Consider the following 461,373-nt stretch of genomic DNA (forward strand, 5'->3'; position numbering starts at 1 on the left):
CTTCATAATTATATCAAACATAGCACTACTCCCCCTTCATTGTTACTACATTAGGTGTTTTTGTAATGCTTCTTTAATTTCATTTAAATCTAAAATATTCGTTAATCCAGCAACTGTTCGATTACCATCTTCAAGGTTACAAATAATATCTTTCGCACCTAAATATAAATCTGCTTGTTCTGATTTACTTGATGCTAAATCTGTGTGTGATACTTCTGCTTGTAATCCTAATTCATTTAAAATTTTCTTCACATTCATTTCTACAATAAAACTACTCCCTAATCCATTTCCACATACAACTAATACTTTTTTCATTTCAATCTCCCCTTTAATTAGAATATTTAGCTATCATTTTTAGCATTTCGTCTATTGAATTTGAATGAATTAACATTTCCACATTTTTCGGATCCGATAACATCTCACTTAATTGTGCTAATGCTTTCAAGTGTGTCTCATTATCAATCGCTGCCAATACAATAATTAAATTTGCGGCATGCTCTTGTTTTTCTGAAAATAGAACACTTTCTTTTAGTTGTAATAAACTCATCCCTAACTTTTTGACCCCCGCTTCTGGGCGAGCATGAGGTATTGCAATTTTAGGTGCAATAACAATATAAGGACCTAATTTTTCTACATTTACAATCATTTCATTGATATATTCTTCAAAGATGTATTGGTTTTGTAATAACGGATCAGCCGCTAGCCTGATCGCATCTTTCCAATTATCAACACGATCTTCAAGATGAATAAATTCTCTAGTTAAAAGTTCGTTTAACATTGGTTTATATTTCTCCTCCTTCTCAAAATACGCAGGACCACTCATAAATTCAATCAGTTCTCTTTTTAAAGATTTCTCATCCACTACGTCAGCATATTTTTGAATTATTCCCATCACTAAATCCACAGAATCTTTTTGGTTTTCTCCATACAATACTCCATTCACTTTTCTTAATAGAGCTGCTTTTTCAGAATCCGATAAAATTGGGTTAACCTTAAAAACCGGCACATTCCCTTTTTCAATTTCAGTAGTCGTAATTATACAATCTACATCAAATATATTTGATTCATATTCCCGTTTTGAAATTGCATTTAATATATCTATATTTGAAAATAACTTCTCTAATTGATACTGCAACATACGTGATGTACCAATACCATTTGGACAAACAAGTAATGCCGTTTTTCGTGGATTGGGAACGATTCCCTCTTTCCTCATCCAAGCTCCAAAATGCATAGTAACATACACAATTTCATCATCGGAAACAGATTTTTTCACATATTCTTCAAAATGATGAATTACCTTTTTCGTAAGAAAATATACCTCTTCATAGTTTTCTTGAATTGTATTTCGTAATGGGTTTTCAATTTCTATTCCATACTTCACACGATAAAATGCAGGTTTCATATGCAAATATAGATCAGTAAACAACCCATTAAAGTCTTGAAATAAAACACAAGCATAGTGTTGAAAATCTTTAATCATGCGGTCAACAATTGAATGTATTTCATCCATATTATTTTTCTCATAAATATTTTCCTGATAATTTACTTTTGCACCTAACAAATGAGTCGTAATATAATAGATTTCATCTATTGGAAATTTAACAATAAACGCTCGTTCAAACTGCTTTGCTATATATTTTGCAGCTTCAAATTGCTTTGAATCTTGCAGAACATTTTTTTCAGCTTCTTCCATCTCGACGCACTTACCTTTTAGAATACGTCTATGGAACAAATACATGTAAACGCTTAAATTTTCTAGTACCTCATCTGTATATTGGACACCTAAAAACTCTTCACAATTCGCAAGAATTTTTTTTATAGTGTATAATGTTTCTCGTGCAAGAGTATCTGTTTCACTTCCCATATCACACATAATATAATTTACTTGTGATATTAAATACTCCCAGCTATGTTGGCAAATAATTTGAGAGAGGCTTAAAATTAATAAATTTCGTTTACTCTGTTCATTTCCAACGATTTGATATCCTTCCTTACGACCAAAATGTAAAGATAAGTTATACTTATTTAACTCTACTTTTAGCTTTTTCAAATCTGCAAGTACAGTATTACGACTTACCTGCAAAAGGTTTATTAAGTCTTCCAATAAAATTCTTTTTTCCTGTATTAGCAAATATAATATTAACCATATTTTTCTTTCTTTCGGAGAATATTCATATTGATTAATCACACACTCATTTAATTTTTTTACTATCATTTGTTTCGTTTCTTTATTTAAGCAATAACCTAAGTGTCGTATATATTCAATAGAATGTAATCCTTCCTCTTGTAACCAATCGTCAATCTTCTTAATATCATAATAAAGCGTTCGTTTAGAAACTTGAATTACATCAATTAGTTGATTTATAGGCACATAACCTTCTGCTTGAATAATTTGTTGCAAAATATTTATACTTCGAGTATCTAATATCATATTTGGTGTACACCCTTTCTATACTTGTTCACTAATTGACTTGCAAGTATAGATACTAACTTTGCAAAATTAGATTTTTTGAAATCGCTTTCTATTAATATAATATCTATTATTGCTTCTAAATATAAGTCCAAATTTTTGTTTTTCTGCAGTGCAAAGATTGTGCTTTGAAAATTTCTTATGCCTGTGTTTAATGCTATTATTCCCCTTTCTGTTCCTTTTCAACAAAACATGAATATTACCCCTCAGAATTTTTAATACTGTATAGTAGCTTAGCACATATTACTCTTAAGGAGTGATATGTATATGGATTTTCTTTCAGCTGAATATTTGTCAGCCTTGCTTGCCATTATTGTAATTGATTTAGTTTTAGCGGGTGATAATGCCATTGTAATTGGATTAGCAGCAAGACGATTACCGAAAGATCAACAAAAGAAAGTAATTATATGGGGAACTATCGGGGCAATCGCGATTAGAGCTCTCGCTACTTTAGTTGTCGTTTGGTTGTTAAAAATACCAGGGTTACTTCTAATTGGTGGTGTACTTCTTATATGGATCGCTTACAAATTAATTGCTGAAGGCAAAGATCATGATATTAAAGCAGAAGAAGGTTTTTGGTCTGCTATTAAAACCATTATCATTGCTGATGCATTAATGGGCATTGATAATGTCCTCGCTGTTGCTGGAGCTGCGCATGGCAACTTTTCTTTAGTAATCATTGGGCTATTGGTTTCAATTCCAGTAGTAGTTTGGGGCAGTACATTAATTTTAAAATGGGTCGACCGTTATCCTATCATTATTACAATTGGAGCAGCTGTTTTAGCTTATACTGCCGCGAAAATGATTGTGGATGAAAAGTGGTTCACTGCATTTTTCGAAAGTAACCCTTTCATTAAATGGGCATTCATCATTATTGTCATTGCTGGTGTAGTGTTCTTTGGAAAGATGAAACAAAAGACTAAAGATGTTTCTATATAATAACAACGTTCTATTTATAAACAAAAGCGCCACTCATATGAGTAGCGCTTTTTAATATTTATTTCGTTTCCCCATCTTCAGTCGTCTTTACCTTCGTTTTATTTTTATCACGATGGTTATAGTTGTACTTTGAACGATCAACCGGTGTAAATCCTTCCGGTGTGTAGAATCGTAATAAGTCACCATTCACGACTTGGTCAGAGTATTTTAACGATTTTTGAACCATTTGTTCATTTTGTTTTATTTCATCTGTAAATTCTACTGGTTTTCCAGTCGTTGTATCATAGTATTTGCCGTTTAATGCAGTAACTGTTGGACTTACGTAGTTACCATTACGGAACGCAACGACTTGTTTATGATCTGGTGATAATAAATCTGAACCAAATTGAACATAATCTTTTGTATCTGTTCCAAGTAAGTGTAAAAGAGTTGGAAGAACATCAATTTCACCACCGTATTGATGTTGTACGCCACCTTTCACACCTGGTACACGAACGATTAAAGGTACACGCTGTAACTGTGCATTTTCAAACGAGTTAATTTCTTTACCCATTACTTTTGACATTGCTGCGTTATGATTATCTGAAATACCGTAATGGTCTCCGTACATAACGATAATAGAATTATCGTATAAACCAGATTGTTTCAAGTAATCGATGAAACCTTTTACAGATTCGTCTAAATAACGTGCTGTTTGGAAATACGTATCTACAGACGAGTCACCTGTGTTCGCTGGTTCAATTGTCGCTTCCTCTTTATCAATTGGATACGGGAAGTGATTCGATAACGTAATAAACTTCGTATAGAACGGTTGTTTCAATGTTTCTAATAACGGAATGGATTCATTAAAGAATGGTTTATCTTTTAATCCATAGTTTACTACATCTTTTTCGTTCATATCATAGTATGAAGCATCAAAGAATTTATTAAAACCAAATGATTTATAAATATCGTCACGGTTCCAGAATGTTTTATAGTTACCGTGGAATACTGCTGATGTGTATCCTTGTTGCCCTAAAATAGCTGGTGCTGATTGATACGTATTATGAGATTTCGTTGTAAATACAGATCCTTGTGGTAAACCAAACATAGAATTCTCTAACATAAACTCCGCATCAGACGTTTTCCCTTGCCCTGTTTGATGGAAGAAGTTATCAAAGTAAAGCGTATTCGCATCTTTTGTAAATGAGTTTAAGAACGGCGTTACTTCTTGACCATTTAATTTATAGTCAATTAAGAAGTTTTGGAATGACTCTAAATGAATATAGATTACGTTCATTCCCTTTCCTTTACCGAAATACTCAGGGTTTGGACTAGCGTAAGTTGATGTCAAATAATTTCTTACTTCTGTCATATTATCTCCATCAGCTAATGCTCGTTCTGTTGATGCTTTCGCACTTTGAATTCCATCATAAATTGTATAGTTATATGCCCCTAAATATTTCACAATATAATTACGATCGAATGTTCTTGTTAATAATTCAGGACGGTCAGATTCTGCAAGTCCTAAGTTAACACTGAATAATAAAATACCTGCTACAAATACTAAAGATAATTTATGTTTCGCAACACGAATTGGTTTTGGATTTGCAAATTTCGTTGCTACTAACACAATTAAAATAATTGTATCTAAGAAGTATAGCGGATCATAAAGATGTAACAACGCAACAATACTACCACCTAAATCTCCAAAGTTATTCGTTTGTGTTAATGTCGGGAACGTAATAAAGTCACTGAAAAAGCGATAGTATACGACGTTTGCGTATAAAAGAATCGACAATAACAAGTTGATAACAATTAACCAAATATAAGATCGTTTCCCTTTTGCAAATAATGCAAGTCCTAAAAATAGAACTGCTGAACTAAGTGGGTTGAAAAACAGCAAGAATTTTTGGATTGTGTTTGAAATTCCTAAATTAAATTCCGTTACATAAGCTGCATATGTTTTGAGCCAAAATAAAATAACGGCAAACAGAAAGAATCCAAAATGATTGCTTAACACACTTTTGCTCTTTAATAAGAATTGTTTCATTTCTCCACCTCTTTTGATCATCCAAGGCTTATTTTTTTATAAGTCTGTCTCTCTATTCAATTTTTTATCTTCAAATAGATTTTATATATTTAACTATATGAAGAATACTAGTAATTATAATTTGAAGCTAGTATTTATTCAACTATTTCTTTTTAGACATTTTGACCTTGGTTTCTATTTAACAAAATAAATTTGTAACATTTCCTGTTTTCTCCCAAGATTCATCCACTAATTATGACATCACATACTATAAACCTTTATTCACTACTTCGCAAATAAATATGTCTCCAGTTCTGGAACATTAATGTAATATAATGAAATTCACAATAGATAGCATTTAATTTTTCGATATATATTATTTCTTCATTCAGTTATTTATGCTTCAGCCATTCTTCTATGTGCAAAATCCAAATCTCTTTCCTCTAATAAAATTATTCTTGAATAATTATTCACAATCCATAAAAATAATGATTATAAAAACCCTCGCTCTCAAAACGAAAGCGAGGGTTTTCATCATTTATTATTGACCTTTGTACATTGCATCTACTTGTTTTTGAAGTTCTTCATTTTCTAAGAACTCATCGTAAGTAGCCTCTTTATCGATTACACCGTTTGGCGTTACTTCGATAATGCGGTTTGCAATTGTTTGTACGAACTGATGGTCATGAGATGTGAATAAAATTGTACCTTTAAATGCGATTAAACCATTGTTTAATGCAGTGATAGACTCAAGGTCTAAGTGGTTCGTTGGATCGTCAAGTGTAATTACGTTTGCACCACTTAACATCATTTTAGATAACATACAACGAACTTTTTCGCCTCCAGATAATACAGAAACGTTCTTCTTAACTTCTTCGCCTGAGAATAACATACGGCCTAAGAAACCACGTAAGAAGCTTTCTGACTCATCTTGTGGAGAGAATTGACGTAACCATTCAACTAAGTTGTAGTCACTGTTCTCAAAGTACTTAGAGTTATCTCTTGGGAAGTACGATTGAGATGTTGTAACGCCCCATTTAAATGAACCACTATCTGGCTCCATTTCACCCATAAGGATTTTAAATAATGTCGTCATTGCAATATCGTTACGACCGATAAATGCAACTTTATCACCTTTATTTAAAGTGAAGTACACATTATCTAACACTTTTTCACCATCAATCGTTTTAGAAAGACCTTCAACAGTTAATAAGTCATTTCCTACTTCACGCTCTGGTGTGAAGCCAACAAATGGATAACGACGAGATGATGGCTTAATATCATCTAATGTAATTTTATCTAATAATTTTTTACGAGAAGTTGCTTGTTTCGCTTTAGATGCGTTTGAGCTAAAACGTGCAATGAAGTTTTGTAACTCTTTTACTTTCTCTTCTTTTTTCTTATTAGCATCTTGCGTTAATTTTAAAGCTAATTGGCTTGACTCATACCAGAAGTCATAGTTACCAACATAAAGTTGAATTTTACCGAAATCAAGATCAGCCATGTGTGTACATACTTTATTTAAGAAGTGACGGTCATGGGATACAACGATTACTGTATTTTCAAAGTTCATTAAGAAGTTTTCTAACCATTGGATCGCTTTTAAGTCCAAGTGGTTCGTAGGCTCATCTAGTAATAGAATATCAGGCTGACCGAATAAAGCTTGAGCAAGTAATACTTTTACTTTCTCTGCACCAGTTAACTCAGACATTTTCTTATCATGAAGGTCTTCACCAATACCTAAACCTTTAAGAAGGATTGCAGCTTCTGACTCAGCTTCCCAACCGTTAAGCTCAGCAAACTCACCTTCAAGTTCTGCAGCACGCATTCCATCTTCATCACTAAAGTCTTCTTTCATGTAAATGGCATTTTTCTCTTGCATTACTTTGTAAAGACGAGTATGACCCATAATTACAGTTTCTAATACTGGAAACTCTTCATATTCAAAGTGGTTCTGTTTTAATACTGCTAGACGCTCGCCTGGCGTAATATGTATGTCACCTGTTGATGGTTCGATTTCTCCAGATAAAATCTTTAGAAACGTTGATTTACCAGCACCGTTTGCTCCGATTAAGCCGTAGCAGTTACCTGGCGTGAATTTTATGTTAACATCTTCAAACAATTTGCGATCCGCGAAACGCAAACTAACGTTACTTACTGTAATCATTTGTGTCCTCCTACTAATACCGCTTATTTCAGCGTTTTCTCACCGATTGTCTTAAAAAATCGCATATTACGACTCAATTATTGTAGACTATAGCTATTATATAGTAGAAGCTGGATGAATAGCAACGGTTGATTGCTATTCCTTTCTTTACAAACTTGAATAAAACCTTTGTTTTTAATTATATTAAAGTTACATACACACTTTAAGGAGGATTCATTTTGAAAAAAATATTTATAATTGGAGCATTATGTTTATCAATTGCTTCCTTAACCGCATGTAGTAGTAACAATACAAAAACACCTACTGAATCAAAACAAGAGAAAAAAGAAACAAAAATAACTGTCGATTCAATTATCACTGAATTTAAAAACGCTGGTCTCCAAGCAGAAAATCCAACCGACCTTCCGCAAAAAGAATTTGGTAACCTTCGAAAAGAAGGAAAACGCATTGTCGTACCTGCTCTTGGTGAAGATAAAGGCGGTCGATTATTCGAAATTACAAAGAAAGAAGACCTAGAAAAAGTAAAAAAATATTACGATGAATTAGGAAATTCTGCTCCTATGTTATTCTCTCATACACATGCAAAAGGAAATTTTCTTCTACAAATGAATGGCGATATGAAAGATGAAGAGTTTGCAAAATATAAAGATGTGATGGACAGGTTTATTAAATAAGAAAAATCCCCACTTGAAATAACGGATTCAGTTTAGAGAGAAAAAATACTAATAACCATTAGAAATAATATAATCATTTGAATGCATTTCGCATTATAACTAGCAAGTTAAAACGCTCAGAAAATATTCTGAGCGTTTTTATTTCCTTATTCAACTAAAGCACCAGTTAGTGTAAAAAGCTATTTCACCATTTGTATTGTTAACTTATCTTTTAGCATTGACCTATATGAGTCAATTTCATATTTTGTATTATTGATTTTTTCTTTTTTCATTTTTAACATATTGAATATTTCTAACTCTAAATCCCTTCTAGCCTCAAGAACTTTTATCGTTCCTTCTACACCTGAATGATTATGTTCTTTCCCATAGCCTTGGTTCGTGTAATAGTCGACAATTCCTTTGGACCATTCTGGATTTCTTTCTTTTAATGCCTTCCTAAATGAAAATTCAAGATCATCTTGTTCTACATAGAATAACATTGGATTTAAATTCTCTATGATTTTTGCAATTTTCATTACATAATTTATTATTTTTTCTTTTTGTTCACCGTATTTAATCATCCCAATTGTTAATGGATTTTGTATGAAACAACATTCAAAAATATAAACCTTATTATCTTCTAGAGCAATTTCAGCAAAGTCATTCCATTTGTCAGCAATTAATTCAATATTTTTATCGAATGGTAATTCATATATATCGTTTTTTGAAATATCGTTAAATAATTCGTCCGAAAACTGGTCACCAAACTCATTTTTTATCTTTCTGTATGGTAATAAATAATTGCTTCCTTTTTTTAAAACTCTTTTAAGAAGAACTTCTTGAAAATCTCCACTGTTAGATACTAATCTATCGAATTCAAATTTATTAAAACAAGATACACCATCATAGTCGGCTGGGTGGTTCAAATTCCCCTCTAAAAATAGTTCAACTTCAATTTTATTTTGGTTTAGAATTTCATTTATTAGCTTTGCAGTGGTCGATTTTCCGAATCCAGGTAAACCTTCTACTATTATTAGTTTTGTATTCATATTTATAAATCCCTTCCTTCAAAGTATTTAACCAAGATTTAAAAAATTACTTACTCCACTGCAATCACTCCTTCAAAATACGATATTCAACATTTCCTTTGAAAAATCCTTCTTAAAGTAACCTGACCGTTAACTTAAGAACATTTTTTCACAATCTCTATCATTATTTTAACATAAATTTTCCATTTACCTTTTAAAAAAGATAGTACACCATTATTTGAGTGAACTATATAAAAAAGGATGCTAAATCATATGTGATTTAGCATCCCTAATTTGTGTGTTATTTTATATTTTCTCTCCTATAACGGAACCAGTTACTTTTAAAAGTGGATTCTTTTATTTCCTTTCACTTAATTTCTTTGCATAATTCTTCATTTTACTCGTTAATCCTATTAAAGCAGGTAACAATATTGGCATCACAATAATAGCTAATAGTAACAGTGCAACACCAACAACGGATGCTACTTGTATAAGCGTTAATACACCTGAAGGGATTAATGCAGCAAATGTACCTCCTAAAATAAGTGCTGCTGATAATACGACTCCTCCAATATGACGAGAAGCAGTTACAATTTTCGTCGCTGGGTCCCCTTCTAACTCATTGTATCTCATCATTACAAAAATACTATAATCCACTCCTAAAGCGACTATCATTATGAAACTAAAGAACGGAACATTCCAGCTTAATGAATCTACATGTAAAACATGCGTACTAATTTGTTCACTTATCCCTAATGATGCAAAGTACGCTAATAGTAACGATCCAATAATAAAGATGGTATTTAATAATGAACGTGTAATCATCATTAATACAATCGCGATTCCAATTAACATAATTGTAGCTGTACGTAAGAAGTCTTGCCCTGTTACTTCTTTTAAATCAACGTTTCTAGCTGTCGTTCCTCCAATTGCTGTTTTCGCATGATTTAATTCCGTCCCCTTCAAAGTACCATCTATCGTTTTATTGATTTCTTGAATAACTGGCATCGCTTCTTTTGAATACGGATTTACGTCTAAAATGATTGTCATTTTAGCAGTCTTTCTATCATGTGACATGTACGTATTCAAAGCTTTTTGGAAATCTTCTCCCTCCAAAACTTCTTTTGGAATATAGAATTTCTCAGAGCTTTTTGATTCATTTAGTTCTCCTAAATATTTCTGAGCATCCCCTAGGCCGTTACTTACCTTTTCAAGGCCTTCTGTACTTTTAGATAGTCCTGATTGTAATTGCCCCATCTGTTCTTGCAAGTCTTTCAGTCCGGTTAATAGCTGGCCTTGCCCATCGTTTATTTTCGTTAATCCGGTTTGTAATTCAGATGACTTGTTCACAATTTGTTTTGAACCTGAAGCACCTTCATTTAATCCATTTTTAAGATCAGCTGCTCCTTTTTGTAACTTAGTAACTCCGTTGCTCATTTCTTTTAAGCCATTATCCACTTTCAATAACGATTGATTCGCTTCTTTAAATGATCCCATCGCCGCATTGTGTTGCGTTGCTAATTGATTTAATTCATTTGAAAGCCCACCTAATTGCTTTTGAGCCTCTTTAGCAATTCCTATCGTCTGCAGAATGTTAGAGTCATTTGCTAATTCTGGTTTCGTTTGAATGAAATTGGTCATTAACATTTCAATTTGTTCATAACCTTTCTTCGCACCGTCAATCGCTTGAGAAATACTTCCGAAATATTGATCGTAAGAACTTAAACCTTTTTCTAACTGCGTATAGCCAGCATGAAGTTGTGAAGCTGCATGAGATAATATACTTATATTTTCATTTACTGAAGTTAACCCATTCTCAATTTGCTGCGCACCTTTTGCTCCATCATTTATGCCATTAGATAGTTGATTTAAAGCTGTTCCTAATGCCGATACACCATTTTTCGCTTCATTTGTTCCATCAATTAACTTTTGAACGTTTGCAAGACTATTTGAGTCCTTATTACCCATCTTATCTTTCGCAGTAGTTAATCCATCATTAATTTCCTTTATACCACCATTGGCATCTCCTAAACCTGTATTTAGTTCACCAGCTTGTTTATTTATATATAGTTCTTTAATCCTATCACCAGTTGGACGTGTCGGTGCATATACTTCTGAAACACCTTTCACTTTCAAAATCTTATCAGTTAGTTCATCTAAAGTTTGAAGTGAACTCGCCTCATCTAACTTGTTATTCGATTGAATGACTAACGTACTTGGTGAAGAAAAACCAGGTGGAAAATGTTCTTCTATTACGTTAATCCCCATTTTCGACTCATATTTATTGTCTACTTCAAATAAGTCGTTGTAATTAAGTGTATTAGAATACTTTAATATGAAAGGAATCGATATCACAAATACAATAATTAAAGCTACAAATGGTCTTACTACTGAGTTTTTCGCAAAGAATCCCCATAGACGACTGTCTTCATGACCTTTAAATGTTTTAACGGGATAAAACATCCCTTTTCCTAAAAGCACCATGAAAAACGGATTTAACGTAGTTAATACTAGTAATAAAACTGCGACACCAATTGCTACCGCTGAAGTAGATTGATATAATTTAAAACTCGCTAAAGCAAGAGATGCAAAACCAATTAGCACTGCTATCCCGCTATATAAAACGGTTTTCCCTGCCGATTTAAATGTTTCTTTCGTAGCCAAAAATGCGTTTTCTTGTTTACTTAATTCTTCTTTAAATCTTGTAAATAATAAAATATTATAGTCTGTTCCAACCCCAAACAGGACAACAACGACAAACACTTGCGTAAAGTTAGAAAACGGAAAATTAAATTGATCTACTAAATGGGTAATAATCCCCATTGAAACTAAATATGATACCCCAACAGTAAGAAGAGAAACGATTGGAACAATAGGTGAACGGAATACAATGATTAATATTACAAGAATGAAAATAATTGAAATAACTTCAGTCTTTTTCACTCCCTCTTGAGAGGATGTAAGAAAATCACCCGCGATTAAGTCACTTCCTGTTAAGTACGTTGTTACCTCTTTCGTTTTCACTTTATTATGAAGATTATTTGTAACTTTCGATATTTCACCATGCTTTTTATCTATCGATATTTGCGTTAAAATAGTCGTTTTATCTTTAGAAACTAATTGTTTCTCTAAGTCTTTATTATCTAAATGTGAAACAATTTCTTTAATTCCTAATTGTTCTTTTTCATTTTGCAAAACGTTGATTGTTTTTGTAATTTCCTCTTTTTGTTCAGTCGTTAAAGCTGTGTTACTACCACTATTAAAAACTGCTATAATCTCATACTTTTCTGTCCCGTCTTTATTCATTTCTTTTATCATTTTGTCAGCAATACTACTTTGTTCTGTATTAGGAATCGTAATGTGCCCTTTTTCTTTCACTAATTTATCCATATTGGGCATCGTAACGATCATTGTAATAGTAATAACTATCCATAATAGAAAAGATAAACTTCTCCAATTTTTCAGCTTGCTCATTTGCATCATCTCCCGCGATTAAAATTTCATGTTAGTTTCGGAATGAATATTCATTCCTACCATTTTAAAATGCCATTTCGGAATGAACGTTCATTCCTATTACTCTATTACATTGTTTTATAAACTCTATTAAACTACTTTTTCGGAATGAATGTTCATTCCTTTAGTTACACAAATACCCTCTCCTACTCTCATTTTTTAATTCTATTCAGGAATGAATATTCATTCCTGTCCTTATAAAGCTATAGAATCAAATGATTCTTATAGCGTTCCAAGAGCTTTCTTCCAATTCTTTTACTAATTCTTTTGAGTACTCTAATTGCCCTGTTGCAATTACTTTAATTAATTTTTCTAACGGTTGATATACAATAATAATTAAAGCAACTGGAGGTAACGGACGGAGTAAGCCTTTTACAATCCCATCTTCTATAATATTCATAAAGAAGCCTATAAAATCATCAAATATTTTCTTGCTTTGTTCATCAAGAAAATAACTATCACAGTGAGAATTTGTAAACAGAAAAGCATCCACATTATTTCTCGCAAATTCAAATAAACGGTTATACGTATGACTAAACTGTTCACGAATATTTGCTTCAACAGGAAAATCCGTTTTTATCATTTCAGAAAGCTGTAACATACTTTTTGAAAATAATGAGTTAACAAGCGCCTCTTTATTTTCAAAATAGCGATAAATAGTACCCGCACCGACTTTTGCCTTTTCAGCGATCATTGGAATTGTCGTACCATCGTAACCACGCTCCGCAAAAAGTTGCATGGCAGCATCAAAAATATCCTCTTGTTTGTTTTTAGCCATTTTTTCCACCTCTATTTTCAGGAATGAAAATTCATTCCGTTTTTAATTATAAATTACAGAAAATAAAAGTCAAGTGTGTGACTACGTATAGTTGTAATTTTATTCCCTTATTTGTGAATAAAATTATATCAGCGATTTTCAGGATATATCAACTTACCGACAAAAACCAACACCCAAAGAGAAAGCTGTCCCAAAATTTGATTTTGGACAGCCCTATTTTTTAAAAGAAATCATAAATAAAGGCTTCTCGTACCGGAACTATTTTCTCAAACGCTCGTATTTCCTCTTCGCTTCCGTTAATTAATTCAAGTTCATTTAGTTCTAATGGGCGTTTGTATCCGAGCAATATTGTAGATAGTGCATTTATATCTAGCTTGATCCCTTTATCCATTGGTTCTTCTATAATTGTTATTTCATAATTTGCAAGTCTCACCGATACATTATTCCACGGTGCAAATGAATCTGTAATATGTAAAATTATTTCTTGTTGTATATTGTTCCAGTTTAACTCATACTGTTTTAAGAACTGCTCTACATCTACAATTCTTCCCATAAAATATGGTTTTATTTCTGTTTTCACACGTGGTTCTTGCAATGTATATAACAACTGTTCGTTTTCACTTACTGTCATTTCAAGTTCTTTAATCATAGAATCATGTTGGCAAATAAAGTTCCATAGACCATTTCGTGCTTCATTATGCAGTGGTACGAATTCTTCTACAGTCATTTTAGATTTTTCTATTTTATATAACATGTAACCTGCTGCAGTTTTATTTTCATCGTAGTAAATTGCTAATGTTAAATCATCATAAACTGCTTGTAACCACCATTTTTCATTGCGAACTAGCATACCAGAAAAACGTTCTGCAAATGTTTCATAAAGCTTCTCGACTTCTTCTGAGTGATTTTCTTTATTGAAACGTTTCACAGTACCATTCACTTGTTTTTTCATAACTAAATCACTCTTTGTCATATGACATACAAGAAGATTCGCACAAAGTTCCCAGCCATATTTACGGTAAAATGCAACAGCAAATGGATGTAACATCGATACTGTATATCCGTCTTTTTTCATCGTTTGAAGTGAATGTTGAAGTAATTCTTTCACATATCCGCTTCTTCTATACTCTGGATACGTTGCTACCCCTGCAACGCCACCCATTTTAAATTTTTCTTTTCCTATGTATATATGAAACGGAATAAGGTGTAGTTTTGCCGCTAAGTCATTACCTTCCATAATACCGTACACTTCATGACTTTCCTTCATTCTTGTAAGTTGCTGCTGCAATCGATCCTCTTCAACTTTATATTGAAAAGCGTATTCTGATAAGCGTAATGCTTCTCTAAATTTATCTTCTGTTAATCGTATAACATTCATATATTTCTCCTCCCTCCTTTATTTGAATTGTACCATAATTCTAAACGTTACAGTTCGGTGAATGAAATTATACTAGCTTATTAACAAACATCCAATATGAAAAAGCAGATACATCTCGTATCTGCTTCTCATCACTTTATTTAGCTAACTTTTGAAGTTCTTCGAAGAATGTAGGGTATGATACACCAACTGCTTCTGCATCTTCAATTGTTGTTTTTCCTTTTGCAATACATCCCGCAATCGCAAGCATCATTCCGATGCGGTGATCACCATAGCTATTAACTGTATTACCTTTTAGAGCTGATTTCCCGTAAATAATCATCCCGTCGTCAGTTGCCTCTATGCGAGCACCAAGTTTTGTTAATTCCGCTACGACTGTATCAATACGGTTCGTTTCTTTTACTTTTAATTCGTGTGCATCTTTAATTACTGTAATTCCTTCTGCTTGCGTTGCCGCTAAAGCGATAACAGGAATTTCATCAATTAATCTAGGGATAATATCTCCGCCGATTTCGATTCCTTTTAATGAAGATGTTTCAATTGTAATGTTTGCAGCTGGTTCTGATGCTCCTTCGTTAATTGGCTCTACAGTGAACGTAGCACCCATTTTCTCTAAAACATCAATAATACCTGTACGAGTTGGATTCATTCCTACATTTTGTAATACTAGTTTACTATTTGGAATAATTGCACCTGCTACTAAGAAAAATGCAGCTGATGATACGTCACCTGGTACTTGAACATCTGTCGCTGTTAACTTTTGTCCACCTGCTAGTTTCACTGTCTTTCCTTCGCGAGTTACTTTAACGCCAAATGCTTCGAGCATTCTTTCCGTATGATCGCGTGAAATATGTGGTTCTGTAACAGCTGTTACACCTTCTGCACGAAGTCCTGCAAGTAAAATAGCTGACTTTACTTGTGCGCTTGCTACCGGCGAAGTGTATTCAATTGCTTTTAAATCTCCACCACGTATTATTAGCGGTGTAAACGTTCCTTCTTCGCGCCCATCAATGTTCGCACCCATTTGTTTTAATGGATTTGTTACACGTTTCATCGGTCTTTTTGCAATAGATGCATCACCTTGTACGCAAGAGAAAAATGGTGTATTTGCCAAAATTCCTGACATTAAACGTATAGTTGTACCCGAATTCCCAACATCTAATACAGCTTTCGGTTCTTGTAAACCTTCTAATCCTTTACCAACTACAGTGACTTCATCACCGTTTTGCACGATGTCTACTCCCATTTCTTTAAAACAAGAAATTGTACTTAAACAATCTGCACCGGGCAAGAAACCTTTAATTGTTGTTTTTCCTTCTGCAATCGCACCGAACATGACAGCACGGTGAGAAATTGATTTATCTCCTGGAATTGTAATGTTGCCATTTAATCCGTTAGTAACAGGTTGAATTGTTCTTTCCTTCACGTTTTCACCTTCTCATTTAAATTGTTTCATAAGTTTGGTATTTTTCTTCTCCAAGTGCGAGTTTCGCTTGCATACGATCTTCTTCTCTTTGGAAGCTAATACGTAATACTCCAAGTAATCCTTCACGCGCTTCTAATATTTGCAAGTTCGTAATACTAATTTCTTCGCGCGCTAAAATACTTGTAATGTGAGCCAATGCCCCTACTTTATCTAAAACATCGACGTATAAGTCGTGATAGGCAGGAATCGCCCCTCTCTTTCTTACCGGTAAAGAGTCACGGTATTCTTTCGCGTCTGCAAAATAGCTTTGAATCTCGCCTGCATCTCCGCTAGAAACTGTATCATATAAATCTTCCATTTCAGAGATCCACTCTTTTAATAATACCATTAAATGCTCTCGATTTTGCTTAACAATATCACTCCACATTTTCGGACTACTAGATGCGATACGTGTAATGTCTTTGAAACCTCCAGCAGCTAGCTGATGAATGAGCGGATTATCTCCTGCATGTTTCTCCACTTGCTTTACTAATCCAGCTGCAATAAGATGCGGGAAATGACTTACAATTCCTGTTACATAATCGTGTTCTTCTGTGTTTAAAACAAGGAAATGTGACCCTGTTCCTTTTAACCAATCTTTCAACTCTTCCACATCTTCATTTGGCACGTGATGCATCGGTGTTAAAATGTAAAATGCATTTTCAAATAAATGCGCTTTTGCACTTTCAACGCCCGTTTTATGAGAACCTGCCATCGGATGTCCACCAATGAAAGAAATTTCCTTTGAAAACAAAGCTTCCGCTTCATTCATAATTGTTCCTTTTGTACTACCAACATCGGTTACGATAACATCTTCTCGTAAACGAAATGACGCTAATTTGTGTAATAACTTCTTCGTTTCTTCAACTGGAGAAGCAAAAATAATTAGATGTGCCTCTTCACATGCATGTTGTAAATTTACTGCTATTTCATCTACTACGTGTAATTCTTTTGCACGCTCTACTTGTTCTTGAAATATATCATAACCTGTTATCGTTACATCGTGCTCTTTCTTAATTGCTAATGCGAGAGAGCCTCCGATTAAACCAGTTCCAATTAATACTACCTTCTTACGCATTTGCCTCATCTCGAGACTTTCTTTTTTTATTTTCAAAGTGTTGTTTTAACACTGAAATCACTCCTTCATTTTGCTCCCTTGTTCCGACTGTAATACGGACACCATTTGGGAACGGCCGAATAATAAATCCTGCATGTGCACAAGCTTCATAAATCTCTCCAGTATTCTCAACTGGTAAGAAGATGAAATTTGTTTGCGATGGATAAAATGGAATATCATTTTCCTTACAAAAGCTCTCGTATTGTTGTAATCCTTCTGTATTTACACGAACTATTTCTTCAATAAACTCGTCATCACCAAAAGCAATCGTCGCTGCTTTTTGCGCTAATGAAGATACGTTAAATGGCAAACGTACGACATTTAATTTCTCAATTAACTCTTCCTGTCCAATCGCATATCCTACGCGGAAAGAAGCTAATCCGTACGCTTTGGAAAATGTTCTAAGCACAAGAATATTTTTATGCTTTTCTAAAAGCGGTAATGTCTCTGGGAAATCTTTTGCTGTTACGTATTCATAGTACGCTTCATCAATGACAATTAACGTATTTTCACTAATCCCTTCAATGAATTGAGTCAATTTTCGGTCATTCACATATGTGCCTGTCGGATTATTTGGATTACAAATCCATACGATTTTCGTATTATTATTTACCGCTGACGAAATTTCGTCTAAATCGTATACACCGTTATTTAGTGGAACTTCTTTCACTTCACAGCCTTCAATAATCGCATGATGACGGTACTGCGGGAATGTTGCACCTGCCGTTACGATGTTATCTCCTGCTTTAAGTGCTGCACGACTTATGATTTGAATGACTTCATCTAAACCACTACCGCAAAGTACTTGTTCCATTTGTACTTGTAATTTATTTACAATTGTTTGACGGAGCGTTGTCGCACCTCCGTCAGGATATAAAGCATGATCCAACCACGATTTTTGCAACTCATCTAAAACACGTGGTGAACAGCCGAATGGATTTTCATTCGATGCTAATTTCACAAATGCATGATCTCCGTACACTTCTTTCATTTGTTCAGGTGATTTACCTGGTTTATATGGTTGTAATGATGATAGTTGATCTTTTACTTGCATGTTAAAACCACCTTTTTATTAAAATTCTTTTGCGTATTTATTATGTTGCGTAATGTTTTGTTGAATTAACTCCATACGATCTTTTCCGAATTGTTCGACTAGTGCATGTGCAAGTTCCCATGCTACAACGGATTCAGCTACTACACCTGCTGCTGGTACTGCACAGCTATCAGACCTTTCAATACTCGCTTGAAATGCTTCTTTCGTATCAATATCAACACTTGCTAACGGTTTGTATAATGTAGGTATTGGTTTCATTACACCTCTTACGACAATTGGCATTCCCGTTGTCATACCGCCTTCTAAACCACCGGCATTATTCGTTTTTCTCGTGTATCCTTGTTCTTCATCCCATAAAATTTCATCGTGCACTTTACTTCCTGGATGTCTTGCTGCTTCAAAACCAACGCCAATTTCAGCACCTTTAAATGCATTAATGCTCATAATTGCACCAGCAAGTTTTGCATCTAATTTACGATCGTAATGAACGTAACTACCAACGCCAATCGGCATTCCTTCTGCAATGACTTCTACAATGCCTCCTATTGAATCTCCGCTACTTTTTGCATGATCAATTGCATTCATCATCTCTTGTTCTACTTCTTTATCTAAACATCGAACTGGTGAGTTTTCAGTAATCGTTTGAATTTCTTCAATTGACAAGTTAGAAATATGTTTTGCTTTTACTCCACCGATTTCAAGTACATGCCCTGCAATTTCTACGCCTAATTCTTTTAAAATTTGTTTCGCAACTGCTCCAGCTGCAACCCTTACTGTCGTTTCTCTTGCAGACGAGCGCTCTAGTACGTTTCTTATATCACGGTGACCGTATTTAATTGCTCCATTTAAATCCGCATGTCCTGGACGTGGCTTCGTAATTGTACGTTTCATGTCTTTACTTTCTTTTTCCGAAATTGACTCTGCCCCCATTACTTTCGTCCAATGTTTGAAATCATCATTTTTTACGATTAACGTAATTGGTGAGCCAAGTGTCATCCCATGACGAACACCACTTACAATTTCAACTGTATCCGTTTCAATTTGCATACGTCTTCCGCGTCCGTGCCCTTTTTGCCTTCTTAATAATTCTTTATTTATATGTTCCGCCGCCAGCGTTAAACCTGCTGGTACACCTTCTAAAATAACTGTTAACTGCGGTCCATGTGATTCTCCAGCTGTAATGTATCTCATTTCTCTTGCCCCTTTACTATTTTTTTGTACAAAAAAGTCCCTACTGAGCGCTCAGTAGGGACGATGTTTATCGCGGTACCACCCTAGTTATAGACTTCTTTCGTCTACCTCTCTTCTTTAACGATCGTAAGACCGTCTTTTCCTCCAAAATTTGGCGAAAAAGATGCTCCAAGGCTGTAATTCATGCTTACCTTTGTACTGATTCACACCGACCATCAGCTCTCTTTAACAGGGAGATAAGCACTACTGTTTCCTCTTCAGCGCATATATGATATGGAATTAAGATAATTTATTTTTGAATCCTTTTAACTCTTCCATGAATTTATGGAATTCTGGAATATCCATTTGTTGTGCAGAATCTGATAATGCAACTGCTGGGTCTGGGTGTACTTCAGCCATTACTGCATCTGCGCCAATTGCAAGTGCTGCTTTTGCTGTTGGTAATAATAAATCTCTACGTCCAGTTGAATGCGTTACGTCAACAACAACTGGTAAATGTGTTTCTTTCTTTAAAATCGGTACTGCTGAAATGTCTAATGTGTTACGTGTCGCTCTTTCGTATGTGCGGATACCGCGCTCACAAAGAATAATTTGGTCGTTACCTTGTGCAATGATGTATTCCGCTGCATTAATGAACTCATCAATTGTTGCTGCTAATCCACGTTTTAATAATACTGGCTTGTTAACTTTACCTACAGCTCGTAGTAAATCGAAGTTTTGCATGTTACGTGCACCAACTTGAATTACATCAACGTAGTCTAATGCCATTTCAACATCGTTCGGATTTAAAATTTCACTAATAATCGCTAAGTCGAACTCATCTGCTACTTGGCGTAAGATTTGTAATCCTTCTACTCCTAAACCTTGGAAATCGTATGGAGATGTTCTCGGTTTGAAAGCACCACCGCGCATTAATTTTAAGCCTTGGTCTTTCATCGCTTGCCCTACTTGGCGAACTTGCTCTAAGCTTTCTACCGCACAAGGTCCCATAATGAACGTTTGTGTTCCGTTACCAATCAATTCACCTTTTACGTCAACAATTGTGTTTTCTTGTTTCTTTTTACGTGATACTAGTAATGCTTTACGGTTATCATCTTCTTGTAATTCTAAGCTAGCTTTGAAGATTGTTTTGAAAATATGTTGAACCGTTGATGTTTCGAATGGTCCTTCGTTATTCTCTGCGATCATATCAAGTACTTCACGCTCACGTACTGGATCAAAACGTTTCGTACCTTGTACTTGCTTTTGCTCCCCAATTTTTTGAACGATTTCACCACGTTTGTTTAAAAGGTGTAATAGTTGTAAGTTAATTTCATCTACCTGTTTACGTAATTGATCTAATTCATGATTTGCCATTTGGAAATCCTCCTCTAATGTTTTAAAAGTTATAGTGAGAGAATGAAAAATTCTCTATTTTCTGAACTGGTCAATTATACAAATTTAAAGTGGAATCGATCCCTCTTCTTATTTTAAACTAATAATTAGTACAAAGACACTATCTACTAATTAAAAACCCACTTTTTTGTACAAAAAATCCCTACTGATTCAATCAGTAGGGACGATATTTATCGCGGTACCACCCTAGTTGTAGACTTCTTTCGTCTACCTCTCTTCATTGTTAACGATCATCTGACCGTCTTTCCCTTCATAAAGACAATGCTATCTTTACTACGAAAAAGATGCTCTAGGACTGTAATTCGCTCTTGTTTTTGTACTGGTTCACACCAACCACCAGCTCTCTGTTACAGGGAAACAACAACTACTGCTTTTCCTTTCAACGCATACATATTTAATTTTCAAGTTGGGCCACTAAAATACAAAAAGTCCCTACTGAATAAATCAGTAGGGACGATATTTATCGCGGTACCACCCTAGTTGTAGACTATCTTTCCGTCTACCTCTCTTCACTGTTAACGATCAATTGACCGCTTTTTCTTCATAAAGACAATACTATCTTTACTACGAAAAAGATGCTCCAAGACTGTAATTCATGATTATCCCTGTACTGGTTCACACCAACCACCAGCTCTCTGTTACAGTAAGACTAACCACTACTGTGATCTCTTCATTGCACTTTGTTTATTCAAATGTTTTTTGAAATTGAATAAGTATGATTCGTATTATAGAACGCTTTTCAAAACACTGTCAACAACTTTTTATATATTTTTTAAAATTCCACTTTCGCCCTACATTTCTTCTTGTAAATTCTCCATAACAATTCCGATGCGAATTATCTCATTATCTATTGCATTTATTACACATTTTTCTACTTTATACCCGATTAATAATTCTTTTATTTGAATGATTTCCGTTTCAAGTAAATCCGCTTCCTGAAGCGTTTGCAGTAAAGTAAAAAATACGTTTGCATACAACTCTTTATACATTTTTATACTCTCTGTCTTCTCAAGTATTTCATTGAATAACTGTTTTAACTCCGTTTGATTTCCCTTTCCACCTACGTCCGAAAATGATTTACAAATTATCGATAACCCTCTTTCTACTATTTCATCCATAAATAAAATAATACGTAAAAGCATTACATATTCTCTAGCTGTGATTTCACCCATTTTCGGTCGTTCTCGCAAAAATATACTGAGCCAAGCTGCCCAAAATTTTTGTTGCTCTTTTGCGCTTAACGTTTTGACGTAATAGCATAAAAACTGCATAAACTTAATTTTATTTTCTTCATTTTCTCGTATAAGTAAAGGGTATAACCAGTCTGTTTTTTGTTCCCAATACAGTACACATTTAATAAATACAAAACTGAGCCATTTTAAGAAAGCTTCCCTCGTATGCGGATGTAATACTTCTAAATGTTCTACTGCATACTTAATAAATCGCTTCATTTCTGTAAATAAAGGTAAATTTATTTGCGTGTAACATAAGCCGGCCCATGCATATTTCGTAATCTCATTTTCCTTCTTTAACTCTAAGTACGGTAACAAATATTTTCGGCACCATTGTTTCTCAATATGATAAAGAAATGTAATATCCGCTACTAAACGTGCTAACATAAAATTTGTCCGTTCTGTACTAATTCTTACTTGTTCTTCAAATAAAAATAAATATTCATACACATTACGATCGTATAAATGATCATATGATAACAGTTTTAATAATACAGCTGTCATTTTCCCAACAGGATGCTGAATCGATTCATTGTAAAAATCTTGTTTTCCAAGCTTAAAATCCGTGTCACTTTTCATTACTTGAGGGAATACTGAAAAAGCAAACCGTTTTACATTGCGTATACTATTTTCCTCTAACTCTTCTAACCGATTGCTAATTTCATATAGAAAGCTACTAATTAACCAATGAAATGCAGTATTTCTAACGAATTTCTGCAACAGAGGAATAACTTTTTGTATTTGTTCATTTGTCAGTCCTCGGTTATTTCGCCACTCTCTAATACAAACAAACCAAACTTCATTACTTATTTCGTGCATACCTACTAATTGATAAGCAAATGAAATACTCCATTCTGTATTCAATTTACATGCTTTCGATAACATCTCTAAAAAATGACGTTGTTCAAACACACCATCTTGAGAAAATTGGCGAACTTGTTTCATAATTTCTTCATCTTTCAGCTGTAATAATCCATCAGCAGTTACATTACAAGTAATACTTTGTTCTGTCGTCTCTCTCTTTTTTACACTGTATCGATCAGAATGAAAGTGTGGATGTTTTTGCTTCATTAACTCATAACCTTTTGCTGTAGATGAACTATTTGAATCACACGTGAATAATAAATCTAACAGTAAACAAACATCAAATGCCCTCTCCTCTGCAAGGTTCTTTAATACAATTTGAATGACTTCTTCCTTTGTTTTTTCTAAAGAGAGTGCGTAATGATTTTTTATAAGTTGAAAAACTTCTTGTTTATACGTGACATCTAAAAGAATTTCTTCCTGTAACAACCATTTCATCTTCTCATCGGCGCTTACGAATATATTTTTATTCATCGCATCAATGGCAATTCGATTTTGAAGTATGCTGCTTGCTTCTATCATTTCAGTAATATAATAATTTGCTTTTTTCTCATTATTTTCACATAAATAGGCTAAACACTCTTTTACAATTTGAATTAAAAACGCAAGATCATTTTGCTGAAACTCTTTTTCCACATTTTCCTTATCCCTTTTTTTCAGTGCCGTTTGCCTTAGTGATAACATCCGCAACTTCTCTATTCCCATCATCATAATTGGAACGGCGTAATAAGAAATATGCGGTTTCATCTTTTCATTCCAAATTTTCTCCACATAAGAAAATGTAGACACGGGTAAACGACTCGACTCCTCAAGTTCTATTGATTCTTGCGTATTATCATTTCCCCACTTTCTTTCACGCTTCAATTTAAGTTTTCCGTCCAAAATAAACGTTAATAACAATAAAGCGATTTCTTTATGCTCAGGAAAAGAACATTTTTGCAGTAAGTAAGAAATTGTTTCGATCGATTTACTATCTTTTTCAGCTGTTTCTAATAAAAGCAGTGTCCACCGTGCAAACAACAATGGGTCCATCTCAATTTTCGTCTCACTTAAGTAACTACAAATTGTTCTCCATAATAACGGAGATAGTTTAGATTGATTTTTAAAAATTAATTGAAATAATTCTTTTTGGTGACTAAAAAGAAATTGTTCCACTAACCATTTTGCAAGTAATTCATCTACCTCGTTATAGTTTGATGTAATTAAAAATAAATTTTGTAATTTCCCTTCCGCTTCAAGCCATTCCACCCACTCATAATCATGAGCAAATTCAACGAAGTAGCGGACTGTTTCAATTTTTTTAATGGATTGTTTTATGTATGATAATTGTTCCTGCTCTACAGAAGGTGGAACTGTTACTATGTCACGAATGCGCATTCGTTTTGTAATATAATTATCACCCATTAACTCCGCCCATCGTTTTACTGCTTTAACGAGAGACTGATGATTATTACCTTTATTTGGATATACAATCGGCCGTATTCCTAAATGCTCCCAATGATATGTATTTTCTCCTTGTGCGACAAATGCATAACGCCTTGTACTTGGTGGTAAACCAGTTGCTAAATATTTCATTACTGGATCATTATGGCTATATCCAACGAACAAAACGGTATAATTCGAGAATAAATCAACTAAAAATCTTCTCGCCCATCCTTCCGTCAAGTAAGCCCTTCCAAAATCACCATCTGTTAAAATTAATGCTTCTTTCTCTTGTTCTATATTGCCATGTATGTAAGCGAGTCCTCTAAACGCTCTACCTGTAGGTAACGCAGGTGCGTAATATACGTTTAATTCTCTATTCATTTCTTTTATCGCAGTTGTAAAATGTCGATCAAAATTTGTCGTTACAATACGAACTTCCGTGTCTAAAGGAAACAACCTAGGAATTGCATAATGAAGCGGATTCGGTTTTGACTTTTCTATATGAACTAGATCTCTTGCAACTTGATGTACATCTTTTGATTTCGCAATTTTACCAAGATAATAATCATGTGGTTCTGTTATTTCACGTTTTTCTACATATAACGTTTTCGCAATTTCATCAACAAGATCATCAAAATTCGGTAAGTTTGATTTCCCTTTCATAGAAACTCCCGCTCCAACAAATAATACTAACTTTCCTTGTTCAAGATGATCAATTAACTCGTCTGGAATTTCTACTTCTGAAGTAATCCACACCCAGGATTCCCCCTTACCTAAAAATGTCATATACTCTCATTTTACTATAACATTTTTTCTTTGTTTTTTTAATATTTAGACAAATATTGAACATGAAAAAGTTTTATATAAATATATTCGTTACAATGTATGAACTCCTAAATTTATTGTAAAACTATGTATAAATCGGAGGTGTAAATATTGAATGGTTTTACTGTAGTGCTTATCAAGTTTATATCGTGCATTATCGCATTTAGTATTGGACTCGCTTTATTTTTCCCTGCAACGTTCGTCCAAATTATTTCATTTAGTCTCTTTGTAACAATCGTATCTTATATGTTCGTTGATAAAATCATATTAAATCGAATCGGCAATACTGGTGCCATTATGTCGGATTTCTTACTAACATATTTAAGCGTATGGATTTTCGGTAATATTTTATTAGACAACTATATGCAAATTGCATGGGGAAGCATCCTTTCCGCAATTGTCTTCACATTATCTGAAGTAATCGTTCATCGTTTCTCTGGCTCTCACACAAGGCACCACAACGATAATATTCATATTAATCGCCGCTTCGCATATGGTACGGAGTTTGCTGAAGAGCAGAATATATTGGATAAAGATAAGAAGAAGTAATATTTTGATGTAGGAGCGCCCTTTTTAATTATGTGGTGCTCCTTTTTTGTGTTTTCATTATGGTACGTGAAATTATATCAACGTTTATTTCAATATATCGACGTTTCGACAAAAGATATCGACTTACCGACACTATTTGACATGATTTCCTCTAATAAAGTGAAACTTTAATCAGTGGGGGTTTTCTTCATCCCCCACTGATTATCAGCCCTCACCAATCGGACTTTTATGGACAGTTGATCCCCCACCTAACCTCTTTGCTTTCGCTGCATTTTGAGGTGGGGGTCTTACTGCCCATTAAAGTCGGATAAAAAACTGCCTCTTATTTAGAGACAGTTTCTTTCAAATCTTTTAATGTAATGACATCAGCAAACGCTCCAAACACTACGTTATGATGCTTCACAATGTCTTCAGCACGTAACACCTCTGTATCAAACGTACTATGTGCATCGCTCACTAACGTTACTTTATACCCTTCACTAAACGCTCTTCGCGTTGTCGTATCCACACAGTACTCCGTTTGCATTCCTGAAAGAATAACGTGTCCAATCCCTTTTTCTTGTAACACTTCGTTTAAGTTTGTCTTATAAAATGAATCTGGCGCCGTTTTTTCAACGATACTGTCTCCCTCTAGTGGAGCAATTGCTGCATGGATCTTCCACCCGTCTGTACCCTTTTCTAACGGATGGTCTTTCGGTCCATTATGTTGCACATAAATTACCGGAATATCATTTGAACGGCATTCTCCAATAAGCTCTTGCAATATTTCTAAAAACTTTTCCCCATTATGTACTGGCATTCCTGCTGTATACATACCTGCTTGCACGTCGATTACTATTAATGCTTTTTTCATTTCGTGCAGCCCCCTTTTATTTATATTCCATCATCCAACAATCTTCTAATACCCCTTCATGCAGTTCATGTTCTTTTAAAACCTTTACCTTTTTAAATCCACATTTTTCATAACACTTTATTGCACGTTCATTATTTACTTTCGGGTCCATTGCAATGGCTTCTGCTCCCGTGTTCTCCATAATATATGTAATTGCTGTCTGAACGAGTTTCGTTCCAATGCCTTTTCCCCAATAAGTCGGTTCTCCAATAAATTGATCCATTCCCCATACATGTTGCGATTCTTCATAGCCATATAATGTTTTCCACTCCGAATCAACTGGATACATTTGAATATAACCAATTGGCACATCATCAAACTCTATTAAACATCTTTTTTCATGACTGTTTGGATTATGTATGAAATGATCCAGTACCATATCTACTGATTGGGGATTATCTCGTCCTTCGTAATATTGCAGGACTTCTGGTTCTGTTAACCATTTTGAAATGATTGGTGCATCCTCTTCTTTTACGTACCGAACCGATACATTATCTTTTTGAAATAGCATATAATACCTCTTTTTAATTATTTATATTTTTCCTTTTTGTGAAATCTTTCATTGCACCTATTAATGCGTATGGTAACAATGTAATCGCAAAAAATGCTGTAAACACATTAAATTGAGGGATTTTATATGGCGTGAACCATTCTGTGAAAAATTGAGAATTTAATACTCTATTAAAAAATTCTCCGCCAGGTCTAAAGTTTGGTGCCCATGCAGTTACTTCACAAATAATAAACAGTAATTGTAAAATTATAAATGCCCCTAGATAGCGAAACCATGTCCGTTTCCAAATCGGCTGCGCCCTATTTAATTTACCTTCCATTTAACCCCCACCTTTTTTATTTGCATCCTTATTAATTATACACTTTCTACGTTTAATTTGTTAAAATTTTCTATATAATCATTCATGCTGGGGGAATTCACTATGTCTAATCCTATACATAAATCAACATTAATCATTCTTAGAGGAAACTCCGCAAGTGGTAAAACAACAATCGCAAAGCAACTACAAGAATATTTCGGACAAGGGACACTTTTAGTATCACAAGATGTTGTACGTAGAGATATGCTTAGAGTACACGATACGATGGGGAATTTATCACATGATTTACTATGTGAAATTACAAAGTATGGAAAAGGAAAATGTGAACTTGTTATTTTAGAAGGTATTTTAAACAGTCGAAGATATGGTGATATGCTGAAAGAATTAATACATTTTTTTGAAGGAAACGCGTATACATATTACTTTGATTTATCGTTAAAAGAAACGATTCGACGACATAACACAAGGGAAAAAAGGCATGAATTTGGTGAGGATTCCCTAGAAAAATGGTATAATCCGCACGATACAATTGAAGTTGCTAGGGAAACTATTTTTACAGATCACTTCACGCAAAAAGATATATTTGATGTGATTCTTAATGATATTATGGTACGAAAATAAGACCGACAGAATATGTCGGTCTTATTTTCATTATGTTATATTCTAGATTTATTATAAAATTTTCACTTTAACAGTTTGTCTTCCCCAATTCATAGCTTTACTTTTTGAGCCCATTAAAACATCAATGCGATTACCTTTAATTGCACTTCCGGTATCTCCAGCGATTGCTTCTCCATAACCTTCTACCCATACTTTAGATCCTAAAGGAATTACTTTCGGGTCAACTGCAATAATTCTCATATTCGGATTAGCCGTTAAATCATGCCCCATCGCAGTTAAAACGCGTCCACCATATGTACCATTTTCACTTGGATCAGCAGTATATGCTGTCGCCACCACTGTTAATTCACGTTTAGCGGACTGCGTGTTATTTTTAGACTCTTCTTTTGCCTTTATTGCTTCTCGGGCTTTTGCTTCTTCCTTAGCCTTAGCTATTTCTCGTGCTTTCGCCTCTTCCTTAGCTTTGGCTATTTCTCGTGCTTTCTCTTCTTCTTTAGCCTTCGCTATTTCTTGCGCTTTTGCTTCTTCCTTGGCCTTCGCTATTTCTCGTGCTTTCTCTTCTTCTTTAGCCTTCGCTATTTCTTGCGCTTTTGCTTCTTCTTTAGCCTTTGCTATTTCTTGAGCCTTCGCTTCTTCTTGTACTTTCGCTTCTTCCTTAGGTTTTACTACTTCTTGTACTTTTGCTTCTTCCTTAGGTTTTGCTACCTCTTGTACTTTCTCTTCTTCCTTAGGTTTTGCTACTTCTTGTACTTTCTCTTCTTCCTTAGGCTTTACTACTTCTTGTACTTTCTCTTCTTCCTTAGGCTTTACTACTTCTTGTACTTTCTCTTCTTCCTTAGGTTTTACTACTTCTTGTACTTTCTCTTCTTCCTTAGGTTTTGCTACTTCTTGTACTTTTGCTTCTTCCTTAGGTTTTGCTACTTCTTGTACTTTCTCTTCTTCCTTAGGCTTTACTACTTCTTGTACTTTCTCTTCTTCCTTAGGTTTAATTGTTTCTTTTGCCTTTGTTACCTTCTGTGTTTTAGCTTCTTCCTTAGCTTTAACCATTTTTTGCACTTTCGCTACTTGCTTCGTTTTCTCGTCAGCCTTTTTTTCAACTGGTGCTGTACTAGATAAGAAAGAAACATTTACATAGGCTGTTTTTCCTTTATACTCAAATTGTAGCCATCCATCTTTTACTTGGTTCGTTGATTCAATTACATCATCTTTTTTCAGTCTGCCAAGAATTTTTGATTCTGTGTTTGCTTCCGTACGAACATTTAATAAATTTGCTGTTACATGATAAATATCTTTTGTAAACTCCGAGCTTACAAATACTTCTTTACCATTCAACTCAATTTTTGACCAGCCATCTTCAGTATTGATGACTTTTAATTCTTGCCCATTTTTTACCTTTTCTACAACTTTTGATTCCGTAGTCGGTTTTTCACGTACGTTGAGTACATCTGCTGTTACAATCGTTTCTGCGGTAGCAGTTGTAGTAAATGCTCCCAATCCGAAAACAGTTGCTGTTGCTGCGCCAATTACTTTTTTCATATGAGCCTCCATTATATTTTTTTGAATTCTATCAAATGCTTCCATAAATTCATGGAAGTATTTGCAACAATATATTAGTACCACTTAATATACTGCTATTAAAACTCCTTACTCCAATACTATCAAATTCTTATTTCTAATTCTATATATTATAAGTTTCCTTATTTTCTATAAACGTTTTATGCCCTTCTTCATACTTAATAGTTTTCTTTCAATTACTAAAACATATATAAAACCAACCTGTCCTCAATATAGCCAAAAATACATATATGACATGTTACGACTTAGTAATGAGCGTACCAATGAACTTTTAATACATTACAACATTCAGGGAATCTTACATTAGATGGAGCGTGTTTTACTGAAAACAACGGTTATGGTAGTGTAAGTAATAGTATTAAAGACAATCTTTTCTGACGAACAATAAAAATTTTAGTTTGGAGCAATACTATGCCAAAACTATATTGTAATTATTGATCCGAACAACCTCCCCTCGCGCAAAATTTTACTAAATATCGGTTTTACATCCAAGAAAGTTTGTGAGATTGATGGATTATCTGGGTTTTGATTAAATACATATCACTATAAAAAGGCTGTGCTCTATATGACGCACAGCCTTTTTCTTTATTCAAACGATCCTCTTCTTTTCTTCTCTAATAAGACTCTTCCTATATTAAAAATAAATGCGATAAAAAATATAGTTGCGCCCATTAAAAATGCTAAATTATAACTACGAATTACTCCTTGCTGATATTCCTCCTTTACTTGTTTGTAAATTTTTCGCTCTCCATCAGATTTTAAGATGATTTGCTGTTTTTTATTTATCGCTTGCAATACTTCCCCCCTTTCTAAATTTGACAAATCACTTTTTTTAATCACAGTTACTACTTCCCTATTTACCTTCTCTTTTTCAACTAACAATTGATGATTCAGAAACATCACAAGTATCGCAACCCCAACAATACTTCCAACTGTTCTTGAAATATTACAAATACTTGCAGCAACACCTGACTTTTCAATAGGCACACTTAAAACTGCCGTTGTTGTATATGGTGCTAATGTGCACCCAGTTCCAATTCCAACGATTATTAGCCTCCAAATATAATCCCATGTAGTAAAGTTTGAATCTATTTGACTAAATAAATATGACGCTACGATAAATGTTAATAGCCCTATACTACCTATTAATGAACTTCCCCGCTTTGCTGCAAGTGGTGTTACTATTGCTGTAACAAGCATCGAAACAATCGCTAGCGTGCTAATTATTAAACCTGACTGTAATTCAGACATACCTTCTACTTGAACAAAATAAAAAGCAAGTATAAATAAAAAGTTCATTAGTCCCATTCCAACAAAGAATAAAGAAAAATTCGAGATTGAGAACTCTTTATTTGTGAATATTCTTAATGGCAACATTGGATTTTCACTTTTCTTTTCAATGATAAAAAATAATATAAAACCTATGAATGAGAGCATAAAAAGAAGTATTAAGCTTATCTTGCTTAAATGATTTGTATTTACTTGTATGAGTGCATATACGAGTAAGCATAGTGCAGATGCAGAAGTAATCATACCTGCCCAATCTATTTTAGAGCTTGTAGCATGATCATACGATTCCTTAATACAAAGAATCACGAAGATGAAAGATAATATACTCACTGGTATATTAATAAAAAACACCCAACTCCAATTTAATTTGTCAGTTAAAACGCCTCCAAGTGAAGGGCCAATCGCCGCTGCTAATCCCCCAAAAGCTCCCATGACGCCTCCTATCATACCTTGTTTTTCTTTCGGTACTAAATTAAGGCCTAATGGCATAGCAACTGGTACGATAACTGCGGCGGAAACTCCTTGTATTACCCTAAAAGCAACTAATGTATGAAAAGAAGTGGCTATACCGCACATAAATGAACTAATAGAAAAAAACAATAAACCAATAATATACAGTTTCTTGCGACCAAACTGATCCGCCAGGCGTGCTGCAATTAATAAACACGATACAAAGGCAACATTATAACTATTAGCAACCCAAGAAATTGTATCAATTGAAGTATGAAATGTCTTTGTCATTTCTGGTAATGCAATATTCACAATATTCGAATCTAAAATTGCCATAAAAAAACCTGCAATTAAAGCTATTAATGCTAATATATTCCTCATTTCTGCCACCCTTATTCTTTTTATTTATTTAAAATCCCATTCATAAATAAATTTACACATGTCTCTATATACTCTTCTAACTGAATTTCTTCTTCCGATATACTTACATTCATAATGTATAAAAACAGTTGTCCATAAAACATATTCGCTATCAAACAGTAATTACAGGTGGAAATGTGTCCCTTCTCACCAAGTTGCTTTAAATATTGTTCTAAGTGATTCACTAGATGTGAATTCAACTCATGTAGTAATGCTTTCATTTCACTATTTTGTCTTGATTCTATTAACGCAGCCCAAATATAATTTAGCTTTGGTAAATTGGTTTGAATATATGTTTCCGCCACTTTCGTAAGGTCCTTATGTAAATCACCAGTAAATTGCTCTTCTATTTCCTCTAGCAAAGCAACTGGTGTCGTCCGTAAAATAATACTCTCCCTAAAAAGATTTTCCTTATTTTTAAAATTACGAAATATCGTTAATTCGCTTACACCTGCTTTTTCTGCCACTTCACGAATGGTTGTCGCTGTATACCCCTTTTCCCCGAATAATAAAGTAGCAGCTTCCATAACTTTTTCTCGTGCTGTTAATTTCCCCATCTATATTCCTCCATTCAATATGTAAGTAAGTAATTACTAACATATTATCACAAAAGAAAAATGAAAGTAACTAGTTACTTTCATTTTCTGGAATTTCATTACATCTTCAACTACTACTAGGAATATTCCCTCAAATTCTTCTATGGATAAATAACGTTTGCAAAAGCTTTTCACAGCTATTATTAATGTTGACAATCCAGTGCCTACTATAATTATTTTCTTGTAGTTGGGAAAGAAATTGCTAATCGAGCGGGATATTTCAAGTATTTTTATAAGGATAAATGAATCAGTAAACTACATTACTTTACATTGTGATATACCTGTTATCAAAGGGGAAAATAGGATTTGTTGCAATGGATGTGAAAAAATGCATTGTTGCAACAAGTAAATTTACCGAATTTATTATTTTAACAGGGAAGCCCTACTCATCTTAACCAAGTAAAGTTGGGGATATTTCAACCTAAATCTACAATTTGAGTTTTTTATGAAATTCATTGAAAACATACAAACAACCATCGTCTCATAGAAAGATAGCTGTTTGTATTTAACACTATTCATTATCTAGCATTATGAATGCGTTAACCACCCTACTATACAATAGAAAACGCCAAATACACTCCAACAACGAAGAATACGGCAAGTGTCTTAATTATCGTAATACCAAAAATCTCTTTATAAGCTTCCCGGTGCGTTAATCCTGTAACTGCAAGTAAGGTTATAACAGCTCCATTATGAGGGAGAGTATCCATACCTCCCGCCGCCATTGCAATGACACGATGCAGCACATCTAACGGAATGTCAAAGTTCGCTGCCACTTCAATATATTTTTCAGCCATTAAACCTAATGTAATACTCATTCCACCCGAACCCGAGCCCGTCAGCCCGCATAATATATTCGTCATGACTGCTCCGCTAATTAAAGGATTTGCGAAAGTCCCCGTCAAATAATTTTGAATCATGACAAATCCAGGTAAAGCTGCTATAACAGCACCAAATCCATACTCAGCTGCAGTGTTCATGGCAGCTAAGATTGAACCACTTACGCCCACGCTTGTAATAGATTGAAAATGTTCTTTTACCGCTTGAAAATTTAATATTATAGCAGACAGTATTCCAATAAGAAGTGCTATTTCCACTGACCAAATACCTATAACTTGTCCCATATCAATCGTTCCATACTCCTTCAAGCCTATAGATGCAAAATCAAATCCCTTTGTATACCAAACGGGGATGAATACTGTAAAGATTTTATTCATCGCTCCAACCAGTACAAGTGGAAGAAAAGCTACCCAGTAACTAGCTGGAATAACATCGCTAGAAGCAATTGGCGTTTGCACCAGCTGTGCACTTGTTGTGGCAGCAAGTTCAGAAGTAGCACCGTCTTTTCCAAAGTACCCCTCTCCTTTAGCAGCAGCCTTCTTCCTACACCTTTCCAAATACAACATGCCGCATGTAAAGATAAACAATGCTCCGATAATTCCTAATGTAGGAGCTGCATAAATATCTGTTTTAAAGAAAGTAGTTGGAATGACATTTTGGATTTGAGGCGATCCAGGAAGCGAATCCATCGAAAACGTGAATGCGCTAAATGCGATTGTCGCTGGAATGAGTCGTTTCGGAATATTCGCCTCGCGAAATAATTGCGCCGCAAATGGATAAATCGCAAATACCGCCACAAATAAACTAACACCACTGTATGTAAGAATCGCTCCCATTAATACGATGGAAAGAATCGCTCTTTTCACACCAATAAAACGGATAATAATTTTCGCGATTTTTTCTGCTATTCCAGTAATTTCTACAACCTTACCGAAAATCGCTCCAAGCAAAAATACAGGAAAATATAATTTTATAAATCCGACCATCTTCGCCATAAAGACATTAGAAAAGAACGGTAAAACATACGACGGTTCTGTTAAAAACACAGCGAGCAACGCACATAACGGAGCGAATAAAATGACTGAGAATCCTCGGTAATCTACAAATATAAGCAAGCCAAGCGATAACAATACAATCAATAAATCCATAACCCCAATCCCCCTCAATAATATGGATTTTTTTAACTTTGTATATATTGTTGTAATGCCTGCCTCTGGCAGGCATTACTTTTTGCATATTATAGTCATAGCTTTTTATTTATTATGAAAAAATGGTGTTCGCTTTTCTATAAAGGCCTCTACTCCCTCTCTTACATCAATCGTTTGAAATACATGTCCGAAATTCTCAGCTTCTATTTTTAATCCTTCCTCAAGAGAAGAAGATAACCCTTTATCGATAGATTGTTTCATCAAAGATAAAGCAGGAAGAGAAAATCGAGACATCTTTGCGGCTAATTCCTTCGCCTTATTCAGCGATTCGCCACGCGGAACAACATGATTCACCAAACCAACTCGCCAAGCTACTTCAGCAGTGAGTGCTTCACCAGTAAACATCATTTCCTTCGCACTTGCAGTTCCTATTAACCTCGGCAAACGTTGCGTTCCTCCCGCACCTGGAAATAAACCTAATTTCACTTCCGGAAGCCCAATTTGGGCGTGTTCTTCTATAATCCGCAAATCACATGATAAAGCTAATTCACACCCGCCCCCAAGTGCTAATCCGTTAATAGCAGCTATAACTGGCTTTAGCAATCTTTCTATTTTATTTAATGGATTCTGAAGCCACAATGATTTTCCCTCTGCATATTCGCTCCCTTTCCCAATCCATTCCGGAAATGATTTAATGTCCCCTCCTGCAACGAAGGCCTTTTCTCCCGCGCCAGTTAGAAGTACAACAATTACTTCATCATCCCGTTCGATTTCATCGACTGCTACCGTCAATTGTTCCACCACAGCACCACTCAGTACATTGACAGGAGGATTATCAATGATAATTGTCGCAATTCCATTTTCTTTGGACCATGTAACAACCCGTTTATTTTCCAATCCAATCCCCTCTTTCCAATATGTAATAAGGTAAAATCAGCGCATCAACTTGTTCTTTTAATTACATAGCCAACCTTTTCACGATCCCAAGCACTTCCGATTCCTTCCCCCTTCAGCTTGAACTTTTGAATCCGTTCCGTCGCAGTTTTTGGGAAAGTTTCACTGAATTGAACATATCGCGGTACCATAAAGTAAGCCATACGATCTTGACACCAATCTATAATCTCTTCATAGGACATCGTTTCTCCCTTTTTCACAATCACATATAATTTGACATCCTCTTCCCCCACTTCTGATGGGACACCGATAGCTGCTGATTCAAGTACTTTTGGGTGATTATTCACAACTTTTTCGATTTCCCAAGAAGAGATATTTTCTCCACGTCTTCGTATGCACTGTTTAATTCGATCGCAAAAGTATAAGTAACCTTCCTCATCTAGATAACCGCGATCTCCTGTATGGAACCATCCCTCCTTCATCGCCTCCTTTGTTTTATCAAGCATTTTATAATAACCTTCCATGAATGCTTGTCCTTGTAATGAACGAATAAAAATTTCTCCAATTTCACCAGTCCGCGCTTCATTTCCATCCTCATTTACAATCTTCGTCTCTACGTATGAATATGGTTTTCCTATAGAAGGTGGTTTATTAGCATAGAGTGGATTCGTTACACAAAAACCCGTTGTTTCTGTTAATCCGTAACCTTCCACAATCTGAACGCCAAACCTCTCCTCAAACGGCTTCCAAAATTCCTTAGGTGTAGCAGCACAAGCCGTCACTCTTACTAAATTTTCATTATCGTCTTCCTTTTCTGGCTGCTTGCAGAGAATAGGAATCATAGATCCTAAAGAATTAAAAATTGTTGCGCCATGACTACGAATTTCATCCCAAAATCTAGAAGCACTAAATCGCTTACCAAGAGCAATCGTCGCATTGGAAGAAATGGCCCCAAGTACTGTATGTGCCTGGGCATTTATATGAAATAACGGAAGCGCTGTAAATAAGACATCTTTTGAACTTGCGCCAACCATATAGTTAGCAAATGACTGCGCAGAATTTACATAGGCTAAATGACTTAACATGACCCCTTTAGGTAATCCAGTCGTTCCAGAGGTATAAAGGATACTGTTAATAAAAGTGGAGGAAACAAATTCAGTTGGAAGGTGATGATTATTTGTAAGTAGTACATCTTTCAATTCGATTACTAACCGCTCTTTACCATCGCCCATAATGACTGCGCTTTCATTTTTTCCGCAAGCAACAATTTGAATGTCCCTTTGTATAAATGACAAACAAGAAACAATTTGAGGAACAAATTCCTTATCAACGATAATTAACTTACAATCAGAGTGAGATACAATATACTGCAAACCTTCTCCTTTTAAATGCACATTCAGAGGCACCGCAATTGCTCCCATAAAAGATAAAGCAAACCATACATCCAGATATTCAGGCGTGTTATGAAGCATAATACAAACTTTATCTCCTTTTTGAATACCGAGTTCACAAAATCCCGCTATGGCTCTTGTAATTCGATGATATAGCTCCTCATATGTAACCCTTTGTTCTTCAAATTGTAAATACACTTTACTTGGTGTTTTTTCGATACTTTGCATGATAAAATACGGTAAGCTATGATTTTCCAGCACTGCATTCCATCCCCTTCCTGCTAAAGTCTTTTTTATTTATATAGCAAGAAACATGCCAAAAATCGACTCATTCCCTATTCCCTTATTCCTTCGTAATCACCCTAACATGTCCACCTTTACATGTCGCATTTACGCAACAAATATTAGCAAACATGTCGCCTCTATAAGAATACGTCGCAAAATAGAGACAGTATTTATTACTACAAACAAAAAAAGGGCCTGTTTGCCCTTTACTTTCCTTCATGACATTTCATATTTTTCTATTTTTCGATATAAGCTGGCCCGATGAATTCCTAAAAGCCCGGCTGCCTCTTTTATATTTCCAGCAGTTTTGTCCAAGGCTCTCGTAATCGCACGTTTTTCAGCGGATTCCACTTCTGCCTGCAGTAAATAACTCATCTCTTGCTTCTCCATGTCCAACGTAAATATTTCATGGTATAACGTTTCTTCCAAGTCTTTTTTCCTTAAATAGATAGGGAGATGATGCACTTGAATAATCATTCCTTCTATAACATTCATCGCTCGTTCTAACACATTCTCTAGCTCCCTAATATTCCCTGGCCAACCATGCTCCATGAATATATCTCTAACTCTCTCATCTAATGAAATAACGTTGCTACCTAGCTCACCATTCAATTTCTTAATTAAAAATTCCGTTATATGTATCATATCTTCTTTTCTCTCTCGTAACGGAGGAATATCAATCTCGAACACATTCAACCTATAATATAAATCCTCCCTGAACTCCCCTCTTTGCACCATTTCATGGAGATTCCGATGTGTCGCCGCAATGAAACGAACATCAACCTTTTGAATTTTCGTGCCGCCAATTCTTTCAATCTCTTTCTCTTGCAATACACGAAGCAACTTTACCTGCATGTCCAAAGACATATCACCAATTTCATCTAAAAATAACGTTCCCTTATCAGCCAATTCAATTTTCCCAGGCTTACCGCCTTTTTTCGCCCCTGTAAAAGCCCCTTCTTCGTATCCAAATAATTCAGCCTCCAAAAGATCCCTTGGAATCGCAGCACAATTCAGGCGAATAAATGTGCCACTAGCACGCGGACTTGCACGATGTACCGCATGCGCAAAAAGCTCCTTTCCTGTACCGCTTTCTCCTCTTATCAAAACAGTAGACCGACTTTTAGAAACCTTTAAAGCCATCGTTTTTACTTCTTTCATTTTCGCACTCTCTCCTATAATACTTTGAAAGGACAGCCTCCCTTCTTGCAGCCGCTGTAATTCAGTTTGATAGTAAGTTATCTTTGATTCCATTTCACTAATTTGATCTCCCAAAGCTTTAAACTGCTGTATATCATGAAACATAATTTTACCAATTGCCCCAATAATCTTACCTTCCTTAACGATAGGTATGCGCGTTGCGATTATATTCCGATTACTTATACGCTGGATATGTCCAATTTCCACCTGCCCTGTCTTTACGATAATATGCATCCTCGTATTCTCAACGACCTCCGTACAATGTTTTCCAATCGCTTCCTTTGGATCATCAATCCCTAAAAATTTTGCATAAGAGCCGCTTAAAAAATTGATAATTCCTTGTTCATTTACCCCTAAAATACATTCCGAAAGTAAATTTAAGGCATTTTCATACCGACTGATAGTATTTTCCAAAGACTGTATACTTTTTTCCTTGTTTGCCAGAATGACAATCGTTCCACCTTCTTTTCCACTTTGATATACACGGGATTCATTCACAATAAATTCTTGGTTGCCAATCTTACACTCGTACTTGTACAAACTTTCACTTTGATTCACTACTAAATTTTTACGATCAGGAATAATCGTTGATATATGCTCACCTATGATTTCATTTTCTTTTTTATGTAACATGCTACAGAATAGTTGGTTGCTGAATGTGATGATTCCATCATGATTTACAACAACAATTCCATTATTCATTACCTGAAGAGCCTGACTAGTTAACTGCAAATTCAATCGTTCGTCCATATGCATTTGGAATCCCCCCTATCAAATGGTCCTCTTTCTCGTATGTATTATATATTCATGTTAAATATTTACTTTCCTTTGATTTTTCCATTTGAAATAATAATTTCTTGAACTAGTAATATAGCTGATTAACTGTTGGTTTCTCGCTTGAAACTAGGAAGAATCTAACAATCCACTATCTTTAACTTCTTTTGGGAAAAGATTATATCGTGGTTTTTTTAAAACTTACAGCATGAAAACATTTAAGGCTTACATTGGATACATAATAAGCTTAATAAATAGAAAAACAGTCAACGGATTCGCTTACGTCAACTGCTTTCATTCCGAATATTAGTGATGAAATCCATAATAATGAGGCCTTCGTTAGCATAAAGTCTCCTTCCCAAGCTTCCAACTAAACCATCTCCCATGTCCTTCTGTTTCTCCAATCGTTTCACGATATTCGTTTCCGTTAATATAATAATCAATATGAAGATCCCGGTCCCACATGTTGTTATATAGGTGGAATACATCACGTTTTGCACCTATTTCTTGGATTTGTTTTTCCAGCTTACGTTTTATTTGTTCAGGTATTTGATTTGCGACATGTGTATGAAAAATGCAGATAACAGCGTCGCTACTTATTCGTTCAATAATAGATGGTAATAGCTCTACACCGTCTCCTTCTATTAATTGAACAGATTTATTTTTTACTAAAGATGCAGCTTGTTCAAACAGTTCAAGCCTTTCTTTATGTTCTGGCCAAATGAGTGCATGTAGCCATAAATAATCTTCATCACTATGTAAATCATTTACATGTAAATCTAGTCCGATTCTTTCTACGACAGGTGGACTTTCTTTTAATAAATGAGGCACATTCTCTCCTCTTATTTCAGAAGTTACATGTACATTCGAATTTATATTTCCGTATGTTTCATCTGTACCGTACGAATAGCTATATTGGTCCCAAAATAGTTGTAATCCAGAACTTGTCCCAATTTCTATTAACGCTAACGGTTTATTCACTTTGCTAAATATGTAACTGAAACTTGGATATAAGTACGCACATCTTCTTACTTCATTCGTTTGAACAAGTTTCGTTTGTAATAAAGTAATGATTTCCTCTCTGTATATTTTACAGAAATCTTTAAAATGAGCAAAAGCTTTATCTAAATTTGTATTCTTATTTTCAACTAAACTACTGTAATACGTTTTTAAAGGATGTTCTTTCCCTGTTAGTAATAAATAATGTACGGCACCTAATAATAAGTTTGGGACTGGTTGACCTACCTGAGCATAGGACGATAGTGTAAGTACTTCCTCATCTTCAGCAATTTTCATTGATAAATATTCATATAAGTCACTTGACCCTTTACACTCCTTTATTGAAAAATTTCGAAATAAGTTTGCGATTTGTTCTTGTGTACGCATGTGTATCCCTCCTTTTAATATTCAGAATAATCATACAAAAATTAGAGCAAAAAGTCCCATAAAAAGGTACTCGATTTAGTCAATTAAGGATATGTAAGCTTTTTCGAGATAATTTCAAACTGTAATTTTTTTCTATTTATCACCTTAAAAGAGCTTGTTAAATAAGATTTTTGGCGAATAAAACGTTAAATAGTTTAAAATTATCAGATAACACTAGATATTTTAGTCTATTAATTATTATAATAGAGTATGAGATGGTTATATAATTGAGACAAAAAAGGTAAATACCTAGGTGGGGCCTAGGCGGTGTTTCTCTTTTACGGCTTAGACATAGAAAACACCTACTCTTTTTTGCCAATATAGGGGATGGAGAGATTATCATGAGCAACATGCAGCAAAAAACAGACGTTATCTTAATTGGTGCAGGAATTATGAGTGCAACGTTGGGCTCATTACTAAAAGAATTAGCACCTGAATGGGAAATTAAAGTTTTTGAAAAACTTGCAAGTGCCGGGGAAGAAAGCTCTAACGAATGGAATAATGCAGGTACAGGGCATTCTGCACTATGCGAACTGAACTATACTTCCGAAAAATCTGACGGATCTATAGATATTAGTAAGGCTGTAAAAGTGAATGAGCAATTCCAGCTTTCAAGACAATTTTGGGCATATCTTGTAAAAAGCAAATTAATTCGTAATCCACAAGATTTCATTATGCCTCTACCTCATATGAGTTTAGTACAAGGTGAAAAAAATGTTCAGTTTCTAAAAAACCGTTTTGAAGCGCTTTCAAAAAATCCACTGTTTCAAGGAATGGAATTTTCCGATGCTCCTGAAACATTAAAAAAATGGCTTCCACTCATTATGGAAGGTCGTACATCTAATGAACCGATGGCTGCAACGAAGATTGACTCTGGAACTGATGTTAACTTCGGTGCATTAACACGTATGCTGTTTGATTACTTAAAAACGAAAGATGTCGAGCTAAACTACAAACATAGTGTCGAAAATATTAAACGCACGAAGAATGGTTTGTGGGAAGTAAAAGTACACGATATGAATAGTGGTAAAATCGAGCATCATACTGCAAAATTCGTCTTTATCGGCGGCGGCGGCGGTAGTCTACCTCTACTACAAAAGACTGGTATTCCTGAATCAAAACATATCGGTGGATTCCCAGTAAGTGGACTATTTATGGTATGTAAAAACCAAAAAGTTGTAGAGCAACATCATGCAAAAGTATACGGTAAAGCTAAAGTTGGCGCTCCGCCAATGTCTGTACCTCACCTTGATACGAGATATATAGACAATAAAAAAGCTTTACTATTTGGACCGTTCGCAGGGTTCTCTCCTAAGTTCTTAAAAACTGGCTCAAACCTTGACTTAATCGGTTCTGTAAAACCGAATAACGTCTTAACAATGCTAGCTGCTGGTGTAAAAGAAATGGGATTAACAAAATACTTAATTCAACAAGTTATGTTATCACACGAGAAACGTATGGAAGAATTACGCGAATTCATTCCGAACGCAAAAAGTGAAGATTGGGATATTGTAGTTGCTGGTCAGCGTGTACAAGTAATTAAAGATACTGACGCTGGCGGTAAAGGAACACTTCAATTCGGTACTGAAGTTGTTAGTGCGGCTGATGGATCAATCGCGGCGTTACTAGGTGCATCACCGGGTGCTTCTACTGCCGTTCATGTTATGCTTGAAGTATTAGAAAAATGTTTCCCAAGCCGAATGGTAGAATGGGAAGGAAAAATAAAAGAAATGATTCCTTCTTACGGCATTTCATTAACAGAAAATCCAAGATTATTCCAAGACCTTCACACTTCTACAGGTCGTACCCTTGGATTAAATGAAAAAGAAACAGTTCATAACTAATAAAGAAAAAAAACGTCCGATACATTCGGACGTTTTTTCGTTACTAGAAATTATATTTATCAATATTATCCTTCGTAAATACGACTCGTTCTGGTAGTACGATAATTCCGTTCCCTTCTGCCTCATAGTCATATCCTTGAATGGAGTTTGGCTCTACTTTTACTTTTCCAATTCCTTTTACTTCGAAGCTATCCCCCACTTTTAACTTCTTCCCTTTTACAACAATTTCATTTGCAACATACGTTGCGAGTGCACCTTGTTGTTTGACATCCCATAAACCAAATTGCGCTACTGTTCCTCGTTTTACGTAATCACGCATCACGTTTGGTGTAGAGAAGCCAGTTACGACTACTTTTTTATCCATTTTTAAATTTTCAGCTGCTTGTGCCATTGCTGGAAGTGCCGTTGCATCCGGACAAATGACTGCATTAATATCTGGATACGTTTTTAAAATATTCTCCCCTACCGACAAAGACTTTTGTGCATTATTTTCACCGTACTGCGTCGTTACAATTTCCCAGTTCGGATATTTCTTTTTAATAATTTCTTTCGCTTTCGTTACCCATTGGTTTTGATCCGTTACTGTTGGACTAGAGTAAAAGAAGGCTACTTTTCCTTTATCTCCAATTTGCTTAGAAGTCATTTCAATTAATAAGTTAGCAAGTTGATCCGGTGTTCCTTGGCTTATATAAAAGGAACGGTCTTTCGGATTGACATCAGAATCCCATGTTAACACCGTCATGCCTTTTTTCTTAGCACGTTGCAATGATTGTGATAAACCATCTACTGACGTAGAAGAGACCATAAGTGCATCATAGTTTTGGTTAATGAAATTGTTTATATATTTTACTTGCCCAGAAACACTCGCTTCAGATGGTCCATCGTATTTCACTTGTACGCCTAACTTATCTCCCATCTCTTTTGCTCCTTCACCACCTGATGTAAAGAAGCCAACTCCAGTTAGTTTTGGGATAAATGCAAATTTCACATCATCAGCTTTTTTCTTATCTGCGGTTTGACTAGAGCAAGCGATTAAACCGATTAAACAAATGCATACAATGAATACAATCCCCAGTTTTTTCTTCATGACATTTCCCCCTTATGCAAATTCCTTCTTTTCTCCGCTAAGAATTGATGTAATTTGAAATGTCTCATAATAACTGAAATAATAAGAATAATCCCAATAACTACGTTAGATTGTTCATTTGTTAAACCCGTCATTTGCAAACCATACTGCATGAGTCCTATAAAAATACTCGCAAGTACAGTACCGATAATACTTCCTTTTCCGCCTGTAATAAGTGTCCCGCCTAACACGACTGCTGTAATGATTGGTAATATTATTTCACTTCCCATATCAGCACGTGCGGAACCAAAATACGCGGTTAAGAAAGCACCTCCTAATCCACCTCCTAACCCGGAAAGTATGTAAGCGATGATGACTACTTTTTTTGTTTTAATCCCGGTGTATTTGGCTGCATTTTCGTTCGCACCTGTTAATTTTACGTGGCGCCCATATATGGTGCGATGAAACAATATCGTGCATAAAATCATCAATATAATTAGTAACCATAATAAATTCGGTATTCCTATAAAACTACCGTTTGCCAGTTGTACAAATGTGTCAGGTAAACCACTTATTCCTTCATACCCAGAAGCACCTGCCCCTCCTGAAATGACGAGTGCAATTCCTCCGTATAAAAACATCGTTCCGAGTGTAACAACTAGTGGTTCTACATCTGTCATTTTTATAATAAGTCCGTTTAAAGCGCCTGCTAAACAACTAATTATTAGGGCAATTATGACAGCAAACAAAATAGGTATTCCGTTCAACCAAAGTACACCGATTAAGATCGAAGTGAGACCCATTATGGAGCCGACCGATACATCAATTCCTCCTGTTACTATAACGAAAGTCATTGGTATCGCCGCAATTGCGATAAATAGGAAATCATTTGTACTAAAAAGGAGATTACTAATATTTAAGAAATCACTATTTATAAAACTAAAGAGAATGAATTCTAAAAGAAGTAATACGATTAGAACACCTTCCCATCTGTATACATACTTCATAGATTCATCCTCCTTTCTGCCTTCCACTTTTTCATAACGCTATCTAATATGACGATTAGCAATAATAAGAAACCTGAAATAGCATTATTCCAAAATGCTGGTATTTTTAAAAAGACGAGTGAGCTGCTTATCGCCTCTAAAAATATCGCTCCTAATGCAGCTCCAACTATAGAACCCGTTCCTCCTTTTAAATGAACTCCTCCTAGTACAGCAGCTGCGATAACCTGTAGTTCTATCCCAGTTCCTGTTTGATTTGGAACGAATCCGATATTCATAACAAATATGCAACCAGCGAGCGCAGCACTTATGCCTGAAATTATAAACGCATATATCTTCACTTTATTAACAGGTATACCAATAAGTCTCGCGCCATCTTCATTATCACCTACCGCATAAAAGTATCTTCCAAATGGCACTTTCCTTAAAAAGAAGTATAGTAGTAGTAAAATAATAAGAACAATCCATACAATGATCGGCAAACCAAGTATGACGATCGATGACAGTTGCTTAAAATCGTTTGGTATATCTTCAATCCACTTTCCACCTGTAAAGATTAACATCGCACCTCTAATGACCCCTAACATACCTAATGTCATAATAATGGCCGGTACCCGAAACTTCGCAACACCAATTCCATTTATAAAACCGAGAATAGCGCCAAGTAAAATAGCAGCAAGTATGGACAAAGATGCATGATATCCATCCGTTAACAACATTCCGCAAACTGCTGCGCTTAATCCCATAATTGAACCAACTGATACATCTATATTTTTCGTAAATAAGACGAACGATTGGCCAATTGCTAGCACGACTAAAATAACGCTTGACTTTATCAGTAAAGATAACGAGTTAAATTGAATAAAACTAGGGTTTATTATTCCTACAATAGCTATATACATTAGTAGTAACAGTATGATAGACGTTTCATGCATTTTTAACATGCGTTTCATTCCGCTACACCTCCGTATGCAAGGCGTGTAACTTCATTCACACTTAGTTGTTCTTTTTCCATATGAGAAACAAATCGCCCATTTCGCATTACATATACACGGTTTACTAATTGAACAATTTCTTCAACATCGGAAGAAATTAATAATATTGCGAGTCCTTCCCTTTTCATTTTTTCTATCGTCTCATACACTTCAATCCTTGCTTTCGCATCAATTCCTCGAGTCGGTTCATCAAGAATAATAATTTTAGGATTACATGCGAGATATTTCGCAAGCACGACCTTCTGCTGATTACCTCCTGATAAAGATACTAGTTCTTCATTCATATTCTGTACAACAATTCGGAACTGTTCTATAAACGAATTAACTAAAGCGCTTTCTTTTTCTTGATTTATAAAAAAGCGATTATTTTGCTGTAAATTTGCTGCTGCAATATTTTCTTTAACAGAAGCAATTGAGAAGATGCCATTCCTCGCCCTATCCTCTGGCACATAAACCAGTCCCTTTTCTAGCCTTTTATGCAAAGAACACGCATCAATTGATTTTCCCTCTAATAAGATAGACCCTGATTTTATAGTTTTCAATCCAAATATTGCTTCTGCTAATTCAGTCCTGCCAGATCCTATAATGCCAGCAACACCTACAATCTCACCCGCATGTACAGTGAATGATATATTTTTGAATGCGTGGCTCGTTATATCGATCACTTCTAATATTTTTTTCGTCCTTGCTGTCTCTTGAACTACTTCTATTTTCTCTTTCTGTTTATACCCTTTTGGCAATAGTCCCTCCATCAGCATGTCATATGTATAGTCACATACGTCACCTTGGCTTACAATCATTCCATCACGTAGTATTGCTACTTTGTTGGCAATTTCAAAAATTTCTGGAAAGCGATGCGTAATATAAATCATCCCAATTCCTTTTTCTTGTAAACTTTTCATCAACACAAAAAGACTCTTAATTTCGTGAGTTGTTAATGTCGATGTTGGCTCATCTAAAATAAGAATCTCAGCTTCTCGTATTAATCCTCTAACAATTTCTACTAACTGTTGTTGCGCAATCGATAATGATCCTCCTAGTTCATTAAGGTTAATATCCCACCCTAGACTGTTAATCAATTGCTCAATCTGTACTCTTAATTTCTTTTTCTTTTCTGTTAACCCGATACATATATTTTCTTCAATAGTCATATGCGGAAAAATGAGCGGTTCTTGCGGTATTAAATAAATACCTTTTCGGTGTGCTTCTGACGGATTTGAAAACTGTTGCTTCGTTCCTTTTACATACATTTCTCCATCATCATACGAATATAACCCCGTTAATATTTTCATTAATGTTGATTTCCCGGCGCCATTTCCCCCAACTAAAGCGTATATATCTCCTCGCTCTACTTGTAAGTTCACTTCTTTTAATACAAGTTGATTTGAAAACGCCTTACTCATTTTATTTACTTGTAATAAAGGTACGTTCTCCACTTGATATCACCTGCCTTTATCCAGAACATTTTTTGAGAAAATGATTATTTGTTCTACTTGTTTTGTAGCATTGTATATTCCTTTTTTTATATCTAGAACACTTTTTTCTACATACTATTCATCGTTTCAACTGGAATAAACAAAATATATGGCACATATGTTTAAGCAGTGGTCAATTGTTGAAAGGGATGAAGAGTATGACTCAGCTGAACTTTGAAGAGAATTTATTAACTAAAATCGCTTGGTACTATTATAAAGACCAATTAACACAACAAGAGATCGCTTCACTTCTTCACATTTCAAGAAATAAAGTCGTCCGGTTATTAGATAAGGCGCGAAGTGAAGGTATCGTTACATTTCACGTAAAAGGGACTGGTTTGCACTGTTTAAGTATTGAGCGTGACTTAATGAAAAAATTCCACTTAAAAGATGCTTTTATTATCCCGACCCCAGTAAACAATTATCACGCTTCTCTCGGAAAAGCTGCTGCACAATATTTAGAAACTCATCTCCAGCAAGGCGATTTACTCGGTATTGGATGGGGAGAAACAATTAGCAAAATACTAGAAAACATTCATTTTGAGACTTCTATTAATCTTTCAATCGTAACGTTAACAGGCGGAGTAAATCACTATCTCTCGAGAAAACAAAACTATTTACACTACATGCAAGGTGATCTTCACATTATCCCTACGCCGTTTCTAGCGTCTACAACCGAAATGGCACAAAGTATTTTATCAGAACCGAGTGTAAAAGATATGCTTCATGTCGCTTCACTTGCACATACAGCTATTGTCGGTATTGGCGGATTATCTCAAGACGCTACGATTGTAAAAGAAGAAAAATTAACACTACGTGAGATGACATATATTCGTAGTCAAAACGGTGCTGGCGATATTTTAGGACAGTTTTATAATACAAATGGCGATTTGCTAGAGCTCTCGCATCACAATCGTCTAATTGGCACGCCTCTCTCTATCTTGCGCAATATGAATCATGTCGTCGGTGTTGCTGGAGGTACAGAAAAGATAGACGCAATTTATGGTGCCTTAAAAGGACAGTTTATTCATACATTAATTACCGATGAGGAAACGGCCCTCTCCTTATTACGAAAGGATGGTGATTGTTAATGTCTCATTTATTAGCTTTTGATGCTGGTACAGGAAGCATTCGAGCTGTTCTTTTTGATTTACTAGGTAATCAAATTGCTGTCAGTCAAAAAGAATGGGTTCATAATACAGATCCTCGTTACCCAGGTTCTATGAATTTTGATGTAATAGAAAACTGGAAGCTAGTACAACAATGCGCGAAAGAAGTTTTACAAAGAAGTAATATCTCGCCCTCTTCCATTCAAGCTATTAGCGCTACTAGTATGCGAGAAGGTTTTGTTTTATATGATAAAAATGGGCAAGAAATTTGGGCTTGCGCAAATGTTGATGGGCGTGCATCCGCTGAAGTTAGTGAGCTAAAAGAAATTCGGTCACATCTTGAAAAAGATTTATATACAAAGTCTGGTCAAACTTTTTCATTAGGTGCTTTACCCCGCCTACTTTGGATTAAAAAACATGAACCCGACGTCTATAATACTATTCACTCTTTTACAATGTTAAACGATTGGATTTTATATAAACTAAGCGGCGTACTGCAAATTGATCCCTCAAACGGATGCACGTCAGGTATTTTTGATTTACAAAATAGAGTGTGGGATAACGATGTCGCTAAGGAGTGCGGTCTATCTTTACCATTTTCACCAACAGTAAATGAAGCTGGTACAGTAATTGGCAACGTTACAAAAGAGTGTGCAGCATTAACTGGATTACGTGAAGGGATTCCTGTCGTAGCCGGGGGCGGAGATGCTCAAATGGCATCGCTCGGAACTGGAGTCGTGAAACCGAATCAAACATTAATATGCGGAGGTAGTTTTTGGCAACAAGAAGTGAATGTTACTGAGCCAATACCAGATCCACAAGCTGCGATTCGTATAAATTGTCATGTCGTATCTAATCTATGGCAATACGAAACGATTGCCTTTTTCCCAGGACTCGTTATGCGCTGGTTTCGAGACGCTTTTTGCCAAGAGGAAAAGAAACTTGCTGACAAACTCGGTGTAGATGCTTATGAATTACTAGAAGAACAAGCGAAAGACGTACCTGTCGGTTCACATGGCATTATCCCTACTTTTTCAAACGTTATGAACTACATTTCTTGGCGTCATGCCGCACCTTCTTTTTTAAATTTAAGTTTAGATGCTGATAAATGCGGAAAAAAAGAACTGTTCCGTGCTATTGAAGAAAATGCAGCCTTCGTTACACTTGGAAACTTAAAATTAATAGAAAATCTCACAGGGACATTCCCTTCTGAAGTTATTTTTGCTGGTGGTGCCGCTAAAGGAAAACTATGGCCACAAATTCTATCAGACGTCCTTGGTATTCCTGTAAAAGTACCTGTTGTGAAAGAAGCAGCTGCTTTAGGAACCGCAATTGCTGCTGGATTTGGCGCTGGCATATATGCATCTATGGAAGAAACTGCCGAACAGTTTGTACAGTGGGAGCAAATATTCGAACCAGTTACTGAAAATCACGAACTATATAAAGAGTTCTATGAAACATGGAAAACTGTGTATGACAGTCAGCTCGCTTTAGCTGATAAAGGGCTCACTTCACATATGTGGATTGCGCCTGGTGCACTGTAACAGATTACATAAAGTTCAACTAATCAGGCTTTTACGGGCAGTTGATCTCCACCTATCTTCTTTGCTCCAGACAAATTTTGAGATGGGAGTTTTACTGCCCGTTAATACGAGATAAAGGAGTGAAATGTATGTTAAAAGCGAATGAAAATGATTTCTCTTATCGCTTCGGTGATAATGGGCCGAAATATTTAATACAAGGGCCGAATATTGATTTAGGCCTTGTTGTCATTCAGCCTGGGCAAGAGTTTCAAAACCATTATCATACAACGTGCGAAGAGGTATTCTATGCATTAGAAGGTGAAATAGATTTCTATGTAAATAACGAAAGAGTTCCAATTAAACAAGGGGATGTCCTGCAAGTTCGCCCACATGAATCTCACTATCTTATTAACCATTCTGACAAACCTTTTAAAGCAGTTTTTATAAAGTCACCACATTTACCAAATAAAGATACGGTACAAACGGAAAATCCAACATTAACAAAGGAGTGATTTCGAATGACTTGGGGATTTAAAAATCGATTAAATACAATTTTACCTGATGGCAGAGCGGTTATGTTAGCGATAGATCACGGCTACTTTTTAGGACCAATTCATGGGCTTGAACAGCCACTTGAAACAGTTAAAAACTTACTTCCTTATACGGATTCTCTCTTTTTGACGCGTGGTGTACTTAGCTCCTGCATTCCTGAAAACTGCAGTACACCGATGGTTATGCGTGTATCTGGCGGGGCTACTGTCGTCGGTAAAGATTTAGCGAATGAGACAATTGTTACACCTGTAAAAGAAGCAGTAAAACAAAACGCGATTGGCGTAGGTGTGTCTGTTTTCGTCGGGTCCGACTATGAGACACAAACGGTTACGAATCTCGCAAACGTAGTTTCAGAAGCTCACGATTATGGTCTGCCAGTACTCGGCATTACCGCAGTTGCGAAAGAACTACAAAAACGTGAAGCTCGCTTTCTAGCACTTGCTTCCCGTGTATGTGTTGAAATGGGTGCTGACATTATTAAAACGTATTACTGCGAAGGGTTCGAAAAAATTACGAGCACATGCCCTGCCCCAGTCGTAATTGCTGGTGGGCCAAAACTAGATTCAATTGAAGACGCATTAAACATTACGTACAATGCACTACAAGAAGGTGCAATTGGAGTAGATATGGGCCGAAACATATGGCAATCTGAACATCCTGCTGCCATGATTCAAGCGATACATGGCATTGTGAAAAATGGATTGAATGTGAAAGAGGCGCTGGAATTATATGATGATGTAAAGAACTAATGTAAAGGGACAGACTATATATTAGTTTGTCCCTTTACACCTTTCATAAACAGGTGTCTATTCGTTTTCACTAATTAACCTGATGTACAACACTTAAAAATTATTGCTGATAGAGTGTACTTATTTACAACATCTGTTCATAATCTCTTTTATGACATTCCGTACAATGAAATGATTTTTGATTCATAAAGAAATTATGTATTTTATTTTGTGGTAAATTCGTATATCGAGCTGACTTAGTTGATATACACCCTGATGCCAATGAAACAGTACTCCAAAGAGCTTCATCAAATTTCCCAGCATTACCTCCATGGTGGGGAACAACCATTACATACGGTTTTTCTATCTTTGAATTTGAAATTACTTTATAGATTTGTCGATAAGAATGATCTCCTGTTAATAGGCCTATTGAATCATTTCCTTCAACAGAAAGTACAATACCACTTTGATTTATATTACTTCCATCAGTTGAACGAAATAACTCAAAATTATTTATCTTTCCTTGAGAGATCAAATCTATCCTTCTTCCCGTTTTAGGAGAGGGTTTAATGATATCAATTCTTATACCTAATGATTTTAAACGATTTAAAGCTTTATTAGCTTGTAGAGTATTCGGAATTTTAGATGGAGCAACTAAATTCTTCATTAATTTCAATTTTGAATCATTTAAATCTAATATCCCCCTATAATGATCTAAATCCCAATGACTAATAATGGCGTAATATGGTCTATCTATATTTACTTTATTAAGGATTTTATTCATTTCTTTATTACTAAACTTTACATCTCCACCTAAATCATAAATTAAACGAAACATACTATATCTAAAAAACCAATCAAAAAACTCGCATTTCAAATCCCCATCACAATAACATCGTCTTCTTTCAACTATCTCGTTCCAATTTCCACATCCAACATCTTTAACAATTAACTCCAAATTACAAAATTTCTCTTTTTCCTTCATGTCTTTATATAACTTAGATTCAGTAAATTTTTCAATCATTTCAATTTCCCTAATGATCTCTTTTGTCGTTAGAAATTGTTGGAAATTTAGTTTTGCAGTACTTTTTTGTTCTAAGTAAAATCTGATTAGTCTATTTTCCCTTTCTTCTTCTTCATTTAAAATTCTGAATTCTTCAAACGTACAGATTGGTATATCGTACCAACTCCCTGCTCGCGGACCTTTATATGCCTCAAATTTCATTTTTTGAAAGTGCAAAAGTGTCTTCGAAGATTCTCTTGAAATTTGCACCTCTAAAATTTGTGCTACCTTTTCTAAATCTGCCATTGAATTAAAATCAAATATAATATCGTATGTTTTTAATTTATTGTTAAAATTTACTTTTTCACAATATAACTTCATTTCTTATCTCCTAATTATTTTGATGTATTTTTAACCGTAAATTCATTTAGTAAAACCACTGCTTTTATCATTTTACTTCCATTCAATTACAAAATCTATATATGGAGAATAAATAACTACTAGCTGTTAAAAATATGTTTAAATCATTTAGACCATATAGACATATAAACAGGACATATCTCACCTAAAGTATGTTACTCAATAAGAATATTCAACGTGCTTAAATTTGAAATTCAGTTAGATTAAAAAGCGTTTTTTATGGGATTTAGCCCCTTTCCATACCGGATAAGGGGCTAATAAATTTACATCTTCAAACAATTACTCTTGTTAATGCTATTGAACTTTCTTAGCATCTTTATAGTCAAGGCAAGACACTTCAATTAACAAACCATTAAACATTGAAAAATAAAAACCGTAACTACTACCTCGCATAGAATACGGTGCCTTTTCTATTTCAATGCCGCCAGCTGCTAAACGATTATATGCTTGATCAACTTCATTTGAAGTATCCACTAAAAAACCAATATGAAAAGCCTCAGGATACATCACTTCCTTATTTCCCTTAAATGCTTTTGGGTCACTTAACACAAGTATAAATCCACTTTCATCACTCATTACTACTAGTGCTTTTCCCTTTTGCTCCAAAAATTGAAAATCAAAAAATGTTTCAAAGAAATGTCTCGCTTCTAATAAATCATCAACACATAAATTCAAATGATTTAACTTCATTCACTCATCTCCTTTTAAGCAGAGGGTATGTAGACTCATTTTCATAACACGTAAGTATGCAAGGTAAGATATTCAAGCGTTCCATCTAAGACTATGCTTTATAGTCTAATACTTTTCTCTATAGCCTAGAACGTTTTTTTATGACTGCAATTCCATAAACTGTTCGACGCGAAATATTATTTTACCTATATAAAATAGCCACATTATTTATTTTTCAAATTGTGTAAAACCCACTCAATTAAGAAAATTGCTGCAGAGGTACGCTCTGTCGTATCACCTAAAAACAGTTTATTTATAAAACCTTCAAAATGAGTTGGTACTTTAGATAACGTTTCAATATACTTCAAAACAGATCCCGCTGGTGGTATAGGCTTATTATTAACAGCCCATATCCCATCTAACAATGTCCAAGTTGAAGTTTGAACTATGTATGAAGCTTTTAACTCATCATTTGCTTTTAAAGCAGATTGAATTTTAATTAACGAACTATGCAACCAATGAGAAATACCCTTCATTTTGTCGCTAGAAACTCGATAGTTTTCAAATTCATATGTAGCTATTTCCTTTAATTTTTTTAACTCACCGCTTTTATCAAACAAAGTTTTCCCTTCTAGAAATGAGTATAGTTCCATCGGATTGTTTTTAAAGTTTATTTGAATTTGATTAAAATCTGCACTCTTATATTCAACTAAAATATCTTCTCTCATTTCAGAATGAAATTTCTTCTTTTGTCCGTCTTGTAAAAAAATATAAAAATCTAAATCCGAATCAGGATATGCGTCACCTCTTGCGACAGATCCAATTAGCATCAATCCATTCACTTTATCTCTAAATACATATTCATTTAAAATTGTTTGTACCAATTTTTTATGTTTTTCATTTATAATGAATGAAAAGCTCTCCATCATTTCCACCCCCCATTACTACAAAAAGAGGATACATGTTAGCATCTACAACATGTATCCTCTACTTATATATTACGACTGCTGATAAGCCGCTTTCGATGCTTTTACATAATAAACTGCATGATCCACATTAATAATATGATCTGGTTTTGGTTTACCACGGCTCGCTCTATGTCCTGCTAAATGTTCTTCACTTGTTTCCCAGTTTTTCCACGCTTCTTCAGATTCCCAGCAGATCATAACGACAACTTCTTCGTCGCCGCGTCTTACTTTTTTCACAAGAACACTTAAGTCGATGAAGCCTTCAAATTTTTCAATAATTCCTTCTCCAGTGAAACGTTCTACAACTATATTTGATGTACCTTCTTTTACTGTAAATGTTTTCGTTTCAATAAACATATATCCCACTCCCTCTTTGTAATACAATACTACTATTCTTCCATTATAGTTGATTATGATAATTATTTTCAATTAAAAAGTTTTAATTATTTGAATCATGCTGTTTTCTCTTCAACTGTCTCATCTAAAAATTTGAAATATGGAAGTAATAATCCTATTAAAGAAGTGAAACATATAATCGCACCAATGATAAAGTATAGTGCTCTCACTCCCCACATTTCACTTAGTATGCCTCCTACTAACACACCTAACGGCATAGCGAATCGTATGAAAAATAAACGCACTGAAAACACTTGTCCTATCATATTATTTTGGACTGATTGCTGGCATATCGTTGTGTTATGAACATTGAAAAAGGCAATACAAACACCTGCAACTATTTCAATTATTACCGCTATTACAATACTGTGGTTAAAACCTAGTGAAATGTATGTGAGTCCCCCTATAAACAATCCTCCAAGCATAAGTATGCGCCTGCTTTTATATGTTACTTTTCCGACTAGTATAGATCCAATTACATAGCCAAACGGGAAACCAGCCATAAAATACCCAAACTCTGTATAACCTGCTGACAGCTCATCTTTTATATAAGGAAGATTTGTAACAAGCGTTACCCCGACCCCAAATTGTACGAAAGTAAGAAAGACACCAAGCCAAACGATAACTGGTTTTGTGAAAAAATATGTAAAGCCGTGAAGAAACTGTTCTAGCCACGTTTTCCGAATGGATTGTGTTGTTCTCTTTTCTTTCATATAAAGTAATAATGCACCACTAACAAATAGACAAATACATACGAAAGATAATGTAAGTTCTGTTCCAATGAAATGAATGACTACTCCACCTAATACTGGTGCAAGAAACATCATAAGGCGAGTCATTCCATCAATGTACGCATTTGCATCTTGAAGTTGTTCTTTCCCTACAATGCTCGGTGTAATTGCTTGACTTGCAGGTGTATAAAGTGGTGTAATAAGTCCCACTACAATTTGAACAACATAAATGTGCCAAACTTCTATACTACCTGAAACTAACATCACCAAAGGTAGCAAGAAAACGGAAGCTCGCACCCATTGTGAAAAAATCATAATCCACTTGCGGCTCCATTTATCAATAAATGGGCCGCTGATTAATTGCAGTATGAGGGACGGGATAAAATATAGTAGCCACATACTGCTTAATGCTGTTTTTGATCCTGTTAATTCGTAAACAAGAATCGAATTACATAATGTTCCGAAAGCCCCGCCCAATTCTGAAATCGCGCTACCAATCCACATGAAAAAGAACGAACGATTTTTCAATACATTTTTCAATTTCATACACCAACTTTTCTTTTATATTCCTCCCTTTATGTACATTCTCGTTGTTAATTATCTATTCAAAAACATATCTAATTCTTTCGCTAACGACTGTACTGCTTTCTTTCTCAATACATATTTCCCGTCATGTATATCTACTAACTTCGCTGCACGTAACAATTTCAAATGATGGTGTACAGTCGATTTACCAAGTTGCAGTCTTTCTGTAATTTCCTGCAATGTTCGTTCTTTTTCGAACAACATTTTTACAATACGTAACCTCGCTTCATCTCCAAGAGCTTTATGTTTTTGAACTAAAAAATAATTCGGTTCATACGGATCTTCAGGATGAATACTTTCGTTTGCAACTGGATAATGGAATACTTTCGTATCTTCAATATCGGCCTCAATATTCCACGGTCTGTACGTCATTTGCGGAATAAGAAGTACGTGATGAACACTTGGCTCTGGCATATAGTTCACGCCACCAGTGGCCCACTCGACGAACTCTTCTGGTTTCATCTTTTTATTCATTTCAACCTTTGTTTCATAGTCTCGTTTTAATATAGAAAGTATTTCTTCTTCCTCTTTCTGAATAACACTCTCATACCAACCTGTCATTACAGCGATTAAATGAGGTTTCAGCACTTGTACATTAACATTACATATAAAACGAATATATGTAGAGAAAAACTGATGATCTTGTGTCAGCTCCTCTAATTCATATATTGCAGTTACATCTCCACTTGCTGCTAAATGTCTTTTCTCTTCATACTTCTCCCCTAAAAACGGTAAACATATATATTTCAAATCTACTTCTGAAAGCGAATCGATTTTACCATGAAACTGTGCTAAGTCCTGAAAATCCCCTTCATACAACAACTGAAGCAATGCTTTCCACGTATTATGTTCTTCAACAAATTGTAAGTGCTCTCTCATTTCTTCTGTTAATGATTTCTTAATTTCTTCCCATTCATTTTGACTCTTTTCAAGTGTATCAATTAACCTCTTATGAGTAATTGCTGCAATGCCAAGTGCACATTCGAAAAGTATCGAATATTTCACTTGAACATGATAAGTTTCCCTCTTTCTACTCGTTATGTGATAGACCTCCATTTTTATCCCCTCCTTGTTTGCTATACATTAAATTCTATTTTTATCGAATTTACCCTTCAACATTTTTGGAATAAATAAAATATAATTTGAAATACATTCATTCTAAATTAAAAAGAATAGGAGCTTTTTTATATACAAATAATAATCTTCAAGGAGTTGTTGAGATGCATTTCTTATTGAATATGTTAGGGGTTTTCGTTGTCATATTAATCGTTTTCTTATGTTCGCCTAATAAAAAACATATAAAATGGAGACCGATTGTAATTCTCATCATATTGGAGCTTTTTATTACGTGGTTTATGTTAGGCACAAAGCTAGGCAGTATTATCATTAATCAAATAGCGTCATTTTTTAGTTGGCTACTGGCATGTGCGAATGAAGGAATTCGATTTGCATTTCCTTCATCTATGGACAGTCCACACATTGATTTCTTCTTTAGTGCATTACTTCCTATCATCTTTGTTATTACTTTTTTCGATATTCTATCTTATTTCGGAATCTTAACTTGGATTATTGATAAAGTAGGTGCAGTTATTTCAAAGATTTCTCGTTTACCAAAGTTAGAAAGTTTCTTTTCGATTCAAATGATGTTTTTAGGAAACACCGAAGCACTTGCGGTTGTTCGTGATCAATTATCTGTTTTAAAAGAAAATCGTTTGTTAACTTTTGGGATTATGAGTATGAGTAGCGTTAGCGGATCTATTCTCGGTGCTTATTTATCAATGGTTCCAGCAACATATATTTTCAGCGCAATCCCATTAAATTGTATTAACGCATTAATTTTAGCCAATGTATTAAATCCTGTGGAAGTTACGAAAGAAGAAGATGTTGTTTACACACCTTCCAAACATGAAAAAAAGGATTTCTTTTCTACTATTTCAAACAGTATGTTAGTCGGTATGAATATGGTTATCGTTATTTTAGCTATGGTAATTGGTTATGTAGCTTTAACAGCATGTTTAAATGGAATTTTAGGATTTTTTGTAACAGGTTTAACAATTCAAAAAATCTTCTCCATTATCTTTAGTCCTTTCGCTTTTTTACTCGGTTTATCGGGCAGTGATGCTATGTATGTAGCTGAACTAATGGGGATCAAAATAACGACGAATGAATTTGTTGCAATGATGGATTTAAAATCAAACTTAAAGTCGTTACAACCGCATACGGTTGCGGTTGCAACGACATTTCTAGCTTCTTTTGCTAACTTTAGTACAGTAGGTATGATTTACGGAACTTACAATTCATTATTTGGCGGAGAAAAATCATCAGTCATCGGTAAAAATGTTTGGAAGCTTCTTGTGAGCGGAATGGCTGTTTCCTTATTAAGCGCTATGCTCGTTGGGCTTTTTGTATGGTAAATAATTTTAAAAATAAAAGACACCCAAACGAAAATTGAGTGTCTTTTATTTTTATTTTCGAATTTGTCCATTACCACGAATTATATATTTTGTGGAAGTTAATGCTGGAAACCCCATTGGCCCTCTTACGTGTAGTTTTTGTGTACTGATGCCAATTTCTGCTCCGAATCCGAATTCAGATCCATCAGTAAAACGAGTTGATGCATTATGATACAGTGCAGCCGCATCAACAGATACGAAAAATTTGCTGACGTTTTCCTCGTTTTCTGAAATAATCGCTTCGGAATGCATAGAACCATACTTATTTATGTGATGAATCGCTTCTTCTATAGAAGAAACTACTTTAACTGCTAGCGTGAGAGATAAAAATTCTGTCCCCCAGTCTTCTTCTGAAGCAAGTACAATTGAAGAATCCAATGCCAATGCTTTTTGATCACCACGTAGCTCCACGCCTCTTTCCTTCAAAGAAGAGAACAACTCGCTACCATATTGCTGTGCCCACTTCTCATGAAGTACAATCGTTTCAATCGCATTACATACAGATGGTCGCTGCGTTTTTGCATTTATAATAATATCAATTGCCATTTGCGTATTCGCTGTTTCATCAATGAAAATATGACAATTTCCCGCACCAGTTTCAAGTACTGGAACAGATGCTTCTTTCACAACAGTATCAATTAATTGTTTACCACCTCTTGGAATAAGAACGTCTAGATAATCATTCATTGTAAACAACTGCTTTGCGCTATCTCGCGTTGTATCTTCTATAAGCTGTACACTTTCTTCTGGTAAGCTTGTTTGTTTGAGCGCTCTGTGAATAACAGCAACGATCGCTTTATTGGAATGAATAGCAGAAGAACTACCACGTAATATAACTGTGTTTCCTGTTTTCAAACAAATTGTAGCAGCATCCACTGTTACATTCGGTCTTGCCTCATAAATCATGCCAACAACACCAAGTGGTACACGCATCTCCTGAATAGATAATCCATTGGGCCTTTCCCATGCACTTACACATTCCCCTACAGGATCACGTAATTCAATTAGCTGCTTAATCCCTTCTGTCATATCAACAATACGCTGTTCATTCAGCATAAGGCGATCAAGGAGAGAATCAGAAAATCCTTTTGCCTTACCTTCTTCTATATCCCGTTTGTTTTCCTCTAAAATATAAGCTGTTTCATGTATTAATTGATTTGCAACTGCAACAAGTGCTTCGTTTTTTTCATTTATAGATTTTAGTACAAGTTCCCTAGCAACCTCTTTTGCTCGTTTCCCCTTTGCCAACACTTCATTCATTTTTATTTCCTCCTTTTTAAGATTATCTTAAAGTGAAACCCAATGATCCCTATGGATGACTTCATAATTATGCCTTTCGCCTCTTGCTTGAATATGTTGGCTTTGCATACCTTTTATCTCTCTTAATTCCTCTGCGCTATATGTGCATTGTCCTTTTCCAATTACGCGCCCTTGTTGCGTCATGACTTCTACAACATCGCCAACTTTGAAAAATCCTGACACATTTGTAACACCAGCAGGAAGAAGACTTTTACCATGCTGAATGATAGCTGTAGTTGCTCCGGCGTCTATTTCAATTTGACCGCTAACAACCGAATGCAAAGCGATCCATTGCTTGTTCATCTTCATTTCTTTTTGAGGGGCATTTCCGACATACGTTCCGTCACCTTTCCCCTTTAAAACATCAACAAATTTCTCTTGTCCACGTCCTGTACCGATAAATACACTTACCCCAAGAGATAGCGCCGTCTTTGCAGCATCAATTTTTGATTTCATACCGCCAGTCCCAAGTTTTGAACCAGCATCTCCAGCAAGAGAAGCAATTTCTTCTGTAACTTCAGGAAGGAAATAATATTTTTTCGCATCCTCATTTTTTTGAGGATTTTTATCATATAAACCGTTCACATCTGTAAAAATCATAAGTATATCTGCCGAAACAAGTCCGCTTACTAACGCTGACAGCATATCATTATCACCGAACGTTAACTCCTCTAAAGAGATGGAATCATTTTCATTAATAATTGGAAGAGCAGAACGGTTTAGTAACTCTCCTAACGTAGCGTATGCGTTACTATATTGTTCTTTTCTAGAAAAATCACTTCTCGTCAGCAAAAGTTGCGCAGTAACAATACCATATTTACGGAATTCCTCCGTGTATGCCTGCATTAACAAACTTTGTCCGACAGCCGCAGCTGCCTGTTTCCCTTTAATTGTTACAGGTCTGCTCGGATATCCTAGAGCAGAAAAACCTGCAGCAACGGCCCCAGATGTAATTAATAAAACTTCATGCCCTTCCTCTTTCAATCGAGCCAATGCGGCAACATGATCTGAAAGTTGTTCTTTAGAAATGCCTCCATGACTATCCGCCAAAGAACTACTCCCAATCTTTACAACTATTCGCTGTTTCTTCACTTTTTTATCCCCCAAGTCTAAAATCAAAGTTTTTTATACATTACACTTCTATTCATACAGCTTGCAGCGATTTCTATTCTAATGAGTGCTGCACCTAGCCTATTTAAGAGCAAAATAAAAATGACCGCTTCGCCCTTCATAAAATAAAAAGGACGAAACGGTCATTGTTCCGCGGTACCACCTTAATTGATATACATAGATATCCACTTGGCGCCTATAACGCAGGCGAACGCCTAAACTTTCATTTAAGACTCAGGGATAGGTTCGATATATTCTATACGAGGAATCTTTCAGCCGGTGAATTCCACTCTCTTTCGCAAGAAGACATATGTACTATTTCCCTTCAACGATTTACTGTTTAATTTTTTTATATTATGCGATATAGTTCGATTTCGTGTCAAGAGGTATTTTTAAAAATACATAGAGCTGCCAGTTACTTGTATGAAATTATTTCCCTACTGAATGAAAATACAAATCGATATAAGTTCAACTCATATTTATAAACATAAACCTTATATTATAGTGTATATATTTACAGAATGTTGAATATAATCGTTTTTTATCTTTTCGTATTGCAAAAAGGAATATATTCTCTTAGAATGTTTCTTTATATTGCACAGAGATGTTATTGTTATATTAAGATAATACTTTCGAAATGATATAATTTATTAAAAAGGAGCAAGATTGAATTATTATGGATAAACAAATTGGATTCATCGGATGCGGAAATATGGGGATGGCTATAATTGGCGGGATGCTAAACAAAAAGATAGTGTCTTCAAATAAAATCATGTGTTCAGATTTAAACACGACGAATTTAGAAAATGCTAGTGAAAAGTACGGAATAACTATAACTACCGACAACAATGAAGTCGCTAAAAATGCTGATATTTTAATTTTATCAATTAAACCAGACTTATACCCATTAGTAATTAACGAAATTAAAGAAGTAATAAAAAACGATGCTATCATCGTTACGATCGCTGCTGGTAAAAGTATTGAAAGTACTGAAAATGCCTTTAATAAAAAATTAAAAGTTGTACGAGTAATGCCTAATACTCCTGCTCTTGTTGGAGAAGGAATGTCTGCATTATGCCCAAATGAAATGGTGACAGAAAAAGATTTAGAAGATGTGCTAAACATTTTCAATAGTTTTGGTCAATCAGAGATCGTAAGTGAAAAGTTAATGGATGTTGTAACATCTGTAAGTGGCTCTTCACCAGCATACGTATACATGATTATAGAAGCGATGGCAGATGCTGCTGTACTAGATGGCATGCCAAGAAATCAAGCATATAAATTCGCTGCTCAAGCAGTATTAGGCTCTGCAAAAATGGTACTAGAAACAGGAATACATCCAGGTGAATTGAAAGATATGGTTTGTTCTCCTGGCGGAACAACGATAGAAGCTGTAGCAACTTTAGAGGAAAAAGGCTTACGAACAGCCATCATTTCAGCTATGCAACGTTGTACACAAAAGTCTGTCGAACTATCTGGTCAAACGAAAAAGTAAAACTATAAATTCACATGAATGTAATTAGAAATGCACTACATGATAAACAGCCAAACTCGAATATACTTGAGTTTGGCTGTTTTAGTTTTTAATTATATTAAAATAACTTCACTTATCCCTTCCCTACTACGCTTGTGTAATTTTATTAGAAACTAATAATTTTTCAATGCATTTCGGCAACATATCTAATAGCGTTTCAAATGCGTAATTTACATCTAGACGTTCAGTCCATTGATGTGCATCTTTTCCTACCGGCCCCATATTTAAAACTGGAACATCAAACTCTTCTAGTTCCTGAAGTGGAATTGAGTAACCTTTATCCCATAGTGGCATATTGTCTACAAGTGAACTCATTGAATGTAATGGATTTTGTAAGCCCACATAGCTCAAATCTGAAATTCCTCCAAAATAGTTTTGGTTTTCAAATGTAATGTTATGATTGAGGTTTGCATACTTTTCCATTTCTGTAACTACTTCTTTAATTAACGGATTATTGCGTGAACTTACAGCTGGGTAATATGGCGGAGCAAAGAAAAGTACAATCATCGGCGCCTTTTCTTTACATAAAATAGCTAGTTTATCTACTAAATCAATGGTTACCGCACGATCATCTTTCTCTTCTCTATTTTTTATAATGCTAGATTGAATTTCATTTATTTTCTCTTGCCCATGTTGTTCAATTGCATATGCGATAAGCTCTTCATACGTTAATACATTCACCTTCATATTAGGCGGTATAAACGGATTATATTTAGAAAAACGATATGCTTGCTTTTCATATTTCTCTTCTATTTTCTCTGCTACTTTCGTTACTTTTTGACGTAGCAATGAAACGACATCCGTCATTGACTTTTCTAATAAAAACAAATTAAATAATGTGACTGCACGATGCGGAATTTGTACAGAGTAATCCTCCTTTAAGTCCCTTTGAAGTAAATTAGTTGGCGGAGGACTCGCTTCCCCTTCTACAATATCACAAAGGTCTGTATTTAACTCTAATTCTGCTGTTATTAATGAAGCCATATAACTCCCATTTAAGCCTGCAAAAGGTTCACCTACATGTGTTTCTTTACCATAGCAAAGAAAACCAGGTAACACCTTACCAATAGAACCAGTATAAATATATTTCTTTTGATCACCAGGATGTCTTGCAAACATAGGCTCTGAATTTAGTACCGTTTTATACTCTAAATCATGTTCTCTTGCTAATTCTAGTAATCTTGGAATAGCAGCTCTCATCCCTACCGAGTTTACTTCTTCATCTGGTACAGCCAATAAAAGAACATTCCCATCAAACTTTCCTTCGCAAGCTTGCTCAATCATTGCCATTTGTAAAGCTAGACCGCATTTCATGTCCATTGTTCCTCTACCAAACAACCATTCTCCTTGTTCTATATCTTCACGTACATAGTCTGGAAGCTCATCTTTATGAGCATAGAACATAGACGTTAACTTTTTAGGATTGAATGCATCTTCTTTCCACACTCCATAATCCTGTACATCTACAACATCAAAGTGACTTACTAGAATTACGGTATTTTTTGTACGATCGCTTTTCTTTACTAGTGCTGTAACAAAATATCGTCCGTCCCCCGTCGAATTTTTTTGCAAATGGTGCGGATTTTCTTTGAAATACTGTAAATCAGATAATTGTTCCACAACGAAGTCTGGCAATATCACTTCAGCTTCTGTACCTGTAATACTAGGAATTTCAACAAGACTGCTTAATAATTGAATCAATTGTTCTTTTGATTGCCACTTTGACATATATATCCCCCTATTTTTCCGCATTATGAAAATCAATTCCAGTATATGAATAAAAAATGACGACAGTTATCAAAATTATAGTTCTGATGTACTGCCGATTTTTATTGATATTTCATGAGCTGCTTGTTTCACCTTACTAATAAGAAAAGAAAGTCGATCATCATTAATGCGATGACTAATTAACCCAACACTTAATGCTCCTACTACTTTATGATTAAATCCGATAATAGGTGCAGCTACTGAAGCTGTCCCTTCTGTTTTTTCTCCATAACTGACAGCATATCCTTCGTTTCTTATTTGGTTTATTTGCTCAAGAAGAATTTGCTTTTGTTCTGGTAAAGCAGAAAGTAGCTGCTCAACAATATATTCCATTTCATTCTGTTTCATATTGGCTAGCATCGTTTTATTTGCGGCACCAATTGAAAGAGGAATTTGTTCCCCTAGATTATCAATAACTCGAATTTTTAAAGGGCTATCCATTCTTTCAATGATAATAGAATGTGTTCCATTTGGAATGTTCAAATAAACACTTTCTTCCACCTCATAGGCCAATCGCTTCATTACTTCTCTTGCGACTGATCTGTAGTCTACCTTCTCCAATTGTCGTAATCCTATTTCCATCCACATGGGCCCAATTTTGTACTGTTTCGTTTCTGAAATTTGCATAACTAGCCCATGCTCGATTAGAGAATTAAGTAATCTATGTACTGTACTAACTGGGAGATGTGTTCTGTCCGCTATATCAGAAATGGCCCAATACTCTTTTTCATTAGTAGAATTTAATAACTTTATAATACTTATCGCTCGATCAATGGACTGTACCATAACTCACCTCTACTTCACTTGTAATATATTAGTACGCTCAATTACCTATCAATTTAACAAAAATCCGAAATGAAATCAATCCATTTATTCAATTTTCTAAAAATAAAAATATGCTGCGAACAATAATTTGAAAGCGCAAACAAAAAAATATTGACTTTTCTTTTTAATTATCTGAAAATTATAACAAGATTTCACATCACGGAATATATTCCATAATACGGAAAAACATCAAACTTTATTCTATCAACTACGAAAGTGAGGAAAACAATGGCGCAAGTAAATAATACAAACAATGAATTAAAACGTACGATGAAAAGTAGACACTTATTCATGATTGCACTCGGTGGTGTGATTGGAACGGGGTTATTTAACGGATCTGGCTTTATTATAAGTCAAGCTGGACCTGGTGGATCCGTACTTGCCTTTATGGCCGGTGGATTATTAATGTATTTCGTTATGCTATGTCTTGGTGAGCTTGCTGTAGCCATGCCTGTTTCAGGTTCATTCCAGGAATATGCCACTAAGTTTATCAATCCTGCAACTGGCTTTACAATCGGATGGTTGTATTGGTTAAGCTGGGCAAATACAACCGGCCTTGAATTTACAACTGCCGGCATTACAATGCAGCGCTGGTTTCCTGATATTCCTGTTTGGGTTTGGTGTTTACTATTTGGCGTTACGATCTTCACGATTAACGCATTATCTGCTCGTAGTTATGCAGAAACAGAATTTTGGTTTTCAAGTATAAAAGTATCTGCCATTATCGCTTTTATTATTCTTGGCGGCGCCGCTATGTTCGGTTTTATCGATTTAAAAGGCGACGAACCAGCTCCGCTATTATCAAATTTCGTAAATCATGGTGGTTTATTCCCAAATGGACTTGCCGCTATTCTATTAACAATGGTTACAGTCAATTATTCCTTCCAAGGTACAGAACTTGTCGGAATCGCAGCAGGTGAAAGTGAAGATCCAGCAAAAACTTTACCTCGTTCTATTAGAAATATTATATGGCGCACGATGTTTTTCTTCGTCTTAGCAATCTTTGTTCTCGTTGCTTTAATTCCTTGGGAAGAAGCAGGATTAACAAAAAGTCCGTTCGTTGCTGTATTTGATAATATCGGTATTCCATATGCCGCTGATATTATGAACTTTGTTATTCTTACTGCTGTTCTTTCTGTTGCAAACTCAGGACTATACGCGGCAACTCGCATGCTTTGGTCATTATCCAAAAATGAAATGGCTCCAGCCTTTTTAAAGAAATTATCATCACGAGGAATACCTTTGAATGCTTTAATTATGACAATTGCTATTTCTGCTTTTTCTCTTTTAACAAGCGTTGTAGCTGCTGAAACGGTTTACTTATGGCTAATTTCCATTTCTGGAGTTATAACAATCATTGTTTGGATGTCAATTTGTGTCTCTCAATTCTTTTTCCGTAAACATTATGTAGCAGGCGGCGGAAAATTAGAAGACTTAAAGTTCAAAACTCCACTTTATCCACTTGTACCAATACTTGGTTTTGGATTGTACGGCATTATATTAATCAGTCTAATCTTTATCCCAGAACAACGACTTGGAATCTATTGCACTGTACCATTTATTATCTTTTGCTACACTTATTATCACTTAAAAGTTAAGAAAAGAATTTCTACTAACACTAATAGTGAGACTAAAATTAGCGAGACGATGTAATACCCTGCTTATATAAAAGACCGCACATGGCTTTCACTTCATGTGCGGTCTTTTATCATTTTAATTCGCTTTAAAATTATATAATGGCTTAATAATATGCTTTATATCTATTGTCTCTTTCGTATTTTCGATAATTTCACCCATTGGCTTATATACCATTGGTGCCTCATCAATTGTGCTTTCTACTACTGATGTAGTCCACACCTCTGTCATCGTATTTTGAAATTCCTCTAGACTCAATGATTCTTTAGCCTTCTTACGACTCATAATACGTCCTGCCCCGTGCGGACCAGAAAAGTTCCAGTCTGGATTACCTTTACCAAATGCAATAATTGAACCATCTCTCATGTTAATTGGAATAATGACTCGTTCATCTTTCTGAGCTGAAATAGCACCTTTTCGTAGAATCATATTTTCTATGTCTATATAGTTATGTATTGTATTGAGACTCCCACGACTAAAGTCGCAAGCCCTAATCCTTACGAATTGACGGGTGGGATTCTTGAATGACTAAACGTTCGCAGTCCATTTCTGTTTTGAACAGACTTCAAGATGAGGGCATCTCATTGCCCCTCCTAAGACAGTGCGTATAGCATCTTAGGCTGATTGACTGTTACCATCAATCACAGTTGCGTAGCGAATATTCATCGCCCCAACAATATCACGATGTTTCTCAAATCCACATCGGCACTTGTATTTTCTGTCTGGTGCTTTGTTCTTTTCAGAACATTTCGGACATGTTTGACTTGTATAAGCAGGGTTCACATATTCTACTTTAATACCAACTAAATTCGCTTTGTATTCAATGAACTGTGCTAAACGATAGAATGACCAAGTGTGTAGATTTTTCTCGTTTTTACGGCTTGTTCTTGCCGTCTGTCTAATATTCGTTAGTTGTTCTAAACGAATAACAGAAATGTTATTATCGGTTGCAAAGTCAATGATTTCACGACTTACTTTGTGGTCTTGGTCTTGCATCCATCTTTGTTCTTTATCATCAAGTTGTCGAATGGCATTTAATTTCTTATTTTCACCTAACTTCTTACGAACACTACGAAACTTACGTTTCATATATTTGTTTTGTCTACCATTGCCGAAGAAACGAACTTTATCATCGTCTGTGATGGCTACCGCAGGGACCTTAAGACCTAAATCTACCCCTAAAATCTTCGTTCCTGTTTTTTCATTTGTAGGAATCGTGACAGATATTTGAGCAATCCACTTATTAGATTTCTTCGTGATACGAAGTGTACCTAACTTGTGTGTTAACAAATTAAAATTGCGATTATATTTATCAGTTAATAAAGCACGAACCTTTAAGCGAGTTGATTTTCCATTTACCATGAGTGGAACTGAAATGTGCATGAAGTCAAACGAATAGTTTTGATTGTTCCATACACAAACAGGTCTCTTTAGAATCGGAATAACTTTGTATTTACTTTTTTTCACCTTTGTAGAAAACACACTTTTAGCGTCTTTAATTGCTTGGTTCTTCACTGCGCTTGGAAGATTAGCTTCAACATCTTTTGTACTTTTCTTAGTGCTCTTCTTCGCTTCAGCCATTTCAGATACAAGTGTATTAATGACTTTGATATACTCATAGCTACTTTGTTCCAATAACTGAATTTGTTCTTTTGTTGGAAGCAATTTAACTTTGACTGTGATTGTTTGTGACACAATTTTCACCCCCTCGTCTTTTGATTTTCAACATACTGTTTAATTGTCTCAGTCGATACATTTCCAGCAGTAGAAACAAAATAGGAACGTGTCCATAGACTTGGCAAGTGTTGAAGATGAGGAAACTCTCCTCTCAAACGCTTCGATGTCACTCCTTTAATTTTCGCCATTGTGTCAGCAGGACTAAGTGTTGGTAGTGTATTTAAGAACAAATGAACGTGGTCTTTGTCGCATTCCATTGCGACAATAGCAACATCCATTTCTCCGCATATTTCTTGAACCAACTCTTTGAAACGTTCTTCTACTTTTGTGTTAAGAAAAATCTTTCTTCTGTATCGCGGGCAAAACACAAAATGGTAGTTAATTAATGACACAGTTGTTTTGGTTCTTCTATAATCATTTATCATATTCACATTGTATCAGTTTTACTTTTAAACTACACCACAAAAGATACCAATATTTTGGATACTTAAAGTACCACAAACTTAGCGATTTTTAGTGGTACTCCGTATCCAACCTCACTTTCATCCCATGCCTAAAGGCGATGGGCTTTCCCGTTCGGAAAGGGCTGTAATTTCAACATCTTTCCTGTCCCTTCCTTTTGAAAGAATTATTTTATTACGTTGTTTCTGTTCTTATCATTACTCTCCTCTACCTTCTGCTTTCCATTATATATGTATGATATCCTTCACAATAATAAAAAATAATGATGTTTTATCTTGTTTACATAATATGATTACCGTACCCCTGAATTTATACCTACATATGAGTATTCCACGTCCTCAATATCCGTTATATATAACAAAAACTCCCCTTAAATCGAAAATGATTAAGGGGAGTTTTATAGCCGATGAAATTATAATTCCGATTTCACCCGAACAGAAACATTATTTTTAATTATATTTTTTACATCTTTAAAGCTAACAAAATTGTTACTTTTCTCATCCCAAAGACGGAAACGTAGTGATTGTAAGCTTGTAGCAAGTGTAATTGTTGGTACATTTTTTAACGGAAGCGTATTATTGTGTGCCTCTTCTAGCTTATAATTAGGTACTCTTGGGCTTAAATGGTGAACATGATGGAATCCAATATTACCAGTTAAGAATTGCAAGATTTTTGGAAGTTTATAAAATGAACTTCCTTCTACTGCCGCTTTTACATATTCCCAATCTTTATCCTCTTCAAAATAAGAATCCTCAAAAGTGTGCTGTACGTAAAACAGCCAAATCCCTACTGAACCTGCTATTAAGAATATCGTACCGTGTACGAACAGAAACGATTGCCACCCTATTGCCCAGCAAAGTATTGCTACTACAGCAACGATAATAATATTCGTCAAATACGTATTCATACGTTCTTTCTGTCTTGCACCTTTTCGGTTAAATCTATTTTTAAGCAAGAAAACATAAATCGGACCTAATCCAAACATAACGAATGGATTGCGATATAAACGATATGCTAAACGAAGTCTAAATGGTGCAGCTACATATTCATCGACTGTAAGCGTCCAAATATCTCCTGTACCTCGCTTATCTAAATTACCACTTGTAGCATGATGAATCGCATGCTCATGCCCCCATTGATCAAATGGGAATAACGTTAACACACCCATACATGTCCCTACTATTCTATTAGCAGTTCGACTTTTAAAGAATGAATAATGGGTACAATCATGAAAAATTATGAAAATTCGCGTCATAAAACCAGCAGCTAACAAAGATGGAACTAATGCTAACAGATAAGAAACAGACAAACTTTTATAAGCGAGGTACCATAAAATAACAAATGGCACGACTGTGTTAATAAGTTGCCACACACTTTTTTTAATCGTTGATTTTTCATACGGAGCAACTTGTTTTTTTAAATTTTTAGTATTTTCTAATGTCATTTTTCTAATTCCTTTCCTTTTTGTTGCTAATTCATATTATAGCATACTATTAGTATCAGGTGTTAAAAGTAGATATAATAAATATTATATACTATAAAAATCTCTTTTTTCTTACTCAATACTTACAAATTACTTACTCCCAAAATAGCGCTATAATTGGACAAATGGAGCATTTCATTTATAAAATGAACTTCTACAAACTTTTTCACAAGCAGAAAAGAGCTGCCATAAGTCAGTTTCACCGGCTTATGGCAGCTCCTCTTCATTTCCTTTTATTTTATCGATGGATCCAAACTGCACCTGCAGACTTGTCTTCAGCTTGACCTACTACTTCAAACTTCAATCCTAGTTTAGGTAACTTACGTCCCGCATCTGGAATAACGCTGTTGATGTATTGCTTAGAATCATCAAATTTTGCAACTCCTGGTAATCCTTTATAGTCAAAGATACCGCGAGTTGGTGAATTTACTTTCCATGCTGGCGTTTGATCAAATGAGAATGCCGCATCGGCAATTTGATAACGTGTACTGCTCTTCACAGTAGGTTGTCCGTTTAATGTTCCTACGATTGCCTCTGGATGAGAATCTACTACTCCAAGGAACCCTTCACCTGGATGAACGCCTACCCAGTTATCTGTAAAGCTTTGATCCGCATACCATACAACCATTCCTGTATTAAATACTGGACCACGTGCATATTGTAATGCAGTATCAGACCCAGCGTAATTACGCCACTCGATATAGTAGTTATGTTTTTTCTGTTCAAATCCGTTAGACACAGTAAATCCTTTTAATGTCATTGCTGGCTGGCCTTCTGCGTCATCAGAGAAAACAACTTTTCCATCTACAGTTAATGCTGCATTGTCTAACGCAAATCCTTTATATGCTACTGCAATATCTGTTACATACTCAAATTGCAGTTTTACTTTCTTTCCTTTGAATTGATTTAAATCATATGATTTATCAACCCACTTACCATCCGTTGTATCTATACCACCTTTTACATCTTTTTCACCCATTCGATCAATGCGTGTCTTCGTTCCATCTTCTGCAATCGCATATACGTCAAGGAAATCATACTTCGCTTCCAGTTCATAAAATGCTTTATAATCAAACTTAGCATCCGTTGCAGTCGTTAAGTCAAATACTGGTGTCTCAAGTGTTGTATGAATGTCATTTCCTTTCGTGCTGTAATAAAACTTCTTACCAAATGCTGACTCAATATTTTTTATATCTTTGTCTGGCAAGTTAACACGAATGATTCCTGGTCGTTTTGATTTTGTCACACTTTGATCTAAATATGTTGCAGTACCGATTCCCGTACGAAGTTTATCATAATCTACCTCAACAATATTCGCCCAGTTCCCCTTCATATTTTTTTGGAAAAACTCTTTATTTTGCGGTGAGAAACTTGTTGGCTCTGTACCTGCAATTTTTCCTGCCCAGCTACCGCCGCTCATTATAGACCATGATTCAACTGGTTCACCTTGTCCTGAATACTTTGTATCATATTCATCTGGTAAGCCTAAATCATGACCATACTCATGTGCAAACACACCAACCGCTCCGTCTTCAGGCTCGATTGTATAATCGTATGCAGCCATCTTTCCGCCCCAGTTCGAAACAGAAGATTTTGTACCATCAATCGCATATGGCTTCGACCCTAGTTTTGAACGATGAGACCAAATTGCATCATCTTTCAATTTACCACCGCCAGCTTCTTGACCCACGCCTGCATGTACTACCATTAAATGATCAATAATTCCATCTGGCTCATTTTTATTTCCATCACCATCTTGATCGTATTGATCAAATTGGTCATAATCTGCTAAATTGATACCTTTTGCTACCGCTGCTTTTAATGCTTCTTTCACAAGATCTTTTGGTCCTAAAGGTCCCTTGTTATCATGGCCAGTTCCCGCATCAGCACCGTAATCTGACGCTTTTCCTGGAACAGTAAGCCATTCCGTTACAGTTCCATCAACTGTGTAGCTTCCGCCAGATTGTTCTTCATAATATTGTTTAAATGTATTAATCTTCGATCCATCAAATAACGTAAATGGCTCATCACCAAATAGCATTTTTTGATAATGTTCACGATTAAAGTCCTTAGAATACATATAACCCGGTTCTTGATCAATATTATTATGCTTAAAATCGCTAAATTCTACGAGTAATACAAGTACTTTATCTTTTCGAACAGCCCCATTGTACTCAGCTTGCTTCGCTGGTGTAGTCGGTACTTTTCCATTTAATTTTCCTGGGTTCAATCCTAGACCTTGCCCAGCTACTGATCCTACTTCGGGTTGCTGCGCCTGTTCATTTTCCTTCATTTTTGCATCTTTTACTTTTTTCATAAAATCTGAAGCTTCTTGCGTAAGATTATCTCCTGTCAAGATTTCTTTTCCAGGGTTTTCCCCTTTCTTTTTCTCAACATATTTTTCGACAGCCTTTGATGTCTCAACTTGTGATGCAGATTGATCGATTACTCCCCGTTGCTTCAGCGCTTCTGCCAAGCGTTCCTCTGGTATTAAATGTTCATCAATTGGTAGAGATGGTGGCGTATCAGCATACGCTGCATGACTTCCAAAAGCAAACGTACTACTTAGCACTGCTGCTGTTGTTAATACCGCTAAAGGTTTTAATTTCTTTTTCTTTTTCAATGTATTTCCTCCCCAGTGTCTGCAAATTATCGATTTTTGCCGATAGCAATATAATATTCGTTATAATACGAATATTCAATCTTTTTAAAGTACTAAAATGTTGAGAAATATTTTTTCTAGGATGAAAAACATAAATAGGTGAATTTACAGGAAGTTCACTCTAGAATTTGTGGTTCTCTTTCCTCTTTTTTCAAGTGAAATCTCATCTACACAAAAATGCCAATTCCTAAGTAGTAGCTAAGGAATTGGCGTTTTTTTAACGAGAATGCTTCATGAATAAACGACTTGCTTCTTCTGGTACATAGAATTTACCATTGCTTTCTACAACAACACTTCCTAATTCATAATCTTTATTCTTAATACGAATTATATTTTTGTTAACAAATAATTGAGCTGTTACATTATTACGTTTTACTATGAGCACAGGATTTACTGCATCAGTATTATCTACTGTTACAGTTGCACCATTCTGCTTAAAGGCTAATTCACTCTCTACAAATAATTTGTTTGTTACTTCTTCTAAATTAAAGCCCATCGCTTTCGCCATTGTCTTTGCAACGTCCGTGTTTTGAATCAAACCAACTGGCTTTTGAGGACCGTATGAATATAAAAATACATCCTCACCAGTATGCCCTCCTGTTGTGAAGCCTATGTTCGCACGGTTAGCCAATAATGTAGTGAAAATTGGACCTACATCTATTTTCTTTTTAACCACTTTTAACCTTTCTTTTTCATCATAAGTTAAATTGTCCAACCCGTATAATTTAGCTACCTCTTCTACATTGGATATATCAGATTTCAAATTATTGATAGTCCCTTCAAGTGTCATTTTCGCTTTTTTCAACGGATCAATATATGTAGAGACCGGCGTAGTATTATAACCTTTTGTCGTATTCATATTGCCAATAGAAATACCGCTGTTACCATGGTCCGCTACGGCTATTAGCATCGTATTACCATCTTTTTTTGCAAATCTTAATGCTTCTGCAACTGCATTATCAAATGCCAATACATCACTAATCATCCCAATTGGATCATTCACATGTGCAGCCCAATCTGGCTTACTTCCTTCCACAAATAAAAAGAACCCATCTTTATCTTTTGATAACGTTTGAATTGCTTTTTCCGTCATTTGCGAAAGTGTTGGTTGCTCCGGATTTGTTGCTTCACGATCCATATCAAACGCTAAGGCATTATGTGAGAAAGAGCCCCAAATTTTATTAGATTTAGAGTTCAATAATTCATTTTTCGTTTCAACAAAGTCGTATTCTTTGTTTTGAATCACCTTTACTAAATCTTCACCATCTTTTCTTTTTATAGGTAGCAGTGCCGCTTTTCCCCCGCCTAATACGACATCTATATTTTGATACACTTGTTGCTCCGCAATTACGTCAAAATGCTTGCGGTTTACATGGTGAGCAGAGAATCCAGCGGGAGTAGCATGCTGAATTTCAGCTGTAGCAACAATTCCAGTTGCGCGACCAGTACGTTTCGCACCTTCTAAAACATTGGCAACTGGACGTAACTTATCCTCTTCTTTTATTGATTTTAAGCCAGGTGAACTCACAATAGTAGGTAATACCCCTACATATCCAGAATTCGATTTATTCCCCGTCGCTAAAGCTGTAGCTGCTGGAGCTGAGTCTGTTATAGCTGATTCCGCCGAATATGTACGAACTCCTCCTGTTACAATTTCATCTAATGCAAGTGGTTTCCCTTTATACAAGCGAGCTAATGTAGTTGCTGAAGAACTCGTTCCGTCCATAACCATTATGATTACATTTTTCGGTTGACGTTCTACTTTTTTCACTTTCGCTTCCACCGTATGATCATCCATCATACTTTCAGTACATAACATACTTAGTGTGATCGTTCCTACTAACAGTAACTTCTTCATCTTTAAACCCAATACAAACATGATTGCGCCTCCATTAGTTTCACATTCATTTACATACAAAATTCTGACTGCCTACATATGTTTTATTAGTTCCCAATTTTTCTAAAGCTAACAATAGTAACTTTCTTATTCATTACATCTCGGTATAGTTCATCTATCTTATAAAGAAGATTTTTCATTATTAACTTGTTAAACAATAAATCCCCAATCGAATTAAATAAAAATTTATTGTTTAACAATAAATTTCGTGGTAAATTAATAAGATATTAAATAAATGAGGTGCTTTTTATGAAACAAGGATCAACACTCTTCCTAAAGACAGCTGTGATTCTGATGGGTATCCCTGTTCTTGCTATGTGCATTTTTTTAGTTCCTAAAATAGGAAACTTCGCTGCTGAACTATATCCTGATATTGCATATATTAAATATCTTGTATTTATCAACTTATACGCAACAGCAATACCTTATTATTTTGCTTTGTACCAAACATTTAAGCTTTTAAACTATATTGATAAGAACAATGCATTCTCAGAACTATCTGTTAAAGCCTTAAAAAATATTAAGTACAGCGCACTAGCAATTAGTGTATTATATGTATTAGGTATGCCACTTTTCTATCTTGTGGCAGAGAGAGATGACGCCCCTGGCATTATTATTGGAATGATTATGATTTTTGCTTCAATGGTAATCGCGGTCTTTGCTGCCGTTCTCCAAAGACTATTAAAAGATGCGATAGATATAAAATCAGAAAATGATTTAACGGTCTGAGGTGAATAATATGGCAATTATTATTAATATTGATGTAATGTTAGCGAAAAGAAAAATGAGTGTAACAGAGCTTTCGGAGAAGGTTGGAATTACAATGGCTAACCTTTCTATTTTGAAAAACGGAAAAGCAAAAGCAGTTCGGTTTTCAACTTTAGAAGCCATTTGTAAAGCATTAGAATGCCAACCTGGGGATATTTTAGAATATCAACCTGAAGATACCGAATAAAAAGAGTCCTTCATACGAGAAGGACTCTTTTTATTGCATATTACGGCGCAAAACTAATTTGACCAGTAAACAATAAGATAATTGCGATGATCCAAAATATAAAAAATGATGAGGACAGTATGAATGAAAGAATAGCAATCCCCTTCTTCTCTGTTTTTTTCGTCATTGTAATGATAGAAAGTATGATACCTGCAACTGTCAGGGCAACTGTAATATAATCTCCCACTATATTACCTGCATTCGCTATCCTTGTTGGCGTTATAAAAACGAACAGAAAACATAAAATACCGATGAGTAAACATATGTAGCTTATTATACTGTACTTCTTTTTAGGAACTAGTTCAGTTTTCATACTAACTCACTCCTTCTATATAGCTATAAGTTCATATTAGCACAAATAACCATAATTTGGTTAAATCATAAAAAACAGATACAGCGGAAACTTCCACTGTATCTGTTTTTTATTTAATAACTAAACCTGCTATTTCTTCTTTATCATTATAAGTTATAATGAATGTCCGTTGTTCTTTACTATATTTTGCTACAAGAATAACAGTATATAAGCCATCTTTTTCTTCAATCGATTGTTTTTCAATTTTTTCGAATGTACCAGCTTTCTCTATTATAGGTGTAAGATCTTTCATCTTTTCTTCTGACAATGCAGCTTTCATTTTACTATCAAATTTTTCACGCACGTCTTTATACTTTGCCTCATTTAATAATGATACAATTTCTTCCGCCTTTGGAATAAACTTTTTTGACGTACTTTCATCTACTTTATTACCGGTACATGCCGCGAGCGCGAACGCCGCGATAGCACTTATAATAATAAGTAACATTTTTCTCATTTTCATACACCCTTTCTTTTTAAAATGAAACTATAACTAAAAACGAGTAACGCACAAATTGCTATTGAAATTTCTGATATAATGATCCCGCTTTTTCCTGGTACATAAAGTGATATAATGCCCGCTATTGCATTTGCAGCCCCATGGATGAGAATTGCATATACAACATAACGAAATTTTTTTTGGACGACAGCTTGTAATACAATGAAGGAAAGCCCAACATGTAATACCATCGCAAAAATACGCTCAATGCCGCCGAAATAGTAACTGTCACCATTTTGAATGACTGTTTGTGAAAATAATAGGGATATTACTGGGATGCCAACTATTAACACTGCCTCAATACCACCATGTCCTGCCCCAAATAAAAAACCAGACTGCCAATCTCGTTGTTTCATAAAATAGCGCATGGCGATAAAACGAGCTACCTCTTCAAAAATTCCAGCTGATAAACTAAACAAAAGCGCAAATAGGACAGGCTGCATAACAGAAAACATTTGAAAATCTGTGCTAGTTCCATTTATATAATTCAGTATTGGTATACGAATCAATATTTGTGATACAACAAAAGCCAATACCCCTAACATATATGGAATATAGCGTTTCTTCCAAACAGCATATAAAAGTGCAATAAGCGGTAAACCAAAGCTAATCATTACTGTAAAAATAAGACCATTCATCTCGCTTCACCTCTTACTTGAAGTGTATAAAAACGAGTGAAAAAAGTATGTAGTTATTTCCTATTCGGTTACATTTTCATCATAGATGGTTATTTCATCTCTTTTAATATAAATGTTTGCGTGAAATAAGGACTTACATAAGTTGTTTCTAACGTCGCATTATTTGTTTTATTCATGATCCGTTTTAATGAGAATAGCCCGTATCCTCTAGTCCCTTCTTTACTTGAATGGTTTTTTTCATAAATTTTTTGCAAATCAATCCCTTCACTCTTTGAACTATTACGCACGATGAAATATTGTCGTGAATCCATTTTAAAGAATGCGATTTGCAATATCTTCTCCTCACTTTGTACTGCTTCTTCAATTGCATTGTCTACTAAAACTGAAATGATGCGAATAAATGAAATAATCGCCATCGAAACACTTTCAATGTTCTCTGGTATATCAAGCATTACTTTTATTTGTTGCTGCTGGGCAGTACCGACTTTCGCTCTTAATACACTCCTTACTTCAGGAATATGTATGCGAGATAATTTTGCGATATCAAGTTCATGATCATTTATTGTTTTTAATGTGGGAGCAATAACATCGTAGTACACTTGCTCAATTTCTTTCACATTTTTTGTACGTATTCCCTCTTCTAACGATAGTAATACATTCATATAATCATGACGGAAACTAGCAAGCTCATCATGCATATTCTCTAATTTCTCCACATAATCTAATAACTCTTTATCTAAACGTTTTTCATGCTCTTCTCGTAACTTTTCTTTCGATAAATGTGAGCTTATTAGTACAATGATTAGTAATAATAAAAAAATAATAATCGCTGAATTATAACTTACTTCACTGTATTGTTGATTTATTTTTGCTAAAAACTCAGTTGACGGCTGAGTTAAAATTAGTTCAATAATAAACCCGACAATTAATAATATGTAAGTTATATAATATAACGGACTACTTACTATATATTGAGCAATTTTTTGAATTCTTTTACGCGCTAATAGAATACCGATAAAAGTAAGTGTCGTTACGGTAAGATGAATCACACTTCCTGTCCATAAATATAAATTAAATGGCGTTAACATAAAGAGTTTCATTCCTAAATCCAAAAGCAACATTTTTACTAACGTTATAATCACCATGCTCACTAGTGCAAAATATACATTATGCTTAAGTTTTAGTTCATTTTGCATTAATCCTAAACTTATTAAAAATAACACAATCGTACTATTCAATTCTGGATATCTCGTTACTGTTACGACAATAGCAAGTAAAATAATGAATACCGCACTTAAAGCTATTAACATTCTAACTGACAATCTGTTGTACCGGATTAATTGTATGTATAAAAACGTATGACACATACTAGTAAGCAGTATTGCAAATAAATCATAAATATACATTACATCTCACCCTTTAACATGTTACGTACTTTACTCACTAAACGACGTGATACCGGAATACGTTTCCCGCTTTTTAAAACTATCATTTTTTGCTTCGTATCATAAGAAGACATTTGCTTCGTATTCACGATATAGGATTGATGACAACGAAATAAACGTTCATCTATTATTTCTATCTCCTTTAATGCTCCATAAAAATAAACGATTCGCCCCAACGTCACTAATGCTAACCGGTGCGGTTCATCAGTCATAACATATTCAACTTCATGAAAAGGAACCCGCACAGTGGCATTACTATTTTCAACGATAAAGTCATCCGACGGAATAATATGCTTATTTCTTGCTTCATATTGAAGTAAACATTGTTCAAAAACTTTATATCTCTCCTCGTATGGCAACCCTTTATCAATAAAAGTTAAAGCTGATACCATGTATTGATATGAAATAGGTGCAAATTCAGAATGCGTCGTTACAAAAACAATAATTCCTTGCGTATCATACTTTCGTATCTCTTGTGCTACTTGTAACCCTTTACGCTCTTCCCTTTTAATCTCTATATCTAAAAAATAGATTGGGACATACTTCGCCTTCGGAATATTAGTAATAATATTTTCACTTTTACTAGTCACCTCAATAAAATCAAAAGGCAACCTATATTTCTCGCAAATCTCTTCAACTAGCCGCTTCATTTGCTGTGCTTGTATGACATCGTCTTCTAAAATGAAAATACTCATGTGATCACTCGCTTTATTGAAATCTATTATTAGAATAACATGAATACTTACAAACACTGAATAATATTTCCTATATTTTCATATCCAATGATAAGTAATATTGCTTTTTCTGTATATTAAAAAGGCGTTTAAAGTACTAGTGTAGAATATAGATTTAGAGGTGATTTTTAATGACAAGTATACAAATCGAAACAAATATACTAAATAAATGGATTGAACAATTTCTACCTGAATATGATTTATTCTTTTTCCCTAAAAAGTATGGAACAGTAGTAGAGCATTTCACATCTAATACTTTACTAATGCCTAAGGAGGAATTTTCTAACCATACCATTTTTAACAATATTAATAGCAGAAATAGTTATCAAGTATGGAATATTCATAAGGACATTCAATTTGTTTGTGTGGCAAACCCTAGTTTGATTATGCAATGGGACAAAGAAACACGCGAAAGGATTTTTCAAATTCAATTTGAAGTTAATAGAGGTTCTATTTATGAATGGGATATAATTGAATGTGTACTAGAAGGTATAACATCTCCTTCAAGTAAAGCAACTATATTGCAACATGTATCTCCTTATTCATTTACATATAATTCTAAGCGTTATATAAGTATGCAAAATGCACTATGGGATAACTTACCTAAAGAGTTTCAATATAAATTCCTACTTCTACTAACAAAACAATTTGTTTATCAAACTTCATTAAGTGAAAAGAAAATCAAAAAATTCGAAGAAAAATTCCCCCATATCGCTCCCTATTTTAATACTTTTTCAACTGCAAACGGAGCAAATTGTCTTGCAGCTACTTTAGCGAGTATTTGTAGTGAAAAATCTGAGGTGAAATGGATAATTACGAAATGGGTACATGATAATAGCTTTCTAAAAGGTTTACAAATAAAAAGGTATAGATTAAAATCAGCTTCCATCGATTCTTTACAACCTAGCGATATCCTTGTTTGGAAAAATGAAAAGAACAAAGTACTACATGCCTCTTTTCATCTAGGCGACGGTTATTTCTTTAATAAAGATGGACAATCATTCTTTAATCCATGGCAATTGGTACACATAGAAACCTTGTTGAATACATGGGGGAACGAACGTATTGAAGTGTATAGAAAATAAAGATGCAATAACTCTAAAAAATAAAGACTGTATCTTTAAATGGAACGATACAGTCTTTAATAATCACTTATTTTATAAAGAAAACCCTCTATCATTCACCACTTTAAAAAATTCCGAGTAATGCGATAAAGAATAATCCGCTACATCACAATCCCCTTGAAACATACATGTTGAAATACCTAATTCTTTTGCAGGTAATAAATCTAACTCTCTATCACCAATAGCTAAATCAATATTGTGCTTTTTATACAAATAATCATAAGATAAAGGGTTCGGTTTTCGGGGGAAACCATCGTCAATTGTAACCATGTCGACGAAGTATTTGTCCCAGCCGTAATATTCTAAAATTTCCATAACCCCCGCCCTATGTTTATGAGTCATAATCACATTTTTATCCGCATATTTCAAAATCTCTTCAACACCTCCAAAAGGTTTCATATCTTTTGGAGTGATTTTCCCCTTCAAAATTTTAATCCTTTCTTCCTGTTCACGTGAAATATTATAATACTGAATTGCATGTGAATATGATATTTTTAGATTTTTGTAAATTTCTTGTTCATCTACACTATCACCCAATATTTCAGATAGCATCATTGTATATGCAGGATACGTATCAAATAACGTACCATCAAAATCCCATAAAATATTCATTATGTCCACCTTCTATTTTCAAATCATTTGATGATTAAATCCGCCCTATCCTTCGGCGATTCCATCTCTAAGTAATAATCCTCTGCTTTCCAATACCTATTTTGAAACTTCGAAAGTTTCTTTTGGGTCTCTTCGCTTTCCCGTAGAAACCGTGTCTCTCTTGGACAATCCAAGTACACCATATAGTGAAAAAAATCTCTCCATTCTTTTCGCTGTAGAAAAACACCTTCAATTACTATGACACCTACTATGGGGATCTGTACTTTTTTCATTTCACATAAGTCTACCTCATCATTATAGAACGGTAATTTCAGTCTCGTTTCATTTTGTAACTTTCGAAAAAATTTCTGCCGAAGCCACTCAATATCCCATTGCAAATAATAATACTCATACCATTCTTCAAATCCGGTATCGTAGCGTTTATTACGCTCCACTATATGATCATCAATATGAAAAATATGAAACGGAATGCTTTCCTGTTTCATATTTTCCTTTAAATTTGCAACAAATGTTGTTTTTCCTGAACGACTTAAACCATCTATACCTAAAATGAATCTATTTTCCCTATGCTTCTTCATAATAGTTATAAGTTCGTTTGTACTCATTATTTCTTCCACTCTTCTTTTAATAAAGAATATAAAATCGTATCATGCGCAACTCCATTTTGAATCATATGTTTTCGAAGTAATCCTTCTTCTTGAAATCCTGCTTTATTTAATAATTTTTGAGAAGCTTTATTTTCTACATATACAACAGCAGCAATTCTTATAAGTTGCAACTTTTCAAACCCGTAAGCTAAAATCGCCTGTAACGCTTCCGATGCGTATCCTTGTCCCCAATATGTATCGTCTAATTCATAACCAATTTCAGCTCGCTTATGATGATGGTTAATTAAATGAAAACCACACGTTCCGATTAATTGGCCCGTCCCCTTTTTCTCTATTCCCCAGCGAAATACACTTCCCTCTTCATAACGATTTTTAAACGTTTGAATCGTTGTTTTCGCTTGCTCAATATTTTCGAAAGAATCCATTCCGAAATAACGTATAACAGATTCTTTTGAAAAATAACGGAACATCGTTTCTGCATCTAACAGCGTTAATTCTCTTAATTGTAAACGTTCTGTTTCTAGTTTCGGAAACCCCATCTCTTTTTCTCCTTCTATTCTAATGAACTGCAAATTTCGATATAATTCCCATCTGGATCAGCAATGTATGCAATTGTTTGTCCCCACGGCTTTACAATTGGTTCAACTAAAATCGTAATACCTTGTTCTCTAAATTGCTCAATCATTTTTTCTACATTTTCAACAACGAATCCTAATTCAAAATGAGAAGATTGTAACTCGCCTTCTGTAAGTGGTAATCCTGTTAATTCTTTCACGTCTTGCCGCGTATTCATTGCTAATATTGTAGATCCCGTATTAAATTCAATATATGTACCGTGCTCTGCTTTTATAGGCAACTGTAAAATATCTTTATAGAATTTTAAACATTCCTCAAACTTTTCTACATATAAAATGATGTACTTCATCTTCAAATCCATTATTAATCCCCCTTTATATCCATCCCTAAAATTTCGACAAAAGTCTCATAAAAACCTTGTTTCCTATAGTAGCGAGCACAAAAAAATGAGGCCGATTTCTCGGCCCCCCAGCTTATTGGCATAAAACAGGAGATTTGGTTTGGACATAACCAGTTCGTACTCTTATTATATTTTATTTTTTCTGAATTTTAAATACATTAAACGCCTATTTATATTGAGAAAGTTTTTTTGTTTGCATAAAATTAATGAGTTTAAGAAATGCTACAAATGGAGGTGTATACATATGGAACCAATGCTATGTCCAAGTTGTAAAACGAACCGCACGCGCTTTAATATTCTTGAGCAACAAGTAAAACCCGTTAAGTTAAATCCACAAACTGGTCAAGTAGAAGAGGAATACACAAATGAAACGATGAATGCTTTTCATATGGCCTATCAAGGACCTACTTACCGTGTCCAATGTGCTGTATGCGGACTTGTTGAAAATCCTGAACAATTTATTAAACCTGCACAAAATCAGTCTTTCTAATAAAAACATGATTATCCCTTGTAGAAATAGATTTTTCTATAAGGGATTTTTTCGTTTAATACGTTAATTAAAAATGTATTTCTTCCTTATTATATATATTAAACTCTACACTTTTTTGGTAATATTTACATAAGGGAGGTAAAACAAATGATTTTAAATAAAAAAATAATGCTTCCATCAACATTTCTACTATTAACTTGTCACATAGTCATCTTTTACTTTTGGATTTTCGACTGGAAGAAAATCTCGACTTCTTACGGTTTAGCTACATGGATACTTTCTACTGTTTGTGGTCTTTTACTTTATTTCATTTATAAAAAACAAAAATCTAATAAAGTGATATTAATTACTAGTTCGTTATTATTAATTACTTCTTCATTTATGATTTTTTTAGGTATCATTACTGGGATTATCTTTGTAACTGTTAGTTCTATGAATTAAAAAGGAAGTCTTTTATTATGTAAAAAAGATCGAACAAAATAAACATATATAAAAATTAAAGGAGCTGATTCTATACAATCCAATCCTCCCCTTTTAATAGTCGCAACCTTTGTTACAATATTTCCTTTTTCATTTTATTAATCTTCCAATATAAATTAATAAGTATATACAAATATAAACAACCAAAAAAATCTACCATACCTTTATATAATCCAGATTCTGATACTCCAAAAAGACATAAGTAAAGTGCTGGAATTAATGTTGCAAACATAATTGCAATGACTTGTAACAACTCAGTAAGTTTTTGTATCTTCGTTTCCTTATCTGAATATATATCAGGCAACTCATTTTCCTCTTCTACCTCTTTGCAAAAATAATTCCATTTCGCAAAACTCGTTACATGTTTCCATCCACACATTTCATATATATCAATATATTCTTTTTTCTTTTCTTTTGAATCTTTATAATCCAACCTAAAATCTGCTTTATAAATTACATCTTTCGGCTCAGTTTTCTTAAACGTATACATCATATTATACCTTTGTAGTGCCCAGCCTTGTTGATGCATTTTTCTTAAAAAGGCTTCCTCTTTTTCTAAACTCCATCCTGCGTAAAATTTAAATACCCTTTTTGTCTCCATCTTCCAATCACTCCCCTAATATACTATTCCCATTTTTAACCGAACGCTGTAATCTGTTGTACTCTAGCTCCAACACTTCTCTCCCAAACGGCGTTAACTCATAGCACTTCTTTCTATCTGTAGAAGCCACTTCAACTATTAACTTCTCTTTTAGTAACTTCGTCGTATTCCCGTATAAAGTTCCAGGACCGAGCTTTACTTCTCCATTTGTCATCTCTTCTACCATTTGCATAATTCCATATCCGTGCATTGGTTTCACTAGTGATAACAATATGTAATATGTCGCCTCAGTTAACGGAATATATTTTCTCGCTTTCGTATTCATTATAACCACCTCCGATACATCGCTTCATGATATATCGACTTACGATACATCGTATACCGATATTATATATTTACATTCCAAAATGTGCAAGAATATACTTTAATAATTGAATATTTATTTCTTTAAATTGAAAAACTGTATAAATTTTCTGAATAATTTGTTAAAATATAGAAATATCCGTTTATATTTTGAAAGGAATGATACATATGATAAATAAATTGAAAGAAAATATAGGATCAGTTTTTGTAGGTAAAGAAAATGTTATAGATTTATTACTCGTTTCCTTGCTTGCTGACGGTCATGTGCTTCTTGAGGATGTACCTGGTACTGGGAAAACATTACTTGCGAAAACACTTTCAAAAAGTATTGGTGGTAATTTTTCTCGCGTTCAATTTACACCCGATGTACTTCCGAGTGATGTGACAGGTATTGAATACTTCAATCCGAAAACGAGCGAATTCGAGTTAAGACTAGGACCAGTCGTGGCAAATATTTTATTGGCAGATGAAATTAACCGTGCAATGCCAAGAACACAGTCTAGTTTATTAGAAGCGATGGAAGAACGACAAGTGACGCTTGAAAAGCAGTCAACTCCTCTTCCAAAACCGTTCTTTGTTATTGCGACGCAAAATCCAATTGAATCACAAGGAACGTTCCCTCTTCCAGATGCACAGCTTGATCGTTTTTTAATGACAATTTCTATAGGTTATCCAAATCCTGAAGATGAACTACAAATGATGCGACGTTTTCGTAACGATGCACCACTAGAAAGTGTCACATCTGTTATTACTTTAGATGATATTTTAGAGGCACAGAAACGAGTGAAAGAAATTTTCGTATCAGAACCGTTAGAACATTACATTATTAAACTTGCTCATGCTACAAGAAATCATGATTATATCGCTAACGGTGTAAGTCCACGTGCCACATTAGCTTTAGTACGTGCTGTTCAAGCGCTAGCCTTTTTACGCGGGAGAGAATATTGCACACCAGAAGATATACAATTGTTAGTTCCTTCTGTTTGGAATCACCGTATCGTCTTATCAATGGAAGGTGCATTACGTACGACAAAAAATGAAATGATGCAAAAGATTTTAAAAGAGGTTGACGTACCAGTGGAGATTGAGCAAGCATGAATGGACAGCGCGTTGTAACTGTACCTTTATTTTTTCAACTTCATATTATTCAACTATCTGTGCCAGGCGCGATACTATTTACATTTTTTATGCCGCAACGAATCATTATGTTTTTCTTTTTCTTCTACTATTTATTTGCGATTTTCATTTATAAATATGTCGCTTACATAGAGAAAAAGTTTCAAGTAATAAATGAGAAACAAACAACTCGGCTTTTCCCTGATGAATCTGGACAGTTTTTTATTCATTTAAAAAATGGAGCAAATATACCACTCGTTAATGGTGTTTGTTATTTTCATTTAGATCCGTCCCTACTACCGAATAAAGATCAAGGAATTGAACAAATATCAAAAACACTATTCTCTTTTCCATTTTCACAACCTGCTCATTCAATGCAAAAATGGGATTTATCATTAACCGCTACGAAGCGTGGCATGTTTCAAATTGAACAATTCGAATGTGTTTTGAAAGATCCTTTTCATTTATTATCTGTACATTTACCTGTATTTGATAAATTAAGAACTGAAATTATTGTGTACCCTTCTCCTAAAGAAGTAGCAGGTTTGCAAGAACTTCAGCAACTTTTAAATGGATCTTATCGAACCAATTTTTCATTTTACAATGATGAAACATCTATTATCGGTGTGAAACGATATGAACGTGAGTCTTTCCGTTCTATTCATTGGAAAGCATCTGCTAAAATACAGGAATTACAGGCGAAGCAATATGAACCTGTAAAAAATTATAGTTGGACGATCTGTCTTTCTTTAGCTGCTGATCGCGGGTTTGGTTGGAAAGATAATATAGAAGATCTTATTTCATTTGCAACATACATTTGTCAATACGCTACGAAGCATCAAATACCGTTTGAATTATTTATTAGTATATTAGCCGAAGGTGGTCCTCTGCACTTACCATTAAATGAAGGGCAAACACATTACGCCAAAGCTTTAGAGGAATTAGCACGTATTTCAGACGATAGCACATTAATTCCGAAACAAGGATTTCTCCATTATACAAATAGAAAAGGAGAACGATTCTCTACAATGATTTACATTGGCTTGCAGAAGAATGACCTCTCTCTTCTATCGCAACCTACGTTTCTCATAAATAACGAAGGGATGGTGGAAAAGCTTGAAAACTTGGCTCTATCACGTTAATGACTTTATTCTGCTGCTCCTCCTTTCGTTATTAACAGAAAGGGACGAACTTGTTGCTGTTGTTATATTTTTAGCAACAGGCTATATTGGTGTATTTCTTGTTCATAAATTAATGAAGAAAAAAACAACAGGATTTGTCATACTGTTAATAACTCAAATAATCGGTTCTTCTATTTTTCTCCCTTTCTCTCTATTTGGCACCATTATGTTACCGCTTTTCTTCTTTATCGTACATGTAGTTGGACCAGGATATCCAGTTCAAAAATCGTTAGGTGGTATTGTTTGGTTTGGTGTTTCAGCCATATTTTATACGCCCTTTCCACCTTTATGGAAACTGTTACTATTAGTTTTACACATTATGATTACATTTTGGTTAACCGGGGTAAATCGTAATCAACAGTTATTACGTTTCGCTTCTATCATTACGATTGGTGTAATGAGTATAGTACTTATTCAAGTGTTTCCTTTCATTCGGCTTGTTTTTTCACTTATCATAGAAGCAGTTGCATTAGGGTTCGGATACGCTATTAATCCATTATTTTCAGCAGCCGCGTTAAAAGAAACAGATGATTTTTGGTCGAATAAAGGAAATCTAAAAGATCCTACAATTAAGGATGGATTGGAGCCACATCCTTTTGATCCAACTCTTATAAATAGCATAACCATAATAGCCTGTGCAGCCATTGCTATTTATGTCGTTTGGAAAATAATAAAAAAACGAAAAAAATTCAGTTTACCAAATATACCTGTCTTTGAATCTACTATCATCACTGATAAAGAAGGCATGAGCCAAAAACGTTTGAAACGAAACAAACCGCCACATAACGAAATTCGAAAAGAGATTTTTAAGCTTGAAAGTAAGTTAACTCCCCCTTTAAATAGAAATCGAGGAGAAACTATTGAGGCATGGTTAGATAGAATAAATAGTGAAGAAGATGTAAATATTCAAAGTCATATTATTATTAATGCTTATAATACAGTGCGTTATTCAAATGAGGAAAACACCGTACTTTTGCAGGAATTTAAGGATGAAATTCATAAGCTTTACATGTATCAGAAGGATTTAAAGAAAAGGAAAAAATAATACAACAAAAAGACTCCTATTTTCATAGGAGTCTTTTTATACTTCTACGTTATTTTTTAAATTGAGGCGTTTTTCCCTGCTTCAATCTCTAATGACTCTTCATGCCACCAAAGTGTTTCTTCAGGGTCTTCTTTAGCGATTTGGTGTGCTTCTTTTTTCGTTTCTACTGTAGGATATGAACCTTTTAGCGCGCGTCCTGATGTTGTAACGAATAGAACACTAAATACGACTAATCCAATGATACTTACACCTGTTAAATAAAATGCCGGTGCTAGCGGGTTACCAGTCGCATGAACTAAGTATGAACATACAAGTGGTGTTGTTCCACCGAATATTGATACAGAAATATTAAATGAGATCGAAAGTGCTCGATAACGTACATCGGTGAAAAAGAGTGATGGTAATAATGAAGGTAATGTTCCTTCATACACACTTAGGAAGAAACCTAATACGAAAATACCTGCAAATATAGCGGCAATATGTCCGTTACCAATCAGTAAAAATGCTGGAATGGCAAATACAGTTAAACCAAGTAAGCCGATTTGCACGACGCGTTTATTACCAATTTTATCACTTAATTTACCGAAATAAAGTGCTAGCGGAATCATAAGTGCCATCGTAATTGAAATAATTAATAAACCAGTTGTTTCTTTGACTTTAAGTACTTGAGTTAGATAAGAAGGAATATACGAAAGAATCATATAATTTGTAATATTAAAGAAGGCGACAATTACTGTGCTTAATAAGAAGTCTTTTTTGTGATATTTCATAATATCCATAAATGAAAATTGTTCATTGTCTTCAGATTCCTCTTGTGCTTTTTCCATCTCTTCAAAGATAGGAGATTCATCTAAATGACGGCGTAAATATAAACCGACCAAGCCAATTGGTGCAGCTATTAAGAAAGGAATACGCCAGCCCCAGCTGAGCATTTGTTCATCTGTTAACAATAACGTCAAAATGGTAACAATTACCGAAGCAGCAATGTAACCTGAGAGTGTTCCAATTTCAAGACCACTACCGAGTATACCACGCTTTTTATCTGGAGAAGATTCTGCGATATAAACCATTGCTCCTGAATATTCGCCGCCTGTAGAGAAGCCTTGAATCATTCGGGCAACTAAAAGTAGTATTGGTGCCCATACACCAATTTGTTCATAGGTTGGTAGTAATGCGATGAATAATGTAGAAAGTGCCATTAAAATAATAGTAGTACTTAACACGATTTTTCGGCCGTACTTATCTCCTATTCTACCAAAGAATACACCCCCGATTGGTCGAACGAGAAAGGCTGCAGCAAATGTACCGAATGTAAGTACAAGTTGCAATCCACTATTATCAACACCTGAGAAGAATAATTGACTTAAAATTACCGCTAAATACGCGTATAATCCGAAGTCAAACCACTCCATTGCATTCCCTATACCAGTAGCAACTACTGCTTTCCTGGCTTGTTTAGGATTGACAATATTAACGTCTTGAGGTTCAAAATTTAAATCATTATTTTGTTGCATATAATAAAACAGCTCCTTATTTAATTTAACTTCTTTAAGCACACCTTCTCTTATTGAATAAAATTAATTCGAAGCACTTAAGGAAAATTAACGTCTCCTTATCTGTTATTATTGTTTCACATAATTAATTATTTGTCCAATGAGATGCTCTCTATGTTAAGTAATTTACTATTTTAAAAAGCTGAAGAAGCCGCTAAAATAGCGCCTTCTTCAGCTTTTTATATTTTTTTATATTTTTTTAAATACTTGCTGTAGCAGCTATGTTATGAACACAAGAAATAAACTCATAAGTGAATGCGTCAATTTCCTCTTTCGTAATAATATACGGCGGAAGTAATCGAATAATATTCCCTTGTGTTACATCGACTAACATTCCTTTATTCATTAACTCAATCTGTAATTTCTTCACATTTTCATTCGTGTCATTCACACTTATTCCAAACATCATCCCCGCATGACGCACTTCCTGAATATAATAAGAATTTTCTTTCTGAATGTCTTGCAGTTTGTCATTCAAATATAGTGACGTTTCATATGCTTCTTGCATTAAACCATCGTCAAGTAATGTATTTAATACCGTTAAACCTAAAGCCGTTCCCATTGATGAATGAGCAAATGTTGTACCGTGATCTCCTGGTGCAAATACATCACATAACTTTTCACCTACAATAATTCCGCCAAATGGTATCCCGCCTCCTGCTCCTTTACCAATTTGAATAATATGTGGTGTAATATTGAAATTTTGATAAGCGAATAGTTTTCCTGTTCTCCCCATACCACTTTGAACTTCATCAACGATAAGTAGTACATTATATTTCTCACATAAATTTTGAACACCATGTAAATATTCACCCGATAATGGATAAATTCCCCCGCTTCCTAATACAGGTTCTAACATAATTGCAATTGGATTTTCATGAATAATTGTTTCTTCTAATTGCTCTATATTCTCGCGCTCAACTTCATATACCGGGATCGATGTTTTAGGGAAATTTTGATATACACTTTCTTGTCTCGTAAAATGAAGTGCTCCTAACGTACGCCCGTGGAAACTATTTTTCAGCACTACAATTCCTTCACGTTCTTCATGCATAATAGCTCTATATTTATCAATTAATTTCAACGTTGTTTCTGTCGCTTCCGTACCAGAGTTTGTAAAAAAGACCTTTCCGTTTTTTAAAGAGCAATCAACTAATTTCTTTGCATACTCAATTGCAACTGGGTTTAAAAAATGAAACGGTAGATGCAACGACTTCGTAACTTGATCCATTGTCGTTTGCACAATTTTCGGATGATTGTATCCTAATACATTTACGCCTACACCAGAAAATAAATCTAAATACTCTTTACCATCCACATCATACAGCTTACACCCTTCTCCTCTTTCTATCGCAAGCTTTGTACGACAGTACGTTGACATCATATACTCTTTATCTAATTGAAACCAATCCGACATGTTACATTCCTCCTAGTTATTCTCCCTGTTTTATTTCTGTTCATTTTCTTTAAATTCATATATAAATTCATTTTTAAGTTTAAAATTTTAATAGTAATGTTCTTCCCGATATTCATTTTTCCATAATTTCTTCTATTTCAACAGGTCCACTACATACGCGTTTTTCTCATCTAGCGGTCTGTTACTAGTTTGAACTTAGCGTGTTATACATAATCAACGCTATAAAATCATATTTAGTAACAATGGACAAAAAAGATTTGGAGGCTATATTGATGGATGAAAACTATGATAAACAGAGGCAATCTTTACTAGGGAAAGACTTTAATGATAATGAAGAACGTAATGAACAAGCTATACTTCACTCTCAAACAGTTGGTTCACGTGGACCTGTTCTAGAGCAAGATAGTGTGCTTCACGAGACGTTACAACAATTTATTCACGAAAAAATTTTAGAAAGACCTGTTCATGCAAAAGGATTTGGTGCGTTCGGTTATTTTCAAACGATCTATCCCATGTCTGAACATACGACACTAAGCTTTCTACAAAATTCTAATGAAAAAGTTCCTGTTATGGTACGATTTTCATTAGCTGTTAGTACGAAAGGAACACCTGATACTTTAAGAAATGTACGCGGTTTCGCTACAAAATTTTATACAAAGGAAGGCATTTTCGATCTTTTATGTAACCACATCCCTGTCTTTTCTGTACGCGATCCGATGCGTTTCCCTGAAACCATTCAAGCGTTGTCACCTTCCCCTAAAAATAACTTACTAGACCCGAATAGATTTTGGAGTTTTGTCGCTAGAGCACCTGAATCCATTCATTTTGTTGTCCGTTTGTACTCTAATAATGGTACGGCCAAAAGCCTTCGCCACATTCCAGGACATAGTGTAAATACATATGTTTGGAGAAATGCAGAAGGTAATCGAAAGTATGTAAAGTATCATTGGTACCCATTTGAAGGTGTACAATTCATTACTAATGAGGAAGCGAATAAACTAGCTGCCGAAAACCCTGATTATAGCGGGAAAGATTTATATGATGCAATTGCAAACGGTAAGCCAGTGGAATACGGTTTATATGTCCAGCTCATGGATCCGAAAGATGAAGAACATCTTTCTTATGACCCTTTAGATGATACAAAAGTATGGAATGAAAAGTCGTATCCTCTTATACCAGTAGGCAAAATGGTATTAAATAAAAATCCTGAAAATTATATGGAGCAAGTAGAAAAAGTCGCCTTCTCCCCTTCTAATTTACTGGACGGTGCTGAATTATCAGATGATAAAATGTTGCAAGGTCGCGCTAACATTTATAGTGATTCTCAAAGAAGAAGAATTGGATCTGAATTCCGTAAATTACCGATTAACCAACAGCAAAATTGGACACCTGCTAATCAAATTACGAGCGGAGACGGAAGATACGTTGAAGGTAAACTTGGAAGAACTTCTATTACGAAACAGGATGACTTTACGCAGCCCGGTGAATTTTATGCGCAGTTACAACCGATTGAAAAAGAACATCTTGCTGAAAATCTAGCTGGTGATTTGAAAGTTATATCCGATGATATTAGAAAGGTCGTTTTAAGGTATTTTCATAACGTGTCAGTTGATTTAGCACAGAAAATTGAAATCGAAATAAAAAGATAACACACAGCAACTTTTATTCAAACAAAAGAGCCCTTCACCTGATCTATTTTGATTAAGTGAAGGGCTCTTTTCATTTTTTCACAACATTATATCGTTTAAGAACAACTCTTCCAAATTGATTAAATATACGATCCATAAGGAATCCCATTAGTCCAAGGACTACAAGACCGACAAAAATCCAATCTGTTTTGAAATATAACCTTGCATTCCAAATCATATAGCCAATTCCTTCATTGGCTGCAACCATTTCAGCACCAACAATCGCCATGAAAGATGATCCCATCGCAAGTTTTGCGCCGGTATACATATAAGGAAGTGCAGCAGGTATGATGACATGGAACATAATTTGCCATTCCGATGCTCCCATACTTCTCGCTGAACGTATTTTATCCTCTTCAACAGCTTGCACACCGGTAATTGTGTTAATCGTCACAATAAAGAAAGTTGCATACATAATGAGGAAAATTTTTGATTGCTCTCCAATACCAAACCAAAGCATAAATAATGTTATAAAGGCAAGAGGTGGAATAAAGCGAATAAAATTGATAACTGGATCAAATAGCGCTCTTAACCATGGGATTCGGCCAATTAATAATCCTACCGGAATGGCTACAAGATTCCCTAAAATCCATCCTGCTATTACTCTTAAAAAACTAACGCCTATATATATAAATAAGGAGCCATTTTGACTCAGTTCAATTGCTCCATACAAAACTGCTATCGGACTTGGCAAAAATTGCGGATCAGAAAAATTCGCTACAACACTCCATATCGTAAGGATAAGTATCCAAGCGATAATTCCACTTTGTAATAGCTTCTTTTGTAAACCAATCTTGAAATTCTTTGTTTCATAAATAGTCTCTTTTCTTGCAATCTCATTTTTCAATGTACTCATATTCGGACTTCCTTTCAATCAAAGTGTGATTGAATCATTTGGTAATAGTAATTAAATTCTTTATCTGTAAATGTTCTCGGATACGGTAGTGGAATATCATAAATCTTTTCAATTTTTGAAGAAGGTCCTTTAGACATTACCCCAATTCTTTGCCCAAGTAATAGTGCTTCTTGAATATCATGCGTGACAAAAATAATCGTTTTGTTTGTTTCTTTCCAAATTCGAATTAGCTCTATTTGCATCGTTCTTCGAGTCATTGCATCAAGCGCTCCAAACGGTTCATCCATTAATAAAAATTCCGAATCGTTGGCTAAAACACGTGCTAATTGAACTCTTTGTTTCATTCCTCCAGAAAGTTCTCTCGGATATTTCCCTTCATGCCCATCTAGGCCCACTAGTTTTATATATTGAGAGGAGATTTCATTTCGGGTTTGCTTTATCATTTTTTTCATTTTCAAACCAAATTCAACATTTTCTTTAATTGTCAGCCACGGGAACAGAGCTGCGTCGGCTTGTTGAAAAACGACACCGCGATTTCTATCCGGCTTCTTTATTTCTTCATGATTTACCATAAGTTCTCCTGATGTTTTTTCAACAAATCCAGCAATCATACTGAGCAACGTAGATTTTCCGCATCCGCTTGGGCCAAGTAATATAAAAAACTCACCACTCCCAATTGTTAAATTTACATCCTCTAAAACAAACTGTTCGTTATTAAATGATTTAGATAACCGAGAAATAGAAATGGCTACAGGAGATTTCAATACTTCTTTTTCACTTACTGTACTCACCATACTTCACTCCTATTCTATTTATAAGTAACAGATTCAGGGAAAGCTTTCTTAAGTGCTTCAAGATTAATTTTATCTTTCAATTCATATTTATCTTTCAGTTTTTCTTTCTCTTCTAACCATACTTTCATATCTTCTAAATGTTTCGCGTCCTCCTCTGTAAATCCAAGAACATAGTTTTGTCTTTCAATATCTTTTAACGCATCTTTCTCTGGTAGTTTCAATTGTTCAAAAGCTAGCTTAGCAGTTTCTTTTTTATTATGGTCTACATATTTAATTCCTTCAGATAGAGCCTTAAGTGTATTTTCAACAGCTTTTGGATTCTTCTCCACAAATGATCTTTTTGCAAGTAGATAGCTGTCAATTGTGACACCCGCACTTTCTAAATCACCTAATTTTGTTACACCTTTTATATTTTTAAATTTATCTTTTAGTGCACCAGAACTCCAAACCGCATCAATATCACCATTTTTCATTCCTACAATCGCTTCGTCTGGTGTACTATATGGAACGAAGGTAATATCCTTTTCATTAATATGTTTTGCTGCCAAATACTTCGCCCAAACATACTCCGTTACTGTCCCTTTAGGTACGCCTAACTTTTTACCTTTTAAATCATTTTCTGTTTTAATGCCCTCTCTAACTAGAAGCTCATTGTCTTTTGATGATTTTTCATTTCCACGGGTAAGTGTTGAAATTACGACCATATCCCCTTTTCCTAAAGAGTTTAAAAGTGCATAATCAGCAGCAAGACCTGTATCAGCCTGTTCCGTTAACACCGCATTAACTGTATCGATGCCATAAGCAAAATTTGATAGTTGAGCTTTCATACCATTTTTCTCAAAATAGCCTTGTTTCTCAGCAGCTCTAAACTGAAAAGATCCGCCCGCAGCTGTATCTATAGCCAATTTGACTGTGGTCGTTTCTTTCCCATTACTTTTTGTCGTTCCTGCACTTTCATTCGAGCATCCCGCGATAGCTAAACTAGTAATCATTGATAAACTTAAAAATAAAGGCTTTAGTTTCACCATTTATCATTCCTCCATAACAATTTGTTCAAACTTGAAGTAGAATGTGCTTCACCAAAATATTACATTAAATTATTACAAATAAAGAAATGGCAATATTTTGTCGTATAACAAACCTATCAAATTAATTTTTAAAAGTGTGGGAAATTACGCTTCCCCACACTTTTAACCCTAAGCATTAATCTCGTTTTTTATTTGTTTCATCTAATGTCGCTACACAAAAATCTCCAGTGCCGTAAGATTGTGTCCCTTCGACTGTCACAACAGATTCCGTACCAGTTTCTGCTGCATTTGGCACTCTAAATGCAGCTATATCAAGAGGAATAATTTCTTTCTCCTCTGGTTTTTCTAATTGAGGCACCCACTCATACGGAACACGATAAGCACGATAAACCATATTTGAATTCCTGTTATTTTTATAAGGTGATATATATTCCCAAACAAGCTCATGCTCACGAGTCACTTCAAAAATTCGACCATCAGCACCCTCTGTAATTAATGTATTTCCGTTTGGCAGCCTTTGGGCAGAGCTAATATACGGACTGTAAAATCTGTACGAATCTAAAGGCGCTTGATATCCCGCTTCAGTTGGCGTATATTGCCATTCAATTTCTAAAGTTACTGGATTAATTTCTAAAATTCTCGAGTGATCACGAACAGCATTTTTGGAACCATATGGAGATGCTGGGTTTGGAAGACCATATCCTGCCCAACCACCATTATCAAATACGAGTAAATTTCCTTCTCCTGGCAATCCTTTCGGAATGATATGTGCATGATGTTGTCCAATGATCCATCCTAAATGCTTAACATCAGGACTTGAATAATCTGGACCAAGTTTCCAAACTATATTTCCACTCTTTTTATCGATAATAGCAATGATATTTGATTCCCTAGCATCCCAAATAATATTATCTGGATGAAAACGTTCATCTCCTTGATCATAAAACTTATTCGGACCAATTGTAGACATAGAATTGATATGCATCCAATCTCCATCCGAATTCGCACCAAAGGACCTTACATTCGGATTACGGAACAATACATTTTTAGCACTTTCATCAAATCCAAGCTCCTCAAAATGATCACTGACAGCCCATTCCCAAACAATATTTCCTTCCCAATCTACTTCAATAATTACATCATCTAATAACGGCTTATCAGAGATATTTGGATTATGTACATTTTTATGGGCTAAAATTAACGTATTTCCACTTTCTGTTTTTGGCTCTAATCCTGGTGCATAGTAACCGACAGGATTTCCTTCACGTTGGTAATCATGATGAGCTCTAGCCATCCACTCAGGAGCATGACCTGGGTCTTCAATATGTTCCAAGCGGTTAAATTTCCATACGATGTTTCCCTCCCAGTCAACTTGAACTAAATCGACTTCATCCTGAAAACCATACTCAGGATCTCTTTGCGCTGTATGACCAAACACATACCCTCCTGGTAACACCTTATTTGGAAACCCGCGTAGTCCTTTCCATAAGTGTACTTCCTTCCCATTCATATCAATTAATAGCGCGCCATGATCTGCAGCTTGATAAATTGTATAACCACTCCAAGCTTTCCCAGGATTATATACTGTTGCTCCTGTTGGATAAATTGTTGGATGTCCCATTCTTTCCACTCCTATTCATATTAATGTTTTTTGAATTTTCCAACCTAAATAACTAGAGTAATAGCATTCTTCGTTACTCCTCCGTATTCTCATTACTTAGTTTCATAATTGTATAAGAGAGATGTTCTACATTATGGGCTAAGCGTTTAAAAACTTCGATTTGTACATGTAATTCTTCTATTGAAAATCCATCGAATAAAACAGACATAAAGCACGTTTTTATTTTATGATTTCGCTTTATGAATTTCAGGCCATCTTCAGTAATATCAAGTAAAACGATTCGTCTATCTTCCTGATGACGCTTCCGAACAGCCAATCCTTTCTCTTCCAACTTATCGCATAACGCTGTAATTGCTCCCGATGTCAAATCAAGTTCTTCTGCTAAATGCGTTAGACGTTGCTCACCATCCTGAATAATTTTGTTTAATATTAAGAATCCCGGCAACATAATACCTTCAATCTTAATTTTGTCGCGTTCCTTCACAAATTTACGAACCATTTTACGAAATAACCAATCTGTTTCTTCAATTGATGTTGGCATAGTTTTGTTCATATCTCCCCCGCTCCTTGCTCTATGAATAATACAAAAAGGCACGAACACATTTCAAAATTACGAAATGTATACGTGCCTTTGGTTATCCAATCAGCTATTCAAATTGTTTTAGCGTTAAAATAATGAGTGGTAAAATAAGTAATAACCACATATTAATCCACTAATACCTATCTGTCAAGTTGGTTTTGAAAATATTTTTTCCTGTTAATATTTTTGAGATTATTTATATATAACTCCATTCATAACAATACACTTTAGGAATTTAAGTATGTTGCATTCTTTAATAATTTGTGTGGACTTCTTGTACCGTCTATTATTTCAACATGTTCTCGTAATTGCTTGTTACTCCATCTAAACTGATTTTGTCCCAATGTATTTCACTCCAAATCAATTTACTTTTTTATTAAAACAAAATAATTAACAAACTAAAGTATTATCCATTCATAACTCCCCTGTATAGCCCCTATACCTCTCATTATATGGAATACTCCCAAAGATAACAATTTTCAAAACAAACAACACCTCTTTGTCCCACAACAAAAAGGATGTCATGCAACTTACATCCTTTTTATACTAAACTATAAGATTGAATTGCACTTTGAAATACACTTGTATCATATTTATGTTCTACATATACTTAATACCATATCATGAATGTTAATACTGTCCTTATTTGTGAAATTTAAAAAGCATCTCTTTTATTTAAACAACTAATCTATATTCACCTTTACCATCCTGCACTAGCGTTCATACCATTTCCGATAATAGAAAGTAATAGTGGCCATAATACTGGTCCTAACGTAAGAAGTAGATTTACAAGTATAAGTATTCTATATACACCGGTGAAATTATGATTTTTATGATTAACAAATACGAGACTGACTAATGATAGTATGGTCGTTAAAAATAACACTAACATTACCAACCAATACCACACCATTAAACTGAGACTCCATGGTGTTAATAGCTCGTGTATGATACAAAATGAGATTCCTAATACAGCAAAACTAAAGCTAGTCACCGCTGTTTTTATTAGCCATTTACTTATTTTTTTATCGTATGTAGTTTTACAATATAAATCTATTAAAGTATATAAAGATAAATATGCCATTAATACGCCTATCCAAGACAATAACCAGTCTCCGTCCCCTTTGAATAATAAGAACAGCAACCAACACATACCTACTGCAGAAAAAACAAAAGAAATAAGTATGCTTTTTAATACTGATTTCATTACATTTTCACACCCTTAAAAAACTTAAAAATTAATTATAATTTATAAAAATTAAGTATAGGTTAACATTTAATGAAGTATAAGTAAATAAAGTTAATTTATAGTTCATTTCATTTTAATCAAATTTCCGTATAAAAAAAAGAAAAGGTGGATATTTACATATCCACCTTCCCATCTCCCTCTACCCACTTCATTATTTCTTCCACCTCTAAATCCGTATACGTCTTTTCCCCATAACGAACAGACTCATATAGCGGGATAATATCCCTTGTTCTACAAATTCTTTTTAACCACTGTTGCATCGTTTCATAAGACCTTCTCTGTTCATGAAATGGTAAAGTTCTTTCCCATTCAACTAACGTTTTCCTTATCGTATCTTTAGGCAACGGCTGTTCAAACTGATGCATCACTTTCTTATTCTTTTCGGTTCTATCCGTATTTTCTTTTGTTATCGATTGTTTATCCTGTTCTATTTCTGATTTCTTTACCTTTTTCCTCATTAATTTATAAAAAACATATAAAATGACCACTGCAATAATTACACAAAAAACGACACTAATCCATGAATTTGAAAGAACAGAAAACACATCAGTCCATGAATTTTTTCGTACAAAAAGTGGAATTTCCCTATCTATTTTTGTTTTTGTATCTACAACTCCTGTTTCTTCATCTATAATTCTTTCAGGTTCATCAAACTGTGAGTCTACACTAGTAAAATCATAATTTCTTTCTGATATTGTCTCCGTCTTACTAGAAAAAAGGCCTTTTACTATGTCTTGTACATGCACAACACCTTGCGAAAACGTTATCGCACTAACCGTAAAGAAAAGTAGTATTAATACTCTAACACTCCACAACTTTACTTTCATATGTCTCTCTTTATTAACCATGACATAAACCCCTTCTTATTCTTTAATTACAACCCATCTATTCGTTCTGGTGTATTTCCTTGGGGAAGTACCAAGAATTAAAGGAACTGCATCCAATTCTTTTCGACGAAAGCCTGCTGTGTAAAAATAAGTGGAAGATACAGGAGTATCTTGGTCCGATATTGAGGCAAGTACTTTTAATACATTTTGCAAATGTTTCCGGTTATGACCGTTCTTTATATGCAACAATCCATTATCTTTTACACTATTGATCTAAACTTCAAATGAACAGTTTTGCATGAGCAGTTGTTTACATATGCCTGCTGTTAATTCAATTAATTCCTCTGTATCATTTCTCAAAGAAATACCGCTTTTATTTTGCAAGTTAAGATATATCGCATATTTATCTGATTGTGTTCGCTCGTACTTTTTCGCGATTATCGTCCCTGTTTTCGCTGTTGCACTCCAGTGGATAGAACGAAAATCTTCATTTTCATACGACTTCACTCCCATTACTTTCGTTTCATCATATAAGGGTGATGACATCGCTTTTCGAAATCCTCGTGACCATTCTTGTAATTCAGGAACTTGCATTTTCGGAACAGCTGGTAAAACTAAATAGGACGGCGTTTCAACTTGTTTATATGTAATATGGTTCGTTGTGAATCCAAAAGGATCCGTAATGACAATTTCTACTTCTTCCCATTTCGCAATTCCTCTTTTTACAGCTACAGCTTGCAAATCAAATGAAACTGACTCTCTTCCTTTTAAATTAAAATTCATATAATAATTTGAACCTGTATTCGTATTTTTGTTTATTTCATCATGATTCCAAGTTAGCTTATTTTCACATTTAAATCGAAATACGATATTGAAAATAGGGAATAACGACTTGTTTGAAATTTTTACTTTGCACACATTCGCTTCACCTATAAAAACGTTTGAATTCCCTTGACTGTATTCCCATTCAACACGAGATACTTTACGTATGTACACATGCATCGCACCTATTAAAATTACATACAAAAATACGAGAGATAAAAAAAGTAGATTACTTGAAAATATACATAAAATAACGGCTAGAACTGACATAACTCCCATTACGAAAGGCTCCGCTAAAGGTGTATACACACGTTGTTGATTCATCGTACATTCTCCACTGGCACATTAATTGTATGAAGAATTTCTTTCATGATTTGTTCTTTCGTCGTTTTCATCTCCCCTTCAATCGTTAACGTTAAACGATGAGCGCAAACCGATGCAGCGAGTGTCTTAATATCATCTGGCGTACAATAATCTCTTTCATTTAATATTGCCCTTGCTTGAATCGCTCTCATAAATGCCAATGTCCCCCGCGGGCTTACTCCAATTTCAATTAACTCATGTTTACGCGTTGCCTCAATAATTTCAAGTAGATAATCTTGCACATCATTCCCTACTAACACTTCTCTTGCTCGTTTTTGCATCTTAATAATTTCTTCACTTGAAATAATAGAATGTAACGTTTCTAATGGATCATTCATTTGAAACCGATTCATCATTTCCTTTTCAGCTTCTCTCGTAGGATAACCTTGGCGTATTGTGAGTAAAAACCGGTCTAACTGAGCATCTGGCAACGGAAATGTGCCCGCTGATTCGAGTGGATTTTGCGTAGCTATAACTAAAAAAGGTTCTGGTAAGAAATGCGTCTGTTTCGCAATTGTAACAGTACGCTCTTCCATAACTTCGAGTAACGAAGATTGTGTTCTCGGTACAGCCCGATTAATTTCATCCACCAATACTATATTTGCAAAAATAGGACCTAACCTCGTTTTAAACTCCGATTCCTTCACATTAAAATATTCAAGGCCAATAACATCTCCAGGCAAAGTATCCGCTGTGAATTGAATTCTTTGAAATTTAGCGTCCACACTTTTAGCCAAACTTTTCGCTAATGTTGTTTTTCCTGTCCCCGGTACATCCTCTAATAAAATATGCCCTCTTGCTATAAGAGCTATAGCTGCAAGTTCAATCGCTTCATCTTTTCCTATAATAACCTTCGAAATATTGTTCGTAATTTTCTTTAATGTACTCATATATCAACCTACCACCTTTAAATTTTCTAAAAATTAAGAATATATACTTTCCAAATTATAACATATGAAACTAAGTTGAAACAGAACAACAAGCAAACTTATATTTTTTCTTTACTCCACGTAAAAAAGCACCTATTGTCCTCTGTTGACAATAAAGTGCTTATCTCACGTGATTTTCATATTGGGCATTTGACACCTTATATACATTCATTATTTTACTATTTCACCCCAAATATCAACATCACATTCATTTAAAACCGCTTTAATTTTGTCCTTCTCAAATACTACTAAATAATTATACGGTAAGGTTAGCACTTGAATAATTGCAGGTTTCATTTTTAATAATTGGTAGGCGTATATGATTTCCAATTTTCCTGATACTTCTTCATTGATAGGACCTATATACCAACCTGAATCACCTTCATCACAACCACTAGATCTTTGTAAATACACCTCTTCTTGTTGCAACACATTTTTCGCTATCACAATCTTATCGTTAAATTTTATTAATTGTCCCTCTATTTATATTCTCCTTCCATTTAACTAGTAACGCTTTATATAATCGTTCAGAACGTTTCTCGATCTTATTATTGGCATTTCCCATAAATTCAAAAATTCGGCTTTGAACAATTTGATTTTTTTTAATTTCCGATAGTTCGTGAGCCTCCACTTTATTAAACGAATTTGGCAATGGGTATTCAAAACAATGCCCCTTCCATAACTCTAATTTATCATCAATAAAGTCTTGCATATAATAATCTGTTACGAAAGTATCGAAAGAACGACCTAAAAAACTTTGTAGTGACATTAATGTTAAATCCCAATAATCTCTAGTTGCAATAGCACGCCCAACGTTAAATCCTTTAGGCAATAATGTCATGTTTCCTATTGTATGTGTCACTGTAGCAAAACGCATAACATCGGGATGATTATTGATATTTTCATAATGATTAAACACTTTTTCAGACAATAACCATTCATACCTTAACAGCTTTAAGGCATTTTTTTTAATTGATTTAGGCTTCACACCAACACCACGATTATTACAGAATGCATTAAAATCACTTTTCCAAAATGACTTATCACTTGATAGCAATAAAAGCCGGTACGTTTGATAAAAAGAATTCATAGTATCTAAATCTAAATTGTTCAAGTTTTTATTTGCATATATTTTAGAATATATCTCTAAAACAAGATCACATCTATCACAGTCAAATTTTTCTTTTACTCCGTATAAAATTCTTTCTTGATAATCTTTTTTGTACAAAATATTTTTTTTACAGGATGTAATTCTTTTTGCACTTCAAATGATGGTGAAATATTTTTAAAATCAAAGTAAATTACTTCATTTTTATCTAATTCAATAAAATCCGCCAATCTCAATTCAACAGCCTTCTTTCCCTCTACTTTTTAGTAACTATACGCCTTTTTTTCAACGCCTGCATTGTTTTCAATTAACTAGTAAAATGTATTCTAACATTACATATGATGACAACCATTTCAATTTGTTCGTTATAGAACTTCCTCTACATCGACACTCTCTATCCTCACTTCATACATATTTGGGATGTTTGCTTCTTTTGGTACCCATGCATAATAATTTTGATCATTCTCTAAAATAAATTGAATTAACTTTGTTTCTGATCCATTCCAGAAATTTTTAAGATTATCAATGTAGTCTTCTAAATCTTCTTTATAGTCCAGTTGTAATATATAATCTCTTACCGTCAGGGCAAACAAAATTAAACTTCCTAATAGATTTTTTTGCTCATTTTCTTCTTCATACTCTTGTGGTAAGAACCACACTTGACCTATTCCTATCGTTTTTTTGTATTTTTCATAAAAACTACTATCATCCATATTCTCATAGTCATGAATCAATTCATTGACCAATGAATGCCATTTTGGCGGAATAATATTTTCCAATGCAGGATTATGTTCAATTCCTTCTACTATATCCTCGATTTCTTCTGTCTCATCTTCATAGTGATATTCACTTAGGTCTATATGCTTAAATTTCATTTCATTTTTATAATGTGCCAAATCATATGGATAATGATTATTATCTTTTAAACTTGTATCATCAAGTCCGAGTATCTTTACTATTGCAGCTGTCTCAAAGCTCCAATACCCCACATATCCAGGTTCTTTATGCGCATTTTTCCATTCATAATCATAATGGCCTTTAAACCATTCTTTCTCCATATACACTTGTAATCTTTTAGACGCTTCTTTTTTATCTGTTTGTGCAAGTTCTATAATCTCTTTCGTTTTTGCATATGGATTTTCTTTATAATATCTGTTCGTCATGTTTGTGTATCCGATATCACTAGCGCATAAGAGGAAATCAATTACTGCGTCGTTCATATTTTTTTTATCAACTATCTTTTTTAATCTTTCTATATTCTTTTTATCCGTTTCTAACAAAATTCCTAAAGAAATTATCCAAAGCATATATATATAACCCACTTTGCTAGCTCCTGTATGCTCTAAATCATCTATCGCATTATAAAAATATACTTCCATTTTACTAATGTCTTCTCCTAAAGAATACATTGCCCTAATGTCGTTCATCTCATGTATAAAATTCGACAAATAATTTTCTAATATAATACTTTTGTTATCATTAGGATATCTTTGAATACCATTTTTTTCATCTTCTTCTAAACTTTTAATCTCTTCTCTATTTTCTTCGATAAACTCTTTATGATATTCTATTCCCCTTTTACATTTTTCTTCTATACATAAATGATCTCTCATTCTTTTTAATTCCTCCTCGCTTCTAGATTATGGCCACTCTCCAACGATGTTACCCTTTGCATCTATCTTAAATGTTTTAACCTTTCCACTACTATCAACTTTTGATAATACTCTTTCAACTTTACCTCTTTTCAAGGCTTTCGTAATCTGTTCAGCTAATACTTCATCTCCCTCAACAGCTTTTAATATTCTACTTTTTCCAGTTTCAGAACCTTTCAACCAATCATTTGACATTTGTCGTCCATCTTTAGTTTTTCCTAATTGTGAACTACCAAATTTAGCTTCATCTATAACGTATTTGATCTTTGACTCTGTATTTGTATTTTCGTATAATCCATCAATTCCTTTTACTATTTTATCATTTATGCCTGATGGTGCACTTTTTCCGACTGGCTTTAAATCAAATCCAGCTTCTTTTAAACTTTGATTATTCAATAAATTGTCACTAGATTTTATTTCACCATAATTACCTTTTTGCTTATTTGTAGCTGTTTTTGCATCAAAATTATCTACAGTTGTATTTTTGTTACTGCTAGGTTTACCGTTAGCCGCACCTCCACCAGAAGACTGGATTTTTTGAATAGTATCCTTAGTATTTTGAATCGATTTATTCCAAACAAATCCACCATGCGCAAAAAGACTAGCCCCAGCAGCTGTTGCTGCTATATCTAATGGAATAACAATTGGTGATGCTAACCCACCAGTTCCTACTTCTGCGACGATAGTTAAGAAATTAGATCCACCTATGAGCGAAATACCTTCAAACATTTCTACAATGGACCCGGCTATTGATATAACATTTCCAGCCAACCTTCCAGCTTGGTAAGTTGTCTTACTTTCTAATTTATCATTCTCATGCGGTTGTAGTCCAACAAAGTTTTCTAGGGCTGCATCACCAGCACCTTGAAAAAATTCGATAACTCCATGCAAAAATGATTGCGCATAAAGGGCTGTTTTTTCATGCCATGATCTATTGTCTTCCTGCTCTTGTAAGTTCATTTCTTGTTTTTGCAAAGTAATTTCTTTCATCTCGTTTTTTCGAGCTGTTTCTTCTATAATCCCCTGAATCGAACTCACCCAATCCATATTCAACCCTTGTGTACTAAACGTACCACTCACAGGACTAAATCCTTTCCCGCTTTGCACTTCAGCGAGTCCGGCTGTGATGCTAGCTGCTAATTGGAGGGCGGTACTGTAGTTGTTGCTGGACGAATGATTGAATTCATATAAATGCTCTAGTTTTTCTTCTAGTTTTTTTCTCATCGCAATTAAGACTGCAACAATTGCGTCTACTCCAGGCATCGGTGTAAGTACTTCTATTGCTTCTATACTAGCGATCGATTGATTGATTTCCTGTATTTGTTGTCTTATTTCATGTTCGATAACATCTGTTGAAGCAACTTTTGCTTGAAAATCATTTGGAAATGCTTCGTTTTGGCGAATTAATTCTTCACATAAGCATATGATTCCTTGCGCTAATGGCCGAAATGTTTGGACAAGGTAGGCTTTTGCACTACTGTATGTTTGTCCTTGTAATACTGTGTCTATCGCAAAGGCATCAATAGATTGAATGGCTTGTTCCATACTTTGAATCGTAGCATTACATATAGCGTTCATACTTTGCGTTTGACTTTGAACTTCTCCCAAATACATGTTTAAACTCATGTATTGGCCTCCCTTTGTAGTTGCTGCTGTTCATAGGAAAGGTCGTTTTCTTTCTCGCTGAGATGCCGTTTTTCTTTAAGCAACGTCTCTTTTTCGTTTTCTAATTCGAATGTAAGTTTTCTTTCGTACTGCCCGATCTCTTGCCGCATATTCGTAAAAAGGTGAAATGCTTCTTTGTCACCATACCAAGTTTCTAGTATTCGGTTAAATAAACGATTATTTCTATTTTTCCATTCATGAAAACTAGCCTCAGCTCGTTCTTGATTTTGCAGCGCGATTCGGTTTTCATTTTGTTCTTCAAATATGATTCGTAATTTTTGATTACATTGACTGATTCTCGTTTCAAATTCTTGACTCATCTTTTCTCCCTACCTTTTCCCCTTTACGTAGGTTGTTACATTATTGAAAAGTCTTTTGAAGTCCGGTATCCATTTTCTCAAATTCATTTGCTACGGAATGGATATTATCAATCGTTTGTTGAAAAGCAGCGCAAAATTGTTTCGTGATTTGTAAATTTTGTTGATTTGCTTCTTGTGCTTTGAAGTTCACAGATAGTGTCGTACGCGTTGCCTTATTTATAGAGCGACTAGTAGCACTTTGCATTCTATCTGAAGCATTTCTCATTTTCGTTGCAAGTTGCGTTGCTCTATGCAAATTACTTTGAAATTCTCCCATCACTTACTCCCCTCTACCTTATATTTTCAAGAAAATTATACCATGGAAAAATATTCTAATAAACCGAATGTTCGAATTCAATAAATAATTAACCACTGTTCCTGAGGATACGAGCAACACTTACCTATCAATATAACTGGATCCAAAGTGGATTCTACTTATACAAAAAAAGATGACCTCAGCCATTCGCTAAAGTCATCTTTTTCTACCTTATTATTTCACTAATTCTCCATTATAAGCTTTTATATCAAGAGGAGCAGTTAAATACTGTTTTGCTTTGCTAACGAAAGATGTGAAGTGTTCACTCGTATTATGGCTCGCAACTGCTGCTTCATCTTTCCATACTTCTACCATCGTATAAACACTTTCTTTTTCTGTATCTTTATATAAGTCATAAGATACATTTCCACTTTCTTCTCTTGAACCATGAATGAGTGGCTGAATTTCTTCTAAAAATGCTTGTTGTTTTGCTGGGTCTACTTGAAATACTGCGTGAATAATAATCATGGTGTTTCCCCTTTCATATTCCATATATTTCTATGACCTAATTAGATTACTTCCACTCAGCAACTTTTTCAACTGGAAGACGTACTGATTGGTAACCACTGTCAGCAGCTTTTCCGATTGAAATTAACATAACTGGTACGTAACGTTCTTTATCTAATCCAAACGCTTCAGCAATTTGGTCTTTTTCAAATCCACCAATTGGACAAGTGTCATAACCGTGAGCACGAGCTGCTAGCATAAATTGCATTGCTACAAGACCGCCGTCAATAAGTACAGTATCTTTCATTACTTCTGGTGTAACCATTGAGAAGTAAGCTGAAAGTTTTTTCATTTGGTCTTCTTTTACTTCTGCTGGCATGAAACCACGCTCTACTGCTGTACCGTAAATTTCTTCTGCGTTATCAAAGTTGTTTAAATCACCAAATAAAGCAATCATTGCTGAAGATGTTTCTACTTGAGATTGATTGAATTTCGCAAGTGGCGCAAGTGTTGCTTTCGCTTCATCACTTTCAATCACTACGAATCTCCATGGTTGCATGTTTACTGATGATGGTGCAAGTGTTGCTTCTGTAAGAATTTCTGTCATTTCTTCTTTGCTAATTTTCACTGATGAGTCGTATTTACGAATGGAACGACGTCCTGTTAAAATTTCGTTAAAGTCATTTGTTTTTACTGAGTTAGTCATAGTTGTATTCTCCCTTTTTTAAAGTTCTTTTATATTTTCTTGAATGTGAATTAACATATTTAAAAGATTATCGCGTTCTTCCTCACTTAATCCTTTAAATGCAGATGCTGCAAAACGTTCTTTTTCCTCTTGAAACGCCTGGATTTTATTTCGTCCCTCTTCAGTTAGAGAAACTAACGTAATTCTGTTATCATCTGGATTTTTACGTCTTACAATCATTTCATTGGCCTCAAGCTGCTTTAAATGCCTCGTTATCGCCGCATTATCAATATTCACTTCTTGCTGAAGTGCTTTTTGACTAATTTCACCTACTTCAAATAACTGAAGTATAAGCTCTAAACGAGATTGGCTCATACCCGTACACCCTTCAAACTTCGAACTTACTTCCTTGTTTAGAAAGTGTAATTTATATAAAATAATCGCTTCTTTTGAGCATGAACTTGTCAAATTACCCCTCCTTTACATCCAATTTAAAAAATCATTTGATATATCAATAGTTGATACGTCAATTAATATAATCTATATCGATTTAGAATGCAAGCATTTTGTTTTCATTTTATTTTTTCCAAATTAAGGCGCTTTGTAGCGTTACAAAAAATGTAAATTACATTATAATAGTAATAATTTAAATGACTGGAGAGTGATTGTAATGCGGCAATACACAAATAGAAATGAGGAAATGAAAATGGAAAATGAAATGAGGATATTGATATATGACAACAATAAATATAGGGATTGTCGCGCACGTAGACGCTGGCAAGACGAGTTTGACTGAACGTATTCTTTATGAAACGAATGTGATTAAAGAAATTGGCCGAGTTGATGGCGGAAGTACGCAAACAGACTCAATGGAATTAGAAAGGCAGCGCGGAATTACGATTAAAGCATCCGTCGTTTCTTTCTTTATTGATGACTTAAAAGTAAATGTCATCGATACACCGGGACACGCTGATTTTATCGCTGAAGTGGAGCGATCATTCCGCGTTTTAGACGGTGCAATCTTAGTTATTTCTGCCGTTGAAGGTGTGCAAGCACAAACGAAGATTTTAATGCGAACGTTACAGAAACTAAACATACCGACTATTTTATTTGTAAATAAAATTGATCGTCGTGGTGCAAATAGTGAAAAAGTTGTAAAGCAAATAAAAACGATTCTTTCAAATGAAGCATTCCCCTTTTACTCTGTCCTAAACGAAGGAACAAAGGAAGCTCGTATTATTGAATATAAATCATATGATGATTGTATAGAACGATTAGCACCATATAATGAATCGTTACTTGAGTCATATGTAAATAACGAAATCGTAACGGACACAATGTTAAGAAAAGAACTCATTAAACAAATAGCGCAAGCAAATGTGTATCCGATTTTCTTCGGTTCCGCAATGACGGGTATAGGAGTATCTGAACTACTTGAAAATATTTCAGCCTTACTTCCAGCTCATAATCTGTCTCAAGATGAAGAATTGTCCGGTATTGTTTTTAAAATTGAACGTGAACCTTCTGGAGAAAAGATTGCATATGTAAGAGTTTTTTCTGGCAACTTACACGTTAGAAAACATGTTGATATACAGCGCGATGAGTCTCTACCACATAAGGAAAAGATTAAAAAAATGTGCATGTTTCATAATGGAGATGCTGTTCAAACTTCTACCGTTCCTAGCGGAGAATTTTGCAAAGTGTGGGGACTAAGTGATATTAAAATTGGTGATATTATCGGTGCACGGACTGATTATATAAAAGATATTCACTTTGCCGAACCACAAATGGAAGCTGCCATCGATGCAGTACCTAAAGAACGAATTCATGATTTATACGCTGCACTTATGGAACTATGTGAAGAAGATCCACTCATTAAAGTGTGGAAAGATGATGTTCATAATGAACTATATATTCGCCTTTTCGGTCAAGTACAAAAAGAAGTAATTGAAACAACTCTTTTTGAGAAATATAATTTGCAAGTTACTTTTTCAAATACGCGAGTTGTATGTATTGAGAAGCCAATTGGCATTGGGATTTCCGTTGAAGTAATGGGCGAAAAAACGAATCCATTTTACGCAACAGTTGGATTCAAAGTCGAACGTGGTGAACTGAATTCTGGCATAACATATAAATTAGGCGTTGAACTTGGCTCACTACCTTTAGCCTTTCATAAAGCGATTGAAGATACTGTATTTCAAACGTTAAAACAAGGTTTGTACGGGTGGGAAGTTACGGATATTATCGTTACGTTAACCCATACTGGCTATGCTAGTCCTGTTACAACAGCTAGTGACTTTAGAAACTTAACGCCACTCGTTTTAATGGATGCTTTAAAGAAAGCTGAAACATATGTATATGAACCAGTTAATGCGTTTGAATTAACTGTACCGGAGCAGGCAATTAGTACCGCAATGTATAAGCTCGCTGCTATTTCAGCAACTTTTGCAGAGCCTATATTCAATAATGATTCTTATCAGTTAACAGGATCATTACCTGTTGCGAAAACAGAGAATTTTAAACGCATGCTCCATTCATTGACAGAAGGAGAAGGCATATTTACAACGAAGCCAGCTGGTTTCACAAAGCTGAAACCTCCCTTCCCTACTCGAAAACGTGTTGATTATAATCCGCTGAATCGGAAAGATTATTTGCTTCATGTGTTGAGGGCTTATTAAAGTAAAAGAGGTGCAGTTCGCACCTCTTTTTGCATGTATTGATAAGTTAGTTTTCCCTAACAATTTCTTTAAGCTTTTCTATTATTTTCGCTATTGCTTCAATTGAATTCCCTGTTTCAAATTCTCCAACATTTACAGAATGATTTGCATTTTTGACAACATCGATCGTTAAATTCGTTTTATATAACTGATCAATTTTATTTGCATTATAATGATGATCTTTATCCCCAATAACTAAAAGTCCTTCGTGATTACTTTGTAAAATAGATTCGAAAATAGATTCAAAATTTAGTAAAGGTGTAAGTACTATCATTTTTGACTGTAAAAAATCTTCTCTCTTCATTAAATCATTTGCAATTGGAATTGTTCCGAGTGATTTTCCTAAAAACATCGTCTCGTTGTATTGCTCACCTTTTAATACTTCATTCATTATAGGATGAATATCACCCATCATTACTTTCGTTACTTCTTCTATTGGTTTATTCATTAATTGTCCATCATAAGAATAATGAATATGTACAACATCTATTTTATGTTCAAGCATAAGCATCGTCGCGTAATAAAATAACGGCTTATCATAATTGTATCCTGAACCTGAAAACATAAAGCAAACCGTACTAGAACCTTTTTCGATATGTGTGTAATAAATTACTTTGTCATTTATATGTATCTTTTTTTTAGTCCTCTTCACCGTTTTCCCCTCCGAATACATTTACTTTTGTAATACAATATGTTCTGTGTGAGCTACTATATCCTTTACTTTTTCTTTTATAAATGCTGGTTGTAAGTTATATGCATGTAACTCTTCTACCGACACCCACTTAAACAAATATGTTCTACCCTCTTCTTCCAAAATATATTGATTCGCTCCATTCGCGGGTAATTCATGCAATTCTACTTCGTAATAAAAACTAATCTCATGAAACTTTCGCTCAGAAAGTGTGAAGAAATTTTCTACTGACCATAGTAATCTCTTTACTTTAATAGGAACAGCTAATTCTTCCGCAAGTTCTCGTTTTAACGCGTCTTCACTATTTTCTAGCATTTTCACTCTACCGCCTGGTACGTACCAAAAATCTTCACCATTACCTTGCAATATAAGGATTTTATTACCGTGTTTACAAATGGCTCCGACTCGGTAATTAAAACATGTTTCCTCAACTTTGAACGTAAGATCCACAACGATTGCCTCCTATACTTCATTTAAAAATCGCTATAAAACTATTATGTATGTATCGTACAAATAAGATTACTAAATTTTTCTAGTTCATTCAATAGTTTTTTAATTTTCCGAATCTTTTTCCATCAATTATACATATGCATCTATTACAATAACAGTACACACGAGAAAGCGCCTTGTTTTTTTAATAACAAGGCGCTTTTTCTTGATACTATATTTAAATTGTTATCTTCCCACTCTCCCACCACTCCATGAAAGTTTTTAAAGAAGGCGCAACCCACGTTCTACTATCATTTTCATGATTCCATACATATATATCATCTCTTTGTACCATCCCATTCAAAACAGAATAACCAAACAAATCACCATTTCCGCCATCAGCAAAAAATAATAAACAATCCAAAGGCATGTATAAATCTTTAAAATCAACTATATTTCTCATATTCATATTTTCAGTTTTAATTTTTGAAGCAGACCAAATAAAGTCTCCATATTCACCTGCTATACCGTTTGTTTCTTGTAATAGCTGTGATAAGTCATTCGGTAATTCCACAAGTAAACATTTTTGTATTTCAATAAGTTCTTCCTTCGTAGCGGGATTTTTTAAGCTTAAGTTTGATGAAATACTATGAATGGTTTCTTTCCACATAACCTTTTCTCCTCCTTATGTGCAATCAACTATATTCAAAGAGCTCCTCTAAATTTATTGATACCATTTTTCTAACAATTCCTTCTCCCTTTCGCCTGAAATCCCTGCTTTTAATTCCCATTCCTCTATACTCTTCATCCACACATACACATCCATAACTGTATCTTCTAACCTTCTAAAAGTAAGCCCTGCTTTAATAGCACTATTGATACTAATAGAAAATCCACCTTTCCACGGCTTCGTTTCCCCTTCTAATGAAAAAGTTTCTGGAAGCCATAAAGGCATTTCTGTCCAAGGCTGCACATTATGTTCATTCATAAACGATTCCTCTATCCAAACGAATTCAGCATCACTATTCGTAACCTTTTTACACGTATTTAATAGCTCTTCCATCGTCAATTCATAATTTGGACCTGTAACATTGAATATACCTGCATTTTTGTTTTCTGCCATGTTTAGTCCCCAATTTGCGACGTCTTTTATATCAACTATCTGCACTGGACGGTCTTTTCTTCCTGGAACTAACACCTTACCTCCTTTTGCTATACGCTGAATCCAATATGGAAGCCGATCTGTATAATCAAACATTCCTGAAAGAAGTCCTGCTCTTACGTGTAAAACACGCCCCGGCCAATACTTCTCTGCTTCTTTTTCGCATAATACTTTCAGCGCACCATAATGCTCATAAGGAGATATTTCACCATTTTCTACAGCCTTTATTTGCTCAGCCGTCGGTTCAGGTTGTAATATATAGTCTTCTTTTATATGATGCGGAATCCAATCTTTATATACGGAAAGGCTTGAGATGAATATATAGTGTTCAATATTATCTTTAAGCACTTCTCCAACATTTCTAATGTGATGTGGAGAAAACCCACATGTATCTACGACAACATCCCATTTTCGATTTTCTAAACTTGATACATCACCATTTCTGTCACCGATAAGCTGCTCCACTTCAGGAAAGATTTCTTGGTTTGTTCCGCGGTTAAATAATGTAACTTCATGCCCTCTGTTCAAAGCCCCTTCTACAAATGCTCTGCCTAAAAATCGTGTACCACCTAGTATTAGAATTTTCATGGTTCTCCCCCATTCATCATTAAAAATCCTTTCTTTTGTTAAACGAATTGCTATCATAAAAAGTTACGGGGGATTTGTTATTTTACTTTAATTCTAGAAACAAAAATAGAATCCATTTTGAAAAATAAATCAACATGGATTCTTAAATAAAAAACAATTTTTTGATGTATCTTAGTTTAATTGTTAACTCCGCACAATTTCCCCATCAACTAACTCAATGATTCTATTACACTGATTCGCCACTTCCATATCATGCGTTACAATAATAATTGTTCGTCCTTCCTCATTCAGTTGTAATAGTAGATTCATAATTTCTTCTCCTGTTTTTCTATCTAAATTTCCAGTTGGTTCATCCGCCAAAATTAATTTTGGTTCACCTACTAACGCTCTTGCAATTGCGACGCGCTGCTGTTGTCCACCTGATAGCTCGTCCGGTGTTTTATACATATGTTCTTTTAATCCTACTTTTTCTAAATAGAACTTCGCCTTATTTTCTCTTTCCCGTTGCTTTAGCTTTCTATACGTGAGTGGTAGCACTACATTATCCAGTACAGTATGTTCTTTTAACAATGCAAAATATTGAAAAATAAATCCGATCATTTCATTTCTTGTTTTATGACTTTATTTGCTCTAATTTCAGTTAATGATTTTCCATTTAACGTATATTCACCCGCATTTGGTATATCAATTAGCCCGATAACATTTAGTAATGTACTCTTCCCTGAGCCTGATCGCCGCCCCATTACCGCTATAATTTCGCCCTTATTTATCGTTAAATTTATACCGTTTAACGCGAACGTATTGTAATTCTTATTACTATACACCTTCTTAATATCTTTTAGTTCAATTAACCCCATTATTCCATCCCACCTATTAATGTTTTCGGTTCGAGCTTTCTAATAAACAAGAAGACAATGAGATTTGAAATAATGATGATCACTAGTAAGAATAGGAATACAAATAATAAAATAGGCATATTTAAATTTATTTCGCGTACAGACGCCGTATCAAAGTCCTTCGAAACTTGTAGATGATTCTCGTATCTCCATAAAAAGTAAACTATCGATAAAAACATACCAACTATCGTAATACATATGTTTTCTAATACAATTTGAATGAACATCCCAAACTTACTTTCTCCAAGGACCATCTTAATACCAAATTCCCTCTTTCTCATTATGATGGAAACAATTGTCGTTACGACCATTCCCGCTATTATAAATAAAATAAATAGACTTCCTACTATAAGATCGATATTTTCCGTATCCATACTACTAGTAACGGCTTCATTTATTTCTTCTCCTAAATTTTTTAAGTATAACGTAACGTCGCTTCCCTTCAGTTGAATCATTTCTTGGAGTTTGTTTACATCTGCGTCTCTTTTTAAATTCATAATTGTACTTTGATGTAATCTTGAAAACATTATTTCATAGTTTTCATATCTATCAATTGGCATGGGTGATAACATAGCCTTGTCTAATTTCTGGTATATACTCACTCCGTTACCATCTATAATAAATTTATTTTCTGGTAAAAATCCAATAATCATATATTGATTATTGATTGTATCCCCTATTTGAAAATATTTCTTAAAGTAAGGACCTACCAAAACATTCGTTTTCTCTTCACTATTTTTGTGGAAGTCTCGATACGAAAAGCCTACTCCAGTTTTTATAGGTATATTCAGTAATTTATAATAATCTTCATCTATTGTAATTATACGAATAGTAGGGTTTTTATCGCGAAAAGTTTTGTTTTTCAATTCTTCTAACATACTTTCTTGGAGCGGTCGATTGCTGGATTCTAGTTCGATTATGCTCTCTTCGTATGTACCATACGAAATCACATCTTTATTTTGCTGCATTTTTTTATAAATTTCTTCGACTTGTCCTTTATTAAATTGATCTGCCTTCAACCTATCAGTAGTCATCCCATCATAAGTGATGAAATATGTACTTTCTAAATCTAGCAACGAGTTGGAACTGTTTTCAAGATAGTGAAAATTACAAAGCATATTAATGGAAAGGGTTATTGCTGCTAATCCAAACGTGAATTGTATTAAGAGAAAAATAGAAATGAGCAATCTATTTTTCAGGGCCATAAGAGCACTTTTTAGTCTCATCTTATTTACTCCTTTAACGCTTTAGCAGGTTCAATTTTAAGTATTTTGAAAAATGGTATTACAGCGGTGATGAACGAAATAAACAAGGAAATTACTACACTCATCACAACTTTAAAAACATCTATATGAATAGTAAAACCCATTACATGCACTATGCTTTTATTCATTGTACTTAAAATCCATTGCATACATATCGCACAAATAGCTGCAACGATTGCGCATATGAATAATTGGCTAAATATGAATACAATTAAATTCAAATTGCTTGCTCCCAACGTTTTCCTTAAGGAAATACTCTTCTTCTTCGTGTAAATCCAAAAATAACTCGCAATTATACAGTTCATTACAGCAATAAAAAGTAGATTGTACGGAAGAGTAAGTTGTGCTCTCATAGCTTTATTCGAGCTTTTTTCGTTCTCATAATTCTCCTTTTCATTTATCACTTTCACATTCGTATCAATTCTATTTTGCTTAATATACCGAATAAATGTATCTATTTCTTGTTTAGGATTTTCGTTAGACCTTACTATCATTTCAAATGTATTTTCATTTTGCATACGTCGTTTTATCTCATCAGGCATGTCACTTAAGCCGACAAAAACATTGGAATTATATGCGTATCCAGTATTCGCAGCGCTCACGCCTTTAACTCTATATTCTCTACTAAACAGTTTTATTGTTTCAGATTCTTTATAAATTCTCTTTCCGGCAATTACACTATTTTCTTCCCCATCTTCCATACGAGAACCTTTTATTAAAGGCGGAGACCAATTTTTATTTATAAGACCAACCATCGTTACTTCACCTATGCCGGGGATTCCCATTCTCATATTATTTGTAATAACACTTGAGTTCTTAAAACTAGTTCCTGTTACCTCTTGAATTGCTTTGAAATCCAATTCTCCAAAGCTAGTAAGCTGAACAGTATAGTAATATTTAAAATAACCATTTTTGTACTCATAAAATTTTTCATCGTAATAATCTCGAATCGACATCGCTATAAGTATGGGCAGAATTGTTAAAGTAAATCCGATAAATAACATAATGAATATTTTTCTGTTCACTGCTATTTCTTTTAATATTAGATTCATATACCCTCCAAACGTCAAAAGGTAAATATCCTTTTTGACAAATTCCATATAAAATGAAACTTTAATCAGCCCTCACCAATTGGACTTCTTTGCTTTCGCCGAATTTTGAGGTGGGGTCTTACTGCCCATTAAAGCGGGATGAACGCTGTACTTATCAAAAAAACTTAAAATATTATTCTATTTCCTTAAACCATCAAGAAACGCACATTAACTTTTAATTCGTTTATTTCATCCCCCTTTCTTTAAAAGATTTTTAGTATGCGGATTCATTATACATAGAAAAATAAAGGTTAAAATCAAGACTTCGAAATCTTAACAATTTTTTACGCTATATTTATTTTCCAGTTAACTTAATGACATTAAAATATTTTCACATCTCCCTTTCGATGTAAAATGCCAGATATAAAGGCGGTATGAAATCTCATACCGCCTTTATATCTTAAATTTAATTGTTTTGTATGTAAGGAAGAATATATTTCACAATCAATTCCCATCTATCCCCTGCATTCGGTATAATTTCAGACGCAATCACCACTACCAATTCCTTCTCTGGAATACAACAAATCACATTCCCACCATCGCCCATTGCACAGTATGAAAAGATTCCAGCCTCTTCTCGTAACCACCATAAGTAACCATATTGATTTTGGTTCATTGTTGTCGATTCTTTTATCCATGGTGTTGATAGAATTTGTTTTCCATTATGAGTACCTTCATTCAAATACAGCTGTCCAAACTTAGCCATATCTTTAACCGTTAACGTTAGTCCCCAGCCGCCTGTCGAAATACCATTTGGATCATGAACCCATCCTTTTACATCTTTTCCGAATAAGTCATCAAATCCAAACGCTTTCATATTGTAGTTTGGAATTTCTCTCATACCGAGTGGCTGGAATACGTATTCATTCGCAAATTCACGTGTATTTTTTCCTGTTGCGTTCGTTATAATTGCTGATAGTATGTGAGCTCCTGCAGATGAATATTTAAAAAATCCAATTTCTCCGCCGTTTCCTATCCTATTTAACGTATATTGTATCCAATCTTGTTGTGTACATAGTTCTTCTAACGGTTCCTGCCAGTCTACAAAAGGATATGGCGCTGTCATTGTTAGAAGATGGCGTACTGTTACTTCAGATGCCTTAAGTTTATATTCCGGGAAAAACTCTATTACTCTTTGATCAACGCTTTTTATATATCCCTTATCTATACATATCCCAATTAGCGCAGAGATTATCGTTTTTGTAACTGACGCTACATGAAACGCATCATCTGGACCGTGTCCCTTATAATATTTTTCAAAAATAACATTACCTTTCTGCACTACTAACATACCATTCACATTTCCATATTCTTCTTGTATAATCTGATCTAACTTTTCAGCAGTTTTCATTATTCCTTCCCCTTTAACCTATCATTAAAAAGGTTCGATAGGTACATATATATCAACTATATGTGTATGTTCGGGATGCTGCTTTGGATCATTTCTATATACTTCAAAAGGATACGAATCTCTCGGTTTATATCCGCTATTTGGAAGCCACTCACCGTATAAAAAATCCCATGCTCCTTTATATTCATCTTGGAATATTTCAAAATGACCTACCGCATACTTTCCATAAGGTATTACCATTATTCCTATGTCGCTCGTTTCTACTGCGGACTCATTTGGAATTGTTATACATAAACTTGTTCTTAAATGATAGTCCTCTGTAAATTCATGATGATCGTGGTAAATGGTTAATACTTTCGTATCCTCAAATACATGATAGTTTTGCAACGCTGCGTAATGAAATAATTTCTCTATCATTTTCGGAAAAGCTACAGTTAACTCTTCATATGTACCGATATGTCTTATGTATGCGACGTTTATATCGTCCGCTGTTACAATTTCAACATTCCCTCGAACCTTCTTACATTCATTGTATTGAGAAGTTCTTCTTACGTCTTTGCAATTCTTGCTATTGTCGTTTCGATATTGAGACGGACTTACTCCGTAATAATTTTTAAATGTACGGGAGAAAACTGCTGAATCTGTGAAACCAAAATGGTAAGCGATATCTGTAATCGTCATATCCGAACGGTATGTAAGAAGGTTTGTTGCCCTTTCCAGTTTCAATCGGTTTACATACCGAGATAATGGTTCATCTACTATCCCTTTAAAAATTCTATGAAAATGATACTTTGAAAATCCTGCTATATCCGCTAACTCTTCAATTGAAAGTGAATCATTTATGTGTAATTCTATATAATTTTGTACTTTGTATATGCACTGTAAATACTCATTTCTACTTTGTTTACTCTCCATACTTCTAGCTCCTCACAACAAAAAGGCTAACTTTGTGCTAGCCTACTTTTACACATTTTTCAAAAATAAAACTCTACTACCGCCATTCCCGTCATAATTTGTATGTACTGATACACCCTCTATCTCATCATCCCCAGCCTCAATTTGAAAGCCAATCTCCTTATGAAACTGTATCGATTTTTTATTAACTGGTGATGTGATTGCTTTCACAACTTTACGGTTATTTGCACGAGCGACATCAAAGAAATAAGAATACAATGTCGATGCGATTCCTCTTCTTCTATATTTCGGATTTACACCGATAAAATGAACGTATGCTTCCTCTTTATACGTTTGCGAAAAGAAGCCGCATAAGAAACCTAACGTTTCGCCTTCTTCTTCAATGATAAAACTCGTTTCTTGAAAGTGAACGAAGAACAGTTTTGGCAACATAGCCGCCATATCTCTCCCGCCCCACCAATCATTTAAAACAGAATGAATCTTTACATAATCTTTCCCTTGAATGTTTCTTACTCGCATATGTTTCTCCCTCTCACTCACTTCATTTTTTCATAAATTTTAATGACTGTTTCTACTAATAGGATGAATACCCATATTCCGCAAAATACAAGTACAGACTGGAATAAAGAACCTAGCATAACAATACTTATTAAACCTAATTCTGGGCCTGAAATGGACATTTCATCAAATCCTATATTATGTATAAATGGACCGGTTGAAAAAGCCATAAAAATAGATGCTATTAAATAAATCACACTCATTATTTTTAATATTTTTATAGAAAGATACGAAGTTTGTTCTTGCTCCACTTGTGATAATTCGATTTCCCCACTCTCAATTCCTTTTTGCAAACAATCTTCACACAAAAATTCTTCCTTAATTTTTTTACCACCATGCAATGTACCGGTTATTTCTTTACATCTTGAACATTTTCGATTTATCATGTTGTTACCACTCCTATCTTTTATGATTATACTTATAAAATTCTATTTTTACCTTAATATCCCTTTTATGTATTTTATAGAGAAAGGTCGTGTTTTATGATATCTAAACTTACTTTTGGTTATAAAAAGCCTACTGAGCAATATGTATTACGACCTAGTTGTTATGCAATTATTTTTAACTCAACCTCTTCAAAGATTGCTATTATCCAAAAAGGAGAACGCTATTTTTTACCTGGCGGCGGTATGGAAGGTACCGAAACAAAAGATGAATGCTTACATCGTGAACTACTAGAGGAATTAGGATGGATAATTGAAATTGAGCAGTATATCGGTAATGCAATGCGATATTTTTATGCGGAAAAGGAAGATACATATTATTTAAACGATGGGTTCTTTTATATTGTGAACATGGTACGGAAACAAACCGATAAGTGTGAAGAGGATCATATTTTAAAGTGGCTGTCTCCTTTACATGCTGTAGAACTTCTACTTCACGATCATCAAAAATGGGCGGTTGAACAAGCACTTTTATTACGAAATAAAAAAGGATCTCCTTCTATATGAAAGAGATCCTTTTTACTGTTAACTCACTTTTTTCAAATTGAGAGCTGGCTTTTTCATTCCGCCTTTTTTTACAACGTATAAGCCGATAAAGATGATAAGTCCACCAACGAGTTGCATCATATTGATCTGCTCTCCGATTGTTACTGCCGCAAAAATAACTGCGAACAATGGCACGAGATACATATAAACCATTACTTTCGTTGAGCCTATTTGACTAATACCGACATACCACATTGCAAGTCCGAAGATGGTCGCAAAGATGATAGAATATGCTAGAGACCCCCAGCTTAGCACGTCTACTGGCCACGTTAATGTGTTTACGTTGAATAAACAGTAAATAACGAGAGGTACAATTCCAATTAAAGTAGACCAAGATGTGACTCTCATTGCGGAGTATTTTGTAATGAGTGGTTGCGCTAAAATTGGATACCATCCCCACGCAATTGCTGCGACTAATCCAATTATATTTCCGAGCCATGCATACTCGTAAGTAGCTCCTCCTGTATGTCCTGTTAATAAAACGAATGCTGCACCAATAAACGCTACTATTGAACCAATTTGTACTTTCATCGAAAAGCGTTCTTGTTTATGCAATACCGCTAATATCCCTGTAAATATAGGTGACATCGCAATTAATAATGAGGCGTTCGTTGCTGAAGTATATTTCACAGATAGCATAAACATCGTTTGATACATTGTCGTACCAACGATACCGACTGCTACTAATCGTAACCAATCTTTTCTTTCAATACGTAATGAGCGTTCCATTAAAAATGTAATAAGTAATAATACCGGTGATGCTACTAAAAAGCGTAAACTATTAAATTGAATGGATGACATAAATGCCACACCATACTTTCCAATTGTATAATTTGCTCCCCATACTAATGCTACTGATACTAGGAGCCATTCCATTTGCCATCTTTTCATCCGAATCTCCCCTTCCATATTTAGCATAGTAAAATTGGCTGGATATAACACCGTCCAATTGGCTGTTTTTTTACCCAGCCAATTTGTTATACTGAATGTATATAAGAGTTACGGAGGCGTTTTTTATGGAATGGAAGCTAGATAGCGACAGTAAAATCCCTATTTATCAGCAAGTTGTTGACTTTATTGAGAAACGTATTACATATGGAGAACTTCCTCCAGGTAGCTTCCTCCCTTCCGAACGGAAATTAGCTACACAGTTAAATGTAAACCGAAGTACAGTAACGACTGCTTATAATGAACTTCGTGCTATGGGAATTGTAGAAAGTACAACTGGTAAAGGAACACGAGTGAGTACACATATGTGGGGCGTTTCTCCAACATTAACGCCGAACTGGAGAAATTTCGTAGAAGGCGGTACATTTTTACCAAACTTACCGTTACTTCGCCATATTCGGGCAGAAATACAACAAAATGAAAATATTATAGATTTTGCAAACGGAGAGCTCGGTTGTAACCTCTATCCTCACGATCAACTACAAATGATTTTACGAGAACAACCGTTAACGCATTCATTAAGTTATGATCACCCGCAAGGCTATCTCCCGCTAAGACAAGCGGTCGTAAAATATATGAAGGAATATTTAAAAGTTGAAGCGACTGAACAGTCCATTATGATTACTTCTGGCGCACAGCAAGCCTTGCACCTTATCGTACAATGTTTATTAAATCCAGGTGATGCTGTTGCTTTTGAAAGTCCTTCACACTGTTATTCCTTACCGTTATTCCAATCAGCAGGTATTCGTATTTTCCCGTTACCTGTCGATGAACACGGTATTAATCCAGATGATGTGCAAGAGCTATATCGGAAGCATCGTATTAAAATGATCTTTTTAAATCCAAACTTCCAAAACCCTACGGGCACAATGATGCATCCAAACCGTAGAAAAAAACTATTATCACTTTGTGCAGACTTACGAATTGCGATTGTTGAAGATGATCCGTCTAGTTTACTTACGTTAGAAAAGAAACAACCTTGCCCTACTTTAAAATCAATAGATGAAAATGGAACAGTCATCTATGTACATTCTTTATCAAAAATGATTGCACCAGGATTACGAGTCGGCTGGCTTGTCGCCCCGCAATCGGTAGTAGAAAGGTTATCTGACGCACGACATCAAATGGAATTAGGTATGAGCATTTTCCCGCAGTGGCTTATGCAGCAATTTTTTGAAACCGTACCATTTCAGTCTCATATCGTACCGTTACGAAAACAATTAGCAGAAAAAAGAGACGTTATCGTCCGTTCCCTAAACGAGCAACTTCATGATAAAATCTCTTTTTCCAATCCTACTGGTGGTATTTACATATGGGGAAAATTAAAAGAACCGATAAACGAAAAACAACTCATTATGCAAAGCTTAAAACAAGAAATCGCCTTTATGCCAGGTAGTATTTTTGGCGCGAAAGATGGTTATATACGTTTATCTTATGGAAAAGTGAATATTGATCAAATTGAGGAAGGGATTTCTCGTTTACGTGAGGCTATTTTGGTTTGTGGAAAATAAGTAGCATCCTTACATATCGTCAATAGAATTTCATTCATTTTTAAATAAGTACATAAACTAAAAACCACTTTAGTTTATGTACTTGTATTGGTTCATTTTTTTATTTGAATAAAATATGTATCATAAGGTTCTTTAAAAGTGTAGCCTAGCTTTTTTGCTAGTTCAACAGATTCAGCATTTGCTCCATCCCAACTAGGATATTTCTCTCTATCTAAACAATCTAATATAAGTGCAGATGCTACAATCTTAGCTAAGCCTTTTCTTCTATGTTCAGGATGGCTCGCAATTTCAATCTCGATTCCATCATCAAATATACTAAATGATGTTGCAGCAGAAACAACTTGCCCTTTATTTAAAATGGCGTATCCTACGCCCCTATCAATAAAATCATCAATTGAATCAAACTGACTAGTAAAATCTTCTGAGAGTGCATGAAATGAAGATGCCTTTGCTATATCTTTATCAATTTTTTTCATTTCGTAATTTTGGGGTAATGTAGACAATATATCCCGTATGTATTCTTTATCTAAATCGCCGGGGTTCTTATTAAATCTAAATCTTTGAAACTTCTCAATTGATCCTTTGTGAACAGTCTCTATCCGTTTTTTCCATTCATCCGAATCTACAATGGCAAGAGTAAAATCAGGTAGATTATATAATAATTCTTCCGCCTCTTCTGCGTTTGGATTCCCGGCGTAAAACACAAAAATTCCTACAGTTATTTGAGCAACAGTTGGATTTTCGAGATTGTCTACCCACGCACTTCCCATATGTCCTTGGAGATAGGAAAGTACAATCGTACTATCGAAATCATCAAACATCTCAACTAACTTTTGCCTTACATTGTTATCTGCTTTATAAATCATTCCATTCCCACTTTCTGAAAATTATCATTATTAAACCAATTATATGTTAGCATATATTTTTAAATATATACAATTTTTGTAAGTTAAAATACAAAATCCTCGTTTGACAAAACCTAAATCTACCATTATCATCAACACGAACCTAGTTATAGGAGTGATACCAATGAAAATCTATGTTGATGCAGATGCTTGCCCTGTAAAAGATGTAATTATTTTTGAAGCTACGAAGGCAGAAATTCCTGTTACCCTCGTTACAAGCTTTTCTCATTATTCTAATGCAGAGCAGCCAAAAGGCGTGGAAACAATTTATGTTGATTCTGGAGCAGATGCTGCGGATTACCGAATTATGCAGTTAGCCCAAAAAGAAGATTTAATCATAACACAAGATTACGGTCTTGCTTCACTTGCTTTAGCAAAAGGCTGTATCGTTCTTCATCATAAAGGGTACAAGTATACGAATGAAAACATTGACCAACTATTACAAACACGTTATTTAAGTGCAATGGTTCGAAAAAGCGGTAAGCGTACAAAAGGACCGAAACCATTTACAGCAGAAGATAAAGAGAACTTTAGAGCGCTCTTTAAAAGTATGATCGCACTGTAGAAATGAACCGTCTATTTGTAGAGAAAGAAAAGAAGAGAATATCCAAATGAACATTCTCTTCTTCAGGTTTACCCGTTTAAAATGAAGGTAAATTATCTAAGTTATTTTCTTTTATTCCATCAGGTTCACTACGTATAATATCTCTGCCATACTTATGAAATACATCCACATGAGCTAACTTCCCTGATTTTGCTTCTTCAAGAGCAGTCATATAATCTAACTCTCTTCCGCTACTTGTTTTAAACGCTATTAAATCCCCATCATCATTTTTACGAACGGCAACAATTTGTTCTGCTCCTGTATTAACTTCATGGTCTACTTCAAATTGAGCTTGTTCTTCTCCTTGATGTAAATAATCATTATACACTTTTTCAAAATCTTTTTTGTCCATTAAACTCACCTCCAACACATTTTATTAGTATGGTTGGGAGATGGTGGTTTTATGTAATTTCATTTTAGCAAAATGGATTTTTAATACCTACGCAAATCCTTCAAAGTTTCCAAAATATCATCTGTAAAGGCTGTACTACCCTCTGTCTCTAAAACTCTAAAGTATAAACTTCTTAAAAAAGCTCTAATATTTTGTACTAAAATATCATGCTGAGGATGCGGGATGTCTTCAACGATTGCTATACTATGTAACCAGTTGCTCCACTCTTCTTCTGTTAAAAGATTTTGATTACGTAATGACATAATTGGCGTTACTAATCTCTCATCCTCAAAGTGTATGTAAACATAGTCATTTAGGCGAACTTTCTGACGAACAGCTGCAAGAATCGCATATGAAAACTCACGATTTTGTATTGTACGCGCTAACGCATCGAGCGCATCCGCTGCATGCGCAGTAGAGTGTGCCCACCCTTTTCCTTCTACGTAACCTCTTACATCTTCTTCTAAATATACATATTCCAGCACTTGTTCTGCTACGCTGTACAGTTGTTCTTCTGATAACAACGGCTCTCTTTCATGAACAGATAAAATAAGTGGCGGAATTAATACAGAGAACGCACGTTTAAAAACAGAATCTGTTCCCTTTTCACCAATTTTATAAAATAAATAATCAGGACTAATTGCTTGTAACATTAACCCTCGTAATTCTTTTTGTCTAAATACATCAGTTGTAATCCATGTGTGAAGCGTACTATAAATTAAATCATCGCGTAATTCAGCATCAGGTGATCCGATATAATCTAACATCCACTGCGCATATGGATATGCATCTACGTCTTCTGGTACAGCATAATTATTATTTTTAATTTGTAGTAGTTCTTCTTTTAATTCTAATACTTCATTCATTATATTTTTTCTCCCCTTTTTGCGTTTCTTATTGCCTTATCCCCCGTTTTTCACTTTCTAAAGCTAATATAATTATACGAGAATTATAACTATTAATAAAAGGCTATACATATACTTTTGATTGTGTATTTCTTCCGCGAATTCGTTTGCAAATGTTGTTTTTCCTGATGCTGTAATACCGCTTACTCCAACTCTTGTTGGGTGAGTTAAGTTTAATTTTAAAATATGATCTACAATTTCTTTAATTTGTTGTTTTAGGTTCATGATATTTCCCACCTTCATTTAGTTTACATAACAAAATTATATTTAACTTTTATGTCACTATTTGTCGGTAAGTCGATATCCTATGTCGAATCGTCGATATATCGAAAAATCGTTGATATATTTTAAGTTACGATAGATATATTATGATTGGTTTACTTCCCCTTAAATCCTCGATACAATGCAGTCCGTAATTCTTGCTTGTATTCCTCTATTTCTGGCATATCGAGTTCTTCTGCTAGTCTGATAGCTAATTCAATATCATACGGTACACGTACGAGTTGTATGGAAAAGCTCGCTGCTTCTTTTTCATTGTAAGTTCCTTCGAATATTAAATAGGAAGCTTGTGTAATTTCAAGTGGGTTTCCAACGCTACCAGCATTACATAACGTTTTCCCTCTGAAATTTTGAACGAACGCTTGATGAACGTCACCGTAGCAAACGACATCTGGTTTTCTTTCCCCTTCTATATTCTCTGTGAGCTCACTGTTTTCGAACATACTAATTCGCTCTTCTCTTGAAGCGTGTGGTTGAATTCTTTCATATAAACTTCTCGGTGAAGCGTGAAACATACGAATGAGTTTTCCACTCATATAAAACTCGATTGAAAATGGTAACCTTCTTAAATAGTCATTTTGTTCTTCCGATAATTGTTTTTGATGCCATTTTAATGCTTCAAATTCAGTCGGTTTTGTAATAAAATCATCCCAGTTTCCCATTACAACTACTTCACATTCTTTACGAATGATTTCAATTGCTTCACTAGAATGAGGGCCTTTTCCAACTAAATCTCCAAGACAAATTATGCGTTCGATTCCTCTCAATTTAATATCTTGCAGTACCGATTCTAAAGCTGGAATATTACCATGTATATCTGAAATTACCGCAATTTTGTCCATATGTATTCCTCCTTTATTTATTACATTCACTTGATTGATACCATTTTGGAATATAGGATGAAAAATGATTATGATCATCTAAAATTCCGTTTAATCTTTCCTTCATATCTTCTACTAAATGCGGTGTGCTTCGGTTTGTCCAAACGATATCCGCTGGGAATGTCATTGCTGCATATAATGAATACAATTTCCAAAAATGAAGCGATGGTTCCCCTCTGAAATAACCGTGAACTTGTCCAACCGCAAATGGTTTGCTTATTCTTGTAGTAAAAATCGCTACGTTATAAAAATCGTGTATCGGATCGCCAAAATCATATCCACCAAAATCGATAACGATAAACTCCTTATTATGAATCATACTATTTGCTGGATGGAAGTCATCGTGTAAAAATGTCATTGGACGGTTTTTTAATAAGTCTTTATGATTTTCTACAAAAGTTAATACTGACTTCAAATCTAGAAAATCCACTTCGTAATCTGCTAATGCCTCTATGTATCTTTCGTATTTATTCCATCTAGATGTTTCCCATTTATCACTTGCACTTTCTCTTTCAATTGAGTGAATTCGCTTTAATACTTCTCCAGCTTTTCTTCCTGCATGATACTGTTCTTCCGCCGATAGCTTACTTAAGCCCTCTTCACCATTTACACCTTGGGCCCATTCAAATACTTGAACACATTTATTTAATTCCTCAAGTTTTATGAAGTGAATTAACTTAGGCGTTGGAATATGTAATGACTCTAATTGTTTCATATATGTATATTCTTCTTGTTTACGTTCAAAGTTTACAGCATCACATACTTTCACAAAATATGTTACTCTGTTTTCTAATTCTATTTTATATTTCTCTTCATGTGAAAAACCTTTTGAAATAGCTGTACACTTTACAATACGAGGCCATTCTAGTTTTCTCTCTATCTCTCTAAGCATTTCTTCCACAACGTTCACCTCTATCAATATATGTACAAACTACCTAGTACTTCATGCTCTCGTTTACTTTCACCTTTAAACTCTACTGCAAATGGATATTCGCCATGATGATTCAATCGTTCTAGTACTAGCCCTTCTCCAATTGGTTCACAAAACTGCACTTGAATGTCGCCAAGCGATACACTTTGACATTCCACATTCCATTCTTCATTTTTAACGATTTGGCTTGCAGTTAGTCCCATTACTTCTTCCCATTTTCGCACAGTTTCTCGAACATTTTTCACTGCGTAATGAATCGTTTCAATTTGTTGCACTTTGTTTTTATGTTCCGTGATTGTGCCAATGTTACGTAAATCGTTTCTTCTTTCTTCATCCGTTTCATTCCACTGTATAAAGAAAGGCAATTTCGGTCCGTTCTCTTCTTGCTTTACAAATAACATTTTCCACTCTAAAAGGCGACCATCTTTTCTCATTCGTTTCCCTTCAAATGGTCCTATCGTATGTAATCCATGTTTATTAAACTTAACTGCTAGTTCTTCAATTGCATCTGTTCGAATTGCGATTTGTAACATTCCTTCTCCATCTTGTAATTTCACTACCGTTTCTTGTACTAATGGATTGTCTGCTTTCTTCGCTTTTTCTTCATGCTGAACTGCCAAAAATTCTATATATGATAAATCAAAATAACATAAACTATTCCAAGTACCCCAATTTGTATGCTCTCCGCCTAGTACAGTATGAAATCCACGCTCCTGCATTTGTTTTGCCGCTTCCTCCGGTGTACAATGTACTGCGTGAACGAGATGATCAAATCGTAACATGTCTTTCTCCCCTTTCTCTCCATCCTTTTATTGTATATTTTATTTTTCTTTCATTCAATTTAAAAAACTTTAAAGCCTAGTTGATTTATACGATTAATATGTATTATAATGAAACAAATTTAATTATTGCTGATTGGAAAAACCAAAGGCACTTTTCTCATACGGGAAAAGTGCCTTTTTCATTTACTATTACAGGGGGATTATTTATGCAGAAATTAATTGTATTTGCTATTATTGGATTTTTCGCTCAATTAATCGATGGAGCGCTTGGAATGGCGTACGGGGTAACGTCTACCTCACTTTTACTAATGTTTGGTATCGCACCGGCTGTCGCTTCCGCTTCTGTTCATTTAGCTGAAGTCGTTACAACCGCAGCTTCTGGTGCATCTCACATCAAATTTGGAAATGTTGATAAATATACCGTTTCGAGGCTTACATTACCAGGAGCAATTGGCGCATTTGTGGGGGCATGTTTTTTAAGCAATTTACCTGGGGATGTCATTAAACCGTACATTTCTGTATTTTTATTTACTTTAGGGGTTTATATTTTATTACGATTCATTATTCAAAAACAAGTTATTACTTCAAATAAACGTATGTCGGCTAAACAACTTGTTCCACTTGGCTTATTTGCTGGATTCGTTGATTCAACTGGTGGTGGTGGCTGGGGGCCGATTACGACACCTGTACTTTTAGCAAGAGGAAATGAAGCTAGAAAAGTTATCGGATCTGTAGATACGAGTGAGTTTCCTGTCTCACTCGCTGCAACAATTGGTTTCTTCATCTCACTCGGCTGGGAACAAGTAAGTTGGGTTTGGGTATTTTCGTTAATGCTTGGCGGTATTGTCGCAGCTCCAATCGCTGCATGGTTAGTGCGCATCGTTCCTTCTCATTTACTTGGCGTATTAGTTGGTGGCCTTATTATCTTTACAAACATTCGTACACTACTTACTACATTTAAAGTGGATCCAACTATTATTTCACTTTCTTACGTGGCAATTGGTCTTGTCGTTATTATTTCTATTTTCATTGCTGTTCGCAATCATTCCAATCGTTCTAACACACCGACAACTGGATATCCGAATGATCAAAAACAAATGCTTCCATAACAATAAAAATACCGCCCGATATACTTCGAGCGGTATTTTTTATTTTTCTATTTTCCAATTCATCATTGTTTCTGTAGTACCTATTCTCTTCATATGTAATTTCTCTAATACACGAATGGAGCTTTCGTTTTCCAGAAGTGTCTCCGCAATAATCATTTCTACCTCTCCAGTTTGAAAAGCCCAATTTATTAGTTCTCTTACAGCTTCTGTCGCATACCCTTTATTCCAATATTTCTCAATAAAACCGTAACCAACTTCTACTGTATGTTCCTCATTTGGTTTCCCTTTAAACCCTATATCGCCTAGAACGATGTCATCTTCTTTTCGAATGACATACCAGGCGCCCCAAGGTAATAAATCCTTATCCTGTTTTACACTTTCTACATGCCCTACAATATGCGGACCACTATTATATCCTTGCTCGTTAGCAACGTGTATACTCTCCTCTGTACAAGGCACTATATAGAGCCTTTCTGTTTCTAATTTCATTTTGATTTCCCCTTTTCACTTAAACGTTACTCTAATTATAACAAAAAATATGACTTTATTATGAATGTCGAATTATATTTTCTGAATTTTCTTTTAATTTTTGAAGGGTTTTTCAATATTTTTTGCGAAACATTTGTATAACAATTTTTTCTTTGCTTATTGTTACATAATAGTAGGTTCGGGTGGAGTTTTGCAAGCGTTTCCTATACAATAACCGATATTTTTTGACTTTTCCTAACAAAATATCTTGCAATATATTCAGAAACTCATTACAATTGCCATATATTAAAAATCTTAGCAATATATAAATCCTCATCAATCCGATGAGGTAGAGGTTGCGACTTTTAATAGTAAAACGGACGAGACACAGAGAATGTCTTAGACTCCGTTTGAAAGGAAAAGTTGCCGAAGTTTATATTTCTTCTCTGGAAATATGAGCTGGGGCTGTCTCCGAAAGGAACAGAACTGTCACGTTTACAAAATTACCGTGTAAACGTGGGGTGCTATCTTAACGGAAGGGTATGATGGGGTGGTTATTTGTGAAACGTTCCGCCAAATTCCTTTGGCGGTTTTTTGTATTTTTCTCCCCCGCTCCTTCCTATCTTACAAGAAAAGGAGTGTTGAACATGAATAGCGCAACGAATCAAGCTACCTCTAAAACAGAAACTACAAAAGGAAAAGGTGAATTAAGACGCGGTCTAAAATCAAGGCACCTTACGATGATTTCTCTCGGCGGTACAATTGGTACCGGACTATTTCTTGCCAGCGGTGGTGTCATCCATTCAGCTGGGCCTGGTGGCGCATTAATTGCATACGCCGCAATTGGAATTATGGTTTACTTTTTAATGACAAGCTTAGCTGAACTAGCAGCTTACATGCCTGTTACTGGATCTTTTAGCACGTACGCAACAAAATTTGTTGATCCATCACTTGGCTTTGCACTTGGATGGAACTATTGGTATAACTGGGCAATTACTATCGCTGCTGAACTAGCGGCTGTAACATTAATTATGAAATTTTGGTTCCCAAATACCCCTTCTCTTATTTGGAGCGGATTATGTTTAGCTATTATTTTCCTTTTAAACTACTTATCTGTTAAAGGATTTGGTGAATCTGAATATTGGTTCGCACTTATTAAAGTCGTTACTATTATTATCTTTTTAATTGTCGGTTTCATGATGATTTTCGGAATTATGGGCGGCGAAACTGTTGGCTTCAAAAACTTCACTGTTGCAGATGCACCATTTAACGGTGGTATCATGGCAATTATTGGTGTATTTATGGCAGCTGGTTTCTCATTCCAAGGAACAGAATTATTAGGTGTAGCTGCTGGTGAAACTTCTGATCCAGAACGCAATATTCCGAAAGCAATTCGTTCGATCTTTTGGCGTATTCTCTTATTCTATATCCTTGCGATTCTCGTTATCGGTTTATTAATTCCTTATACAACTGAAAGCCTTGCAGCAAGTGATGTAACAGTAAGTCCATTTACACTTATTTTTGAAAAAGCGGGCGTTGCCTTCGCTGCTTCTGTTATGAATGCTGTTATTTTAACGGCAGTACTATCTGCTGGTAACTCTGGTATGTATGCATCAACTCGTATGCTTTGGGATTTAGCTCGCCAAGGGAAAGCACCAAAGTTTCTTGGTAAATTAGATAGCCGCGGTGTACCTGTTAACGCATTAATCGTAACGTCAATTGTCGGTAGTATCGCATTCATTGCTTCTTTATTCGGTGACGGTGTTGTATACATTTGGTTATTAAACGCATCTGGAATGTCTGGCTTTATCGCATGGGTCGGCATTGCAATTAGTCATTACCGTTTCCGTAAAGCATATATCGCACAAGGAAAAGATTTAAAAGACTTACCTTATAAAGCAAAATGGTTCCCATTCGGTCCACTCTTCGCATTTACGCTTTGTATTATCGTAATTTTAGGACAAAACTACGGCGCATTTATGGGCGAATCAATCGATTGGAACGGCGTACTCGTTTCTTACATCGGTTTACCACTCTTCTTAGTACTATGGTTAGGATATAAATTTACGAAAAAAACGAAAGTGATTCCGCTTGATAAATGTGAACTGAAATAAAGTGAAACTTTAATCCGTGGGGGTTTTCTTCATCCCCCACGGATTATCAGCCCTCACCAATCGGACTTTTATGGGCAGTTGATCCCCCACCTAATTTCTTTTCTTTCGCTGCATTTTGAGGTGGGGGTCTTACTGCCCATTAAAGTCGGATAAAGTGAAACGAGCAAACAAATTTGTTTGCTCGTTTTTTATTTACTTCCCTATTTCTTCTGTTTTTGCAATAATAAAGGAAATATAAATAAAGGTTGGGATATCATGAACATTCGCATTACTGATGAAGCAAAAGCAGCTATACATAGATTAGAACGGGAAGACAAAAAGATCATTCGCATTAGAGGGACAATGACAAACTCTTGTAGTATATTCGTTGATGTCGATTTAATTTGGGATACATATGTTGCAGATGATGTTGTATATGAAGATGCTGACTTTATTGTACAAATGGATTCATTCACGAAAGACTACACTGGTGATACGGTGAAGCTTGATTATAAAACAACAGGTTTTAGTATTACGACTCCGAGTGAGACGTTAGTTTATGGGTTGTCGATTAAAAAATAAAGATTGTTTTTATTTGACCGCCGGGGTAAAAAAACGAGTTGAGAACGGTAATAAAAAATGATACTTTACCAAAGGATTTTTGTTTTTGAGTATTTTAAACAAAACCGCTTATGCTTCAAAAATGAAGTATAAGCGGTTCTTTCTTTTGAATGAACCAATAATAAACGCAATTCTACCCTTATTCAATGAAAGGTCTACAGCATTATTTCGATGAAGCTAAACATTCATAAAATCTATCCCTCTTCCATTTCTACTTGCTTCATATAATATTCCATCGCTTCATTAAGCCATTTTTGTTCATCTTCTGCGAAAGGCGAAGGTATCATATTTTCAAGTTCTTGCATATCCAGTTCTCCCACACTAGTATTAGCTAACTTTTGTATCAAATCTTCACTAAGAAATGAAAAAGACTCTTCTATATATTCCTTTACCATCTCTTGTACTTTCAAGTCCTCGACTGGTTTACCATATAATTGTTTAACCTTTTTAGACAATTGAATAAACGTTTTATCCAAAGCAATTTTATCTTCTTCTCGTTTCTTTGATAATTCTTCCACGATATCCGTTAACTCATGACGTTCCATCCATTCTTTATGTGTATGTTCTGTATTCATACCGTAAATAAGACTAAATAATACCCTACTATCTACCTCTTCTTCCGCTTCGACTAACTTCATTACTCTTTTAATTGCTTGTATTGATTGCCCAATTTGTTCTTTTTCTCTTTCTAACACTTGCAAATGGAGAGACAAACTTTCATTCAAATCAACACCAAAACTTGATTCGTGTAACAAATTAGCGACTTTATCTAGACTATAGCCTAGAAATTTTAAACTTATAATTTTTTGTAAGGTTATAATATCTTGATACTTATAAATGCGGTGCCCTGAAGAAGGATTCTTTTCAGGTTGTAATAACCCGATTCCATCATAATAATGCAAAGTAGGAATTGGTATTCCCGTTTTTTCTGAGAATTCTCCTATAGAAAACTTTTTATCCTTTTTCATCTAAATCCCCCTATTAAAATTATAAATTCATTATAAAACCTAAAGTAACTAGAGGTTCAAGAGGATAATTCAAGAAAATTCAAAAACGTTAAAATGCATGTAATCAATATGTATTGCACTATTTCATTTAATGGCCCAATTATTGAAAAGCATAACCTTCCCTCACAAATTCAAAGGACTTTCACTTACTTATCCCGAATATATAAATTATCATTCTCACAAGGAGCGAATGTATATGAATCTATTCGAGCACGAAACGTAAAACCGTTCCCCTTTCATAAGAGGTCCTCCTTTTTTCTTTTCTCACCATATCATTTACTTACAAAATAGGAGGATACAATTATGAAACGTGATCCATTATTTTTAACTTTATTAGAAAGTGCTAATACACATTTTAGCGGTTGGGATTTTTCTTTCATTTCAGAAACGGGCCGAATGAAGAGCGAGCCTTTATCATGGTCGTATGGTAGCACTGCTTATCAGCTTATGCAGCGTGCTAAATCAATGCTCGATATGGGTACTGGTGGCGGAGAGTTTTTATCTATGTTACAACCATTCCCGCCAACTATTTATGCGACTGAGGGTTATGCTCCAAACTTGCCAATTGCTCGGAAGAAATTAGAGCCTTTAGGGGTTACAGTTGTGGCAGTAATTGATGATACTGCATTACCATTTCAAGATGGGCAGTTTGATTTCATTATGAATCAACATGAATCCTATTCTGCTTCTGAGGTAAATAGAATACTTTCTCCTAATGGAACATTTCTTACACAACAAGTCGGTGGTCTCGATTGTGCGGAACTAAATGAGCAGTTTAACGCACCGCTAAATAACGAATTTGCAAGTTGGTCTCTTGAAGCGGCATGTAATGAACTACAGGAAAATGGATTTACTATCTTAGAAGCAAAAGAAGCATTCCCTTTCCAACGCTTTTATGATGTTGGCGCTATCCTCTATTATTTAAAAGCGATTCCGTGGCAAATTCCTGATTTTACTGTCGAAAGGTATTATGAGGAATTATATCGTATACATAAAGTCATCTTACAAAAAGGGTATTTTGATGTGACGCAACATCGTTTTCTGATTAAGGCGATTCGCAGTTAATCATGGAGCATATGAAAAAGAGATGGATCTACCATCTCTTTTTTATTTTCACTCAATATTTTCTACAGTTAAATACTTCGTTTCACAGTAATAGCCTTTGCCACCAACATAAACCTTTTCTATTTTATTCTTGCTATCCGTTGCTAATTTAACTAATATTTCAGAAGGCGAGTGTAAAGAATAACCTTGTTCAAATACATAGACTTCTTTTTGTAAGTAGTGCTGTTCATAAAGGTAGCAAGCTAATGCACTGTTTGAAGTTCCAGTGGCTGCTTCTTCATTGATATCATATAGTGGAGCAAAGTTTCTGCATATGATTCGATTGTCATTAAAAGTATATAGGTGCATCCCGACAACATTATAATACTTGCTGATTTCTTTAATTTTTTCAAAATTAGGTTGCAATGTATGTAATTGTGTTTCGCTTTTTATAGGAATTAAAATATCTTTTAAGCCCGTGGAGACAATTTGAATTGGGTATGTATTGTCTATAGCTTTACTATCAAAACAGTCAATGAACTCGTTTGGAGATATAACATCATAGAATATCGGTTCGTTTTGTTCCATGAATATGATGTCATCTTTTATAGTAATAGTAAGAACACCGCTGTTCGTTTCAATCGTATAGCGATTCTTAAAAAGTTTATTTACATGCATCAGTATCGCGAAAGAGCCAATTGTGGCATGCCCACATAAATCAACTTCCTCTTTTGGTGTAAAATACTCAATTTTATAATCCGCAATTTCAGATTCTGATATAAATGCGGTTTCCGCATAGCCCAGTTGTTTGGCTATTGCCATTTTTTGAGTAGTGGTCAATATATTCTCCATAAATACCACTCCTGCTTTATTTCCACCTTTATGATCCTTGCTAAATGCACTTGCAACATAAACGGATATTTTCATAAGACACCTTCCTCCCTTATAGTAAATTGTAGCATAGAACGTACTACATATATATATTGTTGGATAAATTCTCCATAAAGCAAAAGACAAACTATTTTTTAGCATCTAAACTCTCCAAAAATGTTTGTCTACAGCCTGAGAGATGGGTCTACCATCTCTTTTTCCCCGTTTATTTTTAAAAATTTTGTGGTGGTTTCTAGATTGTTAAGTACGTCCACGTCTTGCAATCACATCAGCTAATGTAATAAGTTGCTCTTGCGTTATCTTTCCGGATACCTTTTCTTTTATAATTTTTTCCATTTCCTTTGTAACAGTCATACCTTCTATTTCTAGACTCGCTTTGGCCGCCTCGAAAGCTTTATTTAGTTCTTCCTCGTTTTTAAATGTCATAATTTGAGTTACCCCCTTCAAATCATTTTTTTACTCTTTTAATACAAGAAAGGTAATATCATCCCATTTCCTCTCTAATTGTAAAGTAGTCTTTTCAATACTTACTCCTGTTAACAAATCATATCCTTCAATTTCAGCTATCAATTGTTTCGTTTTACTCTTTGGATTCATATCTTTGTATAAGATGTATAACTTATTACCATGTACTTGTATATCAGAAATCCCTTTATCCTCTCTATTAATTTTTGTATTTTTGTCACTTTGTAATGAATATGTACGTATGATGTTCAAGTTCTCATCTAACTCTTTCATTTTCTCATCATTATTTAAAACATACACCTTATCTTCAATCACCTGCACTAGAACAGGTATGAATTGTTTTTCGTCTAATATCGTTTCTTTTTCTACTACTCTAGTCTTCCTATTTACCATAATTAATTTAGGTGGTAACTTTTGATTTACATTATCACTTAGTACGAATAATAATTTATCTTTATACTTTTGAAAAATTATTTTTTGAGCAGTTGGTGCAAAATACACATTTTCATTAGGAATTTCAAATTCGTTTGTTTTTTTATTTGTGATCAAATCTATTTCTGAAATATATACTTTGTCTAGCGTTTGTGAAAAGGCGTATATATGACTCTCAATAATATGCGCACCTTGAATCGTTCCCTTTAGTTCTACACTTTCTTGTCTTTTGTCACTATCTTTCCAATATACAAGTTCACTTGTATATCCTTTCTTTTCGTCTACCAGCCCAATATTCACATCATAATATACATATCCTTGCTCTGCATGGATGAAATATGCCCCTGCGTTTACATCTTGTAATTGTTTCGGTCTACTGATTTCTTGCATCTTACCAGTCTTATCAATTGCATAATGATTGTTATTTCTATTTGATGAGAAGTAGTACCCCTCCCCATCTTTTGCATTACTCATTATACTTTGGCCATCCACTTCTATTTTACTAATCTCATTTCCTTTCTTATCATATGCATATATGTAACCACCGGCTTTCATTGCATTTGAATAGGATACGAGGTAATCTACTTTTTGAATGTTTTTAAGTTCTGTATCACTTTTAGAACAAGCTACAAAAAGGAACATCGTACATATAACGATTATGGCCAATGAATTGTATTTCTGGAACATATCATCACCTCACATATATAATGAAAGCAATCAGCATAAAAATACTGATTGCTCTTTAAAATATTTTATCAATTAGAGTATGAAAGTGATCTTTTTATATACTGTTTGTTTACATCATCTTCTGTCAAAAATGAAGTTGTGTAATGAATAATATTCCGGTTATCATATGTGAATATATGCTCTAACTTATTTTCTTCTGTTAATACTATCGGTAAGTATTTTGGTAAATTGCTAACTACACCTCTATTATCCTTATTTAATATCCAATCAATTTCTTTCCATTCTAATAATCCTTCCGCCGTACTTACTGGTGTGTCCATATGTACTCCATCTGGCAGGTCAGCAAGGAATACGTACATTCCTTCACGCCCCTGAGGCTCGTCCTTGCTTTTAAAAACTACATTCCCTTTATACGTTACACTTAGAAGATCTATACCTGTTTCCTCAAGCGTTTCTCTAATTATCCCTTCATATGGCGTTTCATTGTCTTCAATTTTTCCACCAACACCATTCCACATTCCCATATTCGGCTTTTTGTTTCTATTCAATAAGAGTATTTTCTTTCCCTTTTTAATGAAACAAATTGTGTACTTATACATACGTTCATCTCCTTTCCTTTTCCCCTCATTTACAGATTTAAACTGTAACTTCCTGCAAAAAGTTTTTTATTATACAAACAATTGGTTTTTAATGAGGTATTTTTCTCATTTTTATTAAAAAACATTCTCCTTACAATTATATTTCACATAATATATTGTACAACTTTCGTTTCAGAAAGGAGTGTTCAAAATCGATAACATAAGCAGCGAATTTTTAAAACAATTTTACGATAGTCGAGTCTGGTTATATGATACACATTGGCTTGGAGTCCCCATTCTCAAACTTCCTTCTGATCTATTTTTGTATCAAGAAATGATTTACGAATTAAAACCCGACTTAATTATTGAATGTGGCACTTGTTATGGTGGTAGTGCACTATATTTAGCTTCTATATTAGATTTAATTGGAAAAGGTCACGTTCTTACTATCGATATATTTCCACAACCAAATCGTCCATCCCATGATCGCATTACGTATTTAACAGCTTCCTCTGTTTCAGTAACCGCTGTGCAAACAATATTAAGTATGCGCAAACCTAATGATGTAATTTTAGTTATTTTAGATTCTGATCATAGTAAAGAGCATGTAGCAAAAGAATTGTTGCTTTATAAATCTATCGTTACTAAAGGCAGTTATATTATAGTAGAAGATACATCTATTAATGGAAATCCTGTTTCTCCTGATTGGGGACCTGGCCCAATGGAAGCTGTTGAAGAGTTTTTAGCTACAAACAACAATTTCATAATCGATGAATCTAAGCATAAGTTTTTCATATCGTTTAACCCAAAAGGTTTTTTAAAGAAGATAAAGTGAAACGTTAATAAGTGGGGATAGAGAAACCCCCACTTATTCTATGATCTTCATTTTTGAAAAAGGATAATATACAAATTCCACTTTGCCTATTATATTATCTTCTTCAATATATCCTAAACCGTTTCGACTATCTCTACTAAGTTCACGATTATCTCCCATTACAAATAATTTATTTGGTGGGATTTTTGTCTTTTGAAAGTTATAAAACACTTGCGTATTATTGAATAAATCTTTATTTGTATACGGTTCTTCTTGTTTTTTATCATTCACATATACAGATCCATTCGTTATGTTAATTACGTCACCAGGAAGCCCTATTACTCGTTTTACATAATATTTTGACTCATCCTCTTCCTTTATAATGACAATTTCTCCATGCTCTAAATCAGAAAAGTGTACGGCTGCTTTATTTACAAATACGTAGTCTTCTTCATATAAAGTCGGTTGCATCGATTTCCCTTCCACTTTACATAAAGTAAAAGAATGATAGGCTATTACCAAAACAAACACGAAGAGTATGTATTTCCCCCAACCTCTTTTAATCTCCTGTTTCATATCCATTCCCACCTTATTCAAACGCTTTTTAAATCAAAAAATATATCACTGCACCATATGTCTCAATGCAGTGATATTATTTTTACTGGGCCTTGTTCGGCTGCTCTACTGGGACTGGATTTCCACCTGCTCTTTTCGCTTTCAATTCAAAATACGCATCCAAAATCTCTTTACCAATCGCGGAATTAATTCCTGATTTGTCATCATTTACCCATGGTACAACAACTGAAAAAGCTACTTCTGGATCAGCATCATATGGTGCATAACCGGCAAGAGTTAAATTATAACATTTTTTTCTATTATTGTTTTCATCTCTTCCAATTTCACTTTCTCCACCATACACGGTTTCAGCTGTTCCCGTTTTTCCAGCTGGTTTATATGGTAATCCTTTAAACGTTGCAGTACCAGTTCCATCATTCTCTTGAAAAACTCTTCTAAATCCTTCTTTTACATGATTAATGTATGAGGTGTTCATATCCACTCGATTTAAAATAACTGGCTCAATAGACCGAATAACTTTTCCAACATCCTCTGGTCTATGTGGTTGCTCTCTCACTTCTTGCACAATTTGCGGTTTCATTCGGTAACCACCGTTTGCAATTGTTGAAATATATTGAGCAAGCTGCAGCGGCGTATATGTATCGTATTGTCCAATCGCATAATCGAGTAAAAAACCAGGTATGTTATCTGTTCTACCCATTTGACCAATCGATTCATTCGGCAAATCAATACCAGTCGGTACACCTAAGCCAAACTGTCTAAAATAGTAACGCATTTTATTAAATGTCTCTTGTTTAATGTCTAATGGATTGTTTGGCACATAATTTATACCTGCCATTTTTAAAGCCGTGTTAAACATATAAACGTTTGATGAAACTTGTAAAGCTCTTAAATCATCAATATCACCAAATTCTTTCCACGATTTCTTCGGCTTGGAGCTTCCTTTAAAATACATTGGTGCATCAAAGAAATGCGTATATGGCTTAATTGTGTCAGTTTGATAACCGGCTAATAATGTAGCCCCTTTCACAGTTGACCCTAACTCATACGAACTTGTCATCGTTCCTAAAGCGTAGTCTTCTATTTGCATCCCGCCATCTTTATTTACAATTTTCTTTCCTGCCATCGATAAAATTTGACCGTTTTTCGGGTTCATCATTACAACGAATGCACGATCCATCATCGGCTCTGCAGAATGAAATGCTCGTAAATTCTTTTCAAGACTTTGCTCTACTTTTTTCTGTAACTCCATATCTACTGTTAACATTAAATTATTTCCACTTTTTCCTTCGGTTACTTTTTCATTTCGAATCACATTTCCTGTTTTATCTGTAATACTTCTAGTCTGTTCTTTCGTTCCATGGAGTGCATCTTCATATTGTTTTTCAATGTAACTCTTACCAATACGATCATTTCTGTTATAATCACGTACTAAGTAATAATCTAATTGTTCTCTTGGCAATCCTTCATTTTCAGTAGAAACGCTACCAAGGATAGAACGAAGTATTTTATCATTTGGGTATTCACGTTCCCAGTCTACTGTCGTATCTACTCCAGGCAAGCTTGCCAATCTTTCACTTACGACTGCATATTCATTTTGACTTACATCTTTTTTAACGATTTGCGGCGTCATTTTATATCCCGCATTCATTTTGCTTTTAATTGCTAATACTTCTAGATCCTCTTTTGAAAGTTCGCTTAATTCTTCTTGTGTAATTCTTTCCCTACGTAACTCTTCAACTTTTTTATCTAATTCTTTCCCTTCTATCTCCTGCTTCCTAAATTTACTCTCATCTTCTTTCGTTACTTTTTCTGCTGCCCGCTTTTCATTTAACTGCATCCAAAAATCCTTTTTGTCTGTTTCTGTTAACTTGTCTATATCCTCTGGCGACATTTCAATTAACTGTGCTAATTGTCTTGCTACTTGTAAAACTTCTTTCGAGTCTACTCCTTTCATTTTTGTATATGTAACGGTTCGTAGTGGTTTGTTATTTACAATCACCTGACCTTGTCGATCAAACATTTTCCCTCTAGGAACAGGTGTACTTACCGTTACATCTTCCTTTTTGTTCACTTCATTTCTATACGTTTCTCCATCAATGATCTGTACTTTACCTAATTGAATTATAATAGCTGAAAATAAAAGAAAGACGATAAAAAATAGTACATTTAACCGAAAAGGAATATGAGTCTTTTTCTTTTTCGATTGTTTCTTCTGCTCCTTTTTCTGTCTCATTTCGCTCCCTCGCTTCATTCTATTAACATTTCTACGGAAAATCATTATGTATCAAATTTATTTATATGATATATATAGAATTTTATATTAATTACAAAAGAAATAAAAGATTTAATTTTCAGTTTTTTAATTTTATACCCTATTTATTACCATTCCCTTATTAAGGAATAACATGAATGTTATTCTAAAAGAAAGAGTGTATACAATTGTTTTTTATACCATTCTTTTACATTTCTTTGTATACTAACAATAAAAGACACTACTAAGGAGAAAATGAAATGACAGATTCATTTACAATACATACTAATACGTCATATTGTTTAAACTTTATGATTTATATTCAAAATATTTATCTTAACCAAAAAGAAAAAAAAGAAAACTTGCGATTTCCTTACATAGCAAAACAAGTAAATTTCTCTACTGACTTTGAAGATAATTTCAAAGAATTATGGCATACACTTCGTAAACAAATTGCTAACGACCGATATGATTTACAATTTTTTTATGAGGAGAACCATATCTATTATGAGAAGCTTTTTGACACTCAATTATGTAATGAGGAATCCTTTAAAGAATTAGTATGTAGTTTTAAAGTATGGTGGGCTAGCATAGCAGGTCAGCTTTCATTAGAATGTTCTGTAAGTGGGTATAGTACGCAACTTTATAATGACTTAGTTTTATACTTAAAGCAAAACGACATAGAGCCTTTACAACAGCTACATATTAGCTTACTTTATGACGACTGTGTATTCGTTAAAAATAATACTACTTCTTACTCTGCTATTTTACCTACGAAACGCTTTTTTATTAATTATAGAGATGTGGTTACTACATTATCGAAATGCTTTAAACTGTGATTCCCCAAATAAAAAACTGAGGTGGATACCTCAGTTTTTTCGATAACTTATTTCCTTGAAGACAATCCTTCAACAAATTCACCAATCTTATTTTGAAAAACATAATCAAAGTTGTATTCCTGTCCTGTTAACTCTTCATTTACTAAGATGGTTGTTGCTCCTACTTCCCTCTTTGCAATTTGTGGGAATGAAGCAACAGGCTGTACTTTTAATGACGTTCCCATAACGATTAGCACATCTGTTTCATATAAACGTTTTATCGCATTTTGATATTGCGGCAACGTATCTCCGTATAACACAACGTCTGGATTTAAAATGAAATTACACTTCTCGCAGCGCGGCACTTCATGATCAATCATGTACTGCAAATCATATCCCGCTTTACACTTCGGACAATGTGCTGTTTGAAGTGTTCCATGTAGATCGATGACATGTTTACTACCACCTAATTGATGTAAACCGTCAATATTTTGCGTTAAAATCGTAATATCTTTCCCTTGTTCTTCTAGTTCTGCTAAAAAGCGATGGCCACGATTTGGTTTATATTGATAGAAGGTATTAATTTGAAATATTTCTTTATAATGCTTCCAAAATTCTTTGGGACTTCTATTATAATATCCTCTTGATAAATACATCTCCACATTCGCATCAGCATACAATCCATTTGCTGAACGAAAATCTGGGATACCACTTTCCGTACTTGCTCCTGCACCTGTTAACACTGTAATTTTCTTCGCTTTTTCTAAAATTGAACGTACTTCTTCAAATTGTTGCACAAAAATCACCTCTATGTATTTTCCTATACTTATTATACCAGTTGTTTACAGGAGGTGTTGTACGATTCGATTTAATTACTATGTTACATTATCTACACCAAAACTTTTTGGGGCGTAATTAAAGTTCCCAAGATAACTACTGTTCAATTAAAATTAAAATGAAGTTATTTAATTTTAATTGAACAAACTGGCATAAAACTATTGACTATACAAACCAAACGAACTAACATATAGGCGGATTCACAACTGATTACAAATGCGATATTATATGTGTTGGATCAATGTTCCTAGAAAACAAAACACACCTAATAGACTAATAGAACTTGGTAAGAGAGCTGACTATTTATCTAAAATAGAGCTTCTTAAACATAAAGACTGCGTCATAAATTTACTCGATGAACGATACACCTGGGAATACAAGACCAAAACTCCAACTCATTTATGTTTTAAAATACCGATGAGTTGGAGTTTTCTTATTGCTATATTTACAAATAAAATAAAGATTACTAAAGGTATATATATGTAAAAAACTATTTCTTTTAGAGTGTTTCAATAAAAGAAATAGTTTTTTGAAGTAAATGAAGTCATGTCGAGGGCTACTAAAATACTATCTATCCAACTTATTCTAATAATTTCACCTGAGTTGGAATCCCTTTGCTTTGTAATACGTTATTTGCACTAAATTCCGCCAAGTTTTTATAATCTTCCTGAAGCACATAAATACTCTTTTCCAGTGTATTAATATAGTCTGGATCTTTATTCGGTTTATTTTTTTCTTTTTGTAACATCAAAAGTAAGTCCTTGATTAACTGTTCTTTTTTATCTAGATTTCTCACTAAACCTCGTGCTTTTTCATCAAAAATCCTCTTTTGTTTCTCAATCTTTTCGTTAAATATTGATTGGCATTTAGAATATCCTTCATTCTTAAATTTTAGTTCAGTACTTTTTAGAAATATCATATACATGTCTCCAATCAGAAAATTCCTTATCTAACGGCAAGTGTTTCATTTCATTAGAAGAATAAGAGTTTACATCATCATTAAACACATCTAAACATCTAATCAGTAACTTCATTCGTTCATCATTGTATTCATTTGAACTATCTTTTCTTAGCTTGCTAATAGCTAATATTAAATGCTCAATTAATCTTTGCTTTTCTATATCAGTTACCTCAAGTTTGAAGAGCCATTTCTCAAATTCAAGGTTTAATCCTGTGATTATTCTATCGTAAACATCACTTGCTGTTTTATAGCCCTCAATTAAATAATCATTTTCTGATTTAAATAATCGTGTATAAATAGGGTCACATTCCCATGAATATTTCTTAGGAATAAGATTTTCCATGCTCTTTATGTCATTCGAATTTCGTTTCATTTTCCTACCCCTTATTTAATATTGAAGTTGTATTCATCACCTTGTATTAGCTGATCGAAATTATTGTAAACGAATTCAGCTTTTACATTTGTTATAAATTTAGTGTCTGTGGCAATACGATATAAAGCACCTAACAATCCCCCGATATCTAATCTTTTTGTAGTTAGTTTTCTTTTTCGCCTAGACTCAAATGCTACGACAATAAGGTTACTTGCTGATGCGATTATATTTGAGTACATTAATATTTTTCTTGTTTTCACTTTATATAAATCTAATGAGCCGCATGTTTCTTCGTTATAGAAGATTCTATGAAGCATAGCTATTAATAAATTGATCAACATAGAGTATGTCACTTGTTTACCAACTATTTTTAAATTGCCGGCATCAATACCATAGTGAGCAAGTTCTTGAGAAAATTCTGGTGAAAGTAAAATAGTACCTGGTATCGGTAAGCCGGCTTTTGAATATTCATCAGACTTTATATGTAATCCTTGTTTTATTAATGCAGCTCCAAGTATCTCCGGTTCATTAAAAGCCCGATTTTTTACTTTCTCAAACATAATTGCAGTATCAGCCTCTTCCGTTATTTTTGCTTTTAAATAACCATTTGCCATCGGAGAGGGTGCTATATGATACGTATTTAGCTGCGAGTTAGTTAGAGTACTGGTCATAATGTTCGAAGTTCCGAATATCCAACCTAATAACGGATCATGTCCCAGTGTTCTATAACGATGCGCATTACCACTCAGGCCAAGGCCAAAATCTCGACTGCCAAATTGCGCATCATACGGAACTCCCTTAGCTATTATGTCACTTAGCGAGGCAGAATAAGGTATGCTGTTTCCTTTGTTAGCCTTTTGACTAAACTTGTTATTAAAAATCTCTTTTTCTCTTTTTTTGTATTCCTTTTCACTAACATCGTGAGTATTTCTTTCTTCAAAAGGAGTTAAAAGATACTGCCTTAAACATTGTAAGGATACCGCTAAAAATAAAAAGGGATAATCCTTGATGTCTAATTTCGTTGCTTCAGCAAACTTTCTATCGATATCATTCAAATAAAAATTCGAGTTCTTAGCAATTTCTATAACCCTTTCATTTTCATCTATAACCATTTTCATATCTTTTCGTAACAACTTGGATTCATTATCTAGCTGCTTACTCCTAATAATTAATTTTTCAAATTCATCCATTCAATTCACTCATTTCGTTAATACATTTTTTACACCTAAACAATCACTAATGAAAATATTTATTGATTTATTTTATTATAGGAATTATCACTATAAAAAAGATTATCTCACAAATTATTTACAAATAATAGGTGAGATAATCTTTACAGTCACTCTTAGAAAAACTAAAACATATTAAAATCTGATAATGCCATGTTTGGTTCCCACCATTTCCTTCAGCATAAACAAGGAATCGCTCACTTTCTTTGGCTAAAAGTTTCCTTTTATTTGAAACAATTCCGTATATGTTAGACTGCTCCTATTACAACAATCTCCCTCTTTGTATTCCATACTGCATCTTCATACAAATACAAAAAGAGGGCCACATCAGCCCTCTTTAATCTACTATTATTTAATGCGTCGCACCCCCAACCTCTACAATATCCACCTCAACGGTCATCGTTACCTCAACTGCCAACTCTATCCCTTTACGAATAGTAGAAAGAGCCATACTCGGTTGCCCTGGATACTTGCTCGCTTGCTCTGGTAAAAACGGAATATGAACAAATCCGCCTTTTATTTTCTTATCACGCTTCTCTAGTTCATGCATGAGACCATAAAATAAGTGATTACAAACGAATGTACCTGCTGTTTGTGAAACGGAAGCTGGTATGCCTTCTTCTTGCAGTCTTTTTATAATTGCTTTCATCGGAAGTGTAGACCAATAGGCAGCCGGTCCTTCTTCGACAACCGGTACATCTATCGGCTGATTCCCTTCATTGTCAGCAATTCTTGCATCATCAATATTAATTGCGACACGCTCTATCGTAATATCTGGTCTGCCTCCAGCTTGTCCGATACATATAATCATTTCCGGCTTTAGTTCTTCTATATATTCTTTTAAAACTTGTATTGATTTATGAAATACGGTTGGAACTTGTTTACTAATAATCTTGTATTCTCCGATTGTTTTTTCATGCAGACTTTTTGCGACTTCCCAAGCTGGGTTGATGCTTTCTCCTCCGAACGGATCAAATCCTGTTAGTAATACTGTTTTCATAGCTTTCCCTCCTAATTAGAAACGATATACAAGGCCGTACATAATAAACATATTTATGATAAAGATTGAAAGAGCAATTGGTACTTGCGCTTTAATAACTGCATTTTTATCTTTTAGCTCTAAAAGCATTGCCGGAACGATATTAAAGTTTGCTGCCATTGGCGTAAGTAGTGTTCCGCAATATCCAGCAAACATACCGAGCGCTGCCATAATTGCCGGATTTCCTCCGTGCATTTGTACAATTAAAGGTAAGCCAATTCCGCCGGTAATAACAGCAAACGCTGCGAATGCATTTCCCATTACAACTGTAAAGAGCATCATTCCTAAACAATATGCCATAACAGCAACGAACGGATACTCTGTCGGTAATACTTGACCGACTAAATCAGAAACGACTTGTCCAACGCCAGATTTCGCGAAAATTCCGCCAAGTGCTGCTAACATTTGTGGTAAAATTACAGCCCAGCCGACAGCTTGTAATAGTCTGCTTCCTTCTTGTACAGGCGTTGTTATTTTCGATTTTGTAATACGCATAGCTGCAACGAATGCAAGTAATGCCCCTAGTGCTAATGCTACTAGCGTTACTTTATCTGGATCAACAAGGGAGACATTTCCCCATTTAATTTTTCCTAACGTTAACGTACCGATAATTGTAAAAATAGGAATTAATAGTGCAGGCATAAAGATTTTATTTTTTAATTTCTCCGCATGTTTTACACGTTCTTGTACTGGAACTTCTTTCTCCTCTGATTTTGTTACTTTATTTAGTGAAGCTAACACAACCATAGCGAGTACAATACAGCCAACGTAAAACGAAGGGATTACATTTCCAAATAAAAATGTAACGGCAAATAACGCCCAAAATAAACTAGAACCAAATCGGTTTGGATGCTCACGATCAAAGGCAATACGTACAGCGATAAAGGCAACGATTATACCTAATACATAGTAGATTGTATCCATTGTGATGATGTTCATTTTATATTGCCTCCTTCTCTTCTTTTTCTTTTGATTCCATCGTTTTTGCTATATATTTATCAAACCTTTTAAATCTAATCCAGCTTACGATAAGTGCAGATATTGCAGTTGGGATACCCCAAAGCGCCATATCCCATACTCCGACATGCATACCTACTGAATCGAAGAATCCTTTCATTAATAGAATCGCACCAGTTGCGATAAAAATATCTTCTCCGAAAAACCAAGCTGTATTTTCCGCAGCCGCTGCATTTGCTTTAATCTTTTCTCTTAATTTTTCAGGGAGCTTACCGTATTTACCTTGCGCAGCCCCTTCTGCCATCGGTGCAACGAGTGGTCTTACCGTTTGCGCATGACCTCCAATATTCAGTCCAAGTGCTGCTGATGATTCTCTTATCGTAAAATATGACATTAATACTCTTCCAGTTGTTGCTCCTTTTGATTTCGTTATAAGTGCTTCTGCCCTTTCTTTCAATCCATAACGCTCTAAAATTCCAATTACCGGTAAAGTTAGTATGATAGGCATAGACATATATCTATTTTCTATGAAAAATTTACCGAACATGCTAATCACATCATAAAAACTTAATCCTGAAACCATACCAGTAACAATACCTGCAACCATAACGACTAAAAGTGTATTTAATCTAAATAAAAAGCCCACTGCAACAAGTAATATCCCGATTAATTTCACCAATTCCAACACTTCCCCTCATTTTTTTATTTCGGTGCACAAATAGAAATACCATTATGTTCGAATGTTCTGTATATTATTTTCGCAAATTGTACTGCTTTTTCTCCATCACCGTGTAAACAAATCGTCTGCGCCTGAACGGCTACCTTCTCTCCATTCACCGAATTTACATAGCCTTCTTTCACCATTTGAAGCACTTGCTTTATCGCTTCTTCTTCATTTTTTATAAGCGCATTTTCTTCCGTACGACTCGTCAATGTTCCATCTTGCTTATACGTACGATCTGCGAAAGCTTCTTGTACGAGAGTTATATTGTATTTTTCCGCAGCCTGTATAAACGCCTCGCTATTTGCTAATCCGTAAAGTAATAGACTTGGATTTATATGATATATTGCCTTTGCAATTGCATCTGCAATTTCCGGATTAGTTGCCGCCATATTATATAGAGCACCGTGTGGTTTCACATGATGCATCTTCCCGCCAGCTGCTTTTACAAAACCGTCTAATGCACCAATTTGATATAGAACATAATCGTATACTTCACTTGCTGAAACATTCATGTTCCTTCTACCAAATCCAATTAAGTCTGGAAAACCAGGGTGTGCCCCTATCGCTACGTTATGCTGCAGAGCTTTTTCAACCGTTTGCCGCATAACAGACGGATCACCTGCATGAAAACCGCAAGCAACATTTATAGAGGATACGAATGGAAGAATTTCATCATCATTCCCCATTTTATAAGCGCCAAAACTTTCTCCTAAATCACAGTTTAAATCAATTGTAGTCACACTGTTCCCCTCCTAATTTCAGCTTCGTAAAGCAATGAATTTCTTTAATAGATTCATATTTACTTCTTGTTCTATGTACAATTGTTCCGCTTCTTCAAGCGTAATTTTCTCAAAAGAAACATAGTCCCCAGGTTTTAGCTGGGCTAGAAGAGGTAAATCTACTGAAATGATATTTCCCATTCTCGGATAGCCACCTGTCGTTTGCCTATCTGCCATTAATATAATCGGCTGTCCACCATTAGGAACTTGAATGGTTCCAAATGTAACAGGACTCGATAAAATCTCTTTTTCAACGGCTCTATTTAAAATTTCTCCTTCAACCCTATAACCCATACGATCAGCGTAATTAGATACTTTATACTCTTTCGTAAAAAATGCCTTTTTGCTTTCTTCTGTAAATTGATCATATTCAAAATCAGTTATAACGCGAAGTTTAGGATACTTCTTATATTTTGGTCGTACGCTGCTACTAATTGCCCATTTCGTTTTTATTCTCTCATCTTTTTGTAAGTCTTGAACGAAACGATTCGCTATTTCTGGTTGTACACCAATTTGAAAGTAGTCACCCTTTTTCAACATTCTCCCTTCTATACCACCAATCGCAGCACGTATGTAAGTACTTTTGCTTCCCATTATGCGATCAATATGTATACCACCTGCAAAAGTCACATACGCTCTGCAACCACTTTTCACTTTTCCAAAGCAAAGCATACTACCTTCTTCCGCTAAAATGGGACGCCATAATGGTATACGCTCCCCATTCAATAACGGTTCCATATCCGCACCGCCAATCGCAAGTAACGTCGTTTTCTTTATTAACAATTTCGGTCCCATAATCGTCATTTCAAGCGCCGCTTCATTTTCTTCATTACCAACTAACATATTGATCATCCGAAGTGCACTTTGATCCATCGCCCCGCCAACGGGTACGCCGTATCGTTGGTAATGAGATCGTCCTAAATCTTGGACTGTTGTAAACATTCCCGCATGCAAAACTTCTACATCCATTCTTTAGCCCCCTCAAGTGATACGTACTCTTCCTTCGTTATTGGAATAAATCGTAAATACATACCGCTTTGAATAAAGGTTGGTGTTTTTTCTTCCGGATTAAATAAGGAGATTGGTGTTCGTCCAATAATATTCCATCCACCCGGTGTTTCAAGCGGATAAATGCCTGTTTGATTTCCGCCGATTCCTACCGAACCAGGAGAGATTTGTAACCGCGGTGTTTCTTTTCTAGGCGTTTCTAGTTCTTTTGATAGTCCTCCTAAATACGGGAACCCTGGTGTAAAACCTAACATATACACAAAATACGTTGTTTCACTATGTATTCGAATAACATCTTCTACTTGTAAACCGTGATAATGTGCGACCTCTTCTAAATCAGGTCCATATTCTCCCCCGTAACAAACAGGTATAGAAATATGTTTCACATCTCGTTTCAGCTCTTCCTTATACGTATGTAACATTCCAGTTATGTATTGGCATACGTAATCATACGGTCTTATCTGTCTATCATTTTCCTTCCATACTTCATACAAATTGTAGTAAACAGCTAATGAAGTAAACGACGGAACACATTCAACCATCCCTACAAACGGATGTTGCTGCAGCGCTTGAAATAATCGCTGCACTTTTTCATAAGTATCCATTCCAATTCCTTCACCAAATGTAACAATAATTGCTTGATCGCCTAACGCCGAAAATTTCATCCTACTCCCTCTTTCTATGCCAAAAAGCCGAGTTCTTTCGAAATGCGATTCGCTGTCTCTTTTACCTTCGCGATAAAATATGGAATGTTACTTTCGCTGTACTCAATTGCTAATCCCGAAATACTAATGCCTGCTACAACCGTTCCATCGCTTGCGAAAATGGGCGCTGCTATAGCCGCTGTATGATTTTCTAACTCAGAGTAGCTAATTGTATGTCCTTCCTTTTTTGCCATTTGTAACACTTCTAGCAATTGTTTCTTATCTACGATTGTTCCATCTGCAAATTGCTTTAAATCCGTTTCCTCTATGTATTTTCGTTTTTCTTCCTCAGAGAAATACGATAGTAAAATTCTCGGACATGCACCCGCATAAAGTGGCGCTCTTCTTCCAACCGCCGTATACACACGTACAGGTTGAGCACCTTCCATCTTTTCCACATAAATCGCATCATTACCATCTTGAATAATTAAATTAACTGCCTGCCCTAAACTATCTCTAAGCTCTTTCATATATGGAATCGCAATATTTCTTACGGATAGTCTTTGTGAAACAAGTTGACCGAACCGTAAAAACACGACTCCTAAACGATATTTCCCCTTTTCGTTTTTTTGTAAAAACTCCATTTCTTCTAACGAGCCAATTAAACGATAAACAGATGTTTTCGGCATACTTGTATGCTGAACCATCTCTGTTAAACTTAGCTCTTCATGCTCATAAAACAACTGTAAAATATCCATTGTCTTAACTGCCGTTTTATTTATACTCATTCTATCTCCCTCTTGTTCCAAATTTCGGAACTTAAATTCCGTTTTTCGAAACAAACATATAATTTAAAATTATAAAATATTCTTTCAATTCTATCAATATATTTTTCAGCTACTTAACCTTTATGTAAGGTGAATACAAAATAAAATTTAGAAATAATGATGGTTCTCTTTCAAAAGCTCAAGTTATAGCAAAACCAAACGTTTAAATAAATAGGCATAAAAAAAGTATGGAAGAATATTTCTCCCATACTTTTTCTTTATAACGCTCTTACTTGTTTCAACGGCCAGAAAACAGCTTGTCCTTTTCCGACAATTTCATCTTCTGAAATAAATCCAAACATACGACCGTCTTTAGAAACTTCACGATTATCTCCTAAAACAAACACTTGGCCTTCTGGCACTTTCGTTTTTCCTGTAATTTGTTCTAACGTAAAGTCTGGAGTTAATACACGGCCTGCTGCTTTTTCTTTAAACTCTTTTAAATATGGTTCTTCCATCGCTTTTCCGTTTACATATAATACATCATTTTTATACTCCACTGTATCGCCTGGTAAACCAATTACTCGTTTTACTAAATCGTATCCTTCTTTTCCGTGGAAGACGATAATATCAAAGCGTTCTAATCCACTTATACTATAACCAATCTTATTCACAAGAACTCGTTCGTTATTTTCTAGTGTAGGCATCATCGATTCGCCTTGTACTAATGACGGTGTAAATAATACACCGCGAATAATTGCGATTAATACAAGGGTAAATCCTATCGTTTTAGCCCATGAGAATAATTCTTTCTTCGTATTTTCCTTCATCGTTTCTCCTCTTTCTTTATTGTTTATTGTATAATTTGAACTAATTCTTGTACTAAATTAAGATCAATTTCAGCAAAACATGATTTCCCTTCTCTTACTGCTGTACCGACATGAGCTTGCGAAATGCCAGTTTCATCTAGCAATCGCTTTATATTTTCTTTCGTCACGCCAGCTCCAACTACAAGTTGAATTTGACCATCGCTTATCTTTTGCATTTCTGTTAGCAGTGGAATATTCTCCACTATATTTCCTTGTCCACCTGAAGTTAAGACGTGAGTCACTTTATGAAACTTCTTTAAAGTTTTCATTGCTTCTACTGGATTTTCTATGTCGTCTATTGCACGGTGATATGTAACATTTATCCCATCTACCACAGATAATAAATTCGCTAGTTTCTCTTCATCCACTTCATTCTTTTCATTTAATACACCTAATACAACACCAGCTACTCCTAATTTCTGAGCAACTACAATATCTTCTTTCATCATTTCAATTTCTTCTTCCGTATATGTAAAAGACTTCGCATGCGGGCGAATCATAACGTGAATCGGTATATGTACTGCTTCTACCGCTTTTTTAATAAATGCATAACTCGGCGTTAAACCGCCTTCTGTATAAGATGAAATTAATTCAATTCGCTTCCCGCCAGCTCGTTCAATTCGTTTTACATCTTCTAAACATGTTGCAATAACCTCTAGCATGAGATGACCTCTTTTCGTGCTTTTTCCTTATTATACAGTAGGTGAAATAAGAAGCATAGCATTCTCCTATAAAACTAGAAAAAGAAGAATGAAAAGAAAGATTTTTTAACTACTAACATCTATTGGTGATTTTATATTCTACAAAAAAGGAGTAACCCCCTAGCACTTCTGACTAGATGTCACTCCTTTTTATTTTAATTATTTTTCTTAGTTACTTCATTATAATAGTGGCTAAATGCTTCTACTAATGCATCAACGGAAGCATATAATTCTTCTGGTGTATTATCTACGCCTCCCATTTCAATAAGTAAAGCATTTGGAGAAAGGTCTTGATTATATACTCCGTTCCCGCTTTTACGATCTTTAATAAAAATGCCTCGGCTTAAACCGTAATACTTTTCATCTAAATATGAATTGATTGCTGTTACTATTTTTTTATTTTTTTCATAGTTAGGATTTTCTCGACCTAAAATAAAATAGAGTCGTGCATAATCCTTTCCATTAATCGTTTTCTTCGTAATATTTTTTCGTGCATCGTCCCTATGAAGATCAATGGGAAACATAATATTTTTATCTTGTGCTAATTTATCTTGTAATATTTGACGGGACCCTTTGTAAGATTGGGCCCAGTTTAAATTTTTATTTCGTAGAAAGTCCCTCATATTTGTCGTATCATGTGAAACACCTATTCCTTTTTCTTCTAACTTTTGTTTTAAATAATTTCCAACAAACGTAATATTCACTTCATTATTTGTACTAGAGGCATCATCAGGTTTAGTAGCACCTGGAATGAGAGGAATAAACGACTCCCAACTATGTGTATGATAAATAAAAACTTTATTTTCACCGTTATTTTGTGTATTCGAATTGTTTTCTTTCTCACTCTTTGGGTGTTTAACAGCAGTACCTTTATCTTGAATATTCTCTAAAGGAATGCTGGATTCTTCAGGAATGTTCGTATAATCTGTTCCTTCCCCGGCAATTAATATTTCTGAATAAAATTGATTCATATTTGGAAGTTCTCGAGTTAATAAGCTCCGGAGGTCATTTACATTAATATTTGTAGAAAGTGAAAGTAAAAAAGATTCCAAAGACGCTCGTCCTTTTTCTTTATGAAATTCTTCGGCAAAATAACGATTTTCACTGCCTATCATATACATAAGGCCTTTCGTAGAATTCGTTCCTAATAATTGATTAATATAATAAGATTTAAATACGTTTGAATTACTAGAAATGAAGAATGAAGTGAGAATACATATAATCGTGAATAAAAGACATATCATTACATACTTTATATTAAATACTTTCAGTTTCACTTTATTCATTTTATATCTCCCTTCATTTACTATATTCTTACGCATAATTTTCAATGAATATGATTACTAATTTAATGAACACTCCCCCACTTAGCAAAGCTTGAAGTGGGGGTTTCTAACGTTTCGATCTAACGGACGATTAACGTCAGGGGAGTTAACACATTAGCGAGCTGTTTCACGCCTAACCCCTCTATCCCATTTGTCCATGCATTTGGGATTACTTTTCGTAAAATGTTAGCCGCAGCATTTACATCTGCATGAATTAAAGTTTTATTTGCTGAACGATATATGCCGCGCTTTATTCGTTTTCCTGAAAAAGTTGTATTTTGGTCATTTTCTCCATACGTTGGAATGAAGTCGTTATCCAGAAAACTTGCTTTCGATGTATATGATTCTTCAGCTACAACAACTTGAATGCCTACAGCATTTGCTTTGTATGTAATCATTTGAATCAGTAAATTATGCGGGATATGACAAAACGATTGGTTATTTCTTTTTCCCATATTCGTTTCTTGTTTCCAACTTTTGTTTTGACCAATAACGATTTTACAAACTTCTTCTTCTTGAGCTAGTTTTACGATATGGTGACTAACTTTATGGAAGACGTCTTTTATTTTCAAGTAACGTTTTTGATGAAGTTTTTCTATCCTTTTAGAAGTAAAAGGTCCTTCATTCGTTTGTTTTCTATTTCTAAGAATGCTTGTGAAATGACTCTTCATTTTGTTGTAATATTGATTTATGCTTTTGACATGTTTGCCCTTAACAAGGACAGGTTTCATACCCGTGTTTGTTACGATGGTTGCAAGGTTATCAATCCCTAAATCAATACTCATATAACGTGCATTTTCTTCAATTATTTGTTGTTTAAAAGGAACATCAATTACCAATTCCACTACATATTCATTGTATTTTGGAATCACACGAACTTGTTTCAGTTTACCTTCAGTGAAACCTAGTTTCCCAATATTTAATTGCAATTTCGTCTTTGGAAACTTTAAAAATCTACCGTTTTTAATGATACAATCTTGGTTTGTATACAGAATCTCTTTTTCAGAAGAACGAATATACTTTGGAATCCTAGGCATTCCAGCATATTTGTTTGGATTCTTTTTATAGTCTTTTAAACTAGCAAAAAAGATTTCCAATTTTGGAACACACCTTTCATGATTGACTGGCTACATTGCGTAGGCAAAGCTCGATAATCATTTTGAATCATAGCCTTAAATAGTGCATCTAGAAAGTTGTAATCTACATAAGGTTTTTCAAAATTAGGTTCTGAAAACAAATTACATGTAATCTCTTTCTGTTCTTCTTTAGGCTTTAATTTCTCTTTTTCCAATTTCTTCTGATAGGCAAGAAGTTGTGTGTCATTCATCTTACCAATATTTTTATGAATATGATCCAGAACTTCTTTTTGCAAAGGCTGCAACTCTTTTTCTTGTGTTAATCCAGTGTACACCTGGCGTATATAAAAGTTTGTGGTGTTGTACATGTTCTTAGCGTTATGACAACATTCTTGAAAATAAGAATACATACGATGACCTTTTTTAATCCAAATTTGAAGAGTTTTATAGTTTGACGGATTTTCCTTTTTCATTTTATTCACCTCCTTGTTAAGGATATTATAGCAAAAATAAAACATACGTTCCTTTTTTCTTGAAAATAAAATATTTCTTTCGATTCACCTCACCACCTTCACTTACATTTAGAGGTGGGAGTCCTCTCGAAAGGAATGATAGAATTGCTTCAACTACTATGTTTTCCTTTAACCTCTTTCCATAAAGTGAATGAGTTTAAAGTTGCCTTACACAAATATCCTCAAAAATTTTAAAAGAAATGAAATAACCTGAGTCTATATAAATATAGAACTCAGGTTATTTAATACTGTTTACTCGACAGGAGGCACTGTATTTTGATGGACTTTTTTATCTTCCATGTCAATTCCTAATTGGTCCTTCAATAACTTTATACCTTTTTGGGTAAGATGGACAGCTCGATTCTTATCCGTTTTTGTAATCCATTCCTGTTCAAAAAATAGTTTTGCTATTGCAGATCCTAACCAACCAGAAATATGGTAGCGTCTTTCACTCCAATCAAGACAAGGTTTTGCAAATACCCTTCTCTTTATATTTGCCGTTTCAATATTTATTCCAAAATTCAGAAACCATCGCTTACCTTGTTCCGTTACAATGTATTCTCCTTTCTCTAAAATGATAAATTCCTTATCTAATAATTTTTCGGTTATCTCTACACCGAGTCTGCCTGCAAGATGATCATAACAAGTTCGAGCATAACGAATTTGTTTTAGTTGATCTGATTGTTTTAAAGACCGAACTTGAACTGCTGGTGCGATTGTTCCTAACTTTTCAAGCACTTCTGCTACCTCTTGATTAGCAAGTCGATAGTAACGATGTCTACCATGTTGTTCAACTTTAAGTAGATTCCCCTCTACTAATTTAGAAAGATGAGAACTAATTGTTGGATGTGACACCTTTGCCATATAAGCTAATTCGCTAGCAGGTAGTGCCTGATTATTCATTAAACACTCTAAGATAATTGCTCTTGTAGGTTCAGCAATAAGTTTAGCTATATATGAGATATTCGGATATACATTCATATTTCGATGATACCCTAACTATTAAATTGATACAATTATTTTAAATTTAACAGTAAAGGAGAATGTATTATGAATGCAATTGATCTTAGTATATTAAATTTGAAAGAAACGAGAAGGCGCTCTATCAAACTGTGGAGGTCACTTCCTGATAGCTTGCTTTCTTGGAAACCTGACAACGAAGCAATGACTTTTGGAGAGATGATCCGTCATGTGTGGAGTGCAAGTTTCCATTATCATTTGCTCTTAAGGAACGACGGATCGATAAAGACAGATATACATACTCCATACGATAAAGAACCAATCACTTCTGTTGAAAAAGAGATAGAGTTATCGCAATCGTATTTTTCCAATTTTATAGAATATGTTGAATCCATATCAACTGAAGAATTAGAATCAAGACTTATTGATAGAAGTGATGTAGGCTATCAACGATATTTAGGTGACATGCTTTTAAGAATTGCCTATCATGATGCTGTTCATACGGGTCAGTTTTTACAATACTTAAGAATGGTAGGATTGGAAAGACCCCTTATATGGGATTAACCTTAAATAAAGATTTTGTGAGGAAAGCCCGATTACCGTCAAGCTTAGATTAAGTAAAAAGGTTGTGGTAACTTGATGAATAATACGAATATTGTTGCAAACCGAGCACTTTCTCATTTTAGTGAAAAAATGGTAATCCTGACTGCTGGTATCGGGATGTTTTTATCATCTTTAGATACTGGTATTATCAATATTGCTTTACCATTTCTAGAAAAAGAATTTCACTCAACAGTAGCTATAACGGCTTGGAGTGTAACTATATATGTTATAGCACTTAGTGCCACTATCCTTTTATTTGGAAAACTTAGTGATCGCGTAGGCCGAATCCGAATATGTTTGTGGGGGTTTGTTCTATTTCTTTTCAGTTCTATATTATGCGGTTTATCTCAAGAAATGTGGCAAATGCTTGTATTCCGAGCCATTCAGGGCATTGGTGCTGCTGCTTTACAAGCTACATCTGCAGCTCTCATTACAACTCTTGTCACCCCTGAAAATCGTAGTCATGCATTAGGTACCTTAGGAGTAATGATAGGATTAGGGCCTATTTTAGGTCCCACTGCAGGAGGATTTTTCATTTCACTTGGAAGTTGGCGATGGATTTTTTTGATTAACATTCCATTATGCCTAATTGGATTATGGGCTTGTTACAAAATCTCTCGAGTTATAAAAGAAGAAATACATCCATCACCTATCGATGTATTAGGAAATATATACTTCACTTTAAGCGCCTTGCTATTTCTTTTTGGTTTCTCTCATGGATCAAGTGTAGGAATGAAAAGTATATCTACATGGGAATATATCATGATTTCAATTATTTTATTAGTTACTTTTATAATTCATGAATCCAAAGTAAAACACCCTATTATAGATGTACATTTATGCCAGCATTCAAACTTTATCGTTCCTATATTTGCAACAGTAGGTTTTGGAGTGGCCTCAGCAATTATTTTTATCATTCCACCCTATTTCCTACAAGCATTTACGCAATTAACTCCTTGGCAAACAGGATTTGTTTTATTATCAGCCCCGCTTGGTTTAGTAATATTTTCGCGAATAGCAGGAAAATACATGGAACGTTTTGGGCCAAAATTACTTATGAAAATAGGTTTATGTGTTATGTTTATAGCATTTGTTGGATTAAGCTTTATCCAAGCCCATTGGTCACCATATATAATGGTGAGCTTATTACTTCTATATGGGGGTGGAGGGGGAATTTTCCAGCCTGCTAATATTGCATCAATTATGACATCTGTATCTAAAGAGAAACAAGGTACGATTGGAGCTGTGCAACGTATGTTACAAAACGTTGCAATTGCATTTGGTGCCGCAGTTGCCGCAACATTTATGGATTCACAAGGCAATATGGAAACAGATGGGCTTATTCAAGCATTCCGATATTCGTGGTACTTTGGTGGAGGATTACTATTATTTAATCTTTTATGTTTTTTAGGCTATCGGAAATCTTAAAATGACCAAATATAATTTCTAACAATTAAAAGCCGAATTTATCCCAAGATAAATTCGGCTTATTTTTTTCGTTTTGGTGAACAATTAATTGCTTAAGTTGAGGGGCGTGTATAGTGACCCTTATGACTCTTTCTAATTTTGAAATATACTCTATATCAGACGATACAGTGTTGGCAACATATCGTGTAAGAGATGAAACTAGAATGCAGAATACTTTGTGAAGCTCCATTTGGAAACTAATAGAGGGAAGATGGCAAATGTTTTTCCAACAAGGAACACTTACAAAATCATGATAAGCATTTATATTAAAACGCGTGCTTTTTAAACTAGTATATCCAACGAATAAAAAGCACGTGTTCGATTACTAATCAAACACGTGCTTTCAAAACAACTATATTGCACTTAAATAATAAAGTTCAAGCTAAAAAAACTACGACCGAAACGCAGCATCCGCCAACATAGATAGTGTTGCATCATCCATCGGCGGATTGTGTAGTCCTGCTCTAACGTTTAAATAGTAACGATGAAGCGGATTTTTTTCTGATAAACTTTTTGCTCCTACGATGCGCATTGATTTATCCACTATGGATATCGCCGCATTTGTTACGGCGTATTTCACTGCCGCTAATTCTGCTTGCAGTGACAGTTTATCTTCTGCCTCATCGTATTTTTTCGCAATTTGATATAAAAAGACGCGAGCTTGCATAAGCTCGAGTTCTAATTCTCCAACTAATCTTCTAACATTCGGTAATAAACTAATAGAATGGTTTAAACTATTTGGTTTGTATGATCCCGCAAACTGAACTGCATAATTTCTTGCTGATTGTGCAATTCCTAAATAGCATGCTGGTATATGTAGCAACCAGCCAATACCCTTTTGTTTCACTTTCCCGCCTTTTACATCCGTAAAAAAGCGACTTTCTATCTCTACATTTTGTAAGACAAGGTCGTGGCTAGCAGTCCCTCGCATTGCAACGCTATCCCACGTTTCTTCAATGGATACACCGATTGTATTTCTTGGAATGACAAACTCACCAACTTCTTCTTTGCCCTCCATACTTGCTGAAATAATAAAATAATCAAGTACTGGTGCCATCGTTGTAAAAGTTTTCCTTCCATTTATAACCCACTTCTCGCCTTGTTGAACCGCTATTGTTTCTGGTTTACCGCCACGCGTCGGGCTCCCTGTTTTCGGTTCTGTTGCTGCCCTATTAAAGAGCGCCCCATTTCGCACTTCTTCGCAAAACCATTTAAACATCTCATCATTCCAAGAGCGATTTTCCGCTAGTTCTTTCACAATGCCAAGATGCCAGCCAATCGATAATGCAGTAGCCCCGCAGCCTTCCGCAATTTTCTCTTGAAATAGAACGAAGTCATATAAAGAAATCGCACTACCACCAAATTCCTTCGGTAACGTTAATTTCGTATATCCGGTATGTTTCAAATCATTTATATTTTCATACGGAAATGATCCTAATTCACTTAGTTGATGCTCCCTTTCCATGAACTTCGGAATCAATTTATTTATTTGTTCAATAATGAAAGATTGTTTTTCTGTTTCAACAAATGAGAGTGCCATACTATAATCTCCTTTATGTTCGATTCATAAACCGTTCATTTTGTCATTATGATTATATGAAGCTACCTCTCTATTGTTTCACTATTCCGATAAAAATACAATGTTTTTGACTAATAAGAAAAGTTCCTATTTAAAGATAGGTTCTTTTCTTATTAGTCTCCCTTCAATGCCTTTAATGGCAACGAGGTTACATATCCAATATACGAGAATAATTCTTTAAAGAAGAATGGTATTTCTGTATCTAACGTTTTATATGCTGATGTCGGCGTTGGTGAAGCATACGCTTCAATATTAATATGTTTTGCGATTCTCATTGCGCGTTTCATATGAAGTGGATCACTTACAATCGTGTATGTGCGTATTCCGTTCTCTATTCCAACTTCCTTCGCATTCTTTAAATTTTCTTCAGTGAAAAGGGATTTTGTTTCAATTAAAATATCTTCGTCTTTTACACCTTGTTTCATTGCATATACTCTTGCAGTACGCGCTTCCTCAAGCTCTGCCTCGAACTTTGTACCACCTGTAAAAATAATCTTTTTAATATTTCCGTTCTTATATAAAGAAATCGCATGATTAATTCTTTCTTTAAATACAGGAGATGGTTTTCCATTCCAAGAAGCTGCTCCTAGTACAATACCAGCATCCGTTTTCACGCTATCATCTGTTTTAAAACGATAACTCCAAATATCGTAAGCTGCATAACTTACATATAAAATAGCAGAACAAATCATTAGTAAAAATACTTGAAAGATTCGTCTTTTCTTACTCTTCTTATTTTCTTTCATTTGTAATTGCCTCCGTACATCATCCATACTTCTATAAAAAAACATTTATATCAAATCGTTTTGTTTGAGTTTATTTAAAAGAAGGAACTTTACTTGTTATTTATGTATAAAAGGGTTTTCATTTAAAATTGAGGATTATCAATTCATTTTCATTTGCGGTTTTCATTACATGTTTTAAATTCATAAGTTTATTACCATACAACTACATTGTAACGAATTTTTTCTCAGAAGGGAACGATGAAACAAAAGGAATTAAAATAAAGTAGCATTTTGTAAGAAAAAAGGTATATTTTTTATGTATTACAAACAATATACCTTTCAAAACACGAATTATAGCTTTTCTTTATACAATTCTAATTTTTCTAATAGACGTGCTTTCACAACTGGCCATTCGCTTGCGATAATACTATACACAACCGCATCTCTCACATGTCCATTCGGTAATTTTCTTTCATTTCTAAGCACGCCCTCTTTTACTGCTCCTAACCTTTCAATTGCTCGTTGTGCTTTTTCATTTCTTGCATCCGTCTTAATTTGTACCCTCAGCATATGCAGTTTTTCAAAAGCATACTGGAGAAGCATATACTTACACTCTGTATTTATACTGGTACGCTGGACACTTGGATGATACCACGTTTGTCCTAACTCGACTGTTTTATCTTCTACTGAAATATTATATAGACGTGTACTTCCTACAATCGCATTTGTCTGTAAATCCACTACAACGAAAGGAATTTGCGTACCTTTTCCATAACCTTGTATCGCTTTTTGCACATATTGCTGCATATCTTGCACACTATCCATTTTAGAGATTAAATACGCCCAAATTTCCCGATTTCCTTCTACAATCGAAAACAAAGTTTCGACATCATCACTATCCATTAACCGTAGCTTTACTCTTTCGTGAATGATTTCCATTTGTAAGCCCCCTTTTTCTTACTATATCATAGAAATACACATTTTATTATATGGATATTAAAATCAAAGTTTTAATACCTTCTTACATAATAATCGGCAAAAACCTCTAACAAATACCGTGTACATCCCATTATAGCAAGCTACATTTATATTGGTTTCATTTCATGTAAGGTTTTTCTTTTTCTAAAGGTCTATATACGTTCTTTAAAAATTTGCATATCAAAAACGCTATTCTTTCTACAAAAAGATTCTTTTTTTCATTTATGAATCAATTTTTCAGCTTAATAGTATGGATAATTCTGGATTAAACCAAAAAAATACTATATGATAATAAAGTGAAAATTTTACAGTTAATTAATATGGGGTAAATGGGAGGATATAAAAATGCTAGATCAAATTACTTGGGGAACGCCAGGCAGCTTATTATGCTTGGGATTCTTTTTTGCAGGATTAGGAATTTTCTTAAGAAGTATTACGTCATATTCGAAAAACAAATAAAACATCAAAAAAGTGTACATTTTAAGGTATTTAATTGATAAAAACACTAAACAAAAGAATCCTTCCTTTTATAGAAGGATTCTTTTTTATACCTTTCCCCTTTTTAAAGCAACAAATAAGCAATCGGTGTAATGATAAGCAACGTTAATATCGTTCTTTGTACATAGAGAATGATAAGTTCTGATACTTTTAACGGAATATCTGTCGATAAAATGCAAGGGATGGAAGCTGAGAAGAACAATATAGATGATACTGAAACGACCGCAATGACAAACTTTGTCACAAGTGGTGCACTAACTACTAATAATGATGGTAAAAACATTTCTGCAATACCAACGGATGCCGCTTTAGCAGCTAAGTCTGCTTCTGGTAATTGTAATAGCCATGTAAAAGGATAGAAAATGTAGCTGACCCAATCAAATATTGGCGTGAACTTCGCTAAGACAATACCAATTAACCCTACAGACATAATCGATGGTAAAATTCCCATCGTCATAATAAAACCATCTTTTAAATTTACTGCAATGTTTTTCATAATACTCGGCGCAGATTTCGATACTTCTAACGCATCTTCCCAAGCGCGTTCTAGCATTTTCTCTTTATAAACGGGCTCTGGGAACCCTTCTTCCGTTACATATGTATCTGGTTTTCTACTAAGAGGCGGGATTCTTACAGTGATAGCAGTTACGATGAATGTTACAACGAGAGTAGTCCAAAAATAAACATTCCATAAATGCATAATGTCTAATGTTTTTGCGATGATAATCATAAATGTTGCGGATACTGTAGAAAAACCTGTAGCGATGATCGCTGCTTCTTTTGTCGTATACTTTCCTTCTTTATACACGCGATTTGTAATTAATAAGGCCAACGAATAACTCCCCACAAAGGAAGCAACCGCATCGATTGCTGACCGGCCTGGCGTTTTCCATAACGGTCTCATAATGGGACGGCAAAACGTACCGATAAATTCAAGCAATCCATATCCGACTAATAACGCTAAAAACGCCGAACCAATTGGAACGAGTAAGCTTACCGATATGACTAATTTCTCATATAAAAACGGCCCTACATCTGGTGCAAAGAACCAAGCTGGCCCTACTTTCAAACAATATAATACACCAAAAACGACGCCAACTACTTTTAAAACAGAAAAACAAATATCTACGATAGATGTATTCCATTTTTTCGTATAAAACGGATAAATTGCACCTATTGCCATAACGAGTAGAGCGTAATAAGGTACGACGCTTGGAACAGAAGTCCTTATCCAGGATACGATATGATCAATCATAATAGAAGAAGCACCATTTATCGTAACTGGTACGAAAAACATAAATACCCCAACTAGACTAGCGAGTATAAACCGAAGAATAACCCCCTTCTCACTCCCAGTCTTAATTACATTCCTTTTTAATTCAATTTCACTCAAAATTCGACACCTCCTATTATCTAAATATTCTGTATAATTATGTTAGATTCCTTCTTTCAATTTCTAATATTTCACCATATGAAAAAGCCTATTTTGAAATAGGCTTTTTCTACTACCTCTTATAATCATTCGCAATCACTTGAATCACACGATATGATTCGTCTACTACTATCTTATTACTAGTCTTATTCGCATCATATGTAATTAACGCTTTCCAAAGTGCCCATCCTCTTGCTCTATTCCATGTTTCTTCATCTATTTGCAATACTTCTTGAAATACCTTTCTACTAAACCAGTATCAATTTGATTCATTCACTATCCCCTTTTCTTTTGAAACTTACTAAGTCCATCTGTACTGCCAACATATTCAAAACCATTTCTCTTATAAAAATCATTTAATATGCGATTATGCCCTACACAATCTAGTTTTAAAAACTCTTTATCATGTTGTATATTCTCTTCTATCCACTGTAACATCCATTCTCCTATTCCGTTCCCCTTATACTTCCGTTTCACCGCAAATCTATGAATATATAATGAATTAGAAACTTCCTCTTTCCCAAAAATATATTCATCCCATTCATTTTGTTTAGGAGATACTGTAACCGTACCGACAATTTCATCTCCTTTCGTAACCACATATGTATATTTCTCTTTTATACTTTCTAGTATTTCAGCCGTAGCTTCTTCTCCTAACAGATACTGCCACTGATCCACTTCTTTATGTTGTAGCCACTGTGCCACTTCTTTTAATAGCGTGATAATGCTATCACTTTCCTCTTCCGTAGCAATTCGAATTGTATATTCTTTAACTGTAGTTCTCTCCATATTGCCGTTCCCCTTTCAAATGACTATCATACTGATAATCGCGTTCTACCGTCATTTTCGTCTGTAACGTATTCAACATAATAACCTTGATTCCTTGCGTTTTCATACATCAGTTCAATCTTTTTTTGATCTTTAGCGTAAATCGTGACGTATGTACAATCCGCAACTAGTAAAACTAATTCACACTTACTCTCTTTAAATTCTTCATATGTCTCAATATCTACTACTTCCTCTCCTTTTGAATACGCTTTTAAATCTGCAAAAATAACATAATATATGTTGTCTTTAAATAAAGTTTTCAAATCTGATCCTTCCACTATACTTGGTTCTTCTGGAAATAATGCCTCATCCAATCCACCACGTGCTACTAAGCATGACTCTTCACTCCCTACCCACCAATCATATGAAGAAATATCAATTGGCTTTAACACTTTCCAAAGTAAATTATCATATTCATTTGGAATATCTACTGTAATTCCTCTTTTCATTTGTTTGTACCTCCCTTATAAATCATAATCAATTCTCTTTCTTCCCCGAATAAAAAGCGGTAATTATTACCTAATCGGGCATATGAATCATTGAAAAGCAAGTATTATCAAGGTTTTTAATATTTGATTAAACAATAGTACTTTTCTAAAAAAACGTAAATCCTTTAAACACTGATATAATGAGCACTGCTACATATCTATTAGGAGGAATACATATGAAAAAACCTTTTTATAAAAAATGGTGGTTTTGGACTGTTGCAGTCATTATAGTATTTTTTATCGCGGGTAACAACGGTAGTAAAAAAGAAGAAACTGCCCCTAAAAAAACTGCTACTACACAGAAACAAGAGCAATCTAAAGAGGCTGCTACACCGCAAGATAAGATTAAAAACAATATTACATCTATCGTAAAAGAATTACACGGCGTATCTATTAAAGAGATTAAAATAAACGAAAATCTTGGTACTGATACTCCTGATGATTATATCGCTTTAGTCCACTTATCATTCGATGCAAAAAATAGCGCGAAAACATCTAAAGATATGATTGAAATGTATAATAATGACATCGGAGCTAAAGTGGGTAAATCAGAAAAGAATGTACAAGAATTAACGATTTTCTGGGAAGTTCCATATCACCAAAAAAATAATAATTTAGCAAAAGCAAATCTTGAACGAGTTGGAGACAATATGAAATTTAACTCCCAATGGTTCGCTCCTGCTTTAAATTAAATATATAAAAGCACCTTAGTTGTTACATTCAACTAAGGTGCTTTTTCTTCTATTTATTTTTCATTCACTTCGTCTTCACAAAATAATATAAAAACCACACCGCATGATTTTGTTCATCGGCAGCTATTCTGCGCATTAACTCTTTCAAATGTGCATCCGATGTTTCATCTGAAATTTCTAAGTAAAAATCTACTGTCTTCTGTTCATCTTGTATAGCGAATTCTAATCCTTGTAAGTACGTATTTGGACAATCTTCCGTAATTTGTGGTTTCGGCTGCTGACCAGTTAAATTTGTATAGATTTGTACAAAATGATGGAAATGCTTTATTTCATCGTTACGAATTTCAAGAATTTGATTTCGTTCCGCCGCATTTGGAGCCATGTTGGCTAATTTCGCATAGCAACTTATTGCACTAAACTCTCCATTAATTGCTTTCTCAATATCGCGAATCAGCTTATCATTTTGCCTATACGAATCATAATAATTCCAATTATACACTGTATCCCCTCCATTATTCCGCATAACATTTTATGCAATTTGTAATAGCAGGAGCATGTATACAAAAAGAACCACAAATGCGAACTCTTCATTTCCCTATAGACTAATAATTATTTCATCACAAAAAGAACGCTTCACTACGAGTGAAACGTTCTTTTTTCTAAGCGTTTAATTCTGTTTTATGTTCCTTTATTGCACTACGTTTGAAAGCAGTCAATAGAATAATAGCCATACTTACCGCACCAATCCAAACGAGTACAGTAAGAGGTGTACTCCAGCTTAACCCTTTTCCGAAGAAGAATATTTCTCTCAGTCCTTCAATCATAAATCGCATTGGCAACCATGCGTACACCCAGTCTTGATAAAATGGCGACAACATTTCCGGTGCTAATGATAATAACGGTGCCCCAAAGAATAGTAAGAGTGCGAATACACCAATTCCTTTTAGTCCAACTAATGAAAGTACGGCCGATATCATTAAGAAGAAACTAAAGGATGTAATAGATAAAAATAGTGCTGTATCAGTGAAATTTGAAATATTTAATCCTACCATTCCATCCGCAATCCATGTAAGACCGAATCCAATAACAAATGCAGCAATTGCGCCTGTTACGATTTGCTTTAGTTTTAATACGAAGTTTTCGTTTCTTGTACGAATCGGCATTTTACTTATCGCCATAAAGATAATTGCTGCGCTCGCTAAACTTGCAATCCATAACGGTTGGAATAAAGACATTGGCGAGTTACCGTTCGCACTATTTTTGCCGGTTTCATTTACATTTGTCACTTTCTTTGTAATCGGTGTTACTACATTTGAAACTTGATCTGCTGTTAATGTAGCTCCTTTTGCTTTTAATCCATCTAGGAGCTGAGTACGAACAGTATTGTTCATATTATCAACGATCCCATTTAACATTTGTCCTGCCATAGATGATGCTGCTGTATTCATTCCTTGATTGATGAATATTTCTACCTCTGGCGAAGATGGCTGCGGTGTTCGTAATGATGCTTGTTTTGTACTAAAGTCTTTTGGAATAACTAATGCTGCGTAATACTCTTGATTATTTAAGCCTTTTTGAACTACTTCTTTATTTTTCACTTCTACCCACTTCACTGCGGGTTCTTCCTCTGATTTTGATGTTTTTTTCATATTATCAACAATCGTTTGCCCCATATTCATCTTCGGTTGATTCGGAATTTCTACTCCTTGATCCTCATTTACAATTGCGATTGGCAAGTTTTTCGGCTGAGGCTGAACGGTTGGAAATAACGTTAATGAAAAAATAAAAACAACAAGTAGTGCAATAACTGGTGATAACCATAAAAGTTTATTTTTAAACATTTTCTTTTCTCCTCCTATCATTTGATTTATAATAACCAACAACGTGTTGTTTATTTATATTTGAATTATATGTTTGAGTTGAACCTTATACAATAATCAAAAATCGTGAATGTGTCGGTTATAAGACACATTCTTAAAATGTGTTGGCTAAAATTAAGGAGGAACCTATTTTGCGTGAGAGTAATTTAGATTTACGTGTTGTTCGCACGAAAACTGCCATACGAAATGCGTTTGTGGAATTAATTGAAGAAAAAGGTTTTGACGCCATTACAGTGAAAGATATTACAACGAAAGCAAACATAAATCGTGGTACGTTTTATGCACATTATCAAGATAAGTTTGATTTAATGACGAAATGCCAAGAAGAAATTATGTATAAGTTTTCTAGCATTGCTAAACAGAAACTTCCGGAAGTTATTGCTGATCTCGGCTCAAGCCCTTCCCCAACAATGCCGTTTATACTCATCACTTCTATTCTTGAATTTCTAAATGAAAATAGTGATTTTATGAAAGCTGTATTAAGTCCAAAAGGAGATTTATCTTTCCAAACAAAACTGAAAGACTTTATGTGGAAAACAATATTTGAAGATACGAATGGCGCTCTCATTAATAAAGAGAATTTACTTGTCCCAAGCCAATACTTAACCTCTTATATGGCATCTGCTCATATTGGTGTGATTCAGCAATGGTTAAATAACGGACAAAAAGAAACACCAGCGGAAATTGCTCGTATTTTATCAACAATCGCAGTTCATGGACCTTTTTATGCGGCTGGTTTAAAGAAATAAGTCAAGTATATATGAAAAGATCATCCACTATAATAGCGGATGATCTTTTATTTCATTACAACACTTCAATATACCCTTCAGTCCCATGTACCCGAATTCGTTGTCCGTCTTTTATTAATTTTGTAGCATTCTCTACTCCAACGACTGCTGGTAATCCGTATTCACGTGCAATTACTGCTCCGTGCGTCATAAGTCCGCCAACTTCAGTGACTAATCCTTTTATAGACACAAACAACGGTGTCCAGCCGGGGTCAGTAAACGCAGTAACTAATATATCTCCTTCTTCTAAATTCGCTTCTTCCATGTTTAAAATCACGCGAGCTCTTCCCTCAATCACTCCTGAAGAAACAGGCAGGCCTACAATCGCATCAGCCGGGAGGTTTTCTCGTTTATATTTACCTGTAATAATTTCTCCCTCAGACGTCATGATGCGAGGAGGCGTTAGTTTTTCATATAATTTGTAATCATTTTTTTGTTTTTGTATCAGCTCGTAATCTAGTTTATTCGTGCGAACAACTTCGTGAAGCTCTTCAAAAGTTAGATAGTATATATCATTAACTTCATGAATGACACCGCTCTGCACAAGTTGCTCAGCTTCTTTCAGCAACGCCTGCTTATATATGAAATAGCGATTAATCATACCGTATTTCGGATATTCACGATAACCGATAAAATTACGTATATTACGAATCATTCGCTTCGTTTCTTCTACCTTTTGTTTTCCATCCGGCAATTGCTGCAATCGCTCTAATAATTCTTCTCCCTTTTTCAAGGCTTCTTGCAGTCCTTCTTCAAATTTCCGTTTACTAGCACCCGCTTCAAAGTCTCTTATATTATTTAAAACCATCGGAATAATTGTAGTTGGCTTTTCACTCCAGCGCGTTTTCGTAATATCAATTTCTCCGCTACATCTCATTCCGTATTTATTTAGAAAAGTTCGAATCGCATCTCGGGCTTCTTCTCCACCTTTAAACTGAACTATTTCATCTAAAAAGTTATTGTTTTCTACATGTTGTAGATACGCAATAACTTCTGGGTACGGCCGAATCACATCCGCAACATCCATTAATGCTAAACCCATTTCAGATGTAATATTATTTTGTACCGATTGAGAAAGCGTATCTGCTGCATTTTTTTCGCCTAGCCATTGCTCCATTTTTTCATTGATCCAAGCCGAAGCATTCATGCCTGCCATAATGACAGCCGTACTTTGCGGGTTAAATAATACTTTCTTTAATTGCTGGATGTCTTCCAAAATAAAATCAAGTACATCCGTTCCTGATTTCGTTTGCATGTTTCGTTTTAACTCTTCGATTGATGCTTCACTATTCTTTATTAAATCTGTAACGATTGCTGGATCAATTTCGATTTTTTGTTGCGAACTTACTGGTGGCTTACTTTTGCTAGCACTCTTTTCTTTTTCTTCATCCGGTAATAATTTAATAAAATGATCTCGCTCGATTATAGTCGTTAATGCATCTCTTACGAGTGGATCTGATTTTCCTAAAGTATTTATTAAATAATCTCTGCTAGCAGGTGAAGCTAATTGTTGTGTAGCATCAACAAACAGCCGTCCTCCCGCTTTACGCATAGGAGCATTAGTCGTTAACAGGAAAAAAGATAACCCAAGCGGTTTCATCGCATCGGTCATCATTTGTTGGTGACCAACTGATATATACACATGATTTCCCCCATCATTTTCTTCAGGAATTGGATATACAGTCGTAATGGGGCGACTTTGGACAATATAAAATACGTTATCGACTAAACACCATTCTATATCTTGTGGACAGCCAAAATAAGCTTCAATTTGTCTTCCGATCTGTTCTAGTTGTAATATTTGTTGTTCAGACAATGTTTGAACCTTTTGCTGAGCCGGATCAATTTGTTTCGTCTCTGTTCCGCCCTCTTTTACAGCATAAATAGCTAATTTTTTAGTCGCTATCATCGTTTCGGTAATTTTGCCTTCTTTTACTTTATAATTATCGGCAGATACCAGTCCTGATACTAACGCCTCACCAAGTCCAAAACTGGCATCAATTGATAGCACCTTTCGGTTAGAAGTAACCGGATCAGCCGTAAATAAAATTCCCGAAGCCTCAGGGAAAACCATTTGTTGAACGACAACACATATAGAAACTTGATTATGTTCAAAACCATTTTGCATGCGGTACATAATTGCTCGCTCTGTAAATAAAGACGCCCAGCACTTTCTTACATGCTGCAAAATCGCTTCTTTTCCGATAATATTTAAATACGTATCTTGTTGACCAGCAAATGAAGCATACGGTAAATCTTCAGCCGTCGCACTAGAGCGCACGGCATACGCATGTTCATTTCCAAAACGTGAGAGATAATGAGTTACTGCTTCCACTACATCAGTAGGGATTTGTACTGCCATAATGACTTCTCTAATCTTCTTGCTAACTTCACCAATTTGAGCTCGGTCTTCACGCTTCAACTTGGTTAGCTGCTGCAACAAAGTGCGAAAATCTTCATTTTGCTCGATGGCCTTTTCATATCCTACTGTTGTCACACAAAATCCTTCTGGCACTTGTATCCCTTGAATATTAGATAACTCCCCTAAATTCAATCCTTTTCCACCGACAAGTGAAAGCTGCGTTTTTTCTATTTCCTGAAAATCGAGAATGAAAGAACTCATATAACATCTCTCCTTACTTTGCATGTGTTCTTGATTGTAGCAGGAGTAACTGAGAAGAAACAGTCTATTTTGAACTTGATTTACGTGGTATAATTAAGTTAGGAAGAAATAATAAGATGCCCCAGCTGCTGTGTTTGGCAACTGGGGCATCTTATTTAATACCCGTCTTCAACTTAAATAGTTCTATTGTTTCAGCGGCTTTAATATATCCACCAGCATTTTTTAAAGTACATTTGATTTTATGACTATTTTCTAAGTATACATCATTCGATAATACTTCCATTACTGCATTATATAATGTCACTGGAGTAAGCTTTTTTAGATTTAATTGTATGCCAGCTTTTAAATCTTCTATTCTTTGGGCCACTATCGGTTGATCTCCCATAACTGGGATAACGATCATAGGAACACCAAAATATAAGCTTTCACTAGAACTATTCATTCCCCCATGTGTAATAAAAAGATTAGCTTGTTTCAATACCTCTAACTGAGGCACATAATTATAAACTTTGAAATTAGATGGGATATTTTTCAATTGGTTGATGTCAATATGTTTTCCTACGGACAATATGATGGTAGCAGGAAAATTTTTAAATGCTTCAAAACATATGTAATAAAAATCCATCTGTTGATTAAATACAGTTCCCATAGAAATATAAATGAGTTTCTCTTCTTCCTTCTTTTTAAAAGTAATTTCTTGCATATCTTTCCGTGATGTAATAGAGGGTCCAACAAAGATATAAGAATCATCCAATTCCTCCACATCAGGTTGGAAAAATTCAGACGTATATACGATAGTAATATTTCCAGCACAAGTCATTACATTTTTCTTTTCATTCATAGAAAAGCCATATACCTTTTGCCACTCTTCTAAAATATGCGTAACTTCTTGATAAAGAGGTGATTTTTTGTCTCCTTCATTATGATTGTTCATCAATGCGTTAAATAACTTTTTCGTAACTGCAAATGTTGTGCATGAAGAGATTTTAGGTAAATGTAATGCTTCAGCTATGATCCATCCTACTGCAAAATTGTTATCATATATTACGTAATCATACTTTTCTTCTTTCAACTCTTCTATAACAATCTTTATTATTTTATCCATGGATTTTACCATATGTAATAATAGTTCAGAGGGATCTATTTCTCCATTCATCCTTTTCAACATGTCTACTTTTGCTAAAAAATTTTCATATGGACGAAACAAAGCTCCTGTTTTTTCAATTTTCTCCTTATACTCCTCTACACAATAATAAACAACCTCTTCCCCTCTTTTTACTAATTCTTCAATAAGTGCAAGAGTTGGGTTCACATGTCCTTCCCCTGGAAAATTAAACATTAGTACCTTTGCCATATGATAGTTCCTCCTCTTAAATAAAAACTTCCTATAATCAAGTACGTTTCTCTCCTCATTTTAATAAGGGCACTTGTGATAGTAAATGTAATAAACGAGTAAGAAACAAAGTCAGTATACTGTAAAGTGAAACTTTAATCAGTGGGGTCTTACTGCCCATTAAAGCGGGAGAAAACGACATCCCCAAAAATGGATTTTCAAAATTAGGGAACTATAATGTCATATTGGAATAAGTTAAGGGGGAGAAAAAGTGGACAATGAAATGAATTATGGAAGTGATTACAAGTTTATTCCAGCAACTTCAATTGAGAGTGGTCATGGCCTCGAAGTATTGCCTGATTTATTTTGCTACACGATTCAAATCGTCAACATATGTTTTGTTGGAAATCCGCATACCGATAATTTTGTTTTAGTTGATGCTGGAATGCCTAAATGTGCAAATGAAATTATATCTGTTACTGAGAAGCGATTTGGTACAAATAGCCGCCCAAAAGCAATTATTTTAACTCATGGGCATTTTGATCATGTTGGAGGAATAATTGAACTCATCAAGTATTGGGATGTTCCAGTCTATGCACATCAAATGGAAATACCTTTCCTGACTGGAAAACAAAGCTATCCTGAACCAGATCCAACAGTTGAAGGTGGTATAGTAGCGAAAATGTCGCCTCTGTTCCCTAACGAACCGATTGATTTAGAAAATAGCGTAAAAGTATTACCTGCAGATGGAACCGTTCCTCATATGCCTGAGTTTAGATGGGTTCATACACCAGGACATACTCCAGGGCATATTTCATTATTCCGAGAAAAAGACCGAACTTTAATTGCTGGGGACGCTTTTGTTACAGTGAAACAGGAATATTTATATAAAGTAATTACTCAGGAACAGGAAATAAGCGGACCACCTCGTTATTTAACAACAGACTGGAAAGCCGCTAAAGAGTCAGTTATTAAGCTTGAAAAATTAAAGCCTCTAGTTGCTGTTACTGGGCATGGGATACCGATGTCAGGTGATTTGCTATCAACAAGCCTCAACACACTCGTTCAAGAATTTGATAAAATTGCTGTACCTGATTATGGAAAATATGTAGACAAAAAGATACATTAAGCATGAAAATACTTTTTATATTTAAGAAACTAAATAAACAAATCCGAAGTGGGGATACATCTAAAAAATAAAAAAGTGGCCAATGCCACTTTTTTATTTTTGTTTATTAAGCTTGATCAGAATTTCTTACATGTAATGGAGGTGGAACTACCCACCCTTTTTTCTTACTTAAACGCAGCAAAGTTACACCTGCTTGCGCTTTTTTCATATGAAATTGTCCGAATAGCATCCCTACATCTTCTCGAAGACATTTTCCCATCACTTGACTACATGTCACAAGTCCAGCTGCTAATCCTGCAGAAACAGCTGCTGCTATTTCAACATCATTAATACGTGCTCCTGGAGGAATATCTTCAATAGATGCAACTGGTCGTTCTGGAGGAGCAGGCGGTAAAGCTACGCCATTAACCTTTAAAAGAGTTTTTAACTCTTCTATTTCCGAATTCATATCATTTTCAATTAAGCTTTCTAAAAACTTTTTCAAATCTTCGTCACCTGTGTGATTCATAAACACTTGATGGCTTGCAATTGCACCTTGTGCAGCTAAAAGATAACTCCAAATATCAAATACTTCTCCGTAATGTAACGGTTCGTTTTGAGGATTTCCACTTAATATACCCATTTTTAAATTCCTCCCTTTCGAAAATATCATAATAAATATTGATTTCAATATTGAAATCAAATTTTTAAGTATGCTTTTTCCTGCAAAAGATTTTCTACTATGCATGGAAAACACCTTTCCAACACTGCGTGTTTATTGTTTAGGAAAGTAGTTTACAAATAAAATACTCAAAGATTATGAAAGAAGATTATCAATAATCTTTGAGTGAGAATCCATTTACTATAAGGGTTTTTATTTTTACACATATACAAAAGAAATTGATTTACATATCTACTATATTGTATGTCAATTTACTTAGCGGTTAGCTCTACCACCAAGTTGTTGTTCAGCCATTGCTACTAAACGTTTTGTAATTTCACCACCAACAGATCCATTTGAACGAGCTGTTGTATCTGCACCAAGTTGTACACCAAACTCTTGTGCAATTTCATATTTCATTTGATCAAGAGCCTGTTCAGCACCTCGAACTAACAATTCATTACGATTTCCACTATTATTGTTTGCCATATCGTTTCACCTCCAATGCTTTTAATATGCTACGAATCATGAAATAATAGTTATCCTTTTTATGGGAATTAGCATATGAATAAATATTGATTTTTTTCTTAAAGTAGGGCAAAACATATAAGAAAGAATAACTGGTATAACATACTTTCATAACAACACTATATATACTTCCTAATTCTCTTCAGTAAATAAAAGACAGATTTCTATTTCACCAATCGATTAAATAGAAAGTATATTTTGAGAAATAATCAAAAAGGAGATATGAGATGAAAGCTGTAACCTATCAAGGCCCAAACCAAGTACAAGTTAAACAGGTGGATGATGCAAAATTAGAGAAAAAAGATGATATTATTGTAAAAATTACTTCAACCGCTATTTGCGGTTCTGATTTACATTTATATCAAGGGAACATGCCTTTACCGCAAGGATATATTATTGGCCATGAGCCAATGGGTATTGTTGAAGAAGTAGGTCCAGATGTTACGAAAGTGAAAAAAGGCGACCGTGTTGTAATCCCCTTTAACGTTGCTTGTGGACATTGTTTTTATTGCCAACATGAAATGGAAAGTCAATGTGACAACTCCAACCCCCATTACGATTCTGGCGGATACTTTGGTTATACAGAGAAATTTGGTAATCATCCGGGCGGACAAGCTGAATATTTAAAAGTTCCTTTTGGAAATTTCACTCCATTTGTTATACCAGAATCATGCGAACTGGAAGATGAATCTCTACTGTTTTTATCCGATGTTTTGCCAACAGCTTATTGGAGTGTAATAAACGCAGGCGTTAAGCGAGGTGATACTGTTATCGTCCTTGGTTGTGGACCTGTTGGATTAATGACACAAAAATTCGCTTGGATGCAAGGTGCTAAACGCGTAATTGCAGTCGATTACTTAGATTATCGGATAAATTATGCAAAAAAGATTAACAATGTTGAGGTATTTGAGTTTACAAAATTTCCTGATATGGGAGAACATTTAAAAGAAATCACACATGGTGGTGCGGATGTAGTCGTTGATTGCGTGGGCATGGATGGAAAAAAATCACCCCTAGAATTTCTAGAACAAAAATTGAAATTACAAGGTGGAACTCTCGGCCCTATTCAAATTGCTACGAAGGCCGTAAGAAAATATGGAACGGTTCAAATGACCGGCGTTTATGGCGGCAACTATAATGCCTTCCCACTCGGTGCATTTTGGGTTAGAAATATTAATCTGAAAATGGGACAAGCACCTGTCATTCATTTTATGCCGGAACTATTTGAAAAAATAACAAATAAAGAATTTGATCCAAAAGAGATTATTACGCACAAAATCCCCCTTGAAGAAGCGAGCTACGGTTATCAAATTTTCAATAATCGTGAAGATGATTGTATAAAAGTCATTTTGAAACCTTGAAAATACAATTTATTATTATTATTATTATTAGTGCGAAGATAAGATTACACTCCGTAATCTTATCTTTTTTATTAGATTCTAAATAGATATTCCCCCATTTTCATCTCACATCGAAAATAGTTATTTTCGAAAAACTTTGCATTTTGATGCAATACTTTATTGGTAAAAAAATGAATTAATTATGTATATTCATATCCAATCGGTAGAACCCCCTTTACATTTCGCACAAAAACTAGCGAATTCTTTTTTGTCCTTAAGTAGCTATCCTATTGCTAATAACGAGGGGCAATGATTAGTGTTTTGGATGTATTTATATGTTTTTTTCTATATATATGAACAAAATAAAATCATTTCATTTTGTACCCGAAAGTAAAAAACTGCCTATCAAATTTTTAAATAGGCAGTTTTTGAATCTATTAAAATAAAATACTATTCCCTAAAAAATACAGATTTTCAATTCACTTTAGTTTTCTTATCTCATATATTCTTCTAAAGTTAGTTTTTCCTTATATATTTTTTGAAATATCTCCTATATAACTAATATGCCACGGTTCATACGTATAACCAGTTATATTTTTCTTTTCCTTTGGATAACGAATGATATACCCTGCACGATGCGTATTTTCTTTCAGCCACTTCTCTCCCTTAGATTTTGCACCTTTACTGTTTACTCCAACTATTTTATACTACTGTTTTCCATCCCACTTTTCTAAATGGAAGTAGAATAATACACCGTCTTCAGTGTTGGTCACACCGTATTTCGCATCATGTAAATCAAATATATTTTTTACAATGGACAGCCCAAGACCCGTTCCACCACATACTCGTTTTCTTGATTTATCGCCCCTATAGAACTGATCCCATATTTTATCTATATTTTCTTCTGCTATATGTGAACCTTTATTTTCAAACCCTATATATACGTCATGTTGTTTCTCTTTTACATCAATCACAATGATTTGTTTTGCATCTGTATAACGAATCGCATTTGTAAACAAGTTTGTTATAACCTGTTCCAATAAATTCGTTTTCCCCTTGACACACACATCATCTATATTTAATTTGATTTGTAGGGATTTTTCATCAATTTGAACTTGTAAATCTTGTTCTGCCTTTTGAATTAAGTCAACTATATTAACTTGCTCCATCTGTATTTGATATGTTCCTGATTCATATTTAGCTAAGTTTAACATTTCATCAATTAGTACATTCATTTTCTCTATTTCTTTTTCTAATGCGTCCCAATAGTATTGATTCATTTCAGGTGCAATACCATCTTGCAGCATGGAAGCAGATATTTGCATCACACTGAGGGGGGTTTTTAATTCATGTGAAACACCTGCAATGAAATCTTTTCTTGTCTGTTCTAGTTTCTTTTCTTTCTCTAAGTCCTTTTTTAACTGATTGATATACCCTTCCATTCTTTCTGAGAGCTGATTAATGTTAGAGGAAAGCTCTCCAATTTCATTTTTCGACTTGATAGAAAGCTTGTCTTGAAACTGGAATTCCATTATTTTTTTCGTTGCTTCCTTCACCTTTAATAATGGCTTAGTGATAATTCTCGAGTAATAAAAACATACAATAAGCGATAGAACCAGCACAAATACTATAATATATATGTAATAATCACTCATTACATTTGTTGCTTTTGTAATTGGTTGTAACGAAGATAGCGTATAAATAAATTCCTTTACTTGACCATCTTTCATGAGTGGTTTTATCGTTTCTAGATACTTGATTCCATCTATACTAATTTCATTCTGCACCCATTCTTCTCCGCGTAATTTTACTTTATCGCTAATCCAATCCGATTGAAATTGCAAAATACGCTTTGCAAATACTTCATTACTGTACAATGTGTTATCAATTTCTAGGTTGCTATAATTCGGGAAGCTAATTTCTGTTACAAGTCCTTCTAAGTAATAATATTTATCACTTTCTTCTTTTGAAAAAATTTTAATTCCATTTTTAGCGCCTGACATCATGTATTTCATTGTCTGATGATATGTAGGAGCTACAAAGTTTCCATCGTATCCTTTTATCCTTAGTGTTGTAGGAACGACGATATCCTTATTTGGCCCTTTACTCACTGTATCCATGATAGCTGTTTTGGTCGTCTTATCGATTAAACTCGTAATTAAAATGCTGAAGTTAGAATCCATATCTCTCTTTGCGTTAATTAAATTATTAAATACGACTTTAGATGTTCGACTTGGATCATTTTTATCAGTCGCTTTTATATAGTAATCTCCTGATGGTAATTTCTTAATGTTTGCTACTTCATCAAGCCTAGCAATCATAATACCTTGCTGGTTAGCATATGATCGTTCTTTACTCTGGAGTTTATTTTCATCCTGTTTATGTTCTTCGTAAAATGTATAATATTGTTTTAATTGTTTCTGAACATTTTCTTTTTCCTTATCTACATACATATACTTCATCACATACATTTGTCCAAAAAAGATAGTTGCGATGATCATGCAGCATAGTAAAAAGGTAAGAGAAAATAACTGAAATACAATTTTCTTTCTCATCATTTCTCTACCTCAAACTTATATCCCGTACGAACAACTGTAGTAATGTGCTTTGCTTTCTCACCTAGTTTCAAACGTACATTACGCATATGTGCAGTTAGTGTTTTATCATCTCCGTCATAATCATATCCCCAAATATTTGTGATTAATTGCTCTCGCGTTAATACTTGTTCCTTATGCTCCATTAAAGATTGTAAAATTTCATACTCTGTATGTGTAAAATCTATCTTTTGTCCATCTATTGAAACAGAACGTGCTGATTTATCTAAGCGAATACCGCATAAATGAATGCAGTCCTGAAATTGTAAATTTTGATTTGTATCTTTGAACAAACGCTTTGCTCTCGCCAATAAAATTGCAGGTTTAAATGGTTTCGTTACATAATCATCTGCCCCTAGTTCAAATCCAAGTAATGTATCATCCTCATCACTTCGAGCTGTTAATAAAATAATGGGAACGTTAGAGCTCTTGCGAATACGTCTACAAATTGACCACCCATCCATTACTGGAAGCATAATATCTAGTATGATTAAACTGACATCATGATCATGTGCAGCAAATAACTCTAATCCCATCTGGCCATCTTCTGCTGTTATCACATCATATCCATCATGCGAGAAATAATGCGCTACCGTCTCTCTTATAATTTTTTCATCTTCTATAATTAAAACTTTTTTCATTTCTATTCTCATCCAATCTACGTTCTCTTTAAATCGAAATGGTCATCGCTTGTCTTCCCATCTGAATCCAAGACTGTTCAAAATTATTTCGATTAATCGCTCTATGTTTGTCCTTCTTTAGTGGATCGTTAATATATACATATTGTTCATCATAATCTGTCACAACAACACTATGTTGATGATATGTCACTTTCATTTCCCCTGTATCTGTTCTCCATGTATAAAATTGATTATCAGGTAATCGTTTAAAACGAGCATTTGTTAATACCCATACAGGGAGGCCTCGATCTATCGCTTCATAAATGTGTTCAGGTTCTTTATAACTTAGATTCATCACTTTTTCATCCGGAACATACAACTTTGCCAATTCTAAAATCGGCTCCACAAAAACACCTAATCCTGGTTTATCAAAAGTAGCCATATCCCCGATAAACCCTTTATGCATATTTCCCTTCAAACCATTACTTTGAAATGGGACATAGTGTATCTTTGAAGCCAATTCCATTTTATCTACTTTCACTCCTGAAAATTGTAATACCATAGCGAGACTTGTTACTTCACAACCGCGCATCAATTCTGGTTTTTGTAAGATAAGCGGAACATCTAATGGCTTTATTACCTCTTTTTCTTGTTCTATTGATATATTCTCTTTTTCAACTACTTCTGGTTTTTGTTCTACTTCTTGCACAATGACAGGTGGTTTCTTTTCACTTATAGGACTTTCACTATTTGACATACCGATACATATACCTAGTCCTGCGATAGTTAATAAACAAAATGTTTTTTTTCTACTATATTCCATAAATCCCTCTCCTCACTTCTTTCTAAGGAGAGTGTAGCTTGTTCATATTTAGATAATCTCATGTTCATAGAAAGATAAAGAGAAATCTATATCAAGATTATATAAAGATACATACTATCCTAAACAATCGTATGGGTAATAAAGTGTGCTTTCAAGAAGTAATATTTAACTATTTTAAATCGATTGCCCAGTAACATTCCAAATGCTATATGGATGAAACTTTTCTAATGCATTATATCGTAGAGCTAAATCCGTTCGTTATGTAAAAAAGAATCATCATACAAAGTTACGACTCTAACGATGTGAGATTCGCTCCTTTTACCGTAATAAAATAACTCTTAAGAAAAACTTAAAGAATTCCCCTCTATATTCATAAGAACTTTTATCTATACTGAAAAATGTAAATAGATAAAAGGAGAAACGATCATGAAGAAATTTATAATTTGTATAATAGCAATAGGCATTCCTATATACTTACTACCTTTCATATTACGCGGGGATTTAGACAGATTTAATCCAATTGCTGAAGAAAAAAATGTATACGCCGTTGCGAAGGGATATGGCATTCCAGATTATCATCATAAAGGAAGAGCTGTGTACTCACTAAAAGGTGTTGATGAATTAAGCAATGAAACAGAATATAAAGTTGGAACGAACACACCTAATGATTTTATAAGAAAAACTTACTTAAAAATTCATGTAAAAGGAAAGTATGTGTATTCTTACGATATTATCGCTGAAGAGGATATTCCGGAGAAAATAAGAGGGAAATTGAAGATAGAAGTTAAATAAAAGAGCCGTCTCGTATGAGTTGGCTCTCCCGTCTATCATTGTTTCAACAACCATTCTTCAATTACTTTCACTGTTTCATCTCGTTGTGCTTTTGGCGTAATTAAGCTAGCATTATCACCTTTTTGCTCACCATACATGCCAAAATGAGCATGGTTTCCACCTTTTATCATGTGCATAGTTGTATTCTTTGACATAAACTTTTTATTGTCCTCTATTTTTTCTACAGTTGCTAAAGCATCTACTTCCCCATAAATTGATAACATCGGAATCGCTTTCGTAGAGAAGTCATCTGCAGGATAAGAACCTAAGAAAATGATCCCATCTACCTTGTCCTCATGTTGAAAGGCATACTTAGAAATCATAGCTCCCCCCATTGAATGGCCCGCAACATACCATTTTTGAACTTCAGGATACTGTGCCATTACACTGTCTACTGCATTGATTCCAAGTATCGCTAAGTTTAATGGTAACTTAGGCATTACTACAAAGTGTCCATCTTTTGCAAGAGCTTCTCCCAAGTAACTATAAGCCTCCGCTTCTACTTTAGCACCTTGATAAAAAATAACCCCTATTTTAGCATCTTTCTCTCCAAAAACGATATGATCTTCACCTTTTTTATCATCTACTAACAACAAAGCCTCTTTCGTTGGTTTATAAGTAAACTGAGACCAAGTCAAAAACGTAATACTTCCTATAAGTAAAATACCGAGTAAAGAGTATAGCGTAATTTTTATCCATTTCTTCACACATATGGCCTCCCTAAGATGTATATATTCTATATTTTAGATTATCATTAATAAGCATAAAAACTCGAGCATTTTTATTATGTTCAAGTTTTTATTTACGCCTTTAATTTATACTATAAAGTGAAACTTTAATCAGTGGGGGTTTTCTTCATCCCCCACTGATTATTAGTTGAACCAATCGGACTTTTATGGGCAGTTGATCCCCCACCTAAATTCTTTTCTTTCGCTGCATTTGGAGGTGGGGGTCTTACTGCCCGTTAAAGTGGGATAAATGCTCCAAGATAAATATGTAGCAAATGCCGACCATACAAAATATGGAATGAGCAACCATGTCGATACTTTAGATAAACTGGAAGAAACCGCTATGAGAAGTAACGTAGTAATAGCGACTAGTAAACAATCTACTGTTGCTAAAAATAAATTTTTTTGACTGAATTGAAAGTAGCTGAACGCTTGATTACACATGTAATTTAAAAGGAATACAAACCAAAATGTTTTTGGCTTACATCCATATTTGTTGTAAACAATTGCAATTGATAATGCAATAAGTCCATATAATACAGCCCAAACTATTCCGATTGTCATACCAGAAGGTGTCCAAGACGGCTTTTCTAGTGCATCGTACCACATACGATCAATAGGAAATAAAATACTAGAAACATAAAACAAACCATATGTTAGTAAAAATACTAGAATACTAGATTTTTTCATAAACATTCTCCTTTTTTAATAGAAGGTTTTAGAAACTCTATATGATTCGTATGGTCTTTCAATGAATACAAATTTAATATGCAAATAGACCTTCTTATACTTTTCATTATAACCTTTACATATCAAATTCATATTGACTCGTGTATTTTATATAAATTCTTTCATACGTTTATATGCACAAAGTGCTCTCTCCCGCGCTGCCTTATGATCAACAACTGGCAAAGGGTATGTATCTCCTAGCTTTATATTAGCCTTTTGTAAAATATGCTCAGGTGCTTCCCACGGTTTATGTATATATTTATTAGGCATATCTTTTAATTCTGGTACCCATTTTCTTATATATTCTCCATCTTTATCAAACTTTTCTCCTTGTGTAATCGGGTTAAAAATACGAAAGTACGGTGATGCATCCGCTCCACTTCCAGCAACCCATTGCCACCCCATGGTATTATTTGCAATATCAGCATCTAGTAGTGTATCCATAAACCATTTTGCTCCTTCTTGCCACGGAATTAATAAATGCTTTACAAGAAAAGAGGCTACAGCCATTCTTGCTCGATTATGCATAAAACCTGTTTGCCATAGTTCCCGCATTCCCGCATCAATAAACGGATAACCAGTTTCACCCTTCTGCCATACTGTTAATAACTCCTCTTCATTATTCCACGGAAAATGTTCAAAATTCTTATTAAGAGGTTTATATACTGTAAATGGGTAATGATATAGTAAATAATAAGAAAACTCTCGCCAAATTAATTGACGGATAAAGCTATTCACTTGTTTTTCAAAAAGACTACATTGTCTTTCGGTACTTTTATTGATTAAGTAATGATACATCCACCTCACTGATATTTGACCAAATGAAAGATAAGGTGCCAACATCGAATGAGCATTTTGATTTGGAAAATCTCTTCCTTCACTATAAGAGGCTAATTTGCTAGAGAAAAATTTCTTACATGTTTTGTATGCCCCTTCTTCTGTAGGATCCCATATTGATTCTATATGAGATGTCCACGGTATAGTCGGCAGCAAGTGTAATTCTGTAACAGATAAGCTTTCTGGTAAAGAACTTCCCCATTTTATACGCTGCACTTTACTAATAGGTTTAGATATTACCTGCTTTTGAAATGCATTATAAAAAGGCGTAAACACCTTATATTCAGTGTTATCTTTCTTTTTAATCATCCACGGTTCTAATAATAAATGTGAATTAAATTCCTTACATGTAATACCTTTATCTTCTAACATCATTTTCATGTTTTGATTAAATTGTAATCTGTCCGGATCATAACAAATATTCCAATATACAGCCGTTATACCTAACTGTTCTATGAGAGAAAGTATTTCTTCCTCCGTACTTCCTTTACGAATGATTAAAGTAGAGCCCAATGCCTCAAGTTGCTTCTTTGCATCTATTATTGCATGGTGTAACCACCACTTTGACGCACTTCCCATTGAAAAAGTTTCATCATGTACATATACCGGAACAACCTCACCGGACTGAGTAGCTTCAAATAGAGCTGGGTTATCATATAAGCGAAAATCTTTTTGAAACATAACAATAATTTTATTTTGCATGGCTATCCCTTCTGATTCTTAAAGCACAATTCATTTTTTATTAGAACAAGTACTTCTGTTATTTTTAAATGATTATAACAATCGTTCTTTTTATTTTATAATCTTCTTCATTATAAACATTGATTTTCTATCTCTCTAAGTACATCATTTCCTATATTATCTATCTTTTCATTTTTTACGTTATTATATAAACTCTGTAAAATCTTTAACTCTGTTCTTAAATGTAAAATGACACTAGATAATATATATAGCTTAGCTAAACTCTCTTTTCCACACTTCTCTTCATATACTTTTTGAAGAGTAGTAAGATATAACGTCAGTTGAGAGATTTTAATTTTTAGCTGTTCTAGAATTAATTGTTCCTCCCCATATTGTGCAAAAAGTAACGCTTCATATATAGGACGATGCATATCCTCTTTCTTTATCATTTGCTCTAATAATAAATGCTCAAATTCTTGTTTACCACTTTGAGTAATACCGTAAATAGTTCGTTCAGGGCGTTGTTCATTACGAATAATATCAACAACTTCTATAAAGCCCTTCTTTTCAAGTTGCTCAAATGTATAATATAAAGAGCCTTTTGTAATTTTTATATAATATTTCATTTCACTATTTTTTAAAAGTTGCTGGACTTCATACGGATGTCTATTCTTCTCCATAAGAAGACCCAGCATAAAAAGCTTTGTATTCATAATTCTCCACTCCTTAATAACCTATACCAATAGTATAAGCTAAAAATAAGCAAAGAATCTTTTTGTTTTATAAAATTTATGAATTCGAATTCACTTTATTATCCTTTGTACCAGCTTTGACATTCCCCATAAATAATATTGCCATAAATGAAACGATAATTGGAATTAAAGCTAATAGAAATACAGTAGTAATTGAAGATGACATAGCGGCTATAATTTTTTCAAGAATAAAAGTAGGGATACTGGCCCTTATATCTGAGCGAAATATTGCACTTGGATCACCTAAATTATTTAACATGTTGGAACCGTGTTCTATTCCCTTAAAAGCATCCTTTAAATTAGCTGTAAAGGTACTATTTTGAATGGAGCCAAAAATCGTTACCCCAATTGTCATACCTAGTGAACGAAAGAATGAATTTGTTGAAGTAGCTGAGCCACGGAATCTCGGTTCCATATTATGAATAGAAACTGTAGGAAGTAAAGAAAACGAAAATCCAACCCCAAATCCCGTTATAATCATGTATATCGTTAAAAGTGCACGGCTTGTTTGCGGATCCATCGTTCCTAATAAATACATACCTATCCCAAAGGATATTACAGATAATAACATTAAGTTGCGGTAACTAATTTTCGTTTGAAATATTCCGCCAATGGCACTACCTACGACAGAACCTAACATCATTGGTGTTAAAATTAATCCAGCATTAGTTGCTGTTCCACCATATACAGCCTGAACAAAAATAGGAATGAATACTGTTAAAATAACAAATGTTGCTCCATAGAAAAATGTAATAATTTGAGATATTGCAAACTCCTTACGCTTAAACATCCAAAATGATATGATCGGATCTTTCACTTTTCTTTCTACCAATAGGAAGCCAATAAAAAATACAATAAACGATGTAAATAACCCAATGATTTGTATCGAATCCCACTTAAACTTTTTTCCTCCTAATTCTAAAGCGAACATTAAGCTAATTACTGCTATTACGAGCGTTATCGCCCCCCACCAATCAATATTTTGCTTAGTAGGTGGATTATTTTCTTTATAAGCTTTTAAAATAAAAATTAATGACATTAAACCAATTGGAATATTGACGTAAAAAATCCAATGCCAACTAATATTTTCTGTTATATACGCGCCTAATAAAGGTCCTAATACACTTGAAGAACCAAATACGGCCCCTAATAATCCAGTCATTTTTCCTCTTTTTTCAATAGGAAAAATATCAAATACAATGGTAAAGGCGATTGGCATAAGTGCACCCCCACCTATACCTTGAATTGCACGATAAATACTTAGCTGAACAATGCTTTGCGCAGTACCACATAATGCAGAACCAATTAAGAAGATTAATAAACCAAAAATATAGAACCTCTTTCTACCATACATATCAGATAATTTCCCAAAAATAGGCATACCAGCCATAACTGCAACCATATAAGCAGAAGTAACCCAGACGAATTTATCCAATCCACCCAAATCTGAGACAATTGTACCAATTGAAGTAGCAACAATTGTATTATCCATTGCAGCCATTAAAATGCCTAGCATTAAACCAGCTATTACTAAGCGTAAGTTGGTCTCTTTTGCAACCATACCTCTTTCCTCCTTTTTTCACACCCAACAGAATAAATAGTCTAATTAAACTATATACTCATTATAGTTTAATTAGACTATTTTTCAATAAAAAAATAAATCCCCCCAAAATATATTGGAGAGATTACAAATGTAGAATTGCTTCTTATATAAAATAATTAAAACCGTTAAAACGATCACTTCTTTATACTACTGTGATTTTGCGTACATATAGCTTATTCATTTAGTTTTGGTCTAGTTTGTAAATATAAATTCAAATCTGGACTTGAACCGCTAATAATTACATCTCGAACCATTTTAGAAAGTGCCATACTATATACTAATCCATTATCTCCATACGCATAGATAAAGTGACAATTTGGAAACTCTTCATACATTCCAATTATAGGTAAACCATCATGAGTACCACCATAAAAAGCGCTTAAATAAAATTCAGGTTCAACCGTAATATTTGGAAAGAGCTTATTAAATTCATTCACTAATTTCTCTTTTTTATGGATTAATTTTGAATCTCTTTCTTGAGCAATGTTTGTATCTTCATCTAACCCACCTATAATAATCCTGTTATCTGCAGTAGTTCTCATATAAATATATGGTCTCGCAGTTTCCCAAATGAGAGTACGTTTATACCAAGAAGATAAATCTTCTACAGGATTAGTAACAATTGCATACGAGCTAATTAGTGTAGCGTTCTTTTCCTTTTTAAATTCCAAACCTTCATATCCTGCAGCCACAATTACTTTATCGGCAGTAATAGAATTGCCCCCTTTTGTATAAAAAACAGCACGTTCTTTCTCTAACTTTTTGCCAACAATCTCTGTATCTTCATAAATGTGGACTCCTTTATTAGAAGCTTGTTTTAATAAACTATGTGTAAATTTATACGGATTTATTTCACCATCGTTATACGTATAAATAGCTGCACGTTTTTTAAATGGATATCTCTGTCCAATTTGTTCCTCTGATAGCCAAGTCGCTTTAAAATCATGCTTATGTAAATAATACAGTTCTTTCTCTAATTTCTTTATATCCTCTTCATAACTTGCATAATATAAACTGTCACGTCGTTTAAAGTCAGAGCAATAAGGTGAATTTTGATCAGCATATTCAATATCATTAATAGCTTGTTCACATAATTTCATATGCTTAACTGCATACTCTTCTCCAAATGTATTTACAAGTTCAAAAAACATCTTGTCACCTAAATATTGAATAAGTGCTGTATTTGTAAGGTTACTTCCGTGTCCTACCTTTCTTTTATCAACGACAACAATCTTTAAATCTGATTCACTTAAATAGTATGCGGATTGAGCACCGGAACTCCCTGCTCCTATTATTAGTACGTCACATTTTATATCTTCTTCCAATTGAGGATAAGAAGGTGTATTAGAAAAAGTTGTGTTCCAATATAATTTCCCTGTCTGTAAATCCATTTAAAGTGCACCGTCCTAAATAAAATAGTTATATCCCCATCTGTATCTCCAAATCATTCTTACTATATACTTCTTATCAAAATTATTCTTGCTATCATTAAATTATTAGTACAATATGTTTGTCCACTCATATTTGGTATTAAACTAAGCTTATAAAAAGTTAATAGTATATATATTATTTATTTTCATTTAGAAATTTAAGAACTTGGTTAAAAGCTTCTTGACCTGCTGGAGTGTTCATTTTAAATTGAAATTCATGCGCTAACTTCCCAGAGATATTTTTATCGAAGAAAAGTGTATCTACAGGTACTCCTTTATTTTGTAAAGTAGAAGCTAATGCTTTAGCTTGCTCTTCAAATGATGCAGTATTTCCATCTGTAATGAACGTTGGTGGATAATCTTTTGTAACGTGTTGATAAATAGAGGCGATTTCCATTTCAGGTAATGTTTCAAACTTCTTTTTCCCAAAGTAAGCCCAGCCAGTAGTACGCATAAAGTCTTGTACTTCTTTGGATGTTTCCATTTTAGCTAATGCAGGCATATTATACGGACCGCAAAATAGCAGTATACCTTTAATTGTAGAAGGACCAACAATAGCGTCGATTCCAGTTAATTTCGCATAATCTGGAGATGTTTGAATAGTAACGAATTGTCCAGATATTTGCGCTCCAGCAGAATCTCCGGCAAAATACAGGTCATCTAGTTTCACATTATATTTCTTTGCATTTTCTTTTATATATTCGTAAGCCTCACCAAGTTGTAGTACTGGTGTAGGATACTTTCTTTTAGGAGCAAGAGCATAATTTATATTTATTACTGTATAACCACGAGCAGCTAATTCTACTGCATAACCAGTAATGTCTGATTTATCTCCACCTACAAACCCACCCCCGTGCACCCAAAAAATAACAGATTTTTTTCCCGTAAGGTTTTTGGGATAAATAATATCTAATGTACCATCAGGAAATTTAGAATTATAATTGATATCTTTAACAATTCGTGTCTCTTTTAGAGCATTTTTATAATTGTTAGATTGAACAAACATTCCACCTTCAAATGCTTTTTTTATGAGAAACGCTTTTGGAATAGGTGAAACATTCCAAAAAACAACTCCCGCAATAATCAATCCGAAAACAATACAAATAGTTAGCAACATTCTTTTTTTCCATATTATTTTAGGTTTTAACTGTTTTATTGTCATAATTAAAGAATCTCCATTATTTTTAATAATAATCTTAAAATAAAGTGAAACTTTAATCAGTGGGGGTTTTCTTCATCCCCCACTGATTATTAGTTGAACCAATCGGACTTTTATGGGCAGTTGATCCCCCGCCTAACTTCTTTGCTTTCGCTGAATTTTGAGGTGGGGGTCTTACTGCCCATTAAAGCGGGATAAATCACAACATAAACTTTTATTTCCCACCTGCTAATCCGTCCTTAAAATTTCATCCAAAAGGTTATATATTTTTATTATGTACATATTAGATATCTCCTATAAAACACATTAAAAATTCAAACAAAAAGAGCAAAAGATCCCCATTTATAGAAGATTTCTTTTGCTCTTTGTAAAAGACATAAGTCCAAATAAAAGTTGCTTATCTATCGATAATTTACACATAAGAATGCATTTGTTTTACTACTTGATTAGCAGAAACTTCAACAACTGTTTCTTTTCCACCTGTTCTATCAATCTTGAAACCATGAACTTTAACATTAGAAGGCACTAACGGATGATGACGAATCATATCTATACTCTTCTCAATATTTTCACTAACATTTTCTTTTCCACTTAGCCATTCCTCAAGACTACCACTTGAAAATTCAGGCATGCAATTTTTAAAGAGATAGTCTAGTTCCTTGTTATTTTTTATGGAATCACGTTGAATTTGTAGATTAACTACATTAGTTTCTTTATCCTCTATTCCGACAACAAAAATTTCTTCCACATTTTCTTCATAAATAGCAATAATAATAGATCTCATTATATCTCCATAAGGATGTACAATTACAGAATCGTAGCTGTGTATAGTCAACATGTTTTCTCGTTGAACGTTAGTTACTTGTTGGATAATAGGCTCTATCCCGTGTTCAATGTCTGTTAACAATAAAACCTTTTTATTCTTTGCATTCATATATAGCACTCCTTCTTCATGATTGTATTTATGAAACTTTTAAACTAGTAACGATAGTTGATTGTTCATGACATGATTGTTACCAATTTTTCCATTGTCCTTCTGGATCAACACTCGCCAGTCTAACCCACCCATTTTTAACTTTTTCTCGAAATGTGAAATCATTCTTTAGCAAACGTTCTATATATTTAGTAGGCGCTTGAATTACAATGAGTAAACGAAGTGGTGAGTGATACGTCTCATTATCTGACTGCATAACGGATTGCCAAGGTAAGCCTGATAACAAATCACTTGCATTTCCCTGCATAACACCGAGACCTGACGTTACAGTTTGTGTTGTTTTATTCCCACTACCATAATAATGAGGGGCTACAGTTGAAGCGTAATATTGTAGATTGATCCACTGCGCTACTGTTCCTGGTCCCGCTATGATACTAGCTAATATATCGCCACTTTCATCCTGTTTCCAATCATAATTATGAAGGAAGGCCCTTCCTTCTAAGTCACAATCCTGCGTTAATTCACGCTGTCCGATGATAAAAGATGCATTACGGGCTAATCCCCATTCTGGACGTATTTCACTCCAATCTTCTGCAAATCGATGTGCCTCTTTACTCGGATTTTTTATTTTCATTTTAAAATTAGGTAATTGTGTTAAACGCTCTCTGTTTGCATGTTGGCTCACATTTGGCATAACCGACTCAATACGATCAAATGCTTCTTGCGCAGCTTCCGAAAGTTTTGGGACGTAAATCCATTCCAATTCATCCACTGTTGTTTTATGTTCAGCTGCTACAAAAATGGTGTCCTCAGGAATTTTAATACCTTCAGCAGACAACGCCTCTCTTACTTCTGGAAGATTACATAAAGTAGCAAAAACTCTTGCATTGAATCCTCCTGCTGCTCCGCCACAAGCACCACACTCAAGCGCTGCAGCATAAGGGTTGTTCGTACTTTGACTACTATGTCCGCACATTACAACTAAAGGCGCGAATTTTTCTGTCAATCCCACCATTTTTAAAGCTTGACGCACATAGTTCACTTTTTCTTCCTTCGTAAAACCGATCGGTATCTCACATTTTGTATCATGAACATGATTAAGTGAGAATGTTGTATCCGGCTTTTGTAACATCGTTTTACGAAGGTTACGAATGAAACTGCCTACTCTTCTTGGCACAAAACTTCTTGTCACCATTTGTAAACCAAGTAAAGGGCCACTTACCTCAGGTAGTAACATACTTGTCAATACATTTTGTTTCATCGTCTTAAACGTATAACTTACTGAGCTGTCTATCTTCTTGCGTTGTTTATAATTTTTAAATTCCTTTTCATCCGTGAGTTCTTTTATTTGATGTTTCGGTTTTAATATAACTGGCAAAGAAGGATGACTGTCATTACTACCTAATTCACTAGTCGCAATTGGTAACCCGAAGAAACCGGCTATTCCAAACGTTTCGAACGGACCTAATTTTTCTAGGTGGCGACGAAAAGGTTCTGAACGTACATCAATACAGAACGCTAATTGAGCTAATACATGTTTTTTATCATTCGTTGCACGTTGTTTAGAAGCGATCTTCTCCCTTAATTGCTCAGCATGCGTCTGTTCCCAAGCTTCCAGCCAAAGTTTCCTGCGAATATTTTCATCAAAACGATAGGAAAATGCTAATAATTCACTTTGTTCAGTGGCAGACATTTGTAACCATTCCTCTATTGAAATATCCCCCCAATAGATCCAAGAAGCTATAAGTGGGACAACCTCAACTTTTTTCTCAATCTTTTGATTTTTTATAGGTAAATAAGGTTTTACAATGGCTAGCTCCATAGAAATTCGAACTGCTAAATATTCTATAACGAGTTCCTGTTCCTGAATTGATTGTTGGGAACGCCATCGTATCATTCCTGCCCATCCAGGCAAAGCAAGCAAGTGACCTTCAAGGTAAGCTTGCTTGTTAGATTCAGAAATTCCTAGTTCAGATAATGCTTTTGTTAAAGCTCCCTGGGCATCTTGTGGCCAATCTTTTAAAACTTTACGCTCATTTTTACTGAGCGCTGGATCAAATGTAATAAGGTGGTGCCATGCACGATACAAGCCTTTCTCTCGGTTTGGCATCGTCCAGCTTGCCCCGGAGTCATCCAAATATAATTTACACCATTTAATGATGTGATAATTAAGAATATCAGATAGATTTTCACCCTTTTGATTCTCTATAAGTGTACTTACAGGTTGCATAGAAGAGTCTTTCATACTTCTTGTATTTATATAGCTCATTTCTTCTGCCAGTTTATTTACTTCTGGCGATGATAACAAACTAGAAGGTAATCTTTCTAACTTTAAAGCTTCTTGGCAAAAACGCTCCGCTTTCTCTCGCGGAATATGAAAAGATTGTGAATCAAGCCAACGAGACAAGCCACTTTGTAAAAATGATTCCTCAATCTCCCCTTTTGCCTTTGCCGAATGAATCATAGAAGCACTCGGATATATATCCACATTACGAATTTCTTTTAACCAATCTGCAACTTGTTCAAATGATTGTTTTTCAAGCCCCATCCAAGGGTGATGAGCTGCAAATGTAGCAATCGGCCAAAGTGGTGCAATCGCTCGGCTAGCAGATTTAACTAAATCATTCATATTATTTTCTTGTACTTCAATGTTTGTCTCTTTCTTTTTTAAAGTTTCTTTCGTTACGATTGACGATACGCTCATCACTGATTACCCCCTTTTGATACATAATGTTTCAGATAGCTCGGATGACTTTCTACTGACTTTCGTCTCGCCTCACCTACTCGAACGAACCAAAGGTACATTACAGCAAATATAGTAGAGGATTGGTTACGAGTAACGAGAGTACTAATAGCACTACCAAATAATAAGAGACATATAACAAAAATAACGGCTGGAGCTGAAGGTTGAACGCTTTGATACATGTCAGTATGCAACCATTTATAAAGAGAATTATGAACTGTAAAGTAAATGAGAGAAAATCCAGCTAAAATAAATAGACCAACAATTCTTCCCATTCTTCCCTCTCCAAAAACAACAAGCTGTTTCCATGAAAAGTATAATGACCACCCTAAGACGAACGCACTAACGAATTGATACCCTTCTCCAGAAGTCGTAAACCAAAATGCAATCACTATAAATAATCCGAAAACACGCCCGACTATCATCCATAAATTGGACATCTTTTCATTAGACTGCTTCACTTCCCCAAAACGTTGTACGGAAGAACCAGCTTGTAAAAACAGTGTAGCTTTAAACAAACCATGTAAAATTAAATGAATAACAGCCGCTAAATAAGCTCCTAATGCGCATTGAATCAGCATAAACCCCATTTGTGCAATAGTTGATCCCACTAGCTGACGTTTATAATCAACCTGAACTAGGCTAATTCCTGTTCCGATTAAGACAGAAATACTAGAGAAAATTAGTAAAATGATTTGTGCAATATCATCATGAAACAGTGGCGAAAATCTAGTTAACATGATACCGCCAGCATTTACTAACCCCGCATGCATAATAGCAGAAACAGGAGTTGGAGCAACAGCCGACTCAATTAACCATCTTTGGAAAGGCCATTGTGCTGCTGGAATCATCACAGCTACTATAATGAATAAGTTAATTCCTGTTTTCTCCAATTTTCCAAATTGAGCTACATTTTCATTCGTTACAACTGATGTTAACTGCCACTGTCCAGTGATTTGAAAAAGCCAAATGATAGCTGCTAGCAAGGCGATCCAGCTTATTGTAAATAAATAGCCAGAGATTTTTGTTGCTTCACTAACTACTTTCCATCCTTTATTTAGACCTATGAGTAAAACCAATCCTATAAGAGTTGCTCCCCAACAAATAATCATGAAACGAAGATCATTACTTAACCATGCAACCGAAGATACACCTGTAGTAAATGTAAAAAGTGCAAAGTATTTTCGATATGAGCGATCTCCCAGTAAGTAACGTACAGAAAAGCGCTGAATAATTAAACCGATTGTAAGAACAAAGAAAGCCATGAACCAAGCTAAAGTATCTAGATGCCAAGGCCCTACAACGCTATCTCCATTGTGATTAACAAGTGCAAGTAAAGAAACCAATGAAGGCAAAGCAGCGATACCGATATGGATATGAACAAAACGTAAAGGTATCCTTGCATGTAAAAACAATAATCCACTTAGCCAAGAAGCACTAAGCGCCATAAAAAATAATGTTAACAATGTTGATGAACTTAGCGAAATTAACATGTAAATACTCCCTTCTAAACGAAAATAAACTGTAAGAATTCCTTTTCATTACGATAATTTTTTAAATTTTCATTCACTATTTTTAGTACATCGTTTTTTCCCATAAAAAAAACCGACAACTTCCATAATTCAATGATTTTATATCATCATTAAATTATGGAGATTGTCGGTTTCCCTTCAACTAACTTCAATAAAGTTTTTTGAAGAGCTCCCATTTTATAAAAGAATGTATGTATTACTCCTATTAAAAAGAAAAGTATATTTCTGATCTCCTAGATTATACAATCAATATATCAATTTATGTTATGCGCCATCTTTTCATTAAGAAACTTTTTCATTTAGTCAATATTACATATTAAAAAAATGCTAAAGCCTTAATTATAGCAAACAGTTAAAATAAGCATCTATTAATTTCTAAAACAATTATAAGATAAACCATATTAAGCAGTTTGTCAATTTTTTTATCAGTTTTTAAGATTTATTATACGTAAATAACTTCAAATTTTTAATTATTATCATGTTAATAAATGTAAATAAAGTGCAAAACTTTTAGGTTTCTTAATTATCTCCCACTAGCCCTACGGTGGTTTTAATTTTTAAAACTTTTCCTCAAGATTATGAAACAATTTAAAAATCATTACTCGTTCACCTGTACGAGAGCTTATATCCGTATGAAAACTTTTCACTTTCTCTCCAGTTAATTCTAGTATGATCTCTTTCAAATCGTCAATTCCAGATTCAACTAGCTCCGAACGATTTTTCTTTATCGTTAGCATACCATCTTTCGTTTCGCAAACAGTATATTCAGCCGGTGTTAAAATACCTTGTAAATTTACGATAATCATATCTCGTAATATGTCTGTCTTAACAGATATAGACCCGCGTCCTAAGTAGTCCTTTTCCCAATGAGTAATTGCTTTGCTTATCTCTGATTCAATAGAGCCTTTTGAGCTTTTCATTTATGTATCCTCCTTAAATAAAATAAATTTACAATAACAATATAATAATCTGGATTGATTTTATTTTCAATTATTGAGAAGAATTTATAGAAATCGTTGTAAGGAATCCTTTAGGATTAAAATAAATTTTTATATGGCGATATACGTTTTTGGGGTTATTCCTAACAAGATACTCTTACTATAAAGACTCTGTTGCATAGATTTCTGAAAAGGACATTCCAGAGAAAATAAGGGATTTCTTGTGACATAATACATAAACGAAAGAGCCTACTCTGATGAGTAGACTCTTTCTGTTTTTAATAGCTCTGCTACTGTTGAATCAACTGTATCACTAAAGGTTGTACTCCCAAAACGATGGCATACGATCTGTTCCCATCTTTTTTTCTGACTTAAGTTGATGCGATTATATCATTCTACAGCTTATATATGTTTTTGTATCCATTCATGTATAAATTGTTTTTCATCTGGAGTAAAGGCTAGATCCCCATAACGAATTTTCTCGTACACTTCTACTATTTCATGTGAACAACCGATACGTGTTAACCATTGTTGAATCGTTTCATAGGAACGTCTTTGTTTAGATACTGGTAAATTCCGTTCCCATTTCACTAATTCAGCACGTATAGGATTATGAGGCAATGCATTTATTTTTTTCGTTCCGATGGGAGATTGATCTATTTGGAACGGAAGTTTTTTTTCATCTATCTTATCTTGTAGTAATTGTTCTTTATTTCTTCTGGACTTATAAATGAGCCCAACAATACATAATATTATAATACAAAAGTAAATTATTATATTATTCTTAGATGTGATTTCTCCTTTTACAAGCGGAATGTGTGAACTTTCATCCCCTGTTTCTCTAGGTTCATCAATCCATAATTTCCCGCCCTTTTCGTCATCTGATTTATTACTCGCTTCACCATAAAAGTCTTCCTTACTCTTTCCACTGGTCAACGTTTCTGCAAAACCATCTATAAGATAAAATTTTGTGTTATTAATCATCCATTCCTGAAATATTTCACGTGAATATAGGGCTCCTTGTGTTAGAAAAAAGGCAAGAATTATAGCAATACAAAATACAATTAAGCGAAACCTAGCAACCATCCACTTGTCCATACTATCTCCTTTCTATTTTACAACCTGCAACCAGTTTGTTTGCTGCTGTGGTGGATATCCAATTATAAGTGGGATAGCACCCGGTTCTTGCTTTCGGAAACCCGTTTTATAAAATACCTCTGAGGACACAGGCTGGTCGTTTTCCGTAATTGTAGACAACAATTGTAAAGCCTTATATAACTGTGAGCGATTTCCCCCCGAACGGATTTGTAAAATACCGTTATTATGTACACTATTTACCCATAGTTCAAAAGAGCAATCTTGTACAAGTAACTGCTTACACACCCCTGTCGTTACCTCAATTAACCATTCTATATCTGTACGCCATGTATAAGAATTCTTACCAACAAGATTGAGATAAACCGCATAACGGTCCCCTTGCGAAGGTTCGTATTTTTTAGCACTTAATACGCCTGTCCTTGCAGTTGCTCCCCAATGAATAGCCCGAAACACTTCTCCTTCATATGGTTTTACACCTATAATTTTTGTTTCGTTATATAAAGGCGAAACCGTTGCTGTACGGTACCCTTGTTGCCATCGCTTTGTTTCTGGGATAGTTACCTTCGCGATTCTTGGATAAACATGAAATAAAGGCACTTGTTTATATTTGTATGTATAATGTAAAGTAACGAGGCGAAAAGGATCACTCATTACAATTTCTATATGATCCCATTTCCATTTACCACGTTGCCTAGCTTGCGCATACAAATCAATGACAATCTCCTCATTTTTCGAAAGAGATAATGGAATACTATAAAAATTCCCATGCTTTACCCAGTTTTCTTTTATATGCCATTCTATCCCTCTTTGTGAACGAAAGCAGAAATTGAGAAAGGGAATAGGCATTTTCATATCATTTTGAATATATATTTTACAATGTCCCTTTTCATCAATAAAAAGCCGCTCATGATACTGTACAATTCTCCATTTTACTTTAGAGATTTTACTAACATACCAATGGGCAAATCCAATTAATAAAAAATAAGAAAACAACAAAAGAAATACAACGAAATTTTGATAAATTAACCAAAGAATAACAGTTATAATTATAAATACTATAATACTAGATAACTCTGCTATACGATGTTTTATAACGATAGTCTCCATCATACTGACTCCACTGGGGCTGATACAGTTTCTAAAATTTCTTGTATAACTTGTGTCTTAGTTGTTTTCATTTCTCCTTCAATCGTTAACGTTAATCGATGTGAGCAAACTGGTTTTGCAAGAAATCGAAAATCTTCTGGTGTACAATAACTACGTCCATTTAATAATGCTCGTGACTGAGCGGCACGCATAAAAGCTAAAGAACCTCGTGGACTAACACCAATTTCCACCAAATTATGTTCGCGGGTAGCCTTAACAATATCTAATAGATAGTTTTCTACTTCTTCATGGATTAAAATATTCTGAGCTTGTTGTTGTAAATCTAGAATCTCTTCACATGATAAAACACTTTGTAAAGACTCCATTGGATTCCCTAGACGAAATCTACGTAGCATTTCTCTTTCATTTTCCCTATTTGGATACCCTTGTCGAACAGTTAACAAAAAACGATCCAATTGTGCATCTGGGAGTGGAAATGTACCAGATGATTCCAAAGGATTCTGTGTAGCTAATACTAAAAACGGGCTCGGCAATTTGTAAGTATGACCAGAAATAGTTACAGTACGCTCCTCCATTACTTCCAATAAGGCTGATTGTGTACGAGGTACCGCACGATTAATCTCATCTACAAGTGCGATATTTGCGAAAATGGGACCCATTCGAGTTTTAAAATCAGATTCTTTCATATCAAAGTATTCGAGACCAATGACATCACCTGGTAATGTATCAGATGTAAATTGTAAACGTTGGAACTTACCATCTATACTTCTTGCTAAACTTTTTGCCAATGATGTTTTTCCTGTTCCAGGAACATCCTCTAAAAGGATATGCCCGTTTGCTACCAAAGCAATCATGACAAGTTCAATTGCAGCGTCATTTCCAACAATGATCTGAGCAATATTACTTTTAACCACCTTCAATATATCCATATAACCCTCTCCTTTAATCAAGAAATTCTAACAAGAAAACCTTTATTCTCCCAATTTATTAGTTTTGTAAACTAGTGCAGTCGATATAGCGATATTAGTATATAAAAGTAAAAAACAAAGAGATGTGCTTTAAAGTACTCCTCTTAAAAATACTAAATATTCTGTATATTGTAAATATTTTTTGTTAATTTATGTAAAATATAAATTTGTAATTAGTGGATTTGATTTTCTTGTTTATAAAGGTTTGGATAAGACAAATGATGAAGTTGCAATGTATTGGTATTTTCATTTCAAATGAAACTGTTTTTAACATGAAGCAAAGTCAAAATAAAACCCCCAATCTCTCTAAATTAAAATTGAGAAATTGGGGGTTTTTATTTAAAATAAGTAACTAATTAATAATCCTGCTGATAATAAAAAGCCAAAAATCGTATTTGTCATCGCTGTTGATTTCATGGCGATGCGCATATACCCTGGATCCTTTGCTCCTTTTTGGAAACTTTGAATGGCGGAGATTGGCTTTCTCAAACCTAGGAACATCACTAATGCCCAAGGGCTTATATAACCCATCAATACAATTACCGCGATCCATAAATAAGCAACGAAAAAGGCTACTGCTAGTGTTACTATTGCTTTTTCTCTCCCAAGGAGGATTACTAATGTCTTTCTTCCACCTTTAATATCTTCTTCGATATCTCGGATGTTATTCGACATGTTGATTGCACCGACTAAAACTCCAATTGGCATGGAAATTAATACACTTTCAGTCGTTATCGTATTCGTTTGAATAAAGAAAGCGATGAGTACAAAGCATGTCCCCATCAACAATCCAGAAACTAATTCTCCAAACGGAGTGTACGCAATTGGTAATGGACCACCTGTATATAAATAACCAACTGCCATCCCAATTAAACCAAGGACGACTAACCACCAGCTACTATTCATACAAATATAAATGCCAATAAGCGCTGCTACTACGTACAATAAAAGTGCGACTGTTAAAACATTTTTTGGTTTCAATCCGTGACGGACAATTCCGCCACCAATTCCAACAGAATCAGCTGTATCTAATCCACGTTTGAAATCATAGTACTCATTAAATAAATTCGTTGCGATTTGCAATGCTAAACATGCAGCCATCATCGCAATAAATAAAAGCCAATCAATTTTGGCAACATAAAGTGATGCCACTGTCCCTAAAATTACAGGAGAAAACGTCGCCGTTAACGTATGCGGGCGCGTCATCTTCCATATTAATTTAGCGGAACTAATTTCTTTTTCTGTCCCCATAACTTTGTTCAATCTCCCAACATTTTAAGTATAAATTACTAGCAGTATCTTTCTATCTATGTCCTGCCACGCATCTATTATATCAAAAAATGAATTGGTAATAGAACTGTAATGCTCTTGCTTATCCCTCTATCACTCTTGAATTCAGTTTTTCAAAAGAAAATCCGTTGCTCAAATGCGAACAACGGACCTTCTTTATTTGAACCAATGTAAAACATCCTCGGCAATCTCTTCCGGTCTATCCCAATGCATTAAATGCCCTGTATCTTTGTAAAGCTTAGTCGTAATATTAATACGCTTCTTAAATTCTGCTATCTGCAATTCTCTTATTTCTAAATAATTATCGGGAAGATCGCAATACAACAATAAAATATCGCTTTTAATTTTATGCGGTTTCAATGTTTTATACACCGTATATTGAAACTTAATTACACCTCTAGCGGTATCGCCAGTAGCATGCCATTTCACTTTATTATCTTCTTCCCTCATTAAATCATAAACCGCACGTTCTATTAATGGCGACCATCTAGTGTAAACCATTTTTTCTGATTGGATGAATGCTTCTTTACTATCAAAAATATATTCATCAAAATCTTTTTCGTAATGGGTAATTTCTTCTTCTAATGATCGCGGTGGACACTCTCCTTCTTTCGCATCTTTATATAGATTCGCAAAATAATCCGCATTCATTTTGCCATGATGATAACCACCATCTAACAATACCATTTTATTCACTTTTTCTGGACATTCTGCTGCATAGTGAAGTGCAACACTTGCGCCCCATGAATGTGCTACTATATGAAAGGTTTCTTTTCCTATGTGCTTAAGTAATGCTACTACCCAATTTGTTAAATGAGATGCACCGTAATCTTCATCCTTCTCAAAACTTGGTGTTTTCCCGTGTCCAGGTAGATCAAACGATACAATATGATAGTTATCCTTTAAAAGTTCCGCGATTTCGATAAAACTTAATTTTGTACTTCCTAAACCATGAAAACAAATGATTTGAGGATTACTTTTATCTCCCCATTCACAAACACTTGCTTCATATTCACCAAATTCTACAAAAAAGTGATTCATTTTTAATCTCCTCTAATTATTAGATGTAAATTAGTTTGAATACAAAATTGTTTTTTCAAAATAAATAAATTCAACAAAATTATCCAAATCCCTTTTTCATAAATGGTCTTTATAAACTACGAAAGTTAGAAAGTACTAAGCGCTTATCATTTCAGTTAATGGTTAGACTACATCTTCACACCTATGAAATGAATATAGTTTAATAATTGTACTATACGTTTATCATATGTGTGATGTTTCAAAGTTCTATCCAGTCCATTTTTTGCTATTTGTTTTCTTTCTTGTACATGTTCCAAATAATACTCCGCTTTTTCTATAAACTCCGATGCACTATTAAAAGTTTCTATTTCAACACCTGGTATGTAATGCTTTCCTACATCTGGGCGTATATCAGTTAATTGAAAAGAACCTACAGCATTAATTTCAAACGTCCTATTATTTACTGAATATGCTTGGATATTTGCAGCATTACAATTCAATTCTTTATCATTTGGTGAACGATGTAAATTTATATTAATTTTAGTCGATACGTAAAATTGCAATGCATCCTCATACTTCGCAAGTGGCAGGAGTTGTATTTTATCCTTTAACCTTCCATAATTCTTTAAATTCTCCCAACCAAATCCTACAATTTTTATGTTTTTTTCTGCTAAATACTCTGAAATAGAATCAACAAAGGTAAGTCTATTTTCAAATGCTGTACCTATAAAACTAAGATCATACTTATATGTATCTTCTTTCTGAGAAGGTTTAAACACATCTTGATTTGCTGCTAACGGAAGATGAAACACATTCTTACATCCTAACCCTCTATAAAATTTGATACAATTTAAATCTTGCGTAAATATGTAATCATAATGCGGCACAAGATGTTGTGTTACATCCGTATAATAAGGATCATCTGTCAGCCAAAGTCCAGTAGTAAATCCCGCATTCTTTAGGACTGGCATGATACTAATAATTCCCTCGTTTAAACCACCGAGTACCAAAATAAAATCCGGTTTTATTTTTAATGCGGTTTCTATCGCTCGTTCTGGGTTTACCATAATTGTATTACTGTTTACTTTTTGTAAACTATTCAAAATTGCTTCTTCGATCATTGGGTAATAAAAGGGAATGCCTGATTGAATAAATAAAATTTTCTTAGGCGTATTGTCTTTCATGTCATTTCCCCCTATTTCTACATAATCAAAGCACACGAAAATTAGCAGTCTTTATTCATTTTCATGCCCTCTTACTTTACATGTATAAGCACGGCTTATGTCCATTATGTTGAAGTTCCCTTATTTTGCAGGCTAATGGGATTTTGGAAGCTATCACGAAGGGAGTAAAATTAGGTTATATTCAACACAATCATTAAACATAGAAAACAAATACAAAAAAAGAACCTACTCGTATGAGTTGGCTCTTTCGCTTTTCAAATATCTAATACGCTCTACAGTAAAAAATATGATTAAGGTCAAAATTACCCCAAACAACTCCTCGCCGCTCGTATTCCATTCTATATTCAACAGCAGCTGCAATTTTAGGACTTGCGAACTTTTCCGTAATCCAAAGAGCTAAATCAAGTCCTGAAGTAACTCCTCTTGCAGTAATAACATTCCCTTGATCTACAATTCTATAAGGAAGAAGTTCTGCTCCATATTCACTCATTTCACCCTGCGCCAAATGATGCATTGTTGCCTTTTGACCGTTCAATATACCGGATGCAGCTAGTAGCATACCTCCTGTACAAACTCCAGCAACAATCGTTCCTTCATTGTTCATCTCTCTAATCATTTTGGTTAAAGTACCAAGCTCTGCTTGCTTTCGTGCCCCATGTTCAGCTTTATGATTCCAGCCACCACCAGGTACAATTAACAAATCTGGACGATTATCCATGCGTAAAAAATCATGTAGTTTCACCGTCACTCCAAACGAAGTAGTAACTTCTTGTTTTGGTTCACTTGAAACGAATTCAACTGTAAACGGAGCCCCTTCTTCTATCGCTCTTTTCAGTACTTCAAAAGGTGCAAAGGAGACGAGCTCTCCAAATCCATCAAACAATACAATTTGTAGTATGCCAACTATTCTTATGTAATTCTTCTTCCACTACTAATGTATGAATTTCTTTAAAATAATTCATTACTACATTTCTTATTATGTGTTTCATCCGATTCTCCTTACATGTAAAAATCCTCGATGATAGGTTTGTAAAATACATTTCATTTACTCAAAAGGAAAATAATATCCTACGTAATTAAACACATTTGTAAAGCCTACATTTTCTACAACGGCCACAGAAGGTTTATTTAATTCCATACAGTCCCAATATGGAATGATATCATTCTCCAAACACTCTTTTACGAAACTATGAGCTATCTTTTGAGCTAATTTTCTTCCTTGGTAACCCTCTATTGTTTCAATATCTATGCAGTGTATATTTTCAAATATAAATCCTGAAAAACAAACACTCACAATTAAATCGTCATAAACAATGCAATAACCGATCCCCTCATTGAAAAAACAATCCGGTGAAGACCAAAACTCTAAAATTTTCGATTGTAAAAACTCAATATTTTTCAATGAATCTCTTTGATTCTCATAAAGAGTTTTACTCATTTTCAACACTATATACCCATGTTCAATTTTAGGCTCATGATTCCCCACATAATCTTCTTCCTTTAGCGTATACACTCTTTGATTCCAACTCTTTAAGTTACGGTGCTGAAATATTCTTTCGATTGTTTTATTCCACTTCGAATGATTCCCAATTCCTTCAAAGCAATCTAGTCCTACTTTCCTCGCCTCAGGTACTATTACATGATTAATAAAACGATTCATTTCTTTATTAAACTCTTCATTTTCAGCATCTCCAATAAAGAAGAAGCCATCATTATTACCTAACCAAATAAGCCCCGAATTAGGAGAAGTCACGTTATCTACAAATATACGACCAGGATTCACCCCTGTAATTACAGCTTTGACTTCTAATTGACCGTGCGCATTTATTAAACCGCTACATTTATAAAAATCATTCTTACTTAATTCAGAAATCATAAGTTACACCACCTTTCTGAAACCACTCTATTCTAACCTTATCATTTTATCGGAATATTCTCTATTCATTTAAGTTGTTTTTGTAAATCAATGCAGTCTTGCTTATGTATAGTAAAAAAGAGCCAATCCCTATGCAATAGAAGATTGACTCTTTCCTTTATTTATAAAAATTGTTTCATACACTGAAACTCAGATTACTCTTTTTCCTATCGGATTATCCAATCCCCAATAAACTTGTGAGGGTATAGTTGGGCACATATAATCCGTATAATTACAAAGAGTAACGACTAAATCAACACTATTTATAACTCAACCAAGCATCCGCCCAATCCGCATGATCATTTCCATTACCGTTACCTGCATCATCAACGACTAGTTTTAATTCTTTCTTACCTGTAAGATCTAAATCAACAAATTTTGCTGGCGTATTATAGTACATTGTACCGCTATTAAATGCTTCTACTCCATCAAGTAATACTTTAAATACGACCGAACCGCCTTTACCACCAGGCTCCTGGTCGATTCCTACGTATGAATGAAATCGTTTGTAAGTTGCATTTGATATGTCGTACGTAATTTCTGACTTCGAATGAGTACCGATCCCTTTTTTATACGTAATTGGTCCTGTCGTTCCGAGTAATGAAAGTGGGTTTTTGTCAGTGCTTTTATCTTTTTGAACCGTTGCCCAGCCTGCGGTTGCTTTTACCCATGAAATGTCACTAAGGTAGATGCCGCCAGAAGCAACTTGCACTTTCGTTGATGTTATCACCGCATTCCCCAATTTTACAGAAACCCCAACTTCTCTTACTCCTTTAAACTCAGATGGCGGAGTTATAACAAATGAATATGTCTCCTCTCCTCCTGCCGGTAATTGAAAGTCTGTTGCTATTGGCTGTGCATTCCAGCCTTCTGGTAATTGCAATTCAATTTTTCCAGGTGTCACTTTTTCCTTCATTTCATTTTGAACCTTTACCTTTAATGTAGTCGAACCACCTTCGCTACTAATTGGATTTGGGTCAATATTTGCCGAAATTAACTTTACTGCTGGTGTTACTTCTATTTGATTGGATTTACGAACCGTCCCGCTATCTGTGTTTACTTCCGCTTCAATGGCATACTTATTAGCAACTATATCAATAGGGACAGGTAAATCTGCCTCAATTGTTTTTGACTGTCCTGGTTCAACGCCTTCAAAAGCTACTTTAATTGGCTTCACATTCCAGCTCTCTGGAGCCTTTACAACCACTTCTCCAGATGAAGATTTCAACGTACCAAAGTTTGATAAGTTTGCCTTTACCTTAACTGTATTTCCTGCTGTTACACTGCTCGGAGATTCTAGATCGAAACTAAGCATAGACTCAATTTTATACTTTTTACCCGCTTCCGTTTTAAATGAAATCATATCGCCATCCTTCGTAAATGGCACCGGTGTATTTGTGCCGACTCTTGTCACAGTAAACGATGTATTGAACATCGGACTTTTTAACTTTACATCGTTTCCATGATCAGAAGTCACCTGAATAACTGTAGGCATACCATTTTTCCAGTTCGCATCAATCGTAAATGCACCGCGTGCTCTTAATCCTTTATATGAACCGTCCTTCCAAGCTTTCGGAAGTGCAGGCAATAGTTGAATGGAGTCGGTATGGCTTTGAATTAACATTTCAGCAATTCCTGATGTTGCGCCAAAATTCCCATCAATTTGAAACGGCGGATGCGTATCAAATAAGTTGCTGAGCGTACTTCCTGTCAGTTGACCTTGCAGGATTTTATACGCATGGTCACCATCTAACAAACGTGCCCATAAGTTAATTTTATTCGCTTTACTCCAGCCTGTTCCCTCGTCACCACGATGGTTTAAAGTAACTTTAGCTGCCTCTAGCCATTCTGGTGTATTGTGATTAATCATACTTCCTGGATATAGCGCAACTAACTGGGATATATGCCTATGTGTTTCACCAGGATTATCTATATCGTCCTTCCACTCTTGCACCTGACCATATCTACCAATTTGAATTGGCGGGAATAATTTATCCCTTTTCGCCTTTAACTCATCCCGAAATACATTATCAACCTGTAAAACTTCACTCGCTTCAATTACATTAGAGAACAATTCATATACTAACTGTTGGTCAAAGGCACATCCATTAGAAATTCCACCAAGCTCTGGAGACCAGCATGGAGAAACAACTAACTTCTTATTTTGATCTTCTACTAAAAACTTACTATGAAACTCTGCCGCTTCTTTCAGTATCGGATAAATCTTTTCTTGTAAGTATTGTTTATCATCCGTAAACTTGTAATGCTCCCAAAGGTTTTGACCAATAAAGGCATTCGCACTAGGTGCCCATCCCCAGCCTAATCCCCATCCAGGCGCAGTAAATCCAAATGGATTATTCATCGTGTTAACGGTCCACCCGCCGCCTGTAACACCAAAATGTTTTTCTGCTGAAACCCTTCCCGGTTCTCTCAATGAATCAACATAATCCATTAATGGCTCAGCTGTTTCAGACAGATTTGTCACTTCTGCAGGCCAATAATTCATTTGCAAATTAATATTAAAATGATAATCACTTTCCCACGGTGGTGTGTTCGAATTATTCCATACCCCTTGCAGATTTGCAGGCAGCGTTCCTGGTCTTGAAGAAGAAATGAGCAAGTATCTTCCATATTGGAAAAATAATTCTTCTAAATACTTACTGTTTTCTTTACTGTAAGATGCTAGTAGTTCATTTGTTGGAACGGATGGTTGCTCCCCTCCTAAATTTAAAGAAACACGATTAAATAAAGAGTAATAGTCTTTTATATGTGTATATTTTAAAACCTCATAACTCTTGTTAGAAATAGCGGACATGATTTTTTCAACTTTTTGATGTGGATCTTCCCCTTTATAAGTAGGATATTTATTTTCATAATCAGTAGCTGCAGTCATAATAATTGTTAAGCTATCTGCATTTGCTACTTTAATCTTTCCATTCTCTGCTGTTAATGTCCCGCCCTCATTTAGTACTTTAAATTCCGATTCATATTTCATTCCATTATTCGCTATTTGTCCTTTTATCGTAATTTTGTTATCTTTGGACGTTACTTGCCCTCCTTGTGCACTCGTTGGTCTAACATCTAATGAAAGCTGTTTCGCTTCACTAGCAGTTAAACGCATGACCATAACGCGATCAGGATAACTTGCAAAATATTCCCTATTATATTGAACACCTTTATAGTTATAGGACACCGTAGAAATTCCCTCATTTAAGTTTAATTCCCTGCGATAATTAGAAAATGAAGACGCATCTGGCATATTAAAATCTAAATATATGTCCCCGAAATTTTGATAGGAACCAAAGCCTTTTTGAAGTCCTGTGAGAAATTGAGTAGATTCCCTTTCTGCTCCTGATTTATCACCTTTTGATAACTTTTCTCTAATGCTACTTAAGTGACTCGCTGCCCCATCACGATTCCCGTACGTATACTCACTCGTACTGCTTGGTCCACCAGTCCAAAGCGTTTTTTCATTAAACTGAATACGTTCTTGCTGGACTCCGCCAAAGACCATTCCACCCATATAGCCATTACCGATTGGCAATGCTTGTTTTTCCCAATCTTTTGCTGGCTCGTTGTACCAAAGTGATAGTTTCTTTCCCTCTGGCTTTGGAGTTTCAATCGTAATAGGTGATGTTGCTTTTGCTTTACTAAACTCTCCAGTGCCTCCTAAAGAAAATAATAAAGTACTAAAAAGCAATCCCCCTGTTAATACGTTTCTCAGTTTCAAATTTCCATCCCCTTTTGAAAAGCGAATGTAAAATGGCCCCTTCTGCACATTGACTTCTTCTATTCTCTCTTTGAAATTCGCTATTCTTTTATATGGAAGTATAAGAGGCAAAAAACATTTTCCTCTTATACTTCTTTTGAAATACCTTTTCACAAACGTAATAGTTATCTCGTAAATGCTGCTGTTACACCACCATCCACTGTAATCATACATCCCGTTGTTTTATCTGCCTTTGAGGAGGCAAAGAAAGCAATCGATTCAGCAATGTCTCTCGAATAGATATTAACTAATAATGTTGTACGTTTACGGTAATGTTCCTCTAATTGATCCGGTTCGATACCATATGCTGCGGCACGTTCTTCGCGCCACTTTGAACCCCAAATAGCTGACCCTTGCAATACCGCATCGGGAAGAACTGAATTTACACGAATACCATACTCACCACCTTCAGCTGCAATACATCTCGCTAAATGCGTTTCGAGTGCTTTTACAGAACTGTATGCCGAAGCATTTTTTCCGGCATACACAGAATTTTTCGAGCCGACAAATACCATATTCCCACCAATGCCTTGCTGTTTCATTTGCTTGAACGCTTCACGTGCTACTAAAAAGTAACCTGTTCCGAGCACGTTCATATTTAAATTCCATTCTTGAAGCGTTGTTTCATCGAATGGACTAGACGTCGCAAGTCCTGCATTGTTTACGATACAATCAATACCTCCGTAAGCAAGAGCGGCCTTTTCAAATGCCTCCTTTACTTCTTCTTCTTTTGTTACATCCATTTTCACCGCGAGCGCACGACCTTCGCCATACTTCTCGTTAATTTCAGCAGCAACTTTTTCTGCTCCTTCAAAGTTCAAATCAGCAAGTACGACATGCGCACCTTCTGAAACGAGGCGGCGTCCCGTTTCACTTCCAATTCCACCAGCGCCACCTGTAATAAACGCAACTTTGCGAGAGAATTCCGCTTCTGTTGGTGCTAACGATAATTTATATAACTCTAACGGCCAGTACTCCACATTGTAAGATTCATTTTCATTTAAAGAAACGAAACGTCCAAGTGTTGTAGCACCTTTCATTACCGAAATTGCCCTATGATACAGCGCACCACTTACTTTTGACATCGCCACATTTTTACCGGTATTCACCATACCGATACCAGGAATTAAAATAACGCGAGGTGCAGATTCAAACATTTTGTCTCCTTCGTATTTGTTACGTTCAAAGTAAGCTTTATACTCATCTTTAAAGTTTTCAACACCAGATTTAATACTCTCTATTAATCCGTCCACATTTTTTGTTTGCGGATCCCAATCAATATAAAGAGGACTGCGCTTTGTATGAACTAAATGATCAGGACAAGCTGCTCCAACTTGCGAAAACTCTCGTGCATTGTGGCTGTTCACAAATTGAAGTACTTCATCTGTATCGTCATAGGATAATAACATTTTCTTTTCGTCGCTAACTGCCCCGCGAATAATCGGCATTACTTTTGCAAGAATGCTTCTACGCTCTTCTACTGAAAGGGCATCGTATTTTTGACCTCCAAATATAGTACTTTCATTCACCCGTTCATTCATATATTGTTCTGCCTCATTAATAACTGCAATTGTTCTTTCATAACTTTCCTTCGCCGTATCTCCCCAAACGACTAGGCCATGTTTTTCCATTAACACGAGTTCAGCATTTGGATTATTTTTCACACCTTCTGCAATCATTTTAGATAACGTAAATCCAGGACGCACATACGGAACCCAAACGAAACGATTGCCGTAAATCTCCTCCGCAATTTGTCTTCCATTATGTGCGCAGCAAAGACTAATAATGGCATCTGGATGTGTATGATCCACATGTTTAAAAGGTAAAAAAGCATGTAATAATGTTTCGATAGATGCACGTGGATGCTTACTGTCAATCATACAATGAGCTAAATACTCTACCATTTCTTCATCTGACATTTCTTCCCGCTCCATTAATAAACGAATGTCTTCCATTCTTAAACCCGTAAAATTTTGTGCTTTCATCGTTGCTAAATCTGATCCACTTCCCTTAACCCACATCACTTCTATATCACGGCCGCGGAAATCTTTTTCAAATGTCTTTACCGATGTGTTTCCGCCTCCCCAATTACATACAGCACGGTCTGTTCCAATTAAATTTGAACGATACACTAATTCGTCTACTCCTTGCGATAATTGTGATGCATTTGTTTCATTCCATAAACTGTTAACCATCTTTTTACCCCCATTGTTTTTTATTGTTCTATTATTTCGGACACGAAAATAGTGTGTATCCGTATGTTTAAGAGTTTCCTATTACTTATGATTCTTGTAAGCACTACAAATCTTACACTTTCATTCCAATACGAAAAAATATGCTCTATAGTACCCCCCGACATATGATCAGGGGGACTTTTTACATTAATGATATAATGGACCAAAGTTTTGGCAGGCACGGTAATCTGCTGCTTCTGGATCTTTTGTACCGAACATACCCCATGCACTCGGTCTGAATATGTTCTCCTCCTTGACGTTATGCATATTGACAGGGATTCGGAGCATGGAAGCAAGAGTAATTAAATCACTGCCAATATGACCGTAACTTATTACACAGTGGTTGGCACCCCAATTGTTCATTACTGTGTAAACATCTTGAAAGGCACCTTCTCCTGTTATATTTGGCACAAACCAAGTTGTTGGCCAAGTTGGATCGGTTCTCCCATCCAATACGTCGTGAACCTCTTCTGGTATTTCAACCGTATAGCCTTCTGCAATTTGTAAAACAGGTCCTAATCCTTTCACAAGGTTGAGACGAGCTGCTGTTACAGGCATATTTCCTTTTGTTAAGAAATCGCTTGAGAATCCACCCCCGCGGAAATATCCTGTTGAAGCTGGTCTCCAGGAAGTCTCTGCTAGACACTTTTGAGCTTCTTCCTCCGTAATTTCCCAAAATGGTTTTATAGCAGGCTTTCCATCTTTCGTTTGTTGTCCTGTCCCGTCAAGTGCAGCCGAACCGGAGTTAATCATATGAATAAATCCATTTGCCGCCAATCCTTCAGGTTTATGTCCTGTCACGCGTTCTACTGCCTCTGGGCTCCAATACGTTCTTACATCTGCAAAAACTTGAGCTGTATTTGTTAATAAATGACCAAATAGCATCGTAACTCCATTTAAACTATCATTTTCAGTCGCCATAATGTATGGCGGGCGAATTCCGTTCCAATCAAAGGAAGAATTTAAAATCGTCTCCATAAAATCTCCATTGGGGAAATGATCCGTCCATTGACGCTGGCCTTGAAAACCTGCAGAAATCGCGTTATGTCCTAGCGCTTCTTCACCATAGCCAAGTTCCTCTAGTTTCGGATTTCCAACCATGAGATCTCTTGCAATTAACGTCATTTTAACGCTAGTTTCCCAGTCTTTATTCTTTTGCTCCCTCGATCGTTGCATTTCTTCCGCATTATTATCTGGACCTTCTAGGCAATACTCTTTCACCCAATTTAAAGCCTTTTCATATTCTTCCTTATCATAAATTTCCTCATCTATCCTTCTAACAAATTCAGACATGTCAATATATTCATTTCTCATTCCTAAATAATCTTGGAAAAACTCAGGGTTAACGGTACTACCGGCAATCCCCATAGATACAGATCCCATCGAAAGATACGATTTTCCTTTTAAAGTAGCAACGACAAGACCAGACTTTGCAAATTGAAGTAATTTTTCCTGCACATCTTCAGGAATAGATGTATCACTTAAATCTTGCACATCTTTCCCGTATATGCCGAAAGCTGGAATACCCTTTTGATTATGGGCAGCTAGGACAGCTGCAAGATACACTGCCCCTGGACGTTCTGTTCCATTAAATCCCCATACTGCTTTTGGAATGTCTGGATTCATATCCATCGTTTCAGAACCATAACACCAGCATGGTGTAACAGTAATAGAAACACCAACTCCCTCTACCGCAAATTTTTCAGCCGCTTTGGCCGCTTCCGCCACACCGCCAATACATGTATCAGCGATGACACATTCTACTGCCTCGCCATTGTAATGACGCAAGTTTTCAGTTATTAAGTTTGCTACCGATTTTGCAAGATTCATCGTCATATCTTCAAGAGATTCACGTACACCATTTCTTCTGCCATCAATCGTTGGTCTAATTCCGATTTTCGGTAATGTATTGTAAAATCTATTATGAACTGTTTTCATTTTAAAGCTCCCTTCTTACTACACTATTATCGATTATTTCAATAAAACGGCCGTATGCTTCCTGCCATTCTAATTGGTTTTGAGGTTGATAATGTTTAACAGGAAACGAGTTTTCAACAATCTCTCTACCTTCCTTTAAATCCTTTATTTTCCCTAGCGCAATCCATTGCGATAATGAATTTCCAATCGCACTCGCTTCAACTGGTCCCGCTACAACTGGGCGGTTAGTCGCATTTGCGGTAAATTGACAAAAAAGATCATTTTGAATGCCACCGCCGCCCATATGGATGACTTCTATTGACTTACCAGTTAACACTTCCAGCTTCTCTAACACCCATCTGTACTTGAATGAAAGACTCTCCAAAATACAGCGGAGGAAACTCCCTTCCGTTTCAGGCGACTGTTGACCACTCTTTATACAGAAATCTCGGATTTGTTTTAGCATATTTTCCGGATTGAAGAAAGAAGGATCATCTGGGTCTATGAAATGTGCAAATGGCTTTGTATTTCGAATCAACGTTGCTTCTTCTTCGTAAGTAAAAAGCTTGCCTTCTTTTGCCCAAGTCCCCCTACATTCTTGAATGAGCCATAACCCCATAATATTTTTAAGTAGCCGAAACTCGCCATCTGCCGTTCCTTCATTTGTAAAGCCCCATTCCAAAGCCTGTTCATTAATGACTGGATCCTTCACTTGAACTCCCATTAAGATCCATGTACCACAACTCATAAACACAGAATTTTCTGACTTTATAGGCAGTGCGGCAAGAGCACAGGCTGTATCATGTCCTGCACCAGCAATAACTTTAACAGGCTTCATGCCAAATTCGTTATGAATGGAAGAAAGTGTCGGACCGAGAGTTGTTCCTGGCATCACAATATTTCCCATGATTTCTTTAGGTAGCTTTAACTTAGTCATAATGGCGGTATCCCAATTACGCTCATGAATGTGAAATAATGATGTCGTTGTACTAATCGTATATTCATTCGCCTTTTCGCCGGAAAATAAATAACTCAATAAGTTTGGTGTTAATAATAGAGTTTTTGCCTTTTCTATCAAATCTGGGTTATTCTTTTTTATCGTATAAAGCTGGCAAATCGTATTAATTGCTGCTGGCGTGACCCCCGTTCGAGAGAACAAAACATCCCTCGGAATGACTTCCGTGATTTCTTTTAAACTATCATTTGTATGCGGATCTCTATAAGAATAAGGATTGCTAAGCAATTCCCCTGTTGCAGAAAGAAGTCCGAAATCAACGCCCCACGTATCGATAGATAAACTTTCGATCGACTTATGACCGTTTTGAATACTTTTCCCTATTCCATTCTTCATTTCTTGGAAGATCCTTAAAATATCCCAATAATAATGACCAGTTGCGTAAATAGGGCGATTGGAGAACCGGTGAACTTCTTCAAGATAAAGGCGTTTTCCATCAAATCCACTTACCATTAAACGCCCATTAGATGCACCTAAATCAAAAGCCCAAACTTTTTCCATTCCTTCCCCCCCTCGGAAACACTTCAATTACTCCGCATCTTTTAGTAGTTGTAATCTATATTTCTCAGAAGATAGATTTCTTAATTCGTGACATTCTTCCTCTGTCAAAATTCTTGGCACGCCCACAGTCGATGCAATCGTATATACTTTGGCCGCTTCTTCTAGAATTTGCATAAGAAAATATGCTTCTTTCATTGTTTTACCAACCGTAAGTACTCCGTGATTCCTCATTACGACTACATCATTTTCTTCAATCACATTTGATACAGCGTTAGCCAATACTTCTGTAGTCGGAATCATATATTCAAGATAAGATACGCTTTTGATCATTGCTGGAAAATCTGGGAATAGACTCGGAATGGTATGACCAGTACATGATACACCTACCGAATAACTTGGATGAGCATGTAAAACAGCTGTTATATCAGGACGTTTACGAAAACATTCCAGATGCATTAATATTTCAGAAGATGGTTTTAAATCATCCAATATCTCACCAGTTTCAATATTGACACGTACCCACTCATGGTCTTCTATCTCTTGCAAATCAAAACCGCTAGGAGAGATATACATCATATTCCCGTCTCTCATACTTAAATTTCCACCTGCTCCTACTACAAGACCCGTTTGGACAATCTTATTTGCATATAATTTCAAATCATTTATTACACTTGGCAATGGTATGCACCTCAATTTCTCTCTTATTTGCACCGCTAGTTTCGATTTAAATTTTATTGATATAGAACTTCCTTAATCTTTGGATCATCAATGTTCTTTTTATCGTACCAATAAAAACCAGTGTCAATTGTTTTGGATACTTGTTTCCCATCTAGGTTCTCAACAGCTGCTTTAACAGTTTCATAACCAATTCCAATTGGATTTTGCGTAATCGCCCCTGCCATTACTCCGCTCTTAATCGCATCAATTTGTAGTTTTCCAGAGTCAAAGCCCACTACTACTACACTCTTTTTGTTCAATTCTTTAACAGCATTTACTACCCCAATCGCAGACCCTTCATTTGTACCGAAAATACCTTTTACATTTGGGTGTGCTTGCATAATTGCCTTAGCAGCGTCAGTCGATTTTAATTGATCGCCGCTACCATACTGGATATCAACAAGTTTGATGTTTGGATACTTTGATTTGATGGTATTTACAAAACCATCTCGGCGTTCAACACCTGTTTTACTTGTCTGGTCGTGAGCAACTACTGCTACTTCTCCTTTTTCACCAATTAATCCAGCCATTTTCTCAGCTGCAAGAGCTGCCGCTGCTTTATTATCTGTTGCCGCTGTTGCTACAGGTATATCTCCCTCAACACCTGAGTCAAACGCAACAACAGGAATTTTTTTGTTTTTTGCTTGTTCTAACAAAGGAAGAGCTGCCTTAGAGTCTAATGCCGCGAAACCAATCGCATCTGGTTTTTTATCAAGTGTGCTACGGAGCATTTCAACTTGTTTATCAACTTGCGCTTCCGTTTCAGGACCTACAAATGTAATATTCACCTTATACTCATCTGCTGCTTGCTCAGCCCCTTTTTTAACTGCCTGCCAAAACTGATGTTGGAAACCTTTTGAAATAATCGCAACATAGCGCTTGCCATCATCCCTTGCAGGAGCATTACTATCCTTACTTCCCGTGCTTGCATTGTTTGAAGAACACGCTCCCATAAACATTGAGATTGCGAGAATTGACGATAAAACGATGCCCTTTTTTGCTTTCTTCATCCAAAACTCCCCCTATATATTGTTTTATTTTAAAAACAGTATCGTAGTTAATTCTTTGCTTTTTTGTTTCGTAGCACATCTGCGTAAACTGCTAATAAGATAACCGCCCCAACAACTACTGTTTGCCACTCTTGCGGTACGGAAAGGATTTGAAGACCATTTGTTAACACACTCATAATTAATGCACCGATAACAGTACCAAGAATTGTTCCTTTACCACCACTTAAAGAAGTTCCTCCGATAACGACTGCTGCAATTGCTTCTAATTCATATCCCGCTCCTAAAGCTGGCTGGGCAGAATTTAGACGAGATGCCATTATAATCCCTGCAACACCAGTAAAAACACCTGCAAGCATATAGATAATGATTTTCCACTTATCAACATTCACTCCAGAAAGCCTAGTTGCTTCTTCATTGCTTCCTAGTGCAAATGTATACCTTCCGATGATCGTTTTATTTAAAATTAAGCTTGCAAAAATAGCCATTCCAAAAAAGATGAAAACAGCATTCGGAATAGCAAAGCCGGGAATAATAGAACCCATCGCAATTTTGTTAAAGCTTGGTATAGAAGTGAAATAAATTGGAGTGGCTTTCGAAATAACAAGTGCCAACCCCTTCGCAATCATCATCATAGCTAACGTTGCAATAAATGGGGGGATCTTCAATTTTGCAATTGCGGCTCCAGAAATTAACCCTACTACGGCACCTATTAAAATACCTAAGGCAACAGCTACCCAAACCGGTAAACCTAAGTTGACAGCAAATACACCTGTCATAACCGAAGACAAGGTTAGTACGGTTCCACAGGATAAATCAATTCCACTTGTAACGATAATCATCGTTGCCCCTAAAGCAAGGATGCCTGTAACAGCTGTCGATAGAAAGATTCCTATAATGTTATCAAATTGTAGAAAATTAGCTGAAGCAATTGAAAAAATGACAACAAGTACAATTAAACTTGCAAATGCTAGAAGCTGCTGAAGCGCATTTGAATTTATTCCTTTCCTCATCTTCCCTTCAGCTGGAAGTTCGACTACCTTTTGTATTTCCATTTTTGTTCACTCCTTTATCATCCGTTAGTATCCATTACATAATACGTTTTGTTGCAAGAGTCATAATCGCTTCTTGCGATGCTTTTTCATCATTTTTCAATTCTCCTGTTATTTTGCCTTCACACATGACAATGACACGGTGACTGATTCTTAAAATTTCAGGAAGTTCCGAAGAAATCAAAATAATAGATTTTCCTTGCTGTGCTAAATCATGTAGTAACTTATAAATTTCATCTTTTGCCCCGATATCAATACCACGAGTAGGCTCATCAAAAATTAAGATATCTGAATCTCTAGTCAACCACTTGCCTATAACTACTTTTTGTTGATTCCCTCCTGAAAGATTTTTTACTAATTGATTACCTGATGGTGTTTTTATTCGTAATCTTTGAATGAGTTCTTCAGATTGTTGTTCCACCTTAGATACACGCATCCAGCCAAAAGGATTTACATAATCTTTCATCGATGCCATTGCAATATTTGTTTTTACATCCATCCCAACTAGAAGTCCAAACTGTTTTCGATCTTCAGACAAATAGCCAATTCCATGTTGTACTGCATCAGAAGGATTTTCAATATTCTGTCTTTTTTCTTTAATAAAAATCTCCCCTGAATCTAATGGGTCTGCCCCAAATATGGCACGGGCTACCTCTGTTCTTCCAGCTCCCATCAATCCAGCAAAGCCAACGATTTCCCCTTTATACAGTTCAAAGCTTACATCCTTTATCACGTTCCCTCTCTTTAAATTTTTCACTTCAAACACTTTTTCTCTCGTTCTCTCTTTCATTTCTGGTTTTTGATTGTTATCAATTTTTCTTCCAACCATCATGGAGATAATTTGTTCAATCGTTGCATCCTTCGTGTTCATCGTTCCTACGTATGTACCGTCTCGCATAATCGATACGCGGTCTGTAATTTTCTTTAGCTCTTCCATACGGTGAGAAATATAAACAATTCCCACACCGTCCTGCCGTAATTTCCGAATCATAACAAATAATGCATCGATTTCAGTATCCGTTAAAGCTGCGGTTGGCTCATCCATAATCAATACTTTTGAATCAAAAGAAAGAGCTTTAGAGATCTCCACCATTTGCTGTTTCGCAACTGTTAAATTGCCTACCAATTCTCTTGGGTCTAGATGAATGTTTAACCTTTCAAATAGTTTTTTTGCCTTGTTATTGAGTTCTTTTTCATCCAAAAAAAGATTAAATAGCCCTTTAGGTTCTCTTCCAATAAAAATATTTTGGGCAACTGTTAAATGCGGAGCCAAATTAAGTTCCTGATGAATAATGCTGATTCCAAGTCTTTGTGCTGCTTTTGTATCGGGAACCTCGATTTCTCTTCCTTCGTATGCAATCGTTCCAGTATCTCTTTGATAAATCCCTGTTAAAATTTTCATTAATGTAGATTTTCCGGCTCCATTCTCTCCCAAAAGTGCGTGAACTTCGCCTTTTTTCAATTCAAACCGCACATTAGAAAGCGCTTGCACACCAGGGAACGCTTTACTAATTCCATCCATTTTCAGTAGCAATTCACTCATCCTATCACCTACTACCTTATCAATTTTTTATTCAAATAATATATTAGTTTCATCATGCGTTAATCCGTAACCACACCCTTTTTTAAAATGATATTGCCATAAAGAGCACTCTCACTCGTTGCAACAATCGCATACGCCTTCTTTGCCCTCTCATAAAACGCAAAGCGGTCAATCATCTCAAACCCATCAAAATGAGTATCATATTTTTTAATTGTCGCATCATACGTTTCCCAAATGGAGGGGGATACATGATCCCCCTTTACAACCTTCATTAACGAAACAGAATGATTACTATACGTATCGAGTGGAAAGAATTGCAAAATTGCCTGTAATACTTCAACAACCCCATGACCTTCACATCGAATTAGCTGCGTCCCGCAAGAGGCAGCGGGGAAATTGCCATCCGCTAAAACAATCTCATCCCCATGCCCCATTTCTAAAAGAACTTTCATTAAATCTGGACTCATTATTTTCGGTATTCCTTTTAGCATTTCTATCTCCCTTCCGATTTTTAACTTAACGAAAATACGTTTCAACTACTTATACTTTGTGCATCTATTAATAACTTTGGTGTAAATATTTCATGAAAGGGACCTTCTTCATGATTTAAACGTTTCAATAATATATCACCTACCCTTTCTCCCATTTCATATGGTTTGTGAGCGACTGATATAATCCCAGGCGCTCGTAATAATTGTGCTGCTTCCACATCACCAAAAGAAGCAATCACGATGTCCTCTGGTACAGAGTAACCCCTCCTCGTTAATTCAAGAAGAACACCAAATGCCATTTCATTGTTCAAAGATAGAATCGCTGACGGTTTCTCAGTGAAATTCAGAAAATAATCAACTGCTTTCATACCACCTTCTCTTGTGAAAGTGCTATTAAACGTATAGTTTTCATCTTCTTGAATCCCAAACTCTTCTAAAGCTTTCTGAAATCCTTCATAGCGCTCTTTACCTGTACTAACGTTTAACAATCCATTTACAAGACCGATCGATCTATGCCCCTGTTGTAAGAGATAGCTCGTTAATCTATAAGCACTTTCAAAATTACTTTCTACAACCGAATCTAATTTTGAATCTCCAATCTCAACAGTCCGATCAACTAAAACTATTGGTACACCAGCTTGATGAATACTTCTTACTCTTTCTTCACAACCTCCAGCAGTAGCCAATACAATCGCATCTACCCGTTGTTCCACCAGTAGCTGCAACAATTTATCCTCTTTCTTAGGATTTTCGTGACTACTACAAAAAATAAGGTTATAGCCCTTTTGCTGTACAATATCTTCAATCGCCTTTGAAATTGTCATGTAATACTGGTTTGTTATATCTGGAATCACAACACCAATCGTGTATGTTTTATCTTGCTTTAAACTTCTAGCAATCGCATTTGGTTGATAATTCAATTTTTTCACAGCTAAATGAACACGATCTTTAATGTCGTCACTTACAAATCCGCTATCGTTTAACACCCGAGATACTGTAGCTGTAGACACATTCGCTTCCATTGCAACATCTTTAATTGTAGACTTAGCCATTTCATCACTCTTTCTAAATTTTCAAGAAATCGTTTACTTCAGTTTCGTTTCAACCCTTAATTCATCCATGTAAACGATTACTTAGTAGTTTACATGGATAATAATAATTTAATTTTCAGAACATTTCAATACTTTTTATAAACATTTTTTTCACAAAAATACACCTATTCATCAGATAACCTGAAAAACGTGAATGGACTCGTTTTTTTCGTGATTAGATAAGCGTTTATTACATATTCCGCTAACGCAATATTGTTCTATTTTGAAGTTTCATAGCACATAAAAAAAGAGCCTACTCGAGTGAGTTGACTCTTTCCTTTATTTACTCCCCTATTTCAGAAAATCGCTTTATACGTTCACCAATTTCATCACGAACACGTTGAAATTCGGACCACTCTTTTCCTGCTGGATCATCAAATCCCCAGTGAACACGCTTCACATGCGGAGGTGTCGAAGGACAAACAGAATCCGCATGACTACAAAGCGTAACGATTAAATCAGCACGATTTAAAATATTTGCATCAATTATATCTGATGTTTGATTTGTTATGTCGATATTTACTTCGTTCATTGCTGTAATTGCGTTTGGATTCACTCCATGCGCTTCGATTCCCGCAGAATACACATTCCACTTATCCCCTAAATATTGTTTCCCCCATGCTTCTGCCATTTGGCTTCTGCATGAATTTCCTGTACATAAGAAATAGATTGTCTTTTTATTTTCCATGTTGTTTTCCGCCTTTGTTTTTAAATTATACTGGTTGGTCATTAAAATATTTACGCTTAAACCAAAAAGCGACGTTTACAAGTGCAATCATGACAGGTACTTCAACTAAAGGACCGATAACAGCTGCAAATGCTGCGCCTGAATGAATACCAAACACACCAACTGCTACAGCAATCGCTAACTCGAAATTATTGCTACCTGCTGTAAATGCTAATGTTGTAGTCACCGGATAGTTTGCACCAATCTTTCTTCCCATAAAGAAAGAAACAAAAAACATTACAATAAAATAGATTAATAACGGAATCGCTATCCTTACCACATCTAGTGGCACGCTAACAATCATCTCTCCTTTTAAAGAGAACATAACGATGATCGTAAATAGTAATGCAATCAATGTAAGTGGACTAATCTTAGGTATAAACACCTTTTCATACCACTGTCTTCCTTTTAACTTAACTAGTACAAAGCGCGTCAACATACCTGCTATAAAAGGAATTCCCAAATAGATAAACACTGATTTTGCTACTTCTATCATTGTAATATCGACAATAGCACCTTCAATTCCTAACCATTCTGGAATTACGGTTACAAACACGTATGCATAAACCGAGAAAAATAACATTTGGAATACCGAATTAAAAGCAACTAAACCTGCCGCATATTCTTTATCACCATCAGCTAGATCATTCCAAACAATGACCATTGCAATGCAACGTGCTAACCCAATCATAATGAGACCAACCATGTATTCTGGTTTATCAGGAAGAAAAATAATTGCTAACACAAACATAAGTACCGGACCAATAATCCAGTTTTGTACTAATGATAAAACTAACACTTTTACATCTTTAAATACTCGGCCCATTTCTTCATAGCGAACTTTCGCTAATGGTGGATACATCATTACAATTAAACCAACAGCAAGCGGAATAGACGTCGTTCCAACTTGTAATGTATTCAGTCCGTCTACTACACTAGGGAACACAAACCCTAAACCAATCCCAACCGCCATCGCTAGAAAAATCCATAGTGTTAAATAGCGGTCTAGAAAAGATAAACGTTTCATTTTATTTTCCATCTCCTATTAACAACAAGAATTTTTAGCTACCTCATTTGAAGTCGTGCAACAAGATGACTCTTCAATTTTGTGAACATCACTATCTGCTTTCGTATAAAAGAATTCCCACTCATTCCCATCAGGGTCTGTTACCCAAAACTTATCTTGTACTGCATAGCAACAAGTCGTATCCATCTCATCACGCGCAAAGAAACCTTCTTTTTCTAATCTTTCTTTATGTAATGTGATTTCTTCAGCTGTATCCACTTGAAAACCAAAATGATTTACCTGGTTTCCATTCACCTCATCTCGTACGTTCAGCGTGAAATTAAGCCCTGGCGTCTCTAATAAAAATTTTGCATAATCCGTTTTCACCTTAACTGGTGAAACACCAAATACCTTTTCATAAAATTCAATAGACTTCTCTAAATTCGTAACGTTTATACCAACGTGAACATATCTCATACCTTATTCCTCCTCTTTATATATCATTAATCAATTTTTTTTGATTAATAAATTAAAATTTTAACAGCAGCTACCTTTGCCTGTTTTTCTAAAGATACAGCACAATTCTTCTGATAATAAATTATTCACTTCCGTATCATTTAAATCATAATAACTCCACGTACCTTTTGTTTCTTTTACAATTAAACCTGCATCTAATAAAATCTTTAAATGATAGGACAACTTAGATTGTGTCATTTCAAAAATCTCTGTTAAATCACATACACACGTCTGGCCTCGCTGACAAAGTTCATACATGATTTCTAGACGTTTCTGATCCGCCAACGCTTTAAACTTTTTCTCATAGAGCTGAAAATCTTGTGCCACTGTAGTTCACTTCCTTTCATCAAGTTTTTTTGATGTTTATAGTATATACTCTGATTCGTTCTTTATGCAACTAGTTAATCAAGTTTTTTTGATTAATCAAAAAAACTTCCTCGCATCATAACTTTGCTACAACTAAAAAAGACCATCGCCTTTTCAAAAATGAAAAACTACGGTTCTTTTTACAACTTAATAGTTACAACATTTCCGAGAAATGGAGTCTCTATAACTATTTTTAATTTTAATTTGATCATTATAGAGTAGTGCCCCGTCACCCTCAATCTAAGAAAAACAAATACCCCAAAATGAGAAAAATCGATATAACTCTTGTTTTTGGTGCATATTCATAAAAAGCACGTTACCCTTTCTCATTAACATAAGAGAATAGTAACGTGCTTTTTATTTCAAAAATAGTCTAAATCCTTAAGTTGATGGTTGTGGGGCGGGACCCTAATAAGAACGGTATCTAAGGTTGTATGAGTGGTGTTAGTTCCATTCCAAAGGCCTCTGCCGACGATTAACTCAAGTACCGGTTTCGGATAACCCCCATGTGATGAAGCTCGTGTCCTGCAATGCCGTACGCGAGGGCGCGCGCCGTAATGCTTAGGTTGTTGGCTGTGCCCTTGCGGATCCACGCCTCCGCTGGTAGCCCGCACAGCAATGTAATCGTTGATTGCCGTACGGCCCGGTAATCTTCGGCTAATTGCGCGGTTGTCCAGCTTCCGAAAGGAGGTATGAATAATTCCTGATCGAAACCGGTCAAAGGCGTCTGGTCCCCTCTTGCGAACCGGAGCAGGCGGTAGGTCATAACGCGTTCCGCGTCTGTAATGTGGCCCACGACTTCTTTCAGTGTCCATTTTCCTTCCGCATACCGATATGCGGCCTGGCTTTCGGTCAACGATGCCAGGAGCTCGGTCATTTGCTTTTCTTGGGCGAGCAAAATGTCAATGATATTACCGTCTGGCACCAAACGGATATATTCGCCGGAGCTCCCAGCGTATTCTTCTTCTGACGGTCTTTGATTCATGCGTAGTCACCTCTTTATGTATATATAGAAAATTATAGCACTCGTCTATGTCTAATCAATTCGCGAAATGATAAAACTTCCCTTCTAATAATTGAGGATAAGCAACTATTTAGTCGGTCGCCACACTATCCTGATTCGTTAGCACAATAAGCAACGCTAAACAATAATGCATAAAAATTAGAAGTTATACAATATTTCAAAGTTATTAATATATATTAGATTATTCCAAAACATACATAAATACATTTTGTCGAAACTATTAAAAAGGGAGAATTTCTCTAGTTGGAGAATTAATAATTGTGTTACCAATATGTAAAAATCTCAATTTAAAACTAAAGGAGAACAAAATGGGACAAATAATTGTATCGATGTACCTCTCACTAGATGGTGTCATGGAGGAACCAGCTTGGACTGCTCCATATTTCAATGAAGAAGTGGCAAAGTTTCAATCCAATTTACTGTTTGAAAGTGAAGCGCTTCTACTAGGGCGAGTAACCTATCAAGGTTTTGCAGCTGCCTGGCCTTCTATGACTGATGAAGAAGGTTTTGCTGATAAGATGAACAGCATGCCTAAATTTGTTGCCTCAACAACTTTAGAAGAAACCGAATGGAATGCAAATCTTATCAAGGGTAATATTGTAGAAGAAATATCGAAACTGAAGGAACAGCCCGGTCAGAACCTTTTAATTTATGGTAGTGGTGAGCTTATACAAACATTGATGCAACACGACCTCATTGATGAATATCATTTTATGGTCAATCCCGTTATCGTAGGAAGCGGAAAGCGTCTCTTTAAAGACCAGAGCAATACGAAAGCATTAAAACTTATAGAAACAAGAACGACCAGTTCAGGTGTCGTTATTCTTTCCTATCAGCTGGAGAAAAAAGAATAATTATTGATAAATTATATAAACAAAAAACTCATCAGAATAAATCCTGCTGAGTTTTTTTATAAGATAATACATATATTAATTTATAAAAATCACACGGGTTAGTACTTTATCAGTCATACCTACATAGGCATCGGATATTCCATATGTTTGTCCTGTTTGGAGAGAGCTCATTAATACCTCCATATCTAGCTGTATATACTCTGTAGCTTTCTTTATTCTTTCATCCTGAAAATAATCAGGTTTGCAATTTTTACAGCCCATACAAAGACAAGGATCCAGAGAGTAATGATAATAATGCCTGTTATCCAATTCTTTGGTTTGCTTGTTATCTGTCTTTCCTCTACCTTTCTTTTACAATCCTCCAACACTTCTTTAGGAATCAGTTTTAATGCCAAGTATACACCTAATGGTACAAGAATCAAATCATCAAGATACCCCAAGATTGGAATGAAGTCTGGGATTAAATCTATAGGACTAAAAGCATACGCAACAACAAGCATTGTAAATAATTTAGCATACCAAGGGACTCTTTCATCTCGATATGCCAAATAAAGTACAAGAAGTTGTTTTTTTTTAGTTTCTAGCCCATTTTTTCATTTTTTGTATGATAGATATTTTTTCTTCTGTTTCTATCGGTTTATTTTGATTCAAATTATTCCTCTCCCATTTTATTACTACGTACATCTTCTCAGAATTGTTCTTATTAACTGTATAATAATTACATAGCTACTATTGAGTCTAATACTTTATTTTAATAAAAACTATTTATAATATAAAACCTAATGATCAGTCTACATTTTATTAATCAATAAATTAGAAAGATAAGAGATAAGAAACACGTTTAAATCAACTAGGTTTAATCTAATCCAGTTTTTAAATGGGAACAAGCATGTGAGGGAGGGATCCCCAGATTTTCGTTCTGGGGTATTCTTTAATTTTAACCTGATAAACATAGGATATGTGTTGTTTTAAAGAAAATAGAAAAAGCGTATTTTGACTAGATAATCAAAATACACTTTTTTCTTTCTTTATTTATTTTGTAAAAGGTGTATAGGTTTAGCCGATAATGATTGTTTTGCTGCTATCCATACAACAATTATTGTTGTTATAACAGATAAAAGTATGCCTAAAATGGACCAAGTCATATCTATTTTCATCGGCATTTGGAATAAGAAGCGTAAAGTGATACCTGAAAAGGCTAGGGCAATTCCAGCGCCAACTAATCCAGCTGATAGGGAGATAATCGTGTTTTCTAATAAGATAGACTTCATCAAATTACTAGAAGACATACCAACTGTTTTCATAATAGCAACATCTCGTGTCTGTTGCATTAAGCGAATGACAACTTGATTTCCAATTGTAAGAACAGCTGTTAAAAATGCGAACAACGCTACAATTGAGAAGAAAGCACTTTGCATTTGAATAATATACTGAAGACTATCGATTGCTGTAGCAGCAATTGAATATGCCATTGCTGAACCAGGAAGTTTTTCATTTAATTCTGTTAATATAGTATTTGTTTTTTTAGGATCACTATCTAAGGAATAAGTAATTCGGCTTGGTTTCCCATATGTAGCTAATGTTTCAGTTGGAATACGGATGCCAACGGTTTTAACTACACCAGATTTAAAGAAACCTATAATTTCGCAGTTTACTAATTCATTTCCAATTTGAATGTCAACTGTATCACCGACTTTTACACCTAATTTCTTATAGCTGTCCAAAAGAATTGCTTTTTTCCCCTTTGCATCCGATAGAGCTAAATCACGCCCTTCAGATATCATATAGGATCTAGAGTTAAGAGAGGTATCTACCCCTTCTATTGAAATTTTAGTTGAGCTAAAAAATTTATCATCTTTTATATTTTTCATGAATATAGATGCTGCGTCCACTCCGTTAATATTTTGGAGTCTTCCATCTAATTGATAACCTTTTTTCGATCCTTTTATGTCCTTAATAGATTGTAGCTGCTTTTCAACGTTCCCTTCGTCATGAATGGAACTTGTAATAAGGATATTTCCCATTGCCTCTCTTTCCAATTGACCTTGAACTGACTCAATTAAATTGTCTGCAAATACATGACTAGAGACAACAGAAACAACACCAATAGTTAAGGTAACTGCCAATAAACCATTTCGTTTACTTGTAGTAGCCATGTTGTGTAAAGCAAGAAAGAGGCTTTGTGGCATTATGCTTTTCATGGCGCCAATTAATCTGAATAATAAAGAATATATAAACCCTATAAATCGGACAAAAGTAAAAATAAATAACAGAACTGCAGTTGTAAGTAAAAGAGCAAGAAACCACTTAAAGACTGCGTTGCCATTTGTATTTGTTGTGAAAGCTATATTGTAAACATAAATAGAAAGAATGCCACAAGTAAATATAAAAAGTTGAAATTTCTTTTTAAATGGTAAAGCATAATTCACACTTGTGTTCTCAGTATCACGTAACATTTGAAGTGGTGATACACACATTCCACTTTTTACTGGTATCCAAGAAGCTAAGAAGGTTACAATTAATCCCACAATAATTGTTGTAAAAATTACGGACCATGAAATTCCCCAATGTAGCGGTAGTGAAAGCACGTCTGCTAGATAGGACGTCAGCCAAACACTAGCTAATAAGCCGAGTACAATCCCACCAACTGTTCCGAGAATCGCTAGCCATAATGCTTCTAATAGAAAATATCGAATAATATATTTAGTTTTCATTCCTACGGACTTCATAACAGCGATATCATGCGTACGTGAAGCAATAATGACTTTCATTGTATTAGAAGTAGTAATAGCGGCAATTCCAAGAGCTAATATACTGAAAAGCTGAAGAAATGGTAACAACATCCGTAAATCTTTCTGTTTCTCTAGCTCCTTATCCTGAACATCTATTACACTACTTTGTGGTAATTGTTTTTGAATATTCTTTTTAAAAGAAGAGATATTAACATTTTCATTTAATAAGATTAATGCTTCATTAATTGTGCCTGCAGGTACATTTAAAAGCTGCTGTGCTTGATCTAAATGTAAATAGGCAGTTCCAAAAATCGAAGCATCGCCATAGGATTCTTGGACACCTTCTACTAAACCACTAATTTTATAAGAGGTCATTGCCCCAGTAGAACGGTTAGGAATCTCAACTCTATCTCCTACTTTGACTTGCAAACGGTCAGCTGTATTTTTGGAAAGTAGTAGTTCATCTTTATGTAAAGTACGAATATTAGGAAACAGATTATCACCAAAGAAAGGATAGTGGTTCGTTTCAATTCCCTTTACAATTAAACTTGTTGTTTTCCGATCAGATTTGACCATACTTTGACCTAATAAAGAAGTTGTGAGCGCTTTCTGTTCTTCTTTAGGAATGGAAGAAATAAGAGTTTCGCGATCCATCGGTTTTAAATAGGATTGAACTGACACATCCCCTCCTAAAAGAATTTTAGAGGATTCGTGAATAGATCGCGGAACCAGCTCTACCAACATAGACATAGAAAAGAAACTAGCTACTCCTATTAAAATACTGAACACAGTAAAAAAAGTTCTTAAACGATTACGTGCTAAACTACGTAGTGCAGATTTTAGTAGCATGGTGTTATGCCACCTTCTTGCTCACTAGATTTTGTATGGTCGTTAAAGGTTTCTTGAACGAGGAGGCCATCTTCCATTTTTAAAACACGATCTGAAAGTTTTGCCACATGCGTATCATGTGTAGCAATAATAAACGTCATCTGGAGTTGGTCACGTAGTTGAAAAATTAAGTCCAAAATATTTTTTCCTGTTTTGGAATCTAAGTTCCCAGTTGGTTCATCAGCAATAACAATGGCTGGATTATTTACTAATGCACGAGCAATTGCTACACGCTGTTGTTGACCTCCAGATAGCTGGCTTGGTAAATGATGATATCGTTCTTTCATCCCAACAAGGTCCAACATTTCCCTAGACTTTGTTATCATTTCTTTTTGGCTTCTTACTCCAGCGCACATAAGTGCCATCATAACATTTTCTTGAGCGGTCATTGTTGTGATTAAATTATACGATTGAAAAACAAAACCAATCTTTTTTGCACGGAAATCAGCTAGCTTTTCTTCTGACATGGAGGTAATATCTTGTTGTTCAATAATAATACGTCCTTCGGTAGGGGTATCCAATGATCCCAGTATTCCAAGTAGTGTGGATTTTCCGCTTCCACTAGGACCAATAATACTAACAATCTCTCCAGAATAAAATTTAGTGCTAAGCCCTTTTAAAATTTGAATTGTTCCTGCTTCGGTTTCATAAGCTTTCTTGATTTTTTCTACTTGAAGGATGGTTTGTTTGTTTATCATCCTTTTCCCTCCCGGCCCTTTTAAATTTTAATGTAAAGACAACTATTGTTCTAATTAAAACTATAATTATTACAATAATGGCACCTTTTGCATTTCCCCATGTGAACGAATCTAGCGATGTGAATAAATAGATGGTATATCGAAGAATGAACCAGATAGCAGTGATAACTGAACAAAAATATATACTAGCATATGTAAGAAATGCTATTTTATAGTGCCTGTTCATCCTCTTAATTGTATCATTAAATTGCTTTCGATAATCAGGCTTGAAAAAAAAGTATCCCAGGAGACCACTTTTCACCAATTGGAAGGTTCTAGTATGCAAGTTTGCAATTCCTAGAATGTCAGTAAGAACCCAAAAACCGTCATATTGTAAAAATGGATATAAGTTATATAGAACTGTAATGAGTATGAATTGATTTGCTACAAAAAATTCCTGGAATCCTGAAATAAAATAACACAACTCAAATAATATAAATATCCATAATTCAAAGTAAATTCCGCCCAGGTCAATAACTACTCTTTGTCGTCTAGGCAATCGCCAGGTATCACTTAAATCAACAAATAAAACAGGCCGCATCATATAAAGACCCATTCCGACGTCTTTAGGTTGTATTTTATATCGATAAGCAGCAACTATATGACCAAGTTCATGGATAATCATGGAAAATAATAGCAGCAAAATTGCAATAGTAAATTTATAAACGGATCCAAATGTGTTTGATATATTTTCAGTATTAGCCTGAAAAAAATAATGTATTAGACTTATACTGAAGAAAATACTAAATAAAACAAATACGCCCCGAAAGAATAAGAATTCGAAATATTTGGATGCCTTTTTTAAGTAAGAAGCGTGGAATATTGCTATTCTAAATGTAATTGCAGAGTGATGAGATGCTTTTTTTTCAGAACCAACTAAAACCCCTTTTGGTAATAGATGTTCATTTATCAGTTCTGTTAACTCATTTATAGTAATATTGCCATCGTGATTCGTTTGTACCATTGTACATATATCTCCTATGGATGTGGTTCCATCCATATAATTGAATAAATTTCTCAGTGATTCAGTGACTTTTAATTGTAATCCGTTATCAAATTTTATTAAATAACGAGGCCCCTCCTCCCAAACATCCATATTATAAACTTCGTATGGAATTAACTTTGGAAAGATATTTTGCGATGCTGTCAAATTGATCACATCCTTTAAGAGAAAGTAACCCCACAATGGTGAAGGTATTTGTGGAGTTATATCTTTTTATTTAATTAGCTCTAAAAAGGCAGTTTCATTTTTCTTAATATAAGTCGAAATGGTTTGATGTGAATCATTACAGTAAGGTTTATTAATGGCACCATTTCGCATTAAATTAGCATAAGCACATCCTCCACCACAAAATAGTGAGATACTACAACTACTACACTGTTCGGAGTCAGTAATATCTTGATCCCAAATAGCATGCTTATCAGCATCTAAATTGTATTCAGGAAAAAAGGAACCCACTGCAGTTTCTGGCTTACCTACGGCCTCAGGACAAGCGTATATTAAACCTTCTGCACCAAATGCATAGAAACGCTGTTCTCTCGCACTACATTCTTTAAAATAAGGTAAACTATGCATGACAGAAGAGCAGGAATCAAGTTCACTTACCTTCTCCCAGTCAAAAGTTCGTATGGCTTGACGGATTCTAGAAGTACGAATGTTAAGGTCTGTACCCAGTTTTGCGTTAAATTTATCCATAAATTCTTCTAAATCTCCAAAAATATTATAAATTTCGGCGAGTAATTCATGCTCTGGAAGGTGATTTGGTAGATTATCTCCGTAATGATCAGTAACAGGAGATACCTGCCAACCAAAATTAGGATAAGTATTCCAATGTTGATCTTCGATAAAGGTTGCTAATTCTTTTACATATGCAAGATTATCTTTATTCACATTAGTACGTAAGCCTACTGCGAAACCACGGTCTAATGCCAGTGAAATATTAGCAGCAATTCGATCGAATGTTCCTGTGCCACCAGCTGTAATACGTCGTTGATCATGAATATGTTTCGGTCCATCAATAGAGATTTGAAAATAATCCCAGTTCTCTTTGTAAGGCTCTAGAAAATCTAAGAATTCATGCAAGAATGTACCATTTGTAATGGCGTACATACGAAAACCGTATTCTTCTATTCCACGTTTAACAACTTGTTCAACTGTCTTTCGAGTTGTTGGAAGCAATGGTTCACCACCATATAACATCATGCGGTGGGTTGCATTCTCAAATCGACCACGTTCATTCTCCATAGACAAAATGTTATCAACTGCTTGGAACATTTTGTCTACTTCAGCAGGGGTTAAAGCATGTGAAATTTTATGTATTTCATGACCTTGGTAACAATAAGGACATCTAAGGTTACACATATATGTTGTGCATACGTTGAATGTAACTCCGGAATTACTATTTGCTAAAGATTCAGTCATCCGATCACGAATAATAGTAAGTTTATTTAATTCTTCATCACGGTCATTAAAAAGATAGCCACGTTTTGTTAAAAATGAGAGAAGTTCTTCTAATTCAGGATAAAGAGTTAATTTTTTATTACGCTTAATATCATCTAATACTTTTTTTATGTCTGTATTAATTACATCGAGTGCGCCACTTAGTGAATTGATTAGAACGTAATTTCCATCAGATAATTTATATGTTGAATTATAGGTACTTGCTATCATAGCTTAGTTCCTCTCCTTATATTGAAATCTCTTCTTTAATAGTTTTTAAATATTCGAAAACCTGTTTATCTGTTTGTGGACAGTTTGGTTGATTCAAGTTCCCATGAACTATAAGAGCTTCAGCAGCACACCCTCCTCCACATATAGGTGATGAGGCACAAGATTTACATTGTGGAATGGTAAAGGAATTGAATTGTTTCCACTTTTCCCACTTCCAATCTTGGCGAGAGAATTTAGGGAAATAATCGCCGATTTTGAACTCTGATCTTCCAACTAAATCAGGACAAGCATATATATGGTTATCAGGTCCAAATACAACTCGTTTCCCTTCAGCAGATTCACAATAGACTATATTGGGAACAACCATTTCAATTTTATTTTTTAATTCTGAATCTAACTGCATAATTGGTTTAAAGAAACGGTACATATCAGCTCCGAAGTTAAGAGATTTTTGTTTTTCTAATTTTTCAAAATCAGGAATATTTTTTTGTAATTTTTTTACAATTTCATAACCCTTCATTAAATCTTCTCCTAAGCCTTTACATGTATGATCTGTGACAGGCGAAAAAGAAATTGAGAAATTTTCATTTTCAAATAACTTGTTTTTTTTGTAATAGTCTACAAGAAGTGAAACATAATCAATATTTGTTTGGTCTATATTGACTCTTACAATGGTACGAATGCCATGATTAAGTGAATCACAAATACCTTTTTGAATTTGATCAAATGTACCTTGACCTCCCGTCATAATACGTCGTTGATCATGAATATTCTTCGGTCCATCAACTGTAACCATAATACTCAGTCGATCACGGTAGTTTTGGAAAATCTCTACAAAAGAAGAAAGGTAATAGCCATTTGTATTGCAACCAATTTTGAAGTTACGCTTAACAGCTTCTTCACAGATTTGTTTGACTATTTTTTTAGTAAAAGGAAGGAGTGGTTCGCCTCCAAAAAGGTTAATCATACCGATTTTATAACCACTTTCTTTATGAAAGATGTCTATGGCTTGCATAACTGCTTGGAGTTGTTCTTCGGTTAAAGCTGTTATTTTCTCATGAAGGCTATGGCTTTCAAAACAATATGGGCAACGAAAGTTACATGTATATGTAGGGCAAATAACATACTGCATTTCATTTCCAGCGTCTACAATATTTTTAGCCTGCCATAGTCTATGGTCCCGATCCTCTGTGTTCTTAAATACGTAACCTCTATCAATTAAAATTTTAGTAGCATTTTTCTCTTCGTTAGTTAAATTTTTATAATCTCTATATGACAATGTATCGATAAAATTAATTAAGTCATGAGAAAAAAAATCTACAGCACCAGTTAAGGTATTAATCATTAGAACTTCCTCGTTTAAAGGATATCGTAAATGATACTTGTTAATAATCATCAAATCACCCTTGTATAATTATTTTCTGTTCTTGCTAGGCAAGAACAGAAAATAATGAATTTAGTAACTAAGTTTATTAAAAGGTATAAGTATTTCGAGTGTTTATTTACTGTAAGTATAAATTAGATTTGGAAGCAACAATTAAAGCAGCAATTATCACAACAAATTGAGCAGTTGAAGCATTTCATTTCATCCCTGTTTTCAAGTGTTTCCATTTGATCAGCTAACTTTGTCCAAAGCTGTTCATTGTCATTAACTGAACGGATTTTAAAAGATTTTTTTTCCATTTTTAAATCCCCCTCTATTATAGTTGCTTTGTTTTCATATAAAATAAAATGAAAGTGGATTCTGATATAAAATAGCTTTATGAAAATAAGTTGATAAACATTGAAAATTACTTTGCTATACCAGAAAACTTCCATTATTTGGAGCCGGCTCAATAATTATAATAAATGGAATCATATGTAATTAGCAACTTCAAAATTCGGAATATTTCGTGACAGATTTTTCAGATATTAAAGTATAGAAATGGTGTTATAAAGCTCACAAACATTCAAAAATACATACATAAAGAAATTCGTTCTCCTGAAAGAATAAGAGTAACCTGAACTATCTACAGAAGGGACGGATTGTATGATAACCTTTTTTTCATGAGTTTTGTGGTTTATCATTTGTGCCTCATATTTCTACTTTTTCACGTGTAGGTGCTTGGTTTCGAGAAGAAGGCATTCCTCTGCTTCACGAACAGGTACTAAAAGAAATGCATCGTGATTGATTCCTTGTGCTTTAATTAAAAGTACCGCCACTGTACCTACAAAACAACAATTGTGTGATAATTATCCATCATTATATTGTTATCCCCATAGCAAAGTATCATTTCATTCTACTATGAAGCATTCCTCCTCTTTTTTTAATAGAAAAAGAGAGTCCCTTTATAGGCACTCTCTTTTATGTATATCCTCTATGTTTAATCGATTACGATTTCATGCATATTTAGCATGTTTAACTTTTCTTTATAAAAACTCAGTACTTTTTGAGCATGTTGTATAGTCATTAATCTATCTTAAACAGTAAGTGATTCAAAATACGGATAAACGAATATCTGTAGCATAACCATTTAGCTGCACGCACTGTTCTAAAATCAATGAGGATTCCTCATCTAATTTCCGACACGATTTGTGCAGCATTAAAAGGTTATGAGTTTTTGGGACTGTTCTACCGTTTAGTGCAATCTTATGTTCCATAGTTACGGTACGACTAGCACGTTCTAGAAACTCTTCTGGCCCATACACTAAAAAATCAACTGGTGTTTCCATAACATCGTAAATACCCCAATTGATACGATTAATGACTCCCCTTTTTCTTGCTCCTACACCTTCTACAACAATACAGAGATCAAATTCACTGTCTTCATTTGGTGTGCCATATGCATGAGAGCCAAAAAGGATGATTTTTTGGACAGAAGACACAGTTTCACAAATCTTTTGAACCAATAGGTCCAATTCCCTTTGTACTTCTTCGTTAATCCGAATCACTCCTCGGATAAAGTAATTATATTGACGTTTAAGTATATTATACATGCGTTGCTCTTCTCCTTGCTATTACATATTTATTTTTATATTGTTCTCTTGTTTCCCAACGTTCTGCAATGCTTGATAACATTCGTATACCTGCTTAAAATCCTGTAAGAATCCATCATCAGAGATACTATGAAATCCTTTGAAGTTCTTTCTACACCAATATAAGAGATCAAATTCATCCTTAGCTAAAAAAGAATCTGGATTGAAATGAATAAATGCCTCTGCTATACAAGCCAGAAGCAATGGTATCATTTCAGCATCCTCTTTTGATAAATCCAGTACAGATACAACGGGGTATACTGCTTATATTGATAGTATTGTGGCGGTACCCCACATCCATCAACTTGAAGGCTTTATAATGCCCCTAAAACAAAAAAATTACGCATTTTCACCTGGAGATGCCCATTTTCTCGTTTTGGGGTATTTGCTTTTCTTAGATTGATTGGCATGGGGCGGGACCCCAAACAGTACGATTTTATTTCAAAGACACAACGATCTTACTACACACTTTTTATTTATCCCACACTCTCATCTGCTAGTATTACTATTTTTTATTACTAATGTTGCCGTTTCACTCGGATGGCTAAGAGGAAAATGATGGCCATATGGAACAAAATCAACCTTACCAAGATGCGATGGAGCAGAATAGCCTCTGTCATACTCCCCCCAAATAATGTGAAGATTATACTTTGTTACTTCATTGAAATCACCTTGATCGTTTTTCAGTAGTAAACTGTTAAGCTGAACCGTAGTATTTAAAATTCTAGGGGAAGTAAAACTGTTACTTATTTTTTCAATATAATGTTCAGGGATACTCTCCATACTTTCAAACAAACCATTACTTAATAAATAACGCCCTATCAAATTAGTAGTTGCCAATTTTAATGTCCATTTGTTCATAAATTGAGGAACATTTAGCGATTTAGCATTTTTTTTAGCAACAGGTGGCTGAAGTAAAGTGATTGCATACTTCTTATCTATGTACTCTTGTACCAATGCTTCTAGAAGAATAAACGCACCGAATGAATGGCCAATTAGATGTGCACCATTCGTAGCTTTCTCCAATAACTTTTTCACTACATTCAAATAGATATCTAGAAGATTTTTCTCTCGTTTAAAAGGAGAACGTCCCAAACCTGGAAGATCCAAAATCCATACAGGTTGACCAGTTTTTTCATGAAGCTCTTGTGCTAAAGGAAATAAATCCTCTCCATCACTCAATAAACCATGTAATAATATAAACGGTTGACCCTCTCCTTGTAATTGGTAAAGGGTATTGTTATCGCATAATGTTCGTTTAAATACATGATTATGCTGGCCATTTTGATACATCATTCGATAATCCAGATCAGCTACTACGGCAGGGAAAAATTTCATTACACTCGTCTTCTTAAACCAATCTCCTCCCATAATTTTTTTCGCTGAAACATCTGAAAATTTTCGGTTTGTAATAAAATTCAGTCCATCAGAAGGAATTTTTGTTATTTTACTTACTCCACTATTCATAATTGCTTTCATAAGTGGCATTGGAACAGAGATTTTTGGTGCCCTCATATTCATACTTTCCGACATAATACTTAATAATTCAGCAATGTTCTGATCGTGCTGTTTGTCTTCAACAAGTGTATATGTTTGAATAGTCGGTTGCTCCAATCTGAAAACCTGCACAATAAACTTCGCAAGCTCATCGTTTGAAATAAGTGGTAACCTATATCCCTTACCTCCAGGAATCAATGGCATGAGCCCTCTTCGCATACTCATCACAAGCAAACCTAATCCTGCTATCTGCTCTGTACTCCCTGTTTTACTACTACCGACTACAGTTGGCGGATTAATTACAGAAAGCGGATAACCTACTGCTGATGCGTGCTGACGGATATAAAGATCTGCTAAAAATTTTGTTCTCTCATATGGATTTTTTATTTTCAAATAATTGTTTCCTTCTTGAAACACATCAATTGCAATCTTGCTATTTTTATCATCAAAGGGACTCATATAACCTACAACATGAATAAATTGTTGCAAGCCCTTCAATTGATGAATACTTTTAGCTAATTCACTAATGTGTTTGGCGCCATTTAAAAATACGGACGCTGCCTCTTTACTTGTCGCTTGAATATCCATGGGGCCTCCTGCGTGAATAATCACATCCGTTTTCAATACCCTCTCCTTATCTTCAGCACTTAGACCTAAATCTATTTTCGTCAAATCACCTTCAATAAAGTGCATAACTGCCTTTTTTAAGATGCCTCTTTCTTGAAAAAGGCGTATTGCTTTACTTTTCGACCTTACTAAAAGAAGAATTTTAACATCCTCTTTGGCTAATTCTTTCACTACTTGCTTTCCAATAAAGCCTGTTCCACCAGTTAAAAATACTGTTCTCATATAAAATCCCCCTTTTAGTACTAATCAGTACTAATTTAATGTAAAAAAAATGCTTCTTTTATCGAAGCAATTTTAAAAAATGATCTGCTGTTTTCGTAATTACAGTTGCATCCTTCAATGTTTCTGAAATAAATAACGCTCCTTCAAGATTTGTAATAAAAAGTGATGCAACCTCATCAATATGAATCGTATTTCTGAATTCTCCATTCTCTACCCCTTGTTTAAGTAATAGAGAAACTTTCTTTTGTAATCCTGTAAAAAAAAGACCTATTTTTTCTTTTATTTGCGTGGCCTGTTTAGGACTTTGAATATAAAGAGTAATAAATGGACAGCTCCCCTTATACTCTCTCGACTGAACTCCTTGTGATAATTGCTTTAAAAACAGTTGGATACGATCTTCAACTAAAAATTGATTCTGAGAAAGTACGTCATCAATTGCAGATTGATACATTTCAATCCAATAATCAACGACCGCTTCTAATAATACTTCCTTATTAGAAAAGTGATAATACACATTAGACTTTGAAACTTTGCTTACACGTACTAATTCATCCATACTTGTATAAGCAAATCCTTTTTCTAAAAATAATGTTGCAGCTACTTCAATCACACGTTTTTGATTCATTAATTTTACCTTTGTCATAACTAGAACTATATAGTACTAATTTAAATATTGCAAGTATTTATGTTAATTTTTAAAAAAGTTTGATTAAAAAAGTTCCACTAACATTGATTTTACCGTAAAAAAATCTTATTTTGAATAAAGTTGAACTGAACCCAGAAATTGTTCATTCACTATTGTCTAATAGAGATCACCATACATACCCATCAACTTAAGAAAAAGAAATTTTAAACATCTTAATCTGCCTTTCCTTTATGTAAATATGGGAATAACGAAATTACCCCAAGGATAGCTAAACAAGCTCCAATCCATAGCGGAGATACAAAACCATATCCTTTACTGATCCCAAGACCACCTAGTGACGAACCAATAACAATACCTAGCGTAATAAAAGAACTATGAACGGTATTTATCATTATTCCATTACTAGCTGTTTTCATCACCCTCGCAACCATAGCTGGATTCAATGCTACACCAGTTAAACCAATAAAAATCGTAGAAATAACTGCAATGTATTTATTCTCTGCACTTAAAGCAAATACAGACAACGCTATGATTAATATAATTAATCCACCCATAAGTATTTTCATTGTAAATTTATCAGCAAATTTGCCAATTATTATATTCTCAATTACCGTCGCACTACCATAGAGAGCAAGTAAATATGGAATGCTTGTGCTTGAAAATCCTGTAACATTTGTAAAGATCGGAGTGAAATAACTAAATGCTGCAAACGTACCACCAATAATGAACATACTTGTTACGTACGCTGCCCAAAGATGAATATTCTTAAATCGCAGAAGTTCATCCTTCCAATTTAATTGCTCTTTATTTGAAGATGATGGTAATAACCGTTGAATCATAATCCCTGATACTAGCACAAGAACAGAAACGGCCCCAAAACTAATACGCCAGCCAAAATATTGCGAAATAACGGTCGTTATAGGTAAGCCTAATACAGTTGCGAACATTAAACCTGCAAGTACAATTGATGCAGCCTTTCCCCTTGAATCAGAGTGGACCAATGTTGCAGAAAAAGAAATCGCAACTCCAAAAGCTGAAGCTGAAGCAATACCAGTTATAATACGTGAAATCATCATAATATCATAGTTCCAAGCAATAGCTCCAAGCGATTGACCAATTAAAAATACGAACATTAAAAACAATAATGCTTGTTTGCTGCGCATTCGTAAGAGGATTGCAGTTAAAATGGGGCCTCCTATTACCATTGCTCCTGCATAAGCTGAAATTAAATACCCAATAGATGATACAGGAACCTGGAATGCAAGAGCAAGTTCATTCATCATACCTGCAACCATAAATTCTGATGTAGTCATACAAAAGATTGCTAAAGCTAATAAATATATAATCGATGGCATAAAAACACTCCTTATTCATTATTGTAATGATCGGTACAAAAATAGTGCGAAAAAAGAGCGCACTAAGCGCCACAAATAGACTCTATTGTTCCTTTGATAACTTGTTCAGACAACATCCGATTTTGCATCGATACATTAAGAACACGGAATCCGTAATAACTGCTTAAAAGCAGACTAGCTAATTCCTCAGCTGATTGCTTCTTTGAAATTTCACCTGTTTGCAATCCTTCCTCCATCACTGTTTCAATAGCTTGTTTAAGAAGTTCAACATGCTTCGAGAAAATTTCTTGTACCATTAAATCGTTTTTAGCACGTTCTATACTGGCATTAATCAATAAACATCCTTTTTCATCCATATTCTCAAAGTCTTCTTTCAATGCCCATTCAAAAAAATTACTTAATCGTTCTTTAACTGGAATTGGAGTATGTAACAATTTCCTTTGTTCCCTAATCCCAATTTCATGGTAGCGTTCTAATACTTGTTTATACAGTTCATGTTTACTACCGAAAGTATTGTATAAACTTCCTTTTCCAAGTCCTGTATCACTGCATAAATCTTGTGTAGAACACCCTTCATATCCTCTTAACCAAAATGTTTTCATTGCAACATCTACAATTGAGGAATAATCAAACTCTCGAGGTCTGCCGCGTTTATTCAATCGTATCCTCCTCTCATTTTAAAGATAACATGAATAGAATACCCCTTTTTTGTACCATGCGGTCAATAATTTTATTTTATTGTTACTGTAAAATAAAATTTGATTATGTTAGATTACGAATAATGAAAAATAGCCCCTTATTCAAATTTCCTAGCGAAAAAATCACGTTTTAATAGACTTCTTTATCATCCCTACCTTTCTATAAATTACTAGTTATGAAACAAGGATCGTTTCATAACTAGTAATTTACTTGATTAGCTTGATGGGTATGGAGTAGTGCCCCTATAAGCAAAACCCTCCAGAAACATCTAAAATTTGCCCCGTTACCCAGCGACTATCAGAGGAAGCAAGGAATGCTACTGCATCTGCAATATCTTCAACTTGCCCAATTCGTCCGAACACAGATGAATTCGTAGCAAAATTTCGTATTTCCGGATCATCTAGCAATTTCGCATTGATATCTGTCTTCGTATATCCAGGCATAATTGTATTCACTGTTATACCTCTTTCTCCAAGATGTTTAGCTAAAGGCAGTGTCATCGTATTTAATGCACCTTTACTTAAGCCGTATGCAATGGACCCTGTAAAACCAAGTCTTACTTCAGCTGATGAAATGTTAATAATGCGCCCCTCTGCTCGTAGTAACGGTAATGTTTGCTGAATTAAAAAGAATGGCGCCTTAATATTTACGGCCATAATTTCATCAAAAACTTCTTCTGTCGTATTTTCAATTGTTCCTTGTGTACCTATCCCTGCATTGTTTACTAAAATATCAATCTCTGCTGTACCAACTCTTATTTGTAATTCATTCTTTAATTGTTCTACTAGCTTTTTGACACCATCAATTGATTTGAGATCTGCTTCAATTAAGAACGCCTTTCCTCCATTAGATTCAATCTCACGAATTGTTTCATCTGCAGCTGACTTATTTCGGCCGTAGTGAATCGCAACTAATGCACCGTCGTTTGCCAATCTCATCGCAATCGCGCGACCAATTCCTCGACTCGCCCCTGTTACTAACGCTACTTTACCATCAAGATTCTTCATTTTTTTCCATCCTTCCTAAATTTCCGTTTGATAAAAACCTATACTTATATTTTCATGTAAACACCAATAATTATAAATACAGATTTATAGGTAATTTAGTTTGTTTACTTATGATATTATAGTTATAATTTGTAATTCACTTTAGAAAACACAACAAGGAGGCTACACAATGCAAAACGCAGTAAAACTGGATGAAATCGATCATAAAATTATGAACTTGTTATATGAAAATGCGAGAATTTCCGTTTCAGAAATAGGACGGATCATATCCATGACGCAGCCTGCTGTAAAAGAGCGTATTAATAAACTTGAAGATCAAGGAGTTATAGCGGCTTACCGAACGAAATTTGAGCCTTCTAAAATTAATAAAAACATTCAAGCATTCGTTATGTTTAAAACGAGCCAATGCTCTGATTTTATCCAATATTGTAATACCGCTTCTGAAGTAACAGATTTATATCGAATTAGCGGGGAGTTTAATTATATGATGAAGGTCATGAGCGATTCGATGGATTCTCTCGCTACATTTTTAGACTCTTTAATGCAATTTGGATTATCGTCTCCTTTAATTGTATTAAAGAGTGAGTTCGAGGAGAAATTGTCGTTCTGATAAAGGAATAAGCGAATTGGCATCAAATTTTCTCAAAAAAGAAAAGGGAGTGGATCATCCACTCCCTTTAACCACTTATCCCTGATTCCTCTGCGCCCCTCTAAACTCTTCCTTCACCTTCTCTAACAACCCTTCTTCCGTAATTAATCGATACGCCGTATTCGCTAATGCTTTTGCGGATGTAATTAATGCTTTATCTCCTAATTCTGAACGCGCTGCTTCTCTAAATTCATTCGTATGTGCAATTAAATCATCTGGGCCGATTTTAATGTACGGATGAATGGTCGGTACGACTTGGCTTACGTTCCCTGCGTCAGTTGAGCCGATGCCAAATCTTTCTTTACGGTTTACATCTTCACCTAGTAATTCTAGTTCTTCAGCTACGATGTCGTTATATGTTTTTGTTACGAGTAGTTCATCGATTTCATTTTGAAATTGATGGATTTTCACTTTTGTGCCTGTTGCTAACGCTGCTCCCTGAGCAATATTTTTTACTTTTTCTGTTACTTCCGCACATCTTTTTCGCGTCGCTGCACGGATGAAGAATCTTGCTGCGGCGTAGTCAGGAATAATGTTAGGTGCTTTTCCGCCTTCTGTAATAACACCATGAATCTTCACATCTGACGGAAGTTGTTGGCGAAGTGCGTTAATACTGTTGTACAGCTGAATCACCGCATCTAATGCGTTAATTCCTTCTTCAGGTGAAGCTGCAGCATGAGCTGTTTTTCCGTAAAAATGAAAATCAAGTGGATCGACTGCTAGTGAAGGACTCGTTGTTGCTGTTTTTCCGCTCGGATGAATCATAAGCGCCGCATCAATGTTTTTAAATAAACCCGCCTTTACATAACTCGATTTTGCGCTACCGTTCGGTCCTCCTTCTTCAGCTGGTGTTCCAAACACGACAACTTCTCCCCCAATTTCTTCAAGCGTTTCTGATAATGCAATTGCTGCTGCAACACTAATTGTGCCGATTAAATTGTGACCACATGCATGGCCAAGTCCTGGTAAAGCGTCGTACTCCGCTAAAAATGCGATTGCTGGCCCTTGTTTTCCAGAGCTTTTTCGCGCGATAAATCCCGTTTCGTGTCCAGCTATATTGTGCTGCAACTGAAATCCTGCACTACCTAGTAATAAACTTAACGTTCTAGATGCGTAAAATTCTTGATTACCAATCTCCGGATTCGCATGAATATCATGACTTGTTTCTATGTACTTTTCCTTATTTCTTTCGATACTCTCTTCAATTGTTTTTCTTTGTGACGTTACTCCTGTCGCTCCCATTTTTCTTCCTCCTTTTATTTTCACGTAAAAAAGCCTCTTTCTAAAAGATAGAAAGAGGCTTCTGTATATACAGTCAAAATGAGCTTCTTTCTTATCTTTCAAGTTACCTTGCTGGAATTGGCACAGTATTCATAACGAATCCGCTGCCGAGGTTTCATAGGGCCAGTCCCTCCACCTCTCGTGATAAGAATTTTCATAAAATTATATTAAATTACATTCATTCTAAGTTCATTTCAAATAAAAGTCAAGGAATTCCTATCCGAATTTACCGGATATCTAAAAATCCTTTTAATACACCAATTGTCTCAGGTGCTTGCAGTCTTGCACATACGTATGGAAATTCCGTACTGCCTTCAAACATCATTTGAGATGTGAGGGGCGCCCCTGCCCAAAAGATTTCATCATCGATTACGATAAACGGGAATGCTTTATTTTGCCTTTGTAACTTTACATTTTTCAGTGGAACTGGTCCATCACTATACACTGTTATTTGCGCATTTGTACGCATTAATGCTTGCCATACTCGCTTATCCACTTGCTTTGTGCTTGGAAGTGAAATAATAATCTTTCGTTTTGCAGCTAAAATATCTTTCAATAAACCTTTTGGCTCTTCAAGATTCATTTCCATAAACCAGCGTAAACGTTTCGAAATTTTCCGCTCCCATAATTGTCTTGATGTCGTACGATCATACACATCTCCGTGACGTTCTATATGAGCTGTTAATTGTGATAACGCTTGTTTTCTAGAAAGATTTTTACGCATATAATGACAGTCCGATAATTGAATGAACTTTCCTCTCGCCCTTGTCACTGCTACATTGACGAGGCGATGGTTTTTATGGTCAAAGAATAACACGCCAGGTCGTTCTTGCGGATAACTATCTACTGTATCAAAAATCATCATATCCCTTTCAGAACCTTGGAACTTATGAACCGTTGCTGCTAAAACAGGTATGTGACGATACTTCGTTTTTTGCAACATTTCTCTCATACACGTTGATAAAAAGCGGGATTGCGCCCTGTAAGGTGTAACAACACCGATCGATTGAACACCGTCTAACAGTCCGATTAACATCATTTGCATCGCTACTAAACCAGACATAATATTAAAACGAGACCCTGAAGCAGCGTCTTTTAACGAAAATGCTCCCATTAAGCTCGTATCAAATAAAACACTTGCCTCATTTGCGAACGGCTGCAATTGCGCAAGTTCTTTACGCTCTGAAACAGACGGATGATCGTATACTCTATTTTTATAAATAAATGAGTTTGTAAACTTAGATATATCCGCATGCATACGTCTTTGTTCCTGCAGCATAAATAGGTTCGGGTGTGCTTCTGATTTATTAACAGACTCAACAATCCCGGCATGGTAAAACATATCTTCTCCAAGCCATTTTCGAACGAGTTCATGGTTCGCCATCGCAATTGGAGGTAACTGTAAAAAGTCACCACAAACGACGATACGTTTTCCAAGTGATGCAGCTAATGCGATTTGCGGAACATATGCCATACTTACTTCATCTACAACAACTAAATCAAATGTACGCTCATAAATAAGTGAATCAATGGCACATTTCGATAAAGTTGCGCCGATTACTTTCGCATTTTCAATGTATTCTTTTTCTACCTCTTTAATTTTCGTTTTTTGCTTTCGAAGATCACTTTCAATCTCTTGTATGCGCTTCTTATCAGCAGACGTCGCTTTATATGATAAAATCTTTTCACGAAGCTCTTGGCGTGTTTCTTCTAAATAGAGCCTTTCTTCTCCCCAAGATCCATTCGTCGTTTCAACTAACTTCGACGCAAGTAACGTTTCATGATTTCGTATATGTTCATGTTGACTATAACCGTAACGAACAATTTCACCAGGCGTCCATTTCTTTTTCTTTTCAATTTGCTTCGTTACTTCGCTCATTAATACGTCCACTGCCGCATTACTATGAGCTAAAACAAGTACCGATTTTCCTTTTTGATAATGAGCCGAAATAATACGTGATAAATTGTAAGACTTCCCTGTTCCAGGCGGTCCCCACACGTACGTCGTCGGATTGTAAAATGAACGATACGCCAATTCATTTTTCGGATTTTTCATCTTCTCAATATGTTTCGGACTACTCGTCCCATCAACAAGACGCTTTATACGATTACGTTTTAGCTTATCTTTACGCGCTTCTTTTAATCGCTCTTGTAGTTGCTCTAACAATTGCCACGGTTCACTATATAAAACCGCTTCTCGTATTTCACCTTGTATATAATCATTTAACTTCAGTTCTATTTCTAATCCATGTACAGATAATACTTCCCCTGTCGCTTCCTCACCATCGAACTCAATTCGAATCGGTGAACCTTCCGGTAAGCTTACTTCCGAAATAAGCTGAAATACGTATACTGTACTTTCATAATCTGTATATAAAAAACGACCGTTTATGATAGAAATTTTACTACCACCTATCGTTTTCCAATGTTTAATTTCATACGCTAATGCATAATGCCACTCTTTCATCGTTTCCGATAATGAAGGAGTTTGAGTAGGTGTATTCATCGTATAATCTCCTTCCTTCTCCCCAAACATACTTTCTCACTATACCATATAACACGCTAAAATTTGTAAGGTTTTTATCTTGCTTATTTTCTTAATTTTCAATAACATATTGTATATAATTTTCAGAAAGAAGGAATCTACATGCCAGTTAGAAGAATTGAACACGTCGGACTTATGGTTGCAAACCTAGAAACATCTATCGCATTTTATGAAGAAGTAGTTGGCTTACAACTCATTAAACGTATGGGACACCCGAATCCAGACTTAAAACTCGCTTTTTTAGGTGTGGAGGAATCAAAAGAGACGATACTCGAATTAATTGAAGGCTACAACTCTTCCCTTCCGGCAGAAGGAAAAGTACATCACATTTGCTTTAAAGTGGATTCATTAGAGGACGAAATTGAAAGAATACAAAAACACGGCGTAACCTTCCTACTAGGAGAGGAAATTGAAACATTACCAGATGGAACACGTTACATATTCTTCGCTGGTCCTGATGGAGAATGGATTGAGTTTTTTGAGACGGAGAGATAATAGGTTGTTCTCTCTTCTCTCCTATTTCTTTTCTTAATGGGGTAGCGCCACATCGCTATCAAGCTAAGCTCATACAACATCAATCATAGTAGAGGTTGTTTCTTTTTTCTAAAGGCAACCGTGTAGGAAATGGAGACCCCCTATTTATCGATCAATATCAATGGTTAATTAAAAAGATGACTTCACTAATTATAAGTTTTTAATAAACTAGTAAAAAATAACAAAATATAATAATAATAATATGTTAAACAGCTCTTAATCTACTTGTAATGAATTATTTTAAATTTAGCCCTTATCGTATTACCTTATTGAATAAAACTTCTAATAAATTAATCTGAAAGGTCGTTCTTAAGTTATAAAAACTAGTTTTCAGATTTTGTGTAAACAAAAGGAAATAAGATCCATTTTATGGACCCTTTTTCCTTTTGTTATTTTAACTTAGTGTAATCTATATTGTCCTGTTAACTGCTCTTCAGCCATTCGAACTAAACGTTTTGTAATTTCTCCACCGACAGATCCATTTGCACGTGACGATGTATCAGGCCCTAGTGTGACTCCTAATTCACGGACAATTTCATACTTCATTTGCTCAATAGCACTTGCTGCAGCTGAAATAAGAATTTGATTTGTATTACTTTCGTGTCTTTGAATATTCATAATTGCACCTCCACTATATTTGTATATAACCTGTGCTTAATTATGATATTTATACGTAAGTAAAATATTTTCTTCTATCGTTTATCTATTCATTTAATAATATTTTTCACGTCTCCAATACGTATATCACCATCATGATGATACTCAATAACAAACCCCATATCTGGTGAATATATCCACGTATCAAAACTAACAGCTGTAACATCATATATTACTTTTAAAACTTGATGTAAATTTGTTTTAATTACTGGTACTCTGGCATTATCCCAAATAATATATACGGTCTGAGAGTATGTTCCAAAAAAGTTCTGTAGATATAATTTTATTTCATCCTCATTATATAAATCACCATAGTTTTCAATGTTGGACCAATCTACTCTCCCCCATTGTGTAATAGGGAATGCATTTTCAAAACTTTTTACTACCATTTTTCCTTGAGTATTCTCTAAAATTTCAATGTCTTCACCTAATGCTTCAATACACTCTTCCAACAATGTTGCCATTTTATTACCTCATTTATTTAGATATTTTAATAATGATTTAAAGGTTTCTTCGTCTCCTTCAAAAGGAATTGCATATTTAATTGCTTTATCTTTTTTTCCATTTCTAAAATCTTCTACATTGATATGCATCCCTTTACTAGGGTCATAATCTAATCGCCATCTTGCTTTATGATCAGCTGTCTCTCTGCCAACAATTTTACCATAACCAGCGCTTTTTTCCATTGTTCCTATAAATGGTTGTGAATCTGCCCCAAAATCCCCCAATAAGCTCATTGCTTTATTTCTTGCTTGTTCATATGTTTGAACCTTATCAAGAACAATCTCTCCTGAACGACCACCTTTAGCAGCTGCTTCTAGTGCCTTTCCTTTCTTTTCAAGATCGCCAATCTTCCCTACAACTTTACCAACAACTCGTGTTGTACCACCAGATACGACGGCCAAGGTGCCCCATGCATAATCGTCAGGACTGTATTTTTGACCTGTTACTAAGTCTTCACCTTTGATAAGTTGTCCAATTTCTTTTCCTGTACCAATTATTGGTGTAATACCCAATACGAATGATAAATCTCCATCATTTGCACGATTATAAATGCGAGATGGATCTCCACCCAAATCATACAGTGCACTACTTAAATCAATATTACCAATATTTCTAGCTGCAGCAGATACATCAACTTTATGACTTGCTATTTTATTAGCCGAGTCCATAAAGATATTTGCAAGATCTATTCCCATATTAAAATCTGTGAAGAATCCTGGGATTTTCTCATCTAACGCTTGTAAATCTTGCGCAATGACTGGAACGTTTTTTCTTGTTACCTGTACAAGTTCCTCCATTCCAGGCTTCGCCTCTTCTATTGAATGTTTCAAGCGAATAGAGCTATTTACGACTGGTCCTAAGTCTGTAATAGCACCAGATAATCCCTTTGATAACTCTTGCATATTCAATGTGATTTGATGAATGTCTTTATTAATCTCATTTTGACATTCAATGGCTTTGGCCGCAACCACATCTAATGCTTGATAATATCCAACATATGCTTCAATAAGTGATTCATAGTACTGAAGTATAAAACTGTATGTTTCTACACCAAAATCCAATAACTCTTTTCCGTCAGCCCCAAGTAATTTTACTAGTTCTTTTCTTTGTTTAACTGTTAGATTTTTTATATCACCCTTCATTGCATTCACTAGTTCTTGCAATTTATCATGTGATTCTTTCATCACTTGTATTTTATACTGTACATCTTGCTTTGCATCATTAATGTCTCTGGAAAGATTCTCTAAGTTTTCTGCCTGATCTACCCAATGTTGTTGTTCTTCTTCTAAAATTTTTATCGTATTATTTATGTATGTTTCATCGTTTTTTAAGTAATTTAATACACCTTCAAATATCTTTACTTTTCCATCAAGCAAAGTAAGTGGACTTTTAGCCTCCTGGTCAAAGATAATAGCATCATGAATACGCACATATCCTTTTTCACCTTGGTAATTAACCTCATACCAAGAACCGACTTTCCCCACTACTTCTATCACTTCACCCTTATTCACACTTTTTGCACGTAATGCTTTTTTTAAGTCTGGCTCCGGATATACTTTTTTAACAAGGGATTCTAATGTAACCCACCCTTTAATCAATTCTCCGTCTTGATTAAAAGAGAATTTCTTGTCTTTATATGTAAAATCTCCTGTTTGTAATGCACCTGAGGGCTGTAGTAAATACCAATTAAATTCTTGCTTCATCCAACCATTTCTTGATTCATGAGAAGCATCAAAATAATACGGTTTCCCATCAACATGTGTAAATCCTGATTGTACAGGACCTAACGGGCCAAAGTAATAGATTTTCCCGTCAATATGTTGGATTCCAGTTTGTACTACTCCATCGGTTCCCAAATAATAATCGTATCCATTTGTATGTACCCATCCAGTTTGCATAAAACCATCAGTACCAAAATAATAACGTTTTCCATCAATCGATTGAAAACCTGTTATTCTTTGCCCATCTTTTTTATAATACGTCCATTTTCCTTCTTCTTGTACCCATCCTTGTTTATTGTCTAAATAGAGTGCTTCTTTTAATTGATCAATCCATTGTAATCCATTCGCAAGAAGCGTTAAATCACTATCTAATTGTTTATCAAATTTCTTTTCAATATTTTTTGGGAAGTATTTTTCTGGATCTTTATGATACTCAGTTATCATAAAATGAGACAGATTCATTGCTTCTTTTGTTACATCCCATGAACGAACTGGTGATTCACCAATTATAACTGACTCTAGTATCCGGACATATCCGATCTCCCCTTGATATTTGACCTGATACCATAAACCTTGCTTGGATATGACCTCTAAAACATCTCCATCCTTTACAGGCTTAGATTTCAATAGAAATTTTGTTTCTGGCTTTGGATAGATTCTTTTAACAGCAGAACGTAGAGTAATCCATCCCTTTTCCATATCCCCGTACTTATTAATTTCAAATGATTTTCCTTGATAGGTAAATGCTCCTGTCACATACTTCCCATCTTTTAAATAGCTCCATGAAGTTGCAGAGAAACTCCATCCAGTCTTTAGTTTACCAGGTTCACTATAATATAAAGTATCTTTCCCTACCTGCTTACTCCCTTCGAATAGCCTTCCATCTTTAAAAAAGGAGTACTCTATTCCATCTAACGTAATGTTATCTGTTTGCTTACTACCATCTTTGTTGTAATAGTACCAATTCTCTTTCTCCTTCACCCAACCAACTGATTCATCATTTTGCATATCTGTTACTTTCATAATCGTCCTATACAAGAACATAGAAAATTGCTCTCTAGTAACAATGCCATTTGGATTAAAATTGCCGTCACCTGTACCACTTGTTATGTTGTTACCGGCTAATATTTTGACATATTCGTTGGCCCAGTGATCTTTCATATCCGTAAATTCAACATTTCCTTGCGGTTTTAAATCAAATGTTTTGACAAGCACAGTTGCCATTTCGGCACGTGTCATATTATTTTTCGGATTGAATTTTTTTTCAGTATTTACACTGAAAATACCACGTGCTGTAAGAGCTAAAATTTCTTTTTTGAAATTGCTGTCACCAATATCAACAAATGGATTATTTGTACTATCTTTCGGTTTTAAATATCGATACAAGAAAGCAGCGAGATGTTCACGAGTAATAGGATCGGCTGCACCGAAATACCCATTTCCGTATCCTGTTATAATCTTATTCTCCGCCATATACATCATTTCTTTATACGCCCAGTGGGTTTTAGGAACGTCAATAAAAGATGATGAATTCACTTGACCATTTTGTTCTGCATACGCTGTTCCTACTGTACTGAATAATAAAATACATACCATAAAACTTAAAAATAATTTCTTAATTGTGTTCATAATAGCTCCTATTCAATTGTTAAAAATATAATTGTAAAATAAGTGATTCTGTCTAAACAATAATTAATTCATAAGATGTTTCATTTTTTAAATGTAGTAGCCCGTTTATGGAACCTTCTTAATATATAGTAAAACCAATTTTTCAATTTAAAAATCCCTTAGTGTAAAATCCGCATTATGATGCCAATCCCCTTTCTCTTTGACGCGGCCTATTTGATTTAAAACTTCGACTTCCTCAGTAAGCATTAGGGCATAGATAGAAAATAATTAAAATAATGATAATATAAGTCCTATGATTTTCTTCATACTCGCGTCACCTTTTTAATTCACAAAAAACCTTTTAATTATATATTAGATTTCGTTTGTATTAAAATAAAAAAATATAAATATGCATAATTGCATATTTATATTCTCGATAGAGTGTACCCTATTGAGAAGTAATCCCTTTCCTTGATAATATTAGTCTTAGAGACTCTCAATAACACTTATCAAAAATACAATTGAAATTATGGGACAGGTAGAATTCTTATTACAAGCTGTAAAATCTTATATAAGAGATTTAGAACAACGATAATTATTTATTAAGGAGAAAAAGCGTAGAAATTGAATCTTTCTACGCTTTTTCTAGTATTCAAATTCCATACTCATTTCCACGAAATCACCATATGCACTATCAACGGAATAGGAATGTTAATGTCAATCTTTGCAGAAAAACTCTATATACTAATCATACTTAAAGGAGAACAGAACATGATAAAACATATACTCAGTTTCCTACTTGGAACATTTGTTATGATAATTGGTTACGTTTGGGTTATTCCCTACACTCTTGAAGCAATTGACAGTAATGTAAGCTATATTACTAATCACAAAAAGTATTTTAGTAAGTTATATGAATATGACATTAACCTTTGGATCATTGCAATACTTATATTTTGCATTTTTACTGCGATTTCTGTTCTTATACTCAAGTTACCCGATTATAAGAAAAATAAAAGCACTCCTATAAAAAGATATAGTCAAACAAATCGGCAAAAAAATGCAAAGAGAAGGCGTAGAAAATAATTTTTTTATGTTAGGGTTTTTACTTATAAAAATATCTTAGCGTATAAAAACCGCGTTTTTACGTTGGTATTCCTTAATGTAAAATTGAAATATAGCCGTACCATTTATAAAAAAGTTGAATCAAAATGTTATTATGTCAGTTTCCCTCCTTCCACTAACTGGCAGTTTAATTTAACAAACGATGTTATAATTTAAATCAATTAGGGGGGATAAATTTGAAAAAGAAATCTACTGTTCTTTTATGCTTATTAATTTTCAGCATGTTAATAGCATATTATTTTTATCAAAAAAATCAAAATGAAGAATTCGTTAGATGGGGCGATAGTATACATACTGTTAACACTGAAATACTAAAAGAGAATGATATTGAATACAAAATTGAAAACGATAAAGTTTATATTCCAATAAGCTCTCTTAGAAAAGCAACATTTTGCTGTTCCTAATAAAAATACAGAGTTAAGTTATAATTCTAATGTTTGATTTAAAAAATGTTTTAGACTATAGAAAAAAGTATTAATCTATTAAAAAATAGTTGTAGACTGAAAAGGTGTTTTCTATATGTGAAAACACCTTTTATTTCTGTAACTCCATTTATAGTATCCATTGTCCTAGTGGATATTTTCCGAATGTGTAAATTTGAAAACATCACGCTCTGGAATGTGTTTGTATAGCATGTTTTCTTCTTTGACAAGAATATCATAAGAATGATAGTCGTGTTCAATCGAGCCGCCAAAATCTCTAATGTCAATTGTTCCAATGAGCATCTTATTTCCGAATTTAAATGAAACTTTTTCGCCTAATTGGAACTTCATTGGTGGAAAATCTCTATCTTTTTTACAATACATGAATTTCACTCCTAACATTTTTATAAGCCAAAGTACCACCAGCAATTTAGAAAAAAACACTAAGCAAAAAATAAAATAAACTATCCATTTAGACTGTGCTCATTTACATAATTATCGAAGTCGGAAGTAACTTATGATTTTACGTGAGGTCTCTTCTTTCTCTTCAGTAATACAGCTCCTATTATCAGGAGTATCCCAACTCCCAAAAGTCCATAGGATACAGGAGGGTCAGCCATCACAGCCACAGCTACTGATCCACCATTACCTTGGAAGCTGAAAGAACTAAGAGTTAAAAAACCGAATGTAATTAAGAGAAGTCCTACTATAAATAGAAATATTCTCAATCGATACACCGCCCTGTCTACTTTTCCTTATTATACCATTGGAAGAAGGCTAGTAGTGACTTGAGTTATAACTGTATATTCTATACATGTAAAGTTAACATAACGCAACATTATCAGTAGTAATCAAAAAGGGGATTCCTTACTCACAAAAGTAATCCCTTTTTTATTTTCCATAAAGCTATTCATCTTTTTATGCATTCCTATTATGGCGCGGTTTTAGGTTTCGCATTTGTTACTGAATGAACCGAATGACTGTATAAAATCTTGCATGCTCTTAGCGTTTTTTTCCAAAATACTGGCGGTAACCCTGCTATGTGAAAAATAGATACAACTCTTATTCTACCTTTACAGTTTCTTTCGATAAGTATTTAAAAGCTGTATCAAAATATTCCTTTTTCCCCCAAGTATCTGAATTCCCTATTACTACAAAGTATTTCTTTGCTCTGCTTGCTGCAACGTTTAATAGATTTGGAGTACTGGACGCCCAATCTAACGGTCCTGTTCGCTGATCATCTACTCCCAAAACTAAAATGACTAATGGAGCTTCCTTTCCTTGGAAAGTATGAACCGTTCCGATTTCTATTTTTTTGTTTTCTACTGCATTTTTGTTTATCTGCTTTAATTTTTGAACTACACTTACAAAAGGTGAAATAATGTAGCAATCTTTCCCTGGATTATTTTGCGTAAACTTATTAGCGATCTCAATCGCTTTTTTTCCTTGCTCAGGAATATAGTGGTTTCCTGAACCAGTAGTTCTTCCTCCAATATTAAACCATTGACTCATGTACATTGGATCCTCTACCATATCTTTGTTCTTAGTCGCATGTAACATCTTGTCTTGATATGTTGTTTTATTACATATCTCAAACATAGGGCTGTCACAACGTCTATGTACACGAAGCGGTGAGCCCAACCACTTTGTGTTATTTTTGGAGTCACTCATTGTTCCGCCAAATTTGTTATTAAGATCAGCAAATTCTTGTACACTTACTTCACTTCTAGTTAAATGATAGAAAAATGAGCTTTCACTCGTAATTCCAGCACTTTCATTTGCTATTAATTTGAGCTGATCATCACTCAACGTTACAACCGGAGGTATTTGTAATGGATCACCTACCACTACAACATTTCTGGAACGCCAAATGGCTCCAATTGCAGATTGTGGTGTAGCTTGACCTGCCTCATCAATAAACAGCCAACCAATATCTTCCGTTTTCAAATCCCTTAAAAACCTTGAAACAGAAGCAAATGTTGAAGAAATTATAGGTGTAAGTAGGAATATAGTATCAAACATCGCTTGGATGAAGTCATCCCTTTGCTTTTCATTAATTTGGGAATCAAGATTCGCTTTTTCTTTCCCACCTAAAAAATAAGCCCTTGCTAAAGTTAAATTTTTTTCTATTTTTTCCTGGTTTTCAATTAGGAAAGTACAATATTCATCCATCATTGTTTTGAATAGCTTACTCCGAACACAATTAATTCGATCTTCTTTATTATCACCATCAATATTAACAAATTGTTTTTGTGATGATTGCCATTTTTCGTCATCTATATCATCAAAGTCATCGTTTACTTGCGCGGTTTTAATCATACTTGATATCTGTTTTTCTAAACTATCAAAGGAATACTCAGCACTAGCATGTATATTACACAGATCATTAAGTTCATCTGAAATATTTTGAAAATATTCTTTTATATTTGCTGATTTCCCCATTGCAGCTGATATTTTCCCCCAGCAACTTTCATTCTTGTTATATCCTAAATAAGTGTAATTGTTTTTTATTAATTCCTCATCTTTAGGCAAATCCATACTTATATTTTCAACAGCAGCATTATTATTTGATGTAACTAAAATACGATATTCTTTAAGTTTTGAATGAAAAGAATAATAATAATCCTCTTGTCCCTCAGAAAATTGTATTTTTGTAAATAAATTCTGTGTTTCCTTTAAAAACTTTACCTTTTCAAAAATAATATTGGCAAATACATCTTTTAATAATGTAGTTTTACCTGTACCTGGAGGACCGTTTACCGAAAAAATAAACCCCTCCTTTTCCTTTGAATTTGCAATAATAAGATTTAAAGCTACCTGCTGCATTAAACCTAGCGGAAAACCTGAAGGCCATCTCGTAATTGGAATATCTCGTAAAATCCTTTTTATTTCGTTAATACTCTCATTATTAAAAAAGTCTACTCTTTCACCTGAGTTTTTTAATGTTTCCCAGTTATCTAAGGCAAGATATGTTTTTAATGCTTTACCTATCTTTTCATATTTAATGTTATATTTTACTTCCTCCAAATCTTCAATATAAAAACTGTTTACTCCTACATATTCTTTGTATGTAAGTCGAATATTTTTCTCATAATCCTTATCACTAGAAAATCGAAATACTCCTTCTTTATCGAAGTGGCTATGTTTTATGTATGATTTTAATATACTTTGAATGTTCCGAGAAAGTTCTAACCAATTTTTATATCTAACATGTATAAACTTTATACTCTTAGCCAGTTCCACGTGTTCTTCTGACTCATTAAACTCTAAGTCATTACTAATTTTACTGTAATTTTCACTTTCAATTACCGACGTTATTGTACTTATTAAATCCAACTCTAAATCTTTTAAACTTTTTCCAGGGCGAAGAAAATATTTAATTATAGGACTAACTACCACACTAGATTCTAACGTTTTATCCTTTATTGGTTTTAGCATATGATCTAACTGAATATGAATAAGAAAACTATTAGGAAATCCTTGAAAATCAGTAAAACTAATTTTCTTATTAAATTCGTTGGAAAAGTATCTTAGCACTTCTTCTTTTGCAACAGGTAAATAGAATAAAGATGCTTTTGCATCCATTAAATACTTACCTTTTGCACTTTCCCCCTTTTTTTGTAGAAACATTTGCATATAATTTTGAGGTGAACCATTGGGTCTTATAAAATCAAAGTAATCAAGCTTAGGTTCTTTATGAAAATAATTTTTAAAGTTAAAAAGGCTTAATGATTCTTTATCACAATTCATAAAATTAAAATGTTCTAGTTCAATGAAATAATTCATTACTTTTGAGGATACTTCCTTATAATCACTATTTTTAATTTCTTTCTTTTTACTATTAAAAATTAAAGAAAAAATTTTCTTTAAACCACTCATTATTAATCTCCTTTGATAAAACAAGATATTATCTAAATTATACCAAATATCCTATTGAAATATAGTCTGATTAAATCAAAAAATTTCCAGTAAGGAGCCATCTTTATTTATCGTGATTTCTTAGGTTGATAGCGTTGGGGTAATACCTCTTTTTTGTGGATTTAAAATAACGGTTAACTGTTATAAAAAAGTTGCAATGCTTTTTCTCTTACAAAATAAAAGATTTGACTTTAAGATTAGACCCGATTTTGAGGTAGTAAAGAATAATCCAATCGTTGAGAATTTTATTTTAAGAGTAAAAATGCATTAATTAAAAATCCAATAAAAGAAAATCGAACTAGATAGCCTTTCTAGATTGATTTTCTTTTTTATATTCTCTAGGAATATTCCTCTTCACTGCAACTCATCGCTATTTGTATAAGAGAAAATGGGATTTGATAAGGACTGTGGGTTGTATGCAGTCCTTTTTCGTTACAATAAAAAAGGAAATAGAAAATATCAAAGTTACAAGGAAGTGAAAATGGTAGAATAATATGTTACGAAGTAATGGGTGGACTGTAATCGGAGTGTAGGGTATACAGGCAATCAAGACATGGGGAATCACGTTTGCGGTATCCTTCCCCAAATCACAATAACCAGTAGCTTAAGACTTTTAATATAATATTAAAAAGTGGATATTCTTAAACACATATCCACTTTCAACTACGTATATTTGTCACCTTAAACATACTTTTTCCCTATTTATATACTTACCTTCGCTTCTCCAATATCCTGCTTTTTAATTAAATCTAAGTAAAAATGTGAGACAGTTGTGTTGTAATAAGGAGAAATAAAAATAAATGATAGATTAAATGTAAACATTCCGATAAATGCGGCTAATAAAAACCATCCTATAAATGATAACCAAAGAACAAATAACTTTAGCTTTTGTCCTTTCATTATTCTTTTACTTTCTCTCAATGCTTCACTTGCTGTATAATCAGGATTCTCTACTAATATGTAATACGACATGGAATAAGAAAAATATTTAATAATACCTGGAACAATTAATAAGAGACTCCATAAAAATAGAAAAATAGCTTGCAGCAGCCCCAATTTCATTGATTTAAACACATTCTTCTTTTTAAATCCCGAAAATACATCGTCTACCTTAGCATCTTCTTTTTTCCCTAAGTGTAAAGTAAAAACAGAATATCCATAATTGAAGATACCTTGTATGAGACTATAAATTAGAAAACAAACCCCACCTAAACCAATATAACTTAAAATAAGTACAGCAAGTGCTGTTGGATCTACTTGTGGTTCGCCACCAATTGAATAAATAAATAATGCATCCGGGCCAATTATCCCGATAAACAGTGCAAATATTAAATACATGAAAGTGGCTATTGCTGATGCACTTAAGGTCGGTACAAAATAGAATAAAGCTGATACTCCTATACCTACTCCCCATTTCCCATCTAACGAGTTAAGTGCTGCTTTCTTAAAATTTCTTGTCATTCTTGTATTCCCTCCTTTTTTCTTATTTTGCTTTACTAAAAACATAAAAGAACTTGTAGCAGGCCCCGCTACAAGTTCTTTTAGCCAAATACTTTAGCTCCTCGAAAAATTATTTATTCTACACAATCGGGGGTAATGCCTAAAATATGGTTTGTTAACATCATTATATAACATAATTATGAATTCTTGTTAAAAATTCTATATTTTTAGACAAATAATTCTCCACATTTTTACTTATTTTTTATTTTCATGTAGTCTTTTCTATTGGGGGTAGCACCACATTGCTATCAAGTTAAGAAAGGTAAATGCCCCAGAGCGAAATTTGGTGCTAACTTGTAGCAAAAAACTCATTTTATTTTTTGCTTAGCGTTGTCTGTTTCCGAAATGCTAGTGGTACCCCTAATTGTCGTGATAAAAGGAGTGGATCCCCCACTCCTCTTCTATTATCATATGATTGTTTAACAACATGTCTTCATAGCTAGATTTAGCCTTAAACTTCAACATTTTTGCCTTTCAGTAAAAATTATCCCCCTCCTTTTACGCTTGCTCCGACTTTCAAAATTATTTCGTATACCCACGATTCAGTTCCGTTAACTTTTCATTGATGTTAAAAATTTTCACTCTAATATCTTTTACACCAGCTGCTTCAAGTCTGTTCTTGTGCATTTCCGCGTATTTTTCAGCATCTTGTTTTTCTTCAAATACATAGATGCCTCCAGCTTCTTTTGTTTCTTGATTCTCTGTCCATATTTTCCAGTGGAATCCTTCTTCTTCGTTAATACTGTTTGCTAAATCCCAAAATCCTTTTTCCATTTCTTCACCAAAAGGACCTTCAAACGGAAAATCAACTTGTAATAAATATGCCATCTTTGCTCACTCCTATTTTCAATATTTTTCAATTCGAATGCAGATAATATCTTAAATGAGTGCTGCTATTATTCCTGCACTCATTTGAAATTTCACCTACATTTTCAAAACCCCTTTTATAAAATAATTACAAAATGATAGCAACTTAAACGCATACAGTTTAATTGCTTTAGGTTATGTTTAAAAAATATGATACAAACTTATCCCTAAACTAAGAACCAACAAAACAAGCGCAGGTATTGCTTTCTTAAAGGGATCTCTTGCTAATACAATAAGAGTTAATGCAGCTGCAAGCATCGTACCACCTAACAACAATCCTGCTAATAAAGCTACTGTTGGAATCCAAATTCCTATCAACATTCCAATCGCTCCTACAATCTCAAAAGCTCCAGTTAAGAAATTAAAAAACGAAGGTAAACCAAATCGCTTGAACTCGTCTGCCATTTTCCCAGAAATAATTTTCGTACCTGTCATTAAAAAGAACAGAAATAATACAACTTTTACTACATTGATTAATATTAAAATAGCAATCACATCTTTCTTATTTATTTGATACATTTACATGCTATAGCATATATAATATGAATTTTTGACTGGTACTAGGAAAAAACGTGATCCTGAATCGAATCTCATACAAAATAAAGATATCTCCACCATTCCTTAAAACAAAATTATATGCTATAGCATATATAATACATAAAATAAAGTTTGTTCCTTATGAATAGCATCAATAAGGAACAAGTATTAATAGCGTGTATCATACAATTTGTTTAATAATGATTGTAATACTTTAATCTCTTCTTCGCTCAAATTACTCGTAACGAAATGGTGAGCGTCTGTCACTACAGGCAAGATTGTTTTCTTTAACTCGTCACCTTTTTCAGTTAAAAAAAGGTTATGTGAACGTCGATCTTGCTCATTCAAATCCTTCTTTACAATCCCTTTTCTCTCCATTGACTGTATCATTCTTACGACAGTAGTTTGATCTTTATCAATCGCTTCTGCTAACTCTTTTTGAGTAGTGGCTCTTTGGCTACAAAGAACACTAATAATCCCCCACTGCTCTGGCGTAACTCCAAAAGGCTTTAATTTCTTCGTAAAATAATTCGTCATTTTCACATCAGTACGATGAACAAGATAGCCTATTAAATCATGTAAGTTCATATATCACCTCTATAAATTAATATATAAAAGAGTATAGCATACCAGTCAATTATTCACAGTGAATGTATTCATTTTATTAATTATATGCTATGGCACATATATTATAGTAGGTCATTTTAATTGTCAAATGAACTACCTCTTATTTTTCTGCAGTATGAGTCCAGCTTATTAAAAATAATAAAATCCCGTATTGAATAAAAACACGGGATTGTTATAAATGAGTTATTCACTTATTCGAAAGAAGTTCATTCGTTACATATTACTTATCTAATTAAGAACCATTCATATACCAGCCCAAACATCTTTTCCATATCGCCCTTCATCTTGCACTCGATCCAACCAATTCCTTGCTTCTTGTTCACTGACTTCATGAATTTCTTGATAGGCTTGACAAAGGGTGTCTTCTACGTCAGGAGCCATTTTACTTCCATCACCACATATATAAAGATGGGCCCCATTATCTAATAACGAAATTAAATGGATTCTATCTTCTTTTATTACATGCTGTACATATGTTTTAGGATGTCCTTCTAAGCGAGAAAAAGCTGTGTGTAAAGAGATTAATCCATCTCTTTCATCATTTTCTAGTTCTGTACGATAGAGATAATCCTTTTCAGGATGACGACAACCAAAGTATAGGTGCGCTTCTCCTAAGTTCATACCTTTTTGCTTTTGAACGCGACGGGCTTGTAAGAATCCACGGAATGGTGCAATTCCAGTACCTGGTCCAACCATGATAATTGGGGTTTCTGGATTTTCAGGTAATTGAAAGTTTGATTGTGGCGTTCGAATGAAACAGATAATCTCATCTTTATTATGACGCTGAGCTAAATAGTTAGAAGCGACTCCTTCATATGTCCCTTCCCCGCTCCATGCAGGCGCATTCACAACACCAACCGTAATACTCAGACGATCCTGTGCAATGAGTGGAGAGCTTGAAATTGAATAGTAACGCGGTTTGAGCGCCGGAAGAAGTTCTAAAAAACGTTCAAATCGGATTTCACAAGCCTCATACTTTTCAAGAAGATCTAACATTGAAATACGTTTCTTTAATATTTGTTCATGATAAACTCCGTCTTCCAATAATGATTCCAATTCCTTTTTATGAGGAGGACATGCTGTGAATGTCACCATTTCTCGTATTTGTGCTCGAGTGGCTGCTTCTTGCACTTCTACACTATAACTAAGAAGGTCATATAAACGAACAGGACTGTCTAAAGGTATGTGATTTACACTGCGCCCACTTGCGCTTAATATGACTTGATCCTTCCCGTTTAATCCAAAGCGTTTTAAAATTCGGTTGACATTTTTCTCACTATTAATTGGCAGCACCCCAAGGTGGTCTCCTTCTTTATACGTAGCGCCTTCTGGCAAGGATATCTCAATATGTCGCGTGCTTCTTTCACTGCTAGATGATTGAAGTTCACGATTTTCTAATATAGATGCATAAACTGCTTCATATGTTCGCGCAAGAGGAGATCCTCCAAGACGGCTGACAAATTGCAGACTCAAAGTACTGCGTTCTTTCTCCATGTTTTTGTTAAGTTCCAATCCAAATGCCTTCATCGCATCAGACCACATACTTTCTTTCCATTGCTCGAGCTGTTCCTCGAAATCGCCACTTGCATCTGCTTCTCCGCGTTTAGAAAATCTTGTTGCTCCTTTTTGAGCCATTTGCTCATCAATGTATCTTGGTATTCGCTGATAGGTACTAGCCCAATTATGGTCTCCACAACCAAAAACTGCGTATTGAACACCTTTTAGCTCATCCGGTTTTAATTCTTCCAACCACTGCACAAACTGTCCTGCATTACTTGGCGGCTTTCCATTATAAGAAGAAGTTACAATAAGAACCGCTCCTTCTTTTGGCAAACTTCCAATTCGATCGTTAAGAGCTGCCACTTCCGTTTGAACACCTTCTAAACTAGCTGTATCTGCTAGTTCTCTTGCAATACCTTCTGCTACCCCTGTATCCGAGCCATATAAAACAAGAAGCGAAAGATTATCGGCTCCAATAATAGAAGGAGTCTTCTGAACTTGCTGCTTAATTTCATGTTTTTTCGTTTTCTCCTCTGTAGGCGCAAGAACAGTAGTATGGCTAATAGTTTGATTTCGAGGTACAATCCTAATTTTAAAATCACCAGGCTTAAGCGTTAATGTTTGTTTTACGTCCAGCTGATAGTCTTCATAATCAATGAATTCAAAATGTTGAAGAAGCATTCCCATTACGAGTGTCGCTTCATGAAGTGCAAACTGCATACCGATACATGCTCGTTGCCCATTTCCAAATGGCTTATAAGCGTGATGAGGAACCTTATCCAGATTTTCAAATCGTTCAGGTTGGAACTCTTCCACGTTGTCTCCCCACGCGTCTTTATCCCTATGTAACTGTGGAATAAGAACAGAAATACGATCTTCTCCTTTTTTAATTGGATATTTCCCACCAATCACTGTATCTTCTTTTGCATAGAGACTGAATGCTGGAGCAGTAGGCCATAGACGTAGCGATTCATTTAAAATCATACGTATATACTTTAGTTTCATAACTTGTTGGTATGTTGGAGTGGGATCTGTTAAAACTCGGTCTACTTCTTCATAGGCTTTTTTCAACTTATCTGGATTTTTTAATAAAAAATAGATTGCAAAAGATAACAATCCACTTGTTGTTTCATGCCCAGCTATTAAAAAGGTGATAATTTGAAAACGAATATTTTCATCATCTAATTTTTCACCAGTTTCCGGATCCTGCACATGTAACATACGGGAAAGTAAATCATTTTCTTCCTGATTCCCACTATTTTTACGTTCAGCAATAATATTATCTACTAAAGAAAACATGGATTGAATATCATGTTGAAATTGACGTTTCGTTCTCCACATGAGTTTATCTTCTATATCCAGCCGCTGCAATTGGTGCATCGCCTCATCTAGAGCACGGGTCATGCTAGTAATAAAAGGATGAGGGGTCTCGCGATAAAAGCTATTAAATCGGTAATTAAAACCACATAGACCAATTGTATCTAATGTAAGGCGAGTCATATCCTCTGGAACATCTACGTTTTCATTCGGATTCAGTCTTGCCCATTTTTGAACGAGTTGTACAGCAATATCGACCATCATGGCATGGTAATCTTTCATTGCCCGTTGGCTGAATGTAGGCATCAAAATATTATGAGCTTTTTTCCAGTTAGGCTCTTGAGTCTCACTTGTAAATAATCCGTCTCCAGCAAAGGCACGAACCTTCGCTAAAGCACCCTCTATACTTTTATCAAATCTTGTTTCATCACAGACTTCTGCTACCAGTTCATGTCCAGAAACGACAATGATCGTATCACTTAAAGTTTGCATTCGAAAAATGGGACCATACTCTTCCGCTATCTTGATAAAGGATAAGGTCGGTTTATCTTTATCGATTAATGGGAGATTCCCTAGCGGTCCATATGTTTTCGGCTGAGGAATGGCAGATACTTTTTTATCCATTAAAAACACCCTTTCAAAAAATACTAAAATATCCCATTCAATAGAAAGAAGATAGCAATGAAGCGCCTGGGATAAAAATATGTAATTGATTACCTTATTTTATCTTTTCCCTAATTATTCACGATTATGATATTGCTTATAAGGTTGATATTAGATTTATAACTTGCAGAAAAAAGACGAAATTAAAATGAAACGTATTAGTATAATGTTTATCAGAAATTGAAAACTAAAGATTGTAGTATTTGGAAAGCCAATAGTTTCTAATGAAAAAGGATCTGATATGAAGATCAGATCCTTTTTTCACTGTTTCTTTCAGTTCTTTTCCCGTTTTAACTATCAGCTTCTTAGTAGCAAAACAACTTTTAGACATCATTATCTCGAGTTTTATTTTGCTCTACCGATTTAACCTCTCGACTGCTTCCGGGCTTGTATCTACACGTTTAACGAAAAAAACTAATAGTAGTGCAACAATATTCATGCCAAGCGCTACATAGAACGAATATTGGATTCCGGATAATAAAGCCTTCTGCGTTACCATTACCTTCGTAGCTTCTGTGAAGGTTGTTGGATCTAATTCAGACATTAGACTTTCAGCTTTTGTTTTTGTTACAGAATTCATAATCGTAACAAGAATAGCAGTACCAATTGAACCGGACACTTGTTGAGCTGTATTATTAACAGCTGTACCGTGCGGATTTAAGCGAGTTGGCAATTGATTAAGACCATTTGTCATAAGTGGCATCATCACCATCGCCATCCCAAACATCCGCAGCGTGTAAATAAGAATAATATGTGTGTGACTAGAGTCGATTTGCAGGTTTGCCAGCATATAAGTTGAAACAGCTGTAATGGAAAGTCCTACTATACCAAGAATCCGAGGGCCATATTTATCGAATAGTTTACCTGTAATTGGTGACATAACTCCCATTATTACCGCACCTGGAAGCATCATCAGCCCAGAGCTCAGCGGTGAAATACCGCGGACATTTTGTACATAAGCTGGTGTTAAAATCATACCCGAAAACATGGCTACTGCGTTGACAATTGCAATTACAGAGGCAAGTGCAAACATTGGGTACTTGTAAACACGTAAATCCAATAACGGTTCATTCATTTTTAGTTGACGGATAATGAAAGCAATTAGGGCAATAGCGCCTACGATTAAGGTTGTTAAGACAACTTTATTCGTCCAACCATCGGAGCTTGCAGAACTGAACCCATATAACAGACCGCCAAAACCGACAGAAGATAATAGTAATGAGAGATAATCAAGTTTTGCATTTTTGTTTTGTCTCATGACATTCTCAGATTTCCAAATCCCTAACAGTAAGCTTATGATTGCTAACGGTAAAATCATTTCAAAAAGCAAGCGCCAGTCATAATACTCTACAATATAACCCGATAATGTCGGTCCAATTGCTGGGGCTGTAATCATAACTAATCCAAAAATCCCCATTGCTGTTCCCCTTTTTTCTCTCGGAAAGCTTACTAGCATAATATTCATTAACAAAGGTCCCATGACTGAAGAACCTGCTGCTTGAACCATCCGGCCAGTAAGTAATAAACCGAAGTTCGGTGCTACAGCCGCTAAAGCCGTACCAAGGATAAAAATCAACATGGATGTAATAAATAAACTCCTATTGGAGAAGCGGGTTATTAAAAATGCTGATGCCGGAATTAATATACCACTTACAAGCATATATCCTGTAGAAAGCCACTGGATCGTTGAATAATCTTTAATGTCTAAATCCTTCATTATTGATGGCAAGGCTACATTTAAAAGCGAGTTATTTAGAAATGAAACAAATGCCCCAATAAAAAGGATTACAAGCATTACATATGGTGGTTTTCTTTTATGTAATGTTTCACTCATATATTTATTTGCCCCTTCATTATAAATTCCATTGATTAATTTCAATCATTCACATATCTGCACAAAAATACATTACCCTTGCAGTATTTTGCCATACTCTTCGAATGGATATTCTCTTTTTCGCAATTCTACTTGCTCTACATAACATTTTTAAATTTTTTTTATTGCTTAAACCTTTATAAACGCATTTGTTAACCGAAATTAAATTAGGCTACATTTTGAGGTGAAGTTGTCTTATCGCCCACAAATAGCAGGATAAATCAACAAGACAAGACCACACCCATTCCTTTAAATACAGGCTTGTAAATCTAGTTATGTAACCATCCATCAAAAGGAATATTACATAGGCTAAGTCTAACATTACATTTTTAAAGTAAGGGGAATAAGCTTATGCACCAATATCGGTATTTGAATTCAAAAGGAAATGAGGAGCATTATAATTACCAAATTTCAATGTCATCATTATATGTACAGCCCCAAATCACTAAAGCTGAGGGAATGAATGATTTGAAGATTCCTGAGAATTGGAATTGTCGCTTCTATCCAATTGGTTCGGATTCACCAGCCAATTATACAGCTTTCTATCCTCAGTCCCCTCCCTTCTCTTTGGATCAGCCAATCCATTATGCAGGGATGATGCCCCAAGGTCATCCCGCTAATTGGCCTCCATTCCCAGGCCATGCAGGTAATTTTCAAAAACCTCCCTTACCCTGGGCTCAACCATTCAACCATACAGGGATGTTTGCACAAGGTCATCTTGCCGCTTTACTCTCACCGCCAGCTAAGGCTTTTAAATTTAATAGCAATAACTGGGGTATTTTCGGAAACTCTCCAGGATGGGGAGGACAGATAAGTCCCATGGGATGGGGGAATAACGGCGGTTACGGTCAGACAGGAATGCTTGGAAACTTACTTACAGTAGGCAAAGGCACTATGAATGGAATTGGAATGCTTAGTAGTCTAATGGGTATGGGGAAGTTCTTCTTTTAGTGAATTAGAACGAGTGGATACGTCCATAGATCAAACATGCCCATCAGTGTATTGATTATATGGTTCCAGTACTCCCTCCAAGTTCGGTTCCTCTTATGTCAAATTATAAAAACATCTATTGCCTTGTATGTGATAACTTGATATAGGTATGGTGGCATTAACAAAATGCAAAAACCGGTTCCTTTACGAAAGAACCGGTTTTTGCATTTTGTTGGAAAAGTAGTCAAATCTTTTTTTCATTATTTAACACTTTGAACACGGCCAATTTGTCCATCTTGTAGTCGAACTTTAATGCCATATGTATGTGTTTCGCTATGTGTCAAAATGTCTTTCACAACGCCACTTACAGTTTTACTATAATCATTATCCAATTGAATAACTACATGGGAACCAACTGAAATTTGTGACCTTGTTGGTTTCCCACCTGTTGCTTGTGTTGGTTTTTCTTGTTTTTGTGTTCTCTCCTGTTGTGTAGACTGCTGTTGCTGAGCTTTCTTCTCTTCTTGTTTACGTTTTTCTTCTTCTACTCTTTGTTGCTCTTCTTGTTTACGTTTTTCTTCTTCTGCTCTTTGTTGCTCTTCTTGTTTACGTTTTTCTTCTTCTACTCTTTGTTGCTCTTCTTGTTTACGTTTCTCTTCTTCTACTCTTTGTTGCTCTTCTTGCTTACGTTTTTCTTCTTCTACTTTTTGTTGCTCTTCTTGCTTACCTTTTTCTTCCTCTACTACTTTTTTGTCTTCATCCACTTTTTGCTCATCTGGTGCACCCTTTAATTTTTCTTCATTACCTTTACAAGCACTTAAAGCAATTACACAAAAACTCATAAGTGCAAATAATAATAATTTCTTTGACATTTAAAAATCCTCCTATATATACATTACAAATTAATAACTTTCATAGCATAACAAAAGTATATGTATTTCTTTGTCGTAATTTGTCGTATATATGTAATTTCTACTAAAAGACTGGCTCTATAATAAAGTGAAACTTTAATCAATGGGGATTTTGTTCATCCCCCACTGATTATTAGTTGAACCAATCGGGCATTTACGGGCAATTAATCTCCCACCTAACTTCTTTGCTCCAGCCGAATTTTAAGATAGGAGTCTTACTGCCCGTTAATGCGGGATAAAAGCGAAGATTATTATATCAATTTGTGCACAGAAATTACGTTCGTTTACTAGCCGAGTGAGCTTAATTAATAAAATACAAGAAAACACCTTCATCTTATATATAAAAGGTTATCGGAATCTAACGAAGTCTATTATATGTTAAGACATTTTTAAAGAGCATAAAAAAACACCCTAAGGTGCCATACTCCAACTCGAGAATCATAGCTATGTATGGAGAAATTTAGAAAAGAGAAGTTTCTAATTATAATTTATAAAGTTATTATGCCATGTATTACATACATATTACCTTATTTACTGGAAGCTGAATCCAGTTATATCACTTTCTAATCAGTCTCGTTAAAGCCATCCCAAGAAATCCAACACCCATACCTATTAGCCATCCTGTTTGGCCATTCCCTAACATAGACCCTACTCCTCCGCCAAGAAACATGCAGCCAACAAATACTAATCCTCCAATTCCCCAATTCGGCCGTTCCATAGTTCAATCACACCCCTTCCATAAAACATATGCGATTAACTAGCCTAACTTTCTTGCATGGGATAGTTAATTATTTTGCTTATGTTTAGCACTTTCAGGGCAGTCAAAAGATGCGGAGATTGAGTCATTTGAATAAATTACAGAAGGAGAATTTCATTTTTTCATATTAAATAACTTAAGAGTGTGTTTCACAATTTATGACTAGCCCCACCGCTATCCAACTCAGATAAGAAAGCAAAAACGAAAATTATATGCATCATTGACTACTGTTAACGAGACGTTACGTTAACCCCACATGAAAACCCTATCCATCCAAATTTACACAAAGTTATCCTTGCTGATGGTACAATTAAAATCATGGAGGGATATTATGGGGATTTTTTTGTAATAACACTACTTCTTATAAACGGCACTGCAATATTCTTATTTTTCTTGTCTGTTTCACCAAAAATTAAGGCTAAAAACCTATCTTCAATAATGATCTGTTTAGGTATAAATCTAATCATAAGTCCAGCGGCTTTTCTTATAGGTGGGATAGCTGATTATGCAGGTGTGGTGGCTAATTATGGAGCTTATTTTGCGGGTGAGTCGGCAACAGCCCCTCCTCTAGTTAGTCATGCAATTTATTTTTTTGGAGGATTTCTCTTTATTCAGGGAATACCGCTGCTCATACTACTTGCAGCTTTTTGGAAGTTTGCTAGAGCAAAGAAAATAAAACAAGTATAGAAGGATGAGTGGATACTTTTTAGAGTAGGGATTCGCTTTTTTCTCGCTACCAATAATAGGAGTTCATGTCATACAATGGAGTTACTATTAGAAAACTGTGAGGATGATTACGTTGATAAAATTTGTAATTTGTTACGCTGCAAGTCTGTTTGCTTTCATTTTTGGATGGTTCTTGATTTCATATATTTCTCATCCTAGCTTTATTCACCCGAACGTTGTATTAGGATTCATTAAAACGATCATTACTTATGGTAGTATACCGGCTCTTGTAGCTTGTCTAATTGGAGAAGTGCTATACAGGAAAATCAAGCGATGTAGAGAATTTCAATTTGGAATTCCTATATTTATAGGACAAGCCGTTCTCTATACACTTATACCATTCCTTTTTCTTTTTCCTTTTAATTTTTCGCATTTCTTTGACTTCGTTGCACCTGTAATTATGGGATCCTTAGCTTTTTATTTCGTACGTCGAAAAATATAATTAACTTCACGAGTATGACAAAAAGAATCCTGATTAGTAAAACCACACTGTATAACCAAACAGAACTCAAAGAACGCATCAATTCTTGCGAAATAAACAAGAAAAAAATAAAGGCTTTGAGGAAGAAAATAAGTAATTGTGTGAAAAAAGAAAGGTACAGCTTACTGATTACTTCATAAACTCATAAAAAAAGGACCATACATATTAGACATATCTAAAATGTATGGTCCTTTTGCCATTTGAATTTCTTTTTAAACTTCTTATATTTTCTATACGAATGTCTAACGATGTTTAACATAAAATACGGTATTTTAATAGGGAAAGGCAATTTATAAATAAAAGGCAAATAAAATATAAAATATGCCTTTTCTAGGTCTCTCCACTTACTATCTTCTTTTGTTTTTAAGAAATCAGATACATCCACTACATACCCTCTTCCGTTTTCCATCATCACATTTTTCCCGTGAACGTCACAAGGAGTTAATCCTTGTTCTCTTGCATACTCTAATGCTTCATTAATATCAAGGATTACCTGCTTAGGAATTTTAATCCCCTTATGAATAGCATCGTATAAAGTAATTTCTTTTAAACGTTTCAATACTATGAAATTTTCTCCTTTATATATAAGCTTCGAATAAGAAGGATGGTTTCCAATTCTTCGGTATACTTCCGACTCTTTTTCAATTCCTTCTCCTTCTCGTGCGTAAACTTTCACTACCCAATCTTTGTATTCTTTATGCATGAATACTGCGGCATAATTACCTATCCCTAAACACTTCCAAAGTCTAGGAATATCTTTAACTACTACAGGCTCGAATTCATCCTCACTTCTAATGCTTACCTCTTTTAATAATTCGTTCTTTATCAATCCCACAAAACTATTTATACTCATCATTTCCACTCCGGTTTTGCTAAAAGGGGTCCCACCCACATTTTAACGAAAATATACACTAAATGAATTTTATCATAAAACGAGACATCTTTTTTCTTAAAATAAAAAGATGTCTCGTTTTATTTGAACTGTTGAATACTTACTATTTATTCCACTATTCATAGCCAAAAACCTTACAACACAAAAATATTTCTAACTATTTTTACGTATTTTCATTTTTCCAGAGGCAACTGTATATGGGCTTTTCTTAGTGCAAGTTCTCTTCGTTCATTGGCCATGCCAAATCTATGTTTGTTCATTGCATAAGCATAACTTAGCTTTTCATCTGGATCAGCAAAACAGAATGATCCTCGGTGCTGTACAAAACGTTCTGGGGGTAGTATGAGCTTTTAACTTGATGAGTATGGGTTATATACCCTATCTATACAAGTATTGTCTACATAACACATTATTATCGGTAGCAAGGACAAGAAGGCCTCTTCCCTTTACAACGGAACCTCCTTTCTTTGTTCTATCGATCTATGTATTTTTTTATACATTCCTATCCCGGCACGGTTTTAGGATTCTTTTTGTTGTTAGATAAATAAAAAACTGTATTACATCTTGCATCCTCCTAGGTGTAACTATATATGAACAGTACTTATTTGAACTTTCTCAATGACCAACATTACTTAACATAGTAAAATAGTATTCGGATGGAAATCCAATGTTATTAAAATTAAAGTGGTTATCAAGTCGGAGGAAGGCACCTTAAGGTGTCTTTTCTTTTTAAAATATATAAGCGAAGCGCAACTCTCCCTTCCCTCATGCCTCCTTACAGGGAGAATGATAAAGCTTTTTTTATTTACCCAATTACCGAGCTCTCAAATGTTTTAGCTAGTTACAATACATGTATTGCTTCAATAATAGAATGTCATTGAAATATACCAATAGATGTTAGTGCAGTAAAATAAATTATGTTATGATGTGAGCAAATATAAAGCTATCTAACGGAGGGATTCATATGCCGCATGTTGTATTTCGTGGAATTACTACTGAACAATTAAAACGCATAAGCAAGCCATTAGTAGAAGAGCTCGCAGAGATTTGTGAGTGTGGTACGGATAATTTTACGTTGGAACTACCAAGTTCTACATTTGTATTCAATGGAGAAGAAATAGAAGCGTTTCCTCTTATTGAAGTGAAATGGTTCGAGCGCGGACAGGAAATTCGTGATCGATTTGCCAAGGCCATTACTACATATGTAATGGATTTTGGACTTCCAGAAGTAGAGGTTGTATTTACGGTTTTCACAGAATCAGCGTATTATATTAACGGGAAGCATTGTGCAAGTTAGAGCTATTTGAAAGATTTTTGTACGGTTTATAAGGGGGAGGGCCACATTTCCATCAAGCCAAGAAAAGCGAATATCCACACACAAAAAATGAACTCTATTTTCATAAACAACTAACTGTGAAGAAACAATTTTTTTGTTTGGGGGACATCAAAATATTATCTTGATAGGTATGGGTACCGCCAGTATTTCTAAAAAAACACGCTAAGCACATTTCAATACAAAAAAGCCGAGTTTTATCCCACTAAGGATAAAATTCGGCTAATTGTAATTTCCATTGAAGGACTCGTTATATAAACTCGCCATTTTCATAGAAAAATATAACTTTAGCTAATGCATCGGCCTCACTCTTACCTAATTGTTAATTAACATACACATGTCGTTTAAATTGTCCTTTTTATATAAACCAGTCATTTTCCACATTTCTTTTTACATATATTTTTTAAAAGAAGGTTTCCATTCTGACAAATCTTGATAAACAAACGTTATGTTGTTACATATTTCCTCTGCAACTTCGTACATATGTTTTATATCATTAGCCGTAAATAATATAGACCCTTTGCGTTGCGTGCTATCTACAATAGTTGGTATGGTGTCGCCCTCTTTTACTACTAGATCAATTAATACGACCTCGGATATGTTAGTTAATCCTTTATACTTGATTTCTTTTAAGCAACCTGGTTTTGGAATCAAGCTTAAAGACATAGCTTGACATTTTGAAGGTACACATCTAAATTCATCTATAGTCTCAGTAGCTAGCGCATCATAATAGTATCCAAATTGAGATATGCCAGTTGTTAGTTCCACCATCTTCCAGATGTTGCCGCCACCTATTCTAACTTGAGACTCTATAATTATTGGTTTATTGTGTTTGTCTATCTTTATTTCTGTATGAGTAATGCCGTTTTCCATTTGCATATCATCCAAAAATAACATTACTTTCTCCATAATGAATTGCTTTTGAGATTCATCTATAGGTGCCGGCATAATCGTATAGTTTATTATAAATGTATCTTCTTTAAATACTTCAGCTGATATAGCAAGTATAGAATGTTTTTTGTTATAAGAAACGGTTTCAACCGTATAAACTATATCACCTTCAATATACTCTTCCACTAAAACAGGTAGTTGAATACCATTTTCTTTAATAAACACTCCTACGTCATCTCTCGAGTTTAGCTTACATACTCCTTTACCCCCTGCCCCAATCGGCGGCTTTATTATAACACTATCTTTTTTATTCAAAAATTCATTAATATCTTCAGTGTTATTACAAACTATCGAATCTATTGAAAAGTCTTTACTTGCTAGCATTTCACGCATCATGTCTTTATTGCGAGTTATCATATTAGCATTGTAAGAAGGCCCTTGAACATTAAAAATCTTTGCAATTATGCAAGCTGTATCTAATGCTATTTCGTTAAAAGATACGACCACATGAAAGGGTTTCTCTTTAAATAATTCTTCAGCATAGTATATAGACAAGGGTATGTTTGTTGTGTCTATTTCTTTTTTATAGAAACATTTTTCTAAGATAACTCCATCAAAATATATGTGTTTAGCGTAAGATCCTATATACGAAACGGTATACCCACTATCTAATGCATCTTGTATAGGTTTTGTCCATCCCCCTATAAATAAAATGTGTGGTTTATTTTCTATGTCATTTTCTTTTAATACCTTATACATCATAATCATCCCCTCTCAAATGAACTCGTATATTCAATGTCAGTTCCTTTTGATACGCCTCGTCTTAACAACGCCACTAAACACAATGTTGTTCCGAAACCTCCTATAAATAACGTAGTTTGAAGGCCGAATATAGAAATTAAAAATGCACTAGTAAAACTTCCCAATGCCCAAGCTCCCCAATTAAGCGTGCGCTGTACAGCATTTACTCGGCCCAGCATGTGATTTGGTGAGGCAAGTTGTCGTATAGTTGCAGCGTAAGGGCCAAATACACCTTCTCCCATACCATGTATGATACTTGCGGCTACTATACCGTAAACTGTTCCCATATATCCCATTATCGGTATAAAAGCCAAACCGGTAACTGATACAGTAGCGCTATAAATAAGCATTTTTGTATTATTAATTTGTTGACTTTTTTTCATGAGAACCGTATTACCTATTAAAAATCCGACCGCTGCTGAACCTACAACAAACCCTATTTCAATTTCAGATAGACCCATTACCTTATAAAGGAATATTACTAAAATACTATTTAATATGTATTTAAAAAAACCGTAAACAGCACCACATGTCACAATTGGCTCTAATACAGGGTGTTTTTTGAAATATATCAAACCCTCATATATGTTTTCGTATATGGATTTTATATTTACGTCTTTTAAAGAACCCTCTGTATGCGGTTTAAACTTTGAAATAAATAATACAAACATAAAACAAACAAAATACGTTACTGCGTCAACAGTGAATGAACCTGTTAATCCGACTAGAGTAATGACGATTCCAGCTAGCATAGGACCAATTACTATAGAAAGAGACTCCGAAAGTGCTAGTTGAGCATTTGCTTTTTTTAAGTTGTCTTTATCTGTTACTATTTCTGGTAAGAAAGAAGGAATGGCAATGTTGTAAAACGTGGTGAATATTCCATTTAAAAACATGATAAATACCAGTAAAGGGAACGTTATTATATTTGTTACAGTCAGTATGAATACTGATAAAAACAATATGCCTTGACATATACTACAAATTAGCAAAACATTTTTCCTATGAAAAATGTCTATTAAAGCACCGGCTACTAACCCAAAAATTAGGTAAGGGACGAATATAACCCCACGAAGCATAGCAGCATTTGCTTCACTTGTTTGTAACACCTCTAATGCAAAAAGTGGCAAAGCTACTATTGTAAACTGAGTACCTAACAAACTTATAGACTGTCCTAGCCAAAGCTTGTGAAAATTAAAATGTTTGCTACCTTTCATAATATCCCCCCGTTAAATCCATCTTTATAAATGATCAAGTTTACGATATAAGTCAGAGTAGGCAAAAACTATCTTTCAACTAATGTCTGTACCACATAAAAATTCGAAACCTGCTATACAAGCGAGTTTAGTTTCAAAATGAAAACTTGATGTTTAAAAATTACCTGGCTAATGAAAAGCTCATCTTCCGAAAGATACTTCCGCATTTGTTTATAAACCAATTGGTATACTGATGGAATTCACTTGTAAGAATCTAATTGTTAATTAGTTTGTTTCGAATTCATTTTCCGATTGTATGTCACTTTGCATCACCTCCAGCATCAGTATAACCTTGAAGGCACGCTGTTGTACGCATTTTGGAATGTAATAGCAAGATAACGAAGCTACGATGACGAACTGAATGGATTTAACCTTGTTATTGGAGGACACATATATACATGACAATTGATTAAAATACATCAAGCCCTATGAGATAAATTTTTAGATAAACCAAAATAACAAGCAAAAAGCCCCTTCAAATTTGAAGGGGCTTTTTAATATATAGAAATTAACTTAAATTAAAAATAACATCTCTTAAAAGGGGGGCATTTTTTTATTATTCATGTTTATTGAGGAGCCTTCGTTTGAAGCAACTTTAACCCCATGCTAATAAAAATCAGTCCTGTTACTTTATTTAGAATCATTCCTACCTTTTGATTTCCTCTTAATTTTTTGGTGACATAGGAAGAGAAATAAGCAACAAATAAACACCACAATAGTCCAGTTACTGTAAAAGTAATTCCTAAAATGATAAAAGGTATAGGACCTGAAGCCCTTGTATCTATAAACTGCGGCAGAAATGCAATAAAGAATAAAGAGACTTTTGGGTTCGTAAGACTTGTTAAGAGTCCTTGTAAATATATCTTTCTTTTGATTTACAACCGATAAAACTGATGTGGTATACCATTCGTATCACGGAGCCAAAACTCACTATTGAATAAGTAAAGCCCCAGAAATCCAAAGATCTCTGGGGCTTCCTTATATATTTAGCTCTTTTTGCTTTTTGTTTTGTTTATATCTATACAGCAATTTTCGGCTTATTAGAGAAATCACTAATAAAGTCAGTATCAATACGACAAGTTGCATCCATGATAAATCAAAATATTTAGCACCTGTAACGATTAAAAGTGTAGAAATCGTTCCTTTTACAATGAAAAAAATAATAATCCATAATCCGCCTTTTTTCCAGTTCATTTTATATTACCCTTTCCTACTTTTAAATTCTTGAAAAAATTAGTGATAGTTTTTGAATGTGACACCTTAATAAAAATCTATTATATTAGTAAACTTTTTCACGAAAATCATATCTATTTATATACGACGATTCCATCATAAATGAAAATGATATTCAGTGTCAATTTTATTGACTATTTGAAAACCTGTTTCTTCATCTGAATCTCTCTCCACTTTGCTTCTTATAAGCAATGAACTCTTGTCTTCAAACAAAAACACCTCCATTGCATTTGCACACTTAGTATGCGAATGCAAGAGGTGTTTTTTCATGGACCATTAGGTAAAATTTCCTGCTTTGTTTACTCGTTTAAGTTTTTAATGCGCAATTATATTCTAGTACACGATAACTGGATCATACGTGTTCAAGCTATCATACACAGTTTTTGCAACGTTAGGAAGAAGGTTCACACAACCACCTGATCCTCCTGTTAAATAAGCATTACTTCCCCAGTCTTTTCGCCAGCCGGCATCATGGAATCCTTGACCGCTATTTGTGAATGGAACCCAATAATCTACTTTCACTGCATAATCAGCTTTCCCTACTGCACTGCCTCTTAGCGTATATGGTGTTCGTTTGTATAGAACGTACCACACACCTGGTGATGTATCTTCACCTGTGCTATGTTTACCCGTTACTACATTTGTTGTGAGGACTAATTTACCCTCTTTGTAAATCCAAATTTGTTGATCTGCAATTGAAACTTCTGCATATGTGTCTCCGATGCCATTATTCGATGTTGTTTTATAACCGATCCCTTCCTTCTCCCAACCATTTCCGTGAATATTAGAAGCAGAAAGTGATTTTTCGCCTTTCTCAAAGGCTTGTTGAACTTGTTTTGTCTCTTTTTCAACATCTAGTGCCCAGCCGTATCCTTGACCTTTTACTGATATGACCGAACCAGAATGCGTTTTAAAAGCGAAGTCTTTATGTAATGTAGATTTAGCCTTATTAATTTCAGCAACCTTATTCTTAATTTCGTTCGCATCGATTGTCACCTTCATATCTTTTGACATAGACGCGTTTTGAATTAAATCTTTCGCTTTTAATGAATACACTTCATCCTGCACTTTATAGTCAACAGACTGCGTAAGAAGATTTTGTAATGCTTTCTCTTCTTTTTTAATAATCGGATCGTCTTCTTTAATAGGCTGTATGTATGCAGACTTTAAATGAATTTCGCTTTTATGCTTCTGCTTATCGTAATCTTTTAGTAAACTCGTAACGTCATACTGTTTTCCATCAACACTCTTCGAAATTACAACTTTTCCTTGTTCAAGCTTCGCCATAGCATCTTGAGGTGCTTTTAATTTTTCATTCATGGAAACAAGCTTTTCTTCTACAAGTTTTTTCATCGTTTCACTACGATACTGATCCGCTTCTTTCGATAACAATGAATACTCTTTTTCCTTTGAAGAAGGGAAAAATGTCCACTGGCTTTTTAATAGTTTCTTAACTTGCGGCAAATCTTTTTCCGTCAGTTCCGTCTTTGTCTCTTTTTCATCTAAAATTTGTTGTTGATCAATATAAACTTTGTTTGCTAATCCAGATGTTTTTAATTTCTGTATTGCCTGATCAGCGCTCAAACCACCAACTTTTGTATCATTAATCGTAACATTAGAATTGAAGTGAGTTGCCTGATAATAGCTCATTCCTCCAAGGAGAAGTGCAAGTACTCCGCCACCTGCTGCGATAAGCTTCCAATTTGTAAAACGTTTTTTGGATCTTACCCGTTTTTTCTCAACTTCTTCAACAGATTCATTTACTGTATTATTGTTCATCAATCTTTCCCCCGTATACATTAACGTCAATTGATTTTAAACCAAAACCATTGATTAGTGTACCTTATTTTTCCTGAAATTTCATTGTTTTAACCAGATTTTATCTATTAAAGTTAGATTTTTTAATAGAAAGATATATAAAGATGGTAAATAACGCGAAAAAGGACCACATCAATCGAGTTATTATGGGACCCATCGCATTTTGAAGAATGAAACTCTATAAACATTTTAACCTAGTAAAGTAATTTTTAGAAGGTCCAAGTTAAAGACAGGCAGCATAGAATATCTCTTATTTATGAAAAATATCCACAAAAAATGACCTACATGTAGACTCTTTTTTGTGAATATTTTAATGCCACATGTTTTATTAATTTAAATGCGAACCATGCTTCCTGCTTGTCACCAAGTTTCACAACCTCTACTATCGGCCTAACTAATTTCACCTTATGATATCTTTCTCATCAACAATTTCAAGTTTCTTGAAAACTATTATATATGTTTATACCACGCTTTATTGATACGTTTAATCTTTACAGGTGTTGAATTTTTAGACTCATCCTTTGTTGTAACCTTATTATTAGAACATCCTGCAATAGCGAGACAGCATGTAGCCAATAAAACTAATACTATTAATTTCTTCAAATAGCCACTCCTATATAAGAGAAATATTATATTAAGAAAATTAAACATAACATCGAATCTTTATAAAAACAATATATTTCCTAGTTTTATTATCCGTTGGCAGATTAAAGCACACCTTAAGGAGCATGAATCCAATGTCTAATTTCCATTTTATCCGATTCTCAATGTTTATTCCAACATAAAAAGATAGCTATTATTGTTGAAAACTAATTATCTCTCAAAATGAAAAATATAAACTGAATTCCTATAACCCAATATAGTTTACTCAGCTAACTTTTCCCCTGTAACAAGCCGAAACAAAGTAGCTGCATTTTTTTCTTCTAATTGAGCGTACCGATTACCACCCGAGATGATTTCCACTTTATCCTTATTAGGGCTTATCCAAATTTGATACAACACAGCTTTCGCCTCTATTTTCGAATTTTTAAATTGAAAAACAAAATGATAATCAGCTGGACGAGACATTTCCACTTTTTTATTTTCAAAAGTAGTATCCTTTAATATTTTCTTTACTTGCATCACTTCATTATTATCTGTCACTACCTTAAAATCTTCATATTCATTATCACCAATATTTTTGTGCACTTCGATTCTTTGCTCTTCATTTTCTAGTCCAATTGAACAGCCGGTTATTATGAATATATAGATACTAATCATAACTAGAGGCCAATAACAAAAAAGCATTGGATACCCAATGCTTTTTACACTTACACAAATAAAGACGTATTCGCATATAAAGCTGGTGAACCACCTGAATGTACGAATAAAATGTTGTCTTCTTTTTTAAATGTACCTTTTCTAATTAAGTCGATTAGCCCCGCTACTGCTTTACCTGTATACACTGGATCCAGTAAAATACCTTCTGTTTTCGCAAGTAATTGCACTGCTTCCACCATTTCCGGCGTTGGTAACGCATAACCTGGTCCTACATATTCATCAAAGCATGTAACAGCTTCGCGCGGGATAAAGTTTGGAATACCAACGTGAGCTGACGTTTCATCTACAAGTTTTGCTACTTTCTCTTCTTGCTCTGCTTTTCCTCTACTTACGTTAATGCCGATTACTGGAATGTTACTTTGTGTTCCAGCAAAACCAGTAATTAAACCAGCGTGCATACCGCCGCTACCACTTACGCAAACGACTGAACTGAAATCAATTCCTTGGTCAAATGATTGCGCCATAATTTCTTGCGCACAAGCAACGTACCCCATTGCGCCAGTAGGATTTGATCCACCGACCGGAATTACATATGGTGTACTACCTTTTTCACTAACTTCTTTCGCGACTTTATGCATCTCTTCCATAAGATCTGCTCCGTTTCGTACAACAATGACATTTTCAGCACCTAGTAAATGATATAAGAAATAGTTTCCATTAAAGTCTGGCTTCTCTTCTGGCTCAAGCCCTTCTTCTAATACAAGAATACATTTCATTTTTTCTTTTACCGCAGCTGCCAGTGTTAGACGGCAATGGTTTGACTGAATACCACCAGCTGTAATTAACGTATCTGCACCCTTTGCCTGTGCATCCGCAACTAGAAACTCTAACTTTCTCGTCTTATTACCACCAGCTGTTAAACCAAGTAAATCATCTCGTTTAAAATAAATAGTCGGCCCACCAAGTGCTTCTGAAAAATTGTTTAATTTTTCAATTGGTGTATATGATTCTGTATATTTTTTTCTCGGGAATTTAGCTAAATTCATGAATAACGCTCCTTTGTACTTCTTTCACAATGTATGTAACGATACTATTATTACATGTAAAAATGATGAAGTCATCTTTCTGGGGTAAAAATGTGTTGGAATTCGGCTTTGGCAAATGGAATTGCATTAAAGGTTTTATCTTCAATACGGTACATGAAATTATAATAATGATTTTAACCATATTACGGTACATGAAATTTATATCGACGATTTTTCAAATATATCGTTCATAACTTGAAATATATCAACGATTTTTTCAATATATCGACTTATCGACAAAAACTGGCAACATAAAAGGACCCACTCGATAAAAAGTAGGCCCTCTTCCAATCACTTATTTGCCGAAAAACGAAGTAGCTGTGTTAATCCTGGTTCTAAATTCATTTCGCCTTTATGGCGTACGTATACGATTTTGTCCCCGTCAAATTTGGGTGGGTTTCCTGGATTATAAGTATGCCACTCGTCCGCTCCTTCTACAGCGTACTCCATGTATTCTGTTGCACCGACGATTACGTTTTTACTATCATCTGCCGTTACATTTGGTGCTATTTGTGCAATTTTCGAATCACTAATTAACAATTTCTTTATTTCCTTATCACGTTTGTAATCGTAAGCTGTCACCATTACATCGCTGCCATATGCTTTCACTTGCAACCCTTGTTTGAATGAATAACCATCAGGAGCAGTCTTCTCTCCTCCATTTGGTCCAGCCGACATCCAGCCCGTTTCAATACCACCCGTATTTACAACTGTAAATCCTTTTTCATCTCCGCCTGCAATTTTCTTTTTACCAGCCCAATCCGGTAAATTTAAATCCCAGTGCGTGTGGCTCGTGAAGAAAACAACTTGCGGGTAATCTTTTAATATATCGTACAATTTATCCACGTTTAAATAGTCATTTAAATATGGTGACTGTCTTGATCCAGACACAGTATCAGGTAAAACGTGATGAGAAAAAATGAAAATCGGCTTGTTTTTATCTTTTTGACTATATTCTTCTAAATTTTGTTTTAACCAACCTAATTGTTCATCACTCATATATACTTCATCCCACATTTTTGAATCGTGGTATTTCATATATTTTTCCGTTCCTAAAAATAAAAGCGGATAACCATCTAATTCTTTTTTATGATATACCTTTTCTTGTCCGCTAAATTTCAGATAGCGGTTAAATAAAGTTTCCTCAGTTACACCATTTGGCCATGTACTTTGAGATAACTTCCCATCAGCTGTCCATTTTCCAGCGTAAAACTCATGATTCCCAACAGTTGACCATACATTTTCGGGATGCTTATTTTTGTTTAACACACGCTTCACATCATCATATTGTGACTGTTGTCCAGTTGGCGTTATATCCCCATTCATAATAAGCGCTCTAGAAAGTGGCGTCACTTTGTTCATATCTTTTAACACGTGATCAAAGTCTCCTAAATCCCCTTGAATGTCACTAATAACGTTAAAAGTTGTAGCTGATTTTCGAACTTGCTCTTTCCCTTCCGCATATGCTGAAAATGTCGGTAATAATGCCGCCATAACTGCTAACGAAGCAACTGTCTTTTTCATACAAATTCTCCCCCTAATAATAGAATGTACAAACTGACATGTTCTGCCTTCTCTTAGGTGCTTGTCCAATTCACATTATAGGGAGAGATTGTAAAGATAGATGGAGTTAAAAGTTAAGTGTTTTTTAAGAGGATTTGTTGGTTTTCAGTTTATCTCTTTAACTTTTCTTCATTTAATCCAAATAACTCTGGCAAAACAAAATCCCCATCTTTCCTAATCAATACATCATCAAACCAAATTTCACCCCCACCATACTCTGGTCTTTGAATGTTTACTAAGTCCCAATGTATCGCTGAATTATTTCCGTTGTCTGCACCTTGCAATGAATCTCCAATCGCTAGATGAAAACTACCATTTATTTTTTCATCAAATAACGTATTATTCATCGGATGTAGTATGTAGGGGTTAAAAGCTAGCGCGAACTCTCCAATATATCTTGCTCCCTCATCCGTATCAAGAATTCGGTTCATTCGCTCTGTATCATTTGCATATACCTCTATTATTTTCCCCTGTTTAACATGTAACTTTATATTTTGAAACGCATAACCTTGTTGAACGGAAACTGTATTAAATGTTATTACTCCATTTACAGAATGTTTGACAGGTGCTGTATATATTTCGCCATCCGGGATATTATCCGTACCATCCCCCTTTAAAACGCCTATTTCTTCAATGGAAAACTCCAAATCCGTTCCTTCTCCAATAATCCTCACTCGTTTTGTCTTTTCCATTAATTTTTTTAATGGCTCCATTGCTTTCGACATGTTGTTATAATCTAGCGTACATACATCATAGTAGAATTTTTCATAAGCCTCCGTGCTCATATTTGCTTCTTGTGCAGAAGCCGCATTCGGAAAACGAGTTGTCACCCATCTCGTTTTATACACTGCTTCACTATGAGCTTTTCCAAATATCGTTTGATATAACTTCATTTTTTCTGCCGGTACATCCGCTAATTCATATGCATTTCTAGGACTACGAAGATTAATATACACTTGCATCTTACTTAATCGGTAACATTCCCAATCTGCTAATAACTTAAATTGTTCTTCAGATCCTGACAAAATTAATTGCCTCGTAACAGACACGTCGCGCATTGATACATGCGCATATCCACCTGCTTTTTCCACTGACTTAATAATTTCACGAACGACTGCGGGGGCTATCTCTGTAACACTTTGGATCAACACTTGATCACCAGGTCGCACTTTCGTAGAATGGTTGACTAATACATCTGCTAATTTCGATAACCTTTGCTTCACTACTTAATTTGTTACATTCATACTTCATATTCTTTACATTATCGAATTTCCCTTCCTAGTTAATATTTCCCACTTGTTCTTCCACAAAAAAAGACACAGAGATTTCTCCCCATGCCTACTAATCCTCTACTTTTTCACCGCATGCACATAATGCACCGTCTCAAAAGCTTTCAAATAATCATTTCGTCCTTCAAAATAGAATGCATTTATATCTTCTGGTGATAAATGCTCATAAATGAGTAAGCCCGCCTTCTCTAACAGTGCTTCCATTTCGGCGTAAGAATAACATGATTTCATCGGTTCTCCGCCTACTGCAGCCATTTTTACCATGTTTTCAACTCGATTAGACAGTCCCTTTTCTGTAAATAAGTTTTCATCTGGATAATCAAAAACGATAGAGCTCCCTTCCGAAACCATCTCGAATAAACATTCTATTAAACTAGAAAGCTCCCCTTTTGTTAAATAATACGACACACCTAAAAGGCTAAAGAACGTTTTTTTATTTTCAAATCCTTCATTCCGTAACTGTTCATAGGAAAATCCTTTCGTGAAATCCATCGCAACAAAATGAATATTATTTGGAACTTCAAGTTCTGCTTCTTTTATTCTTTCCTGCTTAAACTGTTGCGTAGAAGGATGATCCACTTCAAATATTTCTATTTTATTTTCTAATTCTCGGTGTCTAAAACTGAACGTATCTAAGCCTGCACCGAGTATGACATATTGTTTTGCACCTAATGTAATTTCATGTAATAAAACTCTTTCACAATATGCCGCACGCGCTAAAGGTGTTGGTGATAATTGAACTTGCGTAATCCATTTTAATATTTCTTTCAGATTGTCTTGAAACTGCTGTGCAATGTCTGTATTGAAAAAATGTATTCCTTGAACCATGTTCGTTTCAATGTCGTTACGTTCTTTTGGCGATATGAACTCTTTAGCTACATAATCATCAAATATTTTCGGACTATCAAATTCACTATGATATGCTCTTCCGAAAGCTGATACTAGCGACGTTACACTTGATTCACCTTTTTTCACGCACATACACTCCTTCATTTTCACAATAAAAATAGGGTTCCCCTGGCCAGGAGAACCCTATTATACACTTTATTTTTATATTGGTAAATTATAGCATAAATAAGTTTTTTTGTAAAGTTTCCAGCCTACTATCACTTCGGCGCTTTGTATATTCTCTAGCAGGAAAATTGTCAATTTACACCGAATCCCCAAATTATAACAATACACATGGAGGTCAATATGAAACGATTCGTCATTATTACAGTAGGAAAAACGCACAGCGGTAAAACTACATTTGCAAAAGCTTTAGAAAAAGAGTTACCCCACTCTTTCGTTATGGATCAAGATAACCAAGCTGAATTTATTAACACGCATTATGAAAAATTACAACCAGCTGAAGGCGCTAATACATTTAAGCACGGTCTTTCTAAATTCATTGTTGATTATGCGAAAGAACATACAAATTTACACCTTATTATTAGTAACTCCAATCGCAGTAAAAATGGAAGGTTATATTTACTAAACGAATTATTTCCACAAAATGAATATGTACGCATACTCGTTCACTTTGAAATTCCAGATGATGTACTTTACGAAAGAGTGGCTCGAAGCACACGAAGTACGAATATTTTTAGAGGTAGTTATTCTAGTTTCAAAGAAGTTCTGAATCGCCAACAGGCTGAGTCACTTCACGAAGATGTTGTAGATCCTATAGAAAACGAGGCTGATTATTTGTTTGTTATCCGCAATAATAAAGATGTAAACTTTACTATTGAAGAAATTGTTCATCTAGCTAAAGATTTGTCCCCTACCCAAAAATAAAAGATTATAAAAATTACATAATCATAGATTATTATGCAAATCCTTCCTCTAAGCGCCTAACATAGTATATAATGATAAGATAATCTACTTCTATATGCTCATTTTTACACAAAACAGTTCATGCATATGAAAGAAAAGAGGTACAAAAATATGAAAACAAAACAAACAATCGCTGCGTCTACACTAGCTTTAGCAATGATTGCTGGCGCAAACTCTGCTCATGCGGAAGTAACTGATGCTACTCCTCAGCAAAGTACGGGAGATCGATTAGCTGAAATTAAGCAACATAAACAAGAGTTAGATGCGAAATTGCAGCAACACAAAGAAAACGTGGATCAAACATTAAATGAACTTAACAAAGTTAAGGAAAATGTTGATACGAAGGTTAATGAACTACATGAACGCAAACAAGTTGCCGATGAAAAAATTAACGAGATTAAACAACATAAACAAGAATTAGATACAAAACTTCAGCAAGACAAGCAAATCGCCGAAGATAAAATCGCTGAAATAAAAGAGCATAAAAAACAAGTAGAAGATAAAGTTGCTGAAGTGAAAGAGCATAAGCAAAATATCGATAATAAGGTTAATGAGATTAAAGAACATAAACAAACTGTCGATGAAAAAGTGAATGAAATGAAGCAACATAAAGAGAACATCGATCAAAAGGTTAATGAACTTAAAGAAGTAAAAAAACAAGTAGATGACAAATTAGCTGAGTTAAAGAAAGCGAAACAAACTGCTGAGGACAAACTTGCTGAGCTAAAAGAAAACAAACCGAATACTGGTAACACGTTAGAGGAACTTAAGAAAATTAAAGGTAATTTAGATAGCCTTTCCGCTAACTTAGAACTAGCTAAACAAGATGTGAAAAATAAACTAGCTGAATTACAAAAAGCTAGAGAAGATTTACTAAATAAAATTAACGAAATTAAACAAACGAAACAAACTGTTTCAGACGATTTAACAAAGAAAAAACAAGACTTAGATATTAAAATCAACGACTTTAAACATACTGAGAAAAAAATTGAGGACAAATTAGCTGAGGTACATACTACGAAGCAAAATGTAGATAACAAAATTAATGAAGTATCTCAATCAAAACAAACAGAAACAAAGACTGGTACTACGAACACAAACAATAACGCTAGAGAACTTCCTAACGCTGGTAGTGAGCAATCAAATAATATGGCTTTAGGTATGTTATCTGTATTAGGCGGCGTTTTATTAGTAACTCGCAATAAAATTAAAACGTTATTCTCAAAATAAAGCCATTATACTTATTAGAAACAATTATACAAAGGCCAACCGCATGTACGGTTGGCCCTTTTCTTTATATTAACTTTCCATCTCTTAGCGTCAATATACGATCACATACATCAAGCATTCTTTCATCATGTGTAATCATAATGGCTGCTTTTTGGCTCTCTTTCACTTCACGTTTCATCATTTCAACAACTTCACGTGCGCGTTTTGAGTCTAAGCTTGCCGTTGGCTCATCTGCTAATATTAAATCTGGGTTGTTCATGAATGCACGAGCGATTGCTACCCTTTGTTTTTCCCCACCAGATAGTTGATTTGGATAATGATTTTTTCTTTCTCCTAATCCAAATGCCGCTAATAAATGATCCGCACGCTTTTCTGATTCTTGTTTACTTTCTTTTTTTAACTTCGCAATGTAAAGTAATTGTTCTTTTACATTTAAATATGGAACAAGATTTGCGAACTGGAAAATGAAACCGATTTTTTTCAAACGAATGTCTGTCATTTCCTTTTCGGATAACTTCGTAATATTTTGCTCACGAATGTAAATATCCCCTTTTGACGGTGATAATAATGCACCCGCGATTGATAATAACGTACTTTTCCCTGATCCAGAAGGACCGACGATTCCGATAAATTCTCCGGCTTTTACATCAAGCGATATCGGATGAAGGGCTGTTACTTCCGTATCCCCTTCTCCGTACACTTTACTTACTTTGTCTAGTTTTAATAATGAAGTCATTACATCCCGCCTCCAATTGCTTCTAGCGCATCAACTTTTAATACTTGATATAACGAAATAAGTGTTCCTAAAATACTAATGACGATAAAGATTGCTGCATATTGTGCAATCATCGGTGTTGTTAATAAGAACGGCATACCTGCTGGTAAAATTGTTTCTAATCCTTGTACAAGAACAATACTAATTACCATCGCAACGATTGATAAGAATAACGCCTGTACGACTAAACTATTTGCTAAATACGAGTTCTTCGTACCAATTGCTTTTAATACGCCTAATTGCTGTGTTTTTTGTAGTGTAATAACGTAGAAGAATACTCCGATTAATAGCGCAGCGATAACAAGTAAGAATGCAATGATCATCGTTAATGTTCCTTGCTCTTCTTTAAACCCTGGAATACTTTGCAGCACTTCTTTTTTGTCAATTACGTGTGCATTTTTAATCTCTTTATCTGTATTAAGTGCAATTGCACTATAATCTTTTTGGTTTGGTTGTGAAATAGCGCCCCATACGTCTTCATTTACATAAACGACTGGTGTATGGCTAAACATTTGATCTTTCGTAAATCCAACGATTGTAAATTCCTTCTTTGAAACAGGATCAATAATTGTATCTCCAATATCGATTCCTTTTTCTTTAATGGATTCATCAGCAACCATCTCGTTGTTTGCTGTGCCTAATTTCTCACCTTTTACAATGTTCGGTTCTAAAAATGAATCACGTTCACTTGAGAAAATCGCAACATCCACTTTTTTCGAACTACCTTTCTTTTCATACGTTGAAACTTTCACACGAAACGGAACAGCCTCTTTCTCGCCTACTTGATTTACTACGTTATCTACATCGTCTTTCTTAATTTGTGAACGAAGTAATTTATTTTCCGCATCATCTGCTAAAACGAACTTATTTGCCTCCATATTTTGAATCGATGAAGCATTATCATATGATAATCCATTTGCTAATCCTGAAATAACAAGAACTAAAAATGATAATAACACCATAATCAATCCGATTAATCCGTATCGTAATTTTGATTGTTTTAATTCACGCAGAGCTAAAAACATTTCGCTCGCTCCTTCCTCTTTCTTTCTATGCACTTATCATAAAAAAGAAATATGAACGGAATATGAACAAAAGATTACAGAGAGTAATATTTAATTTTCAGAAAGTATTGAAAATAATCAAAATCCTTGATACAATTCAGTCAAATAATCTTGACCGAGTAATTTCATTTAAGGAGTTGATCATTTTGAAGCCCATGTTCACACTTACTACTTATAGCCAACTAAAAGCAATGAGCGATCCACTACGTGTCGAAATGATGATGCGTCTATGCGAACGTCCTTATACAGGGCAACTACTATCTGAGAAATTCGGCATTCCAAGGGCTAAAATTCATTATCATTTAAAAGAATTAGAAAAGAATGGTTTTATAGAAATTGTATATACAGAAGAAAAGAATGGCATCGTTCAAAAGTTTTATCAATCTGTCGCTAGAGGCTTCACCCCTGCTGCAGATCTATTACCTCATTTAGAGATAGTAAGCGAATCAGGCCGCCAAATCTTTTTACAAATGATAGAAAGAACGAAAAGCCAAATTCTCGCTGCACCAGAAGAAGCTTTTACATTACGAAAAGAAAGCGAAGATCCTGCTGATTGGAATTACGTTTCATCTTGCTGGGAATTTGATGCTACGCCAGAACAATTTCAAGTGTGGGTGAAAAAGTTTTATGAATTGATGGGTGAATTAAACGAGATCACAAAAGACGCGGATAAAGATCCAAATAGTAAATCTTATTATATTTCTACTACTGCACTTCAAATCGCTGAGAGAACAATGCAGCAATTTATTAAAAAAGAAGAAAAATCGTAATATGATTTTTTTACATAAAGTGAAACTTTAATCAGTGGGGGTTTTCTTTATCCCCCACTGATTATTAGTTGAACCAATCGGACTTTTATGGGCAGCCCGACCCCCACCTAACTTCTTTGCTTTCGCTGCATTTTGAGGTGGGAGTCTTACTGCCCATTAAAGTCGGATAAACGGTCAAATTTATTTTACCGAATAAATTTCTTATAAAGGAGTAGATTAAATGGACATATTGAAAAACCGGAATTTCCTCTTATTATTTTTAGGAAGAATTTTTACAAACATAGGAGATAGTTTGTATTATGTAGCGGCGATGTGGCTCGTATACAAATTAAGTGGTAATCCTTTTTATTCTGGATTAGCTGGTTTTCTTACGTTATTACCTTCTGCACTTCAATTTCTTACCGGTCCATTCGTTGATAGATGGTCCATTAAAAACACCCTCGTCATCACACAAGTTTTGCAATGCATTCTTATATTAATCATTCCTATTACACACTACTTCGATCTATTAACAGTCCAACTACTACTCATCATCATGCCCATCGTAGCCTTTATCGAACAATTCGCCTATCCCGCACAATCGAAAGCTTTACCACTTCTACTGCATAAAACACAATTATTAAAAGGAAATTCACTCTTCTCATTTGCATATCAAGGCATTGATTTAATTTGCACGACGCTTTCTGGCATATTAGTAGCACTATTTGGCGCGATCACTTTATATGTAATCGACTCTTTCACATTCGCGATTACTGCCCTTTTGTTCTTTTCATTAAAAATGCCAAAGCAAACCGAAACGGGCACCTCACTTTCAACGAAACAATATTTCTCTGATTTAAAAGAAGGGTTTTCAATCGTCTTCCGTTCATTAATGGGCGTTTTCTTAATTGGTTCCGTTGTTGCCAATTTTTCAATCGGTATGACGATGGCAATACTCCCTTCTTTCGCTGATTCTTTAGGCGGCGTGAAATCATATGGTTTCTTCTTAGCAGCTATATCCGCCGGCAGTTTAATTGGAGCACTATTCAGTTCATGGGTTGGCAAACGTAACGTTGGCCGCGTCTCCATTATTAGCTTTGCAACTGGCGCTATCTTTTGGTTTCTCTCTACAATTGTACCGTTTCAATGGCTGTCTATTTTCTTATTCGGCCTAGCTTGGATTCCGATTGGAGCCACGAACATATTATTTGCGACAATTAGTCAAATTGTAATTCCAAATCAATATATTGGACGCATCAACTCTGTCATGCGAAGTATGGGCACAATTGCGATGCCGTTCGGTTCTTTAATTGGCGGATACACCGCAAATGTATTGAGTAGCCAACTCATTTTCGCGCTCGCTAGCATCGGGATTTTCTTCATTTCTCTCGTATGGTTACTTCATCCGAAATTACGGGCTTTGCCGAAAGCTGATGAAATTACAGCGGATACTTTTGGGGTGCAGTTTAAGGAAGAGCGCGGGAAAGGTGCGGCTTTATAACAGGAATGGGCGTACGTGAAATTTATATCGGCGATTTTTCAAATATATCAGCGCAACTCGAATTATATCGGCGATTTTCACAATATATCAGCGCAACTCGAATTATATCAGCGATTTTTCGATTTTATACAAAAAGAAGAGGCCGTTTCCAAACAGCCTCTTCCATCTATTTAGGAAGTTCCACCCGAACGGTCGTCCCTTCCCCTTTCGTGCTATAAACTGAAACGTTTCCGTTATGCAGTTCCACAATCTTCTGCACGATCGATAATCCTAAACCGCTACCTTCTACATTTCTTGCTCTTGCTGTATCCACCTTGTAAAAACGATCAAAAATACGATCCATTTCTTCTTGTTCCATACCGATTCCGTTATCGGATATAGAGATTATAACGCTAGACTCTAACTCTTCGACAAAAAACTCAACGGTCCCACCATCGTTTGAAAACTTAATACTATTCGTGAAAATGTTACTCCATACTTGATGAAGAAGGTTTTCGTCACCTTTTATGACGATATCCGGCACATCAAATTCAACGGCGATATCTTTTTCACGCCATTTCCATTCGAGCATAAAAATGACGTCTTTAATTTGCTTCTGCAAATTGAATTCTTTTATTTGTAACACTTTCTCTTCTTTATCTAATGAAGCGAGCGTAAGTAACTGTTTACATAAACTAGACATTCGCTTACTTTCACCTTCAATAATTTGTAAGTAATGATTTCTTTCTTCCACGCTCATCTTTTCTGTTTGCAACGTTTTCGAAAAACCTTGTATAGAAGAAAGCGGCGACTGGAATTCATGTGAAACGTTCGAAACAAATTCTTGTCTCATTTCATCTAATTCTTTTATACTTTTCGTCATCTTTTGGAAGCTTGTAGATAACGTTCCTATTTCATCTTTTCGTTTTACATCTAATTCGATTTCATATTCACCACTCGCAATTTTTTGCGTAGCCTTCGTAAATTTACGAATCGGACGAACGATGTAACCTGCTGCAATCGCTATAAAGATAATACTTAATAGTACGATAAACCCAAGTAATACCGCTAAGAAAATTCGCATTTCGCCAAATTGGTTCTGAATGTCAGGACGAATAAATAAAGCGTACTGTTTATCACCGTGTTTTACCGGGACACCAACACTATTTATTAATTCATTATCGAAAAAACCAGTAATAAATAGGCGAGTCGGATATGTAGAAACACCATTAAACGTTTCACCTTGCAATACTTTATGAACGGTATCATCACTAATAGACGTCTTACGAAACGCATTGCCGATACGCTTTCCATTCTTTTGATCATCGACAATATAAATTTCATACCCTAACTTCGCAATAGATTGTAAGTACGCCTCTTGATTTTCTTCGCTTTGCTTTTCATATAATGACTTAACTTCTTCCGCATACTTTAAAATCTTTTCGCTATTATATGGCTTTAACTTCACTTGATAATATACGTTTGTTAATAAAAAGCCGATTATACTACTAAGTAGCATAATACCGACTGTCATAAATACAAATCTAGAATATAGTGATTTCATCTTATTTCAGCTCCAACTTATAACCGAGTCCGCGCACTGTCGTAATTTGAAAATCATCCGTTCGTTTTGAGAAACGATCTCTTAGTCGCTTCACATGAACATCAACTGTCCGTTCATCCCCTTCAAAATCCATTCCCCATACTAGTTCAATTAACTCTTCTCTTGAAAATGTTCTCCCAGGATAACTAGCTAGTTGTGATAATAATTCAAATTCCTTTAATGGAAGTAAAATCGTCTGCCCGTTACACTTTACTTCAACACCTTTACGATCAATTGTCGTTCCATGGAGTGTAATTATGTCAGCACTTAGCATTTGATAACGTCGTAATAAAGCTTTCATACGGAAAATGACTTCAGCTGGTTCAAATGGTTTTACGATATAATCGTCCGTACCAGAAATGAATCCTTTTTCCTTATCGACTAACTGACCCTTTGCTGTTAATAAAATAACAGGAATATCATGATACTTCCGAATTTCTTCACATAACGTATAGCCATCAACGAACGGCATCATAATGTCCACGATCGCAAGATGAATATTTTCCTTCTCTAATACTTCTTGCGCTACCTTTCCGTCTTCCGCTTCAAAAACTTTAAACCCCTCTTTTTGTAAATGGTAATGCAATAATTCTCTAATATGCTTATCATCATCAGCTAATAAAATATGTATCATCTTCATTAAACCCTCTCTCGTTCATCCTTCTACATCACTACATTAAGAAACAATTGGTTTTTTTGCAAGAAAAAGAAAAGGATTCCTTAGAAGATACGTTTCTTATCATTGTGGTCAGCTGCTTTATTTTTCTTATAATTTGATGAAGTACTCTGGTGTACGAATAAGTGATCTATTACTTTTTTAGTAAGTGGCATAAATAAATTCAGTAATAGCCCACCTAAACAAACAGTTAATATAGTTCCAACACCAATTGGTCCATGTAAAATCGTTGCCATTATTAAGAATATAAGATAAATAAATGTTCTTGATATAAAGATATTCGTTCTCGTTAATTCTTGTATGATTAAAGTTAATCGGTCAATTGGAATGGGAGCAAAATTTGTCTGTAAATATATTGCAGTTCCTAATCCTGTAATAACTAATCCGATTCCAAAATAAATCATTTTACTGTACCATATTTCAGGTGTAATTAGATTGCATAATAAAAATAGCCACACATCAATACCAATGCCCGTTATGAATGCTGTTAACAACCCTAGTACTTCTGGTCTTTGTCTTTTTAATATCGAATTACAACATATTAATAATAAAGCTATTATTATTTCCCAGCTTCCCACAGTAAGCCCCACATTTAAAGAAAGTCCTACTAAAAGTGCATCAAAAGGTGAAGTACCAAGATCTGATTGTATTGTGAAAGAAATACCAAGGGTTAATATTAAAATTCCTAATACATAAAAAACATACTTCATTTTAATCAGCCTCTTCATCGTCATTTTTGTTGCATTTACAATAAAAATATTTTATATTAAATGTAACTTCAAATTGTTGCATTTGCAATAAAAAAGAAAGATGAGGAGTTCATTATGAAAGAAATTCTTCGTGAAATTGGCATGATTGCAAGGGCATTAGATTCTATTAGTAATATAGAATTTAAAGAATATGAGCTTACAAAAGGTCAGTATTTGTACCTTGTGCGAATATGTGAAAACCCAGGAATCATTCAAGAAAAGCTATCTGAGATGATAAAAGTAGATCGTACAACCGCAGCCCGTGCCATCAAAAAGCTTGAAATCAATGGATTTATCGAAAAGAAAGAAGATGAATCTAACAAAAAAATCAAAAAACTTTTTCCAACAGAAAAAGGAAAAAACGTCTATCCTTTTATTAAAAGAGAAAATGATTATTCCAATACTGTTGCATTAGAAGGATTTTCGGAAACAGAAGCGGAAACTATTTCTAATCTTCTTCAAAGAGTAAGAAAAAATATAGAAAAAGATTGGGAATTTGTAAAAAAGGGACATAAGAGAAATTATTGATTATATAAAGGAGCTAACTATTCAAATGACTACACATATAGAAAAGTGCACCCTTAAAGATATACACAAACTTCAAGAAATTAGTTATGAAACATTTAATGAGACTTTTAAACATCAGAATTCACCCGAAAATATGCATCATTATTTGGAAAAGGCATTTAACTTAAAGCAATTAGAAAAAGAATTATCCAATATCTCTTCTCAATTCTTTTTTGTCTACTTCAACGATGCAATTGCTGGGTATCTGAAGATCAATACTGATGATGCTCAGTCTGAAGAAATGGGCGATGAATCACTTGAAATCGAGAGAATTTATATAAAGAGCTCCTTTCAAAAACATGGTCTTGGCAAATATCTACTAAATAACGCTATGGAAATTGCAATAGCAAATAATAAAAAGAATATTTGGCTAGGCGTATGGGAGAAAAATGAAAATGCTATTGCTTTTTATAAGAAGTTAGGTTTTGTACAAGCTGGCTCTCACTCCTTTTATATGGGAGATGACGAACAAGTTGACCTTATAATGATTAAAACACTCATATAACTTTTTTGAGAGGTGGGCTATTATGTATATTCCAAAATATTTTAAAGTCACAAATGTTGATGAAATTTGGGAGTTTGTTCAAAAAAACTCTTTTGGAACAATCGTCACAACCAAAAAAGAGAAACCAATCGCAACTCATTTACCTTTTGGGTTAACTAAACAAGGTGATGATTATTTTATTACTGGACATATGGCTTATGGGAACCCCCAGTGGAGAACATTTGAAACTTGTGAGGATGTTCTTGTAATGTTTCAGGGACCGCACTCTTATATCTCTTCTTCTTGGTATGAAAATGAAGAAGTTCCAACATGGAATTATCAAGCTGTCCATATATATGGTAAAGCAAGTATTTTAGATAAAGAGGAATTAATAGATGAATTAACAACAATGCTGAAAAAATATGAAGAGCATCGTGAAAATCCAGTATTATGGGATAAACTTTCCCCCACTCTCTTAGAAAATGAACTGAAAGGTATAGTTGGATTTAAAATTAAGGTGGGAGACATCCAGGCTGCATATAAATTAAGCCAAAATCGAAATGAGACGGATTATATTAACATTATTGAGAAATTGTACGATGAAGAAAATCCAGATGCAAAACAAATGGCGGAACTCATGGGGAGTAGATTAAAAAATCACATATAATCCATTGTTATTCAACTCTCACCTTTCAAAATTAAAGAACAGACTGGAACGTTCTATCGGCAGTTTTCTTTAAAATGTAAAAGTTCGAACTGAAAGTGAATGATGTTTAATAAAAAAGAATCTATTTTGAAAAAAGACTATTCAAAATAGATTCTCACGTTTCAGTATTAAGATTATTTTAACCAAAAACAACTTTTAAGCCTTCGAAATATCAACAAATCCTTCTCCGAATACGTCACGAACATCATGTATAGCAATGAACGCAGCCGGATCTGTAGTTTGAACAATTCGCTTTAGCTTCACTACTTCTTGCTTATTAATAACAACATAAAGAATGTCCTTCGGCGTTTTCGTGTAATAACCATGACCTGAATACACAGTAACCCCTCTGCCCATTAACGAAGTCACCTTCCCGGCAATTTCATCCGGATTATCGGAAATAATCGTAATGGCCTTTTTCGGATTTAATCCTTCAATTACAAATTCCATTACTTTCGTTCCTACATATAACATAATAATTGTCAGCATCAGTTTTTCTGCACCAATGATGAAATAAGATGAAAACGCAACGATTAAATCGAAGAACAGTAGACCATAGCTAATGCTCCAACCTAAGTACTTATGTGTCATCCTCGCTAAGATGGTAGTACCTGCTGTCGTTCCACCAACGCGAATGATAAGACCAATCCCGCACCCGATAAATATTCCACCGAAAATGGCATTTACGAGCATTTCATCAGAAGCAATCGTCCATCCTTCTGTTAAATGAAGGAATAGCGAGTTCGTAACTACAGCAATAATCGTATAAATTGTTGTAATCTTATTTAAAAATTTATAACCAACTATTAACAAAATCGCATTTAAAATTAAATTGACTAAACCTGGTGACCACTCAAATAAGTAGTACGTAATAATCGTGATCCCTGTTACCCCGCCTTCACCGAATTCATTCGGGATAACAAACAAATTGACACCTAAAGCAAAAAGGAATGCACCAATAATAATAAAAATAATGTCTGTCGTTCTTTTTTTCATATAGTACCTCACTTCTTATGCAAATATTTCTTCAGATATAAACTCTCACCATTATATCGTGGAATATTCAAATCGAACAGTAGTTTATTTTTATTTTCATATAGGATGATACATCAACTTTATTCTATATCTACATGAAATTTAAAAAGGGTAACAACTGTATTTATTATGTACTACAAGTAAAGTTTTGATTTCGTATGCTATTTACGCTGAAAAGTGAATAGGAACACTCTCAATCGCACAAACTTCGAATACAAAACAAATAGGCGAAGCTATAGGATAGGCTTCGCATCAAGCGTGTGCTCACAGAGGTTTATATTCATAAATTTACTTATCTTTCTCCATATACTCTTTAATCTTTCGTTCTTCCCACTCTTTTCCGAATATGCCAACTGGAAAAGTTGTCAAAGCGTGTATAACAATTCCGATTCCCCAACCTGCAAGTGGATATAAAAACCATAATTTACTTGAATCAGAACTTATATTTATGAAAAAAAGCATTAAGTTCACTAGTATATAGACCGTTAAATGAATGTAAAACGCTTTTAAATTCTCCACTCTTTTTTTAGCTCGTAAATAATTCTCATCTCGCTCCATATGTAAACACCTCTTTCATTATTGTATTTTTTAAATTCGCTCCGATTTAAACATCATATTCTAGTTAGGAATCCCTTATTCTCAAAAAATACAAAACAAAAAAGCACCTAGCAAATAGTCATGTGTATGACCATTTGCTAGGTACTGCATAATCCATTTATTATTTACAGGCGTCTAATTAAGACCAAATCCAAACATCATCATTATTTTCAACGTTGCTCTTTACCTCATGAACTTTTTCGATATGATCAACTGTGTTCCAATTAATAGAACTTCCGCCCCAGCCTACATACTTCATATCAATTTTTACTTTCTCCCCCGCTTTAAACACTTGTCCCTTTGTTAAGAAAACATCAATAATAACTTTCTTCCCGTTTAGCGATGGATACTCAACTACAACATATTTAGTAGCACCGTCTGTTCCTACTTTTGATACTTCCCCAATTACATAATCAGGTGAGCCATCTTCTTTCATGTGCATACCTAACTTGTTTGTTGTATTTTCAATTGCAGTTGCAACCATATATTCTGTAAAATTACGCATCATAGATCCAGTAGCTTTTACTTCATCTCCTACTTTCACATTTGAAAATGAATCTATATATACACTAACAGGTTCTTCGTATTGCTTAGATTTTACAACAATTACACCATCATCTACTTCTACTACTCGTCCTTCTAACGTCGAGAGATTCGATTCAATAGAAGCTGCACTCGCTTTTGTTACTTCTAATCCTGGTACATTCGTTCCTGATAATGCTGCGATTCCTAAAGCACCTGCTAAAATTATTTTTTTCATACCCATTATGAAACATCTCCATTCATGATGATTTTATTTTTGATTGGATACGACCAACCTGTAACTATTATAGTTACAGGTTATAGAAAATAGCAACTCTCTTTCTTATGCAATGATGCATACTGTAATTTTTAAATATACAGCAAGAGGGCTTTAATTTAATTCAAAGCTAAAATAACCTTATGACCACGGTATAAAGAAATTAAGAACCACTTTCGGTCCTAAGGTTAACGAATAGCTTTATAAAAACTCAATCAAAATTTATTCAACTAGTTGAATAATGAACCATGTCGAATTTTATTTTCATAAAATTCAAATTTCAAGGAGGTTTTACAAAATATTACACAGAATTATTCGTATATCGTAATATATTTGGAATTTTTTTACGATTCGTTTCATTTTATCTACCACGTTTAGACAAAATGAAATAAAACAATAAAAAGGAGAGAGATAGATTGAAAAGAAAAATTAGTACAGCTGTTGTAGGGTTATCAGTGTTTAGCTTTGGTCTTTTTGGTGTAAATATTGGGGATGGCGGCGTTGTAAAAGCTGAGCACGGTGAAACTTTTTCTCCGAAATTAGAAAGCCATGCTGATTTCGCTGCTCCTAAACTAGAGACACATGCTGATTTAAGCTCGAAATTAGATTCACATGGCGACATTTGGGCTCCTTCTTATACAAATACTCATGGGGAAGGAATGGCTCCTAAAAAAGAGAGTCACGCTGACTTCTTTGCTCCTACGTTAGAAGCGCATGGTAATACTGGCGCTCCTGCTTTAAATGTTGGTGATACGCCGACTCCGAAACTTGAGAGCCATGCTGATACTCCTGCTCCGAAGCTTGAAGGGCATGGCGATTTTCCTGCTCCTAAATTAGATGCTCATGGCGATACTCCTGCTCCGAAACTTGAAGGACATGGCGATACTCCTGCTCCGAAACTTGAAGGACATGGCGATACTCCTGCTCCGAAGCTTGAAGGGCATGGCGATACTCCTGCTCCGAAACTTGAAGGGCACGAACATTTTCCTGCGCCTAAACAAGAAGCTCACGGTGAGACTATTTAACACAAAAATCCTAGCTATTGTAGCTAGGATTTTTACCTTCTTACCCTATTCACACCTCATGCATACTTTCTCAACTTTTATTTTAGCATTGTACATGTGGCATCATCTTATTAAGATTCTATAGTCAATTGTGTCCTTTTCTTCATAAAAACACATGGACTGACAGGTTTTACCGACCTATATAATTCTGAATATTTTTTATCAATAATAAATTCCATATAATTACTTTTAATTGTGTTACCATTATAGTTACAATTATATAAAAAAATATACAAGGGGGCTAATATGAACATTTCATTGAAGGGACATACATATACAACAAAACATTTAGAAGCTTGGTACCATGCAATCTTAACGCAAAACGTTAAGGAAGCACAAATTCAGTTTCAAGAAGCTAAAAAAGAACATGAAGAAATGCTTTTGAAAGAAACAGAAACGATTCCACTTTATCAGTTATATTACGCATTACTGCAGTTCCGACATACAGCTCTGACAGATGGACTATCAATCACGAAAGATAGTTTTCAAATCATAGAAGACCAGGAAAAAACAGAAGATAAACACTTATCTTATCTATATTATTATTATAAAGCGATTCACTTAACAGCTATCAATAAATATCAGGAAGCAGACGAATATTTCTTAAAAGCACAGGCGCTTTTATCTGGACACAGCCAAATTGAACAAGCTGATTTCTATTACCGATTTGCAACTTATCATTACCATCAACAACAACCAAGTTTTTCCATTGTAAATGCTTCTAAAGCATTAGAAATTTTTGAAATGCAACACGGATGTGAAAGAAATATTTCTTCCTGTTTAAGTGTACTTGGTGCTTCTTATGCAGATGTTGGACATTTTGAACAAGCTGAGGAAAGTTATAACAAAGCGTTAGATATTCTTCAAAAATTAAATGAAGAATCCTTACAGCTTTTTGTTCGTGGTAATTTAGGACTACTATATGCAAGCCAGAATCTATCTGAAGAAGCAATTCGTCATCTGACACAAGTCATTGAAAAACTCCCTTCTCACTACAAAGCTATATTCTTACTTGCACAAGAACATGAAAAATTAGGACTTGTAGACAAAGCAAACCACTACATTAAAATAGGGAAACAACTTATTTCTGAACTCGATAATGAAGAGTATAAACATCACTTTGCTATATTAGAAGTTTTCACGAATCAAAATGAATTAGATCAAATTGAACCGATTGTTTTAAAAGGAATTGAATACTTCAATAGAGAATCCTTATATAGTTACGTTTCTGAATATCTTGAAAAACTAGCTCTTGCGTTTTATAACAAACAACAACATGAGAAAGCAAGTTTATACTTCTTTAATAGTACAGTAGCAAAAAAATCAAATGAAAGAGGGTTAAAGAAATGAAAAAAACAATTGGTAAAATCGCTATAGGTATTGCTTTTACGGGTATTGCTGCATTTGGCTTAAACGCAGGTTTCACAAATCAAGCTGGACATGCTCACTTCCCTTCTCCACCTGCTCCTTCTTTTTCTGAGGGACATACTGGCGGCGCTCCTGCATTAAACATCGGCGACACTGGTGGAGCTCCTAAACAAGAAGGGCATACACATTTCCCTGCTCCGAAAGTTAAATCTCATGGCAATACTGGTGGCGCCCCTGCTAATTCTGAGCATGGTACAGGTATTTAAGTTACCAAAATTGAAATTTATTTAGTTTTCAATTTCCATATCTATTCGGAAACCATTCAATATAGCACCTATTATGTATACGCATGATTTCTGTAATGATACGCTGTACCCCAGAGAAATCTCCAATACATATGTGGTTTTCAAGTCTAAAAAATACACCTATTAATTAGGTGTATTTTTATTTTACCTCTCTATTTAATAATTAAAGAATGACCCCAAAAAAATCCCAACAAAAAACGAAGAAACTACCTATACTTCGGTCACTTAAAGTACCATGAACGTTGCAATTTTTAGTGACACTCCGTATCCAACCTCCCTTTCCTCCCCTGCCTAAAGGCGATAGCTTTCTTGTTCAGAAAAAGCTGTAACCTCTCCATTCATGATGATTTTATTTTTCGGATTGAATACGACCAACTTATAATCATTACAGTTACAGATTGCAGAAAATAGCAACTTTCTTTCTCATACAATGTTGCATACTGTAATTTTCAAATGCAATTCAACACTAAGATTGAATTCTTGAATCCCAGCAGGTAAACGGATTGATGATGAAGAAACTAATGACATGCATCATATTTTTCAATGCTACGGTTTGTATAATCGTATTTCATTACATTATGTAGAGGCGGAATTCATATGTTAATAAAACCAAAGAGATTACAGCCAGGTGATATTGTAGCAACAGTAAGTCCTTCATGGGGAGGCGCGGGTGATTCTGAAATAAGATGGCGATATGAGCAAGGAGTAAAGAGATTAGAAGAAGTTTTCGGTCTTACGGTTGTTCCCATGCCGAATAGTTTAAAAGGTAGCGAATTCATTTATAACAACCCACAGGCTCGTGCGGAAGATTTAATGACAGCATTTCAAGATACGCGCGTGAAAGCAATTATTGCTAATATTGGCGGTCAAGATAGCATTCGCCTACTTCCCTATATAGATTTTAATGCAATACGTGAAAATCCGAAAATTTTTATGGGATACTCTGACGTTACCATTTCACATTTATTTTGTCATAAAGCAGGTCTTTCCTCTTTTTACGGTCCAGCAATTTTGACCGACTTTGCTGAAAATGTAGAGATGGATCCATATACGGTTGAAATGGTAAATCGAACTCTCTTTTCCAATGAAATGATTGGCGAAATTCAACCAGCTCCTGAATGGACAAGTGAGCGTTTAGAATGGATAGAGATAAATAAAGATACAAGACGTACGATGCAGCAAAACAATGGATATGAGCTACTCCAAGGCTCTACCACTGTACAAGGACGTTTAATTGGTGGTTGTATAGAAGTATTGGAATTTGCAAAAGGAACGGAGCTTTGGCCTGAGAAAAAACATTGGGAAGATAGCATTCTCTTCTTTGAAACTTCTGAAGACCATCCAGAACCAAGTTATATAAAGTATTGGTTACGAAATTATGCAGCGCAAGGTATTCTCCAAAAAGCCAAGGGCATCATTTTTGGTAAACCGAAAGACGAAATGTATTATGAAGAATATAAACATGAAATACTGCAAGTTATGAAAGAACATAACTTAGAAGATTTGCCGATTCTTTATAATTTGAATTTTGGTCATACTGAACCGAAGTTTATTTTACCTTACGGCGCGATGGCAGAAATTGATTGTGAAAATGGATCTTTTTCTATTTTGGAAAATGGAGTGGAATGAATAAAAACACTCCTACGAGATATAACTGTGAATTGGTACTTTTAAATGATATGGAGATTACTTATCTAATGATAAAGGGGGATTTACGTGTATGGAAGTAACATTTACAGTAAGTAAATGGGATGAAAAACCAATCGATGATAATAAAAAAGATTTCCCTATTAATATTGCCCATGTTGAATATGATATTGATGGTGAATTAAAAGGAAAGGCTTTTGTTGAATACTTATTATATTATTTAGACTCAAATATAAATGATGGTCACTTAGCTACTGCTAAAATTTCTGGATTTTTACACTTTGAAGGAGTTTATAAGGGCCAGCATGGGACATTTACAGCTATAGAGCAAGGAATATTTGATAAAGGAAATTTAGATTCCCCAGGAACAATTATTAAAGCTACCGGTAACTTAGAAAGTCTGAGAGGTTCCTATCATTATCAGTTTGCAGGTCAAACTAGTAAACTAATTTTAGAGTTTGAATTTTAGCGAAATACCCTATACTTTAGTGGAAAGGACATTTCTTGTAATACTAGGAATGTCCTTAAAATTCGTTCAAAGGTAATTTTTTCGCCTACTTGCAATTTCATTAGTCCCCCCCTCCTCAAAAACTCTTTTAAAATAAGAAAAACCGAAACTAAAATCATTTCGGTTTTTCAAACTAATGAAGTCTATATTTATTTTAAAGAATGTACAAACAACCCACTGCGCAGTTTCGGTTCAAACCACGTTGATTTTGGTGGCATAACTTCTCCAGCGTCTGCGATTGCTAATAAAGATTCCATTGATGTCGGATATAGTGAGAACGCTGCTTTATATGCACCGCTATTTACAAGACGTTCTAGTTCTTCTAATCCGCGGATTCCTCCAACAAAATCAATGCGTGAATCAGATCGCGGATCATGTATTTCAAGTACTTGGCTTAATAAATGATCTTGCAGAATAGATACATCTAAACCTTTCACAAGATCATTCGCATCAAACGTTTCCTCTTTCACTGTGAGCTTATACCACTTCTCGTTTACATACATGCCAAATGTTTTTGGCTCATTTGGTTTATACGGAGAAATAGATGCTTCTTCTACATAGAAGTATTGCTTGATTTGCTTTAAAAACTGTTCTTCTGATAAACCATTTAAATCTTTTACAACTCGGTTATAGTCCCAAATAGATAATTCATCATGAGGGAATAAAACTGATAGGAAGAAATTAAACTCTTCTTCTCCTGTGTAATTCGGATATTGTTCTCTTCGCATAAGTCCTACTTTTGCGGCTGACGCGGAGCGGTGGTGTCCGTCTGCAATGTACAAGTTAGGGATATCTTCAAATAAGTTTACTAAACTTGTAATTACTTCTTCATCAGCTATTTTCCAAGCAACATGCCTAACACCGTCCTCTGCTGTAAATGTATAGATTGGCGCATGTTCTTCTTTCCAGCTTGCGATGAAACGTTTCACTTCTTCTTTTGTACGATACGTTAAAAAGATAGGACCTGTATTTGCGTCACACACATCTACGTGACGAATACGATCTAGTTCTTTTTCATGACGCGTTCTTTCATGTTTTTTAATTGTATCGTCTTCATACTCATCAATAGATGTACAAACGACAAGGCCTGACTGCGTTCTTCCTTGCATCGTCAGTTCATAAATGTATAGTGCTGGCTCTTCGTCTTGTATGAACACTTCTTCTCGTATAAAACGATTTAAATTTTCACCCGCTTTTTCATATACGCGATCATCGTACGGTGAAAGCGCTGGGTCTAAATCAATTTCTGCTTTATCAACGTGCAAGAAAGAATACGGATTCCCTTTTACAACCTTTCTTGCCTCTTCACTATTTAATACGTCATACGGTAAAGCTGCAACTTCCGCTGCTTTTTCTTCTACTGGACGAATGGCCCGAAACGGTCGGATTTTTGCCAAGTTCCTCTCTCCTTTACACAATCATTCGAACGGCTACAACACCTGTAATTTTGCTTATATTTTCCACAATGTTCTCTTTTATTATATCATCAATTCCGTTATCAATATCAATCATCGTGTACGCCCAAGAATGTTTACTACGATTAATCATATCTGCAATATTAATATGATGTTCTGCTAAACATCCTGTAATTTGTCCTACCATGTTCGGTACATTTTGATGCATGATTGTAATACGTTTCTTTCCGATATACGGCAATTCTACGTTTGGATAGTTGACTGAATTACGAATATTTCCTGTCTCTAAATATTCACGTAATTGACGCGCTGCCATGATCGCACAATTTTCTTCTGATTCAGATGTAGATGCACCGAGGTGAGGCGTCGCTGTTACGTTTTTCATTTTAATCACATTTTCATTCGGGAAGTCCGTTACGTAATGTGCAATAATGTCTTCTTCTAACGCTTTTTGAAGAACCTTTTCATCTACAAGTTCTCCTCTAGAGAAATTGAATAAACGCATTCCTTTTTTCATTTTCTCTATAGCGTGTTCACCAATAATCCCCTTCGTTTGATTCGTAAGAGGAATATGAAGGGTAATATAATCACATGTTGCAAAAATTTCATCTAAACTAAATGCTCTTTGCACATGTGTAGAAAGGCGCCATGCTGTTTCAACTGAAATGTAAGGATCGTATCCGACAACGTCCATCCCTAAAGCTAACGCATCGTTCGCAACTAAAGCACCGATTGCACCAAGTCCGATAACTCCTAGACGTTTCCCTGCAATCTCTGATCCAACGAATTGTTTTTTTCCTGATTCAACAAGCTGCGGTACTTCTTCCCCTTCTAAATTTTTCGTCCAGCTTACTCCGTTAATAATGTTACGTGAAGACATAATAAGACTTGCAATAATAAGTTCCTTTACTGCATTAGCATTCGCTCCTGGTGTATTAAATACTACAATCCCTTTTTCTGTACATCGCTCGACAGGAATATTATTTACACCTGCACCAGCTCTTGCAATCGCCTTTAAGTCTTTTGAAAAATCCTCTTGATGTAAAGAATAACTGCGAAGTAAAATACCGTCTGGGTGGTCCATTCTCTCCCCTACTTCATAGCGCTCTCCGCTAAGTACTTGCAAACCTTTTTCTGCAATTTGATTTAACGTTTGAACACGAAACATATCCCCATCTCCCTATCTATTCTCAAGCTCAAATTCCTTCATATAATTTACTAATTGCTGTACGCCTTCTGCTGGCATCGCATTGTAAATACTAGCGCGCATACCACCGACTGATCGATGTCCTTTTAGCGTAACAAAACCACGCTCTTTCGCTTTTTGTAGAAACTCACTGTTCAGCTCTTCTGACGGCGTTGTAAACGGAATGTTCATAATTGATCGATACGTAGGATCAACCGGTGAAGTAAACAATTTTGATTCATCTAAGAAATTGTAAAGTAGTGAAGATTTCATTCTATTTTGTTCTTCAATCGCAGATACCCCGCCTTGCTCTTTTAACCACTCTAATACAAGTTTCGTTACGTAAATACTAAAGGACGGCGGTGTATTGTATAAGGAGTTATTTTTACTGTAAGTTTCATAGTTTAACATCGTAGGACAAGAGCGATCTGCTCCTCCAATTAAATCTCTTTTTATAATCGCAATCGTTAAGCCCGCTGGCCCTAAATTCTTTTGCGCTCCCGCATATATAAGACCAAACTTCGAAACATCATATCGTTCTGATAAAATATTTGAGGACATATCCGCAACGAGCGGTACTTTATCTACATGTGGAACTTCCACATATTTCGTTCCTTCAATTGTATTGTTCGTTGTAATATGTACATAATCTAGTTTTTCATCGCCTAGTAAACCATCCAGTTTAGGAATTGTAGTAAACTTCTCATTTTCAGAAGAAGCAATCACTTGTACTTCTCCTACTTTTTCAGCTTCTTGCATCGCCTTTTTAGACCATGAGCCAGTCAATATATATCCTGCTTTTTTATACGTATTCATTACATTCAGCGGTATCATAGAAAATTGTAATGACGCACCGCCTTGTAAAAACAATACTTCATACTCATCAGGAATGTTCATTAATTCACGAAGCAAGCTACCCGCTTCATCTATAATACTTTGAAAATAAGAAGATCGATGACTCATTTCCATAATAGACATGCCTGTCCCGTTATAATTTACAAGCTCCTTTTGCACTTTCTCTAAAACTGGCAAAGGGAGTATTGATGGTCCTGCTGAAAAATTATACACTCTTTCCATCACCCAGATGACCTCCCTATTTCTCATTTTAATATTTTTTAAACTTTCTGAATTATAACCCACAATACAAGACACGGTCAATTTCTTTTCTAGTATTACGGCGCAAGAAGCAATGGAATCGCTTGCATGTGTAAACTTTTTTTATAAACATATAAAAAAGTGTTAAGTACATAATCGTACTTAACACTCTAGTAATAAAGTATAATTGCTAATTGTCCGTAAAGAACCGATCAAAAATTTGATAAATAGCAGAAAGACCAATGAGCCAATAAATAGTGTCCACAAGCGCCGGCATAGAACCAAACCATTTCTCAACTACATTGTAATCTAACGCCACAAATAACCAATTCAAACCGCCAAGAATCACCAAAATTACTGTAAGGTAAGACAAAAATTTCATGATGATTGCCCCCTAGGTGATAAGATGGTGAAAGGCCTTTCACTAGAAATATATGTAGTGAACCTCAAAACTTGCCTATTTTATAAAAATTATTTTCGGTACCAGCCATTAATAACTGCTGCCGTTTCTTGACTATGTATTTGATACGCATGCGTACTATTATTAGATCCAATAAACCAAATTGAAAAGCCTTTAAAATATGGCTTCGGTTCTAATACGTCACGGTAAGCGCGCCATCCGTTTAATTGTACGTCTTTTGAAAACACATTAGAAACATCTGGATTCCACGGATTTTGTAAGCCTAGTTCACGCGCCGGAACGTTAAATCCGCCAAAATAAACCGGTTTTCCTGTTGCTTTATGTAATTGTTCTAGTTGTTGAACAACATTTTGTCCACGGTTATATACTGTCGTCGCAAATAAACTTTGCTTCACTTCTTCATATGATGGATTTCTTTTTCCTGAAACTTCAAACCAACTATCGATGCTAACAATGTCTACCTTCTTTAAATACGGACGATTTATTTTCTCAACAAACTTCGCTTCATATGAAGGATCCCAACTTGCTGTTAACCACCAATTCATTTGATACAAAACATTTCCTTTATACTGCTGGCGAACAAAATCAATTGTATCGCTCCAATATCCTTCTGCATATTCCATATTCACGAAATTAGAAGCAATCTTAAGCCCGTACACATTGTATTTACTTGTAATCGAGTTAAAGATGTCTTGCAAAATAACCGTTTTCCAATTCCAGAAGAAATCATTAATATTACTTGGATTCCATTCCGTTTCCCCAACATTTCCTTGCTGAATATATGGGAACGGCTCCACTATAACTTGAATATTACGCTTTAATAATTCTTGAATTAAAATAATAGCCTGTTGCTTTTGCGCTTGATTAATTACCATATTCGTAGAAGTCACATTCGGAATATCTACCTGAATCGGTACATTTACTGTATTTAAATTTAAGCGCTCTACATCAGCTAACACTTTCGCTACATTTCCAACTTCCCATACCGTTACATTTCCTGATTTGATTTTTCCAGATTGAACAGTATTTACATCTGCCTGTACATTTCCTTGAAAACAAAAAGAAAATAGCATAATAAACACTCCTAAAAAACTTATTAAACTCTTATTTTTCTTCACAACTTTCCCCCTATAATTTTTGGCTTTCCTGATTATTTTATACAACATTTCATATATATTCCACAAAAAATCCAATAAATTTTTATTAATAAAAATGCTATTCACCCTTTATCCATATCTTATTCAGACTAACTTCCTAAAAATAGTAAGGTAAATAAAAAAGGAGCGTATTTCCGCTCCTTTTTCCCCTTATATGATTGAAATTATTAACTTCCTTCTGGTAACTTAATTGGATCAAATTTTTCAAATGAATCAATTTTTATGCTCACAACTGTATCCAATTTTTCTTTATCCGCACTAGATTTTTTATCTGTATTACGTTCACTCAGTTTTATAGCTGTGCGCATCTCTTCAAATTTATAATCTTTCGTTATTATATATTCAACAGTTAACGCATCCATATTAAATCCTTCCATTAATTTGTTCATATCTCCATTAATTTTCTGTAATGTATCAACTGCTTCTTTCCCCTTTAGGTCAAGTGTAAGCTTATGTGTATCTCCCTCCTTCTTCGCTTTCATTTTCTTAGCCAAAACTTCTGGTAGATCTAACTCATTAAGTAAATTTTTACTTACCATTACGTCATTTACATTAAATTGATCACTAGGTATCGTAATTAACTCTCCTGTACTAGGGTCTTTCACTTGAGCAACGACTTTTCCATCTACTTCGTACGTTACAATATCTGTTCCACTTATTTTCATTTCTGCTCTAGAATTCTTTCGTTTCGGCTCCATTTGAATGTTCATTTTAATCTCTTCTGATTGACTGTTCCCCTTCATTGACATAAGAGACGTTAAAGTGAGAAAATCCTCTTGTTTTAAATTATCACCTGCTTTTTTAAAAATATCTTTCGCTACTAGTTCATTTTCTTTTTGTACAGCGACTGGCTTCGTAACATTCGTTTTCTCACTACTACACCCCGTTGTCAAACCTACTATTAACGCCAAACTAGATGCTACAATCATTTTCTTCATAATGATCCTCCCCATTCCCTATTAGAAATAATTACACTTCATGTATAGTAAACGAAATAAATTAACATAAAAACAGATACAATACTTATTTCACTTCTAAACTAAACCAATTGTTCAATCCATATACTAACGTAACTAACGCTCCTATAACACCAAAAATAACTATATTTATACCAATTGAAGAACCAAATACAACAGCCATTATTGACACAATCATGAATAAAATGGCGATACTATTTATCTTAATTTCTACTATATCGCCATCCTTTACTTTCTTTTCTTTACTCCCAAAAAAGAATTGTTTCACTTTTATATTTGCTTCATCTCCCTCAAAAGGAAGCGTATATTCTTCATTATTTTCAAGTTTCATTACTACTTCATTATCTATCTTTACAGCGACTCTTGCTGCTCCTCCCATCATTCCCGTTGCCCTTACTACTTTAATACTCATGCTAAATCCCCCCTGCTTCAACGCCTTGTGACTCTATTTTCCCAAGTAGCTCTTCATATTTTTGCATCTCTTCTTGCGCATTATTCCAGCTCTCACCGTAAATATGAGTTAACTTTCTTGCTGTTATTTCAATTATAAAAGAGCTATCTCCATTTTGAAGTAATACGTACGTTCTTGTATCCTCTTTATATATTTTTATAGGAGTCGCTTTTTTTAACTTCTCCCCGGCTGGTTGTCCTACTTTTTCTAACATAACCGGTACATAACTTTTCTCTATAGCTCCCTCGATTGTACTTCCATTCCAATCACCTTTTCTTAATACGTATAATACAGTTACTACTTCTAACTTATCGAACGATTCTTTTTTATCTTTGAGCGCTTTATCTTGTTGCTCTACAATAATATCCTTCGTTTCTTGACTCATTTGTGGCGTCGTATTCACCGCATTTGTATGATTTAAGTTATACAATTTCCCAACTTTAAATATAAAGGAGATCGATAAAACGACAATTAAACAAATATACCATTTACTATATTTTGGTGATTCAATATCTGAATATGATTGAATCTTTTTATGTTCAGCTGATGATAAAGTGGGCTCTTGCACTACCGCAGCAACCTCTTGCTGCCCCTCATACACAGTTCCTTTACTCCAAAAACCCTCTAGCTGTGCTTCCAGTTCTTCTTTTGATAGTTTCGCAGCTGGAATAGTAGTAGCCTCTCCTTTTTTAACTGTACTTTCCATATTGGAAATTTCACGATTTCGAATGATTTTATTTCTTTTCACATTGTATTCAGCATCAAAGGGTGTTCCTAATCCTACTTCTTTATGAATTCGCCCTTTTATAATAGATGAAATGATATACATCATAAAAATAACTATATACACGGAACCGGCATACCAACCTGTCAAATATACAGGCAGTATTATCCAACCTAAAAGGCTTAAAATAACTAAAATATAGTGCAATGTAAGATTCCTCTTACTTGCAAACGAAAATATTTTACAAAACTTAGAAAATGCATTCCAAAATGTATACGTAAAACTTGCCATAAAAGCACAATACTTATTTTTCGTTCCGATTGTATCTCTATAAATTTTGTAAGCACCTTCATGATTTGGCTCTAATCGTATCGCAGTTTCAGCTAACATTCTTGCTTTTTTAAAATTCCCTTTTTCTCTTGCTACATTTGCAAAAAAGACTAGATTTGTTACATTTTCTGGATTTAGCTCTAAAGCACGTTTTTCCGCCTTTATACCCTCTTCTATTCGTTTCGGATAATAACTCAAAAGAATAAAAGCATATCTTCCTACATACATATCATTTTCAGGTTCTAATTCTATCGCTTTGTTATAGTAAGTAATACCTTTATTTAACGATTCGATATGTATTTTTGCCTCGCCGACATAAAAGTAATATACGCCTTCTTCCGGATAATTTTTTATCCCTATTTCTGCTATCTCTTTTAATCTCTCAAAATTTTCTTGCGCATAAAAAATGTCTAGCGCTGTTAACAAAACATTTTCATCTAAGTGATCTATCTTTAGTGCTTCTTCTAAATATTTACTTGCTTCATCAATTTGTCGAAAACCAAAGTAGTACACATGACTTAAACAAAGATAACCAGTCGCATCTTCTGGATCTTCTTTAATCATCCATTCCGCTTCTTCTTTTGCAAGCTCAACATCACCAAGCTTTAATAAGTGCGAGATTCTCCTAAGTTGCTCTTCCATCTATTCCTTTCCCCCAATCTAATATCATTTATTTCAATTGGTGTTCTTCCATATACTCTAATACTTTGTCAAAATCTTTATTTACATCACTAAACGTTGCATAATTTTTTGCAGTTGAGAACCAGTCTAAAGTTGTCGGTTGCCGTTTTTTCATTGCTTTTAATAAATCTTCATTGGATAAGGGTTGTAACTGTCCCGTTTCAAATGAACGCTGAATAGCTTCATTAATAGCGTCTTCCACTAAATACGTTAAATCGGCCCCTGAAAAATGCTCTGCATACTTCGATACAAACTCTAACTGCAATTCCATTCTCGGTTTATCCTTTGTTTTCAGCTCTAGTATTGTTAGTCTTTCCTCGTTATTTGGTGGTGCCACAAAAACAAGTGAATTAAAACGGCCTGGTCGTCGTAACGCTGGATCAATATACCATGGTGTATTTGTTGCCCCAATTATATAAACACCTTCATTAAAAGAATTACTTCCGTCCATCTCAACTAGCAATTGATTAACTAACGTTCTTTGATGATGAGCACCCATCTTCTGTCTATTCCCGCCATATGCGTCTAACTCATCTATAAATAAAATACAAGGCTTTGTTTTTCTTGCCTCTTCGAACACTTCATGTAAACTTTTCTCTGCTTCTCCTGACCACATCGATAGTATTGCTTGCAACTCTAAATGAATAAAATTAGCGTTTATCTCACCTGCAACTGCTCGCGCTAAAAATGTCTTACCACATCCAGGCGGTCCATAAAATAATAAACTGCCTCCTACTTTCTTACCGAAAGCTTGAAAATACTCTGGATTCTTAATCGGCATAATAAAGTCCATATTTATTTTCTTTTTAATATCTTCCATTCCGCCAACATCATCAAAAGTTATTTTACTTTCTTCCACTTCAACCATTTGATTTTTTTCTCTATCAAAAGAAATCACTTTAATTTTTTCTCGATATTTCTCCATGTCGTTCATTCTTGTAACTATCCCCCTATAAACCCCTTTAATGTAGAATACATGTATGCTTATTGCTGTAAAACTATAAACAAAATATTCCAAAAGAAATTATAACAAAGTTCCACAGATTTTTTTGTCAAATCTTGTCATATAACAAAAAAGAAACCCTTACCTATAGTAAGAGCCTCTTCTAATATTATTTCGGTTGCAAAGTTAACACCTTCCCCTCTATCCCCTCCGTATTCAATGTAGTCGTATGATACGTGCCATTTACCCAATCATCTATTTGATCATGATACCAATCGCTTCTAAAGTTTCCTGATTGTCCTGGCCCTACAATATGATAACCGTTTGACATATCTTTCGTATCAATGACGAATCGCCAAGAAGCTCCGTGATTGACGATACCGTTATCGCCGTAACTTGCTGCTTGAACGGTAACTTGACTTCCGCCAATTGGAACTGGTTTTTCGCGATTAAATGCAAGTAATGCTAACATACTAGATGATTTGGAGATTGGATGTGTAAAAGCAAGTTGATGGTAATCGCCCCACTTCCACTCCGTAACATCTGGTCCATACTCCTTCTGTAATTTCTTCATTACATTCTCGTACGATGTATGCACAACTTTTGTGAAGCCTCCGTACTTCATAAACCAAGCGCTATGTTCTCCTGCTACTTCTTTTCGAATTAATTCATCAACAACTTGTGCCTTTCCTTCAAATAACTCCATCACATCTTTCGGTATTTCTTTTGAAAATAACGTATTTGAAATCTCTTTCATTAATAGATGGAATATTAACGGTGCCGATTCATCTTTACTATCGTAAAAATTCCACTTCGTTAATTGTTTTACGCCCTCTTTCTCTACTTCATTTAAAGATGCTTTATTTAACTCTTTTAAAAATATAGGAGCAAACTCTTTCCCGTATAAATTTTTTTGATCCATCTGTAACTCTTCTAAATCTTTCACCGTATACTTTTCCTTCTCTTGTAAAAACTCTTGAATACGCATTTGCCTATATGGCTGCGCCCACGTATTACTAATATGGTACGGATAATGATCATCAACAATTTTATTATTCGCAGTAGAAATAAACCCTTGTTTTGGATTGATTACTTTTGGAAGTTGATCATATGGGATATACCCTTCCCATTCATATTCATCTGTCCATCCTGGCACTGGCAGACTACCATCACCTTTTTTACGCACTGGTATATTTCCATTTGCTTTATAAGCAATTGTGCCATCATTTGATGCAAATACAAAGTTTTGAGTTGGGGTATGGAAGTCTTGAAGAGCCGTTTCAAACTCATTCCAGTCTTTCGCCTTATTCATATTTAATACAGCCTTTAACTCAGCGGAAGGCTCCAAAGCAGTCCACTTTAAAGCAAATACTGTTTTCGTTTTCTCTTTCCCTTTATCCGCAAACTCTGAAATGACTGGACCGTGCCTCGTAACTGTAACATTATACGGTATTGTCTTTCCACCTTTTACTTTAATAGATTCATCCAGAACAGTCGCTTTTTCCCACTTATCGTTATATAGAAATTCATTTTCATTATTAGGATTTCGCTTTTCAATATATAAATCTTGTACATCAGGGCCGGTATTCGTAACGCCCCATGCTATTTTGTCATTGTGACCTAATATAACACCTGGTACGCCAGCGAAAATAACGCCACTCACATTCAAATCTTTCATTTCAAGTTTCGATTGATACCAAATAGAAGGCGTCGCAAGAGATAAATGAGGATCATCCGCTAACATCGGCTTACCAGACGCACTCTTCTCACCGCTTATAACCCAGTTATTACTACCATTAAACTCTGGTGGAATGATTGTTTTTGCAAAACTTTGTGCTACGTCTACATTTGTATTTTTTAGTTCAACTAGCAATCTAGGCGCATCTTTCGGATATGTAGGAAATAACTCATTTGCTTGCTCTTTCGGCAAATTTTTCAGCGCCCAATATCGAAATGCCTGTCCGTGCCAATGTCCCCCTAAATCAAACGCCATATACTTTCCAATCGTTAACGTATCCACAATGGACCATTCAGCAGGTTCATAGCCTAATATAGTAAACTCAACTGGCAATTTCTTTTCCTCTTTTGCCTCGCGTATAAAGGCATTCACCCCATCAGCAAATGACTGCAGAGCATATTTCGCTTCTCCATCATATTGATTAACAGACGCTTCGGCTGCTCGCCGTAAACCGAGCGTTCGAAACAACTTATCTCGATCAATAGCTGCTTCCCCTACAACCTCACTTAACATCCCAGAAGCTTGCCTTCTACTTAAATCCATTTGAAATAACCTATCTTGCGCTTGTACATACCCTTGCGAAAAATATAAATCGTGTGCATTTTCCGCTTTAATATGCGGTACACCTTTACTATCTCGCTTTATCGTAACAGCACGTTGTAAATCCTCTAGCTTTATCGTTCCATCTATCTTTGGCACAGATTTAAGCGTATATATGTTCAAAAAAATCGCTGTACATATAACCAACAAAAGGACGATACTACTAGACCAAATAAAAATTCTCTTACCACGAGTTCGTTTCTTTTTTATAACAACTTCCATATAACCCCCTCCTTCCTCAAACTATTCGCTTCTATTTTGAAAGAACCTTTTAGAAAATTTGAAAAACCCCTTCATTTTCCTACAAATGAAGGGGGAATTTTTATCGTTTGTTACGCCAGCTTTCATTATAACCAAGATTTGAATCGGTCGCTAATTGTACATCATATAATATTTCACTAAAGAAATACTTATCTACTTTTTTTGGCACAATGCGTCTTTCATCATCAATTTCATCGTATTCATATGAACCACGATTCACTGTACCTGCTTTATAAAATTCAATGTCATACACACATATATCTTCTTCGTCTTCATAGCCAATTGGTGCTCCGCTAAATGACAGTTGTGCCCCTAATCCAGTGCGAGTATCTTCTTTATAAAACGTATAATACACACCGCCATCTTGAACTGATCCGCGAATCCATCCAAGTTTCGTCATCTTACCGAATAACGAGCGACCATTTAATAAAATACCACCAAATCTCTCAACAGTAACCTTATCGTCTTCCTCTACTACAAACACAGGACGTTCAATTTGTAGAAATGGCTGGACAATTTTCGAATGTTCCAGTTGCTCTTTCCACATTTCCTTTTCCGTTTCGGATAATTCTAACGGATGAATGAAACCAATCACGGTTCCAGACGAAAATTCATGATTCTCTCCTATCATTGAATAAAACGTACCATCCTCCGCATAACGGAACATTTTCAGTAACTTCCCTTCTATATATTCACCCCAAATAAGTGAAGTTACAAATTGCTTCATAATTGAATTCTCTAGAAATACCGACTTCCAGGAGTCATATGACCAATAGCGCTTTCTTGATAGAGCAGCTTCCAACCGTTGTTTCTGCATGGAAAGAGCACTTCGAAGCTCTTTCTTTAAAGTAGATAACTCTTTCTTAGCTAATTCAGCTTTTTCTATATCATCTTTTGCATTCGGCTTTGGAAGCGACTTCATACGTTTCCCTTCTTCTGTCTCTAATTCAATTTTTGACTCTGCAGTTAATATGGCCGTAAAACATCTATTCCCAAAATCAATTTCCTTCTCACCACGTATATTGAAACCAAGATTTGGTACTAGTTGATCTTCCAGCTCTTCTTCCGTTATACCACGCGTTTTTGCAGCGAGACTTAGTGCTTCTTTTGCTGCATTACGCACTTGTTTATGTTTATATTTAAAGGCCATTGTATGAATAGACATAAGTGCAAGCTTAGATGAGGACAAGCCTAAAGCCCGAACAGCATCAGCTGCAATTTTCCCTCGCATATCGAGCACCCATTCATCGATTTGCTTTTTCAGTATGCCGACCATTTTGTCATCACTATATATTCCATATAACGAAAGAATACCGCGTTTCTTCACATCTGCATCTTGAGAAATCCATGTTTGATATATTTCTTGCACACATTCTTTCAAGTCCTGTTCATTTAAAGTACTCCCAATCGCTTCAGCTGCCTCTTTCTTCTCAATAACAGAATCTGAAATGTACTGCTGCAAATAAGCTAATGGAATTGTAGCATCGGCAATTTCATTAGAATGACGAAGACGGATTTGTGGTTCATCCCCAATCAATTGCATAAGTGAATTTCTTTTTTGTTCCGTTACGATACGTCCACAAAGTTCTTCTATACTTTCTGAGTTTCTCTCCGTTTCAAGTAACGGAGCAAACTTCTCAACAAAAGAGGCATTCTTCTTATCTTGCAAAGCTTCCTGTACAAGTTCTGTATATTTTTCAATCTTATACTCTATAAGCAGTTTCATCACATTTTCACGGACAATTTTCTTTTTATTATGAAGTTCCAGCGCTACATCCTCTGCAGCTTCTACATCTCTTGAAAGAAGTTTAACTACAGACTCACGCATTTTTTTAGATGAATCCCCTAAAGTTTTAATTAAAATGGGACGCATTTTAATCATGTTATCCTTTGCTAACTCTTCTAAAATATATGCTTTGGCAACAGCAGAATACTCATCAAACCGTTCAATTATATACGCTTGTTCTTTTACAATGACATGAACAAGCGCTTCCTTCGCCTCATTTCTCTCTTCACTGTAGCATGCAGCTTGTTCAACTGCATAGGCAATCAGCTTTTCCTTACTTAGCCCATACGAAAGAAGTTCTTCTAATACTTGTTTCGGTTCTATCCCTCTGACAGAGCATTCGTAAAGAAGTTCGTATAAATTAACACTATATTCATCTCCGAATTGTAGTGTAAGTACAGCTTCCCTTTTTGCTACATCATCTATATCCCAAAGGAGTGCAACCTCTAACACCGGCATGGCCCAATACATACTTCTATATTTCGGATTTTTAAGTATGTGCTTCATATCCTCAAGTGACACTTTCCCTAGTAAATAATCACAATATGTATCACGTATTGTAGACAATTTAATTTGCAAAGCAGCAACAAAAAATTCTTCTCGCATTTTCCCTCTATTTAGCTCATGTCCTTTTTCAGCTAACGTTCGCGCGATAATAAGATAATTCATTTTACTTACATATTGCAAAGTGCGTTGAACAAATTCCGGATTTTCTTCCAACATAAAGCAAAGGAATTCATATTCATACGTCTTACAGAAGTCTTCACTATTCAAATTATGTTGCCTCAGGCGGTGCGCAAAAAACCTTTCCTCAGCAATCCAAAACTGTTTACAAAAACTTTGAATTTCTTCATACGTTTTCTTATTTACACTACCTGTTCTTTTGTAGTTTTGAGGCTGGCCAAGAGCATGACACATATAGCGCGTAGCATAATTCATAAACCCCCACACGTTTTTCTTTGCTAATATTTCCACATATCGCCTCGCAACGTTTGAATACTTATGAACATGAAATAACAGTCGCCAAATATAGTCCGGTAAATTTCCACCTAAAAATAATTCCCTATCACTTTCACCTTTTATATATCTTTCAGTTGCTTCAATCTTTTCCTTTTCCCCATTCAAATTCAAAATAAATTCAGCATGTTCTTTTAATCTCTCTTCCAATAAAGAGCTATACGTATGGAACCTCTCATAATCTACTTCAAACATTACGAGAAGTAGTGATAGTTGTTGCTTATTTAGTAAAGTATGTAATTGTCTCTCTATATAGTTCGGATTCTCTTTTGTTAACTCTTTCAGAAAACTATACGCCTCATTCACATAACTAGAGATATTAGTTAAATATTTACATGCAATTACTACAAGTTGATCCAATGGAAGTGCACTTTTTTCTAAATAAACCTTCATATTAGAAAAATCCACATATTTAAACCTTATTATAAGAACATTTAACAACTGCTCCCCTAACAAATAATAGAATAATCGTAAGAAAGCTGGATCTTGCTTATGCACTTTCCTAAAATCATTTATAAACCGCTCAGCAAAATCGCCTCTTCTTTGATCTCGAATTGTCGTTAATTGAATATCTTTCAAAATCTCTTCTTCTTTTGTTTGTAAATATAGCAGTGATAATTGTTCCTGTTCTTCTGTCATATGAATATATTGAAACAGCTGAGCTGTATTTGTAGTCAAACTTTGTTCCCCCGCATCTTTTATCCATTATAAAAACATCCTTATTTAATGGTAGTATAGCATAAAACCCACCAAAACGAACATACATTCTACATTAAATTAATGTAAATTAAAACACACTACTCAAAACACTTCTCCTTCTCTCTAAACTACCCATTACACACTTCTCTCCACCATATTTGCTACACCAATTCCTCAAAATCCCCTTCACATAAGCAAACGTTCGCTTATTCTGTTCAAATGCAATTTTAAGTGCCTCTAATACTCTCTCTCCTGAAACTTTTCGTATCCACTCTTTCAATTCCTTCACGATATATGGGGATAGACTACTTATATGTTGCTCGTAAAACTTATAAACTTCACTATGTGGAGTGTCCTCTTCCACTTCCACATCTTTTATTTCTTCAACAACTTCTTGTAAACTACTAGTATCCTCTTCTTCTGGCATACCAAAATACTGCAATAACAATGGAATCTTCCATTCTTCTTCCAGGCATTTACGTAAAAACATATGTACGAAATCTTTATTTTTCACAGTCTTTAATTCACGTAACACACACTTTTCTACATTCGTATTTAAAATAGGGTTATAATGTAACCAATTTATGATGTATAACTCTTTCGTTTCCGCACCGTATAAAATCTTTCCGTATTCAACAAACCTATTTAATAACTTCTCAACAGTCTCCATATTGTAGCCTGTTTCAAGTTCTGCCACACGCTTCGGTAATACGTAAATTCCACATTGCTTCGTTTTCGTACCAGTTAACAAATATATGTAAAAATAACGCTCCTCTGGCGTTAAATCTAATATGAATTCATCTTGCCAAAAGTTCACTTGCACATTACGGTACACCGCCATATGTTTACCTCCCCCTTTTATTCATAAAAAGGTAGATTTCAATCCTTCAATATACATATAGGAGTGAGGGCTTGGTTTTTGCAGTTGAATTCCAAATTTTTTTAACTACTACAACGACGGTTTTATTTTTTCGCGCTTTTTTGTTCTTGTAGTTGTTTTTGTTTTGTTTTTTCTTAGTGATTTATTACTTGGTAGGTGCTTATAAGGGGCTTGGAAGGGGCTTAATAAGGGCTTATATAAAAAGGAGCTGTTCCAAATTCTCATTTTGGATAGCTCCTTTATCATTCTTTCTATTTTTGACTTGCATCTAACATCTTCACTAAAAAGGCAGCTGCTTCACCACGAGTTGTTGTACCATTATATTTCCAACACCAGTAACTATCTGTAGGCTGTTTGTATGTGATTAAATGTTTATCCCTAAATGGTAATGCGACTAATTCACCTGTAACACCTTTATACTGTAATGCGTTGTCAATCATGATAGATGCACGAGTGATGGGTGCATTCGGATCAAAAATCCCACCACCACGACCGCTAATAATTCCTGCACCGCTACGTATGTTTATACCGCCACCATTTACGACTAACTCCAAGCTAGGCTGGATTAAATTCATTTGAATCAAATTGCTCGCTTCTTTCATTTTATGTAATTCTTCTGATTCAGAATGTTTATGCTTATATTCTGCCAGAAGAACTTTCTCATTTTCTGATACTTCTGCTTCATTAATTTGCATGTGATCTGGAGTTTCTAGATTGAAATTAGAATAACGTAATCCGTTCGTTCCACGCTCCCCTTGTGCAATACTAAGCTGGTCAGTATGAGATTTATTTATCTCTTCTGCTGATATTGATAAAGGTGCACTCCCTAAAATTACTAAACTTGTTGATAGTGCGATTACTCGTTTTTTAATATTCATTGCTGTAATCGATACCTACACTATCCGTGTAAATATCTCAACCTCCCTTTATTTTCTCATTCGTGAAAGACTATGAATCTACTATGTATGAAAATATGTTTATTCCACCTTTTCATTTTATCCCCAGAAGGCGAATTATATTTTCTAGAAAATCCCTTAACAGACATTATTTTATAACCAATTGCTATTGCCGTCAAAAGAACTTGTCCCCTTTTGCACACTACTACTTCTCAAAAAATAGATTAGGATACCTTTTACTCATTTTCTTCAATAGAACAACATGTACTTTTTAAAATGAATCAACGGCATTTTCATATAAAAAATGCCGTTGATCATAATTTCATGATAAGAAATCCTATACTAGCGGAATACATCTATTGCAAATTTCCTTTAACATTTTCGACAATCTCGTTTATCGTATTTCGATCAAACTTATCACTAATTTCGTATGGCTCACGATCTCCTACTAATTGTACGCCTACAATATCATTGCGGTCCTTACCATATTGCACTTCAATAATCGATCCACGCTCTATTTGCTTCCAAACAAGACCTGCTTCATCTTTATTATCTAACACTATACAGTCCTCAATATTTTCGTCAATCCCAATTAACTTGTTATCATCCATATATCCAACCTCGTATTGTTGACGTTCTTTCGCTTTGCCGCTTACTACTATACCTTTGCTTCCATATGAGTAATCCGTATAGTCCTTTTTCTCCGCCGTTTTTGGTTCTTCTGCTTTAGTTTTTTCAACGTTCCCACAACCCATGATAAGACCAATTGGCATCACCGTAGTTAGTACTACTCTAGTAAATTTCTTTATCATTTCTAAGCAACTCCTCATACTTACATTTAAATTCCATTTATCAATTTATTAAAAAATAACATGATATAAAATAGGCAAAGCCAACGATAAAATATTAGTTGCATTCCCACAAATTAATTAAGGACCAGGTTTTTTAAACCTAGTCCTACATAACTTTATCTTTGCTTCACATACTTAATTGTGTTGAATGAAGCCTCATTAAATAATCGTAAGTTTTCCCCATCATAATCTTGAACTTTATATGCTATTTTCTTTTTTTGAATTGTATCTTCTACACCATCTACTAAACGTTTATTGAGGTGTAAATAGATTGTAAAAGCTTCCTTATCATATTCCCAAGTTCCTTCAATATAATTCTTTTTATTTGGATACTCACCTTTACCATACGTTTCAAATGTCTTATCACCTTTTAGAATAAGTGACATAATGAAACCGTCTGTTCCTTTGAATCCCCAATTACCAATTAATTCCGTACCATCTTTCACATTCTTCATAACGTTATCCGTATTAATTCCAGCTTTCTTATCTAACTCTTTCAAATCTTTCACAGATACTGTACCGTCACCGATTTTAATATCCCCTTCAAGATCTTTGAATGCCTTAAGCCAGTAAATATCTCCTTCTTTCACTAACTTTTCGGATTTCTCCATTAACTCTTTATCAGTCTTATCGCCTTTTTCTCTTTTTTCTTTTCGGGTGAATACTTCATTTATTAAAGAAAAAGACTCTCTAAAATAACCAATTGCTTTTTCAAAATCCTTTTGTTGAGTTACATACTCTGCAGGGGGATCTATCGACTCAAATTTATCTAACATTTTATTTAATTCTTTCACACTATCTACTATATCTGATTTCTTTTTCTTACCGTCAAAAACCTCTCTTGTAATGTTGTTATGCTCCGCAAACAACTTATCAAACTCTACCCCTAATTTATACACTTTATTAGGATAGTCTTCCTTTGAAACTTTTTCTTTCTTGCTATTAGACTTCGATTCTTTTACTTTAGACTCTTCCGTTTTCTCCTGTTTAGAAGTGCTCGTTTTCTCAGACACTCCACAACCAAATAACAACATGACCGGAACTGCTACCCCTAGTAGTTTCTTTACATTCATGACTAATTTCCCCTTTTACTTCAATCGATTATCCTTACTATACCCAGCCTCTTTTTTTATCTTGTAATTAAAGTTACAATCGCAATAACTCCTAGAATCGGTCCCCAATATTCCATTTTTATAAAAAATAGTGAGTGTTTTTTGTTAAACATAACTTTTTCACCAGTTTCAGCATCTATATAAACTTTCCCATCTGGTTTATTAATATATTTACCCAAATACCAAGACATAACCCCTGATATAATAAACATTACCGCCATTGGCCAACTATGCTCTTGAAAATATGTAGTATCTCCTGTTATAGATTCAAAGATAACATTACCCAAAAGAGTATTAATAATTACAATAATTGCGACTAAAAAACCCCAACCAGACCAAATAATCATCTATTTCTCCTCCTAAAGCGTACAACTTTGTACCTTATGTTAATTTGAACTACAAATGAAAACATTAAATAAACCGAATATTCAGACGTAAATAATTATATTTATTCCACATTCGATTCTAACTTTAGTGTTCTAAATGCAAATGAACCAGACATAATTTGTAATATTGTTGGAATAAGCAAAAAGAATAATGACATAAATAACATAACTATAGGAATCACAATCATACAAACTCCATAAACTTTATTATTAACCTTGTTTACTAAACATGATAAAATAAGCAACCCTATTTGAACCGTTAAAATAATAGAGTAATAAGCTAAAAGTTCATAATCAACACCTTTCATAATATTAAACGCTACAACTATTAATAGTATGGAAATAATAATTCCTATAATGCCACCAATTAAACCTAGTACGAATTCAAGCGTTCTTTTCAATACTATCCTCCTTTTATGAGCCACTAACAACTTGTATATTTTTCCCATTCACCATCATACCAAATATTTATTGGAAAAACTATACATACTTTTCATTCTTCCTTACCTTACAGTGACCTTCTTACCATTATAGATAGCTTGTTGCAGTTATAAAATCAAAGCCTTCAAAATTACTAGCCGGATTGTCATACTGAAAATTATAAATTAAAACGATAGAATTATAGGATTTATTTAATTTAACTACTTTCTTAATTCGAGAGATTATTTTATCATCATATGAACATCCCGTTAATAACATAGAAATGTCATCACTCGCTTCTTCTAACACTTCCTTTTCAATAAAATCCTCATCTACATCAATCATATCTATATTAAAATCAACAAAAAATCTTGCTGGTATAGCGTCTCCTTCTTCATCATATGTAACATCGATATATGCATCTAACTGATCTTGCGTTTGCATATTACCGAACCATATTGAAACCATTCCGTGTACTTCCATTGTAGTTCTCCTTTATTTTTTATCTTGCAGAACCAATTTTATAACTTACTGACTACTTTAAAAGTCGAGATTTTTATAAAAACTATTTCTTCTTTCCTTTCAGTCAAATAGGATTATTCGGAAATTCATTGTCATACTTATGAATTAGCTCTTTATCATTTTCATCAATTGGTACTTCACCTAAGTATTTATGTTTCCAAATAATCATCTGATCACTAAAACTATATTCTGTATCGAACCAATTTGTATAATCGAAATGCATGTTAAATTCCCCACTATGTTCCAGAGACATTGTAAAAGAGTACCAAAGCTCTTGCTGATTATCTTTGAAAACATTTCTTAATTCCTTACTCAATTTATATAAAAAATCTTCTTTCCTTTCAAACTCCTCTTCATCAACTTCGTATTTAAAAGGAATTTCTACACTATACTTATAATTTTCTTTATTTCTGAAGTTGTTATAGAAAAAGTAAGTTCCCCCTCCATCTTCTGATATTTGTGCATAAAAATAAAATTTCTCCCATTCTTCTGGAATCATGGCATGAACCGTTTCCGCTATCTCTCTATATAATTGATTCAGTTTTATTTCCAATTAAATTCCCCCTATTTAATTTTCATCACTTACTTTTTCTATATTATACCATTCTTTTAATTAGCTCTTTATTTACACTAAAGTGTAATGTAGTTCATCTAAAAATCAAACCAAGTTTCGATGCCTTTAGAAAGTAGACATACCTCTTAAATACAATTAGTATTAAAATAAGAAATATGAAAGACTTAAAAAGGCTCTTACATGAAGGAAGGAAGTGCACAACTATGGATTTTAAAACAGTCATGCAAGAACTTGAAGCTCTAGGTAAGGAACGTACGAAAAAAATATACATATCTAACGGTGCCCATGAGCCAGTTTTTGGCGTAGCTACAGGTGCTATGAAACCAATTGCTAAGAAAATAAAAATCAATCAAGAGTTAGCCGAGGAACTGTATGCCACTGGCAACTACGATGCTATGTACTTTGCAGGCATTATTGCCGATCCGAAAGCTATGAGTGAGTCTGATTTTGATCGCTGGATAGACGGAGCGTATTTCTATATGTTGTCTGATTATGTGGTGGCAGTCACTTTATCAGAATCAAATATTGCGCAAGACGTTGCTGATAAATGGATTGCAAGTGGGGACGAGCTTAAAATGTCTGCGGGCTGGAGTTGCTACTGTTGGCTTTTAGGAAATCGTAAAGACAATGAATTTTCCGAAAGCAAAATTTCTGATATGCTTAAAATGGTGAAAGATACAATTCATCATTCTCCAGAACGAACAAAATCCGCTATGAATAATTTCCTAAACACTGTGGCAATCTCATATGTACCACTACATGAAAAAGCAGTCGAGATTGCAAAAGAAGTTGGTATAGTTGAAGTCAAACGTGATAATAAAAAAAGCAATTTGTTAAATGCTTCTGAAAGTATTCAGAAAGAACTTGATAGAGGCAGACTTGGTTTCAAGCGTAAGTATGTAAGATGTTAAAGAAATTCATACCTAGGTGTCAATTCGAGAAGGATTGACACCTTTTTAATTAAGGTTATTCAACTATTAGATAAGCTCAATAACTTCATTAACAGATTCACTAAACATATCAGGATCTTCATTTTTTATTTCCAATAATAGTTCTTTAATGCTACTCGTAATGGATATATCAAATTGCGAAAGTACTTTTCCATACACCGTTCTTATTTGGGGATTATTCAGTATTCTGTAATGTATAATCTCTATCCAGTCTTGAGCGCCACTCATCATCGACGGAGCAGCTGTAGCAATACATTTCAATCCCTCTTCTATATGATTTTCATATAAGCCCTCTATCCCATGAATCAAACTAAACATAACTTCAGGTTGTTCAGTATCATCATCAAAGACTAAACATAAATCTGGAATAATAGAAACATCGTTACACTCAATCACTCGTATGCATGACTCATTAAACTCTTGTATCTCATTTTCATTTTCTAGCAAACGGTTATCATATAATCGATTTAAATGTTCTTTAGTATCCAAAAAAGATTATCCTTTCTTTTTTCATCTTCAAAATGTTCACTGTCCCGATTGATTTTTATCGTAAATTTCATCAGTAAATCAGCTATTTTATTTTCAAAGTAATATACAAGCGTTTGTTGAGACGTATTTAAATTAAAAAGTAATATCCTGATAACCTACTTTAATTACCTTTTCATTTAATAAACGAACTCCTACACCATTTTCTATATCCCACGTACAATTAAATGTAATTCCAATCTCTCGTCCTTCCGTAATATGTGCATACGGAACAACAATACCATCTAAACTGACCATCTCTAGCATTTGATCAGTTGTTTCAACCTCCATTTATTAGCTTTTTTATTTTAGGAGTAATTCGTTCACTGTAAGAAAAATCACTTAAAATATGTTCAACGTCCCTTTTATTATTCTCATAAAAACAAATTTCAATATTATCTTCATCATAATAACCGAATTCAAAGCTCGTCCCAAACTTTGAATGAACTGAATCACCATCTATCGTGTAATCTATATCGACATACTCCTCAAGTTTTTGGAGTGATTTAGAAATTCCAAACCAAACTGAAGCCATTCCACTATATTCCACTTTTCCATGCCCCTCTAGCCGGTCTATAATTCACATAAACATTCTTCACTTTACTATTTTTGTAATCTCAAACTAGAAATCAACTCATTTAAACTATTCGAAACCTCTATAAACAACCACGTTCGAAATCCTCGAATTCGTTCTTTCCACTTACATTATTTAAAACAAATAGTGAACCATTTCTTTCTACCACTATAGGAACCTTATCTTGTCCCTTAATAACTCGTGATTAAGTCTTCACCCTCATATCTAGGGTCTTTCTCCACTTTACCATCTTTTGTTTTGATGACTTTTAGTCTACCTAACCACTCTGCTCCGTTATATGTCTCTTCACTTACCCATACATTATGCTTTTTACCGTCTACCTCAACTACTAATGTTGGATGTGTAAACATGAATTCCTTCTCTACATGCCTACCTACAATTTCTGCATGTAATGATGTACCTTCTTCAACTAGTTTACTATTCTGATACCCTTCGATAATAGGTAATCCAATAAATACAAATAATATCAACCCAAATACGGTCACTTTCTTCTTTGTACTCCATTTATTCTTTTCTTTCACTTCTAATTATTCATATAAGCTCTCAATTTCCATACACCAAAAAGAACCCTTTTCCATACACTTATCATCAATTTTTTTCAATTCTTCCTTCAACCAACTTATTGTACACTCTGGTATATTATTATCGATAAAGGCATCCTCACCATTTATCTCTACTGCCTTATCAATCATTTTTGAATATACTAATAAACATGCTGCAAATTGTTGTATAGAAGAATTCATAAACACTTCTTTATACGCATCACTATTATTTAGAAATACTATTTTTTCTTGTTTTTCAATTATACAAATTGGATCTCCAGAACTTGTTGTTCCTAAATACCAATATTTTCGAAACTCTTCTGGCATATGAAATACATTTATAATAGACCTTACGAAAGACTGAGATGAAGTAAATTCTAAATATGGTGGCGGTGTTTCTGGCAAGCCTCCTATAGACAAAAATCGTTTCACTTCAGCTGAAAAGTTTTTGTTTATTAATTCTTTTTCAGGAAATGTAATGAGTGGGCCATCTTTATTAACATCCCATTTCTCTCGAAAATCCTCTGGTAGTATCATTTTTTCACCTTCTTGATGTGTTTATGTCTTTTAAGATTTAATTGGGCTACTAGATGGTATTATCTACACTTATTCACTAAAACTCCCTAATTCCTCTGTCCAAAAACATCCTTCTGTTAAAGCAGCTGCATCAATTTTTCGAAGTGCACTAGAAATCCACTCCACCAAACCTTTAGGTATATTTTTTTCAATATAAGCCTTTCTTCCATTGGCAGCCTTTACTTCTTTTATAAATTCCACATAGACAAGTAAAGATTCTGCAAACTTCTCTATCGTACTATTTATAAGAACGACTTTATTTTCATTGTCATAATCTATATATACGAGTTGTGATTTAGATTCATCAATACAGATTGGATTTCCACTACCAGTAAATCCAAAGTATATAAACTTATCATACATCGTACCTAATTCATTTTGTATCTCGCTCAACCTTATCCCGCCACCGTTATCCGCAGGTTCAAATGTAAGAAATGGAGGAGCAGACTCGGGAAAACCTGCTTTAATTAAGAAGTCTTTCGTTTCTTTCGAGAAGGAAAACGAGTGAATGATTTTTTCATTATAATGAATTAAACCGTATATTTCTTCATTCCAATTCACTAAAAAATCTTGTGGTGAGATCATTTTATCCTCCTGTATATCATACACTCTGTATTCGATTTTACTCGTATATTGCTTTCTTATACGACTACATGTCCATAAAAATACTTTTTACCAATCTTCCATTCTTTCTTTGTTAAAACATCGATATATGACATCAACTCTCTATTTTTTTCATTTTTTATTATCGTATCGTATTGAATAGGACATTTGATTCCACTCCAAATTGATAAAACGGAAGGTATAGTAACAACATTATAAGTAGTTCTATCTCTTAAAGAACTCATAACTTCCGAAACTAACTCCTTTGCCAAATCTCCAGGAAAAGATAGTCTATTACGATAATAGTATTCTTGCGTATCGTTATTTTCGATAAATTTAGAATAAGCTTCATTAAATTCTTCTAACGATACTTCATAATACTCGTCCTCAATTCCAAGCATCCATGAAAGTTCATTTCTTATAGCTTTTTCAACAAAGGTATCTTCCCACTCTTCTAGTAATGCTAAAAGATATGGTACTACATGATATGAAAGAGTTTCACTAGCACTTACTACAAAATTATGAACTCCATCCTCTGAAGCACTTGAAAGGAATTTCAAATTATTCGTTTCTAATAAATCATCATGAGTAGCTACTGAACAAAATAGTCTAGTGCATAAATGCAAAACAAGCTCATTTCGAGTACTATTCATAAGTTCAATTAGTAACCCCTTTACGGAGAAATCACCTAACTTTAACAATTCGTTAATTAAAATAAAGGATTCTGTCTCTGTTGCACTATCCCTTAAGTTAGACTTAAGAGTTTCAATTGTATGATTAGAAACTTTTCCATACCAAATATCTTTTTTTAAATGCTCTAAGTCCATCATTCTCTCTCCTTTTATTGCTGCTTACATTTATACGAACCATTTCATATGAATAATATTATTAATCATGTAACTTATTTAAAAACTCCGTAAAATTATTAGCAATATGGTATACATTTTCTCTTGCTCTTTCCTCTGCTTCCTCAGCCGTAATCCCTTCACTTTCCATCAATGTTTCCTTTTCCCATGCCCCCTCATGTTCCCAAAAGACGACAATTGGATCTTCTTTATGATTTTTATAATCAAAGCAGATTAAACTTCCTGCTGGGTCAAATGCGAATGGCACCAATTCATTTGGTAGAGTAGAAATATACTGGTTATATACTTTAACGATATATTCTCTACTATCTACATCATAAGAAAGTAAAGTTCCAAATGCCTTTGTTATCGTATCTATTTCAAATTTATAAGGTAATACAGCTGAACCATTATTATTTGTAGCACATTCTACATAGTCACTTGGAAATATATACCCTATCCCTTTTCCCACATTGTCTATATATTCTGCTGAAACTGGCTCATCCGGTACTGGCCATGTTAAGTCATTTCTCATTTAACTTCACCTCCTAACAAATCACATCACGTTTATCCGAAATAACTAATTGCATCATCAACCAACCATGCGAGTCGTATGTCTTCTTTTGTAATCGCTTCATTGTTATGTAAGTCTTTCCACGCAATCAAATCAATTGACGCAGTCCACAAAATGTTGTCACCGCCTTTTGATGCACCGATTCCTAATGCCCCTGTGACAGCTGCTATTTCAATCACATTTTCTGAGAATCTATTTTCAAATCTACTTATTTCACTTGATTTACTCAATTTCGAATACATTCCTTTCATAGCCCACAGGCATAAGTACTTTGTGAGTTTTCCTGTTTTATTATAATTGGTCATGGTAAAGCCTATATAGAATTATAGCTATAATTCTATATAGGCTTTTTTTCACCTGGAATTTTAAATTTATTTACATCATATTCTTTAATTATATATACTTTTATAGCTTCAAAATCTTTACCAAAAGCAAGAAATGGATTTTTTAAGAAATATATTATTTCTTCGTCGTCATAAATTCGGGCTTTAATTATTTCTTTGTCCGAGTGAAACGATAAATTGACTCCTTTGTAAAAATATTCGTAGTATCCTTCTTCATCCTGCTCACTCTTATCTTCAAAAGGAACAGATTCAATATAATATATATTCCCATTTACATTTATTGATTTCATACAGCATCACTTCCTTTTCAAGAATATTCATAAGAAATTAAATAGTCTCTGTCAATCATACCAAAAATAAGGGATTTACTTTTAGAATTTATAAAAAATATATAGGATTAAATTTAAATCTTTATATTTTTTTTCATATTACTTCATTATCTCTGTACAATTGTGTAATGTGTCACAGAAGTAGACATATTGCAATGAGTCGCAGTGAAGTGGGATATCCCTTGAGAATATAAAATAAGAAGATTAATCTAGAAAGACTATCTAGTCTAATCTTCTTTTATTGAATTTTTAATTAATGCATTTTTACCCTTAAAATAATATAATCAACGGGTGGATTATTATTTACATCCTCAAAACTGGTTCTAATTTTAAAGTCAAATTCATTTGTTATATTTTTCAATGAATAAAGGTTTGTTCCATCTACACTTGTACGGAGCAATATATCCGAAAACGTAAAACGCATGAAGAATATGTTGAGGAACTATTAGAAAACGCGGGTATGATATGCCGCAGAGGTTTTAGAAGTTCATGGCGATAATATCGAAGTTATAGGAACATACAAAGGCGCTAGAAATACCACAGAACACAAATGTAACTCATGTAAAAATATATGGGAGGCAGCACCAACAAATATTTTAAAAGGAAAGGGAGAGAAACATTATGTCAAAGTTATTACGTGAATTATCTAAACCGGATAGTGAGGCCCTGCGTTCCGAAGCACTAGAACAGTTGAAAGTTACTTCAGGTAAAATTGTTGCTTGTGATCCTCTTATTTTTAATGAAAATCACTTCGAACAAACAATTCAGCCAGGTACATATCCAATTGTTGCTTGGTGGCATAAGGAAGATGGAGTCATTGCTGGTGCTGAATTAAAATTGTCGGAGTCAAAAGCGGTAGGATGGAAGAGGGCAACAAAACCAGGACAAAATATAAGTGAACTGGAAGACGGATATATTTTTGGTTACCCAGTTGATACAGGCTTAGGGTGCTTTGCAGATGTTGAAGCAATTGGTAAGTTAGAAGAAATAGAAGACAGGTTACAACAAGAACTAGGAGAAGAATTTACTAGTTTGTATGATGATCTTATAGATGACATACTAACAGAACATGATGAAGATTGGGGAAATTGCGTGGTGTGTGAAGAAACAGGAAGTAATATCATTATATTCCGTTCAGGTTATGGAGATGGATTTTATCCTTCCTATTGGGGAATCGATGAAGCAGGAAAAATCGTTTCACTTGTTACTGATTTTCAAGTGCTACATGAGGAAAATTGAGGACAACATCAATAATGATATAAAAGTCAATATTTTTTCTTTTACAGCGTCAAATATTCCTCGTCTAATATTTGTAAATAACCCGTGGGATAATCTCCTTATGTACTACTGGTTCTGATAAATAGGGTTATATTCTTAAGTGAATATAACCCTGCATTAATTCTAGTTGTTTATTAACAGTTGTTTATTTAAATAATTTATTAACTCTACTGATGTAGAGTTAACGTCAAGTAACTCCAAAATATACATAATGGTTGATTTTAGAGTTACTAGTGCACTGTTTTATCACGATACAGGTGAACTTCAGATACTCTACGCTCCGAAATTACTTTTTCTATGGTTTCCTGGCGATTATATTCTACATGCACCTTTTCACAGTTTCCCCAATGAGTAGGAGCGAATTTTTCGTATGACTCAAATACATCTAGAAGACGATTTAATATCTCTTCTTCGTTAAATGCTACAGTCGGATACATTGCGATTGTAAAATAATTCGGTTTCATTTTACTACTGCTTTTATTTGCTTTATCACAGCCAAATAAGTTTAAATCCCTTTCCCACTATTAATCACGTAACTTATTTAAAAACTCCGTAAAATTATTAGCAATATAGCTTTCATACATCCTCCCTCAAAAAAATCCCCACGCTTATGTGAAAATAATCTTTCAACACAAATATGAGGACTTCCTTATTTCATTACTATACTTTATACATATTATTCGTTAGAATCTTCTTCATTCAATTTATATACTCTATCTCTTTTCTCATCACTTTTGACAAAAATAAGCTTTCCTTCTTTAACAAAACCTTCTAATAGTAAGCATACTTGCCCATATGCTTTAGGCTTATTCGTTGTGAATCTTTCATCTGATATTTTACCAGCTCGTATTAATTGTTCGCATAACTCAAGTGCACTTATTTCTTCACAATTAATTAATTCTAAAATGTCCTTTTGTAAGGGCGATAAAGGTACTTGAATCTCAGCTACCTCCACCTTTTCTCGTTTGTTTTCTTCTTCAAATAAATCTTCGAATGAAATTTGATTCATACTTCTTTTCCTTTCTAACGATTGATTTGTATAACATGAACTGAATCCTATAGCGTATGTATTATTATGTATTACTTACTTATTTTCATAAATCTCAAACTCATGTACATCGTTTCATATAGTATATTTCGATTATACCAAATATACGTTCTGTTTTCTATTGTAGAATTCGTTATAATAAGGATGAAAGTAATAATGAACATTTTCTCGTTGTTAATTGTATACTATCTGTAAAAAAATAGAAATAAAATTTATAAATTTGTATAATAAAATAGCACGAGTAAAATTTTATTATAGAAAGGTTCTGGTAATATGTTAGGTATTCATGTTGAAAAAACAAAAGATGAACTAATTATTTCATGGCAATTCTCTAAAATTCATATTCCATTATGTGAAATCACTGAGGTAACGGAAGATAATACATATGCTGGTGTTGAAGAAAAAAGCGTAATCCGAATTGGAACAGCATATGGTACAACTGATCGTATTTTAATTAAGACAGTAAAACAAAATTATTTATTATTCACTACTAATAGAGTATCCATTTTAAATAAAATAAAAGCTTAATTGTTTTTCTTCCTATATTTAAACGTTAAACACTTTCATTCTATTATATGTGATTGTAAAATAGCCATATTTACCCTCCTCAAATCATATCCTTAATCAATTCAAAATACTTATCATCCTCATTAAAAAAGAGTTTATAGCCTTCTAAAATATATGCTCTTAGCAAATACTCTCTAGCTTTATCAAGCTCCCCGCACTCGAATAAACTCTCTCCAAGTCTCAGTAAAATAAATGGATTTGAAATACCATCCGGACAGTTTCGTGCATTATATAAATTACTTTTCGCTTTCTCATACTCACGATTTAAAAAATAAGTATCTCCTAATGCTGTATAAATCCATGTACTTGTTTCCCAATCGGTCTTCGGTAACGGAACCAAATCCAGAGCAGCAATATAGCTCTCTATTGCTTTATCATCTTTTCCTTTTTCAACAAAAGCATCTCCTTCGTTACATAATCTCACAATTCGGTCATACACTTGATCGTTGAGTTCCAATATAAATCCTCCCAATAATTATTTATTTGGTGGCAAGTAGTTTTCATCGATTGTTAATATTCGAACATGTTTATTGTACCTTTTTAAATAAGTAAGTTTTTGATTCATCTACTATCCATCTCCCATTTTTCATTGTTTATTAAAGTCGTTAATCTGTTTTTGTATCTTTCTTTCAAGTTCTTTTTCTTTAACCAGCATTTATTTGAGCTAACCGATTCTGCTTTATTTAGATTTTTATACGTTCCTATGTCACCTTCTCTTGGTAACAGTTTTTTGAAGCTACTTCTTTTACAATATTACCTGTTCCCTTAACAACACACCTTTCCAAGTTCGAGGTTCTACTCTGCATACTGAATACCCTCCTTACAGGCCACAAGAACTTCTTTTTACACTTTCATTAATTCATACTTCTACCCCTTTAATGAAGAGTTATTATCACAATATTTCGCTAGTTTATTTTTAATTATATAATACTACCAATATATGTTAGACTTAATTCATAAAAATAATTAAATGTATAAAAAAGCACTTGTTGCCTCAAATAGACAATCAAGTGCTTTAAGTTTCATCTGTTTTTAAGCAGCATCAATTTGTACGTTTTGTAGTAACAGTATGACACCTTTTATATGTGGTAACAACTACTACGTTAAAACTTACGAGTTTGTACGAGTTCGTTAGTTTAATATGCATTCCATGGTTTATATTCATCGCCCAGTAAAATGTCATCTCGCCTAAGCTCGTAATTCTTTTTCTATGCTATCATTGCACATAATACTCCATGACGGTACAACCATCATGAAGTACGTATTTTCTAACAGCCTATGCTTTTTTTCACTGCAAATATACTTTATTTTTTATTCATATATACTTATGCGTATTTAAATTTAGCACCGCGAACTTTATCATATTCGTACATAAAATATAATTTAGTATAGTAAGCTTTATAAAATCACTATAACTAAACTCATTTATTTACTGTAATGAGTTTTTAATGTTTATTTATATTTTAGGAATATCAATTATATTTCCTGGTGACTCATTAATAAGAATATCTGAAATACTTGGGTTCCTTTTTTTCAACTTGAATATTTGCATTTTTGTTAATTCAGGGCTAAATGATATATTTTGTGTTTTAAACTCCAAATTCATAATTTTATTTTGAAGTTTTAATATAAAAACCTTCCATTCTTGTAATGGAGAATTCGAAACTTCCTCTGGACTTTCTAATAATCGATATCCGTCTGCATAATGAAACATTAGTAATCCCGTTCCTAAGTCACAATCTTTGTTTTCAAGAATTGCATTTGGTATATCAAATCCACTATTCCAATTATAATTTGCTGCAAAACAATGAAGGAGTATTGGATTATCTATATTCTTTATTCGGCTAATTGTATCCTCTTTATTTGTATTATAAAGTAATTCTTCAAGCAAACTAATATCTTTATTTTCCATTACACCTTACCACCTTACTGATATTTACTTATTTTGTATTTCCAATTGTTTTAGCTTTCTTTCCCAGAGTTCTACTGTTGCACCTTGGCTTGGGTACAATGGTAAACCATTCCCCTGTAATTTTCTTAAATTTTTTTGCAAATCATATACCTGCTTTTGTAAACTATCAATACTTTGGTTAATATCCATTTTATTTAATGCTCTTGCAACTACTTCATTGTAAACAGAATGATATCCTCTGTGTCTAGCCATTGTACTTATATTATCATCTGGTACTCTTAGAAAAATACCATTTGATGAGTCATCAAAGTTCATACCTATCTTTTTAATTACAGGATTATCTGCCATTTCAGAAGGAATAATATGCTGTGCTTGATATCCAATCCATTTAGTTGAACGTCTAAGCCCCATTTCTGTCATCATATTTTTTCCTAATTTAGTAGAATTTCCTCCTGTTACAATACCCGGAGTACCAGGAATAATCCTATTACCTTCACCCGTACCCTTAACCCCACCACTCTCCAAATTCGAGATCCTACTCTGAATACTCGCCTTTGAGGCATCATGGGCTTCTTGGAATTTTCCACTATAGTTCGTTCCAGATCTAACGACACTTCCATCTGGCAGTATTTCTACACCTTTAACGAATGGGGATACGGAGTCCGCACCTTTTGCTAATGTATTTTCAATTATATAATATTCCCGACTTAATCTATCTAACAATCCTTAAAAATAATCTATATTGATTTTCACTTATTTATCAATCTCTAATATCTCTAAGAAAAAAGCACTCGCTACCAATCATAGGTTTTCGAGTGCTCAAATGTATATAATCCCCATCATATTTAAATCCTTTTTAAGATTTGTTCCTTCACATTTTCGTCAAATTTGGCTCCTTCTACCTTTGCTCCTGTCCAAACTACATTGTCAAGTTTAGCACCGGTAAAATTCGCGTCAGTAAAATCACCATTTAAAAGGGTCGCTCCCGTTAAATCTGCGTCAGTAAAATCTGCATTTCTAGCGTTTACTTCTGATAAATTAGCATCTTCTAAATATGCTTTTTCAAAGTTACCTTCTGTAAGATTCGCGTTGCTGAAATTTGTTCCCGTACAGTCAGCCTGTTCCGCATTGATTTCTGCCAAATTTGCATGGCGAAAAGTAGCATGATTTAATATCGTTCCAACTAATTCTCCATATGAAAAATCAACTTCATCAAAACATGTTTCAAAACAACTACTTATATTTATCTTTGCATATTTCATATTCGCTTTAGAAAAATCCGCTTCGCCAAACCTACAATCTGCAATGTTGATTTCCTCTAAATTACAACTTCTAAAGTCAGCCAATTCAAAATCGCAATCATAAAACACCGCTCTCATTAATGAAGAAGCTCTCAACCTAACTCGTTTTGCCATAACACGCCTTGCCATTACTTCTGACAAATCTGAAAAAGTAAGGTCTAAATCACTTATATCTAACTGATCTATTACCTCATCATTGTATTGAGATTGATTTAATATTTCCATGACTCTTATTCTATCATTTTTCTTCTCATTCATTATTACTACCTCCTTTCACTTAGCCTTTCAGATGGTCCTTCCAAGCAACATTAGGTGAGAAGAATACCCCTCTTCCATTATCACCAAAACTTGGTATTGCCATTACTTGAGCTGGTTCCAAATATTTCATTACATGTAACCAACTATCAAGCAATGTATCAATATCAACTTCCAATGAATTTTGTAAAAGATCTATGCACACCCCACCCCAATTCAGTTCTGATACCACAGCTGGACTATTTACTAATAACTCCTTATCAAACATATCTAAAACATGACTACTAAAATATGTTCTAGTTCCTATCCCCAAGGGACCACTAGGAAGAAACCTAACTGGTATAGGTTGAGCACACATATTCATCCACTTATGTAAGCGTTCACGTTCGGTATTCCACGGATAGGATACTGGCCAAAACATATGGGCCAATCCATAACTTGGCTTCACGATTTCTGCGATTTGGTCGGATAACTCAAAAAAAGCAGACCATAAACTTTTAGGTATTGATTTATGAAACTCAAACTCTAAAAATGAACCATGGCTCAAATTAACTTCAAAACTCCCTCTATAATTAACAGATTTATCACGATACAGGTGAACTTCAGATACCCTACCCTCCGAAATCACTTTTTCAAGAATTTCCTCACGATTATATTCTACCTGTATTGTTTCACAGCTACCCCAATGAGTAGGAGCAAATTTTTCATTTGATTCAAACACATCCAAAAGACGCCCCAGTATCTCTTCTTGTTTAAAAGATACTGTGGGATACATTGCAATTGAAAAATATTTAGGTTTCATTTATATCCTCCTTAATACGAAAAAGTAAAAAATCGTCTTACATCTCCAATTTCTGCAATTAATTGCTGATGCCGTCACAAGTTCTATTCTCGGCATCGTTTCTAATTGATAATCTAGTAGTTTTACTAGCTATTTTAATTCTCTTTCGGTGTATTTCATTTCCTTCTTTTTAAACTCAATATCCCGTACAATACTTCTTATTGTCCTTCCGTTGAAACTCGTACGTAACCAACTACTTTCTCTCCCATTATAAATTCCCTCCCGTTACAGTAATTTGAGTCCCTGTAACGTTTACCCGTTTTTTGCGGATAACGTGTTCGTAACGTAAATCCGTTAAAACGTACTTTACGATGACTTCAAAACATAATACACCCCTTAATTTTTACAATAGTTTTTTCTCTAGTAGTGTCGTACACTATACAAAGCCACTACAATCTATAAAATTTAACACTTAATACACTTATAAAATTATACGTTTATCAACTTATTTCTACGCTAAAATGCAAAAAAAGCACTTGTTGCCATAATTGACAATCAAGCGCTTTAATTTATAAGTTTTATAATAATAGTATGACACCTTATATATATCGTGACAAATATTAATTTAAAACTAACGAGCTTGTACGAGCTCGTTAGTTTTATGTCTCTTCCATGCGTTTATATTCATCTTTCGATAAAATGTCATCTCGCCTAAGCTCGCACCTCGTTTTCTGTTCTATCATTATACGTAATACTCCATGATGGTACAACCATCATGGGTCTCTACTTTTAAACCACTTATTGTTTTTCTTTCCACTACAAATATACTTTATTTTTTATCTGGTGAATATACAATTATTCTCCCTTCTGGATATTCACCTTCCCATCCACATGGCCATCCCCCAAGCTTATAAACCTCAAAGATTCTTTCATAAAAATTATCAACTTTTCCATTTACTAAACGATTTAGTGCACACATATGTAAATCTCCAATTATTTCTTCAAAAATATCAATATATTGTAATACAAAATCACCTGAATAGTTCTCGGATGATTGAATAATCTCCCTTATAGGACGCTCCATAGAGTTTAAATCATGCTCATATAATTGTCCTATTATTTCCCCACCTTCTGAGGATTTAATATCTTCCCAAACGTTTTCAACCTCATCCAAATCTTGAGACCATGCCAATTCTTGTGCTCTTTCATACTCATTAACCATAACAACATCACGATTTAGAAGGTTTTCATTATAAAAAAATTGTAAATTTGTAATAAAATTAATAACCTCTTCGACTAATTGAGTGTTTTTTCCGTACTTCATTTATTTATCCACCTTTCCCAAAGTTCTTCAGTAGCACCGCCACCTCTTTGCCAAATCTTTATTTCTTCATTTAATTTTGTCTTGTAAAACTTCTCAATACCAATTTCTAATACCTTTGATTTGTATAATGGTAAGCCACTTTCTGTACCTTTTTTTAATTTTTGTTGCAATTCAAATACTTGTTGTTCCAACTCCTTAATACTTTGATTAATATTTAATTTATCTAACTGATCTTTAACCACATTATTATATACACTATGAAATCCTCTATGCCTAGACAAAGCACTTGGATCTTTTGCTGGTATCGGTAAAAATATCCCGTTATCAGCATGATCCATATCCATTCCAATTTTCTTTAATACCGGATGATTTCTTAAGTTTTTAGGTATTATATGTTGTGCCTGATATCCTTTCCATGATGCAGAACGTGGAAGCCCCATGGATTCCAATAAATTTTGCCCTAATTTTGTAGAACTACCTCCTGTAACCTTTCCAGGGGTACCTGGAATAAGTCTAGTAGCTTCACCCGTACCCTTAACCCCACCACTCTCCAAATTCGAGATCCTACTCTGAATACTCGCCTTTGAGGCATCATGGGATTCTTGGAATTTCCCGCTATAGTTCGTTCCAGATCTAACGACACTTCCATCTGGCTGTATTTCTACACCTTTAAAGATTCGGGATACGGAGTCCACACCTTTTGCTAGTTTAATTTCAATTATATAATACTTGTAATTTTTGTTAGCCTGAATTCATAAAAATAATTTCTAAAAATTTATAGCATGTTTATCTATTAAAAAAGCACTCGTTGCCTTTCGTAGACAATCAAGTGCTTTAACTTCATATGTTTTATACGTAACATTGATCCGTTACTATTCTTTTTTCAATAGTCCAACTAAAGCTAGTTAATTTGGATATTTTACATATTTACTCGCTAATAATACATTCCTTAATTTAACAAAAAAATATTTTAAGATTTATTTTGCTCTTCATATTCTTTCATCTCTTCGAATTTTCTTCGCTCATTTTCATTACTAGGTTTCTTCCCTAAATATTTATATTCAAAATAATCCACTCGGTCATTCGGTCCAAAAGTAGATTGATACCATTTAGTATACCCATAATGAATTTTTAATTTCCCCTCAGATGTCACAATCATATCAAAAGAATACCAAGGTTCCTGATTATTTTTTATAAATATTTCCTGTAACTCTACACTTAAATGAAATAATTCATCATATGTCTTATCATATTCTTTTTCACTCACATTAAATACATCTGGTATATCATGGGAATATATATATTCATCCGATCTATCTGGGGTATTGAAAAAGAATAATACCCCACCCTCTTGGTTATAAATCTCTGCATTAAAATAAAAGATATCCCATTCTACGGGAATTGTATCATTTATTTTTTGCGCTATATTTTGATAGATTTTATTTAATTCTAATTCGAACACTTTTACATCAACCTCCTGTTTTATTAAGTATTTCACGTATTACCTTACGTTGGCCTTCAATTTGGTATTTTATTTTAAATGAGTTTGGTCTTAGCGATGAACCTAAGTATACTGGTTCAATTTTTACTGTCACTTTTTTAGGAGGCTTTCCACCTAATGCATTAGCCCATTCTTTCTCCATGTTATACCATTCTCCACCCGAACGATTAATTTGTTTATTTTGAGCGACTAAATTATCAATATCACCGGATCCATGGAATTGCGTCCCTATCAAATGCCCACCATCATCATCCGGTAATCTATCTTCTCTTCCTGCAGCCACTTGCATTCCTGTGTTTCGTTTTCCTTTTTGAAGTATTAATTCTCCTGCCTCAACATCTACTATTCTACCAAGCTCATCTGTTGTATATTTATAACCATCCTCAGTAATATAACGCACGTTTGGCGCAAGTTCTTTCCTTCCATTTTTCCCTTTAATAATGTGCTTCCCAAGATCTTTCTCTTTTATTTCAGTTATCTTAGGAGTTTCACCCGTACCCTTAACCCCACCACTCTCCAAATTCGAGATCCTACTCTGAATACTCGCCTTTGAGGCATCATGGGCTTCTTGGAATTTCCCGCTATAGTTCGTTCCAGTTCTAACGACACTTCCATCTGGCAGTATTTCTACACCTTTAACGAATGGGGTTACGGAGTCCACACCTTTTGCTAATGTAGTTCTAGTTATATAATACTAGAAATTTTTGTTAGCTTTAATTCATAAAAATAATTTCTTTAAATTTATAGTATACCTTTCAATAAAAAAAGCACTCATTGCCTGTAGTCGACAATCAAGTGCTTTAAGTTCATATGTTTTTAAGTAGCATAAATTTGCAAATTTTATAGTAATAGTATGACAACTACTAAGTTAAAACTTACGAGTTTGTACGAGTTCGTTAGTTTAATATACATTCCATATGTTTATATTCACCACCAAGTAAAATGTCATCTCAGCTAAGCTCGTACTTCGTATTCTCTTCTATCATTGCACATAATACTCTATGATGGGACAACCATCATAGAATATGTATTTCCAAACACCCTATATCTATAACCCTAGTAGAGATCATTTGTGTGTATTAATATATTCTCTAATTAGTTTTACATCACTTTCTCTCTTTTCATCAGGAGAAACTCCTAACTTTTTATACTTCCATATAATTAATCTCTCATAATGATTATAATTATTTTCTTCCTCTAATAAAGTATAATCAAATTCAACATCAAACTTACCAGTAGAGTATAACTCAAATGTTAAATTAGTCCAAGGTTCCTGCTTATTTTTTTTAAATTCTTCCCATAACTCTCTGAATATACTGTCAAGAAGATTTAATTGACGATCAGTCTCGTCTTCATCAATCCCTTCCATATCTTCAATATCTAAACTGTATATCGGTTCCTGCTTATTTTTTGGATAGTAGAAAAATACCGTCGAATCACTATATTCATCAACTTCTGAATATACCATTACTTTTTCCCATGGTTCTGGAATAATACTGTTTAACTGCATAGCTACTTTTTGATAAATACTTTCCAAGTTTTCTGTATTCATTTATTTTCCTCCATATACATTTTTCAAACTAGCTTTAAATTTTTCTCCATCAATTCTATATTTTATATTAAAGCTCACGGGCCTCACAGAACTCCCCTCATATACAGGTCTAATATCAACTATAACTTCCCGCTTATCTCTTAAAGCTTTTGCCCAAGCAGATTCCAATTTTTTATAAGCACTTACATTCACATTACCATTCATTGCAACTATATTATCAATTAGCGGAGATCCATTAAATTGCGTACCGATTAAATGTCCACCATGATCGCCTTGAGTACTAGGAGCTTTAACTCGGTCTTCTCCTCCAGCAGCTAGCTGATGCTTACTATTACGTTCTCCCATCTCTAACGTTAATTCTCCAGATGCTCTCTCAATTCTTCCTAGTTCATCTGTTTGATATAGATATCCATTCGTTTCATATTTTACATTAGGTTTCAATTTAAATTCATCTGAAAAGTGACTACCATCTTTAACTACATCATCAACAGCCTTACTACTATCACCCGTACCCTTAACCCCACCACTCTCCAAATTCGAGATCCTACTCTGAATACTCGCCTTAGAGGCATCATGGGCTTCTTGGAACTTCCCGCTATAGTTCGTTCCAGATCTAGCGACACTTCCATCTGGCAGTATTTCTACACCTTTAACGAATGGGGTTACGGAGTCCACACCTTTTGCTAATGTATTTTCAATTATATAATATTCCCAACTTAATCTATCTAACAATCCTTAAAAATAATCTATATTGATTTTCACTTATTTATCAATCTCTAATATCTCTAAGAAAAAAGCACTCGCTACCAATCATAGGTTTTCGAGTGCTCAAATGTATATAATCCCCATCATATTTAAATCATTTTTAAGATTTGTTCCTTCACATTTTCGTCAAATTTGGCTCCTTCTACCTTTGCTCCTGTCCAAACTACATTGTCAAGTTTAGCACCGGTAAAATTCGCGTCAGTAAAATCACCATTTAAAAGGGTCGCTCCCGTTAAATCTGCGTCAGTAAAATCTGCGTTTCTAGCGTTTACTTCTGATAAATTAGCATCTTCTAAATATGCTTTTTCAAAGTTACCTTCTGTAAGATTCGCGTTGCTGAAATTTGTTCCCGTACAGTCGGCCTGTTTTGCATCTATTTTATATAAATTCGCTCGTCGAAAAGTAGCATGATTTAATATCGTTCCAACTAATTCTCCATATGAAAAATCAACTTCATCAAAACATGTTTCAAAACAACTACTTATATTTACCTTTGCATATTTCATATTGGCTTTAAAGAAATTAGCTTCACCAAATCTACAATCTGCAATATGTATTTCCTCTAAATTACAGCTCCTGAAATCAGCAAACTCAAAATCACAATCAAAAAAAGATGCTCTCATTAGTGAAGAAGCTCTTAAATGGACTTGTTTTGCCATGATCCCCTCTGCCATCACCTCTGACAAATCAGAAAAAGTAAGGTCTAAATTGCTCATATCTAGCCCATCTATAATTTCATCATTGTATTGAGATTGATTTAATATTTCCATGACTCTTATTCTATCATTCTCATTCATTATTACGAGCTCCTTTCATTTAGCTTTTCAGATAGTCCTTCCAACCAATATTTGGAGAATAAGTTACACCCATTTGATCTTCATCAAAACTTGGTATAGCCATTACTTGTGCTGGTTCCAAATACTTCATTACTTGTAGCCAATTATCAAGTAATGTATCACTATCACTCTCTAATGGATTATTTAAAATATCAATACAAAGGCCACCCCAATCTAGCTCAGATACCACAACTGGACTATTTTGTAATAATTCCTTATCAAACATTTCTAAAATATGACCGCTAAAGTATGTTCTAGCCCCTACCCCTAAGGGACCGTTAGGAAGAAACCTAACTGGTATTGGTTGGGAAGATATTTCCATCCACATTTGTAATCGTTCACGTTCGGTATTCCACGGATATGATAAAGGCCAAAAAATTTGAGTTACTCCATAACTTGGTTTCGCAATTTCTGCAATTTGGTCAGATAACTCAAAAAAAGCAGGCCATAATTTTTTAGGTATCGATTTATGAAACTCAAACTTCAAAAATGAGCAATGACTCCAGTTAACTTCAAAACTCCCACTATAGTTCACCGATTTATCACGATAAAGGTAAACTTCTGATACTTTATGCTCTGAAACTACTTTTTCCAGGATTTCCTGACGATTATATTCTACCCGTACGGTTTCACTGTTACCCCAATGAGTAGGAGCAAATTTTTCATTTGACTCAAACACATCCAAAAGACGACCTAATACTTCTTCTTCGTTAAAAGATACTGTAGGATACATTGTAATTGAGAAAAAATCAGGTTTCATGTATATCCTCCTTAATACTAAAAAATATAGTCACATAATAATTTTTATTCATAGTTTTTTCCACCTACCTCCACCAGGTAAACGTGTATTGTTCTCCCATTTATGAGTCACTTTACCGCTATTTGGATCAGTGTAGTAAATCTCACTCTTTTCTCCTAAAGGCCTACTTGGTCTTGGATGAGGAGGAATCCCATTCAAATCGGGTTTATCACTTGATATTGTCACAATATGACTTCCATTTTTATCTTCGAGCATTTCCCTTTCAGCTCGCATTTGACTGTCATTATGAATAACGTGTTCTTTGTCACTTATTTTGTGTTTGTGATCATGAACTAAATCGATTTCATCCTTAGCATTACGACCTATAGCGTAAGATGCCCTTCACTGGATGTATACGTAACAACCTTACCAAGGTTATTGTTCTCTAGCTTACGGTCAAGATGTTCTCCTAAAGCTTTTCTTCCTTTTATTTCTTCTTCCCTACCACACTCTGTGATTTTTTTTAGATTCTCATTCCTAACATCCCATTTTTCACGATCTAAAGGTGGGATCGTTTCTTTACAATGACGTTCATATCTAATATCATTTGCTACTTTATACTCTCCCTGAGCCTCAGCTTCATCTATTTTCTTTCGATAGTATTTTTCTCGTTCTGGAGTTAGTTTAACTTTTTTGGGTTTTGCATTACTACCTTTACCCGTACCTTATTTAAAACCAAAAGCGATAATTGGGTTACCAATTATCGCTTACTAAGTCAAACCATTTGATGTACTATAAAGTAACAATTATTTTATTATCTATGATAGTTCTAAAATTGGTGTAATTTCTCATCATATTATTACCATATGCACTAACTGCTTCATTACCACACACCATACTTTCATAGTTATCTTTAAATTCTTTTTTTATTGACTCTTCCAAACTGTCATAGTATCTTTTGATAGCTTCCTCTGCCAATTCACGCGACCCGTGCGTTAATATAAAATTAATATCTACCATATAACCCTTTTGAGGATAAAAACCCCTTTCAACAACCTCTTTTACAAAGTTGTTCAAATCATTCGTACACCTTTCTACAATTGGCATAAATACACTATTTAACCAATTAGTGAATTCGTTAACTGTCCGCTCCCACTCTTCCTCATTTGCTATGTTCCAATATAACTGACCGCTTGGTACATTGCACTGACGTGTATTAATATGAAATATTTTATCTTTAGATTTTAAAGGAAGAATTGCGCATTCACCATAAAATACTACATTTTTATCAGATATATTATTCCAACTTGTATAAAAGAGTACCTTATAAATGAAATTTTTATCTTTTTTACTCATCCAATGACCAGACTTAGAATATTTCCAGCCATTATCTAAATACTTTTCAGATATTAGATTACATACGCGCTCAAATGCTTTATTTGCTTTCATATTACATCTCCAATTCAAACTACCTAAGATTCATATATTTTAAACTCAATCCTCAAATCTTGAGTATTCTTCCTAAAAACCTCCAATAATTTATTACAATTTTCAGTTGGTTTATATTTAAATCTTAAATCGAATATAAAGCCATCTACTAACTTAGCATCCGGATAAACACTATAGATTTGCCCACTTTCAATAAAAGATACATAGGCATTAATTTTATCTTGTAACAATGTTAAGTGCTGAAGTTCATTTTCCCAATCTAAATGATCTGCAATCATTAATGCTAACTTATTTTCACCCATACTCTTGCCAATTCCATCTATTTTATTTTTGTCTAATATTGACACTTATCTCTCACCTCATTTATTCATCAAAATAAGTTGTCCCTTCAGGACGAACAATTTGCGGCCTTGTTCCACTAGGCACTTCGTATCCCCCTGAAAAATCTCCCTTTCCTTCACCTACGACCTTTCCACCAGAATTCTTCAATTCAGGGAATCCCTTTTCTTGATTAGTAGTATAGGGAGCAGTAGCGGAACTTTTATATTCTTGTATAATAACATTCCCATATTCATCAGATGCAATTGCGTCAACTCTTACCTTAGTCCCTTCATGTGTAACAATGGTTATTTCTCGTTCAGCATTTTCATATTGTTGTGAAAATAGATTAAAACTTTCATCAGAAAATTCTTGCCCCTGCTCTTTAAGTGATGCCCATTTTTCACTTGCTTCTTTCCACTCCAGTGGCTCTTTAGGCGCTTCACTATTCTTATATTTCCTTTCACAATATACATCATACTTAGATTGCAACTCAGCATCTTTAAATCTACCAGTATTATCAAGTAAATCAGAATTCCCTTTTCCACCTTCACCCGTACCCTTAACCCCACCACTCTCCAAATTCGAGACCCTACTCTGAATACTCGCCTTTGAGGCATCATGGGCTTCTTGGAATTTCCCGCTATAGTTCGTTCCAGTTCTAGCGACACTTCCATCTGGCAGTATTTCTACACCTTTTACGAATGGGGTTACGGAGTCCACACCTTTTGCTAATGTATTTCCAATTATATAATACCAGTAATTTGGGTTAGCCTTAATTCACAAAAATAATTTTTATAAATTTATAGCATGCTTATCTATTAAAAAAGCACTTGTTGCCTTCAGTAGACAATCAAGTGCTTTAAATTTATATGTTTTTAAGTAGTATTAAATTTGTAAGTTTTTTAGTAACAGTTCGACAGCCTTACATGTTGTGACAAATCCTAGGTAAAACTTACAAGTTTATATAAATGCATTCTACTTGTAGTTATTGCTTAATAAATATAGAATACATTGTTTTATTCTCCTATTAACTTCTTCCTCATTTTATGTGTTTCTAAATCTGCTAATCTAACAGGAATAGGTAAATGACTCTCATTATTAATACAGTTCATAACAATTTCAGTACTTGTATCTAAATCAATCCAGTTCCCACAAGAAACAAAAATAGGTTAAACACTTTGTCGTACTTAAAGTTCAACCATAGATTTCTATTGTTCATCCTTAAATTTCAATTGTGAAATGAGACTTTCTAAACTATTAGTTATTCGTTTATACTCATTTAATTCAAAATCTTCAACTAAAATTTCACCTGTATTGTTGTCTAGCACTATTAACATGCCATTTGATTCAAAACCAATTGGGATAAATTTAAAAATATCCTCTTTAGATTCTGCATAGTCTTTGACAAGTGAAATAAAATAATCTGGTTCAATCCCTGGAATAACGGGGTGCAAATTAATATTATAAGAAGAAACCCATCCCGTTAATTCTAAAAACCAATATGAATTGAAATACTGCTTCACCGAATCATGTAACTGAACGTTATATTGACTTTCAATTTCATCAAAGGAAAATTCCACTCCCTTCTCTATTGGTTTCCAAGAAATATATCCATATTCATCTTCTTCACCCGAATATATAAATTCATCTACATCTTCATTCCATGCTATTTGCGGTAAGGAATTGTTGTACTCCATCCATTTATCTATAAATTTTTCAAAATAGTCTTTCATAATCTCTTTCATATTAGAAATCACTCCTTAATAAGTTTCTGTAGTAACTCTGAATAAATTTTATCTTTCCCCCATATCCCTGCCTCTTTTTCTATATTATGAATTCCACCGGAGCCTGGGTGTAGTTTTTGGGGCACTGGAAATGCTTGTCCACCTCCACCAATATGATGATGAACTAATTTGTCCCCCCTAACACCTTTAACATCATATTGAGAGAAGTATTCCCTAAACACCTTATCATTAACAGGACTATCAGTAAAAGGATTCCTACCTTCTATTATTGCTCTATTATTCGGGCTGAATGCTTCTGGATGTCGATCAAGGAGTTCACTCCAAAAATACTTTAAATCACGTCTCCATCCTTCTGCATTAGTGTACTTTTCGCCTTTCCCAACAAAAGGCATCTCAACGACTGTACGTTGATCCGCAATATAAACTGGATCTATATTTTGAAGTTCTACACCACGATATGTTCTAATAGGATTATCAATATCACCCGTACCCTTAGCCACACTACCTTCCTTACTAACTCCTGAACCTCCACTACCCTTAGCAAGTTGATAAGCGTCATCCTTAGCTGCCGTACTTGCCTTTGAAAACTTTCCAGCTACTTCTCCAACAGTTGAAGATTCTATATAAGGAAGCCTCACTCCTATTCCAGTATCCACCATCCTAACTGCTACTGGAATAGGAGTATTTTTCATAGCATCTAGTGCATTCTTTAAAGTCTTATTTTCCTTAAGCGATTGTACCACATTTTTACCCAAATTTGGATTAAAACCAGGCATTCCTTCTTTGAATTTTAATAATTTCGCTAAATCAGCTAATTCACTCGTGCCTTTGAATGCTTTTACTCCTTTTCCTACTGCTCCAACAACTGGGATTGCATCTAATCCGCCAAAAATGATGTTTCCTACCCGCTCTTCTTGGCTCAATTTCCGGTGTGTTCCCCAGTCTTCTCCGTCGATACCGCTTTTTATTTGTACAGCGCCGTATACTACTGCGGCAGCGGCCCCGAGTGGTGGGCAAAGGATTGTTGTGATGATGATTCCTACGCCTATTCCTATGTCTCGCACCATTTCTAGTTTTTTCTGTTCATCTTCTATCGATTTGTATTCAAATCCTCGTGTGGATGGGACTACTTTCTTGTATTCTTCATAATTTAGTTTTGCATCCGGATTTTGTTTTTTTAGTTCTTTGTACTCCGCTCTCAGTACGTTATCAAATGCAGGTGAATCTCTAAAAATATCTTCTACTGTTATTTTATCTTTCTTCTTCTGTATTGTTTGTGGTACACTTCCGTACCCTGCGTGTGCATCTGGTAATACTGTCGTTGTTGTGGAGCCAATTCGGTTATCTGTTTCGAAACTGAGAATAGATGTATCTCTCATTTTTTGAGCGAATTTATCCATTTCTACTAAAAAAGGTTTATCTATATGTTCAGAGACCAATCGCCCTGCTTCTCCGCAATATTTTTGTAATGTCGAATAGCTATCAAGTAATTCCCCGATTTTTTGCGATTGATCTTTTGGGTTAAAATGTATACTACCATCTGAATCTAAATCTCGTATTCTTCCATCAATTTTTTTCAATAATTCATTTGCGCGCTGTAATTTTATGAGTGCATCTTTTGTAATTCGATTCATACCATCCCCCATGTTTTGCCATGGTTCAGGTCTATATTTCACATCCATTTCCTTTTCATCCCCCAGCCGTATGGTGATTTCTACAACTTACTTAATATTTCACGTAATTGTTCGTCCTTGTTAAGCATTTCTACACATACGTTCCCTACAACTGTCGCCGACCTCGAATAGTGTTCAGCCAGTTCAAGTGTTTTGTGTAATATATCAGGATATTTTTCAATTACTCTCATCGCTTCACCTTTTTGATAAAAATCACTGCTTAATAAACTCTCAATATTCGTTCCAATGACGTCTACATGGATTTTATATATATCTTCTAATTTCATTACTATATCAAGTAGTTCTTGAAAATTAACTAATACTTCTTCTCCACCACCAGAACCACCATCTCCCATTGATACTTGCATTATTCAATACCTCCTAACGAAAATTGTCTCGGGTCAATTAATTTTTTATACGGCATTTTTAACACGTCATACAATTTCTTATTTACCGCATAGAGACTCACCCAGTCATACCGATTACGTTCTACATCAATTTGAACGAAATCTTCTCCTTCAGTGAAATATAAGAAACATTCCCATTTTCCTCCTCTATTACTCCGAGGCCTCATATACGTTTCTATCGCTATAACATCTTTATTTGATAAATCTTTTTCCTCAAATGTTTGTTGTTCTTCTTCTGTCATTCTCTTTGAGAAAAATGTATCTTCTATTTCCCTCGGTTCTCTCAATAAGAAAGGGATGCGTGTTAATAAGGAAAAATATACGTCTGGCTTTGGTATATAGTCGATCTCGTATTTTTTATTTGGTTCTATTTCTGTTAATACAGCCACTCGGTCTTTATCCTCTTTCAAAAAGCCAATTAATACATTATTCATTCTCGCGTATTCATGACAATTTTCATATTCTTTTAATAGCTCAATCATTTGAAAAGCTGCAGGGGTAATTCCGTTTTCATTTGTAAGTAAGCCTTTTTCTTTTAAACTCGTAGTTGCTTTCGTGACACATTCTTCATCAAGTAAAATAATTGCGTCACGGTTTGGCAATCCAAATATATCGGTAACCCCAGCTGCACCTGCGAGAACATATAATTCAGCAGGTGCAAAAATCATTTCTTTCCCCATTCTTTTATTCCTCATTTCTCCATCACAATTTTTTTATCGCCCTTACTTCCGGTATATCGCCATACGTTTGAATACTTTTCTCTAACTCTTTCAAAGCTTTCGTATGTCCTTCAAATGCCTCTACCATTTCTGAGTTGTATTGAATGATTAAATCAAGATAACTTAAAAAGGCATCTCTCGTTTTTCCATTCCACTTCGCACATGTAACGTATGCTTTTAAGTTTTTCGCTTGATTTAAAGAATCTTTCATGCCGTTCTCTATGTTTTGTGCGTAAGAAATGGCACTTGCAGTGTTACTTCCTATAATTTCAACCTCTTTACCACTCATATTAGTTCCCTCCATTCTTTGTATACTTAATGGATAAGTTTTTCAATTTCCTTTTTCTTTTCTTCAAAAGCTCTGGTCGCTGCAGCGTATGCTGACGCTTTCTCCGCTTCTGCTTTCGCTTTATATTCCAAATACTTTGCATAAGCTGTACCTATCGCAGATCCAACATTGCTTAATTCACTTTTAAAATAGGATAATACTGTATGTAAGTCTTCATCCTTTTCATGACGTTTTTGTTCAAATTCCACTGCTGGAATTTTATTTGCTTCTAAACCATTACTTTTACTCTCATAATCTCTCTTCGCTGATTCAGCCTCTTGAATGTATTGCTTTAACTCTCTTTCTTGATCTTTCAAATAATCATGTAATTTATCATACTGGTCTCGTTTCCTCGCGCTTTCTGTAAAACCCGATGCATTTAAAAAAGCATTGTACAATTCATCTAACATCTTTCTCCCCCTTTATTACAATAACTATGTAGTTAAATTCGTATATTTGAACATGAATATTCATTACATTGAGAATTTATAAATAATTATTTTTGCATATTGCTATTTTATCAAAGGGATTTTAACATTTCCATATTTTATAAAAAGCTTTCGCATTTTTCTTCAATTAGATTATTGAAATTTTATCCACATAAAGGAAATAAATGACAAATGATCATCATTAACATGTTATAATTGCGATGTATACATTTAATTGTATTAGATGTATATGTGTAATACGTATGTTTAATAAAGTTAAATTAAACTGGGGAGGCTTTCGCAAATGGGGAAGAAAACAAGCAAAGCTAAAAAAATTTTCGGATTCGTAATCACCGCAGCTCTAGTAACTACAACGATGGTAGGCACAGCAAACGCACAAACAACTACGAATAACGATAAAGTATCTGGCAATGCGAACACTGTATTTACAGATGTACCAAAGGACCACTGGTCAAAAGATGCTATTGATTACTTAGCAGCAGCAGGACTTTTTAACGGATATGGAAATGGAAAATTTGGTTTTGGGGATCATATTACTAGAGGCCAGGTAACTTCTTTAATCGCTCGTTATTTAGGTTTAACAGCAAACAATGAACAGAGCAATATGTTTAACGATATTAAAAATCATATGTTCGAAAAGGATATTAAAGCGATTGTACAAGCCGGAATTATGACAGGTGATGGAACAGGTGCTTTTCGTCCAGATGATGCATTAACTCGGTATGAAATGGCAGTAGTATTACAAAAAGCATTTCAATTACAATCAAAAGGACAAAATAACTTTAAAGATGTACCTCAAGATCATTGGGCTTATAAATTTGTAAATACGCTACGTAGTAACCGAATATCCTACGGTGATGAGGCAGGTAATTACAATGGCAACACGCTTGTGAAACGTGAGGAGTATGCACAATTTTTATATAATGCAATAGCAAAAAACAGAGATTATAATTTCAACATCAATACAAAAGAAGAAATGAAACAAATGTTAACAACAGCTTTACAGAATGGGACGTTTGGTCCATTTACATTAAATTCATTGGGTAAAGAGCTATCTGACGTAAAAAAAGAATATGGAGTGCCTGATGTTTTGAAAAAAGCACCATGTACAGAATGTGATGCACCTAATACAGCGGTATACGGCGATTATAATATTGATATGTACCCTTGGGACGCTAGATATATATGGGTGAAAATGGATATCCCTATCAATGAATTAAAAGAGTGGTTTGGTGAGCCCGATTTAATCGGAGAGGATATGACTAGCGAAGGCTTTATATATAATCGAGGAAGCTATTCTCTTTATTTCAGCTTCTCTGATGGTTATATTCAACGCGCTGAAATATCTAAACGTGAAGATCGTTAATAAGTTACAAACAATAAAAAAATCCTTCAAGAACATGCCTTTTCTTGAGGGATTTTTTTGTCTCTATCTATTTAACATAATACAATGCTATAAAACCCCTACTGATTAAAGTTTCACTTTATTCTTCTTGGTGCTCCGCTTCCCATTCACTTAAATACGTTGCATATTCTAATTCATCTGGATCATCATATAACATAGAAATAAACTCTAATTTATTTCCATCACAATCTAGAAAATATACGCTTGCAGCTGGCATCCATCTTTGGACAATTGGCTCTTCATTTCCTTTCCCCTGACTCCCTACTACCTCTATTCCACGATTCTCTAACCATAATTTAGAAACCTTTAAAAACGCTACATCTACACGAAAAGCGAAGTGTTTCATCTCAAAATCTTCATTACTATGTACTTCCCATAATCCAAGCATTTGTTCTTTATTTTCTCCTACCCATAAGAAAGCAACCCGCCTTTTCGATAGTTTTTTTGCTAATATTAAACCTAACTTATTTTGATAGAAATCTATCGCCTTTTCTAAATTTTTCACATGTAAATGCGTTTCATATATGCTTTGTATCATTATGTATTCCCCTCCCCTACATTCCAATTTTTGAAAAACAATTTATTTTTATAATACAAATAAATACATTTGAAATCATCCTACTTTTGTATAATTCCCCCTTACTACAAAGGTATATATCTAACATTATCATTTATATCCCAACACCAAATTTCAATCAAAAACACATTTACATTCTAGTAAATACATTCTTAAATTTTTATAATGTAATAAGAGTGACATCTTAACAATAGAGGAGGAACCATTCTGGATAAAACCAAAGTTATGGCTTATTTTAGTATAACGGGTGATATATTCCCTGTTGAAGCAATTACCGACGCCCTAAATATCGAACCTACAAGAACTTATAAAAAAGGTGATATTGTCGCAAGACGTGATAATCCAAATCTTGTATCCATAAAAAAACTATATAGAAAAGAGACGGATTGGAATTTAAGCACTGGCTATCAAGAATCATACGATATAAATAATCAGTTGCATGTTATTCTAAAATCACTTGAAGAGAAAACAGAACCATTAAAACAGCTTAAGAAAAAATATGATTTAGAATTTCTATTTATGGTAGTCATTCAAATTGAGAATAACGAATCACCCGCAATGTATTTACAAAAAGATATACTTGATTTCGCTAGTTCGATTCAAGCAGAAATTCATTTTGATCTATATATTTACTAAAAATAAAAACGCTATTGATGTTAGAATCAATAGCGTTTTTTTATGTGACTAGATGTGTGAATTATTTTGTGAGAACAAAGCAGATTCATTTTTATGTAACCTTTTTCACTTTGATTTCCCCGTCTATCTTCACTTCATAAAAGGTTGGCTCTTCCATACGACGAGATGGTGTCCATACGTGATAAACAGTCTATATTTCACGCTTTCTTCAACGAAAACAGAATATAAATTTTTTCAATTTCATGCGATTCTTCTAAAATCCATGAGGTTTGAGCTAAAAGCTTCTGTAATCCTTCCAATCCAAGATATCTAATTTGCACGCCAATAAACTCTGTAAACCCAAGATATCCTGGATTAACATATGCTCGGTCGAAAATTAACGAACCCGTCACCCTGGCATCCGCTGGGGAATTTTCAAAGAAACGGTCTAAATTCTCAATAATATCCGAATCCGAACCATACTCAAAAAGCCCCCCCCTCCGATGAACAGAGCTGAATCCAACCTGAATGATCCAAGCTCATTTTTAATAATGACTCCGATTGGCTCCAGTTATAATGTATTGTGTTAAGTGTTATATCAAGGCCATAAAAGCGTTCTCCCGGTTGCTTCAAAGCATCGATGCACCGCTTTGCGAAATTAGGGCCGTACGTATCAATATCTAAAATGTTAATTCCAACCTTTCGTCCCTTAAGTAATTCTGGGTCCGATTCCTGAATTAAAATCAAAGTATTGATACTGTCTGCAGCAGCTCCACCAGCAATATTAAAAAAACAAAGGCCACGTTCAGGAAACGCCCTAAGCTGAGGCAACAAAAGTTCCGACTGCTGTCTGCAAAGATCCCTCAGCCTAATCCGAAGCCCCATAAAAGAGGTTTGCTTTACCGCCCACTTGTCCCGGAAGCCTAATTTTATCCCCTTACTTAAATCAGGTCCAAGTTTGTACAGTAACGTACGCATACCACTAAGATAAGAATCATCAACATTCGACATTTTCACAAAAATGTTCTGAATAAAACCCGGCATCTTTTTTAATGCTTCAATGCTCCGTGCTGATTTAAGGCAATTCAAATGATACGCCTGTTCATCAATACTTGCGTTGAACAAGGGATGCGTAATATCCAAAATCGGTAGTTTCATTTCATTCTCAAAAACCGCATAAAGAATTCGCTCATTTTGATTTCCTTCCATATTTTGAACTCCACCTCGCTTGCACGCTGAATTTTGAACTAGCTAAAATCCAAAACTATTGTAACTGCTCTCCCAGGAAGATTTAACGTTGCGATTATACATTTTCTATACAAGTAGTTATACGTATTTATAGTATTTATAGTATTTATGATATTGAAGTCTTCTTACAGACAACAAAATCAATGGCATATGCCTATTTCCCTCTGCAAAATTATAGTTTTAGCTCTATAATCCATGCCCGAACAACTAACTTCATCCTCTCTAGAAAATATCCATTCATTCTATTCAATTCCTAATCTACCTATTCCTTCATTACTCAGTAACAAAACAAGCCACCCAATTCATATGAATTGGGTGGCTCTATACCATAAAGAGAATTTGCTATTTGTATTACTTCAATTTCCCCTCAAAAACAATCTTCCTACCGCACGGTTCTACTACTGTTTTACCGTCTTTCTTCACTTCATGAAAGATTGGCTCTTCCATGCGACGTGATGGTGCGTAACCTTCTTGTTCCATACGTGCTAAGCAGTCTGTAATTGTTTCGTTTTCGAGTACTTCAAATTTCTTTTTATTAGGTTGTTTTGTCATGCCCTAACCTACTTTCTATTTTTCTTGATGCGAATTGATTCTTCATGTAAATCATATATAACATTGCGAGAATTCCTATTATAATCATAACCGCAATAAAAAAGCTTGTATACTGTATTTTTTCTATAAATACGCCTCCTAATACAGGTCCCAGTATACTCCCTAAACTAAAGGCGATTCCAGCTAATATATTACCTGCTGGCAATAAGTGTCTCGGTAATAAATCTGTCATAAATCCAAGTCCTAACGAGAAGCACGATCCAATGACCATACCAGCTAACAACATGCAGGCAAAGACGATCCAGTAATATTGATCAAATACGGCTGCTAGCAAGAAAATGCCCGTACTTATGCTGAACGTCCACGTTAAAATACGGTCCCTTCCGTATTTGTCACTTAATATACCGAGCGGAATTTGTGTAATAATGCCCCCAACTGCAAATGCTGGTAATAAGAAGGATACTTCTGAAACAGACCATCCTTTACGAAGCGCATATACTGGTAAGTTACTGTTTAACATTGCTTCCAGTACGCCATATGCAAGTGGTCCCAGCAGTGCAATCCATCCTAATCCAACAACTTGTTTATAACGAGAAAAGGATGATTCACTCTTCACTTCTCTTTCATCTTGCGCCGGGAATGCATTTTTCGTTGGCAGTAATAACAGCCAACCTATTAAACAAAGTACAGTAGATATAATAAATGGCGTTGCAAGACCGTACTGTACAGTGCTTGCTAAATACGGACCGACGGCAAAACCAATTCCGAAGAATACACCGTATATCGATACTTGTCTCCCAATTTTACTCGGGTCTGATGTTGTCGTAATCCATGTTTGTGTTCCGACATGAAGCATATGATCTCCGACTCCAACTAGAAATCTAAGGATAAACCATACCCAAAACGAAAATGTTTGTGTAAAAAAGAATAATGAAATGATAACGAGAAACCCACCAATCACAATAATTGGCTTCATTCCAAATTTTTGCATCGGTTTTTCAAGAAACGGCGAGATTACTAATATCCCAATATATAGTGCCGTCGCATGAATACCGTTAATACTTGAACTAACCCCTTCTTGTTCAAAAATCATTGCAATGGCCGGTAAGAGCATACCTTGTGACAAACCTGAAATTGCTACAATCCCAACCATAATCCAAAAAGTAAAACGCAGTGACATCCCTTTTCCTCTCCTTCTCACGCTTTCCACTTTTCATTATAAACTGTTTCTGCAAATGCGTGTACGAATATTCGCAATTAAAAAGAAGCTAAAAGAATGAATCTTTTAGCTTCCTATCCTTCCCAAACTTGTGCTTTCACATTGTTATGAAATTGCTTGAAGTACGGATTTTTATAAAATGCAGTTCCATATACGTGTTGCTGTGCGCTAACGATTGGTTGTTGCGGATATTGCATTTGTAACGGAACTACAGCTGGTGAAATCTGCATATACAGCGGAGCTATCATCAATTTTGTATATATATGATGATTATATGGTGAATGCGCAATTAAGAGCGGATGATGCATGGATAATCTCCCCTTTTACATACAATGTTATAGCATATGCAATACCTTTCATTTCGGGGATTATTTCTGTTCTAACCAATCCTCTACATGTTTTATAAATACATCTAAACAATCAATAAACGGTGAATGACCGCAATCTTCTAATAATTGCAATTCAGCATTCGGCAAATGTTTCGCTAACTCCTCACCCACTACTTGCGGTACGACATAATCTCTGTCACCTTGTATGACAAGCGTCGGAGCTTTAATACGATGAATTTGCTTATTTCCCTCTACAACCCCGTTATGTTCATCCGAAATATTAAATGTAATGAGCGCATAATTCACATCTACGAAATTACGTTGCGTTAACATATCGTCTAAATACTTTTCATAACGATCTGGTTCAGGTTGATTATGTGTATATATTAATAGATTCCATACTGTTCGGTAATATAATTTATTCATATTTTTTATCGCATCTAGTACTGGAGCAATTTGTACAGGATCTTGTGCAACCTCTTCCTTCGTCTTTACTAAACTTGATACGATTGGCTGCCCGTTTATATCTTTTTTAAAAATTGGATATCCCTTCATGCCCACCGATTCTACTAAAATTAACTTTTCGACAAACGTTGGATGATTCGCTGTAAATTGCATCGCAACACCACCGCCCATTGACCAGCCCATTAATGAAAATTTCTCTAGTTTTAATTGATCAATAAATAGTTTTACATCTTCTGCAAAATCTTGTATGGAATCTATCGCTTTATTATATGTTGATTGACCAAATCCTCTTAAATCAAGAGCGTAAATATGGTATTGATCTTGCAGCTTTTCAATGACTAAATCCCAATGTTGTGACGATGTCATGTTTCCGTGAATGAGTACAAGAATTTCTGCATTTTGCCTTCCAACTTCCTGATACGCAATCGTTTCTCCGTTCGATAGTGAAACAAACTCCATTGTTGCAGGCTTAATCATCACAAGTTCCCCCATTCTTTTTAATAGAAAGAAAATTCTTTACTTAATTAAAGAATAACATGCAGAATGTATGTTCTCAACAAAAAAGCGATACGAAATTTTTACATAAATCAACATGTCTATTACTAGACAATTATAATAAAAAAGTATATAGTTAGCTAGGTAACTAATTTGAAAGGATCAACATACATGGACGAAAAACAACATTTTTTTCACATTGTCAGCCAGACTTCTCGCAAGTTTACGAAGAAATTTAATGAACGCGTATCTCCCACTGGGTTATTTAGTGCGCAATGGGCTGTAATTTTCCGTATTAATCAAACTGGTTCTTGTACGCAAACAGAATTATGTCAGTATTTAAATGTTGAATCACCAACGATGACTCGTACGTTAACACGTATGGAAACGATGGGATGGATTATTCGTACTGAAGGAAAAGATCGCCGTGAGAAGCTCATTTCTTTATCAGAAACAGCGATAAAAATGATTCCGGTATGGCAAGAAGAAGTTGATACTTTCGAAGAAAAGACGCTAGAAGGTATTAACGAAGATGATTTACATCAAGCATTTCAAGTGTTACAACAAATTATTAAAAACTTAGATTAAATTGGAGGGATGACGATGCAAAGTGAAAAACTTTGGACGAAGGATTTCCTCGGAACTTGTTTTAGTAGTCTATTTCTCTTCTTAACATTTTATATGCTTATGACTACTTTACCCGTCTATGTAATAGACGGCCTAAAAGGAAAACCTGAGGAAATTGGTTTAGTTGCAACTGTATTTCTTATTTCATCTGTATTATGTCGACCATTTACAGGAAAATGGCTCGATGATTTAGGAAGAAAGAAAATATTATTTATTTCACTTTCTTTATTTTTAGCTGCTACTGTTATGTATTTCGGTGCGCAAAGTTTATTTTTATTACTTGCCCTTCGCTTCTTACATGGTATTGGGTTCGGTATGGCAACAACAGCAACTGGTACGATTGTCACGGATGTTGCGCCAGCTCATAGACGCGGCGAAGCACTTGCCTATTTTGGCGTATTTATGAGTTTGCCGATGGTAATTGGTCCTTTTTTAGGTTTAACAATTATTTCTCATTTTTCATTCACTGTACTATTTATCGTTTGTTCCATATTTTCATTGCTTGCATTTTTATTAGGACTACTTGTAAATATTCCACATGAAGCACCTGTAAGCAAACAAAAACGAGAAAAAATGAAATGGAAAGACTTACTTGAACCATCTTCTATTCCAATCGCTCTTACAGGATTTGTTTTAGCCTTTTCTTATAGTGGCATTTTATCCTTTATTCCTATTTATGCAAAAGAGCTAGGTTTAGCTGACATTGCAAGTTACTTCTTTATTTTATATGCACTTGTTGTTGTCATTTCTCGTCCATTTACAGGTAAGATTTTTGATCGCTTCGGTGAAAATGTACTTGTTTATCCAGCTATTATTATTTTCACAATTGGGATGTTCATTTTAAGCCAAGCACAAACTTCATTTTGGTTCCTTGGCGCAGGTATGTTAATCGGTTTAGGTTACGGAACATTAATTCCTAGCTTCCAAACGATTGCGATTTCTGCAGCTCCAAACCATAGACGTGGTTCTGCGACAGCTACGTACTTCTCATTCTTTGATAGTGGTATTGGCTTTGGTTCTTTCATTTTAGGTATCGTCGCAGCGAAATCAAGTTACCATAATATGTATTTCATCGCAGCCATTATCGTTGCGTTCACTTTACTTCTTTATTATGGATTACACGGACGAAAACAAAAGTTCAAGAAACAACATACAGACGGAAAAATTTCCGCTTAACATAAATAAGGAAAGTAAACTTCCCCGTTTACTTTCCTTATTTTGTATTTCTTTCAATTGAAGCGTATACTTATAATAGAAAAAACAAGGAGGGACCGATATGAAACTTAAAAAATCTCCCCTACTCTTACTCATAATCACATTTATATTTGTAATTACAGGGCTCGGTTTTACATACTTCAAACATAATAAAACGACTCCATCGAAAAATAACGTGACGAAGAAAAATTGGATAGATGACCCGTACTTACGTTGGTCGTATACACATATGAAAGAATTCACTTTAATTAACGAGGTGAAAAATAACCCGGATCACGTTTTTCACTTCTCTACCGCATTGCAAAACTTAGACGATTTTGCTGTGGAGCGTAGATTTGGAAATACAACTCCTCTAAAAAAACTTTTAGATGATAACAAAACGGATGCTTTCGTCGTTGTACATAATGGACAACTTGTATATGAACGATATTTCAATGGATATAACGAGAGCGAACCTCATGGTATGGCGTCATTAGCAAAAGTATTTACCGGGGCAATTATACAATCTCTCGCTGAAGAAAACCGTATTGACTTAGAAAAAACAGCTGACACATATATAAAAGAATTAAAAAATACACCGTTTGGTAAAGCCTCGCTTCAGCAATTATTGGATATGCAAGTTTCTGTAGAATATCCTACTCACGGATATGAACATCCAGCATTAGAAAATCAAGATGCACAACTATATTTAGCGAGCAATATTTTACCTCGAGGTAAAAATTACGACGGCCCGATGAAAATTTATGATATGTTACGAGAAGCAGAAGAAACTGCACCGCCTGGTTCCGATTTTTCTTACGATAACGGATCAGCAGAAACACTCGCTTGGGTGATTCGAACGATCACTGGTAAATCATTAGCTGAAAATGTTAGTGAGCGTATTTGGTCTCAAATTGGTATGGAAGAAAACGCGTATTACGTAACAGATGAAACAAAAGTTGAACAAGCTAGTGCTGGTTTAAATGCAACTGCTAGAGATATGGCTAGATTCGGGCAATTACTATTAAACAACGGGGAATATAACGGAAAACAAATTCTCCCTTCTTCTATTACTGAAGATATAAAAAATGTCCAAGAAGGTGAACTTGCAGTTGGCCCTGGCGCTTCCATTTCTTATCATAATCAATGGTGGATTCCGCACAATGAACAAAGTGCTTTCGAAGTGTTAGGTAGTTACGGACAAACACTTTACATCGATCCGAAAGCCAATATGGTAATTGTCCACTTCTCTTCTAATGCTACGCCAAGTAATGAAATCCATTCCGTTTACTCCAATATGTATATTGATATTGCACATCATTTAGAGAAGCTTCCACAGTAGTGGAAGCTTTTTCTTATTGCTTTTTTATTTTATTCTAGTAACGTACTAACCTTCATATCGAAAATTATTTTGAATTCTGCTGTATGGTTAGCGAAAAAACTAATTTTGAATCTGAAATGCTGTAGCATCTAGAATTCGAATGTGCTTAAAGATCCTGTCTTTCCATGAATTCTTTTCTCATGTTAGTCTCATACGAACCACACTCTCTCCACACACTTTTTAAAAAGAAGCATGGGTAAACTAATAAATATAAATTAGGTATCCACCAAGACATATCAAAATCTAAACGGATTGTCCAAAATGCTAGCGCTTGTAATCCTGAACAAAAAGTTAAAATTAATGATAAGAACGCAAAGTGACTCCAAATATGTTTTTGTTTAGAATGTAAATACAAACTTAGAAATCCCGTTAACAAGATTAACAAATCCAAGGGTAAAAAAGACCAGTTCCATGCTACTAAAATAGGATCTTGGTAATCTTTAAACAAATATTCTTGCGGAATCATATGAAAAATTGTTATGAGCCAATATACAACAAACCCAAGATCAGTAATAAGGAAAAAATACTTTAATCGATTCAATGTATACGTTCCTCCACCATTTCTTTTTTCTTCGCTTCATGTGCCGTACTATTAAAATTTAATATTACGACTCCAACTAAAATAAAAAGAATTGCTAGTATCTTAATTATATTGATACTTTCTCCAAAATAAATAAAACCAATTGTTGTAATCGTTACAATTCCCATACCTGACCATACCGCATATGCAACGGACATTTCCATCCCCTTTAATGCAAATGACAGAAATGCAAAACTTACTACATAAAATACAAAAATAAGAATGCTTGGTACAAGTTTCGTTAATCCATCAGATAGTTTCATTGCAGTTGTACCTGCTACCTCAAATAAAATTGCGAAGCATAAATAAATCCACTGCATTATTCTCCCACCTTCTATTTCGGATTAGAAATTCCGTATAGTAACATATCCATAATCGATTCAAGCATACTTCCCAATGTATAATCACTCTTTTCAATAAACATAGGATCATATATGCGATTCAGTGCCCCCAAGTATACTTCAATAAAAAACGGAATTTGAATTTTTCTTATGCTCCCTTCTCTCATTCCCTCTTCTATTAAACTAATTACAGTAGACCACCCTTCACGTAAAAACTGATCTAATTTTAACCATTGGTAATAATGATGTTTTTTTAGTTCTACTAATAAACGTGCATCCATGAATGTAAATTGTTGTGGAATACAAATTAAAATGAGCCTTATTTTTTCAACTATTTGTAACGTATCATCTTCAGCGATATTTTTTTCCTTTTCTTGAATACTTTCTATTACATTACAAATAACTTCATCTACTATTTCATCTTTTGAAGAAAAGTGCTCATAGATTGTCCTCTTACTAACAGCTAATTGTTTTGCTAAATCACTAATTGTAAATGTAAACCCCTTCGTTTGAATTTGATGAATTGTTTCTGTTACTATTCTTTGCTTCATAATCCGCCCCCTAAACCATTGGTACCAATTCAGTTTTTTTGGTACCATTCTATTTCACAATATTTAACACCATACACACAACAAACATTTAAAATTTTCTATTTATCCAACTCGAAACAGGTAAAATATGAGAGCGATGAGGAGCATACATTCATATTCAAAAGTCAAATGAATGTATCGAAAATATCGGTCACTAAGCACTACTAAAAAGCGCCCTTATAAACCGGGCGCTTTTCTCCAACCTAATGACTAATAGTAGCAGTTGGGTATAATGTTGTTCCTCCAATTGAAACCTTTATTTCATTTGTTAATGGAACATTTTGTTCATTAATAATGGTTCTCCACCATTCCCATGCAAGACCTGTACATTCTCTTGCTACGATTTTTATATTTTTTGAATTTGGTGGAAGAGGGATTACCGTAGAGTAATGAGCTGTTTTGTCTTTGCCACTACCTTCCCATGTTTTATGTGTTAATACTTCTTTTCCATTTTGATCAAATGTGAATTCATCCCAAGATACATCAAATTGAGCAACATATGCACCGTAATGATCAAGTGTCATTTTTGCACTTGAATATTCTGTCGTTGTCGTCTCGATATAATCTGTATTGTTATGAACAGCAGCAGTTGCATTATCTTTTAAGAAAGTACTTGTATAAGAAATTGGGTATGCTGGATTTTTAAAACTTAATTCAGCATTATCTTTAATAATATTTCGAATTTCATTGAAATCTTTTGTAACAACCTTGTTATGCTCTTTCGCATCTCCGCCTAATACGACAGCAGTAAAGGTACTTTCTTCAAAAATATCTTTGTACTGTCCACTCGTTTCGACACTGTTATTCTTAAGTAAAGCTTTAAAAGCAGCTTGTACATCTTTACTCTTAGATGTTGTTTCTAATTTTACATAAACCGTTCTGCCATAAGCTACATTTGAGACCATAACAGGTGGAGCTGAATTACTTACTCCTTTACGAGTTAGCTCATCAAAAGTAACACTATTATCAAATAGATCGGATGGATTGTTAGGTAGTTCAGCACTTACGGTATAGAATATTTGCTTATATGCCGCCACCATCACTTTTTTCTCTCCATTTGCAACCGCATTAAAATCAATGTTTAGACTGTTATCAAGATATTTCGCATTAACATTAAGAGCACTTGCGATTTGTGATTTACTATAAACCATAGATTCTGTATACTGCATTCTTGCAGGTAACGTATGTGTTGCGGAATACTTTTCATTCCAAGTAGATACTAAATCATCTACTGCTCCAGCTACATTACCATATGTCGGATTTTGGACAGTGATTGTATTTTCTTTTCTCATACCAGGTAAGTCTATACTAATATTCAAAGGCTTTCTCTTAGCCACTAATAAACTCGGTTGATTGTCTGCAAAAGCTTTATTGGCAAGTTGTACAGCTCCTGGATACGTGCGATTTGCTACAGAATCAATAATCGAAATATCGACTGGTGACGTTGTAAGTGATTTTTTCTCACGTTCCACTACTACAAATTTACCATTTGAATTGATACTTTCTTTCGGAACAAAACCCTCTACTTTATCACCATTTACAGCTAAAACCTCTTGATTATTATATGTAAGGTTTGCTATACCAGTATCAATGCTACTAGCATTTTTAGCTATATCAGTTGCACGACCGGCTTGTGTTTCTGCGAAAGAAATAGATGAATAATTAAGAGTGCATAGACTAACTAATAAACATGCAAGGAACTTTCTTCTTTTGGTATTTTTCTTAATATTCAGAAAAATCACCCCGTTCTTTTTTTAGTAAGACATGATAGCTAACGAATAAACTTACATAAACGCTTTTAAAAGTTCTTGGACTAAAGGTATTACTCCACCTAAAAATTTTAAAACGGCCATTGCGATTTCCATATTACTTCCTCCTCTTTGCTGTATTAAGATGTTTTGTATATTTATGCTTTCATTATAATAAGCTTTTACATTTGCATCAATTCATTTTTATATGCAATATTTCATATTGAGGAAAAGCAACTTTTTCTGCCAGGGTGATGATGGTACTACTCTTCTTGACAATATTTCAATCTTCATAAAACATCAGAATTTTCTAAATATAAAAGGTTATGAACGAAACAACCTCGAATAATTGTAATACATATGCATAAGGAGGTTGATTTATTTTGTTTCGTTCTTTTACTAATGGCTGCGTCGCCTTAGTGCAACGTTTCTTGCCAGAACCGTTTATTTTATCATGTTTATTAACCGTATTTGTTATTTTCTTCGGCATGTTTGCAACGCATCAAACACCTGTGGAAATGATTAATCACTGGGGGAATGGCATTTGGGGACTTCTCGCCTTTTCTATGCAAATGGCACTTGTACTCGTGACAGGATCTGCTTTAGCAAACGCTCCTCTCATTAAAAAATGGTTAACGAAAGCTGCAAAACTACCGAAAACGAATGGACAAGGTATTATTGCCATTTCAACCGTAAGTTTACTAGGGGCGTACATAAACTGGGGCTTTGGTATTGTTGTATCTGTTTTATATGCAAAGGAAGTAGCAAGGCAACTTGAAGGATTAGATTATAGGTTAGCCATTGCCTCTTCCTACTCTGGATTTCTCATTTGGCATGCGGGGCTTTCTGCTTCTATCCCTCTTACGTTAGCAACTGGAGGCGAAACGTTAATGAAAACGACAGCTGGAAGTATTAAAGAAGCGATTCCAATAACAGAAACATTATTCTCACCATACGCACTTGTACCAGTTATTATTTTTCTCGTTACGATGCCTCTCATTAATAAAGCGATGCATCCAGATGAAAAACATACGATAACGGTAGATCCTAGCGTATTCCATGAAGAAGCTGCCGCTCAAGAAGTAGGGAAAAATACGTTCGCTGAGAAAATGGAAAATAGCATCATTATTACACTTTGCGTTGGATTGTTAGGTCTCATTTATATTTTCAATTACTTTTATACGAAAGGCTTTAACCTTACACTTGATATCGTTATTTTTATGTTATTAATTGCTGGACTTATTTTCCACCGTACTCCGATTCAATATATTCGTGCTTTTTCAGATTCTACAAAAAGTGCTTCTGGCATTTTACTTCAATTTCCGTTTTACGCAGGAATTATGGGGATGATGATTGGAGCAAATAGTGAAGGACTTTCACTTGGAGGAGCTATTTCAAATTTCTTTATTAGCATTTCAAACGAAACGACTTTCCCACTCTTTACTTTTTTAAGTGCTGGCATCGTTAATATTTTCGTTCCATCTGGTGGCGGTCAATGGGCTGTGCAAGCACCCATTATGATTCCAGCTGGTGCTGAACTTGGTGTACCTGCTGCAAAAACAGCAATGGCCATTGCATGGGGCGATGCTTGGACGAATTTAATTCAACCTTTCTGGGCATTACCCGCATTGGCAATAGCTGGTTTAGGCGCTCGTGATATTATGGGATTTTGCGTCGTGAACTTACTATATGCAGGATTTATCATAAGTCTATGTTTCTTATTTATTTAAACGAAAAGCTAGTTTTATACTAGCTTTTTTATATAATAAATCTCTTATTTCCCACGCAATTTATAATCGTTTCCCACCTACCTCCGTAAGATGTAATGACTCAAATGCAAAAAAATCTTCGCAAATTTTTCCGATCAGGTGTGGATGTTCCCTCAAAAAATTCCACTGTAACACTTTAGGAAGAAAATATGTTTCATATTCTTTACTTCCCATTACTATCTCATCAACTTCTCTTTCACAAATTCCTCTTATTAAATAATCATTTCTTAATTGTTTTTGAATTTGTTCAAACGTTTCGCTACATTTTTTCAATTGAAGTAAACATTTGAGACTCCCACGACTAAAGTCGCAAGCCCTAATCCTTACGGATTGACGGGTGGGATTCTTGAATGACTAAACGTTCGCAGTCCATTTCTGTTTTGAACAGACTTCAAGATGAGGGCATCTCATTGCCCCTCCTAAGACAGTGCGTATAGCATCTTAGGCTGATTGACTGTTACCATCAATCACAGTTGCGTAGCGAATATTCATCGCCCCAACAATATCACGATGTTTCTCAAATCCACATCGGCACTTGTATTTTCTGTCTGGTGCTTTGTTCTTTTCAGAACATTTCGGACATGTTTGACTTGTATAAGCAGGGTTCACATATTCTACTTTAATACCAACTAAATTCGCTTTGTATTCAATGAACTGTGCTAAACGATAGAATGACCAAGTGTGTAGATTTTTCTCGTTTTTACGGCTTGTTCTTGCCGTCTGTCTAATATTCGTTAGTTGTTCTAAACGAATAACAGAAATGTTATTATCGGTTGCAAAGTCAATGATTTCACGACTTACTTTGTGGTCTTGGTCTTGCATCCATCTTTGTTCTTTATCATCAAGTTGTCGAATGGCATTTAATTTCTTATTTTCACCTAACTTCTTACGAACACTACGAAACTTACGTTTCATATATTTGTTTTGTCTACCATTGCCGAAGAAACGAACTTTATCATCGTCTGTGATGGCTACCGCAGGGACCTTAAGACCTAAATCTACCCCTAAAATCTTCGTTCCTGTTTTTTCATTTGTAGGAATCGTGACAGATATTTGAGCAATCCACTTATTAGATTTCTTCGTGATACGAAGTGTACCTAACTTGTGTGTTAACAAATTAAAATTGCGATTATATTTATCAGTTAATAAAGCACGAACCTTTAAGCGAGTTGATTTTCCATTTACCATGAGTGGAACTGAAATGTGCATGAAGTCAAACGAATAGTTTTGATTGTTCCATACACAAACAGGTCTCTTTAGAATCGGAATAACTTTGTATTTACTTTTTTTCACCTTTGTAGAAAACACACTTTTAGCGTCTTTAATTGCTTGGTTCTTCACTGCGCTTGGAAGATTAGCTTCAACATCTTTTGTACTTTTCTTAGTGCTCTTCTTCGCTTCAGCCATTTCAGATACAAGTGTATTAATGACTTTGATATACTCATAGCTACTTTGTTCCAATAACTGAATTTGTTCTTTTGTTGGAAGCAATTTAACTTTGACTGTGATTGTTTGTGACACAATTTTCACCCCCTCGTCTTTTGATTTTCAACATACTGTTTAATTGTCTCAGTCGATACATTTCCAGCAGTAGAAACAAAATAGGAACGTGTCCATAGACTTGGCAAGTGTTGAAGATGAGGAAACTCTCCTCTCAAACGCTTCGATGTCACTCCTTTAATTTTCGCCATTGTGTCAGCAGGACTAAGTGTTGGTAGTGTATTTAAGAACAAATGAACGTGGTCTTTGTCGCATTCCATTGCGACAATAGCAACATCCATTTCTCCGCATATTTCTTGAACCAACTCTTTGAAACGTTCTTCTACTTTTGTGTTAAGAAAAATCTTTCTTCTGTATCGCGGGCAAAACACAAAATGGTAGTTAATTAATGACACAGTTGTTTTGGTTCTTCTATAATCATTTATCATATTCACATTGTATCAGTTTTACTTTTAAACTACACCACAAAAGATACCAATATTTTGGATACTTAAAGTACCACAAACTTAGCGATTTTTAGTGGTACTCCGTATCCAACCTCACTTTCATCCCATGCCTAAAGGCGATGGGCTTTCCCGTTCGGAAAGGGCTGTAATATACGTTCGCAAAAGTTCGTTGTCATCCCCGCAACACTTTATAATACGTTCCATTTCATTCATAGTGTACGAGCCTTTTCTTCTATTTGTAATAACCACTTTTCCCGCTTCTCTCGTTTACTCGTTTTCACAGATTGAAATACTGACCGTTTTATATCGCGAATGCCGCAAAAACGTAAAACACCTCTCTTCATTATAATCCAATCCGCTGATCGATATAGTAATGCGACGTACCATAACGGTGAGTCTAACGTATTAATTACCCAAGCCTTCTTACCTTTCAATAAGCCTTTCGGCAGGGCCCCTTCATATTTATAAGCAAATCCAGCTACGAAAATGCGATCAATAAATCCTTTTAAAATAGCTGGCATCCCCCACCACCATATCGGATAGATGAATAGAAGCATATCTGCTTCTTCTACTAATGTTCTATACCGGGCTGTTTCCTCTTCATTTACTAAATCACGTCTTTTCTTCTCTTCATTAAAGACAAGGACGGGATCAAATTGTTCTTTATATAAATCAAGTACTGTAACCGAATGATTAGTTTCTTGCAATCCTTTTTGCACATGCTCTAAAATCGCCGCGTTAAAGCTTGAAGGACTAGGATGAGCGTATACAATTAGTACATTCACTACAAAACAACTCCCTCATAAGTTAAAGTTTCCCCTTCTTTAACATCTTCTCTACAATTTGCACGTTTTTTGAACTTTGTAACAAGCGATGTAGTACCGTTAGTAGCTCTTCCTTTTCTAACTTTTTTAGTTTCTCTTTCACCGTACTCTCACCAGCATCTTGAATATCATAAACAACTGCCGCCATATGTTTACAATAATTTTCATATGGACACTCACAACTACTTTCTGAAAAATCATCGAGTTCAATCACTACTTCATAATTCCCTGCATTACCAGTCACAAATGCAAATACTTTATTATTATGTATTTCTACATCTTCTACATGTCCATCTTCATAATATTCATACCCTCTATCAATAATGTGTTTCGGGATATACCTATATAGTTCTTTTATTAAATAAGCGTACATAACAACACCTCTTCCTTTAATTCCCTTTTGACTTCTAGAGCCACTGCATGTTATTCTAATAACTGTCAAATAGCAAGTCTATATGACAAAAACGACTGACACCTATTCGGCGAAGGTGTCTCTTTTCATTTGCAGCCGATATGAATTGCCTCTTTCAGGCACATTCAATTTTTGACACTACACACTCAACACCATTCCCTGTATCAGGCTGCTTAAGCAGTCTTTTACTCTACATACTTCAAAAAAAGAGAGCTTAGCTCCCTTTTCTCGCTTTATAAAATATCCCTTTTTCAGTATAGAGATATTCATCAGCTAATGTAATTTTCCCATCCAGTTTCAGTTCATCTAATAATCTTGATAAATAAAATTGATGTAACATCTTTTTCGTGAATTTTCCTTCATGATGCGAAACGATATGTTCTTGAATATCTAACAATGATATCGGCTTATCTTGCTCTATCATATATTCATAAACTGTACTACGCAGTTTTACGTATTTTTCGAGTGTCACAGTACTTCGCAACCCCTTTCTTCTTAATATAAATTTTCGTAATCGGTTTTTTGGCAATAAAAAAACCTCTCCGATAAGAAGAAGTTACGTATATATCTTCATCTTATCTCCCAGAACAAATTTGTTCTGCTGGAATTAGCACCTGCATCGCGGTTGCTGGGTTTCATCGGGCCAGTCCCTCCACCTCTCTGGATAAGAAAATATTCACTTAATTCTTACTATACGTAATTTCATTTTAATTGTCAAACAAATATAACGAATTATATTTTCTTCTTTACTGTTCATACTATACATATATGAGTATGCAAGGAGGATTATGAAATGCATCAAAATGCTCGTGGATATGTACAAGATTCTTTTCAATCGTTACAAGAAGCAAAACATTGTTTAGAAGAAGCACTACAGACTGTTGAAAAAGATTTTAATCGCGCTCGTATTGAGCAATCTCTTTATGCGATCGAACAAGCTATTCAACGCTGCGATTACACCGTTCACATTTTAGAACAAGAGTGAAAAAACTTCCCATCATAAGGTGGGAAGTTTTTTCAAATGGCATACTTCATAATTATTGCCGTTATAATTAAAAAATATACAGAAAAATGCTCCTTACAATATGTAAGAAGCATGAAAGAGGCAAACGAATATGTAAGTCGCGACCCTACCTTATATGAGTATGCTTTTCTATACCATGTTATGCTTATCCAATATGCCATATTTCTTTTTAAATCTTGTAAGAATCGTAATCCAAGACGTACTAAATAGTAGTAAGAACACAACATTTGAAATCGCATGGCTCAAATCGAAATAAAAACTTGCGATATAATACGAAATGACTGTTTCCCATGTCGCCTCTCGTATAAAACCGAGAAGCCCCCAGAAATTCATAATCCAGCCAAATAAAAATCCAACAAACAATCCGTATAGAAGTCTTCCCCATAGCTTTTTCATTAAAAACGTATTCCGCAATAATCCAGCTATAAAGCCAATCATACCCCATGAAAACATTTGCCACGGCGTCCACGGACCTTGTCCTAAAAAAATGTTAGATACGATAGCCGCTGTTGCACCAATCATAAAACCAGTTTCACTTCCAAACACAATTGCAGAAACAATAATGACAAAAGAAGTCGGCTGTACACTTGGTAAAAGAGAAAATGGTACACGACTCACTGCTGCAATTGCTGCTAACACAGCAACGAGAACAATTTCACGTGAAACAAACGCCTTCTTTTCAAAACGGATATAGAAAGGTAACATAATAACAACTAATAAAAACAAACTACTTAACATGTAATAACCGTCCATGATAAGTGTAGTAAAAAGTAATGTACCTATCATCACTGCAAAAATACATATTATGAATGCAACATATCGTTTGGACACGCTTCGTACACATCCTCCCACGTTAATGCATATGGCAATTCTTTTCGAATAAATCGATTGATAGAGGTTGTATAAAAGAAGTTGCCACTAAAAAATTCTTTCGGTGCATCATTCATAATGACTGCTCCATCAAATAACATCATACATTGATCCACGTATTTCGCTGCAAACTCAATATCATGCGTTGCCATTACAATTGTTGTCCCTTCTTTTTGCAGTTTCCTAAATAACTCTCCTACCCTTTCTTTCTTCCACGGATCTAGTCCTTTTGTCGGTTCATCCAGTAATAATAAAGTCGGCTTTGACAATAACGTCGTACATAATGCAAGTAATTGTTGCTCTCCCCCGCTACAATCATGCGGATGGCGTTCTTTAAGTGCATATAGCCAAAACTTTTTAAGCTGCTGTTCTGCTATTTCTTTTCCTTGTTCTCCGTATAATTCACGCGCTCGTTCATACACCTCGTCCCACACTGTATCAAATGTAAAATGATAATATGGATGCTGCGATACATACCCGATACTTTTAAATCGTTCTTTCGAATCAATTTTATGTATCACTTTCCCATTCCACTTTACTTTCCCTCTTCTCGCTTTTTGTAATCCCGCTAAAATCGTTAGCAGTGTAGACTTCCCTGTGCCATTTTTTCCAACGAGAGCTACCCATTTTCCTTTTTCAATCGATACTGTTAAATCTCGTAAAATGAGCGGACTATTCTTTTCATATTGAAACGAAATATGCTCTGCACTTAAAATGACTTCTTGCTTTTCCCTTTGTACTATTGGCTCATTTACATATGATATCGCTGAAAAATCATTCATTTTCATTTGTGCTTCTCGCACTGTAAATGGTATATCTTTCGCATTCCACTCTAAAAACAATCTTGGGATTTGTGGAATAAATGGACGAAATCCTTCTACTTCCCACATATTTGCTACAACTGTTTTCGGACTACCGTCATACACGATTTGGCCGTTACTCATACAAATAACGCGCGTAGCAAGTGGTATTACCTCATCTAAACGATGTTCACTTAAAACGATCGTAATGCCAAGTTCTTCATTAATACGCTTTAACAACCCTAAAAACTCTTTCGCAGCAATTGGATCTAACTGCGCAGTTGGTTCATCTAATAATAGTAACTTCGGCTGCATAACTAATACGGCAGCTAAATTGACAAGTTGCTTCTGCCCGCCAGATAACGTATGAACAGATTGATGCAATAAATCTTGAAATCCTAAGAAACTAATAAGCTCGGCTATTCGTTTTTGAATAATATGTGATGGTAATCCGATATTTTCTAAGGAAAATGCTAATTCTTGAATGACCGTATCCATTACGAGCTGATTTTCTGGATTTTGAAATACCATGCCAATTTCTTGGGCAGATAACAAGTCCGGTACATTTTCTAATAAAGTACCATCATAATATGTATCCCCAGTACGCTTACCAATTGGAAGTAATTCTTTTTTTAAATGTTTTAATAAAGTCGTCTTCCCGGATCCTGATCCTCCAGCAAGTACAATAAACTCTCCTTTTTGAACAGAAAGAGAAATATGCTGTAACGCTTTTTCGTTTTCATCAGCATATACAAATGATAAATTGTTTATTTCTGCATGCGCCACCATATCCATTCCCGTCCTTCCATTATGATTGGTAAACTAATAAACATCGTAAATACAACAAACATCATCCCATCATATTGCTGAAATAAAATAGATTCGACTTTCGGATAAATGATTAACTTTCCCCCGCCATACGTACTACATATAATAGCAACTATAAATAGAATACTTAAATAACTGAGCGTATACCAATCTCGTTTTTCCATTCTATAGCGAATATATGTCGTACGTTTCGTTACACCAAATCCACGAGCTTGCATAGAATCTGCCGTTTGCAGTGCATCTTCTAATGAACAAATTAATAATACTTGCAATAGTTGCATACCATTTTTCACACGTTCCACAATGGAACCTGCATCTACCTGTACACCTTTCGTTTTTTGGACGAGTGTTATTTTCTGTAATCGCCTCATAAACAAAGGAACAAATCTCACTGTAATCATCGTTAACAATGCTACTTTCGGTGAAATTCGAGAAAACAAATATAAAAATTTATGACTTGAAATAATATCATTATACGAAGCAAAGGTAAACATAATCGCAACTAATAATAACCCCATTACTAACCCAAACATAATTGCCTCAAGTTTAATACGACTATCACCTAACCAAAATAACGTAGTTCGGCCCCTATGCGTTAATAACGAATTAAATAAAATGACCATAATAAAGAAAACGATTGTGCCCGGTAACATCTTTCTTATCTTGTCGCTATTCCCTTGCATCACATTGATTATAACGATTAATAGAATTGCTCCAATTAAAAAAAGAGGATGAAGACACATCATACATAGTATCATCACCCCGATATAATAGAAAAAATTCACAAAAGGATGTAAAGAAGAAAAACTGATTTTCATAGTCCTTTACCGAATGCCTTTCTTATTTTAATACAAACACCCACTCGATTGTATCGCCTGGTTTTACTGTAACTACACCTGCACTATGGTTTGGAAATGCACCGTTCACACGATATTTCCATCCACTAGTAGCGGTAATATCTTTTTCATATAAATCATTAATCCCTTTTACATAAATACCGTCTTTAGAGCCCATCGCATCAACATCTAAACCTGTACGCTGCAATACTTTATACACAGTATCGCCTTCTTGTACATCCACCTTTTTCGCACCTAATAAGTATCCTTCATTACCTTTTACTGAGATCGTAACTTGTTTTGCTTTAGGTACTGGTACTGGATCTGGTTTTGGTTTTGGTGGTTCAGGAGTTGGTACTTGCGGAGTCGGTATCGTTTTCTCCTCTTTATTCGGATCAACCTTCTGCTCCTGCTTCGGTGTTTCTTTCGGTTGATTTACAACCTTCGCTTCTTCTTTTACTTCTGGTGCTTTCGGTTGTTGCTCTTGTTGTTTCTCTTCTTGTGCTTTTTGTTGTTCTGGTTGTTTATTAACAGCAGGCTGTTCCTGAGGTTTTTCTTCCTTCTTTACTTCCGGTTGTGCCTGCGGCTTTTCTTCTTTTGGCTTCTCTTCTACTTTTTGTTCTTGTTTCTCTTTTTGCTCTTCTTGCTTATTTTGCTCTTGTTCAGCTTGTTTTTCCTCCGGTTTTTCTTCCGGCTTCGCTTCATCTTTTTTCTCTTCTTGTTTTGCTACTTCTTCTTGCTTCGGTTCTACTTTCTTCTCAGGCTTTACAGCTGCCTCTTCACATCCGGCAAGTAGTCCGAGTGAAAGCAATAAAGAAATAAACCACTTCATCTTACTCATGTTGTCTCTCACCTTTCATATTAAAAATTAGGAGCAAATAATTGCTCCTAATTTTTGTTAAGCTGCTTTACGTCTCCATAATACATATGCAGAAGCAATACATAATACACCCATACCTACTTCTGTCGCTGCACTATGAGAAGATGCTCCTGTTTTTGGTAATGTGCTACCGTTTCCGGATTTTTTATGTTTAACCGGTTCGTTATCAACAACAACTTTTAAATTGTCATCTTTCGTTTCTTGTTGTACTTGTTTTTGTTCTTCTGGTTGTTCAGTAACTTCTTTTTCTACTACAACATTTTCTGAGTCTACATTTGGTTTCTTATCGATTTCAATAACAGATTCCGTTGACCAGTCATAAATCGATTTTCCAAGGTCTTTAAACTGAAGTAAAGCTAATAATGCTTGCTCTGTTGCCATTCCGCTACCGGTTTGATCGCCTGGTAACCATTTAAATTCACCATTTGGAAGTTGATATGACAATAGATTTTGCACTGCCTTATGAAGACGGTTTTGATCTACATCTTTCACAAGGGATAATCCAATAATAGCTTGCGCAGCACTATTAGAATTCTCTTGTCCATCAGCAGAGAAACCGCCATTTTCTAGTTGTTCATTATATAAGTATGCGACAGCCTTTTGCACTGCTGGTTTCACATCTGCTCGGTCTTGATAAGGAGCTAATGCCGATAAAACCATACCTGTTACATCAACGCTACTAGCACTATCTTTACTGCTTGCGCTATCGTAAGTCCAGCCGCCATCTGTATGTTGCGCGTTTAAAAGTGCATCTACTAAAGCAACTCGATTCCATTTTGAATCTACTGGAATTTCATATTTTTTCGTATCAAATGCAAGTAAAGCAAATGTATAACCTGTAACAGAATTCACTTTATCTGATTCGTACAATTTTTGAACTAAATTATGTTCGCCTACCATTTTTGGGTCTGCATTCATTGCATTCATCATAATAATCGTTCTAGCTAAATCTGTCGCTGAAAAACGGTTAATGCGCTTTTCTACTTTTTCAGTTACAGCCTTAACATAATTTAATTTCGCCTCGATTGGAACATTCTTTCCAGAACGAGAAAGGCCTAATGCTACCCAATCGCTTTCAATTCCATCTTGTAACATCTTTTCAGATGTTTTAGAGATTGCGTCATTTACTTGTGCTGCTGGAACTTGAATGTTTTCTTGCTTTGGTTGTTCTGGTTTTTCTTGTTTTGGATCATCCGTCTTCGGTTCTTCTGGCTTTTCTTGTTTTGGATCATCCGTTTTTGGTTCTTCTGGCTTTTCTTGTTTTGGATCATCCGTCTTTGGTTCTTTTGGTTTTTCTTGTTTTGGATCATCTGTTTTTGGTTCTTCTGGTTTTTCTTGTTTTGGATCATCTGTCTTTGGTTCTTCTACCGTTTTACAAGTACCAAATTTATCTAATGTTTGTTGTAATGTTTCTTGACTCATATTGCTCCAGTCTGAAACAAAGCGGAAAACAACAACATCTCCAGATTTTAATTTATAACTATCCGCTCCAACTTCCGCAGATTTATCATTTACATCATATAGCCAGCCACTTGTAGCCCCGGCCATTAATCCATCAATGCCTTTTACATACGTTCCAAACGACATCGTTTCAGCTTCTACTTTGTCCCCCATGACTTTTTGCAGCAAGCTTAACGCTGTTTCCCCATCTTTAATTTGCTCTTCTTTCGGACATAACATAATGCCCTTTTGTGATTCACCAACAATTGCAAGTTTTGCTGTATTTCCTTCAGCAAACGTAATATGTACTGTATTTGCAAAAGAAACAAATACAAGTGTAACTGCCATTAACGACGTAAGCAGCCATTTTTTTAACATTGCCATCCCAAAATTTCCTCCCTTACTACTATTCACACAAAAAAAGGCCCTTCAAGGGCGTGCAATTGACACTCTTTTTTTGTAAGTGTCGAACAAACTGTGCAACACCTCCTACCCGCATCATTCGCGGCTATATTTGTATAGGAAAAATAATTTTGTTCATGAACGTATCATTGTGATAACATTCACTTTTCTAGGCAAAACTGACTTCCATCTAAGTTATCGCAAAACGATAAACCTATACATTCTGTAAATTATAAATTTCTGTATTATTTTACTATTGACATAGAATTTTGTCCATGCTTTATCGGATTTATTTTCTAAGAATAGTAACTTACTAACCTTTAACGATGCAAACTTTTTTCACTAATAATGACGCCATCTTCATCCGCATACAAATAATCATTTGGCTTCCATTCTACTCCTCCAAATTGCAATGAAATATTTCGTTCTCCTTTCCCTTCTTTTACACTTCTATTCGGCATTGTTCCTAACGCTAAAATACCTATATTAACATTCTTTAGTTCACTAGAATCACGAACATATCCATTCACAATAATTCCTGCTAGCTTTCTTTCTTCTGCAATAGCTGCCAAATTATCACCGAGTAACGCACAATTCGTAGACGCGCCGCCATCAACAACTAATACCATTCCTTCTGGTAATGTTTGCAATCCTTCCTTCACTAGTACATTATCATCCTTCACTTTTACCGTTGCAATTTTCCCGTGAAATTGTTCTTTCTTCCCAAAAGACCGAAAAGATTGGCGGCATATTTGCAATTCCTTTTCAAACTCATCACATAGATCCGTAGTTTTCCACATCTTTTTCCCTCTTTTCCTTTTACTTTCTATTTAACATATTCTTGGATTATTTTCGTTTCCCTGTCTAATGTTGCAATAATTTGTATGTGCGGGAAAAGGACAGAAAAACTATTGCCTTAAGAAGCCACCTTTATTATAATCTATTTCACAGATAAATTTCAGAATATTAAAAATTAACTAAGTGAAAAAGGAGGGATTTTATGCAACTACAAACTGAAGTAAAAAAACAACCTAGTAAACGAAAGTTTAAAATGCCTGACGCGTACGTACTACTATTTTTTATTGCTCTGCTTTGTGCAATAGCTACTTATTTCGTTCCTGCTGGAGAATTTAAAAGAGTTACAAATGGTACTGTTACAACGACAATACCAGGAAGTTACCATTCTGTTCCGCAATCACCGGTAGGGTTTGTTTCTTTTTTTACCGCTATTGAAAAAGGAATGACACTTGCTGCTCCTATCATCTTTTTAATTTTATTTACGGGCGGAGCTATTGCCATTCTTGAAAAAACAGGTGCTCTAGACGGTTTAATCTATCATGTAATTAACAAATTTCGTAATCAGCAATTCCTTTTCATTTGTATAGTCGCCGCACTCTTTTCTATTCTCGGAACGACTGGTATTATCGTTAACTCGGTTATCGGCTTTATCCCCATCGGCATCATCGTTGCACGCACATTGAAATGGGACGCTATCGTTGGCGTAGCAATTATTTATTTAGGCACTTATGCTGGTTTTAATGCTACTATTTTATCTCCCTCACCTTTAGGTATTTCACAAAAAATCGCAGAACTTCCGATGTTTTCGGGAATTGGTTTACGTACGGCGATTTATATCTCTTTTTTACTTGCTACCATTCTATATATTAATTGGTACGTAAAACGCTTAAAAAAATCGAATAAAGGAAGCATACTCGGAGATAACTGGTTTCCAAGTAATGCTCTTTCAAGTGGAAAAGAAGCGCAGAAAACAGAAGTTCCTTGGACAATACGTCATAAATTAATTTTACTCGTTTCAGCTTTATCCTTAATTGTATTTTTAATAGGCGCTTTCCGCCTACATTGGACAGACGCAGAAATGACCGCTACCTTTATTTTCATCGCCATTACAGCGGGAATAATAGGTGGTATGAAAGCAAACGATATCGCTTCTACTTTTCTAGCAGGCTGCCAAAATCTCATATACGGTGCTTTGATCGTCGGAATGGCTCGTTGTATTTCAGTCATTTTGGAGCAAGGGAAATTACTTGATACAATCGTTAACCAACTCGCACAGTCTCTCGAAGGACAAAGCCCAGTATTTGGCGTTATCGGTATGTATGTAAGTAGTGCCGCATTACATTTCCTTATTTCATCCGGTACAGGTGAATCTGTGATTTTCATTCCGATATTAGCTCCATTAGCTGATTTCATGCACATTACACGCCAAGTTACAGTACAAGCTGTTATGCTCGGCGAAGGTGTAGTGAACTGCCTCAATCCAACTTCCGGTGTTTTAATGGGCGTTCTCGCAGCGAGCGGCATTTCTTATGGCAAATGGATTCGATTTATGGCTCCACTTGCATTCATTTGGTTTATTATTGGACTTATTTTTCTTATTGTTGGGGTTAATATTGAGTGGGGGCCGTATTAAAACTATGCAACTCTCTATCTATTTATCTCACCGTTATCTTATAATAATGACAAAAAGGATTGATTATAGTAATCAATCCTTTTTACTTTCATCTTTCAAAACTAAATCTCTGCATCTAACAAATTGTACTCGTAGTCAAAAGAAGCATGGATTCTATGTCCTCCAAATAAATCTCCATCATTATACTCGCAATATATATCATTTTCTCTCATTACAATATCCATAAGAGTAATAGACTGCTCAAATGTTTCTTTCGTCATATCATATTCTCCTGCATCTACAGCATCCCAATCTAAATGTTTATCATTCTCATCATATTCAGGCCAAAAATCATTTTTATACTCTATTAATTCTTTCGCTATAGCGACCTTAGCATTTTTATCAAATTCCTCTAAGCATATATAAAGCTTTTCTGCTCTTTTTATCATTTCATATACGTGTACATGCTCATTTCTAACATCCAATTCCCAATGTACTTTTCCTTCGTTTTGTTCATATGTATGAAAAGTTTCATTAAAGATAAACATTCCAATTCATTCACTTTTTATTGATTTTTCCATGATTTCATTTCCTTTCTATTCGCAAAAAAGAAACGGCTATATTTTAAGTAGTTATAACCGTTGACTTTCATATTATATAAAAACTGCATTATGGAAAAAGTAAAACTTTAATTGGATTGCAATATCCTATATTTCACCCCACTCTGCCGATAAAAAATGAAGATAGTGTAATAACAAAAGCTCTCGTTCACAAATACAAAATTACGAAAAAACTGAAAAACCTATATACTAAACTAACCTAAAACGGTCAATGTTTTACAGGCAATTACTCTTCCTTCTAACCCCATTTTAAATTTTTATTTAACTATTAAAAAACTGAAACACAAAAACAGGCAATGGAGAAAATACTGTCCATTGCCTGGGAATACATGAGATATGTGATGTATGACTTACTCGTAACTATTTAATTTTTATCTTTCGTATAGACGATGTAGCTAGGCTCATTATAAACCCACTCACTTGTACCAATTCTTAGCCAACCATTCTTTTCTTCGTATACTGTAGCTTTTTCACCTTTGCTTGCTTTTCTAACAACAGAGTAGCTAGATCCTGCTCCGCTGCGAACATTTACCCCAATACCATTTATTTCAACCGTACCAATTCCTTTTTGAACATTCCCAGTTTCAATAACTTGAAGCATGTTTAAAATGAATGCTGCAGTTTCACCACGAGTTGTTGTTCCTTTAGGGACATATAGGTTATCTCCCATACCTGTTACAATACCTAAGCCGTATAATCTTTGTACAGCTTCTTTATAGATAATTTGATCTTTATCTGTAAATGGTAAGTTTACCAATGGTCCATTTATTCCTTTGTACTGTAAAGCTTTATTTACAATAACCGCTGCTTCTTCTCTTGTAATAGGTGTGTTAGGGTCAAAATTACCGTCTCCTCTACCAGAAATGATGCCTGCACTTGCAGTACGTTTAATACCATCTCGTAAAGTTGAATTTACATCATTTAAATCTTTAAACGTCGCATCTCCAGCTGGAAGACTTAAAGAATTCGAGATTAATTGCGCAAACTCAGCTCTTGTTACAGATCTATTAGGCGCAAAAATGCCGTTTCCTTCTCCTACCATAATACCTCTTCTGTTCAAATCACGAATAGCCGATTCATACCAACCTCCTGTTATATCGTCTGTCGGTTGATAAAATTTATTATAATATCCTTCAACACCATTTACGAATGGTACCCATTGTCCACTATTAATCAACATATCGGGACAGTTTTTACCACTCCATTTTTGATGTTTTACGATGTTGTTTAATGGTACACCCGTTTCTTTCATTAAATAAGCTGCAAGTTTCTTAGCGTTATCGACTGCCTTATTGTAGTCACCATCACTATTAACTGCAATTTCAATTGCAATAGATTCTCTATTACCCGCCCCATCACCATCTCCTGCGTGCCATCCATTCTCGTTTAATGGTAAGTGTTGATAAATTTCTTTATCATCTACTGTAAAGTGCCATGATGCAGCTCGGTCTGTTTCCCCTACTGCTTGGTTATACAAGTATTGAGCGTGGCTTTTAGCTCCTGCTCCTACGCTTTTATTATCAGTTTCATGAATTGTAATATACTTTGGAGTCATATGATTTTGAGGGCGAATATTCTCGTTACCTGCTGGAACAATCCATTCCGTGAATGGAACCCCGTTTATCGTACTAGAAACTGTAGGTGCTGAGAAAACAAGACTACGCTTTGTTCTACCTGAATGGTGAGGAACAGTTAATGTACCCGTTTCTTCATAAATACCTTCTGAACTTTGAAGACTGTCCACTTTCTTATTATTGACAGTACCTCCACCGCGTCCATCTACCCCTTCAAAACTTTCTTCAATACTTTTTAAAACTTGTTCTTCTGATACTTGAAGTTGATCTGTCCCGCTTTGTTCCTGAATACTTATAGATTGATGGTTATTTACAGATGGCTGTTCTTCTGCGAACGATACCATCGATGAAGATAATACCGTTAGTCCTGCTGTTAATGCTACTACTTTTTTATTCAATCTAATACTCATATTTAATTTAGTATATCTCGCTATTTTAATAGATATACCTTCCTCCTCACACTTCTTCTAATGTACATCCTAATAGTTACATAACACCTTCATTTTTCATTACATATAATCAATCGAAATCTATACATTCTCCCAGATAAATCAATATGTAAGAACATTTCAAACAATTATAAAAGAAAATGATAGAAACTATACATGACATTTTACTTCATATGTCGTTCTTTTTCTATGAAATTCACATTTTTTTAATCTTTATTATAAATTAAAAAGAAAAATTTCTTATGATAGGTTCTTTCAAGAATCATTGTGATGAGGGTGTAGCGGCTTCTGTAATAGAGTTAGTTGAAGAATGCTGTTTCCTTCGTGGGATTGAAACGACAATTACAAAAAAGCCCGATTGGTGTAGGATTCATAGGTACCCACACCAATCAGGCTTTTACAAGCAGTTACTCTCCCTTCTAACTTCCTCGCTTTCGCAGATTTTTAAGGTGGATGTCTTACTGCCAGCATACTGCGAGATAAAATACGTATCCATCCAATTCGCAATTATTTCTTCCAGCTCTGGATGAAGTGGCTTTCCCGCCCCTTCTTCGTAATTCTTTTTAAACTCTAAAGCTTTAAAATCCCCCTCAAAACTTTTCAAACTATGATCCATATCTTTTATTACATGTACCTCAGAATCCCCCTTCACATAATCACCAATTCGCTTCGCTTTTTCAGGATCAGCCTGAATATCTTTATCACCAGCAATCGCTAGCACTGGACATGTTACTTGTTGTAAATCTTTATAAATGTCATGCTGAAAATGCTCTCTAAACCATTTTGCATTCATCGGTTTAAAACCCACTTTAATCGTATCTTTTTCTGTGTTCATCATTTTCTCTTTTATTTTTTCCATCTGCTTCTCTCCATGTTTCTCCACATCGAGAAGGCGCATTAGTTTTCCCTTTATTCCTTTTTGTTCTTTTAATTCTTTATAAGCAATCTCTCTTTGTCTTTTCGTAGCTTCTTCTAACGATTCCGCAGCTCCTGTAAGAAGTATGAGTCCATTTACTGGTGTTCTTGCGTTTACTACAGTTGCCAACATACATCCTTCACTATGACCAGCTAAAATGATATTTTCTGGATCAACAAATGGCTGTTCTTTTAAATACGTAATCGTAGACTCTATATCATTAACTAAATCCCACATTCCAGTCTTTAGAAATTCCCCGTCACTCTTTCCTACTCCGCGCTTATCAAAACGAAGCGTCACTACTCCAAGCTTCGCCATTACATGTGCTAAATCTTTATATATGTTCGACTCAAGCTTTAGCGGTAATATCGTTCCATCACGATCAATTTCTCCAGATCCAGCAATAATGATAACCGCCGCATACTTCCCGCCAGCTTTCGGTTTAGTGAGTGTACCTTGCAACGTAAATTCACTATTTATCGCTACTTCATATTCATCGAAGGTCATTATATTAGTCCTCCTTCTATTCAGTTATATCTAATTTGAATTTCAAACTCGCTATTATATTTTTGTACTCTCTTTCATCTTTCATCGGAGTGAAAACTGGATTCTCTGCAATACTTTGTAACATGCTTCGCTTTATAATCTCTTCATTTCTAACTGTTTTAGCGCCGAGTGGAAATTCTGCAAACCATGCATCAATCGCATCAAAATAAGAATCTCCATGTAAATGTAGACTATTTACTGTGAAGCTTGCCGTACAAACTGCTACATATTTACGTAACATTTCTAATGCCTTTTCAAAATTCCCTTGCATACAATATACTTGTGCAGCAGCATAGTATACTTTTAAAGTCATATTGGGATGCAATGTTTCTATTTCATATATATCTATTAACATAAAAGCTCTATTTAAAATCACCTCTACTTTTTCAACGTTTGAGGCATTTACTACTACGTAATTTGGTATTGTCGCAACGAGTTGTATTAAATGTTGGTACATACTAATTTGCATTATTTCATTTGTCTTTTCAGCATTTCCAAGCATTTGATACGCTTGTGCGATTAGATCTTCCTCTGGAACGTTAGGACGTATCGTTCCGCCAAGTAATTGCAATACTTCATTCGGTTTATTGAGTATAAGATAGCAAGTTGCTTGAAACGATACCGCCTCTTTCACAAGAGAAACATCATCACTTTCTTCCTGCACTCTGCTAAAGAGATGCATTGCCTCTTCTAACATTTCAATTCTTTTATCCGTATCCTCTGTTAACATATGGTGATTAATCAAAAGTAGTCCCATTTGAAGTAATAACGGAAAACAAGAATAATATTTTTTAATTATTTCTCTGCACTCCATCATTACTTCATCAAATGGTTTTTCACTAAAAGCTTCCGCTAGTCTATGATATAAATCCCTAATATCTTCTGGTTCCATTTGCGGTGTATAACAGATTAGTTCATCTATACTTATATTAAAGTACGATGCTAACAGTGGTAAAAATGTAATATCCGGATAACTCTGCCCTGTCTCCCACTTAGAAACAGATGCCTTCGTAATACCGATATACGCCGCTAACTCTTCCTGCGTAATCCCCTTTTCTTTTCTCTTATCCGCAATTATTTTATGAATGTTTATCTCCTTCACACCATCACCTCATACTTTTATTATATGCTTTTATTTCACACAAAATATGGATTTGAAGTCGACTTTCGTTAACAAAATCAACTGTTAGGAAACTTGTCTCTAAAATCAAAGAGTCTGTCCCAAAAGGTGCTTTTTAGCCAAAATCTAATAAAAAGCGAAAGGCAGAAACGCTGATTTTATAACGTTTCTGCCTTTTCAATTTCATGTGATCTTACTTCGAAAGAGACTTATGAGACAGCCTCTTTTTATTGTGGGGTACCGATACATAGCCACCTAGCTAAGATTTTGAAGTACTTCAAAATCAAAAACCACATCTCATCACAGTTTTCTATGGGAATCCAGTGAACAGATTATTTACATAATTATCGTTATCAGAAGTTAAATTTTCTCATTTAATTTTGTAGGATACCCACCAAAAACACTGTCCCATATATATTTGTAAATCACTTGAAACAGGGATAAATATATCTTTTAGTTCTTCCTCAGTGTAATAGTTCTTTATGATTTCATACTTGGTTCCATTGTCCAAAGTCCTTATTTTATATGTATTTGGGTCATTTTCTTTATGTGCTAAAGTTCCACCTATGGACTCTGTATAAATATTATCAGCCATAAAAACTGTTGTTCCAGGCCCAAGCTTATCATGTAATTGATTTAAAAATTCTTGGATTCTAAACTTTGGTATATGTGAAAACCAAAAGTTTGCAACACATCCTTCAAAGTTCCCAGGGATTTTATCAAGTTGGTAGGCATCTCCTTGAAGAAAATTCACTTTAGAAGGGAGAATATCTTTTTGATTTGCGATGTTTAATACTTCGTTGGAATAATCTATGGCTGTTATATGTTTTGCTGTTTTAGCTATAAACTGTGTCCAATAGCCTGTCCCACATGCTACTTCTAAAATAGATTGGTTTGTAAATAGTTTTTGAAGTTTCTGTTGAATAAGAGTTTGTTCTTCTTGGCGAATTGGATCGTTTCTAAAATAAACCTTTTCATATTCATGGGCTCGTTCGCTATAATACATCTTCATAAATATCCCCCTTTATACACAAATTAACTAATTATAACATTTATTTGCTAATATCACATATGATTTTTTATGTTGAAAGAGTTGAATATTGTATACAATCTTAGTTAACATAACATCTCATTATCAGTAGCAAGAAAACAGGAGAACCCTGCTCTCACAAGGGAACCTTTTTGTTTATATCTATGAATCTATACACGTTTTATACATTCCTATCCTGGTATCGTTTTAGTGTTCTTGCTTATTACTGGATTAGCAAAAAAATCGTATATAATCTTGCATGCTCTTAGCATAGGTTTTTCAAACATACTGGCATTCCCGAATATTCGCTTTCTGATGGCATTTCTTAAACTTTCATTAAAACACTCTCCCCTCCTTTGTCTATCTTTGTGAGTAACTCTTCTTGTTTATTTAAAGTCCTCCCCCTCAAAGCCAAACAAATGATTCAATTTATCCAGTATGTAAATAAAAAGGAGAATCAGCCCCATAATGGACTAACTATCCTATAAAACTAAAACTTCTTTCCCTATGTATCATTATTTCGTTATTTCACCAAACTGAGCTCTCGTAACTTTCACCAAGTCATCCACTTTCAGCTCAATTTGTACACCAATTTTCCCGCCGCTTACAATGATCGTTTCAAGTGATTGAGCACTCGCATCAATACATGTAGAAAATAACTTCTTCATTCCGACTGGTGAACAACCGCCGCGAATGTATCCTGACACTTTCGTAATATCTTTTACAGGAATCATTTCAATTTTCTTTTCACTTACTGCTTTTGCAGCAGCTTTTAAATTTAGTTCCTCATCTACCGGAATAATAAACACATGATAATTTTTACTATTTCCTTGAGCGATTAACGTTTTATATACTTCTTTCACTTCTCGTCCAATTTTCCCGGCTACTGATACGCCGTCAATTTTCCCATCATCTGGATCATATGACATCATCGAATATTCAATTTTTTCTTTATCTAATATTCGCATCGCATTTGTTTTATCTTTTTTCATAACGTTCTCCTTAAAAGGTTATTTCATATTATTAAGTTTTATTATACACCCTTTTCCATTTCTCCTACATAACTTCACGTATATTTCAAAACTAAAAATATTGATAATTCAAAAATATTCTGCTATACTTTGAAAAAACCTTATGTTAAGGAGAGATTTATAATGCGAAATGTTAATACTTCTTTCCAACTTCATCATACGTAACGCCGTGTATCCGAAGAAAAATTTTTCTTCGTGGGTACAGGGCTTTTCCTGTTGACCCACGAAGCGTTCATAAAGTTATGTGGGTATTTTTATACCTGCATAGCTTTTTTTAATTTAAAAAGGAGTGATTATGATGGAAATGAAAAATGTAAAAGGAACGAAAGACTATTTACCAGAGGAACAAGTGCTGCGAAATAAAATTAAAAGAGCTTGTGAAGATACGTTTGAACGTTATGGCTGTAAACCGTTAGAGACACCAACGTTAAATATGTATGAGCTTATGTCATACAAGTACGGCGGTGGTGATGAAATTTTAAAAGAAATATATACGCTTCAGGATCAAGGAAAACGTAACCTTGCCTTACGCTATGATTTAACAATTCCATTCGCAAAAGTCGTTGCAATGAATCCGAACATCCGCCTCCCTTTTAAACGGTATGAAATTGGAAAAGTATTTCGAGATGTGCCAATTAAACAAGGAAGATTTCGTGAGTTCATACAATGTGACGTGGATATAGTCGGTGTAGAGTCTGTCATGGCAGAAGCGGAACTTATGAGCATGGCATTTGAACTGTTCCGAACGTTAAACTTAGAAGTAACGATCCAATATAATAACCGAAAATTGTTAAACGGTATTCTCGAATCTATTAACATCCCTACTGAACGAACGAGTGACGTCATTTTATCATTAGACAAAATCGAAAAGATTGGGATAGATGGTGTACGAAAAGATGTATTAGAGCGCGGAATTTCTGAAGAAATGGCTGATACGATATGTAATACTGTTTTATCTTGTCTAAAGCTTACAATTGCTGACTTTAAAGAAGCTTTCAATAATCTCCTCGTTGCCGATGGAGTAAACGAATTACAACAATTACAACAATATTTAATCGCTCTTGGAATAAATGAAAATGCTATATTTAATCCGTTTTTAGCGCGAGGACTGACAATGTATACAGGTACCGTGTATGAAATCTTTTTAAAAGATGGATCGATTACATCTAGCATCGGTAGCGGTGGTCGATACGATAATATTATTGGAGCATTCCGCGGTGATAATATGAATTATCCAACAGTCGGTATTTCATTCGGCTTAGACGTTATTTATACAGCACTATCACAGAAAGAAACGATATCATCTACAGCGGATGTATTTATCATCCCGCTCGGAACAGAATTACAATGCTTACAAATCGCCCAGCAATTACGTTCTACCACTTCCTTAAAAATCGAACTCGAACTAGCAGGACGCAAATTAAAACGTGCCCTTAATTATGCCAATAAAGAAAATATCCCTTATGTGCTTATTATTGGGGAAGAAGAACTTAGTACAGAAACCGCTATGCTGCGGAATATGAAGGAAGGTAGTGAGGTGAAGGTTCCGCTTTCTTCTTTGAAAGATAATACATTTAATAATTATTGTAATATACCCATTAAGTTATAGCTGTGAATCCTTCCTAAAGCATAATCTATGTAAGCTAAAAACTCCATTTAATAATGGAGTTTTTACTGTTATTTATTAATGTTTAAATGTAAATGTCTGTTTATATTTTCTTTCCGACTCACAATCTTTTTGTCCATCTTTTAGCAACCTAGAAGGCTTTTCTTGCCAAGTTATAATAACTTCAAGTTCATCAGACTGAACGGATATAGGAAAATTCGCATGATTAAAAGCAACTTCTTTACTTAACACATGATCTTTTTTAGAAGTGAAAAGTTCATACTTCGTCTGGGAATCTGGTTCATTTCGAAATACTTCAACAGTTACATGATAAGCGTCCTTCCCGATATCTTGAACCTCGAAACCATACGTATCAAAAACATCCTTTTTAGCTGTCACTAAACCAGTTTTTTTATCAGGTTGCTTAATTTCTATTTTCCATCGATCTGACGTTTGAGAAATCGGTAAATGCTTTGGAGAAAAAGCATGAACAGTGAAAGAACTTCCAATTACGAAACAAAATATGCATAGGAACGAAAAAAGCATTTTTTGCATTATGATAACCTCCATTGTTTTAAGTTTTGAATTACTGTTCCCTAAAAGCAATGGATATATTATCCCTTAAATAAAAAGCACCTTAATCCCTTTATAGAATCTCGTATACAAGTTTTTAAACAACTGAGATTAACTTAATAATCTAGTCAAATATTTTTCACTTACTTTCTGATCAATGTGGATAACGTCCCTTCCCCTTATTGAGTTGGTTTTTCTATTTTATAAATAACCAATAATTAGTTAACATAAAAAAATTATATTCTACTAAAATCTACAAATAATTAATATCCAATTACCTCCTAAAATAAGTAATATATAGATATTACTTATTTTAGGAGGATTTACTTTGAAAACTTACATCCAAGCACTAAAGTGGACTACAGGTATCTATCATCTTTTATTACTTCCTTGTTATTATGTATTTCCACGTCTTGTTAACTTATATGGAATACCTTTACTACTATTGATTGTTTTACATATCACTACTATTTTATTATTTAAAAAAGAAGGCATGAATACATACCCTCATTTGATTAATCAGGTAGTTACTATGAGATATAACACGTAAAAAATAATCCTCCTTATAAGCTGATACGCATACTAAAGAAGTAGAATTTGATTTTTCGTACGTATGAAATTCATTTTTCATGGAAAACTATATTAGTATGTATGCAGTTTAAACGCTCTATTTATTAGAGTTGGACAGGAGGAGAATGAATATGTCTGATATTGAAGTTGGCGAAGTGTTTACTCTTAGTGATGAAAATAACGAAGAGCAAGAAGTAGAAGTGCTTGGAGCGATGGATGTCGAAGGCGCTGAATATATTGCAGTTGCCTTTGTTGAAGATATCCAAACAGAAACCGAGGAAGACATTGATATTTTCTTTTTAAAAGTAGAAGAAGATAGTGAATTCTCATATATTGAGAATGACGAGGAATTTGAAAAAGTATCTGCTGCGTTTGAAAAGATTTTGGATGAGCAAGAGCAAGAATAGAATGAAACACACGAGGACGGATGCATATCCGCCCTCTTTTTATTTTTCACTCATCCAAAGATTTATGCAGCAATTCCAGTACATCTTTCATCACAAAAGGACCGTCTTTTTTTACATGCTCAGCAAATTCAGAAACGAGACGTAGTGTACTCACACTTTCAACCGGATGCTCTCCTGAAGCACTTTCAGCAGAAAGCATAACAGCATTCGTTCCGTCCAGTACAGCTTGAAACACATCAGTTACCTCTGCCCTTGTTGGAATAGAATGATCTACCATAGATTGAAGCATTTGTGTTGCTGTAATAACATATGTATTCGTTCGATTACATTCCTGAATCATCATTTTTTGCAAGAGCGGAATAAATTGAAACGGTAACTCAACTCCTAAATCGCCCCTTGCAATCATAATTCCATCTGCTTCTTTACATATATCTTGAAAATTCTCGATCGCTTCCATCGTTTCTATTTTTGCAATTAAATTAGGTGAGGTTTCTTTATACTGTTGTATAAAATCTCGTATTTCTTTTATATGGCTAGGTTTTCTTACGAAAGAACATGCGATAAAATCAACACCCTCTTCTAAAAGAAACTGAATATCTTGTTTATCTTTCTCTGTAATAGCCGGTAAACGAACGATTGCGCCTGGTAAGTTCACCCCTTTATGGGATGAGATATTACCACCTGCTTTGACCTTTGTTTCTATTTTATCCGTACTTACCTTCTCTACGATTAACTCAACTTCACCATCATTCATTAAAACTCTACTTCCGACTTTCACATCATTCGCGATCCCTTCATAATCAACACTTGCTTCCGTACTACTCCCTGTAACTGGTTGCGTATGTAAAATAAAAGAATCTCCCGCCTGAAGCGTAATTTGTTCTCCTTTTATTTCACCTAACCTTATTTTAGGACCTTGTACATCGCCTAAAATTTTAATAGAATCGTCTAACGATTTCACTAAACGAATAATATCTTTATGACTTTCATGCGTGCCATGTGATAAATTTAGCCGAACAATTTTCATACCATTGCTTATTAACTGCGCTAACGTTTCTTTATTATTACTTGCTGGCCCAATTGTACAAATTCGATCGATTGTCACTCTTATCACCATCCTTTTTCATTATGATTCCCATAAACTTTCATTACACTCTCAACATAAAAAAAGCCTACTCCCACAAGTAGGCTTTTGAAACTACGAAAGTTTCGTTAATAACTGATTTAAATCTTTTTTCGTTTTCGTCGTCAATGACTTCATTTTAGTAATATCTATCTTTTCTTTCTCCGCTCCTACAATTAACGGATACATACTTTGTCCAATTGTTTTAGATTCAGCTGGGTGTGATGTTTCTAACTCTTTCTCAATTACATCCCACTTTGCATTAATTTGTTTTCCAAGTTTATTTACTGTTTCTAATTTCGGATTCGCAGCTAATTGCTTGTCTAAACTATCAATTAATGCCGCAACTTCTTTTACATTTGTTTTCACCGCTACGTTTTTCTTCGGATCTTTCGTTGTTTTTCCGTCTGAGTTTGTACTTGTACTTTGATCTGTTGTTTTCCCGCTAGTCGTTTGATCATTCGTCTTTCCTGTCGTCTCTTTTTCTTTTGTTTTTACATTCTCATTTTGAGTTGATGTTTTACCGTTACTTTCTGTTCCTGATGATTCTTTCGTATTTTTTGCATCTTTATCTGTTTTTTCATTTGAAGAAGTATTTGTTTCTTTTTCAGTATCTTTCGTTGTTTTTGATGCTTCGTCTGCGCTTGTCGTTTTTGCCTCTCCTTCATTTTGCGCTGTTACTTGCTCTTTCTTTTCTGCCTCTTTATCTGCTGAAGGACTACAAGCTGCCATAGTAAGCATTGTACCAATTGTTATCGATGCGATAGCGACCTTTTTCATTTTCATATAAATCCCCCTATGTTTACGTAATTTATCCTCCCCTTTACGATTCGATTTCCCCTTAAAAAATCCCTTTTCATACGAATTATCATTTTTCCGACAGTAATCTTCATAATAATACGTACAAAAACCGATAAAACAATTTAAATATTCGAGTTTCTTCTACTTCATTTTTCTTCTCTTTACTAAAAGAAAAAGAGTATATTGTCATATAAAGAATTACGATCCTCATATGACGATATACTCTTCTATCAAATTTTTCTCTTTCTTGACATTTTATTTATACAAAAAAATAAAATTTTCTTTCGTTTTTTTGTTTCTCAACAATTGTCAACATAATATATTTATGAGTAACCACCATTCGAATGAATAATTTGCCCTGTAATCCATTTTGCTTCTTCACTGACTAAAAAAGAAATTAAGCGTGCTGCATCCACCGGTTCTCCTACTTTACCTTGTGGAAACTTCCATACTAAATGATGATTCAGCTCCTCTGTAATCCATCCTGTATTCGTTGGTCCTGGATCAACAGCATTCACTGTAATCCCCTTCTCCATCGCAACTGGTGCTACTGATTTTGTAAATGCTTCAATTGCTCCTTTCGTCGCTACGTATGCTAGTTCCTCAGGCATTGGCCCGAGTGACTGCCCTGAAGTAAGATTAATAATACGGCCACTCGCCTTGCTTGCATAATGTTTTATAAATAATGAACTTAATAACATAGTAGCGCGAACATTTACTGTATAATGTTTATCTAACTGCTCTACATTTAATTCTTCGATTCTCGTATGAGTAGCATACGCTGCATTATTAATTAAAATAGATGGATCACCTAACCGTTCTGAGACCATATAAAACAAACGGTTTGGCGAATATGACTGCGATAAATTGATTTCTGCCATTTCACATCGAACACCTAAACTTTCAATCTCCTCTTTCAACAAAAAGGGCTCTTTGTCATGCATTCCCCACGGCATCGCTTTATCATACTGAGACCAGTACGTGAAAAAAATGTCTATTCCTTTTTGAGCAAGCACCTTGCATACAGCTGCACCAATTCCATTCAGACGAGTTGCCCCTGTTACAATTGCTATTTTCTTCACCTTTTCTCCTCCACCTATGGATAAATCCTCTGCACGAATACAGAGGATCTATCTTTTTATTCAATATTTGATAATATACGTTCTGCACCTAATTTTAAAATTTTAATAAAGATATAATTTACAATCGTAAACATTACAAATAAAACGATAAACATAACCCACAGTCCGACATGAAGGAAGAAGTATAATAGACTTACTCCCGCTACAATAACTAAAGCTATTAAAATATTAGCTAAAAAATTCCACAAAGTTGTATAGCGGCTCTTAAATAATTTCTGCTCTGTATCCCAATGTATATCTGCAGTTTGTGCATCCCAGCGTGTGCCGATTAAATTAATTAGTAATAAACCGTTCCCACTTAATAAGAACCAAAGAACCATAAATACTGGAGAAATTCCCGCTACAACTGCCATCGTAATACCGAACACTGCTAAAATAATTACATTAATTAACCAAGCCGTGATTGCTTTTGCAAAAAAGATATCCGAAGCTTTTACAGGTAAATATCGATTTACAAACCAAGAGCTTCCATCACGTGAGAATGAAGTTGTTGCGATGACATTACTTCCCATTAAAAATAGAGAGGCACAAAGGCCAACACCAATTGCAAGTCCTGCTGATTTTGGATTATCAATATATCCCGTGATCCATTTTAAATTCCCATCTTGCACGAATAAAATGAAGAACAACATAATCGGCATAACGAAAGTTTGTACGATACAATTTAAGAAAAATTGTGGTGTACGGAATAACGTTTTAAATTCTTTTTTCACATATGCTTTCAAATGTGAACTTTGTACCGTAGATTTCTGTAAGCCTTCTGCTGAAATGACCTCTTTTTTTGCTGTACTCGTTGAAAGTCCAATAACCCCTTTTAAATATGTACGCTCTGCAATGTAATAAAACAACACAAAAAATACAAATGAAATAACTGCAAAGATTATTACGTATAAAGGACCCTTCCAATTTGCATTTTCTACTAATGCTACTGCTCCAAAATATGTAGTTGGAAAATAGTTTGTCATTTGTACTAAAAGAGAAGATTGGTTGTTTGCAAGGTAATCCGCAATTGCATCTTCAGAAAACGAACTTTTATTTTTCCACTGCAAAAATACGTTAATTCCTACAATAAATAGTATACTTACGATTCCAATAAATATATTTCCTCGGTCTTTATTTTTCCCTATATTTGTATACCTCATAATAACTGTCATGAGTAATGAAGCTAATACTAACGGCACAATCGGGAAGAGTATGTAAATAAAAATCATGTATATGTAATATGTAATAAATGCGCCACTTTTTAAACCGTACGTAATGAAGATTGGTAGTAAAATGAATGAACTCATTACGTATTGTGTAATTAATACTGTTAAAAATTTTGCCGAAATAATTTGCGCTGGTTTTAATGGTAATGGTAATAACATTTCAATGTCATTGCTGTAGTAAAATACAGTTAAAATGTTCGTAATACTCATTAAAAATACCCATATACTCGCAATCGCAAGTCCCATTGCGATAATCATTCCTGGATCTTGCCCTAAATGTATCATTCCCTCATACATTGCATGCGTAATAGAACCAAACAGTAAAAAGCCGACAAATAAAATAGCTGCAAATGAAAATACGTACGCCGCTCGTTTCTTCTTATCTGTTAAAAAATCTGCATAATTTAATTTCAATAATACTTTCGTTAACGTCCAAATTTTACTCATTGCCCGTCATCTCCAAGAACATTTTTTCAAGTGATTCGTTGGATTTAAAATGATCTCTCATTTCATCTAAATTCCCTTTGAACTGAAGGTTTCCCTTATTAATAATCGCGACGCGGTCACATAATTTTTCTGCCACTTCTAATACGTGTGTAGAGAAGAATACAATCTTTCCTTTATCCGCATGTTCTCTCATCATTTCTTTTAAAATATATGCAGATTTCGGATCGAGCCCAGTTAACGGTTCATCTAAAATCCATACATCTGGCTCATGCACGAGCACACCAATAATAACGATTTTTTGTCTCATACCGTGCGAGTAACTTTGAATTTGATCCGATAAAGCATTGTAAAGATCAAATTTCTTCGCTAAAGTCTCGATTCGTTCTTGGCGTACTTCTTTCGGCACTTCATACATATCTGCCATAAAGTTCAAATATTCAATTCCCTTTAATCGTAAAAACATATCTGGACTATCTGGAACATAACCAAACGTCCTTTTCGCCTCCATCGGATTTTTCATAATATCTATACCATTAATCGTAATCGTCCCTTTGTCCACCCCGTGAATACCAGTAATCATCTTAATTGTCGTTGATTTACCCGCACCATTCGGTCCTAAAAATCCAAAGATTTCTCCGCTAGGCACAGATAAACTTAAATCTTTTACTGCATAGGTAGACCCATTATAACTTTTTGACACATTCGTAATCTCAATCATTCCATCCAATCCTTTCCTTAATTACCAAATAACTATATTAACATTATAGCATACTTCTATTTTTAGATTTTTATATTTTTTCAGTTTTTTTAACCTTTGAAATAAATATACAAACCTAATCCAACGATTAAAACGACAGCTAGTATAATATAAATCATCGTAAGCCTTCTAATATTCCCCTTTGTCGCTTTACTATAATTTGCATCACCATTTCGCCCAATTAACACCGTTGCCACTACAGTAATGACTACAAGTAATACAACGATCATGATCCAAGTTAACATGCCTTCCTCCCCCTCCTTACAACCATTTTACAATATTATCCTCTTTGTTTCGCAGTATATTTCCTCTTTTTACTATTATTATGAAAAGAATTGGAAAACTATTATTACTATACATTTTCGTACGTGATATATTTATAACATAATATGAATTATTTCTAACATTGAAAGGAGAATCTATCGTGAAAACAACTTGGATTAAATATTTAGGGTTTCTCGGTTTCTTCGGTTTCCTCGGCTTTTTTTATGAAAAAGGATTGTTTACTATGTTTTGTTTCTTCTCCTTTTTCACAACGTATAGAACGGTTCAACACGATGAACTGTTTGAACAAATCGTCAATAAATCGTGCCGTAATGCTTTTATCGTTACATTACTAACTACTGCTATCATTCTGTTTATTGAAATGTTATTTCCAAACCCAGTACTACAAGAGATTGATATCGCCCTTATTTTCAGCACACTCATTCTTACGTTCGGGTTCTCTATGTTCTTTTACGATAAACCTGTTGACGAAATGGAAGATGCACCATGGCGTTCGTAACGAAAATAAAAGAATATCGCGCTAAATTGAACATGACACAAGAAGATTTAGCAAAGAGCGTTGGTGTACGTCGTGAAACAATTAGCCACCTTGAAAAAGGAAAATACAACCCTTCCTTGCGGCTTGCTCACGATATAGCGAAGGCACTTCATAGTACGATTGATGAAGTTTTTATTTTTGAAGATGAATAAAAAATACCGGCATTCTTTTCACAAAGAATACCGGTATTTTTCGTTTATCACCCATACAAAACCGCATGAAATACGCCCAGCAGTAAATATTGATTCTCTATATAACCCTCATCATACACATTCATCTCAATATCATACATATCTTCCTCAAGACGAATATTCCAATCTGCGATTATATAACCTTTTCTCAATAACTTTCCCATCCCAAAAGTAGTTTTATGAACAACATATTCTTCTCCCTTATATGTAAAGGTAAATAAGAAATTTGCATCCAATAACTTTCCGTCACATACAAGTATTTCATGCTCTACATCATGATTATCTTTGTACGTTACTAAAATCCTTCTTTGGCGCTGCCTACTTACATCCTTTGCAATAACGCGAATATTGTCCTTACTATCCTTTATTTCATAAATGATATTACTACCGACTTTCGGAATAAAGTCTAGCACTTTCATCAACGTATTTTTATAATAGCCCCGTACTGCTCCTACTCTTTCGCTTTCATTATAAACCTCTATTGACGTCGTATCCGCTTTACTATCACACAGTCGTTTGTAAGAAAGCTGCATCATTTGCTCTCCTCTTAAGTACTGATCAAACGTCACAGGATATTCTATTGCGCGCAGTTCTTTATTTAACTCATATAAATAGCGTTGAACACTCTCCACTACTGTTGTAGTAGAGAAACATTCTTGAAGCTCAAATTGTTGCCAGCTGGAAGAAACTCTCCACTGATTGTCCTCTTCATAAGAGAAACTAAGAATGATCTCTTCACGGTCAGGCGTTTCATAATTCATATGTACATTCTGCCCATGTTGCACTTGCTCCATCCACTGTCCTAAATAAATGCCGAGCTCTGCGACCTTCACACATGACTTTTGAAAAAATACGCTGTTACTCGCGTGAATCGTTACATCCCCTTCGATAAAGCCCTTTGAATAAGCATCATACCGCGGCTCATCTTTCTGTGGGATATTCTTGTCTAACTCAAATAAAAACTTTAACATTCTTTATTCACCTCTAGTTGTTACACAGCTCTTTCCTAAATTGACCGCAGTAATTCAAAATATATCAACGATTTTTTCGATATATCGACTTATCAACAAATATCGACACGATTAAAATGAAGCTACCTTTTCTTCCGCCACTTCTACAAGTTCTAAAATTTGCAGCAGGCTCTCCACTTCATAAGTTGGCTTAACACTTGCCTTATTCTCTTTCAAACTCGGATTATACCAACACGTATCAATGCCGTAATCTTCTCCGCCTTTCATATCAGAAGTGAGCGAATCTCCAACCATTAGTACACTTGATTTATCCGTAATCCCAAACTTTTCAAATGCATAATCAAAAATCTCACGTGCTGGTTTTTGATGACCAACCTCTTCTGAAATAATAATATGATCAAAGAAATTACATAAAGGCGAATTTCCGATTCTAGATTGTTGCACTTTCGTATATCCATTCGTAATGATACCTAACTTGCAATCTTGTAGATTCTCACATAATTGCACTGCACCTTCTATAAGATGTACTTCTTTCCCTAAGTTTTCAAGGTATGCATCACTAAATTGCTGCGCATCTACTTCTATATTATGAAGGGCAAATAATTGTCTAAATCGATCTACCGCTAATTCACTTAACGTAATCATTTTATTTTCTAAATCTCTCCATAACCCATTACTAATCTCTTTATAACTTGCAAGATAATCAGTATACCCTGTAGGCATACCGAACTGTACAAACGCATTATGTAATGCGTGTCTTTCCGTTTCAGGAAAATCTAATAATGTATCGTCTACGTCGAATAATATAACTTTGTATTTCATGATGTTCTTTCTCCTCAATTCTATTTCAAAAATTTATTCTCATAGCTTATAAACTTTTATATATTTCGTGATGGATTGCTTTAACCCGCTCTTTATAGAATACACCTTTATCTTCTATTTTCAAATGTGCTATAAATAAGTTTGCAAGCATGACCGCTGTATCTAACCTATAAAATAAACTAACGATATGAGAAGTAGCGTTAAAGATACTATCATTCTTATATCCATCTTTAAATTCATCCCAACTAACCTCATTTGTTTCAGCTATTCTCATAAGCTCCAGTAATGGATGACCAATTAAAGCGTTATCCCAATCAACTATTGCTTTAACTTCTCCATTATACCCGATTAAATTGGCTGGTCGAATGTCCATATGTAGTAAACTCTTTTCATGATCCGCTGTACTAAGAATATGTTCAATTGTTTTTATATCTGGAAGTTTCATTCCACAGTTCGTAATTGTATTAAACCCTTCTATCCGTTTCACAATTCGTTCTGCTATATACTTACTAATGGGCTCTCTAATATTTTGTTCGTAATGCAAATCATCAATTGGCATGCTATGAAGCTTGCTCACTAACTCTCCTATTTTGTGCGCAGAAATTGGCATATGATCAGTATACACACAATCCGAAATTAAAAAATCAAGTTCGGCAGAAAGATGCAATCCGTGTATCTTTGGCACTGAAATACCTTTTGAATGACAATACTTAGAAAGCTCTGCTTCCTTTTGCAATGAAATCCGACTATTAAATAAATCTTCATTTATATTTTCTACTTCTCTTTCCCATGGCACTCGAAATGCTAAAGCTCCCTTTTCTGAATCTCCTCGAAAAACAATATTTTGCACTCCCGTTCCAATCACCTTTAAATCCTGAACAGCTAATTCCTTATAATCTTGACTTAGTATTGTTGCTAGCTTTTCTCTTAACCCCTCTGCTTTTCCACGTGTATGAATCATTTTATCCCCCGATTCGTAAGTTCTTTTCATCCATTCTCTCTTCGTTGCACAACATCCTCATTAGCAAAATTATAACAACAATAGTAAAAGGAGGCTAATCCAATCAGCCTCCCAAATTCTTATTTATCCTCTAACAATAACTCTTTCATTTCTTCTAACGACTCTTTCGTAAAGCCAAGTGCTTTTTCAGCATACGCTTCAACTGAACCGTATTGCTTTTTTAATTCATCAATCGCAGCTTGTAAATACTCAGTGCGTGCTTCAAACATCGCACCCAATATCGCTCTACTCTCATCGTTTTGTAGTTTTGCGCCTAAAAAGGCCATCATTTTCTCGTTTAACTTTTCACGGAAACCGTTACTTAGTAAATAATCTTCCATTACTGTTTTCTCTGGTACACCTAGTAAAAGTAATAATAATGCTGATCCAAATCCAGTACGGTCTTTTCCAGCTGTACAATGGTTTACTAACGGTAAGTTTTCCGGGTTTTGCGCTAAGTTTAAGAAGCTCACAAATGCTTCATTACCACTTACGAAATCTTGATTCATTTTCACAAGGTATTCACCTGGTTTCCCTAACATAGAAAGGTCACCAACTTGGAAAAACTCATTTATATTTAAGTCTTTTGCTAAATCTTGCATAACTGGTAAGCACACTTGACGAGCTCCTGTAATCTCAGGGTTTGGCTTATGCTTCACTTCAAAGTCTGTACGGTAATCGCAAATTAACTTTAAGCCAGACTTTTGTAAATAGTCGATATCCCACTCTGTTAATCCTGCTAATTCTTCAGAGCGGTACAATTTGCCCCATTTTACTTTACGGCCTTCAAGCGTTTCATATCCTCCCATATCACGGAAGTTAAACGCGCCTTGTAATGGCAATCTACGCTCAGCTACTGTTACTGCTTGTCCATTACTACCTACTAGTCTAAAATATGGACGCTCATTTTCGCTCGGGTTTTCAATTGTATATGATGATTCTCCATTTACCGTTGCAAGTAATTCTCCATTTTCTTCAATATGATCTGGCGAAGTACTCCAATAAATGCAAACTTCCTCTATATTATTTTCCCACTTTATTTGTAACGTATTATCTTCATTTCTTTCTACAGTTGCTTGTAACCAATTTCTTTGCTGCCCCATTCTTTCACCAACGCTTTCTCTTATAATCGAATCTTATCCTATTGTATTATACGAATATCTACTTTGTCGTTCTCATTTTTCTTTTTATCTTACAAACAGGCAAAAAGTTCCCCACTTTTCACCTTCATAACGTTCTGAAACTTTTTCAACATTCCAGCCTTCTAACAATACATTTGGATACAATAACACGAATGAATGCATGGATTGCTTTAACATATATAGTCCCCTCCCGCTATACGAGTTCGAGAGTATACATCATTCATCCTCCTAAAACTTTCTCACATATCTCTCAGTTGAACTAAGCAGCTGACATCCATTCTCTTCAAAAACATCCTTCATCCACTCATTTTGTACATTTGTATCACCGATATAATAAGATGCACCTATTTCTTTTAAAACAAACATTGCCCCTGTAAAGAATGCTGCTTCATACCCTTTATTTCTCATATTTGGAGCGACTGCGAAATACATAAGTTTTCCTTCTTCTAACGTCCCCTTTTCAATATGCGGGATTACAATTCCTATCAGCTCTTCACCTACACTCGCTGTTAAACAATGTTCTTTCCATTGCTCACCAATTTCTTGTAGCATCATATTTCCAAATTGATCATAAGTGACTTGTTCTTCCGTCATCTCACTCCAAAGAGAATAAAAAGCATCTTCTCCTACTTCTTCAATCAACTTAAAATCAATTTCACTTTCTACATCTTCTCCTTTATATAGATCCTTAAACACAATGATGTTTTCAGTAACATATTCAAACGAATACGTTTCAAAACATTTTTTATACATATTATAATTGGGGCTTTTCGAAGAAATCTCAAAATGTAAGTTTTCTATTCCCTCTTCTTCAGCCTCAGCAACGCAATATTGCATCATTTCCTTTAATTGCTCTTCTGTAAAAATCTCTGCATTATTTTCTTTTATCATGATAGAAGAAGCATTTCTTCTTATTTTAAAATGTTTTTCTAACTGTTCTATAGTCGTCATATACTTCCCTCATCTATGTCATACTTGAATTTCTACTTGTTCTCCTTGCATGAGCAGGATTGTCCTTGAATATATAGAATACTAGAAAACATCGCATCTTTAAAGTGCGGAGGAGGTTCTCCATTGGATATTACAGCGCTGCAACAACAGTTAGAGCTTATACAACAAAATGACTATACGCAACTGCGACATATAGATATAAATGAATTAACGCTCCATATGCTTCAGTATATTGGAACGACTGATAGTTACGTTCGTTACCAGCTTATATATAAATGTTTTGTGCATTTTATTCATCATGAATTCCTTATGGATGATCAACTGAAATTACTGTTGCAAACTTGTTTAAGTGATGAATATTTATATTGTGACATTTACTCCCCGCATTCAGATGGGGTTTTCACACGTTCTTACACTGTTTCGTTACTTGCGTTAATACTCCAATTCGCTAATTCGCACTACTTTTGTACAGAGGAGGATATTGAAGAAATAAAAAACAAACTCATTACATACACAAACTTAGAAACAGATTTCCGAGGCTATATTGAAAATAAAGGATGGGCTCATTGTCTTGCTCACGTATCTGATGCCTTTACTGAAATTGTCCACAATTCTTATACGACCTTTGAATGGTATGAAGAATTAATTCATTGCTTATTAAATAAAATCTTCATTCCATCTGACCTTTTTCATAATAACGAAGATGAACGAATTGTTACGCCATTACTAGCAATGCTGTATCATGACTTCCCGCAAGATGAGTTAATTTCTATTATTCAAAAAAAAATAAAAAGGCTTCCCCAAATTAGAAAACGCCTTTCGTTAAATGAATATTGTATTTTATGCGCCAACATTAAAACCTTTTTACGCACATTATTTTTCAGAACGAAAGATGACCATAACTTAGCCTTTACAGCACGTAAAACAGAAAGAATGTTAAAAGAACTTCCTAATTATTATTAGCTATAAGGAGAACAACTATGGGGTATATCGAAGACATGAGAAATTTAGTAGGAAATCATCCACTAATTTTAATAGGTTCACACGCTATTATAGTAAATGAGAAAAATGAAATATTATTGCAGCTCCGTACAGACTTCAACCGCTGGGGCATCATTGGCGGCGCCTTAGAATATAACGAAACGTTAGAAGACGCTTTAAAACGAGAAGTATATGAAGAAACTGGACTTATTATTAAAAATCCAGAACTATTCCGTACATATTCAGGACCAGATTTCTTTCAAATCTACCCAAACGGCGATCAAGTACACGGTGTACTCGTTGTTTATATTTGCCGAGAATTTCACGGTGAGCTTGTATGTGATCAAACAGAATCAAAAGAATTACGTTTCTTTCCGCTTGATGAATTACCTAGTACTCTTCATCCAGTTATTGAGGGGATTCTTCGCGATTTTCATCACTCCAATTAAAGATAAAAATAAAACAACCTCATTTCCCGTCATGATAATGCGAAATGAGGTTGTTCATGTTAGATCGTTATCTCAATCTGATTTCCTTCAGGATCACTTACTACACTTTCGTAGTAACCATCCCCTGTAGTACGCGGGCCATTTAACACAGCGTATCCTGCTTCTCTTAATGTATTCGTTAATTCGTTCACCTTTTCTTTACTACCTACAGAAAAAGCAATATGCGCATATCCTATTGTTTCTGTTTGTAATGCATCCTCTATCCCTACCCGCTTCATAAGTTCTAGACGCGCACCACCTTCAAAAGTTATAAAATAAGATTTAAATTGCTTTTTTGGATTATGATATAAGCTATTTTCTTCACCATTAAAATATTGTTTATAAAAATCACGCATTCCTACTAAATCATTCACCCAAATTGCTACATGTTCAATTTTCATAATTGGCACCTTTTCTTTTATGTTATTCAACTGACAATTGGATGCTTCATTGCCAGTACATTTAATTTTCTTTATTCGTTCTCGTAATCATAAGATCAAGTCCAAGGCTTTTTAATCCATATAAATAATCTTCTTTCCAATTGCTCACTGTTATTTTCGGAATATGTTCCGCCGGAATGTACTGCGGACAAGTTTTTACAATTTGATCTATAACAAATTGATTCACTTCATCATCACAGAAGATAAAGGCATGAGGGTTAATAATAGCTATACATGTAGCTATTAAACGAGTAATAGCATCTATATTATATTCCTCTGGATTATTCGAATCTTCACTTCTCAAAGCTTGTAAGAAATTTTTATTATCATACTGCGGTACGAAAGATATCTCTCCTGAGAAAAACGTACTCCCTCGTACGACGTCTCCATTTACCATAATCCCCGCACCTGGTCCATTTTGACCTGAATATAAATATACAAGAGAGGAGTTTTCATTATTTCCAGTATTTTTATGATAACCGAGTACTGCGGCATTCATATCGTTTTCGATTACTACTGGTATAGAAAACTGTTCCTCCAAATGACTTTTCAAATTAAAATTTTGGAACTTTTCATATCCAGGAATATAAAAAATACGACCATTATCAACCGAACCAGGCACACCTATTGATATAGAGCTTATTTTCGGGAATGTAGCGATAAGACCTTCAATATGTTTAGATAATACATTTACGCCCGTATCAACTAACATACTTGAAGTACTCCCCTGTTCTTTTACTTCCCCTAAACAGTTAAAAATTGTATAGTTCGTCTCATTTTTTTCTAAAAATATCGCTAAACCTAACATATATTCTGGATTATATTCATATCGTTTCGCTCTTCTTCCACCACTTGAATCATCTAAACCAGCTAAAGTGACTTCACCGTCTTGTTTCATTTTTTCTATAAATTTACTTATCGTTGGAAAACTGATTTCTAATGTATTACTAAGCTCAACTTTCGTTGCACTACCTCGCTCTAAAAGAACTTTACGAATGCCACGAAGGATTGTCTCTTTAATCGATTTTTGAGTAACAAACTGTTCACTCAAATCGCTCACCACCTTAATCAACATACTTATTAAACCCTTTTAATAAGTTGCGTTGACAATATATCATACATCATTTTCTAAAGCAATAAAGATGATATATTTCCGATGCACGCACTCTCTGTTTTGCTTGATGCATTCATACAATTCCAGATAAGAGAACAAATAATAAAACAGCTAACAAGGTATTACGTATTCCGAATGATTCCCCTAGTATACCTAGCCGACTAAAAAGGCTGTTGTATAACCGATGATAGCAACTTACAGCAAACGAGAAAACCGGCAAAATAAATACGAAAAAGAGCGTTTCAAGAAGCAAGCAATGTCTTTGTACAATTGTCCGCACTCTTTTTCTTCATATGAAACACCTTTCACATTGTCTATACGATACGACACCCGTTTATTCATATACCCATGAAAAACGATTTCTATAAGTCTATCGTTTTAATAACCTTGGCTGGGTTACCACCAACAACTACATTATTAGGTACATCTTTTGTCACAACTGCTCCTGAAGCAATTACAGCGTTGTCTCCAATTGAAACACCAGGGTTAATAATAGCGCCCCCGCCAACCCAAACGTTGTTACCTATTTTTACTGGTTTTCCATATTCTTTACCAGAGTTTCGTTCTACTGGATGTAAAGGGTGCGTAGCAGTGTAAATGTGAACACCAGGTGCAAACATACAATGATCACCGATTCGAACTTCACAAACGTCTAAAATCACACAATTAAAATTTGCGAAAAAGCTCTTTCCAACATGAATATTGTAGCCGTAATCACAACGAAAATCAGGATTAATTTGAGCTTTCCCATCAGCTGAAGAACCTAAAAGCTGATTTAATAATGTAAAACGTTGTTCATCCCCTGTCTCCATCGCCTCGTTATAAAGACGTGTTAAACGTTTTGCCTCCACCCTATCAGCTACTAATTCTTCGTCATCCGCAATATACATTTCTCCCGCTAACATCTTTTCTTTTTCTGTTTTCATAGAATCATCTCCTTCGTAATCAAATGAACCCTACTTATTAAACCTCTTTAATAAGTGACTTTAATTATACTTATTAAACAAGTTTAATAAGTAACCCTATAGTAGCATACTTTTTAACATATGCAACTAAGAAGCTTCAAAAGAATATGCGAACTCTTTGCTTTACTGATCGATATGACGAATAAGTTATAGAGAAAAAAGAGGGAACGCTCAGCGCTCCCTCTCAAATCCAATCCGTTTCTTAATTTCTGTTAAATTTACCTTCGCAATAGCCCGCGCCCGCTCAGCACCTTTTTCCAACGCTTCATATAATAAATTCGGTTCATTCATATACATAGCATATTTCTCACGTGGCCCAGCTAATTCACGGTCTACAACGCGGAATAACTCTTTTTTCACATCGCCCCATCCGATTCCAGTCTCATATTTTTCACGTAACGACTGCATTTCACCCTCTGTCGCAAATTCTTTATAAATTGTAAATAACGTTTCTAGTTCTTTCGGTTCATTTGGAAGTGAAGAATCTGTTTTGATTTTAAATATTAACTTTCGTAGTTTTTCTTGCTCCGCAAATAACGGGATAACATTCCCATAACTTTTACTCATCTTCCTTCCATCAAGACCAGGTAAGATTGCACCTTCTTCTTGTATGACATACTCTGGAAGTGTAAATGTCGTTCCGAAAGTATGATTAAAATACGTGGCAATATCACGCGCGATTTCAATATGCTGAATTTGATCTTTTCCGACAGGTACATGCGTAGCCTGAAATAGCAATATGTCAGCTGCCATTAAGATCGGATACGTATATAATCCCATATTCACTCCGGCATCGACCTCTAAACCCGCTTCTTTATTTTGCTCTACCTTCGCTTTATACGCATGAGCACGGTTCATAAGCCCTTTCGGAGTTAGGCAAGCTAATATCCAAGCTAATTCTAGAATTTCTGGTACTTCCGTTTGCCGATAAAAAATAACATCTTCCCCAAGTCCAAGTGATAACCAAGTAGCTGCTACCTCTTTCGTATAACTACTGAACTGACTCGGATCATGCACAGCATTTAACGCATGATAATCCGCTATAAAATACAATGCTTTTCCTTCATTCTTCTTTGACATTTGCAACGCAGGTTTAATTGCACCAATATAATTTCCTAAATGCGGATAACCCGTCGGCTTAATTCCTGTTAACATTATTTTGTCACTCATCCTAACTCCTCCTTTCTCAAAATAAAAAGAGTCCCTCATCCTTCAAAAAAGGACGAGAGACTCCCGCGGTACCACCTTAATTAGCTATCTTTATAGCTCACTTCACACTTCAATAACGGGAAGTAACCGTCTTTACCTACTCATTTCAGTTAGAAGCTCCAGAGCCCATTCCATATTCATTCCTTGCTGATTCCCACCACACATCAGCTCTCTGAAAAGTTTCGAATATGTACTCTTCTCTTTCATCGCTTTTCGTTATTTTTTACAGTTTATCACATTTTACTTTAATAAAAAATAGAATTTTCAGTTTTATATTAAAGTACTATTTCTTTCCTTTATATCAATCAGCTAATGGAGCGACTACATTTCTTGAATCATTTCTACTCTGTTTCCAAATGGATCTCTAAACTCAAAACGTTCAAAACCAGGTATAGGTACCCCTTCAATTATCTGAATTTCATTTTGTTCCAACACATTTCTCCAATACGATATATCCTCTACTTGATAAGCAATATGGGCTTTTGTTTTTAGCCGATCAAAATCATCTTCTGTACCTATATGTACTTCTCTATCTGCCACTTTTAACCAAAACCCTCCACGCCCCTTTAATGATTCGGGCTTTTCTTTCTCAGTGAGACCAAGAATTTCACAATAAAATTTTTTCCCCTCTAGTTCGGCGCCTTTTGGAATAGTTATCTGAACATGATGTAAACCAAGAATCATAAAATCCTCTCCTGTTATAAATTTTCAATACTCTTTATTTTTAGAATACACTATTATCTTACACCATTAAATATAATACATGGAATATTTATTAATTATAATAATCGATAAGTTTTCCTTATATGTGTAGCATTACATCATAATCAAGCCGAAAAAACACTATTCTTTAAGTTGTCCAATCAAATTAGTTTTTAAAACATGGAAAGCCTTCCTTGAAATAGATCATTGGAAATAGCACACACACTTCTCTAAGCATTGTTATTCCCTTAACTTTGAAGAAGCAACAGCCCGACAGATCACTTACAGAGTATTAGACAGATGTTTAGCACCATTATTATTAATGCAACAAATACAAAAAAACAGAGAAGATTAATCTATCTTCTCTGTTTCAGCTCTTTTTTTCACGTATTCAACTTAACAAATCGATAACCATGCGTTACTAACACCTTTAATATCGCATACCCTGGAATTGCTAAAATAATCCCCATAATTCCAAATAAATTTCCTGCAGTTAAAATAATAAAGATGATAGTAATCGGATGAATATCTAACTTTTTCCCCATGACTTGCGGAGAAATAAATTTGCCTTCTGCTAATTGTACGACCATCATTACGATAATTACCTTTAAAACCATTGCTGGCGAGTCAATAAATGCGATAATTAAAGCTGGTGTAATTGCAATGATTGGTCCTACGTACGGGACGATATTTACAATCATCGCTAAAATAGCGAGTAGTACCGCATATTTAATACCGATAATAAGGTAACCAATTAATAGCATAATACCGATAAATAAGCTAACGATAATTTGTCCTCTAATATACGAGCTAATCGCATAATGCATATCGTCTAGTATTCTCATCGCTGCTGGTCGTCTTTGTTCTGAAATAAACTTTAAAAAGTGATTCGGTAATTGCTCACCATCTTTTAAAAGATAGAACAATATAAACGGAACCATTACAAACGTTAAAACGACCTCTGTAACAGTACTTAAAAATCCAGTTACATTTCCTGTTACTGATGATAAAGATTTCGTAAAATCAACTGTATAGTCTTTTACCATACTTGCTACATCAATATTTAAATTCTCCTGAATTTTCCCTAGTAAATTACTTTCTCCAAATCTACGTGCTGCTCGTTCGATTTCATGACCGAAATACGGTAAGTTATCTATCAATGCATCAATTTGATCTTTAATGATCGGGATTACTGTAACAACTAAAAATACAAATAATCCTAGTACGATTATATATATAGAAGCTATTGATACAATTCTCGAAACACCTTTCTTTTCTAAAAGTGAAACGAATGGATGCAAAATGTAAAATAGTACGCCCGCTAATAATACTGGGAAGAAAATTGTTTTTAAAAAGACGATAAACGGTGTAAAAACAAATGATATTTTTGTTAGTAATAATATGTTAATGAACAATAATGCAAACCCAAGTAATACTGCTAAATAATTGTGTTCTCTAAAAAACTTTTTCAACTTATCTCGTTTTCTTAAACTTACTTTCTCCAATAAAACCACCTCTTCGAATGATGAAAAGCCCTTATATAGGGCTTTTCATCATAATATAACTCTTTATTTCCTTGCAGCTTTCACTACAAATGATACAATAAGAACGAGCACAATTGATCCTAATAAAGCTGGTATAATATGAATACCACCTAGTGATGGACCCCAATCTCCAAATAATTTACCGCCTAACCAGGCTCCTAATAAACCAGCAATTATATTTCCAAACATGCCAGCAGGAAAGTCTTTACCTGTAATAGAACCTGCAATTGCACCTATAATAGCACCAACTATTAATGTGATAATCCACCCCATCTTTAGTCCTCCATTTCTATTATAGTGTAATTCAATTTAGCTACTAACTTCTTGTGTAACTATATAATTATTATATCCAAAAAAGAAAAATCTTGTCAAATCTATGAAAATAAAGTATATAAGGAGGTTTTACCATATGATTCAAAAATTAATCACAACTTCTCACAAAACTGCCACTTCTATTTTAAGCATTCAAATACCCGCTTATGAAATTGAGGCAAAATATATAAATAGTACAGCTATCCCGCGCCTTTATGATACTGTAGCCGATATTCAATCGTGTGATGAAATTTTCTACGGCTATTTTTATGAAGATACACTTGCTGGGTTTATTTCTTTTAAAATGAATGAAGAGGCAGTAGATATTCATCGTTTAGTAGTATCCCCCGATCATTTTCATAAAGGGATTGCAACAAAACTACTACTTTATGTATTTGACATGTTCTCCCCCTCCAAAACATATATTGTACAAACAGGGAAAGAAAATACACCTGCTCTTTCTTTATATAAAAAACATGGCTTTATTGAAGTAAAGGAGATCATATTACCCGATGGAGTGGTGTTAACCTCACTTAAAAAATCAGAAAACAACAAATAGTTTGACTCATCATTTTATTTATGTTATCTTTTACTTTATAAAACCTTTTGCTGAGTCCAAAATTTGGAGCGGGGGAACCATTTTTGTAGCTTTGCTACTTGGGGCGAATCTTATTTAAGTAGGGAAACTCTCACTTCCCGAGTCCGACAGCTAACCTCGTAAGCGTAATGGGAGAGGAAGGTGCTTTTTGCCTATGTTACACATTTTGCCTCCTTAATAATAAATATGGGATCGATACCAAATAGTCACCTATATTTATAGAAAAGGAGAAATGTATAATGTTACGTTTATCTGATCACGCAATAAAAATGATGGAGCAAAGACTTCGAATAGAAAAACAACGCACATATCAAGCAAATAAAGTTGTCGATAATTTACATCACAAATACTTCTTTCAACATATTTTTCAGCCGAAAAGATAAAGAGAAAAACACAAGGAGTGTCTTTGTAGACACCCCTTGTGTTTTTTATATTCCTTATAATATTCTCACTACATTTAAACTTGCTGTAATCGCACCTGCTATGGTCGTTACATGCCCTACACCTAATGGACCATTCTGTAATACTAACGTTGAATTAGCACTCGTTACATTCACAAGGAGCGTATTTGAAATAGCTGGTTCTAGAACGACCGTTGATGTCGTTACGTTTTGTATAAAACTCCCTGTTAGTTGTGTTCCATTTAATAGCAACCTAACAGATACAGTCTCATTCCCCCCATTAGCATCCCCTTGAAAATAGTAGCTTACTAAATATATTCCTGGCGTCGCTACTGTGACTGTCGTAGCACTCGTTAATGATACACCTGTTCCATATACAGTGGATCCTGAATTAATTGGAATGTTGGCATTTGCAGCAATTGTGCTTGTTGAGGTCGAAAAGAAATATCCACCACCTGTCGATATAGCAGATGATCCTGTTGCTCCAGTTAAGCCTGTTGGACCCGTGGCACCTGTTGGGCCTGTTACTCCTGTTCCCCCTGTCGCTCCTGTTATGCCTTGTAGCCCTTGGGTTCCTGTCGGTCCTGTCGCTCCCATTGCTCCCGTTGGGCCGGTTGCTCCCGTTACACCGGTTACTCCTTGCGGCCCTTGAATTCCTTGTATCCCTTGTGGACCCGTTACCCCCGTTTGACCTGTCGCCCCCGCCTGACCTGTTATCCCTTGTGGACCTTGGATTCCTTGTATGCCTTGTGGACCTGTTGCTCCTGTCGCTCCTGTTGCTCCCGCCTGACCTGTTACGCCTTGTGGTCCTTGAATCCCTTGAGGACCTTGTGGACCCGTTACTCCAGTTGGACCTGTTGCTCCCGTTGCTCCGGTTGGTCCCGTCGAACCGGTTATCCCTTGAATTCCTTGCGGGCCAGTGGGGCCTGTTGGACCAATAGGCCCTTGGATTCCTTGGATTCCTTGAATGCCCTGTGGACCGGTTGGGCCTTGTAGACCTTGTATGCCTTGAATTCCTTGTGGGCCTGTTGCCCCTGTTGGACCAGTTGGACCCTCTGCACCTTGCACTCCTTGGATTCCAGTCGCTCCGGTTGGCCCTATATTTCCTTGAGGTCCCTGTATGCCTTGAATTCCTTGTGGACCGGTTGGGCCTGTTATGCCACTCGGTCCTTGTACTCCTTGGATTCCTTGAGGTCCAGTTGGTCCCTGTATGCCTTGAATCCCTTGTAGCCCCTGTAAACCAGTTGGACCTGTTTCTCCCCTTACCCCTTGCTCACCTTGTATGCCTTGAATTCCTTGTGGACCGGTTGGACCGATTGGACCTTGCGCCCCTTGCTCGCCTTGTGGGCCGGTTGAGCCGGTAGCTCCTACCGGTCCCTGTATCCCTTGTAAACCTTGTAGACCGGTTGGACCTGTTACTCCCATTACACCTTGAGGTCCTTGAATACCTTGATCACCCGTTGGACCGGTTGCACCCATCGGTCCCTGTACTCCTTGCAAACCTGTTAAACCGGTTGCTCCAGTTGGTCCCTGTACTCCTTGCACTCCTTGAATTCCAGTCGCTCCCGTTACACCAGTTGCTCCCGTCGGGCCTGTTGGACCTCCTGGTGATCCTGCTGGACCTGTTGGACCGGTCGGACCTCCTGGCGGTCCGGTTGGGCCGGTTGCTCCCGTTGGACCTGTTGCAGATCCTGTTGGACCGGTTACTCCTGTTGGACCAGTCGGGCCTGTTGGACCTGGATCCCCTTGCAAGCCTGTTGGGCCTGTTGGACCTATTACACCTTGCACTCCTTGAATTCCTTGAGATCCTGTTGGACCGGTTAGCCCCATCTCACCTTGTGGACCTTGTAAACCTTGGACGCCAGTTGCCCCGGTTGGTCCCATTGGCCCTTGTTCTCCTTGAATTCCTTGAGATCCTGTTGGACCAGTCGGACCAATTGGTCCCTGAATACCTTGTATACCTGTTACACCTTGTAAACCACTATTCCCTAAATTCCCTTGAGGACCTTGTATACCCGTATTTCCTGTTGGGCCAGTCGGACCAATTTCACCTTGCACTCCTTGTATCCCTTGTATTCCGGTTGGGCCTACCTGCCCCACTTCACCTTGCATGCCCTGTATACCTTGTATTCCAGTTGGACCTGTTTCTCCCATTGGCCCTGGTATTCCCTGTATCCCTTGTATTCCTGTTGGACCAGTCGGTCCTCTTCCCCCTTGCATACCTTGAACACCTTGAATTCCCTGTGGACCTTGTTCCCCCATAGGTCCTTGACTCCCTTGAGCACCCCGTGGTCCTGTTAAACCAGTTGGCCCCGTTGGACCGATTTCTCCCTGCACCCCTTGCACTCCTTGTATTCCTGTCGGACCTGTTGGACCAATTGGTCCTTGTACGCCTTGTATTCCTTGCGGGCCAGTCGGTCCACCTAAAGAACCTGTCGGCCCCGTTGGACCAGTCGGTCCCGTAATACCTGACGCTGGAAAAGGAATAGGTGCTTGAAACTTACTACACTTATCTTGATCCTTCACAAGCATCTCCCCCGTTATAACTAGCGTATCAAACTATTTTTAATACATTTAAACTAGCTGTTATCACACCAGATAATGTCGTTACATGGCCGATAGCTAATGGACCATTTTGTAAAGACAAAGTTGCATTTGAAGAAGTAACTTCAATGACCATCGTATTCGAAACTGCTGGTTCTAATATAAAAACACCTCCTGTAACATAAAAAATAAAACTCCCTGCTACTTGTGTTCCATTTAAAGTAAGCCTCACGGAAATCGTTTCATTCCCCCCATTTGGATCACCTTGAAAATAATAACTTACTAAATAGATTCCCGGCGTACTTAACGTTACAGTTGTTGCATTTGTTAAACTTACACCAGAACCAAAAACTGTAGATCCGGAATTAATTGGTATTAACGCATTCGCTGCAATTGTAATCGTTGAAGTAGAAAAGAAATAACCGCCCCCGCTTGGTAAACCAGTTGCTCCTGTTGCACCTACAATTCCTAAAAAACCTATAGACCCTTGACTACCAGTTGCTCCGGTAGGTCCTACAGCCCCAATCGATCCTTGACTACCTTGCGCTCCGGCTGGCCCTTGACTACCGCTAGCCCCTGTTATTCCACTTGCTCCAGTTGGGCCTTGTATTCCTTGTATTCCTTGCACACCTTGTATTCCAGTTACTCCTGTTGCTCCGGTAGGTCCTGTCATTCCTGTACTTCCTTGTATCCCCATAATCCCTTGAACGCCTTGTATTCCTTGTGCTCCTGTCGCCCCTACTTCTCCTGTCGCTCCTGTTTCTCCAGTTACGCCCGTAGCCCCAATATTTCCTTGTGGTCCCTCGGGTCCCTCAATACCTTGTGTACCTTGCACCCCTTGAGGACCTGTTATCCCGTTTTCTCCTAGATTCCCTTGGGGACCTCTAATTCCTTGCGCACCTGTCGGACCGGTTATTCCTTGTATGCCTTGCATTCCTTGAGAGCCTTGTGCTCCTGTTGGGCCTACTATACCTTGTATTCCTTGAGGTCCTTGCATACCAATAGCTCCAGTCGGTCCTATTATTCCTTGTACGCCTTGAGGACCTTGTGCACCTTGCGGACCTGTCAATCCCGTTGTCCCTTGTATCCCTTGAACTCCTTGGGTTCCTTGTACTCCAGCTGCCCCTGTTTCTCCTCGTATTCCTTGTGTACCTTGTATGCCCTGTGCTCCTGCTGGACCGGTTACCCCTTGGATTCCTTGTGTACCTTGAGCTCCTGCCGCTCCTGTTATGCCTGCCTGACCTATTATTCCTTGTAACCCTTGTATGCCTTGTGCTCCTGTTGGACCTGTTATCCCTTGTATTCCTTGCACACCTTTAGGACCTTCTGCACCCGTTGGACCGATTTCTCCCTGCGGACCTTGTATCCCTTGTGGACCTTCTACACCAGTTGCCCCTGTTATGCCTTGGTTACCTTGAGAGCCTTGTGCACCTTGTACTCCAACTGCTCCCACTACACCTTGAGCTCCTTGCGCGCCTCTTACACCTTGAGGACCAGTTGGACCAGTTATTCCTTGTAATCCTTGTGCTCCTATCGCACCAGTTCCCCCTGTTACACCCCGCGCACCAGTTTCGCCCGTTGGACCGGTTGGCCCCCCAGGTGGACCAGGCGGGCCTGATGGACCAGTCACTCCACTAGATGGACCAATGGGACCTGTTGCTCCTGTTGGTCCCCCAGGAGGACCTTCTACACCTTGTGTACCAGTTGGACCGGTTGCTCCAGTTATCCCTCGTACTCCTTTTGCTCCTTGAAAACCTGTAGATCCACTTACTCCTTGTATTCCCTGAACACCTTGTGGACCTTGAGGGCCTGTTACACCGGTTATCCCCTTTATTCCACTTATACCTTGAGGACCTTGTATTCCAGTAGAACCAGTTGGGCCTACTACACCTTGTATCCCTTGATCACCTTGGTGTCCTTGCTCTCCGGTAATTCCTTGTATCCCTGGTGGACCTTCTTCTCCTTGTATACCTGTAGTTCCATCCTCCCCTTGTATTCCTTGCGCCCCTTGAGGACCTTGTGGACCTGTTACACCTGTAATACCAGCTTCACCTATTACCCCTCGCATTCCTTGTGCTCCCGTTTGTCCCCGCTCACCTATTTCTCCTTGTATTCCTTGAGGACCTTGTATACCTTGACTACCAGTTAGGCCTGTAATTCCTTGTATTCCTTCTAATCCTTGTACTCCAATATCACCCGTTGGACCTTGATTTCCAATTAATCCTTGAGGACCTTGGAGGCCAGTTGGACCAGTTACACCTTGCTCTCCAGTATCACCAACGGCACCTTGTATTCCTTGAGCCCCTGTTGTACCTCGCGGACCTTGTATTCCCCTAATACCTTGAGGACCTTGGGACCCAGTTGCTCCCGTCGGTCCAGTCACCCCTGTAGGACCAACAGGACCTTCATGCCCTCCAGTTGGACCGATTGGACCACTATTACCTGTTGGACCAGTTGCTCCTATAAGCGGAAGAGGCAGTGCCACTCCAAATTTTTTGCACTTTCTATGATGACGCACAACAATCCCCCTTCCCCAAAATAATTACACCTTTTATATGAAATGCATTTTTATAAGAAAAGTATACAGCTGACCTCATTTTTTAAAAAATAAAGAAGCCTATCATTTCATTCATTTGAAATGATAGGCTTCTTTTTATTAAACACTTTACTTTCTCGCCTTAATAATAAAAGTAGTTGGCACCATTCTAGCCTTATGTAAAGAATAATATTTCGTAGACGGCTCAGCTAGTTCTTCATCAAACGAGCTCGATGGTTCAGGCTCTTCTATTCTCTCAATTGTAAATCCGGCTCTATGTAACTCATTTATGTATGTACTTATTTTTCTCTTATATAATGTCGCTTGTACATCCTCTCCTTTAAATGTTTCAAACGTAATAGGAGTTTCCTCATGGTAAGAAGACTTGAAAACAATTTCTTCTGTACCATACTGTAAATTTGAATATACGGGATGCTCCCAGCTAAAAACAAAGCTTCCTCCTGGCTTTACATATGAATATATCAGTTCCAACGTTTTTCTTAAATCCGAAGTCCATCCTAATGCATAAATGGAGTATACAATATCAAAATAATCTTTCGGTATATCCCCTTCTTCTTCCATTGCTCCACATATTAACTTTGAATCCCAACTCTTTAACGTTTCATTCGCTGTTTTAATTTGCTCACTTGAAAGATCAAGCCCCCATACTTCCTCAGCGCCATGTTCAGCCATATATTGCAACGAATGCCCACTCCCACATCCAATATCAAGTACCTTTTTACCTTTAATTGAATCGAACAAATGAATTTCATCTTCAGACGCCGTATAAGGACCATATTTCGGTAAACAATCCACTTGAAAGAAATATGGTGCAACTGTATCCCAACACTTTTTATTTAAAGCTAACATTTGCGTACCTTTCATATGCTACATTCCCCCATCCAATTTTCTTCCCCATAATATAAATTAGACATTATAACCCGATCTCCCTTTTCTCTTCGCCCTGTAATTTTTTACTTTCGCGATTGTTCCACATGCTCTTCCTTCTTCTCCAGCATACATACCGCACCATCTTTTACTTCCATTTCGTGAATTGTCATAAAATACCCAGCGGCAATCTGGACATGCTTTTAACCTCCCCCATAAATTTTCTTGAACTGCTATTAAAACAATGCTTAATACTTTTGTATATACAGTTTCTTCGTGTATTGGTTCATACGTAATACCTTTCATATCTTCCATTACATGTACATGAAATGGATATTTCTCTAACCACTTTTGCAATGATCCTTCACCTTCAATTGCCGCCCGAATATCTTCTCGAAAACTTTTTAATTCCTCTATCGTATGAAATGGAAACTCTTCATGAAAATATTCTTTCATAAAGAGCTTTATATCCTCTTCTGTTTGCAGCAAATCAATTGCTTCTCTCGTATCGTTTGGTATTCTCCATGTATTTAAAAATTCTCGAATATACTCTAATTCGTTTGGTGCGTTTTGGCTCAATTCCATTCACCTTCTTCTTAAAATTTACTTTTTTCTGACTTTGTGTATAATTATAGTATAAAATAGTTAACCATCAAATGATTTTACTGGTTACATAATTAGGAGGGGTTTTATGAAAAGTTTCTCAATACCGATACGTTTCATGCTTATTTCTTCATTTTTTATGTCTTTTGGGTATTTTGCAGTATACGCATTTTTAGCTATTTATCTATTAAGCTTTCTTCATTTTTCAACTTTTCAAGTCGGAACAGTGTTGACAGTTATAATAATTACATCACGGGTTATCCCTTTATTCTCAGGTTTAATTGCTGACAAAATAGGCTATATCATTATGATGATAGCCGGATTATTTTTAAGAGGAATCGGATTTATCGCTTTAGGAATATGCTCTGATTTCTATACAGTTTCTATTTCTTCTGCACTTATTGGCTTCGGAACTGCATTTTACGAACCTGCTGCGCGCGCTATATTTGGCTCACAGCCAGCTCATTTGCGAAAAAATTTATTTACATATTTAAACCTTAGCTTTAATTGCGGTGCAATAATCGGACCAATTGCAGGAGGGTTCTTACTCTTACTCGATCCAATCTATGCTTTCTCTCTAACAGGATCTCTTATGCTGTTATTTGCTTTAATCTTTTACTTACTTAAAAACCACTTCCAAGTCACTACTGAAAGTACGTCTATTGCATTAGGAATACAGACTATCTTACAAAACAAGTCTTTCCTTCTGTTTTCATTTATCATGATCTTCTTCTATATTATGTTTACTCAGCTTACTGTCGCACTTCCACTTCATATGAAAAACATTAGTAATAGCAATCAGCTTGCTACATTAGTCATTACGATAAATGCAATAACAGGCGTCATATTTATGGTGTTATTTCGAAAACTCTTTCACAAATACAACACGCTTTCATTTATTAAATACGGTATTTTATTAATGAGTATTTCCTTTTTACTCATCCCTTTATTTCAACACCCATATTGGCTATTTATTTGTGTAATTTTCTTTACAATTGGTGAAACACTCGTATTACCTAACGCTGATATCGCTATTGCAAATTACAGTAATGAATCATATACAGCTACTTTCTTCGGATTTTATCAATTATCACTCGCATTTGGTTTTATCATCGGTAATTATACCGGTACATGGTTTAAATCCAAATTAAACGGAATGTATACACCATGGCTTATTTTCGGGGGAATAGGACTTATTGGTTTTATTTCACTTCATATTTTAAATATAAAAAAAGAGCGCTCTAAAGAAGATATATACCTACTAGAAAAATATTGATACTCAACAATAAGTAAAATTTTCAATCTCCCTTAAATTTGATTTACACCCTGCCCTGATTTACATATTATGGTACAATCAAAAGAGTACTAGCTAAACATTTACGCTCCACACTAGCAGTCTAACAATGCCAAAATCAAAAATTACATAGAATCGGGGGGATGTTATGAAAAAGAAATTAATTGTTCTTCTATTCACCGGAATCATATTATCCGGATGTTCAGCTATTGCAGAAAATTCTTTAGAAACCGGAAACGGCAGTATGGCATTATTAACACCAACGATTACAACAAAAGATAATGAATTAGAAATTAAGACTGAAGGTATTGATGAAAATAAAGTAACTTTTATTTATGTCGCTAATAAAAAAGTGTTGGAGCAAAAGCTAAAAAATGGTGAATCCTACAAGCTTAACATTAAAGATATCGAACACGCTCATAGGACAGACTACAAACCTAAAGTTCAACTTTTGCAAACGAAAGATGATCATAATGATGGAGAAATAGTTACCTTTAAACAAGTTAGATATACGGTTAAAAACTAATTTTAAAGTTGTTTCATTATAAATAACAGTGGATAAATGTAAGGGGTGCTAACATGAAAAAACGATGGATTTCTTGGTGGATCGGTAACATATTTTGGATTATCGTTTTTGGAATATGGGCCGCTATTATTTGGCTACGAGATGTTGATGGTGCTGGTGTTATTCAAACACCCGAAATTAAATCCATATCACTTATCGTTTTATTAATCGCGTTTATCATACCGGTATTTTTTCAAGTTATATGGCTAATTATTAATTTGAGGATGAGCAGAAAAAATAATTATACGATTTAGTTTTTCAATTAACAATAGAAAAGAGAGGAATCTACATCAAAATAGATTCCTCCCTTTTACATTTGGACTTATACTGCGCTTTTCATGCAGCACTACTCCTCTTTTTTTAAGATGCATGTTCATCTTTCTTCTTCATTAACGCTCTTTTCTTCATCGCCTTCGTTAAATATCCGCCTTTAAATGAACGAATTTCATAAGAAGACATAAACGCTTTCGGTGCAATTTCATTAATAATTTCTAACAGTTCTTTTTCTCTAGAACGCTTTGCGACGATATCTAAGCGATAACGTATTGAATTAATACCTTCGCCTTCAAATACTGTAACGCCAAATCCAGAGTGACGTAACTCATCTACTAATTCATTACAACGGTCTAGTAAACTAACTTGATACGTAATATAACCAATTGCTAATTTATTCTCTATATAACCGCCTAATAACAGTCCCGCACTAAAGCCAATGACATAGGCAACGATGTTCATCCAATTTGATAAATCTTGAAACACAATACCTAAACTGACAATGTAAATAGCTCCTTCTAACAATCCTACGCCAGCAGCGGATCTTGTTTGATTCTTTACAAGCAAAATCGTACGGATTGTTAAAATGGGAACGTAAATAATTTGAAGCACAAAAATAAGTAGCGCTTGTAACATTGGTATCCACCTCTTTCAAAAAGTCTTTTGTCATGATAACATACATAACCTTAAGAAATCGATGGGTTTTTAAATTTTTTTTTATTATTTTTCATACTATTGAAAAACGTAAAAAAGAAGCGTATTATATTTGTCGTTAATTTGGTTATTTGTATCATATCAATAAAATAAAAAGGAACCCATTAGGTCCCTCTCATCATAGCTCTATGTTTTTCGAAGCATGTTCCCTTTTCTTCTCTTCTTCTTTCACTACCTGCATATTTGCATAAGCTAAATTCGCAATCATTAAAAAGTGACCACCTAAAATACCTGTACCGAATGCCCACATTTCCATTTCATGTTCAATTTCATACATGATGATAGCTCCTAAAATGGCAGCTGCAAATCGGTTTAAAACTCCTAATCCTGGAGCCTTTTCCTTCATTACGATACTTTTCCCGAGTTTCTCTACTCTGCGAGCTAATAACCAAAGGCAATATGCACTTACAGCTAATCCGATACCAAACCCTGTTACTTGTTTTCCAAACGGAGTAATCGTCCACATAAGTAGTAAACCACTAAAGATCACATACAATTGTAATCGATATACACGTAAGGCTTCTTGAATCAAAATATCCGCTCCTAAGTTCTCATTTTTTTGTACTTTAGAAGAAAAGCAGCAACCTACACAGTTGCTGCTTTCTCTTCTTCTTGTTCCTCTTCCATCTTACGAATTTCAACACGTTTAATTTGGTAAGCGTCTTTTTCTAACACTTTAAATTCATAACCTTCCGCCTCAACGTGTTGTCCTTCTTCGATTTCATGATTTTGCATCATAATCCATCCACCGATTGTATCCACATCATCTTCTTCAATGTGTAATCCAAATAAATCTTTCACTTCTGAGATAAGCACTTTTCCATCAACAATGATATGTTGCTCGTTCACATGTTGAATTGGTGGTGCTTCATCCTCATCATATTCATCACGAATTTCGCCGACGATTTCCTCCAAGATATCTTCAAGCGTTACAATTCCAGCTGTCCCTCCGTACTCATCATATAAAACAGCCATCGGAATTCGCTTCTTCTGCATTTGAAGTAATAAATCGTGAATTGGAGTCGTTTCCATCACTTCAATAATCGGACGCATATACGAGCGAATTGATGATAAATCTTTTTGATCCTCGGTCATATATCGAATAAAGAAATCTTTTACGTTGACCATACCGATAATATCATCTTTATCTTCTCCAAAAATCGGATAACGTGTGTATCGCTCATTTTGGATTACTTTCATGTGTTCTTCTACTGAATCTTCCAGATAGAAACCAATGATTTCTGTTCGCGGTACCATAATCTCTTTTGCAATACGATTATCAAATTCAAAAATGTTATTTACATACTTGTATTCAGCCTGATTAATTTCGCCACTTTCATAGCTATCTGAAAGGATAAGGCGTAATTCTTCCTCTGTATGAGCTACTTCGTGTTCTGAAGCTGGTTTTAAACCGAATAAGCCAGTTACAACACGCGCTGAACCGTTCAATACCCAAATAAATGGATACATCACTTTATAGAACATCATTAATGGACCCGCCAATAATAACGTTACCCTTTCAGCCTTTTGAATTGCCATCGTTTTTGGAGCTAATTCTCCTACTACAACGTGTAAATACGTCATAATCATAAAAGCAAGACCAAATGTTAATACTGATGAAATAGAAGGATTTAAGTTCCATTTCTCAAATAACGGGTGTAATAACTTTTCAATTGTCGGTTCACCTAACCAACCTAATCCCATAGCTGTAACTGTAATACCTAATTGACAAGCAGATAAATATTCATCTAAATTTGTTGTTACTTTTTTCGCTGCTAAAGCACCGCGTTTTCCTTCTGCAACAAGCTGATCAATACGACTTGAACGTACTTTTACAATCGCAAACTCAGCTGCTACGAAAAATCCAGTAAATGCGATTAAAATCGCAACCATGACTAAATTAAATATTTCCAATGAATCCCCTTAGTTAAAAAACTAAGGTGTCCACCTCCTGTATACTATAATGTTTTCTTATTTCTTTCTTAGAAAACATAGCCCGATACAAAAATTAAAGAGGTCGGATTTCACTTTTTCTATAGTAATAGAGCAAGTGTCTGTATTAAAGCTGTCGTTTGACCAGATAAAGATTTCGATATTTTTTCACGTTGTGAATCAGTCAATCCATCTAAAAGCGGCTTTAACTCTGTTAACTCTGCTTCTAATCGATGAATATGGTCTGTCACTTCATTCACTTGTTTCGAAACGTGTTCATTGATACCGAGCAGCTTCTTCTTCTCCTCGATTTTCTCTTTAATCTCACAAAGCGGCATATGCATTTCTTTGCACTTCTCAATAAATTGTAATGTCTCAACTGCTGTTTCGTCGTAATAGCGATAATTAGATTGAGATCGCTCCGCTTTTAAGATACCTAGATTCGTATAATAATCAATCGTTCGTTTCGACACGTGAGCCATGAGAGCCAACTGTCCGATTCGATACACCTTCCCAACGATCTTCCCCCCTTGTTTATATTACTAACATCATACAATACATAAACTGTACAGTCAAACGTGACGGTTTACTATTCATAATTTATACACAATTTCACACACATCTAAGTATGTAGTATATTCACAAGCTATAACTCTATCTATATAGTTAGATTGCTGTTTTTTCGATATACTGATACTAAAATAGGAAAATGGAATTCCCCGTTCCTTTCAACCTTTCTTACTGTAAAACATATGATAATAATAGTGAAATACAATCATTATTTATGCAATTGGAGGAGATTAAAATCACTAGGACAGTTATCTCTCACTTTTATAACGAGGAGTATTTATTACCATGGTGGCTTATGCATCACACAAAAATATTCGATCACGGTATTTTAATTAATAGAGGTTCTACAGATCGTTCCGTAGAGATTTGCAAATTATTTGCTCCCCACTGGGAAGTACGAGATTCAAGATTTCTTGAATTCGATCCCACTAATACTGACATTGAAGTAATGGAAATTGAAAGAGAAGTTTCAGGTTGGAAGATGGTATTAAATACTACAGAATTTCTTTGTTGTAATAATGTAGAAGAATTTTTCTCATCACTTCATACGTTAGGCCAAAATATGTATGCGATTAGAATGATTGTCATGATTGACAAGCATGATTACAATTATTCAAAACTAAGATACTCCATTCCTTTAGTAGAACAACGATATCACGGGCTCTTTCCTTATAAACCAGAAACCGGCTGTGCCTGGAGATTTATACACAACCATCTTGATGGTGCATATTTACCAGGCAGACATTTTTCTCGGCACCAACCTATCGTTTATAACTCTCCTTCATTCATTTTCAAATTTTATTTTAGCCCTTGGAACGAACATACAAAGGCAAGAAAATTACAAATTACACCTACCCTTTCAAAAAAGGGCGTTCGAATGGGACTTCAAACACATTATGGTCAGTCCCCTGAGCAACTCGAAACTCGATTTTTAGAGCTTAGTAGCATAACCCAAGATCTTCGTAACCACCCTGAATACCAACAATTATTCCCTAAATTCAAACCTTAATATTTCTCACCCTATCATATTCCACACATTTTTACACACTTAGCTAAAAACCATACCATTTGTATTTCATATGAATACTGTATATATTATAAATTTTTATTTTAGGAGGAAAAAATGAAAGCTGTTATTCTTGCTGGTGGATACGGGACAAGGATTGGGGAGGAAACACATTTAAAGCCGAAACCTATGATTGAAATTGGAACAAAACCTATTTTATGGCACATTATGAGTTTGTATAGCCATTACGGTATTACTGAATTTATTATTTGCTTAGGCTATAAAGGATATGCGATTAAAGAATTCTTTCTAAACTACAACTTACACATGTCAGATTTCACGATACATTTAAGAGATAATACAATTACTAGCCATTCTCATCGTGTAGAACCGTGGAAAGTTACACTAATCGATACTGGTGTAAATACCGAAACGGGAGGACGAGTGAAAAGAATTCAAAATTTTGTTGGAGACGAACCTTTCTGCCTCACTTATGGTGATGGATTAAGTAACGTAAATATAAAAGAACTTATTGCATTTCATAAAAAACATGGAAAAATGGCAACTGTTACCGCCGTACAACCTCCTGGTAGATTCGGTTCTCTCATATTAGATAAACAGTCTGTAACATCTTTTCAAGAGAAACCACTCGGGGATGGCGGATGGGTTAACGGTGGATTTTTCGTTTTAAACCCTGAAGTTTTCAATTACATTAGTGGAGATAAGTCTGTTTTTGAAACAGACACTTTAGTTCAGTTAGTAAACAAAAACGAACTATCAGCATATCAACATACTGGTTTTTGGCATCCGATGGATACATTGCGCGATAAAAATAAATTAGTCGAGCTATGGGAAAGTAATAACGCTCCGTGGAAGGTTTGGTAATATGGCTTCTTCATCTTTTTGGAATAAGAAAAAAGTATTTATTACGGGACATACTGGATTTAAAGGCTCTTGGCTCACCCTTTTCTTAGCTTCTTTAGGTGCAGAAGTAGTTGGTTTTTCTTCTCATCCCCCATCGATTCCTAATCTTTTTGAACAATGTAACGTAGCAAAAGAGTGCATAACAATTCATGGCGACATTACAGATTACGATTCTTTATTCCACGCCCTAAAACATCATAACCCTAACATACTATTTCATTTAGCTGCCCAGCCAATCGTCACCACTTCATACAAAAATCCTATCGAAACATTTAAAACGAATGTTTTAGGCACTGTTCACGTATTAGAAGCTGCAAAACATATAGAAAGTATACGTGGCATCATTAATGTTACAAGTGATAAATGTTATGAAAATGACGGGAGCGGTAACCGGGCATTCGTGGAAATTGACCGACTAGGAGGTTTCGACCCTTATAGTGCTAGTAAAGCTTGCGCTGAACTAGTGGCAACATCCTATCAAAAGTCATTCTTCCGTACTAATACACAGAAACTCGCCTCAGTAAGAGCAGGTAACGTCATCGGTGGTGGGGATTGGGCAGAAGACCGATTATTCCCAGATGTCATTCGTGCATATTTACAAGATGGTACATTAACGATTAGAAACAAAAATGCTATTCGCCCGTGGCAACACGTATTAGATCCTTTACACGGCTATATCCTTTTAGCTGAAAAACTTTGGACAGACGCTGAATATGCAGAAGCATGGAATTTCGGCCCGTTGAACGAACCTAACAGAACCGTTCACGATGTCATTCAATCTGTAATAAAATTATGGAATAAACAACTAACAATCACTTCCCCCTCTACAAACACTCCTTATGAATCGCCTGTTTTAACACTCGATAGTACAAAAGCAGTAACTAAACTCGGCTGGACTCCTAAGTTATCAACAGATAAGGCTATCACTTGGACTGTTGATTGGTACAAAAAATATGCATCTGGTGAAAATATCGAATCTTTCACGCGACAACAAATCGATGCATTCAAAAATTTATAAGGGGGCTATAAAATGGAACAGAAAAAATGCCGTTTTTGCCACTCATTACTCAGCAACACTTTTTTAGATTTAGGTGTTTCTCCTCTCGCTAACTCATTTGTTTCTCCAGAAAACTCATATAAAATGGAACCATTTTATCCATTGCACACATTTGTTTGTCACTCTTGTTTACTCGTACAATTAGATGAATTTGAATCTCCGCACAATATTTTTCATGACTATTTATACTTTAGCTCTTACTCATCAAGCTGGCTACTGCATGCTAAACAATATGTAGAAATGGCGATTAAGCGCTTCTGCTTAAAGAAACATTCAAAGGTGGTTGAAATCGCGAGTAACGACGGGTACTTATTACAATACTTTCAAAAAGAACATATCGAAACGTTAGGAATTGAACCAGCAAAAAATGTAGCAGAAATCGCTATCCAAAAAGGAATCCCTACTGAAGTGAATTTTTTCAGCAACGACTTAGCAAAAAAATTACCGCAAGCAGATTTAATCATTGCTAATAACGTATTAGCACACGTTCCGAACTTACATGATTTTGTGGCAGGTTTAAAAACGTTATTAAAACAAGACGGAACAATAACAATTGAATTCCCGCACTTATTAAATCTCATATCATTTAAACAGTTTGATACGATCTACCATGAACACTTCTCCTATTTCTCACTTATAAGCCTGCAAAAAGTTTTAGCTCACCATCATTTACAAATTGTCGATGTAGAAGAACTTGCAACGCACGGTGGTTCCTTACGTATTTTTGTAAAACATCATAGTGACGAATCAACTATCCATTCTAGTGTTACAAAATTAATCCAAAAAGAAGTAGATCACGGGCTAAATACATTAGATTGTTATCTCCTTTTTTCTAAACGCATCGAGCAATTGAAAATAAGTATTTTACAGTTTTTTATCGAAGCGAAAGCTTTAAACAAACAAATTATCGGTTACGGTGCCCCAGCTAAAGGAAACACCCTTTTAAATTATTGCGGGATAGGAAAAGAATTTCTAGCTTATACAGTAGATAAAAACCCTCATAAACAAAATCTCCTTCTACCAGGAACCCGCATTCCAATAAAATCTCCAGAAGAAATAAAACGTACAAAACCTGATTACATTCTTATACTTCCTTGGAATTTAAAAGACGAGATTATGAAAGAATGCTCTTTCATTCGTGAGTGGGGCGGCAAATTTTTAGTAACAATACCAGAAGTTGAGGTAATTGAGCCATGAAAAAAATCCTTGTAACAGGCGGTAGCGGATGGATTGGTAAATATGTTGTACATTCTCTTATTCAAAAGGGCTATGAAGTGCACGCCACTTACAATACAAATAAGCCTTCCCATCTTTCTTGCCATTGGCATAAAGTCAACTTACTTTGCGATGAAGAAGTAAAAAAACTCATTTACGACATGAAGCCTAGTCATCTCATTCATTTAGCTTGGGAAGCAGTGCCGCCAGCGTGTTATGTATCTATCAATAATTACTATTGGCTTACATCCAGCATCTCATTGATTCAACACTTCACAACATGCGGCGGAAAGCGAATCGTCGTTGCAGGCACCGGCGCAGAGTATGAATGGTTTAACGGCGTACTATTTGAAAATTCACCGCTTCTTTCCTATAAAACACCGTATTCATTATGTAAAAACGCACTACACTCCTGGCTACAAACGTACGCTGAGCAATCAGGCCTCAGCATGTGTTGGGGCCGTATTTTTCATATGTATGGCCCTCATGAACAGGGGAATCGGCTCGTTTCTAACATTATCACTTCTTTATTAAAAAATGAGGAAGCACTATGTACACATGGAAAACAATCAAGAGATTTCCTCCATGTGAGCGACGTCGCTCATGCTCTCGTAACGATATTAGAACACGACGTTACAGGCACAATCAATATCGCTTCTGGTCAATCTGTACAAATTAAAGAATTAGCATCTATCATTGGGACAAAGATAGGAAAAGAGCATTTAATTAAACTGGGTGCAATCCCTTTCTCTAAAGATGAACCTTTATTTGTCGGCGTTCATGTAGCGCGTTTAAAAACTGAAGTAAACTGGAAACCGACATACGATCTAAATACAGGAATCGAAGAAACAATTTCATGGTGGGAATCATTTATACAAAAGCATAACGGTACGCATCACTAAAACGTAAATCCTTCGTCCCTCTTGCTAATTCCTTATACCATTCTTCTAATCTTTCCGGCGTAATAATATGGTGTGTACCCATCCCCCGATCCTTACTAGCTTCAGAAAGGGTCGGACCAATTTGTAATTTCCTCTTTCTCATCTCATCGTTCCACGGGCTAAACCCAAACCATAATATACAAGCAAGAGGCGGATAAATCATAGATTCATGCGCAGATAAATGTCTTCCAACTGTATAACTTCCGTGTTCATGATTATGAATAAATCTACCTCTCCTCCATAACGGCCATTCTTCTGGTAAATAACCGTGAAATCGCTGCTTCATTAAAGGTATTCCAAAGTTAAGGTCCGGATAATTGTAGTTAGGATCATCTACCATAATAAGCCCTTCTAGCCAATACATTCTTCCTCCCAATTCATGAAGTGAATTCCAAAATTGATTTTTATCTTGCACACATAGAAACTCGGTCGTATTTAAAATCATTTTCCATCCCTTTACCTCTTGTTCCACCCTCATTACTTCATGATCTGTCGCTAATGCATCAAATTCTGGATTTGCAGAATCTCGTACTTCCCAGTGCGGCGCGAACTTTTTACAAATTTCAACGGAACGATCTGTTGAACCTTTATTAATTAAAATGCCATGATCAAACAGTTTCGTATGATGAGCAAGCCACCACGGTAATAAATACTCTTCATTATAAAAATGAGAAATAACGGTTGTAGTTATAATAATCTCCTCTTTCTCTATTAATCTATTTTTCATCCTACAACCAATATACTCATAAACTAAAAATATGTTTCCTATATTAATAACCAAATAGTATTACTAATATTTTTGTAAGTTTTCCTTCGGTACCCAGCCATCCTCACCACCTGTTTTTTCACACCAAACCCATCCATTCAATTCTTCTAATCCAATCAATCTTTCTCCAATACTTACATTTAATTCTTTGGCAGTATATTGTTTCGTAATGATTCCTACATCAGTTGTATTTTTCATTATAATTTGCTCCGGAACCCACCCTTTCCGGTCATATTTTTCTTCGTGACAAAACATCCAGTTTTCCCAATTTTCAGGACCATCGTCACTCTCTATCATTTTCACTACATCCCCCTCTTCTAAGCGAATTGGATCAGGATAATTGCTAACATATGATTTTATAACGATATATTTCATAACAACCTCCAATAATCAGAAAATTAAGTTATAATGTCATTATAACTTAAGAAGGAGGAATACACATGTACTACAACACTTCATTCGAAAACGATCAACCAGTAGGCCGTCTATAAACTAAGACGGGCATTCATATAACACATGCACTATGCCTCGTCTTAGGGAACTCATCATACCCTAAAAATAGACGGAGGTACTTTATATGAAACAAACAATTTTAGGAGCTATATGTTTATCACTAGCAGCTAGTATATGGGGCGGTATGTACGTTGTTAGCAAATATGTACTCGACTTTATCCCTCCACTAACACTCGTTTGGCTACGCTTTATCATTGCTTTTGTTGTTTTGTATATGATTTTAAAAATAGCTGAGAAAAAACAAAAGAAAACAGTAACCATTCACAAAAAAGATTGGCTCCTATTCGCTTGGATTGGATTTATCGGATATTTCATTTCGATCACTTGTCAATTTATCGGAACAAAACTATCCGACGCTCATACAGGATCTTTAGTAACATCAGCTACACCTGCATTTATGGTTATATTTGCAGCGATCATTTTAAAAGAAAAACTAACCGCTCGTAGATTACTATCTACCATCATAGCGACAATCGGTGTCATTATCGTAATCGGATGGGATATTGAAATTGGCTCCTATTTTATCGGTACAATCATATTAGTTGGGGCAGCTATTACGTGGGCTCTACTATCTATTTATGTAAAAATTGCTTCAGCTCGATTTTCATCTTTAGTGATTACAACGTACGCTATATTCTTTTCACTCTTTTTTATTACACCTTTTATGGTATGGGAATTTCAATCAAACCCAATTGAACATATGAACCTATATGTAGTATTAGGCGTACTTTATTTAGGAATCGTCTCAACTGCAGGTGCCTTTTTCCTTTGGAATAAAGGATTAGAATTAATGGATGCAAGCATCGGCTCGTTATTTTTCTTCTTCCAGCCTATTGTTGGATCATTGCTTGGTTGGCTCTTATTAAATGAGACATTAAATAGTAACTTTTTTATTGGTGGTATTCTTATTGTATGTAGTGTTTTTATTACTACTTTTGAAAAGAAATGAAAAACAGGCAGAGATACTTAATCTCTGCCTGTTCGTATAATTGGATCTTGGTCGTGAAAACCAATACAAATCGGTATATTCCTTTGCACTTCACTACACGCACTCATAAAACTACATACCGTTCTAGCAATTAAATACAAATTTATACCAATTGCCTTTTCATTTATATCAAAGCCATTCTCAGCATACACATCTGCTAATTCTATAGACTTCGGTCCTTCAACATCATATGTCCATTCAGAAGCCCAATCATCATCCTCTTCTTCCAGCGAAAAATACTCTTCACAAATATAAAACTGACTATCCCATTCATTATCAAGATCATATTCAAAATAAATTGCTTTTGCCTCTTCACTAGTAGCGATTTGTATAGCTTCATACAATGCTAGTCGAATACTTTCCTCATATGCTCCTAAATGAATTGCTTTAATTCTCTCTGCATAACCCTTAGACGCTAACATGCAGCAAATATCATAATACTTCCCTTCTATTTGCTCTACTGCTAACGAAAAAACATCTTCTTGCATCTCTTCTAAATACTGAAATATATCCACACTAATTACTCCTCATTCTTTACGCACCCCAATGCGATGGACGGGACAACATTTTCGGTAATTTCGTATGTTTATCCCCTCTCGCCGCATTAACTTGAACTTGCGTCAGAAAAATACTATTTGTAAAATCGGCCCCACGAATATCTGCATCTCGCAAATCTGCCCCGATGAGATCTGCTCCTCTTAAATTTGCTCCATTTAAGTTAGCCGCAATTAAGTAAGCTCCTCTTAAATTCGCTCCTTGCAAATCTTTCTTTTTCAAATTTGCTCCCATAAGGTCTGCGCCTCGGTGAATGATTCTTTTCTTACGCGCAGTATTCATTTCCTTCCAAACTAGTTCGCTCGTTTCTAAAAGTAAAATATTCACTTCTGCACGATGTAATGGAATATTTACTTTCATTAACTCGTCCGCATTTAAATTTGAAAGACGCTCCGTCTCTTCAATCGCTATACTTAGCTCTTTATGAATTGGCTGCGTCGCCTGTAAAAGAATCGCCTCATTCAAATACCAAAGCATTTCATGTAGCTGATGCATAACTGGAAAAGCATCATACATTTTTCTCGCATGCTTCGCATCTTTCCGCCAATCTATCCCGTTAAATGTAACTTGAGAAATTTTCTGCCCAGCGCCAAAACATTCAAATACTGTACAACCTTTATAACCTTTTCCACGAAGATTTTTATGTATACTACATTTAAAATCTGATTGTAAATTGGAACATGGTTTCCCGCCATCTTTATTCACTGCAAAATCTACTGACGCTGCGAACGGTAATGCAACGCAACATAGACCGAAGCATTTTTCGCAGTTTGCTTTTAAATGATCGTTATGATTAGTCAAAATGTATACCCCCTGTTGTCTTTTGACTATTTCATAATATTCCAACCTTATTAAATAATCAATTTAAAAATAAACAAGCTTCTTTCATTTCAAATCATAACTTTATCATTCGATTTCCTTTCAATTGAAAAAGACAACTTCTATCCGATGAATTATAATTAAATTATAAATATTCTAACTAAAGGGAGACCTACTATGGCACTACAAATGAAAACAAACTGTCAAATTTGCGATCAATCATTGGAACAAGATTCTGAAGCATACATTTGCGTATATGAATGTACATTTTGCGCACCATGTACAGAAGAAAGACATAACGTTTGCCCAAACTGCGGCGGCGAGTTAGTACGCAGGCCGAAAAAGAAACAATAAAAGCAAAGCGATATCGCTTTGCTTTTTACTGTCTTCTGGGTATATGAAATTATATCAACGATTTTTTCAATATATCGACGTTTCGACAAAGAATATCGACTTACCGACAAATAACGACATCCCAGCATGCATTTAGCTTCAACACAACTTAAACATTCAAAAACTTCACACAAACAGGCTCCGGCACAACAACATCAGATTGTAAAAGAGTTAGCTTCCCTGTCGTTTCATCTCTTGAAAATAGCACAAGATTATGCGACTTTTCATTTGAAGCAACAAGAAACTTTTCAGTAGGATCTAATACAAAGTCTCTTGGCCAATTTCCTTCTGTAGATGTATGTGCAACAAATGTAAGCTTGCCTGAATTTTCATCCACACTGAAAACAGCAATACTATTATGACCACGATTACCTGCATATACAAAACTACCGTCAGAAGAAATATGAATCGCACTTCCTTGATTATTTTCATCAAATGCGGCAGGAAGAGTAGAAATATACTGTACTTCTGTAAAGGATCCTTCTGCCGGATTATATGTTAACACAATAACCTCTGAACTAAGCTCTGTCATCACATATGCATATTTTCCATTCGGATGAAATGTAATATGTCTCGGGCCACTTCCTGGATTTACAGACAAGCTATTCACTTCTTTTAATACACTATCTTTTATTTCATACGTAAGTATTTTATCAATCCCTAAATCAACACCCACCACATATTTTTCATCAGGCGTATATCCTGCGTAATGCGCATGTGGTTTCTCTTGGTTTTCTTTATTCAGACCTGAACCTTTATGCACTATAATAGAGGCCGCAGGATTTACAGATCCATCTTCTTCATTTACTGCGAAAGACTCAATCGTTCCTTTATGATAATTTGCTGTAACTACCGTGTGAGTTCCACTATCAACACTCACATGACAAGGAGAAGCCCCTTCTACTACTTGTCTATTTTTCTCCTTTAGCTCTCCAGTTTTACTATCAATCGAATGAGCAGCTACACCACCAGATTCTCCTTCCTTAACAACGGAATAGAGATATTCATTATTTCGGTTAATCGTTACATATGTAGGGTTATCCAGCTTAGCCGCAAGTGTTACATGACTAATTTTCTTTGCTTCCGTGTCTAAAATAAACTTATATATTCCTTCACTTTTTTCTTTCGTGTAAGTTCCAACATACCCAATAAACTCTTTGTTATCCTTCATTTCCATAACCCTCTCTCCCTAAATTTTTTGTTCATCATACTTCTTACAATATTTTATGTTGAAAGAGTATCCTAAAAAATTGGAGTACCTCTTTATACGTTATCATATTTTCTTGTTAAATAGCTTTTAAACCCACTTTTTTTGGTACGCTGCTATACTTTCATATTCTTCTTCCAATTGACGAGACAGACGAATATAAATTGGTGTTAAATCTTTATACTTTTCCACACTTTCCATGTTTGGTTCATGGTGGAAATTCGCACCTACCATTTCAGATACTACGCATAATGTATCTATTTCACCTAGACTATATAAACCAAGGATTGCAGCTCCTAAGCAAGAGCTTTCGAAACTTTCCGGAACATATACGTCTTGATGAAAAATATCCGCCATCATCTGTCTCCAAAGTTCCGATCTTGCAAAACCACCTGTCGCTTGAATTTTTTTCGGTTCACCAATTAGCTCTTTTAAAGCAAGAAGAACGGTGTATAAATTATAAATTACTCCTTCTAACACGGCACGGATAAGATGTTCTTTCTTATGATGCAATCCAAGTCCAAAGAAAGATCCTCGCGCATTTGCATTCCATAAAGGAGCTCTTTCTCCTGCTAAATACGGGTGAAATAATAAACCGTCGGACCCCGGACTCACTTTTGCTGCTATTTCAGTAAGCACTTCATATGGATCTTTTCCTAAGCGCTTTGCAAGTTCAATCTCTGAAGTGCCCAATTGGTCACGAGCCCATCTGAAAATCATACCACCGTTATTAACTGGACCACCGATTACCCAATGGTCTTCAGTTAACGCATAACAAAAAATTCTACCTTTTGGATCTGTTACAGGACGATTTGTTACAGCACGTATCGCACCGCTTGTACCAATTGTAACAGCCACAACACCAGGATCTATTGCATTTACACCTAAATTGGATAGGACTCCATCACTCGCTCCTACTACAAAAGGCGTAGAAACAAGTACATTCATCTCTTTGGCAAGCTCTTCATCTAATCCTGTTAAACTGTGCGTTGTTGGAACAAGCTTTGAAAGCTTTTTATCTGTAATTCCCGCTACATGTAAAGCCTCTTCATCCCATTTTAAAGATTTTAAATTGAACATTCCTGTCGCTGATGCTATAGAATAATCAATTACATATTCTTTATATAACTTGTAAAAAACATATTCTTTAATAGAAATGAATTTATAACTTTTTGCGAATAACTCTGCCTGCTCATTCTGTAGCCAAACTAATTTCGAAAGTGGTGACATCGGATGAATTGGTGTCCCAGTCCGTAAATAAATTTCATGACCATTCATATCATTCTTTATTTTCTCTGCCCAGCTTGCACTTCTATTATCTGCCCAAGTGATACATCTCGTTAACGGTTTTCCCTTCTCATCTACAGCAATGATACTATGCATTGCCGAACTAAAAGAAACACAAAGAATATCATTTGGCTGTACATTACTCGATTGTACAGTTTCTTTAATTGTATTTATTACTGCATGAAAAATTTCTTCTGGATCTTGTTCTGCTATTTCAGGTGTAGGAGAATATAAAGGATATTCAATTCCATGACTTGCAATAACAGACCCAGCAGTAGAAAATAGAACTGATTTTGTACTAGTTGTCCCAATGTCTACACCAATCATATATTTTGTGCTCACCATTTCTTCCTCCTAACAAAAAATCACTACCGTATCCTACCATAAAAATACATTCCTTTTATCTATTGATAACGTTGTATGTTGCATTTATCTAAATAGAAACATCCCTATTTTAAATAAACATATCGAGTAGTAAAACGCCTCCAAAAGCGATAAATGAAAGTAATGTTTCTAATACCGTCCATGTTTTAAATGTTTCTTTTACTGTTAAACCTAAGTATTCTTTTACCATCCAGAACCCAGCATCGTTTACGTGTGAAAACATTAATGCTCCTGCACCTGTTGCAATGACGAGCAATTCTAAATTCACACCTGTCGCATTTTCGACGATTGGTGAAACGATACCCGCTGCTGTTGTTAAAGCGACTGTCGCTGATCCCGTCGCAATTCGAATTAATCCAGCTACCATAAATGCTAATACAATTGGAGATAGAGCTAAATGCTCAGACATTTGAGCAATAGCATTCCCTACACCACTATCGATAAGAATTTGCTTAAATCCGCCGCCAGCACCAATAATCGCAACAATTGAACCAATTGGTAATAAGCTATCTTCTGTTACCTTCTTAATCGCCTTTTTATCGATACCTTGACGAAATCCAAGAAAATAAAACGCTGCAAAACATGCAATCAATAATGCAATGATAGGACTACCAATTAATGTGACAATCTTCATCAAAGTAGTAGAAAGTGGAACATAAGGAGCTGCTGCAGCTAAAACCATTAACAGAACAGGTAACAATATAACTAAAAATGAAACTCCTATTCCTGGTAATTTCGTTGATTTTGTATTTACACGTATCAATTCTGGCTCATTTTCAGGAATTACACGTTTGTGAATCCATTGAGCGAATATAGGACCTGCAATAATCGCTGCAAAAAATGTAATAATGAGTGAATACAATAGTACCTTCCCAAGGTTCGCTTTATAAATACCAATTGCAACGATTGCCCCTGGATGCGGAGGAACAAGGCCGTGTACGACAGATAACCCAGCAATTGCTGGTAATGCTATCAATAAAATATTTTGTTTCGTTGTTTTATGAATTGAAATTACTAATGGTAGTAATATTAAAATGCCTACTTCAAAAAACACCGGAATTCCAATAATAAAACCTGCAATTAACATCGCCCATGGTAAGTTTTTTATCCCAAAGGATTTAATAAAAAACTCTGCCACTTGCATTCCAGCACCTGACTCTGCCATCATTTTCCCTAATATTGTACCTAATACTAAAATACCTACTAAATGCCCAAGAACACTTCCGACTCCCGTTTCATAAGCACTCACTATTTTATCCATTGGCATTCCAGACATAATTGCTAAAAACAAACTTGCAACCGTCAAACTAATAAACGCATGCCATCTCCACCACGATACCCCTAAAATAACAATTACAATTGATAATAATGTAATCATTAAAAGGTACATATTCATACGCAATTCCACCCCTTTATGTAAACCCTTTCAAAAATGCTATACAATGAAAAGAACCTATATAGTTCTTTCTTGAGTAAAAATTTATAACTCATCTTCACAATATAATAATTTATATAAAAAGAATTTCCCTTACCAGAGATACATGTTACCTACTCTCTCTGATAAGGGGATTTCTCTTTCATAATTGTAATGTTATTGTGATAAACGCTACGCGTAAGCAAATTTTCCTTCTTCAAAAGTGAATGACACTTTCTTCTCTTGCTATTTTCACATAGTAAGACTCCAAACTCGAGATCCAAGTTAAACGATGGAGTTACCTAGGAATCTACCCTCTCATGAAAAGAAATTTTCGGAAAGTCTCCTCACTTCATATATTATAATTTAGGTGCTTTCGCCCAATCCGCAGCAAACTTCTCAATACCTTGATCTGTTAATGGGTGCATAGCAAGTTGTTCAATTACTTTATAAGGAATTGTTGCAATGTGAGCACCTGCCATCGCTACACGAGTTACATGATCTGGATGTCTAACAGAAGCCGCAATAATTTGTGTATCTAATTGGTGAACATCGAATAATTCAGCAATTTTAGCAACTAATAATACGCCATCTTCAGAAATATCATCTAAACGTCCTAAAAATGGAGAAACATACGTTGCACCTGCCCTGGCAGCTAAAAGAGCTTGGTTCACAGTGAAAATAAGGGTAACGTTCGTTTTCACACCTTTTTCAGTAAGATAGCGACAAGCTTCTAATCCCGCTAGCGTCATCGGAAGTTTTATTGTAACTTTTTCATCGCCACCGTTAATTTTAATCAGTTCTTCTGCTTGAGCAATCATTTCTTCAGCTGTCACAGCATCTGGCGTTACTTCTGCCGAAACAGATTCAACTTTCGGCACTGCCTGACAAATTTCTGCAATACGGTCTTCAAACTTAATGCCCTCTTTTGCTACTAAAGAAGGATTCGTTGTAACACCAGCTAAAATTCCAAGTTTATATGCTTTTTTTATGTCCTCAAGATTTGCAGTATCAATAAAAAACTTCATAATCTATTCCCTCCATTTTTTAAACGTTAACGAGTTATAATTTTAAGATGTTTATTTCTTTTCTACTGCATGTCCGCCAAATTCATTGCGCAGAGCTGCTACTACTTTTCCTGTAAATGTATCATTATCTAATGAGCGGTAGCGCATTAATAGAGACATTGCGATAACAGGAGTTGCTGTTTGAAGGTCTAATGCTGTTTCTACTGTCCATTTTCCTTCACCAGAAGAATGCATAACACCCTTAATTTCATCTAATTTTGCATCTTTAGAAAATGCATTTTCTGTTAATTCCATTAACCATGAACGAATGACTGAACCGTTGTTCCATACTCTTGATACTTTTTCATAATCGTAGTCAAATTCACTTTTCTCTAGAATCTCAAATCCTTCACCAATAGCAGCCATCATACCGTATTCAATTCCGTTGTGAACCATTTTTAAGAAGTGACCACTACCAGCTTTTCCAGCATATAAGTATCCATTTTCTACAGCAGTATCACGGAAGATAGGTTCAACGATATCCCAAGCTTCTTGATCTCCTCCGATCATATAACAAGCACCATTACGAGCGCCTTCCATTCCGCCAGAAGTTCCTGCATCCATAAAGTGAATGCCATCTTTCTTTAGTTGCTCATATCGGCGAATGGACTCTTTATAATGTGAATTACCCGCTTCAATTAAAATATCTCCTTTTGATAAAAGTGGTGTAACCTCATCAATAACAGAATCAACAACAGCGTGTGGTACCATAACCCAAAGAACTCTTGGTGATTGTAATGACTGAACAAGTTCATTTAAGCTAGATGTACCTGTAGCCCCGTACTCTTTCATTTCTTCCACTGCACTTGCATTTAAATCAAATGCTACTACTTCATGTTTATGATCCATTAAATTTTTCCCTAAATTTAATCCCATTTTACCTAACCCAATTAATCCTACTTGCATAATATAATTCCTCCTCAAATCATCTTTTATTAAAAATCCACATCACTACAATCTGGAATACCTTTCAGCACTGAAATGTTAGTACGTACAGAAAGGTATTCACAGTCATAGCTTAAGAATTCAACACATTTTTTGTAATTTGAACAACATTTTCTGTCGTAAATCCAAATAGATTCATGACTTCAGCTCCAGTTCCTGAAGCTCCAAATGTTTCAATTGATAGTACTTTTCCTTCTTGTCCTACATAACGCTCCCAGCCGAGAGATACACCCATCTCAAGAGATACTCGTTTCGTTACAGAAGACGGAAGAACGGATTCTTTATATTCGTTCGATTGGCGATCGAATAATTCCCAGCTCGGCATTGCAACGATGCGAACAGAAACTTGATCTTCTTCTAATTTTGCTTTCGCACTAGCAGCTAAGGATACTTCAGAACCTGTCGCAATTAAAATTACATCCGGATTTTCATTCGTTTGTGTTAATACGTAAGCTCCTTTAGAAAGATTCTCTATGTTCGCTTTCGTTTCATGAAACACCGGTAAATTTTGACGGCTCAGTACTAAAACGACTGGACCTTCCGTTTGCTGTAAAGCATACGCCCACGCACTTGCTGTTTCATTTGCATCTGACGGGCGGATAACTGTTAAACCAGGAATTGCCCGAAGAGCTGCCAAATGTTCGATTGGTTCATGCGTTGGACCATCTTCTCCTACAGCAATCGAATCATGTGTAAATACGTACGTAACAGGTAACTTTTGCAATGCAGCCAGTCGAATCGATGGACGAAGATAATCGTTAAATACAAAGAATGTACTTACGAACGGCTTTACTCCTCCATGAAGTGCCAGTCCATTCGCTGCCGCGCCCATTGCATGTTCACGTACACCGAAGTATATATTGCGGCCAGCATACGATTCTACTGCGTACACTGCTTCCCCTTTTATATCTGTCATCGTAGAATGAGAAAGATCCGCACTTCCACCGAAAATAGAAGGAATCGATTTCACATAATGATTAATAGCTTCCCCACTTGCAACACGAGTAGAAATCGTTTTTTCAGTATCAAAGGATAGAATGTCTTTCGCTTCGATTAAAACCTCACCTGTAATCGCTTTTTCTAATTCATCTGCTAGTGCTGGATTCGACTCTCTATATACGTTGAACTGCTCATTCCACTTGTTCTCTTTTTCAATACCTTTTTGCTTCAGTTCATTAAAATGAGCTGTTACTTCTTCAGGTACAAAGAAATCTTCCTCATAATGCCAACCATACGCTTGTTTTGTCGCTGTCGCTTCTTCTACTCCAAGCGGGTTACCGTGTGCTTTGTTCGTTCCAGCAACTTTTGGACTTCCGTAACCTATAATCGTTCTAATCTCTATAAGAGTAGGTTGATCCTTATTGTCTTTCGCTAATTGAATCGCTTTTGTAATCGCATCAACATCGTTTCCATCCTCAACTCTTACATATTGCCAATGTGCAGATTCTACCCTTTTCTGCATATCTTCAGAGAAAGCAATGTTTAATTCTCCGTCAAGTGAAATTTCATTTGAATCATACAGTACAATTAACTTACCAAGTTTCATATGCCCTGCCATTGACATCGCTTCATAAGCGACACCCTCCATTAAGTCACCGTCTCCCACTAAAGCGTACGTATTGTGATCTATAATAGAGTGACCATCCTTATTGAACTTCGCTGCTAAATGAGCTTCTGCCATTGCCATCCCAACAGCATTTGCAATGCCTTGTCCTAACGGGCCTGTAGTCGCTTCAACTCCAGAAGTGTGACCAAACTCAGGATGTCCTGGTGTTTTACTATTTAACTTTCTAAAACTTTTCAAGTCATCAATTGAAACGTCATATCCAGCTAAATGAAGTAGGCTATATAATAAGCTAGATCCATGTCCAGCCGATAAAACGAATCGATCACGGTTAAACCATTTTGGATGATTCGGATTATGATTTAAATGATTCGCCCATAATGCATAAGCCATCGGTGCTGCGCCCATCGGAAGACCTGGATGACCTGAATTTGCCGCATTAATAGCATCAATTGATAACGTACGAAGTGTGTTCACTGCTAATTGATTTATGTTTTGTGTCATAATAATCGTCCCCCTAAATGCTTTCATGAAAGAAAGTACTTATTTTTCCGTTTCTTGATCTAACCACCATTTAAATCCACTTTCTTGCAATAATTCATGAGACGCATCTGGACCATATGAACCAGACTCATATTCATGAAGTGGTAATAAGTTTTCCTCGAATGCTTCAAGAATTGGTTGTACCCATTCCCATGACAATTCAACTTCTCTCCAATGTGCAAAGAATGTAGCGTCTCCACTTACAGCATCATGAATAAGTCTTTCATACGCTTCAGGCACTCCTACATCTGCTTGCTCGCAAGTAAAGTTAATACGCATCGGTTCAATTTCTCCATTTTTCAATGGATTTTTACTATTTAACTGTAACGAAACATTCTCACCTGGGCTAATTTCAATTATTAATAAGTTAGGTTCTGCGTTTGGATTATTATCTTGGTATTGCTGTTTTAGCGTATTTTTAAATTCGATTACAATACGAGTAGACTTTTCTTTCATTCGTTTGCCTGTTCGTATATAGAAGGGAACGTCAGTCCAAAATGGATTATCGATCCATAAACGAGCAGCAACAAATGTGTCTATATTAGAAGAAGGATTTACTCCTGGCTCCTCTTTATATGCTACAACTTGTTCACCTTTTATTTCTCCTGAAGCGTATTGTCCGCGAATGATATGGTTTTGAACGTCTTCTTTTTTCACTTTACGAAGCGTCTCCATTACCTTTCGCTTTTCCTCTCGAATTTCACATGCATTAACCTTTTCCGGCAGATTCATAGCAGTCATCATTAATATTTGTAACATATGATTTTGAACCATATCTCGAATGGCTCCTGCCTGATCATAATATCCTGCTCTTTCTTCAACCCCAACTGTTTCACTCGCTGTAATTTGTACATTCGCTATATGTTCTTTATTCCAAATCGATTGGAGAACAGGATTTGCAAACTCTAGTGCTTCAAGGTTTTGAATCATCGGCTTACCTAAATAATGATCAATACGGTATATCTCATCTTCTTCAAACGTGCGACTAAGCTTATCATTCAACTCACGAGCAGATTGAAGATCGTGCCCAAACGGTTTCTCAATCATCAGGCGTTTCCATCCATCTGTTTTATCAAGTCCGCTTTCCTTAATATTTAAAGCAATCGTCTCGAAAAATTCAGGAGCAACTGAAAGATAGAACATTCTATTACCTTTTATATGTAGTTCTTCTTCCCTTTCACGAACGACTTGTAATAATCTCTCATAGTCTTCCGGCTTACTCACATCTAATGAACAATAGCGAAAATTATCTAAAAAACCTTCCAGTTCCGGAGTACCTTCTTCCCTCTGACGAGAAAACGTCTCTATTGATTCTTTTATTCTTTCTTGAAAATCTTCGTGAGATACTTGACGTCTTCCAAGCCCGATAACGGATATTTGCTTTGGAAGCTTTTGATCTCTATATAAGTTATATAGTGCGGGGTAAATTTTGCGTTTCGCTAAGTCCCCTGTCGCTCCAAATAAAACAAAGGTCATTGATTCCAATTTCAGTCCCCCTCTTGTTGTATAATCCTTGTCAATATTTTAAAAATGAATTGTACAGAAGCCCCTGTTTTTATAAAAAACAAAGAATTCGCAACTTCCAATTCTTTTTATACCTTTCGCTTTCTAATTGTCCCCAATATTAATAGCGGCAATTCAAAGCATTTCCATCACATCTTACTTACCTACTGTCACTTGAATAAAATAACTTAATTATTAAAAGTAATTAGGTTATTTTATATCTATCATATTAACCACATAGATTATCATCGTCAAGTAAAGTGTCTCGAATTAAAGATTTCCCATTCCGTACTATCTTTTCGTACTTGTTTATTTATTAGAATTATCTTCATCACATAAAATGAATAATAAAAAGGCAAAAACGAACAAGAATATGTTCGTTTTTGCCTTTTTATTATTGCTTCAATTGATTTTTAACCGCTCTTATAACCAATTCATGATCTTCTTCTGGTGGTAATCCTGAAACGGTTATCATTCCAATAACCCCTACGTTTTTTATTCTGATAGGAAAGCATCCACCAAATGCAGCGTATTCCGAAGTATCTAAAAGATATTTTTCATTATAGGAGACTCCAGTTATTTCACTTTGTACCTGCATATAATACGAGCTACGATCATGCAGGGAAACGACTCGTTTTTTACGCTCAATCCATTTCGTATTTTCCTCATTTGTCCCCGTCATCTTAAAATGAAATAATTGCACACCATTTTTCGTTATATCAACAGCAATCAATTTTCCCTCTTGCTTCGCTGTTTCAACGATAAATAAACCTAGTTGTAAGGCATCTTCATTTGTAAAAGAGGAAAATTGAAGTGTTTCCTCCTCTTTTAAAATTTGTTTACTTATTTCACTCAAATTTGAATTGCTCATATCTTTATCCCCCTTACTCACTTTATGCCACATGGATATTTTTCAATTTATGTGACTCTATCGTATGACCTTTCAATATTACTAGTACTCTCTTCCTCTTGGTGCTAATAAGAATTATATTTAACGCATTCAAAATGTATGTCCCTTAAAATGCTGCTATACGCACTAAACATTTCGTATAGAGACATCAACAACATTACAAGCTAAAAAAACCAATTGCTTACGCAGCTGGTTCGCTAAAACTTCATATGGGATATTCATTCAACCAAAGGAATGCTTGTCTATAATCATCAAAAAACTTTACGGATTCTTTCGTATTGGATTGTTGTAAATAATTCATGATCTCGCCTTCTTCAAGGAGAAAAGCAATTGCCTTACTGTGATTCAAAATCGTTTCATTAAAAAACTTCTCTTTCCATACTTTTTGAACAGAAAAATGATCTGGTATGTAGCCTTTTCTATCTACCAACAATTTGTATTTCCGTCCCTCGGAAATGAATTGCTGACAAACTTGCTCGAAACCATTAAACCATTCATACACATCATCTGTTTTAATCTTGCCGATAAGACGAGTAACAATTATATCTCCCGAAACCGTTGTGCTAACATTCAGTTTACTCAACCTGAAATCATCTCCCTTAGCTACAATTATGCGGAATTATCTCCTAAAAGCAACAAAATAAAACTGTAACGCATTAAAAAGGACAGACCCTCCAAACGGAGAAGCCTGTCCCAAAATCGTTCTATTTTTCATTCGAACTAATAATCGTGAATTAGAATAATGATTTAATACTTGCTAAAACAGTAAGTACACCTACAATAATAACAAATACGTTACTCATTTTCCCTTTGTATTTAGCTAGTACTGGTACTTTTTGAATCGCATACATCGGTAATAGACATAAGATAGCAGCAACTAATGGACCACTTAAAGAATCAATAAGTCCAAGAATACTTGGATTTGTGTAAGCAACAAACCAGCATGATAATACAACAAAAGTAAGAACGATTGTCTTAATTGTTTTTTCTTCAATTACTTTTCCACGTGATTGACCGAACTTAATAATCATGTCACGCATTACTTCAAATGCTCCGATATAATGGCCAAGGAAAGATTTTGTAATAGCCACAAAAGCAATGATTGGAGCGGCAATCGTAATTACAGGTGAATTAAGTTCATTCGCTAGATATGAAAGGATTGATAAGTTTTGCTCTTTTGCCATTTTTAAATCCTCTGGAGTTAAGCTCAGTGCACTACTCCAAACGAAGAACATAACTACAACGAATGTCATGATGTAACAAACTTTTTGTATTTGTGCACATTTCGCATCAGTAGCTTCGATTCCATACGTAGCTCTCTGTTTCACAACAAATGATGAAATCATAGGTGAATGATTAAATGAGAATACAATGATTGGTAAAATCATTAATATCGTTCCAAAATATCCTGTTCCTGTTGAAGCAGTAGAAACAGCTGAAAAGCTAAGCATTGACGTATTCCACTGTGGAATTAAAGATATTGCGATAAATAGTAGAGAAGCTATGAAAGGATACACTAGCATACTCATGACTTTTACAGTAATATCTTGACCAAAATTCAGTATAGCGATAAGACCAAGAACTAATACAAGTGATAAAATAGCCCTTGGAGGTTCTGGCATGTGCAATTGATGCACGATAAAACTACTTGCAGTGTTTGTAAGCGCAACCGAATACATTAGTACGATTGTATAAATTGAACCGAAATATACGATGTTAAAAATGATACTCGCTTTATTTCCAAAATACTCTCTAATTGTACCTGTGATCCCCTCATCAGCAGAATTAGAAGCGTATATCATTTTAGCAAGTGCCCTATGTGAGTAATACATAACTGGATATGCAAGCAATGTAATTAGTAGTAACGATAATAATCCACCTGAACCTGCATTAATCGGTAAAAAGAGCACCCCTGCTCCAATTGCAGTTCCAAATAGACTGAGTGCCCATGTAGTATCCTGCTTATGCCACTTTTTCGGATCTGCATATTGCTCATTTTTTCGTGCGGTATTTTCAGCTTGAACTTCTATTTTCTTTGCAGTATTCCCGTTCATATAATAACTCCCCCTTTTATCTATTCCTGCGGCTCTCTTTATAGCTAACGAATATTTTTCTTTTTCGGAAAATGAATGCCTTACAAGTTGCCCCACATTGTATGTCCTTCATCAAAATGAATCCAAATTAAAACATTCGCTAGATAGCGTCCTAATATAATTGTTAGCGTTAACAAAAAAGTTTACTCGTACTATCCACTCCTTATATAAAGACCGCTTAAGAGAACAATATAGAATAGATTTCATAAATACGTTGCAACATTTTTAATAACAATGTATTACTTTAATGGTTTCTCTAAATTACTTGTAACAAGTAATTTTAGTTAAACCGGCCTCTCTTCATTTATGAGGCATTTCTTTCTCAATTCTATACATCACTTTCATAGCTTCGGCAGCATTTATGGTATTGATTACACAAGCCACTGAAGCACTTTACATACATTTCGCCTCTAACCACACACCTTTCTTACTTATAATCGCATTTTTTATATTTTCTCCAGAGATAATAAAATTTCTCTCGACGCCCTCATTATAACGTGTATATTTATAAAATTAATATTTTTATATTTTCAGAAATATTTAGCGAGCAAAATTTTATATGGATAATATTTTACAGTTCGTACACAACCCTTGTTCCTAGCGCTTAAAACTGAATGAATTAAAATAAAATACAGTCATACAATACTTATCAAAGTTACTCATTTTAAAGATACTTATATTTTTTTCTGTCAAAAAATTATTTTAATCAAAAAAAGATATTCCGATAAATGATTAACGTAGTTAAAAAGAAATATCTTTTTGAATGTACAAACAAATTTTCAGGATATATATTATCACTATTGCATTCATATACATTTTTAGGAAAAATACTTTTTTAATTCATAGCAATAAGAGGACCGCTAACATTTTACAAAAACTACGCTACACGAAAAAATAAAATGAGCTGCCCCTATCAGGCAGCTCATTGACATAATTATCGTTATGAGGAGTGGGCAAACAAATCAATGCACCGTCATCTTAATTCGAGTTTTTTTAATCCTTCTTCAGAAATATCTCTATGTTTGTAATGAATCGTTTTTACATCATTTCCTTTTATACGAAAAGTAATTGTGTCCTCTCCATAAGGAGGATTGTGTGCACCCTCAAAGGTTTGAATTTGAACAGTTACATAGAAAATAGAGTTTACTTCATATTTTTTATTTCAAGTATTTTTTCAGAACCTCGATACCAAAGTTTTGGTTCCTTATAATAGTTTTCAACTTCTTTACTTATCGGCTCTAATAAGAGATTAATGACCACTTCTTTTAAAAACTGTTTTGGTACGGGTATTCTGTTAATTTCCTTCCTTTTCACATCTATAATTTTCCAAAAACCGCCACTCTTTTCAACAGTATAAAGAACATTCGTACCGTCTGCTTTCCAAAGATGAAAATAACCTTTATTTCCCTTAATATATAATCTTGGTTCATCAATCCACTCACCTTCTGTTTGGACTATCCCTAGAAACAGTTGAGTAAGTGGCGTTATTTTATAACCTAATTGATTAAAATCACCAAACGAATAAATTTCATAACCGGTTAAATCTATGTCAAAGCCTTTATTTTTTACAATTGCTTGAGTGGGAATACAGGGTAATAAAAAACTCAGAAAACATATGATGCTAATTATTTTTATTTTCATACAACCAATCACCTCTTTTATTAAAATGCAACAAAAGAGATGATATTATTGATTATTGCACAATTCAACCTATTAAAAGCAAATCATATAATCTCTAAAACCTCTCGTTAACTAGCTCTTTTATCGAGTTTAATTTTGAAGAAAGCTCGATAAACCATTCTTCGTCTCCTGTTAATAATGCAAGGTCTATAAGATAAAGGATTTGCTCCTTATTGATTACCTTTGATTCAGGGAGTTTGTTAACATGTTTACTAAAGAGTAAAATCGCTTCGTTTTTTGTGTACTTGTCGTCGCGTTTCACAATGCTAACTGTAACTACATCTTCCACTTCATCAAGTGATACAATGTAACCAACTATAAATTCGCCCTCATTTGATATTCCACGAACCCAATCTCCCACTTTTAAAACATGATTATTATTTGACAACATACTTTTTCACCTTCTTGTCAATATTTTTTGTAACGATAAACAAGGAATAAAAACGAAATCAAACTGTAATATTTTCCATTACATTTAAATAGTAAGAACTTACGGCTCTATATAACAAGTAAGCCGCTTAACGTTCTTGATTGATAAGATCAACAACTTCTTTCATTGTATAGTTCTTTAAGTATTCACCTAGATGTTCTTCCGCACCTAAGAAAATAGCGAAAAGAACTTTTCGCATGTTTGAACCTACAATACACTGATTATTTGACTCAGGACACTTAGGCTGCAACGCACCTTCAGAGGTTATCTGATATATATGCCAAAGGTTAACTTCACTTAAATCTCGAGCAAAAATAAAACCGCCACCAGTCCCCTCTTTCGATTGTATAAACTTATGTTTTTTTAACAAACTTAGCACTTTGCGAATGCGTACTGGGTGAACACCTGCACTTTCTGAAATAGCGTTACTTGTTGACATCCGGTCTGGCTGTAAAGCTAAATAAGTTAAACTGTGTATGGCCAAGGTAAAGTCGCTGCTCATTATTTTCCTCCTACGATCCAAAAAAATTATTTCTCCTATATTCACATACTGTAGCTATAAACATTACAGATAGATTAGCCAAACATTAAAACATATAAGACCCACTCTTAGCATAAAGAAATAGATTCCATAACTTCATTTAGCTTTTTAAGTTACAATACATTTAAAGACTCCATTGTTTCTTCACTTGTTCTTCTGCCAACTGTTTAATTTTTTTCCACACTGTATCTTTGCTTACAATAACATTTGTTTGATAATTTCTATCGTTATAATTAACTGTAACACATACTTCAATCATCTTCTGCTTCCTCCTTTCAAAAAACTTTTCTTAAAAAATATTACTTGTTAATTAGCCAACTTTTGCAGTTCAATATTTAAAAATGTTCGGACGCTACGTGGTAAAAATTTGCGAATTTCTTCTTCGTTAAAACCAATCTGTAATCTTTTCTCATCCAGCATAATTGGACGACGCAACATTAGCGGATGCTCAATGATTAATGTATAAAATTCATTTAGCGAGAGCTCATCTATATTTATATTTAAGTCTTGAAAAGTTTTGGATCTAGTTGAAATAATTTCAGTAGCTCCCTCTTCCGTTAAACGAAGAATGGATTTAAGTTCATCCACTGTCATAGAGTTGGATACGATATTTTTTTCAGTATAATCAATTTGATTCTCCTCCAGCCATGCTTTTGCTTTTCGGCATGAACTACAGCTTGCTGTTGTATATAAAACCACCATATTTCACTCACTCCTTTAATTTTTTTATGAAATGCACATTTTAAATATCGGTTACTGAAATGTATTAAAAAAAATTACAGTTTAGAATCAAATTCACGTAATGTTAGTTATTCAGCAATGTTTCATTTATCTCTATTATTCATTTCTTTTAAAATGCTTCTTCTATACATTTGTTGAAACTACATTTTACAGACGATGACAACTCACTTCTAAAAAGCTTACTGTAATTTTAAACCTTACAGTTCAATTAATCAAATGTTAAGTCTTGGAGTAATTAATCATTTTTTTATGTGAATTTCCCCCATAGCGTTATTGAAGACACAAAAATAGGTTGAGGCAATACGTGCCCCAACCTATTTTTTATACCTCTTTATAACTTTTTGCAGTAATAACTGTTTCAAATTCAAAGGTTTCTGGCAGGTGATCAGCATAAGAGTATTCAAAAGTTCGTCCATCCGTTAAATAGGCCACCTGCTCCACTCTCATTAGAAAATCTTGATTTGTTAAGTTCATAAACTGCTTTTCCCTATCATCTGGGCGAATTCCTTTGACCCTAACAACGGATGTTCCCACTTTAAGACCTAGTTTATTTTGAATGTATGAGTAGATCGACTCCTCTAAAACCGAAGCTTCAACACCTGGAATGACCGAAATAGGCATCCATGTATGCTCCATAATCGTTGGGATACTGTGAATGATACGAAGGCGAATGATTTTATATACGAAATCCCCTACTGAAATGCCCAATTTTTCAGCAATGATTTCCTCAGCTCCGACAATCGTAAACTCGATAATTTTACTTTCTACCTCGCTGCCATAAACAGCTTTCGTACCTGTTAAAGTTTGAATCATTCGTGCCTTTTCCTGTTGACGCCAATCTTGAACGACTGTTCCACTTCCGCGCCGACGGATGATGTATCCGTCTCTCACTAACAGATCCAGCGCTTTTTTTATTGTCAGGACTGAAACGCCAAATTCTTCAGCAAGTATAGGACTACTTGGAATTTTTTCGTTGATTTTATATTCGCCATCTAAAATTTTCTGTTTCATTTTTTGATAAATGCCGAGGTATTTTACTTGTGTTGATCCGCTTGCCATTTCCATACCTCCTTTATGCTGTATTCCCTCTTCTATTCATTCAAATGTAAAGCCTCCAGTTTGTAAACTGAAGGTGATGGCGCAGCGAATCCATTTTCTAAAATTTCAATATTCGTTATTGCTTCTTCGTCTTTCACAAGCTTTGGTGCACCATTTACAATTGTTTCATACGCTGCATCATAGAAACGACCGTAATCACCAAGCGGCGTTTTAATTTGTTTTTCAATCCAATCACCGTTTGCATTGCGATATTTAGCAACCCCATAGTACATCGGCGAATCTTCACCAAATCCTGCACTCTCAGGCATAATACCCGCTTTCAGATCATTTTCCTGCTGGTCTTCACCATATTTAATAAACGATCCATTTGTCCCATGAACGATAAAACGCGGATAATCCTTCGCTACAACATGGTTCGTTTTTAGTTTAATTTTCAGCTTATTTCCATAATGTAGACTAACATCAAAATAGTTATCAACCGCACCTTCCACTTCATTATTACGAATATCGTATGTCACCGTATCTGGACGGCCAAACAGTGCAATCATACGGTCCATCGTATGAATACCTAAACTATAAAATGCGCCTTCTTCTTTTGGAGCTTCATGAATGATTGAACCAGGACGGAAATAATCAATATGTGATTCAATCTCGACAATATCACCAAGGAATCCTTGTTCCACAACTTGCTTCACTGCTAAAAAATCACCATCAAAACGACGGTTTTGGTAAGGCATAACTACTACACCTTTCTCTCGTCCTAAAGCTAACAATTCTTTCGCATGTTCTACTGTATCGCAAAATGGTTTTTCAACGATAACTGACTTTCCCGCAAGTATAACTTTTTTCGCCAATTCATAATGCGTATGTGCTGGCGTACAGACTGTCACTACTTGGATTTCTTTATCATTCAACAATTCATCCAAATCAGTAGTAAAGCTAGCACCTTTTTCCTCATATGGAGCTACTAATTCTTCATTTATTTGACGTACAAAAATCGTTTTTATTTTTATATTATTACGTGTGTTTACATAAGGTAAGTGATAGCGGTTAGCTGACTTTCCAAATCCAATAAAGCCCATTGTTAATGTCATGTTCTTCAACTTCCTTGCTCATAAATTTTCGTTTCTATATTTATTATATAGTTTAGTTATAAAAAGTATATAGTTTTGATTTATAAATTATATATTAAATAAAAAATTCAGGTTAAAAAGGAGCATAACAAATATGGCACACACTACTACATCTATGGAAATTTTCGGTTCACCTGAACAAGTATGGCAATTAATTGGAGGATTCAACTCCCTTCCAGACTGGTTACCTTATATACCTAGCAGTAAATTAACTGAAGGCGGTCGTGTACGTCACCTAGCTAATCCAGATGGTGATACGATTATAGAACGTTTAGAAGTATTCAATGATAAGGAACGGTACTACACGTATTCAATCATGAATTCACCATTCCCAGTCATTAATTATGAGTCCACAATCCGGGTTAAAGAAGGTGCTGAAAGTAAAACATCATTAGTAGAGTGGTTTGGTACGTTCACTCCTGTTGAGGTTAGTGATGAAGAGGCAATAAATCTGTTTCATGGTATTTACAGTGATGGACTGAAAGCATTGCAGCAAGCATTTTTAGATTGAACTACTAAAAAACAACGAAAAGCAAAGCGATATCGCTTTGCTTTTTTATAAAATCCCTTTTAACTTTTCACCAATTAACTTCGCTACATACTCATAGCCTTCTATCCCAAAGTGCAAACCATCTTTTTCATCATTTTCTACAAACCTTTTATAATCACGTTCTTGAATCATTTCAGCATACAAATTTAGAAAGTGACTTCCCGTTTCTTTCGCCACTTTCTCTACCACATCTGCATACTGACCGAGCACTTTATTTGTTCTATTGTGCTGTCTTTCCTCATCAACTGGCGCGGGACTGATAAGCAGTACTTTATCTGACGAAATCCGCTTCACAATCTTCTCTAAGTTTTCTTTATATACTTGTAATGATCCTTGTGAAAAAGAAACTGCATCATTCGTGCCAAGAAAAACTGTTACGAAATCTGGTTTATGTGATAATACATCTTCTTCAATTCTATGTAACGCATCGAACGTATTATCACCCGGAACCCCCGCATTTACCACCTTCCAATTCGGAAACATCTCTTGCAAACGCGGTGTTAACCTCGGCGTTCCATCAAAAAACGTTTCATCAGCTGTAATACTATCACCGAAGCATACTAACGTATTCATAAAGTCTAACTCTCCTTTTATGTATGAAATAATTTTCCTTCTACCGCCTTCATATATCTTTCAGCAGAACGTTCCACTGCCTCATTTGCATTTTCTTTTACTACACGATGAAAAGCGTTGTATAAACGATTAAATTGTAACGGCTTTACTCGATTCACCATTTCTTCCACTTTTCTCGCTGGTAATGGAATTAAGTTTGGATAGCTGTACATAAAGCTTACCCATCGCTCATCTGCTACAACTTGAATAATATCGCCTGTTAACAAAATTCCTTTTCCGTCATTACCTTCTTCCCAATGTAAGACAGATCCTCCTTTAAAATGACCACCTAAACGATGAATGACCAATCCATCCGCTAATTGTAAAGACTCACCAGACCAATAAATAATACGACTACTCGGGCGCATCACCCACTCTTTATCATCTTCATGTATGTAAATTGGTACATCAAATGTCTCTGCCCATTCTACTTGCGTTGAATAATAATGAGGATGAGACAATGCAATCGCATCTAATCCGCCAAGCTCTTTTATTTTCGTAATTGTCATTTCATCTAAATAAGTAATGCAGTCCCACAGCAAACGATATGACTCTGTTTTCACTACATATGCCGTTTGACCGATCGCAAACCCTGGTTTTGTCGTAATACTATAAAGCTCGTTTTCCTCTTCGATTATTTCATTTTTATATGTATCACTTGTTTGTAAGCTTTCTAGCGTCGTCCAAGACTGTCCTTTCGGATTCACATATTGCCTTTCTTCATCACAAATATGACAACTCACCGGTTCTTCTACACTCGCTGCATACTGCACACCACACGTTGTACAAACATAATTTTTCATGATCATTTCCCCTATCCCTATATTTTTATTAAGCTGATTTTTTATTTTCAATTAATAAAATGATAATGGAATTACAGTAAATCCTTTTTCTTTTCTGAAACACACTGTACTTGTCGTTCCTCCGTTCAACACTTTTATGCTATTTAGATCATGTGAAATCACTTTCTCCTTAACTAGTTGTGCAGCGATTACTGAAATGTCCATTCCCTCACCCTTTAATACCGAAGATTCCATCAATTTAAAAGACAACTTTACTATTATTTGACAAACACAAAGGAATTCCTTCTAAAAATCTTAATATAACAAAAAACATTTACTTTTATATTTCAAAAATAAGGAAATACTAACAAAAACGTTACATACCTATAGGAGGACAATATGAAACCTGAATTTTTAAAAGCTGTACATGATGCCATTGGAAATGTCGAACACATTCATATAGAAGAAAGCGGTGCTGACAGCTTACTTATCCATCATGATGATGCACAGCAGTTACAACAAGTCGCTAAAACGTTAGAAAACAACAATTTCCGCTCTGCTTTAAGAACAACTGGCGATGCTTCGTATATTGAAGTATTGAACAGATAATGAAAGTCCGGATGTATGCCGGGCTTTCTTTTTTATATTGAAACTTCAAATTCTTTCACATACACCGCTATTCCAGCAATATCAATTTGTAAATTCGCATTCCCTTCATCTTTCGTTACATATACCGTTACACGACCATCTTTATGTATTTCCTGTCCTTGTTCAACAATTAACTCCATTTCATGGTCAAAATCTTTTTCCAAATACATCGCATAATACGCCCCCATTACACCTGAAGCTGTTCCTGTCACTGGATCTTCTATCGTTCCAGCATAAGCCGATGAGAAATGACGTCCATGCATTTGTGCCTGTTCATCATAAGTTTCTAGACAAATTGGGTGAATAGAAGCATTAGGTATTTCTTTTAATACTGATGGAAATGCAGCATTATTAGGGTTCATTCTCTCACACGCATCTAGATTTTTAATCGGTACAATTACAGTCCAATTACCAGTACTTCCATATACAATCGGTAAACTTACATCTAAATCATTTACTTCTAAACCGATACTATGAGCTAATTCTTCTTTTGAACCTGTAAATTCTTTAAACTGAGGTGCTGCCTGCCTCATTTTAATAAAGGTTTCTCCATTTTCATTTACACCTATTTGTATCGGTAAAATCCCAGCCTTCGTTTCAATCGTAAGGTTACTTTTCTCTTCTAATAAACCTTTTTCGCGCAAGGCATATAGCGTCCCTACTGTCCCATGACCACATAAATCCATTTCAAAACCAGGTGTAAAGTAGCGCATTCTTATATCTCCTACTTCTGAGGAAAGAACAAAAGTTGTTTCATTATATCCAACTTTTTCAGCAATAATTTGCATTTCCTCTTCCGTTAATCCATCTGCCTCTAATACAATACCTGCTGGATTCCCCATATTCGGTTTATTCGTAAATGCGTCATAATGAAATACATTTATAGTCTTCATTTTCTTTTCTCCTAACCCTCATTAAAAATTTTATAATAAAGCTCTATCTCCGTTTTCAACGAACAATGATTTCTCCAAAATATCCTCTGCATCTTTTCGTTCGATGTATGCGTGCTTCCGATGTAATAAGTAGCCCCAATTTCCTTTAACATATGCAACGATTGAAGGTGCAACCGAGAAGCAATTCCTTTCCCGCGATAATAAGGCATTACCCCAAAGTAAAATAATCGTCCTTCACTTTCTGTTCCAGTTTCTATATGGGGTATAGACATACCAATCGGCTCATTTTTATCATAAAAAACAATACATGACTTTTCCCAGCCCTTACCTAACTCTGTTTGCACTGAATAAAAATGCTCATCGATAGTTAAAATTGAAGTTTGATTCCCTGAACCCGACATACATTGTTCCCAAATATATTTAAAATCTTTTTCCGATAACGTTCCTTCTGCTATTGATCGATATGTATATTGTCTTTCAAGCTCTTCTACATTGTTCAATTCTCTACATACTTCTATCTTTGCGGCATACAAAGAAAAACCGGCATCAAGTAACACTTTTGCGCTTGAGTTATAACTACTAAACCTTTTGTTTAATACAATACTCGCTCTTTTTAACTCCCAATTAAAACAAACCTCTTCAAATCTACTTATCTTTTCTTTATATGTTTGTACGTTATACAAAACGTCTTCTTCGATCTCTTCAATCGTTACTGCATTTGGTAAGCCATTTAATACTTTTTTAGAAGGGCCAAACAGATTCTGAATGATTGCAAGATCGTATATCACCACTTTAATTCACCTACACCCGGCTCAATAAACTTCCCTGAAACATCCTCATTTGAATCTATTACCCAATCATATATATTTTGCGCTCCTTCAGCCGGAGTCATATTCGCATCAAAAGCACCAATGTCAGTCTTTAATTTTCCAGGGTGAATGGCAGTTACACGAATTCCTTTATCTTCAAATTCTTGTTGCAGACAAAGCGTTAACATATTTTGTGCAGCTTTAGCAATTCGATAGGAATAGGAAAACTGACCTTGCGAAAACTCTTTGTTCGCCATTTTATGTAATGAACCTAATCGAGAGGACACATTTATTATTCTCGGATGATCCGATTTCTCTAAAGCTACATATGTACCTTTTACAGCTCGAATTACACCTAAACAATGAATATTAAATACATCCGTTAACTCTTCTGAATTCGTATGTAAAACTTCAGTCTCCTTTCCAGTAATGCCAGCGTTATTTATAACTAGATCCAAATACCCTGTATATTCCGCAAGCTGGTTCTTAATTTGCTCCGTACTCTCATCAAGTGATAAGTCTGCCAATATAGGAAAACATCTACAACTAAACATTTGCTTCAATTGTGTTACCGCAACCTCAGTTCTAACTAACGGATAAACAATATGCCCATTTTCATGAAATACTTTTACCAACTGTAATCCTAATCCACGATTTCCACCTGTAATAAACACTCTCATATATTCATCTCCTTATTTTTAAAATAAATAAGAAAATCCATCCACTTACCATTCTCTAAAGAAAATGCCTCTCTCTTGCATTCAAAAGAAAAACCTGCTCTTTCCGCGAGACGGATGGATGGCTCATTATCAACATGTATATGTAATTCAATTCTATGAAAACGAAGGTTATTAAAAAATAACGATAACGCAGCTTTCACACTTTCAATACCATATCCATTTTTCCAGTATTGATTATGTATGGAATACCCCATCATCGCCCATTGATAGTCCATACGTAAAATTTTTATCAGCTCTAGCTTTCCAATATTAGCCCCGTCTTCTTTACGAAAAATACCTAATACATACATCTCATCTCGATGTGCTGCTTCATCAAAACCTCTTATCCATTCCGTAAACCATTCTTTCGTTGATGATGCCATAACTTGATAGCCATCGTCATATTTATACTGCGATGGTAACCTCTTATGAAATCCATCGAACCAATTTTCATAATCATCATTTTGGAACGGACGAATCATAAGTCTCTCTGTCTCTACCTGTAATAGCGGAAGCTTCATTTACATCTCTTCCCTTAATTAATATTTGAATTTTCTTTATTATCTTACACAAAATACAAAATCTAGTAAATTATTATGTTCTTGATAAACAAAAAATCCAGTTATGCTTTATACATAACTGGATTCCTCATCACCTAATCATTTTTTATTTTACAAGTACACCTTCTCTTAATTCCCTCTTCAACACTTTCCCTAAAGCATTTTTCGGTAATTTGTCCATAAATACAACTTCTGGTATTTTATAACTTGCCAGTTTTTCTTTACAATGCTGTATAATTTCTTCTTCCGTTAAAAATGTTTGCATATCTTTTACAATATACGCCGTTGGAACCTCTCCCCAAAAATCATCTGGAACCCCAACTACTGCAACTTCTAAAACACCATGTATTTCATGAATAACATCTTCTACTTGATCTGGATATACGTTATCACCACCGCGTATGATAACGTCTTTATATCTTCCCATAATATGCAGGAATCCATCGTCATCTATCATGCCAGCATCGCCCATGTTAAACCAATTATCTTTTACTACTTTCTTTGTCGCCTTTTCATTATTCCAATACCCTTTAAACATATATGGACTCCTTACATGAATCTCCCCAACTTCATTTGTTGTTAGTTCATGTCCTGTTTCTGGATGAACAATTTTCACCTCTACATGTTTCAAGGTTTTCCCTACAGAAGACATCTTTTCTTTTCCCATCATTGGATGCCATGAAGTTACAACCCAACCTTCTGTACTACCATAGCCTTGCACCATATATATTCCTTTTTCCATATATTTTTGGATGAGTGTTTCTGGCACTTTTGTTCCACCGCTTTGTGCTACTTTAAAAGTTGAAATGTTACGTTCCTTTTTATTTAGTTCATCAAGCATATAGCTATAAACAGCTGGGAATGCAAGCATCGTCGTAATTTTCTCTTCTTCAATCTTATCCCAAATAAGAGTAGGATTCGAATCAGCTAAGAAAATCATCGTAACACCGTGATAAATGCAATTTAAAATAGAAAGCACGCCACTCATATGGAACAATGGATGCACGGATAAAAAGCGTTCTCCTGCCGGAATTTCTCTTTGTCCTGCAATCTCTGCAAAATAATGATGTAAGTTTTTATGTCCAATTACACATGCTTTTGCTTGTCCAGTCGTTCCTGAAGTAAATAAGTAAATGGCATCATCATCTTCATGAACTTCTACGTTCGGCTCTGTACTTGGCTGTTCTTGTAATGTTAATTCAAATGAACCAAAGCCTTCTTTTGTCGTTTGAATTACATAAGGAATTTCTTTAACAGCATCAATCTTTAAAGCTTCATGGAACTCTTCATCAATAACTAACACTTTTAATTTTGCTTCTTTTACAATCGTTTCTAATTCATACGCAGTAAGCTGATGATTTAGTGGAATACATACCGCTCCGATTTTTAAACTTGCCATCATAACGCTTGGAAATGGATGATTATTTTTGCATAGTATTCCAATACGATCTCCTCTTTGTACACCGCTCTGTAACAAATAATGTGCAAGCTGATTTACTCGTTCATTATACTGCTGAAACGAATACCTTTTCCCTCCCCCTACAAGCGCTTCCAAATTTGGTGATTGCATTGCTCTTTTTTGTAATAATTTTTGCATCGTTCTCAAGTAAAACTCCCCTTTATATATGTTAGGTTTTTTATTTTACCAGATTAATTATTAATTTACTAAAGATTACACTTAGTGAATATAAATTTTACAAAAATAGCCATCTACTTAACAAGTAAATGGCTATCCCCTCTTATATATTAGAATACTCCTTATTCATCACATATCGTACATACTCCGGTGCGCTTTTATCAATCTCTTCATCACTTAATTTATATTCAGCACCGTATAAATAAAACGAAGGTATAAATTTCATATCTGTATATAAGCATGTAGCTTGAAATGGTTTTGTTAACTCATCCATCGTGATCCCACTATTTTCATAGTCTTTTTCTAATCCACCTATCGAAATAGCTACACCAAATTCTTTCCCCTTCACTTTATCTCCTTTTGATCCGTAAGCAAATCCATATGTTAATACATCGTCAAACCATTTTTTTAATAATGGTGGTGAGCTGTACCAGTATAGCGGAAATTGAAATATATATCGGTCGTGTTCTACTAACAGCTTTTGTTCCTCTTCCACATTAAACTCCCAATTCGGTGCCGCTTTATATAATTCATGCACCGTAATTTCATCCGAATATTTCTCAAGTTCTTCAATCCATCTTTTATTAATTTTTGATTTTTCAATATCAGGATGTGCTACAATTACAAGTGTTTTCATCATCTTCCATCCCCTTTATAAATTATTCAACCCTTTACGTATTAGTATGAATGAGTCACATATAATTGAAAAGTACGTACTTTAAAGTGCTATAGGAACCTTAAAGTACCTGTGGAGGTGTTATATGAATCAAAATGATGACTGCCCAATTGCAACGACACTCGATGTAATCGGCGGAAAATGGAAAGTTCATATTTTATGTGTTTTAATGGATGGAAAAATGCGCACAAATGAAATCCGGCGAGAAATCCCAAACATTACGCAAAAAGTTCTGACTCAACAACTTCGGCAACTTGAAGCTGATGGGATTATCCATCGTACTGTATATCAAGAAGTACCACCAAAGGTTGAGTACACAATAAGCGAATACGGGAAATCTTTAATGCAAATTATGAATGAACTATTTGAGTGGGGAAAAGATCATCAAATGAAAAGATTACATGACTAAAAAACCTACCAACTTCTTTACATACTGGTGGGAACGGCACATCACTATCAAGCTAACAAAAAGACCTTAATAAAAAACTTTCATGTTTATAGTCCATTTAAGAATTAGCTTGATAGTGATACGGCAAGACCCAAATAAAGAAGTATATGAAACAAATTAACAACAACGCACGGCTGATGTTAATAAGAAAATTATAGTCGCTGAATGTCTTTCTTACTTCATTTTGAAGTTTAAACAATTATCCATTAAGCCAAGCTTAATAATATCGCTTTTGTACGATTATCCGTTACTTCATAATAAATTTCTAACCCTTTTCGAGTACCTGTAACGACTTTAGTAGCTTTTAGTTTAGATAAATGTTGACTAATTGTACTTTGAGGCATTTGTAACATTTCATACATTGTCGTTACGTTAATAGGACCTTTTGCAACCATTATTTTTACTAATGATAAACGGACAGGATGTGCTAATACCTTCAATACTTCAGTGATTTCTTCATACATTTCTTTCATATTTTTCTCCCCTTTTACATAAACATTAATGATATCCATATATATAATTCGAAAGGATATACGATTTTGTGTCCGTCATTTTAAAAAAAATAAAAAATCTTTTCAGATGAAAAGAATCCCCCACTGATTATTAGTTGAACCAATCGGGCTTTTATGGGCAGTTGATCCCCATCTTACTTCTTTGCTTTCGCTGAATTTTGAGGTAGGGGTCTTACTACCCATTAAAGCGGGATACATTTTTCTTTCACTCGATATTATGTGGTAGGAATTTTCCTTATTGCGATCCTCTTCCATTGTTTTCTTGCTTATGTCCACTATTCCCTTGAGAATCTCTTCCATTATTCTCTTGCTGGTGCCCATTATTCCCTTGCGATCCTCTTCCGTTGTTTCCTTGCTGATTCCCATTATTTCCTTGGGACCCTCTTCCATTGTTTCCTTCCTGATTCCCATTATTCCCTTGCGATCCTCTTCCGTTGTTTCCTTGCCGATTCCCATTATTTCCCTGGGACCCTCTTCCATTGTTTCCTTCCTGATTTCCATTATTCCCTTGCGATCCTCTTCCGTTGTTCTCTTGCTGGTGCCCAGTATTTCCCCGGGACCCTCTTCCATTGTTTCCTTCCTGATTCCCATTATTTCCTTGGGACCCTCTTCCGTTGTTCTCTTGCTGGTGCCCAGTATTTCCTTGGGACCCTCTTCCATTGTTCTCTTGCTGGTGCCCAGTATTTCCTTGGGACCCTCTTCCGTTGTTTCCTTGCTGCAATTCTCTTCCGTTGTTCTCCTGTTGATTTCTATTATTTTCTTTTATTTGCTTCGGTTGTTGTGCCTTAGATTGCTGTTGTTCTATATACTCTCCCCTCTCGTTGCTTTCTTCTTTTACAGGAGATGCGTCCGATGATACATCAGAAGATGACTTTTGCTGTTCTTGATGAGACGGCGGTGCAGGTGGGGTAAGCAACTTTTTCTTCTCATTTTCTTGTTTTATATAAACACCCGTTCCAACTCCTGCTTTCTTGGCATCCTCCCGTATTTGCATCGTACTGCTTTGATATTCGACTGTAATATGTTTGAACTCATATTCTTTCTTTAATTCCAGCATAGCCTTTTCCAACTGTGGTTCTAACGACTTGTCCTTTGCAATAGCTGTTAGCATAACTTGCTTATCATTCGTTAAATATTTATCCTCTTGACTTTGCTTTATAATAGTGCGTATCACATCTTGCAGATGCTTATTTTCCCACCGTTTCATTTCTTTTAAAATACGCCTTCCGTCATCATTACAAGCCCGCAAATCTATAACACGAAGATCCTTCGTAACGCTCGCCTCTAAACTTGGATTTATATCAACTGAGACGTAAGCAAACACCTTTTCTTCTGGTTGATTGTAGAAAAATAACAGCCCACATAGAAAACAAGCAGCAAGTAATGATGCCGGCTTTAAGAAATAAGGGATTGAAAAACGAGATGCTCTTTGTTCTTGTTCTTCAAACGAGATTTCCTCTCCAATCATGCAAGAATCCCCTTTTCTTTTACACGTAATAAACTCTCCATTTGGTGTTAAAACAACTACGCTATGCTTTTTTATATCCATCACAATTCCTTTATTCATCATGCTTTTCTCCTCTTATGTAATCAAGAATATATGTATAGTTGTTTGCAAAAATAATACACATTGCAATAATGTATTTTCTATGTCTTTCCAACGTTTTACGACTTACCCTCACACGTGGTTCAATACGTTTAAGCGGTAACTTTTTCTTTCGGAACAGCTCCTCCATCATTTCCTCTTCCTTTATAATCATCTTTACAATTTCTATTAAGTGCTCTCGGGTGTCACGATGCTTAGGAGATTCTTTCGCAAGCTCTGAAAATGTGATTTTAAACTCAGCTAACACACTTTGAAAATGAAGAATTTCCTCCTTACGGTTACTATTGTCCATCTCTTTCATATACTCCGTAAGCGATACTTGCATTTCTAACATTTCCTCTTGCTCATCTTCTTTTAAAAAGACACGGTTATGCTTAGACTCCTTGCGTATATAGTCAATTACATCTCTTTTTATAAGAAGATCAGCAAACGCTAGAAAAGATTTCCCTTTTTTATATGAATACTGTTCAATTGCTTCGTTAAACGCAAACAATCCAATACTATATTCATCATCCTGTTCTGTAATATATCGGCGGCAAACAGACGAAATTGATTTTCTAATAAACGGCTGATACTGAACGATAAAGGCTTCCTTATCTTCTCCGTTGTTTTGTATGTTACATACGATATCTTCTATTTTCGGTTTTCTTAAGATCTTCATTACTAAACTTAACACTGGCGATCTCTCAGCCTCCCTCTGCTTTAAATAGAAAAATGGTCACTAAACAAGCGACCATTTAACCACATTTTGGTAGTGCTTTTCTTTGGTCTTTTCTTCTTGCTGTTAGTTTTATTTTTCAAGTCTAACTTTTCCCAACGTTTTCTCTCGGTACTAAAGTTAATCCTATATTTTAAGGTACTTTCTTATTTTCTACCGTTCGTTTTGCTTATTCTTTTTCTATTTTATCGGCAATCCTTAAATAACTCTTCTCTATATAATTAGTAATTTCATCCTTTTATTTTAGATGCTCAACTTAATCTAGTAATTTTTATTAATACTTCAATATTCTTTCATAATCATTTTTCTTCTATCTTATTTTTCCACTATATATATTCGGAGGAAAACATCGTTTTATGGGGGTCAAAAAATATTTTTATAAAAAATACATATTTATTTCAAAAATAAAAACCATTGATTTGAAAAAGGACCAATCAATGGTTTTATTATCATATCTATTAAATTAAGTTGTGCTCTCATTATATATTAGACAATCAGCTGTTCTCACTATTTCCTATCGCTTTTCTCAAGCGTTACCTTTCTTGATTATCATAATATGTCTTATCTGCATATTTTCTATCATTTCCTTTTAGATAAGCTAAGATTACTTTTGGATTTTTAAGTAAAGCCCAGTCTCCATATGTATCAAATCTCCTGCATGAAGTTATCATTCCATTTTTAATGGTACCGAATTTCTTATTATTTCGCTTTCCCCATTCTTTTAACCGTTTCGCGAAATCTGCATCTTCTGCCATCAGCATGTTTTCATTAAATCCGTTAATTGCCATGAAATCTTTTTTATAGCACCAAAAAATCCCTACAGATATAGCTCCGTATTTAAAAAGTAAGGGGATTATTATTAACATTGCGGACAGAAATATTCCTAAAGATATTCTTTCGAACTTCCCATTTACCCCACCACCAATGTATTTACCTGAAGCTAAATATGTATCTACATTAGACAACATAGACTCTGTCATTATGGTATCAGCGTCTATAGTAACGATTATTTCTCCACTAGCTATTTTCGCCCCTGCATTTCGAATTTTAGATAAGTTTTTATCATTATTTTTTAATGTAATACAATGATAAGATTTTGCTATTTCCTCTGTTTTATCGGTGCAACGATTTAAAACAACTATAACTTCCGTTTGCTCTTTATATGCCTCTGATGCCTTTACAATGGAATCTAAACATTTTCCAATGTACTTTTCTTCATTATGTGCAGGAATTATAATAGAAAATTTCACATCTTTTTTCAAATTGCCTCCTGAAGGTTCGTTTGTCTCAGTCATAATATCCCCCTTATTTCATAAGATAAATATCTGTTATACATAACGTATATTAAAATTTATTAAGTTATATTATTAAAAAAGTAATTAAAACAATATGGACATCAAAAAGGCCAACAATGCAAAATTGTTAGCCTCTACTTTTCATATTCGTACCCTTTACTTCCTAACAACTGGAATCCACATTTCACCAAACACTAAACCATTTCTTTTTCCCATCTCAACCGTTGTATTTGGCCCACCAACATAGGCAAAATCTTTTGCATCTGGTAAAGCTTGACCAAAAGCGATGCCAGTCAGCTTATTGCTTAGCTCTTCAGCCGTTTTGTCTTCACCTTTCACCACTAAGTATTCTCCCTTAGGAAACTGGATCACTCTAGACTCTTCTTCTATTTGTGCTTCTGTCATAACGCCAGCATAATACATCATCTTATTATTCACTGCTTCGCTCACAGAAAAAATGTATTCATTTGTAGCTAAAGCTTTTAAAGTATCCAGTCTTCCATCTTCTTTAACGGCCGACCAAAAGTCTTCCTTTTCTTTATTTATTCCCACAAAGTCTGTATAGTCACTTTTAATTTCAGTTCCAATACCTAGCACAATAAAGCTATCTTTTTCTTCAATCGTATAATTTTTCATATTCAAAACCTTCCTCTTTTTTTATTAATCAAACGATTTATCTTTTCATCTGATACGTTTATAATACCTTTAAACCATGTCAAAAAATGATACTGTTTAGGAGACCAAAATGAAAAAAGTTGAACGGATTAATACAATTATGCGGTATATCAACAACCGCTCCCACTTTACAATTTCAGAAATCATACGAGAATTTAATATATCACGATCAACAGCTATTAGAGACATTAGAGAAATAGAAGCTATGGGGATGCCACTTGTCGCTGAAGTTGGGAGATCTGGTGGATATTTTGTCATGCATAATTCTATCCTACCCGTTGTTCGCTTTACTGATAACGAAGTGAAAGCTCTTTTTATTGCCTTTATGGCTACAAGAAATCAACAACTCCCTTATCTAAAGAGTCGGCAATCTTTAGCGGAAAAGCTACTAGGACTCATTTCAGAAACCCAGCAAGATGACCTTGTTCTTTTAAATCAACTTTTGCTTTTTGAAGGGACTAATCCTCATAACCCTGATCTACTTGAGCTTTCTGACCTTCCTCACCCTATGTTAGAAAAACTCATTCAAATCCTTCTTTTGGATAGATATTTATTGATTACTGTCAAAGAAGAAATCAAGTCTTATCCAATTTACCTATTACACCTTTATAAAGAAAAAAGCTATTGGATGATTGAAGGATTTGACTTAAAAGAAGAAAAGAAGCTGATGTTTCCTGTCGATGACCTCATCAATATCGAACCGTACACGCCCAAAAAGAGGTTACATAAGAAACAGATTTTAGAAAGACTGAGTAAGAAGGACGAAGCAATTAACCTTGTATTTGAACTTGGTCCGAAAGCAATTGCACAGTTCAAAAAGTACCACCCTTTCAAAGTTTCAATATCTTATACAAACCCTTACCAATCTACAGCTATTTTAAAAACATTTATCGATGTTCACAATTCCGATGAAGTGACAGAGATGACAAATTGGCTGCTTTTCCTAGGTAAAGATATTACAATTAGGGAAATGCCTGAAGAAGTATTAAAAGATTTACAAGAGCGGTTATGCTTATACACTCCATAAGAAGTGACTAGTTAAACCTCAAAATATTGAGTTTAACTAGTCACTTCTTAACGAGGCGTCTATGAATAATACAACAAAAAAGGTATGAACTAGCTTTTAGTTCACACCTTTTTATATTAGAGTTTACTATACATACATTAAATTGCTTGTTTAAGATTTGAATGTGGATTTGGTCCATACTTATTCTCACCTTCATCACTTTCAATGATACAAAACACAAGTAGAACCGCTCCTCCAAATGGCACCAAATTTAATAGCTGCCACCATCCTGTTTTTCCACTATCATGTAATCGGCGAGCCTCCACCGCCAGAGTAGGAACGATGAAAATTGCTATATATAACAAGGTAATGTTGGCTCTTAAGTAAAAAGCAGACGAAGAATAAGAGGCCAAATATATTAATGACCAAAACGTAATCTTATTAAATAAAGTAAAAATCCAGTATTCTTTTCTCGTAGCTCTCCCACTAAATTTCGCATAGTTTTTGAGAGTATATAAATACCATCTCATTTGAACCTCTCCCTTTTCTATCCCCTAAACAACGAGGTTATACATTATATACCTTATAAGTATAAATATAACATCTTTAAGTTCTATTTTTATATAGAATATTCTGTTTCTTTTCAAGTTATTTTTGTGAAGCGTTACATACCATACTTCAAAGCATGTGTATTCGATTTATTATTCTCCTATTTACTTTAAAACTACTACAATTAAGCGAAGTATAAATGTATGATTAAAGCACGGAAAATCTTCCCGTGCTTTTTCAAAAATATATATGATTTCGGACTATTTATTTCACT

General features: G+C 34.9%; 439 protein-coding genes, 34 pseudogenes, 4 riboswitches and 5 other annotated features (2 of these 482 cut by a window edge). Of the genes and pseudogenes, 97 read left to right on the forward strand and 376 right to left on the reverse strand.

Annotated features, from left to right (window positions below):
• The 3 genes in view from MKY00_RS14415 to MKY00_RS14425 are tightly spaced (at most 24 nt apart) and all read right to left on the reverse strand, a layout consistent with a single transcriptional unit that may run on beyond the window.
• Nucleotides 1–21, reverse strand: partial view of a PTS ascorbate transporter subunit IIC gene (locus MKY00_RS14415; protein WP_000459662.1) — the 5' portion only. 1,251 nt of this gene lie to the left of the window's left edge; only the first 21 of its 1,272 coding nucleotides appear in the window; its start codon is at nt 19–21; its stop codon lies beyond the left edge, outside the window.
• A gap of 24 nt (nt 22–45) precedes the next feature.
• A complete protein-coding gene (locus tag MKY00_RS14420) occupies nt 46–315 on the reverse strand; it encodes a PTS sugar transporter subunit IIB (RefSeq protein ID WP_000757315.1) in 270 nt (89 codons plus the stop codon).
• A 13-nt stretch (nt 316–328) separates the two neighbouring features.
• Entirely contained in the window at nt 329–2,434 is a 2,106-nt protein-coding gene (locus MKY00_RS14425; protein WP_016717779.1) for a BglG family transcription antiterminator, read from the reverse strand.
• Nucleotides 2,435–2,740: 306 nt separating this feature from the next.
• Here MKY00_RS14425 and MKY00_RS14430 point away from each other — a divergent pair, with 306 nt between their 5' ends.
• Entirely contained in the window at nt 2,741–3,412 is a 672-nt protein-coding gene (locus MKY00_RS14430) for a TerC family protein (RefSeq protein WP_000346939.1), read from the forward strand.
• 58 nt (nt 3,413–3,470) lie between these two features.
• Here MKY00_RS14430 and MKY00_RS14435 read toward each other — a convergent pair whose 3' ends face one another.
• Nucleotides 3,471–5,444 carry an LTA synthase family protein gene (locus tag MKY00_RS14435; RefSeq protein WP_016717780.1) on the reverse strand — a complete coding sequence of 658 codons (1,974 nt, stop codon included), beginning with the start codon at nt 5,442–5,444 and terminating at the stop codon, nt 3,471–3,473.
• A gap of 520 nt (nt 5,445–5,964) precedes the next feature.
• Complete coding sequence (locus MKY00_RS14440) at nt 5,965–7,590, reverse strand: ABC-F family ATP-binding cassette domain-containing protein (protein WP_000633868.1); 1,626 nt, start codon at nt 7,588–7,590, stop codon at nt 5,965–5,967.
• A 218-nt stretch (nt 7,591–7,808) separates the two neighbouring features.
• Between MKY00_RS14440 and MKY00_RS14445 the strand changes: the two genes are divergently transcribed.
• The gene (locus MKY00_RS14445; protein ID WP_016717781.1) at nt 7,809–8,264 is read left to right on the forward strand and encodes a hypothetical protein; all 456 of its coding nucleotides are present in this window, start codon (nt 7,809–7,811) and stop codon (nt 8,262–8,264) included.
• A 179-nt stretch (nt 8,265–8,443) separates the two neighbouring features.
• Here the strand turns inward: MKY00_RS14445 and MKY00_RS14450 are convergent, their stop codons facing one another.
• From MKY00_RS14450 to MKY00_RS14495, 10 genes are all read right to left on the reverse strand, one after another.
• On the reverse strand, nt 8,444–9,292 hold the full coding sequence (locus tag MKY00_RS14450; RefSeq protein WP_016717782.1) for a hypothetical protein: 849 nt from the start codon (nt 9,290–9,292) through the stop codon (nt 8,444–8,446).
• 336 nt (nt 9,293–9,628) lie between these two features.
• On the reverse strand, nt 9,629–12,745 hold the full coding sequence (locus MKY00_RS14455; RefSeq protein ID WP_016717783.1) for an MMPL family transporter: 3,117 nt from the start codon (nt 12,743–12,745) through the stop codon (nt 9,629–9,631).
• A 250-nt stretch (nt 12,746–12,995) separates the two neighbouring features.
• Nucleotides 12,996–13,562, reverse strand: a complete 567-nt coding sequence (locus MKY00_RS14460) for a TetR/AcrR family transcriptional regulator (protein WP_001107304.1) — start codon at nt 13,560–13,562, stop codon at nt 12,996–12,998.
• Between the two features lie 220 nt (nt 13,563–13,782).
• Entirely contained in the window at nt 13,783–14,940 is a 1,158-nt protein-coding gene (locus MKY00_RS14465; RefSeq protein ID WP_001100979.1) for a GNAT family N-acetyltransferase, read from the reverse strand.
• A 136-nt stretch (nt 14,941–15,076) separates the two neighbouring features.
• A complete protein-coding gene (aroA, locus tag MKY00_RS14470) occupies nt 15,077–16,366 on the reverse strand; it encodes a 3-phosphoshikimate 1-carboxyvinyltransferase (protein WP_074585591.1) in 1,290 nt (429 codons plus the stop codon).
• Nucleotides 16,367–16,382: 16 nt separating this feature from the next.
• Complete coding sequence (gene tyrA, locus MKY00_RS14475) at nt 16,383–17,483, reverse strand: prephenate dehydrogenase (RefSeq protein ID WP_016717784.1); 1,101 nt, start codon at nt 17,481–17,483, stop codon at nt 16,383–16,385.
• Complete coding sequence (gene hisC, locus MKY00_RS14480) at nt 17,476–18,576, reverse strand: histidinol-phosphate transaminase (protein WP_016717785.1); 1,101 nt, start codon at nt 18,574–18,576, stop codon at nt 17,476–17,478. Before hisC ends, tyrA begins: the two co-directional genes overlap by 8 nt.
• A gap of 18 nt (nt 18,577–18,594) precedes the next feature.
• Nucleotides 18,595–19,767, reverse strand: coding sequence for a chorismate synthase (aroC, locus tag MKY00_RS14485; RefSeq protein WP_016717786.1), 1,173 nt, complete (start codon nt 19,765–19,767; stop codon nt 18,595–18,597).
• 53 nt (nt 19,768–19,820) lie between these two features.
• Nucleotides 19,821–20,037 (reverse strand) — a binding site (T-box leader).
• A gap of 9 nt (nt 20,038–20,046) precedes the next feature.
• A complete protein-coding gene (locus tag MKY00_RS14490; RefSeq protein WP_001273581.1) occupies nt 20,047–21,123 on the reverse strand; it encodes a bifunctional 3-deoxy-7-phosphoheptulonate synthase/chorismate mutase in 1,077 nt (358 codons plus the stop codon).
• A gap of 195 nt (nt 21,124–21,318) precedes the next feature.
• Nucleotides 21,319–21,554 (reverse strand) — a binding site (T-box leader).
• Nucleotides 21,555–21,608: 54 nt separating this feature from the next.
• Nucleotides 21,609–21,845, reverse strand: a binding site (T-box leader).
• A gap of 108 nt (nt 21,846–21,953) precedes the next feature.
• On the reverse strand, nt 21,954–25,469 hold the full coding sequence (locus tag MKY00_RS14495) for a DUF4020 domain-containing protein (protein WP_074585589.1): 3,516 nt from the start codon (nt 25,467–25,469) through the stop codon (nt 21,954–21,956).
• 150 nt (nt 25,470–25,619) lie between these two features.
• Between MKY00_RS14495 and MKY00_RS14500 the strand changes: the two genes are divergently transcribed.
• Nucleotides 25,620–26,057: a YndM family protein gene (locus MKY00_RS14500; protein ID WP_016717788.1), complete on the forward strand. Its 438-nt coding sequence runs from the start codon at nt 25,620–25,622 to the stop codon at nt 26,055–26,057.
• Between the two features lie 322 nt (nt 26,058–26,379).
• On the opposite strand, the gene MKY00_RS14505 is transcribed toward MKY00_RS14500, so the two are convergent.
• From MKY00_RS14505 to MKY00_RS14515, 3 genes are read right to left on the reverse strand one after another with little or no spacing between them, the layout of a single operon-like run.
• Nucleotides 26,380–26,910, reverse strand: a complete 531-nt coding sequence (locus tag MKY00_RS14505) for a cysteine hydrolase family protein (protein WP_016717789.1) — start codon at nt 26,908–26,910, stop codon at nt 26,380–26,382.
• A 16-nt stretch (nt 26,911–26,926) separates the two neighbouring features.
• The gene (locus MKY00_RS14510) at nt 26,927–27,460 is read right to left on the reverse strand and encodes a GNAT family N-acetyltransferase (protein ID WP_016717790.1); all 534 of its coding nucleotides are present in this window, start codon (nt 27,458–27,460) and stop codon (nt 26,927–26,929) included.
• A 13-nt stretch (nt 27,461–27,473) separates the two neighbouring features.
• On the reverse strand, nt 27,474–27,779 hold the full coding sequence (locus MKY00_RS14515; RefSeq protein ID WP_000398605.1) for a YfzA family protein: 306 nt from the start codon (nt 27,777–27,779) through the stop codon (nt 27,474–27,476).
• A gap of 102 nt (nt 27,780–27,881) precedes the next feature.
• Between MKY00_RS14515 and MKY00_RS14520 the strand changes: the two genes are divergently transcribed.
• Nucleotides 27,882–28,400, forward strand: a complete 519-nt coding sequence (locus tag MKY00_RS14520) for a kinase (RefSeq protein WP_016717791.1) — start codon at nt 27,882–27,884, stop codon at nt 28,398–28,400.
• A gap of 51 nt (nt 28,401–28,451) precedes the next feature.
• On the opposite strand, the gene entB is transcribed toward MKY00_RS14520, so the two are convergent.
• Nucleotides 28,452–29,936, reverse strand: coding sequence for a cell wall-binding protein EntB (gene entB / locus MKY00_RS14525; RefSeq protein ID WP_341035101.1), 1,485 nt, complete (start codon nt 29,934–29,936; stop codon nt 28,452–28,454).
• A 469-nt stretch (nt 29,937–30,405) separates the two neighbouring features.
• Between entB and MKY00_RS14530 the strand changes: the two are divergent.
• Nucleotides 30,406–30,504, forward strand: a pseudogene (locus MKY00_RS14530) (GNAT family N-acetyltransferase); the annotation flags it as partial.
• A 56-nt stretch (nt 30,505–30,560) separates the two neighbouring features.
• On the opposite strand, the gene MKY00_RS14535 reads toward MKY00_RS14530, so the two are convergent.
• The 7 genes from MKY00_RS14535 to MKY00_RS14565 form a co-directional block, all read right to left on the reverse strand.
• Nucleotides 30,561–32,096, reverse strand: coding sequence for an MFS transporter (locus tag MKY00_RS14535; RefSeq protein ID WP_074585916.1), 1,536 nt, complete (start codon nt 32,094–32,096; stop codon nt 30,561–30,563).
• Nucleotides 32,097–32,116: 20 nt separating this feature from the next.
• A complete protein-coding gene (locus MKY00_RS14540; protein ID WP_016717794.1) occupies nt 32,117–32,692 on the reverse strand; it encodes a TetR/AcrR family transcriptional regulator in 576 nt (191 codons plus the stop codon).
• A 590-nt stretch (nt 32,693–33,282) separates the two neighbouring features.
• Nucleotides 33,283–34,719, reverse strand: coding sequence for a GntP family permease (locus MKY00_RS14545; RefSeq protein WP_016717795.1), 1,437 nt, complete (start codon nt 34,717–34,719; stop codon nt 33,283–33,285).
• Between the two features lie 105 nt (nt 34,720–34,824).
• A complete protein-coding gene (locus MKY00_RS14550) occupies nt 34,825–35,616 on the reverse strand; it encodes an enoyl-CoA hydratase (protein WP_016717796.1) in 792 nt (263 codons plus the stop codon).
• Nucleotides 35,617–35,660: 44 nt separating this feature from the next.
• Nucleotides 35,661–37,265 carry an ATP-dependent acyl-CoA ligase gene (locus MKY00_RS14555; RefSeq protein ID WP_016717797.1) on the reverse strand — a complete coding sequence of 535 codons (1,605 nt, stop codon included), beginning with the start codon at nt 37,263–37,265 and terminating at the stop codon, nt 35,661–35,663.
• 240 nt (nt 37,266–37,505) lie between these two features.
• Entirely contained in the window at nt 37,506–39,245 is a 1,740-nt protein-coding gene (locus MKY00_RS14560) for a sigma-54-dependent Fis family transcriptional regulator (RefSeq protein ID WP_016717798.1), read from the reverse strand.
• A gap of 357 nt (nt 39,246–39,602) precedes the next feature.
• On the reverse strand, nt 39,603–40,649 hold the full coding sequence (locus tag MKY00_RS14565; protein ID WP_016717800.1) for a DUF2332 domain-containing protein: 1,047 nt from the start codon (nt 40,647–40,649) through the stop codon (nt 39,603–39,605).
• A 380-nt stretch (nt 40,650–41,029) separates the two neighbouring features.
• Between MKY00_RS14565 and MKY00_RS14570 the strand changes: the two genes are divergently transcribed.
• Nucleotides 41,030–42,532: a malate:quinone oxidoreductase gene (locus MKY00_RS14570; protein ID WP_000069165.1), complete on the forward strand. Its 1,503-nt coding sequence runs from the start codon at nt 41,030–41,032 to the stop codon at nt 42,530–42,532.
• A 43-nt stretch (nt 42,533–42,575) separates the two neighbouring features.
• Here the strand turns inward: MKY00_RS14570 and lsrB are convergent, their stop codons facing one another.
• Genes lsrB through MKY00_RS14590 form a run of 4 tightly spaced genes read right to left on the reverse strand, consistent with a single transcriptional unit; the run spans nt 42,576 to nt 47,033 of the window.
• Complete coding sequence (lsrB, locus tag MKY00_RS14575; RefSeq protein ID WP_016717801.1) at nt 42,576–43,619, reverse strand: autoinducer 2 ABC transporter substrate-binding protein LsrB; 1,044 nt, start codon at nt 43,617–43,619, stop codon at nt 42,576–42,578.
• Nucleotides 43,616–44,605: an ABC transporter permease subunit gene (locus MKY00_RS14580; protein WP_016717802.1), complete on the reverse strand. Its 990-nt coding sequence runs from the start codon at nt 44,603–44,605 to the stop codon at nt 43,616–43,618. The genes lsrB and MKY00_RS14580 overlap by 4 nt, the downstream gene beginning before the upstream one ends.
• Nucleotides 44,602–45,555 carry an ABC transporter permease subunit gene (locus MKY00_RS14585; protein WP_016717803.1) on the reverse strand — a complete coding sequence of 318 codons (954 nt, stop codon included), beginning with the start codon at nt 45,553–45,555 and terminating at the stop codon, nt 44,602–44,604. The genes MKY00_RS14580 and MKY00_RS14585 overlap by 4 nt, the downstream gene beginning before the upstream one ends.
• Nucleotides 45,552–47,033 (reverse strand): sugar ABC transporter ATP-binding protein, encoded by a 1,482-nt coding sequence (locus MKY00_RS14590; RefSeq protein ID WP_016717804.1) that lies wholly within the window; start codon nt 47,031–47,033, stop codon nt 45,552–45,554. Before MKY00_RS14590 ends, MKY00_RS14585 begins: the two co-directional genes overlap by 4 nt.
• A gap of 197 nt (nt 47,034–47,230) precedes the next feature.
• Between MKY00_RS14590 and MKY00_RS14595 the strand changes: the two genes are divergently transcribed.
• The 4 genes from MKY00_RS14595 to lsrF all read left to right on the forward strand — a co-directional run bounded on the left by MKY00_RS14595 (nt 47,231) and on the right by lsrF (nt 51,005).
• Nucleotides 47,231–48,163, forward strand: a complete 933-nt coding sequence (locus MKY00_RS14595) for a sugar-binding transcriptional regulator (RefSeq protein ID WP_016717805.1) — start codon at nt 47,231–47,233, stop codon at nt 48,161–48,163.
• The gene (lsrK, locus tag MKY00_RS14600; protein ID WP_016717806.1) at nt 48,163–49,725 is read left to right on the forward strand and encodes an autoinducer-2 kinase; all 1,563 of its coding nucleotides are present in this window, start codon (nt 48,163–48,165) and stop codon (nt 49,723–49,725) included. The genes MKY00_RS14595 and lsrK overlap by 1 nt, the downstream gene beginning before the upstream one ends.
• 128 nt (nt 49,726–49,853) lie before the next feature.
• Nucleotides 49,854–50,216, forward strand: a complete 363-nt coding sequence (locus tag MKY00_RS14605) for a cupin domain-containing protein (protein WP_000909986.1) — start codon at nt 49,854–49,856, stop codon at nt 50,214–50,216.
• Between the two features lie 6 nt (nt 50,217–50,222).
• On the forward strand, nt 50,223–51,005 hold the full coding sequence (gene lsrF / locus MKY00_RS14610) for a 3-hydroxy-5-phosphonooxypentane-2,4-dione thiolase (protein ID WP_000219782.1): 783 nt from the start codon (nt 50,223–50,225) through the stop codon (nt 51,003–51,005).
• Nucleotides 51,006–51,129: 124 nt separating this feature from the next.
• Here the strand turns inward: lsrF and MKY00_RS14615 are convergent, their stop codons facing one another.
• The 6 genes from MKY00_RS14615 to MKY00_RS14640 form a co-directional block, all read right to left on the reverse strand.
• Complete coding sequence (locus MKY00_RS14615) at nt 51,130–52,368, reverse strand: aldolase (protein ID WP_016717807.1); 1,239 nt, start codon at nt 52,366–52,368, stop codon at nt 51,130–51,132.
• Between the two features lie 333 nt (nt 52,369–52,701).
• Nucleotides 52,702–53,097 carry a VOC family protein gene (locus MKY00_RS14620; protein WP_016717808.1) on the reverse strand — a complete coding sequence of 132 codons (396 nt, stop codon included), beginning with the start codon at nt 53,095–53,097 and terminating at the stop codon, nt 52,702–52,704.
• Between the two features lie 203 nt (nt 53,098–53,300).
• Nucleotides 53,301–54,005: a nucleotidyltransferase family protein gene (locus tag MKY00_RS14625; protein WP_016717809.1), complete on the reverse strand. Its 705-nt coding sequence runs from the start codon at nt 54,003–54,005 to the stop codon at nt 53,301–53,303.
• A 69-nt stretch (nt 54,006–54,074) separates the two neighbouring features.
• Nucleotides 54,075–54,401 carry a heme-degrading monooxygenase HmoA gene (hmoA, locus tag MKY00_RS14630; RefSeq protein ID WP_016717810.1) on the reverse strand — a complete coding sequence of 109 codons (327 nt, stop codon included), beginning with the start codon at nt 54,399–54,401 and terminating at the stop codon, nt 54,075–54,077.
• Nucleotides 54,402–54,496: 95 nt separating this feature from the next.
• Entirely contained in the window at nt 54,497–55,717 is a 1,221-nt protein-coding gene (locus MKY00_RS14635) for an MFS transporter (protein ID WP_016717811.1), read from the reverse strand.
• Between the two features lie 51 nt (nt 55,718–55,768).
• On the reverse strand, nt 55,769–56,812 hold the full coding sequence (locus tag MKY00_RS14640; protein ID WP_016717812.1) for an ArsR/SmtB family transcription factor: 1,044 nt from the start codon (nt 56,810–56,812) through the stop codon (nt 55,769–55,771).
• Nucleotides 56,813–56,976: 164 nt separating this feature from the next.
• Between MKY00_RS14640 and MKY00_RS14645 the strand changes: the two genes are divergently transcribed.
• Nucleotides 56,977–58,170 carry a NupC/NupG family nucleoside CNT transporter gene (locus MKY00_RS14645; RefSeq protein WP_016717813.1) on the forward strand — a complete coding sequence of 398 codons (1,194 nt, stop codon included), beginning with the start codon at nt 56,977–56,979 and terminating at the stop codon, nt 58,168–58,170.
• Between the two features lie 51 nt (nt 58,171–58,221).
• Here MKY00_RS14645 and MKY00_RS14650 read toward each other — a convergent pair whose 3' ends face one another.
• Nucleotides 58,222–59,469 (reverse strand): glutamate-5-semialdehyde dehydrogenase, encoded by a 1,248-nt coding sequence (locus tag MKY00_RS14650; protein ID WP_016717814.1) that lies wholly within the window; start codon nt 59,467–59,469, stop codon nt 58,222–58,224.
• A 27-nt stretch (nt 59,470–59,496) separates the two neighbouring features.
• Nucleotides 59,497–60,600 carry a glutamate 5-kinase gene (proB, locus tag MKY00_RS14655; protein ID WP_016717815.1) on the reverse strand — a complete coding sequence of 368 codons (1,104 nt, stop codon included), beginning with the start codon at nt 60,598–60,600 and terminating at the stop codon, nt 59,497–59,499.
• A gap of 145 nt (nt 60,601–60,745) precedes the next feature.
• Nucleotides 60,746–60,956 (reverse strand) — a binding site (T-box leader).
• A gap of 338 nt (nt 60,957–61,294) precedes the next feature.
• On the opposite strand from proB, the gene proC reads away from it, so the two are divergent.
• A complete protein-coding gene (proC, locus tag MKY00_RS14660; RefSeq protein WP_000360707.1) occupies nt 61,295–62,113 on the forward strand; it encodes a pyrroline-5-carboxylate reductase in 819 nt (272 codons plus the stop codon).
• Nucleotides 62,114–62,239: 126 nt separating this feature from the next.
• On the opposite strand, the gene MKY00_RS14665 is transcribed toward proC, so the two are convergent.
• Nucleotides 62,240–63,880, reverse strand: coding sequence for a M20/M25/M40 family metallo-hydrolase (locus tag MKY00_RS14665; RefSeq protein ID WP_016717816.1), 1,641 nt, complete (start codon nt 63,878–63,880; stop codon nt 62,240–62,242).
• Between the two features lie 75 nt (nt 63,881–63,955).
• Nucleotides 63,956–64,705: an IclR family transcriptional regulator gene (locus MKY00_RS14670; RefSeq protein ID WP_000250763.1), complete on the reverse strand. Its 750-nt coding sequence runs from the start codon at nt 64,703–64,705 to the stop codon at nt 63,956–63,958.
• Nucleotides 64,706–64,972: 267 nt separating this feature from the next.
• Here MKY00_RS14670 and MKY00_RS14675 point away from each other — a divergent pair, with 267 nt between their 5' ends.
• Complete coding sequence (locus MKY00_RS14675; RefSeq protein ID WP_016717817.1) at nt 64,973–66,397, forward strand: amino acid permease; 1,425 nt, start codon at nt 64,973–64,975, stop codon at nt 66,395–66,397.
• 60 nt (nt 66,398–66,457) lie between these two features.
• On the opposite strand, the pseudogene MKY00_RS14680 reads toward MKY00_RS14675, so the two are convergent.
• The 6 genes and pseudogenes from MKY00_RS14680 to MKY00_RS14705 all read right to left on the reverse strand — a co-directional run.
• Nucleotides 66,458–66,838, reverse strand: a pseudogene (locus MKY00_RS14680) (RtcB family protein); the annotation flags it as partial.
• 156 nt (nt 66,839–66,994) lie between these two features.
• Nucleotides 66,995–68,074 (reverse strand): RNA-guided endonuclease TnpB family protein, encoded by a 1,080-nt coding sequence (locus tag MKY00_RS14685; RefSeq protein WP_016717819.1) that lies wholly within the window; start codon nt 68,072–68,074, stop codon nt 66,995–66,997.
• A 5-nt stretch (nt 68,075–68,079) separates the two neighbouring features.
• Nucleotides 68,080–68,481, reverse strand: coding sequence for an IS200/IS605 family transposase (gene tnpA, locus MKY00_RS14690; protein ID WP_000606465.1), 402 nt, complete (start codon nt 68,479–68,481; stop codon nt 68,080–68,082).
• A 449-nt stretch (nt 68,482–68,930) separates the two neighbouring features.
• Nucleotides 68,931–69,962, reverse strand: a complete 1,032-nt coding sequence (locus MKY00_RS14695; RefSeq protein ID WP_016717820.1) for a fatty acid desaturase — start codon at nt 69,960–69,962, stop codon at nt 68,931–68,933.
• Nucleotides 69,963–70,239: 277 nt separating this feature from the next.
• On the reverse strand, nt 70,240–72,624 hold the full coding sequence (locus MKY00_RS14700; protein ID WP_016717821.1) for an immune inhibitor A domain-containing protein: 2,385 nt from the start codon (nt 72,622–72,624) through the stop codon (nt 70,240–70,242).
• 256 nt (nt 72,625–72,880) lie between these two features.
• On the reverse strand, nt 72,881–74,542 hold the full coding sequence (locus tag MKY00_RS14705) for an alkaline phosphatase (RefSeq protein ID WP_016717822.1): 1,662 nt from the start codon (nt 74,540–74,542) through the stop codon (nt 72,881–72,883).
• Between the two features lie 267 nt (nt 74,543–74,809).
• Here MKY00_RS14705 and MKY00_RS14710 point away from each other — a divergent pair, with 267 nt between their 5' ends.
• Together MKY00_RS14710 and MKY00_RS14715 are read left to right on the forward strand one after the other, a co-directional pair.
• On the forward strand, nt 74,810–75,289 hold the full coding sequence (locus tag MKY00_RS14710) for a DUF2975 domain-containing protein (protein WP_016717823.1): 480 nt from the start codon (nt 74,810–74,812) through the stop codon (nt 75,287–75,289).
• 10 nt (nt 75,290–75,299) lie between these two features.
• Nucleotides 75,300–75,515: a helix-turn-helix domain-containing protein gene (locus MKY00_RS14715; RefSeq protein ID WP_000974619.1), complete on the forward strand. Its 216-nt coding sequence runs from the start codon at nt 75,300–75,302 to the stop codon at nt 75,513–75,515.
• A 40-nt stretch (nt 75,516–75,555) separates the two neighbouring features.
• Here the strand turns inward: MKY00_RS14715 and MKY00_RS14720 are convergent, their stop codons facing one another.
• From MKY00_RS14720 to MKY00_RS14740, 5 genes are all read right to left on the reverse strand, one after another.
• On the reverse strand, nt 75,556–75,867 hold the full coding sequence (locus MKY00_RS14720; protein WP_000845971.1) for a hypothetical protein: 312 nt from the start codon (nt 75,865–75,867) through the stop codon (nt 75,556–75,558).
• Between the two features lie 109 nt (nt 75,868–75,976).
• The gene (locus tag MKY00_RS14725; protein ID WP_001230585.1) at nt 75,977–76,363 is read right to left on the reverse strand and encodes a DUF3887 domain-containing protein; all 387 of its coding nucleotides are present in this window, start codon (nt 76,361–76,363) and stop codon (nt 75,977–75,979) included.
• A gap of 2 nt (nt 76,364–76,365) precedes the next feature.
• Complete coding sequence (locus MKY00_RS14730) at nt 76,366–77,043, reverse strand: YhfC family glutamic-type intramembrane protease (RefSeq protein ID WP_016717824.1); 678 nt, start codon at nt 77,041–77,043, stop codon at nt 76,366–76,368.
• Between the two features lie 89 nt (nt 77,044–77,132).
• Entirely contained in the window at nt 77,133–78,449 is a 1,317-nt protein-coding gene (locus MKY00_RS14735; protein WP_016717825.1) for a GHKL domain-containing protein, read from the reverse strand.
• Entirely contained in the window at nt 78,449–79,183 is a 735-nt protein-coding gene (locus MKY00_RS14740) for a LytR/AlgR family response regulator transcription factor (protein ID WP_029141139.1), read from the reverse strand. Before MKY00_RS14740 ends, MKY00_RS14735 begins: the two co-directional genes overlap by 1 nt.
• 170 nt (nt 79,184–79,353) lie before the next feature.
• Here MKY00_RS14740 and MKY00_RS14745 point away from each other — a divergent pair, with 170 nt between their 5' ends.
• Nucleotides 79,354–80,307 (forward strand): hypothetical protein, encoded by a 954-nt coding sequence (locus MKY00_RS14745; protein WP_016717827.1) that lies wholly within the window; start codon nt 79,354–79,356, stop codon nt 80,305–80,307.
• Nucleotides 80,308–80,379: 72 nt separating this feature from the next.
• Here MKY00_RS14745 and MKY00_RS14750 read toward each other — a convergent pair whose 3' ends face one another.
• From MKY00_RS14750 to MKY00_RS14765, 4 genes are read right to left on the reverse strand one after another with little or no spacing between them, the layout of a single operon-like run.
• On the reverse strand, nt 80,380–80,958 hold the full coding sequence (locus MKY00_RS14750) for an HAD-IA family hydrolase (RefSeq protein ID WP_016717828.1): 579 nt from the start codon (nt 80,956–80,958) through the stop codon (nt 80,380–80,382).
• 23 nt (nt 80,959–80,981) lie between these two features.
• Nucleotides 80,982–81,563, reverse strand: coding sequence for a kinase (locus tag MKY00_RS14755; protein WP_016717829.1), 582 nt, complete (start codon nt 81,561–81,563; stop codon nt 80,982–80,984).
• Entirely contained in the window at nt 81,563–82,105 is a 543-nt protein-coding gene (locus MKY00_RS14760) for a GNAT family N-acetyltransferase (protein ID WP_000506665.1), read from the reverse strand. Before MKY00_RS14760 ends, MKY00_RS14755 begins: the two co-directional genes overlap by 1 nt.
• A gap of 14 nt (nt 82,106–82,119) precedes the next feature.
• On the reverse strand, nt 82,120–82,503 hold the full coding sequence (locus MKY00_RS14765; RefSeq protein ID WP_000364494.1) for a VOC family protein: 384 nt from the start codon (nt 82,501–82,503) through the stop codon (nt 82,120–82,122).
• A 283-nt stretch (nt 82,504–82,786) separates the two neighbouring features.
• On the opposite strand from MKY00_RS14765, the gene MKY00_RS14770 reads away from it, so the two are divergent.
• Together MKY00_RS14770 and MKY00_RS14775 are read left to right on the forward strand one after the other, a co-directional pair.
• Nucleotides 82,787–83,032 carry a hypothetical protein gene (locus MKY00_RS14770; protein WP_000433609.1) on the forward strand — a complete coding sequence of 82 codons (246 nt, stop codon included), beginning with the start codon at nt 82,787–82,789 and terminating at the stop codon, nt 83,030–83,032.
• A gap of 147 nt (nt 83,033–83,179) precedes the next feature.
• Nucleotides 83,180–83,473, forward strand: a complete 294-nt coding sequence (locus MKY00_RS14775) for a hypothetical protein (RefSeq protein ID WP_000602676.1) — start codon at nt 83,180–83,182, stop codon at nt 83,471–83,473.
• Between the two features lie 112 nt (nt 83,474–83,585).
• On the opposite strand, the gene MKY00_RS14780 is transcribed toward MKY00_RS14775, so the two are convergent.
• Together MKY00_RS14780 and MKY00_RS14785 are read right to left on the reverse strand one after the other, a co-directional pair.
• Nucleotides 83,586–84,113, reverse strand: coding sequence for a DUF2812 domain-containing protein (locus MKY00_RS14780; RefSeq protein WP_016717830.1), 528 nt, complete (start codon nt 84,111–84,113; stop codon nt 83,586–83,588).
• Nucleotides 84,114–84,120: 7 nt separating this feature from the next.
• Nucleotides 84,121–84,438 carry a PadR family transcriptional regulator gene (locus MKY00_RS14785; RefSeq protein WP_016717831.1) on the reverse strand — a complete coding sequence of 106 codons (318 nt, stop codon included), beginning with the start codon at nt 84,436–84,438 and terminating at the stop codon, nt 84,121–84,123.
• A gap of 206 nt (nt 84,439–84,644) precedes the next feature.
• Here MKY00_RS14785 and MKY00_RS14790 point away from each other — a divergent pair, with 206 nt between their 5' ends.
• From MKY00_RS14790 to MKY00_RS14800, 3 genes are read left to right on the forward strand one after another with little or no spacing between them, the layout of a single operon-like run.
• A complete protein-coding gene (locus MKY00_RS14790; protein ID WP_016717832.1) occupies nt 84,645–85,574 on the forward strand; it encodes an AAA family ATPase in 930 nt (309 codons plus the stop codon).
• Nucleotides 85,571–86,734, forward strand: a complete 1,164-nt coding sequence (locus MKY00_RS14795) for a DUF58 domain-containing protein (protein WP_016717833.1) — start codon at nt 85,571–85,573, stop codon at nt 86,732–86,734. Before MKY00_RS14790 ends, MKY00_RS14795 begins: the two co-directional genes overlap by 4 nt.
• Entirely contained in the window at nt 86,709–87,818 is a 1,110-nt protein-coding gene (locus MKY00_RS14800) for a DUF4018 domain-containing protein (RefSeq protein ID WP_016717834.1), read from the forward strand. The genes MKY00_RS14795 and MKY00_RS14800 overlap by 26 nt, the downstream gene beginning before the upstream one ends.
• 56 nt (nt 87,819–87,874) lie before the next feature.
• On the opposite strand, the gene MKY00_RS14805 is transcribed toward MKY00_RS14800, so the two are convergent.
• Nucleotides 87,875–89,332: an MFS transporter gene (locus tag MKY00_RS14805; RefSeq protein WP_001186945.1), complete on the reverse strand. Its 1,458-nt coding sequence runs from the start codon at nt 89,330–89,332 to the stop codon at nt 87,875–87,877.
• A 238-nt stretch (nt 89,333–89,570) separates the two neighbouring features.
• Complete coding sequence (locus MKY00_RS14810) at nt 89,571–90,788, reverse strand: aspartate aminotransferase family protein (RefSeq protein ID WP_016717835.1); 1,218 nt, start codon at nt 90,786–90,788, stop codon at nt 89,571–89,573.
• Nucleotides 90,789–91,030: 242 nt separating this feature from the next.
• On the opposite strand from MKY00_RS14810, the gene MKY00_RS14815 reads away from it, so the two are divergent.
• The gene (locus MKY00_RS14815) at nt 91,031–92,437 is read left to right on the forward strand and encodes a catalase (protein WP_141114886.1); all 1,407 of its coding nucleotides are present in this window, start codon (nt 91,031–91,033) and stop codon (nt 92,435–92,437) included.
• A 70-nt stretch (nt 92,438–92,507) separates the two neighbouring features.
• On the opposite strand, the gene MKY00_RS14820 is transcribed toward MKY00_RS14815, so the two are convergent.
• The 19 genes and pseudogenes from MKY00_RS14820 to MKY00_RS14910 all read right to left on the reverse strand — a co-directional run bounded on the left by MKY00_RS14820 (nt 92,508) and on the right by MKY00_RS14910 (nt 108,245).
• Entirely contained in the window at nt 92,508–93,332 is an 825-nt protein-coding gene (locus MKY00_RS14820; protein ID WP_016717837.1) for an ABC transporter permease, read from the reverse strand.
• Between the two features lie 14 nt (nt 93,333–93,346).
• Nucleotides 93,347–94,126 carry an ABC transporter ATP-binding protein gene (locus MKY00_RS14825; protein ID WP_016717838.1) on the reverse strand — a complete coding sequence of 260 codons (780 nt, stop codon included), beginning with the start codon at nt 94,124–94,126 and terminating at the stop codon, nt 93,347–93,349.
• A gap of 14 nt (nt 94,127–94,140) precedes the next feature.
• Nucleotides 94,141–95,154: an ABC transporter substrate-binding protein gene (locus MKY00_RS14830; RefSeq protein ID WP_016717839.1), complete on the reverse strand. Its 1,014-nt coding sequence runs from the start codon at nt 95,152–95,154 to the stop codon at nt 94,141–94,143.
• 175 nt (nt 95,155–95,329) lie between these two features.
• Nucleotides 95,330–96,775: an aryl-sulfate sulfotransferase gene (locus tag MKY00_RS14835; protein WP_016717840.1), complete on the reverse strand. Its 1,446-nt coding sequence runs from the start codon at nt 96,773–96,775 to the stop codon at nt 95,330–95,332.
• Nucleotides 96,776–96,848: 73 nt separating this feature from the next.
• Nucleotides 96,849–97,328, reverse strand: coding sequence for a MarR family winged helix-turn-helix transcriptional regulator (locus MKY00_RS14840; protein WP_016717841.1), 480 nt, complete (start codon nt 97,326–97,328; stop codon nt 96,849–96,851).
• Between the two features lie 727 nt (nt 97,329–98,055).
• Complete coding sequence (locus tag MKY00_RS14845; protein ID WP_016717842.1) at nt 98,056–98,562, reverse strand: DUF3902 family protein; 507 nt, start codon at nt 98,560–98,562, stop codon at nt 98,056–98,058.
• 155 nt (nt 98,563–98,717) lie between these two features.
• On the reverse strand, nt 98,718–99,452 hold the full coding sequence (locus tag MKY00_RS14850; RefSeq protein ID WP_016717843.1) for a hypothetical protein: 735 nt from the start codon (nt 99,450–99,452) through the stop codon (nt 98,718–98,720).
• A 15-nt stretch (nt 99,453–99,467) separates the two neighbouring features.
• Nucleotides 99,468–100,577 (reverse strand): annotated as a pseudogene (locus tag MKY00_RS14855) (DUF58 domain-containing protein).
• Entirely contained in the window at nt 100,574–101,506 is a 933-nt protein-coding gene (locus tag MKY00_RS14860) for an AAA family ATPase (protein ID WP_016717844.1), read from the reverse strand. Before MKY00_RS14860 ends, MKY00_RS14855 begins: the two are co-directional and overlap by 4 nt.
• A gap of 210 nt (nt 101,507–101,716) precedes the next feature.
• Nucleotides 101,717–102,028, reverse strand: a pseudogene (locus MKY00_RS14865) (immunity protein Imm33 domain-containing protein); the annotation flags it as partial.
• Entirely contained in the window at nt 102,003–102,773 is a 771-nt protein-coding gene (locus MKY00_RS14870) for a hypothetical protein (RefSeq protein WP_341035457.1), read from the reverse strand. The pseudogene MKY00_RS14865 and the gene MKY00_RS14870, both read right to left, overlap by 26 nt.
• Nucleotides 102,731–102,889 (reverse strand): hypothetical protein, encoded by a 159-nt coding sequence (locus MKY00_RS14875; protein ID WP_227585642.1) that lies wholly within the window; start codon nt 102,887–102,889, stop codon nt 102,731–102,733. Before MKY00_RS14875 ends, MKY00_RS14870 begins: the two co-directional genes overlap by 43 nt.
• 129 nt (nt 102,890–103,018) lie before the next feature.
• Nucleotides 103,019–104,266, reverse strand: a complete 1,248-nt coding sequence (locus tag MKY00_RS14880) for a PoNi-like cognate immunity protein (protein WP_001204631.1) — start codon at nt 104,264–104,266, stop codon at nt 103,019–103,021.
• A gap of 27 nt (nt 104,267–104,293) precedes the next feature.
• Nucleotides 104,294–105,931 (reverse strand): T7SS effector LXG polymorphic toxin, encoded by a 1,638-nt coding sequence (locus MKY00_RS14885; RefSeq protein ID WP_016717847.1) that lies wholly within the window; start codon nt 105,929–105,931, stop codon nt 104,294–104,296.
• Entirely contained in the window at nt 105,928–106,290 is a 363-nt protein-coding gene (locus MKY00_RS14890) for a DUF3958 family protein (protein ID WP_016717848.1), read from the reverse strand. The genes MKY00_RS14885 and MKY00_RS14890 overlap by 4 nt, the downstream gene beginning before the upstream one ends.
• A 40-nt stretch (nt 106,291–106,330) precedes the next feature.
• Nucleotides 106,331–106,606: a TIGR04197 family type VII secretion effector gene (locus tag MKY00_RS14895; protein WP_001988920.1), complete on the reverse strand. Its 276-nt coding sequence runs from the start codon at nt 106,604–106,606 to the stop codon at nt 106,331–106,333.
• Nucleotides 106,607–106,819: 213 nt separating this feature from the next.
• Entirely contained in the window at nt 106,820–107,113 is a 294-nt protein-coding gene (locus MKY00_RS14900; protein WP_016717849.1) for a putative quinol monooxygenase, read from the reverse strand.
• Nucleotides 107,114–107,159: 46 nt separating this feature from the next.
• Nucleotides 107,160–107,798, reverse strand: a complete 639-nt coding sequence (locus MKY00_RS14905; protein WP_016717850.1) for a nitroreductase family protein — start codon at nt 107,796–107,798, stop codon at nt 107,160–107,162.
• Nucleotides 107,799–107,816: 18 nt separating this feature from the next.
• Entirely contained in the window at nt 107,817–108,245 is a 429-nt protein-coding gene (locus tag MKY00_RS14910; protein WP_000204161.1) for a MarR family winged helix-turn-helix transcriptional regulator, read from the reverse strand.
• A gap of 266 nt (nt 108,246–108,511) precedes the next feature.
• Here MKY00_RS14910 and MKY00_RS14915 point away from each other — a divergent pair, with 266 nt between their 5' ends.
• Nucleotides 108,512–110,455, forward strand: a complete 1,944-nt coding sequence (locus MKY00_RS14915; RefSeq protein WP_016717851.1) for a GTP-binding protein — start codon at nt 108,512–108,514, stop codon at nt 110,453–110,455.
• A 46-nt stretch (nt 110,456–110,501) separates the two neighbouring features.
• On the opposite strand, the gene MKY00_RS14920 is transcribed toward MKY00_RS14915, so the two are convergent.
• The 11 genes and pseudogenes from MKY00_RS14920 to MKY00_RS14970 all read right to left on the reverse strand — a co-directional run bounded on the left by MKY00_RS14920 (nt 110,502) and on the right by MKY00_RS14970 (nt 119,826).
• Nucleotides 110,502–111,167 carry an alpha/beta hydrolase gene (locus tag MKY00_RS14920; protein ID WP_141114885.1) on the reverse strand — a complete coding sequence of 222 codons (666 nt, stop codon included), beginning with the start codon at nt 111,165–111,167 and terminating at the stop codon, nt 110,502–110,504.
• A complete protein-coding gene (locus tag MKY00_RS14925) occupies nt 111,168–111,635 on the reverse strand; it encodes an NUDIX hydrolase (RefSeq protein ID WP_016717853.1) in 468 nt (155 codons plus the stop codon).
• 217 nt (nt 111,636–111,852) lie between these two features.
• Nucleotides 111,853–112,284, reverse strand: a complete 432-nt coding sequence (locus MKY00_RS14930) for an SMI1/KNR4 family protein (protein WP_016717854.1) — start codon at nt 112,282–112,284, stop codon at nt 111,853–111,855.
• 54 nt (nt 112,285–112,338) lie between these two features.
• Nucleotides 112,339–113,364 (reverse strand): SDR family oxidoreductase, encoded by a 1,026-nt coding sequence (locus tag MKY00_RS14935; RefSeq protein WP_016717855.1) that lies wholly within the window; start codon nt 113,362–113,364, stop codon nt 112,339–112,341.
• Nucleotides 113,365–113,547: 183 nt separating this feature from the next.
• Nucleotides 113,548–114,221 (reverse strand): annotated as a pseudogene (locus tag MKY00_RS14940) (ABC transporter ATP-binding protein).
• Nucleotides 114,221–115,486: an ABC transporter permease gene (locus tag MKY00_RS14945; RefSeq protein ID WP_016717856.1), complete on the reverse strand. Its 1,266-nt coding sequence runs from the start codon at nt 115,484–115,486 to the stop codon at nt 114,221–114,223. The pseudogene MKY00_RS14940 and the gene MKY00_RS14945 overlap by 1 nt, the downstream one beginning before the upstream one ends.
• A 5-nt stretch (nt 115,487–115,491) precedes the next feature.
• The gene (locus MKY00_RS14950) at nt 115,492–116,577 is read right to left on the reverse strand and encodes an ABC transporter permease (protein WP_016717857.1); all 1,086 of its coding nucleotides are present in this window, start codon (nt 116,575–116,577) and stop codon (nt 115,492–115,494) included.
• 445 nt (nt 116,578–117,022) lie between these two features.
• Nucleotides 117,023–117,967 carry a serine hydrolase domain-containing protein gene (locus tag MKY00_RS14955; RefSeq protein WP_016717858.1) on the reverse strand — a complete coding sequence of 315 codons (945 nt, stop codon included), beginning with the start codon at nt 117,965–117,967 and terminating at the stop codon, nt 117,023–117,025.
• A gap of 24 nt (nt 117,968–117,991) precedes the next feature.
• A complete protein-coding gene (locus tag MKY00_RS14960; protein ID WP_016717859.1) occupies nt 117,992–118,882 on the reverse strand; it encodes an AraC family transcriptional regulator in 891 nt (296 codons plus the stop codon).
• A gap of 48 nt (nt 118,883–118,930) precedes the next feature.
• Nucleotides 118,931–119,401, reverse strand: coding sequence for a GNAT family N-acetyltransferase (locus MKY00_RS14965; protein WP_016717860.1), 471 nt, complete (start codon nt 119,399–119,401; stop codon nt 118,931–118,933).
• Between the two features lie 17 nt (nt 119,402–119,418).
• Nucleotides 119,419–119,826 carry a DUF3980 domain-containing protein gene (locus tag MKY00_RS14970; protein ID WP_016717861.1) on the reverse strand — a complete coding sequence of 136 codons (408 nt, stop codon included), beginning with the start codon at nt 119,824–119,826 and terminating at the stop codon, nt 119,419–119,421.
• 96 nt (nt 119,827–119,922) lie between these two features.
• On the opposite strand from MKY00_RS14970, the gene MKY00_RS14975 reads away from it, so the two are divergent.
• Complete coding sequence (locus tag MKY00_RS14975) at nt 119,923–120,390, forward strand: NUDIX hydrolase (RefSeq protein ID WP_016717862.1); 468 nt, start codon at nt 119,923–119,925, stop codon at nt 120,388–120,390.
• An 18-nt stretch (nt 120,391–120,408) separates the two neighbouring features.
• Here the strand turns inward: MKY00_RS14975 and MKY00_RS14980 are convergent, their stop codons facing one another.
• Complete coding sequence (locus tag MKY00_RS14980; protein WP_016717863.1) at nt 120,409–121,320, reverse strand: DMT family transporter; 912 nt, start codon at nt 121,318–121,320, stop codon at nt 120,409–120,411.
• A 125-nt stretch (nt 121,321–121,445) separates the two neighbouring features.
• On the opposite strand from MKY00_RS14980, the gene pdxR reads away from it, so the two are divergent.
• Nucleotides 121,446–122,888, forward strand: a complete 1,443-nt coding sequence (pdxR, locus tag MKY00_RS14985; RefSeq protein ID WP_016717864.1) for a MocR-like pyridoxine biosynthesis transcription factor PdxR — start codon at nt 121,446–121,448, stop codon at nt 122,886–122,888.
• Between the two features lie 92 nt (nt 122,889–122,980).
• Here the strand turns inward: pdxR and MKY00_RS14990 are convergent, their stop codons facing one another.
• On the reverse strand, nt 122,981–123,754 hold the full coding sequence (locus tag MKY00_RS14990) for a GNAT family N-acetyltransferase (RefSeq protein WP_016717865.1): 774 nt from the start codon (nt 123,752–123,754) through the stop codon (nt 122,981–122,983).
• 163 nt (nt 123,755–123,917) lie between these two features.
• Here MKY00_RS14990 and MKY00_RS14995 point away from each other — a divergent pair, with 163 nt between their 5' ends.
• Nucleotides 123,918–124,358, forward strand: coding sequence for a YaiI/YqxD family protein (locus MKY00_RS14995; protein ID WP_016717866.1), 441 nt, complete (start codon nt 123,918–123,920; stop codon nt 124,356–124,358).
• A 76-nt stretch (nt 124,359–124,434) separates the two neighbouring features.
• Here the strand turns inward: MKY00_RS14995 and MKY00_RS15000 are convergent, their stop codons facing one another.
• The 6 genes and pseudogenes from MKY00_RS15000 to MKY00_RS15025 form a co-directional block, all read right to left on the reverse strand.
• On the reverse strand, nt 124,435–124,749 hold the full coding sequence (locus MKY00_RS15000; RefSeq protein WP_016717867.1) for a DUF3892 domain-containing protein: 315 nt from the start codon (nt 124,747–124,749) through the stop codon (nt 124,435–124,437).
• An 80-nt stretch (nt 124,750–124,829) separates the two neighbouring features.
• On the reverse strand, nt 124,830–125,654 hold the full coding sequence (locus tag MKY00_RS15005; protein ID WP_001006692.1) for a DUF2785 domain-containing protein: 825 nt from the start codon (nt 125,652–125,654) through the stop codon (nt 124,830–124,832).
• Between the two features lie 126 nt (nt 125,655–125,780).
• A pseudogene (locus MKY00_RS15010) lies at nt 125,781–125,918 on the reverse strand (uridine kinase); the annotation flags it as partial.
• 152 nt (nt 125,919–126,070) lie between these two features.
• A complete protein-coding gene (locus MKY00_RS15015) occupies nt 126,071–126,814 on the reverse strand; it encodes a metallophosphoesterase family protein (protein ID WP_016717869.1) in 744 nt (247 codons plus the stop codon).
• A gap of 13 nt (nt 126,815–126,827) precedes the next feature.
• Nucleotides 126,828–127,754 carry an aminoglycoside phosphotransferase family protein gene (locus tag MKY00_RS15020; protein ID WP_016717870.1) on the reverse strand — a complete coding sequence of 309 codons (927 nt, stop codon included), beginning with the start codon at nt 127,752–127,754 and terminating at the stop codon, nt 126,828–126,830.
• 14 nt (nt 127,755–127,768) lie between these two features.
• Nucleotides 127,769–128,566: a VOC family protein gene (locus tag MKY00_RS15025; RefSeq protein ID WP_016717871.1), complete on the reverse strand. Its 798-nt coding sequence runs from the start codon at nt 128,564–128,566 to the stop codon at nt 127,769–127,771.
• Between the two features lie 98 nt (nt 128,567–128,664).
• Between MKY00_RS15025 and MKY00_RS15030 the strand changes: the two genes are divergently transcribed.
• Nucleotides 128,665–129,675 (forward strand): sulfite exporter TauE/SafE family protein, encoded by a 1,011-nt coding sequence (locus tag MKY00_RS15030; protein ID WP_029141140.1) that lies wholly within the window; start codon nt 128,665–128,667, stop codon nt 129,673–129,675.
• Nucleotides 129,676–129,714: 39 nt separating this feature from the next.
• Here MKY00_RS15030 and MKY00_RS15035 read toward each other — a convergent pair whose 3' ends face one another.
• Complete coding sequence (locus MKY00_RS15035; protein ID WP_016717873.1) at nt 129,715–130,164, reverse strand: GNAT family N-acetyltransferase; 450 nt, start codon at nt 130,162–130,164, stop codon at nt 129,715–129,717.
• Nucleotides 130,165–130,485: 321 nt separating this feature from the next.
• Nucleotides 130,486–130,678: riboswitch (Lysine riboswitch) on the forward strand.
• Nucleotides 130,679–130,790: 112 nt separating this feature from the next.
• Between MKY00_RS15035 and MKY00_RS15040 the strand changes: the two genes are divergently transcribed.
• Both MKY00_RS15040 and MKY00_RS15045 read left to right on the forward strand, forming a co-directional pair.
• Entirely contained in the window at nt 130,791–132,257 is a 1,467-nt protein-coding gene (locus tag MKY00_RS15040) for an amino acid permease (RefSeq protein WP_001083375.1), read from the forward strand.
• A gap of 255 nt (nt 132,258–132,512) precedes the next feature.
• Nucleotides 132,513–132,818, forward strand: a complete 306-nt coding sequence (locus MKY00_RS15045; protein WP_001026179.1) for an iron-sulfur cluster biosynthesis family protein — start codon at nt 132,513–132,515, stop codon at nt 132,816–132,818.
• 233 nt (nt 132,819–133,051) lie between these two features.
• On the opposite strand, the gene MKY00_RS15050 is transcribed toward MKY00_RS15045, so the two are convergent.
• Nucleotides 133,052–133,825, reverse strand: a complete 774-nt coding sequence (locus tag MKY00_RS15050; RefSeq protein ID WP_000710820.1) for a MerR family transcriptional regulator — start codon at nt 133,823–133,825, stop codon at nt 133,052–133,054.
• 342 nt (nt 133,826–134,167) lie between these two features.
• On the opposite strand from MKY00_RS15050, the gene MKY00_RS15055 reads away from it, so the two are divergent.
• Nucleotides 134,168–134,929: a class I SAM-dependent methyltransferase gene (locus MKY00_RS15055; protein ID WP_016717874.1), complete on the forward strand. Its 762-nt coding sequence runs from the start codon at nt 134,168–134,170 to the stop codon at nt 134,927–134,929.
• 48 nt (nt 134,930–134,977) lie between these two features.
• Here the strand turns inward: MKY00_RS15055 and MKY00_RS15060 are convergent, their stop codons facing one another.
• The 4 genes from MKY00_RS15060 to MKY00_RS15075 all read right to left on the reverse strand — a co-directional run bounded on the left by MKY00_RS15060 (nt 134,978) and on the right by MKY00_RS15075 (nt 137,982).
• On the reverse strand, nt 134,978–135,835 hold the full coding sequence (locus MKY00_RS15060) for a PhzF family phenazine biosynthesis protein (RefSeq protein WP_016717875.1): 858 nt from the start codon (nt 135,833–135,835) through the stop codon (nt 134,978–134,980).
• Between the two features lie 204 nt (nt 135,836–136,039).
• Nucleotides 136,040–136,225, reverse strand: a complete 186-nt coding sequence (locus MKY00_RS15065; protein ID WP_016717876.1) for an antitoxin VbhA family protein — start codon at nt 136,223–136,225, stop codon at nt 136,040–136,042.
• A gap of 30 nt (nt 136,226–136,255) precedes the next feature.
• Entirely contained in the window at nt 136,256–137,383 is a 1,128-nt protein-coding gene (locus tag MKY00_RS15070; RefSeq protein ID WP_016717877.1) for a hypothetical protein, read from the reverse strand.
• Between the two features lie 68 nt (nt 137,384–137,451).
• A complete protein-coding gene (locus tag MKY00_RS15075) occupies nt 137,452–137,982 on the reverse strand; it encodes an NUDIX hydrolase (RefSeq protein ID WP_016717878.1) in 531 nt (176 codons plus the stop codon).
• A gap of 181 nt (nt 137,983–138,163) precedes the next feature.
• On the opposite strand from MKY00_RS15075, the gene MKY00_RS15080 reads away from it, so the two are divergent.
• Entirely contained in the window at nt 138,164–138,796 is a 633-nt protein-coding gene (locus MKY00_RS15080; RefSeq protein WP_071713438.1) for a CmcI family methyltransferase, read from the forward strand.
• Between the two features lie 33 nt (nt 138,797–138,829).
• On the opposite strand, the gene lepB (MKY00_RS15085) is transcribed toward MKY00_RS15080, so the two are convergent.
• Together lepB (MKY00_RS15085) and MKY00_RS15090 are read right to left on the reverse strand one after the other, a co-directional pair.
• A complete protein-coding gene (lepB, locus tag MKY00_RS15085) occupies nt 138,830–139,351 on the reverse strand; it encodes a signal peptidase I (RefSeq protein WP_000806877.1) in 522 nt (173 codons plus the stop codon).
• An 82-nt stretch (nt 139,352–139,433) separates the two neighbouring features.
• On the reverse strand, nt 139,434–141,587 hold the full coding sequence (locus tag MKY00_RS15090; protein ID WP_016717879.1) for a peptidoglycan D,D-transpeptidase FtsI family protein: 2,154 nt from the start codon (nt 141,585–141,587) through the stop codon (nt 139,434–139,436).
• Between the two features lie 278 nt (nt 141,588–141,865).
• On the opposite strand from MKY00_RS15090, the gene MKY00_RS15095 reads away from it, so the two are divergent.
• Nucleotides 141,866–142,444 carry a hypothetical protein gene (locus MKY00_RS15095; protein ID WP_016717880.1) on the forward strand — a complete coding sequence of 193 codons (579 nt, stop codon included), beginning with the start codon at nt 141,866–141,868 and terminating at the stop codon, nt 142,442–142,444.
• Nucleotides 142,445–142,491: 47 nt separating this feature from the next.
• Here MKY00_RS15095 and MKY00_RS15100 read toward each other — a convergent pair whose 3' ends face one another.
• From MKY00_RS15100 to MKY00_RS15175, 16 genes and pseudogenes are all read right to left on the reverse strand, one after another.
• Nucleotides 142,492–143,229 (reverse strand): NAD-dependent protein deacylase, encoded by a 738-nt coding sequence (locus MKY00_RS15100; protein ID WP_074585707.1) that lies wholly within the window; start codon nt 143,227–143,229, stop codon nt 142,492–142,494.
• Nucleotides 143,230–143,840: 611 nt separating this feature from the next.
• Nucleotides 143,841–144,179: a hypothetical protein gene (locus MKY00_RS15105; protein ID WP_016717883.1), complete on the reverse strand. Its 339-nt coding sequence runs from the start codon at nt 144,177–144,179 to the stop codon at nt 143,841–143,843.
• A complete protein-coding gene (locus MKY00_RS15110; protein ID WP_016717884.1) occupies nt 144,157–144,594 on the reverse strand; it encodes a hypothetical protein in 438 nt (145 codons plus the stop codon). The genes MKY00_RS15105 and MKY00_RS15110 overlap by 23 nt, the downstream gene beginning before the upstream one ends.
• Nucleotides 144,595–144,605: 11 nt before the next feature.
• Nucleotides 144,606–145,784 (reverse strand): hypothetical protein, encoded by a 1,179-nt coding sequence (locus tag MKY00_RS15115; protein ID WP_016717885.1) that lies wholly within the window; start codon nt 145,782–145,784, stop codon nt 144,606–144,608.
• 391 nt (nt 145,785–146,175) lie between these two features.
• The gene (gene pcp, locus MKY00_RS15120; protein WP_016717886.1) at nt 146,176–146,823 is read right to left on the reverse strand and encodes a pyroglutamyl-peptidase I; all 648 of its coding nucleotides are present in this window, start codon (nt 146,821–146,823) and stop codon (nt 146,176–146,178) included.
• A gap of 15 nt (nt 146,824–146,838) precedes the next feature.
• Nucleotides 146,839–147,801, reverse strand: a complete 963-nt coding sequence (locus MKY00_RS15125; protein ID WP_001021658.1) for a DUF979 domain-containing protein — start codon at nt 147,799–147,801, stop codon at nt 146,839–146,841.
• A gap of 1 nt (nt 147,802) precedes the next feature.
• Nucleotides 147,803–148,498 (reverse strand): DUF969 domain-containing protein, encoded by a 696-nt coding sequence (locus MKY00_RS15130; RefSeq protein WP_000239800.1) that lies wholly within the window; start codon nt 148,496–148,498, stop codon nt 147,803–147,805.
• A 23-nt stretch (nt 148,499–148,521) separates the two neighbouring features.
• Complete coding sequence (pxpA, locus tag MKY00_RS15135; RefSeq protein WP_016717887.1) at nt 148,522–149,283, reverse strand: 5-oxoprolinase subunit PxpA; 762 nt, start codon at nt 149,281–149,283, stop codon at nt 148,522–148,524.
• 18 nt (nt 149,284–149,301) lie between these two features.
• Nucleotides 149,302–150,291: a 5-oxoprolinase subunit C family protein gene (locus MKY00_RS15140; protein WP_016717888.1), complete on the reverse strand. Its 990-nt coding sequence runs from the start codon at nt 150,289–150,291 to the stop codon at nt 149,302–149,304.
• Entirely contained in the window at nt 150,282–150,995 is a 714-nt protein-coding gene (gene pxpB / locus MKY00_RS15145) for a 5-oxoprolinase subunit PxpB (RefSeq protein ID WP_016717889.1), read from the reverse strand. The genes MKY00_RS15140 and pxpB overlap by 10 nt, the downstream gene beginning before the upstream one ends.
• Before the next feature lie 14 nt (nt 150,996–151,009).
• Nucleotides 151,010–151,762 carry an IclR family transcriptional regulator gene (locus MKY00_RS15150; protein ID WP_016717890.1) on the reverse strand — a complete coding sequence of 251 codons (753 nt, stop codon included), beginning with the start codon at nt 151,760–151,762 and terminating at the stop codon, nt 151,010–151,012.
• Nucleotides 151,763–152,019: 257 nt separating this feature from the next.
• Complete coding sequence (lepB, locus tag MKY00_RS15155) at nt 152,020–152,571, reverse strand: signal peptidase I (RefSeq protein ID WP_000662493.1); 552 nt, start codon at nt 152,569–152,571, stop codon at nt 152,020–152,022.
• Between the two features lie 23 nt (nt 152,572–152,594).
• Complete coding sequence (locus MKY00_RS15160) at nt 152,595–153,272, reverse strand: copper homeostasis protein CutC (protein WP_016717891.1); 678 nt, start codon at nt 153,270–153,272, stop codon at nt 152,595–152,597.
• A 194-nt stretch (nt 153,273–153,466) separates the two neighbouring features.
• Nucleotides 153,467–154,597 carry a stage II sporulation protein P gene (gene spoIIP, locus MKY00_RS15165; RefSeq protein WP_001045276.1) on the reverse strand — a complete coding sequence of 377 codons (1,131 nt, stop codon included), beginning with the start codon at nt 154,595–154,597 and terminating at the stop codon, nt 153,467–153,469.
• A gap of 119 nt (nt 154,598–154,716) precedes the next feature.
• Nucleotides 154,717–156,185 (reverse strand): annotated as a pseudogene (locus MKY00_RS15170) (RNA-guided endonuclease InsQ/TnpB family protein).
• 291 nt (nt 156,186–156,476) lie between these two features.
• Nucleotides 156,477–157,205: an ArsR/SmtB family transcription factor gene (locus tag MKY00_RS15175; RefSeq protein WP_016717893.1), complete on the reverse strand. Its 729-nt coding sequence runs from the start codon at nt 157,203–157,205 to the stop codon at nt 156,477–156,479.
• Nucleotides 157,206–157,274: 69 nt separating this feature from the next.
• On the opposite strand from MKY00_RS15175, the gene MKY00_RS15180 reads away from it, so the two are divergent.
• Both MKY00_RS15180 and MKY00_RS15185 read left to right on the forward strand, forming a co-directional pair.
• The gene (locus MKY00_RS15180) at nt 157,275–157,748 is read left to right on the forward strand and encodes a DinB family protein (RefSeq protein ID WP_000991290.1); all 474 of its coding nucleotides are present in this window, start codon (nt 157,275–157,277) and stop codon (nt 157,746–157,748) included.
• Nucleotides 157,749–157,823: 75 nt separating this feature from the next.
• The gene (locus MKY00_RS15185; protein ID WP_016717894.1) at nt 157,824–159,215 is read left to right on the forward strand and encodes an MFS transporter; all 1,392 of its coding nucleotides are present in this window, start codon (nt 157,824–157,826) and stop codon (nt 159,213–159,215) included.
• Nucleotides 159,216–159,645: 430 nt separating this feature from the next.
• On the opposite strand, the gene MKY00_RS15195 is transcribed toward MKY00_RS15185, so the two are convergent.
• The 7 genes and pseudogenes from MKY00_RS15195 to MKY00_RS15225 form a co-directional block, all read right to left on the reverse strand.
• Nucleotides 159,646–160,794: an acyl-CoA dehydrogenase family protein gene (locus tag MKY00_RS15195; RefSeq protein ID WP_016717895.1), complete on the reverse strand. Its 1,149-nt coding sequence runs from the start codon at nt 160,792–160,794 to the stop codon at nt 159,646–159,648.
• 152 nt (nt 160,795–160,946) lie between these two features.
• Nucleotides 160,947–161,579, reverse strand: a complete 633-nt coding sequence (locus MKY00_RS15200; protein WP_016717896.1) for a YdcF family protein — start codon at nt 161,577–161,579, stop codon at nt 160,947–160,949.
• Between the two features lie 330 nt (nt 161,580–161,909).
• Complete coding sequence (locus MKY00_RS15205) at nt 161,910–162,497, reverse strand: GNAT family N-acetyltransferase (protein ID WP_016717897.1); 588 nt, start codon at nt 162,495–162,497, stop codon at nt 161,910–161,912.
• 601 nt (nt 162,498–163,098) lie between these two features.
• Entirely contained in the window at nt 163,099–164,427 is a 1,329-nt protein-coding gene (locus MKY00_RS15210) for a YjiH family protein (protein WP_016717898.1), read from the reverse strand.
• A gap of 112 nt (nt 164,428–164,539) precedes the next feature.
• Nucleotides 164,540–164,716 (reverse strand): annotated as a pseudogene (locus MKY00_RS15215) (aminoglycoside phosphotransferase); the annotation flags it as partial.
• Nucleotides 164,717–164,742: 26 nt separating this feature from the next.
• Nucleotides 164,743–165,255 carry a GNAT family N-acetyltransferase gene (locus tag MKY00_RS15220; protein ID WP_000442625.1) on the reverse strand — a complete coding sequence of 171 codons (513 nt, stop codon included), beginning with the start codon at nt 165,253–165,255 and terminating at the stop codon, nt 164,743–164,745.
• A gap of 26 nt (nt 165,256–165,281) precedes the next feature.
• Entirely contained in the window at nt 165,282–165,743 is a 462-nt protein-coding gene (locus MKY00_RS15225) for a DUF2691 family protein (RefSeq protein ID WP_016717899.1), read from the reverse strand.
• Between the two features lie 215 nt (nt 165,744–165,958).
• Here MKY00_RS15225 and MKY00_RS15230 point away from each other — a divergent pair, with 215 nt between their 5' ends.
• A complete protein-coding gene (locus MKY00_RS15230; protein ID WP_016717900.1) occupies nt 165,959–166,474 on the forward strand; it encodes a hypothetical protein in 516 nt (171 codons plus the stop codon).
• Nucleotides 166,475–166,538: 64 nt separating this feature from the next.
• Here the strand turns inward: MKY00_RS15230 and MKY00_RS15235 are convergent, their stop codons facing one another.
• Nucleotides 166,539–166,973, reverse strand: a complete 435-nt coding sequence (locus MKY00_RS15235) for a ferritin-like domain-containing protein (RefSeq protein ID WP_016717901.1) — start codon at nt 166,971–166,973, stop codon at nt 166,539–166,541.
• Nucleotides 166,974–167,133: 160 nt separating this feature from the next.
• Nucleotides 167,134–168,315, reverse strand: a complete 1,182-nt coding sequence (locus MKY00_RS15240) for a YhgE/Pip domain-containing protein (RefSeq protein ID WP_016717902.1) — start codon at nt 168,313–168,315, stop codon at nt 167,134–167,136.
• A 170-nt stretch (nt 168,316–168,485) separates the two neighbouring features.
• Here MKY00_RS15240 and MKY00_RS15245 point away from each other — a divergent pair, with 170 nt between their 5' ends.
• Nucleotides 168,486–169,103 carry a TetR/AcrR family transcriptional regulator gene (locus tag MKY00_RS15245; protein ID WP_016717903.1) on the forward strand — a complete coding sequence of 206 codons (618 nt, stop codon included), beginning with the start codon at nt 168,486–168,488 and terminating at the stop codon, nt 169,101–169,103.
• 55 nt (nt 169,104–169,158) lie between these two features.
• Here the strand turns inward: MKY00_RS15245 and ppsA are convergent, their stop codons facing one another.
• Complete coding sequence (gene ppsA / locus MKY00_RS15250) at nt 169,159–171,765, reverse strand: phosphoenolpyruvate synthase (protein ID WP_016717904.1); 2,607 nt, start codon at nt 171,763–171,765, stop codon at nt 169,159–169,161.
• A gap of 151 nt (nt 171,766–171,916) precedes the next feature.
• Nucleotides 171,917–173,119, reverse strand: a complete 1,203-nt coding sequence (locus MKY00_RS15255; protein ID WP_016717905.1) for a macrolide family glycosyltransferase — start codon at nt 173,117–173,119, stop codon at nt 171,917–171,919.
• Nucleotides 173,120–173,369: 250 nt separating this feature from the next.
• On the opposite strand from MKY00_RS15255, the gene MKY00_RS15260 reads away from it, so the two are divergent.
• On the forward strand, nt 173,370–174,227 hold the full coding sequence (locus MKY00_RS15260; RefSeq protein WP_016717906.1) for an MBL fold metallo-hydrolase: 858 nt from the start codon (nt 173,370–173,372) through the stop codon (nt 174,225–174,227).
• 106 nt (nt 174,228–174,333) lie between these two features.
• On the opposite strand, the gene MKY00_RS15265 is transcribed toward MKY00_RS15260, so the two are convergent.
• On the reverse strand, nt 174,334–174,849 hold the full coding sequence (locus MKY00_RS15265; RefSeq protein WP_062821135.1) for a DUF3231 family protein: 516 nt from the start codon (nt 174,847–174,849) through the stop codon (nt 174,334–174,336).
• A 294-nt stretch (nt 174,850–175,143) separates the two neighbouring features.
• Nucleotides 175,144–175,356: a small acid-soluble spore protein, SasP family gene (gene sasP, locus MKY00_RS15270; protein WP_000002833.1), complete on the reverse strand. Its 213-nt coding sequence runs from the start codon at nt 175,354–175,356 to the stop codon at nt 175,144–175,146.
• Between the two features lie 266 nt (nt 175,357–175,622).
• On the opposite strand from sasP, the gene MKY00_RS15275 reads away from it, so the two are divergent.
• Together MKY00_RS15275 and MKY00_RS30195 are read left to right on the forward strand one after the other, a co-directional pair.
• Nucleotides 175,623–176,756 (forward strand): zinc-dependent alcohol dehydrogenase, encoded by a 1,134-nt coding sequence (locus MKY00_RS15275; RefSeq protein ID WP_016717908.1) that lies wholly within the window; start codon nt 175,623–175,625, stop codon nt 176,754–176,756.
• Between the two features lie 169 nt (nt 176,757–176,925).
• A pseudogene (locus MKY00_RS30195) lies at nt 176,926–177,048 on the forward strand (DUF1259 domain-containing protein); the annotation flags it as partial.
• A gap of 180 nt (nt 177,049–177,228) precedes the next feature.
• Here MKY00_RS30195 and MKY00_RS15280 read toward each other — a convergent pair.
• The 4 genes and pseudogenes from MKY00_RS15280 to MKY00_RS15295 form a co-directional block, all read right to left on the reverse strand.
• Nucleotides 177,229–177,412, reverse strand: a pseudogene (locus MKY00_RS15280) (D-alanyl-D-alanine carboxypeptidase family protein); the annotation flags it as partial.
• 30 nt (nt 177,413–177,442) lie between these two features.
• The gene (locus MKY00_RS15285) at nt 177,443–179,290 is read right to left on the reverse strand and encodes a HAMP domain-containing sensor histidine kinase (protein WP_016717909.1); all 1,848 of its coding nucleotides are present in this window, start codon (nt 179,288–179,290) and stop codon (nt 177,443–177,445) included.
• The gene (locus tag MKY00_RS15290; protein ID WP_029141142.1) at nt 179,290–179,970 is read right to left on the reverse strand and encodes a response regulator transcription factor; all 681 of its coding nucleotides are present in this window, start codon (nt 179,968–179,970) and stop codon (nt 179,290–179,292) included. Before MKY00_RS15290 ends, MKY00_RS15285 begins: the two co-directional genes overlap by 1 nt.
• A gap of 28 nt (nt 179,971–179,998) precedes the next feature.
• On the reverse strand, nt 179,999–180,772 hold the full coding sequence (locus MKY00_RS15295; protein WP_016717911.1) for a C39 family peptidase: 774 nt from the start codon (nt 180,770–180,772) through the stop codon (nt 179,999–180,001).
• A 426-nt stretch (nt 180,773–181,198) separates the two neighbouring features.
• Between MKY00_RS15295 and MKY00_RS15300 the strand changes: the two genes are divergently transcribed.
• A complete protein-coding gene (locus MKY00_RS15300) occupies nt 181,199–181,564 on the forward strand; it encodes a YxeA family protein (RefSeq protein ID WP_016717912.1) in 366 nt (121 codons plus the stop codon).
• 35 nt (nt 181,565–181,599) lie between these two features.
• Here the strand turns inward: MKY00_RS15300 and MKY00_RS15305 are convergent, their stop codons facing one another.
• The 14 genes from MKY00_RS15305 to MKY00_RS15370 all read right to left on the reverse strand — a co-directional run bounded on the left by MKY00_RS15305 (nt 181,600) and on the right by MKY00_RS15370 (nt 198,803).
• Nucleotides 181,600–182,310, reverse strand: a complete 711-nt coding sequence (locus MKY00_RS15305; protein ID WP_016717913.1) for an alpha/beta hydrolase — start codon at nt 182,308–182,310, stop codon at nt 181,600–181,602.
• A gap of 186 nt (nt 182,311–182,496) precedes the next feature.
• Nucleotides 182,497–183,021, reverse strand: a complete 525-nt coding sequence (locus MKY00_RS15310; RefSeq protein WP_016717914.1) for a TspO/MBR family protein — start codon at nt 183,019–183,021, stop codon at nt 182,497–182,499.
• A gap of 147 nt (nt 183,022–183,168) precedes the next feature.
• Nucleotides 183,169–184,599 (reverse strand): cryptochrome/photolyase family protein, encoded by a 1,431-nt coding sequence (locus tag MKY00_RS15315; protein ID WP_016717915.1) that lies wholly within the window; start codon nt 184,597–184,599, stop codon nt 183,169–183,171.
• A gap of 110 nt (nt 184,600–184,709) precedes the next feature.
• A complete protein-coding gene (locus tag MKY00_RS15320; RefSeq protein ID WP_001093178.1) occupies nt 184,710–185,291 on the reverse strand; it encodes a PadR family transcriptional regulator in 582 nt (193 codons plus the stop codon).
• 76 nt (nt 185,292–185,367) lie between these two features.
• Entirely contained in the window at nt 185,368–186,891 is a 1,524-nt protein-coding gene (locus MKY00_RS15325; RefSeq protein WP_016717916.1) for an MDR family MFS transporter, read from the reverse strand.
• Between the two features lie 215 nt (nt 186,892–187,106).
• Complete coding sequence (locus tag MKY00_RS15330; RefSeq protein WP_000365728.1) at nt 187,107–188,324, reverse strand: NAD(P)/FAD-dependent oxidoreductase; 1,218 nt, start codon at nt 188,322–188,324, stop codon at nt 187,107–187,109.
• 175 nt (nt 188,325–188,499) lie between these two features.
• Complete coding sequence (locus MKY00_RS15335; protein WP_016717917.1) at nt 188,500–189,525, reverse strand: alpha/beta hydrolase; 1,026 nt, start codon at nt 189,523–189,525, stop codon at nt 188,500–188,502.
• Nucleotides 189,526–189,934: 409 nt separating this feature from the next.
• Nucleotides 189,935–190,456 carry a hypothetical protein gene (locus MKY00_RS15340; protein WP_000992255.1) on the reverse strand — a complete coding sequence of 174 codons (522 nt, stop codon included), beginning with the start codon at nt 190,454–190,456 and terminating at the stop codon, nt 189,935–189,937.
• 79 nt (nt 190,457–190,535) lie between these two features.
• Nucleotides 190,536–193,160 carry a DUF2309 domain-containing protein gene (locus tag MKY00_RS15345; RefSeq protein ID WP_016717918.1) on the reverse strand — a complete coding sequence of 875 codons (2,625 nt, stop codon included), beginning with the start codon at nt 193,158–193,160 and terminating at the stop codon, nt 190,536–190,538.
• Complete coding sequence (locus MKY00_RS15350; RefSeq protein ID WP_016717919.1) at nt 193,160–194,692, reverse strand: NADH dehydrogenase subunit 5; 1,533 nt, start codon at nt 194,690–194,692, stop codon at nt 193,160–193,162. Before MKY00_RS15350 ends, MKY00_RS15345 begins: the two co-directional genes overlap by 1 nt.
• A 596-nt stretch (nt 194,693–195,288) precedes the next feature.
• Nucleotides 195,289–195,651, reverse strand: coding sequence for a DUF2294 domain-containing protein (locus tag MKY00_RS15355; RefSeq protein WP_016717920.1), 363 nt, complete (start codon nt 195,649–195,651; stop codon nt 195,289–195,291).
• Between the two features lie 420 nt (nt 195,652–196,071).
• Nucleotides 196,072–196,767 (reverse strand): hypothetical protein, encoded by a 696-nt coding sequence (locus MKY00_RS15360; RefSeq protein ID WP_016717921.1) that lies wholly within the window; start codon nt 196,765–196,767, stop codon nt 196,072–196,074.
• A 12-nt stretch (nt 196,768–196,779) separates the two neighbouring features.
• Nucleotides 196,780–197,877: a DUF58 domain-containing protein gene (locus MKY00_RS15365; protein ID WP_029141143.1), complete on the reverse strand. Its 1,098-nt coding sequence runs from the start codon at nt 197,875–197,877 to the stop codon at nt 196,780–196,782.
• Nucleotides 197,874–198,803, reverse strand: coding sequence for an AAA family ATPase (locus MKY00_RS15370; RefSeq protein ID WP_016717923.1), 930 nt, complete (start codon nt 198,801–198,803; stop codon nt 197,874–197,876). The genes MKY00_RS15365 and MKY00_RS15370 overlap by 4 nt, the downstream gene beginning before the upstream one ends.
• A 196-nt stretch (nt 198,804–198,999) precedes the next feature.
• Here MKY00_RS15370 and MKY00_RS15375 point away from each other — a divergent pair.
• Nucleotides 199,000–199,101 (forward strand): annotated as a pseudogene (locus MKY00_RS15375) (GNAT family N-acetyltransferase); the annotation flags it as partial.
• 80 nt (nt 199,102–199,181) lie between these two features.
• Here the strand turns inward: MKY00_RS15375 and menA are convergent.
• The 21 genes and pseudogenes from menA to MKY00_RS15480 form a co-directional block, all read right to left on the reverse strand.
• Entirely contained in the window at nt 199,182–200,093 is a 912-nt protein-coding gene (gene menA, locus MKY00_RS15380; protein WP_016717924.1) for a 1,4-dihydroxy-2-naphthoate polyprenyltransferase, read from the reverse strand.
• A gap of 195 nt (nt 200,094–200,288) precedes the next feature.
• Nucleotides 200,289–201,173 carry an alpha/beta fold hydrolase gene (locus tag MKY00_RS15385; protein ID WP_016717925.1) on the reverse strand — a complete coding sequence of 295 codons (885 nt, stop codon included), beginning with the start codon at nt 201,171–201,173 and terminating at the stop codon, nt 200,289–200,291.
• 167 nt (nt 201,174–201,340) lie between these two features.
• On the reverse strand, nt 201,341–202,336 hold the full coding sequence (locus tag MKY00_RS15390; protein ID WP_016717926.1) for a CgeB family protein: 996 nt from the start codon (nt 202,334–202,336) through the stop codon (nt 201,341–201,343).
• Between the two features lie 262 nt (nt 202,337–202,598).
• Nucleotides 202,599–203,234: a DJ-1/PfpI family protein gene (locus tag MKY00_RS15395; protein ID WP_141114914.1), complete on the reverse strand. Its 636-nt coding sequence runs from the start codon at nt 203,232–203,234 to the stop codon at nt 202,599–202,601.
• A pseudogene (locus MKY00_RS15400) lies at nt 203,230–203,376 on the reverse strand (aminoglycoside phosphotransferase family protein); the annotation flags it as partial. The gene MKY00_RS15395 and the pseudogene MKY00_RS15400, both read right to left, overlap by 5 nt.
• 5 nt (nt 203,377–203,381) lie before the next feature.
• A complete protein-coding gene (locus MKY00_RS15405; protein ID WP_016717929.1) occupies nt 203,382–204,212 on the reverse strand; it encodes a GNAT family N-acetyltransferase in 831 nt (276 codons plus the stop codon).
• 298 nt (nt 204,213–204,510) lie between these two features.
• Nucleotides 204,511–207,981 carry a glycosyl hydrolase family 95 catalytic domain-containing protein gene (locus MKY00_RS15410; protein WP_033678458.1) on the reverse strand — a complete coding sequence of 1,157 codons (3,471 nt, stop codon included), beginning with the start codon at nt 207,979–207,981 and terminating at the stop codon, nt 204,511–204,513.
• Between the two features lie 164 nt (nt 207,982–208,145).
• Complete coding sequence (locus MKY00_RS15415; protein ID WP_341035163.1) at nt 208,146–210,215, reverse strand: bifunctional aldolase/short-chain dehydrogenase; 2,070 nt, start codon at nt 210,213–210,215, stop codon at nt 208,146–208,148.
• A gap of 186 nt (nt 210,216–210,401) precedes the next feature.
• Entirely contained in the window at nt 210,402–212,192 is a 1,791-nt protein-coding gene (locus MKY00_RS15420) for an L-fucose isomerase (protein ID WP_016717932.1), read from the reverse strand.
• 1 nt (nt 212,193) lies between these two features.
• Nucleotides 212,194–213,687 (reverse strand): rhamnulokinase, encoded by a 1,494-nt coding sequence (locus MKY00_RS15425; RefSeq protein ID WP_016717933.1) that lies wholly within the window; start codon nt 213,685–213,687, stop codon nt 212,194–212,196.
• Between the two features lie 27 nt (nt 213,688–213,714).
• Nucleotides 213,715–214,365, reverse strand: a complete 651-nt coding sequence (locus MKY00_RS15430) for a class II aldolase/adducin family protein (protein ID WP_016717934.1) — start codon at nt 214,363–214,365, stop codon at nt 213,715–213,717.
• A gap of 53 nt (nt 214,366–214,418) precedes the next feature.
• A complete protein-coding gene (locus MKY00_RS15435; protein WP_016717935.1) occupies nt 214,419–215,414 on the reverse strand; it encodes an ABC transporter substrate-binding protein in 996 nt (331 codons plus the stop codon).
• Nucleotides 215,415–215,461: 47 nt separating this feature from the next.
• On the reverse strand, nt 215,462–216,466 hold the full coding sequence (locus MKY00_RS15440; RefSeq protein ID WP_016717936.1) for an ABC transporter permease: 1,005 nt from the start codon (nt 216,464–216,466) through the stop codon (nt 215,462–215,464).
• Between the two features lie 34 nt (nt 216,467–216,500).
• Nucleotides 216,501–218,006 carry a sugar ABC transporter ATP-binding protein gene (locus tag MKY00_RS15445; RefSeq protein ID WP_016717937.1) on the reverse strand — a complete coding sequence of 502 codons (1,506 nt, stop codon included), beginning with the start codon at nt 218,004–218,006 and terminating at the stop codon, nt 216,501–216,503.
• Between the two features lie 59 nt (nt 218,007–218,065).
• The gene (fucU, locus tag MKY00_RS15450; protein ID WP_016717938.1) at nt 218,066–218,497 is read right to left on the reverse strand and encodes an L-fucose mutarotase; all 432 of its coding nucleotides are present in this window, start codon (nt 218,495–218,497) and stop codon (nt 218,066–218,068) included.
• A 41-nt stretch (nt 218,498–218,538) separates the two neighbouring features.
• On the reverse strand, nt 218,539–219,549 hold the full coding sequence (locus tag MKY00_RS15455; protein ID WP_016717939.1) for a LacI family DNA-binding transcriptional regulator: 1,011 nt from the start codon (nt 219,547–219,549) through the stop codon (nt 218,539–218,541).
• Between the two features lie 322 nt (nt 219,550–219,871).
• Entirely contained in the window at nt 219,872–220,276 is a 405-nt protein-coding gene (gene arsC, locus MKY00_RS15460; protein ID WP_029141144.1) for an arsenate reductase (thioredoxin), read from the reverse strand.
• Between the two features lie 25 nt (nt 220,277–220,301).
• Nucleotides 220,302–221,342, reverse strand: coding sequence for an ACR3 family arsenite efflux transporter (gene arsB / locus MKY00_RS15465; RefSeq protein ID WP_016717941.1), 1,041 nt, complete (start codon nt 221,340–221,342; stop codon nt 220,302–220,304).
• Between the two features lie 18 nt (nt 221,343–221,360).
• A complete protein-coding gene (locus MKY00_RS15470; RefSeq protein ID WP_001271021.1) occupies nt 221,361–221,798 on the reverse strand; it encodes an ArsI/CadI family heavy metal resistance metalloenzyme in 438 nt (145 codons plus the stop codon).
• 60 nt (nt 221,799–221,858) lie between these two features.
• On the reverse strand, nt 221,859–222,164 hold the full coding sequence (gene arsR, locus MKY00_RS15475; RefSeq protein WP_000046015.1) for an arsenical resistance operon transcriptional regulator ArsR: 306 nt from the start codon (nt 222,162–222,164) through the stop codon (nt 221,859–221,861).
• A gap of 514 nt (nt 222,165–222,678) precedes the next feature.
• Nucleotides 222,679–223,188, reverse strand: a complete 510-nt coding sequence (locus MKY00_RS15480; RefSeq protein WP_016717942.1) for a DinB family protein — start codon at nt 223,186–223,188, stop codon at nt 222,679–222,681.
• A gap of 347 nt (nt 223,189–223,535) precedes the next feature.
• Between MKY00_RS15480 and MKY00_RS15485 the strand changes: the two genes are divergently transcribed.
• A complete protein-coding gene (locus MKY00_RS15485; RefSeq protein WP_016717943.1) occupies nt 223,536–224,081 on the forward strand; it encodes a dihydrofolate reductase family protein in 546 nt (181 codons plus the stop codon).
• 87 nt (nt 224,082–224,168) lie between these two features.
• On the opposite strand, the pseudogene MKY00_RS15490 reads toward MKY00_RS15485, so the two are convergent.
• From MKY00_RS15490 to MKY00_RS15525, 8 genes and pseudogenes are all read right to left on the reverse strand, one after another.
• Nucleotides 224,169–224,333 (reverse strand): annotated as a pseudogene (locus MKY00_RS15490) (IS4 family transposase); the annotation flags it as partial.
• Nucleotides 224,294–224,629: a YkvA family protein gene (locus MKY00_RS15495; RefSeq protein WP_048555286.1), complete on the reverse strand. Its 336-nt coding sequence runs from the start codon at nt 224,627–224,629 to the stop codon at nt 224,294–224,296. The pseudogene MKY00_RS15490 and the gene MKY00_RS15495, both read right to left, overlap by 40 nt.
• Nucleotides 224,630–225,109: 480 nt before the next feature.
• Complete coding sequence (locus MKY00_RS15500) at nt 225,110–227,662, reverse strand: ABC transporter permease (protein WP_000925105.1); 2,553 nt, start codon at nt 227,660–227,662, stop codon at nt 225,110–225,112.
• Nucleotides 227,653–228,399, reverse strand: coding sequence for an ABC transporter ATP-binding protein (locus MKY00_RS15505; protein ID WP_000608860.1), 747 nt, complete (start codon nt 228,397–228,399; stop codon nt 227,653–227,655). The genes MKY00_RS15500 and MKY00_RS15505 overlap by 10 nt, the downstream gene beginning before the upstream one ends.
• Nucleotides 228,347–229,588, reverse strand: a complete 1,242-nt coding sequence (locus tag MKY00_RS15510; RefSeq protein ID WP_016717946.1) for a M50 family metallopeptidase — start codon at nt 229,586–229,588, stop codon at nt 228,347–228,349. The genes MKY00_RS15505 and MKY00_RS15510 overlap by 53 nt, the downstream gene beginning before the upstream one ends.
• A 66-nt stretch (nt 229,589–229,654) precedes the next feature.
• Nucleotides 229,655–231,109 (reverse strand): radical SAM/SPASM domain-containing protein, encoded by a 1,455-nt coding sequence (locus MKY00_RS15515; RefSeq protein WP_016717947.1) that lies wholly within the window; start codon nt 231,107–231,109, stop codon nt 229,655–229,657.
• Between the two features lie 16 nt (nt 231,110–231,125).
• On the reverse strand, nt 231,126–232,454 hold the full coding sequence (locus MKY00_RS15520) for a radical SAM/SPASM domain-containing protein (RefSeq protein WP_229147365.1): 1,329 nt from the start codon (nt 232,452–232,454) through the stop codon (nt 231,126–231,128).
• 173 nt (nt 232,455–232,627) lie between these two features.
• Nucleotides 232,628–232,792, reverse strand: coding sequence for a hypothetical protein (locus tag MKY00_RS15525; RefSeq protein WP_000412664.1), 165 nt, complete (start codon nt 232,790–232,792; stop codon nt 232,628–232,630).
• Nucleotides 232,793–233,145: 353 nt separating this feature from the next.
• Here MKY00_RS15525 and MKY00_RS15530 point away from each other — a divergent pair.
• Nucleotides 233,146–233,309, forward strand: a pseudogene (locus MKY00_RS15530) (ISNCY family transposase); the annotation flags it as partial.
• Nucleotides 233,310–233,472: 163 nt separating this feature from the next.
• Here MKY00_RS15530 and MKY00_RS30200 read toward each other — a convergent pair.
• The 8 genes and pseudogenes from MKY00_RS30200 to MKY00_RS15565 all read right to left on the reverse strand — a co-directional run.
• Nucleotides 233,473–233,737: pseudogene (locus MKY00_RS30200) on the reverse strand (HEPN domain-containing protein); the annotation flags it as partial.
• Nucleotides 233,714–234,085 (reverse strand): annotated as a pseudogene (locus MKY00_RS15535) (nucleotidyltransferase domain-containing protein); the annotation flags it as partial. The pseudogenes MKY00_RS30200 and MKY00_RS15535, both read right to left, overlap by 24 nt.
• 21 nt (nt 234,086–234,106) lie before the next feature.
• Nucleotides 234,107–234,420, reverse strand: a pseudogene (locus MKY00_RS15540) (hypothetical protein); the annotation flags it as partial.
• Nucleotides 234,421–234,613: 193 nt separating this feature from the next.
• On the reverse strand, nt 234,614–236,470 hold the full coding sequence (locus MKY00_RS15545; RefSeq protein ID WP_016717949.1) for an alpha/beta fold hydrolase: 1,857 nt from the start codon (nt 236,468–236,470) through the stop codon (nt 234,614–234,616).
• A gap of 58 nt (nt 236,471–236,528) precedes the next feature.
• The gene (locus MKY00_RS15550) at nt 236,529–237,095 is read right to left on the reverse strand and encodes a TetR/AcrR family transcriptional regulator (RefSeq protein ID WP_001072309.1); all 567 of its coding nucleotides are present in this window, start codon (nt 237,093–237,095) and stop codon (nt 236,529–236,531) included.
• 233 nt (nt 237,096–237,328) lie between these two features.
• On the reverse strand, nt 237,329–238,471 hold the full coding sequence (locus tag MKY00_RS15555) for an MFS transporter (protein ID WP_016717950.1): 1,143 nt from the start codon (nt 238,469–238,471) through the stop codon (nt 237,329–237,331).
• 62 nt (nt 238,472–238,533) lie between these two features.
• Nucleotides 238,534–239,130, reverse strand: a complete 597-nt coding sequence (locus MKY00_RS15560) for a TetR/AcrR family transcriptional regulator (protein WP_016717951.1) — start codon at nt 239,128–239,130, stop codon at nt 238,534–238,536.
• A 282-nt stretch (nt 239,131–239,412) separates the two neighbouring features.
• Nucleotides 239,413–240,177: an SDR family oxidoreductase gene (locus tag MKY00_RS15565; protein WP_016717952.1), complete on the reverse strand. Its 765-nt coding sequence runs from the start codon at nt 240,175–240,177 to the stop codon at nt 239,413–239,415.
• A 169-nt stretch (nt 240,178–240,346) separates the two neighbouring features.
• Between MKY00_RS15565 and MKY00_RS15570 the strand changes: the two genes are divergently transcribed.
• The gene (locus MKY00_RS15570) at nt 240,347–240,787 is read left to right on the forward strand and encodes an Lrp/AsnC family transcriptional regulator (protein ID WP_016717953.1); all 441 of its coding nucleotides are present in this window, start codon (nt 240,347–240,349) and stop codon (nt 240,785–240,787) included.
• A gap of 75 nt (nt 240,788–240,862) precedes the next feature.
• Here the strand turns inward: MKY00_RS15570 and MKY00_RS15575 are convergent, their stop codons facing one another.
• Together MKY00_RS15575 and MKY00_RS15580 are read right to left on the reverse strand one after the other, a co-directional pair.
• Nucleotides 240,863–242,068, reverse strand: a complete 1,206-nt coding sequence (locus MKY00_RS15575) for a M20 family metallopeptidase (RefSeq protein ID WP_016717954.1) — start codon at nt 242,066–242,068, stop codon at nt 240,863–240,865.
• Between the two features lie 88 nt (nt 242,069–242,156).
• Nucleotides 242,157–242,258, reverse strand: a riboswitch (SAM riboswitch).
• A 75-nt stretch (nt 242,259–242,333) separates the two neighbouring features.
• Nucleotides 242,334–244,643, reverse strand: coding sequence for an AAA domain-containing protein (locus MKY00_RS15580; protein WP_016717955.1), 2,310 nt, complete (start codon nt 244,641–244,643; stop codon nt 242,334–242,336).
• 111 nt (nt 244,644–244,754) lie between these two features.
• Between MKY00_RS15580 and MKY00_RS15585 the strand changes: the two genes are divergently transcribed.
• Nucleotides 244,755–245,147: a VOC family protein gene (locus MKY00_RS15585; protein ID WP_001145272.1), complete on the forward strand. Its 393-nt coding sequence runs from the start codon at nt 244,755–244,757 to the stop codon at nt 245,145–245,147.
• A 438-nt stretch (nt 245,148–245,585) separates the two neighbouring features.
• Here the strand turns inward: MKY00_RS15585 and MKY00_RS15590 are convergent, their stop codons facing one another.
• From MKY00_RS15590 to MKY00_RS15600, 3 genes are all read right to left on the reverse strand, one after another.
• Nucleotides 245,586–245,804, reverse strand: coding sequence for an alpha/beta-type small acid-soluble spore protein (locus tag MKY00_RS15590; RefSeq protein WP_016717956.1), 219 nt, complete (start codon nt 245,802–245,804; stop codon nt 245,586–245,588).
• 89 nt (nt 245,805–245,893) lie between these two features.
• Nucleotides 245,894–246,307 carry a CDI toxin immunity protein gene (locus tag MKY00_RS15595; RefSeq protein ID WP_016717957.1) on the reverse strand — a complete coding sequence of 138 codons (414 nt, stop codon included), beginning with the start codon at nt 246,305–246,307 and terminating at the stop codon, nt 245,894–245,896.
• Between the two features lie 9 nt (nt 246,308–246,316).
• Nucleotides 246,317–249,697 carry an S-layer homology domain-containing protein gene (locus MKY00_RS15600; RefSeq protein WP_016717958.1) on the reverse strand — a complete coding sequence of 1,127 codons (3,381 nt, stop codon included), beginning with the start codon at nt 249,695–249,697 and terminating at the stop codon, nt 246,317–246,319.
• A gap of 750 nt (nt 249,698–250,447) precedes the next feature.
• Between MKY00_RS15600 and MKY00_RS15605 the strand changes: the two genes are divergently transcribed.
• Nucleotides 250,448–250,762 (forward strand): hypothetical protein, encoded by a 315-nt coding sequence (locus MKY00_RS15605; protein ID WP_016717959.1) that lies wholly within the window; start codon nt 250,448–250,450, stop codon nt 250,760–250,762.
• Between the two features lie 215 nt (nt 250,763–250,977).
• Nucleotides 250,978–251,205 (forward strand): hypothetical protein, encoded by a 228-nt coding sequence (locus MKY00_RS15610; protein WP_016717960.1) that lies wholly within the window; start codon nt 250,978–250,980, stop codon nt 251,203–251,205.
• Nucleotides 251,206–251,370: 165 nt separating this feature from the next.
• On the opposite strand, the gene MKY00_RS15615 is transcribed toward MKY00_RS15610, so the two are convergent.
• The 8 genes from MKY00_RS15615 to MKY00_RS15650 form a co-directional block, all read right to left on the reverse strand.
• Nucleotides 251,371–251,607: a hypothetical protein gene (locus MKY00_RS15615; RefSeq protein WP_016717961.1), complete on the reverse strand. Its 237-nt coding sequence runs from the start codon at nt 251,605–251,607 to the stop codon at nt 251,371–251,373.
• A 678-nt stretch (nt 251,608–252,285) separates the two neighbouring features.
• Nucleotides 252,286–255,102, reverse strand: coding sequence for an AAA domain-containing protein (locus MKY00_RS15620; RefSeq protein WP_016717963.1), 2,817 nt, complete (start codon nt 255,100–255,102; stop codon nt 252,286–252,288).
• A 741-nt stretch (nt 255,103–255,843) separates the two neighbouring features.
• On the reverse strand, nt 255,844–256,602 hold the full coding sequence (locus MKY00_RS15625; protein WP_000197713.1) for a DUF975 family protein: 759 nt from the start codon (nt 256,600–256,602) through the stop codon (nt 255,844–255,846).
• A 561-nt stretch (nt 256,603–257,163) separates the two neighbouring features.
• Nucleotides 257,164–257,469, reverse strand: coding sequence for a monooxygenase (locus MKY00_RS15630; RefSeq protein ID WP_000323770.1), 306 nt, complete (start codon nt 257,467–257,469; stop codon nt 257,164–257,166).
• 180 nt (nt 257,470–257,649) lie between these two features.
• The gene (locus tag MKY00_RS15635) at nt 257,650–258,027 is read right to left on the reverse strand and encodes a DoxX family protein (RefSeq protein WP_016717965.1); all 378 of its coding nucleotides are present in this window, start codon (nt 258,025–258,027) and stop codon (nt 257,650–257,652) included.
• Between the two features lie 186 nt (nt 258,028–258,213).
• A complete protein-coding gene (locus MKY00_RS15640; protein WP_001048555.1) occupies nt 258,214–258,633 on the reverse strand; it encodes a MarR family winged helix-turn-helix transcriptional regulator in 420 nt (139 codons plus the stop codon).
• Between the two features lie 282 nt (nt 258,634–258,915).
• On the reverse strand, nt 258,916–262,113 hold the full coding sequence (gene cypD, locus MKY00_RS15645) for a bifunctional P-450/NADPH--P450 reductase (RefSeq protein ID WP_016717967.1): 3,198 nt from the start codon (nt 262,111–262,113) through the stop codon (nt 258,916–258,918).
• Nucleotides 262,114–262,507: 394 nt separating this feature from the next.
• Nucleotides 262,508–263,986: a DHA2 family efflux MFS transporter permease subunit gene (locus tag MKY00_RS15650; RefSeq protein ID WP_029141146.1), complete on the reverse strand. Its 1,479-nt coding sequence runs from the start codon at nt 263,984–263,986 to the stop codon at nt 262,508–262,510.
• 390 nt (nt 263,987–264,376) lie between these two features.
• On the opposite strand from MKY00_RS15650, the gene MKY00_RS15655 reads away from it, so the two are divergent.
• The gene (locus tag MKY00_RS15655; RefSeq protein ID WP_016717968.1) at nt 264,377–264,976 is read left to right on the forward strand and encodes a hypothetical protein; all 600 of its coding nucleotides are present in this window, start codon (nt 264,377–264,379) and stop codon (nt 264,974–264,976) included.
• 239 nt (nt 264,977–265,215) lie between these two features.
• On the opposite strand, the gene MKY00_RS15660 is transcribed toward MKY00_RS15655, so the two are convergent.
• Together MKY00_RS15660 and MKY00_RS15665 are read right to left on the reverse strand one after the other, a co-directional pair.
• Nucleotides 265,216–265,827, reverse strand: coding sequence for a YwbE family protein (locus MKY00_RS15660; protein ID WP_016717969.1), 612 nt, complete (start codon nt 265,825–265,827; stop codon nt 265,216–265,218).
• A gap of 595 nt (nt 265,828–266,422) precedes the next feature.
• On the reverse strand, nt 266,423–266,584 hold the full coding sequence (locus MKY00_RS15665) for a hypothetical protein (RefSeq protein WP_016717970.1): 162 nt from the start codon (nt 266,582–266,584) through the stop codon (nt 266,423–266,425).
• A 357-nt stretch (nt 266,585–266,941) separates the two neighbouring features.
• On the opposite strand from MKY00_RS15665, the gene MKY00_RS15670 reads away from it, so the two are divergent.
• Nucleotides 266,942–267,310, forward strand: a complete 369-nt coding sequence (locus MKY00_RS15670; protein ID WP_016717971.1) for a hypothetical protein — start codon at nt 266,942–266,944, stop codon at nt 267,308–267,310.
• 103 nt (nt 267,311–267,413) lie between these two features.
• Entirely contained in the window at nt 267,414–267,791 is a 378-nt protein-coding gene (locus MKY00_RS15675; protein WP_029141147.1) for a hypothetical protein, read from the forward strand.
• 214 nt (nt 267,792–268,005) lie between these two features.
• Here the strand turns inward: MKY00_RS15675 and MKY00_RS15680 are convergent, their stop codons facing one another.
• Nucleotides 268,006–268,683, reverse strand: a complete 678-nt coding sequence (locus MKY00_RS15680) for a serine/threonine protein kinase (protein WP_029141148.1) — start codon at nt 268,681–268,683, stop codon at nt 268,006–268,008.
• Nucleotides 268,684–269,686: 1,003 nt separating this feature from the next.
• Here MKY00_RS15680 and MKY00_RS15685 point away from each other — a divergent pair.
• A complete protein-coding gene (locus MKY00_RS15685) occupies nt 269,687–270,019 on the forward strand; it encodes a DUF1904 family protein (RefSeq protein WP_001120967.1) in 333 nt (110 codons plus the stop codon).
• 426 nt (nt 270,020–270,445) lie between these two features.
• On the opposite strand, the gene MKY00_RS15690 is transcribed toward MKY00_RS15685, so the two are convergent.
• The 10 genes and pseudogenes from MKY00_RS15690 to MKY00_RS15735 all read right to left on the reverse strand — a co-directional run bounded on the left by MKY00_RS15690 (nt 270,446) and on the right by MKY00_RS15735 (nt 282,232).
• Nucleotides 270,446–271,705 carry an ATP-grasp domain-containing protein gene (locus tag MKY00_RS15690; RefSeq protein ID WP_016717974.1) on the reverse strand — a complete coding sequence of 420 codons (1,260 nt, stop codon included), beginning with the start codon at nt 271,703–271,705 and terminating at the stop codon, nt 270,446–270,448.
• Between the two features lie 5 nt (nt 271,706–271,710).
• Nucleotides 271,711–272,964: an MFS transporter gene (locus tag MKY00_RS15695; RefSeq protein ID WP_016717975.1), complete on the reverse strand. Its 1,254-nt coding sequence runs from the start codon at nt 272,962–272,964 to the stop codon at nt 271,711–271,713.
• A 605-nt stretch (nt 272,965–273,569) separates the two neighbouring features.
• Nucleotides 273,570–273,872: pseudogene (locus tag MKY00_RS15700) on the reverse strand (LysE family translocator); the annotation flags it as partial.
• A 109-nt stretch (nt 273,873–273,981) separates the two neighbouring features.
• The gene (locus MKY00_RS15705; protein ID WP_016717976.1) at nt 273,982–274,197 is read right to left on the reverse strand and encodes a hypothetical protein; all 216 of its coding nucleotides are present in this window, start codon (nt 274,195–274,197) and stop codon (nt 273,982–273,984) included.
• 372 nt (nt 274,198–274,569) lie between these two features.
• Nucleotides 274,570–276,015, reverse strand: coding sequence for a L,D-transpeptidase family protein (locus MKY00_RS15710; protein WP_016717978.1), 1,446 nt, complete (start codon nt 276,013–276,015; stop codon nt 274,570–274,572).
• 903 nt (nt 276,016–276,918) lie between these two features.
• Complete coding sequence (locus MKY00_RS15715; RefSeq protein WP_016717979.1) at nt 276,919–277,341, reverse strand: hypothetical protein; 423 nt, start codon at nt 277,339–277,341, stop codon at nt 276,919–276,921.
• Between the two features lie 23 nt (nt 277,342–277,364).
• Nucleotides 277,365–278,360 carry a D-cysteine desulfhydrase gene (locus tag MKY00_RS15720; protein WP_001046592.1) on the reverse strand — a complete coding sequence of 332 codons (996 nt, stop codon included), beginning with the start codon at nt 278,358–278,360 and terminating at the stop codon, nt 277,365–277,367.
• Between the two features lie 330 nt (nt 278,361–278,690).
• The gene (locus MKY00_RS15725) at nt 278,691–279,923 is read right to left on the reverse strand and encodes a DUF4073 domain-containing protein (protein WP_016717980.1); all 1,233 of its coding nucleotides are present in this window, start codon (nt 279,921–279,923) and stop codon (nt 278,691–278,693) included.
• A 149-nt stretch (nt 279,924–280,072) separates the two neighbouring features.
• On the reverse strand, nt 280,073–281,185 hold the full coding sequence (locus MKY00_RS15730) for an aminopeptidase (RefSeq protein WP_016717981.1): 1,113 nt from the start codon (nt 281,183–281,185) through the stop codon (nt 280,073–280,075).
• 126 nt (nt 281,186–281,311) lie between these two features.
• Complete coding sequence (locus MKY00_RS15735) at nt 281,312–282,232, reverse strand: class I SAM-dependent methyltransferase (RefSeq protein ID WP_033677850.1); 921 nt, start codon at nt 282,230–282,232, stop codon at nt 281,312–281,314.
• A gap of 201 nt (nt 282,233–282,433) precedes the next feature.
• Here MKY00_RS15735 and MKY00_RS15740 point away from each other — a divergent pair, with 201 nt between their 5' ends.
• Both MKY00_RS15740 and MKY00_RS15745 read left to right on the forward strand, forming a co-directional pair.
• Nucleotides 282,434–283,027 (forward strand): ATP-binding protein, encoded by a 594-nt coding sequence (locus MKY00_RS15740; RefSeq protein ID WP_141114915.1) that lies wholly within the window; start codon nt 282,434–282,436, stop codon nt 283,025–283,027.
• Nucleotides 283,028–283,177: 150 nt separating this feature from the next.
• Nucleotides 283,178–284,296: an LPXTG cell wall anchor domain-containing protein gene (locus MKY00_RS15745; RefSeq protein ID WP_016717984.1), complete on the forward strand. Its 1,119-nt coding sequence runs from the start codon at nt 283,178–283,180 to the stop codon at nt 284,294–284,296.
• Between the two features lie 64 nt (nt 284,297–284,360).
• On the opposite strand, the gene MKY00_RS15750 is transcribed toward MKY00_RS15745, so the two are convergent.
• The gene (locus tag MKY00_RS15750; protein WP_016717985.1) at nt 284,361–285,032 is read right to left on the reverse strand and encodes an ABC transporter ATP-binding protein; all 672 of its coding nucleotides are present in this window, start codon (nt 285,030–285,032) and stop codon (nt 284,361–284,363) included.
• Nucleotides 285,032–286,096: an ABC transporter permease gene (locus MKY00_RS15755; protein WP_016717986.1), complete on the reverse strand. Its 1,065-nt coding sequence runs from the start codon at nt 286,094–286,096 to the stop codon at nt 285,032–285,034. The genes MKY00_RS15750 and MKY00_RS15755 overlap by 1 nt, the downstream gene beginning before the upstream one ends.
• A 185-nt stretch (nt 286,097–286,281) precedes the next feature.
• Between MKY00_RS15755 and MKY00_RS15760 the strand changes: the two genes are divergently transcribed.
• Together MKY00_RS15760 and MKY00_RS15765 are read left to right on the forward strand one after the other, a co-directional pair.
• Nucleotides 286,282–286,905 carry an ArsR/SmtB family transcription factor gene (locus tag MKY00_RS15760; RefSeq protein ID WP_029141150.1) on the forward strand — a complete coding sequence of 208 codons (624 nt, stop codon included), beginning with the start codon at nt 286,282–286,284 and terminating at the stop codon, nt 286,903–286,905.
• Between the two features lie 220 nt (nt 286,906–287,125).
• Nucleotides 287,126–288,385 (forward strand): MFS transporter, encoded by a 1,260-nt coding sequence (locus MKY00_RS15765; protein WP_000353367.1) that lies wholly within the window; start codon nt 287,126–287,128, stop codon nt 288,383–288,385.
• A gap of 166 nt (nt 288,386–288,551) precedes the next feature.
• Here MKY00_RS15765 and MKY00_RS15770 read toward each other — a convergent pair whose 3' ends face one another.
• The 3 genes from MKY00_RS15770 to MKY00_RS15780 form a co-directional block, all read right to left on the reverse strand.
• Entirely contained in the window at nt 288,552–289,928 is a 1,377-nt protein-coding gene (locus tag MKY00_RS15770) for a sensor histidine kinase (RefSeq protein WP_016717988.1), read from the reverse strand.
• Between the two features lies 1 nt (nt 289,929).
• The gene (locus tag MKY00_RS15775) at nt 289,930–290,607 is read right to left on the reverse strand and encodes a response regulator transcription factor (protein WP_016717989.1); all 678 of its coding nucleotides are present in this window, start codon (nt 290,605–290,607) and stop codon (nt 289,930–289,932) included.
• Between the two features lie 80 nt (nt 290,608–290,687).
• The gene (locus MKY00_RS15780) at nt 290,688–291,353 is read right to left on the reverse strand and encodes a YczE/YyaS/YitT family protein (RefSeq protein ID WP_016717990.1); all 666 of its coding nucleotides are present in this window, start codon (nt 291,351–291,353) and stop codon (nt 290,688–290,690) included.
• 114 nt (nt 291,354–291,467) lie between these two features.
• On the opposite strand from MKY00_RS15780, the gene MKY00_RS15785 reads away from it, so the two are divergent.
• From MKY00_RS15785 to paiB, 3 genes are read left to right on the forward strand one after another with little or no spacing between them, the layout of a single operon-like run.
• Nucleotides 291,468–291,920 (forward strand): MarR family winged helix-turn-helix transcriptional regulator, encoded by a 453-nt coding sequence (locus MKY00_RS15785; protein WP_016717991.1) that lies wholly within the window; start codon nt 291,468–291,470, stop codon nt 291,918–291,920.
• A gap of 25 nt (nt 291,921–291,945) precedes the next feature.
• On the forward strand, nt 291,946–292,464 hold the full coding sequence (locus tag MKY00_RS15790) for a GNAT family N-acetyltransferase (RefSeq protein ID WP_016717992.1): 519 nt from the start codon (nt 291,946–291,948) through the stop codon (nt 292,462–292,464).
• Between the two features lie 22 nt (nt 292,465–292,486).
• Nucleotides 292,487–293,110, forward strand: a complete 624-nt coding sequence (gene paiB / locus MKY00_RS15795) for a protease synthase/sporulation negative transcriptional regulator PaiB (RefSeq protein ID WP_016717993.1) — start codon at nt 292,487–292,489, stop codon at nt 293,108–293,110.
• A 195-nt stretch (nt 293,111–293,305) separates the two neighbouring features.
• Here the strand turns inward: paiB and MKY00_RS15800 are convergent, their stop codons facing one another.
• From MKY00_RS15800 to MKY00_RS15810, 3 genes are all read right to left on the reverse strand, one after another.
• Nucleotides 293,306–294,145 (reverse strand): YitT family protein, encoded by an 840-nt coding sequence (locus MKY00_RS15800; RefSeq protein ID WP_016717994.1) that lies wholly within the window; start codon nt 294,143–294,145, stop codon nt 293,306–293,308.
• A gap of 327 nt (nt 294,146–294,472) precedes the next feature.
• Nucleotides 294,473–294,742 carry a 2TM domain-containing protein gene (locus MKY00_RS15805; protein ID WP_000438993.1) on the reverse strand — a complete coding sequence of 90 codons (270 nt, stop codon included), beginning with the start codon at nt 294,740–294,742 and terminating at the stop codon, nt 294,473–294,475.
• A 178-nt stretch (nt 294,743–294,920) separates the two neighbouring features.
• Nucleotides 294,921–295,547, reverse strand: coding sequence for a F0F1 ATP synthase subunit alpha (locus MKY00_RS15810; RefSeq protein ID WP_016717995.1), 627 nt, complete (start codon nt 295,545–295,547; stop codon nt 294,921–294,923).
• A 449-nt stretch (nt 295,548–295,996) separates the two neighbouring features.
• Between MKY00_RS15810 and MKY00_RS15815 the strand changes: the two genes are divergently transcribed.
• From MKY00_RS15815 to MKY00_RS15835, 5 genes are all read left to right on the forward strand, one after another.
• Nucleotides 295,997–296,605 carry a hypothetical protein gene (locus MKY00_RS15815; protein WP_016717996.1) on the forward strand — a complete coding sequence of 203 codons (609 nt, stop codon included), beginning with the start codon at nt 295,997–295,999 and terminating at the stop codon, nt 296,603–296,605.
• 285 nt (nt 296,606–296,890) lie between these two features.
• Nucleotides 296,891–297,994: a tetratricopeptide repeat protein gene (locus tag MKY00_RS15820; protein WP_016717997.1), complete on the forward strand. Its 1,104-nt coding sequence runs from the start codon at nt 296,891–296,893 to the stop codon at nt 297,992–297,994.
• Nucleotides 297,991–298,278, forward strand: coding sequence for a hypothetical protein (locus MKY00_RS15825; RefSeq protein ID WP_016717998.1), 288 nt, complete (start codon nt 297,991–297,993; stop codon nt 298,276–298,278). Before MKY00_RS15820 ends, MKY00_RS15825 begins: the two co-directional genes overlap by 4 nt.
• Before the next feature lie 636 nt (nt 298,279–298,914).
• Nucleotides 298,915–299,946 (forward strand): S66 family peptidase, encoded by a 1,032-nt coding sequence (locus MKY00_RS15830; RefSeq protein WP_016717999.1) that lies wholly within the window; start codon nt 298,915–298,917, stop codon nt 299,944–299,946.
• A gap of 91 nt (nt 299,947–300,037) precedes the next feature.
• Complete coding sequence (locus tag MKY00_RS15835; RefSeq protein ID WP_016718000.1) at nt 300,038–300,433, forward strand: DUF3224 domain-containing protein; 396 nt, start codon at nt 300,038–300,040, stop codon at nt 300,431–300,433.
• Nucleotides 300,434–300,621: 188 nt separating this feature from the next.
• On the opposite strand, the gene MKY00_RS15840 is transcribed toward MKY00_RS15835, so the two are convergent.
• The 20 genes and pseudogenes from MKY00_RS15840 to MKY00_RS15930 form a co-directional block, all read right to left on the reverse strand.
• The gene (locus tag MKY00_RS15840; protein ID WP_016718002.1) at nt 300,622–301,869 is read right to left on the reverse strand and encodes a DUF1015 domain-containing protein; all 1,248 of its coding nucleotides are present in this window, start codon (nt 301,867–301,869) and stop codon (nt 300,622–300,624) included.
• Between the two features lie 13 nt (nt 301,870–301,882).
• Nucleotides 301,883–303,055 (reverse strand): 3-phosphoglycerate dehydrogenase family protein, encoded by a 1,173-nt coding sequence (locus MKY00_RS15845; RefSeq protein ID WP_016718003.1) that lies wholly within the window; start codon nt 303,053–303,055, stop codon nt 301,883–301,885.
• 12 nt (nt 303,056–303,067) lie between these two features.
• A complete protein-coding gene (serC, locus tag MKY00_RS15850; protein ID WP_029141151.1) occupies nt 303,068–304,150 on the reverse strand; it encodes a 3-phosphoserine/phosphohydroxythreonine transaminase in 1,083 nt (360 codons plus the stop codon).
• Between the two features lie 208 nt (nt 304,151–304,358).
• On the reverse strand, nt 304,359–304,550 hold the full coding sequence (locus MKY00_RS15855) for a DUF378 domain-containing protein (RefSeq protein ID WP_000670803.1): 192 nt from the start codon (nt 304,548–304,550) through the stop codon (nt 304,359–304,361).
• A gap of 89 nt (nt 304,551–304,639) precedes the next feature.
• Entirely contained in the window at nt 304,640–305,707 is a 1,068-nt protein-coding gene (locus MKY00_RS15860) for a glycoside hydrolase family 113 (RefSeq protein ID WP_000739778.1), read from the reverse strand.
• A 206-nt stretch (nt 305,708–305,913) separates the two neighbouring features.
• The gene (locus MKY00_RS15865) at nt 305,914–306,684 is read right to left on the reverse strand and encodes a hypothetical protein (protein WP_016718005.1); all 771 of its coding nucleotides are present in this window, start codon (nt 306,682–306,684) and stop codon (nt 305,914–305,916) included.
• An 85-nt stretch (nt 306,685–306,769) separates the two neighbouring features.
• On the reverse strand, nt 306,770–307,135 hold the full coding sequence (locus MKY00_RS15870; protein WP_016718006.1) for a hypothetical protein: 366 nt from the start codon (nt 307,133–307,135) through the stop codon (nt 306,770–306,772).
• A 1-nt stretch (nt 307,136) separates the two neighbouring features.
• On the reverse strand, nt 307,137–308,870 hold the full coding sequence (locus MKY00_RS15875) for a tetratricopeptide repeat protein (RefSeq protein WP_062822223.1): 1,734 nt from the start codon (nt 308,868–308,870) through the stop codon (nt 307,137–307,139).
• A gap of 28 nt (nt 308,871–308,898) precedes the next feature.
• Nucleotides 308,899–309,843, reverse strand: a complete 945-nt coding sequence (locus MKY00_RS15880; protein WP_016718007.1) for an ATP-binding protein — start codon at nt 309,841–309,843, stop codon at nt 308,899–308,901.
• 178 nt (nt 309,844–310,021) lie between these two features.
• Nucleotides 310,022–312,412: a penicillin acylase family protein gene (locus MKY00_RS15885; RefSeq protein ID WP_016718008.1), complete on the reverse strand. Its 2,391-nt coding sequence runs from the start codon at nt 312,410–312,412 to the stop codon at nt 310,022–310,024.
• A 100-nt stretch (nt 312,413–312,512) separates the two neighbouring features.
• The gene (locus MKY00_RS15890; RefSeq protein WP_016718009.1) at nt 312,513–315,932 is read right to left on the reverse strand and encodes a DUF4132 domain-containing protein; all 3,420 of its coding nucleotides are present in this window, start codon (nt 315,930–315,932) and stop codon (nt 312,513–312,515) included.
• Nucleotides 315,933–316,041: 109 nt separating this feature from the next.
• Nucleotides 316,042–316,794, reverse strand: a complete 753-nt coding sequence (locus MKY00_RS15895; protein WP_016718010.1) for a DnaD domain-containing protein — start codon at nt 316,792–316,794, stop codon at nt 316,042–316,044.
• A gap of 290 nt (nt 316,795–317,084) precedes the next feature.
• Nucleotides 317,085–317,435, reverse strand: coding sequence for an S-layer homology domain-containing protein (locus MKY00_RS30205; protein ID WP_392387799.1), 351 nt, complete (start codon nt 317,433–317,435; stop codon nt 317,085–317,087).
• A pseudogene (locus tag MKY00_RS30210) lies at nt 317,420–317,711 on the reverse strand (S-layer homology domain-containing protein); the annotation flags it as partial. The gene MKY00_RS30205 and the pseudogene MKY00_RS30210, both read right to left, overlap by 16 nt.
• A gap of 374 nt (nt 317,712–318,085) precedes the next feature.
• Entirely contained in the window at nt 318,086–318,541 is a 456-nt protein-coding gene (locus MKY00_RS15905; protein WP_000591651.1) for a hypothetical protein, read from the reverse strand.
• Between the two features lie 155 nt (nt 318,542–318,696).
• The gene (locus MKY00_RS15910) at nt 318,697–319,653 is read right to left on the reverse strand and encodes a DUF3994 domain-containing protein (protein ID WP_016718012.1); all 957 of its coding nucleotides are present in this window, start codon (nt 319,651–319,653) and stop codon (nt 318,697–318,699) included.
• 56 nt (nt 319,654–319,709) lie between these two features.
• Nucleotides 319,710–320,039, reverse strand: coding sequence for a hypothetical protein (locus MKY00_RS15915; RefSeq protein WP_016718013.1), 330 nt, complete (start codon nt 320,037–320,039; stop codon nt 319,710–319,712).
• A gap of 101 nt (nt 320,040–320,140) precedes the next feature.
• The gene (locus tag MKY00_RS15920) at nt 320,141–320,479 is read right to left on the reverse strand and encodes a DUF4064 domain-containing protein (protein ID WP_016718014.1); all 339 of its coding nucleotides are present in this window, start codon (nt 320,477–320,479) and stop codon (nt 320,141–320,143) included.
• Between the two features lie 127 nt (nt 320,480–320,606).
• Complete coding sequence (locus tag MKY00_RS15925) at nt 320,607–320,981, reverse strand: immunity 22 family protein (RefSeq protein WP_016718015.1); 375 nt, start codon at nt 320,979–320,981, stop codon at nt 320,607–320,609.
• 103 nt (nt 320,982–321,084) lie between these two features.
• Nucleotides 321,085–321,573: an antitoxin YezG family protein gene (locus MKY00_RS15930; protein WP_061182948.1), complete on the reverse strand. Its 489-nt coding sequence runs from the start codon at nt 321,571–321,573 to the stop codon at nt 321,085–321,087.
• 224 nt (nt 321,574–321,797) lie between these two features.
• On the opposite strand from MKY00_RS15930, the gene MKY00_RS15935 reads away from it, so the two are divergent.
• Nucleotides 321,798–322,505, forward strand: a complete 708-nt coding sequence (locus MKY00_RS15935) for a DNA alkylation repair protein (RefSeq protein ID WP_016718017.1) — start codon at nt 321,798–321,800, stop codon at nt 322,503–322,505.
• Between the two features lie 66 nt (nt 322,506–322,571).
• Here MKY00_RS15935 and MKY00_RS15940 read toward each other — a convergent pair whose 3' ends face one another.
• The 11 genes and pseudogenes from MKY00_RS15940 to MKY00_RS15990 form a co-directional block, all read right to left on the reverse strand.
• Entirely contained in the window at nt 322,572–323,033 is a 462-nt protein-coding gene (locus MKY00_RS15940) for an Imm30 family immunity protein (RefSeq protein WP_016718018.1), read from the reverse strand.
• A gap of 132 nt (nt 323,034–323,165) precedes the next feature.
• Nucleotides 323,166–323,354, reverse strand: a pseudogene (locus MKY00_RS15945) (DUF6985 domain-containing protein); the annotation flags it as partial.
• A 1-nt stretch (nt 323,355) separates the two neighbouring features.
• Nucleotides 323,356–323,604: pseudogene (locus MKY00_RS15950) on the reverse strand (immunity 22 family protein); the annotation flags it as partial.
• Between the two features lie 68 nt (nt 323,605–323,672).
• A pseudogene (locus MKY00_RS15955) lies at nt 323,673–323,827 on the reverse strand (SecY-interacting protein Syd); the annotation flags it as partial.
• 7 nt (nt 323,828–323,834) lie between these two features.
• Nucleotides 323,835–324,188, reverse strand: a pseudogene (locus tag MKY00_RS15960) (hypothetical protein); the annotation flags it as partial.
• Nucleotides 324,189–324,191: 3 nt separating this feature from the next.
• The gene (locus tag MKY00_RS15965) at nt 324,192–324,743 is read right to left on the reverse strand and encodes an SUKH-4 family immunity protein (protein WP_000602767.1); all 552 of its coding nucleotides are present in this window, start codon (nt 324,741–324,743) and stop codon (nt 324,192–324,194) included.
• Nucleotides 324,744–324,812: 69 nt separating this feature from the next.
• The gene (locus tag MKY00_RS15970) at nt 324,813–325,367 is read right to left on the reverse strand and encodes an SUKH-4 family immunity protein (protein WP_001989090.1); all 555 of its coding nucleotides are present in this window, start codon (nt 325,365–325,367) and stop codon (nt 324,813–324,815) included.
• 56 nt (nt 325,368–325,423) lie between these two features.
• A complete protein-coding gene (gene imm47, locus MKY00_RS15975; RefSeq protein ID WP_016718021.1) occupies nt 325,424–326,212 on the reverse strand; it encodes an Imm47 family immunity protein in 789 nt (262 codons plus the stop codon).
• Nucleotides 326,213–326,273: 61 nt separating this feature from the next.
• Entirely contained in the window at nt 326,274–326,765 is a 492-nt protein-coding gene (locus MKY00_RS15980) for an SMI1/KNR4 family protein (RefSeq protein ID WP_016718022.1), read from the reverse strand.
• A gap of 50 nt (nt 326,766–326,815) precedes the next feature.
• Nucleotides 326,816–327,055, reverse strand: a pseudogene (locus tag MKY00_RS15985) (DUF7021 domain-containing protein); the annotation flags it as partial.
• Between the two features lie 86 nt (nt 327,056–327,141).
• On the reverse strand, nt 327,142–327,438 hold the full coding sequence (locus MKY00_RS15990; protein WP_002024464.1) for a hypothetical protein: 297 nt from the start codon (nt 327,436–327,438) through the stop codon (nt 327,142–327,144).
• Nucleotides 327,439–328,098: 660 nt separating this feature from the next.
• Between MKY00_RS15990 and MKY00_RS15995 the strand changes: the two genes are divergently transcribed.
• Nucleotides 328,099–328,716, forward strand: coding sequence for a DUF4241 domain-containing protein (locus MKY00_RS15995; protein ID WP_016718024.1), 618 nt, complete (start codon nt 328,099–328,101; stop codon nt 328,714–328,716).
• Nucleotides 328,717–328,988: 272 nt separating this feature from the next.
• On the opposite strand, the pseudogene MKY00_RS16000 reads toward MKY00_RS15995, so the two are convergent.
• Both MKY00_RS16000 and MKY00_RS16005 read right to left on the reverse strand, forming a co-directional pair.
• Nucleotides 328,989–329,219: pseudogene (locus tag MKY00_RS16000) on the reverse strand (hypothetical protein); the annotation flags it as partial.
• Between the two features lie 212 nt (nt 329,220–329,431).
• The gene (locus MKY00_RS16005; protein WP_016718026.1) at nt 329,432–329,764 is read right to left on the reverse strand and encodes a DUF3895 domain-containing protein; all 333 of its coding nucleotides are present in this window, start codon (nt 329,762–329,764) and stop codon (nt 329,432–329,434) included.
• 312 nt (nt 329,765–330,076) lie between these two features.
• On the opposite strand from MKY00_RS16005, the gene MKY00_RS16010 reads away from it, so the two are divergent.
• A complete protein-coding gene (locus tag MKY00_RS16010) occupies nt 330,077–330,331 on the forward strand; it encodes a SunI/YnzG family protein (RefSeq protein ID WP_000900622.1) in 255 nt (84 codons plus the stop codon).
• Nucleotides 330,332–330,410: 79 nt separating this feature from the next.
• Here the strand turns inward: MKY00_RS16010 and MKY00_RS16015 are convergent, their stop codons facing one another.
• The 26 genes and pseudogenes from MKY00_RS16015 to MKY00_RS16140 all read right to left on the reverse strand — a co-directional run bounded on the left by MKY00_RS16015 (nt 330,411) and on the right by MKY00_RS16140 (nt 348,388).
• Complete coding sequence (locus MKY00_RS16015) at nt 330,411–330,827, reverse strand: tetratricopeptide repeat protein (protein ID WP_016124896.1); 417 nt, start codon at nt 330,825–330,827, stop codon at nt 330,411–330,413.
• A gap of 999 nt (nt 330,828–331,826) precedes the next feature.
• Nucleotides 331,827–332,282, reverse strand: a complete 456-nt coding sequence (locus MKY00_RS16020; protein WP_016718028.1) for a DUF4274 domain-containing protein — start codon at nt 332,280–332,282, stop codon at nt 331,827–331,829.
• A 24-nt stretch (nt 332,283–332,306) separates the two neighbouring features.
• Nucleotides 332,307–333,005: an AHH domain-containing protein gene (locus MKY00_RS16025; RefSeq protein ID WP_016718029.1), complete on the reverse strand. Its 699-nt coding sequence runs from the start codon at nt 333,003–333,005 to the stop codon at nt 332,307–332,309.
• A gap of 122 nt (nt 333,006–333,127) precedes the next feature.
• The gene (locus MKY00_RS16030; protein ID WP_016718030.1) at nt 333,128–333,841 is read right to left on the reverse strand and encodes a pentapeptide repeat-containing protein; all 714 of its coding nucleotides are present in this window, start codon (nt 333,839–333,841) and stop codon (nt 333,128–333,130) included.
• Between the two features lie 19 nt (nt 333,842–333,860).
• Nucleotides 333,861–334,640 carry a hypothetical protein gene (locus MKY00_RS16035; protein WP_016718031.1) on the reverse strand — a complete coding sequence of 260 codons (780 nt, stop codon included), beginning with the start codon at nt 334,638–334,640 and terminating at the stop codon, nt 333,861–333,863.
• 29 nt (nt 334,641–334,669) lie between these two features.
• Nucleotides 334,670–334,841 (reverse strand): annotated as a pseudogene (locus MKY00_RS16040) (transposase); the annotation flags it as partial.
• Nucleotides 334,842–335,448: 607 nt separating this feature from the next.
• Nucleotides 335,449–335,943 carry a hypothetical protein gene (locus MKY00_RS16045; protein WP_016718032.1) on the reverse strand — a complete coding sequence of 165 codons (495 nt, stop codon included), beginning with the start codon at nt 335,941–335,943 and terminating at the stop codon, nt 335,449–335,451.
• On the reverse strand, nt 335,940–336,638 hold the full coding sequence (locus MKY00_RS16050; protein ID WP_016718033.1) for an AHH domain-containing protein: 699 nt from the start codon (nt 336,636–336,638) through the stop codon (nt 335,940–335,942). Before MKY00_RS16050 ends, MKY00_RS16045 begins: the two co-directional genes overlap by 4 nt.
• A gap of 275 nt (nt 336,639–336,913) precedes the next feature.
• The gene (locus MKY00_RS16055; protein ID WP_016124921.1) at nt 336,914–337,405 is read right to left on the reverse strand and encodes an immunity protein YezG family protein; all 492 of its coding nucleotides are present in this window, start codon (nt 337,403–337,405) and stop codon (nt 336,914–336,916) included.
• Between the two features lie 7 nt (nt 337,406–337,412).
• On the reverse strand, nt 337,413–338,105 hold the full coding sequence (locus MKY00_RS16060) for a DNA/RNA non-specific endonuclease (protein ID WP_016718034.1): 693 nt from the start codon (nt 338,103–338,105) through the stop codon (nt 337,413–337,415).
• Between the two features lie 57 nt (nt 338,106–338,162).
• Nucleotides 338,163–338,350, reverse strand: a pseudogene (locus MKY00_RS16065) (hypothetical protein).
• A gap of 160 nt (nt 338,351–338,510) precedes the next feature.
• Entirely contained in the window at nt 338,511–338,996 is a 486-nt protein-coding gene (locus MKY00_RS16070; RefSeq protein WP_016718035.1) for an immunity protein YezG family protein, read from the reverse strand.
• Entirely contained in the window at nt 338,997–339,728 is a 732-nt protein-coding gene (locus MKY00_RS16075) for a DNA/RNA non-specific endonuclease (RefSeq protein WP_016718036.1), read from the reverse strand. It abuts the gene before it with no gap.
• 122 nt (nt 339,729–339,850) lie between these two features.
• Nucleotides 339,851–340,558: a pentapeptide repeat-containing protein gene (locus MKY00_RS16080; RefSeq protein WP_016718037.1), complete on the reverse strand. Its 708-nt coding sequence runs from the start codon at nt 340,556–340,558 to the stop codon at nt 339,851–339,853.
• A gap of 19 nt (nt 340,559–340,577) precedes the next feature.
• Nucleotides 340,578–341,357, reverse strand: a complete 780-nt coding sequence (locus MKY00_RS16085) for a hypothetical protein (protein WP_016718038.1) — start codon at nt 341,355–341,357, stop codon at nt 340,578–340,580.
• 48 nt (nt 341,358–341,405) lie between these two features.
• A pseudogene (locus MKY00_RS16090) lies at nt 341,406–342,061 on the reverse strand (ADP-ribosyltransferase); the annotation flags it as partial.
• Nucleotides 342,062–342,128: 67 nt separating this feature from the next.
• A complete protein-coding gene (locus MKY00_RS16095; RefSeq protein ID WP_000646589.1) occupies nt 342,129–342,785 on the reverse strand; it encodes a hypothetical protein in 657 nt (218 codons plus the stop codon).
• Between the two features lie 23 nt (nt 342,786–342,808).
• Entirely contained in the window at nt 342,809–343,132 is a 324-nt protein-coding gene (locus MKY00_RS16100) for a DUF6572 domain-containing protein (RefSeq protein WP_000025256.1), read from the reverse strand.
• Between the two features lie 16 nt (nt 343,133–343,148).
• A complete protein-coding gene (locus tag MKY00_RS16105) occupies nt 343,149–343,826 on the reverse strand; it encodes a toxin (protein WP_016718040.1) in 678 nt (225 codons plus the stop codon).
• 296 nt (nt 343,827–344,122) lie between these two features.
• Nucleotides 344,123–344,275: pseudogene (locus MKY00_RS16110) on the reverse strand (endonuclease V); the annotation flags it as partial.
• A 39-nt stretch (nt 344,276–344,314) separates the two neighbouring features.
• On the reverse strand, nt 344,315–344,851 hold the full coding sequence (locus tag MKY00_RS16115) for a SecY-interacting protein Syd (RefSeq protein WP_016718041.1): 537 nt from the start codon (nt 344,849–344,851) through the stop codon (nt 344,315–344,317).
• An 8-nt stretch (nt 344,852–344,859) separates the two neighbouring features.
• The gene (locus MKY00_RS16120) at nt 344,860–346,533 is read right to left on the reverse strand and encodes a hypothetical protein (protein WP_016718042.1); all 1,674 of its coding nucleotides are present in this window, start codon (nt 346,531–346,533) and stop codon (nt 344,860–344,862) included.
• A 32-nt stretch (nt 346,534–346,565) separates the two neighbouring features.
• Complete coding sequence (locus MKY00_RS16125) at nt 346,566–346,892, reverse strand: hypothetical protein (protein ID WP_016718043.1); 327 nt, start codon at nt 346,890–346,892, stop codon at nt 346,566–346,568.
• A complete protein-coding gene (locus tag MKY00_RS16130) occupies nt 346,892–347,611 on the reverse strand; it encodes a DUF5081 family protein (protein ID WP_016718044.1) in 720 nt (239 codons plus the stop codon). Before MKY00_RS16130 ends, MKY00_RS16125 begins: the two co-directional genes overlap by 1 nt.
• A gap of 22 nt (nt 347,612–347,633) precedes the next feature.
• Nucleotides 347,634–347,939, reverse strand: coding sequence for a WXG100 family type VII secretion target (locus MKY00_RS16135; protein WP_016134989.1), 306 nt, complete (start codon nt 347,937–347,939; stop codon nt 347,634–347,636).
• Nucleotides 347,940–347,965: 26 nt separating this feature from the next.
• Nucleotides 347,966–348,388 (reverse strand): hypothetical protein, encoded by a 423-nt coding sequence (locus MKY00_RS16140; protein WP_016718045.1) that lies wholly within the window; start codon nt 348,386–348,388, stop codon nt 347,966–347,968.
• 322 nt (nt 348,389–348,710) lie between these two features.
• Here MKY00_RS16140 and MKY00_RS16145 point away from each other — a divergent pair, with 322 nt between their 5' ends.
• Nucleotides 348,711–349,793 carry an S-layer homology domain-containing protein gene (locus MKY00_RS16145; protein WP_016718046.1) on the forward strand — a complete coding sequence of 361 codons (1,083 nt, stop codon included), beginning with the start codon at nt 348,711–348,713 and terminating at the stop codon, nt 349,791–349,793.
• A 118-nt stretch (nt 349,794–349,911) separates the two neighbouring features.
• Here MKY00_RS16145 and MKY00_RS16150 read toward each other — a convergent pair whose 3' ends face one another.
• Nucleotides 349,912–350,370 carry a VOC family protein gene (locus tag MKY00_RS16150; protein WP_016718047.1) on the reverse strand — a complete coding sequence of 153 codons (459 nt, stop codon included), beginning with the start codon at nt 350,368–350,370 and terminating at the stop codon, nt 349,912–349,914.
• A gap of 264 nt (nt 350,371–350,634) precedes the next feature.
• Here MKY00_RS16150 and MKY00_RS16155 point away from each other — a divergent pair, with 264 nt between their 5' ends.
• On the forward strand, nt 350,635–351,045 hold the full coding sequence (locus tag MKY00_RS16155) for a DUF4279 domain-containing protein (RefSeq protein ID WP_016718048.1): 411 nt from the start codon (nt 350,635–350,637) through the stop codon (nt 351,043–351,045).
• Nucleotides 351,046–351,507: 462 nt separating this feature from the next.
• Here MKY00_RS16155 and MKY00_RS16160 read toward each other — a convergent pair whose 3' ends face one another.
• From MKY00_RS16160 to phaZ, 5 genes are all read right to left on the reverse strand, one after another.
• Nucleotides 351,508–352,233, reverse strand: coding sequence for a hypothetical protein (locus MKY00_RS16160; protein ID WP_341035165.1), 726 nt, complete (start codon nt 352,231–352,233; stop codon nt 351,508–351,510).
• A gap of 390 nt (nt 352,234–352,623) precedes the next feature.
• The gene (locus MKY00_RS16165) at nt 352,624–352,824 is read right to left on the reverse strand and encodes an NETI motif-containing protein (protein ID WP_000166303.1); all 201 of its coding nucleotides are present in this window, start codon (nt 352,822–352,824) and stop codon (nt 352,624–352,626) included.
• Nucleotides 352,808–354,004 (reverse strand): MFS transporter, encoded by a 1,197-nt coding sequence (locus MKY00_RS16170; protein ID WP_000058542.1) that lies wholly within the window; start codon nt 354,002–354,004, stop codon nt 352,808–352,810. The genes MKY00_RS16165 and MKY00_RS16170 overlap by 17 nt, the downstream gene beginning before the upstream one ends.
• A 113-nt stretch (nt 354,005–354,117) precedes the next feature.
• Nucleotides 354,118–354,351 (reverse strand): hypothetical protein, encoded by a 234-nt coding sequence (locus tag MKY00_RS16175; protein WP_000546488.1) that lies wholly within the window; start codon nt 354,349–354,351, stop codon nt 354,118–354,120.
• 60 nt (nt 354,352–354,411) lie between these two features.
• Nucleotides 354,412–355,329: an intracellular short-chain-length polyhydroxyalkanoate depolymerase gene (phaZ, locus tag MKY00_RS16180; RefSeq protein WP_139866125.1), complete on the reverse strand. Its 918-nt coding sequence runs from the start codon at nt 355,327–355,329 to the stop codon at nt 354,412–354,414.
• A gap of 174 nt (nt 355,330–355,503) precedes the next feature.
• Here phaZ and MKY00_RS16185 point away from each other — a divergent pair, with 174 nt between their 5' ends.
• The 3 genes from MKY00_RS16185 (at nt 355,504) to MKY00_RS16195 (ending at nt 358,495) form a co-directional block, all read left to right on the forward strand.
• Nucleotides 355,504–355,920, forward strand: a complete 417-nt coding sequence (locus MKY00_RS16185) for a MarR family winged helix-turn-helix transcriptional regulator (RefSeq protein ID WP_000343680.1) — start codon at nt 355,504–355,506, stop codon at nt 355,918–355,920.
• Between the two features lie 15 nt (nt 355,921–355,935).
• Nucleotides 355,936–357,135: an MFS transporter gene (locus MKY00_RS16190; protein WP_341035166.1), complete on the forward strand. Its 1,200-nt coding sequence runs from the start codon at nt 355,936–355,938 to the stop codon at nt 357,133–357,135.
• A gap of 100 nt (nt 357,136–357,235) precedes the next feature.
• Nucleotides 357,236–358,495, forward strand: a complete 1,260-nt coding sequence (locus tag MKY00_RS16195; RefSeq protein WP_016718051.1) for a serine hydrolase domain-containing protein — start codon at nt 357,236–357,238, stop codon at nt 358,493–358,495.
• Between the two features lie 145 nt (nt 358,496–358,640).
• Here the strand turns inward: MKY00_RS16195 and MKY00_RS16200 are convergent, their stop codons facing one another.
• The 4 genes from MKY00_RS16200 to alo form a co-directional block, all read right to left on the reverse strand.
• Entirely contained in the window at nt 358,641–359,075 is a 435-nt protein-coding gene (locus tag MKY00_RS16200; protein ID WP_016718052.1) for a DUF5360 family protein, read from the reverse strand.
• On the reverse strand, nt 359,072–359,434 hold the full coding sequence (locus MKY00_RS16205) for a DMT family transporter (RefSeq protein WP_001198602.1): 363 nt from the start codon (nt 359,432–359,434) through the stop codon (nt 359,072–359,074). Before MKY00_RS16205 ends, MKY00_RS16200 begins: the two co-directional genes overlap by 4 nt.
• A 14-nt stretch (nt 359,435–359,448) precedes the next feature.
• The gene (locus MKY00_RS16210; RefSeq protein ID WP_016718053.1) at nt 359,449–360,006 is read right to left on the reverse strand and encodes a TetR/AcrR family transcriptional regulator; all 558 of its coding nucleotides are present in this window, start codon (nt 360,004–360,006) and stop codon (nt 359,449–359,451) included.
• A gap of 242 nt (nt 360,007–360,248) precedes the next feature.
• Nucleotides 360,249–361,787 (reverse strand): anthrolysin O/cereolysin O family cholesterol-dependent cytolysin Alo, encoded by a 1,539-nt coding sequence (gene alo / locus MKY00_RS16215; RefSeq protein WP_016718054.1) that lies wholly within the window; start codon nt 361,785–361,787, stop codon nt 360,249–360,251.
• Nucleotides 361,788–362,176: 389 nt separating this feature from the next.
• Here alo and MKY00_RS16220 point away from each other — a divergent pair, with 389 nt between their 5' ends.
• A complete protein-coding gene (locus tag MKY00_RS16220) occupies nt 362,177–363,523 on the forward strand; it encodes a short-chain fatty acid transporter (protein WP_016718055.1) in 1,347 nt (448 codons plus the stop codon).
• Between the two features lie 28 nt (nt 363,524–363,551).
• Here the strand turns inward: MKY00_RS16220 and MKY00_RS16225 are convergent.
• The 6 genes and pseudogenes from MKY00_RS16225 to MKY00_RS16250 all read right to left on the reverse strand — a co-directional run bounded on the left by MKY00_RS16225 (nt 363,552) and on the right by MKY00_RS16250 (nt 367,216).
• A pseudogene (locus MKY00_RS16225) lies at nt 363,552–363,883 on the reverse strand (hypothetical protein).
• Between the two features lie 120 nt (nt 363,884–364,003).
• Nucleotides 364,004–365,083, reverse strand: a complete 1,080-nt coding sequence (locus tag MKY00_RS16230; RefSeq protein WP_016717819.1) for an RNA-guided endonuclease TnpB family protein — start codon at nt 365,081–365,083, stop codon at nt 364,004–364,006.
• Between the two features lie 5 nt (nt 365,084–365,088).
• A complete protein-coding gene (gene tnpA, locus MKY00_RS16235) occupies nt 365,089–365,490 on the reverse strand; it encodes an IS200/IS605 family transposase (protein ID WP_000606465.1) in 402 nt (133 codons plus the stop codon).
• A gap of 227 nt (nt 365,491–365,717) precedes the next feature.
• Nucleotides 365,718–366,293 (reverse strand): NAD(P)H-dependent oxidoreductase, encoded by a 576-nt coding sequence (locus tag MKY00_RS16240; RefSeq protein WP_016718056.1) that lies wholly within the window; start codon nt 366,291–366,293, stop codon nt 365,718–365,720.
• Between the two features lie 22 nt (nt 366,294–366,315).
• Complete coding sequence (locus MKY00_RS16245; protein ID WP_016718057.1) at nt 366,316–366,705, reverse strand: SWIM zinc finger family protein; 390 nt, start codon at nt 366,703–366,705, stop codon at nt 366,316–366,318.
• Between the two features lie 253 nt (nt 366,706–366,958).
• Nucleotides 366,959–367,216 (reverse strand): hypothetical protein, encoded by a 258-nt coding sequence (locus MKY00_RS16250; protein ID WP_016718058.1) that lies wholly within the window; start codon nt 367,214–367,216, stop codon nt 366,959–366,961.
• A 100-nt stretch (nt 367,217–367,316) separates the two neighbouring features.
• Nucleotides 367,317–367,415, reverse strand: a riboswitch (SAM riboswitch).
• Between the two features lie 122 nt (nt 367,416–367,537).
• Here MKY00_RS16250 and MKY00_RS16255 point away from each other — a divergent pair.
• A complete protein-coding gene (locus MKY00_RS16255) occupies nt 367,538–367,729 on the forward strand; it encodes a hypothetical protein (RefSeq protein ID WP_000554030.1) in 192 nt (63 codons plus the stop codon).
• A 168-nt stretch (nt 367,730–367,897) separates the two neighbouring features.
• Here the strand turns inward: MKY00_RS16255 and MKY00_RS16260 are convergent, their stop codons facing one another.
• The 6 genes from MKY00_RS16260 to rraA all read right to left on the reverse strand — a co-directional run bounded on the left by MKY00_RS16260 (nt 367,898) and on the right by rraA (nt 374,624).
• A complete protein-coding gene (locus MKY00_RS16260; protein WP_016718059.1) occupies nt 367,898–368,599 on the reverse strand; it encodes an ECF transporter S component in 702 nt (233 codons plus the stop codon).
• Nucleotides 368,572–370,233, reverse strand: coding sequence for an ABC transporter ATP-binding protein (locus tag MKY00_RS16265; RefSeq protein WP_016718060.1), 1,662 nt, complete (start codon nt 370,231–370,233; stop codon nt 368,572–368,574). The genes MKY00_RS16260 and MKY00_RS16265 overlap by 28 nt, the downstream gene beginning before the upstream one ends.
• Nucleotides 370,206–371,084: an energy-coupling factor transporter transmembrane component T gene (locus MKY00_RS16270; protein WP_029141156.1), complete on the reverse strand. Its 879-nt coding sequence runs from the start codon at nt 371,082–371,084 to the stop codon at nt 370,206–370,208. Before MKY00_RS16270 ends, MKY00_RS16265 begins: the two co-directional genes overlap by 28 nt.
• Nucleotides 371,085–371,106: 22 nt before the next feature.
• Nucleotides 371,107–371,943 (reverse strand): DUF4430 domain-containing protein, encoded by an 837-nt coding sequence (locus MKY00_RS16275; protein ID WP_016718062.1) that lies wholly within the window; start codon nt 371,941–371,943, stop codon nt 371,107–371,109.
• A gap of 57 nt (nt 371,944–372,000) precedes the next feature.
• Nucleotides 372,001–373,806 (reverse strand): DUF4430 domain-containing protein, encoded by a 1,806-nt coding sequence (locus tag MKY00_RS16280; RefSeq protein WP_073530231.1) that lies wholly within the window; start codon nt 373,804–373,806, stop codon nt 372,001–372,003.
• Between the two features lie 338 nt (nt 373,807–374,144).
• Entirely contained in the window at nt 374,145–374,624 is a 480-nt protein-coding gene (gene rraA, locus MKY00_RS16285; protein ID WP_016718063.1) for a ribonuclease E activity regulator RraA, read from the reverse strand.
• Nucleotides 374,625–374,824: 200 nt separating this feature from the next.
• Here rraA and MKY00_RS16290 point away from each other — a divergent pair, with 200 nt between their 5' ends.
• The gene (locus MKY00_RS16290) at nt 374,825–376,255 is read left to right on the forward strand and encodes a YfcC family protein (protein WP_016718064.1); all 1,431 of its coding nucleotides are present in this window, start codon (nt 374,825–374,827) and stop codon (nt 376,253–376,255) included.
• A gap of 101 nt (nt 376,256–376,356) precedes the next feature.
• On the opposite strand, the gene MKY00_RS16295 is transcribed toward MKY00_RS16290, so the two are convergent.
• From MKY00_RS16295 to ybaK, 6 genes are all read right to left on the reverse strand, one after another.
• Nucleotides 376,357–376,782 carry a DUF2262 domain-containing protein gene (locus tag MKY00_RS16295; protein WP_016718065.1) on the reverse strand — a complete coding sequence of 142 codons (426 nt, stop codon included), beginning with the start codon at nt 376,780–376,782 and terminating at the stop codon, nt 376,357–376,359.
• A gap of 436 nt (nt 376,783–377,218) precedes the next feature.
• Nucleotides 377,219–378,838 carry an S-layer homology domain-containing protein gene (locus tag MKY00_RS16300; protein WP_029141157.1) on the reverse strand — a complete coding sequence of 540 codons (1,620 nt, stop codon included), beginning with the start codon at nt 378,836–378,838 and terminating at the stop codon, nt 377,219–377,221.
• Nucleotides 378,839–379,274: 436 nt separating this feature from the next.
• Nucleotides 379,275–380,300, reverse strand: a complete 1,026-nt coding sequence (locus tag MKY00_RS16305) for an alpha/beta hydrolase family protein (RefSeq protein WP_016718067.1) — start codon at nt 380,298–380,300, stop codon at nt 379,275–379,277.
• 16 nt (nt 380,301–380,316) lie between these two features.
• On the reverse strand, nt 380,317–381,441 hold the full coding sequence (locus MKY00_RS16310) for a helix-turn-helix domain-containing protein (protein ID WP_016718068.1): 1,125 nt from the start codon (nt 381,439–381,441) through the stop codon (nt 380,317–380,319).
• A 388-nt stretch (nt 381,442–381,829) separates the two neighbouring features.
• Nucleotides 381,830–382,471, reverse strand: coding sequence for a class I SAM-dependent methyltransferase (locus tag MKY00_RS16315; RefSeq protein WP_016718069.1), 642 nt, complete (start codon nt 382,469–382,471; stop codon nt 381,830–381,832).
• A gap of 533 nt (nt 382,472–383,004) precedes the next feature.
• Entirely contained in the window at nt 383,005–383,481 is a 477-nt protein-coding gene (gene ybaK, locus MKY00_RS16320; protein ID WP_000710870.1) for a Cys-tRNA(Pro) deacylase, read from the reverse strand.
• A gap of 334 nt (nt 383,482–383,815) precedes the next feature.
• On the opposite strand from ybaK, the gene MKY00_RS16325 reads away from it, so the two are divergent.
• Nucleotides 383,816–385,129: a histidine--tRNA ligase gene (locus MKY00_RS16325; RefSeq protein WP_324255422.1), complete on the forward strand. Its 1,314-nt coding sequence runs from the start codon at nt 383,816–383,818 to the stop codon at nt 385,127–385,129.
• 75 nt (nt 385,130–385,204) lie between these two features.
• Here the strand turns inward: MKY00_RS16325 and MKY00_RS16330 are convergent, their stop codons facing one another.
• Nucleotides 385,205–385,681 carry a hypothetical protein gene (locus MKY00_RS16330; protein WP_001171093.1) on the reverse strand — a complete coding sequence of 159 codons (477 nt, stop codon included), beginning with the start codon at nt 385,679–385,681 and terminating at the stop codon, nt 385,205–385,207.
• Between the two features lie 346 nt (nt 385,682–386,027).
• Between MKY00_RS16330 and MKY00_RS16335 the strand changes: the two are divergent.
• Together MKY00_RS16335 and MKY00_RS16340 are read left to right on the forward strand one after the other, a co-directional pair.
• Nucleotides 386,028–386,234, forward strand: a pseudogene (locus tag MKY00_RS16335) (hypothetical protein); the annotation flags it as partial.
• Between the two features lie 160 nt (nt 386,235–386,394).
• Nucleotides 386,395–386,676, forward strand: a complete 282-nt coding sequence (locus tag MKY00_RS16340) for a DUF1292 domain-containing protein (RefSeq protein WP_001997837.1) — start codon at nt 386,395–386,397, stop codon at nt 386,674–386,676.
• Nucleotides 386,677–386,722: 46 nt separating this feature from the next.
• Here MKY00_RS16340 and MKY00_RS16345 read toward each other — a convergent pair whose 3' ends face one another.
• From MKY00_RS16345 to MKY00_RS16370, 6 genes are all read right to left on the reverse strand, one after another.
• Nucleotides 386,723–387,793 (reverse strand): pyruvate kinase, encoded by a 1,071-nt coding sequence (locus MKY00_RS16345; RefSeq protein WP_074585785.1) that lies wholly within the window; start codon nt 387,791–387,793, stop codon nt 386,723–386,725.
• 81 nt (nt 387,794–387,874) lie between these two features.
• Nucleotides 387,875–388,585 carry a hypothetical protein gene (locus tag MKY00_RS16350; RefSeq protein WP_000782528.1) on the reverse strand — a complete coding sequence of 237 codons (711 nt, stop codon included), beginning with the start codon at nt 388,583–388,585 and terminating at the stop codon, nt 387,875–387,877.
• Between the two features lie 338 nt (nt 388,586–388,923).
• Nucleotides 388,924–389,682 (reverse strand): SDR family oxidoreductase, encoded by a 759-nt coding sequence (locus MKY00_RS16355; protein WP_016718073.1) that lies wholly within the window; start codon nt 389,680–389,682, stop codon nt 388,924–388,926.
• Nucleotides 389,683–389,738: 56 nt separating this feature from the next.
• Nucleotides 389,739–391,397 carry a putative ABC transporter permease subunit gene (locus MKY00_RS16360; RefSeq protein ID WP_016718074.1) on the reverse strand — a complete coding sequence of 553 codons (1,659 nt, stop codon included), beginning with the start codon at nt 391,395–391,397 and terminating at the stop codon, nt 389,739–389,741.
• Nucleotides 391,390–392,115 carry an ABC transporter ATP-binding protein gene (locus MKY00_RS16365; protein ID WP_000570196.1) on the reverse strand — a complete coding sequence of 242 codons (726 nt, stop codon included), beginning with the start codon at nt 392,113–392,115 and terminating at the stop codon, nt 391,390–391,392. Before MKY00_RS16365 ends, MKY00_RS16360 begins: the two co-directional genes overlap by 8 nt.
• A gap of 89 nt (nt 392,116–392,204) precedes the next feature.
• Complete coding sequence (locus MKY00_RS16370) at nt 392,205–392,399, reverse strand: hypothetical protein (RefSeq protein WP_000958869.1); 195 nt, start codon at nt 392,397–392,399, stop codon at nt 392,205–392,207.
• Nucleotides 392,400–392,578: 179 nt separating this feature from the next.
• Here MKY00_RS16370 and MKY00_RS16375 point away from each other — a divergent pair, with 179 nt between their 5' ends.
• Nucleotides 392,579–392,938 carry a DUF3796 domain-containing protein gene (locus MKY00_RS16375; RefSeq protein WP_016718075.1) on the forward strand — a complete coding sequence of 120 codons (360 nt, stop codon included), beginning with the start codon at nt 392,579–392,581 and terminating at the stop codon, nt 392,936–392,938.
• Complete coding sequence (locus tag MKY00_RS16380) at nt 392,926–393,129, forward strand: helix-turn-helix transcriptional regulator (protein WP_016718076.1); 204 nt, start codon at nt 392,926–392,928, stop codon at nt 393,127–393,129. The genes MKY00_RS16375 and MKY00_RS16380 overlap by 13 nt, the downstream gene beginning before the upstream one ends.
• Before the next feature lie 47 nt (nt 393,130–393,176).
• Here MKY00_RS16380 and MKY00_RS16385 read toward each other — a convergent pair whose 3' ends face one another.
• From MKY00_RS16385 to MKY00_RS16410, 6 genes are all read right to left on the reverse strand, one after another.
• Complete coding sequence (locus MKY00_RS16385) at nt 393,177–394,139, reverse strand: tubby C-terminal domain-like protein (RefSeq protein WP_016718077.1); 963 nt, start codon at nt 394,137–394,139, stop codon at nt 393,177–393,179.
• A gap of 111 nt (nt 394,140–394,250) precedes the next feature.
• Nucleotides 394,251–394,961, reverse strand: coding sequence for a YjjG family noncanonical pyrimidine nucleotidase (locus MKY00_RS16390; protein WP_016718078.1), 711 nt, complete (start codon nt 394,959–394,961; stop codon nt 394,251–394,253).
• Nucleotides 394,962–395,007: 46 nt separating this feature from the next.
• Nucleotides 395,008–395,952: a phosphotransferase family protein gene (locus tag MKY00_RS16395; protein WP_073530413.1), complete on the reverse strand. Its 945-nt coding sequence runs from the start codon at nt 395,950–395,952 to the stop codon at nt 395,008–395,010.
• A gap of 89 nt (nt 395,953–396,041) precedes the next feature.
• Nucleotides 396,042–397,064 carry a tyrosine-protein phosphatase gene (locus tag MKY00_RS16400; RefSeq protein ID WP_016718080.1) on the reverse strand — a complete coding sequence of 341 codons (1,023 nt, stop codon included), beginning with the start codon at nt 397,062–397,064 and terminating at the stop codon, nt 396,042–396,044.
• A gap of 84 nt (nt 397,065–397,148) precedes the next feature.
• Complete coding sequence (locus tag MKY00_RS16405; RefSeq protein ID WP_016718081.1) at nt 397,149–397,280, reverse strand: hypothetical protein; 132 nt, start codon at nt 397,278–397,280, stop codon at nt 397,149–397,151.
• A 51-nt stretch (nt 397,281–397,331) separates the two neighbouring features.
• Nucleotides 397,332–398,054 carry a GNAT family N-acetyltransferase gene (locus tag MKY00_RS16410; protein WP_016718082.1) on the reverse strand — a complete coding sequence of 241 codons (723 nt, stop codon included), beginning with the start codon at nt 398,052–398,054 and terminating at the stop codon, nt 397,332–397,334.
• A 123-nt stretch (nt 398,055–398,177) separates the two neighbouring features.
• On the opposite strand from MKY00_RS16410, the gene MKY00_RS16415 reads away from it, so the two are divergent.
• Complete coding sequence (locus MKY00_RS16415) at nt 398,178–399,017, forward strand: DUF2785 domain-containing protein (protein ID WP_074585786.1); 840 nt, start codon at nt 398,178–398,180, stop codon at nt 399,015–399,017.
• 17 nt (nt 399,018–399,034) lie between these two features.
• Nucleotides 399,035–399,484 carry an NUDIX hydrolase gene (locus MKY00_RS16420; RefSeq protein ID WP_000540479.1) on the forward strand — a complete coding sequence of 150 codons (450 nt, stop codon included), beginning with the start codon at nt 399,035–399,037 and terminating at the stop codon, nt 399,482–399,484.
• Between the two features lie 59 nt (nt 399,485–399,543).
• Here the strand turns inward: MKY00_RS16420 and MKY00_RS16425 are convergent, their stop codons facing one another.
• The 8 genes and pseudogenes from MKY00_RS16425 to MKY00_RS16460 all read right to left on the reverse strand — a co-directional run bounded on the left by MKY00_RS16425 (nt 399,544) and on the right by MKY00_RS16460 (nt 405,770).
• Nucleotides 399,544–399,924, reverse strand: coding sequence for a VOC family protein (locus tag MKY00_RS16425; RefSeq protein ID WP_000687577.1), 381 nt, complete (start codon nt 399,922–399,924; stop codon nt 399,544–399,546).
• 61 nt (nt 399,925–399,985) lie between these two features.
• Nucleotides 399,986–401,014, reverse strand: coding sequence for an ROK family transcriptional regulator (locus MKY00_RS16430; RefSeq protein WP_016718083.1), 1,029 nt, complete (start codon nt 401,012–401,014; stop codon nt 399,986–399,988).
• Between the two features lie 136 nt (nt 401,015–401,150).
• Nucleotides 401,151–401,272: pseudogene (locus MKY00_RS16435) on the reverse strand (MFS transporter); the annotation flags it as partial.
• 167 nt (nt 401,273–401,439) lie between these two features.
• Entirely contained in the window at nt 401,440–402,003 is a 564-nt protein-coding gene (locus MKY00_RS16440; protein ID WP_016718084.1) for a maltose O-acetyltransferase, read from the reverse strand.
• Nucleotides 402,004–402,213: 210 nt separating this feature from the next.
• On the reverse strand, nt 402,214–403,212 hold the full coding sequence (locus MKY00_RS16445; protein ID WP_016718085.1) for a tryptophan--tRNA ligase: 999 nt from the start codon (nt 403,210–403,212) through the stop codon (nt 402,214–402,216).
• Between the two features lie 45 nt (nt 403,213–403,257).
• Nucleotides 403,258–403,467: a binding site (T-box leader), on the reverse strand.
• 105 nt (nt 403,468–403,572) lie between these two features.
• Complete coding sequence (locus MKY00_RS16450; RefSeq protein WP_016718086.1) at nt 403,573–403,935, reverse strand: VOC family protein; 363 nt, start codon at nt 403,933–403,935, stop codon at nt 403,573–403,575.
• A gap of 401 nt (nt 403,936–404,336) precedes the next feature.
• Complete coding sequence (locus MKY00_RS16455; protein ID WP_016718087.1) at nt 404,337–405,458, reverse strand: AI-2E family transporter; 1,122 nt, start codon at nt 405,456–405,458, stop codon at nt 404,337–404,339.
• Nucleotides 405,459–405,521: 63 nt separating this feature from the next.
• Nucleotides 405,522–405,770 carry a GlsB/YeaQ/YmgE family stress response membrane protein gene (locus MKY00_RS16460; protein ID WP_000539716.1) on the reverse strand — a complete coding sequence of 83 codons (249 nt, stop codon included), beginning with the start codon at nt 405,768–405,770 and terminating at the stop codon, nt 405,522–405,524.
• Between the two features lie 136 nt (nt 405,771–405,906).
• On the opposite strand from MKY00_RS16460, the gene MKY00_RS16465 reads away from it, so the two are divergent.
• Nucleotides 405,907–406,368 carry a GNAT family N-acetyltransferase gene (locus MKY00_RS16465; RefSeq protein ID WP_016718088.1) on the forward strand — a complete coding sequence of 154 codons (462 nt, stop codon included), beginning with the start codon at nt 405,907–405,909 and terminating at the stop codon, nt 406,366–406,368.
• Between the two features lie 38 nt (nt 406,369–406,406).
• A riboswitch (cyclic di-AMP (ydaO/yuaA leader) is annotated at nt 406,407–406,549 on the forward strand.
• A 97-nt stretch (nt 406,550–406,646) separates the two neighbouring features.
• Nucleotides 406,647–406,790 carry a hypothetical protein gene (locus MKY00_RS16470; RefSeq protein WP_000945243.1) on the forward strand — a complete coding sequence of 48 codons (144 nt, stop codon included), beginning with the start codon at nt 406,647–406,649 and terminating at the stop codon, nt 406,788–406,790.
• A gap of 54 nt (nt 406,791–406,844) precedes the next feature.
• Here MKY00_RS16470 and MKY00_RS16475 read toward each other — a convergent pair whose 3' ends face one another.
• The 4 genes from MKY00_RS16475 to MKY00_RS16490 form a co-directional block, all read right to left on the reverse strand.
• Complete coding sequence (locus MKY00_RS16475; RefSeq protein ID WP_262731404.1) at nt 406,845–409,340, reverse strand: BC_3345 family exosporium-associated protein; 2,496 nt, start codon at nt 409,338–409,340, stop codon at nt 406,845–406,847.
• Between the two features lie 22 nt (nt 409,341–409,362).
• On the reverse strand, nt 409,363–411,870 hold the full coding sequence (locus MKY00_RS16480; RefSeq protein ID WP_016718089.1) for a collagen-like protein: 2,508 nt from the start codon (nt 411,868–411,870) through the stop codon (nt 409,363–409,365).
• Between the two features lie 147 nt (nt 411,871–412,017).
• The gene (locus MKY00_RS16485; protein ID WP_016718090.1) at nt 412,018–412,773 is read right to left on the reverse strand and encodes a class I SAM-dependent methyltransferase; all 756 of its coding nucleotides are present in this window, start codon (nt 412,771–412,773) and stop codon (nt 412,018–412,020) included.
• A gap of 42 nt (nt 412,774–412,815) precedes the next feature.
• Nucleotides 412,816–413,355 (reverse strand): CGNR zinc finger domain-containing protein, encoded by a 540-nt coding sequence (locus MKY00_RS16490; protein WP_029141160.1) that lies wholly within the window; start codon nt 413,353–413,355, stop codon nt 412,816–412,818.
• Nucleotides 413,356–413,467: 112 nt separating this feature from the next.
• Here MKY00_RS16490 and MKY00_RS16495 point away from each other — a divergent pair, with 112 nt between their 5' ends.
• The 3 genes from MKY00_RS16495 (at nt 413,468) to MKY00_RS16505 (ending at nt 415,492) form a co-directional block, all read left to right on the forward strand.
• Nucleotides 413,468–414,655 (forward strand): MDR family MFS transporter, encoded by a 1,188-nt coding sequence (locus MKY00_RS16495; protein ID WP_000834832.1) that lies wholly within the window; start codon nt 413,468–413,470, stop codon nt 414,653–414,655.
• A gap of 166 nt (nt 414,656–414,821) precedes the next feature.
• A complete protein-coding gene (locus MKY00_RS16500; protein WP_016718092.1) occupies nt 414,822–415,199 on the forward strand; it encodes a hypothetical protein in 378 nt (125 codons plus the stop codon).
• Nucleotides 415,200–415,252: 53 nt separating this feature from the next.
• On the forward strand, nt 415,253–415,492 hold the full coding sequence (locus tag MKY00_RS16505) for a DUF3923 family protein (protein WP_000747680.1): 240 nt from the start codon (nt 415,253–415,255) through the stop codon (nt 415,490–415,492).
• Between the two features lie 106 nt (nt 415,493–415,598).
• On the opposite strand, the gene MKY00_RS16510 is transcribed toward MKY00_RS16505, so the two are convergent.
• The 4 genes from MKY00_RS16510 to MKY00_RS16525 form a co-directional block, all read right to left on the reverse strand.
• Complete coding sequence (locus MKY00_RS16510; protein WP_000938438.1) at nt 415,599–416,147, reverse strand: DUF2179 domain-containing protein; 549 nt, start codon at nt 416,145–416,147, stop codon at nt 415,599–415,601.
• A gap of 196 nt (nt 416,148–416,343) precedes the next feature.
• Complete coding sequence (locus MKY00_RS16515) at nt 416,344–416,757, reverse strand: ATP synthase subunit I (RefSeq protein ID WP_000613878.1); 414 nt, start codon at nt 416,755–416,757, stop codon at nt 416,344–416,346.
• Between the two features lie 53 nt (nt 416,758–416,810).
• On the reverse strand, nt 416,811–418,139 hold the full coding sequence (locus MKY00_RS16520) for a hemolysin family protein (protein ID WP_000402269.1): 1,329 nt from the start codon (nt 418,137–418,139) through the stop codon (nt 416,811–416,813).
• A 119-nt stretch (nt 418,140–418,258) separates the two neighbouring features.
• Nucleotides 418,259–418,666 (reverse strand): MerR family transcriptional regulator, encoded by a 408-nt coding sequence (locus tag MKY00_RS16525; RefSeq protein ID WP_000285644.1) that lies wholly within the window; start codon nt 418,664–418,666, stop codon nt 418,259–418,261.
• 275 nt (nt 418,667–418,941) lie between these two features.
• Here MKY00_RS16525 and MKY00_RS16530 point away from each other — a divergent pair, with 275 nt between their 5' ends.
• The 5 genes from MKY00_RS16530 to MKY00_RS16550 all read left to right on the forward strand — a co-directional run bounded on the left by MKY00_RS16530 (nt 418,942) and on the right by MKY00_RS16550 (nt 423,831).
• Entirely contained in the window at nt 418,942–419,736 is a 795-nt protein-coding gene (locus tag MKY00_RS16530) for a glycosyltransferase family 2 protein (RefSeq protein WP_029141162.1), read from the forward strand.
• Between the two features lie 114 nt (nt 419,737–419,850).
• A complete protein-coding gene (rfbF, locus tag MKY00_RS16535; RefSeq protein ID WP_000648792.1) occupies nt 419,851–420,618 on the forward strand; it encodes a glucose-1-phosphate cytidylyltransferase in 768 nt (255 codons plus the stop codon).
• A gap of 1 nt (nt 420,619) precedes the next feature.
• Nucleotides 420,620–421,675, forward strand: coding sequence for a CDP-glucose 4,6-dehydratase (gene rfbG, locus MKY00_RS16540; RefSeq protein ID WP_016718094.1), 1,056 nt, complete (start codon nt 420,620–420,622; stop codon nt 421,673–421,675).
• A gap of 12 nt (nt 421,676–421,687) precedes the next feature.
• On the forward strand, nt 421,688–422,911 hold the full coding sequence (locus tag MKY00_RS16545) for a class I SAM-dependent methyltransferase (protein WP_016718095.1): 1,224 nt from the start codon (nt 421,688–421,690) through the stop codon (nt 422,909–422,911).
• Nucleotides 422,908–423,831, forward strand: a complete 924-nt coding sequence (locus tag MKY00_RS16550; RefSeq protein ID WP_016718096.1) for an NAD-dependent epimerase/dehydratase family protein — start codon at nt 422,908–422,910, stop codon at nt 423,829–423,831. Before MKY00_RS16545 ends, MKY00_RS16550 begins: the two co-directional genes overlap by 4 nt.
• Here MKY00_RS16550 and MKY00_RS16555 read toward each other — a convergent pair.
• Together MKY00_RS16555 and MKY00_RS16560 are read right to left on the reverse strand one after the other, a co-directional pair.
• Nucleotides 423,800–424,597: a glycosyltransferase family 2 protein gene (locus tag MKY00_RS16555; RefSeq protein WP_016718097.1), complete on the reverse strand. Its 798-nt coding sequence runs from the start codon at nt 424,595–424,597 to the stop codon at nt 423,800–423,802. The genes MKY00_RS16550 and MKY00_RS16555 overlap by 32 nt on opposite strands.
• A gap of 63 nt (nt 424,598–424,660) precedes the next feature.
• The gene (locus MKY00_RS16560; RefSeq protein ID WP_016718098.1) at nt 424,661–425,011 is read right to left on the reverse strand and encodes an SH3 domain-containing protein; all 351 of its coding nucleotides are present in this window, start codon (nt 425,009–425,011) and stop codon (nt 424,661–424,663) included.
• Nucleotides 425,012–425,213: 202 nt separating this feature from the next.
• On the opposite strand from MKY00_RS16560, the gene MKY00_RS16565 reads away from it, so the two are divergent.
• Nucleotides 425,214–426,098, forward strand: coding sequence for a DMT family transporter (locus tag MKY00_RS16565; RefSeq protein ID WP_000814740.1), 885 nt, complete (start codon nt 425,214–425,216; stop codon nt 426,096–426,098).
• Between the two features lie 17 nt (nt 426,099–426,115).
• Here MKY00_RS16565 and MKY00_RS16570 read toward each other — a convergent pair whose 3' ends face one another.
• Both MKY00_RS16570 and MKY00_RS16575 read right to left on the reverse strand, forming a co-directional pair.
• Nucleotides 426,116–426,652 carry a hypothetical protein gene (locus MKY00_RS16570; RefSeq protein ID WP_061183597.1) on the reverse strand — a complete coding sequence of 179 codons (537 nt, stop codon included), beginning with the start codon at nt 426,650–426,652 and terminating at the stop codon, nt 426,116–426,118.
• 19 nt (nt 426,653–426,671) lie between these two features.
• Complete coding sequence (locus MKY00_RS16575; protein WP_016718100.1) at nt 426,672–427,493, reverse strand: pentapeptide repeat-containing protein; 822 nt, start codon at nt 427,491–427,493, stop codon at nt 426,672–426,674.
• A 195-nt stretch (nt 427,494–427,688) separates the two neighbouring features.
• On the opposite strand from MKY00_RS16575, the gene MKY00_RS16580 reads away from it, so the two are divergent.
• The gene (locus MKY00_RS16580) at nt 427,689–427,865 is read left to right on the forward strand and encodes a DUF1272 domain-containing protein (RefSeq protein ID WP_001207874.1); all 177 of its coding nucleotides are present in this window, start codon (nt 427,689–427,691) and stop codon (nt 427,863–427,865) included.
• A 148-nt stretch (nt 427,866–428,013) separates the two neighbouring features.
• On the opposite strand, the gene MKY00_RS16585 is transcribed toward MKY00_RS16580, so the two are convergent.
• From MKY00_RS16585 to MKY00_RS16665, 17 genes and pseudogenes are all read right to left on the reverse strand, one after another.
• Entirely contained in the window at nt 428,014–429,075 is a 1,062-nt protein-coding gene (locus tag MKY00_RS16585) for a lactonase family protein (RefSeq protein WP_029141164.1), read from the reverse strand.
• Nucleotides 429,076–429,201: 126 nt separating this feature from the next.
• Nucleotides 429,202–430,743, reverse strand: a complete 1,542-nt coding sequence (gntK, locus tag MKY00_RS16590) for a gluconokinase (RefSeq protein WP_016718102.1) — start codon at nt 430,741–430,743, stop codon at nt 429,202–429,204.
• Nucleotides 430,744–430,852: 109 nt separating this feature from the next.
• Nucleotides 430,853–432,178 carry a gluconate permease GntP gene (gene gntP / locus MKY00_RS16595; protein WP_016718103.1) on the reverse strand — a complete coding sequence of 442 codons (1,326 nt, stop codon included), beginning with the start codon at nt 432,176–432,178 and terminating at the stop codon, nt 430,853–430,855.
• Nucleotides 432,179–432,555: 377 nt separating this feature from the next.
• Nucleotides 432,556–433,224, reverse strand: a complete 669-nt coding sequence (gene fsa / locus MKY00_RS16600) for a fructose-6-phosphate aldolase (RefSeq protein ID WP_016718104.1) — start codon at nt 433,222–433,224, stop codon at nt 432,556–432,558.
• 51 nt (nt 433,225–433,275) lie between these two features.
• A complete protein-coding gene (gene gnd, locus MKY00_RS16605; RefSeq protein WP_001195921.1) occupies nt 433,276–434,169 on the reverse strand; it encodes a phosphogluconate dehydrogenase (NAD(+)-dependent, decarboxylating) in 894 nt (297 codons plus the stop codon).
• A gap of 112 nt (nt 434,170–434,281) precedes the next feature.
• Nucleotides 434,282–436,276, reverse strand: coding sequence for a transketolase (tkt, locus tag MKY00_RS16610; protein ID WP_016718105.1), 1,995 nt, complete (start codon nt 436,274–436,276; stop codon nt 434,282–434,284).
• Nucleotides 436,277–436,315: 39 nt separating this feature from the next.
• Complete coding sequence (gene zwf, locus MKY00_RS16615) at nt 436,316–437,800, reverse strand: glucose-6-phosphate dehydrogenase (protein ID WP_016718106.1); 1,485 nt, start codon at nt 437,798–437,800, stop codon at nt 436,316–436,318.
• Nucleotides 437,801–438,212: 412 nt separating this feature from the next.
• Nucleotides 438,213–438,722, reverse strand: coding sequence for a heme-degrading domain-containing protein (locus tag MKY00_RS16620; protein WP_124878316.1), 510 nt, complete (start codon nt 438,720–438,722; stop codon nt 438,213–438,215).
• Between the two features lie 211 nt (nt 438,723–438,933).
• Entirely contained in the window at nt 438,934–439,341 is a 408-nt protein-coding gene (locus tag MKY00_RS16625; protein WP_116733382.1) for an STAS/SEC14 domain-containing protein, read from the reverse strand.
• A 121-nt stretch (nt 439,342–439,462) separates the two neighbouring features.
• Entirely contained in the window at nt 439,463–440,782 is a 1,320-nt protein-coding gene (locus tag MKY00_RS16630) for an aromatic amino acid transport family protein (protein WP_001014187.1), read from the reverse strand.
• Between the two features lie 1,012 nt (nt 440,783–441,794).
• Nucleotides 441,795–442,462, reverse strand: a pseudogene (locus MKY00_RS16635) (DUF3888 domain-containing protein).
• 94 nt (nt 442,463–442,556) lie between these two features.
• Nucleotides 442,557–442,892 carry an IDEAL domain-containing protein gene (locus tag MKY00_RS16640; RefSeq protein ID WP_000950600.1) on the reverse strand — a complete coding sequence of 112 codons (336 nt, stop codon included), beginning with the start codon at nt 442,890–442,892 and terminating at the stop codon, nt 442,557–442,559.
• A 127-nt stretch (nt 442,893–443,019) separates the two neighbouring features.
• Nucleotides 443,020–443,433: an Rrf2-family transcriptional regulator SaiR gene (saiR, locus tag MKY00_RS16645; RefSeq protein WP_000093222.1), complete on the reverse strand. Its 414-nt coding sequence runs from the start codon at nt 443,431–443,433 to the stop codon at nt 443,020–443,022.
• Between the two features lie 163 nt (nt 443,434–443,596).
• Nucleotides 443,597–443,731 (reverse strand): BA3454 family stress response protein, encoded by a 135-nt coding sequence (locus tag MKY00_RS16650; protein WP_000573534.1) that lies wholly within the window; start codon nt 443,729–443,731, stop codon nt 443,597–443,599.
• Between the two features lie 47 nt (nt 443,732–443,778).
• Nucleotides 443,779–444,174 (reverse strand): transcriptional regulator SpxA, encoded by a 396-nt coding sequence (gene spxA / locus MKY00_RS16655; protein WP_000261188.1) that lies wholly within the window; start codon nt 444,172–444,174, stop codon nt 443,779–443,781.
• 360 nt (nt 444,175–444,534) lie between these two features.
• Entirely contained in the window at nt 444,535–445,272 is a 738-nt protein-coding gene (locus MKY00_RS16660; RefSeq protein ID WP_016718109.1) for a GntR family transcriptional regulator, read from the reverse strand.
• 32 nt (nt 445,273–445,304) lie between these two features.
• Nucleotides 445,305–446,366 (reverse strand): oxidoreductase, encoded by a 1,062-nt coding sequence (locus tag MKY00_RS16665; RefSeq protein ID WP_016718110.1) that lies wholly within the window; start codon nt 446,364–446,366, stop codon nt 445,305–445,307.
• A 133-nt stretch (nt 446,367–446,499) separates the two neighbouring features.
• On the opposite strand from MKY00_RS16665, the gene MKY00_RS16670 reads away from it, so the two are divergent.
• Complete coding sequence (locus tag MKY00_RS16670; RefSeq protein WP_016718111.1) at nt 446,500–446,916, forward strand: SRPBCC family protein; 417 nt, start codon at nt 446,500–446,502, stop codon at nt 446,914–446,916.
• A gap of 45 nt (nt 446,917–446,961) precedes the next feature.
• Here the strand turns inward: MKY00_RS16670 and MKY00_RS16675 are convergent, their stop codons facing one another.
• The 3 genes and pseudogenes from MKY00_RS16675 to MKY00_RS16685 all read right to left on the reverse strand — a co-directional run.
• Nucleotides 446,962–447,528, reverse strand: coding sequence for an SGNH/GDSL hydrolase family protein (locus tag MKY00_RS16675; protein WP_016718112.1), 567 nt, complete (start codon nt 447,526–447,528; stop codon nt 446,962–446,964).
• Nucleotides 447,529–447,545: 17 nt separating this feature from the next.
• The gene (locus tag MKY00_RS16680) at nt 447,546–448,370 is read right to left on the reverse strand and encodes an MBL fold metallo-hydrolase (RefSeq protein ID WP_029141165.1); all 825 of its coding nucleotides are present in this window, start codon (nt 448,368–448,370) and stop codon (nt 447,546–447,548) included.
• Between the two features lie 84 nt (nt 448,371–448,454).
• Nucleotides 448,455–448,619, reverse strand: a pseudogene (locus MKY00_RS16685) (aminoglycoside phosphotransferase family protein); the annotation flags it as partial.
• Nucleotides 448,620–448,748: 129 nt separating this feature from the next.
• Between MKY00_RS16685 and MKY00_RS16690 the strand changes: the two are divergent.
• On the forward strand, nt 448,749–448,958 hold the full coding sequence (locus MKY00_RS16690) for a hypothetical protein (RefSeq protein ID WP_000801653.1): 210 nt from the start codon (nt 448,749–448,751) through the stop codon (nt 448,956–448,958).
• A 32-nt stretch (nt 448,959–448,990) separates the two neighbouring features.
• Here the strand turns inward: MKY00_RS16690 and MKY00_RS16695 are convergent, their stop codons facing one another.
• The 6 genes from MKY00_RS16695 to MKY00_RS16720 form a co-directional block, all read right to left on the reverse strand.
• The gene (locus MKY00_RS16695) at nt 448,991–449,890 is read right to left on the reverse strand and encodes a PhzF family phenazine biosynthesis isomerase (RefSeq protein WP_016718115.1); all 900 of its coding nucleotides are present in this window, start codon (nt 449,888–449,890) and stop codon (nt 448,991–448,993) included.
• 11 nt (nt 449,891–449,901) lie between these two features.
• A complete protein-coding gene (locus MKY00_RS16700) occupies nt 449,902–450,678 on the reverse strand; it encodes a GNAT family N-acetyltransferase (RefSeq protein WP_016718116.1) in 777 nt (258 codons plus the stop codon).
• Nucleotides 450,675–451,379 (reverse strand): SDR family NAD(P)-dependent oxidoreductase, encoded by a 705-nt coding sequence (locus MKY00_RS16705; protein WP_001263473.1) that lies wholly within the window; start codon nt 451,377–451,379, stop codon nt 450,675–450,677. Before MKY00_RS16705 ends, MKY00_RS16700 begins: the two co-directional genes overlap by 4 nt.
• Nucleotides 451,376–451,939 carry a GNAT family N-acetyltransferase gene (locus tag MKY00_RS16710; protein ID WP_016718117.1) on the reverse strand — a complete coding sequence of 188 codons (564 nt, stop codon included), beginning with the start codon at nt 451,937–451,939 and terminating at the stop codon, nt 451,376–451,378. The genes MKY00_RS16705 and MKY00_RS16710 overlap by 4 nt, the downstream gene beginning before the upstream one ends.
• A gap of 145 nt (nt 451,940–452,084) precedes the next feature.
• Nucleotides 452,085–453,584: a class I adenylate-forming enzyme family protein gene (locus MKY00_RS16715; protein WP_016718118.1), complete on the reverse strand. Its 1,500-nt coding sequence runs from the start codon at nt 453,582–453,584 to the stop codon at nt 452,085–452,087.
• Between the two features lie 133 nt (nt 453,585–453,717).
• On the reverse strand, nt 453,718–454,251 hold the full coding sequence (locus tag MKY00_RS16720) for an NAD(P)H-dependent oxidoreductase (RefSeq protein WP_029141166.1): 534 nt from the start codon (nt 454,249–454,251) through the stop codon (nt 453,718–453,720).
• 124 nt (nt 454,252–454,375) lie between these two features.
• Between MKY00_RS16720 and MKY00_RS16725 the strand changes: the two genes are divergently transcribed.
• Nucleotides 454,376–454,699, forward strand: coding sequence for a winged helix-turn-helix transcriptional regulator (locus MKY00_RS16725; protein ID WP_001072964.1), 324 nt, complete (start codon nt 454,376–454,378; stop codon nt 454,697–454,699).
• Nucleotides 454,700–454,944: 245 nt separating this feature from the next.
• On the opposite strand, the gene MKY00_RS16730 is transcribed toward MKY00_RS16725, so the two are convergent.
• From MKY00_RS16730 to MKY00_RS16750, 5 genes are all read right to left on the reverse strand, one after another.
• Nucleotides 454,945–455,211, reverse strand: coding sequence for an ArsR/SmtB family transcription factor (locus MKY00_RS16730; protein WP_000661864.1), 267 nt, complete (start codon nt 455,209–455,211; stop codon nt 454,945–454,947).
• 274 nt (nt 455,212–455,485) lie between these two features.
• Nucleotides 455,486–456,817 (reverse strand): anti-sigma-I factor RsgI family protein, encoded by a 1,332-nt coding sequence (locus MKY00_RS16735; RefSeq protein ID WP_316250870.1) that lies wholly within the window; start codon nt 456,815–456,817, stop codon nt 455,486–455,488.
• Nucleotides 456,810–457,532: an RNA polymerase sigma factor SigI gene (sigI, locus tag MKY00_RS16740; protein WP_000950303.1), complete on the reverse strand. Its 723-nt coding sequence runs from the start codon at nt 457,530–457,532 to the stop codon at nt 456,810–456,812. The genes MKY00_RS16735 and sigI overlap by 8 nt, the downstream gene beginning before the upstream one ends.
• 575 nt (nt 457,533–458,107) lie before the next feature.
• Nucleotides 458,108–458,869: a glycosyltransferase gene (locus tag MKY00_RS16745; RefSeq protein ID WP_000140996.1), complete on the reverse strand. Its 762-nt coding sequence runs from the start codon at nt 458,867–458,869 to the stop codon at nt 458,108–458,110.
• A 156-nt stretch (nt 458,870–459,025) separates the two neighbouring features.
• Nucleotides 459,026–459,505 (reverse strand): GyrI-like domain-containing protein, encoded by a 480-nt coding sequence (locus MKY00_RS16750; RefSeq protein WP_000801031.1) that lies wholly within the window; start codon nt 459,503–459,505, stop codon nt 459,026–459,028.
• A gap of 109 nt (nt 459,506–459,614) precedes the next feature.
• Between MKY00_RS16750 and MKY00_RS16755 the strand changes: the two genes are divergently transcribed.
• The gene (locus tag MKY00_RS16755; RefSeq protein ID WP_000755035.1) at nt 459,615–460,571 is read left to right on the forward strand and encodes a helix-turn-helix transcriptional regulator; all 957 of its coding nucleotides are present in this window, start codon (nt 459,615–459,617) and stop codon (nt 460,569–460,571) included.
• A gap of 137 nt (nt 460,572–460,708) precedes the next feature.
• Here MKY00_RS16755 and MKY00_RS16760 read toward each other — a convergent pair whose 3' ends face one another.
• The gene (locus tag MKY00_RS16760) at nt 460,709–461,080 is read right to left on the reverse strand and encodes a DUF805 domain-containing protein (protein WP_001267895.1); all 372 of its coding nucleotides are present in this window, start codon (nt 461,078–461,080) and stop codon (nt 460,709–460,711) included.
• Nucleotides 461,081–461,372: 292 nt separating this feature from the next.
• Nucleotide 461,373, reverse strand: a 1-nt sliver of a protein-coding gene (locus MKY00_RS16765; protein ID WP_016718120.1) for an ABC transporter permease. 749 nt of this gene lie beyond the right edge of the window; just 1 of its 750 coding nucleotides falls inside the window; its start codon lies beyond the right edge, outside the window; its stop codon straddles the right edge of the window (only 1 of its three bases is visible, at nt 461,373).

This window comes from Bacillus sp. FSL R9-9834 (assembly GCF_038006905.1).
GTDB lineage: Bacteria > Bacillota > Bacilli > Bacillales > Bacillaceae_G > Bacillus_A > Bacillus_A pacificus.

What these genes read in the sequence shown, in the direction of transcription:
- MKY00_RS14420 (WP_000757315.1), bottom strand. Translation starts at nt 315, where the DNA reads ATGAAAAAAGTATTAGTTGTATGTGGAAATGGATTAGGGAGTAGTTTT.
- MKY00_RS14425 (WP_016717779.1), bottom strand. Translation starts at nt 2,434, where the DNA reads ATGATATTAGATACTCGAAGTATAAATATTTTGCAACAAATTATTCAA.
- MKY00_RS14430 (WP_000346939.1), top strand. Translation starts at nt 2,741, where the DNA reads ATGGATTTTCTTTCAGCTGAATATTTGTCAGCCTTGCTTGCCATTATT.
- MKY00_RS14435 (WP_016717780.1), bottom strand. Translation starts at nt 5,444, where the DNA reads ATGAAACAATTCTTATTAAAGAGCAAAAGTGTGTTAAGCAATCATTTT.
- MKY00_RS14440 (WP_000633868.1), bottom strand. Translation starts at nt 7,590, where the DNA reads ATGATTACAGTAAGTAACGTTAGTTTGCGTTTCGCGGATCGCAAATTG.
- MKY00_RS14450 (WP_016717782.1), bottom strand. Translation starts at nt 9,292, where the DNA reads ATGAATACAAAACTAATAATAGTAGAAGGTTTACCTGGATTCGGAAAA.
- MKY00_RS14455 (WP_016717783.1), bottom strand. Translation starts at nt 12,745, where the DNA reads ATGAGCAAGCTGAAAAATTGGAGAAGTTTATCTTTTCTATTATGGATA.
- MKY00_RS14460 (WP_001107304.1), bottom strand. Translation starts at nt 13,562, where the DNA reads ATGGCTAAAAACAAACAAGAGGATATTTTTGATGCTGCCATGCAACTT.
- MKY00_RS14465 (WP_001100979.1), bottom strand. Translation starts at nt 14,940, where the DNA reads ATGAATGTTATACGATTAACAGAAGATAAATTTAGAGAAGCATTACGC.
- tyrA (WP_016717784.1), bottom strand. Translation starts at nt 17,483, where the DNA reads ATGCGTAAGAAGGTAGTATTAATTGGAACTGGTTTAATCGGAGGCTCT.
- hisC (WP_016717785.1), bottom strand. Translation starts at nt 18,576, where the DNA reads ATGCAAGTAAAAGATCAACTATCATCATTACAACCATATAAACCAGGT.
- aroC (WP_016717786.1), bottom strand. Translation starts at nt 19,767, where the DNA reads ATGAGATACATTACAGCTGGAGAATCACATGGACCGCAGTTAACAGTT.
- MKY00_RS14490 (WP_001273581.1), bottom strand. Translation starts at nt 21,123, where the DNA reads ATGGCAAATCATGAATTAGATCAATTACGTAAACAGGTAGATGAAATT.
- MKY00_RS14495 (WP_074585589.1), bottom strand. Translation starts at nt 25,469, where the DNA reads ATGACATTTTTAGGTAAGGGGGAATCCTGGGTGTGGATTACTTCAGAA.
- MKY00_RS14505 (WP_016717789.1), bottom strand. Translation starts at nt 26,910, where the DNA reads ATGAAAAAAGCATTAATAGTAATCGACGTGCAAGCAGGTATGTATACA.
- MKY00_RS14510 (WP_016717790.1), bottom strand. Translation starts at nt 27,460, where the DNA reads ATGCTATTTCAAAAAGATAATGTATCGGTTCGGTACGTAAAAGAAGAG.
- MKY00_RS14515 (WP_000398605.1), bottom strand. Translation starts at nt 27,779, where the DNA reads ATGGAAGGTAAATTAAATAGGGCGCAGCCGATTTGGAAACGGACATGG.
- MKY00_RS14520 (WP_016717791.1), top strand. Translation starts at nt 27,882, where the DNA reads ATGTCTAATCCTATACATAAATCAACATTAATCATTCTTAGAGGAAAC.
- entB (WP_341035101.1), bottom strand. Translation starts at nt 29,936, where the DNA reads ATGAAAAAAGTAATTGGCGCAGCAACAGCAACTGTTTTCGGATTGGGA.
- MKY00_RS14535 (WP_074585916.1), bottom strand. Translation starts at nt 32,096, where the DNA reads ATGAGGAATATATTAGCATTAATAGCTTTAATTGCAGGTTTTTTTATG.
- MKY00_RS14540 (WP_016717794.1), bottom strand. Translation starts at nt 32,692, where the DNA reads ATGGGGAAATTAACAGCACGAGAAAAAGTTATGGAAGCTGCTACTTTA.
- MKY00_RS14545 (WP_016717795.1), bottom strand. Translation starts at nt 34,719, where the DNA reads ATGGATTTATTGATTGTATTGTTATCGCTTGGCTTGCTTATATTTGTA.
- MKY00_RS14560 (WP_016717798.1), bottom strand. Translation starts at nt 39,245, where the DNA reads ATGCATATGGACGAACGATTGAATTTGCAGTTAACTAGTCAGGCTCTT.
- MKY00_RS14565 (WP_016717800.1), bottom strand. Translation starts at nt 40,649, where the DNA reads ATGCGTACACAAGAACAAATCGCAAACTTATTTCGAAATTTTTCAATA.
- MKY00_RS14570 (WP_000069165.1), top strand. Translation starts at nt 41,030, where the DNA reads ATGAGCAACATGCAGCAAAAAACAGACGTTATCTTAATTGGTGCAGGA.
- lsrB (WP_016717801.1), bottom strand. Translation starts at nt 43,619, where the DNA reads ATGAAGAAAAAACTGGGGATTGTATTCATTGTATGCATTTGTTTAATC.
- MKY00_RS14580 (WP_016717802.1), bottom strand. Translation starts at nt 44,605, where the DNA reads ATGAAGTATGTATACAGATGGGAAGGTGTTCTAATCGTATTACTTCTT.
- MKY00_RS14585 (WP_016717803.1), bottom strand. Translation starts at nt 45,555, where the DNA reads ATGAAACGCATGTTAAAAATGCATGAAACGTCTATCATACTGTTACTA.
- MKY00_RS14595 (WP_016717805.1), top strand. Translation starts at nt 47,231, where the DNA reads ATGACTCAGCTGAACTTTGAAGAGAATTTATTAACTAAAATCGCTTGG.
- lsrK (WP_016717806.1), top strand. Translation starts at nt 48,163, where the DNA reads ATGTCTCATTTATTAGCTTTTGATGCTGGTACAGGAAGCATTCGAGCT.
- MKY00_RS14605 (WP_000909986.1), top strand. Translation starts at nt 49,854, where the DNA reads ATGTTAAAAGCGAATGAAAATGATTTCTCTTATCGCTTCGGTGATAAT.
- lsrF (WP_000219782.1), top strand. Translation starts at nt 50,223, where the DNA reads ATGACTTGGGGATTTAAAAATCGATTAAATACAATTTTACCTGATGGC.
- MKY00_RS14615 (WP_016717807.1), bottom strand. Translation starts at nt 52,368, where the DNA reads ATGAAGTTATATTGTGAAAAAGTAAATTTTAACAATAAATTAAAAACA.
- MKY00_RS14620 (WP_016717808.1), bottom strand. Translation starts at nt 53,097, where the DNA reads ATGAAGTTAAATCATTTGAATTTATGTGTTGATGATTTATTAGAAGCG.
- MKY00_RS14625 (WP_016717809.1), bottom strand. Translation starts at nt 54,005, where the DNA reads ATGATGGAGAGCTTTTCATTCATTATAAATGAAAAACATAAAAAATTG.
- hmoA (WP_016717810.1), bottom strand. Translation starts at nt 54,401, where the DNA reads ATGTTTATTGAAACGAAAACATTTACAGTAAAAGAAGGTACATCAAAT.
- MKY00_RS14635 (WP_016717811.1), bottom strand. Translation starts at nt 55,717, where the DNA reads ATGAAATTGAAAAATGTATTGAAAAATCGTTCGTTCTTTTTCATGTGG.
- MKY00_RS14640 (WP_016717812.1), bottom strand. Translation starts at nt 56,812, where the DNA reads ATGGAGGTCTATCACATAACGAGTAGAAAGAGGGAAACTTATCATGTT.
- MKY00_RS14645 (WP_016717813.1), top strand. Translation starts at nt 56,977, where the DNA reads ATGCATTTCTTATTGAATATGTTAGGGGTTTTCGTTGTCATATTAATC.
- MKY00_RS14650 (WP_016717814.1), bottom strand. Translation starts at nt 59,469, where the DNA reads ATGAATGAAGTGTTGGCAAAGGGGAAACGAGCAAAAGAGGTTGCTAGG.
- proC (WP_000360707.1), top strand. Translation starts at nt 61,295, where the DNA reads ATGGATAAACAAATTGGATTCATCGGATGCGGAAATATGGGGATGGCT.
- MKY00_RS14665 (WP_016717816.1), bottom strand. Translation starts at nt 63,880, where the DNA reads ATGTCAAAGTGGCAATCAAAAGAACAATTGATTCAATTATTAAGCAGT.
- MKY00_RS14670 (WP_000250763.1), bottom strand. Translation starts at nt 64,705, where the DNA reads ATGGTACAGTCCATTGATCGAGCGATAAGTATTATAAAGTTATTAAAT.
- MKY00_RS14675 (WP_016717817.1), top strand. Translation starts at nt 64,973, where the DNA reads ATGGCGCAAGTAAATAATACAAACAATGAATTAAAACGTACGATGAAA.
- tnpA (WP_000606465.1), bottom strand. Translation starts at nt 68,481, where the DNA reads ATGATAAATGATTATAGAAGAACCAAAACAACTGTGTCATTAATTAAC.
- MKY00_RS14695 (WP_016717820.1), bottom strand. Translation starts at nt 69,962, where the DNA reads ATGACATTAGAAAATACTAAAAATTTAAAAAAACAAGTTGCTCCGTAT.
- MKY00_RS14705 (WP_016717822.1), bottom strand. Translation starts at nt 74,542, where the DNA reads ATGTTTGTATTGGGTTTAAAGATGAAGAAGTTACTGTTAGTAGGAACG.
- MKY00_RS14710 (WP_016717823.1), top strand. Translation starts at nt 74,810, where the DNA reads ATGAAACAAGGATCAACACTCTTCCTAAAGACAGCTGTGATTCTGATG.
- MKY00_RS14715 (WP_000974619.1), top strand. Translation starts at nt 75,300, where the DNA reads ATGGCAATTATTATTAATATTGATGTAATGTTAGCGAAAAGAAAAATG.
- MKY00_RS14720 (WP_000845971.1), bottom strand. Translation starts at nt 75,867, where the DNA reads ATGAAAACTGAACTAGTTCCTAAAAAGAAGTACAGTATAATAAGCTAC.
- MKY00_RS14725 (WP_001230585.1), bottom strand. Translation starts at nt 76,363, where the DNA reads ATGAGAAAAATGTTACTTATTATTATAAGTGCTATCGCGGCGTTCGCG.
- MKY00_RS14730 (WP_016717824.1), bottom strand. Translation starts at nt 77,043, where the DNA reads ATGAATGGTCTTATTTTTACAGTAATGATTAGCTTTGGTTTACCGCTT.
- MKY00_RS14735 (WP_016717825.1), bottom strand. Translation starts at nt 78,449, where the DNA reads ATGTATATTTATGATTTATTTGCAATACTGCTTACTAGTATGTGTCAT.
- MKY00_RS14740 (WP_029141139.1), bottom strand. Translation starts at nt 79,183, where the DNA reads ATGAGTATTTTCATTTTAGAAGACGATGTCATACAAGCACAGCAAATG.
- MKY00_RS14745 (WP_016717827.1), top strand. Translation starts at nt 79,354, where the DNA reads ATGACAAGTATACAAATCGAAACAAATATACTAAATAAATGGATTGAA.
- MKY00_RS14750 (WP_016717828.1), bottom strand. Translation starts at nt 80,958, where the DNA reads ATGAATATTTTATGGGATTTTGATGGTACGTTATTTGATACGTATCCT.
- MKY00_RS14755 (WP_016717829.1), bottom strand. Translation starts at nt 81,563, where the DNA reads ATGAGTACAAACGAACTTATAACTATTATGAAGAAGCATAGGGAAAAT.
- MKY00_RS14760 (WP_000506665.1), bottom strand. Translation starts at nt 82,105, where the DNA reads ATGGGGTTTCCGAAACTAGAAACAGAACGTTTACAATTAAGAGAATTA.
- MKY00_RS14765 (WP_000364494.1), bottom strand. Translation starts at nt 82,503, where the DNA reads ATGGATTTGAAGATGAAGTACATCATTTTATATGTAGAAAAGTTTGAG.
- MKY00_RS14770 (WP_000433609.1), top strand. Translation starts at nt 82,787, where the DNA reads ATGGAACCAATGCTATGTCCAAGTTGTAAAACGAACCGCACGCGCTTT.
- MKY00_RS14775 (WP_000602676.1), top strand. Translation starts at nt 83,180, where the DNA reads ATGATTTTAAATAAAAAAATAATGCTTCCATCAACATTTCTACTATTA.
- MKY00_RS14780 (WP_016717830.1), bottom strand. Translation starts at nt 84,113, where the DNA reads ATGGAGACAAAAAGGGTATTTAAATTTTACGCAGGATGGAGTTTAGAA.
- MKY00_RS14785 (WP_016717831.1), bottom strand. Translation starts at nt 84,438, where the DNA reads ATGAATACGAAAGCGAGAAAATATATTCCGTTAACTGAGGCGACATAT.
- MKY00_RS14790 (WP_016717832.1), top strand. Translation starts at nt 84,645, where the DNA reads ATGATAAATAAATTGAAAGAAAATATAGGATCAGTTTTTGTAGGTAAA.
- MKY00_RS14795 (WP_016717833.1), top strand. Translation starts at nt 85,571, where the DNA reads ATGAATGGACAGCGCGTTGTAACTGTACCTTTATTTTTTCAACTTCAT.
- MKY00_RS14805 (WP_001186945.1), bottom strand. Translation starts at nt 89,332, where the DNA reads ATGCAACAAAATAATGATTTAAATTTTGAACCTCAAGACGTTAATATT.
- MKY00_RS14810 (WP_016717835.1), bottom strand. Translation starts at nt 90,788, where the DNA reads ATGTCGGATTGGTTTCAATTAGATAAAGAGTATATGATGTCAACGTAC.
- MKY00_RS14815 (WP_141114886.1), top strand. Translation starts at nt 91,031, where the DNA reads ATGGACAAAAAAGATTTGGAGGCTATATTGATGGATGAAAACTATGAT.
- MKY00_RS14820 (WP_016717837.1), bottom strand. Translation starts at nt 93,332, where the DNA reads ATGAGTACATTGAAAAATGAGATTGCAAGAAAAGAGACTATTTATGAA.
- MKY00_RS14825 (WP_016717838.1), bottom strand. Translation starts at nt 94,126, where the DNA reads ATGGTGAGTACAGTAAGTGAAAAAGAAGTATTGAAATCTCCTGTAGCC.
- MKY00_RS14830 (WP_016717839.1), bottom strand. Translation starts at nt 95,154, where the DNA reads ATGGTGAAACTAAAGCCTTTATTTTTAAGTTTATCAATGATTACTAGT.
- MKY00_RS14835 (WP_016717840.1), bottom strand. Translation starts at nt 96,775, where the DNA reads ATGGGACATCCAACAATTTATCCAACAGGAGCAACAGTATATAATCCT.
- MKY00_RS14840 (WP_016717841.1), bottom strand. Translation starts at nt 97,328, where the DNA reads ATGAACAAAACTATGCCAACATCAATTGAAGAAACAGATTGGTTATTT.
- MKY00_RS14845 (WP_016717842.1), bottom strand. Translation starts at nt 98,562, where the DNA reads ATGAAATCAGTATTAAAAAGCATACTTATTTCTTTTGTTTTTTCTGCA.
- MKY00_RS14850 (WP_016717843.1), bottom strand. Translation starts at nt 99,452, where the DNA reads ATGGTTAATAAAGAGAGACATATGAAAGTAAAGTTGTGGAGTGTTAGA.
- MKY00_RS14860 (WP_016717844.1), bottom strand. Translation starts at nt 101,506, where the DNA reads ATGAGTACATTAAAGAAAATTACGAACAATATTTCGAAGGTTATTATA.
- MKY00_RS14880 (WP_001204631.1), bottom strand. Translation starts at nt 104,266, where the DNA reads ATGAGAGATCATTTATGTATAGAAGAAAAATGTAAAAGGGGAATAGAA.
- MKY00_RS14885 (WP_016717847.1), bottom strand. Translation starts at nt 105,931, where the DNA reads ATGAGTTTAAACATGTATTTGGGAGAAGTTCAAAGTCAAACGCAAAGT.
- MKY00_RS14890 (WP_016717848.1), bottom strand. Translation starts at nt 106,290, where the DNA reads ATGAGTCAAGAATTTGAAACGAGAATCAGTCAATGTAATCAAAAATTA.
- MKY00_RS14895 (WP_001988920.1), bottom strand. Translation starts at nt 106,606, where the DNA reads ATGGGAGAATTTCAAAGTAATTTGCATAGAGCAACGCAACTTGCAACG.
- MKY00_RS14900 (WP_016717849.1), bottom strand. Translation starts at nt 107,113, where the DNA reads ATGATTATTATTCACGCAGTATTTCAAGTAGACCCAGCAAAACAACAA.
- MKY00_RS14905 (WP_016717850.1), bottom strand. Translation starts at nt 107,798, where the DNA reads ATGACTAACTCAGTAAAAACAAATGACTTTAACGAAATTTTAACAGGA.
- MKY00_RS14915 (WP_016717851.1), top strand. Translation starts at nt 108,512, where the DNA reads ATGACAACAATAAATATAGGGATTGTCGCGCACGTAGACGCTGGCAAG.
- MKY00_RS14920 (WP_141114885.1), bottom strand. Translation starts at nt 111,167, where the DNA reads ATGTATTCGGAGGGGAAAACGGTGAAGAGGACTAAAAAAAAGATACAT.
- MKY00_RS14930 (WP_016717854.1), bottom strand. Translation starts at nt 112,284, where the DNA reads ATGTGGAAAGAAACCATTCATAGTATTTCATCAAACTTAAGCTTAAAA.
- MKY00_RS14935 (WP_016717855.1), bottom strand. Translation starts at nt 113,364, where the DNA reads ATGAAAATTCTAATACTAGGTGGTACACGATTTTTAGGCAGAGCATTT.
- MKY00_RS14945 (WP_016717856.1), bottom strand. Translation starts at nt 115,486, where the DNA reads ATGAGACTAAAAAGTGCTCTTATGGCCCTGAAAAATAGATTGCTCATT.
- MKY00_RS14950 (WP_016717857.1), bottom strand. Translation starts at nt 116,577, where the DNA reads ATGAATCTAATATTAAAAGAAATAGCAGTGAACAGAAAAATATTCATT.
- MKY00_RS14955 (WP_016717858.1), bottom strand. Translation starts at nt 117,967, where the DNA reads ATGAAAACTGCTGAAAAGTTAGATCAGATTATACAAGAAGAATATGGA.
- MKY00_RS14960 (WP_016717859.1), bottom strand. Translation starts at nt 118,882, where the DNA reads ATGGAGAGTAAACAAAGTAGAAATGAGTATTTACAGTGCATATACAAA.
- MKY00_RS14965 (WP_016717860.1), bottom strand. Translation starts at nt 119,401, where the DNA reads ATGCGAGTAAGAAACATTCAAGGGAAAGATTATGTAAAGATTCATTCT.
- MKY00_RS14970 (WP_016717861.1), bottom strand. Translation starts at nt 119,826, where the DNA reads ATGATAAATCGAAAATGTTCAAGATGTAAAGAAATAACCGGTACATTG.
- MKY00_RS14975 (WP_016717862.1), top strand. Translation starts at nt 119,923, where the DNA reads ATGATATCTAAACTTACTTTTGGTTATAAAAAGCCTACTGAGCAATAT.
- MKY00_RS14980 (WP_016717863.1), bottom strand. Translation starts at nt 121,320, where the DNA reads ATGAAAAGATGGCAAATGGAATGGCTCCTAGTATCAGTAGCATTAGTA.
- pdxR (WP_016717864.1), top strand. Translation starts at nt 121,446, where the DNA reads ATGGAATGGAAGCTAGATAGCGACAGTAAAATCCCTATTTATCAGCAA.
- MKY00_RS14990 (WP_016717865.1), bottom strand. Translation starts at nt 123,754, where the DNA reads ATGATTTATAAAGCAGATAACAATGTAAGGCAAAAGTTAGTTGAGATG.
- MKY00_RS14995 (WP_016717866.1), top strand. Translation starts at nt 123,918, where the DNA reads ATGAAAATCTATGTTGATGCAGATGCTTGCCCTGTAAAAGATGTAATT.
- MKY00_RS15000 (WP_016717867.1), bottom strand. Translation starts at nt 124,749, where the DNA reads ATGGACAAAAAAGATTTTGAAAAAGTGTATAATGATTATTTACATCAA.
- MKY00_RS15005 (WP_001006692.1), bottom strand. Translation starts at nt 125,654, where the DNA reads ATGAATGAAGTATTAGAATTAAAAGAAGAACTACTACAAATTAAAAAT.
- MKY00_RS15015 (WP_016717869.1), bottom strand. Translation starts at nt 126,814, where the DNA reads ATGGACAAAATTGCGGTAATTTCAGATATACATGGTAATATTCCAGCT.
- MKY00_RS15025 (WP_016717871.1), bottom strand. Translation starts at nt 128,566, where the DNA reads ATGTTACGATTTGATCATCTCGTTCACGCAGTACATTGTACACCGGAG.
- MKY00_RS15030 (WP_029141140.1), top strand. Translation starts at nt 128,665, where the DNA reads ATGTATTATAATGAAACAAATTTAATTATTGCTGATTGGAAAAACCAA.
- MKY00_RS15035 (WP_016717873.1), bottom strand. Translation starts at nt 130,164, where the DNA reads ATGAAATTAGAAACAGAAAGGCTCTATATAGTGCCTTGTACAGAGGAG.
- MKY00_RS15040 (WP_001083375.1), top strand. Translation starts at nt 130,791, where the DNA reads ATGAATAGCGCAACGAATCAAGCTACCTCTAAAACAGAAACTACAAAA.
- MKY00_RS15045 (WP_001026179.1), top strand. Translation starts at nt 132,513, where the DNA reads ATGAACATTCGCATTACTGATGAAGCAAAAGCAGCTATACATAGATTA.
- MKY00_RS15050 (WP_000710820.1), bottom strand. Translation starts at nt 133,825, where the DNA reads ATGAAAAAGGATAAAAAGTTTTCTATAGGAGAATTCTCAGAAAAAACG.
- MKY00_RS15055 (WP_016717874.1), top strand. Translation starts at nt 134,168, where the DNA reads ATGAAACGTGATCCATTATTTTTAACTTTATTAGAAAGTGCTAATACA.
- MKY00_RS15060 (WP_016717875.1), bottom strand. Translation starts at nt 135,835, where the DNA reads ATGAAAATATCCGTTTATGTTGCAAGTGCATTTAGCAAGGATCATAAA.
- MKY00_RS15065 (WP_016717876.1), bottom strand. Translation starts at nt 136,225, where the DNA reads ATGACATTTAAAAACGAGGAAGAACTAAATAAAGCTTTCGAGGCGGCC.
- MKY00_RS15070 (WP_016717877.1), bottom strand. Translation starts at nt 137,383, where the DNA reads ATGTTCCAGAAATACAATTCATTGGCCATAATCGTTATATGTACGATG.
- MKY00_RS15075 (WP_016717878.1), bottom strand. Translation starts at nt 137,982, where the DNA reads ATGTATAAGTACACAATTTGTTTCATTAAAAAGGGAAAGAAAATACTC.
- lepB (WP_000806877.1), bottom strand. Translation starts at nt 139,351, where the DNA reads ATGAAACAGGAGATTAAAAGAGGTTGGGGGAAATACATACTCTTCGTG.
- MKY00_RS15090 (WP_016717879.1), bottom strand. Translation starts at nt 141,587, where the DNA reads ATGAGACAGAAAAAGGAGCAGAAGAAACAATCGAAAAAGAAAAAGACT.
- MKY00_RS15095 (WP_016717880.1), top strand. Translation starts at nt 141,866, where the DNA reads ATGACAGATTCATTTACAATACATACTAATACGTCATATTGTTTAAAC.
- MKY00_RS15105 (WP_016717883.1), bottom strand. Translation starts at nt 144,179, where the DNA reads ATGATATTTCTAAAAAGTACTGAACTAAAATTTAAGAATGAAGGATAT.
- MKY00_RS15110 (WP_016717884.1), bottom strand. Translation starts at nt 144,594, where the DNA reads ATGAAACGAAATTCGAATGACATAAAGAGCATGGAAAATCTTATTCCT.
- MKY00_RS15115 (WP_016717885.1), bottom strand. Translation starts at nt 145,784, where the DNA reads ATGGATGAATTTGAAAAATTAATTATTAGGAGTAAGCAGCTAGATAAT.
- pcp (WP_016717886.1), bottom strand. Translation starts at nt 146,823, where the DNA reads ATGAAAACAGTATTACTAACAGGATTTGATCCGTTCGGAGGAGAAAGC.
- MKY00_RS15125 (WP_001021658.1), bottom strand. Translation starts at nt 147,801, where the DNA reads ATGAACATCATCACAATGGATACAATCTACTATGTATTAGGTATAATC.
- MKY00_RS15140 (WP_016717888.1), bottom strand. Translation starts at nt 150,291, where the DNA reads ATGGATGTAGAAGTTTTGCATGCGGGAATGTTTACAACAGTCCAAGAT.
- pxpB (WP_016717889.1), bottom strand. Translation starts at nt 150,995, where the DNA reads ATGAAATTTTCGGCGTTAGGCGATCAAGCAATTATTGTTACATTTGGT.
- MKY00_RS15150 (WP_016717890.1), bottom strand. Translation starts at nt 151,762, where the DNA reads ATGAGTATAAATAAAACGGCAGTTAAGACAATGGATATTTTACAGTTG.
- lepB (WP_000662493.1), bottom strand. Translation starts at nt 152,571, where the DNA reads ATGAAGGAAAATACGAAGAAAGAATTATTCTCATGGGCTAAAACGATA.
- MKY00_RS15160 (WP_016717891.1), bottom strand. Translation starts at nt 153,272, where the DNA reads ATGCTAGAGGTTATTGCAACATGTTTAGAAGATGTAAAACGAATTGAA.
- spoIIP (WP_001045276.1), bottom strand. Translation starts at nt 154,597, where the DNA reads ATGAATAAAGTGAAACTGAAAGTATTTAATATAAAGTATGTAATGATA.
- MKY00_RS15175 (WP_016717893.1), bottom strand. Translation starts at nt 157,205, where the DNA reads ATGAATGTATATCCGAATATCTCATATATAGCTAAACTTATTGCTGAA.
- MKY00_RS15180 (WP_000991290.1), top strand. Translation starts at nt 157,275, where the DNA reads ATGAATGCAATTGATCTTAGTATATTAAATTTGAAAGAAACGAGAAGG.
- MKY00_RS15185 (WP_016717894.1), top strand. Translation starts at nt 157,824, where the DNA reads ATGAATAATACGAATATTGTTGCAAACCGAGCACTTTCTCATTTTAGT.
- MKY00_RS15195 (WP_016717895.1), bottom strand. Translation starts at nt 160,794, where the DNA reads ATGGCACTCTCATTTGTTGAAACAGAAAAACAATCTTTCATTATTGAA.
- MKY00_RS15200 (WP_016717896.1), bottom strand. Translation starts at nt 161,579, where the DNA reads ATGAAAGAAAATAAGAAGAGTAAGAAAAGACGAATCTTTCAAGTATTT.
- MKY00_RS15205 (WP_016717897.1), bottom strand. Translation starts at nt 162,497, where the DNA reads ATGGAAATCATTCACGAAAGAGTAAAGCTACGGTTAATGGATAGTGAT.
- MKY00_RS15220 (WP_000442625.1), bottom strand. Translation starts at nt 165,255, where the DNA reads ATGGAGAGAACTACAGTTAAAGAATATACAATTCGAATTGCTACGGAA.
- MKY00_RS15225 (WP_016717899.1), bottom strand. Translation starts at nt 165,743, where the DNA reads ATGAAAAGAGGAATTACAGTAGATATTCCAAATGAATATGATAATTTA.
- MKY00_RS15230 (WP_016717900.1), top strand. Translation starts at nt 165,959, where the DNA reads ATGAAAAAACCTTTTTATAAAAAATGGTGGTTTTGGACTGTTGCAGTC.
- MKY00_RS15240 (WP_016717902.1), bottom strand. Translation starts at nt 168,315, where the DNA reads ATGTTTAAAAATAAACTTTTATGGTTATCACCAGTTATTGCACTACTT.
- ppsA (WP_016717904.1), bottom strand. Translation starts at nt 171,765, where the DNA reads ATGAGTTCTTTCATTCTCGATTTTCAGGAAATAGAAAAAACGCAGCTT.
- MKY00_RS15255 (WP_016717905.1), bottom strand. Translation starts at nt 173,119, where the DNA reads ATGGCAAAGGTACTAATGTTTAATTTTCCAGGGGAAGGACATGTGAAC.
- MKY00_RS15265 (WP_062821135.1), bottom strand. Translation starts at nt 174,849, where the DNA reads ATGGGTATATTAAGTGGAAATCCTCAAAACGAACCGTTACATTACGGA.
- sasP (WP_000002833.1), bottom strand. Translation starts at nt 175,356, where the DNA reads ATGGCAAACAATAATAGTGGAAATCGTAATGAATTGTTAGTTCGAGGT.
- MKY00_RS15275 (WP_016717908.1), top strand. Translation starts at nt 175,623, where the DNA reads ATGAAAGCTGTAACCTATCAAGGCCCAAACCAAGTACAAGTTAAACAG.
- MKY00_RS15285 (WP_016717909.1), bottom strand. Translation starts at nt 179,290, where the DNA reads ATGAGAAAGAAAATTGTATTTCAGTTATTTTCTCTTACCTTTTTACTA.
- MKY00_RS15290 (WP_029141142.1), bottom strand. Translation starts at nt 179,970, where the DNA reads ATGAAAAAAGTTTTAATTATAGAAGATGAAAAAATTATAAGAGAGACG.
- MKY00_RS15295 (WP_016717911.1), bottom strand. Translation starts at nt 180,772, where the DNA reads ATGGAATATAGTAGAAAAAAAACATTTTGTTTATTAACTATCGCAGGA.
- MKY00_RS15300 (WP_016717912.1), top strand. Translation starts at nt 181,199, where the DNA reads ATGAAGAAATTTATAATTTGTATAATAGCAATAGGCATTCCTATATAC.
- MKY00_RS15310 (WP_016717914.1), bottom strand. Translation starts at nt 183,021, where the DNA reads ATGAAAAAATCTAGTATTCTAGTATTTTTACTAACATATGGTTTGTTT.
- MKY00_RS15315 (WP_016717915.1), bottom strand. Translation starts at nt 184,599, where the DNA reads ATGCAAAATAAAATTATTGTTATGTTTCAAAAAGATTTTCGCTTATAT.
- MKY00_RS15320 (WP_001093178.1), bottom strand. Translation starts at nt 185,291, where the DNA reads ATGAATACAAAGCTTTTTATGCTGGGTCTTCTTATGGAGAAGAATAGA.
- MKY00_RS15325 (WP_016717916.1), bottom strand. Translation starts at nt 186,891, where the DNA reads ATGGTTGCAAAAGAGACCAACTTACGCTTAGTAATAGCTGGTTTAATG.
- MKY00_RS15330 (WP_000365728.1), bottom strand. Translation starts at nt 188,324, where the DNA reads ATGGATTTACAGACAGGGAAATTATATTGGAACACAACTTTTTCTAAT.
- MKY00_RS15335 (WP_016717917.1), bottom strand. Translation starts at nt 189,525, where the DNA reads ATGACAATAAAACAGTTAAAACCTAAAATAATATGGAAAAAAAGAATG.
- MKY00_RS15340 (WP_000992255.1), bottom strand. Translation starts at nt 190,456, where the DNA reads ATGAATGCAAAGAATAAAAAGGTTTTATTGTTAACAGACATTGAACAC.
- MKY00_RS15345 (WP_016717918.1), bottom strand. Translation starts at nt 193,160, where the DNA reads ATGAGCGTATCGTCAATCGTAACGAAAGAAACTTTAAAAAAGAAAGAG.
- MKY00_RS15350 (WP_016717919.1), bottom strand. Translation starts at nt 194,692, where the DNA reads ATGTTAATTTCGCTAAGTTCATCAACATTGTTAACATTATTTTTTATG.
- MKY00_RS15355 (WP_016717920.1), bottom strand. Translation starts at nt 195,651, where the DNA reads ATGAAAAGCTCAAAAGGCTCTATTGAATCAGAGATAAGCAAAGCAATT.
- MKY00_RS15360 (WP_016717921.1), bottom strand. Translation starts at nt 196,767, where the DNA reads ATGGACAAGTGGATGGTTGCTAGGTTTCGCTTAATTGTATTTTGTATT.
- MKY00_RS15365 (WP_029141143.1), bottom strand. Translation starts at nt 197,877, where the DNA reads ATGATGGAGACTATCGTTATAAAACATCGTATAGCAGAGTTATCTAGT.
- MKY00_RS15370 (WP_016717923.1), bottom strand. Translation starts at nt 198,803, where the DNA reads ATGGATATATTGAAGGTGGTTAAAAGTAATATTGCTCAGATCATTGTT.
- menA (WP_016717924.1), bottom strand. Translation starts at nt 200,093, where the DNA reads ATGGGGACAGAAAAAGAAATTAGTTCCGCTAAATTAATATGGAAGATG.
- MKY00_RS15385 (WP_016717925.1), bottom strand. Translation starts at nt 201,173, where the DNA reads ATGAATCACTTTTTTGTAGAATTTGGTGAATATGAAGCAAGTGTTTGT.
- MKY00_RS15390 (WP_016717926.1), bottom strand. Translation starts at nt 202,336, where the DNA reads ATGAAAGACAATACGCCTAAGAAAATTTTATTTATTCAATCAGGCATT.
- MKY00_RS15405 (WP_016717929.1), bottom strand. Translation starts at nt 204,212, where the DNA reads ATGATTTCTGAATTAAGTAAGAATGATTTTTATAAATGTAGCGGTTTA.
- MKY00_RS15415 (WP_341035163.1), bottom strand. Translation starts at nt 210,215, where the DNA reads ATGGTTAACAGTTTATGGAATGAAACAAATGCATCACAATTATCGCAA.
- MKY00_RS15420 (WP_016717932.1), bottom strand. Translation starts at nt 212,192, where the DNA reads ATGAAAACAGTTCATAATAGATTTTACAATACATTACCGAAAATCGGA.
- MKY00_RS15425 (WP_016717933.1), bottom strand. Translation starts at nt 213,687, where the DNA reads ATGGAAAAAGTTTGGGCTTTTGATTTAGGTGCATCTAATGGGCGTTTA.
- MKY00_RS15435 (WP_016717935.1), bottom strand. Translation starts at nt 215,414, where the DNA reads ATGAAGAAAGCAAAAAAGGGCATCGTTTTATCGTCAATTCTCGCAATC.
- MKY00_RS15440 (WP_016717936.1), bottom strand. Translation starts at nt 216,466, where the DNA reads ATGGAAATACAAAAGGTAGTCGAACTTCCAGCTGAAGGGAAGATGAGG.
- MKY00_RS15445 (WP_016717937.1), bottom strand. Translation starts at nt 218,006, where the DNA reads ATGAGTGAATTGCTACTGAAAATGGATGGAATTAGTAAAGCGTTCCCT.
- fucU (WP_016717938.1), bottom strand. Translation starts at nt 218,497, where the DNA reads ATGCTAAAAGGAATACCGAAAATAATGAGTCCAGATTTAATGAAAGTT.
- MKY00_RS15455 (WP_016717939.1), bottom strand. Translation starts at nt 219,549, where the DNA reads ATGGCTAAGTCTACAATTAAAGATGTTGCAATGGAAGCGAATGTGTCT.
- arsC (WP_029141144.1), bottom strand. Translation starts at nt 220,276, where the DNA reads ATGGAAAATAAAAAGACAATCTATTTCTTATGTACAGGAAATTCATGC.
- arsB (WP_016717941.1), bottom strand. Translation starts at nt 221,342, where the DNA reads ATGAAACGTTTATCTTTTCTAGACCGCTATTTAACACTATGGATTTTT.
- MKY00_RS15470 (WP_001271021.1), bottom strand. Translation starts at nt 221,798, where the DNA reads ATGAGATATGTTCACGTTGGTATAAACGTTACGAATTTAGAGAAGTCT.
- MKY00_RS15480 (WP_016717942.1), bottom strand. Translation starts at nt 223,188, where the DNA reads ATGAATCAAAGACCGTCAGAAGAAGAATACGCTGGGAGCTCCGGCGAA.
- MKY00_RS15485 (WP_016717943.1), top strand. Translation starts at nt 223,536, where the DNA reads ATGGGACAAATAATTGTATCGATGTACCTCTCACTAGATGGTGTCATG.
- MKY00_RS15500 (WP_000925105.1), bottom strand. Translation starts at nt 227,662, where the DNA reads ATGCTACTAAAATCTGCACTACGTAGTTTAGCACGTAATCGTTTAAGA.
- MKY00_RS15505 (WP_000608860.1), bottom strand. Translation starts at nt 228,399, where the DNA reads ATGATAAACAAACAAACCATCCTTCAAGTAGAAAAAATCAAGAAAGCT.
- MKY00_RS15515 (WP_016717947.1), bottom strand. Translation starts at nt 231,109, where the DNA reads ATGATAGCAAGTACCTATAATTCAACATATAAATTATCTGATGGAAAT.
- MKY00_RS15520 (WP_229147365.1), bottom strand. Translation starts at nt 232,454, where the DNA reads ATGATTAATACCTTAACTGGTGCTGTAGATTTTTTTTCTCATGACTTA.
- MKY00_RS15525 (WP_000412664.1), bottom strand. Translation starts at nt 232,792, where the DNA reads ATGGAAAAAAAATCTTTTAAAATCCGTTCAGTTAATGACAATGAACAG.
- MKY00_RS15545 (WP_016717949.1), bottom strand. Translation starts at nt 236,470, where the DNA reads ATGAGAACAGTATTTTTAACTGGTGGAACAGGCTTTATTGGAAAGCAA.
- MKY00_RS15550 (WP_001072309.1), bottom strand. Translation starts at nt 237,095, where the DNA reads ATGAATCAAAAACGTGTGATTGAAGTAGCTGCAACATTATTTTTAGAA.
- MKY00_RS15555 (WP_016717950.1), bottom strand. Translation starts at nt 238,471, where the DNA reads ATGCCATCGATTATATATTTATTAGCTTTAGCAATCTTTTGTATGACT.
- MKY00_RS15565 (WP_016717952.1), bottom strand. Translation starts at nt 240,177, where the DNA reads ATGAAGAATCTTGATGGTAAAGTAGCGTTAGTAACAGGGGCGAGTCGA.
- MKY00_RS15570 (WP_016717953.1), top strand. Translation starts at nt 240,347, where the DNA reads ATGCAAAACGCAGTAAAACTGGATGAAATCGATCATAAAATTATGAAC.
- MKY00_RS15575 (WP_016717954.1), bottom strand. Translation starts at nt 242,068, where the DNA reads ATGGGAGCGACAGGAGTAACGTCACAAAGAAAAACAATTGAAGAGAGT.
- MKY00_RS15580 (WP_016717955.1), bottom strand. Translation starts at nt 244,643, where the DNA reads ATGTTTGGGGAGAAGGAAGGAGATTATACGATGAATACACCTACTCAA.
- MKY00_RS15585 (WP_001145272.1), top strand. Translation starts at nt 244,755, where the DNA reads ATGCCAGTTAGAAGAATTGAACACGTCGGACTTATGGTTGCAAACCTA.
- MKY00_RS15590 (WP_016717956.1), bottom strand. Translation starts at nt 245,804, where the DNA reads ATGAATATTCAAAGACACGAAAGTAATACAAATCAAATTCTTATTTCA.
- MKY00_RS15595 (WP_016717957.1), bottom strand. Translation starts at nt 246,307, where the DNA reads ATGGCAACATTGTTGGAAGAGTGTATTGAAGCATTAGGTGAAGACATT.
- MKY00_RS15600 (WP_016717958.1), bottom strand. Translation starts at nt 249,697, where the DNA reads ATGAACACAATTAAGAAATTATTTTTAAGTTTTATGGTATGTATTTTA.
- MKY00_RS15605 (WP_016717959.1), top strand. Translation starts at nt 250,448, where the DNA reads ATGATAAAACATATACTCAGTTTCCTACTTGGAACATTTGTTATGATA.
- MKY00_RS15615 (WP_016717961.1), bottom strand. Translation starts at nt 251,607, where the DNA reads ATGTATTGTAAAAAAGATAGAGATTTTCCACCAATGAAGTTCCAATTA.
- MKY00_RS15620 (WP_016717963.1), bottom strand. Translation starts at nt 255,102, where the DNA reads ATGAGTGGTTTAAAGAAAATTTTTTCTTTAATTTTTAATAGTAAAAAG.
- MKY00_RS15625 (WP_000197713.1), bottom strand. Translation starts at nt 256,602, where the DNA reads ATGACAAGAAATTTTAAGAAAGCAGCACTTAACTCGTTAGATGGGAAA.
- MKY00_RS15630 (WP_000323770.1), bottom strand. Translation starts at nt 257,469, where the DNA reads ATGGCATATTTATTACAAGTTGATTTTCCGTTTGAAGGTCCTTTTGGT.
- MKY00_RS15635 (WP_016717965.1), bottom strand. Translation starts at nt 258,027, where the DNA reads ATGTATCAAATAAATAAGAAAGATGTGATTGCTATTTTAATATTAATC.
- MKY00_RS15640 (WP_001048555.1), bottom strand. Translation starts at nt 258,633, where the DNA reads ATGAACTTACATGATTTAATAGGCTATCTTGTTCATCGTACTGATGTG.
- cypD (WP_016717967.1), bottom strand. Translation starts at nt 262,113, where the DNA reads ATGGATAAAAAAGTATCTGCCATTCCTCAGCCGAAAACATATGGACCG.
- MKY00_RS15650 (WP_029141146.1), bottom strand. Translation starts at nt 263,986, where the DNA reads ATGAGTGAAACATTACATAAAAGAAAACCACCATATGTAATGCTTGTA.
- MKY00_RS15655 (WP_016717968.1), top strand. Translation starts at nt 264,377, where the DNA reads ATGCACCAATATCGGTATTTGAATTCAAAAGGAAATGAGGAGCATTAT.
- MKY00_RS15660 (WP_016717969.1), bottom strand. Translation starts at nt 265,827, where the DNA reads ATGTCAAAGAAATTATTATTATTTGCACTTATGAGTTTTTGTGTAATT.
- MKY00_RS15665 (WP_016717970.1), bottom strand. Translation starts at nt 266,584, where the DNA reads ATGGAACGGCCGAATTGGGGAATTGGAGGATTAGTATTTGTTGGCTGC.
- MKY00_RS15670 (WP_016717971.1), top strand. Translation starts at nt 266,942, where the DNA reads ATGGAGGGATATTATGGGGATTTTTTTGTAATAACACTACTTCTTATA.
- MKY00_RS15675 (WP_029141147.1), top strand. Translation starts at nt 267,414, where the DNA reads ATGATTACGTTGATAAAATTTGTAATTTGTTACGCTGCAAGTCTGTTT.
- MKY00_RS15680 (WP_029141148.1), bottom strand. Translation starts at nt 268,683, where the DNA reads ATGAGTATAAATAGTTTTGTGGGATTGATAAAGAACGAATTATTAAAA.
- MKY00_RS15685 (WP_001120967.1), top strand. Translation starts at nt 269,687, where the DNA reads ATGCCGCATGTTGTATTTCGTGGAATTACTACTGAACAATTAAAACGC.
- MKY00_RS15690 (WP_016717974.1), bottom strand. Translation starts at nt 271,705, where the DNA reads ATGTATAAGGTATTAAAAGAAAATGACATAGAAAATAAACCACACATT.
- MKY00_RS15695 (WP_016717975.1), bottom strand. Translation starts at nt 272,964, where the DNA reads ATGAAAGGTAGCAAACATTTTAATTTTCACAAGCTTTGGCTAGGACAG.
- MKY00_RS15705 (WP_016717976.1), bottom strand. Translation starts at nt 274,197, where the DNA reads ATGAACTGGAAAAAAGGCGGATTATGGATTATTATTTTTTTCATTGTA.
- MKY00_RS15710 (WP_016717978.1), bottom strand. Translation starts at nt 276,015, where the DNA reads ATGAACAATAATACAGTAAATGAATCTGTTGAAGAAGTTGAGAAAAAA.
- MKY00_RS15715 (WP_016717979.1), bottom strand. Translation starts at nt 277,341, where the DNA reads ATGCTTTTTTGTTATTGGCCTCTAGTTATGATTAGTATCTATATATTC.
- MKY00_RS15720 (WP_001046592.1), bottom strand. Translation starts at nt 278,360, where the DNA reads ATGAATTTAGCTAAATTCCCGAGAAAAAAATATACAGAATCATATACA.
- MKY00_RS15725 (WP_016717980.1), bottom strand. Translation starts at nt 279,923, where the DNA reads ATGAAAAAGACAGTTGCTTCGTTAGCAGTTATGGCGGCATTATTACCG.
- MKY00_RS15735 (WP_033677850.1), bottom strand. Translation starts at nt 282,232, where the DNA reads ATGTGCGTGAAAAAAGGTGAATCAAGTGTAACGTCGCTAGTATCAGCT.
- MKY00_RS15740 (WP_141114915.1), top strand. Translation starts at nt 282,434, where the DNA reads ATGGAGGTCAATATGAAACGATTCGTCATTATTACAGTAGGAAAAACG.
- MKY00_RS15745 (WP_016717984.1), top strand. Translation starts at nt 283,178, where the DNA reads ATGAAAACAAAACAAACAATCGCTGCGTCTACACTAGCTTTAGCAATG.
- MKY00_RS15750 (WP_016717985.1), bottom strand. Translation starts at nt 285,032, where the DNA reads ATGACTTCATTATTAAAACTAGACAAAGTAAGTAAAGTGTACGGAGAA.
- MKY00_RS15755 (WP_016717986.1), bottom strand. Translation starts at nt 286,096, where the DNA reads ATGTTTTTAGCTCTGCGTGAATTAAAACAATCAAAATTACGATACGGA.
- MKY00_RS15765 (WP_000353367.1), top strand. Translation starts at nt 287,126, where the DNA reads ATGGACATATTGAAAAACCGGAATTTCCTCTTATTATTTTTAGGAAGA.
- MKY00_RS15770 (WP_016717988.1), bottom strand. Translation starts at nt 289,928, where the DNA reads ATGAAATCACTATATTCTAGATTTGTATTTATGACAGTCGGTATTATG.
- MKY00_RS15775 (WP_016717989.1), bottom strand. Translation starts at nt 290,607, where the DNA reads ATGAAGATGATACATATTTTATTAGCTGATGATGATAAGCATATTAGA.
- MKY00_RS15780 (WP_016717990.1), bottom strand. Translation starts at nt 291,353, where the DNA reads ATGAAGTATGTTTTTTATGTATTAGGAATTTTAATATTAACCCTTGGT.
- MKY00_RS15785 (WP_016717991.1), top strand. Translation starts at nt 291,468, where the DNA reads ATGAAAGAAATTCTTCGTGAAATTGGCATGATTGCAAGGGCATTAGAT.
- MKY00_RS15790 (WP_016717992.1), top strand. Translation starts at nt 291,946, where the DNA reads ATGACTACACATATAGAAAAGTGCACCCTTAAAGATATACACAAACTT.
- paiB (WP_016717993.1), top strand. Translation starts at nt 292,487, where the DNA reads ATGTATATTCCAAAATATTTTAAAGTCACAAATGTTGATGAAATTTGG.
- MKY00_RS15800 (WP_016717994.1), bottom strand. Translation starts at nt 294,145, where the DNA reads ATGAAAAAAAGAACGACAGACATTATTTTTATTATTATTGGTGCATTC.
- MKY00_RS15805 (WP_000438993.1), bottom strand. Translation starts at nt 294,742, where the DNA reads ATGGAGCGAGATGAGAATTATTTACGAGCTAAAAAAAGAGTGGAGAAT.
- MKY00_RS15810 (WP_016717995.1), bottom strand. Translation starts at nt 295,547, where the DNA reads ATGGGTATGAAAAAAATAATTTTAGCAGGTGCTTTAGGAATCGCAGCA.
- MKY00_RS15820 (WP_016717997.1), top strand. Translation starts at nt 296,891, where the DNA reads ATGAACATTTCATTGAAGGGACATACATATACAACAAAACATTTAGAA.
- MKY00_RS15825 (WP_016717998.1), top strand. Translation starts at nt 297,991, where the DNA reads ATGAAAAAAACAATTGGTAAAATCGCTATAGGTATTGCTTTTACGGGT.
- MKY00_RS15830 (WP_016717999.1), top strand. Translation starts at nt 298,915, where the DNA reads ATGTTAATAAAACCAAAGAGATTACAGCCAGGTGATATTGTAGCAACA.
- MKY00_RS15835 (WP_016718000.1), top strand. Translation starts at nt 300,038, where the DNA reads ATGGAAGTAACATTTACAGTAAGTAAATGGGATGAAAAACCAATCGAT.
- MKY00_RS15845 (WP_016718003.1), bottom strand. Translation starts at nt 303,055, where the DNA reads ATGTTTCGTGTTCAAACGTTAAATCAAATTGCAGAAAAAGGTTTGCAA.
- serC (WP_029141151.1), bottom strand. Translation starts at nt 304,150, where the DNA reads ATGGAAAGAGTGTATAATTTTTCAGCAGGACCATCAATACTCCCTTTG.
- MKY00_RS15855 (WP_000670803.1), bottom strand. Translation starts at nt 304,550, where the DNA reads ATGAAATTTTTGTCTTACCTTACAGTAATTTTGGTGATTCTTGGCGGT.
- MKY00_RS15865 (WP_016718005.1), bottom strand. Translation starts at nt 306,684, where the DNA reads ATGAAGAAAATGATTGTAGCATCTAGTTTGGCGTTAATAGTAGGTTTG.
- MKY00_RS15870 (WP_016718006.1), bottom strand. Translation starts at nt 307,135, where the DNA reads ATGAGTATTAAAGTAGTAAGGGCAACGGGAATGATGGGAGGAGCAGCA.
- MKY00_RS15875 (WP_062822223.1), bottom strand. Translation starts at nt 308,870, where the DNA reads ATGGAAGAGCAACTTAGGAGAATCTCGCACTTATTAAAGCTTGGTGAT.
- MKY00_RS15880 (WP_016718007.1), bottom strand. Translation starts at nt 309,843, where the DNA reads ATGAACGACATGGAGAAATATCGAGAAAAAATTAAAGTGATTTCTTTT.
- MKY00_RS15885 (WP_016718008.1), bottom strand. Translation starts at nt 312,412, where the DNA reads ATGGAAGTTGTTATAAAAAAGAAACGAACTCGTGGTAAGAGAATTTTT.
- MKY00_RS15895 (WP_016718010.1), bottom strand. Translation starts at nt 316,794, where the DNA reads ATGGCGGTGTACCGTAATGTGCAAGTGAACTTTTGGCAAGATGAATTC.
- MKY00_RS30205 (WP_392387799.1), bottom strand. Translation starts at nt 317,435, where the DNA reads ATGAAAGAAGCGAGCAATTTGATTCAAATGAATTTAATCCAGCCTAGC.
- MKY00_RS15905 (WP_000591651.1), bottom strand. Translation starts at nt 318,541, where the DNA reads ATGATAAAGAAATTTACTAGAGTAGTACTAACTACGGTGATGCCAATT.
- MKY00_RS15910 (WP_016718012.1), bottom strand. Translation starts at nt 319,653, where the DNA reads ATGAATGTAAAGAAACTACTAGGGGTAGCAGTTCCGGTCATGTTGTTA.
- MKY00_RS15915 (WP_016718013.1), bottom strand. Translation starts at nt 320,039, where the DNA reads ATGATTATTTGGTCTGGTTGGGGTTTTTTAGTCGCAATTATTGTAATT.
- MKY00_RS15925 (WP_016718015.1), bottom strand. Translation starts at nt 320,981, where the DNA reads ATGGAAGTACACGGAATGGTTTCAATATGGTTCGGTAATATGCAAACG.
- MKY00_RS15935 (WP_016718017.1), top strand. Translation starts at nt 321,798, where the DNA reads ATGGATTTTAAAACAGTCATGCAAGAACTTGAAGCTCTAGGTAAGGAA.
- MKY00_RS15965 (WP_000602767.1), bottom strand. Translation starts at nt 324,743, where the DNA reads ATGATACTACCAGAGGATTTTCGAGAGAAATGGGATGTTAATAAAGAT.
- MKY00_RS15970 (WP_001989090.1), bottom strand. Translation starts at nt 325,367, where the DNA reads ATGATCTCACCACAAGATTTTTTAGTGAATTGGAATGAAGAAATATAC.
- imm47 (WP_016718021.1), bottom strand. Translation starts at nt 326,212, where the DNA reads ATGGACTTAGAGCATTTAAAAAAAGATATTTGGTATGGAAAAGTTTCT.
- MKY00_RS15980 (WP_016718022.1), bottom strand. Translation starts at nt 326,765, where the DNA reads ATGAGAAATGACTTAACATGGCCAGTACCGGATGAGCCAGTTTCAGCA.
- MKY00_RS15990 (WP_002024464.1), bottom strand. Translation starts at nt 327,438, where the DNA reads ATGAAATCAATAAATGTAAATGGGAATATATATTATATTGAATCTGTT.
- MKY00_RS15995 (WP_016718024.1), top strand. Translation starts at nt 328,099, where the DNA reads ATGTCAAAGTTATTACGTGAATTATCTAAACCGGATAGTGAGGCCCTG.
- MKY00_RS16005 (WP_016718026.1), bottom strand. Translation starts at nt 329,764, where the DNA reads ATGAATCAAATTTCATTCGAAGATTTATTTGAAGAAGAAAACAAACGA.
- MKY00_RS16010 (WP_000900622.1), top strand. Translation starts at nt 330,077, where the DNA reads ATGTTAGGTATTCATGTTGAAAAAACAAAAGATGAACTAATTATTTCA.
- MKY00_RS16020 (WP_016718028.1), bottom strand. Translation starts at nt 332,282, where the DNA reads ATGGAAAATAAAGATATTAGTTTGCTTGAAGAATTACTTTATAATACA.
- MKY00_RS16030 (WP_016718030.1), bottom strand. Translation starts at nt 333,841, where the DNA reads ATGAATGAGAAGAAAAATGATAGAATAAGAGTCATGGAAATATTAAAT.
- MKY00_RS16035 (WP_016718031.1), bottom strand. Translation starts at nt 334,640, where the DNA reads ATGAAACCTAAATATTTTTCAATTGCAATGTATCCCACAGTATCTTTT.
- MKY00_RS16045 (WP_016718032.1), bottom strand. Translation starts at nt 335,943, where the DNA reads ATGAAGTACGGAAAAAACACTCAATTAGTCGAAGAGGTTATTAATTTT.
- MKY00_RS16070 (WP_016718035.1), bottom strand. Translation starts at nt 338,996, where the DNA reads ATGAATACAGAAAACTTGGAAAGTATTTATCAAAAAGTAGCTATGCAG.
- MKY00_RS16080 (WP_016718037.1), bottom strand. Translation starts at nt 340,558, where the DNA reads ATGAATGAGAATGATAGAATAAGAGTCATGGAAATATTAAATCAATCT.
- MKY00_RS16085 (WP_016718038.1), bottom strand. Translation starts at nt 341,357, where the DNA reads ATGAAACCTGATTTTTTCTCAATTACAATGTATCCTACAGTATCTTTT.
- MKY00_RS16095 (WP_000646589.1), bottom strand. Translation starts at nt 342,785, where the DNA reads ATGAAAGCAAATAAAGCATTTGAGCGCGTATGTAATCTAATATCTGAA.
- MKY00_RS16115 (WP_016718041.1), bottom strand. Translation starts at nt 344,851, where the DNA reads ATGAAAGAGATTATGAAAGACTATTTTGAAAAATTTATAGATAAATGG.
- MKY00_RS16120 (WP_016718042.1), bottom strand. Translation starts at nt 346,533, where the DNA reads ATGGATGTGAAATATAGACCTGAACCATGGCAAAACATGGGGGATGGT.
- MKY00_RS16125 (WP_016718043.1), bottom strand. Translation starts at nt 346,892, where the DNA reads ATGCAAGTATCAATGGGAGATGGTGGTTCTGGTGGTGGAGAAGAAGTA.
- MKY00_RS16130 (WP_016718044.1), bottom strand. Translation starts at nt 347,611, where the DNA reads ATGGGGAAAGAAATGATTTTTGCACCTGCTGAATTATATGTTCTCGCA.
- MKY00_RS16135 (WP_016134989.1), bottom strand. Translation starts at nt 347,939, where the DNA reads ATGAGTGGTAAAGAGGTTGAAATTATAGGAAGTAACACTGCAAGTGCC.
- MKY00_RS16140 (WP_016718045.1), bottom strand. Translation starts at nt 348,388, where the DNA reads ATGTTAGATGAATTGTACAATGCTTTTTTAAATGCATCGGGTTTTACA.
- MKY00_RS16145 (WP_016718046.1), top strand. Translation starts at nt 348,711, where the DNA reads ATGGGGAAGAAAACAAGCAAAGCTAAAAAAATTTTCGGATTCGTAATC.
- MKY00_RS16150 (WP_016718047.1), bottom strand. Translation starts at nt 350,370, where the DNA reads ATGATACAAAGCATATATGAAACGCATTTACATGTGAAAAATTTAGAA.
- MKY00_RS16155 (WP_016718048.1), top strand. Translation starts at nt 350,635, where the DNA reads ATGGCTTATTTTAGTATAACGGGTGATATATTCCCTGTTGAAGCAATT.
- MKY00_RS16160 (WP_341035165.1), bottom strand. Translation starts at nt 352,233, where the DNA reads ATGGAAGGAAATCAAAATGAGCGAATTCTTTATGCGGTTTTTGAGAAT.
- MKY00_RS16165 (WP_000166303.1), bottom strand. Translation starts at nt 352,824, where the DNA reads ATGACAAAACAACCTAATAAAAAGAAATTTGAAGTACTCGAAAACGAA.
- MKY00_RS16170 (WP_000058542.1), bottom strand. Translation starts at nt 354,004, where the DNA reads ATGTCACTGCGTTTTACTTTTTGGATTATGGTTGGGATTGTAGCAATT.
- MKY00_RS16175 (WP_000546488.1), bottom strand. Translation starts at nt 354,351, where the DNA reads ATGCATCATCCGCTCTTAATTGCGCATTCACCATATAATCATCATATA.
- phaZ (WP_139866125.1), bottom strand. Translation starts at nt 355,329, where the DNA reads ATGGGGGAACTTGTGATGATTAAGCCTGCAACAATGGAGTTTGTTTCA.
- MKY00_RS16185 (WP_000343680.1), top strand. Translation starts at nt 355,504, where the DNA reads ATGGACGAAAAACAACATTTTTTTCACATTGTCAGCCAGACTTCTCGC.
- MKY00_RS16190 (WP_341035166.1), top strand. Translation starts at nt 355,936, where the DNA reads ATGCAAAGTGAAAAACTTTGGACGAAGGATTTCCTCGGAACTTGTTTT.
- MKY00_RS16195 (WP_016718051.1), top strand. Translation starts at nt 357,236, where the DNA reads ATGAAACTTAAAAAATCTCCCCTACTCTTACTCATAATCACATTTATA.
- MKY00_RS16205 (WP_001198602.1), bottom strand. Translation starts at nt 359,434, where the DNA reads ATGCAGTGGATTTATTTATGCTTCGCAATTTTATTTGAGGTAGCAGGT.
- MKY00_RS16210 (WP_016718053.1), bottom strand. Translation starts at nt 360,006, where the DNA reads ATGAAGCAAAGAATAGTAACAGAAACAATTCATCAAATTCAAACGAAG.
- tnpA (WP_000606465.1), bottom strand. Translation starts at nt 365,490, where the DNA reads ATGATAAATGATTATAGAAGAACCAAAACAACTGTGTCATTAATTAAC.
- MKY00_RS16245 (WP_016718057.1), bottom strand. Translation starts at nt 366,705, where the DNA reads ATGTACGCTTATTTAATAAAAGAACTATATAGGTATATCCCGAAACAC.
- MKY00_RS16255 (WP_000554030.1), top strand. Translation starts at nt 367,538, where the DNA reads ATGCATCAAAATGCTCGTGGATATGTACAAGATTCTTTTCAATCGTTA.
- MKY00_RS16265 (WP_016718060.1), bottom strand. Translation starts at nt 370,233, where the DNA reads ATGGATATGGTGGCGCATGCAGAAATAAACAATTTATCATTTGTATAT.
- MKY00_RS16270 (WP_029141156.1), bottom strand. Translation starts at nt 371,084, where the DNA reads ATGAAAATCAGTTTTTCTTCTTTACATCCTTTTGTGAATTTTTTCTAT.
- MKY00_RS16275 (WP_016718062.1), bottom strand. Translation starts at nt 371,943, where the DNA reads ATGAGTAAGATGAAGTGGTTTATTTCTTTATTGCTTTCACTCGGACTA.
- MKY00_RS16280 (WP_073530231.1), bottom strand. Translation starts at nt 373,806, where the DNA reads ATGGCAATGTTAAAAAAATGGCTGCTTACGTCGTTAATGGCAGTTACA.
- rraA (WP_016718063.1), bottom strand. Translation starts at nt 374,624, where the DNA reads ATGTGGAAAACTACGGATCTATGTGATGAGTTTGAAAAGGAATTGCAA.
- MKY00_RS16290 (WP_016718064.1), top strand. Translation starts at nt 374,825, where the DNA reads ATGCAACTACAAACTGAAGTAAAAAAACAACCTAGTAAACGAAAGTTT.
- MKY00_RS16295 (WP_016718065.1), bottom strand. Translation starts at nt 376,782, where the DNA reads ATGTTTATCTTTAATGAAACTTTTCATACATATGAACAAAACGAAGGA.
- MKY00_RS16300 (WP_029141157.1), bottom strand. Translation starts at nt 378,838, where the DNA reads ATGAGTATTAGATTGAATAAAAAAGTAGTAGCATTAACAGCAGGACTA.
- MKY00_RS16305 (WP_016718067.1), bottom strand. Translation starts at nt 380,300, where the DNA reads ATGACCTTCGATGAATATGAAGTAGCGATAAATAGTGAATTTACGTTG.
- MKY00_RS16315 (WP_016718069.1), bottom strand. Translation starts at nt 382,471, where the DNA reads ATGAAGATGTATTATAGCGAACGAGCCCATGAATATGAAAAGGTTTAT.
- ybaK (WP_000710870.1), bottom strand. Translation starts at nt 383,481, where the DNA reads ATGAAAAAAGATAAAACAAATGCGATGCGAATATTAGATAAAGAAAAA.
- MKY00_RS16325 (WP_324255422.1), top strand. Translation starts at nt 383,816, where the DNA reads ATGATGGAAATGAAAAATGTAAAAGGAACGAAAGACTATTTACCAGAG.
- MKY00_RS16330 (WP_001171093.1), bottom strand. Translation starts at nt 385,681, where the DNA reads ATGCAAAAAATGCTTTTTTCGTTCCTATGCATATTTTGTTTCGTAATT.
- MKY00_RS16340 (WP_001997837.1), top strand. Translation starts at nt 386,395, where the DNA reads ATGAATATGTCTGATATTGAAGTTGGCGAAGTGTTTACTCTTAGTGAT.
- MKY00_RS16345 (WP_074585785.1), bottom strand. Translation starts at nt 387,793, where the DNA reads ATGGTGATAAGAGTGACAATCGATCGAATTTGTACAATTGGGCCAGCA.
- MKY00_RS16350 (WP_000782528.1), bottom strand. Translation starts at nt 388,585, where the DNA reads ATGAAAATGAAAAAGGTCGCTATCGCATCGATAACAATTGGTACAATG.
- MKY00_RS16360 (WP_016718074.1), bottom strand. Translation starts at nt 391,397, where the DNA reads ATGAGTAAAATTTGGACGTTAACGAAAGTATTATTGAAATTAAATTAT.
- MKY00_RS16365 (WP_000570196.1), bottom strand. Translation starts at nt 392,115, where the DNA reads ATGATTGAGATTACGAATGTGTCAAAAAGTTATAATGGGTCTACCTAT.
- MKY00_RS16370 (WP_000958869.1), bottom strand. Translation starts at nt 392,399, where the DNA reads ATGTTAACTTGGATCATGATCGTTGTATTACTTGTAGTCATTACTGTA.
- MKY00_RS16380 (WP_016718076.1), top strand. Translation starts at nt 392,926, where the DNA reads ATGGCGTTCGTAACGAAAATAAAAGAATATCGCGCTAAATTGAACATG.
- MKY00_RS16385 (WP_016718077.1), bottom strand. Translation starts at nt 394,139, where the DNA reads ATGTTAAAGTTTTTATTTGAGTTAGACAAGAATATCCCACAGAAAGAT.
- MKY00_RS16390 (WP_016718078.1), bottom strand. Translation starts at nt 394,961, where the DNA reads ATGAAATACAAAGTTATATTATTCGACGTAGACGATACATTATTAGAT.
- MKY00_RS16395 (WP_073530413.1), bottom strand. Translation starts at nt 395,952, where the DNA reads ATGAAAAGAACTTACGAATCGGGGGATAAAATGATTCATACACGTGGA.
- MKY00_RS16400 (WP_016718080.1), bottom strand. Translation starts at nt 397,064, where the DNA reads ATGGGGCAGCAAAGAAATTGGTTACAAGCAACTGTAGAAAGAAATGAA.
- MKY00_RS16405 (WP_016718081.1), bottom strand. Translation starts at nt 397,280, where the DNA reads ATGTTAAAGCAATCCATGCATTCATTCGTGTTATTGTATCCAAATGTA.
- MKY00_RS16410 (WP_016718082.1), bottom strand. Translation starts at nt 398,054, where the DNA reads ATGACGACTATAGAACAGTTAGAAAAACATTTTAAAATAAGAAGAAAT.
- MKY00_RS16420 (WP_000540479.1), top strand. Translation starts at nt 399,035, where the DNA reads ATGGGGTATATCGAAGACATGAGAAATTTAGTAGGAAATCATCCACTA.
- MKY00_RS16425 (WP_000687577.1), bottom strand. Translation starts at nt 399,924, where the DNA reads ATGAAAATTGAACATGTAGCAATTTGGGTGAATGATTTAGTAGGAATG.
- MKY00_RS16440 (WP_016718084.1), bottom strand. Translation starts at nt 402,003, where the DNA reads ATGAAAACAGAAAAAGAAAAGATGTTAGCGGGAGAAATGTATATTGCG.
- MKY00_RS16445 (WP_016718085.1), bottom strand. Translation starts at nt 403,212, where the DNA reads ATGAGTGACAAAATAATGTTAACAGGAATTAAGCCGACGGGTTATCCG.
- MKY00_RS16450 (WP_016718086.1), bottom strand. Translation starts at nt 403,935, where the DNA reads ATGATTCTTGGTTTACATCATGTTCAGATAACTATTCCAAAAGGCGCC.
- MKY00_RS16460 (WP_000539716.1), bottom strand. Translation starts at nt 405,770, where the DNA reads ATGGGGTGGATTATCACATTAATAGTTGGTGCTATTATAGGTGCAATT.
- MKY00_RS16465 (WP_016718088.1), top strand. Translation starts at nt 405,907, where the DNA reads ATGATTCAAAAATTAATCACAACTTCTCACAAAACTGCCACTTCTATT.
- MKY00_RS16470 (WP_000945243.1), top strand. Translation starts at nt 406,647, where the DNA reads ATGTTACGTTTATCTGATCACGCAATAAAAATGATGGAGCAAAGACTT.
- MKY00_RS16475 (WP_262731404.1), bottom strand. Translation starts at nt 409,340, where the DNA reads ATGCTTGTGAAGGATCAAGATAAGTGTAGTAAGTTTCAAGCACCTATT.
- MKY00_RS16485 (WP_016718090.1), bottom strand. Translation starts at nt 412,773, where the DNA reads ATGAAAGGTACGCAAATGTTAGCTTTAAATAAAAAGTGTTGGGATACA.
- MKY00_RS16495 (WP_000834832.1), top strand. Translation starts at nt 413,468, where the DNA reads ATGAAAAGTTTCTCAATACCGATACGTTTCATGCTTATTTCTTCATTT.
- MKY00_RS16500 (WP_016718092.1), top strand. Translation starts at nt 414,822, where the DNA reads ATGAAAAAGAAATTAATTGTTCTTCTATTCACCGGAATCATATTATCC.
- MKY00_RS16505 (WP_000747680.1), top strand. Translation starts at nt 415,253, where the DNA reads ATGAAAAAACGATGGATTTCTTGGTGGATCGGTAACATATTTTGGATT.
- MKY00_RS16510 (WP_000938438.1), bottom strand. Translation starts at nt 416,147, where the DNA reads ATGTTACAAGCGCTACTTATTTTTGTGCTTCAAATTATTTACGTTCCC.
- MKY00_RS16530 (WP_029141162.1), top strand. Translation starts at nt 418,942, where the DNA reads ATGCAATTGGAGGAGATTAAAATCACTAGGACAGTTATCTCTCACTTT.
- rfbF (WP_000648792.1), top strand. Translation starts at nt 419,851, where the DNA reads ATGAAAGCTGTTATTCTTGCTGGTGGATACGGGACAAGGATTGGGGAG.
- rfbG (WP_016718094.1), top strand. Translation starts at nt 420,620, where the DNA reads ATGGCTTCTTCATCTTTTTGGAATAAGAAAAAAGTATTTATTACGGGA.
- MKY00_RS16545 (WP_016718095.1), top strand. Translation starts at nt 421,688, where the DNA reads ATGGAACAGAAAAAATGCCGTTTTTGCCACTCATTACTCAGCAACACT.
- MKY00_RS16550 (WP_016718096.1), top strand. Translation starts at nt 422,908, where the DNA reads ATGAAAAAAATCCTTGTAACAGGCGGTAGCGGATGGATTGGTAAATAT.
- MKY00_RS16555 (WP_016718097.1), bottom strand. Translation starts at nt 424,597, where the DNA reads ATGAAAAATAGATTAATAGAGAAAGAGGAGATTATTATAACTACAACC.
- MKY00_RS16560 (WP_016718098.1), bottom strand. Translation starts at nt 425,011, where the DNA reads ATGAAATATATCGTTATAAAATCATATGTTAGCAATTATCCTGATCCA.
- MKY00_RS16565 (WP_000814740.1), top strand. Translation starts at nt 425,214, where the DNA reads ATGAAACAAACAATTTTAGGAGCTATATGTTTATCACTAGCAGCTAGT.
- MKY00_RS16580 (WP_001207874.1), top strand. Translation starts at nt 427,689, where the DNA reads ATGGCACTACAAATGAAAACAAACTGTCAAATTTGCGATCAATCATTG.
- MKY00_RS16585 (WP_029141164.1), bottom strand. Translation starts at nt 429,075, where the DNA reads ATGAAGGATAACAAAGAGTTTATTGGGTATGTTGGAACTTACACGAAA.
- gntK (WP_016718102.1), bottom strand. Translation starts at nt 430,743, where the DNA reads ATGGTGAGCACAAAATATATGATTGGTGTAGACATTGGGACAACTAGT.
- gntP (WP_016718103.1), bottom strand. Translation starts at nt 432,178, where the DNA reads ATGAATATGTACCTTTTAATGATTACATTATTATCAATTGTAATTGTT.
- fsa (WP_016718104.1), bottom strand. Translation starts at nt 433,224, where the DNA reads ATGAAGTTTTTTATTGATACTGCAAATCTTGAGGACATAAAAAAAGCA.
- gnd (WP_001195921.1), bottom strand. Translation starts at nt 434,169, where the DNA reads ATGCAAGTAGGATTAATTGGGTTAGGTAAAATGGGATTAAATTTAGGG.
- tkt (WP_016718105.1), bottom strand. Translation starts at nt 436,276, where the DNA reads ATGACACAAAACATAAATCAATTAGCAGTGAACACACTTCGTACGTTA.
- MKY00_RS16620 (WP_124878316.1), bottom strand. Translation starts at nt 438,722, where the DNA reads ATGTGGCATAAAGTGAGTAAGGGGGATAAAGATATGAGCAATTCAAAT.
- MKY00_RS16630 (WP_001014187.1), bottom strand. Translation starts at nt 440,782, where the DNA reads ATGAACGGGAATACTGCAAAGAAAATAGAAGTTCAAGCTGAAAATACC.
- MKY00_RS16640 (WP_000950600.1), bottom strand. Translation starts at nt 442,892, where the DNA reads ATGTTGTCAAATAATAATCATGTTTTAAAAGTGGGAGATTGGGTTCGT.
- saiR (WP_000093222.1), bottom strand. Translation starts at nt 443,433, where the DNA reads ATGAGCAGCGACTTTACCTTGGCCATACACAGTTTAACTTATTTAGCT.
- MKY00_RS16650 (WP_000573534.1), bottom strand. Translation starts at nt 443,731, where the DNA reads ATGATTGAAGTATGTGTTACAGTTAATTATAACGATAGAAATTATCAA.
- spxA (WP_000261188.1), bottom strand. Translation starts at nt 444,174, where the DNA reads ATGGTGGTTTTATATACAACAGCAAGCTGTAGTTCATGCCGAAAAGCA.
- MKY00_RS16660 (WP_016718109.1), bottom strand. Translation starts at nt 445,272, where the DNA reads ATGGCAAGCGGATCAACACAAGTAAAATACCTCGGCATTTATCAAAAA.
- MKY00_RS16665 (WP_016718110.1), bottom strand. Translation starts at nt 446,366, where the DNA reads ATGACATTAACAATGGGCTTTATTGGATTTGGAAAGTCAGCTAACCGC.
- MKY00_RS16670 (WP_016718111.1), top strand. Translation starts at nt 446,500, where the DNA reads ATGGCACACACTACTACATCTATGGAAATTTTCGGTTCACCTGAACAA.
- MKY00_RS16675 (WP_016718112.1), bottom strand. Translation starts at nt 447,528, where the DNA reads ATGAATACGTTAGTATGCTTCGGTGATAGTATTACAGCTGATGAAACG.
- MKY00_RS16680 (WP_029141165.1), bottom strand. Translation starts at nt 448,370, where the DNA reads ATGAAAAATTATGTTTGTACAACGTGTGGTGTGCAGTATGCAGCGAGT.
- MKY00_RS16690 (WP_000801653.1), top strand. Translation starts at nt 448,749, where the DNA reads ATGAAACCTGAATTTTTAAAAGCTGTACATGATGCCATTGGAAATGTC.
- MKY00_RS16695 (WP_016718115.1), bottom strand. Translation starts at nt 449,890, where the DNA reads ATGAAGACTATAAATGTATTTCATTATGACGCATTTACGAATAAACCG.
- MKY00_RS16705 (WP_001263473.1), bottom strand. Translation starts at nt 451,379, where the DNA reads ATGAGAGTGTTTATTACAGGTGGAAATCGTGGATTAGGATTACAGTTG.
- MKY00_RS16710 (WP_016718117.1), bottom strand. Translation starts at nt 451,939, where the DNA reads ATGAAGCTTCCGCTATTACAGGTAGAGACAGAGAGACTTATGATTCGT.
- MKY00_RS16720 (WP_029141166.1), bottom strand. Translation starts at nt 454,251, where the DNA reads ATGAAAACACTTGTAATTGTAGCACATCCTGATATTGAAAAATCAAAA.
- MKY00_RS16725 (WP_001072964.1), top strand. Translation starts at nt 454,376, where the DNA reads ATGAATCAAAATGATGACTGCCCAATTGCAACGACACTCGATGTAATC.
- MKY00_RS16730 (WP_000661864.1), bottom strand. Translation starts at nt 455,211, where the DNA reads ATGAAAGAAATGTATGAAGAAATCACTGAAGTATTGAAGGTATTAGCA.
- MKY00_RS16735 (WP_316250870.1), bottom strand. Translation starts at nt 456,817, where the DNA reads ATGAATAAAGGAATTGTGATGGATATAAAAAAGCATAGCGTAGTTGTT.
- MKY00_RS16745 (WP_000140996.1), bottom strand. Translation starts at nt 458,869, where the DNA reads ATGACTGAGACAAACGAACCTTCAGGAGGCAATTTGAAAAAAGATGTG.
- MKY00_RS16750 (WP_000801031.1), bottom strand. Translation starts at nt 459,505, where the DNA reads ATGAAAAATTATACGATTGAAGAAAAAGATAGCTTTATTGTGCTAGGT.
- MKY00_RS16755 (WP_000755035.1), top strand. Translation starts at nt 459,615, where the DNA reads ATGAAAAAAGTTGAACGGATTAATACAATTATGCGGTATATCAACAAC.
- MKY00_RS16760 (WP_001267895.1), bottom strand. Translation starts at nt 461,080, where the DNA reads ATGAGATGGTATTTATATACTCTCAAAAACTATGCGAAATTTAGTGGG.